General features: G+C 35.8%; 467 protein-coding genes, 20 tRNA genes, 2 rRNA genes, 12 pseudogenes, 6 riboswitches and 3 other annotated features (2 of these 510 only partly in view). Of the genes and pseudogenes, 160 read left to right on the top strand and 341 right to left on the bottom strand.

The features are described from left to right. Together NHG49_RS06470 and NHG49_RS06465 are read left to right on the top strand one after the other, a co-directional pair. A protein-coding gene (locus tag NHG49_RS06470; RefSeq protein ID WP_098101835.1) for a TOMM precursor leader peptide-binding protein crosses the window boundary here: on the top strand, window positions 1-1,894 show its 3' portion. The gene continues 56 nt to the left of window position 1, outside the view; the window shows 1,894 of its 1,950 coding nt (coding positions 57-1,950); its start codon lies off the left edge, out of view; it ends in the stop codon at window positions 1,892-1,894. Window positions 1,895-1,910: 16 nt separating this feature from the next. Then, the gene (locus NHG49_RS06465) at window positions 1,911-3,452 is read left to right on the top strand and encodes a SagB family peptide dehydrogenase (protein WP_088048342.1); all 1,542 of its coding nucleotides are present in this window, start codon (window positions 1,911-1,913) and stop codon (window positions 3,450-3,452) included. A 30-nt stretch (window positions 3,453-3,482) separates the two neighbouring features. Here the strand turns inward: NHG49_RS06465 and NHG49_RS06460 are convergent, their stop codons facing one another. The 3 genes from NHG49_RS06460 to NHG49_RS06450 all read right to left on the bottom strand — a co-directional run bounded on the left by NHG49_RS06460 (window position 3,483) and on the right by NHG49_RS06450 (window position 6,112). Beyond that, window positions 3,483-3,893, bottom strand: a complete 411-nt coding sequence (locus NHG49_RS06460) for a DUF3908 family protein (RefSeq protein WP_000996806.1) — start codon at window positions 3,891-3,893, stop codon at window positions 3,483-3,485. Between the two features lie 295 nt (window positions 3,894-4,188). Then, entirely contained in the window at window positions 4,189-4,677 is a 489-nt protein-coding gene (locus NHG49_RS06455) for a GNAT family N-acetyltransferase (RefSeq protein ID WP_098101831.1), read from the bottom strand. Window positions 4,678-4,777: 100 nt separating this feature from the next. Then, window positions 4,778-6,112 (bottom strand): FAD-dependent oxidoreductase, encoded by a 1,335-nt coding sequence (locus tag NHG49_RS06450; protein ID WP_064476774.1) that lies wholly within the window; start codon window positions 6,110-6,112, stop codon window positions 4,778-4,780. Between the two features lie 199 nt (window positions 6,113-6,311). On the opposite strand from NHG49_RS06450, the gene NHG49_RS06445 reads away from it, so the two are divergent. After that, the gene (locus NHG49_RS06445; RefSeq protein ID WP_064476775.1) at window positions 6,312-6,743 is read left to right on the top strand and encodes a hypothetical protein; all 432 of its coding nucleotides are present in this window, start codon (window positions 6,312-6,314) and stop codon (window positions 6,741-6,743) included. A gap of 45 nt (window positions 6,744-6,788) precedes the next feature. Here the strand turns inward: NHG49_RS06445 and NHG49_RS06440 are convergent, their stop codons facing one another. Further along, on the bottom strand, window positions 6,789-8,024 hold the full coding sequence (locus NHG49_RS06440) for a TcaA 3rd/4th domain-containing protein (protein ID WP_088048339.1): 1,236 nt from the start codon (window positions 8,022-8,024) through the stop codon (window positions 6,789-6,791). Window positions 8,025-8,043: 19 nt separating this feature from the next. Next, window positions 8,044-8,829 carry a zinc ribbon domain-containing protein gene (locus NHG49_RS06435; protein WP_064476777.1) on the bottom strand — a complete coding sequence of 262 codons (786 nt, stop codon included), beginning with the start codon at window positions 8,827-8,829 and terminating at the stop codon, window positions 8,044-8,046. A 196-nt stretch (window positions 8,830-9,025) separates the two neighbouring features. Here NHG49_RS06435 and NHG49_RS06430 point away from each other — a divergent pair, with 196 nt between their 5' ends. Further along, complete coding sequence (locus tag NHG49_RS06430) at window positions 9,026-9,859, top strand: hypothetical protein (protein ID WP_088048338.1); 834 nt, start codon at window positions 9,026-9,028, stop codon at window positions 9,857-9,859. Window positions 9,860-9,873: 14 nt separating this feature from the next. Here the strand turns inward: NHG49_RS06430 and NHG49_RS06425 are convergent, their stop codons facing one another. From NHG49_RS06425 to trpE, 10 genes are all read right to left on the bottom strand, one after another. Next, on the bottom strand, window positions 9,874-10,557 hold the full coding sequence (locus NHG49_RS06425) for a DUF2278 family protein (RefSeq protein ID WP_064476779.1): 684 nt from the start codon (window positions 10,555-10,557) through the stop codon (window positions 9,874-9,876). Between the two features lie 90 nt (window positions 10,558-10,647). Continuing rightward, a complete protein-coding gene (locus NHG49_RS06420) occupies window positions 10,648-12,147 on the bottom strand; it encodes an L-lactate permease (protein WP_088048337.1) in 1,500 nt (499 codons plus the stop codon). A gap of 109 nt (window positions 12,148-12,256) precedes the next feature. Next, complete coding sequence (locus tag NHG49_RS06415; protein ID WP_088048336.1) at window positions 12,257-12,616, bottom strand: DUF4029 domain-containing protein; 360 nt, start codon at window positions 12,614-12,616, stop codon at window positions 12,257-12,259. A gap of 74 nt (window positions 12,617-12,690) precedes the next feature. Next, window positions 12,691-13,467 (bottom strand): tryptophan synthase subunit alpha, encoded by a 777-nt coding sequence (trpA, locus tag NHG49_RS06410; RefSeq protein ID WP_048561487.1) that lies wholly within the window; start codon window positions 13,465-13,467, stop codon window positions 12,691-12,693. A 3-nt stretch (window positions 13,468-13,470) separates the two neighbouring features. Then, complete coding sequence (gene trpB / locus NHG49_RS06405) at window positions 13,471-14,664, bottom strand: tryptophan synthase subunit beta (RefSeq protein WP_064476782.1); 1,194 nt, start codon at window positions 14,662-14,664, stop codon at window positions 13,471-13,473. After that, window positions 14,661-15,275, bottom strand: a complete 615-nt coding sequence (locus NHG49_RS06400; RefSeq protein WP_064476783.1) for a phosphoribosylanthranilate isomerase — start codon at window positions 15,273-15,275, stop codon at window positions 14,661-14,663. The genes trpB and NHG49_RS06400 overlap by 4 nt, the downstream gene beginning before the upstream one ends. Next, complete coding sequence (gene trpC / locus NHG49_RS06395; protein ID WP_064476784.1) at window positions 15,272-16,033, bottom strand: indole-3-glycerol phosphate synthase TrpC; 762 nt, start codon at window positions 16,031-16,033, stop codon at window positions 15,272-15,274. Before trpC ends, NHG49_RS06400 begins: the two co-directional genes overlap by 4 nt. 1 nt (window position 16,034) lies before the next feature. Then, complete coding sequence (gene trpD, locus NHG49_RS06390; RefSeq protein ID WP_064476785.1) at window positions 16,035-17,060, bottom strand: anthranilate phosphoribosyltransferase; 1,026 nt, start codon at window positions 17,058-17,060, stop codon at window positions 16,035-16,037. Then, complete coding sequence (locus tag NHG49_RS06385) at window positions 17,057-17,644, bottom strand: aminodeoxychorismate/anthranilate synthase component II (protein ID WP_064476786.1); 588 nt, start codon at window positions 17,642-17,644, stop codon at window positions 17,057-17,059. The genes trpD and NHG49_RS06385 overlap by 4 nt, the downstream gene beginning before the upstream one ends. Continuing rightward, on the bottom strand, window positions 17,641-19,059 hold the full coding sequence (gene trpE, locus NHG49_RS06380) for an anthranilate synthase component I (RefSeq protein WP_222660748.1): 1,419 nt from the start codon (window positions 19,057-19,059) through the stop codon (window positions 17,641-17,643). Before trpE ends, NHG49_RS06385 begins: the two co-directional genes overlap by 4 nt. A 52-nt stretch (window positions 19,060-19,111) precedes the next feature. After that, window positions 19,112-19,355: a binding site (T-box leader), on the bottom strand. A gap of 42 nt (window positions 19,356-19,397) precedes the next feature. Continuing rightward, window positions 19,398-19,635, bottom strand: a binding site (T-box leader). A 307-nt stretch (window positions 19,636-19,942) separates the two neighbouring features. On the opposite strand from trpE, the gene putP reads away from it, so the two are divergent. Beyond that, the gene (gene putP, locus NHG49_RS06375; RefSeq protein WP_048561494.1) at window positions 19,943-21,421 is read left to right on the top strand and encodes a sodium/proline symporter PutP; all 1,479 of its coding nucleotides are present in this window, start codon (window positions 19,943-19,945) and stop codon (window positions 21,419-21,421) included. 157 nt (window positions 21,422-21,578) lie between these two features. Continuing rightward, entirely contained in the window at window positions 21,579-21,977 is a 399-nt protein-coding gene (locus tag NHG49_RS06370; protein ID WP_088048334.1) for an Ig-like domain-containing protein, read from the top strand. Window positions 21,978-22,001: 24 nt separating this feature from the next. Here NHG49_RS06370 and NHG49_RS06365 read toward each other — a convergent pair whose 3' ends face one another. Further along, the gene (locus NHG49_RS06365) at window positions 22,002-22,397 is read right to left on the bottom strand and encodes a PH domain-containing protein (protein ID WP_088048333.1); all 396 of its coding nucleotides are present in this window, start codon (window positions 22,395-22,397) and stop codon (window positions 22,002-22,004) included. 87 nt (window positions 22,398-22,484) lie between these two features. On the opposite strand from NHG49_RS06365, the gene NHG49_RS06360 reads away from it, so the two are divergent. Next, window positions 22,485-23,135, top strand: a complete 651-nt coding sequence (locus tag NHG49_RS06360) for a DUF4386 domain-containing protein (protein WP_149173337.1) — start codon at window positions 22,485-22,487, stop codon at window positions 23,133-23,135. Here NHG49_RS06360 and NHG49_RS06355 read toward each other — a convergent pair. Further along, window positions 23,125-23,700, bottom strand: a complete 576-nt coding sequence (locus NHG49_RS06355) for a Crp/Fnr family transcriptional regulator (RefSeq protein ID WP_064476791.1) — start codon at window positions 23,698-23,700, stop codon at window positions 23,125-23,127. The two genes, NHG49_RS06360 and NHG49_RS06355, sit on opposite strands and share 11 nt — an antisense overlap. A gap of 69 nt (window positions 23,701-23,769) precedes the next feature. Next, entirely contained in the window at window positions 23,770-24,681 is a 912-nt protein-coding gene (locus NHG49_RS06350) for a DMT family transporter (RefSeq protein WP_064476792.1), read from the bottom strand. 203 nt (window positions 24,682-24,884) lie between these two features. Here NHG49_RS06350 and NHG49_RS06345 point away from each other — a divergent pair, with 203 nt between their 5' ends. From NHG49_RS06345 to exsF, 6 genes are all read left to right on the top strand, one after another. Then, a complete protein-coding gene (locus NHG49_RS06345) occupies window positions 24,885-25,616 on the top strand; it encodes an alpha/beta hydrolase (RefSeq protein WP_258125621.1) in 732 nt (243 codons plus the stop codon). 92 nt (window positions 25,617-25,708) lie between these two features. After that, window positions 25,709-26,227 carry a YjcG family protein gene (locus tag NHG49_RS06340; RefSeq protein ID WP_000765870.1) on the top strand — a complete coding sequence of 173 codons (519 nt, stop codon included), beginning with the start codon at window positions 25,709-25,711 and terminating at the stop codon, window positions 26,225-26,227. A gap of 1 nt (window position 26,228) precedes the next feature. Beyond that, window positions 26,229-26,651 carry a GNAT family N-acetyltransferase gene (locus NHG49_RS06335; protein ID WP_046957039.1) on the top strand — a complete coding sequence of 141 codons (423 nt, stop codon included), beginning with the start codon at window positions 26,229-26,231 and terminating at the stop codon, window positions 26,649-26,651. A gap of 99 nt (window positions 26,652-26,750) precedes the next feature. Further along, entirely contained in the window at window positions 26,751-28,817 is a 2,067-nt protein-coding gene (locus NHG49_RS06330; protein WP_064476794.1) for an ATP-dependent helicase, read from the top strand. 143 nt (window positions 28,818-28,960) lie between these two features. Next, complete coding sequence (gene cotY, locus NHG49_RS06325; RefSeq protein ID WP_064476795.1) at window positions 28,961-29,431, top strand: spore coat protein CotY; 471 nt, start codon at window positions 28,961-28,963, stop codon at window positions 29,429-29,431. A 167-nt stretch (window positions 29,432-29,598) separates the two neighbouring features. Then, complete coding sequence (gene exsF, locus NHG49_RS06320; protein ID WP_000492933.1) at window positions 29,599-30,102, top strand: exosporium protein ExsF; 504 nt, start codon at window positions 29,599-29,601, stop codon at window positions 30,100-30,102. A 77-nt stretch (window positions 30,103-30,179) separates the two neighbouring features. On the opposite strand, the gene NHG49_RS06315 is transcribed toward exsF, so the two are convergent. Together NHG49_RS06315 and NHG49_RS06310 are read right to left on the bottom strand one after the other, a co-directional pair. Beyond that, window positions 30,180-30,365: a hypothetical protein gene (locus tag NHG49_RS06315; protein ID WP_033657682.1), complete on the bottom strand. Its 186-nt coding sequence runs from the start codon at window positions 30,363-30,365 to the stop codon at window positions 30,180-30,182. A 101-nt stretch (window positions 30,366-30,466) separates the two neighbouring features. Continuing rightward, entirely contained in the window at window positions 30,467-30,826 is a 360-nt protein-coding gene (locus NHG49_RS06310) for a DUF1360 domain-containing protein (protein ID WP_000899661.1), read from the bottom strand. A 125-nt stretch (window positions 30,827-30,951) separates the two neighbouring features. On the opposite strand from NHG49_RS06310, the gene exsY reads away from it, so the two are divergent. Further along, window positions 30,952-31,410, top strand: a complete 459-nt coding sequence (gene exsY / locus NHG49_RS06305) for an exosporium assembly protein ExsY (protein ID WP_001277728.1) — start codon at window positions 30,952-30,954, stop codon at window positions 31,408-31,410. A gap of 60 nt (window positions 31,411-31,470) precedes the next feature. Here exsY and NHG49_RS06300 read toward each other — a convergent pair whose 3' ends face one another. The 10 genes from NHG49_RS06300 to NHG49_RS06255 all read right to left on the bottom strand — a co-directional run bounded on the left by NHG49_RS06300 (window position 31,471) and on the right by NHG49_RS06255 (window position 39,504). Beyond that, window positions 31,471-32,004 (bottom strand): spore coat CotO family protein, encoded by a 534-nt coding sequence (locus NHG49_RS06300; RefSeq protein WP_064476796.1) that lies wholly within the window; start codon window positions 32,002-32,004, stop codon window positions 31,471-31,473. Between the two features lie 141 nt (window positions 32,005-32,145). After that, window positions 32,146-32,916, bottom strand: a complete 771-nt coding sequence (fabI, locus tag NHG49_RS06295) for an enoyl-ACP reductase FabI (RefSeq protein WP_000421885.1) — start codon at window positions 32,914-32,916, stop codon at window positions 32,146-32,148. A gap of 109 nt (window positions 32,917-33,025) precedes the next feature. Beyond that, window positions 33,026-33,880, bottom strand: a complete 855-nt coding sequence (gene rfbD, locus NHG49_RS06290; protein WP_000664550.1) for a dTDP-4-dehydrorhamnose reductase — start codon at window positions 33,878-33,880, stop codon at window positions 33,026-33,028. A gap of 11 nt (window positions 33,881-33,891) precedes the next feature. Then, window positions 33,892-34,863 carry a dTDP-glucose 4,6-dehydratase gene (rfbB, locus tag NHG49_RS06285; RefSeq protein ID WP_064476797.1) on the bottom strand — a complete coding sequence of 324 codons (972 nt, stop codon included), beginning with the start codon at window positions 34,861-34,863 and terminating at the stop codon, window positions 33,892-33,894. Window positions 34,864-34,879: 16 nt separating this feature from the next. Continuing rightward, on the bottom strand, window positions 34,880-35,425 hold the full coding sequence (gene rfbC, locus NHG49_RS06280; RefSeq protein ID WP_088048331.1) for a dTDP-4-dehydrorhamnose 3,5-epimerase: 546 nt from the start codon (window positions 35,423-35,425) through the stop codon (window positions 34,880-34,882). An 8-nt stretch (window positions 35,426-35,433) separates the two neighbouring features. Next, window positions 35,434-36,171 (bottom strand): sugar phosphate nucleotidyltransferase, encoded by a 738-nt coding sequence (locus tag NHG49_RS06275; protein ID WP_000676179.1) that lies wholly within the window; start codon window positions 36,169-36,171, stop codon window positions 35,434-35,436. A 14-nt stretch (window positions 36,172-36,185) separates the two neighbouring features. After that, window positions 36,186-36,866 carry a glycosyltransferase family protein gene (locus NHG49_RS06270; protein WP_000651513.1) on the bottom strand — a complete coding sequence of 227 codons (681 nt, stop codon included), beginning with the start codon at window positions 36,864-36,866 and terminating at the stop codon, window positions 36,186-36,188. A gap of 12 nt (window positions 36,867-36,878) precedes the next feature. Next, window positions 36,879-37,565 (bottom strand): glycosyltransferase family protein, encoded by a 687-nt coding sequence (locus NHG49_RS06265; RefSeq protein ID WP_064476799.1) that lies wholly within the window; start codon window positions 37,563-37,565, stop codon window positions 36,879-36,881. Next, on the bottom strand, window positions 37,562-38,251 hold the full coding sequence (locus NHG49_RS06260) for a class I SAM-dependent methyltransferase (RefSeq protein ID WP_001087871.1): 690 nt from the start codon (window positions 38,249-38,251) through the stop codon (window positions 37,562-37,564). Before NHG49_RS06260 ends, NHG49_RS06265 begins: the two co-directional genes overlap by 4 nt. 152 nt (window positions 38,252-38,403) lie before the next feature. Then, window positions 38,404-39,504: a glycosyltransferase gene (locus NHG49_RS06255; protein ID WP_000932898.1), complete on the bottom strand. Its 1,101-nt coding sequence runs from the start codon at window positions 39,502-39,504 to the stop codon at window positions 38,404-38,406. A gap of 165 nt (window positions 39,505-39,669) precedes the next feature. Here NHG49_RS06255 and NHG49_RS06250 point away from each other — a divergent pair, with 165 nt between their 5' ends. From NHG49_RS06250 to NHG49_RS06220, 7 genes are all read left to right on the top strand, one after another. Continuing rightward, window positions 39,670-40,602, top strand: coding sequence for a BclA C-terminal domain-containing protein (locus NHG49_RS06250; protein ID WP_258125618.1), 933 nt, complete (start codon window positions 39,670-39,672; stop codon window positions 40,600-40,602). Between the two features lie 122 nt (window positions 40,603-40,724). Next, window positions 40,725-41,570 carry a TylF/MycF family methyltransferase gene (locus tag NHG49_RS06245; RefSeq protein ID WP_064476801.1) on the top strand — a complete coding sequence of 282 codons (846 nt, stop codon included), beginning with the start codon at window positions 40,725-40,727 and terminating at the stop codon, window positions 41,568-41,570. Between the two features lie 140 nt (window positions 41,571-41,710). Continuing rightward, window positions 41,711-42,469 carry a class I SAM-dependent methyltransferase gene (locus NHG49_RS06240; RefSeq protein ID WP_064476802.1) on the top strand — a complete coding sequence of 253 codons (759 nt, stop codon included), beginning with the start codon at window positions 41,711-41,713 and terminating at the stop codon, window positions 42,467-42,469. 6 nt (window positions 42,470-42,475) lie between these two features. After that, complete coding sequence (locus NHG49_RS06235; RefSeq protein WP_088048328.1) at window positions 42,476-43,411, top strand: glycosyltransferase family 2 protein; 936 nt, start codon at window positions 42,476-42,478, stop codon at window positions 43,409-43,411. A 146-nt stretch (window positions 43,412-43,557) separates the two neighbouring features. Beyond that, complete coding sequence (locus NHG49_RS06230; RefSeq protein ID WP_064476804.1) at window positions 43,558-44,718, top strand: FtsW/RodA/SpoVE family cell cycle protein; 1,161 nt, start codon at window positions 43,558-43,560, stop codon at window positions 44,716-44,718. Between the two features lie 74 nt (window positions 44,719-44,792). Then, window positions 44,793-45,533: a bis(5'-nucleosyl)-tetraphosphatase PrpE gene (gene prpE, locus NHG49_RS06225; protein ID WP_258125617.1), complete on the top strand. Its 741-nt coding sequence runs from the start codon at window positions 44,793-44,795 to the stop codon at window positions 45,531-45,533. A gap of 155 nt (window positions 45,534-45,688) precedes the next feature. Further along, window positions 45,689-47,077 carry a peptidase G2 autoproteolytic cleavage domain-containing protein gene (locus NHG49_RS06220; RefSeq protein WP_064476806.1) on the top strand — a complete coding sequence of 463 codons (1,389 nt, stop codon included), beginning with the start codon at window positions 45,689-45,691 and terminating at the stop codon, window positions 47,075-47,077. A 48-nt stretch (window positions 47,078-47,125) separates the two neighbouring features. Here the strand turns inward: NHG49_RS06220 and NHG49_RS06215 are convergent, their stop codons facing one another. From NHG49_RS06215 to NHG49_RS06200, 4 genes are read right to left on the bottom strand one after another with little or no spacing between them, the layout of a single operon-like run. Further along, entirely contained in the window at window positions 47,126-48,019 is an 894-nt protein-coding gene (locus NHG49_RS06215; RefSeq protein ID WP_064476807.1) for an RluA family pseudouridine synthase, read from the bottom strand. 15 nt (window positions 48,020-48,034) lie between these two features. Further along, complete coding sequence (locus tag NHG49_RS06210) at window positions 48,035-48,832, bottom strand: NAD kinase (RefSeq protein ID WP_000673190.1); 798 nt, start codon at window positions 48,830-48,832, stop codon at window positions 48,035-48,037. An 18-nt stretch (window positions 48,833-48,850) separates the two neighbouring features. Then, on the bottom strand, window positions 48,851-49,489 hold the full coding sequence (gene yjbM, locus NHG49_RS06205) for a GTP diphosphokinase (protein ID WP_064476808.1): 639 nt from the start codon (window positions 49,487-49,489) through the stop codon (window positions 48,851-48,853). Between the two features lie 30 nt (window positions 49,490-49,519). Then, window positions 49,520-49,891 (bottom strand): UPF0738 family protein, encoded by a 372-nt coding sequence (locus NHG49_RS06200; protein ID WP_001179996.1) that lies wholly within the window; start codon window positions 49,889-49,891, stop codon window positions 49,520-49,522. A 146-nt stretch (window positions 49,892-50,037) separates the two neighbouring features. On the opposite strand from NHG49_RS06200, the gene NHG49_RS06195 reads away from it, so the two are divergent. The 4 genes from NHG49_RS06195 (at window position 50,038) to NHG49_RS06180 (ending at window position 52,492) form a co-directional block, all read left to right on the top strand. Further along, the gene (locus NHG49_RS06195; RefSeq protein WP_064476809.1) at window positions 50,038-50,616 is read left to right on the top strand and encodes a CYTH domain-containing protein; all 579 of its coding nucleotides are present in this window, start codon (window positions 50,038-50,040) and stop codon (window positions 50,614-50,616) included. Between the two features lie 180 nt (window positions 50,617-50,796). Beyond that, a complete protein-coding gene (locus tag NHG49_RS06190) occupies window positions 50,797-51,195 on the top strand; it encodes a globin domain-containing protein (protein ID WP_000043382.1) in 399 nt (132 codons plus the stop codon). Further along, the gene (locus NHG49_RS06185) at window positions 51,195-52,088 is read left to right on the top strand and encodes a ClpXP adapter SpxH family protein (RefSeq protein ID WP_064476810.1); all 894 of its coding nucleotides are present in this window, start codon (window positions 51,195-51,197) and stop codon (window positions 52,086-52,088) included. Before NHG49_RS06190 ends, NHG49_RS06185 begins: the two co-directional genes overlap by 1 nt. A gap of 230 nt (window positions 52,089-52,318) precedes the next feature. Further along, entirely contained in the window at window positions 52,319-52,492 is a 174-nt protein-coding gene (locus NHG49_RS06180) for a hypothetical protein (protein WP_046957017.1), read from the top strand. Window positions 52,493-52,620: 128 nt separating this feature from the next. Here the strand turns inward: NHG49_RS06180 and pepF are convergent, their stop codons facing one another. The 4 genes from pepF to mecA all read right to left on the bottom strand — a co-directional run bounded on the left by pepF (window position 52,621) and on the right by mecA (window position 58,124). After that, window positions 52,621-54,447, bottom strand: coding sequence for an oligoendopeptidase F (gene pepF, locus NHG49_RS06175; RefSeq protein ID WP_258125616.1), 1,827 nt, complete (start codon window positions 54,445-54,447; stop codon window positions 52,621-52,623). Between the two features lie 51 nt (window positions 54,448-54,498). Then, window positions 54,499-55,743 (bottom strand): competence protein CoiA, encoded by a 1,245-nt coding sequence (locus NHG49_RS06170; protein ID WP_064476812.1) that lies wholly within the window; start codon window positions 55,741-55,743, stop codon window positions 54,499-54,501. Between the two features lie 80 nt (window positions 55,744-55,823). Beyond that, window positions 55,824-57,368, bottom strand: a complete 1,545-nt coding sequence (locus NHG49_RS06165) for a cardiolipin synthase (RefSeq protein WP_000799207.1) — start codon at window positions 57,366-57,368, stop codon at window positions 55,824-55,826. Between the two features lie 72 nt (window positions 57,369-57,440). Beyond that, complete coding sequence (gene mecA, locus NHG49_RS06160) at window positions 57,441-58,124, bottom strand: adaptor protein MecA (protein WP_000350712.1); 684 nt, start codon at window positions 58,122-58,124, stop codon at window positions 57,441-57,443. A gap of 340 nt (window positions 58,125-58,464) precedes the next feature. Between mecA and NHG49_RS06155 the strand changes: the two genes are divergently transcribed. Continuing rightward, window positions 58,465-59,139: a TerC family protein gene (locus NHG49_RS06155; RefSeq protein ID WP_000362605.1), complete on the top strand. Its 675-nt coding sequence runs from the start codon at window positions 58,465-58,467 to the stop codon at window positions 59,137-59,139. Window positions 59,140-59,188: 49 nt separating this feature from the next. On the opposite strand, the gene spx is transcribed toward NHG49_RS06155, so the two are convergent. Next, window positions 59,189-59,584, bottom strand: a complete 396-nt coding sequence (gene spx, locus NHG49_RS06150; protein ID WP_000258267.1) for a transcriptional regulator Spx — start codon at window positions 59,582-59,584, stop codon at window positions 59,189-59,191. 598 nt (window positions 59,585-60,182) lie between these two features. Between spx and NHG49_RS06145 the strand changes: the two genes are divergently transcribed. Further along, window positions 60,183-60,386 carry a hypothetical protein gene (locus NHG49_RS06145; RefSeq protein WP_000559978.1) on the top strand — a complete coding sequence of 68 codons (204 nt, stop codon included), beginning with the start codon at window positions 60,183-60,185 and terminating at the stop codon, window positions 60,384-60,386. A gap of 28 nt (window positions 60,387-60,414) precedes the next feature. On the opposite strand, the gene NHG49_RS06140 is transcribed toward NHG49_RS06145, so the two are convergent. After that, window positions 60,415-62,061 (bottom strand): peptide ABC transporter substrate-binding protein, encoded by a 1,647-nt coding sequence (locus NHG49_RS06140; RefSeq protein WP_088048326.1) that lies wholly within the window; start codon window positions 62,059-62,061, stop codon window positions 60,415-60,417. Between the two features lie 400 nt (window positions 62,062-62,461). Between NHG49_RS06140 and NHG49_RS06135 the strand changes: the two genes are divergently transcribed. Continuing rightward, on the top strand, window positions 62,462-63,856 hold the full coding sequence (locus NHG49_RS06135) for an MATE family efflux transporter (RefSeq protein WP_098103598.1): 1,395 nt from the start codon (window positions 62,462-62,464) through the stop codon (window positions 63,854-63,856). Between the two features lie 146 nt (window positions 63,857-64,002). On the opposite strand, the gene NHG49_RS06130 is transcribed toward NHG49_RS06135, so the two are convergent. The 5 genes from NHG49_RS06130 to NHG49_RS06110 form a co-directional block, all read right to left on the bottom strand. After that, entirely contained in the window at window positions 64,003-64,938 is a 936-nt protein-coding gene (locus tag NHG49_RS06130) for an ABC transporter ATP-binding protein (RefSeq protein ID WP_064476815.1), read from the bottom strand. Continuing rightward, on the bottom strand, window positions 64,931-65,974 hold the full coding sequence (locus NHG49_RS06125; RefSeq protein ID WP_000854348.1) for an ABC transporter ATP-binding protein: 1,044 nt from the start codon (window positions 65,972-65,974) through the stop codon (window positions 64,931-64,933). Before NHG49_RS06125 ends, NHG49_RS06130 begins: the two co-directional genes overlap by 8 nt. An 18-nt stretch (window positions 65,975-65,992) precedes the next feature. Further along, a complete protein-coding gene (gene opp3C, locus NHG49_RS06120; RefSeq protein ID WP_064476816.1) occupies window positions 65,993-67,009 on the bottom strand; it encodes an oligopeptide ABC transporter permease in 1,017 nt (338 codons plus the stop codon). After that, on the bottom strand, window positions 67,006-67,935 hold the full coding sequence (gene opp3b / locus NHG49_RS06115; RefSeq protein ID WP_063224613.1) for an oligopeptide ABC transporter permease: 930 nt from the start codon (window positions 67,933-67,935) through the stop codon (window positions 67,006-67,008). Before opp3b ends, opp3C begins: the two co-directional genes overlap by 4 nt. 127 nt (window positions 67,936-68,062) lie before the next feature. Next, window positions 68,063-69,694, bottom strand: coding sequence for a peptide ABC transporter substrate-binding protein (locus NHG49_RS06110; protein ID WP_258125615.1), 1,632 nt, complete (start codon window positions 69,692-69,694; stop codon window positions 68,063-68,065). Window positions 69,695-70,013: 319 nt separating this feature from the next. Between NHG49_RS06110 and NHG49_RS06105 the strand changes: the two genes are divergently transcribed. Next, window positions 70,014-70,394 (top strand): DUF3899 domain-containing protein, encoded by a 381-nt coding sequence (locus tag NHG49_RS06105; protein ID WP_001044992.1) that lies wholly within the window; start codon window positions 70,014-70,016, stop codon window positions 70,392-70,394. Window positions 70,395-70,499: 105 nt separating this feature from the next. After that, window positions 70,500-70,716: a binding site (T-box leader), on the top strand. A gap of 74 nt (window positions 70,717-70,790) precedes the next feature. Beyond that, window positions 70,791-71,780 carry a tryptophan--tRNA ligase gene (trpS, locus tag NHG49_RS06100; protein ID WP_000110999.1) on the top strand — a complete coding sequence of 330 codons (990 nt, stop codon included), beginning with the start codon at window positions 70,791-70,793 and terminating at the stop codon, window positions 71,778-71,780. A 205-nt stretch (window positions 71,781-71,985) separates the two neighbouring features. Here the strand turns inward: trpS and NHG49_RS06095 are convergent, their stop codons facing one another. From NHG49_RS06095 to NHG49_RS06065, 7 genes are all read right to left on the bottom strand, one after another. Then, a complete protein-coding gene (locus NHG49_RS06095; RefSeq protein WP_000966116.1) occupies window positions 71,986-72,732 on the bottom strand; it encodes a YjbA family protein in 747 nt (248 codons plus the stop codon). Between the two features lie 142 nt (window positions 72,733-72,874). Further along, complete coding sequence (locus tag NHG49_RS06090) at window positions 72,875-73,663, bottom strand: DUF2268 domain-containing putative Zn-dependent protease (protein WP_064476818.1); 789 nt, start codon at window positions 73,661-73,663, stop codon at window positions 72,875-72,877. Between the two features lie 106 nt (window positions 73,664-73,769). Next, window positions 73,770-75,008 (bottom strand): beta-ketoacyl-ACP synthase II, encoded by a 1,239-nt coding sequence (gene fabF / locus NHG49_RS06085; RefSeq protein ID WP_000412643.1) that lies wholly within the window; start codon window positions 75,006-75,008, stop codon window positions 73,770-73,772. A gap of 31 nt (window positions 75,009-75,039) precedes the next feature. Next, the gene (fabH, locus tag NHG49_RS06080; protein ID WP_001100551.1) at window positions 75,040-75,972 is read right to left on the bottom strand and encodes a beta-ketoacyl-ACP synthase III; all 933 of its coding nucleotides are present in this window, start codon (window positions 75,970-75,972) and stop codon (window positions 75,040-75,042) included. A gap of 231 nt (window positions 75,973-76,203) precedes the next feature. Beyond that, window positions 76,204-76,380 (bottom strand): ComZ family protein, encoded by a 177-nt coding sequence (locus tag NHG49_RS06075; protein ID WP_001986215.1) that lies wholly within the window; start codon window positions 76,378-76,380, stop codon window positions 76,204-76,206. Window positions 76,381-76,433: 53 nt separating this feature from the next. Then, window positions 76,434-77,306, bottom strand: coding sequence for an NAD-dependent epimerase/dehydratase family protein (locus NHG49_RS06070; RefSeq protein ID WP_141556093.1), 873 nt, complete (start codon window positions 77,304-77,306; stop codon window positions 76,434-76,436). A gap of 29 nt (window positions 77,307-77,335) precedes the next feature. Continuing rightward, window positions 77,336-78,070 (bottom strand): lipase family protein, encoded by a 735-nt coding sequence (locus NHG49_RS06065; RefSeq protein WP_064476820.1) that lies wholly within the window; start codon window positions 78,068-78,070, stop codon window positions 77,336-77,338. A gap of 156 nt (window positions 78,071-78,226) precedes the next feature. Between NHG49_RS06065 and NHG49_RS06060 the strand changes: the two genes are divergently transcribed. Beyond that, a complete protein-coding gene (locus tag NHG49_RS06060) occupies window positions 78,227-78,409 on the top strand; it encodes a YjzD family protein (protein WP_001211113.1) in 183 nt (60 codons plus the stop codon). Window positions 78,410-78,446: 37 nt separating this feature from the next. Here NHG49_RS06060 and clpB read toward each other — a convergent pair whose 3' ends face one another. After that, window positions 78,447-81,047, bottom strand: coding sequence for an ATP-dependent chaperone ClpB (gene clpB, locus NHG49_RS06055; RefSeq protein ID WP_258125614.1), 2,601 nt, complete (start codon window positions 81,045-81,047; stop codon window positions 78,447-78,449). A gap of 211 nt (window positions 81,048-81,258) precedes the next feature. Beyond that, on the bottom strand, window positions 81,259-81,438 hold the full coding sequence (locus NHG49_RS06050; RefSeq protein ID WP_000531420.1) for a YjzC family protein: 180 nt from the start codon (window positions 81,436-81,438) through the stop codon (window positions 81,259-81,261). A 491-nt stretch (window positions 81,439-81,929) separates the two neighbouring features. On the opposite strand from NHG49_RS06050, the gene NHG49_RS06045 reads away from it, so the two are divergent. The 3 genes from NHG49_RS06045 (at window position 81,930) to NHG49_RS06035 (ending at window position 83,183) form a co-directional block, all read left to right on the top strand. Continuing rightward, window positions 81,930-82,739 carry a Cof-type HAD-IIB family hydrolase gene (locus tag NHG49_RS06045; RefSeq protein ID WP_071721617.1) on the top strand — a complete coding sequence of 270 codons (810 nt, stop codon included), beginning with the start codon at window positions 81,930-81,932 and terminating at the stop codon, window positions 82,737-82,739. Window positions 82,740-82,844: 105 nt separating this feature from the next. Next, on the top strand, window positions 82,845-82,985 hold the full coding sequence (locus NHG49_RS06040) for a hypothetical protein (protein WP_000516816.1): 141 nt from the start codon (window positions 82,845-82,847) through the stop codon (window positions 82,983-82,985). Continuing rightward, on the top strand, window positions 82,986-83,183 hold the full coding sequence (locus NHG49_RS06035) for a DUF3813 domain-containing protein (RefSeq protein ID WP_000527398.1): 198 nt from the start codon (window positions 82,986-82,988) through the stop codon (window positions 83,181-83,183). A gap of 25 nt (window positions 83,184-83,208) precedes the next feature. Here the strand turns inward: NHG49_RS06035 and NHG49_RS06030 are convergent, their stop codons facing one another. After that, window positions 83,209-84,066, bottom strand: a complete 858-nt coding sequence (locus NHG49_RS06030) for a YitT family protein (RefSeq protein WP_064476823.1) — start codon at window positions 84,064-84,066, stop codon at window positions 83,209-83,211. A 100-nt stretch (window positions 84,067-84,166) separates the two neighbouring features. On the opposite strand from NHG49_RS06030, the gene NHG49_RS06025 reads away from it, so the two are divergent. Beyond that, window positions 84,167-84,298 carry a DUF3941 domain-containing protein gene (locus NHG49_RS06025; RefSeq protein ID WP_001120851.1) on the top strand — a complete coding sequence of 44 codons (132 nt, stop codon included), beginning with the start codon at window positions 84,167-84,169 and terminating at the stop codon, window positions 84,296-84,298. 130 nt (window positions 84,299-84,428) lie between these two features. After that, entirely contained in the window at window positions 84,429-85,286 is an 858-nt protein-coding gene (prsA, locus tag NHG49_RS06020) for a peptidylprolyl isomerase PrsA (protein ID WP_064476824.1), read from the top strand. 52 nt (window positions 85,287-85,338) lie between these two features. Here the strand turns inward: prsA (NHG49_RS06020) and NHG49_RS06015 are convergent, their stop codons facing one another. Further along, complete coding sequence (locus NHG49_RS06015) at window positions 85,339-86,193, bottom strand: CvfB family protein (RefSeq protein ID WP_064476825.1); 855 nt, start codon at window positions 86,191-86,193, stop codon at window positions 85,339-85,341. Window positions 86,194-86,430: 237 nt separating this feature from the next. Here NHG49_RS06015 and NHG49_RS06010 point away from each other — a divergent pair, with 237 nt between their 5' ends. Continuing rightward, entirely contained in the window at window positions 86,431-86,922 is a 492-nt protein-coding gene (locus tag NHG49_RS06010) for a YajQ family cyclic di-GMP-binding protein (protein ID WP_061678717.1), read from the top strand. Between the two features lie 861 nt (window positions 86,923-87,783). On the opposite strand, the gene NHG49_RS06005 is transcribed toward NHG49_RS06010, so the two are convergent. From NHG49_RS06005 to NHG49_RS05995, 3 genes are all read right to left on the bottom strand, one after another. After that, window positions 87,784-88,668 (bottom strand): helix-turn-helix domain-containing protein, encoded by an 885-nt coding sequence (locus tag NHG49_RS06005; protein WP_088048320.1) that lies wholly within the window; start codon window positions 88,666-88,668, stop codon window positions 87,784-87,786. A gap of 445 nt (window positions 88,669-89,113) precedes the next feature. Then, window positions 89,114-90,223 (bottom strand): RNA-guided endonuclease TnpB family protein, encoded by a 1,110-nt coding sequence (locus NHG49_RS06000; RefSeq protein WP_149173339.1) that lies wholly within the window; start codon window positions 90,221-90,223, stop codon window positions 89,114-89,116. A 201-nt stretch (window positions 90,224-90,424) separates the two neighbouring features. Next, window positions 90,425-91,738, bottom strand: a complete 1,314-nt coding sequence (locus tag NHG49_RS05995; RefSeq protein WP_149173340.1) for an alpha-amylase family glycosyl hydrolase — start codon at window positions 91,736-91,738, stop codon at window positions 90,425-90,427. 212 nt (window positions 91,739-91,950) lie between these two features. Here NHG49_RS05995 and NHG49_RS05990 point away from each other — a divergent pair, with 212 nt between their 5' ends. Next, window positions 91,951-93,183 (top strand): ammonium transporter, encoded by a 1,233-nt coding sequence (locus tag NHG49_RS05990; protein WP_064476828.1) that lies wholly within the window; start codon window positions 91,951-91,953, stop codon window positions 93,181-93,183. 165 nt (window positions 93,184-93,348) lie between these two features. Here NHG49_RS05990 and NHG49_RS05985 read toward each other — a convergent pair whose 3' ends face one another. From NHG49_RS05985 to asnB, 4 genes are all read right to left on the bottom strand, one after another. Further along, entirely contained in the window at window positions 93,349-93,588 is a 240-nt protein-coding gene (locus NHG49_RS05985) for a hypothetical protein (RefSeq protein ID WP_240368429.1), read from the bottom strand. Between the two features lie 60 nt (window positions 93,589-93,648). Next, a complete protein-coding gene (gene katB, locus NHG49_RS05980; RefSeq protein WP_064476830.1) occupies window positions 93,649-95,115 on the bottom strand; it encodes a catalase KatB in 1,467 nt (488 codons plus the stop codon). A gap of 59 nt (window positions 95,116-95,174) precedes the next feature. Then, window positions 95,175-96,134, bottom strand: a complete 960-nt coding sequence (gene hemH, locus NHG49_RS05975; protein WP_064476831.1) for a ferrochelatase — start codon at window positions 96,132-96,134, stop codon at window positions 95,175-95,177. A 188-nt stretch (window positions 96,135-96,322) separates the two neighbouring features. After that, window positions 96,323-98,170, bottom strand: coding sequence for an asparagine synthase (glutamine-hydrolyzing) (gene asnB, locus NHG49_RS05970; protein ID WP_149173342.1), 1,848 nt, complete (start codon window positions 98,168-98,170; stop codon window positions 96,323-96,325). A gap of 239 nt (window positions 98,171-98,409) precedes the next feature. On the opposite strand from asnB, the gene NHG49_RS05965 reads away from it, so the two are divergent. Further along, the gene (locus NHG49_RS05965; RefSeq protein ID WP_088047844.1) at window positions 98,410-98,964 is read left to right on the top strand and encodes a DUF2777 domain-containing protein; all 555 of its coding nucleotides are present in this window, start codon (window positions 98,410-98,412) and stop codon (window positions 98,962-98,964) included. Window positions 98,965-99,022: 58 nt separating this feature from the next. Here the strand turns inward: NHG49_RS05965 and NHG49_RS05960 are convergent, their stop codons facing one another. Continuing rightward, window positions 99,023-99,388 carry a YisL family protein gene (locus NHG49_RS05960; protein WP_000233490.1) on the bottom strand — a complete coding sequence of 122 codons (366 nt, stop codon included), beginning with the start codon at window positions 99,386-99,388 and terminating at the stop codon, window positions 99,023-99,025. Window positions 99,389-99,538: 150 nt separating this feature from the next. Between NHG49_RS05960 and rocD the strand changes: the two genes are divergently transcribed. Further along, a complete protein-coding gene (rocD, locus tag NHG49_RS05955; RefSeq protein ID WP_000616651.1) occupies window positions 99,539-100,729 on the top strand; it encodes an ornithine aminotransferase in 1,191 nt (396 codons plus the stop codon). A gap of 109 nt (window positions 100,730-100,838) precedes the next feature. Then, window positions 100,839-101,123, top strand: a complete 285-nt coding sequence (locus NHG49_RS05950) for a hypothetical protein (RefSeq protein ID WP_046956998.1) — start codon at window positions 100,839-100,841, stop codon at window positions 101,121-101,123. 34 nt (window positions 101,124-101,157) lie between these two features. On the opposite strand, the gene NHG49_RS05945 is transcribed toward NHG49_RS05950, so the two are convergent. Continuing rightward, window positions 101,158-102,057 (bottom strand): fumarylacetoacetate hydrolase family protein, encoded by a 900-nt coding sequence (locus NHG49_RS05945; RefSeq protein WP_154131398.1) that lies wholly within the window; start codon window positions 102,055-102,057, stop codon window positions 101,158-101,160. A 246-nt stretch (window positions 102,058-102,303) separates the two neighbouring features. Here NHG49_RS05945 and NHG49_RS05940 point away from each other — a divergent pair, with 246 nt between their 5' ends. The 7 genes from NHG49_RS05940 to gerPF all read left to right on the top strand — a co-directional run bounded on the left by NHG49_RS05940 (window position 102,304) and on the right by gerPF (window position 104,564). After that, entirely contained in the window at window positions 102,304-102,483 is a 180-nt protein-coding gene (locus NHG49_RS05940; protein ID WP_000462847.1) for an aspartyl-phosphate phosphatase Spo0E family protein, read from the top strand. Between the two features lie 94 nt (window positions 102,484-102,577). Next, window positions 102,578-102,799: a spore germination protein GerPA gene (gerPA, locus tag NHG49_RS05935; protein WP_001111187.1), complete on the top strand. Its 222-nt coding sequence runs from the start codon at window positions 102,578-102,580 to the stop codon at window positions 102,797-102,799. A gap of 14 nt (window positions 102,800-102,813) precedes the next feature. Further along, window positions 102,814-103,020, top strand: coding sequence for a spore germination protein GerPB (gerPB, locus tag NHG49_RS05930; protein WP_048559586.1), 207 nt, complete (start codon window positions 102,814-102,816; stop codon window positions 103,018-103,020). 68 nt (window positions 103,021-103,088) lie between these two features. Beyond that, window positions 103,089-103,703 (top strand): spore germination protein GerPC, encoded by a 615-nt coding sequence (gerPC, locus tag NHG49_RS05925; RefSeq protein ID WP_149173343.1) that lies wholly within the window; start codon window positions 103,089-103,091, stop codon window positions 103,701-103,703. A 6-nt stretch (window positions 103,704-103,709) separates the two neighbouring features. Beyond that, window positions 103,710-103,904, top strand: coding sequence for a spore germination protein GerPD (gene gerPD, locus NHG49_RS05920; RefSeq protein ID WP_001102341.1), 195 nt, complete (start codon window positions 103,710-103,712; stop codon window positions 103,902-103,904). Window positions 103,905-103,919: 15 nt separating this feature from the next. Then, window positions 103,920-104,306 carry a spore germination protein GerPE gene (locus NHG49_RS05915; protein ID WP_000902339.1) on the top strand — a complete coding sequence of 129 codons (387 nt, stop codon included), beginning with the start codon at window positions 103,920-103,922 and terminating at the stop codon, window positions 104,304-104,306. Window positions 104,307-104,348: 42 nt separating this feature from the next. Continuing rightward, complete coding sequence (gene gerPF, locus NHG49_RS05910; protein ID WP_001141570.1) at window positions 104,349-104,564, top strand: spore germination protein GerPF; 216 nt, start codon at window positions 104,349-104,351, stop codon at window positions 104,562-104,564. 79 nt (window positions 104,565-104,643) lie between these two features. Here the strand turns inward: gerPF and NHG49_RS05905 are convergent, their stop codons facing one another. The 6 genes from NHG49_RS05905 to NHG49_RS05880 all read right to left on the bottom strand — a co-directional run bounded on the left by NHG49_RS05905 (window position 104,644) and on the right by NHG49_RS05880 (window position 114,482). Further along, window positions 104,644-104,931, bottom strand: coding sequence for an RNA polymerase alpha subunit C-terminal domain-containing protein (locus tag NHG49_RS05905; protein WP_064476838.1), 288 nt, complete (start codon window positions 104,929-104,931; stop codon window positions 104,644-104,646). A 12-nt stretch (window positions 104,932-104,943) separates the two neighbouring features. Further along, window positions 104,944-108,669 (bottom strand): helicase-exonuclease AddAB subunit AddA, encoded by a 3,726-nt coding sequence (gene addA, locus NHG49_RS05900; RefSeq protein ID WP_149173344.1) that lies wholly within the window; start codon window positions 108,667-108,669, stop codon window positions 104,944-104,946. After that, window positions 108,666-112,181 (bottom strand): helicase-exonuclease AddAB subunit AddB, encoded by a 3,516-nt coding sequence (addB, locus tag NHG49_RS05895; RefSeq protein ID WP_222660774.1) that lies wholly within the window; start codon window positions 112,179-112,181, stop codon window positions 108,666-108,668. The genes addA and addB overlap by 4 nt, the downstream gene beginning before the upstream one ends. Window positions 112,182-112,297: 116 nt before the next feature. Continuing rightward, window positions 112,298-112,861, bottom strand: a complete 564-nt coding sequence (gene lepB, locus NHG49_RS05890; protein ID WP_064476841.1) for a signal peptidase I — start codon at window positions 112,859-112,861, stop codon at window positions 112,298-112,300. 56 nt (window positions 112,862-112,917) lie between these two features. Then, window positions 112,918-113,511 carry a TVP38/TMEM64 family protein gene (locus tag NHG49_RS05885; protein ID WP_000347517.1) on the bottom strand — a complete coding sequence of 198 codons (594 nt, stop codon included), beginning with the start codon at window positions 113,509-113,511 and terminating at the stop codon, window positions 112,918-112,920. A gap of 389 nt (window positions 113,512-113,900) precedes the next feature. Continuing rightward, window positions 113,901-114,482, bottom strand: a complete 582-nt coding sequence (locus tag NHG49_RS05880; RefSeq protein ID WP_064476843.1) for a competence protein ComK — start codon at window positions 114,480-114,482, stop codon at window positions 113,901-113,903. A gap of 284 nt (window positions 114,483-114,766) precedes the next feature. Here NHG49_RS05880 and NHG49_RS05875 point away from each other — a divergent pair, with 284 nt between their 5' ends. Continuing rightward, window positions 114,767-114,952: a hypothetical protein gene (locus NHG49_RS05875; RefSeq protein WP_000391438.1), complete on the top strand. Its 186-nt coding sequence runs from the start codon at window positions 114,767-114,769 to the stop codon at window positions 114,950-114,952. A gap of 252 nt (window positions 114,953-115,204) precedes the next feature. On the opposite strand, the gene cspA is transcribed toward NHG49_RS05875, so the two are convergent. Next, window positions 115,205-115,408, bottom strand: coding sequence for an RNA chaperone/antiterminator CspA (gene cspA, locus NHG49_RS05870; RefSeq protein WP_000301521.1), 204 nt, complete (start codon window positions 115,406-115,408; stop codon window positions 115,205-115,207). Between the two features lie 373 nt (window positions 115,409-115,781). Between cspA and NHG49_RS05865 the strand changes: the two genes are divergently transcribed. Beyond that, window positions 115,782-116,573 carry a phosphotransferase gene (locus NHG49_RS05865; protein WP_064476844.1) on the top strand — a complete coding sequence of 264 codons (792 nt, stop codon included), beginning with the start codon at window positions 115,782-115,784 and terminating at the stop codon, window positions 116,571-116,573. Between the two features lie 91 nt (window positions 116,574-116,664). Here the strand turns inward: NHG49_RS05865 and aceA are convergent, their stop codons facing one another. From aceA to NHG49_RS05810, 12 genes and pseudogenes are all read right to left on the bottom strand, one after another. After that, entirely contained in the window at window positions 116,665-117,942 is a 1,278-nt protein-coding gene (aceA, locus tag NHG49_RS05860) for an isocitrate lyase (protein ID WP_103655894.1), read from the bottom strand. 23 nt (window positions 117,943-117,965) lie between these two features. Then, window positions 117,966-119,555 (bottom strand): malate synthase A, encoded by a 1,590-nt coding sequence (aceB, locus tag NHG49_RS05855; protein ID WP_064476846.1) that lies wholly within the window; start codon window positions 119,553-119,555, stop codon window positions 117,966-117,968. Window positions 119,556-119,744: 189 nt separating this feature from the next. Beyond that, complete coding sequence (locus NHG49_RS05850; protein WP_064476847.1) at window positions 119,745-120,407, bottom strand: S-layer homology domain-containing protein; 663 nt, start codon at window positions 120,405-120,407, stop codon at window positions 119,745-119,747. A gap of 339 nt (window positions 120,408-120,746) precedes the next feature. Beyond that, window positions 120,747-121,406, bottom strand: coding sequence for an S-layer homology domain-containing protein (locus NHG49_RS05845; protein ID WP_258125613.1), 660 nt, complete (start codon window positions 121,404-121,406; stop codon window positions 120,747-120,749). A gap of 451 nt (window positions 121,407-121,857) precedes the next feature. Further along, on the bottom strand, window positions 121,858-122,529 hold the full coding sequence (locus tag NHG49_RS05840; protein WP_103655580.1) for an S-layer homology domain-containing protein: 672 nt from the start codon (window positions 122,527-122,529) through the stop codon (window positions 121,858-121,860). 83 nt (window positions 122,530-122,612) lie between these two features. Beyond that, entirely contained in the window at window positions 122,613-123,515 is a 903-nt protein-coding gene (locus tag NHG49_RS05835) for a DMT family transporter (RefSeq protein ID WP_064476850.1), read from the bottom strand. Window positions 123,516-123,727: 212 nt separating this feature from the next. Further along, complete coding sequence (locus tag NHG49_RS31900) at window positions 123,728-124,519, bottom strand: methyl-accepting chemotaxis protein (RefSeq protein WP_423060166.1); 792 nt, start codon at window positions 124,517-124,519, stop codon at window positions 123,728-123,730. Window positions 124,520-124,675: 156 nt separating this feature from the next. Continuing rightward, window positions 124,676-125,455, bottom strand: a pseudogene (locus NHG49_RS31895) (MCP four helix bundle domain-containing protein); the annotation flags it as partial. A gap of 135 nt (window positions 125,456-125,590) precedes the next feature. Next, window positions 125,591-126,859, bottom strand: a complete 1,269-nt coding sequence (locus NHG49_RS05825) for a M48 family metallopeptidase (protein WP_142387420.1) — start codon at window positions 126,857-126,859, stop codon at window positions 125,591-125,593. 134 nt (window positions 126,860-126,993) lie between these two features. Further along, entirely contained in the window at window positions 126,994-127,182 is a 189-nt protein-coding gene (locus tag NHG49_RS05820; RefSeq protein WP_064476853.1) for a hypothetical protein, read from the bottom strand. A gap of 11 nt (window positions 127,183-127,193) precedes the next feature. Beyond that, window positions 127,194-127,493 carry a hypothetical protein gene (locus tag NHG49_RS05815; protein WP_064476854.1) on the bottom strand — a complete coding sequence of 100 codons (300 nt, stop codon included), beginning with the start codon at window positions 127,491-127,493 and terminating at the stop codon, window positions 127,194-127,196. 149 nt (window positions 127,494-127,642) lie between these two features. After that, entirely contained in the window at window positions 127,643-128,500 is an 858-nt protein-coding gene (locus NHG49_RS05810) for a CPBP family intramembrane glutamic endopeptidase (protein WP_064476855.1), read from the bottom strand. Between the two features lie 140 nt (window positions 128,501-128,640). Here NHG49_RS05810 and NHG49_RS05805 point away from each other — a divergent pair, with 140 nt between their 5' ends. Together NHG49_RS05805 and NHG49_RS05800 are read left to right on the top strand one after the other, a co-directional pair. Then, window positions 128,641-129,345 carry a response regulator transcription factor gene (locus tag NHG49_RS05805; RefSeq protein WP_149173347.1) on the top strand — a complete coding sequence of 235 codons (705 nt, stop codon included), beginning with the start codon at window positions 128,641-128,643 and terminating at the stop codon, window positions 129,343-129,345. Between the two features lie 9 nt (window positions 129,346-129,354). Continuing rightward, window positions 129,355-131,097 carry a sensor histidine kinase gene (locus NHG49_RS05800; RefSeq protein ID WP_098111241.1) on the top strand — a complete coding sequence of 581 codons (1,743 nt, stop codon included), beginning with the start codon at window positions 129,355-129,357 and terminating at the stop codon, window positions 131,095-131,097. Between the two features lie 197 nt (window positions 131,098-131,294). Here the strand turns inward: NHG49_RS05800 and NHG49_RS05795 are convergent, their stop codons facing one another. Beyond that, complete coding sequence (locus tag NHG49_RS05795) at window positions 131,295-132,197, bottom strand: AraC family transcriptional regulator (RefSeq protein WP_103655578.1); 903 nt, start codon at window positions 132,195-132,197, stop codon at window positions 131,295-131,297. A gap of 137 nt (window positions 132,198-132,334) precedes the next feature. Between NHG49_RS05795 and NHG49_RS05790 the strand changes: the two genes are divergently transcribed. Next, the gene (locus NHG49_RS05790) at window positions 132,335-132,820 is read left to right on the top strand and encodes an RNA polymerase sigma factor (protein ID WP_064476859.1); all 486 of its coding nucleotides are present in this window, start codon (window positions 132,335-132,337) and stop codon (window positions 132,818-132,820) included. A 5-nt stretch (window positions 132,821-132,825) separates the two neighbouring features. Then, window positions 132,826-133,944, top strand: coding sequence for an anti-sigma factor (locus NHG49_RS05785; protein ID WP_103655577.1), 1,119 nt, complete (start codon window positions 132,826-132,828; stop codon window positions 133,942-133,944). Between the two features lie 35 nt (window positions 133,945-133,979). On the opposite strand, the gene NHG49_RS05780 is transcribed toward NHG49_RS05785, so the two are convergent. After that, window positions 133,980-134,957, bottom strand: a complete 978-nt coding sequence (locus NHG49_RS05780; RefSeq protein ID WP_103655576.1) for an HD domain-containing protein — start codon at window positions 134,955-134,957, stop codon at window positions 133,980-133,982. A 340-nt stretch (window positions 134,958-135,297) separates the two neighbouring features. Here NHG49_RS05780 and NHG49_RS05775 point away from each other — a divergent pair, with 340 nt between their 5' ends. Next, the gene (locus NHG49_RS05775) at window positions 135,298-135,651 is read left to right on the top strand and encodes a DUF5412 family protein (protein ID WP_098102774.1); all 354 of its coding nucleotides are present in this window, start codon (window positions 135,298-135,300) and stop codon (window positions 135,649-135,651) included. A gap of 33 nt (window positions 135,652-135,684) precedes the next feature. Next, window positions 135,685-136,575, top strand: a complete 891-nt coding sequence (locus tag NHG49_RS05770) for a type II CAAX endopeptidase family protein (RefSeq protein ID WP_098102773.1) — start codon at window positions 135,685-135,687, stop codon at window positions 136,573-136,575. A 143-nt stretch (window positions 136,576-136,718) separates the two neighbouring features. Here NHG49_RS05770 and NHG49_RS05765 read toward each other — a convergent pair whose 3' ends face one another. Both NHG49_RS05765 and NHG49_RS05760 read right to left on the bottom strand, forming a co-directional pair. Continuing rightward, window positions 136,719-137,825 (bottom strand): metallophosphoesterase, encoded by a 1,107-nt coding sequence (locus NHG49_RS05765; RefSeq protein WP_258125611.1) that lies wholly within the window; start codon window positions 137,823-137,825, stop codon window positions 136,719-136,721. Between the two features lie 146 nt (window positions 137,826-137,971). After that, window positions 137,972-138,889 carry an alpha/beta hydrolase gene (locus tag NHG49_RS05760; RefSeq protein ID WP_258125610.1) on the bottom strand — a complete coding sequence of 306 codons (918 nt, stop codon included), beginning with the start codon at window positions 138,887-138,889 and terminating at the stop codon, window positions 137,972-137,974. A gap of 168 nt (window positions 138,890-139,057) precedes the next feature. On the opposite strand from NHG49_RS05760, the gene NHG49_RS05755 reads away from it, so the two are divergent. Further along, window positions 139,058-139,603, top strand: a complete 546-nt coding sequence (locus NHG49_RS05755; RefSeq protein ID WP_088047861.1) for a TetR/AcrR family transcriptional regulator — start codon at window positions 139,058-139,060, stop codon at window positions 139,601-139,603. A gap of 73 nt (window positions 139,604-139,676) precedes the next feature. On the opposite strand, the gene NHG49_RS05750 is transcribed toward NHG49_RS05755, so the two are convergent. The 6 genes and pseudogenes from NHG49_RS05750 to NHG49_RS05725 all read right to left on the bottom strand — a co-directional run bounded on the left by NHG49_RS05750 (window position 139,677) and on the right by NHG49_RS05725 (window position 145,154). Beyond that, window positions 139,677-140,702: an S-layer homology domain-containing protein gene (locus NHG49_RS05750; protein WP_149173352.1), complete on the bottom strand. Its 1,026-nt coding sequence runs from the start codon at window positions 140,700-140,702 to the stop codon at window positions 139,677-139,679. A gap of 89 nt (window positions 140,703-140,791) precedes the next feature. Further along, window positions 140,792-141,043, bottom strand: a complete 252-nt coding sequence (locus tag NHG49_RS05745) for a hypothetical protein (protein ID WP_064476867.1) — start codon at window positions 141,041-141,043, stop codon at window positions 140,792-140,794. A gap of 112 nt (window positions 141,044-141,155) precedes the next feature. Beyond that, on the bottom strand, window positions 141,156-142,688 hold the full coding sequence (locus NHG49_RS05740) for a fatty acid--CoA ligase family protein (RefSeq protein ID WP_064476868.1): 1,533 nt from the start codon (window positions 142,686-142,688) through the stop codon (window positions 141,156-141,158). Window positions 142,689-142,849: 161 nt separating this feature from the next. Then, window positions 142,850-143,278 (bottom strand): annotated as a pseudogene (locus NHG49_RS05735) (hypothetical protein). A 142-nt stretch (window positions 143,279-143,420) separates the two neighbouring features. Further along, on the bottom strand, window positions 143,421-144,410 hold the full coding sequence (gene lplA / locus NHG49_RS05730; RefSeq protein WP_098763220.1) for a lipoate--protein ligase: 990 nt from the start codon (window positions 144,408-144,410) through the stop codon (window positions 143,421-143,423). Between the two features lie 9 nt (window positions 144,411-144,419). Then, entirely contained in the window at window positions 144,420-145,154 is a 735-nt protein-coding gene (locus NHG49_RS05725; protein WP_103655572.1) for an MBL fold metallo-hydrolase, read from the bottom strand. Between the two features lie 179 nt (window positions 145,155-145,333). On the opposite strand from NHG49_RS05725, the gene yhfH reads away from it, so the two are divergent. After that, a complete protein-coding gene (gene yhfH / locus NHG49_RS05720; protein WP_000567010.1) occupies window positions 145,334-145,462 on the top strand; it encodes a protein YhfH in 129 nt (42 codons plus the stop codon). A gap of 39 nt (window positions 145,463-145,501) precedes the next feature. On the opposite strand, the gene NHG49_RS05715 is transcribed toward yhfH, so the two are convergent. Together NHG49_RS05715 and NHG49_RS05710 are read right to left on the bottom strand one after the other, a co-directional pair. Next, window positions 145,502-146,518, bottom strand: coding sequence for a LacI family DNA-binding transcriptional regulator (locus NHG49_RS05715; RefSeq protein WP_064476870.1), 1,017 nt, complete (start codon window positions 146,516-146,518; stop codon window positions 145,502-145,504). A gap of 237 nt (window positions 146,519-146,755) precedes the next feature. After that, window positions 146,756-147,265: a GNAT family N-acetyltransferase gene (locus tag NHG49_RS05710; RefSeq protein ID WP_064476871.1), complete on the bottom strand. Its 510-nt coding sequence runs from the start codon at window positions 147,263-147,265 to the stop codon at window positions 146,756-146,758. A gap of 124 nt (window positions 147,266-147,389) precedes the next feature. Here NHG49_RS05710 and NHG49_RS05705 point away from each other — a divergent pair, with 124 nt between their 5' ends. After that, window positions 147,390-147,743, top strand: a complete 354-nt coding sequence (locus NHG49_RS05705; protein ID WP_142315051.1) for a PH domain-containing protein — start codon at window positions 147,390-147,392, stop codon at window positions 147,741-147,743. 34 nt (window positions 147,744-147,777) lie between these two features. On the opposite strand, the gene NHG49_RS05700 is transcribed toward NHG49_RS05705, so the two are convergent. Together NHG49_RS05700 and NHG49_RS05695 are read right to left on the bottom strand one after the other, a co-directional pair. Beyond that, the gene (locus NHG49_RS05700) at window positions 147,778-148,083 is read right to left on the bottom strand and encodes a DUF2087 domain-containing protein (protein ID WP_258125607.1); all 306 of its coding nucleotides are present in this window, start codon (window positions 148,081-148,083) and stop codon (window positions 147,778-147,780) included. Window positions 148,084-148,121: 38 nt separating this feature from the next. Next, window positions 148,122-148,334 carry a hypothetical protein gene (locus tag NHG49_RS05695; protein ID WP_002096814.1) on the bottom strand — a complete coding sequence of 71 codons (213 nt, stop codon included), beginning with the start codon at window positions 148,332-148,334 and terminating at the stop codon, window positions 148,122-148,124. 182 nt (window positions 148,335-148,516) lie between these two features. Between NHG49_RS05695 and NHG49_RS05690 the strand changes: the two genes are divergently transcribed. Next, complete coding sequence (locus NHG49_RS05690) at window positions 148,517-149,230, top strand: hypothetical protein (protein ID WP_258125606.1); 714 nt, start codon at window positions 148,517-148,519, stop codon at window positions 149,228-149,230. Between the two features lie 47 nt (window positions 149,231-149,277). Here the strand turns inward: NHG49_RS05690 and NHG49_RS05685 are convergent, their stop codons facing one another. The 4 genes from NHG49_RS05685 to NHG49_RS05670 all read right to left on the bottom strand — a co-directional run bounded on the left by NHG49_RS05685 (window position 149,278) and on the right by NHG49_RS05670 (window position 155,516). After that, window positions 149,278-152,103, bottom strand: a complete 2,826-nt coding sequence (locus tag NHG49_RS05685) for a YhgE/Pip domain-containing protein (protein WP_258125605.1) — start codon at window positions 152,101-152,103, stop codon at window positions 149,278-149,280. A gap of 214 nt (window positions 152,104-152,317) precedes the next feature. Next, window positions 152,318-152,890, bottom strand: coding sequence for a TetR/AcrR family transcriptional regulator (locus NHG49_RS05680; protein ID WP_061883872.1), 573 nt, complete (start codon window positions 152,888-152,890; stop codon window positions 152,318-152,320). Between the two features lie 272 nt (window positions 152,891-153,162). Beyond that, window positions 153,163-155,112: a M56 family metallopeptidase gene (locus NHG49_RS05675; protein ID WP_064476876.1), complete on the bottom strand. Its 1,950-nt coding sequence runs from the start codon at window positions 155,110-155,112 to the stop codon at window positions 153,163-153,165. A gap of 2 nt (window positions 155,113-155,114) precedes the next feature. Further along, window positions 155,115-155,516: a BlaI/MecI/CopY family transcriptional regulator gene (locus NHG49_RS05670; protein ID WP_064476877.1), complete on the bottom strand. Its 402-nt coding sequence runs from the start codon at window positions 155,514-155,516 to the stop codon at window positions 155,115-155,117. A gap of 229 nt (window positions 155,517-155,745) precedes the next feature. On the opposite strand from NHG49_RS05670, the gene NHG49_RS05665 reads away from it, so the two are divergent. After that, window positions 155,746-156,600, top strand: a complete 855-nt coding sequence (locus NHG49_RS05665; RefSeq protein ID WP_064476878.1) for a hypothetical protein — start codon at window positions 155,746-155,748, stop codon at window positions 156,598-156,600. Between the two features lie 87 nt (window positions 156,601-156,687). On the opposite strand, the gene NHG49_RS05660 is transcribed toward NHG49_RS05665, so the two are convergent. Next, window positions 156,688-156,987: a hypothetical protein gene (locus NHG49_RS05660; protein ID WP_064476879.1), complete on the bottom strand. Its 300-nt coding sequence runs from the start codon at window positions 156,985-156,987 to the stop codon at window positions 156,688-156,690. A gap of 134 nt (window positions 156,988-157,121) precedes the next feature. Beyond that, on the bottom strand, window positions 157,122-159,488 hold the full coding sequence (locus NHG49_RS05655; protein WP_258125604.1) for a DUF6359 domain-containing protein: 2,367 nt from the start codon (window positions 159,486-159,488) through the stop codon (window positions 157,122-157,124). A 241-nt stretch (window positions 159,489-159,729) separates the two neighbouring features. Between NHG49_RS05655 and NHG49_RS05650 the strand changes: the two genes are divergently transcribed. Further along, window positions 159,730-161,082 (top strand): DUF4026 domain-containing protein, encoded by a 1,353-nt coding sequence (locus NHG49_RS05650; protein ID WP_258125603.1) that lies wholly within the window; start codon window positions 159,730-159,732, stop codon window positions 161,080-161,082. Between the two features lie 39 nt (window positions 161,083-161,121). On the opposite strand, the gene hemY is transcribed toward NHG49_RS05650, so the two are convergent. From hemY to NHG49_RS05630, 4 genes are all read right to left on the bottom strand, one after another. Next, complete coding sequence (gene hemY / locus NHG49_RS05645) at window positions 161,122-162,543, bottom strand: protoporphyrinogen oxidase (RefSeq protein ID WP_088047873.1); 1,422 nt, start codon at window positions 162,541-162,543, stop codon at window positions 161,122-161,124. Window positions 162,544-162,562: 19 nt separating this feature from the next. Further along, window positions 162,563-163,498, bottom strand: coding sequence for a ferrochelatase (gene hemH, locus NHG49_RS05640; RefSeq protein ID WP_060489228.1), 936 nt, complete (start codon window positions 163,496-163,498; stop codon window positions 162,563-162,565). Window positions 163,499-163,512: 14 nt separating this feature from the next. After that, entirely contained in the window at window positions 163,513-164,559 is a 1,047-nt protein-coding gene (gene hemE, locus NHG49_RS05635) for a uroporphyrinogen decarboxylase (RefSeq protein WP_000252608.1), read from the bottom strand. A 189-nt stretch (window positions 164,560-164,748) separates the two neighbouring features. Next, window positions 164,749-166,866: a transglycosylase domain-containing protein gene (locus NHG49_RS05630; RefSeq protein WP_064476883.1), complete on the bottom strand. Its 2,118-nt coding sequence runs from the start codon at window positions 166,864-166,866 to the stop codon at window positions 164,749-164,751. Window positions 166,867-166,994: 128 nt separating this feature from the next. Between NHG49_RS05630 and hmoB the strand changes: the two genes are divergently transcribed. After that, window positions 166,995-167,498 carry a heme-degrading monooxygenase HmoB gene (hmoB, locus tag NHG49_RS05625; protein WP_088047876.1) on the top strand — a complete coding sequence of 168 codons (504 nt, stop codon included), beginning with the start codon at window positions 166,995-166,997 and terminating at the stop codon, window positions 167,496-167,498. A gap of 158 nt (window positions 167,499-167,656) precedes the next feature. Here the strand turns inward: hmoB and NHG49_RS05620 are convergent, their stop codons facing one another. The 6 genes from NHG49_RS05620 to NHG49_RS05595 form a co-directional block, all read right to left on the bottom strand. Next, window positions 167,657-169,075, bottom strand: a complete 1,419-nt coding sequence (locus NHG49_RS05620) for a PH domain-containing protein (RefSeq protein ID WP_258125602.1) — start codon at window positions 169,073-169,075, stop codon at window positions 167,657-167,659. Beyond that, window positions 169,068-169,544, bottom strand: a complete 477-nt coding sequence (locus NHG49_RS05615) for a PH domain-containing protein (RefSeq protein WP_098573187.1) — start codon at window positions 169,542-169,544, stop codon at window positions 169,068-169,070. Before NHG49_RS05615 ends, NHG49_RS05620 begins: the two co-directional genes overlap by 8 nt. Window positions 169,545-169,617: 73 nt before the next feature. Next, a complete protein-coding gene (locus NHG49_RS05610; RefSeq protein ID WP_103655563.1) occupies window positions 169,618-169,914 on the bottom strand; it encodes a protoporphyrinogen oxidase in 297 nt (98 codons plus the stop codon). Window positions 169,915-170,163: 249 nt separating this feature from the next. Next, window positions 170,164-171,036 carry a COG3014 family protein gene (locus NHG49_RS05605; protein WP_098111602.1) on the bottom strand — a complete coding sequence of 291 codons (873 nt, stop codon included), beginning with the start codon at window positions 171,034-171,036 and terminating at the stop codon, window positions 170,164-170,166. A gap of 847 nt (window positions 171,037-171,883) precedes the next feature. After that, window positions 171,884-173,314: an IS4 family transposase gene (locus tag NHG49_RS05600; protein ID WP_000072035.1), complete on the bottom strand. Its 1,431-nt coding sequence runs from the start codon at window positions 173,312-173,314 to the stop codon at window positions 171,884-171,886. A 128-nt stretch (window positions 173,315-173,442) separates the two neighbouring features. Further along, window positions 173,443-174,615 carry an MDR family MFS transporter gene (locus NHG49_RS05595; protein ID WP_000384374.1) on the bottom strand — a complete coding sequence of 391 codons (1,173 nt, stop codon included), beginning with the start codon at window positions 174,613-174,615 and terminating at the stop codon, window positions 173,443-173,445. A gap of 84 nt (window positions 174,616-174,699) precedes the next feature. On the opposite strand from NHG49_RS05595, the gene NHG49_RS05590 reads away from it, so the two are divergent. Continuing rightward, entirely contained in the window at window positions 174,700-175,512 is an 813-nt protein-coding gene (locus NHG49_RS05590) for a MerR family transcriptional regulator (protein ID WP_000440177.1), read from the top strand. Between the two features lie 439 nt (window positions 175,513-175,951). Here NHG49_RS05590 and NHG49_RS05585 read toward each other — a convergent pair whose 3' ends face one another. Continuing rightward, a complete protein-coding gene (locus NHG49_RS05585) occupies window positions 175,952-177,388 on the bottom strand; it encodes an IS4 family transposase (protein ID WP_154131705.1) in 1,437 nt (478 codons plus the stop codon). A gap of 161 nt (window positions 177,389-177,549) precedes the next feature. Further along, window positions 177,550-178,251, bottom strand: a complete 702-nt coding sequence (locus NHG49_RS05580; protein WP_047956565.1) for a CPBP family intramembrane glutamic endopeptidase — start codon at window positions 178,249-178,251, stop codon at window positions 177,550-177,552. A 531-nt stretch (window positions 178,252-178,782) separates the two neighbouring features. Here NHG49_RS05580 and NHG49_RS05575 point away from each other — a divergent pair. Further along, the gene (locus NHG49_RS05575) at window positions 178,783-179,058 is read left to right on the top strand and encodes a hypothetical protein (RefSeq protein ID WP_064476888.1); all 276 of its coding nucleotides are present in this window, start codon (window positions 178,783-178,785) and stop codon (window positions 179,056-179,058) included. Window positions 179,059-179,386: 328 nt separating this feature from the next. Here the strand turns inward: NHG49_RS05575 and NHG49_RS05570 are convergent, their stop codons facing one another. The 6 genes and pseudogenes from NHG49_RS05570 to NHG49_RS05545 form a co-directional block, all read right to left on the bottom strand. After that, window positions 179,387-179,620 carry a hypothetical protein gene (locus tag NHG49_RS05570; protein ID WP_000340042.1) on the bottom strand — a complete coding sequence of 78 codons (234 nt, stop codon included), beginning with the start codon at window positions 179,618-179,620 and terminating at the stop codon, window positions 179,387-179,389. A gap of 265 nt (window positions 179,621-179,885) precedes the next feature. Continuing rightward, a complete protein-coding gene (locus tag NHG49_RS05565) occupies window positions 179,886-180,032 on the bottom strand; it encodes a BC1881 family protein (protein WP_000738547.1) in 147 nt (48 codons plus the stop codon). 552 nt (window positions 180,033-180,584) lie between these two features. Further along, the gene (locus NHG49_RS05560; protein WP_000486311.1) at window positions 180,585-181,046 is read right to left on the bottom strand and encodes a CarD family transcriptional regulator; all 462 of its coding nucleotides are present in this window, start codon (window positions 181,044-181,046) and stop codon (window positions 180,585-180,587) included. Window positions 181,047-181,420: 374 nt separating this feature from the next. Next, window positions 181,421-181,894, bottom strand: a complete 474-nt coding sequence (locus tag NHG49_RS05555; protein WP_098103607.1) for a hypothetical protein — start codon at window positions 181,892-181,894, stop codon at window positions 181,421-181,423. Next, window positions 181,881-182,246 carry a hypothetical protein gene (locus tag NHG49_RS05550; protein ID WP_098103606.1) on the bottom strand — a complete coding sequence of 122 codons (366 nt, stop codon included), beginning with the start codon at window positions 182,244-182,246 and terminating at the stop codon, window positions 181,881-181,883. The genes NHG49_RS05555 and NHG49_RS05550 overlap by 14 nt, the downstream gene beginning before the upstream one ends. A 408-nt stretch (window positions 182,247-182,654) precedes the next feature. After that, a pseudogene (locus NHG49_RS05545) lies at window positions 182,655-183,041 on the bottom strand (transposase); the annotation flags it as partial. A gap of 234 nt (window positions 183,042-183,275) precedes the next feature. On the opposite strand from NHG49_RS05545, the gene NHG49_RS05540 reads away from it, so the two are divergent. The 4 genes from NHG49_RS05540 to NHG49_RS05525 all read left to right on the top strand — a co-directional run bounded on the left by NHG49_RS05540 (window position 183,276) and on the right by NHG49_RS05525 (window position 186,409). Further along, a complete protein-coding gene (locus tag NHG49_RS05540) occupies window positions 183,276-183,794 on the top strand; it encodes a hypothetical protein (RefSeq protein ID WP_064476891.1) in 519 nt (172 codons plus the stop codon). A 233-nt stretch (window positions 183,795-184,027) separates the two neighbouring features. After that, complete coding sequence (locus NHG49_RS05535) at window positions 184,028-185,185, top strand: sensor histidine kinase (RefSeq protein WP_064476892.1); 1,158 nt, start codon at window positions 184,028-184,030, stop codon at window positions 185,183-185,185. Continuing rightward, window positions 185,182-185,850, top strand: coding sequence for a response regulator (locus NHG49_RS05530; protein ID WP_064476893.1), 669 nt, complete (start codon window positions 185,182-185,184; stop codon window positions 185,848-185,850). The genes NHG49_RS05535 and NHG49_RS05530 overlap by 4 nt, the downstream gene beginning before the upstream one ends. A gap of 100 nt (window positions 185,851-185,950) precedes the next feature. Continuing rightward, a complete protein-coding gene (locus tag NHG49_RS05525; protein ID WP_258125600.1) occupies window positions 185,951-186,409 on the top strand; it encodes a CcdC protein domain-containing protein in 459 nt (152 codons plus the stop codon). Between the two features lie 252 nt (window positions 186,410-186,661). On the opposite strand, the gene NHG49_RS05520 is transcribed toward NHG49_RS05525, so the two are convergent. Both NHG49_RS05520 and NHG49_RS05515 read right to left on the bottom strand, forming a co-directional pair. Continuing rightward, complete coding sequence (locus tag NHG49_RS05520) at window positions 186,662-192,556, bottom strand: SpaA isopeptide-forming pilin-related protein (protein WP_258125599.1); 5,895 nt, start codon at window positions 192,554-192,556, stop codon at window positions 186,662-186,664. Between the two features lie 59 nt (window positions 192,557-192,615). Continuing rightward, window positions 192,616-192,708, bottom strand: a riboswitch (cyclic di-GMP riboswitch). Window positions 192,709-192,879: 171 nt separating this feature from the next. Next, on the bottom strand, window positions 192,880-193,416 hold the full coding sequence (locus tag NHG49_RS05515) for a TetR/AcrR family transcriptional regulator (protein ID WP_000028006.1): 537 nt from the start codon (window positions 193,414-193,416) through the stop codon (window positions 192,880-192,882). A 332-nt stretch (window positions 193,417-193,748) separates the two neighbouring features. Between NHG49_RS05515 and NHG49_RS05510 the strand changes: the two genes are divergently transcribed. Beyond that, window positions 193,749-194,132, top strand: a complete 384-nt coding sequence (locus tag NHG49_RS05510; protein ID WP_098102747.1) for a hypothetical protein — start codon at window positions 193,749-193,751, stop codon at window positions 194,130-194,132. A 65-nt stretch (window positions 194,133-194,197) separates the two neighbouring features. Here NHG49_RS05510 and NHG49_RS05505 read toward each other — a convergent pair whose 3' ends face one another. The 7 genes from NHG49_RS05505 to NHG49_RS05475 form a co-directional block, all read right to left on the bottom strand. Then, a complete protein-coding gene (locus NHG49_RS05505; protein ID WP_098102748.1) occupies window positions 194,198-194,461 on the bottom strand; it encodes a CPCC family cysteine-rich protein in 264 nt (87 codons plus the stop codon). Beyond that, on the bottom strand, window positions 194,458-194,901 hold the full coding sequence (locus tag NHG49_RS05500; protein WP_098102749.1) for a hypothetical protein: 444 nt from the start codon (window positions 194,899-194,901) through the stop codon (window positions 194,458-194,460). Before NHG49_RS05500 ends, NHG49_RS05505 begins: the two co-directional genes overlap by 4 nt. A gap of 182 nt (window positions 194,902-195,083) precedes the next feature. Further along, entirely contained in the window at window positions 195,084-195,737 is a 654-nt protein-coding gene (locus NHG49_RS05495; RefSeq protein ID WP_098102750.1) for a DUF975 family protein, read from the bottom strand. Window positions 195,738-195,927: 190 nt separating this feature from the next. After that, window positions 195,928-197,367, bottom strand: a complete 1,440-nt coding sequence (locus NHG49_RS05490; protein ID WP_098102751.1) for a PH domain-containing protein — start codon at window positions 197,365-197,367, stop codon at window positions 195,928-195,930. After that, on the bottom strand, window positions 197,360-197,836 hold the full coding sequence (locus NHG49_RS05485) for a PH domain-containing protein (protein WP_064473826.1): 477 nt from the start codon (window positions 197,834-197,836) through the stop codon (window positions 197,360-197,362). Before NHG49_RS05485 ends, NHG49_RS05490 begins: the two co-directional genes overlap by 8 nt. A gap of 206 nt (window positions 197,837-198,042) precedes the next feature. Further along, the gene (locus NHG49_RS05480) at window positions 198,043-198,228 is read right to left on the bottom strand and encodes a hypothetical protein (RefSeq protein WP_064473836.1); all 186 of its coding nucleotides are present in this window, start codon (window positions 198,226-198,228) and stop codon (window positions 198,043-198,045) included. A gap of 8 nt (window positions 198,229-198,236) precedes the next feature. Continuing rightward, entirely contained in the window at window positions 198,237-198,818 is a 582-nt protein-coding gene (locus NHG49_RS05475; RefSeq protein ID WP_064473825.1) for a TetR/AcrR family transcriptional regulator, read from the bottom strand. A gap of 156 nt (window positions 198,819-198,974) precedes the next feature. On the opposite strand from NHG49_RS05475, the gene NHG49_RS05470 reads away from it, so the two are divergent. Then, window positions 198,975-199,127, top strand: a complete 153-nt coding sequence (locus tag NHG49_RS05470; RefSeq protein WP_103656032.1) for a sporulation protein YjcZ — start codon at window positions 198,975-198,977, stop codon at window positions 199,125-199,127. 39 nt (window positions 199,128-199,166) lie between these two features. On the opposite strand, the gene ecsC is transcribed toward NHG49_RS05470, so the two are convergent. Genes ecsC through ecsA form a run of 3 tightly spaced genes read right to left on the bottom strand, consistent with a single transcriptional unit; the run spans window position 199,167 to window position 201,835 of the window. Next, window positions 199,167-199,874, bottom strand: coding sequence for an ecs operon protein EcsC (ecsC, locus tag NHG49_RS05465; protein ID WP_064473824.1), 708 nt, complete (start codon window positions 199,872-199,874; stop codon window positions 199,167-199,169). Between the two features lie 13 nt (window positions 199,875-199,887). Continuing rightward, window positions 199,888-201,099 (bottom strand): ABC transporter permease EcsB, encoded by a 1,212-nt coding sequence (gene ecsB, locus NHG49_RS05460; RefSeq protein WP_098102753.1) that lies wholly within the window; start codon window positions 201,097-201,099, stop codon window positions 199,888-199,890. Further along, complete coding sequence (gene ecsA / locus NHG49_RS05455) at window positions 201,092-201,835, bottom strand: ABC transporter ATP-binding protein EcsA (protein WP_071711167.1); 744 nt, start codon at window positions 201,833-201,835, stop codon at window positions 201,092-201,094. The genes ecsB and ecsA overlap by 8 nt, the downstream gene beginning before the upstream one ends. Window positions 201,836-202,394: 559 nt before the next feature. On the opposite strand from ecsA, the gene NHG49_RS05450 reads away from it, so the two are divergent. From NHG49_RS05450 to NHG49_RS05440, 3 genes are all read left to right on the top strand, one after another. Then, the gene (locus NHG49_RS05450; RefSeq protein WP_001016840.1) at window positions 202,395-202,829 is read left to right on the top strand and encodes an HIT family protein; all 435 of its coding nucleotides are present in this window, start codon (window positions 202,395-202,397) and stop codon (window positions 202,827-202,829) included. 185 nt (window positions 202,830-203,014) lie between these two features. Beyond that, a complete protein-coding gene (locus NHG49_RS05445) occupies window positions 203,015-203,377 on the top strand; it encodes a YtxH domain-containing protein (protein ID WP_000030297.1) in 363 nt (120 codons plus the stop codon). Window positions 203,378-203,675: 298 nt separating this feature from the next. Next, complete coding sequence (locus tag NHG49_RS05440; RefSeq protein WP_000834920.1) at window positions 203,676-204,233, top strand: HTH-type transcriptional regulator Hpr; 558 nt, start codon at window positions 203,676-203,678, stop codon at window positions 204,231-204,233. Window positions 204,234-204,238: 5 nt separating this feature from the next. Here the strand turns inward: NHG49_RS05440 and NHG49_RS05435 are convergent, their stop codons facing one another. Further along, window positions 204,239-204,574 carry a DUF1878 family protein gene (locus tag NHG49_RS05435; RefSeq protein ID WP_064473821.1) on the bottom strand — a complete coding sequence of 112 codons (336 nt, stop codon included), beginning with the start codon at window positions 204,572-204,574 and terminating at the stop codon, window positions 204,239-204,241. Window positions 204,575-204,692: 118 nt separating this feature from the next. On the opposite strand from NHG49_RS05435, the gene NHG49_RS05430 reads away from it, so the two are divergent. Continuing rightward, window positions 204,693-204,887 carry a hypothetical protein gene (locus tag NHG49_RS05430; protein WP_000172690.1) on the top strand — a complete coding sequence of 65 codons (195 nt, stop codon included), beginning with the start codon at window positions 204,693-204,695 and terminating at the stop codon, window positions 204,885-204,887. 30 nt (window positions 204,888-204,917) lie between these two features. Here the strand turns inward: NHG49_RS05430 and NHG49_RS31425 are convergent, their stop codons facing one another. Beyond that, entirely contained in the window at window positions 204,918-205,031 is a 114-nt protein-coding gene (locus NHG49_RS31425; RefSeq protein WP_002007073.1) for a hypothetical protein, read from the bottom strand. A 279-nt stretch (window positions 205,032-205,310) separates the two neighbouring features. Here NHG49_RS31425 and prsA (NHG49_RS05425) point away from each other — a divergent pair, with 279 nt between their 5' ends. Beyond that, window positions 205,311-206,177: a peptidylprolyl isomerase PrsA gene (gene prsA, locus NHG49_RS05425; RefSeq protein ID WP_064473820.1), complete on the top strand. Its 867-nt coding sequence runs from the start codon at window positions 205,311-205,313 to the stop codon at window positions 206,175-206,177. A gap of 218 nt (window positions 206,178-206,395) precedes the next feature. Here the strand turns inward: prsA (NHG49_RS05425) and NHG49_RS05420 are convergent, their stop codons facing one another. Then, window positions 206,396-206,641 carry a hypothetical protein gene (locus NHG49_RS05420; RefSeq protein ID WP_064473819.1) on the bottom strand — a complete coding sequence of 82 codons (246 nt, stop codon included), beginning with the start codon at window positions 206,639-206,641 and terminating at the stop codon, window positions 206,396-206,398. 277 nt (window positions 206,642-206,918) lie between these two features. Here NHG49_RS05420 and helD point away from each other — a divergent pair, with 277 nt between their 5' ends. Continuing rightward, window positions 206,919-209,255: an RNA polymerase recycling motor HelD gene (gene helD, locus NHG49_RS05415; RefSeq protein WP_064473818.1), complete on the top strand. Its 2,337-nt coding sequence runs from the start codon at window positions 206,919-206,921 to the stop codon at window positions 209,253-209,255. A gap of 6 nt (window positions 209,256-209,261) precedes the next feature. Here helD and NHG49_RS05410 read toward each other — a convergent pair whose 3' ends face one another. The 19 genes from NHG49_RS05410 to NHG49_RS05320 all read right to left on the bottom strand — a co-directional run bounded on the left by NHG49_RS05410 (window position 209,262) and on the right by NHG49_RS05320 (window position 230,139). Then, window positions 209,262-210,527 carry an FtsW/RodA/SpoVE family cell cycle protein gene (locus NHG49_RS05410; RefSeq protein WP_064473817.1) on the bottom strand — a complete coding sequence of 422 codons (1,266 nt, stop codon included), beginning with the start codon at window positions 210,525-210,527 and terminating at the stop codon, window positions 209,262-209,264. 7 nt (window positions 210,528-210,534) lie between these two features. After that, entirely contained in the window at window positions 210,535-210,942 is a 408-nt protein-coding gene (locus NHG49_RS05405) for a PadR family transcriptional regulator (RefSeq protein ID WP_088047883.1), read from the bottom strand. Window positions 210,943-210,946: 4 nt separating this feature from the next. Next, complete coding sequence (locus NHG49_RS05400) at window positions 210,947-211,480, bottom strand: sigma-70 family RNA polymerase sigma factor (protein ID WP_064473815.1); 534 nt, start codon at window positions 211,478-211,480, stop codon at window positions 210,947-210,949. Between the two features lie 222 nt (window positions 211,481-211,702). After that, window positions 211,703-213,385 (bottom strand): aerobic glycerol-3-phosphate dehydrogenase, encoded by a 1,683-nt coding sequence (gene glpD / locus NHG49_RS05395; RefSeq protein ID WP_064473814.1) that lies wholly within the window; start codon window positions 213,383-213,385, stop codon window positions 211,703-211,705. Window positions 213,386-213,518: 133 nt separating this feature from the next. Beyond that, window positions 213,519-215,009: a glycerol kinase GlpK gene (glpK, locus tag NHG49_RS05390; protein WP_064473813.1), complete on the bottom strand. Its 1,491-nt coding sequence runs from the start codon at window positions 215,007-215,009 to the stop codon at window positions 213,519-213,521. A gap of 12 nt (window positions 215,010-215,021) precedes the next feature. After that, the gene (glpF, locus tag NHG49_RS05385) at window positions 215,022-215,843 is read right to left on the bottom strand and encodes a glycerol uptake facilitator protein GlpF (RefSeq protein WP_064473812.1); all 822 of its coding nucleotides are present in this window, start codon (window positions 215,841-215,843) and stop codon (window positions 215,022-215,024) included. Window positions 215,844-216,066: 223 nt separating this feature from the next. Then, window positions 216,067-216,627 carry a glycerol uptake operon antiterminator GlpP gene (glpP, locus tag NHG49_RS05380; RefSeq protein WP_258125598.1) on the bottom strand — a complete coding sequence of 187 codons (561 nt, stop codon included), beginning with the start codon at window positions 216,625-216,627 and terminating at the stop codon, window positions 216,067-216,069. A gap of 88 nt (window positions 216,628-216,715) precedes the next feature. Beyond that, window positions 216,716-217,165, bottom strand: coding sequence for a helix-turn-helix domain-containing protein (locus NHG49_RS05375; protein WP_064473811.1), 450 nt, complete (start codon window positions 217,163-217,165; stop codon window positions 216,716-216,718). A gap of 349 nt (window positions 217,166-217,514) precedes the next feature. Next, the gene (locus NHG49_RS05370; protein WP_088047884.1) at window positions 217,515-218,366 is read right to left on the bottom strand and encodes a DUF2935 domain-containing protein; all 852 of its coding nucleotides are present in this window, start codon (window positions 218,364-218,366) and stop codon (window positions 217,515-217,517) included. Between the two features lie 214 nt (window positions 218,367-218,580). Continuing rightward, complete coding sequence (locus NHG49_RS05365; RefSeq protein WP_000449229.1) at window positions 218,581-218,781, bottom strand: sporulation YhaL family protein; 201 nt, start codon at window positions 218,779-218,781, stop codon at window positions 218,581-218,583. Between the two features lie 76 nt (window positions 218,782-218,857). Further along, window positions 218,858-219,730, bottom strand: a complete 873-nt coding sequence (locus NHG49_RS05360; RefSeq protein ID WP_258125597.1) for an alpha/beta fold hydrolase — start codon at window positions 219,728-219,730, stop codon at window positions 218,858-218,860. A 237-nt stretch (window positions 219,731-219,967) separates the two neighbouring features. After that, window positions 219,968-220,222: a Phr family secreted Rap phosphatase inhibitor gene (locus tag NHG49_RS05355; protein WP_061131481.1), complete on the bottom strand. Its 255-nt coding sequence runs from the start codon at window positions 220,220-220,222 to the stop codon at window positions 219,968-219,970. Continuing rightward, on the bottom strand, window positions 220,222-221,316 hold the full coding sequence (locus NHG49_RS05350; RefSeq protein WP_064473807.1) for a response regulator aspartate phosphatase: 1,095 nt from the start codon (window positions 221,314-221,316) through the stop codon (window positions 220,222-220,224). Before NHG49_RS05350 ends, NHG49_RS05355 begins: the two co-directional genes overlap by 1 nt. 255 nt (window positions 221,317-221,571) lie before the next feature. Beyond that, window positions 221,572-222,549, bottom strand: a complete 978-nt coding sequence (locus NHG49_RS05345) for a ring-cleaving dioxygenase (protein ID WP_064473806.1) — start codon at window positions 222,547-222,549, stop codon at window positions 221,572-221,574. Between the two features lie 27 nt (window positions 222,550-222,576). Beyond that, entirely contained in the window at window positions 222,577-223,524 is a 948-nt protein-coding gene (locus tag NHG49_RS05340; RefSeq protein ID WP_088047886.1) for a ring-cleaving dioxygenase, read from the bottom strand. Between the two features lie 641 nt (window positions 223,525-224,165). Further along, window positions 224,166-224,495, bottom strand: a complete 330-nt coding sequence (locus tag NHG49_RS05335; RefSeq protein ID WP_000566281.1) for a hypothetical protein — start codon at window positions 224,493-224,495, stop codon at window positions 224,166-224,168. A gap of 495 nt (window positions 224,496-224,990) precedes the next feature. Beyond that, window positions 224,991-225,935: a 3'-5' exoribonuclease YhaM gene (yhaM, locus tag NHG49_RS05330; protein ID WP_000726645.1), complete on the bottom strand. Its 945-nt coding sequence runs from the start codon at window positions 225,933-225,935 to the stop codon at window positions 224,991-224,993. A gap of 41 nt (window positions 225,936-225,976) precedes the next feature. Further along, window positions 225,977-228,901, bottom strand: coding sequence for an ATP-binding protein (locus tag NHG49_RS05325; protein ID WP_258125596.1), 2,925 nt, complete (start codon window positions 228,899-228,901; stop codon window positions 225,977-225,979). Continuing rightward, window positions 228,898-230,139: a metallophosphoesterase family protein gene (locus tag NHG49_RS05320; RefSeq protein WP_064473802.1), complete on the bottom strand. Its 1,242-nt coding sequence runs from the start codon at window positions 230,137-230,139 to the stop codon at window positions 228,898-228,900. The genes NHG49_RS05325 and NHG49_RS05320 overlap by 4 nt, the downstream gene beginning before the upstream one ends. Before the next feature lie 334 nt (window positions 230,140-230,473). Between NHG49_RS05320 and NHG49_RS05315 the strand changes: the two genes are divergently transcribed. Continuing rightward, a complete protein-coding gene (locus tag NHG49_RS05315; RefSeq protein ID WP_000539550.1) occupies window positions 230,474-230,659 on the top strand; it encodes a YhzD family protein in 186 nt (61 codons plus the stop codon). A gap of 24 nt (window positions 230,660-230,683) precedes the next feature. Here the strand turns inward: NHG49_RS05315 and NHG49_RS05310 are convergent, their stop codons facing one another. Next, window positions 230,684-231,046, bottom strand: coding sequence for a hypothetical protein (locus tag NHG49_RS05310; protein ID WP_258125595.1), 363 nt, complete (start codon window positions 231,044-231,046; stop codon window positions 230,684-230,686). Between the two features lie 153 nt (window positions 231,047-231,199). Between NHG49_RS05310 and NHG49_RS05305 the strand changes: the two genes are divergently transcribed. Next, window positions 231,200-231,340 (top strand): YflJ family protein, encoded by a 141-nt coding sequence (locus NHG49_RS05305; RefSeq protein WP_000273536.1) that lies wholly within the window; start codon window positions 231,200-231,202, stop codon window positions 231,338-231,340. A gap of 66 nt (window positions 231,341-231,406) precedes the next feature. Here the strand turns inward: NHG49_RS05305 and NHG49_RS05300 are convergent, their stop codons facing one another. The 4 genes from NHG49_RS05300 to NHG49_RS05285 form a co-directional block, all read right to left on the bottom strand. Further along, window positions 231,407-231,805 carry a hypothetical protein gene (locus NHG49_RS05300; protein WP_064473801.1) on the bottom strand — a complete coding sequence of 133 codons (399 nt, stop codon included), beginning with the start codon at window positions 231,803-231,805 and terminating at the stop codon, window positions 231,407-231,409. Between the two features lie 104 nt (window positions 231,806-231,909). Next, window positions 231,910-232,344 carry a hypothetical protein gene (locus NHG49_RS05295; protein WP_064473800.1) on the bottom strand — a complete coding sequence of 145 codons (435 nt, stop codon included), beginning with the start codon at window positions 232,342-232,344 and terminating at the stop codon, window positions 231,910-231,912. Between the two features lie 159 nt (window positions 232,345-232,503). After that, entirely contained in the window at window positions 232,504-233,148 is a 645-nt protein-coding gene (locus tag NHG49_RS05290; RefSeq protein ID WP_064473799.1) for a response regulator, read from the bottom strand. Next, on the bottom strand, window positions 233,138-234,355 hold the full coding sequence (locus tag NHG49_RS05285; protein ID WP_098103373.1) for a sensor histidine kinase: 1,218 nt from the start codon (window positions 234,353-234,355) through the stop codon (window positions 233,138-233,140). Before NHG49_RS05285 ends, NHG49_RS05290 begins: the two co-directional genes overlap by 11 nt. Before the next feature lie 349 nt (window positions 234,356-234,704). Here NHG49_RS05285 and NHG49_RS05280 point away from each other — a divergent pair, with 349 nt between their 5' ends. Together NHG49_RS05280 and NHG49_RS05275 are read left to right on the top strand one after the other, a co-directional pair. Further along, entirely contained in the window at window positions 234,705-235,700 is a 996-nt protein-coding gene (locus NHG49_RS05280; protein WP_064473797.1) for a zinc-dependent alcohol dehydrogenase family protein, read from the top strand. Window positions 235,701-235,817: 117 nt separating this feature from the next. Beyond that, a pseudogene (locus NHG49_RS05275) lies at window positions 235,818-236,124 on the top strand (hypothetical protein). A gap of 791 nt (window positions 236,125-236,915) precedes the next feature. Here NHG49_RS05275 and NHG49_RS05270 read toward each other — a convergent pair. From NHG49_RS05270 to NHG49_RS05255, 4 genes are all read right to left on the bottom strand, one after another. Then, window positions 236,916-237,227 (bottom strand): YbjQ family protein, encoded by a 312-nt coding sequence (locus NHG49_RS05270; protein WP_000637510.1) that lies wholly within the window; start codon window positions 237,225-237,227, stop codon window positions 236,916-236,918. 138 nt (window positions 237,228-237,365) lie between these two features. Next, window positions 237,366-237,569, bottom strand: coding sequence for a DUF4028 family protein (locus NHG49_RS05265; RefSeq protein WP_064473795.1), 204 nt, complete (start codon window positions 237,567-237,569; stop codon window positions 237,366-237,368). Window positions 237,570-237,735: 166 nt separating this feature from the next. Further along, window positions 237,736-238,266, bottom strand: a complete 531-nt coding sequence (locus tag NHG49_RS05260) for a general stress protein (protein ID WP_001100080.1) — start codon at window positions 238,264-238,266, stop codon at window positions 237,736-237,738. Between the two features lie 36 nt (window positions 238,267-238,302). Further along, the gene (locus NHG49_RS05255) at window positions 238,303-238,443 is read right to left on the bottom strand and encodes a hypothetical protein (protein ID WP_001004564.1); all 141 of its coding nucleotides are present in this window, start codon (window positions 238,441-238,443) and stop codon (window positions 238,303-238,305) included. A 222-nt stretch (window positions 238,444-238,665) separates the two neighbouring features. Here NHG49_RS05255 and NHG49_RS05250 point away from each other — a divergent pair, with 222 nt between their 5' ends. From NHG49_RS05250 to NHG49_RS05240, 3 genes are all read left to right on the top strand, one after another. After that, window positions 238,666-238,917, top strand: coding sequence for a hypothetical protein (locus tag NHG49_RS05250; RefSeq protein ID WP_002011075.1), 252 nt, complete (start codon window positions 238,666-238,668; stop codon window positions 238,915-238,917). Window positions 238,918-239,121: 204 nt separating this feature from the next. After that, complete coding sequence (locus tag NHG49_RS05245) at window positions 239,122-241,812, top strand: response regulator (RefSeq protein WP_242289841.1); 2,691 nt, start codon at window positions 239,122-239,124, stop codon at window positions 241,810-241,812. Window positions 241,813-241,828: 16 nt separating this feature from the next. Then, window positions 241,829-242,686 (top strand): CheR family methyltransferase, encoded by an 858-nt coding sequence (locus tag NHG49_RS05240; protein WP_064473792.1) that lies wholly within the window; start codon window positions 241,829-241,831, stop codon window positions 242,684-242,686. A 39-nt stretch (window positions 242,687-242,725) separates the two neighbouring features. Here the strand turns inward: NHG49_RS05240 and NHG49_RS05235 are convergent, their stop codons facing one another. The 5 genes from NHG49_RS05235 to NHG49_RS05215 all read right to left on the bottom strand — a co-directional run bounded on the left by NHG49_RS05235 (window position 242,726) and on the right by NHG49_RS05215 (window position 246,270). Further along, window positions 242,726-243,868: a fused response regulator/phosphatase gene (locus NHG49_RS05235; protein WP_103656024.1), complete on the bottom strand. Its 1,143-nt coding sequence runs from the start codon at window positions 243,866-243,868 to the stop codon at window positions 242,726-242,728. Window positions 243,869-244,193: 325 nt separating this feature from the next. Next, a complete protein-coding gene (locus NHG49_RS05230; RefSeq protein WP_064473790.1) occupies window positions 244,194-244,634 on the bottom strand; it encodes a ferritin-like domain-containing protein in 441 nt (146 codons plus the stop codon). Between the two features lie 69 nt (window positions 244,635-244,703). Further along, window positions 244,704-245,480, bottom strand: coding sequence for an RNA polymerase sigma factor SigB (gene sigB, locus NHG49_RS05225; RefSeq protein WP_149173366.1), 777 nt, complete (start codon window positions 245,478-245,480; stop codon window positions 244,704-244,706). After that, window positions 245,443-245,925 (bottom strand): anti-sigma B factor RsbW, encoded by a 483-nt coding sequence (rsbW, locus tag NHG49_RS05220; protein WP_088047893.1) that lies wholly within the window; start codon window positions 245,923-245,925, stop codon window positions 245,443-245,445. Before rsbW ends, sigB begins: the two co-directional genes overlap by 38 nt. A gap of 6 nt (window positions 245,926-245,931) precedes the next feature. Then, window positions 245,932-246,270, bottom strand: a complete 339-nt coding sequence (locus NHG49_RS05215; RefSeq protein WP_149173367.1) for an STAS domain-containing protein — start codon at window positions 246,268-246,270, stop codon at window positions 245,932-245,934. 197 nt (window positions 246,271-246,467) lie between these two features. Between NHG49_RS05215 and NHG49_RS05210 the strand changes: the two genes are divergently transcribed. Further along, window positions 246,468-246,668, top strand: coding sequence for a hypothetical protein (locus NHG49_RS05210; protein ID WP_064473787.1), 201 nt, complete (start codon window positions 246,468-246,470; stop codon window positions 246,666-246,668). 129 nt (window positions 246,669-246,797) lie between these two features. On the opposite strand, the gene NHG49_RS05205 is transcribed toward NHG49_RS05210, so the two are convergent. From NHG49_RS05205 to NHG49_RS05195, 3 genes are all read right to left on the bottom strand, one after another. Then, entirely contained in the window at window positions 246,798-247,049 is a 252-nt protein-coding gene (locus NHG49_RS05205) for a GlsB/YeaQ/YmgE family stress response membrane protein (protein ID WP_000522902.1), read from the bottom strand. 75 nt (window positions 247,050-247,124) lie between these two features. Then, entirely contained in the window at window positions 247,125-247,325 is a 201-nt protein-coding gene (locus NHG49_RS05200; RefSeq protein WP_000004264.1) for a CsbD family protein, read from the bottom strand. Window positions 247,326-247,375: 50 nt separating this feature from the next. Continuing rightward, window positions 247,376-247,765: a YflT domain-containing protein gene (locus tag NHG49_RS05195; RefSeq protein ID WP_000448807.1), complete on the bottom strand. Its 390-nt coding sequence runs from the start codon at window positions 247,763-247,765 to the stop codon at window positions 247,376-247,378. A gap of 192 nt (window positions 247,766-247,957) precedes the next feature. Here NHG49_RS05195 and NHG49_RS05190 point away from each other — a divergent pair. Then, window positions 247,958-248,426, top strand: a pseudogene (locus tag NHG49_RS05190) (hypothetical protein). A 454-nt stretch (window positions 248,427-248,880) separates the two neighbouring features. On the opposite strand, the gene NHG49_RS05185 reads toward NHG49_RS05190, so the two are convergent. The 4 genes from NHG49_RS05185 to NHG49_RS05170 all read right to left on the bottom strand — a co-directional run bounded on the left by NHG49_RS05185 (window position 248,881) and on the right by NHG49_RS05170 (window position 253,031). Continuing rightward, window positions 248,881-249,516: a hypothetical protein gene (locus tag NHG49_RS05185; protein WP_064473785.1), complete on the bottom strand. Its 636-nt coding sequence runs from the start codon at window positions 249,514-249,516 to the stop codon at window positions 248,881-248,883. Window positions 249,517-249,642: 126 nt separating this feature from the next. After that, window positions 249,643-251,379: an S-layer homology domain-containing protein gene (locus NHG49_RS05180; RefSeq protein WP_088047896.1), complete on the bottom strand. Its 1,737-nt coding sequence runs from the start codon at window positions 251,377-251,379 to the stop codon at window positions 249,643-249,645. A gap of 786 nt (window positions 251,380-252,165) precedes the next feature. Continuing rightward, complete coding sequence (locus NHG49_RS05175; protein WP_170957612.1) at window positions 252,166-252,306, bottom strand: hypothetical protein; 141 nt, start codon at window positions 252,304-252,306, stop codon at window positions 252,166-252,168. 443 nt (window positions 252,307-252,749) lie between these two features. Further along, complete coding sequence (locus tag NHG49_RS05170; RefSeq protein ID WP_242289842.1) at window positions 252,750-253,031, bottom strand: LCI fold-containing protein; 282 nt, start codon at window positions 253,029-253,031, stop codon at window positions 252,750-252,752. Between the two features lie 403 nt (window positions 253,032-253,434). Here NHG49_RS05170 and NHG49_RS05165 point away from each other — a divergent pair, with 403 nt between their 5' ends. Then, complete coding sequence (locus NHG49_RS05165; RefSeq protein WP_000540371.1) at window positions 253,435-253,545, top strand: YjcZ family sporulation protein; 111 nt, start codon at window positions 253,435-253,437, stop codon at window positions 253,543-253,545. Between the two features lie 466 nt (window positions 253,546-254,011). On the opposite strand, the gene NHG49_RS05160 is transcribed toward NHG49_RS05165, so the two are convergent. The 4 genes from NHG49_RS05160 to dhaK all read right to left on the bottom strand — a co-directional run bounded on the left by NHG49_RS05160 (window position 254,012) and on the right by dhaK (window position 258,016). Further along, entirely contained in the window at window positions 254,012-254,149 is a 138-nt protein-coding gene (locus tag NHG49_RS05160) for a Phr family secreted Rap phosphatase inhibitor (RefSeq protein WP_000821340.1), read from the bottom strand. Next, window positions 254,146-255,255: a response regulator aspartate phosphatase gene (locus NHG49_RS05155; protein WP_088047897.1), complete on the bottom strand. Its 1,110-nt coding sequence runs from the start codon at window positions 255,253-255,255 to the stop codon at window positions 254,146-254,148. The genes NHG49_RS05160 and NHG49_RS05155 overlap by 4 nt, the downstream gene beginning before the upstream one ends. Window positions 255,256-255,677: 422 nt before the next feature. Then, a complete protein-coding gene (locus tag NHG49_RS05150) occupies window positions 255,678-256,028 on the bottom strand; it encodes an SH3 domain-containing protein (RefSeq protein ID WP_000946188.1) in 351 nt (116 codons plus the stop codon). Window positions 256,029-256,264: 236 nt separating this feature from the next. Then, the gene (gene dhaK / locus NHG49_RS05145; RefSeq protein WP_258125592.1) at window positions 256,265-258,016 is read right to left on the bottom strand and encodes a dihydroxyacetone kinase subunit DhaK; all 1,752 of its coding nucleotides are present in this window, start codon (window positions 258,014-258,016) and stop codon (window positions 256,265-256,267) included. Between the two features lie 178 nt (window positions 258,017-258,194). On the opposite strand from dhaK, the gene dhaS reads away from it, so the two are divergent. After that, window positions 258,195-258,761 carry a dihydroxyacetone kinase transcriptional activator DhaS gene (gene dhaS, locus NHG49_RS05140; RefSeq protein ID WP_000204216.1) on the top strand — a complete coding sequence of 189 codons (567 nt, stop codon included), beginning with the start codon at window positions 258,195-258,197 and terminating at the stop codon, window positions 258,759-258,761. Between the two features lie 19 nt (window positions 258,762-258,780). Continuing rightward, window positions 258,781-259,779, top strand: a complete 999-nt coding sequence (dhaQ, locus tag NHG49_RS05135) for a DhaKLM operon coactivator DhaQ (protein ID WP_098103359.1) — start codon at window positions 258,781-258,783, stop codon at window positions 259,777-259,779. A gap of 98 nt (window positions 259,780-259,877) precedes the next feature. Here dhaQ and NHG49_RS05130 read toward each other — a convergent pair whose 3' ends face one another. From NHG49_RS05130 to NHG49_RS05120, 3 genes and pseudogenes are all read right to left on the bottom strand, one after another. Beyond that, window positions 259,878-260,531, bottom strand: a complete 654-nt coding sequence (locus NHG49_RS05130; protein WP_098103358.1) for a DUF2306 domain-containing protein — start codon at window positions 260,529-260,531, stop codon at window positions 259,878-259,880. 148 nt (window positions 260,532-260,679) lie between these two features. Next, window positions 260,680-260,934 (bottom strand): annotated as a pseudogene (locus NHG49_RS05125) (hypothetical protein); the annotation flags it as partial. Between the two features lie 45 nt (window positions 260,935-260,979). After that, window positions 260,980-261,606, bottom strand: coding sequence for a VanZ family protein (locus NHG49_RS05120; RefSeq protein WP_064473778.1), 627 nt, complete (start codon window positions 261,604-261,606; stop codon window positions 260,980-260,982). A 160-nt stretch (window positions 261,607-261,766) separates the two neighbouring features. On the opposite strand from NHG49_RS05120, the pseudogene NHG49_RS31890 reads away from it, so the two are divergent. The 4 genes and pseudogenes from NHG49_RS31890 to NHG49_RS05100 all read left to right on the top strand — a co-directional run. Continuing rightward, a pseudogene (locus tag NHG49_RS31890) lies at window positions 261,767-261,844 on the top strand (TetR family transcriptional regulator); the annotation flags it as partial. Between the two features lie 193 nt (window positions 261,845-262,037). Further along, a complete protein-coding gene (locus tag NHG49_RS05110) occupies window positions 262,038-262,349 on the top strand; it encodes an ArsR/SmtB family transcription factor (protein ID WP_064473777.1) in 312 nt (103 codons plus the stop codon). A 282-nt stretch (window positions 262,350-262,631) separates the two neighbouring features. Next, window positions 262,632-263,807 carry an MFS transporter gene (locus NHG49_RS05105; RefSeq protein WP_064473776.1) on the top strand — a complete coding sequence of 392 codons (1,176 nt, stop codon included), beginning with the start codon at window positions 262,632-262,634 and terminating at the stop codon, window positions 263,805-263,807. Between the two features lie 897 nt (window positions 263,808-264,704). Beyond that, window positions 264,705-264,809, top strand: coding sequence for a YjcZ family sporulation protein (locus NHG49_RS05100; RefSeq protein WP_075310385.1), 105 nt, complete (start codon window positions 264,705-264,707; stop codon window positions 264,807-264,809). A gap of 105 nt (window positions 264,810-264,914) precedes the next feature. Here NHG49_RS05100 and NHG49_RS05095 read toward each other — a convergent pair. Then, window positions 264,915-265,034: pseudogene (locus tag NHG49_RS05095) on the bottom strand (ATP synthase subunit I); the annotation flags it as partial. A 37-nt stretch (window positions 265,035-265,071) separates the two neighbouring features. Between NHG49_RS05095 and NHG49_RS05090 the strand changes: the two are divergent. The 4 genes and pseudogenes from NHG49_RS05090 to NHG49_RS05075 all read left to right on the top strand — a co-directional run. Then, a pseudogene (locus NHG49_RS05090) lies at window positions 265,072-265,443 on the top strand (dihydroxyacetone kinase subunit DhaK); the annotation flags it as partial. A 169-nt stretch (window positions 265,444-265,612) separates the two neighbouring features. Next, on the top strand, window positions 265,613-265,756 hold the full coding sequence (locus tag NHG49_RS05085; RefSeq protein ID WP_154131894.1) for a hypothetical protein: 144 nt from the start codon (window positions 265,613-265,615) through the stop codon (window positions 265,754-265,756). 92 nt (window positions 265,757-265,848) lie between these two features. After that, entirely contained in the window at window positions 265,849-266,205 is a 357-nt protein-coding gene (locus tag NHG49_RS05080; protein ID WP_081257056.1) for a hypothetical protein, read from the top strand. Window positions 266,206-266,231: 26 nt separating this feature from the next. After that, the gene (locus tag NHG49_RS05075; protein ID WP_064473774.1) at window positions 266,232-266,666 is read left to right on the top strand and encodes a hypothetical protein; all 435 of its coding nucleotides are present in this window, start codon (window positions 266,232-266,234) and stop codon (window positions 266,664-266,666) included. A gap of 143 nt (window positions 266,667-266,809) precedes the next feature. Here NHG49_RS05075 and NHG49_RS05070 read toward each other — a convergent pair whose 3' ends face one another. The 7 genes from NHG49_RS05070 to licT form a co-directional block, all read right to left on the bottom strand. After that, window positions 266,810-267,181 carry an ATP synthase subunit I gene (locus tag NHG49_RS05070; RefSeq protein WP_064473773.1) on the bottom strand — a complete coding sequence of 124 codons (372 nt, stop codon included), beginning with the start codon at window positions 267,179-267,181 and terminating at the stop codon, window positions 266,810-266,812. A gap of 39 nt (window positions 267,182-267,220) precedes the next feature. Continuing rightward, a complete protein-coding gene (gene pssA, locus NHG49_RS05065) occupies window positions 267,221-267,805 on the bottom strand; it encodes a CDP-diacylglycerol--serine O-phosphatidyltransferase (protein WP_098111561.1) in 585 nt (194 codons plus the stop codon). Further along, the gene (locus NHG49_RS05060) at window positions 267,798-268,256 is read right to left on the bottom strand and encodes a MarR family winged helix-turn-helix transcriptional regulator (protein WP_064473772.1); all 459 of its coding nucleotides are present in this window, start codon (window positions 268,254-268,256) and stop codon (window positions 267,798-267,800) included. Before NHG49_RS05060 ends, pssA begins: the two co-directional genes overlap by 8 nt. Window positions 268,257-268,410: 154 nt before the next feature. Beyond that, window positions 268,411-269,850 carry a 6-phospho-beta-glucosidase gene (locus NHG49_RS05055; protein WP_098111562.1) on the bottom strand — a complete coding sequence of 480 codons (1,440 nt, stop codon included), beginning with the start codon at window positions 269,848-269,850 and terminating at the stop codon, window positions 268,411-268,413. A gap of 95 nt (window positions 269,851-269,945) precedes the next feature. Then, window positions 269,946-271,838, bottom strand: coding sequence for a beta-glucoside-specific PTS transporter subunit IIABC (locus tag NHG49_RS05050; protein ID WP_088047905.1), 1,893 nt, complete (start codon window positions 271,836-271,838; stop codon window positions 269,946-269,948). A gap of 54 nt (window positions 271,839-271,892) precedes the next feature. Continuing rightward, window positions 271,893-272,072: a hypothetical protein gene (locus tag NHG49_RS05045; protein WP_064473769.1), complete on the bottom strand. Its 180-nt coding sequence runs from the start codon at window positions 272,070-272,072 to the stop codon at window positions 271,893-271,895. A 63-nt stretch (window positions 272,073-272,135) separates the two neighbouring features. Further along, entirely contained in the window at window positions 272,136-272,984 is an 849-nt protein-coding gene (gene licT / locus NHG49_RS05040) for a BglG family transcription antiterminator LicT (RefSeq protein WP_064473768.1), read from the bottom strand. A 558-nt stretch (window positions 272,985-273,542) separates the two neighbouring features. On the opposite strand from licT, the gene NHG49_RS05035 reads away from it, so the two are divergent. Continuing rightward, window positions 273,543-273,809 (top strand): YmzC family protein, encoded by a 267-nt coding sequence (locus NHG49_RS05035; RefSeq protein ID WP_064473767.1) that lies wholly within the window; start codon window positions 273,543-273,545, stop codon window positions 273,807-273,809. Between the two features lie 153 nt (window positions 273,810-273,962). Further along, window positions 273,963-274,073, top strand: coding sequence for a YjcZ family sporulation protein (locus tag NHG49_RS05030; protein WP_000505686.1), 111 nt, complete (start codon window positions 273,963-273,965; stop codon window positions 274,071-274,073). 119 nt (window positions 274,074-274,192) lie between these two features. Here NHG49_RS05030 and NHG49_RS05025 read toward each other — a convergent pair whose 3' ends face one another. From NHG49_RS05025 to NHG49_RS05015, 3 genes are all read right to left on the bottom strand, one after another. After that, window positions 274,193-274,747: an HPP family protein gene (locus tag NHG49_RS05025; protein WP_000065737.1), complete on the bottom strand. Its 555-nt coding sequence runs from the start codon at window positions 274,745-274,747 to the stop codon at window positions 274,193-274,195. Window positions 274,748-274,865: 118 nt separating this feature from the next. Continuing rightward, complete coding sequence (locus tag NHG49_RS05020; RefSeq protein ID WP_064473765.1) at window positions 274,866-275,450, bottom strand: CGNR zinc finger domain-containing protein; 585 nt, start codon at window positions 275,448-275,450, stop codon at window positions 274,866-274,868. A gap of 663 nt (window positions 275,451-276,113) precedes the next feature. Then, a complete protein-coding gene (locus NHG49_RS05015) occupies window positions 276,114-276,359 on the bottom strand; it encodes a hypothetical protein (protein WP_000013675.1) in 246 nt (81 codons plus the stop codon). Window positions 276,360-276,558: 199 nt separating this feature from the next. On the opposite strand from NHG49_RS05015, the gene NHG49_RS05010 reads away from it, so the two are divergent. The 4 genes from NHG49_RS05010 (at window position 276,559) to NHG49_RS04995 (ending at window position 278,249) form a co-directional block, all read left to right on the top strand. Then, window positions 276,559-276,684: a YjcZ family sporulation protein gene (locus NHG49_RS05010; RefSeq protein ID WP_000540377.1), complete on the top strand. Its 126-nt coding sequence runs from the start codon at window positions 276,559-276,561 to the stop codon at window positions 276,682-276,684. A 224-nt stretch (window positions 276,685-276,908) separates the two neighbouring features. Then, window positions 276,909-277,250 carry a PadR family transcriptional regulator gene (locus NHG49_RS05005; RefSeq protein ID WP_000683187.1) on the top strand — a complete coding sequence of 114 codons (342 nt, stop codon included), beginning with the start codon at window positions 276,909-276,911 and terminating at the stop codon, window positions 277,248-277,250. Then, on the top strand, window positions 277,243-277,725 hold the full coding sequence (locus NHG49_RS05000; protein WP_098653137.1) for a hypothetical protein: 483 nt from the start codon (window positions 277,243-277,245) through the stop codon (window positions 277,723-277,725). Before NHG49_RS05005 ends, NHG49_RS05000 begins: the two co-directional genes overlap by 8 nt. Next, a complete protein-coding gene (locus NHG49_RS04995; RefSeq protein WP_141549791.1) occupies window positions 277,722-278,249 on the top strand; it encodes a permease in 528 nt (175 codons plus the stop codon). The genes NHG49_RS05000 and NHG49_RS04995 overlap by 4 nt, the downstream gene beginning before the upstream one ends. Window positions 278,250-278,291: 42 nt before the next feature. Here the strand turns inward: NHG49_RS04995 and NHG49_RS04990 are convergent, their stop codons facing one another. After that, complete coding sequence (locus NHG49_RS04990) at window positions 278,292-279,767, bottom strand: MDR family MFS transporter (protein ID WP_098251795.1); 1,476 nt, start codon at window positions 279,765-279,767, stop codon at window positions 278,292-278,294. Between the two features lie 141 nt (window positions 279,768-279,908). On the opposite strand from NHG49_RS04990, the gene NHG49_RS04985 reads away from it, so the two are divergent. After that, on the top strand, window positions 279,909-280,484 hold the full coding sequence (locus tag NHG49_RS04985) for a TetR/AcrR family transcriptional regulator (protein WP_258125591.1): 576 nt from the start codon (window positions 279,909-279,911) through the stop codon (window positions 280,482-280,484). A gap of 50 nt (window positions 280,485-280,534) precedes the next feature. On the opposite strand, the gene NHG49_RS04980 is transcribed toward NHG49_RS04985, so the two are convergent. Then, window positions 280,535-280,681 (bottom strand): hypothetical protein, encoded by a 147-nt coding sequence (locus tag NHG49_RS04980; RefSeq protein WP_255285579.1) that lies wholly within the window; start codon window positions 280,679-280,681, stop codon window positions 280,535-280,537. A gap of 112 nt (window positions 280,682-280,793) precedes the next feature. Here NHG49_RS04980 and NHG49_RS04975 point away from each other — a divergent pair, with 112 nt between their 5' ends. After that, entirely contained in the window at window positions 280,794-281,681 is an 888-nt protein-coding gene (locus NHG49_RS04975) for a DMT family transporter (RefSeq protein ID WP_098822346.1), read from the top strand. A gap of 169 nt (window positions 281,682-281,850) precedes the next feature. Here the strand turns inward: NHG49_RS04975 and NHG49_RS04970 are convergent, their stop codons facing one another. Beyond that, on the bottom strand, window positions 281,851-282,618 hold the full coding sequence (locus NHG49_RS04970) for a TSUP family transporter (protein ID WP_098822345.1): 768 nt from the start codon (window positions 282,616-282,618) through the stop codon (window positions 281,851-281,853). A 109-nt stretch (window positions 282,619-282,727) separates the two neighbouring features. Between NHG49_RS04970 and NHG49_RS04965 the strand changes: the two genes are divergently transcribed. Next, complete coding sequence (locus NHG49_RS04965; RefSeq protein ID WP_098822344.1) at window positions 282,728-283,513, top strand: TrmB family transcriptional regulator; 786 nt, start codon at window positions 282,728-282,730, stop codon at window positions 283,511-283,513. A gap of 91 nt (window positions 283,514-283,604) precedes the next feature. On the opposite strand, the gene dnaB is transcribed toward NHG49_RS04965, so the two are convergent. Then, a complete protein-coding gene (gene dnaB / locus NHG49_RS04960; RefSeq protein WP_258125589.1) occupies window positions 283,605-284,891 on the bottom strand; it encodes a replicative DNA helicase in 1,287 nt (428 codons plus the stop codon). After that, window positions 284,888-285,748, bottom strand: a complete 861-nt coding sequence (locus NHG49_RS04955; protein ID WP_098111571.1) for a DnaD domain-containing protein — start codon at window positions 285,746-285,748, stop codon at window positions 284,888-284,890. Before NHG49_RS04955 ends, dnaB begins: the two co-directional genes overlap by 4 nt. A gap of 368 nt (window positions 285,749-286,116) precedes the next feature. Here NHG49_RS04955 and NHG49_RS04950 point away from each other — a divergent pair, with 368 nt between their 5' ends. After that, window positions 286,117-287,085, top strand: coding sequence for a ParB/RepB/Spo0J family partition protein (locus tag NHG49_RS04950; protein ID WP_088047914.1), 969 nt, complete (start codon window positions 286,117-286,119; stop codon window positions 287,083-287,085). 93 nt (window positions 287,086-287,178) lie between these two features. Here the strand turns inward: NHG49_RS04950 and NHG49_RS04945 are convergent, their stop codons facing one another. From NHG49_RS04945 to NHG49_RS04915, 7 genes are all read right to left on the bottom strand, one after another. Next, window positions 287,179-289,620, bottom strand: coding sequence for a DEAD/DEAH box helicase family protein (locus NHG49_RS04945; RefSeq protein ID WP_258125588.1), 2,442 nt, complete (start codon window positions 289,618-289,620; stop codon window positions 287,179-287,181). Next, the gene (locus tag NHG49_RS04940; protein ID WP_088047916.1) at window positions 289,613-289,939 is read right to left on the bottom strand and encodes a nucleoside triphosphate pyrophosphohydrolase; all 327 of its coding nucleotides are present in this window, start codon (window positions 289,937-289,939) and stop codon (window positions 289,613-289,615) included. Before NHG49_RS04940 ends, NHG49_RS04945 begins: the two co-directional genes overlap by 8 nt. Window positions 289,940-290,171: 232 nt before the next feature. Next, entirely contained in the window at window positions 290,172-293,072 is a 2,901-nt protein-coding gene (locus NHG49_RS04935) for a DEAD/DEAH box helicase (protein ID WP_088047917.1), read from the bottom strand. A 109-nt stretch (window positions 293,073-293,181) separates the two neighbouring features. Next, a complete protein-coding gene (locus tag NHG49_RS04930) occupies window positions 293,182-293,583 on the bottom strand; it encodes a (deoxy)nucleoside triphosphate pyrophosphohydrolase (protein WP_258125587.1) in 402 nt (133 codons plus the stop codon). A 224-nt stretch (window positions 293,584-293,807) separates the two neighbouring features. Further along, entirely contained in the window at window positions 293,808-294,776 is a 969-nt protein-coding gene (locus tag NHG49_RS04925) for a tripartite tricarboxylate transporter substrate binding protein (protein ID WP_258125586.1), read from the bottom strand. After that, window positions 294,773-295,450 carry a response regulator gene (locus NHG49_RS04920; RefSeq protein WP_064473743.1) on the bottom strand — a complete coding sequence of 226 codons (678 nt, stop codon included), beginning with the start codon at window positions 295,448-295,450 and terminating at the stop codon, window positions 294,773-294,775. Before NHG49_RS04920 ends, NHG49_RS04925 begins: the two co-directional genes overlap by 4 nt. Further along, window positions 295,422-297,059: an ATP-binding protein gene (locus tag NHG49_RS04915; RefSeq protein ID WP_258125585.1), complete on the bottom strand. Its 1,638-nt coding sequence runs from the start codon at window positions 297,057-297,059 to the stop codon at window positions 295,422-295,424. The genes NHG49_RS04920 and NHG49_RS04915 overlap by 29 nt, the downstream gene beginning before the upstream one ends. A 224-nt stretch (window positions 297,060-297,283) precedes the next feature. On the opposite strand from NHG49_RS04915, the gene NHG49_RS04910 reads away from it, so the two are divergent. Together NHG49_RS04910 and blaIII are read left to right on the top strand one after the other, a co-directional pair. Next, the gene (locus NHG49_RS04910) at window positions 297,284-298,606 is read left to right on the top strand and encodes an MFS transporter (protein ID WP_064473741.1); all 1,323 of its coding nucleotides are present in this window, start codon (window positions 297,284-297,286) and stop codon (window positions 298,604-298,606) included. Window positions 298,607-299,122: 516 nt separating this feature from the next. Beyond that, a complete protein-coding gene (gene blaIII, locus NHG49_RS04905; RefSeq protein ID WP_064473740.1) occupies window positions 299,123-300,070 on the top strand; it encodes a class A beta-lactamase BlaIII in 948 nt (315 codons plus the stop codon). Between the two features lie 145 nt (window positions 300,071-300,215). Here blaIII and NHG49_RS04900 read toward each other — a convergent pair whose 3' ends face one another. The 5 genes and pseudogenes from NHG49_RS04900 to NHG49_RS04880 all read right to left on the bottom strand — a co-directional run bounded on the left by NHG49_RS04900 (window position 300,216) and on the right by NHG49_RS04880 (window position 304,107). Beyond that, entirely contained in the window at window positions 300,216-300,374 is a 159-nt protein-coding gene (locus NHG49_RS04900; protein WP_002159080.1) for a hypothetical protein, read from the bottom strand. Between the two features lie 601 nt (window positions 300,375-300,975). Beyond that, on the bottom strand, window positions 300,976-301,380 hold the full coding sequence (locus tag NHG49_RS04895; RefSeq protein ID WP_064473739.1) for a hypothetical protein: 405 nt from the start codon (window positions 301,378-301,380) through the stop codon (window positions 300,976-300,978). Between the two features lie 259 nt (window positions 301,381-301,639). Next, the gene (locus NHG49_RS04890; protein ID WP_064473738.1) at window positions 301,640-301,927 is read right to left on the bottom strand and encodes a hypothetical protein; all 288 of its coding nucleotides are present in this window, start codon (window positions 301,925-301,927) and stop codon (window positions 301,640-301,642) included. A gap of 175 nt (window positions 301,928-302,102) precedes the next feature. Continuing rightward, a complete protein-coding gene (locus NHG49_RS04885; RefSeq protein ID WP_064473737.1) occupies window positions 302,103-303,080 on the bottom strand; it encodes an ornithine cyclodeaminase family protein in 978 nt (325 codons plus the stop codon). A gap of 26 nt (window positions 303,081-303,106) precedes the next feature. Then, window positions 303,107-304,107 (bottom strand): annotated as a pseudogene (locus tag NHG49_RS04880) (proline racemase family protein). 137 nt (window positions 304,108-304,244) lie between these two features. Between NHG49_RS04880 and NHG49_RS04875 the strand changes: the two are divergent. Further along, a complete protein-coding gene (locus NHG49_RS04875) occupies window positions 304,245-304,487 on the top strand; it encodes a YflJ family protein (protein ID WP_098275409.1) in 243 nt (80 codons plus the stop codon). A gap of 142 nt (window positions 304,488-304,629) precedes the next feature. Here NHG49_RS04875 and NHG49_RS04870 read toward each other — a convergent pair whose 3' ends face one another. The 3 genes from NHG49_RS04870 to NHG49_RS04860 form a co-directional block, all read right to left on the bottom strand. After that, a complete protein-coding gene (locus NHG49_RS04870; RefSeq protein WP_064473735.1) occupies window positions 304,630-305,583 on the bottom strand; it encodes a TRM11 family SAM-dependent methyltransferase in 954 nt (317 codons plus the stop codon). A 302-nt stretch (window positions 305,584-305,885) separates the two neighbouring features. After that, complete coding sequence (locus NHG49_RS04865; RefSeq protein ID WP_064473734.1) at window positions 305,886-307,475, bottom strand: N-acetylmuramoyl-L-alanine amidase; 1,590 nt, start codon at window positions 307,473-307,475, stop codon at window positions 305,886-305,888. Between the two features lie 210 nt (window positions 307,476-307,685). Further along, window positions 307,686-308,735: a M42 family metallopeptidase gene (locus NHG49_RS04860; RefSeq protein WP_064473733.1), complete on the bottom strand. Its 1,050-nt coding sequence runs from the start codon at window positions 308,733-308,735 to the stop codon at window positions 307,686-307,688. A gap of 125 nt (window positions 308,736-308,860) precedes the next feature. On the opposite strand from NHG49_RS04860, the gene NHG49_RS04855 reads away from it, so the two are divergent. After that, window positions 308,861-309,040 carry a hypothetical protein gene (locus tag NHG49_RS04855; RefSeq protein ID WP_063263308.1) on the top strand — a complete coding sequence of 60 codons (180 nt, stop codon included), beginning with the start codon at window positions 308,861-308,863 and terminating at the stop codon, window positions 309,038-309,040. A 21-nt stretch (window positions 309,041-309,061) separates the two neighbouring features. On the opposite strand, the gene NHG49_RS04850 is transcribed toward NHG49_RS04855, so the two are convergent. The 3 genes from NHG49_RS04850 to NHG49_RS04840 form a co-directional block, all read right to left on the bottom strand. Continuing rightward, window positions 309,062-309,388, bottom strand: a complete 327-nt coding sequence (locus tag NHG49_RS04850) for a nucleoside triphosphate pyrophosphohydrolase (protein WP_064473732.1) — start codon at window positions 309,386-309,388, stop codon at window positions 309,062-309,064. 17 nt (window positions 309,389-309,405) lie between these two features. Next, complete coding sequence (locus NHG49_RS04845) at window positions 309,406-309,723, bottom strand: hypothetical protein (RefSeq protein WP_064473731.1); 318 nt, start codon at window positions 309,721-309,723, stop codon at window positions 309,406-309,408. A 112-nt stretch (window positions 309,724-309,835) separates the two neighbouring features. Beyond that, on the bottom strand, window positions 309,836-310,624 hold the full coding sequence (locus NHG49_RS04840; RefSeq protein WP_064473730.1) for an enoyl-CoA hydratase: 789 nt from the start codon (window positions 310,622-310,624) through the stop codon (window positions 309,836-309,838). 309 nt (window positions 310,625-310,933) lie between these two features. On the opposite strand from NHG49_RS04840, the gene NHG49_RS04835 reads away from it, so the two are divergent. The 3 genes from NHG49_RS04835 to patB1 all read left to right on the top strand — a co-directional run bounded on the left by NHG49_RS04835 (window position 310,934) and on the right by patB1 (window position 315,167). Further along, a complete protein-coding gene (locus tag NHG49_RS04835) occupies window positions 310,934-312,313 on the top strand; it encodes an O-antigen ligase family protein (RefSeq protein ID WP_098275412.1) in 1,380 nt (459 codons plus the stop codon). A gap of 223 nt (window positions 312,314-312,536) precedes the next feature. Continuing rightward, on the top strand, window positions 312,537-313,952 hold the full coding sequence (locus NHG49_RS04830; RefSeq protein WP_098275413.1) for an MBOAT family O-acyltransferase: 1,416 nt from the start codon (window positions 312,537-312,539) through the stop codon (window positions 313,950-313,952). A gap of 24 nt (window positions 313,953-313,976) precedes the next feature. Further along, window positions 313,977-315,167 carry a secondary cell wall polysaccharide O-acetyltransferase PatB1 gene (gene patB1 / locus NHG49_RS04825; RefSeq protein ID WP_258125583.1) on the top strand — a complete coding sequence of 397 codons (1,191 nt, stop codon included), beginning with the start codon at window positions 313,977-313,979 and terminating at the stop codon, window positions 315,165-315,167. Between the two features lie 104 nt (window positions 315,168-315,271). Here the strand turns inward: patB1 and NHG49_RS04820 are convergent, their stop codons facing one another. From NHG49_RS04820 to NHG49_RS04805, 4 genes are all read right to left on the bottom strand, one after another. Further along, window positions 315,272-317,860: an S-layer homology domain-containing protein gene (locus NHG49_RS04820; RefSeq protein WP_064473726.1), complete on the bottom strand. Its 2,589-nt coding sequence runs from the start codon at window positions 317,858-317,860 to the stop codon at window positions 315,272-315,274. Window positions 317,861-318,570: 710 nt separating this feature from the next. Next, the gene (locus tag NHG49_RS04815; protein ID WP_064473725.1) at window positions 318,571-321,042 is read right to left on the bottom strand and encodes an S-layer homology domain-containing protein; all 2,472 of its coding nucleotides are present in this window, start codon (window positions 321,040-321,042) and stop codon (window positions 318,571-318,573) included. Between the two features lie 684 nt (window positions 321,043-321,726). Beyond that, entirely contained in the window at window positions 321,727-322,824 is a 1,098-nt protein-coding gene (csaB, locus tag NHG49_RS04810) for a polysaccharide pyruvyl transferase CsaB (RefSeq protein ID WP_064473724.1), read from the bottom strand. A 153-nt stretch (window positions 322,825-322,977) separates the two neighbouring features. Further along, window positions 322,978-324,498: a putative polysaccharide biosynthesis protein gene (locus NHG49_RS04805; protein WP_098102530.1), complete on the bottom strand. Its 1,521-nt coding sequence runs from the start codon at window positions 324,496-324,498 to the stop codon at window positions 322,978-322,980. Window positions 324,499-324,780: 282 nt separating this feature from the next. Between NHG49_RS04805 and secA2 the strand changes: the two genes are divergently transcribed. After that, window positions 324,781-327,147, top strand: a complete 2,367-nt coding sequence (secA2, locus tag NHG49_RS04800; RefSeq protein ID WP_064473722.1) for an accessory Sec system translocase SecA2 — start codon at window positions 324,781-324,783, stop codon at window positions 327,145-327,147. Between the two features lie 14 nt (window positions 327,148-327,161). After that, window positions 327,162-328,043, top strand: a complete 882-nt coding sequence (locus tag NHG49_RS04795; RefSeq protein ID WP_258125582.1) for an accessory Sec system S-layer assembly protein — start codon at window positions 327,162-327,164, stop codon at window positions 328,041-328,043. A 110-nt stretch (window positions 328,044-328,153) separates the two neighbouring features. Here NHG49_RS04795 and NHG49_RS04790 read toward each other — a convergent pair whose 3' ends face one another. Next, complete coding sequence (locus NHG49_RS04790) at window positions 328,154-328,525, bottom strand: hypothetical protein (protein WP_098102528.1); 372 nt, start codon at window positions 328,523-328,525, stop codon at window positions 328,154-328,156. A gap of 198 nt (window positions 328,526-328,723) precedes the next feature. After that, the gene (locus tag NHG49_RS04785; RefSeq protein WP_257133739.1) at window positions 328,724-330,202 is read right to left on the bottom strand and encodes a SulP family inorganic anion transporter; all 1,479 of its coding nucleotides are present in this window, start codon (window positions 330,200-330,202) and stop codon (window positions 328,724-328,726) included. A gap of 188 nt (window positions 330,203-330,390) precedes the next feature. On the opposite strand from NHG49_RS04785, the gene NHG49_RS04780 reads away from it, so the two are divergent. Beyond that, on the top strand, window positions 330,391-330,855 hold the full coding sequence (locus NHG49_RS04780; RefSeq protein WP_064473718.1) for a hypothetical protein: 465 nt from the start codon (window positions 330,391-330,393) through the stop codon (window positions 330,853-330,855). A 27-nt stretch (window positions 330,856-330,882) separates the two neighbouring features. On the opposite strand, the gene NHG49_RS04775 is transcribed toward NHG49_RS04780, so the two are convergent. Together NHG49_RS04775 and NHG49_RS04770 are read right to left on the bottom strand one after the other, a co-directional pair. Beyond that, entirely contained in the window at window positions 330,883-332,439 is a 1,557-nt protein-coding gene (locus NHG49_RS04775; protein ID WP_064473717.1) for a fatty acid--CoA ligase, read from the bottom strand. A 205-nt stretch (window positions 332,440-332,644) separates the two neighbouring features. After that, window positions 332,645-334,135 carry a coproporphyrinogen III oxidase gene (locus NHG49_RS04770; protein WP_002007015.1) on the bottom strand — a complete coding sequence of 497 codons (1,491 nt, stop codon included), beginning with the start codon at window positions 334,133-334,135 and terminating at the stop codon, window positions 332,645-332,647. Window positions 334,136-334,395: 260 nt separating this feature from the next. Between NHG49_RS04770 and NHG49_RS04765 the strand changes: the two genes are divergently transcribed. Next, on the top strand, window positions 334,396-336,135 hold the full coding sequence (locus NHG49_RS04765; RefSeq protein ID WP_064473716.1) for an S-layer homology domain-containing protein: 1,740 nt from the start codon (window positions 334,396-334,398) through the stop codon (window positions 336,133-336,135). 56 nt (window positions 336,136-336,191) lie between these two features. Here the strand turns inward: NHG49_RS04765 and NHG49_RS04760 are convergent, their stop codons facing one another. Together NHG49_RS04760 and NHG49_RS04755 are read right to left on the bottom strand one after the other, a co-directional pair. Then, a complete protein-coding gene (locus tag NHG49_RS04760; protein ID WP_258125581.1) occupies window positions 336,192-338,549 on the bottom strand; it encodes a SpaA isopeptide-forming pilin-related protein in 2,358 nt (785 codons plus the stop codon). A 391-nt stretch (window positions 338,550-338,940) separates the two neighbouring features. Beyond that, on the bottom strand, window positions 338,941-339,813 hold the full coding sequence (locus tag NHG49_RS04755; protein WP_098102525.1) for a Cof-type HAD-IIB family hydrolase: 873 nt from the start codon (window positions 339,811-339,813) through the stop codon (window positions 338,941-338,943). Between the two features lie 134 nt (window positions 339,814-339,947). Between NHG49_RS04755 and NHG49_RS04750 the strand changes: the two genes are divergently transcribed. Continuing rightward, entirely contained in the window at window positions 339,948-340,565 is a 618-nt protein-coding gene (locus tag NHG49_RS04750) for a DNA-3-methyladenine glycosylase (protein ID WP_098102524.1), read from the top strand. Between the two features lie 62 nt (window positions 340,566-340,627). Here NHG49_RS04750 and alsD read toward each other — a convergent pair whose 3' ends face one another. Then, a complete protein-coding gene (gene alsD / locus NHG49_RS04745) occupies window positions 340,628-341,386 on the bottom strand; it encodes an alpha-acetolactate decarboxylase (protein WP_088047945.1) in 759 nt (252 codons plus the stop codon). A gap of 16 nt (window positions 341,387-341,402) precedes the next feature. Beyond that, complete coding sequence (gene alsS, locus NHG49_RS04740) at window positions 341,403-343,091, bottom strand: acetolactate synthase AlsS (protein WP_258125580.1); 1,689 nt, start codon at window positions 343,089-343,091, stop codon at window positions 341,403-341,405. A gap of 359 nt (window positions 343,092-343,450) precedes the next feature. Here alsS and NHG49_RS04735 point away from each other — a divergent pair, with 359 nt between their 5' ends. Both NHG49_RS04735 and NHG49_RS04730 read left to right on the top strand, forming a co-directional pair. After that, a complete protein-coding gene (locus tag NHG49_RS04735; RefSeq protein ID WP_064473842.1) occupies window positions 343,451-344,008 on the top strand; it encodes an HAAS signaling domain-containing protein in 558 nt (185 codons plus the stop codon). Window positions 344,009-344,032: 24 nt separating this feature from the next. Beyond that, window positions 344,033-344,629, top strand: coding sequence for an NDxxF motif lipoprotein (locus NHG49_RS04730; protein ID WP_098111017.1), 597 nt, complete (start codon window positions 344,033-344,035; stop codon window positions 344,627-344,629). Between the two features lie 42 nt (window positions 344,630-344,671). On the opposite strand, the gene NHG49_RS04725 is transcribed toward NHG49_RS04730, so the two are convergent. Continuing rightward, window positions 344,672-345,028, bottom strand: coding sequence for a YlbF/YmcA family competence regulator (locus NHG49_RS04725; protein WP_064473844.1), 357 nt, complete (start codon window positions 345,026-345,028; stop codon window positions 344,672-344,674). 142 nt (window positions 345,029-345,170) lie between these two features. Further along, a complete protein-coding gene (locus NHG49_RS04720; protein WP_142289396.1) occupies window positions 345,171-346,307 on the bottom strand; it encodes a DUF445 domain-containing protein in 1,137 nt (378 codons plus the stop codon). A gap of 134 nt (window positions 346,308-346,441) precedes the next feature. Here NHG49_RS04720 and NHG49_RS04715 point away from each other — a divergent pair, with 134 nt between their 5' ends. After that, window positions 346,442-347,494, top strand: coding sequence for a YheC/YheD family protein (locus NHG49_RS04715; RefSeq protein ID WP_000242701.1), 1,053 nt, complete (start codon window positions 346,442-346,444; stop codon window positions 347,492-347,494). A 20-nt stretch (window positions 347,495-347,514) separates the two neighbouring features. Further along, window positions 347,515-348,975: a YheC/YheD family endospore coat-associated protein gene (locus tag NHG49_RS04710; RefSeq protein ID WP_064473845.1), complete on the top strand. Its 1,461-nt coding sequence runs from the start codon at window positions 347,515-347,517 to the stop codon at window positions 348,973-348,975. Between the two features lie 16 nt (window positions 348,976-348,991). On the opposite strand, the gene NHG49_RS04705 is transcribed toward NHG49_RS04710, so the two are convergent. Continuing rightward, entirely contained in the window at window positions 348,992-349,237 is a 246-nt protein-coding gene (locus tag NHG49_RS04705; RefSeq protein ID WP_000510463.1) for a hypothetical protein, read from the bottom strand. 438 nt (window positions 349,238-349,675) lie between these two features. Between NHG49_RS04705 and sasP the strand changes: the two genes are divergently transcribed. Continuing rightward, window positions 349,676-349,879 (top strand): small acid-soluble spore protein, SasP family, encoded by a 204-nt coding sequence (gene sasP, locus NHG49_RS04700; protein ID WP_000013349.1) that lies wholly within the window; start codon window positions 349,676-349,678, stop codon window positions 349,877-349,879. Window positions 349,880-349,930: 51 nt separating this feature from the next. Here the strand turns inward: sasP and NHG49_RS04695 are convergent, their stop codons facing one another. The 5 genes from NHG49_RS04695 to NHG49_RS04675 form a co-directional block, all read right to left on the bottom strand. Further along, window positions 349,931-350,665: an amino acid ABC transporter ATP-binding protein gene (locus NHG49_RS04695; RefSeq protein ID WP_064473846.1), complete on the bottom strand. Its 735-nt coding sequence runs from the start codon at window positions 350,663-350,665 to the stop codon at window positions 349,931-349,933. A gap of 28 nt (window positions 350,666-350,693) precedes the next feature. Continuing rightward, complete coding sequence (locus tag NHG49_RS04690) at window positions 350,694-351,392, bottom strand: amino acid ABC transporter permease (RefSeq protein WP_033657688.1); 699 nt, start codon at window positions 351,390-351,392, stop codon at window positions 350,694-350,696. Continuing rightward, window positions 351,379-352,176 carry an amino acid ABC transporter substrate-binding protein gene (locus NHG49_RS04685; protein ID WP_000732853.1) on the bottom strand — a complete coding sequence of 266 codons (798 nt, stop codon included), beginning with the start codon at window positions 352,174-352,176 and terminating at the stop codon, window positions 351,379-351,381. The genes NHG49_RS04690 and NHG49_RS04685 overlap by 14 nt, the downstream gene beginning before the upstream one ends. A gap of 272 nt (window positions 352,177-352,448) precedes the next feature. Next, window positions 352,449-354,449 carry an ABC transporter ATP-binding protein gene (locus NHG49_RS04680; protein WP_064473847.1) on the bottom strand — a complete coding sequence of 667 codons (2,001 nt, stop codon included), beginning with the start codon at window positions 354,447-354,449 and terminating at the stop codon, window positions 352,449-352,451. After that, entirely contained in the window at window positions 354,446-356,206 is a 1,761-nt protein-coding gene (locus NHG49_RS04675; protein ID WP_088047952.1) for an ABC transporter ATP-binding protein, read from the bottom strand. The genes NHG49_RS04680 and NHG49_RS04675 overlap by 4 nt, the downstream gene beginning before the upstream one ends. Before the next feature lie 596 nt (window positions 356,207-356,802). On the opposite strand from NHG49_RS04675, the gene gapN reads away from it, so the two are divergent. The 5 genes from gapN to NHG49_RS04650 all read left to right on the top strand — a co-directional run bounded on the left by gapN (window position 356,803) and on the right by NHG49_RS04650 (window position 362,666). Further along, complete coding sequence (gapN, locus tag NHG49_RS04670) at window positions 356,803-358,242, top strand: NADP-dependent glyceraldehyde-3-phosphate dehydrogenase (protein WP_000213622.1); 1,440 nt, start codon at window positions 356,803-356,805, stop codon at window positions 358,240-358,242. Between the two features lie 178 nt (window positions 358,243-358,420). Further along, window positions 358,421-358,602, top strand: a riboswitch (Lysine riboswitch). Window positions 358,603-358,748: 146 nt separating this feature from the next. Then, entirely contained in the window at window positions 358,749-360,173 is a 1,425-nt protein-coding gene (locus NHG49_RS04665; protein WP_064473849.1) for an amino acid permease, read from the top strand. 60 nt (window positions 360,174-360,233) lie between these two features. Next, a complete protein-coding gene (locus NHG49_RS04660) occupies window positions 360,234-361,433 on the top strand; it encodes an ABC transporter permease (protein ID WP_242289929.1) in 1,200 nt (399 codons plus the stop codon). Window positions 361,434-361,709: 276 nt separating this feature from the next. Further along, window positions 361,710-362,225 carry a type 1 glutamine amidotransferase domain-containing protein gene (locus NHG49_RS04655; RefSeq protein WP_242289930.1) on the top strand — a complete coding sequence of 172 codons (516 nt, stop codon included), beginning with the start codon at window positions 361,710-361,712 and terminating at the stop codon, window positions 362,223-362,225. Window positions 362,226-362,462: 237 nt separating this feature from the next. Beyond that, window positions 362,463-362,666 carry a hypothetical protein gene (locus NHG49_RS04650; RefSeq protein ID WP_064473852.1) on the top strand — a complete coding sequence of 68 codons (204 nt, stop codon included), beginning with the start codon at window positions 362,463-362,465 and terminating at the stop codon, window positions 362,664-362,666. Between the two features lie 117 nt (window positions 362,667-362,783). Here the strand turns inward: NHG49_RS04650 and NHG49_RS04645 are convergent, their stop codons facing one another. Next, window positions 362,784-363,332: an NAD(P)H-dependent oxidoreductase gene (locus NHG49_RS04645; RefSeq protein ID WP_064473853.1), complete on the bottom strand. Its 549-nt coding sequence runs from the start codon at window positions 363,330-363,332 to the stop codon at window positions 362,784-362,786. A 22-nt stretch (window positions 363,333-363,354) separates the two neighbouring features. Beyond that, complete coding sequence (locus NHG49_RS04640) at window positions 363,355-363,888, bottom strand: ester cyclase (protein ID WP_258125579.1); 534 nt, start codon at window positions 363,886-363,888, stop codon at window positions 363,355-363,357. 175 nt (window positions 363,889-364,063) lie between these two features. Between NHG49_RS04640 and NHG49_RS04635 the strand changes: the two genes are divergently transcribed. Beyond that, entirely contained in the window at window positions 364,064-364,402 is a 339-nt protein-coding gene (locus NHG49_RS04635; RefSeq protein ID WP_001059468.1) for a winged helix-turn-helix transcriptional regulator, read from the top strand. A gap of 91 nt (window positions 364,403-364,493) precedes the next feature. Here NHG49_RS04635 and NHG49_RS04630 read toward each other — a convergent pair whose 3' ends face one another. The 5 genes from NHG49_RS04630 to NHG49_RS04610 form a co-directional block, all read right to left on the bottom strand. Further along, window positions 364,494-365,696 carry an MFS transporter gene (locus NHG49_RS04630; RefSeq protein ID WP_064473855.1) on the bottom strand — a complete coding sequence of 401 codons (1,203 nt, stop codon included), beginning with the start codon at window positions 365,694-365,696 and terminating at the stop codon, window positions 364,494-364,496. 211 nt (window positions 365,697-365,907) lie between these two features. Further along, on the bottom strand, window positions 365,908-366,486 hold the full coding sequence (locus tag NHG49_RS04625) for a TetR/AcrR family transcriptional regulator (RefSeq protein WP_064473856.1): 579 nt from the start codon (window positions 366,484-366,486) through the stop codon (window positions 365,908-365,910). A gap of 151 nt (window positions 366,487-366,637) precedes the next feature. Beyond that, complete coding sequence (locus tag NHG49_RS04620) at window positions 366,638-366,952, bottom strand: DMT family transporter (protein WP_000539670.1); 315 nt, start codon at window positions 366,950-366,952, stop codon at window positions 366,638-366,640. A 2-nt stretch (window positions 366,953-366,954) separates the two neighbouring features. Then, window positions 366,955-367,299 (bottom strand): DMT family transporter, encoded by a 345-nt coding sequence (locus tag NHG49_RS04615; protein WP_064473857.1) that lies wholly within the window; start codon window positions 367,297-367,299, stop codon window positions 366,955-366,957. Between the two features lie 413 nt (window positions 367,300-367,712). Continuing rightward, complete coding sequence (locus tag NHG49_RS04610; RefSeq protein ID WP_064473858.1) at window positions 367,713-368,072, bottom strand: MerR family transcriptional regulator; 360 nt, start codon at window positions 368,070-368,072, stop codon at window positions 367,713-367,715. 136 nt (window positions 368,073-368,208) lie between these two features. Between NHG49_RS04610 and NHG49_RS04605 the strand changes: the two genes are divergently transcribed. Further along, complete coding sequence (locus NHG49_RS04605) at window positions 368,209-368,979, top strand: SDR family NAD(P)-dependent oxidoreductase (protein WP_064473859.1); 771 nt, start codon at window positions 368,209-368,211, stop codon at window positions 368,977-368,979. 67 nt (window positions 368,980-369,046) lie between these two features. Here the strand turns inward: NHG49_RS04605 and NHG49_RS04600 are convergent, their stop codons facing one another. Together NHG49_RS04600 and NHG49_RS04595 are read right to left on the bottom strand one after the other, a co-directional pair. Then, on the bottom strand, window positions 369,047-369,502 hold the full coding sequence (locus NHG49_RS04600) for an N-acetyltransferase (RefSeq protein ID WP_258125578.1): 456 nt from the start codon (window positions 369,500-369,502) through the stop codon (window positions 369,047-369,049). Window positions 369,503-369,630: 128 nt separating this feature from the next. Continuing rightward, the gene (locus tag NHG49_RS04595; protein WP_000446100.1) at window positions 369,631-370,125 is read right to left on the bottom strand and encodes an Lrp/AsnC family transcriptional regulator; all 495 of its coding nucleotides are present in this window, start codon (window positions 370,123-370,125) and stop codon (window positions 369,631-369,633) included. A 204-nt stretch (window positions 370,126-370,329) separates the two neighbouring features. Here NHG49_RS04595 and NHG49_RS04590 point away from each other — a divergent pair, with 204 nt between their 5' ends. Then, window positions 370,330-371,241: a DMT family transporter gene (locus NHG49_RS04590; RefSeq protein ID WP_064473861.1), complete on the top strand. Its 912-nt coding sequence runs from the start codon at window positions 370,330-370,332 to the stop codon at window positions 371,239-371,241. A 32-nt stretch (window positions 371,242-371,273) separates the two neighbouring features. Here the strand turns inward: NHG49_RS04590 and NHG49_RS04585 are convergent, their stop codons facing one another. The 9 genes from NHG49_RS04585 to NHG49_RS04545 all read right to left on the bottom strand — a co-directional run bounded on the left by NHG49_RS04585 (window position 371,274) and on the right by NHG49_RS04545 (window position 379,075). Beyond that, on the bottom strand, window positions 371,274-371,756 hold the full coding sequence (locus tag NHG49_RS04585) for a DUF6241 domain-containing protein (RefSeq protein ID WP_258125577.1): 483 nt from the start codon (window positions 371,754-371,756) through the stop codon (window positions 371,274-371,276). Window positions 371,757-371,843: 87 nt separating this feature from the next. Beyond that, window positions 371,844-372,245, bottom strand: a complete 402-nt coding sequence (locus NHG49_RS04580) for a nuclear transport factor 2 family protein (RefSeq protein WP_242289931.1) — start codon at window positions 372,243-372,245, stop codon at window positions 371,844-371,846. A gap of 155 nt (window positions 372,246-372,400) precedes the next feature. Further along, entirely contained in the window at window positions 372,401-372,805 is a 405-nt protein-coding gene (locus tag NHG49_RS04575; protein ID WP_098102981.1) for a DoxX family protein, read from the bottom strand. 152 nt (window positions 372,806-372,957) lie between these two features. After that, window positions 372,958-374,031 (bottom strand): DUF871 domain-containing protein, encoded by a 1,074-nt coding sequence (locus tag NHG49_RS04570; RefSeq protein ID WP_064473865.1) that lies wholly within the window; start codon window positions 374,029-374,031, stop codon window positions 372,958-372,960. Between the two features lie 48 nt (window positions 374,032-374,079). Further along, window positions 374,080-375,444, bottom strand: coding sequence for a PTS transporter subunit EIIC (locus tag NHG49_RS04565; RefSeq protein ID WP_242289932.1), 1,365 nt, complete (start codon window positions 375,442-375,444; stop codon window positions 374,080-374,082). A 35-nt stretch (window positions 375,445-375,479) separates the two neighbouring features. After that, the gene (gene murQ / locus NHG49_RS04560) at window positions 375,480-376,364 is read right to left on the bottom strand and encodes an N-acetylmuramic acid 6-phosphate etherase (RefSeq protein WP_064473867.1); all 885 of its coding nucleotides are present in this window, start codon (window positions 376,362-376,364) and stop codon (window positions 375,480-375,482) included. A 155-nt stretch (window positions 376,365-376,519) separates the two neighbouring features. Further along, entirely contained in the window at window positions 376,520-377,383 is an 864-nt protein-coding gene (locus NHG49_RS04555; protein ID WP_048562466.1) for a MurR/RpiR family transcriptional regulator, read from the bottom strand. A 29-nt stretch (window positions 377,384-377,412) separates the two neighbouring features. Then, window positions 377,413-377,727 (bottom strand): outer surface protein, encoded by a 315-nt coding sequence (locus NHG49_RS04550; RefSeq protein ID WP_098102983.1) that lies wholly within the window; start codon window positions 377,725-377,727, stop codon window positions 377,413-377,415. 124 nt (window positions 377,728-377,851) lie between these two features. Then, window positions 377,852-379,075 carry a cation:proton antiporter gene (locus tag NHG49_RS04545; RefSeq protein ID WP_064473929.1) on the bottom strand — a complete coding sequence of 408 codons (1,224 nt, stop codon included), beginning with the start codon at window positions 379,073-379,075 and terminating at the stop codon, window positions 377,852-377,854. A 180-nt stretch (window positions 379,076-379,255) separates the two neighbouring features. Here NHG49_RS04545 and bcaP point away from each other — a divergent pair, with 180 nt between their 5' ends. Next, a complete protein-coding gene (gene bcaP / locus NHG49_RS04540) occupies window positions 379,256-380,659 on the top strand; it encodes a branched-chain amino acid transporter BcaP (protein WP_064473869.1) in 1,404 nt (467 codons plus the stop codon). Between the two features lie 28 nt (window positions 380,660-380,687). On the opposite strand, the gene NHG49_RS04535 is transcribed toward bcaP, so the two are convergent. The 3 genes from NHG49_RS04535 to NHG49_RS04525 all read right to left on the bottom strand — a co-directional run bounded on the left by NHG49_RS04535 (window position 380,688) and on the right by NHG49_RS04525 (window position 383,617). Then, entirely contained in the window at window positions 380,688-380,858 is a 171-nt protein-coding gene (locus NHG49_RS04535) for a hypothetical protein (protein ID WP_222655141.1), read from the bottom strand. Window positions 380,859-380,870: 12 nt separating this feature from the next. Next, window positions 380,871-381,074, bottom strand: a complete 204-nt coding sequence (locus NHG49_RS04530) for a hypothetical protein (RefSeq protein WP_000391504.1) — start codon at window positions 381,072-381,074, stop codon at window positions 380,871-380,873. A gap of 80 nt (window positions 381,075-381,154) precedes the next feature. Then, window positions 381,155-383,617, bottom strand: a complete 2,463-nt coding sequence (locus tag NHG49_RS04525; protein WP_258125576.1) for a LamG-like jellyroll fold domain-containing protein — start codon at window positions 383,615-383,617, stop codon at window positions 381,155-381,157. Window positions 383,618-383,970: 353 nt separating this feature from the next. Between NHG49_RS04525 and NHG49_RS04520 the strand changes: the two genes are divergently transcribed. Continuing rightward, a complete protein-coding gene (locus NHG49_RS04520; RefSeq protein ID WP_064473871.1) occupies window positions 383,971-384,396 on the top strand; it encodes an S-Ena type endospore appendage in 426 nt (141 codons plus the stop codon). A gap of 59 nt (window positions 384,397-384,455) precedes the next feature. Here NHG49_RS04520 and NHG49_RS04515 read toward each other — a convergent pair whose 3' ends face one another. The 5 genes from NHG49_RS04515 to NHG49_RS04495 form a co-directional block, all read right to left on the bottom strand. Then, the gene (locus tag NHG49_RS04515; RefSeq protein ID WP_000525803.1) at window positions 384,456-384,800 is read right to left on the bottom strand and encodes a DUF3992 domain-containing protein; all 345 of its coding nucleotides are present in this window, start codon (window positions 384,798-384,800) and stop codon (window positions 384,456-384,458) included. Between the two features lie 20 nt (window positions 384,801-384,820). Next, a complete protein-coding gene (locus NHG49_RS04510; protein WP_064473872.1) occupies window positions 384,821-385,189 on the bottom strand; it encodes a DUF3992 domain-containing protein in 369 nt (122 codons plus the stop codon). Window positions 385,190-385,299: 110 nt separating this feature from the next. After that, window positions 385,300-385,905 (bottom strand): DedA family protein, encoded by a 606-nt coding sequence (locus tag NHG49_RS04505; RefSeq protein WP_064473873.1) that lies wholly within the window; start codon window positions 385,903-385,905, stop codon window positions 385,300-385,302. Window positions 385,906-385,916: 11 nt separating this feature from the next. Continuing rightward, window positions 385,917-386,198: a YkvA family protein gene (locus NHG49_RS04500; protein ID WP_000733852.1), complete on the bottom strand. Its 282-nt coding sequence runs from the start codon at window positions 386,196-386,198 to the stop codon at window positions 385,917-385,919. 241 nt (window positions 386,199-386,439) lie between these two features. Beyond that, window positions 386,440-386,850: a VOC family protein gene (locus NHG49_RS04495; RefSeq protein ID WP_064473874.1), complete on the bottom strand. Its 411-nt coding sequence runs from the start codon at window positions 386,848-386,850 to the stop codon at window positions 386,440-386,442. A 108-nt stretch (window positions 386,851-386,958) separates the two neighbouring features. Here NHG49_RS04495 and NHG49_RS04490 point away from each other — a divergent pair, with 108 nt between their 5' ends. The 4 genes from NHG49_RS04490 (at window position 386,959) to brnQ2 (ending at window position 389,562) form a co-directional block, all read left to right on the top strand. Continuing rightward, window positions 386,959-387,174: a spore coat associated protein CotJA gene (locus NHG49_RS04490; RefSeq protein WP_064473875.1), complete on the top strand. Its 216-nt coding sequence runs from the start codon at window positions 386,959-386,961 to the stop codon at window positions 387,172-387,174. A gap of 8 nt (window positions 387,175-387,182) precedes the next feature. Beyond that, window positions 387,183-387,446 carry a spore coat protein CotJB gene (locus NHG49_RS04485; protein ID WP_000194954.1) on the top strand — a complete coding sequence of 88 codons (264 nt, stop codon included), beginning with the start codon at window positions 387,183-387,185 and terminating at the stop codon, window positions 387,444-387,446. Between the two features lie 12 nt (window positions 387,447-387,458). Then, window positions 387,459-388,028 carry a spore coat protein CotJC gene (gene cotJC / locus NHG49_RS04480; RefSeq protein WP_000265283.1) on the top strand — a complete coding sequence of 190 codons (570 nt, stop codon included), beginning with the start codon at window positions 387,459-387,461 and terminating at the stop codon, window positions 388,026-388,028. 217 nt (window positions 388,029-388,245) lie between these two features. After that, window positions 388,246-389,562, top strand: coding sequence for a branched-chain amino acid transport system II carrier protein BrnQ2 (brnQ2, locus tag NHG49_RS04475; protein ID WP_064473876.1), 1,317 nt, complete (start codon window positions 388,246-388,248; stop codon window positions 389,560-389,562). A 35-nt stretch (window positions 389,563-389,597) separates the two neighbouring features. Here brnQ2 and NHG49_RS04470 read toward each other — a convergent pair whose 3' ends face one another. From NHG49_RS04470 to NHG49_RS04460, 3 genes are all read right to left on the bottom strand, one after another. Then, on the bottom strand, window positions 389,598-390,602 hold the full coding sequence (locus tag NHG49_RS04470) for an ABC transporter permease (RefSeq protein ID WP_064473877.1): 1,005 nt from the start codon (window positions 390,600-390,602) through the stop codon (window positions 389,598-389,600). 1 nt (window position 390,603) lies between these two features. Continuing rightward, window positions 390,604-391,470, bottom strand: a complete 867-nt coding sequence (locus tag NHG49_RS04465) for an ABC transporter permease subunit (protein WP_064473878.1) — start codon at window positions 391,468-391,470, stop codon at window positions 390,604-390,606. Between the two features lie 88 nt (window positions 391,471-391,558). Further along, the gene (locus NHG49_RS04460) at window positions 391,559-392,293 is read right to left on the bottom strand and encodes a YwaF family protein (protein WP_064473879.1); all 735 of its coding nucleotides are present in this window, start codon (window positions 392,291-392,293) and stop codon (window positions 391,559-391,561) included. A gap of 211 nt (window positions 392,294-392,504) precedes the next feature. On the opposite strand from NHG49_RS04460, the gene NHG49_RS04455 reads away from it, so the two are divergent. The 4 genes from NHG49_RS04455 (at window position 392,505) to entC (ending at window position 397,282) form a co-directional block, all read left to right on the top strand. Continuing rightward, window positions 392,505-393,611: an efflux RND transporter periplasmic adaptor subunit gene (locus NHG49_RS04455; RefSeq protein ID WP_064473880.1), complete on the top strand. Its 1,107-nt coding sequence runs from the start codon at window positions 392,505-392,507 to the stop codon at window positions 393,609-393,611. After that, window positions 393,608-394,282, top strand: coding sequence for an ABC transporter ATP-binding protein (locus NHG49_RS04450; protein WP_064473881.1), 675 nt, complete (start codon window positions 393,608-393,610; stop codon window positions 394,280-394,282). The genes NHG49_RS04455 and NHG49_RS04450 overlap by 4 nt, the downstream gene beginning before the upstream one ends. Window positions 394,283-394,308: 26 nt before the next feature. Further along, window positions 394,309-395,460 carry an ABC transporter permease gene (locus tag NHG49_RS04445; protein WP_483861635.1) on the top strand — a complete coding sequence of 384 codons (1,152 nt, stop codon included), beginning with the start codon at window positions 394,309-394,311 and terminating at the stop codon, window positions 395,458-395,460. 448 nt (window positions 395,461-395,908) lie between these two features. Further along, complete coding sequence (gene entC / locus NHG49_RS04440; RefSeq protein ID WP_258126821.1) at window positions 395,909-397,282, top strand: cell wall-binding protein EntC; 1,374 nt, start codon at window positions 395,909-395,911, stop codon at window positions 397,280-397,282. A gap of 49 nt (window positions 397,283-397,331) precedes the next feature. On the opposite strand, the pseudogene NHG49_RS04435 reads toward entC, so the two are convergent. From NHG49_RS04435 to NHG49_RS04400, 8 genes and pseudogenes are all read right to left on the bottom strand, one after another. Continuing rightward, window positions 397,332-397,505 (bottom strand): annotated as a pseudogene (locus NHG49_RS04435) (HEAT repeat domain-containing protein); the annotation flags it as partial. Window positions 397,506-397,593: 88 nt separating this feature from the next. Continuing rightward, entirely contained in the window at window positions 397,594-398,679 is a 1,086-nt protein-coding gene (locus NHG49_RS04430) for a DUF871 domain-containing protein (protein WP_064473882.1), read from the bottom strand. Next, window positions 398,669-398,947, bottom strand: a complete 279-nt coding sequence (locus NHG49_RS04425; RefSeq protein WP_000900036.1) for a hypothetical protein — start codon at window positions 398,945-398,947, stop codon at window positions 398,669-398,671. The genes NHG49_RS04430 and NHG49_RS04425 overlap by 11 nt, the downstream gene beginning before the upstream one ends. Beyond that, the gene (locus NHG49_RS04420) at window positions 398,923-400,233 is read right to left on the bottom strand and encodes a PTS sugar transporter subunit IIC (protein ID WP_064473884.1); all 1,311 of its coding nucleotides are present in this window, start codon (window positions 400,231-400,233) and stop codon (window positions 398,923-398,925) included. Before NHG49_RS04420 ends, NHG49_RS04425 begins: the two co-directional genes overlap by 25 nt. Before the next feature lie 79 nt (window positions 400,234-400,312). Continuing rightward, a complete protein-coding gene (locus tag NHG49_RS04415) occupies window positions 400,313-400,618 on the bottom strand; it encodes a PTS sugar transporter subunit IIB (RefSeq protein WP_064473885.1) in 306 nt (101 codons plus the stop codon). Between the two features lies 1 nt (window position 400,619). Next, window positions 400,620-400,940, bottom strand: a complete 321-nt coding sequence (locus tag NHG49_RS04410) for a PTS lactose/cellobiose transporter subunit IIA (RefSeq protein ID WP_000131328.1) — start codon at window positions 400,938-400,940, stop codon at window positions 400,620-400,622. A gap of 111 nt (window positions 400,941-401,051) precedes the next feature. Continuing rightward, window positions 401,052-402,992, bottom strand: a complete 1,941-nt coding sequence (locus NHG49_RS04405) for a BglG family transcription antiterminator (protein ID WP_258125574.1) — start codon at window positions 402,990-402,992, stop codon at window positions 401,052-401,054. Between the two features lie 76 nt (window positions 402,993-403,068). Then, the gene (locus tag NHG49_RS04400; RefSeq protein WP_064473887.1) at window positions 403,069-404,157 is read right to left on the bottom strand and encodes a DUF871 domain-containing protein; all 1,089 of its coding nucleotides are present in this window, start codon (window positions 404,155-404,157) and stop codon (window positions 403,069-403,071) included. Window positions 404,158-404,476: 319 nt separating this feature from the next. On the opposite strand from NHG49_RS04400, the gene NHG49_RS04395 reads away from it, so the two are divergent. After that, window positions 404,477-405,679 (top strand): MFS transporter, encoded by a 1,203-nt coding sequence (locus NHG49_RS04395; protein ID WP_000503276.1) that lies wholly within the window; start codon window positions 404,477-404,479, stop codon window positions 405,677-405,679. 332 nt (window positions 405,680-406,011) lie between these two features. Beyond that, a complete protein-coding gene (locus tag NHG49_RS04390; RefSeq protein WP_064473889.1) occupies window positions 406,012-407,667 on the top strand; it encodes a Na/Pi cotransporter family protein in 1,656 nt (551 codons plus the stop codon). Between the two features lie 35 nt (window positions 407,668-407,702). Here NHG49_RS04390 and NHG49_RS04385 read toward each other — a convergent pair whose 3' ends face one another. Continuing rightward, entirely contained in the window at window positions 407,703-408,701 is a 999-nt protein-coding gene (locus tag NHG49_RS04385) for a YhdH/YhfP family quinone oxidoreductase (RefSeq protein ID WP_064473890.1), read from the bottom strand. Between the two features lie 314 nt (window positions 408,702-409,015). On the opposite strand from NHG49_RS04385, the gene NHG49_RS04380 reads away from it, so the two are divergent. Then, window positions 409,016-410,218, top strand: coding sequence for an LCP family protein (locus NHG49_RS04380; protein WP_242289937.1), 1,203 nt, complete (start codon window positions 409,016-409,018; stop codon window positions 410,216-410,218). 148 nt (window positions 410,219-410,366) lie between these two features. Continuing rightward, window positions 410,367-410,807: a hypothetical protein gene (locus NHG49_RS04375; protein ID WP_000642356.1), complete on the top strand. Its 441-nt coding sequence runs from the start codon at window positions 410,367-410,369 to the stop codon at window positions 410,805-410,807. A gap of 32 nt (window positions 410,808-410,839) precedes the next feature. Here the strand turns inward: NHG49_RS04375 and NHG49_RS04370 are convergent, their stop codons facing one another. The 10 genes from NHG49_RS04370 to NHG49_RS04325 form a co-directional block, all read right to left on the bottom strand. Then, complete coding sequence (locus NHG49_RS04370) at window positions 410,840-411,604, bottom strand: sulfite exporter TauE/SafE family protein (protein ID WP_064473892.1); 765 nt, start codon at window positions 411,602-411,604, stop codon at window positions 410,840-410,842. Between the two features lie 33 nt (window positions 411,605-411,637). Beyond that, a complete protein-coding gene (locus NHG49_RS04365) occupies window positions 411,638-412,117 on the bottom strand; it encodes a DsrE/DsrF/DrsH-like family protein (protein ID WP_000437730.1) in 480 nt (159 codons plus the stop codon). Between the two features lie 72 nt (window positions 412,118-412,189). Next, on the bottom strand, window positions 412,190-412,486 hold the full coding sequence (locus tag NHG49_RS04360; protein ID WP_064473893.1) for a rhodanese-like domain-containing protein: 297 nt from the start codon (window positions 412,484-412,486) through the stop codon (window positions 412,190-412,192). Between the two features lie 15 nt (window positions 412,487-412,501). Next, complete coding sequence (locus tag NHG49_RS04355; protein WP_048562489.1) at window positions 412,502-412,861, bottom strand: rhodanese-like domain-containing protein; 360 nt, start codon at window positions 412,859-412,861, stop codon at window positions 412,502-412,504. A 30-nt stretch (window positions 412,862-412,891) separates the two neighbouring features. After that, on the bottom strand, window positions 412,892-413,122 hold the full coding sequence (locus tag NHG49_RS04350) for a sulfurtransferase TusA family protein (protein ID WP_064473894.1): 231 nt from the start codon (window positions 413,120-413,122) through the stop codon (window positions 412,892-412,894). 19 nt (window positions 413,123-413,141) lie between these two features. Then, on the bottom strand, window positions 413,142-414,272 hold the full coding sequence (locus tag NHG49_RS04345) for an MBL fold metallo-hydrolase (protein ID WP_088047969.1): 1,131 nt from the start codon (window positions 414,270-414,272) through the stop codon (window positions 413,142-413,144). A 38-nt stretch (window positions 414,273-414,310) separates the two neighbouring features. Next, complete coding sequence (locus NHG49_RS04340; RefSeq protein WP_103655907.1) at window positions 414,311-414,886, bottom strand: sulfurtransferase TusA family protein; 576 nt, start codon at window positions 414,884-414,886, stop codon at window positions 414,311-414,313. A gap of 73 nt (window positions 414,887-414,959) precedes the next feature. Beyond that, window positions 414,960-415,223 (bottom strand): metal-sensitive transcriptional regulator, encoded by a 264-nt coding sequence (locus tag NHG49_RS04335; protein ID WP_000456206.1) that lies wholly within the window; start codon window positions 415,221-415,223, stop codon window positions 414,960-414,962. A 192-nt stretch (window positions 415,224-415,415) separates the two neighbouring features. Beyond that, a complete protein-coding gene (locus NHG49_RS04330; RefSeq protein WP_000182107.1) occupies window positions 415,416-416,000 on the bottom strand; it encodes a DUF3238 domain-containing protein in 585 nt (194 codons plus the stop codon). A gap of 132 nt (window positions 416,001-416,132) precedes the next feature. Next, a complete protein-coding gene (locus NHG49_RS04325) occupies window positions 416,133-416,717 on the bottom strand; it encodes a DUF3238 domain-containing protein (RefSeq protein WP_000247255.1) in 585 nt (194 codons plus the stop codon). A gap of 141 nt (window positions 416,718-416,858) precedes the next feature. Between NHG49_RS04325 and NHG49_RS04320 the strand changes: the two genes are divergently transcribed. Beyond that, window positions 416,859-417,332 carry a MarR family winged helix-turn-helix transcriptional regulator gene (locus tag NHG49_RS04320; protein WP_064473897.1) on the top strand — a complete coding sequence of 158 codons (474 nt, stop codon included), beginning with the start codon at window positions 416,859-416,861 and terminating at the stop codon, window positions 417,330-417,332. Between the two features lie 127 nt (window positions 417,333-417,459). On the opposite strand, the gene NHG49_RS04315 is transcribed toward NHG49_RS04320, so the two are convergent. The 3 genes from NHG49_RS04315 to NHG49_RS04305 form a co-directional block, all read right to left on the bottom strand. Then, window positions 417,460-418,722 carry a neutral/alkaline non-lysosomal ceramidase N-terminal domain-containing protein gene (locus tag NHG49_RS04315; RefSeq protein WP_064473898.1) on the bottom strand — a complete coding sequence of 421 codons (1,263 nt, stop codon included), beginning with the start codon at window positions 418,720-418,722 and terminating at the stop codon, window positions 417,460-417,462. Between the two features lie 108 nt (window positions 418,723-418,830). Further along, on the bottom strand, window positions 418,831-420,246 hold the full coding sequence (gene spoVR, locus NHG49_RS04310; RefSeq protein ID WP_001202704.1) for a stage V sporulation protein SpoVR: 1,416 nt from the start codon (window positions 420,244-420,246) through the stop codon (window positions 418,831-418,833). Window positions 420,247-420,360: 114 nt separating this feature from the next. Next, a complete protein-coding gene (locus tag NHG49_RS04305; protein ID WP_064473899.1) occupies window positions 420,361-420,921 on the bottom strand; it encodes a nitroreductase family protein in 561 nt (186 codons plus the stop codon). 232 nt (window positions 420,922-421,153) lie between these two features. Here NHG49_RS04305 and NHG49_RS04300 point away from each other — a divergent pair, with 232 nt between their 5' ends. The 9 genes from NHG49_RS04300 to NHG49_RS04260 all read left to right on the top strand — a co-directional run bounded on the left by NHG49_RS04300 (window position 421,154) and on the right by NHG49_RS04260 (window position 427,841). Beyond that, on the top strand, window positions 421,154-421,750 hold the full coding sequence (locus NHG49_RS04300) for a hypothetical protein (RefSeq protein ID WP_064473900.1): 597 nt from the start codon (window positions 421,154-421,156) through the stop codon (window positions 421,748-421,750). Between the two features lie 125 nt (window positions 421,751-421,875). Continuing rightward, complete coding sequence (locus tag NHG49_RS04295; protein WP_064473901.1) at window positions 421,876-423,381, top strand: spore germination protein; 1,506 nt, start codon at window positions 421,876-421,878, stop codon at window positions 423,379-423,381. Beyond that, a complete protein-coding gene (gene gerYC / locus NHG49_RS04290; protein ID WP_088047971.1) occupies window positions 423,378-424,460 on the top strand; it encodes a spore germination protein GerYC in 1,083 nt (360 codons plus the stop codon). Before NHG49_RS04295 ends, gerYC begins: the two co-directional genes overlap by 4 nt. A 12-nt stretch (window positions 424,461-424,472) precedes the next feature. Continuing rightward, the gene (locus NHG49_RS04285; protein WP_000147538.1) at window positions 424,473-425,573 is read left to right on the top strand and encodes a GerAB/ArcD/ProY family transporter; all 1,101 of its coding nucleotides are present in this window, start codon (window positions 424,473-424,475) and stop codon (window positions 425,571-425,573) included. Between the two features lie 52 nt (window positions 425,574-425,625). After that, window positions 425,626-426,135, top strand: a complete 510-nt coding sequence (locus NHG49_RS04280) for a PCYCGC domain-containing protein (protein WP_064473903.1) — start codon at window positions 425,626-425,628, stop codon at window positions 426,133-426,135. 120 nt (window positions 426,136-426,255) lie between these two features. Next, window positions 426,256-426,504, top strand: coding sequence for a YhdB family protein (locus tag NHG49_RS04275; protein ID WP_001195461.1), 249 nt, complete (start codon window positions 426,256-426,258; stop codon window positions 426,502-426,504). A gap of 164 nt (window positions 426,505-426,668) precedes the next feature. Further along, entirely contained in the window at window positions 426,669-427,088 is a 420-nt protein-coding gene (locus NHG49_RS04270; RefSeq protein WP_064473904.1) for a disulfide formation protein C, read from the top strand. 12 nt (window positions 427,089-427,100) lie between these two features. Then, window positions 427,101-427,553 carry a thioredoxin family protein gene (locus NHG49_RS04265; RefSeq protein WP_088095235.1) on the top strand — a complete coding sequence of 151 codons (453 nt, stop codon included), beginning with the start codon at window positions 427,101-427,103 and terminating at the stop codon, window positions 427,551-427,553. A gap of 72 nt (window positions 427,554-427,625) precedes the next feature. Continuing rightward, window positions 427,626-427,841, top strand: a complete 216-nt coding sequence (locus tag NHG49_RS04260) for a DUF1540 domain-containing protein (RefSeq protein WP_064473906.1) — start codon at window positions 427,626-427,628, stop codon at window positions 427,839-427,841. A gap of 32 nt (window positions 427,842-427,873) precedes the next feature. Here NHG49_RS04260 and NHG49_RS04255 read toward each other — a convergent pair whose 3' ends face one another. The 3 genes and pseudogenes from NHG49_RS04255 to NHG49_RS04245 form a co-directional block, all read right to left on the bottom strand. Further along, window positions 427,874-428,125: a hypothetical protein gene (locus tag NHG49_RS04255; RefSeq protein ID WP_000834190.1), complete on the bottom strand. Its 252-nt coding sequence runs from the start codon at window positions 428,123-428,125 to the stop codon at window positions 427,874-427,876. A 103-nt stretch (window positions 428,126-428,228) separates the two neighbouring features. Continuing rightward, window positions 428,229-428,989: pseudogene (locus NHG49_RS04250) on the bottom strand (L,D-transpeptidase). 68 nt (window positions 428,990-429,057) lie between these two features. Beyond that, the gene (locus NHG49_RS04245; protein ID WP_064473908.1) at window positions 429,058-429,924 is read right to left on the bottom strand and encodes an SDR family oxidoreductase; all 867 of its coding nucleotides are present in this window, start codon (window positions 429,922-429,924) and stop codon (window positions 429,058-429,060) included. Between the two features lie 201 nt (window positions 429,925-430,125). Between NHG49_RS04245 and NHG49_RS04240 the strand changes: the two genes are divergently transcribed. After that, window positions 430,126-431,427: an NCS2 family permease gene (locus NHG49_RS04240; RefSeq protein WP_000482733.1), complete on the top strand. Its 1,302-nt coding sequence runs from the start codon at window positions 430,126-430,128 to the stop codon at window positions 431,425-431,427. Window positions 431,428-431,489: 62 nt separating this feature from the next. On the opposite strand, the gene NHG49_RS04235 is transcribed toward NHG49_RS04240, so the two are convergent. The 7 genes from NHG49_RS04235 to NHG49_RS04205 all read right to left on the bottom strand — a co-directional run bounded on the left by NHG49_RS04235 (window position 431,490) and on the right by NHG49_RS04205 (window position 436,977). Beyond that, on the bottom strand, window positions 431,490-431,762 hold the full coding sequence (locus tag NHG49_RS04235) for a hypothetical protein (protein ID WP_064473909.1): 273 nt from the start codon (window positions 431,760-431,762) through the stop codon (window positions 431,490-431,492). A gap of 150 nt (window positions 431,763-431,912) precedes the next feature. Further along, on the bottom strand, window positions 431,913-432,563 hold the full coding sequence (locus tag NHG49_RS04230; protein ID WP_088047973.1) for an ABC transporter ATP-binding protein: 651 nt from the start codon (window positions 432,561-432,563) through the stop codon (window positions 431,913-431,915). Beyond that, entirely contained in the window at window positions 432,564-433,796 is a 1,233-nt protein-coding gene (locus tag NHG49_RS04225) for an ABC transporter permease (RefSeq protein WP_064473911.1), read from the bottom strand. It abuts the gene before it with no gap. 9 nt (window positions 433,797-433,805) lie between these two features. Further along, entirely contained in the window at window positions 433,806-434,879 is a 1,074-nt protein-coding gene (locus NHG49_RS04220; RefSeq protein WP_064473912.1) for an ABC transporter permease, read from the bottom strand. An 87-nt stretch (window positions 434,880-434,966) separates the two neighbouring features. Next, a complete protein-coding gene (locus tag NHG49_RS04215; protein WP_064473913.1) occupies window positions 434,967-435,362 on the bottom strand; it encodes a hypothetical protein in 396 nt (131 codons plus the stop codon). Window positions 435,363-435,544: 182 nt separating this feature from the next. Beyond that, entirely contained in the window at window positions 435,545-436,399 is an 855-nt protein-coding gene (locus tag NHG49_RS04210) for a patatin-like phospholipase family protein (RefSeq protein ID WP_000892705.1), read from the bottom strand. A 128-nt stretch (window positions 436,400-436,527) separates the two neighbouring features. Then, window positions 436,528-436,977, bottom strand: coding sequence for a MarR family transcriptional regulator (locus NHG49_RS04205; RefSeq protein WP_370458114.1), 450 nt, complete (start codon window positions 436,975-436,977; stop codon window positions 436,528-436,530). Between the two features lie 152 nt (window positions 436,978-437,129). On the opposite strand from NHG49_RS04205, the gene NHG49_RS04200 reads away from it, so the two are divergent. Further along, entirely contained in the window at window positions 437,130-438,311 is a 1,182-nt protein-coding gene (locus NHG49_RS04200) for an MFS transporter (protein WP_088047977.1), read from the top strand. Window positions 438,312-438,333: 22 nt separating this feature from the next. On the opposite strand, the gene kdpDN is transcribed toward NHG49_RS04200, so the two are convergent. From kdpDN to tenA, 18 genes are all read right to left on the bottom strand, one after another. After that, complete coding sequence (gene kdpDN, locus NHG49_RS04195; protein ID WP_222655152.1) at window positions 438,334-439,488, bottom strand: KdpD-like non-kinase potassium sensor; 1,155 nt, start codon at window positions 439,486-439,488, stop codon at window positions 438,334-438,336. Window positions 439,489-439,544: 56 nt separating this feature from the next. After that, entirely contained in the window at window positions 439,545-440,126 is a 582-nt protein-coding gene (gene kdpC, locus NHG49_RS04190) for a K(+)-transporting ATPase subunit C (RefSeq protein WP_088047978.1), read from the bottom strand. A gap of 16 nt (window positions 440,127-440,142) precedes the next feature. Continuing rightward, a complete protein-coding gene (gene kdpB, locus NHG49_RS04185) occupies window positions 440,143-442,233 on the bottom strand; it encodes a potassium-transporting ATPase subunit KdpB (RefSeq protein ID WP_154132034.1) in 2,091 nt (696 codons plus the stop codon). Between the two features lie 13 nt (window positions 442,234-442,246). Then, entirely contained in the window at window positions 442,247-443,914 is a 1,668-nt protein-coding gene (gene kdpA, locus NHG49_RS04180; protein WP_064473919.1) for a potassium-transporting ATPase subunit KdpA, read from the bottom strand. 19 nt (window positions 443,915-443,933) lie between these two features. Continuing rightward, window positions 443,934-444,014, bottom strand: coding sequence for a K(+)-transporting ATPase subunit F (gene kdpF, locus NHG49_RS04175; protein ID WP_000214976.1), 81 nt, complete (start codon window positions 444,012-444,014; stop codon window positions 443,934-443,936). Then, complete coding sequence (locus tag NHG49_RS04170; RefSeq protein WP_000887889.1) at window positions 444,011-444,115, bottom strand: SipW-dependent-type signal peptide-containing protein; 105 nt, start codon at window positions 444,113-444,115, stop codon at window positions 444,011-444,013. The genes kdpF and NHG49_RS04170 overlap by 4 nt, the downstream gene beginning before the upstream one ends. Window positions 444,116-444,210: 95 nt before the next feature. After that, a riboswitch (cyclic di-AMP (ydaO/yuaA leader) is annotated at window positions 444,211-444,356 on the bottom strand. Window positions 444,357-444,616: 260 nt separating this feature from the next. After that, window positions 444,617-444,847, bottom strand: coding sequence for a hypothetical protein (locus NHG49_RS04165; RefSeq protein ID WP_000866315.1), 231 nt, complete (start codon window positions 444,845-444,847; stop codon window positions 444,617-444,619). A gap of 15 nt (window positions 444,848-444,862) precedes the next feature. Then, entirely contained in the window at window positions 444,863-445,249 is a 387-nt protein-coding gene (locus NHG49_RS04160; protein WP_142289398.1) for a hypothetical protein, read from the bottom strand. A gap of 93 nt (window positions 445,250-445,342) precedes the next feature. After that, window positions 445,343-445,490: riboswitch (cyclic di-AMP (ydaO/yuaA leader) on the bottom strand. 83 nt (window positions 445,491-445,573) lie between these two features. Then, window positions 445,574-446,395, bottom strand: coding sequence for a bifunctional hydroxymethylpyrimidine kinase/phosphomethylpyrimidine kinase (gene thiD, locus NHG49_RS04155; protein ID WP_098111380.1), 822 nt, complete (start codon window positions 446,393-446,395; stop codon window positions 445,574-445,576). Window positions 446,396-446,401: 6 nt separating this feature from the next. Continuing rightward, a complete protein-coding gene (thiF, locus tag NHG49_RS04150) occupies window positions 446,402-447,421 on the bottom strand; it encodes a thiazole biosynthesis adenylyltransferase ThiF (protein WP_064473923.1) in 1,020 nt (339 codons plus the stop codon). After that, window positions 447,414-448,184 carry a thiazole synthase gene (thiG, locus tag NHG49_RS04145; protein ID WP_000931995.1) on the bottom strand — a complete coding sequence of 257 codons (771 nt, stop codon included), beginning with the start codon at window positions 448,182-448,184 and terminating at the stop codon, window positions 447,414-447,416. Before thiG ends, thiF begins: the two co-directional genes overlap by 8 nt. Window positions 448,185-448,186: 2 nt before the next feature. Further along, on the bottom strand, window positions 448,187-448,390 hold the full coding sequence (thiS, locus tag NHG49_RS04140) for a sulfur carrier protein ThiS (protein WP_001049510.1): 204 nt from the start codon (window positions 448,388-448,390) through the stop codon (window positions 448,187-448,189). A gap of 15 nt (window positions 448,391-448,405) precedes the next feature. Then, window positions 448,406-449,515 (bottom strand): glycine oxidase ThiO, encoded by a 1,110-nt coding sequence (gene thiO / locus NHG49_RS04135; RefSeq protein WP_064473924.1) that lies wholly within the window; start codon window positions 449,513-449,515, stop codon window positions 448,406-448,408. Next, the gene (gene tenI, locus NHG49_RS04130) at window positions 449,508-450,128 is read right to left on the bottom strand and encodes a thiazole tautomerase TenI (protein WP_088047981.1); all 621 of its coding nucleotides are present in this window, start codon (window positions 450,126-450,128) and stop codon (window positions 449,508-449,510) included. The genes thiO and tenI overlap by 8 nt, the downstream gene beginning before the upstream one ends. A gap of 10 nt (window positions 450,129-450,138) precedes the next feature. Next, entirely contained in the window at window positions 450,139-451,140 is a 1,002-nt protein-coding gene (locus tag NHG49_RS04125; protein ID WP_088047982.1) for an ABC transporter substrate-binding protein, read from the bottom strand. Then, entirely contained in the window at window positions 451,137-451,889 is a 753-nt protein-coding gene (locus NHG49_RS04120) for an ABC transporter permease (protein ID WP_078182938.1), read from the bottom strand. The genes NHG49_RS04125 and NHG49_RS04120 overlap by 4 nt, the downstream gene beginning before the upstream one ends. Continuing rightward, window positions 451,889-452,638: an ABC transporter ATP-binding protein gene (locus NHG49_RS04115; protein ID WP_088047983.1), complete on the bottom strand. Its 750-nt coding sequence runs from the start codon at window positions 452,636-452,638 to the stop codon at window positions 451,889-451,891. Before NHG49_RS04115 ends, NHG49_RS04120 begins: the two co-directional genes overlap by 1 nt. Then, window positions 452,607-453,302 carry a thiaminase II gene (tenA, locus tag NHG49_RS04110; protein ID WP_088047984.1) on the bottom strand — a complete coding sequence of 232 codons (696 nt, stop codon included), beginning with the start codon at window positions 453,300-453,302 and terminating at the stop codon, window positions 452,607-452,609. Before tenA ends, NHG49_RS04115 begins: the two co-directional genes overlap by 32 nt. Window positions 453,303-453,384: 82 nt before the next feature. After that, window positions 453,385-453,487, bottom strand: a riboswitch (TPP riboswitch). Between the two features lie 60 nt (window positions 453,488-453,547). Further along, window positions 453,548-453,659, bottom strand: a riboswitch (TPP riboswitch). 269 nt (window positions 453,660-453,928) lie between these two features. Between tenA and NHG49_RS04105 the strand changes: the two genes are divergently transcribed. Both NHG49_RS04105 and NHG49_RS04100 read left to right on the top strand, forming a co-directional pair. Beyond that, window positions 453,929-455,089: an SH3 domain-containing protein gene (locus tag NHG49_RS04105; protein ID WP_088047985.1), complete on the top strand. Its 1,161-nt coding sequence runs from the start codon at window positions 453,929-453,931 to the stop codon at window positions 455,087-455,089. A gap of 5 nt (window positions 455,090-455,094) precedes the next feature. Then, complete coding sequence (locus NHG49_RS04100; protein ID WP_088047986.1) at window positions 455,095-455,427, top strand: hypothetical protein; 333 nt, start codon at window positions 455,095-455,097, stop codon at window positions 455,425-455,427. A 241-nt stretch (window positions 455,428-455,668) separates the two neighbouring features. Here the strand turns inward: NHG49_RS04100 and NHG49_RS04095 are convergent, their stop codons facing one another. The 24 genes from NHG49_RS04095 to NHG49_RS03980 form a co-directional block, all read right to left on the bottom strand. Continuing rightward, window positions 455,669-456,820: a DUF3965 domain-containing protein gene (locus NHG49_RS04095; RefSeq protein ID WP_046956752.1), complete on the bottom strand. Its 1,152-nt coding sequence runs from the start codon at window positions 456,818-456,820 to the stop codon at window positions 455,669-455,671. Window positions 456,821-457,117: 297 nt separating this feature from the next. After that, entirely contained in the window at window positions 457,118-457,537 is a 420-nt protein-coding gene (locus NHG49_RS04090) for a CBS domain-containing protein (RefSeq protein ID WP_000199001.1), read from the bottom strand. A gap of 129 nt (window positions 457,538-457,666) precedes the next feature. Further along, a tRNA-Glu gene (locus NHG49_RS04085) sits at window positions 457,667-457,738 on the bottom strand. A gap of 1 nt (window position 457,739) precedes the next feature. Further along, a tRNA-Asn gene (locus NHG49_RS04080) sits at window positions 457,740-457,814 on the bottom strand. A gap of 10 nt (window positions 457,815-457,824) precedes the next feature. After that, window positions 457,825-457,901: transfer RNA gene (locus NHG49_RS04075), tRNA-Ile, on the bottom strand. Window positions 457,902-457,911: 10 nt separating this feature from the next. Beyond that, window positions 457,912-457,982: transfer RNA gene (locus tag NHG49_RS04070), tRNA-Trp, on the bottom strand. 6 nt (window positions 457,983-457,988) lie between these two features. Continuing rightward, window positions 457,989-458,061: transfer RNA gene (locus NHG49_RS04065), tRNA-Thr, on the bottom strand. Between the two features lie 9 nt (window positions 458,062-458,070). After that, window positions 458,071-458,146 (bottom strand) — tRNA-Phe (locus NHG49_RS04060). A gap of 8 nt (window positions 458,147-458,154) precedes the next feature. Next, window positions 458,155-458,230, bottom strand: a tRNA-Asp gene (locus tag NHG49_RS04055). A 3-nt stretch (window positions 458,231-458,233) separates the two neighbouring features. Further along, window positions 458,234-458,310, bottom strand: a tRNA-Met gene (locus NHG49_RS04050). 23 nt (window positions 458,311-458,333) lie between these two features. Then, window positions 458,334-458,426: transfer RNA gene (locus tag NHG49_RS04045), tRNA-Ser, on the bottom strand. A 56-nt stretch (window positions 458,427-458,482) separates the two neighbouring features. Next, window positions 458,483-458,575, bottom strand: a tRNA-Ser gene (locus NHG49_RS04040). 21 nt (window positions 458,576-458,596) lie between these two features. Next, a tRNA-Ala gene (locus tag NHG49_RS04035) sits at window positions 458,597-458,669 on the bottom strand. A gap of 15 nt (window positions 458,670-458,684) precedes the next feature. Further along, window positions 458,685-458,758: transfer RNA gene (locus NHG49_RS04030), tRNA-Pro, on the bottom strand. A 10-nt stretch (window positions 458,759-458,768) separates the two neighbouring features. Further along, window positions 458,769-458,842: transfer RNA gene (locus tag NHG49_RS04025), tRNA-Arg, on the bottom strand. A gap of 3 nt (window positions 458,843-458,845) precedes the next feature. Next, window positions 458,846-458,934: transfer RNA gene (locus tag NHG49_RS04020), tRNA-Leu, on the bottom strand. A gap of 16 nt (window positions 458,935-458,950) precedes the next feature. Beyond that, window positions 458,951-459,025, bottom strand: a tRNA-Gly gene (locus tag NHG49_RS04015). A gap of 29 nt (window positions 459,026-459,054) precedes the next feature. Next, window positions 459,055-459,135 (bottom strand) — tRNA-Leu (locus NHG49_RS04010). Between the two features lie 14 nt (window positions 459,136-459,149). Further along, window positions 459,150-459,225 (bottom strand) — tRNA-Lys (locus tag NHG49_RS04005). A 4-nt stretch (window positions 459,226-459,229) separates the two neighbouring features. Then, window positions 459,230-459,304, bottom strand: a tRNA-Gln gene (locus NHG49_RS04000). A gap of 11 nt (window positions 459,305-459,315) precedes the next feature. Beyond that, window positions 459,316-459,399 (bottom strand) — tRNA-Tyr (locus NHG49_RS03995). 8 nt (window positions 459,400-459,407) lie between these two features. Next, window positions 459,408-459,483: transfer RNA gene (locus NHG49_RS03990), tRNA-Val, on the bottom strand. A gap of 5 nt (window positions 459,484-459,488) precedes the next feature. Next, a 5S ribosomal RNA gene (gene rrf / locus NHG49_RS03985) occupies window positions 459,489-459,604 on the bottom strand. Window positions 459,605-459,705: 101 nt separating this feature from the next. Then, a 23S ribosomal RNA gene (locus NHG49_RS03980) occupies window positions 459,706-461,373 on the bottom strand (it continues 1,254 nt past the right edge of the window).

The following is a 461,373-nucleotide window of genomic DNA, read 5'->3' as shown; positions in this document are numbered from 1 at the left end:
TCAACTATGCAAACAATATTCTATCATTCGCCAACATAGCCTTACAGAAGAACTCCCTGAAAATATTCATCTCGCTCTCGTATTACATGATGGCTCTCCTTCTACTATTCATCATGATGCCGAGCTAATGTTTCGGTCAAATCATATTCCATGGCTACGTGCATTCACTTCATTTGGTGAAGGTATTATCGGTCCTTACATTCATCCTCTTGCAACTGGCTGTTCCAACTGCTCTGATGGACGCCGCTTTATCGCCGGCTTTGATCAACAAGAAATGTGGGAACTACAGCGGAAATATACGTTAAAGGCAGATAATGTAACAAGGCGTGATGTACGTGCCACCCAAAATGGTATGTTACAAATGTGCCATCTTATTCGTGCAGAAACAGAGAAAATATTAAATCATAGCCATTCTTCTTTAGAAAATGAACTCATTTTACTAAACTTACAAACACTGCAATGTACACGGCATTCTTTTCTTCCCGATCCGCTCTGCCCTGTATGTAGCAATTTGCCTGATGATACGGCGGATGCAGCAGCGATTTCGTTACAACCGAGCTTAAAAGCAAGCGAAGCAGCATATCGCTGTCGTTCCATTCATGAACTAAACACATTTTTAACGAGAGATTATTTAGATTATCGCGTCGGTATGTTAAACGGAAAAATGCAGCACTCTTTATTACCATTTGCTGACGTTATTATAAACATGCCATTAATGTTTGGAAATGAAGGTGTTGCAGGCCGAACTCATTCATTTGCAATAAGTGAAGCGACTGCTATTTTAGAAGGTTTAGAACGATATTGTGGTATGTCACCTCGAGGAAAAAAGACAAATGTACACGGCAGTTTTCATGAGTTAGAGGATCATGCACTTAATCCCCTCTTACTCGGTGTACATACAAATGAACATTATAATCGTAATAGTTTTCCGTTTAAACCGTTTGATCCTGACTATGAACAAAACTGGGTATGGGGCTATTCTTTATTACAAAACCGACCACTTTTAGTTCCTGAATCAATTGCTTATTATAGTCTCGGTCATCGAGATGCTTTCGTGTATGAAACATCAAATGGATGTGCAATTGGTGGTAGTTTAGAAGAAGCAATTTTTCACGGCATTTTAGAAATTGTAGAGCGTGACGCCTTTTTGCTCACTTGGTATGCCGAATTACCTCTCCCCCGCCTTGATCTTAGTTCAGCAAATGATACGGAATTACAATTAATGATTCAGCGACTGTACACGATTACTGGGTATGAGTTACATGCTTTTAACGCAACGATGGAACACGGTATCCCAAGCTTATGGGTAATTGCGAAAAATACGCGTGAAAATGGAATGAACGTTGTTTGTGCGGGAGGCTCTCATTTAGATCCTGTCCGTGCTTTAAAGAGTGCCATCCATGAAATAGCTGGCATGTTACTAATAGCAGACGATGAACTCGAACAAAAAAGAGAGCACTACGAAAACTGCTTACACGATCCTTATCTCGTTAATAAAATGGAAGACCATAGTATGCTGTACGGATTGCAAGAAGCAGAAGAACGGCTTCACTTCCTTTTACGTGACGATGCCCCTGTGCAATCGTTCCAAGAAATGAATGCATTACAATCAGTTAATATAGATTTAACATCCGATCTTCATCAACTTTTAAACCGTCTGCAGCAATCTGGACTTGAAGTAATCGTTGTAGATCAAACAGTACCTCTTATAGAAAAAAACGGATTACATTGTGTAAAAGTCATTATTCCAGGCATGCTCCCGATGACGTTCGGTCACCATCTCACTCGGGTTACAGGACTAGATAGAGTGTATACTGTACCGATGACACTTGGATATAGCGCTGAGCCTTTAACGAATGCACAATTAAATCCACATCCGCATCCGTTTCCATAGTAAAGGAGGGGATTCTATGCAGCTGGATACTTTTTTACATCATCTCCATTTTTCTATCGATGAAATTATGCCGAATCATGAAGTGGACTGGGCAGATGCACCACTTCCTTATAAATTATATCGAAATGTACCTGTCATCCCTCTCTCTTTAGAAATTTCATTATCTTTACCTAACTCTTCTACTACACCTACTTTAAAGAAGATTGGTCATTACCTTGGGTACTCATTCGGTTTAACTCAGTTATGTCAGCTAAATAGCGAAAAAATTTTATTCCGAAGATCTATCCCTTCAGGTGGTGCTTTATATCCGAATGAATTGTATATATATTTAAAGATTGACGATTATCCAGACGGCATTTACCATTACGATGCCGCGCATCACCGGCTTGTTTTACTTCGTGAAGGAAATTTCGATTCTTATCTTTCGGAAGCACTTGGCAACCGTTGTAACATACAGTCTTGTTTTGGCGCTGCATTCGTATCCACTATGTTTTGGAAAAACTTCTTTAAATACAATAATTTTTCGTACCGGCTTCAAGGCTTAGATAGCGGTGTTCTCATCGGACAATTACTTGCATGTGCCAAACAATTTGGCTACACAAATGGCGTATATTTTCAGTTTTTAGACCGCGCAATCAATCATTTACTCGGACTGCCAGAAGGCGAAGAAAGCGTGTATGCTGTTGTTCCTTTAAGTACAGAACCGCAAACTGGTTGGTTTCACAATGATTACCATGAAAATAAAACAGTTACTTCTCATGAGTTGTTGCAACAAATTCCGCCGTTAGCACACGAACATTTCGTTCGATCAAAGCAAGTAGATAAACATCCTATGATAACCAAAATAAATGAAGCTTCTATGATCGAATCGACAGCACACTTCCACACACTACATCATGAAGAGCACTATCAACATCATGCGCACGCTGTACAGTTGCCGCAAGTAGAACGGTTATCGTATGATTTCTTACAACTTTGTAAAGAACGGTATTCCCCTGATGCTGACTTTACTTTCACGAAATGGGATGCAGCCGAGCTCGCTACTTTACTACAAGAAGCGAGCCTCTCCTTCCCTTATTACAACGACCTTGATGGTCAGTATGTAAATGAAAATGCGCGCGTCTCCTTATATGGATGTTTTTATAACGTAAAAAATATAGAAAACGGTGCTTACGCTTATAACAGTAAAACGCATTCCATACAACCACTTCGATATGGAGACCTTCGTTATCCCCTTCAATCTAGTATGACGATGGATAACGTGAATCTTTTTCAAGTACCGCTTTGCCTACATGTAGTCGGAAAGAAAGATTACTATACACGTGCATTAGGCTATAGAGGGTACCGTATTCACCAAATGGAAGCTGGCATACTCGTCCATAAACTCGTTTTCGCCGCAACCGCGATGGGGATGGGCGGTCATCCATTACTAAGTTTTGATACAAATTCATGTGATCAGTTATACGGGATAGATACTGGAAATGAAACGTCTCTTATTCAAATTCCTGTTGGGGCGTATCGAGCGCGGAATTGGTTAAAAGGGGATTTGCGTAATTAGAAGCACGCCGGTGGACGGCGTGCTTTTTTACTAGATTAATTTAAAAATACTCTTAATTTGTCTAGCAAATAACCAATTTTTCGTACCGTAGTTATCATTTAAACTATCTAAATTAATAGATTGTCCGTTAGCAAACTTTAATTCTAACGTTGTATTTTTGTCATTTGTTTTTAAATTACTATTTGTAATGGCATCATACTTTAATTTTTCAATCTCAATATATTCGTCTTTTTCTTGTCCGATCACGACATGGTCTTGGAAGAAGAAAAATACTTCTACTTTTTTACCGAAACAAAATACATTTTTCGTATAAATTAATGTCGCGTTATCAAGTCCGACACATACTTCTTTCATTTCTTCCACAACATGTCCAAAGTCTTCTTCATGTCTTGTATTTGATTCAACAATCCATTCTTCGATTGTTTTCATATTAATTGCCATACTGCGCCCCCTGGTTCGTTCAATGCTTTATTAAAAAATAAATACTATATGAAAATATAAGCGATAAGTACTATGTTTTCAAGGGTGAACGGTATATTCAAAATAAAGTGAAACTTTAATCAATAGGGGTCTTCATCCCCACTGATTATTAGTTGAACCAATCGGGCTTTTACGGGCAGTTGATCGCCCACCTAACTTCTTTGCTTTCGCTGGATTTTGAGGTGGGGGTCTTACTGTCCGCAAATAGCGGGATAAAGTTAAATTTCAAATTAATATAAAAGGAACACCAATTTCATTAAATTTTAAACGTGTGAACGAGGCATTCTTCATCATCAATTAACTGCTCTCTCTCATCAAATTCAATGTTCAGTTCTTTATATACTTTCTTCCAAAACGACACTGCTGGTACATTTTTTAGAAGTTCGATAACGAAATACTGCCCTCGTTTCTCTTTTAGTACATTCGCAATAACTTGTTTACCGATTCCTTTCCCCTTGTACTGATTCAATATGAAAATGTCATTTATACCAAAGTCGTTTTCCTTCTTCAAAAAAGGACGTTCCAGTAGTAATAAAAATCCTACAATCTCATTATCACTTTTAATAAAATACGGAGTGATTCCGTCATTTTCCCAAAACATGTGCAAATCTTCATATTCAAAAAATCCATTTGCCCCAATCTTTATATTAGGAGTGAATGTAGAGAGATCATGAAGATATAGTGCGTACAAATTACGTAATATTTCTTTTTCAGATTCTTGAACGGTTTGAAGTGCTACAAACATTTTTAATAATCCCCTTCCCTATATGTAACTGTTTCTCCCTCTTTATTATTCGCTAAAAAAGTTTACCTACCTTTGCAAAAAAAATAGCACTTAAAAAGTGCTATTCTGCTCGCCTTGCCGCTTGCTGAATTGGATCCCAAACGCTGTTATATGGTGGTGCGTAACTTAAGTCGACATCTTCTAAATCGTGAATGCTCATTTTATTGAAAAGCGCCATTGCAATCACATCAATCCGTTTATCTACACCTTCTTCTCCAATTACTTGTCCGCCTAATAATTGTTTCGTGTCAGAACGATATAGTAATTTCAAATAAAGTGGTTTCGCATTTGGATAATAGCCCGCCATATTTGTTGAATCTACTTTGACTGTTTTATATGGGATATGTAGCCCTTTTGCTTCTTTTTCATTTAAGCCTGTTCTTGCGAGCGTCAAATCCATAAATTTAATAATACCTGTACCTAACGTACCCTTAAATGCTCTTCGCTTATCAAGCATATTCAGTCCAGCAAGTCGCCCTTGTTTATTTGCAGTCGTTCCGAGCGGGATATGATCATGAATTTCCTTTATAACGTGGTAATGTGTTGCGCAATCACCAGCTGCATATACGTCCTGCACATTCGTTTGCATATATGTATTTACTTCGATTGCTCCTTTATGATTTGTACGTATATTTGTTCCTTCAAGAAAATCAGTATTCGGCTTCACTCCAACAGATACTAAAACAAGATCCGCTTTATACGTACCTTTATCCGTTTCAATTTGTTCCACTCTTTCGTTTCCTTTAAACGCTTTTACATTTTCATTTGTTAAAATTTCAATATGATGTTTATCTGCTTCTTTATGTATATACTCCGCCATATCTGCATCATAAATTGTACCGATATGATCATTTCTCTCAATCATTCTTACTTTCTTACCAAGTTCGACGAATGTTTCTGCCATCTCAAGTCCAATTGCACCGCCGCCAATAATCGTTACATCTTCAACTTTATTCGTCTCTAACGTTTTTAATATGCGCTCAGCATCCGGAATTGTTTTTAAAAGATGAACGCCTTGTAAATCTCGTCCTTCCCATTCCGGCATAACAGGGCGTACTCCAGTTGCAACTAGTAAACGGTCATATGGAAATTGAAAAATATCTTTCGTCTCTGTATGCTCTGCGTACACCATTTTCTTTTCCGTATCGACTTTCGTTACTTCATGACGCACTTTCGCATCAATTCCGTATTTATCACGAAACGCCTTTACATTGCGCGCGATTAATTTTTCTGTTGAAGCGATAGCACCACTAATGACATACGGTAATCCACACTGCGCGTACGAATAAATTTCACCTTTTTCTAATGTTACAACATTTGCATTTTCATCGTTTCTAACAATTTGCATAGCTGCACTCATACCAGCTGCATCTCCACCAATAATGACATAGTTCACTTTACCACTCCTTATTTTTTACATACTCTTTACGTTTTCCATATTTTATAGAAATAACACCTACTCCCATTGTAAAGAAAGAGAATTCCATCTTCAAATTTGGTGCACGAACCTATGCCTTAATAGGTAATCGTCGTGTCTTAAAAACAACATGTTTAATATGCTATAACAGTTACTATTGAAAGTAGGTGAAACATACATGTGCGCCGGCCTTCTCGCCCAGCTTCCAGAGGAACCACAAGAACCAAAAGAACCGAAACCCGCTCTCTCACTTGACCAAGAATTTTCCATTAATGCAACAATATATAGTGCCCGTGCTTGGTTATCTAACGATGATACGTTTGCGCAAGATATTTGGAAAGCTACCCAATTCGCTTCAGCATCACATGCTGGCAAGTCCATCTTTCCAGTCGGTTCTGTTAAAATTATGAACTTTTCTGATGATACAATAACCGTTACTGCCTCACCAGAATCAGATCATGCGCTCAAAATAGTCGTGCCACCCCATTCCGAGGCAGCTCTAACGTCTGGTCCTTTATCCCATATACAAGCTAGTACATCAGGAGGATCAAGCAAAGTCACATTTCTCTTTCACATCTTTTTCTCAAGGGATCCTGGTTCAGATAAATAACCATAAAAAAGGTACAGTTATGCACTGTACCTTTTTTCACGTGTTCTATTCTCTTGATTTGATGAGTTCAACATTATAAGATTCAATATCTGTTAGCTTTCCTGTAAAATACGGATTTTCTCTATACCAAGACTGTTTTGAGAAATACGCTTGCATATCTTTCGTTTGAAACATGTGTCCATGTCTTGCGTATATTTCATTTCTCGCTATTTTCAATTGTTCTTTCGATAAATATGTTAAGTCTGCACTCGTTAGTTTTCGAATATCACTATCCGGTAAGATGAAACCATTATATACATACCGAGTCGCGGAGGGAGGAGTAACATTATAAACAACTGTTTTTTCTGTACTCTTCTTGTGGAATGGAAGATTATAAGACGGAAGTGCCGTTACCGTTTCTACCTTCGTCGTCTCCCTTCCATTTTCTCCATTTCGTTCTAAATAAATCGTCGTACTTCCATCAGTTGCTACCGGTCCCCACTTAATTTCTTCTCCAGCCAGAGCTGTAACTGGCTTTTGATTCACATACAATGTTGCACCAGGTGCATTCGTTTGGACAGTAATATATTGCCCTTGCAACGTTAAATCTATCGTTACATTATTTTGACCTTGTTTTATAAGTACAACCTTTTCTTCACGTGATAGTTTTACATAGTCATTTTTATATTCTGCTTGAAACACTTGAGCCCCTGGAAGAAACGGTCCATATTGCTTCTCAAACTTTTTGTCATCAGACTTATCAATTTCTTTTCCGTTCATTTTTAAAGATGTACCTTTTTCATTTGTAAGCACCGTCGTATAATACGTCTTCGCTTTCAATTTATACCGATCAAAGATAAAGAAATACTTTCCGTCTTTCGTTAACGAAAAGTCTGCTCTTTCAATTCCATTCCCTTGTTTTTCACCTATCCTCAACTGTTCTTTCAATTCATTCAAGTAAGATGGATTTTCTTTTATATACGAAAATAGCGGCATTAGACTCTCTCTCGTTGCAATAACTGATGGATCATCTGCCGTGACGATTTCAGCTAACTTCTCCCCGTCCCTCTCTTGTACAATAGTAATCATTCGATCTACTTGTGCCGCCTGCTTATAATACGATGATCCGTACAAATACAGTCCCACAATCACTACAGCAAGTAATGTTAAGAGTGTAATGCCAAATTTTGTACCGCTGCTCATTGTCTTCTTTACTACAAGACTTTCCCTCTTCTGACCGCAGTTTTGACAAAATTGCACACCGTCTTCAAAATGAGTCCCACAATTTGTACATACATTCATCCATTCAACCACCTTTTCTTTAGAGGCCAGTTAATCCCTGAGTAATGGTTTGAATTATCGTGCTAATGTAAGACCAAAGTACAATGAATGTTGCGATTCCAATTAAAACATTTGCGATAATAAGTGTGTAAACAAGATCTAATCCGCCGTTGTCTAATTTTAATATGGCAACAGTTACACTAATCCCTATATAAGTTGTAGCTACAGATAATAATATTGGTAAGAAAAAGATTAATAGAAAACTAAAAAGAAAAGTAAGAACTAATATAGCGATAGCCGGCGTTGCTATCGTTCCCCATACGCCAAATACTTCAAGAAATGAAAAAGAAGATTTCATCATCTTACCACTTACAAAAATAATAAATCCGACAAACAAAGTTAAAATCAATAAAAAGAAAAAGACCGTTACAGCTTCTCCAAAAAATGTAAGAGTAGAAACATCTGGCACTAACGTTCTCGTAACTGCTGCCCCAGCACTCATCATTCTATAAAAAATACATGCCCCTAAAAAACAAATAAGAACAAGACTTACAATTCCATTTCGTACTTCAACCTTGCCGCTTTTCATAATCGCTGTCGGTGCTTTGAAAGCATGTTTAAAGAACTGAAAATAGCCACTTGCAAACCGCTTCGCTTGCTCTACTGTTTCATTTTGTCGAGTTTCCTTTTTTGGTGCTACGCGTGCTTGTTGCTCACCTTCTTCTTGTGCACCACTCGCTACTGCTTCCTCCGTCAACGAATGTCCACACTTTCCGCAAAATTTTGCCTCTGCTGCATTTTCCGTCTGACACGCTGGACATTTCATTCTCTCATTCCCTCCTTAAGCAGATACCATATAGGGTGTTACAAGTTCAATATATGACTTTGTACATAAAACATGACTACAAGAAAAAGATTATGAAATCCTTCTTTCAAAAGAAATATATGTGCTAGCAATCTTGAAAAATAATGCTATTATGAAACAGAACAAATAACATTTTTAACAGATTGGATGACTGGCAATGGAATTGGTAAACTCAATTTTTCAAATACTCCTTACAAGCGTAATCCAATTATTTTCTTTAATTGGCGTTATCATTGTAATTGGATTTCTATTAGGCTATTTAGAATCTCTCACACGCATGTATTGGTCGAGAGCTTTCGGAAGAAAAGGATTCCTTTTAACGGCGTGGATCGGTGTTCCTATTCATGAACTTGGACATGCCATTATGTGTGTACTATTTCGTCATAAAATTGTAGCAACGCAGTTTTTCCCAACAGATACAAGTCAAGGTGCTTTAGGCTACGTACAGCATCAATACAATCAAAAAAGTGTATATCAACGAATTGGGAACTTCTTCATTGGAATCGGTCCTATTATTTCTGGTATTACTGCACTAATCCTTTTAATGCGCTATTTCGTACCAAATTCATATTTCTTATTTAGTACCACTCTCGAAAAAACAATCGCTTCTACTTCTATTAATATAGAAATGGTTCAAAACATGCTCTTGTCGACGTTCGTATTATTGAAAAGCTTATTTACAATAAGTAATTTATTGAATCCTTCCTTTTGGCTATTTTTATTTATCGCCATTTGTATTTCTGCACATATCGCTTTAAGTAAACCAGATATTAAAGGATCAATAGACGGTGTCATCGTCATGTTTATCGTATTATTTTTATTCAACATAATCGCAGGACTATTTCAGTACGACAGTAACCAGCTAATCGGCAAAGTGATAAAGTATAATATGTACCTCATCGCATTTTCTAGTGTGGCACTACTGTTCTCTTGTCTTTCTACACTTGTTAGTTTTGGGTTTTATAAAATAAGAGGAGGGCGTTCTTTTTGAACGCCCTCCTCTCATCACTTATTGTTCTTATAATCACAATGCTCAACCGGAACACGAGCGTGCCCATCTTCATCTGTACACCATGACTGCGACTGGAAGGCAAGAAAAATACCGATCCATGATTCTTCCTTTTCGAAGTGAATGAGTATACCTCCGTCTTGCCATATACCATTATCACCTTTCCATTTCTCTACATTCCCTTGGTTCATATGAATATCGTGTATACCGTTTCCTGGTTCGAAATGGAAGTAAGAATCCGGTGTATTTTCTTCTGGCCCCCATCTTTCACCAAATGCGTAAATAATCGCTTTTTCTTCTATCGCTCGTTTTATATAACGTTCTATTTTTTCATTTAAATCATTATCAACACCTGCTTTTTCAGCAGGTAAAGGAATCATTTGTTTCGATTCAAATACATTACCTCTTACGTAGTCTAAAGCTACTTTCGGTTCATTGTTTTTTATTTCTGTAAAACCGAATGGTAATGTCGGTAAAATATTAATTGCTTCTGACCGAATATTGTCGCTCGCAAAATATAAAACTTCTGACGGATAACTTTGCGATTTGACGTTAATTGCAATACGATAATCTACTTCTGCTTCACCTTGTAAATGAACTTGATAATGAGGTGTTTTCCCTTTTCCAATCTTTGATTGTATAACTGTACCTTTTAACACGCCGTAGTTTTTTAGGGGCATACATTTCATCTCCTATTCATTTAGTAGAAGCTTTTCATATTTAAAACATTATCCAATCATAAAGAAAATCCTCCTATGTTAGGAGGATTTTTAATTTCTCAACATATACCAAACAATAACCTCTACCACTACTAGCAAAATTGCACCAAAGATCATTAACGTCGTCTTCTTTAACAATTCATTTTCACGATAAGGAATGTTACATAAATACGCCCCTAGTGTAATCCGTGACGGGCAAGCGATTGTCGCTACTGACGATGCGGTGTTTTGCAGTGTTGTGACGTATTGCCACGGAAGCGCTACGTTTTGCGCAGTTTGCATTTGTAGTTTTATAAACATCGCATTTGATCCGGCGTTACTACCTGTTAAAAAGCCACCGATTCCGCCGATAAACGGGGCAACGAAAACGAAAAACGTTCCAAATGTTTCACCAGCTGTTTTTGCCAGTAATGAATGCATGCCAGATGCACCCATTAGTTCTGAAATGGCGATAAACATCGTCGTTGTAATCGCAAAAGGAATCCATTGTTTTATCGTTTGCGAGAGTGATTGTTTAATAATATGAGATGGAATACGGAAGAAGATAATAGTAAATAAGCATGTCATACCGAGCCAAAATCCTGGTGAATATAGTAGCTCTAGCTTGTAAGAGTATGATTTCAAATCAAGAACGGCATATGATCTGAATACATCATGTAATGCTGGTACGAGGCGAGAAAGCAAAATACAAACAGTTAAGAATATATAAGGGCTAATAATTTTTATAATAGATACTTCTCTCTCCGTTGCTGCAGCATGTTCTGTTATTAAATTTTGCTCACTTTTTCCTTTTAATTTAATGATAAGAAAGCCAAATGTAATTGTAACGATAGAACTTAATATACCTGCTAGTTCAACACTTACGTATGCGTTAGAAAGATAGATTCCGAGAGAAAATAATAGAAAGAAACCGAATCCTTCTTTCCACTTTTCAATTACGGCCCGCCAGCCACCAACAACGTGTAAAGAAAGAATGACGAAATAAGCAAACATCGGAATACTTAGTAGTGCCGTATTTGCACCAAGTGTTGTAAGCGGCATATTTATTAGCTGCGAACCGATAATCGTACCAGTTGCCATTGCGCCCCACGAACTAGCTAGTAAGCCGATAAATGAAAGCAGTACAGCCTGAAACGGTTTATAGCCCAATGATAGAAAGATAGGTGCTGCAACCATGAAGCCAATTCCGAACCCACTTACTGATTCGATTAGCGGACAAATACCAAAACACATAAGGAGCATTTGTAATAAACGATCGTGCGTCACTTCTTCTAAAAAACGCGCTACTTGATCGATGTACCCCATTTTGTTCATGAGGTGAAATAAAAAAATACCGAAAAACAAAACGTACCCAACAATAAAACAAATTAACCAACCTTTAATCGTTGCGTGCACAGTTTCACTTATCCCTAGTTGAAACGTTGGCGAGAGTAAAACGATTCCAACAGACACAACGTAAGCAATTAAAGAGGATCTTAATGACGTTTGTTTAAATAAAAATAAACAAATGAAAATCATCATAATTGGGATAAGTGCCAACAATATGGCCATGTTATCATCTCTTTTCATTAAAAATACAATTTTTAACTATTATATAACAGATGTCATAATTTTCAATTGTTTTTACAACAGGTTCAAAAAAGGAGCCAAATGGCTCCTTTCACTCCCATTTTCTTTTATCCTGAAAAACGCTCTGCTGTCCGACTATTTTATCTAACAAAACAAACACAATATAAGCACATATTACTTGCAATACAACATTTCCAAATTTCATTAATTCAAATGAATGGATCCATCGAAATAATTCGTTTAATAATACAATCGAAACGATACTAAATAGTTCTATACTAATCGAAAATATACATATTTCTAAAATAGATTGCTCTTGAATGCGATTTAAGTTGGAAAAGATAAATACATATCCTATAAATAGAGCCATCAATTCTATTTTCGTCATGCTAATGAGCCAAGCGTATAGTGGTACAGTTAAAAGAAGATATAGTAGTTTTCGTCTTAGCATGCTTTCTCACCCTCTAAGTTATATGTATTTTCTGTATATTTTAACATTTATTACGTAAAACAAAAAGAAGAGACTTATGCCTCTTCTTTTTGTTTTGTTGCCTGTATTAATTCACATATTTCTTCTCGCTTTTCATTTTCTAACAGCTCAATGACTTTACTTCCAACGACTACTCCATCACATATTGTAATCATTTCTTCTACATGTTCCTTCGTTGAAATACCGAACCCTGCCACTACCGGTAAATGCGTATGTGATTTTACTTTTTCTAAGTAACTATGAATCTCACCTTTAAAGTTTTGACGTACTCCTGTTACGCCTGCTACTGTAACGGCATAGACGAATCCTTCTGATTCACTCGTAATTTTTTCGATTCGCTCAATTGGGCTCGTTACGGTAACGAGTGGAATTAGCGCAATGTTTGCCTCTCGAAGTAACGGAGCAATAATATTTTGCTCTTCATACGGTAAGTCTGGAACGATGATGCCGTCTACACCTGCTTCTATACAGTTTTCGATGAATCGTTCTTTTCCGAATGCGAGTACTGGATTTAAATATGTCATGAGTACAAACGGAATTTGCACTTCTTTCCTTACCTCTATCAATGCTTGAAAAATACCTTTTACTGTTACACCGCTATCTAGTGCTCGTTTCCCTGCTCTTTGAATCGTTGGACCGTCTGCGACTGGATCTGAAAACGGGATGCCAATTTCAACGATGCTCGCTCCTGCTTCATCTAGAAAACAAATTCTTTCTTTTAATTTTTCAAGGCCACCATCTCCGCCCATTACGTACGGAATAAATGCTTTCTTACCATTTTCAAACGCTGCTTTAATTTTTTCTACTCCCATTTTTTACACCTCTTCCATATAACGTTTTATACTCTCTACATCTTTATCCCCGCGACCAGATAAACAAATGACAAGTCCTTTGTCTTTCTTCATTTGCGGCGCTAATTTTAATGCGTATGCGACAGCATGTGAGCTTTCTAACGCCGGAATAATCCCTTCTTTTTTCGTTAATAATTGAAATGCTTCTAACGCTTCTTCGTCTGTTATTGAATGATACGAAACGCGTCCAATATCTTTTAGCAAGCTATGTTCTGGCCCAACACCTGGATAATCGAGTCCCGCTGAAATAGAATGCGCTTCTTGAATTTGTCCTTCTTCATTTTGCAGAAGGTACATCATTGATCCGTGTAAAACACCAACGCTTCCTTTCGTTAAAGTAGCTGCGTGCTTTTCTGTATGAACACCTTTCCCAGCTGCTTCTACGCCGTAAAGAGCGACTTCTTCATCGTGTAAGAACGGATAAAACATGCCCATCGCATTACTACCACCACCAATACATGCAACGACTGCCTCTGGTAATTTCCCTTCTAACGCTTCATATTGTTTTTTCGTTTCTTTCCCAATTACACTTTGGAAATCACGAACAATTTGCGGGAATGGATGTGGTCCAAGAACGGATCCCATAATGTAGTGTGTATCGTGTACATGTGAAACCCAGTAGCGAAGCGCCTCGTTTACCGCATCTTTTAATGTACCGCTACCTGCCGCTACGCTTTCTACTTTCGCTCCGAGTAATTCCATTCGGAACACATTTAATTTTTGACGTCTCACATCTTCTTCTCCCATAAAGATGACGCATTCTAATCCGAGTAGGGCACATACAGTAGCTGTTGCAACTCCGTGTTGTCCTGCTCCTGTTTCAGCGACAACTTTTTTCTTGCCCATTCGTACTGCAAGTAGTGCCTGACCGATTGTATTGTTAATTTTATGAGCTCCTGTATGGTTCAAATCTTCACGTTTTAAATAAATCTTTGCACCGCCGCAATACTTCGTCATATTTTCAGCGAAATAAAGCGGTGTTTCTCTTCCAACGTACGTTTTTAAATAATGATTTAATTCCTTTTGAAACGCTTCATCTTGCATCGCTTCTTTATACGCTTCTTCTAGTTCTAATACAGATTGCATTAACGTTTCTGGAACGTATCGTCCTCCATATATACCGTAGTGACCTTTTTCATCTGGATATGCGTAGTTCATTTGGAACACTCCTTCGCTTTTATAATAAATTGTTTTATTTTCTTTAGATCTTTCTTTCCTTCTGTCTCTACTCCGCTACTTACATCGACCATGTATGGCTGAATAGTTCGAATCGCTTCTTCTATATTAAGTGCATTTAATCCACCAGCTAATATCGTTTTCTCTCGCAACTCTTTTGGCATATGCACAAGTAGTTCCCATGAAAATTTCTTTCCATTTCCTCCGTGAAACTTTTCTTTCGGGCTATCAAACAATATATAATCCGTTTCATATGTTTGAGCATCTTTCATATCGTCCTCCGAAGTCACTCCGAGAGCTTTTATAGACGGAATATTCAATCTTCTGATTTGGTGATTATCTTCATCCCCATGTAGTTGCACATGCGTTAACCCGCATTCATCTGCAATTTTCTGTATTTCTTCTACTGATTCATTTACGAAAACACCGACCTTTAACACGTTTGCTGGAATCTCCTCAATGATTTCTTTCGCTAGCCCTGGAGTGATTTTCCGCTTACTTTCTGCAAAAACAAATCCGAGTGCATCTGCTCCGTATTCACAAGCACGCTTTGCTGTTTCAACATCAGTGATGCCGCAAATTTTCACTTTCATATGTTCACCTTACAGTCTTCGAAAAAGGTACTTATAGAAGATGATGTCATAATTGCTTCTCCAACTAATACACCTTTTGCTCCCGCTTTTTTAACACGGATAATATCTTCCTTTGAATGGATCCCGCTTTCACTAATCCAAAGTAATTTCTCCTCGTTTAATCGTTTTCCAAGCTTTTCTGTTTGGCTTAAATCAACTTCGAATGTTTTTAAATTACGGTTGTTAATACCGATAACGTGCGGATTTAATTGGATTGCAATTTCTAATTCCTGTTCATCATGAACTTCAACAATCGCTTCTAATCCTTTTTCTAGTACGTAGCTGTACAGCTCTTTTAATTTTTCTTTCGTTAACGCCGCTACGATTAGTAAAATAATATCTGCACCAGCTTCATACGCTCTATCAATTTGAATCTTATCGATTATGAAATCTTTACATAAAAGCGGAATGTTACTTTCTCTTCTTGCCGTTTGTAAATCATGAAACGATCCTTTAAAAAATTGACCGTCTGTTAAAACAGAAACTGCTCCTGCGCCGCATTCTTCATATGTTTTCACTTGTTTTCGTACATCAACGTGTAAATTAATATCTCCTTTTGATGGTGATGCTCGCTTTACTTCTGCAATGACAGTAAACTGCTGTAACGCTTCTACAAGTGAATGTGTCTTTCTAATTTCTTTTAATGGTGTATACGTTTCATATAATGCCGCAACTTCCTTTTTCTTTTGGTCTACAATTTTGTCTAAAATCGTCCCCACTTTAATTCACCCTTTCTAATTTTTCATTGCTTGCTGCAATTAATAAGTTTAGTTTGGCTAATGCTTTTCCAGAGTCAATGCTATGTGCCGCTAGTGTAATTCCTTCTTCGATCGTTTCTGCTTTTCCATTTGCGAAAAGGGCTAGACCTGCATTGAATAAAACTGTATCGCGGTAAACACTCTTTTCTCCTCTTAATACGCCGAGCGTAATCTTTGCATTTTCTTTCGAATTCCCGCCTCTAATCTCTTCATTGTTCACTATTGAGAAACCGTATTTCTCGGGTTCAATACTCGTTTCTACTATTTCATTATCTTTTAAAATGACAACATGATTTTCTCCTTGCAATGATGCTTCATCTAAAAATCCACTTCCGTTTACAACAAGCGCCTGCTTCCTTCCTAGTTTCTGTAATACTTGCGCAACTGGTAGTAACATATCTCGTTTATAAATGCCGACAAATTGTGTTTCTAAATTCACCGGATTTGTTAAAGGGCCAATTAAATTAAAGATCGTCGGTACATTTAATTCTTTTCTTATTTTCATAATGCGCCTTAATGCTGGATGCATAGCTGGTGCGAATAAAAATGCAATGCCGACATGCTCTAATAAATAATCAATTTCGTTTGGCGTACTGCTAATATTTACACCGAGTTCTTCTAATAAATCGGCACTTCCTGTTTTACTAGATACAGCACGGTTACCATGTTTTGCAACCTTTACGCCAGCTCCTGCCAGTACAAATGCCGATGTTGTACTAATATTAAACGTTTGTGCACCGTCACCACCCGTTCCGCAATTGTCCATTGCTCCTTGTATATGGTTCGAAAACGGTAATGCCTTTTCGCGAAGAGCTCGAACAAGGCCGTATATTTCTTCTGCTGTTTCACCTTTCGCTTTCAGTAATACTAAGAAGGCTGCAATTTCACTTTCCAATATGTTTTCATTTAATAAAAGAAGCCCTGCTCTATACATTTCCTCTTCTGTTAAATGTTGTCCCTCCACTAATTTACGAAGATAGTTATTCATACTCTTTCCTCCTCCTTCACTTCTGTTAAAAAGGCACGTATTAACTTTCCGCCTTCTTCTGTCGCGATTGATTCTGGATGAAACTGTAATCCGAATAGCGGATAATAATTGTGACGAACTGCCATAATTTCTCCGTCGTCCATCGCTGTCGCTAGTATGTCAAAACACTCTGGCAAACTCGTTTGTGCTGCAACAAGGGAATGGTAGCGCATCGCTGTTAGCGGCTGGGTCACGTATGAAAAGATTGACGTTCCATTATGTTTCACACGAGATGTTTTTCCATGTTTAATGCGCTCCGCTCTAACAATTTCTCCTCCAAATGCTGATATAATCGCCTGATGTCCGAGGCAAATACCTAGTATGGGAACGTTCTTATAAAAATGACGAATCACTTCGATACAAATGCCAGCATCCTCTGGTTTTCCTGGTCCTGGTGAAAGCACAATTCCTGTTGGATTCATCCCTTCTAGCTGTTCTATCGTTATTTGATTATTTCTTACGACTACAATATCTTCTTCGTATTCACCTAACAGCTGATACAAGTTATATGTGAATGAATCATAATTATCAATTAGTACAATCATTTCATTACCTCCAATAGCGCTCTCGCCTTATTTAACGTTTCTTCATATTCAGCTACTGGGTCTGAATCATAAACAATTCCCGCTCCTGCCTGAACGTATGCTTTTTCATCCTTTACGACCATCGTTCGAATGGCAAGTGCCATATCAAGATTTCCAGAAAAACTAACATACCCAACTGCACCGGCGTATACATTTCTTTTTTCATTCTCTAGCTCATTTATAATTTCCATCGCTCTAATTTTCGGAGCACCTGACACTGTTCCTGCTGGTAGGCAATACGCTAATGCATCAAATCCACTCATTTGTTTTCGCAATATTCCGTAAACTTCAGATACAATGTGCATAACGTGAGAGTATTTTTCTACTTTCATATATTTATCTATCGTCACGGATCCAATTTCGCTCACTCTGCCAATATCATTTCGCCCAAGATCTACAAGCATCATGTGCTCCGCTCGTTCTTTCTCATCTTCTAACAGTTCTTTTTCGATTTCCGCATCTTCCTGCTTTGTTTTCCCTCTCGGCCTCGTACCCGCAATTGGATTCGTCATCACCTTATCTTCTCTAACTGATAACAAGCTTTCCGGCGAAGAACCGAGTACAATATAATCTTGAAAATCGATATAAAACATATACGGTGACGGGTTTGCAATGCGAAGTTTTCGGTATAGCGCGAAAGGATCACCAATACATTCACTTTGCAAACGCTGTGACAGTACGACTTGGAATATGTCCCCGGCTCTTATATGTTCTTTCGCCGTTTCTACCATCTCACAAAACTCTTTTTCCGTTATAGAAGAAGTGAATGATAATGTTGACCTTATTTGAATTACTTCCACTGCTTCTCCCTGTAACACTTCCTCTTTGTATACTTGCAACCTTTCATATACTTCTTCATAAGAAGCTGAATCGTCTTCCCTGCATACATATACAAATGATATTTTTTGGCGTAAGTGGTCATACACGATAAACTCACGGTACAGTAAAAGGTGTACTTCTGGAATATTCAATGGATCGTGTAAATCTGTTCCAATGTTTTCATATTGCCGAATGACGTCATAACCAATATAACCAACTGCTCCTCCGCAAAATGGGAATGGACTGTCTACTTGCGCTGACTTGATTACTTCTTCTAACACTTGTATTACGTTACCTTGCAGCTTTTCTGTTTGGCCATAAATCGTTCGTTCCACTTCCGTACCAACGCTTTTCACTTCACCATACGGGTTACATCCTAAATATGAATAGCGTCCTTTATCTTGATGAAGCTGGGAGCTTTCTAATAAAAACTTTTTCTTTCCCTTCATACGTCTATATAAAGAAATTGGCGTAATGCTATCTCCTTCTTCTTCAGCGATTACTACAAATGTTCTTCCCTTTTCTTTTTGCTTCATAAATTCCTCTTTTGTCATCATGCCTTTCACCTCAATCTGAAAAATAAAAAAGTCCTCTACATATCGAAAATATGTAGAGGACGATAAATTTACCGTGGTACCACCTCATGTTGGACGCAAAAGCATCCGCTTTATTCAGGTACAAAATATATACCTTATCCTTGTAACGGCGGAACCCGGGTTGCCTACTGAAAATAATTGTTCAGCATACCTCTCGTAAGCCCATTCCGTATATGGCACCGCACCGGGCTCCCACCTATCCCCGGCTCTCTGTAACGTCTCCAATATACGTACTCTTCTTACTTCAACGATTTCATTTATTTAATTTTTTGTACACAAAAAGGGAGTACTCATCCTATAGAAAGGACGGGTACTCCCGTGGTGCCACCTTAATTCGTTACAAATGTAACGCACTTTACCGTATCAAAAACAATACGTGTCTCTTGTATCGATGAGATCATGTCGCCAAAGCCTACTTCTTTCGTTTCGGTTTGGAAGCTCCGAAGCCCATTCCACATCAATCCCATACTGATTCGCACCAACCATCAGCTCTCTGACATGTTCATCATGTGTACTCTTCTTCATCAACGCTTGCATTTTTTTAAGTTGCACTCATTATAGACCTAACTTTTTTCATAAGTCAATACTTTTAAAAGAATTTTATTTTTCTCTCCTTTCAATATTATATTGACAAAACAACCTCTTTTTATGTAAATATAATAAATACTCTATTAAAAATAAGGTTTTTTGCATGAATATTATATATTAAAAAAGTAAAATGATGTCAAAAAAACGCTTACATTTCTGAAAATTCATATTTCTGTATGGATTTTTCAGAATAATCATGATAGATTATAAATATGCATAACGCATCAAAAGACATGACAAAAGGAAGGGGAACTACATGAGTACGCAGATGTTAACTTTAACTTCTATCTCTATTTACATGCTCGGGATGTTAGTAATTGGCTATTTCGCCTACAAACGAACATCCAACTTAACAGATTATATGCTTGGCGGGCGTACACTAGGCCCCGCAGTAACAGCATTAAGTGCTGGAGCAGCTGATATGAGTGGTTGGCTTTTAATGGGATTACCCGGTGCAATGTTTAGCGTTGGATTAAGTAGTAGTTGGATTGCGATCGGCCTAACATTAGGCGCATACGCAAACTGGATCTATGTCGCTCCTCGCTTACGTACCTACTCTGAAATTGCAAACAACTCTATTACTATCCCAGAATTTTTGGAACACCGTTTCCACGACAAATCCCATATGCTACGCCTAGTATCTGGACTTGTTATTATGATATTTTTCACGTTTTATGTAGCTTCAGGATTTGTCTCTGGCGCTGTATTATTTGAAAATTCATTTGGACTCAATTACCATGTTGGTCTTCTTATCGTTGGTGGAGTTGTCGTAGCTTACACATTATTTGGTGGTTTTTTAGCTGTAAGTTGGACAGACTTCGTGCAAGGAATCATTATGGTAGTCGCTCTTATTCTTGTTCCAGTCGTAACAATTATGCACGTAAATGGACTTGGTCCAGCATTTGAAACAATTAAATCTATCGATCCGGCATTATTAGATATTTTTAAAGGTACTTCTGTATTAGGAATTATTTCATTATTCGCATGGGGCCTTGGTTATGTTGGACAACCACATATTATCGTACGCTTTATGGCAATTTCTTCTGTAAAAGAAATTAAAAGCGCACGACGTATTGGTATGAGCTGGATGATTTTTTCTGTTGTCGGAGCTATGTTTACTGGCCTTATCGGTATTGCATACTATTCAAAAGCAGGTTTAAAACTTTCTGATCCAGAAACGATTTTCGTTGAACTTGGCACTATTTTATTCCATCCACTTATTACTGGATTTTTATTAGCAGCTATTTTAGCAGCGGTTATGAGTACAATTTCATCTCAGTTACTCGTTACTTCGAGTGCTATAACAGAAGATTTATATCGTACATTCTTTAAACGTTCTGCTTCTGATAAAGAACTTGTATTTGTCGGTCGTATGGCTGTTCTTGTTATCGCTTTAATTGGATGTGCATTAGCACTTAAACAAGATGATACGATTTTAGCTCTTGTTGGATACGCTTGGGCTGGATTTGGTTCTTCATTCGGACCTGCTATTTTATTAAGCTTATATTGGAAACGTATGACGAAGTGGGGCGCACTTGCTGGTATGATTTCTGGTGCCGCTACAGTAATTATTTGGACTCAATTCAAATTCTTAAAAGAATTCTTATATGAAATGATTCCTGGTTTCACTATTAGTTTACTAGTAATCGTAATTGTTAGTTTACTAACACAACCTTCAAAAGAAGTTGAAGAGCAATTTGAGGATTTCGAAAAACAACATAGTCATAATCTATAAAAAGAAAGCTCTGCTGTTATGATAACAGCAGAGCTTTTTTACAGTTCGACAATCTTCTTCTCAAATTTAACAAATTCTTTATGTTTCGTTAAATTTAACATAACACTACTCCTTTATAGTATGAATATCAGCACTTATACAGAAAGGGGACTTCAACATGTTAGCAGCTTTTCAGCGACAACACACACGAAAATTTTCACCTATCACAAATACTTCTACCTCTTGTTTGAACATACAACCTAATCCACCTAAAATTTCAATTGCTCCTTCTGTTATTTCAGTCATCGGTGTTCATATGGAAAAAAATAAGTTAAAGGTAAGAACTGGACAAAGCACTGAGCTATCAGCTTCCGTTTTACCAATGCAAGCGACGAATAAAGAACTTATTTGGACAAATATGAATGCTGATGTTATCACAATGTATCCAAAAGGTGATACGGTAACGATTACTGGAAAAAGTGCAGGAAGAGCAGTAGTAATTGTCACAACTACTGAAGGAAAGTTCCGTGACCTATGTATGATTCATGTACAACCTTATATGACAAATCCAAAGTAAAAGAGTGGCTTCCTAGCCACTCTTTTACTTCATTTCAATGTTTGAATTTTTACTTGTAACAAGATTGATGAATTGGTCTTTATCTTTAGGAGAAATAACTTCTGTTTTATGTGCACCGTAAACAATTTCAAGTCGTTCCAATGACAATGCATGGGCAGCTATTGGATTTTTCGTATTTGAAATTTGTTTTATATCTCGTATAAATATGCGTTTTTTAACGAGACCTGATCTAATTGTAATTGTTTCTTCTCCGACGATGTATTTTGTCGAAAACCAACTCCACATAAATAATATTGCTAACGGAATTGTAAAAAATAAAAGAAAATACTCTTTTCCTGCAAATAGAGGAGCAAAACACGCTCCAATGACAACGAAAAAAATCGGATATAACCATATATCTTTTTTTGATGGAAATTCCATTAAACTTCCCCTCTCTTGATTTAAGTCAATGAATCTCCTCCTCTTCCCTATTACAATGAAAACAACATTAGAATAGGAGGACGTATTATGACTGAACGAAAGTATGCTTTATTTGCTGGCTTTTCTCTTCTTGTTATGGCATTCATTGCATTTTTTTCTTACGGTTTTGTTCATGGAAATCTCGTTGTACAAGAAGATGCGAGCGCGACATTCCATAATATCCAAACTTCAAATTCACTTTTCAAAGCGGAAATCTTCGGTTGGATTATCATTTTCATTACTGATATTGTCGCCGCGTGGGCTCTTTATTTCTTTCTAAAACCAATTCATACTAGCCTCTCATTACTAGCTGCCTTGCTTCGTCTTATGTATACAGCGATACTTGGAATCGCCATATTCAATCTAATATTGGCATTGCTACTTTCAAAAAGTACGATTGCGAATCCAGAAACATATGTGATGTTGTCTCTCAGTGTATTCGAATACATTTGGTCTGTAGGATTAATCATTTTCGGCTTACATCTTTTCTTTTTAGGTTATGTAGCTTTTCTAGCTAAACATATACCGAAATGTATTAGTATACTACTATTCTTCGCGTCTATCGGTTATATCGTAATTCACGTCATGAATACGATGTTTTCAATCATACAAACACTGTTCCAACTGCCAATGATTGCAGGTGAACTCGGATTTAGTATATGGCTATTGATTAGAGGTGGAAAAAACGCTACTGTTTGAGTCTTTTCTTAATTCTACTTAATGATTCTGGCGTAATACCTAGATAACTTGCCAATTGATATTGAGGAACACGATTGATTAAATGAGGTCGTTTTTGTAATAATGATTTGTAGCGCTCTTCTGGTGTCGATGCAATAAATAATGAAAGTTCTTCTTGTATCTCACCGAAATTGTATTCAATCATTTGGCGTGTCATTTCTTCTAATTGTGAATATTTCTTATACACGTCCTTTTCACTATGCAGGTCGCCAATTACAACTAGACAGTCTTCTAGGCACGTTAACGTATGCGGGGATGATTTATCTTGTTTATGATGATTAAAATTTGTGATTGCTTGTTCTTCTGTATAAAAATTTGATGTAACCTCTTTCCCTGTTTCATCTATACGATGTTGCCTAATGCATCCCTTTAATACAAAATAACATTTCGAAGGGACATCTCCTTGCCTTAGGAGCACTGTTCCTTTTTTATATTCTCCAATTTTTAATTCACTGAGAATCATGTGTTGCTCTTCTTCACTTAGTGTTGTAAGGTTTTGCATATACTTCTTTAATATTTCTTCCATTCCCTTCCTCCCCTATATTTCTGTAAAACAAAAAGAGAAGTATCACAACTTCTCTTTTCTTCTCTAACATTATATTTCCTGTGTATACGCCGGCTCGTTTACTACATTTTTTGCTGTTCGTTTTTGTTGCTGTAGTAAGAAAACAGATACACCAAACAATACGAGCATGCTACCGATAATTTGCATTACATTTAGTCTTTCACCGAGTAAGAAGAACGCTAGTATAGATGCTCCAACGGGTTCTCCTAAAATACTCATTGAAATTGTTGTTGCATTTACGTAGTTTAATAACCAATTATTAATGACATGTGACACTGTCGGCACAACTGCAAGTAAAAGAAAAACGGTCCAGTCCCACTTCGTATAACCTGTAAAAGGCACTTGCAATACTATATTATAAATCCCCATAAAAATACCTGCGAATGCAAAAACTGTAAAGCTATAAATCCAGTGTGATACTTTCTTTACTGTTGTTTGCCCGATAAATAAATAACCGACAACCGCTATGACACTTAAAAAGGATAATATATCTCCATAAATTGCTTGTTCACTTAGCCCTAAATCTCCCCACCCAATACACATGACGCCTAGTATTGCAATTCCCATTGTTGCAATGGCTGAGTATGTTGTTCTTTCTTTAAATAAGAAAAAACCTCCAACTAAAGATACAATTGGTTGAAGCGCTAAAATAATCGTCGAACTAGCAACTGTCGTATGCTTTAAAGATTCAAACCATAAAAGAAAATGCAGCGCTAAAAAGAAACCAGATCCAATTAAAAATCCCCAATCTTTTATTTGAATCTTACTAAACTCTTCCCGTTTTTTCCAAACGATAGGCAGCATAATAAGTACGATAATCCATAATCGATACATACTTAATATGGAAGATGGTGCTGAGGACATCTTTACAAAAACTGCTGCGAATGAAATGGCTATAATGGAAATTGCTAATGGTAGTGCGATTGATCTTTCTTGTTTCAAATTCCGTCTCCCCTCTCACCTGTCAAAAATCCCACTTCATTATATCCGTTTTCTTTCACAACTTAAATACTAATTTTTTAGATTCTTCGTACCATTATGGTAAAATAGAAACGAAAGCACCTATTAGTGAATATTTCTTTCTTTTTCACTACAAGCGTCGCTCTTACAATCATTACAGTAAATTTTTATTTAGGGGGATCTACATGAATCAAACAATAGGGAGAATTGAAGAAATTTCATTTTATAGCGCATCACTTCAAGAAGATGTTACACTTCTTGTTTACTTACCGGTAAATTACACACCACTGCACAAACATACAGTTGTAATTGCACAAGATGGTAGAGATTATTTTCAGCTTGGTAAAGCGCACCGTGTAATTGAGCGCCTTCGTGAAACTGAAGAAATTGACCGTACAATTATTGTCGGTATTCCATATAAAAATGTACACGATCGTAAAGAAAAATATTTTCCAAACGAAGTGAAAAACGCTGCGTATATTCGTTTCCTTGCTCATGAACTTGCACCATATATCGATGAAAATTATCCAACTTACCAAATGGGAAAAGGTCGTGTGTTAATTGGTGATTCTCTTGGCGGGACAGTTTCCTTCATGACTGCACTTATGTATCCGCATACATTCGGTAAAGTCATTATGCAATCACCATTTGTGGATGAAACAGTGATGAGCTTAGCAAAAGACTTCAAAAATCCGGAGGCGCTAGACCTTTATCACATCATTGGGACAGAAGAAACAGCCGTAAAACGCACTGATGGACAAGTTTCTGATTTCGTACAACCGAACCGTGAGCTCAATACGCTTCTGACAGATAGAAATTTCATCACGCATTACGAGGAGTTTGAAGGTAACCACACGTGGAAATATTGGCAAACTGATTTACCGAAAGCTTTCTCTCATATTCTATCAATGAAATAATAGAGAGAAGTATTCAGAATAATTTGATATAATAGATTAAGAGATTTATTTTCTCAAAATCTAACTAGACTTACAAAGGGAGGAATTGGAACATGAAATTAGGCATTGTAATTTTTCCATCTAAAATGATTCAAGATAAAGCGAACGGATTGCGTAAACGTTATGATCCGCACTACGCATTAGTTCCGCCACATATTACATTGAAAACACCCTTTGAGACGCAAGATGAACAATTAGAATCGATTGTAAAAGAGTTACATACAATCGCAAGTAAAACGAACCCTTTCACCCTTCATGTCGGAAAAGTTGGTTCATTCGCACCTGTTAATAATGTTCTTTATTTTAAAGTAGAAAAAACACCTGAACTTACTTTCTTAAATGAGGAAATGCATAGCGAATTCTTTATACAAGAACGCGAGTACGCTTTCGTACCTCATTTAACAATCGGACAAGGCTTATCAGATGCAGAGCATGCTGATGTATTAGGTCGATTACGTATGAAAGATTTCTATTATGAACAACCAATTGATCGCTTCCATCTTCTATATCAATTAGAAAACGGAACGTGGACTGTATACGAAACATTCCACCTTGGAAAGGGGAACAACTAATTTGCACGCACAGATCGTACAAACGGACGAACAACTAAGAGATGCATTCTCTGTACGTAAGCAAGTATTTGTGAATGAGCAACAAGTTTCTGCTGACGAAGAGTATGATGAGTTTGAAGAAACTTCAACACACGTTGTTATATATGATAATGATGTTCCAGTTGGTGCTGGTCGTTTTCGCATACTGGATGGAATAGGAAAAATGGAACGTATTTGCGTACTAGCTTCCCATCGTAAAAAAGGCATTGGAAAAATTGTTATGGATGCACTTGAAGCATATGCGAATGAAAACTCGCTACCAAAATTAAAGCTGCATGCCCAAACACATGCTGAAGATTTCTATAAGAAACTTGGATATGTAACGCATTCTGATGTATTCATGGAAGCAAATATTCCTCACATCGTTATGATAAAAGAATTGTAATTTGAAAACAGGAGGTATCCCCTCCTGTTTTTTACATTGCTATTTTCTTTTTCTTCCGCTAAAGTTAAATGTTGATGCTATAGTTTTGAAGGTGAATATATGACACAAGAAAAATTTTCACAAAAATCATTAACGCACGCTGATATTCCGCGTGCAACATACCATATTCCAAAAACATCTACCCATTTAATTATGGAAGAAGATGCTGATGCAGCGTATTTCCGCGCTCTCGAGCAACAAAATGTATTTTTAAATGAGAAACAATTAGAGGCCGTGCGAACGACAGAAGGTCCTGTCCTTACATTAGCTGGTGCCGGAAGCGGGAAAACCTCTGTTTTAACAACCCGCGTAGGTTATTTAGTAAATGTAAAACAAGTTCATCCACGCAATATTTTACTGCTTACATTTACACAAAAAGCAGCTGAAGAAATCCGAAACCGTGTAGCAAATTTACCTGGTATGAATCGTGCTGCAAGTAGCTACGTTGTTGCTGGTACGTTCCACTCCGTCTTTTTAAAATTGCTTCGTAGTCAAGGATATAATCAGCAAATTTTAGCAAACGAAAAACATAAACAAATTATGATAAAGAAAATCTTAAAAGAGTTACGCTTAAAAGACGATTATGATGCTGAAACGATGCTCGCTATGATTTCACTTGAGAAAAACAAATTGAATCGTCCGAAAGATGTAAAAGCAAAAACACCCGTTGAACAAGAATTTAAAGAAGTATACGAACGTTTTGAAGAAGTGAAACAACGATATAATTATATTGATTTCGATGACATCTTATTAGAAACATATTATATGTTAGAAAATAACACTCCTTTGCTTACCCAATTACAACAACGTTTCCACTATATTGAAGTAGATGAGTTCCAAGATACATCGTATGCACAATATGAAATTGTAAAATTGTTAGCCACGCCAAGAAATAATTTATTTATCGCAGGTGATGACGATCAGGCGATATATGGCTGGCGAGGAGCAAGTCACCAAATTATTTTATCTTTTCCAAAAGAATTTGATAACACTACGATTATCGCACTTAATACGAATTATCGATCCAATCCTTTTATCGTCGGACTTGGAAATGAAGTTATCAAACTAAATCAGGAGCGTTTTGATAAAGAGCTATATTCTGTGCGCGAAGAAGGTGTACAACCTTTTTACGCAAGACCTGCTACGACTCTTGATGAAGCAAATCAAATTTTGCAGCTCATTCAAGAAAAAGTAGATAGCGGCGAACGCAACTATAAAGATTTTTGTTTACTGTATCGCACACATTCTGTAAGCCGTTCGTTACTCGATCAGCTTACAATTCACAAAATCCCGTTTATTAAGCACGGGGCGAGTCAATCATTTTATGAACATTCTTTAATTAAGCCTGTATTAGATCATTTAAGACTGGTGATTGAACCGTTTCGACTAGAATCACTTTCAAATATATTGCCAACGATGTATATCGGGCGTGATGATTGTATTTCATTTATTGAACGTGAACAATGGAAATATGGTGAGGGGCGGTTCCCTTCTCTTCTTCATTTCTTATTATTAAATCCGAGCTTAAAACCTTTTCAAGTGAAAAAGGTAAATGAGCGTATCGATTTTATTAAATTTATAAAAGAATTAGAACCGAAAAAGGCATTAAAAGAAATTATTCATGGTAAAGGAAAGTATTTAGAGTACTTAAAAAGTAACGATCGTTCTTCCTTCACGATGCATAAAGATATACAAGAAGAAATGTTAGAAGAATTAATGGAGTCAGCAACTCGTTTCACCGATATTCCAGCATACTTACAATTTATTGATGAAGCAATTCAAGGTCAAAAAGAAATGGAAGCATTAAAAACAATGCCGGAAAAAAATGCTGTCTCGCTTATGTCTATTCATAACGCAAAAGGCCTTGAATTTCCATGCGTTTTTTTACTTGGAGCGAGCGATGGTATTCTCCCCCATACTTCTTCTTTAAAAGATGCGAATGATCGTGTTACAGAGACTTCTGAAGCTTTAGAGGAAGAACGCCGACTACTTTATGTCGCAATTACACGTGCGAAAGAAGAACTTTACATTTCCTCTCCTCAATTTTTTAGAGGGAAAAAATTAGATATCTCTCGTTTTTTATATACTACGCGAAAAGATTTACCTGAAAAGACATCCACTAAATAAGGATGTCTTTTTTTCATATTGCATTATGTACATCCCTCCTATATAAATTCCATGTTCTTATCATAAGAATTAACGTAATATCAACCATATCCCATTCATATTGTAATAGTGTATGTCAGAACTCACGATAAGGAGTGAACATAATGAGCTGCAATTGTAACGAAGACCATCATCATCACGATTGTGATTTCAACTGTGTATCAAATGTCGTTCGTTTTATACATGAATTACAAGAATGTGCAACCACAACCTGTGGATCTGGTTGCGAAGTTCCATTTTTAGGAGCACATAATAGTGCATCAGTAGCGAATACACGTCCTTTTATTTTATACACTAAAGCTGGAGCACCTTTTGAAGCATTTGCACCAACTGCAAGCCTTTCTAGCTGCCGATCTCCAATTTTCCGTGTCGAGAGTATAGACGATGATGATTGCGCTGTATTGCGTGTATTAACTGTAGTATTAGGTGATACTTCTCCTGTACCACCTGATAATGATCCAATTTGTACGTTTTTAGCTGTACCAAATGCAAGATTAATATCGACCAACACTTGTCTTACTGTTGATTTAAGTTGCTTCTGCGCTATTCAATGCTTACGTGATGTTACGATTTAAAACTAAATAATGAGTTAAGCATGGATTGGGTGGCAGAATTTTCTGCCACCCAATCCATGCTTAAAAGGTATTATTATGTATTTTTTATAAAATTGGGAACTTGTCTAGAACATAGAACCTGTCCTTTTCATTAACTGAAAGTAGAAACAGATAAAGGAGTGAAAAACATGTTCTCTTCTGATTGCGAATTTACTAAAATCGATTGTGAGGCGAAACCAGCTAGTACACTACCTGCCTTCGGTTTTGCTTTCAACGCTTCTGCCCCTCAGTTCGCTTCATTATTCACACCATTACTATTACCTAGCGTAAGTCCAAACCCAAATATTACTGTTCCTGTAATAAATGATACAGTAAGTGTCGGAGATGGCATTCGAATTCTACGAGCTGGTATTTATCAAATCAGTTATACATTAACAATTAGTCTTGATAACGCACCTGTTGCACCAGAAGCTGGTCGTTTCTTCTTATCATTAGGTACGCCAGCTAACATTATTCCTGGATCAGGTACAGCAGTTCGTTCTAACGTTATTGGTACTGGTGAAGTAGACGTATCCAGTGGTGTTATTCTGATTAACTTAAACCCTGGCGATTTAATTCAAATTGTACCAGTTGAGTTAATTGGAACCGTAGACATCCGTGCGGCAGCATTAACAGTTGCACAAATTAGCTAGTAAAAAGCGGTATTTCTTCCTTAGAAATACCGCTTTTTATATTTATAATAAAAAACACTCACAGTAATATGAGTGTTTCATTCTTCATAATGTTTTATTGTGTTCTTCTTTTTCCCGCAATTACATCCCTTTTTCTTCACAAATCCTTGTTGTTGTAATTGTTCTTGGTATGCCTGTTGTTGTGCTTGGTGTTGTTGCTGTATATGATACCATTGCTGCAGGTCATATGAATTTTGCCTTGGACTATTACTCACAGCAAACATCTCCTCTACTGTCAATTCTGTCTATTTACTATATGAACAACTCTTTATTTCCGTTCCCTCATTCTTTTAAACTCCGCTTTTTCTCGTATTATGAAAATATATTATTCTCCTATAAAGTATCCTGTAATCGTTTCAATGATTGCTGCTGCTCCTGCAATAGCTAATAATGCAAGTAACGGCTCTGCAACGATAGGAATCCAATTATATAAAACTAATAAAAAAGCACTAACCCATACACCTGTACACCAATAACAGCTTAATAATTCTCCAATCCACTTTCTTAATCCTTTACCTTTTACTTTTGTAAAAGTTGATACACTTCCATCCGGCTCTGTAATCTCTAATTCATCAATAAACGGTCTTCGCAAAAAAGCTGTAATTTTATCATAAACAATTAAACGGGTGAGCCTAAAAGCAGCTAACGCGAAAATGAAAAATAAAAGCCAACTTGTAAACAGCATGATTCCACCTTCCCTTATCTTCTTTCGCCTATTTAAAAAAAAAGCTCTTGAGATTGTGACCAAATCTCCTCGACTCCAATATCTTATTAATGTAAATACAAACAAGAAGATAAGGAGTGACATTAATGAGTTGTAACGAAAATAAACACCATGGCTCTTCTCATTGTGTAGTTGACGTTGTAAAATTCATCAATGAATTACAAGATTGTTCTACAACAACGTGTGGATCTGGTTGTGAAATCCCATTTTTAGGAGCACACAATAGTGCTTCAGTAGCAAATACACGCCCTTTTATTTTATACACAAAAACTGGAGAACCTTTTGAAGCATTTGCACCAACTGCAAGCCTTTCAAGCTGCCGATCTCCAATTTTCCGTGTGGAAAGTGTAGATGATGATAGCTGTGCTGTATTACGTGTATTAACTGTAGTATTAGGTGATACTTCTCCTGTACCACCTGATAATGATCCAATTTGTACGTTTTTAGCTGTACCAAATGCAAGATTAGTATCGACTAACACTTGTCTTACTGTTGATTTAAGCTGCTTCTGTGCGATTCAGTGCTTACGCGACGTTTCTATCTAATAAGTGAAGTAAACTAAAAAACTATTGGGGTGGTAGAAGATTTCTACCACCTTTACATATTTAAAAGCCGGCCATACTAATCGATTGGATATCATCTATAGACAACTTAATATCTCTCATACTATTTTGCGGCATAATGGATACAATGCCATTACGATACGATATGATTGATCCAATATAAGAAACTGTAGCCGTTTTTATTCTGCACCTTACTTTCGGAATGTAATGAGGACGGTTTAATAAGAAATGAATTTTCTCATCATTATTCATATCCTTAAATGATTTATTATACGGAACAGTTCTCACTGGCTCTTGCTGTTCTTGTACTTGTTCCTCTTCTTCTATTTTTTCTTCTACTTGTTCTTCTTGTTGCTCTTCTTGTTGTTGTTCTATTACTTCTTCCACAGCACTACTTACAGCATTTTCGTTTCTATTACTGCGCTCTTTTCGATCCTCATTTTCAAAGTTTGTTAAGATAATCCTTTTTATTTTCGGTGCAGCAAGTTCCAAATTTACTTGCGCAATATATAACAACGGTTTTCCAACTGTTGAACTTTTATTTTTATTCTTCACACTCGTCCCTCCCACTTCCATACGTAGCTGAATAAATCGTGTACTATTATAGTTATATTCATAACGTGGTAAGAACTTTCGTTAAAAATCATTCTTTCTAAGAACAAATAAAAAGGACAATCTCAACATTTAGAGATTGTCCTTTAAAAATGAAAATTATATTTATCCTAGGATATGATACCCTGAATCAACGTGAATGTTTTCTCCTGTTACGCCGCGTGCTAAATCACTGAATAAGAATACTGCTGTATCGCCAACTTCTTCTGGAGTTGTTGTACGACGAAGTGGTGCGCGCTCCTCAATTTCTCTTAAGATTGAGTTAAAGTCGCCTACACCTTTTGCAGACAACGTACGAATTGGTCCTGCAGAAATAGCGTTAACGCGAATGCCGTGTTGACCTAAATCGTTAGCTAAATATTTCACGCTCGCTTCTAATGAAGCTTTCGCAACACCCATTACGTTATAATTTTTCACAACGCGCTCGCCGCCAAGGTATGTTAACGTTAAAATATTTCCGCCTTCTGTCATTACTTTCTTCGCTTCTCTTGCTACAGCTGTTAAAGAGAATGCACTAATATTTTGTGCAAGTAAAAATCCATCGCGAGAAGTATCTACAAATTCACCTTTTAAATCATCACGATTTGCAAAAGCAATACAGTGTGCAACACCGTGAATTGTACCAACCTCTTGCTTAATTGTTTCAAAGCAAGCTGTAAGTTCTTCATCATTTGTTACATCACAAGGTAATACAAGTGATTCTTGTCCTTCTAATGTGTCCGCTAATTCACGAACGTTTCTTTCTAAACGTTCTCCTGCATATGTGAATATTAATTTTGCACCTGCATTATGCAAAGAGCGAGCAATTCCCCACGCAATACTTCTTTGGTTCGCAACGCCCATAACAACAAATGTTTTCCCTTGTAATAGTTCCATGATATATCCTCCCAGAATTGCTTATACTTGTTATTAGTACCTGATACTATAATTATAGTACCATAAAACCTCTTAAAGGCAAACAAAAAAGTCATTAACTTAAATTTTGTTAATGACTTTTTGTTTCTATAAAAAACCGCTCTAATCCTTCTTCCCAAGAAGGCATTTGTGAAAAACCATTTAATCGTAGCATGTTATGTTGAAAAACAGAATATTTTGGTCTCGCTGCCGCTGCTCCAAATTCTTCAGTTGAAACTGGTAATACATTCACTTTCATATTTGCATACGCAAATATTTTTTTTGCAAATTCAAACCAAGAACATGAGCCTCTATTTGATACATGATACGTACCATATAAAGAAGTATGAATGAGCTTATTAATCATCACATTTAAATCCGCCACATAAGTAGGAGAGCCGATTTGATCCGCTACAACAGACACTTCTGTCCTGTCTTTCCCTAATCGCATCATCGTTTTCACAAAATTATTTCCATGCTTACCATATAACCACGATGTGCGAACGATAAAATATTTATTATGTAACTCTTTGACGAACTGCTCTCCTGCATACTTAGAAGCTCCGTATATATTTATTGGCGACGGATTCTGAAATTCATCATACCCTTCCGGTCTGTCGCCCTGAAATACATAATCAGTACTAATATAAACTAACTTTGCCCCTACTAATTGTGAAGCAACCGCTACATTTCGAGCTCCTATTGCATTTATTACATAAGCAAGATCTTGTTCTTTCTCAGCATGATCAACCTTCGTATACGCTGCACAATGAATAATTATGTGTGGCCTTACTTCTTGTACCACTTGCTGCATTTGGGATATATTTGTTATATCTAGTAACTTTTTATCAAATGGATATATGTCATATTCTTCAGGATTTAACTCTTCTTGTAGTTGCTTTCCTAATTGACCGTTTGCTCCCGTTATGATAAGCCGTTCTTTCATTTCTATGCCCCTTACTTTTCTTTTAGTGGTGTCCACCATTCTATATGATGTTCATACCATTCCACAGTTTCTTTTAGCCCCTGTTCAAACGTATACTGCGGTTCCCACCCAAGCTCATTCTTCATCTTTTGTGCATCAATCGCATAACGACGATCATGCCCTAAACGGTCTGTAACATACGCAATATCTTCTTTCGTTTTTCCTAAGAGAGAGATAATTTGTTCCACAACATCTAAATTCGTTTTTTCATTATTTCCACCTATATTATATACTTCTCCTATACGTCCCTTATGCAGAACAACGTCAATCGCACTACAATGATCCGTTACATGTAACCAATCTCTTACATTTAATCCATCGCCATATAACGGTAGTTTTTTTCCTTCCAGCGCATTCGTAACCATTAATGGAATTAATTTTTCAGGATATTGATACGGCCCATAGTTATTGGAGCAACGCGTTACTATAACTGGTAATTGATATGTTTTATAATAAGATAAAGCTATCATGTCGGCGCTCGCCTTGCTTGAAGAGTATGGACTATTTGGAGCTAATGGGGTTTCCTCGGTAAATCGCCCTGTTTTCCCTAAAGAGCCGTACACCTCATCTGTTGATACTTGCACGAGTTTGATATGTGGATATTTTTTTACTAATTCTAATAAGGTGACTGTCCCAATTACATTTGTATCATAAAAAGGGATCGGATTTTCAATACTACGGTCCACATGTGATTCAGCTGCGAAATTTACAATCACATGGACGTCTCGCTCTTTTATGACATGCTCTAGCAGCTCTCCATTTTGAATTTCCCCTTTTACAAAAGAGTAATTCGGATGCCCTTGAAGAGGCTTCACGTTATTTAAATTCCCGCTATATGTTAATGCATCGAAATTAATAATTTTATATGTTTCATATCTTTGTAACATGTAATGAACAAAATTACTTCCAATAAATCCGGCCCCACCTGTTACTAATATATTCATATAACAACTCTCCTACTCAAAAGCTATCTTCACATTCCTGAAGTAACGGTAATATTCGATCTTTATCAGACAAAATAGGACTTGTTACCGGCCATGGAATTGCTAATTCTTTATCGCTCCAAAGTAACCCTGAGTCATGCTCGGCGCTATAATATTCATCTACTTTATACATAACAATCGTATGCGGAACAAGTGTACAAAAACCATGTGCAAATCCTTTTGGCACTAATAATTGCCGGTAATTATCTGCACTTAAAATATATCCTCTCCACTGTTGAAACGTTGGGGAATCTTTTCGTAAATCGACGATAACGTCATAGATTGCTCCTTGCATAACTTGAATAAGTTTCGTTTGTGCTTTCGGATTTTTTTGAAAGTGTAATCCCCGAATCGTTCCCGACCTAGCTGAATAAGATACGTTATCCTGTACAAATGAATAAGTAATCCCTAATGTTTCTAGCACCTTCTTATTATAACTTTCTGTAAAAAAGCCACGCTCATCTCCAAATAACCTCGGTTCTAACAATTTTGCGTCGGTAAAGTTTGTTTCTACAACTTTCATATTCTCACCTATTCTCCGTTAAACTGTTTCCCAAAGTTTATATCCCTCGCTAACGTATTCGCCTTTTGAAGAGAAACATGAGTTCCCGCATCTGTCCACCAACCGCTCATTTCATTATAAGTAAGTACCCCTCGTTTTAAATACCAATTATTAATATCTGTAATTTCAAGTTCTCCCCTTGCGGAAGGTTTTAATTCTTTTATATAAGAAAAAACTTTCGAATCATACAAATAAATCCCTGTAACTGCATAGGAACTTTTCGGCTCTTTCGGTTTTTCTTCAATTTCAATTATTTTTCGGTTTTGAATATTTGCTACACCAAATCTCTCCGGATCATCTACAGATTGTAGCAGTACTTTCGCACCCTCTTTTTGACTTGCAAACTCTTCAACATACGGACGAATATCATCAGAAAAGATATTATCGCCTAATATAACTACCATACGATCGTTCCCGACGAAACTCTCACAGAGCCCTAATGCTTGTGCAATTCCGCCAGCCTTATCTTGCACACGATACGTAAAAGACACACCAAACTCTTGACCGCTCCCTAAAAAACTAACAACATCTCCCATATGTTCTTTACCTGTAATAATCATAATATCTGTAATTTCGCATTGTTTTAGCTTATATACCGCATGATATATCATTGGATAACGTCCAACAGGAAGCAAGTGTTTATTCGTTACTTTCGTTATAGGATATAATCTCGATCCAGTTCCACCTGCTAAAATAATTCCTTTCATCCTGCATCTCTCCCTTATGATGGAGATAGTATATCTTTGTAATGTTCTACAAACACTTTCCGATCCTTCTCATATGTATCCGCATCAAACTCATCCCCGTTGTAGTGAATACACCATAAATTTGCTTGATTAGGGATACCAATTAAATAACCCGCCTTTTGAAATTCTAAAGACTGCGACACATCATAAAAGTGGAATCCTTGAAACAAGTCTTCTCGCCACGGAATATCATATTGTGTGGCCATTAATAATCCATCAATTGCTTGAACTGACATAAATGATTGATTCCCATAAAACAGCTGATCTAAATTTAATAATTGATAATTCTGTCTTCTGTACTCAATCACTTTCCCGACCAAATTTTTCCCTTCCCACCATATCCCGTTACTCGGTAAAAACTGAGCACCAGCTACGCCAATTAAACCAAGTTTTTCGTTATCTTTAAAAAGTGAAATGAGTGTATAAAACATCTCACGATTAATAAGATAAGTATCTTGATGTATATAAACCTTATACTTCGCGGGATATGAAAGTGCTCGGTTATATGCACTTGCCATACTTTTCGCATCTCGTATCGGAAAAATTTGTACGACATAACCAGGGGGAACAAAAAGGTTTCTTATTTGTCTCTCACATTGTTCAAATAGCTCTTCATTATTTATACAAACAACGACTAATATTGTATGATCTTTCATTTTGTAGCCCCTCTATTCGTCTTGATTTACATCTGACATATAGTGCTCCACAAATATTTTTCTATACTTTTCATAGTTTGTCATATTCACATCAATATGATAATGAATGCACCACGCATCACGCTGTACAGGAACCCCAACTGTATAGCCTGCTTTTCTAAATTCAAATGATTGAGACACATCATAATAGTCAAATCCATCAAACAAGTCTTCCCGCCACGGAATATCGTATTGCGTTGCCATTAATAATCCGTCAATACATTCAACTGGCATAAATGTTTTTGAGTCATGATACGGCTTTTCTTGACTCGCCATATAAAATAAATCATTCATATAACCAATGACTTTTCCAACAACTCCTCTGCCTACATTCCATATTCCATTTGGAGGAACATATTGGGCTCCAACCATACCAATCATTCCAAGATGTTCATGTTCCTGAAACAATTGAAGTAATCCATATAAAAATCCTACATTTACAATGAAAACATCTTGATGTATATACACTTTATATTTTGCTGGATGCGAAATTGCTTTATTATATCCACTCGTCATACTTTCTGCGTTTCGAATCGGCATAAATTGTATCGTATATCCTGGAGGAACTGGCAATTGTAATATATGTCGCGCACATTGTGCATACATTTTCCGATCATTTATACACGTAACAAATAATATTGTTTTATCTGCCGCACTCATAATTGTGATTTTTCTGCTTCAATAATATATTGAAATACAACCGTCTCAGCCATGAAGCCACTTCCAAGACGATATTTTTTACAAATTCCATATAATTCCTCAATAAGCGGTTCATACATTTTATGATCAACATATACACGATCTACTTTACTAATTGAATAGCCTGCTTTTAAAAACATTCGTAGCATTTCATTAAATGTAAAGAAACGAATATGTGTTTTATCTAATAAACCATATTCTGTATACGTCCAATTTCCAGCGAGTAGGGGCGCTAATACTGAAATGTGAGAAACGTTCGGGATACTAGCCAAAATTACACCATTTTGCTTTATATATGGTTTTACTTTTTCTATTACAGCCCACGGATCAAATAAATGCTCTAGTACGTCACCAAATATAACGCAATCAAATTGCTCCTCCTCATACGGCATATCCATTGTTTCTATATCACCTAAAACAACATGATCTAGTTTTTCTTTTGCTTGTTCTGCCGCCTCTTGGAATGCCTCAATTCCTGATACACGTGTGCCATTTTCTTTTATGGCAGCTCCCAATGCACCACTCGAGCAACCGATATCAAGAACTTCTTTCCATTCCTTTTTTATATGCTTTAATAAATTCGGATTCACTGCATTATAATAATGCCCGGACTTTTCTTCGTATAAAGAATTTTTTGGGGAATTCATTTTACACACTCCTTATGCAAATTGAATTTGAAATATAAATCTCATCTAAAGTCTATAGATGTAACCAGTACTGGTTACATTGCCGATACTTTACTATATAGCCAATCTATTAGAGTTAGAATCGTGCTACATCATTTCTAGAAAAACGCAACCTATAACGATTTATATTGTTTATCAAAAACACTCCGAAAATATTTACGGTTATATTCAATTGCAGCATTATTTGGAACATAAGAAGCTGCTAATTCATTGTAATAATAAGCTTTATCTTGCTCGCCTAACTTGCTATAACAAATACACATTTGTAAATAGGGAATCCATGTGTAGCTAGCTGGACTGTGAAAAGGACTCTCTGTTGCCATTGTCACTTCTGTTGCAAGTTTAAACCAAAAAATTGCTTCATTGTATTTTTGTTGATCCATATATATATATCCTATTCTTGTACAATTCTCTCCTCTAGGGACATCATACCGAAATGACTTTACACAAGATTCAACTGCCTTCTCCCACATTCCAAGCTTTGCATAGCAATCTCCTAATTTACCACATGCATAAATTTTCTCTTCATACCAACCTTCATCTTGATTAAGAAATGTTTTATAAAGTAAAACTGCATCATCATATTTTTGATTATCCATAGATTCATTCGCGTAATAAAACAAATCTCTCGGACTCAATTCTTCTCCAGCTGCTACAGCATCCTGAAAAATTTTCAAATTGCGGTTCGTTACTTTCTTTTCTTTTTTATGCGTAACCGCAACATTACTATTAAAAATCTCACCAAAAATAGCTAAATACTCATGCACCTTTCCAAACCATTGAAATTCTTTTTCACGCTTTACAAGCCGATATCTTTTTGTACAATATAAAGGTTTCCCATTAGAATCCATTACAAGATGATAAGGCATCGAAACAGCATCCACATTAGAATCTAATTCTTTTTTTAATAGCTTCAATGCCTCTTGAGCATCTTCTAATAACACATCATCAGCATCTAGCCATAATATATATTCTTGCGTTGCTTTTGAAAAAGAAAAATTTCTAGCTGCCGCAAAATCATTAATCCATGGAAAGTCATATATGTTAGAGGTATATTGAGCTACAATTTCTTTCGTTCGATCAATGGAACCTGTATCAACTATAATAATTTCATCAACGATTTTTTCTACTGCATCTAAACATCGACCGATTGTATCTTCCTCATCTCGAACAATCATACATAGACTAATTGTAATTCCTTGCTTGTTCAACATAATCACCCTCTTCCAAATCAATCATATGTTATACATACAATAAACTTTCCACTTTTTTAACTTGCACAAGCAGTTTAAGATTTCTTTTCAATAATTCAAATGTCCGTGTCATTTTCTTCCGGTTTTGCATCTACTATATAATGAACGCTTTATGGAGGTGAATTTATGTCAAATAATAATTATTCAGATGGATTAAATCCCGATGAATCTTTATCAGCTAGTGCATTTGACCCTAATCTTGTAGGACCAACATTACCACCAATACCACCGTTTACCCTTCCTACCGGGCCGACTGGACCGACTGGACCAACTGGGCCGACTGGGCCAACTGTACCAACTGGACCTTCTGGACCGACTGGACCAACTGGGCCGACTGGACCGACTGGGCCGACTGGGCCGACTGGACCGACTGGACCGACTGGACCGACTGGGCTAACTGGACCGACTGGGCTAACTGGACCGACTGGACCGACTGGACCGACTGGACCGACTGGGCTAACTGGTGCTACTGGGCCGACTGGGCCGACTGGACCGACTGGACCGACTGGGCCGACTGGGCCAACTGGGCCAACTGGGCCAACTGGGCCAACTGGGCCAACTGGGCCAACTGGTGCTACTGGACCGACTGGCGCTACCGGACCGACTGGACCAACTGGGCCAACTGGGCCAACTGGGCCGACTGGGCCTTCTGGCTTAGGACTTCCAGCAGGATTGTATGCCTTTAACTCAGCTACAGTTTCTTTAGCTCTTGGAATTAATGATCCAGTACCATTTAATACCGTTGGATCTCAGTTTGGTACAGCAATTTCTCAAATGGATGCCGATACTTTCGTAATTAGTGAAACTGGTTTCTATAAAATTACTGTTATTGCTTATACAGCGGCAGTAAGTTTATTAGGAAGTCTTGGAATTCAAGTTAATGGAGTTAATGTACCAGGTGCGGGCACAAGCTTAATTTCACTTGGAGCTCCTATCGTTATCCAAGCCATTACACAAATTACTACAACACCATCACTCGTTGAAGCAATTGTTACAGGAATTGGATTATCACTAGCTCTTGGTACAAGTGCATCAATTATTATTGAAAAAATCGCTTAATTTTGTACTTAGCAGTAAAACTGATATCAGTTTTACTGCTTTTTCATTATTAAATTCAATCATTAAATCTTTCTTTTCTACATAGTCATAATGTTGTATGACATTCCGCGGGAGGCACTTATATGGAAAATAAATCAGCTGTTCAGCTTTATCTTGAGCTATTAAAGAAAACAATTTTATTTGAAATATGGTTAGAATACGAACCATACTTACCTGCTTCGTTACATATATCTAAAGAGCTATCCTATGAACCAGTTACAGTTCCGCTTCCTTTATTTCTCAAGCAATACGTAGAAAATCACAATTTGAAAATCGTTGATCCTAACGTTTCAAAAAGTGAGCGTCAAGGTGGAAAGGATTGGCCAAGAGCAGCACACAGTATGGTTGGTCGAAAACGTATGAATCAATTACATGAGGCTATGGAAACTGTTGTAAGGGAAAATATAGAAGGTGATTTTATTGAAACTGGTGTATGGCGCGGAGGATCATGCATTTTTATGAATGGTTTTTTACAAGCAAACAACATTACGGATCGTACTGTGTGGGTTGCCGATTCGTTTGAAGGTCTGCCAGCACCTAACTTAGAACAATATCCGAAAGATTACGGTGATTATTTACACACATTCGATTACTTACGGGTTTCTTTAGAAACAGTACAAGAAAACTTTAGAAAATACGATTTATTAAATGATCAGGTGAAATTTTTAAAGGGTTGGTTTAAAGATACATTGCCTTCAGCACCGGTAGAAAAAATTGCAATTGCTCGCCTTGATGGTGATATGTACGAATCAACGATGGATAGTCTTGTAAACTTATACGATAAAGTTTCAACAGGTGGCTATATTATTATTGATGATTACGGATTGGTAACATGTGCAGAGGCTGTAATTGATTTCAGAAAGGAAAGAAACTTACAAGCTCCTATTACTAAAATTGATGATTTCGGTATTTATTGGCGAAAAGAATAGAATATAACTTTATTTTTTGAGGGGTCCTATTACACTACTTATTTATAAAAACTAATTGTGTAAAGTTCCCCTCACTATAAATGATTAACTTATATATACAATAGAAATCCCCTACTTTACTACAAGGACGGAGTGAATGTATGAACGAAAACGAGAAAAAAATCACATTAATTCCACCACCAGAACTCGTTCAATATGTAGGTGGTAATTTTGAAGAAGTTGGAAAAGAGTTTATGCAGTATTTTATTGAAATTGGCAATTTAAAATCAAATGAAACAGTGTTAGATGTAGGCTGCGGCATTGGCCGAATGGCGGTTCCATTAATGAACTATTTAAGCGATGAAGGTACTTATTATGGATTTGACTTATTCAATGCGGGAATTACATGGTGCAAAAATAACATTTCTACACGCCGTAACAATTTCCATTTTGAACATGTCGATATATATAATCAATTCTACAATCCCGATGGAAAAGAAGATGCTTCCCAATACAAGTTTCCATATGAAGATGAATCATTCGATTTTATTTTTTTAACGTCTGTATTTACCCATCTCCTTCCGAAAGAATTAGAACATTACGTATGCGAGATCGCACGAGTTCTGAAAAAAGATGGGAGATGTTTTATTACTTTCTTTTTAATTACCCCTGAATCATCCTATTATTTAAATGCAGGACTAAGTACGTTAGGTTTTTATCATCAAATTGACAATTGTTATGTTCTAAATAAAGATATCCCTAATTTCGCAGTTGCCTATCCTGAGGAAGATATTCGTACCCTATTAAATAAATATGGGCTAGAAATACAGTCCCCCCCTCATTATGGTTCATGGTGTAGCAGAACTGAACACACAAGTTATCAAGATATTATTCTTACACAAAAAACTTCTGAAAGGTAGTTGTATATGAATAATATAAAAAATCCGCCTCTCGTTTCCATCCTTATTCCCACCTATAATCGACCACATTATTTTAAAATTGCTTTAGAAAGTGCATTAGCACAAACGTATTCAAATATTGAAATTATTGTAGGGGACGATAGTACAAATAATGAAACAGAAAAATTAATATACAGACATTATTTACATAAGCATAAACATATAACATACATTCGAAATGCCTCTACTCTAGGACAATTTCATAACGCCCTTATGCTCTTAGAACAGTCAAATGGAGAGTACATAAATTTCTTAATGGACGATGATACATTTTATAATAATAAAATCGAAAAAATGATGTTTTATTTCCAACAAGACCTCAATAAAAATCTCGCACTTATCACATCCTATCGCACTTGGATTGATGATAATGGAGATATAATTGAACAACATCCCTCCATGAAAAAATTATATGAGGAAGATACTCTACTAAATGGGAAAGATTTTGGAAACCGTATGCTTATGGCAGGACAAAATATTATCGGTGAGCCTACAATCGTACTCTTTAGAAAAAGCCTATTAACGGAACCTTTCGGCACTTTAAATGGCAGAAAATATGGTTGTAGTGTTGATATGGCCTCTTGGATAAGTTTACTTTCAAAAGGTGATGCAATGTATATAACTGAGCCCTTAAGTTCATTCCGTCTCCATACTGGACAGCAAGTACGTCACAAATTCCTTGAGGGCTGTGAAGATTTTTCTCAGCTCGTTTTAACCTCGAAAAAGTATGGTTTCTTACAAGACGCCAAGTATTATAAAAAAGGTTTGATAAGAGCTTACGGATGGTATAAAAATGCGACCAAATTTTACGATCTATTTCCAAACCTCATTCCAGATAAAAATACACATGCACGACTTTCTTATTGTTTAAATATCATTACAAAAGAGCTCCGTGCAATATAGTCCATCACAAGGGAGGAGCTATTCCTTCCTCGTGATGTATGACTTCCCACAAATAGTGGAATAAATGTATGCATAGTCTGCTTGTATATTATTTTTATCATGAAATGATCCATATACTTACTAGGCAATAGAAAGGAATACATACATTGAAAGATCCAAATTCTCAATATCAAATAGACTACGTATTACTATTCATCTTATTTGCCATTGGGACTGTTAGTTGCTTTGCAATTGCAAGTGCACAAGCCTCTTTACCACCATTTTTGCAAAGCGTAAATTTTGTATTAAAGCAAATCCAATGGTACTTCATTGGATTTATAGCCATTGGTATGATTATGATTATTGATTTCGATCGTTATCAAAAAATTGCTTGGTATTTATATAGCTTTGCATTGGTACTACTTATTGGACTAGAACTTCAAGTACCAGGTGCTGTTACAATAAAAGGTGCTACCGCTTGGTACAGGCTTCCCGGCCTCGGAAATTTCCAGCCGTCTGAAATTATGAAATTGTTTTTAATTATCGTCACTGGACGAATTATAGCAAATCACAATGAGAAATATTTTTTCCGGACAATACACGGCGATTTTTTATTACTCGGAAAAATATGTGCAACGAGTTTGCCACCCCTACTACTTATTGCAAAGGAACCTGATTTAGGAAACACAATGGTAATTTCAGCTATGCTCGCAGCAATGATACTAGTTTCTGGTATACGTTGGCGGTTTATTTTCGGATTAGTTTCCGGTATCTTTGCTGCTGGCGTTACATTAACGTATATTTTTTTTACTCATACAAAATTCTTTAAAGCACACATTTTACAAGAATATCAACTAAATCGCTTCTACGGCTGGTTAGCGCCATACAAATATGATGCACAAGGCTATCAATTAAGACAAGCTTTCTTAGCTACTGGATCAGGGGAAATGCAAGGAAAAGGTTGGGAAAATGGACAAGTATACTTTCCAGAACCACATACAGATTTTATTTTCACCAATGTCGCTGAGCAATTCGGATTTTTAGGCGCAAGTGTCATTATTTCACTTTTTTTCTTACTTATTTTCCGCATGATTCATATAGCTTTAGAAAGTAATGACCCTTTCGGTAGTTACATCTGTGCTGGTACAATCGGAATGTTTACTTTTCAAGTATTTCAAAATATCGGGATGACCATCGGATTACTACCTATTACAGGAATCACATTGCCCCTTATGAGCTACGGAGGAAGTTCCTTACTCACATACATGATAGCGCTTGGATTCGTTTTAAACGTTCGCTCAAGAACGAAAATCTTTATGTTTAAATGACGTACAAAAACAGTATATTTTTATCTCTATCCTTTTTTAGATATACTAATGAAAAATATGGTGGAGGTTTAAATATGAAATTTGACATTATAGGGGATATTCATGGATGCTTTCAAGAGTTTCAAGATTTAACGACGAAACTCGGATACAACTGGAATAGTGACCTGCCGTTTCACCCTGACCAACGTAAGCTTGCATTTGTTGGTGATATTACAGATCGCGGCCCTCATTCATTACGTATGATTGAAATTGTATGGGAACTTGTCATAAATAAAAAAATAGCTTATTACGCTCCGGGAAATCACTGTAATAAACTATACCGTTTTTTCCTTGGGCGTAATGTGACAATCGCTCATGGACTCGAAACAACTGTTGCCGAATATGAAGCACTGCCTTCTCATAAACAAAACATTATAAAAGAAAAATTCATCACACTTTATGAGCAATCCCCTTTATATCACGTACTCGATGAGAAAAGGTTAATTGTATGTCACGCTGGAATTCGGCAAGATTACATAGGAAGACAAGATAAAAAAGTACAAACCTTTGTATTATATGGCGATATTACAGGAGAAAAACATGCTGACGGCTCTCCTGTCCGTCGCGACTGGGCAAAAGAATATAAAGGAAAAGCTTGGATTGTATATGGACATACACCCGTTAAAGAACCTCGCTTCGTAAATCATACAGTCAATATTGACACTGGCGCTGTATTTGGTAGCAAACTAACCGGACTACGTTACCCTGAGATGGAAACCGTGTCCGTCCCTTCCTCCCTGTCTTTTGTCCCTGAAAAATTTCGCCCAATTTCATAACTATCCTTATTTCAGATACCATTCACAAATTACGAGGATTACCGTATCATTTAGGCTGTTCTCCTATAAAAACTAGGTAAAGTAATAAAAAAAAGATGCAATAAAGTGCATCTTTTTTTAATTACACGGCATATACTGTCGCAGGAGGTGACAGAATGAAGAAAAAATCTTCTAAACAAAAAAGAAAATGCCCGCCTTTTTATCTACCCATGTACGGAATTAACAACTGGTGCAGCATTCGAGCTGCAGCTTTAGAAGAACCGGACGGACAAGGGGCTTCCCCCAAAAACAAAGCTAAACCAAAATATGTCTCTTTAGAAAATGCTGTAATGAGCCGCATAATCGATAATAGAAAAACAAAGATGCAGCAAAAAAATAAACCTCTCTCTACTCACCCTGAACAGATTGTGCCTTCTGAGCAAACAGAGAAAAATACAGAAGAAGACATCCCTGTAGCAATTAATAAAAAAGCAGAATCAGAAATTCCAGCTGCTATTATAAATCAAGTGAAAAAAATGAGAGAAGCATTAGCACCATCCAATGATATACAAACAGAAAAAACGATCATAATTCAAACTCCTACACCTGAAAATACAAAAGTAAAAAAAGGCGGACGGTATGCACATGCAGAGGGGCTTCACTCTAATGCAGAGGGTACAGCTTCACATTCAGAAGGGCTTCTTACACACGCAAAAGCTTCTTTCTCTCATGCGGAAGGATCAAAAACGAAAGCAACTGGACATAGTTCCCATAGTGAAGGAAGTGAAACGACAGCAGGTGGCTCTTATTCTCATGCAGAAGGTAAACATACAATCGCTTTAGGCGAAGCAGCACATGCAGAAGGAACCGCGACTATCGCTAACGGATTCTCTTCTCATGCGGAAGGTAATCATACATCAACAGCTCATTTTGCGGGTAGCCATATTATGGGGCGCTTCGGCATAGCAGAAGAATCTTATTCTTGGTTTATTGCAAACGGCACAAATGAAACCGATCATAATATCGGTGCAAAGTGGCTTGCTCATAATGGGGAAATGTATATTGATGGTGCTTCTTACAATGCAAGTGGAACTGATTTTGCACAAATGTTTGAAACAGCAGACAATCATTTTATTGATGTAGGTTATTTCGTTACATTTAGTAGCGAAGAAAAAATTCGGATCGCTACTTCAAATGATTCATTCATTTTAGGAATATCTAGTGCAACCCCTGCCCTTATAGGAAATAGCGGTGCTTTAAGTTGGCAAAAACGCTATAAAACAGATAACTTTGGAAAACGCCAATATGTACGTACGGAATCGCAAGACATACAACCTCTTTTAAATACAGAATGGGATCCAACTTGCAAATATATAGCAAGAAAAGATCGTACCGAGTGGCTTCCTGTCGGATTAATTGGACAAATGTTAGTACGCGATGACGGCACTTGCGAAACGCATGGATATTGTCGTCCAAATAACGATGGCATTGCTACAAAATCCGAAAGTGGCTTTTTCGTTATAAAGCGCACGGGTGAAAATCAAATTTTAATATTATTCCGCTAAGAAAAAAGGGAACAAAATTCTTCGTTACATAAGAATTTTGTTCCCTTTTTAAGTATGCCTTAATACCTCTTCCATATCGCTTGGAATCGTTGTAGTGAAAGACATTTCCTTCTCTAAAATAGGATGATAAAACGTCAAAGATGTACTATGAAGTGCTTGACGTTTTATCACATCTCTTCGTCCTCCATATAAATCATCACCAAGTAACGGGTGGCCTATATGAGCCATATGTACACGAATTTGATGCGTTCTTCCGGTCTCAAGCTCAAGTGATACATGTGTCTTATGATTGGCGCTATCCATCATTCTAAAATGAGTAACTGCTCTTTGCCCATTTTCACAAACGGTTCGCTCAATAATGCTATCCGATTTTCGTCCAATCGGTGCATCAATCGTTCCTTCTCGTTCTATCATCTCACCGTGAACAATTGCTTCATATGTTCTTTTCACAGCTTTTTGTTGATGCTGTTTCGATAAAAGATGATGCACGAAACGATTTTTTGCAATAAGCATAAGCCCTGAAGTATCACGATCTAATCTTGTTACGATGTGCACCGTACTTGCAAGATGCTGCTTATCATAATAAGATAAGAGCGCATTCGCAACACTCCCTGCCGGATGTTCTCTAGACGGAATCGTTGACATGTTCGCCTCTTTGTTTATGACAAGAACCGCATCATCTTCATATACAATACTTAAAGGGATATCTTCTTTAATCATCCCTTCACTTCTTTCTTCCACTGGAAAAAAGACACGTAATTCTTCACCAGCTTGCAACTGATGACGAACACTCGCATGTTGATTATTTACTTCAATAGCTCCGCCGCGAAATTTTATATCCGTTAAGGCGGCTTTAGAAATCCCTTTTGTTTTTAAAAATTCTCTAACTAAAGTTCCCTCTTCAGCCGATTCTATATCCCATTTCAATGTAAATCTGTTCAAATATATAAACCCTTTCTATTTATCTGCAACAAACGAGTCACGAACTCGTTTCCAGAACGGGAATGGACGGAAACGAACAAATCGTACTTTCTCGTTTGCAACGCGATACTGGATTGATTTCACATCTTGATGAACCATCGTTAAATGGTCCACCGTAATTTGTAAGTTCATTCCTGCAGCCGGCTTCAACACACATGTATGATGCTTCGGCAATACGAGTGGCGAGCCTACAGTACGAAACACACGGTTATTAATAGATGCCATTTCTGCAATTTGAATCGCTTCAATAGAAGGGTGAATAATCGCTCCGCCAAGCGCCTTATTATACGCAGTACTTCCCGAAGGAGTAGAAATACAAAGACCATCTCCGCGGAACGTTTCAAAGTACTCTCCGCGTATTTCTACTTCTGTTACTAATGTACCTTCTGCACTTTTTACAGTTGCTTCATTCATCGCCAAATACTGTGATTCTTTACTCCCATTCACATAGCGAATAATCACTTCTAAAAGCGGATATTCCACCACTTGGAATGGTGTTTTAGCAATTGCAATTACTAATTTCTCTACTTCTGTCGGTAACCAATCTGCATAGAAACCTAAATGCCCTGTATGTACACCAACAAATGCTGTTTCATCCAATCGATTATAATAACGATGAAACGCGTATAAAAGCGTTCCATCTCCCCCAACAGAAATTACAATATCGGGTTCCTTTTCATCCATTATAAATCCAAAATCTAGCAAGTATTCTTTCATCGTGCTTGCCAGTGTATCTGATGATTGATCTCCCTTTGACATAATTGTAAATTTCATCGCCCAACACCCTTTAGTTTATGATTCGGAATCCTTCGTTTCTTGTTTTCTTGAAAAAGCTTTCTGCGCTTCTTGAATCTCAAGACGAATAGAAGACATTTCTTCATCTAATAAAAACGCCGCTTCCGCTGCGCGTTGCAAGCGTATTTTAATATCTTCAGGAAAACGTCCACTATATTTATAATTTAAAGAATGCTCAATTGTTGCCCAAAAATTCATTGCTAACGTGCGTATTTGGATTTCTACCAATACTTTTTTTTCTCCCTGAATCGTTTGAACGGGGTAACTAATGACAACGTGATAAGAGCGATAGCCGCTATCTTTCTTTTGCGTGACATAATCACGTTCTTCCACGATTTCAAAGTCATTTCGTTTTCGAAGATATTCTACAACAGGCTTAATCTCATCAACAAATTGACACATCATTCGAAGGCCCGCGATGTCTTGCATATCTTCTCTGAGCCGATCCAGCGGTACATTTCTTTTCTCCGCTTTATCAATAATACTAGCAACCGACTTTACCCTTCCTGTTACAAACTCAATTGGAGAATGCTCTGTTAACATTGCAAATTGAGTACGCATTCCTTTTAGTTTCACTTTCAGCTCTGCCACCGCTTGATGGTAAGGTGCTAAAAATTCTTCCCAATTTCGCTTCATTTCAACCACCACCAAAATCAATCCATTTGCTTATAGAAATACTTTTTCTACAGCAGTTACTAGTTCTTCTCCGTAATTTGCATTACCTTCAATATTTTCAACTAAATATTCTACTTCTTCTTTTAAATTTTCTAATTCCATTTCAACGTCATTCACACGAACGAACATTACTATATCGTTATTCATCGCTTCATGCATTGCTTCCCAGCATGTGTGCGGAATACTTACATAAATGAAAGATGATTCGTTTTCTAAAATATATAAAAATGATAAATTGTCTGAGTCGACAAGTACGTGATTACGCGCACTTAACTCCTTTACCTCTATTTCATTATTTTCCGCACAAAAAATAAGCGCATTCTCTCTCTTTTCTACGCTCTTAACTTGAATTTTATTTTGCATGCTCTAACTCCTCCATCTCAACTTCCTGTCTTACTTAACAGTATTATTGTATCATAACATGGACGCAAACAAATAAAACATTGAACCAAATTTATGAAAAAGCGATAATGTGTAAAGAATTATTTTTTAAAAGGAGCGCGCATACAATGACACAAGAAATTGAAATTGAATTTAAAAATATTGTGACAGAAGAAGAATTCGATACATTATGTAAATCATTCTCTATTGAAGTATTTACGAAACAGGTGAATCATTACTTTGAAACACCAGGCTTCTCATTAAAAGAAGCTGGCTCTGCACTTCGTATTCGTCATAAAGGCGAAATTTATACATTAACATTGAAACAACCTGCAGAAGTCGGCTTGTTAGAAACGCATCAAGTCGTAACAGAAGACGAAGCAAGAATGATGATGGAAACAAACGTAATCATTCCAGGGACTGTAATGGATCAACTACACAAATTACAAATTCCTGTTTCCACTTTAACTTATATGGGTAGTTTAACAACTGAAAGAGCCGAAACACTATTTGAAGGCGGAACGCTTGTCTTTGATCATAGTTTCTATTACAATCACGATGATTATGAAATTGAATTTGAAGTGCAAGATGAAGAAACAGGAAAAGCTGCATTTATTCATTTATTAAAACAGCACGACATACCAATCCGTCATACAAATAATAAAGTAAAACGCTTTTTCCTTGCCAAACAAAACAAAGCACGCTAAAGTGAAAATTCCACTAGTGAATACGTTCTACTAGTGGATATATCTCACTTTTTAAAAGGAAAAGATTCTTTTACATTTGAAAAATAAGCAAAGAACGTTATGAAGGCTGTTTATTTGCCCTCTAGAACATTCCATTGCTACAATAGATATACATTTCATGGAAAAAGGAGTTTATAAAGGATGAGCAAGCAACCGATGACACCATTTGAAGCAATTGGCGGTGAACAATGCATTGCAATATTAGTAGACACGTTTTATTCCTATGTCAGTAAACACCCTGACCTATCTCCCATCTTCCCGGATGATTTAACAGAAACCGCTAGGAAGCAGAAACAATTTTTAACGCAATATTTAGGTGGTCCTAATTTGTACACTGAAGAACATGGTCATCCTATGTTAAGAGCACGCCATCTTCCGTTTGAGATTACTCCAAAACGAGCAGAGGCTTGGCTATCATGTATGGAGCAAGCAATGGATGACACAGGAGTGCACGGTCATATAAGAGAGTTCGTTTTTGAACGTTTAGCGTTAACCGCTCAGCATATGGTTAATACTCCAAACGAAACAGGTGAAGTGTAATGGATAAGCAGGAAGCAAAGCATATAAATATGCCATCTCCTTCCGCATGTGAGCATAAGTCTGTAGAAGCATATTTATTTATTGATCCACTTTGTAAAGATTGCTGGGAAATTGAGCCCTTTATTATTAAACTATGGCTTGAATACGGGAAATACTTCTCTATTCGTCATATCGTAACAGGAAAAGTGGACGGAACGAACGCTTCCTCACACAAATGGAATAAACCTGCTAATATTCGATTTGTGTGGGAAAAGACAACAAGTTTACAAGGTTTTTCATGTGATGGAAAGGTACATATGCAAGAAGCATCGTCAACACCATATTTAGTTTCGATGGCAATTAAGGCAGCGGAGTTACAGGGCCGAAAAGCAGGTTCGAAGTTTTTACGAAAACTCCAAGAATACATTTTCCTTGAAAATGTATCAAACCCTGACTGCGAATTATTACTTGCCTGTGCAAGAGATAGCGATATTGATGTAGAAGAATTTAAAAAAGACCTACATTCCGCTAGCGCAAAAAAAGCTTTCCAATGTGACTTGAAATTTACAAATGAGATGCATATTACAGAAATACCTTCTCTCGTATTCTTTCATGCAAATTCAGATGAAGAAGGTATTAAAATCGCTGGAACATATTCCTACGACGTATACGTACAATTATTGAAAGAACTTGTAAAATGTGAAATCGAGCCAGAACCATTACCACCTTTAGAAGTGTTACTAGAAGCAACGCAATTTATATCTTCAAAAGAAGTAGCATTTATATATGACTGCTCGCAGCAAGAAATCGAGCGTGAACTGAAAAAATTACAACTGAAACGAAAAGTACAAATGATTGACGTAAAATGTGAGCGTTATTGGAAATGGATAGCAAAAGAAGAAGACCTGGTGTAAAACACCAGGTCTTCTTCTTTACGGCTTATAAAAATATTAAAGGGGATGGGAGAAATTTTCACGTTCAAACAAAGGGGTATATGTTTGTATGTGAATTCGTTCACGCTTATTATATTACAAGATTCGACGTCAGATGACAACCCTTTTTGTCGAATTTCACACTTTTGTCACATTCTAAACGTTTTCATTTCTGAATAAGCTATAAAAAAGCTATTTTGGAGGTGTTCTGTATGAAAAAAACATATATTTTACTTATCTTACTAGCTGTCATCGTTTCTTTTTTCTTGTACATCCTCTCTCTACTACAAGCTTTTCCTAAAATTATTGCCTTCCCTCTTTTATTTGGAGTCATTGTCATCGCTCTCTCTTATTTCAACCATAAAAAACGATTTAAAGGGTTTTAACTACAAAAATCACCTGTAAAACTGCCTTCTAATTTAGAAAAAAGAAAGAAATTCACCTTATTCTTTCGACAAATATCGACAAAAATATTTAAAACAAAAAAGACGAGGGAAATTCCTCGTCTTTACAATTACTTCTCTTCAAATAATAATGCTTCTAATTCATTTAATTTCTCTTCAAATACTTGTAGCGCTTCTTTTACCGGTTCTGGAGATGCCATATCTACTCCAGCTTTTTTCAGCACTTCAATTGGATAATCTGAGCTTCCTGCTTTTAAGAACTCATTAATGTAACGTTCTACTGCTGGTTGCCCCTCTTCTAAAATTTGTTTAGATAAAGCCGTTGCTGCACTAAATCCTGTTGCGTATTGGTATACGTAATAGTTGTAGTAGAAGTGCGGAATACGAGACCACTCTAAACCAATTTCTTCATCGATTACTAAAGCATCACCGAAATATTTCTTATTTAAATCATAGTAGATCTCCGTTAACATGTCTGGCGTAACCGCATGTCCTTCTTGTACTTTCTTATGAATAATATGCTCAAACTCTGCGAACATCGTTTGACGGAATACAGTACCACGGAATCCTTCTAAATAATGATTTAATAAGTATAGACGCTCTTTCTTATCTTCTGTCGTTTTTAATAAATAATCGTTTAGAAGTGCTTCATTACAAGTTGATGCTACTTCCGCAACGAAGATTGAATAATCACCGTATACGTGCGGCTGCGTCTTTCTTGTATAGTAACTATGCACGGAATGACCGAACTCATGAGCAAGTGTATATAAATTATTTACATTATCATGCCAGTTCATTAAAATATACGGATTTGTTCCATATGCACCAGATGAATATGCTCCGCTTCGCTTTCCTTTATTCTCATACACATCTACCCAGCGATTTTCATATGCTTCTTTTAAAATGTCAACATACTCATCACCAAGTACATTTAAAGACTTTAATAACATGTCTTGTGCTTCTTCATACTTCACGTTCATTTTCACTTCTGGTACAAGTGGTGTATATAAATCATACATATGAAGCTCATCAAGTCCTAGTGCACGCTTACGAATATCAATGTAACGATGTAGCAAGTGTAAATTATCATGTACAGATTCAACAAGTTGATCATATACCGCTTCAGGAATATTATTATTACTTAATGCCGCTTGACGTGCAGAATCGTATTTACGAACACGCGCATTGAAATTATTACGTTTCACAGCTCCGCTTAACGTACTTGCAAATGTATTCTTATATTTTCCGTACGTTTCATATACAGCTTTGAATGCATCTTCGCGCACACGACGATCATCACTTTCTAAAAACTGAATGTAACGACCATGTGTAATTTCCACTTCTTCTCCATCCTCACCTTTAATAGATGGGAATTTCAAATCCGCATTATTCAACATACCAAATGTATTACTTGACGCACTCATTACTTCAGATGCTTCTGCTAATAGAGCCTCTTCCGCTTCAGATAATACGTGCGGGCGTTGACGCGTAATTTCTTCTAATGCATGTTCATATACACTTAAGTCTCTATTTTCTGTCAAGAATGTTTGCAGTGTATCTTCTGAAATCGATAAAATTTCAGGCACAATATATGCTGTGCTACTAGATACTTGTGAATATAAATTTGTTGCGCGGTCATTTAACGCTTGATACACAGAGTTTGTTGTATCTTGATCGTAACGCATATGTGCATATGTATATAGCTTACCTAATCGCATTGAAATTTCGTCTTCATATTGCAATGCTTCAAGTAAATTGTTCGCAGAGTCACCAAGTTTCCCTTTAAATTCAGTTAACTTCGGTAATAGCTCTTTAATAGCTTGGAATTCTTTTTCCCATTCTGCATCTGTTTGGAAAATATCTTCTAATCGCCACGTACTTGATTCTTCAATTTCTTTGCGATCTGGTAATGTTTTTACTGTGTTTTGTTCAGACATCCTTTAAGCCCTCCTTTAAATATCTCTACTTACATACAATTCGATTTTTTCTTATGTAATTCCTTCACGATCAGTCTTTATTATATCCCCTTTTCCTTCTCTCATGTTGTACTTTGCCTCAAATAAAGATAAGGCATACGCTAAGCAAATTTCATCATATTTCATAACTTCCTCCTCTGTTTTTAACATAACTACCTCTCTTTTTTTCCGGTACTTATAAGTCCCTACTTTCTGCAATACACCTGTATAACATAAAAATGTCATATATTCAGCAACTGCTACTTTCCATATATGCCGTGAAAAGTACGGGAGCATGCGCCTTTTCACATACGTTTTCACATAACTACATACATATTGAAGGGAAATACAATCCCCTACCGCAAGCTCACCTATACACTTTATATATAGAAAAGCTTGCCATATAAATGGATTTGTTTGAAAAGCAAATGAGGACGGGAGTGGCACACCGATTTCAGAAGGAAAATTTGCTGGGGTACATTTACATTGATATAAGAGGCGTAATAGTGACTTATGATTGTAATTCCAAATCGGCAGCGCATTTTGCCGAAAATAGCTCTTTCGCTTTTTCCATTCCTCACCTAATGTTTTTTTTCGGAAAGAGACGGGAGAAAAGAGCATTTCAAAAGTAGTCGTTTCAGTTGGTAAGTAGATAATATGTGAGAAAGAGACGCTTGTAGAAAATGAAGTGAGAAACGCGCATTTCATAAATAATTTTTGTTTCGAACAGAAGAAAATAAGAAATGGCTGAGGATAAGATTGTAAGGAGAAAGCCATAAGTGAGGAGAATTTCATCCAATATGCTGATTGCCTTTTCAATTGATTTCCACCAATGATCCAAATGACCTGTATACCAGCTCGCCAATACGAATAGGTTCGTTTGTACAGCTGCTCTATAGAGAGATTAGCGCATTGATATTCAATCGCAATTGTTCTCCCTGCTCTCTCTATGAAAATATCTGGTCGTTGCTGAATTTCCGGAAGATAGTGCTCTATATACACAGGAAAGTTTTGACGTTTGAACCACCTATATAACAATTCTTTACCGTGCATATGATACATAGATTCTGCTTCATAAAAGGCAAGACACGCGTCCATTTTCTTATGAGCAAAATGCCAACTTTTTTGTTTCCCTAATTTCATTTGCACTTCCTTCCCGCAAGCTATGCAAAAGAAACTTTCCATTTTACGCATACGATGTAAAAGCTCTTCATCATGATGATAGAGTAGATGAATTTTTTCTCCGTTTTCTCTTTTGGCGATAAACATCGGAATCACACCCTTTCAGCTCCTTATATTCTACAATTTATTACAAATTCCTTTTAAAAAAGAGATGTCCCAATTTCGGACATCTCTTTTTATAATAAAGGTGATAATAATCGATACGTCGATTCAACAATTCGTCTATGAAGACGCCTTTTATGAAAACGATCGACATGAATTTCACTTGATTCTTCTATATCCTCTTTATAATCTTGAACAAGTTTTCGAATGCTGTCTGTATCATATAAAAAGGCATTTACTTCAAAGTTCAAATGAAAACTTCTCATATCCATATTAGCAGTCCCAATTGAAGCTAAATCAGAATCCACAATGACAACTTTACTATGGAGAAAACCTTTTTCGTATTCATATATCTTTACCCCTGCATCTAAAAGCTCTGGGAAGTACGATCTCGATGCGTAAAAGACGGTGCGCTTATCAGGCTTACTTGGCATTAACAAACGGACATCAATACCAGCAAGTGCCGCTACCTTTAATGCGGATAAAATATCATCATCCGGAATGAAATACGGCGTCGCAATCCAAATGGATTTCCGCGCAGAAGCAATCATGGCAAAGTATAAATGTTTAATTGTTTCCCATTTATTATCTGGTCCACCTGCAACGAGCTGTACGCCTCCCCAATGATCACCCTCAACTGCTTTCGCTTGTAAATATTCAGGGGCCAGCACAGCCTCACCAGTCATATAAAACCAATCTTGAAGGAAAATAAGTTGCAAGCTTTGAACAGCTTCACCACGCAAATATAAATGCGTGTCTCGCCAAAAACCGAAATATTTATCCTTTCCTAAATATTCATCACCAATATTTAATCCACCGACAAACCCTTCGTTTCCATCAATAATAACGATTTTCCGGTGGTTTCGATAATTAATCTTATCGTTTAAAATCGGAAAGCGCACAGGGAAAAACGGAATCATTTCTACTCCTGCATCATTCAATTCTTCAATATATGAATTCGATAATCTAAAACTTCCAACCGCATCATATAAAAAACGAACGACAACACCTTCTTTTGATTTCTGTATTAAAATATCTTTAATTTCTGTTCCAAGCTTATCATCACGCACAATGTAATATTCCATATGAATGTGGTGTTTCGCTCGTTTTAATCCATCTAAAATGGCCTGAAACGTTTCATCTCCATTTGTTAATGTTCTCGTTTCAGTTTGAAATGAAATATTTAAAGCGCCTAAGCGGTCCGCTAAACGAAATAACAGCTCTTGATGCTTATGATTGCGCAAAATCCGTTCTTCGTAATCTTCATGCCCCTTATATTGTAAAAATGCTTGTTCATCGAGCAACGCCTTCTTTTGGAACATTCTCTTCCTCCGAAAGTTCTGTCCAAATAATAAATAAGCGAAGAATCCAAATACCGGAAAAATACCTAACACAATGAGCCATGTAAGTGTTTTAGACGGATGACGGTTCTCTAAGAAAATAACGCAGCCAATTAAAAATGCAGACACCGTAAATAAAATACTAATAATACCTAAAATCGAAACATCTTTTATCCCAATTACATCCGAATAAAATGCTACATCAATAAACATACGTAACGAAACAAATAATGCGAACAATAGTAGAACAAAGAAAATCAACTTTAATGTATTTTTCATCTCTTACCTCCTTACTAAGAAAGCTTTCCTATTCTTCATATAAAAAGCCGATTTCATACTACAGAAATCGGCCTACGTTTTAGCAGGAAAATTATTGCGAATTGTTTCAAGCGCACGCTCTTTCACAATTTGTTTCCCATACTCACTTACACGATGAATTGTTAAAGTTGATTCTTCTCCGTATTCTAAAACAATACTTAAAATACGATCAATTTCTTCTTCATCATGTAGCACTTCATCGAATTCCACATATACATAATAGCGGTTCTCAAATGAATACAGCTCATCTTTTATATCTTCAAAGATAAGACGGTGGCTTAATGAAATGACATCTTCAAAATCATTAAACTTAATTAAAAAGCCAAACGTACCATCTTCGTTAAAGTTTGTTCCTGCTTGTTCTTCTACCTCTTCCACTAATTCTTGCTGGAATAATGATTCAATGCCTTCATCTAGAGGAATGTCTATAATTTTATCTACACCTATTGGTAGTTCTAGCTTTTGTCCATCCTTTGAAAGCTCTGCTTTCGTTACAAGTACTTCAATCCCTTTATCGACTGCTTGCACTTGAATCCATAACGGTCCATCAATAAAGAAATCATCATGATCACGAGCTTCGTCCATCATCTCCCAAAAGAGCTCTTCACTTCGTTCTCGGTCATACCAAATTTCTTCACGATTAAACCCTCTATCCTCTATATCAATGTACGTAATAAAAAATTTCATCGTATGGTCATTAATTCTTTCAATATCCAAAATACAACTCTCCCTTCCTGCTTAGAATTGTTATGAAGGGATTCCCCACTCATATGACAAATCAATAGATTCTTGTACTCTCATTTTATGATAAGATTCTCCAGAATGGAAATAAAATCGATTTATTTTACAAAAATAGTTATATGCCTATCTTCATTCGACCACCTACACAAATATATCATTATAGCGATTTCTCACTTATGAAAAATTTGGACATACATTTCCACCCTCCCCCGTACACTGTAATAAAGTGAAACTTTTATTAGAGAAGATTATTTAGTCTCTCTTCACCACATACATACAGTTCGCTTATTAAAACTTCATAAATGGAGGCAGACGAATGGACTTAGAGTTTTTAACATCTGTACTAATGATTGTCGGTATCGATGTTGTATTAGGTGGTGACAACGCAATCGTCATCGCACTAGCTAGCCGAAATTTACCTGAATCGAAACGAAATAAAGCCATTTTGATTGGTACTCTTTTAGCAATCGTACTAAGAATTATCCTTACTATACTAGCTGTCTATTTACTCGACATTCCATTTCTACAACTTATCGGGGGCGTTTTACTTACATTAATTGCAGTGAATTTACTAACTGATAATAGCAACGATCTTTCTGCTATTCAGGGGAAAACAACTTTATTTCAAGCTGTGCGTACAATTGTATTCGCGGATCTCGTTATGGGGTTTGACAACGTTATTGCCATTGCAGGTGCAGCTCACGGAAGATTTTTACTCGTAATAATCGGCTTACTCATTTCTATCCCGATTATTATTTGGGGTAGCAAACTTATTTTAATACTTATGGAACGCTTTCCATTCCTCATTTATTGCGGAGCAGCGATTCTCGCCTATACAGCAGGAAAAATGGTTACACATGAAGACAGGCTTGCAACGTTCTTTCATAATAATCCAAATTTCACCACAAGCATGCCTTTCTTATTCATTTTCACTGTTCTATGCATCGGTATTATCGTGCAACAAGTTCGATTACGAAACGTGAAACATTAAAAAAAACCTTCTACTATATAATAGGTAGAAGGTTTTCATATTATTATAATTAATTTACAAGACGCTGTGCTTCACGTAATTGGAACGTTCTTACTGTACGTGGTAAGAAACGGCGAATTTCGTCTTCATTGTAACCTACTTGAAGGCGTTTCTCGTCAATCATAATTGGACGACGTAAAATCCCTGGATAGTCACGAATCATCTTATATAAATCTTGAAGTGGTAAAGACTCTAAATTTACATTTAATTCTTGGAAAACTTTTGAACGAGTAGAAATAATCTCATCCGTTCCGCTTTCTGTCATACGTAAAATCTCTTTAATTTCCTCAATCGTTAATGGATCTGAGAAAATATTACGTTCTGTATAAGGAATATGATTTTCCTCTAGCCATAATTTCGCCTTTCTACAAGACGTACAGCTTGGAGAACTATATAATGTTACCATACAAAGCTCACTCTCCTTAAAGAGTACAAATTCTGTACTAATTACAGTTTAAATTTCTAAATTCAGCAATTTTTTACGATACCTTGTCTTATAACAAAGTGCAAAAAATCGCATTTCATGTAAGCAACAACTTTTAGCAAACAACAATTACTTTTAATAAGTAACTTCTATAATCATTATACAATAGATTTTGCAAGAAATATACAGTAAATTTCCTTCTAATTGAGAAAACTCATCCGTGTATTCCACTGCTATGTAACATAATTACACTAACTTCAGCTGTACTTGAACAATAACCTTCAACCATCTTAATACTGGCTTGTCATAGATTTTTCATGTGATATACAGTTATTTCCCCATAATCTTCTCTATGAAAAAGAGAACGTTTTCTTACCTTTTCTTGATAAATCAATTAAGAAATGTAAGACTATACAAGTGAGAATCAAAAGGAACACTTGTTCTTATTTTAACAAACATCCTCATCCATGTCTATACGATTTCTAAAATAAATCAATTATTTTTCTGACATTTCTTTCTTTTTTATCTTTTATCTCATACAATAAACATACAGACAGACAGGCAAAGGGGGAATTTTCAAATGATTGCTTTTTTTATTGATTTTGTCACTGTTGCTGCCCTCATCATCGGAATCACAGCATTGATTGGTGTCATTACAAATAGCATTGGTGAAAAACTCTTTGGCGGAAAAGAAAAGATGAAGTTTGTTAATAAAAGTTTGGATGTACAATCCGGCTGGAACCAAGTTGGCGGGAAAGGTATTTATAAGAAACGTACGTATTAAAAAAAGCAGGTAATCACCTGCTTTTTTCTTATTTCTCTACTGACGCCCATTTAAAGCTTAAATCGCCGCCATATTTATGGTTGTACATATTTTTAATTGATTCTCTTTGTAAGTATGCTCTACCACGTTGATATACTGGAACAATCGCAGCATCATCAAGTAACATTTTCTCTGCTTCCAGTAAGTTTTTCCAACGAGCATTTACATCACTTCCATCTTTCTTCGCTTTCATGATAATTTCATCATATTTCGGATTAGAGTATTTCATTTTATTTTGTGATCCGTCCGTTACGAACATATCAAGGTATGTAACTGGATCTGGGAAGTCTGCACTCCATCCAGAGAATGACATCACATAATCGCCCGCATCTTCTAGTTTTAGTTTTTGCGCAAATGGTTGTTGTTTAATTTTCACTGTTAAACCTGGTAAATTCTTTTCTAATTCACCTTTTAAATATTCACCTGTTTTCTTCGATAATTCAACATCTTCATTTAATAACTCTAATTCGATTTCATTTTTACCAAGCTCTTTTTTACCAGCTTCCCAATATTTCTTCGCTTCTTTCACGTTTGGTTTTACAATATCTCCATTTACAGCACGGAAGTCTTTCTTATCTGGCCCTTTAATGAAGTTATCAGGAATTAATCCTGTTGCTGGCTTAGAACCGTTATTTAATAATGTATCAACGAACGGCTTACGTTCAAAAGCAAGTGAAATTGCTTTACGAATATTTTTATTTGCTAAAGCTGGGTCTTTTTGATTTAAACGAAGGAAGAATACAGATGTATCTTCTACTGTTTGGAAATCTGGTTTTCCTTTATATTTATCGATGAACTCTGCTAATAACGTCGCTCGATCGACTGCGTTTGTTTCATATAAATTAATTGGCGTAGACGTATCTTTTACAATATTAAAGTTTACTTCCTCAATCTTCACTTCTTTATTGTCCCAATATGACGCGCTCTTTGTCATTTTAAAGCTACGTTCATGTTGCCAATCACTTAATGTAAATGGCCCGTTATAAAGTGTTGTATTCGCTTCCAAACCAAACTTCGTACCTTGCTCTTTCACAAACTTTTCATTCACAGGATAGAAGATTGGATATACCATTAAATCTACAAGGTATGGAATTGAATTGTCTAATTCCACTTCTAATGTATGATCATCAATCGCTTTTACGCCTAATTGATCTGGACTCATCTCTTTTTTATTAATTTTCTCTGCATTTTTTATATCATACATAATGTACGCTGATTTCGCAGCTGTATCTGGGTTAATCGCTCTTTGCCATGCGTATACGAAATCCTTCGCCGTCACAGGTTCACCATTTGACCATTTTGCGTCTTCACGTAATTTAAATGTATATTTTTTACCGTCTTCTGACTTTTGGAATTCCTTCGCTACACCAGGAACTAGCTTATCATCTTTTCCTAAACTGTATAAGCCTTCCATCGTATTAGTCATTACTCTTGAAGAAACTGCATCAGCTGATAACGCTGGATCCATCGTTGGAATTTCTTGTGTTTCAATTAAGTTAATAACTTGCTTTGCACCGCTTTTCCCGCTATCCCCTTTTGCGTTCGCTTGCGGCTCATCTTTTTGGTAGCTACATGCCCCTAACATCATGCTCATCGCTACTGTTGATACTACAAAAACTGGCATCTTTTTTTTCATACTTCCACCCTCCACAAAAAATGTTAGCCCTTTCATTTTCAAACAAAAAGAAATATATATATGTTCTAATAATTCATATTATACACACAAATATATTTTTTGTATATTTATATTTCTATTTCATTAAAATTTTCTGTTAAAAAATAAACCTTTGTAAACGTTTCATATTGCCGTTTTTCCTTACTTAAGTGTTAAAAATAACTATTTTTATATTTTTCTAAATTATCAGAGAAAAATATAATTTATATCTTATAATACTTTAAATTATCCCCCTCTTTTTATCATAAAATAGCGCTACCTTCATATTAAAGATATGTAGGTTAAAATGAGTGCAAAGGATAAGAAAGTATGTTACGATACACTTTGCTAAAAATAGATATCGGTAAAGAGGGGACGGGACATGACAGCAATTCAAGCAAAAAACGGGCCGACAGAGAAATTAAGTTTATTCTTATTAACATGGCCTATTTTTCTAGAAGTTTTTCTATTTATGTTAATGGGGATCGCTGATACTTTCATGTTAAGTGCATTATCAGACGATGCTGTATCCGGGGTTGGTGCAGCGAATCAATACCTCCATATCGCTATTTTGGTACTTGAAGTCATCGGGAACGGCGCAGCTATCGTCGTATCTCAATACCTCGGTTCCAAACGTTTTATGGAAGCATCAAAAATATCAGCTTTAGCCGTCACATTAAATTTAGTGGTCGGACTCATTATAAGCGCTGGTTTTCTATTATTTTCAAAACATATGATGATGGCAATGAACTTACAAGGCGATGTACTCATGTATGCGCAAGGCTATTTATCCATCGTCGGAGGCGCTATTTTCCTTCAAGCTATTATTAATTCATTAGCCGCAATTATCCGCGTACATGGCTTCACAAAGCAAGCGATGTTTATTTCACTTGGAATGAATATTATTCATATCGCTGGAAACTACGTACTCATTTTTGGGAAATTTGGTTTCCCAGAGCTCGGTGTACAAGGGGCTGCCATTTCTTCTGCTGTCAGCAGATTAATCGCACTTATCGTTTTCTTCTGGTTACTATACCGCGTTATGGAATACCGTGTGAAATTACAATATTACTTCACCTTATCTAAAGAATACATCGGGAAAATTTTAAAGATCGGGATTCCATCTGCATTTGAGCAGGTTATGTATCAAGCTTGCCAAATTGTCTTCTTATACTATGCAACATACTTAGGAACGGAATCATTAGCGGCTAGACAATACGCTACGAACATTTCTATGTTCACTTATTTATTTGCTATTGCGATCGGTATGGGAACAGCCATTATTATCGGACGCCTCGTTGGCGGTGGCGAAAAAGATGAAGCGTATGAACGCGTATGGAAAAGTGTGAAATGGGCTATTGGCGTCACTTTATGTATGGTCGCTCTCGTTATTACATTCCGCACACAATTAATGGGGCTATTTACAGATAATCCGCACATTATTACATTAGGTGCGTCAGTTCTTTTACTAAGTGTCCTACTAGAAACAGGGCGTACAATGAACATTGTCATCATCAATTCACTTCGTGCAGCTGGTGATGCAAAGTACCCTGTTTTAATCGGTGCATTCTCTATGGTATTAATGAGTTTGCCACTCGGTTACTTTTTCGCCTTCCATTTAGATATGGGGCTCGTTGGTATTTGGCTAGCGATTGCTATCGATGAATGGACACGTGCCATCATTATGTTCTTCCGCTGGAAAAGTAGAGCGTGGGAACGTTATGCACTCGTTAAACCTGCAGAACAAGAGGAGAGTGTTTCTGTTCAGGCACAGTAATACTCCTTTAATTAAGGTGTATTCATTGGTAAAGGAAACTTATATCTGCGATTCTTTAAATATATCGACTTACCAAGAAATGTTGACAAATCTATTATATAGTAGAAAAAAAGCCAATCTTCCGTAACGGAAGATTGGCTTTTTTATTATTGATAAATCTCTTTATATTTCTTATACTCTGCTTCAGAACATAATACGAAATGTCCTGGGCGAATTTCACGCATTGTTGGTGCTTCACTACCATAATCATGTTGTGATGGATCGTATACGATACGTTTACGATTGCGCTCATAATCTGGATCTGGAAGCGGAATTGCTGATAATAGTGATTTCGTATATGGATGAATTGGATTCGCATATAACTCTTCACTTGTTGTTAGCTCAACGATTTGACCACGGTACATTACGCCGATGCGATCACTAATGTATTTTACCATTGATAAATCATGGGCAATGAATAAGTATGTTAAACCTTTTTCCTTTTGTAACTTTTTCAGTAAGTTTACAACTTGCGCCTGGATTGATACGTCAAGTGCTGAGATTGGCTCATCGGCAATGATAAATTCAGGTTCTACAGCAAGTGCACGAGCAATACCGATACGTTGACGTTGTCCACCTGAGAATTCATGCGGGAAACGGTTTGCGTGCTCTTTATTTAAACCAACTGTGTTTAATAATTCATGAACACGGTCCATACGCTCTTTTTTGCCTTTTGCTAGTCCGTGAATATCAATACCTTCTGCAATAATATCCCCTACTGTCATACGAGGGTTTAATGATGCATATGGATCTTGGAAAATCATTTGCATTTTACGGTTGAACTTCTTCAGCTCTGCGCGAGATTTTTTACCATGTACATTTTCACCATCGAACAACACTTCACCAGCAGTTGCATCATATAAACGAATAATCGTTCTTCCAGTTGTTGATTTACCACAACCTGATTCTCCTACAAGACCAAATGTTTCTCCGCGATAAATATCAAATGAAATATCATTAACCGCTTTGACAACACCACCACTCACGTCGAAGTGCTGCTTTACATTTTTTACTTCAATTAATTTCTCACGTTGTTTAGTCATGTTGTTCACCTGCTTTCATTTGAAGAATGCGTTTTTCAACAACTGCCGGCGGTCTTACTTCTGGAGCTTGCTCGTGAAGTAACCAAGTTGCCGCATAGTGTGTATCACTTACTTTAAATAAAGGTGGGTCCATTTCAAAATCAATTTTCAGTGCCTGTGGGTTACGTGGTGCAAAAGCATCTCCCTTTGGCGGCTTTAATAAATCTGGAGGCGTTCCAGGGATTGCATATAACTCTTCTTCTGAACCATCTAAACTTGGCATAGATGCGATTAAGCCCCAAGTGTACGGATGTTTTGGATTGTAGAAAATTTCATCAACCGTTCCAATTTCAACAACTTTACCAGCGTACATAACTGCTACGCGGTCCGCAACGTTTGCCACTACACCTAAGTCATGCGTAATGAAAATGATTGCCGCTTCTGTTTTTTGCTGAATGTCTTTCATAAGCTCTAAAATTTGCGCCTGAATTGTAACGTCTAGCGCTGTTGTCGGCTCATCGGCAATTAATAATTTTGGGTTACAAGCTAACGCCATCGCAATAACTACACGCTGTCTCATACCACCTGAGAATTGGTGAGGATATTGTTTTAAGCGCGCTTCTGGATTTGGAATACCTACAAGGTCGATTAATTCTAACGCAACTTTACGTGCATCTGCTTTACTCATCCCTTGGTGTTTAATAAGGCCTTCCATAATTTGATTTCCAATTGTCATCGTTGGGTTTAATGATGTCATTGGATCTTGGAAAATCATCGCGATATCTTTCCCGCGCACTTGTTGCATTTCTTTTTCTGTTAATTTCGTTAAGTCACGACCTTCAAATACGATTTCACCGTTTTTAATACGTCCTGGAGGATTCGGAATTAATCCCATTAACGCTTTAGAAGTAACTGATTTACCAGAACCAGATTCTCCTACAATCGCTAATGTTTCTCCTTTTTTCAAATCAAAAGTAACACCGCGTACAGCTTGTACTTCACCTGCATGTGTATCAAAGGAGACTTGCAAATCTTTTACCTCTAGCAATGTTTTCATTTTTACTTCTCCCCTCTTTTACTTACGCATTTTTGGATCTAACGCGTCGCGTAATCCGTCTGCCATTAAGTTGAATGCTAAGATTAACATACTGATGACAACCGCTGGGATGAACATCATATGTGGATACGTTTGAATTGATTTATAGCCATCGTTTACAAGAGAACCAAGTGATGCGAATGGTGGCTGAATACCTAAACCGATGAAGCTTAAGAACGCCTCACCAAACACTGCTGTTGGAATTGTAAACATTGTCATTACGATAATTGGTCCCATTACGTTCGGGATTAAGTGTTTTACAATTAATTGTGTGTTTGTTGCACCTAATGTACGAGATGCTAATACATATTCTTGATTTTTTAATTTCAGGATTTGTCCACGAACGATACGCGACATCCCTATCCAACCTGTAATCGCCATTGCTAGTGTAATTGACCATATACCAGATCCCATAATGATTACCATTAAAATAACGATGATTAAGTATGGAATACCGTTAATAATCTCCATAATACGTTGCATAATATTATCTACTCTACCGCCATAGAACGCTGAAATACCTCCATAAGCAACCCCAATTACTAAGTCAATCGCCGCTGCTAAAAGAGCGATATATAACGATACGCGTGTACCTTCCCATGTTCTTGTCCATAAATCACGTCCAAGATCATCTGTACCAAACCAGAAATACTCTTTAATGTCACGTTTTTCATATTGGTCAACACCATATTGATCTGTACCGTCAAATGGTAGCCAATGAACATTTTCAATAACAGGAATTTTCGGTGGTAATTTCGCACGACCTAAGTCTTGTTCTTTATAAGAATGCTTACTTACCATCGGTCCTAAAACTGCTAGTAGTATAATAAACGCTAATAAAATGAAACCGAACATTGCCCCTTTATGTTGGAACAAACGTCTTCTTACATCTTGCCAAAACGTTAAGCTTGGACGGGCAATGACTTCATTATCAACATTATTTTGATTGGCTTGTTGAAATAAATCTGGAGATAATTTTTGTACATCTTTCATCATTTTTTCCCTCCCGCTAAACGAATACGAGGATCAATAATTCCGTATAAAATATCAACAATGAAAATAACTAAGATGAAAATCGCACTATAGAAAATTGTAGTTCCCATAATAACTGTATAGTCATTCACTGTAATAGATTTAACGAACTGTTCCCCCAGTCCTGGTACAGCATATATTTGCTCAATAACTAATGTCCCTGTAATTAATCCTGCAACCATTGGTCCTAGAATTGTTACAACTGGAATTAATGCGTTACGAAGCGCGTGTTTAATAATGATAACGCCTTGGCTAATCCCTTTCGCTTTCGCTGTTAAAATGTAGTCAGCTTGCATAACTTCAATTAACTCTGCACGAGCAAAACGTGCGATTGTTGCGATAACTGCCATCGATAAAGCGATTGTAGGCATTACTGTAAACTCTGGTCCTTTCCAGAATGCTACTGGGAACCATCCGAGTTTTACCCCTACGAAATATTGTAGTAATGCAGCAAATACGAACGATGGTACCGACATCCCGAGTACGGAAATAATTGTCGCCCCATAATCGACCCACGTGTTGTTACGAAGTGCCGCAATGATTCCTAAAATTAAACCGATAAATGTTCCTAATATAATCGCTTGTAAACCAAGTTGCGCTGATGGTCCAATACGATCCACAATCATATCTGTTACTGGACGGTTATCATATTGGAATGATACCCCTAAATCACCTTTTGCTAAGTTACCTAAGTAACGTGCATATTGAACTGGTACTGGATCATTTAAACCATATTTTTCAAGAATGATTTCTTTTTGTGCCGGTGATAGTTTCTCCTGGTTTTTAAGCGGAGAACCCGGAAGTAATTTCATCAAAAAGAAAGTCAGTGTAGTAATTAAAAATAATGTCAAAGCCATGTACACGAAACGTTTTAATACATAACGTCCCATAGTCAAGCACCTCCCCGTTTTTCTCAAAAGCAATAAGATAGTTTAAAATATTCTTACTTTTATTTTTTTAAAATAAGAGCATATGCCCATCATAGGCATATACCCTTATTCATGATGGAAACCATTTTTAGTTTTTGAGTTCAACCCACTTATAGCTAAATTCTCCGCCATATTTATGTTCTAATAGGCCAGTAATTGAGCCACGTTGTAAATAAGCTTTTCCTGGTTGATATACTGGAGCAATCGCTGCATCTTCAAGCAGTTGTTTTTCTGCTTGTAATAATGCATCCCAGCGAACTTGTACATCAACTTCTGTTTTCGCTTTTTTAATTAAATCATCATACGCTACATTTGCGTAATTTACTTTGTTTTGCGCATTACCTGTCGTATACATTTCAAGGAATGACATTGGATCCATATAATCTGGACTCCATCCCGCGTATGACATTGCGTAATCTCCACTTGCTTCAAGTTTTAATTTTTGTGCAAATGGCTGCATTTTTGTTGAAACTGTTAAACCTGGTAAGTTCTTTTCAAATTGGCCTTTTAAATACTCTCCAATTTTTTTAGCATCATCAGTATCAAAGTTTAATAGCTCTAACTCTACTTTGTCTACACCAAGTTCTTTTTTACCAGTTTCCCAGTATTTTTGAGCTTCTTTAGTATCCTCTTTTATAAGCTTTCCGTTCTCTTCACGGAAGTCTTTTCCATTCGGACCTTTTGCTAAGCCTTTCGGAACAAAACCATATATCCCCTCTGAACCATCGTTTAAGATCACTTTTCCGATATTTTCACGTTCAAAGGACATTGCAATTGCTTTTCGGATATTTTTATTTGCTAAAAATTTATTCTTTTCATTTAAGCGAATAAATTGTGTAGATGGTCTCTTAATCGTTTTAAAGTCAGCATCTGATTTGTATTTATCTACAAACTCTGATGTTAACACGACACGATCAATCGCTTTCGTTTCATATAAATTTATAGCAGTTGAACGATCCTTAACAATATTGAAGTTTATTTCCTCAAGTTTTACTTCTTTATTTTCCCAATACGTTGGATTTTTCTTAAGTTGGAAACTTTGTTCATGCTTCCATTCATTTAATACGAATGGACCATTATAAAGTGTCGTATTGGATTCTAATCCAAATTTTGCTCCTTGTTCTGTTACAAACTTCTCATTCAAAGGATACAATGTTGGATAGACTGTTAAACTTACAAAATAAGGAACAGGGTTATCTAATTCCACTTCAAGTGTATGATCATCAATTGCCTTTACACCAAGTTCTTCAACTGGTAATTCTTTTTTGTTAACTTTCTCCGCATTTTTAACATCAAATAGTATGTAAGCAAACTTGGCACCCGTGTTTGAATCTACAGCTCTTCGCCAAGAATAAACGAAGTCTTTTGCTGTTACAGGTTCACCATTAGACCATTTCGCATCTTCACGTAACTTAAATACATACTTTTTGCCATCCTCTGATTTCTCATAAGATTTAGCGACACCTGGAACAAGCTTATCGTCTTTACCCAGACGATATAATCCTTCCATTGTATTATTCATGATGTTAGAAGATGTTGCATCTGTTGATAACGTCGTATCCATAGTTGGGATTTCAGCTGTCTCGGTTAGATTTAAAACTTGCTTGTTTGAGGATTTTTCTTTTGCGCCTGCTTTATTATCCTCTTTTTGGTAACTACAAGCTCCTAACATACTGACAGTCAACGTCGATGCAAGTAATAACGGTATCTTTTTCTTCATGTTGTGTTGCCTCCCCTAATTGCACTTCCTGTACCCTCACTTGTAAAAATGTAGAATTGAAAGAATAATCTCCAAGTTTCTACAATTTTCATTATACATATAATATAACAATTGTGAATATAGTTTTTTGTTTTTTTGTTAAAATTTTTAATAAAATGTTTATTTTTTTATTTTTTTGTAAAGGGATACGTTAACATTGCTACCATCATCTTGAAATCAGACCTTTAATTGCGTATAATTTTCAAAAAATTAATTCTAGTACATATTATAGCTTTTATAGTATAATAATTCTAGTAATATTTTGACGGAGGGGAACATTTTGAATAAAGTTTTTTTTCATACTTGTATACTAATTTTCATAGCGATAATTGCTTCTAGTATTGGCGCATTCCTCGTTTCATCGCAATTTTTGTTGAATTTTGTCAATATATCGTTTTATGTCGCACTATTTTTTATTCTTATAGGCGGTTTTTTATTCATATTTCAAAATGGATTTTTTAACGTAACAATTTACGCCTTCCAAAGAGTATTTGGTACGAACAAAAAAATTGAGTCTTTAATTGAAGAAGTAGAGGAACCTGTCGATAAGAAAGAACGTATTTATAAAACATATTCATTCAAATGGACGTATCCAATTTGCATTACCGGTATCGTTCTTGGGTTGTTCTCGACCCTCATTAGCTTTACTATTTTGATGTAGTTTGCAAACACTATCCCATATGATATAATAATCAGCAAAACATTTTGTTATAAAACTTTAGTTCTTTCATATTAAAGGAGCTTAGGTAACAATAAATACATTTATATGTATGCGATGATAAAGAAGAGTACATATTGAGGCAATTTCAGAGAGCTTGTGGCTGGTGTGAACAAGTAATTGCGCAGTATGGAATGGGCTTTTGAGCACCAAACCGAACCGAAAGTAGTAGGCTTTGGCGTTATATCCAAACGTTATTATGGATTAGAGAGATTTCACAGTAGTGAAATAATTAGGGTGGTACCGCGGTCCATTCGTCCCTATAGTTTTTGGGATGAATGGGCTTTTTTGTTTGCCTTCTCTTCCCCATCACGCATTCAAATTTAGGAGGAATTACTTATGTCAGTTATCTTTTCTGGTATTCAGCCGAGTGGAACGATTACACTTGGAAACTATTTAGGAGCTATGAAGCAATTTACAGAGCTTCAAAATGAACACGACTGTTATTTCTGTATTGTAAATCAACATGCGATTACAGTACCTCAAGATCCCGTACAACTTCGTAAAAACATTCGCAGTCTTGCTGCACTTTATGTAGCATGCGGCATCGATCCTGAAAAAGCTACTTTATTTGTACAATCAGAAGTACCAGCACACGCTCAACTAGGATGGATTATGCAATCAGTTGCTTACGTTGGAGAATTAGAGCGTATGACGCAATATAAAGATAAATCTTCTGGTAGAGATTCAGTTCCAGCTGGATTACTAACGTATCCACCATTAATGGCTGCTGATATTTTACTTTACAACACTGAAATCGTACCTGTTGGTGATGATCAAAAGCAACATATGGAATTAACACGCGATCTAGCAGAGCGTTTCAACAAACGCTTCCGTGAAGTGTTCACTGTTCCTGAAATTCGTATTCCAAAAGTAGGAGCTCGCGTTATGTCATTAACAGAACCTACGAAAAAAATGAGTAAATCTGATCCGAATCCAAAGGCAATGATCAGTATGCTTGATGAACCAAAAACAATTGAAAAGAAAATTAAAAGTGCTGTAACTGATTCTGAAGGTATCGTGAAATTTGATAAAGAAAACAAACCTGGAATCTCTAACTTATTAACAATCTACTCTTCATTCTCTGGAAAAACAGTTGAAGAAATAGAAGCAATGTATGAAGGAAAAGGATACGGAGACTTCAAAGGCGACCTAGCACAAGTAGTCGTAGAAGCAATTCGTCCAATTCAAGACAAATATAACGAACTAATCAACTCACCCGAACTAGACGAAATTCTAGACAAAGGTGCAGAAAAAGCAAACCGTGTTGCATTCAAACAACTACGCAAAGTAGAAAATGCAATGGGGTTAAGTAGAAAACGTAGGTAATGTATAAAGCGGAGGCGACTGTTTATCCCTGAAGGCTAAGGTTCTTTCCCACAGAAGGTGCTTTTTACCTTCTCGTGGGGAAGGTTCTTAGACGCGAAGGGCTAGGAGCCGGAGCTGGATTACTACCAAAAGCGGAGGCAGCTCGTTCAGAATGTTCGCTGGATCTAAGTTACAACAAATTAAAAAACCGCCAATTGGCGGTTTTTTAATTTACCTTTTGCTCGTTTTCCATTTCCCATAACTTTTCAAAAAATGGCTGTCCTTTTACGAGACGCTCGCATAATTGTTCGTGCTTCTCAGACCAGCCTGTTTTCGCTTCATCATACAGTTTAGCCCAAATATCTTCAAATTCCATATGTTGAACCATTCCGTATGCTGATGGATCCCACTCTGTGAACCAATAGCGAATTTCTGCTGTGTTTTTCGTTGTATGTAATTGATCTAACGCCATAAATAATAATTGTTTAAGCTGTCTTTCTTTACGAGTTAAGCCATTCATAATGAAAGGTGATGGTGATAAAATATGATGTTCTTTTTCCATTTCTTCTACTTGGAACTCATACTTTTCTGCTTGTACGTTTTCTACCATCTCATATACCATCTGCTCTTGGCGCGGTATAAGTCTGCTCTTTCGAATTGGTACATTGTAACCAATTGTGTCAATCGCAATAATTCCTTTTCCATCTGTAACAACAAAGCAATACTCTTGCTGCAAACGTTCATGATTTTTACGAATATATGCCTTATGATGTACGTCTTCCAACAATTTTTGCGGAAGCTCTAACAATTCGTCCTCGATGTAATGATATAATGTGGCATCTACTTTTAATAATGGCACTTGATCTAATAGCTCAATCGTATCATCTTTCCGCCATTCGTAAAAATGACAAACGTTATACCCATTCTCTTCACCTTCAAACCAATTTACCCATACATCATGTAGATATAACATTCACTACCCCTCACTTCACTACTGTTTGTATCAATCATTATGTTCAATTTTTCTTAACTTTATTCCACCTAAGGAAATATATTCTAATTATTATTTTTTCTTCTATTAATACTAAAAAAACAGGAAATAGAGCTCCTGTTTTTTATATATGAAATGTATTTGCTTTATTCAATATTTCTTTTGCATCTATAGATAATAAAGAAAGTGTATCTTCTCCTTCCAATGTTACACAATCTTTAACAATATGAAATCCAAGCGCATAGCCAAGCATCTTTGGATAAGAGTGAAATCCATTTAATAAGATGTCGTGCTCCCTTGTTCCTCGTTTTATACTTATTCTTTCATGTACAACATTTTTCCAATAATAAATAGCCTCTTCTTTTGAAAGATACATCGTCCACGGTGCATTGTTTTTTTCTGAATATCTTTCCGTTACCGCTTGCTCAGCTAGCCCTTCCATAATCATCGTATCAAGTAATGTATATTCTGTTTCTTTCGTCTCAATTTGATGTAACCTGCATATGTGATGATATTCATGCGCCAATAACACCTTTAATTCTTCCACCGAATTCCGTCCACATACGAATAAGAAAATAACGTGACGCATAGATAATCCAGCCCTACCGTTATACTCTTCTTGTACAGTTCGATTATAGGAATCTGATAATAAAATAAAGACAGGGACATCTGGACCGTTTAACCAGGTTTTCAGTTTCTCATACTCCGTACGTAACTCTTTCCAAACTTCCTTTTTCTCTAACTCTTTAACTTCTTGTTCTCCTCGTATAACTGGGCGGTACATACCTTTAGAAATTAAAAAGCGATACAACCTTTCTTTTGGCAACGGGATATACTTCGTAAACTTTTCACACAGCTTTTCTGGCCGTCCATAATATAGATGTAACCACTCAGCAGTTTCAATAATCCCCATCTTTATCCCTCCTTTTTCTTATGTATATGCAAAAGGAGAAAAAGGCGTAAAAATAAATAAGGAGTTTTTTCGTAATATGCTACGAAAAAACTCCTTATTTCATCTATTATTTATACGATTTAAATACTAATACTGCGTTATGACCACCGAATCCTAGTGAGTTACTTAATACTGCATTTACTTCTTGTTGTCTCGCTTTATTTGGTACGTAATCTAAGTCACATTCTGGATCTGGTGTTTCATAGTTAATTGTTGGAGGGATTACTCCGTCTGTAATTGATTTAATTGAGAAGATCGCTTCAACAGCACCAGCTGCTCCTAATAAGTGACCTGTCATTGATTTCGTTGAGCTAATTGCTACTTTGTACGCATGCTCACCGAACGTTTCTTTAATTGCCATCGTTTCATACTTTTCATTCGCATCCGTACTTGTACCGTGCGCATTAATGTAATCAATATCTTCTGGCTGTAGACCTGCATCTGCTAAAGCTTGACGCATTGCACGCACGCCGCCTTCACCACCAGGAGCCGGCATTGTAATATGGAATGCATCACCAGTTGCACCGTAACCAGCGATTTCCGCATAAATGTGAGCACCACGAGCTAATGCATGCTCTAATTCTTCAAGAATTAAAATACCTGAACCTTCACCCATTACGAAACCGCTACGGTTTTTATCAAATGGACGGCAAGCTGTTGCTGGATCTTCATTAAATGTTAATGCTTTCGCTGAACTAAATCCTGCAAATGCCATACTTGTTAACGGCGCTTCAGCTCCACCTGTTATCATTGCATCAGCATCACCACGCTGAATTGCTTTAAATGCATCACCAATTGAGTTTGCACCAGATGCACAAGCTGTTACAGAGCAAGTGTTAATTCCTTTTGCTCCTGTTGCGATCGATACTTGACCTGCTGCCATATCTGGAATCATCATCGGTACGAAGAATGGACTCACGCGGCGCGGACCTTTCTCAGTAAAAATCTTAAATTGTTCTTCGTATGTTTCCATACCGCCAATACCAGAACCAATCCATACACCAATTCGAGGTCCGTTTTCTTCTGTAATTTCAAGCTTTGCATCTGCAACTGCCATTTTCGCTGCTGCTACTGCATATTGTGTAAAGCGATCCATACGGCGCGCTTCTTTTTTATCAATATATTTCTCGACTTCAAAGTCGTTAATTTCTGCTGCTACTTTTGCTGGAAATAGTTCCGGATCAATTCTTGTAAGTCGTCCGATTCCAGATACACCCTTTTTAATGTTTTCCCACGCTGTTTCAACATCTGTTCCGATCGGTGTAACAGCTCCTAGTCCTGTAATTACGACCCTCTTTTTCTCCATACAAAATACACTCCTTTTTTTCTCTCAGTCCTTATTTACCCCAACGAAGAGCAACTGCTCCCCATGTTAATCCGCCACCGAAACCAACAAGTATAATTAAATCACCATCTTGAATACGTCCATTTTGCAATTCCTCTACCATTGCAATTGGAATTGAAGAAGCTGATGTATTACCAAACTTTTCAATTGTCATACTCATTTTTTCTTGTGGTAAATTTAATCTCTCTCTTGCAGATTCCATAATACGAATATTCGCTTGATGTGGTACTAAAAAATCCACATCCTCTTTCGTAAGTCCCGCTTTTTCTAACACGCGAAGACAGGAATCACCAAGTTGGCGAACAGCAAATTTAAAGACTTCTCTGCCGTTCATCATAACATACTCGTCTTGATAAAGATGCTTACCGCCACTTCCGTCTGCTCCTAATTCGAAAGATAGAACGCCTCTTCCTTCTGAAACAGCCCCCATTACGATAGCACCGGCTCCATCTCCAAATAGTACTGCTGTATTTCGATCATTCCAGTCTACAATTTTAGATAGTTTATCACTACCAACTACTAATACATTTTTATAAGTTCCCGTTTGAATAAATTGCTGCGCTGTAATCATTCCGTACATAAAACCAGCACACGCTGCACTTAAATCCATTGCGGCTGCGTGTTTTGCGCCAATGGCTTCTTGAATGACACAAGCTACTGCTGGGAATGCCCGATCTGGTGTTACTGTTGCCACTAAAATCAGATCGATATCCTCTCCGCTAATCCCGGCATCTTCAAGTGCTTTTTTAGAAGCCTCTACCGCCATATATGAAGTATCTATTGTATCATCGGCAATGCGTCTTTCTGCAATTCCCGTTCTCGTACGAATCCATTCATCAGATGTATCTACGATTTTCTCTAAATCGTGATTTGTGACTACTTTTTCTGGCACATATCTTCCGATTCCTAAAATGCCCACGTTCACATCGCAGCCCTCCGTTTTATATCAATTATTATGACTTGGTACTAATTTTAAAACATAAATGTATTTTTGTCTAGAATATATTTCAGCTCAAACATAAATCCAGCATTATTCACTTTATTGTTTATTAAAAGAAACAGAAACATACCTTTCCTGTTTCTTTTGAAATATAAAAAGGCCCGAACCGCTTCTATCCGCGGTTCGAGCCTCTCTTCCCTTCCAAAAAAGAAGGTTTTATTCTTTATCTGCTTTCCCAAGCTCATATGCTTCGTTCATAACTTTCATCAATAACTCTAATACTGGTTGTGCTTTCTCCATATCAAGCGCAATTCCATTATCATCTAAAATGGCCTTTGCTTCTGGTAAATGCTTCATTGCGATTTGTAAAAATTGCATGCTTTTCTCATTCATATTATGTTCTTCCTCTCCATTAAAACTTTCACATACATAGTGTAACACGCTCGCTATCCTTCGTATAACTCTTTATATTTTTTCATATGTGCCAATTGTTTATTTAAACCGTATTCTAACGGAGTATTTCTTTTTATCGAAATAACCTCGACAGTATCATCTCTTTCTTCCTCGCTCTTTTTATGCACTTTATCCGCTGCACGTAAAAGGTTCATACCTTTTTTCCATAATGACTTTTTACCACTAAGTAAATTGTATATGCCGAGATGCTCCTCGTTCATTCCATTTTCCCATAAGTATTCACATACATCTTCCACGTACAATAGATCACTTCCATTTTCCTCACTCGCATAATAGCACTCTTTCTCATCCAGTTCTGATAAAATGAGCTGATGATACATCATAAAAGATGGTTGCCATGGCCCATATAATGTAGGAACTCGAAATACACTATATGGTGCCTCTCCTTTTTTCAATCCTTCTTCCACTTTCGAAAATAAACGTTTACTTTCAGATTCATCTGCGTTTCCTACTTCAATAGAAGAAATTAGATTTAACTTTACTTTCTGTTCTGCACACAGTCTTATAATCCGCTTTAAATACTGTAATATAACTCTTTCATTCCGAAAGCCACTTTGTTGATTTGGCTCATACAAGCAAAAGTAAACCGTATCGAACTTCTCTCCTTCTACTGATCTCCATCCATCTTCATCTCTTATCGAATAATACGTAAATAACGCATTTCGTCCAATCAACAATAACTTCTCTTCATTAATTTTTGTCATGTTCTCGAATTCATCAAAATCAAGACCGTACACTTCTACTTCTTCTGCAATCATTTTATTCACAAGGTGATAACCTACAAACGTAAGTGCACCAATAATTAGCACGCGCTCCATACCACCAACCCTTTCTCCTTGAAACAAATAGCTCCTCATTTATGTATATGGGAGCTTCACAATTCTTCTTCATATTTTTTAAAGAAATCAGTCGTTTGCCTAACCATTTTATATTTCACATCTTGCAGATGGAATAAGACAGAAGTATCGCATTGATTGAATTGCCTCATTTTCTCATATTTACGTAACAACTGTTTTCTTCCTCTTTTTTCTTGTGTTGATACGAAAACTTTAACAGGTACACAAGACGGAAGAAGCGTAAATGATTTCTTATTTATTTTAGATTCTAATTCTTCTTCTTTGGAATCATACGCCAAACTTAACTCCTTCACTAATCTTTTGTAAAAAAACTTATGCTCTTTTTCAAACTCCACATATTCTGGTAAATCTAAACACGGATTTAACATAATGACAGAGCGTATACATTCAGGGTATTTGTTCATCATTTCAAGTGCTACAAGTGCACCCATACCATCTGCCATAATGTGCATTTTCGCATTTAATGTCTCTTTTCTCAAAACAACGTCATATAAGCGTTTTGCTAGACGAATAGATTGGTCGTTTCCCCAATGTCTTCCATATAAATTAGAGGAAAAGACCGTATAGCCTTCCGCAATAAGGCCATGTAAAAAATAAGACCTTCCTGCATGCTGTGTCCATAAACTTGTACCATTCTCAATAAAGTAGTTGTAATCACCGAGAAGCATAACAGAAAACCCATTTGGCTTCTCCGGTAAATAAATGACACATGGTTCTTTTTCTAAATAAAAAAAACGTTCCGTAATACTCATTTTTCCCCCGCCTTATTTTCTAAACGTATAAAAGTACTCTTCTATAATGTATGAACGGAATGCAAATTTGCGTTGAAAAATCTACAAATATTTTTCTATATTCTTTTTTCAATTGTGTTACAATAAGGACAGATTGAACGAATAGAGGTGTAAAATATGCGTTTCATTTGGGCATTAATTTGGTCGTTCGCGCTTGTACATATGATGAGCTACGTAATCGGCTCTATGACTGGCGGTACATACGATTTTAACCAAGCGTCTATTTTCTCAGTTGTTCTTGCGGTATTAGTACTAGCAATTTCAGCTACAATTCCAAACGAGCCAGTAGAACAACACTAAAAAAAGAGTCCGGATTTTATCCGAACTCTTTTTTATTTTACTTGACATGAACGACTAATTCGTTATTTTCTACATCAACAACTACGTGACTGTTATCAGTAATCGTTCCTGCAATTAATTCTCGTGCTAATTTCGTCTCAACTTGACGCTGTACATATCGTTTTAATGGACGAGCTCCGTACATCGGATCAAAGCCAGCTTCTACAACAAACTCTCTCGATGCGTCTGTTAATTCTACCGTAATATGACGGTCAGCTAAACGACCTTGTAATTCTTTTACAATTTTATCAACAATACCTTTAATTTCATTCGTTGTAAGAGGTTTGAATAAAATAATTTCATCGACACGGTTTAAAAACTCTGGTCGGAAATGTCCTCTTAATTGCCCCATTACAAGTTCTCTTGATTCCTCTTTAATGGAGCCATCTGCTTCTAATCCATCTAACAAATGAGCAGATCCTATATTTGAAGTCATAATAATAACCGTGTTTTTAAAGTCTACTGTACGTCCTTGAGAATCTGTAATGCGTCCATCATCTAACATTTGTAATAAAATGTTGAATACTTCTGGATGTGCTTTTTCGATTTCATCTAACAAAATAACTGAATACGGTTTACGTCTTACCACTTCTGTTAATTGACCGCCCTCTTCATATCCAACATATCCAGGAGGCGCACCAATTAAGCGTGACACAGCGTGTTTCTCCATATACTCAGACATGTCGATACGAATCATTTGCTCTTCACTGTCAAATAACGTTTGTGCTAATGTTTTTGCAAGCTCAGTTTTACCAACACCTGTCGGTCCTAAGAAAATAAATGAACCAATTGGACGATTCGGATCTTTAATACCAGCGCGCGCACGAAGAACTGCGTCTGATACAAGGCTTACCGCTTCTTCTTGACCGATAACACGCTCTGATAAAATTTGCTCTAAGCGTAGTAATTTCTCGCGTTCCCCTTCAACGAGTTTTGCGACAGGAATACCAGTCCATCGTGAAACAATATCCGCAATCTCTTCTTCACTTACTTCCTCACGTAATAAACGATTTTCCTGTTTATTATGTGCGCCCATTTCTTCTACTTCTTTTAATTCTTTTTCGATAGCTGGAATTTTCCCGTGACGAAGTTCTGCTGCTTTATTTAAATCGTAATTTCCTTCTGCTTCTTCTAACTCACGGCGCAGACGCTCCAAATGTTCACGTAAGTCACGCACTTTATGAATGTCTTCTTTTTCTTTCTCCCATTTCGCTCTCATACCACTTGCAACTTCTTTTAAATCCGATAATTCACGTTGCAACGTTTTCAGGCGTTCTTGGCTACCAAAGTCCTTCTCTTTTCCAAGAGCCGCTTCTTCAATTTCTAGCTGCATAATACGACGCGTTACTTCATCTAATTCTGTTGGCATAGAATCAATTTCTGTTCGAATCGTTGCGCACGCTTCGTCAACAAGATCGATCGCTTTATCTGGTAAGAAACGATCCGAAATATATCGATCTGATAAAACGGATGCTGCTACAATCGCGCGGTCATGAATATTTACACCGTGATAAATTTCAAAACGCTCTTTTAAACCACGTAAAATCGAAATTGTATCTTCAACAGTTGGTTCTTCTGCTAATACTTGTTGGAAACGTCTTTCTAGCGCTGGATCTTTCTCAATATATTTACGATACTCATCTAACGTTGTCGCCCCGATACAATGCAGTTCACCACGCGCAAGCATCGGTTTTAACATATTTCCTGCGTCCATCGCACCTTCTGTTTTACCAGCGCCGACGATTGTGTGAAGTTCATCAATGAATAATAAAATGCGTCCTTCGCTCTTTTTAATCTCATTTAATACAGCTTGCAGACGCTCTTCAAACTCACCACGGAATTTCGCTCCAGCTACAAGCGCACTCATATCTAATGCGAAGATTGTTCTATCTTTTAATCCTTCTGGTACATCCTTCTTCACAATACGCTGTGCTAATCCTTCAACGATTGCTGTTTTACCAACACCGGGTTCACCAATTAAAACCGGGTTGTTTTTCGTTTTACGTGAAAGAATGCGGATTACACGTCGAATCTCACTATCTCGACCGATAACAGGATCAATTTTCCCTGCTCTCACTTCCGCCACTAAATCACGACCATATTTTTCTAACGCTTCATAAGTTGCTTCTGGATTTTGACTAGTCACTCTTTGATTCCCCCGAACTGTCATTAAAGACTGTAATAAGTTATCTTTCGTAATATGAAATCTTGTAAGTAATTGATTTATATCGCCTTTTTCTTCAGAAAAAGCAAGCAGTACATGTTCAACTGAAATGTAGTCATCCTGCAATTTCTCTGCTTCTTTTCCTGCTCTTACAAGTAGTTGTTGCAGAGCACCTGTTATATATAATTTCCCTGCTTCTGCACCGCTTCCCGTTACAGAAGGTTTTTTCTTAATTAAACTTTCAGCGCCTTGCTTTAACGCTTCTATATCGACATTCATTTTTTGAAAAATACGTACTGCTAACCCATCTTGCTCTTCTAATAATGTAAACAAGAGATGAACAGTATCTACTTCTTGATGATGATGAGATACCGCTAAAGATTGAGCACTCATAATCGCCTCTTGTGTTTTTGTTGTCATTTGATTTAAGTCCATCTTTACAGTCCTCCAAATGTTTGACTTTCTTTGACCTTTGATTTGATTATACGCCAACTGACTTTTTTATACAATAATTTTGCTTATGTATTTTCAAACTTATTATTGGAAAAAGAAAAAAGGAACATTCATTATACAGTTGAAAAATATACGGTAAATGAAATTATAATTTGTAACGACAAAAAAGCCGCAATAATGATTGCGGCTTCTGTTACGGTTTTCTTTTATATGTCCACTGACGGTTATGATTCGCGTTATCTGGAAACTTTTCACCAGCAGTTAATTTCACCATTTGCGGATCTTTTACCATACTTCCTGTTTCACCAATTTCTACGTAAATACCATCGTTTGGCGCTTTTTGTCCAGAACGAAACCTGCGATTTTGTCCCATTTCCATTCTCCTTCCATGACGTCTTTGCCTCATTAGTATATCCATTTTAAAAGAAAGCTTTTCTGTCATGTTTAGGAAACAAGTACTACATTTCGTTCTTGTACATATACATGAATGACACAAGCTTAGGAAGGGATTTCTTTCCTATTTGTAGAAAAAAAGAAACCAACCTACTATAGGCCAGCTTCAAAGGAGAGTCAAACATATACGAGAAGATTACATGTTCATTATAAGCCTCATCATACGAGCAATGTAACCCTTTTCACAATTTGTACATAATGAAAGAAACATTGTTTGAACTTTCTAAAAAGATGTTGACTTTCCCTAATTTCCAGCGAGAAATAGTAGACACCGTAGCACTTTGCGACGTAAGATGGATATATAGTGAACTTTCCATCTTTGGTGTTCTCACCCAGTTTAACCTCTTATTTCTGCATATTAAAAACGGAAATACAGATAGAAACAAAAAAATTATTATAAGAGGTGAAATTATGAATAAACAGCATTTAATCGCATTAGACTTAGACGGCACTTTATTGACAGACAACAAAATAATTTCCACTCGAACGAAACATACAATTGCAAAAGCAAAGGAACAAGGACATATTGTCGTTATTTCAACAGGGCGTCCATTCCGTGCTAGTTTTGATTACTATAAAGAACTTGGTCTGAATACACCAATCGTAAACTTTAACGGCGCTTACGTACATCATCCTCTTGATTCAAAGTGGGGAACACATCACTCTCCCCTTGAGCTAGCAACAGCCCAAGAAATTGTCCGAGCTTGCTTTGATTTTGGCGTGAAAAATATATACGCTGAAGTAATGGATGATGTGTATGTTCGTGAAATTGATGAAGATAAAAAACATATTTTCGAATTCGGTTCTCCAAAGATTTTTACAGGAGACTTATTAAATACTTTAAACGATCATCCAACTTGCTTATTAATTGACGCACATGATGAGCATTCTAGTGCAATTCGTCAACATTTAACTGATATGCACGCTGAAGTAATCGACCATAGAAAATGGGGCGCACCTTGGCCAATTATTGAAATTGTGAAAAGCGGGTTAAATAAAGCTGTCGGATTACAAAAAATTTCTAGTCATTACAACATTCCACAAGAACGAATTATCGCTTTCGGTGATGAAGATAACGATTTTGAAATGATTGAATTTGCTGGTCATGGCATCGCAATGGGTAATGCAATTCCTGAATTAAAATCACTCGCAAATCATACGACATTAACGAATGAAGAAGATGGTATTGCGCTATATTTAGAAGAGGTTCTTGGATTATAATCTAAAAATTCCCTGCTTATAGTTTCTCGCCAAACGCTCATACTATTATTAGACGCAAAAGTCAGCGCGTCGATTGTTTTCAGCTAAATAAAGGGGGTTTTTCGAATGGGTAAAAAGAACAAATCAAAACGTTTTATCCAACAAGGAGCCGATGCTGTTATGAAGCATGATGCAAGATTCCCGTACAGAGGTACATTAGCTGAGGCAGAAAAAGCGAGAAGTAACTCTTCTTTTGGAGGGGTTTAAATGGGGAACTTACTATTCCAACAAGCTAGAGATGCCGTTGCAAATGCCGTATCTTGTTCAAGCGGTACTGAGCAACAAGATCTCGTATATAGGGCAAAAAATGCTTTGCACTCTGCTTATGCAAACTCTTCAACAGCTGAAAAAGTTCAGCTACGCGAAATGCAAGAGCAGTTGCAAAACATTACGAATTTACATTAAAAAAGAGGACCAGCTTTGGTCCTCTTTAATCTTTTCGAAATAATCCAAACACCCCGACCGTTTGCAGTACGTTTGTAAATGCACCTGGGTCCACTTGTTTAATAACCCTCTCTAATTCATACAGTTCATAACGAGTAATAACAATCATTAACATTTCCTTATTTTCATTTGTATAAGCACCTGTTGCTGGGATAGTTGTAATCCCCCTCACTAAGCGTGAATGAATCGCCTTTCGTACATCTGTCCCATTCTTCGTAACGATTAATGCTGTAATCTTCACATGCCGCGTATGAATCGCATCGATAATTCGAGTTGAAACATACAAAGTCACCAAAGTATATAATGCTTTTTCCCATCCATACACATAGCCAGCGGCGATAATGATCAGTGCATTAAAGAAGAAAAAGTACGTACCGACAGGCTTGTCTTTAATCTTTGATAAAATCATGGCGATAATATCTAAACCACCTGTAGAAGCCCCCCACTTCAACGCAATTCCTACTCCAATCGCTGAAATAATCCCGCCAAAAATCGCATTCAATATGATATCGTTCGAAACCGCCCTAACCGGGATAATTTCTAGAAACAAAGTCATAAATATAACGCAAAGAAAACTAAAGAAAGTAAAGGCCTTTCCAACCTTTTTCCACGCTAAAATAACGACGGGAATATTAAACAAACTAAACAACACCCCCGTTGATATGTGAATAGATAAAAAGTCACCTAATATTTGTGATAACAATTGAGATAATCCCGCAAAGCCACTCGCGTACACTTTCGCTGGCGTTAAAAATAAATTCATTCCAATCGCGTTTAACAAACCAGCGACGATTACAACGATTAACTTCTTTATAAGTTCGGTATAATTCAACTTCAAATCCATTTCTAATCCACCTTTATTATTCATGAATGCACTGCTATACATAGTCTTTACGAAAAAGGAAATGATAAACGTACAACGTTTAGAAATGGAGTTGATACATATGCCACATACGAGTGATAACGACAAAAAGGCACGCGATAATAACGCAAAGCGTACGCAAAAAAATGAGCAAGAACAAAAAAATATTCAGCAAGGGAAACGTGCCTATTCTAAAAAGACCGATCACCTTTGATTCCATCGTACATCAACAGTATTGTTGATGTACTTTTTTTTACATTTCACAGGAAAAAACATTAAAAATTCACTTCATGTTCACTTCTATATTCTACAATAGCGATAACATATTCGGATGAGGTGTTGGCATGAGAGGGAAACACATTTTCATTATTACTGCACTAATAAGTATATTAATGCTAGCTGCTTGCGGACAAAAAAATAGCTCAGCTACAGTCGCTACGGCAACAGACTCAACCATTACGAAGAGCGACTTCGAAAAACAGTTGAAAGATCGTTACGGAAAAGACATGCTATACGAAATGATGGCACAAGACGTTATCACGAAAAAATATAAAGTATCTGACGATGATGTAGATAAAGAAGTACAAAAAGCGAAAAATCAATACGGAGATCAATTCACAGCAGTACTAGAAAACAATCGTTTAAAAGATGAAGCTGATTTCAAAAATCAAATTAAGTTCAAACTTGCTATGAATGAAGCGATTAAGAAAAGTGTTACAGAAAAAGACGTGAAAGATCACTATAAACCAGAAATTAAAGCGAGTCACATTTTAGTAAGTGACGAAAATGAAGCGAAAGAAATAAAGAAAAAATTAGATGCTGGTGCTTCATTTGAAGAACTAGCAAAACAAGAATCGCAAGATCTACTATCAAAAGAAAAAGACGGAGACCTTGGATACTTCAATTCAGGCAGAATGGCGCCTGAATTTGAAACAGCGGCCTATAAACTAAAAGTCGGACAAATTAGCAATCCCGTTAAATCAACAAACGGTTATCATATTATTAAATTAACTGATAAAAAAGAGTTAAAGCCCTATGATGAAGTGAAAGACTCTATTCGTAAAAACTTAGAAGAAGAACGTATTGCCGATCCTACATTTAGTCACAAATTACTACAAAAAGAATTAAAAAAGGCAAATATTAAAATAAATGATAGTGACTTGAAAGATACGTTTACTCTTGCGCATGAGCAAGAGAATTAAAAAAGCACCGCCTTATTTTTACAGCAAAATAAGGCGGTGCTTTTTATTTAATTTACTTCTTAAAATACGTCCAACCTTCTTCTTGATAAATCTTTTCTTCTTTCATCAACTTACCAAGCGCGCGCTTAAATGCAGCTTTACTCATGTTGAAGCGTTCTTTAATGTCTTCTGGGTGGCTCTTATCCCAAAACGGCATTGCTCCGCCTCGTTCTTCCATATATGCATAAATTACAGCAGCATCATCTTCCATTCCTTCTTCTTTACGAGGAAGAAGTGAAATGTTAATTGTACCGTCATCTTTCACGTCAATAATACGGCCCGTTACACGTTCACCGATGCGGACTTGTTCTTTTCTTTCAGTATGGTGTAAGAAAGCACGGAAATGCTCATCAGTTAGTATGAATGAACCAACTTGAAGTGAACGATACACACGTCCATTTACGTTTTTATTACGCATAGATGGTGTCGCATCTACGATAATCTCTTGCATATCACTGTCTCTTGCCGGAAGAGCGATAAGTCGATCACGATTCGTTAATTTTAACGTGCAATATAATTCGTCTCCAACTTCAGGCCATACTGGCATATAAATTGGGAACTCGTCAGCTGGGATTAGTATATCTTTTGATACACCAATATCAACAAACACACCTAAACTAGGGATAACTTCTACAACTTTTACCCAGTTCCAATCAAAAGTTGTAATAAGTGGCTCCTTCATTGTTGCTGAAACACGATTTTGATGATCAAGGTATAAGAATACATCAATCGTATCGCCTTCTTCAATTTCCCCAACTAATTCGTTTTTATGTAGGAAAATTTCTTCTTCTTCATTCCCAACCATATATCCGATTTCCGTTTCGCGTAAAACAGTTACCTGTTCAATCGCTCCTAATTGTAAATACATATTTTTTAATTCCCTTCTATATATATAAAATTAACTTTTTATATTTTTATCATTCCAAACAAAAGTTAATTATAACACGATTTTTCCTTTATTTGTCCAACTGCCCAAAATTCACTATAATAAAATGAGGTTACATAAATATAAGTATGAAAACACTTAAGTCCAGACTCGTTTTCAGCTATACTTTAGTATGTACAGTACATAAAAAGATTAGAAATTTATTTGGAGGTGCTAACTATGGCAAAAGAGAGTTCTTTTGACATCGTTTCGAAAGTAGAATTACCTGAAGTAACAAACGCAATTAACATCGCATTAAAGGAAATCCAAAACCGATATGACTTTAAAGGAAGTAAAAGTGATATTAAATTAGAAAAAGAAGTACTAGTTTTAACTTCTGACGATGAGTTCAAATTAGACCAAGTAAAAGACGTTCTAATTGCTAAACTTGTAAAACGTAACGTTCCAATTAAAAACTTGGATTACGGAAAAGTTGAAGCAGCGACTGGTAACACTGTTCGCCAACGCGCAACACTTCAACAAGGTATCGATAAAGATAACGCGAAAAAAATTAACAACATCATTAAAGAAATGAAATTAAAAGTAAAAACACAAGTACAAGATGACCAAGTACGTGTTACAGCGAAAAGCCGTGATGACTTACAAGCAGTTATCGCAGCAGTTCGCAGCGCTGACTTACCGATTGACGTACAATTTATTAACTACCGCTAAAAAGAAAAACTCCTCTAATTAGAGGAGTTTTTCTTTTTGTCATATAGGAACAATATGACAAGGACAAGAGGGTATTTACGGTGAAAATTACTGAGCGAACAGAGTCTATTCATACGAATACCTTACAGGTGACCGCGTAGTTAGACTAGGTCTCATTGTAGAATTTTTTTATACATGGAATTGAGCATGCCCTTTTAAAAATAAGGAAAAGACTTCTTAGGACGTTTCCCTTCAACTTGAATCACTTTCCTTATCAATTGAATCCCAAACCAAAGTCACCACAACTACCTCCATAAACCAAAATCTCTCTCCCTAATCAAGCGTAACAATTTATGAGTATAAGAATATTTTCCACCCTTCAATGTAATGTAAAATTAATAAGGGATCTTATTTTGTGAAAAAAAGTTAATTATAAAAGAGTTAGAAGTGGTTATTTGAAGAAATTAATAATATGTTTTTTATTGGCTATATTCTCTCTAAATATTAAAGGATGTTCTAATAATATGACTACACTAAAGGATAAATCTAATTGCATTCACAAAGCTTGGTACAAAAAACCTATGTTATGTAATAATTTAAAGAAGCACTAAATAGTTGATGATAAAGGTCATAAAAAAACACTTTAAGTTGCCTTCCTCTTACTTGAACCATCTTAATTGTAATATGGAAGGAAAAGAAGTATAAGGTGTTAATAAGGATGCAGATTTCAAAATAAAAAGTACGTTAAGTAAACTTTCATTCAAAAATTCATATTAAGTAATAATATTTTAGAATCAAGTTTATAAAAAATATTAAGAGGTTTATAAGTGTAAAACCTACGGGAACTTTTCCTGTGGGTTTTATTGTACTATAAGTATTTATTTAGCAATTATGTTTTTCGAAATATTCTTCTTTAATTATTTGTAATTTTTTTTCGTTTTTTGTTAATTCAAATATAAATAACGCTTTTTTCATGTTATTAGCAACTTTTTCTTTATTAGATTGTTTAAGCTTTAATAAATTCGAACCTTTTTCATAGTATAGTTCACCCAATAAGTATAAAGTATTTAGATTAATAGCTAATTTGATACCCTTATCAATGTATTTTTTTGCTTCTTCGTATTGATATGTGTAACTTAAACATTTTGCTAAATTATAAATGATTTTTAATTTAATTTCTTTATCTCTAGGAAAATCTAGCTTATTAAAATTATTTAAACATCTTTTTAATATATTAATACTCTCTTTATATTCTTTATTTTCTGCATGAAATATAGCCATTGTCTGCATAATATCTATTTCTCTCTCTGTTAAAAAATCAATATTCGTTACAGTTATTTTTAATGCATTATTTAAAAGAGTTAAAGCCGTTTTTATTGAGTTATTCACACGATATATAGCAATTGCTTCATGCCATATTAGAAATTGTTTATCTTCTTTTATTCGAAAATTATTTAAGTTTTTTTCTTTTGTTACTATTTCATAAAGCTCTTTATATTGATGTTGTCTTATGCAATCCTTCATTACACATTTTACATTTTCTATATATTTAAATTTTTTGTTTTGAGTTAGTGCAAATATATTATTTGGATCAATACCAAGTCTTTCTGATAATTGATATAACAATATGCTAGATGGATAAATCACACCTTTTTCGATCTTGCTAATTTGACTTTGTGAACATATTCCATGACATAATTCGGATTGTGATATATTTTTTTTCATTCTAAGTTCTTTAATGGTAATACCCAAATCGTAAAATTCCATTTTTCCTCCTCAAATATAGCTCTCAATGAGTATCAGAATATTTTTCACCCTTTAATGTAATGTAAAATTAGTATAGTTGCAATTGTTGTTTGTTCTATAGGTCTTTTCACTTCTTTGCTCAGCTGCATTTCAAGGCGATAGCACTCCACACAAAAACAGGCTAGGGAGAAAGTTTTCTCCCTAGCCTGGGAATACCTCTCATTAGAGGCCTTTTCATACTCCTTAAAAGCAACGCCTTACCTTAAACTGAAGACGAGCTACTAAAGAACAACGCGACTCATTTCCGTCTCTTTTTAACCGCAAGTGAACTACCCACCACTTAATACCTCTTACGAGCTTACCCCGAGTGGGGGCTTCTCGGTTCATCGCTACTTTTGATAGCTAACGAATTTGTCCTAGGACAGCCGAGCTAACTCCCTTGTTCCAAAGGTTATTTTGTTACTATTTATGCCAACACTAATAAGCGAATGGCTTCCTTTTTGATATTGATCGCTGCATTATAATCACGGCCAATTGTGAGTCCACACAAACACGCATACATGCGTTCACATAATGGCATTTCTTTTTTATTTCCACAATTACTACACATCTTTGTAGAAGGAAACCATTTATCTATTTTTACAAGCTGTTTCCCTTGTTCTTGTAGCTTATATGCTAAAAATGTCGTGAACATCCTCCAACCGTTGTCCGCTACACTCTTACCAAATCTAAATGCTCGTGACATTCCTTTCATATGTAAGTCTTCGATTGCTACAACGTCAAAACTCGTAGCTAATTCCTTAGACTTATGATGAAGAAAATTTTTACGTTGATTGGCGACCTTTTCATGCAATTTCGCTACATGAATGCGTTGTTTCTTCCAGCGCTCTGAACCTTTCACACGTCTTGCTAATACTCGTTGTGTCTTCGCTAATTTCTCTAACCTCTGACGATAAAAGCGAGGATAATTGGCTTTCTCATCTTCGCTACTCACATACAATTCAGCCATTGCGAAGTCTAATCCAACTACACTTTGTACTTCTTTTTGTACAATCTCTTTTTCATATTCAGTCAAGATGGACACATAGTATTTACCAGTAGGTGTCATCGAAATCGTACACGATTTGATGATATGTTTTGGCGGGATTTCTCTATGTTGCTTCAGTTTCACCATTTTCAACTTTGGTAATTTGATATAACCATGAAATAACATAATATTTCCGTTTACTCGATTCGTTGTATAGGATTTTCTACTCTTTTTACTTTTGAATGTAGGAAAATCACTTTGACCACTAAAAAAATTCTTATACGCAGTTTGCAAGTTTAATTGCGCGTTGGCCAATGCCAATGAATCAACTTCTTTCAACCATTCATATTCTGTCTTATATTTTGCAGGAGTAGGGATTTTTTTCTTTAGTTCTTCCTTGTCCTCTTTATATTTTTCATATACTTCTATTCGTTCAGCCAGCATTTTGTTATACACAAAACGTACACACCCGAATGTTTTTCGTATGAGATGTGCTTGTTCTTCTGTTGGGTACAGACGAAATTTATACGCCTTATTCTGCTTTGGCATATCCATTCACCTCATTTTCCATAAGCTATGACGGTGATCACACAACCTGAACACTACAAGATTATTATCTACTTTCATTGTTATACCAAAATTCCCCTCTTATAAGACTGATTATATCAGAGGCAAAATAAATAGGAAAACCAAATGTTTGGCTACGCCAAACCGAAATTCATCTCCCACCTGCCGCTAGACTATCGTCTTTCACGCGCCTGAGGAAGGAGACTTCTTTCGGATATATGTTAAAAACGCAATAAACAATACGTTCACACCGACGATTAAAGAGATAAATAACCAATTCACACCTGTTTCTCCATTAACTTTATACACATTTGATTCTTCGCGCTTTAGAACGAGATAAAACTTTCCTTTTTCTTCTCTTATAATTTCATCTTCTAACAATCCTTTTAACTCTTGTTTTTCACCAATCACACTTACAGGTAAAGCAACTTTTTGTGTTTCTTTCGTATTATTAATCGCTACTACTGTCACTTCATCTTTATACTTTCGTTTTAGTACACTCATTCCATCTTTATCATACAAAAGCTCAAACGTACCGCGTCGTAAAGACGGTCTCGTTTGTCTCAGTTCACCGAGTTTCGTTATGTGTTGCATAAATTTCTCATCTGATTTGAAATCCATTAATCGTCTATTATCCGGTGTATCTCCTCCATCTAATGCAATTTCAGTCCCGTAATAAAAATTCGGAATGCCTGGTGCTGTTAATAAATATGTAAGAGCTAGTTTCAAACGAGATGGCGGATAATTCATATTCTCTTTTGCAATACGGGCAAACCTTTTTGTATCTTGATTATCTAAAAATGTAACGGATTCCCCTTCTTTTTTACTCACATCATATAAAGGTTTCACCGATACATCCACTTTAGAAAAAGATTCTACTATTTTTTCGTTATATTCACTATCTTCCTCTGTCATAATACGAAAATCTTTCTTTATCGCTTGCATATCTTTTTGCACGTCATCCCAGAAAGAACGCGACATTTTTTCACTATGCATCACATAGCTTCCATCTAAATCAACTTCTTTGATCCACCATTTCATCGCGTCAATGACTTGTTGTTCGTTTTCTCCAAGCGGAAATTGAAGTACAACTTTTATTCCTTTTGCGTGCGCTTCTTGTACAAATTCTTTCACATCATTTTCTGTTCCAAAATGTTCATTTACCTTTTGAAAATTGTGCACGTCTAACCCATCGTACTTTCCACTTTCAAAAAGTGGAGAAAGCATAACAGCGGTAAAGCCCATTTCTTTTATGTAATCCAGTCTTTTTATAGTCCCTCTTATATCTCCGCCCTGATATCCTTCTAAATTACCAACTTCTAACTGCTTGTCATTTTTCGGTTCTCCATTATTAAAGCGATCAATCATAATGGAATATATAACTTCGTCTCTCCACTCTCTTTTTCCGTCTGCAAACGTATGTATTGGTACAAATAAGACGACAGCTAAACAAAAACAAATGAATAGTTTCCTAGTCCGTATTTTTCCCACACGCATCCCCCATGTTTTTTAATTATAAGAATATTATACCAATTTTCCGAACAAATCGCATATGTTGATTTCTTTCTCCTCAAAATACTTCATGTTAGATTTTCTAACATGAAGTATAAATTTTCTGAATTTTTAGTTGATTTTTCATTTCATTTCGAATATGATATGAAACATAACAAGTTGATGTTATTATTTCTAACATTATAGGAGGAGAGAGAATGAATATGGGAGATACGGTTTTTATGTTTGTAACGACAGTAATGGTCATGTTAATGACACCAGGATTGGCACTTTTTTACGGGGGCATGGTTCGCAGTAAAAACGTACTCAGTACGACAATGCATAGCTATAGCGCAATGGCTATCGTTTCGATTCAGTGGATTGTGATCGGCTATTCTTTATCATTCGGACCAGACTGGCACGGACTTATCGGTACACTCGATTGGTTCGGTTTAAACGGCGTTACCTACGCACCAAATCCAGACTACTCATCTACTATTCCTCACAATTTATTTATGATGTTCCAACTCATGTTCGCTATTTTAACTCCCGCTTTAATTTCAGGTGCATTCGCCGAAAGAATGCGATTTTCTGCTTTCCTTATTTTCATCCTTCTATGGACAACAATCGTTTACAATCCTGTCGCTCATTGGGTATGGGGCGTTGGTGGATGGCTAAGAGAACTTGGCGCGTTAGACTTCGCTGGTGGTAACGTCGTTCATATTACATCTGGCGTGGCCGGCCTTGTATTAGCCATTTTTCTTGGAAAACGAAAAAATATAAACGGTACTTCTCCTCACCATTTACCATTCACAATGTTAGGCGCAGGCTTACTATGGTTCGGCTGGTTCGGTTTTAACGTCGGAAGTGCATTATCTTTAAACGACGTAGCTTTAACTGCATTTATTAATACAAATATAGCCGCTGCTGCCTCTGCATTAACTTGGATGCTTTCAGAATGGTTCTTCCAATCAAAACCGACTGCGATGGGAGCTGCTTGTGGTGTAGTTTCCGGTCTAGTCGCTATTACACCAGCTTGCGGGTTCGTTACACCTTTCTCCGCTCTTCTTATCGGAGCAATTGGCGGCGTATTATGCTTCGGCGCAGTCTTCTTCTTAAAAATGAAATGCGGATACGACGATACACTTGATGCATTCGGATGCCACGGTATCGGCGGAACTTGGGGCGGTATTGCAACAGGACTATTTGCAACTACTGCTGTAAACAGTGATGGCGCGAACGGATTATTTTACGGAAACGCCGCTTTACTGTTCAAACAACTGGTAGCAATCGGCGCAACATATGCATTCACGATCATCATGACGTATGCCATTATTAAAATAATTAACTTCTTCCTCCCTGTTCGGGTAGATGAACACGAAGAACATATGGGACTTGATATTTCGATGCACGGAGAGAAAGCTTACGAGTACACTGAGCGGGTGAACTAAAAAAGAGATGCAGTCTATTAGTAGTAGATTGCATCTCTTTTTATTGTACTTGTCAGCGTTAGATACCCCACCTAGTATTCCAGTGAATATATCGACGATTTTTTAAATATATCGATTTACCAATAAATTCCTACATGACGAAACTGAAGAATACTCCGGTATAACTTACGAATCACCATACTTACTTTTATTCAAACTTAATATAATAAGAAACGCAATCGCTATTACAGCTAAAAAGCGAACTGGATTAAACAGTATTCCTACCGTTTCATTAAAACGATGATAAATAAAAGGAATCACCTCAAGTACCATTAGCCCCATCGCAATTTGAAACGTCTCAGCCATCGCTTTATTTTTTATAAACGCAGCGCGCTCATCACCTTGTTTCCCAATCGCTATAAACATTTTTATAATAGCAAACACTACAAATAAAAAGACGACCGCTTAACAGTCGTCTTTTCCTATTTATTTCGGAGCATTTCCCACATATTGCGTAATATCAACATTTAAAGATTGTGCTAAACGCATTCCGTAATCGTGATCTGCACGGAAGAAGTTACAAATAGCTAGTAATTTCGTGCGCTCATTTACGTCTTTTAAGTCATTTGTTAAGTTTGCAATTAAATTGTCTTGCTCTTCTTTAGAGAATGAACGATAACGCTCACCTGCTTGTTTGAAATCATTTGGTTTATCAATTTTTTCACGAGATACATAACCTTCTACTTTCATAGTTGAATCGCGGTAAGTCGGGTCTTCAACTGGATTTTCAGTATGACGGCTCGGTTCGTAGTTAATTGTAGATGGATTTTGATTTATTTGCATCGCACCATCACGTTGTTGGTTATGAACAGCTGCGTACGGGCAGTTTACAGGAATTTGTAAGTAGTTCGCACCAAGACGGTAACGCTGTGTATCTGGATAAGAGAATAAACGACCTTGTAATAATTTATCTTCAGATGGTTCAATACCATTTACAGTTGCACTTGGAGAAAATGCCACTTGTTCTACTTCTGCGAAGAAGTTTTTCGGGTTACGATTTAACGTCATCGTCCCTACTTCCATTAATGGGAAGCGATCTTCTGGCCATACTTTCGTCGGATCTAATGGATCGAAATCTAAAGAATCCGTTTCCTCTAGTTGCATCACTTGTACGTGTAAATCCCACTTCGGATAGTTTCCTTTTTCGATTGCATCGAACAAGTCACGAGTTGCATGGTTGAAGTCTTTTCCTTGTACTTCTTGCACTTCTTTTGCACTTAAGTTACGTACACTTTGCTGTGGTTTCCAGTGATATTTAATATAGACGATTTTACCTTCTGCATTAATCCATTTAAATGAATGGACACCGAAACCTTCCATTTCGCGATAGCTTGCTGGTGTACCGTAATCAGAAAATACCCACGTCATCATATGTGTAGATTCCGGACTTAACGTCATGAAGTCCCAGTAACGATCTGGTGTTTGAACATTTGTATCAGGTGCTGGTTTTAAAGAATGCACCATATCAGGGAATTTAATTGCATCACGAATGAAAAAGACCGGTAGATGGTTCCCTACGATATCGTAATTTCCTTCCTCTGTATAAAATTTAACAGCGAACCCGCGTGGATCACGAGCTGTTTCCGGAGAACCTTGACCATGAATAACCGTTGAGAAACGAACAAATACAGGCGTTTCAGTTCCTTCATTTTGTAAAAATGCTGCTTTCGTATATTGCTTCATGCTGTTTTTCGTTACGAATACACCGTGAGCACCTGCACCACGTGCATGCACAACACGCTCTGGAATACGTTCACGATCAAAGTGAGCCAGTTTTTCTACTAAATGATAGTCTTCTAATAATACCGGTCCACGGCGACCTGCTGTACGAGAATTTTGGTTGTCTCCAACTGGAGCACCTTGGTTTGTTGTTAAGCGATTATTTGGATTCATCTAGGGGGATCCTCCTCTTTCTTTCATAGTAATTATTATTTATTTAAAATTATTATAAACTAATTATTATTCAAAACTAAATTCTTGTCAACTATTTCCTTCATTTTTTTGGAAACAACTTCAGCTAAACAATCGATAAATACAGGTTGTGAATTTGGCATATTTGGTCTAAAATATGCCAAATTCAACTCATCAGTTACAACTTTACATTCGTAATCATTGTCATATAAAACTTCTAAATGCGCTGCGACAAAGCCAACTGGGCAATATATGAAAGATTCATATCCATGCTCTTCATATAAATCTCTCGTTAAATCTTGCACATCTGGACCAATCCATGGATCAGGCGTATTTCCGGCACTTTGCCAACCCGTTGTATAGTTTTGAATATTGGCAGCCCCCGCAATTAAATCTGCTGTATGCTGCAATTGCTTCACATAAGGGTCCCCTGCTGAAATAATTTTCTCTGGCAAACTATGTGCTGAAAAAATTACGACTGCTTTCTCTTTATCTTCAATCTTTGTAAATGTTTCTTTTATTTGATCTGCCCAATAGGAAATAAATTTCGGTTCATCGTACCATTGTTCAATTGGTTCAATAACAGGGCCACCGATTTCTTTTGAAAGACGAATAGCACGGTCATTATACGCTTTAATGCTAAATGTAGAATAATGCGGCGCTAATACGATACTAATCGCTTGCTCAATTCCATCTTCTTTCATCTCTTCTACTGCATCTTCTATAAATGGAGCGATATGTTTTAAGCCTACATAACAAGTAAATTCATACTCTGTAAACATATTATTCATTGCATCTGTTAATTTATGCGCTTGCTCTTTCGTAATTTTTGCAAGTGGTGAAATTCCGCCAATCGCTTTATAGCGCCCGATTAAGTCTTGGAGCGCTTCTTCTGAAGGTTTACGCCCGTGGCGAATATGTGTGTAGTATGCTTCTACATCATCTAATGATTCTGGCGTTCCATACGCCATTACGAGTAAACCTATTTTTTTCTTTGTCATCTATATAACACCTCAATTTTATAAATGAGAATCTTTTTCAAGAACATTTGTTTCCAATTATAACAACTAATAATAAGTACGTCAAAATAATTATTCTAAATAAGTATTCTTTCTAATATGATTTTGAATTTTATTTGACAATTTATTTAATAGAAAAGCGACTTACTTTTATGTAAGTCGCTTTTCTTCTATTCTTTAATATTTACCCCATACTCTTTAAACCAAACATGAATTTGCGCTAAATGAGCTAAAAGCTGCGGACCAGTCATTAATTGACCGAACCAAGGGGATTGAAATGCACTACCACCTGACTCAATTAATCCGCGCAGCTGTTCTTTATCAAATAGTTCGTGTAAAATTGATCCTTTATCCGTTAATAAATCTTGTAGCCATACTGTTACCACTTTCGTATAGTGCGGATTATGCGTTTTCGGATATGGGCTCTTCTTTCTATATAAGATGTCATTTGGAAGTAACCCTTCTAATGCTTTACGCAATAGACCTTTTTCGCGGTTTTTATACATTTTCATTTCCCAAGGAATATTCCACGCATATTCGACAAGTCGGTGATCCGCAAATGGAACACGTACTTCTAAGCTTGCCCCCATACTCATACGGTCTTTTCTGTCTAATAATGTTGTCATAAACCATACCATGTTCAAGTAAAATAATTGTCGTCTCTTTGCTTCAATTGGGCTTTCTCCCTCTAAAACAGGAACTTCTTGAATAGATTCTTCATAACGCTGCTGTACATATTGTTGTAAGTTTAATTTATTTCTCCATTCTTTCTTTAGCAGTTGTTCACGCGCTTCTGTAGAGCGCATCCACGGAAATGCACTCGATTGTAAATCATCTTCTCTATAAAACCACGGATAACCACCAAATATTTCGTCTGCACATTCCCCAGATAAACCGACGACAAAATCTTGTTTAATTTCGCGGCAAAACCATAATAATGAGGAATCGATATCTGCCATACCAGGCAAATCACGAACGAGTACCGCTTCTGTTAAATACTGTGCTAATTGTTCATTTGAAATGACGCAGCGATGATGGTTTGTTTGAAACGTCTCAGTCATCAAATGAATAAATGGCGCATCTGAATTCGGCTGAAACGCATTCGCTTTAAAGTATTTGTCATTATCTTCATAATCAACAGAGTATGTGTGTAATTGCCCTTTTCCTGACCTTGCGTATTCTTTCGCAGCAATTGCTGTAATTGCACTCGAATCTACACCGCCTGATAGAAAAGTACATAGTGGTACATCAGAAACGAGCTGCCTTGTAATCGCATCTTGTAATAAAAAGCGTGTTTTCTCTACTGTTTCTTCAAAGGAGTCTTCATGTTTTTTGCTTTCTACATTCCAATATCTCCATATACATAAACCGTTCTTTGAAAATGTCATCGCATGACCTGGGCGTAATTCTTTTATACCAGCATAAATGCCATGACCAGGTGTTCTAGACGGCCCAAGACCGAATATTTCAGATAACCCTTCTAACGTTACTTCCGCCTTCACATCTGGATGCGCTAGTATCGCTTTTAACTCTGAACCGAATAGTAATCGTCCACTATCATATTTATAAAATAGCGGTTTTACACCTAATCGATCTCGCGCAATAAATACTTGTTCTTTCTGTTCATCCCATACAGCAAACGCATATATACCGTTTAAATGATCGACACATTCTTCTTTCCATTCAATATACGACGCTAATAGCACCTCCGTATCAGAATGACCTTTGAACGTATATCCTCTTCTTAATAATTCCTTTCGAATATCTTCTGTATTATACAATTCACCGTTATAGCAAATTGCATAATTCGTCTCATCTTTTAAACAAGTCATCGGTTGTTTACCACCCTCAGGATCAACAACGATTAACCGTTTATGCCCAAATGCGACATTGCCTTTAATCCAAACTTTATTATCATCTGGGCCACGTTTCGCTAACGTCTCAGCCATCTTCGTAACGACGTCCCGTTCTCCTTCTAATGAGCGTTTATAATCCACCCATCCTGTAATTCCGCACATACGAATCATCCTTCCATCTTATTTCTTTTCCTAAACGAGCAGTAATCCCCACCCTTAGAGGTGCGGATCAAAAAATGAAAAACTTGACGATAACCTACCATCCACATACGGAATAGCATTTTCACTCAGTAAAACGTGTTTTATTGTATGCCCACCTATGTCTAGGTGTGTCTAGTTATAAAGAATGCACGAACTGTCTATAACAGAAATAACTACTTTTCATAAAGGAGAAATCATGTATGATAAAACGTAACCATATTTTATATAACCAGCCTCGCGCTCATACAGTCGGTAATGTAGAATATATAAACAATGAATGGGTGTTCTTTGATGATGAAAATGATGAAGCATTTTTATTAGAAGATATTGCCGAAGATGGCTTTGAGATTTTATATAACAACAACTGGCTACCAGCTCGTTTCTATGAACAAGATGTATTACAAATCGCCAATGAACAGCATCATTTGCAAAACGGAGAAATGATACGAATTCGAAAAAGATTACTTCTTAGCTATACGGAATGGCTCGAGGAATTACCTGACTCTGTCTTTACGTTATTAACCGAATCATTGCAATCGCTTCACTACTCTTTATATGATTGCATGTATTGTCATAATTATTTATCTTTCTTACCGAAAGAGGAAGCTTGCGAAGGAGTAAATATTCTTTTGTTCGATAACGAAGAGATGATTTGTGCGCTGCAGCACCATTTCGTTCGTCACGCTACGTCAAATAAAAACATGTTTCGTTTTACGAAAGTAAACGGAGAAGAGTTGCATATCGATGCGACCTAAAATAAAAAACCACCTTATCTCCCAAACATTTGAGATTATAAGGTGGTTTTATTTTTTATTAGAATACTTGCCAACCAATTGGTAATTTCAGTCCAAGGTAAAATACTGCTACTAGTGCAACAATAAATAATCCCCAAACTGCCCCTGTTGCTTTGTTCTTGCTCATTTTCACAAGAACCATTTCCATTCCACCGATAACTAAAATACCAGCTATCATTTTTAAACCATACCACATGTGCATGTTACTTGTTGCAGTCTTCATAATACCCATGTACAACATGAAACCTGTCACAATAATGATAATGTACATAAGACGAAGCCCCATATGTACACCTTTACCTTTTCTTCCTGCTGAATAAAGTGAATACGCAACGAAGAATAAAATTAAACCTAACGCCCATGCTGTAATATGCATATGTACCATCGTATCCCCTACCTCCTCTTTTCACACTTTTTCACTCTATATGATAACATGTTCATTTATTTTCAGGAAATGTTTCGCTTTTTTACATTTAAATGCTATAATATTTAGAGTATTTACAAACTTCTTGTAATAACAAAAGGGGGAACAATCATGATTCAAACTAAGGATATTATCGAACTTACAGACACATACGGGGCAAATAACTATCACCCACTTCCAATCGTTATTTCTAAAGCAGAAGGTGTTTGGGTAGAAGATCCTGAAGGAAACCGCTATATGGACTTATTAAGTGCATATTCTGCAGTAAACCAAGGTCATCGTCACCCAAAAATTATTAACGCTTTAATTGACCAAGCTAATCGTGTTACGTTAACTTCTCGTGCTTTCCATAGCGATCAATTAGGTCCTTGGTACGAAAAAGTTGCGAAACTAACTAATAAAGAAATGGTACTTCCAATGAATACAGGTGCAGAAGCTGTTGAAACTGCAATTAAAACAGCACGCCGCTGGGCTTATGACGTGAAGAAAGTAGAAGCAAACCGTGCTGAAATCATCGTTTGTGAAGATAACTTCCACGGCCGTACGATGGGTGCTGTTTCTATGTCTTCAAACGAAGAGTACAAGCGTGGATTCGGTCCAATGCTTCCTGGCATTATCGTAATTCCTTACGGTGATTTAGAAGCGTTAAAAGCTGCAATTACACCAAATACAGCTGCATTCATTTTAGAGCCAATCCAAGGTGAAGCAGGAATTAACATCCCACCAGCTGGTTTCTTAAAAGAAGCTCTTGAAGTATGTAAAAAAGAAAACGTTTTATTTGTAGCAGATGAAATCCAAACAGGTTTAGGCCGTACTGGTAAAGTATTTGCTTGTGACTGGGACAATGTAACTCCTGACATGTACATACTTGGTAAAGCACTTGGCGGCGGCGTATTCCCAATCTCTTGCGTAGCAGCAAACCGCGACATTTTAGGCGTATTCGAGCCAGGTTCTCACGGTTCTACATTCGGTGGTAACCCACTTGCATGTGCTGTTTCTATCGCAGCTCTTGAAGTGTTAGAAGAAGAAAAATTAACAGAGCGTTCTCTTCAATTAGGCGAAAAATTAGTTGGGCAATTAAAAGAAATTGATAACCCAATGATTACTGACATTCGTGGTAAAGGCTTATTCATCGGTATCGAATTAAACGAGCCAGCTCGTCCTTACTGTGAACAACTAAAAGCAGCTGGTCTATTATGTAAAGAAACACACGAAAATGTAATTCGTATCGCACCACCTCTAGTAATCTCTGAAGAAGATTTAGAGTGGGCGTTCCAAAAAATTAAAGCGGTATTATCGTAATAATAGAGAGGTTGTCCTACATGTTGGGACAACCTCTCTATTATTATATTGATTTATACTAAAATAAAATTGCAATTTTCTGTATTTTATTTTAGAAAGCAGGTACGATATGTTATTACGATATGGTAAACATATTAACTATTTAGCTACATCTTTTATTTTAGTTACATTCTTTGGCTTCCTCCTTTCCGTAACATTGCTTAGTCACTACTCAACTTCTACTACATTCACACTACTGAAAGCATCATTTTGGACTGCTGTTACCCTTACTATCATTGGTTTTGGACGAGAAAAAAGCGCACTTACGGTTATACTATTTGGTATTTGTACACTTGCATTCGTTGGTCTTTACACTTTTTCGGTTATCGATTACCTCTATCACCCAAGACCATAGAAAAGAGCTATCTTTTCACAAGATAGCTCTTTTTTCATTTCACTACATTTCGCAAAGTACCAATTCCTTCTACTGTAATGACCACTTCATCACCAGCATGCAAAAACTTCGGTGGTGTGAAACCTTTTCCGACACCAGCCGGCGTTCCTGTTGCGATAATATCGCCTGGCTCTAACGTCATTCCTTTACTTATCGTTGAAATGATTTCTTCTATTGAAAAAATCATTTTATTTGTATTTGAAGTTTGCCTTATTTCCCCATTTACTACCGTCTCAATGTGTAACGCATTTGGCGTTTCAACCATTGATTTATGAATTAGGTACGGTCCCATCGGACAAAATGTATCGAAACTTTTTCCAAGGAAAAATTGTTTATGCTTCCTTTGAATGTCGCGAGCAGTTATATCATTTATAATGGTATAACCAAAAACATGCTCAAGCGCTTTTTCTTTTTTTATTTGTTTCCCTCGCTTACCAATGATGATAGCTAGTTCTCCTTCATAGTCTAGTTCATTCGTTGCGTGGGGATGACTATTAATTTTTTCATCCATTCCAATAACTGTCGTCGGCGCTTTCGTAAAGATCATTATATTTTCTGGAATTGATTCTACTCCGCCCATCTCTATCGCATGCTCACGATAATTTTTTCCAACGCAAAGAATATTCTTCCTTGGCCTTGGAATTGGCGCTAATATTTTCACCTCAGTTAACGGATAATACGCCGCCCCTTCATTTTCCTTCGCCCAATTTACAATATCACATATTTTTTCAAAGCATTCGGTTCCTCTTTCAATACACTCTAACATTGTAATCGGAATCGTAACCTTTTCCCCTTTTTGTCTTTGCGCTTCTCTTACATGCAATACCTTTTCTTCCTCTTCATCCACAATACCTACAAATACCTTTTCATCTTTTTTCGCCGTTACCAAACGCAATATTTCCACTCTCCATCCTAAAACTCATACCCTTTAATTGTATTCGCATCCGTAAGAAAAAAACCTTCTCATGCACGCTAATTTTTACAATATTCTTCTCATATCCTATTCGTTACTCCTTTATATTTGGCATAAAATGTAGAAATTTTACTTTTTTTAGCGAAGGTATTTCTTTTTTATGGGTTTTTTGTATAATATGTACTACATATATACTAAAAATTTCATTTAGAGATGGAGCCGATTTCAATGTTTGAGCAAGCGATTGAAAAAAAACGTGAAAAAATGATTTACTTTGCTGAACGCTACGGAATGACTTCTCAAAAAACAGTGGATTGTAGCCAAGAACTGGACAGGCTCTTAAATGTAATTTGGCATGTACATACGGATTTTCACCCTAATCAAACACTCAATACACACACGCAATAACGTGTGTGTTTCTTTTATAAAAAAAAAACACATTTTATTGAAAACGCCCATACAATAGTAGAAAAGAAAATTTTAAAAACGAAAGGTGTTTTGTATGCCAGCTATGGTCGGACATATTCGTATCGTCAATATTGGATCAAGTGGTATTTTTCATATTGGAGATGTATTTGCGATTAGGCCTATTAGTTATTCACGCGCTTTCGCCGGGGCCGGCTCTTTTAATGTTGGAGATAACGTTTCTGTCTACAATTATCAAAGCGCAACGACTGTCAATGATTCAGATGTAATTGATCAAGCGATAATTGGTTCAACTTAGAGGAGGCGATTGCATTGAATCTTTATGTAAACCAAAGCATCATCATTAATAGCATTAAAATTGATAGCATTACAACCTCTTCTGTATTCCAAATTGGTACTGCAGGAAGTATTAAAGCTCTATCTAAATTCTCAAATAGTGGTGGATTTACAGAGCCCCTTCGCCCATTGCAGGCGAAAGGACAAATTATTTCTATCAAACCATCAACTAGTTCTTCTTAAGACATCCTTGTCATAAATATATAGCAGGAATATTTTTACCCTCCCTACTGAAAAGGAGGTTTCACAAAATGAATCAAGATATATATACTTACTTACACCAACTTCAACAAGCTCTTCAAGCACAGCAATCAACCATCCTTCATCTAGAAGATCAAGTGCGCCTATTACAAGAAGAGCTTACCGAATTAAAAAATCGCCCCTCCTCTTCTGTAGGAAAAGTGGAATACAAATTCGATCAATTAAAAGTAGAAAATTTAAATGGCACTTTAAATATTGGTTTAAATCCGTTTTCAGCAAAAGGACAGCAAATTGAAGATTTTCAAGTGGATACAGAAACGTTAAAAGTAAATCCTGAAACAGATACAAACCCAGATTTTTACCAAGGTATCCTTCAAGAAATGCATCGTTACTTAGATGAAGAAGCATATAATCGAATTCTCCATTTTGAACAAGAAGAGAGAACGCCGCTCGATGAAATGTATCGACAAATGATGGTTGATGACATAAAAAAACAGATGGAGCATAGGCTTCCTTATTATTTATCACAAGCACAATCATACGAAGATTCTTCAACAAATCCAGATTATTTACGCGATATCATTCTCCAAGCAATGAAACATGATATCGACAACGCCTTTCTATCTTTTATTCAACACATACCGGGTAATTTCCGAAAGGAGTAAGTATGTATGAATGTTAACGTTGTAAATCGCGAGTTAAAAGTCGGACAGATTAAAATGAACGGTGTATCGTCATCCGCACTCTTTTTAATTGGGGATGCAAATTTCCTCATACTATCTTCTATTCTCGATACACCATTTGAAACTGTTACAGAGGGTCCATTTGTACCATTAGTCACAGATGTCCCTCCTACTCCAGGTTAAGGAGACTGAGAAATTATGTTACATCATGTGTCTGTTGTCCAAAATGTTTCTATTATTTCTTTGGGGATTACTGCTGTATTTCAAGTTGGAGATGCAAATCAAATGGAATTAAAAAGTAGAGCTCTTGCCGTCCACAGGGAAATTCCTTGTTATATAAAAGACGAAGGCCGCTTAGACGCATTTGAAATCTTTACAGATGAACACATTACAATCCCAAAACGAACGACAGATGTAAAATTAAACATTGTAAATGAATGCCCTTTTATTGAAGTAAACAATGTTGAATTGCGAACACTTTTAAATTCTGGTTGCTTTCAAATTGGAAATGTTGATTATGTTTTTAATAACTCTCGTATTATGCAAATTCGCCAATATATTACGGATGAACCTTCCGCACAATAATTCATATAGTAATTAAAAAGCTTAGTAAAGTGGGTGGATAGTATGCCTTCTGTTGTTGGAAATCTCGTCGTTCAAAACAGTAATGGTTCGTTCAATTTAGGGGATTTTTATAACGTGTCTCCAAAAGAAAATACGAAAGCTTATAATGGATCCGGAGCTTCCAATGTTGGATTTGTCGTGAACACTTTTAGCGGTGTTAGTGCAACAAATACGTTTGATTCTGATGTGGCCGATCAAGATCAGATCGGAACAGCATAAAAAAAGTAGGAGATATTCTCCTACTTTTTTCTTTTATCTCATTCAAGATTATCAAAAAAACACTGTTTACTGTTTCATTTTATTTAAATGATAATCCGCTCTCCTCCAAAGCCTTTCTAAGCTTCGGCAAAGATGCTGGTCCCATACCATGTAGTTTTAAAATTTCTTTTTCACTATACTTTGAGAGTTCTTCTATCGTGTGAATGCCATGATGTTGCAACGCATTTCGTGCTGGTGATGAAAGAAGTGAAAGAAACCCTGTTGTTGGTTTCTTTTCTTTCTCACAAGCTGGGCAAGTTGGACAATCGCTACTTTTATAGTATTCATGTCCTTTTTCACACGTTCTTAACGTTTTTTCCGTTGCCATTTTCAAGTCCCTCTATTCTTCAATTTTCACAACATGATTGCCATCAAAGAAGTATAAGCATTTCTCTTTCACGGGATGTTGCAAGCTTTTTTCAAGTGCCTTTGCATATAACGAAAGCTGCACTTTGTATCGATCTTCTAAAATTGGTTTTGCTTGATCGAATCCACCTGGGAACTTTCCTTCAATCGTATCCGTTTTAAAATCAATTAAAGTGATACCGTCTTCCTCTTCAATCATGCAGTCGATAACCCCTTGGACAAGTATTGTTTCGTCATTCTTACCTTGCCAATCTTGATACGCCTCTTCTGCTGCAAGCATCATCGTAAATGGTACTTCACGCTCAACACTTTTCGCCGCTAATACCCTTTTACCTAGGTCACTGTCAAAGAATGAAATGACTTTTTCAATTGCTATTTCTTCAGCTTGTTCGAATGTTAATAACTCCTTATTTACCATTCCGGCAATTTGCTCTCGAATCACTTCTTCTGTAATCGGCTTCTTCAAATCAACATGCTGCATAACAGCGTGAACTGCCGTACCTCTTTCAGCATACGTTAATCCTTTTTTCTCCATAAAACGAGGGCGTGTTTTAATTGGTGCACGCAGTTTTTTAATAAAGGCATTATCGCTACCTTCTTCTGATTGGTAGTTTCTCTTTATTTCTGTAACAGACTGTTTCGCACGGTGAGACGTTGCTTCCTCATATCCGTACTTCCACATCAATCTGTCGTACACTTCTTCTTTCCGTTCACTTTGTAGCGGAACAGCTTTTTTTTCACGAAGTGCTTCTAACAATTCTTGTTTCTCTTCTTGAACCGGTTCCGGTGCAAGTAACGTTTTGCCGTCAACAACTTCTACTTTCCAGCTCGTGTCATATCCATAAATTTCACCCGGAATGCTTCCTTGTCCTAATTCAAGAAGCATTTCACTATCACGATGTCTATATAATGAAGGTGCAATCCAGTCTAAATAACAAGACGCTCCGGCACGTATATGGTCTGGTAATAACCATTCACTATGCTCCCTTGCATCGAGCCATTTTTCCATTTCTTTATTGGCATCTTTAACCGTTCCAATTAAAATTAACTTCTCTTTCGCACGCGTTAACGCTACGTATAACACGCGCATTTCTTCCGCGATTAATTCCATTTTCATTTTACGCTTAATTGCTAGTTGCGATAATGTCGTATATTTAATTCGTTTACGAGGATCGATAAATTGTGAACCGAAACCGAAGTCTTTATGCAGTAAGAAACGTTTCATTAAATCTTGTGTATTAAAACGACGACCTAGTCCCGCTACAAATACGACTGGGAACTCAAGTCCTTTACTTTTATGAATCGTCATAATACGAACCACATCTTCTTGTTCACCTAAAGCTCTCGCTGTTCCCATATCATCACCGCGTTCTAAAATACGCTCAATAAAGCGTAAGAAACGGAATAATCCTCTAAACGATGTTGCTTCATATTGTCTTGCACGGTCATAAAGTACACGTAAGTTTGCTTGCCTTTGCTTTCCGGCTGGTAAACCGCCGACAAAGTCGTAATAACCTGTCTCACCGTACACTTTCCAAATTAAATCAGAAAGTGACTGTTGACGCGCGAATTCACGCCATCCTTGCAGTAAGTTATAAAACCACTGTAATTTATCATGTAATTCTTGTTCCTCTTCAAGCGGTGCCCCTTTTAAGAATGAGCTCATTACTTCATAAAACGAACCTTTCTTTCCGTGAGCACGAAGTGTCGCAAGTTCTTCATCATTTAGTCCAACGATTGGTGAACGAAGTACGGCGGCAAGCGGGATATCTTGCATCGGATTATCGATCACGCGGAATACGTTCATCATAATATTTACTTCTGTCGCTTCAAAGTAACCAGTCGCAAGATCAGCGTATACTGGAATTCCTTGCAGCTTTAACTCTTCCATAATTTGCGGCGCCCACGGCATAGAGCGAAGTAAAATAACGAAGTCACGGTATTGTACAGGGCGCATACTATCCGTTTTACGATCATACACTTCATAACCTGAATCAACCATCGCTTTAATACGCTGCGCCATAAGACGAGCTTCAAGTTGTGCTTTTTCTACTTCTGCACCTTCTTCACCTTCTGGCACTTCTTCTTCTGTTTGCTGAATACATAGTAGTTCAGCCGCTACATCTTCACCTTCTGGATAGCTAGCACCTAGCTTTAATTCAGCATCAGCATCATAATCGATTTCTCCGACTTCTTCGCCCATAATTTGTTTGAAGATAAAGTTCGTACCCGCTAACACTTCATGACGACTACGGAAGTTTTTCGCTAAGTCTATCTTCATTCCACCGTCTAATCCTTCTTGTGTGAAGCGTTTATACTTCCCTAGGAACAGGCCTGGTTCTGCTAGTCGGAAACGATAAATCGACTGCTTCACGTCACCTACCATGAATAAGTTTCCTTCACTCTCAGAATCTTTCGTTACAAATTTAATAATGGATTCCTGCACAAAGTTCGTATCTTGATATTCATCAACTAGTACTTCAGCAAATTTATTACGATATTGAAGCGCTACTGCTGATGGATTCATTTCACCGTTTTCATTTTGTTCACTTAAAATTTGTAAACAGAAATGCTCTAAATCTGTGAAATCAACCATTCCTTTATCTCGCTTCATCGTTTGAAAACGCTCTGTAAATACTTTTACAAGCTGTACGAGTTTTTCTAATACAGGATGCATATCTTGAAAATCTCGTAAGAAACTTTCAGGTCTACGGCTAAATAACTCTTCTTGTAATTTCTTCACTTCATCTTTCGCTTTATTACGAAGTGAGTCTACTTGTTTTACAACATCCTCGTTGTAATCACTTTTCTTAATGCGCTTTAACGTTTGCCACGATACATTTTGCATCGCTTCATATACACTTGTCCATGACTCACAAGCTGATGATGATAACGTTCCAAGTAAAACTGCATCTGCTTGCAGGGTTTCAACGCGGGGCGCCGGACCGTCAGGAAGCATTGCAAGTTCCGTCGCTTTACGAATATGTGCCTCTGCTGTTTCAAGCTGGAATTTCACATCTTCTAATAAGTAAGAAGCATACACTAAATCTTCAATTGTCTTTCCTTCCACGTCGTATGCTTCTACTAATTTATCGAGCCATTTTTCCGGATTTGGATGCGCTCTTGATTCTGTATGAAGCGCTAAAATCATACGCTGTAAGTCATCATCACTACGGTCACTCGTATAACGATCAACGAGTTCAAAGAAAATACCATTATCTTCAATTCCGTACTCTTCTTCTAATATGTCATCTAATACTTCTTCTTTTAACAGTTCATTTTCCGTTTGATTCGCAATGCGGAAACGAGGATCCACATCAAGCATGTAATAGTATCCTCTAATTACTTGTAAACAAAATGAATGGATTGTCGAAATAGAAGCTTTATTTAATAAGCTAAGCTGCTTTCTTACATGCTGCGAGCCTGGCTCATCAATTAATACTTTTTCTAGCGCTTCCCCAATTCTGTTTTTCATCTCTTGCGCCGCTGCATTCGTAAATGTTACAACGAGCAGGCGGTCGACATCGACTGGGTTTTCTTCACTTATAATCTTTTTAATAATACGTTCAACTAATACTGCTGTTTTCCCTGATCCAGCTGCTGCCGCGACTAATATATCACGTCCGTTCGCTACAACCGCTTTCCACTGGTCATCTGTCCACTGACTACCTACTGGTTTTTTAGGCCAATTTCCAATCATTCTCCGCCAACCTCCTCTCTAATTTTCTCCATCGCTTCGCTATCTTTCATATCTTTTAGCGTACGGAACTGGTTATCTTCAAGTGATTCATCGAACTGACAAACAGATTTGAAGTTACAGAACGTACACGCCGCTTTATTCCCCTTCTTATAAGGAGCAATATCAATAACGCCTTCTGTAATGTCTTTTCCGATATTTTCAAACGTATGGTGTACGTATTTTTGAAGTACGTTAAACTCTTGTTCACTTGCAATACTTGAACGCGCACTAAAGCTACCGTCTTTTTTCAAACCAGCAGAAATAATATCAGAACTTCCTGTTGAAAGTTTGTTATCCATTAAACGAACAACATCAGCGTCTCCTAGTACGAGCCCTTTCATTTTAAATTTCTTTAAAATTTCTTTCTCAATTTCTGCTTCAGATGCGTCACCTTTCATCTCAACGATCGGGTTATGAATATGGAAGTACAGTACACCAGCCGGTGATGCCGTGCCGCCTTTTTTCATCCACGTATGTGCATTTGAAGTAACAACATCTAAATACGTTAACATTTGAAGTGCTAATCCGTAATACACTTCCGTTAAATCTAACGCTTTTGAGCTTGATTTATAGTCAATAATGCGTAGGAACGTTCCGTTTTCATCTTCCGCCTTATCAACACGGTCAATACGACCAACTACTTCCATCTTCACACCATTTGGTAATGAGAACTCCATCGGCGGAAGCGACCCTGTACCGCCCATACCGAATGGCACTTCTAAATCAACTGGTACGAAACCGCTTGACTTCGCATGTTCACGAAGAATGATTGATGTACGGAAAATGATTTGTTGTAGTTTTTGTTTTAAATAGAAATGACGATTTGAACTTAATAAAATTTGTCTTTGTAATAACGGTGCAATCTCTTCTATTACTACAGTAGAAAGATGCTCACACTCTTTTATTGATAAATCCGCCCAAGTACGGTTTTCACGTAATAGCCTGTCCGCAATTCTCTTCAGCGCTGCATGGAATAGTTCCCCGATATCGGGTGCATCCAGTTTGAAAATATCACGCTCTCTTAAGGATAAACCGTGCTGCGCGAAATGAGCATATGCGCAACGGTTAAATAGTTCCATACGAGATACGCTTCCTTTTATTTTATCCCCGTATAAATCTCTACTTACAACTGTACTTAGCTTTTGCGCACGATTTCGGTAGAATAAACTTGATAATACGCGGCTACTTTTTTGTTTCCATTCATCTGAAGTTACGTAGAAGTTATATACATCCCACCAAAAATCTAAATTCCCTTCAAATCCATATCGCTTCCACGTTTGAAGTTGCTGCATAACATATGACAACGTTACTTCTGGCGTTGCTACGTATGAAATTTGTTCCGAACGTGATAAATCATTTACGTCATTTGTAATAAATGTATCTTTCACATCAGGGAACATTCTTTTTATTTTCTTAATAAAGCTAGACGCAAGTAACGTCTTCCCTTCTTCATCTGCAAGAGGGCATGAAATATATAATTTCTCAGTTGCTCTCGTTACCATTTGATACATAACGAACTGTTCTTCTAATAAGGTTTGTCTCGTCGTTGGTGCTAATTCGATACCTGCAACGCTAAGAACATCTCTTTCCTCATCAGAAAGCATCCCTTCATCCATTGGTGCTGCCGGAATAACTCCTTCATTCACGCCAATGACAAATGTTGCTTTCACATTTGATAATCTTGAACGATCAATATTAGCAATTAACACTTGGTCTAATGACGGCGGAATGTTTGCGAATTGAAGCGCCTCAAGACCTGTCGACATAACATCTGCGAACATAGAAAGTGACATTTTCTCTTCGCCAAGCATCTCAACGAACGTATCAAGAAGACTCATTACTTCTTCCCATACTTGCTCATGATCTGTCGCAAATAAGAAATCTCCGCTCTCTTCTGCGCGAATACGTAATGCTTCTAGTTTTTTCGGAACGTCTAGCTCTTCTAAAAATAAGTAAACCGCTTCGCACATTTGCATAACTGTTCCCGCACGCTTCAGCCTTTTTTGCATACGAATAACAGGCGTTCTTACAACATCGCGCAGTCGATTTATTCTCTCTTCCATTTCCCGTTCACTGTCTGTAATCATCCCGTCCGTATCGTCAAGAGAACGATAGCGGCGATACATCCACGGATCCTCAGAAGTCCATCTCTTCCCTTGTACACCGTACGCTAAACAGTAGTTTTCAAACTCATCCATCTCTTCGCGCATCGTTTCTTTTCTTACGTCTAGTGGATATAAAAGCTCTGTTTTCACGCAGCGGAACACTGCATCATAACGCCAATTTCCGCTAATAATCTCGAGTGCAGAACGAATGCATTCTACTAGCGGATGATGTGACATCGGGCGTTTTTCATCGATGAAATGCGGGATATTATAATCTGTAAATAGCGTTCGCATCACATCGTAATAACTTTCCCCGTTACGAAGAAGAACTGCAATATCTCGGTAACGATAGTCTTCATCCGCCACAAGTCTACGAATTTCACGAGCAACACCTTCTACTTCAGCCCGTAAATTCGCTGCTGTACTAATCGTTACACTTGCTTCTCCGTGAAACTTTTCATTTGGACGTGCTTCATAATGCGTTTCTAAATGCGCTAATGCTTGCGAATGAAAACGCGGTTGTTCCATAAGTGGAATCGTTTTTTCAATTTCTATCTTCTCTTCACGCGCCACTTGCTTTATTTTTTCATACGTTAACGTCGTTTCATAAAATAAATCTAGTTCATTTACTGGCTGCGCTAACGTTTTTTCATCTATCGTTAACGTGATCGTAACTCTCGCTCCGCAAATCATAAGCTGTCTTAAAATTTCTAGTTCTTGCGGTGAAAATGAATGAAATCCATCTATATAAATTTCAGCCCCATTTACATATTCAGACTGTGGAAGCTTTTCGACTAGCAATTGTAGGTAGTCTTCTGAATCCAAATATTTTCCGATTAAAGCACGTTCAAAATCATCATATAATAGTTGTAAATCATACACTTTATTCGCTAATAGCTTTTGTTCTGCACTGCTACTATGTGCGTCTAATTGTTGCCACATTTCATATACGTTAGATGGCGTCACATTGTAACGTTTAAACTCCGCAATCATACTACCAAGATGTTCAAAGAAACCGTTTTGCTCCGCTGCTTTTTGGAACACCGATAATCCCTCTTTACGAGACTCAACAATTTTACGAAGCAACATATGTACGCCCGCTTCATCAATGTGAAGACGACTCGCTCCGCCAACTTCTTGCAGCACCTTCCACGCTAATCGTGAAAAACTAAAAACTTGTGCCCGAATAGAACCTCTTACATCCTCACTCCCGATTAACGCCTGCTGCGTTTGGAATGTCATCTGTTCTGGCACAAGATATAATATTGTTTCCCCTCTTGGGCGTTGCTTTAACTCTTCCTGCACTTCGTGTAAACAAAGTGTACTTTTTCCACTTCCCGCTCTACCAATCACAAATCGAAGTGACATGTAACCCCACCTTTCACTTACATAACGAACGTTAGTTTGCTACTATAATTGTATTATAGGACACGAAAAAAGACAAACAGAGTAGTTTGTCTTTTTCTATACTTCTACCTATTATATCAACCTTTTGAAAAATTCGTTTGCACCTCTTGAATTGGCCAATATCGTAAATCAACTTTACCGACAACTGTATCAGCTTTTACAAATCCAAAATGTCTACTATCCCAGCTCCCGAGGCGATTATCACCTACTACAAAAATATATCCAGGTGGCACCGAATTTTCTTTCGTTAACTCTTCTAGTTTAAAATCACCCGTTAGTTGTCGTCCATTTACCTCTTTCTTATACGTCTCTAAATAAGGTTCATCTACGAATTGTCCGTTTATATACAGTTTATCATGCTTATATTCAATTTGATCCCCAGGTAGACCGATAATTCGTTTTACGTAGTCCTCTTTTTTATTCGCATGAAACACAACAACATCAAACCTGTTCAAGTCCCCTACTTGATAACTCACCTTATTTACAACGAGCATATTGCCATCTTGCAATGTTGGCATCATTGACTTCCCCTCTACAACGTACGTTGAAAAGAAAAACGTTCGAAAAAATACAGCTAATAATACACCAATTAAAATTGTTCGTATCCACTCTATGCCTTCTTTTTTCAAAGTTTTCTTCATCCGCTTCTCCCCTTACCCTTTAATAATGAAGCCTGCATTTATAAAGAAGACTATTCTTAATGTAGTTCTAACTTTACTTCGATTTTCTTACCGACATACCATAAAATAAAAATACCAATTGCTACAATGACGGATTTCACCGGATTATGAATAAATGACATTAAATCATGACCGATATACGTTAAAATAAAAATCATCACAAGCTTTCCGAACGCGAGCGCAAGTCCAAACTGCTTTACACTAATGCGAGATAAACCAGCGACAACATTTATAAGCGCAGACGGTGTAAACGGAAAACAAAATATGACGAAAATTGGAGCAAACCCTTTCCTTTCAATCCACCCCATTGCCTTTCGTACTCTCTCATGCTTATTTACAAAAGAAAAGAAACGACTTCGGCCAAAATGGCGGATTATGAAAAAGACAAGTAAGGCGCCCATTACTGATCCAAGCCAAGAATAAAGAAAACCGAGCCAAAATCCAAATGCAACAGCATTCGCCAGTACAAATACGATGAGCGGCAATGCCGGAATCAACGCTTCTATCATCGGTAAACCAATACCAAGAAGTGGTCCGAACGCTTTATAGCTTTCAACAATATGATCCATATTTTCTGGTGAAAAATACTCTTTGATTGTCTGAAAATCCATTCTACACTTTACCCCTTTACTCTAAGTACTACCTCTACTGTATCATCGCTTATATGAAAGAGGAAATGGTAGATACGTCATATGGAGATGTAATTATTAAGTTTCCATATCTCTCATTAGAATTCCTTCATTATTACGCTATGATAATCTATCAATATTCGACAGAATGTTTTGCGATTTTGGAAATAATCCTTTTGTTTTAATTGCAAATTCCTCCGTAACTGAAATTATATCGGCGGTTTTCTGAATATATCGATTGTAACTCGCATTTTATCAGCGATTTTTCAAATATATCAACCACAACTCGATTTTTATCAGCGATTTTTCGAATATATCGACTTACCGACAAAAGCTGACAAATAAAAAAAGATGGGGGTTCCCCCATCCTCTCACATTTCGCCTTCCTTAACAAAATACACTTTCTCATATGCTGGTTTTAATCTAGATTCCTCATTTTTATCAATTAATTTAAAGGAAGGATTTCCTTGTTTTTTTCTACGATCTTCATATTCAGTACGCAATTTCGCTGTACGATTTTGTTGATTTTCAAAACTACTTTTTGATATTTCTAATTTCACAGCAAAGCCATTTATAAATCTAACAATAACATTTCCATCTTTTAACTCTTTATTACTTTCAATATAAAAATGAGACAACCAAGCGCACTCTTTTCTAGAGTAAGAATACGTAGGGAAAAAATAAAATTGATCTGCCGGACTAATCGCAATCGGTGCTTTATGTGTAATATGAGTTAACTCTTTCGTTCCTTCTTTTCTGCCTAAGAAACTAGAGCCATGCTTGCGGCAACTTCTTTCTATAATATCTAGGGGCTTTTGAAACACGAAAAAAGAATCTTCCATCTCAACAACTCGTGTAACAATTTTCTTTTCACTTAGAATAACAGGAAGTAAGGCCATTGTATTTTTATTTACCACATAGTTTTCGACATAGCGTTCTACTTTACTTTCCATATTCTACTGTCTCCTTTTTTACATTTATATTAGCAGCTGCATATATAATTTTAGCATCTATGAAAAGGAAATGGTTTACAGATTCCGATTTTTTACAATAATTTATCATTTATCAAATATCTTTTAAATTATAAATTAACACTATAGTGATTTCATAATAAAAAGCCTATATAAAATGTATTTATAATACCTATAAATATTTACAACTACTTCCTCATTTCGCATCATTACGACAATTAACTTTGCTATAATTAAAAGGAAAATCCAATATATGGAGGTCCACTATGGAAGAAAAAGAAATGCAACCAACGATTCAAATGAAAAATAGTAGCATTGTAATCGTGAAAAATTCAGCTAGTATTATATTCGGTTTGTTTTTCATTCTACTATTCTTCGCAAAGCCTTTTCGTAAATCGAAATGCTCTGAATGTAAGAAACGCGAGAAGAAAAAGATTGGAAAAGAAGAGTAAAAGGCCTTCCATTTTGGAAAGCCTTTTACTCTTCTTCGTCCTCAAAAAAAATGACTATTTTTTCTTATTCATCTAAAACGGGCGAATAAGATTTCTTCAATCGTATTGTGTAGATCTTCTTTATTCCCGCTACGAACATCGAGTATGACTTCATTTGTATACTTTTCCCCAAACTATAATCATTATGCTCGTATATTACAACAAAAAAGGGATGGCAGCAGCCATCCCTTTTTTCCATAATAAACTATAAAATTATAGTTTGATTACGTTTTTAGCTTGAGGTCCACGGTTACCATCTTCGATTTCGAAGCTAACTTTTTGACCTTCTTCTAGAGATTTGAAACCTTCAGTTTCGATTGCAGAGAAATGTACGAATACATCGTTTTCGCCTGGAACTTCGATGAAACCGAATCCTTTTTCGTTGTTAAACCATTTTACTTGTCCTGTTACTGCCATAATTATTTCCTCCTAAAGAAAACACAATTTATTTTAGTCTTCCTGTATAAAAAAAGAATCCACACATTATCAAACACGAAACATAAACTAGTTCTCACATACTTTTTCTCGTTCGTTTTTCGGCACTTGATAATATATGGATTGCTTAATTTAACTATTCAACTGACTTCATCATAGCATACTTAAAATGAAATGTACAATCTTTTTTGAAAATAACTGACAAATTAAATTGATTATACATTCGTAAATAATTGATTTTAGTATGTGTGGATTTCACTATAAAGTGAACACAAACATCATTTGAACGCGATTACATCCCTTGTTCTGAAGTGTTACAATATAATCGTACAGTCGTTATATTGGAGGGGATTATATGTCAAACTACACCAACGAAGAAAAGCTTACAGGTGGAAATGTATCAAATGTGTATCGTTCTGAAAATACTGTTCGGCGAGAATTAAAGCCAGGCAGTGCAAAAATTCATACATTATTACAGCACTTAGAAAACAAAGGGTTTCATCATGCTCCAAAGTTTTTAGGTGTAGATGAAAAAGATAGAGAGATTTTATCCTTTATTGAGGGAGACGCTGGGAATTATCCTTTAAAAGAACATATGCGATCTAATGATGCTTTAAAGGAAATAGCAAAGATGCTCCGCCTTTATCATGATGCGGTAAGTGACTTTCCCTTATCAGATGAATGGCAACCGATGGATCTTACTCCAAATAACATTGAGGTTATTTGCCATAACGATTTTGCTATATATAACATTATTTTTAATGACGAGAAACCAGTAGGTATTATTGATTTCGATGTTGCTGCTCCTGGTCCAAGAATTTGGGATATCGCTTATACGCTTTATACTTGTGTACCTTTAAGTAGAGTGTATTATACAGAATCGGGTGAGGCAGTTCATTATGAATCGGTACAACATGCTAGCCGTATGAAAGAAAGAGTGAAATTGTTTGTCCAGTCCTACGGTAAAAGTATGGACGAAGACTACTTAGGAATAGTGTTACTACGATTAGAAGCATTATGTACATATATGAAAAGAAAAGCACAAGAAGGCGACTTGAATTTCAAAAGAATGATTGATGAAGGACATTTAGAGCATTATGAGAAAGATATGAAGTTTATTCGCGATCATAGAGCTGAGTGGATTTAATAATATCGTCTTTTTTGTCTGTAAGTCGATATATGTGAAAAATCGTTCCGAAAATAAAAAGGGGCACCCTTCAAAAAGGGGCCCCTTCCTTTTATTTCGTAAACTGTGCTTCTTCTGTAGATCCTTTTAGCGCTGTCGTCGATGAAGTACCACCTGTAATAACTTGTGCTACTTCATCAAAGTAACCTGTTCCTACTTCGCGTTGGTGACGAGTTGCAGAGTAGCCGTGTTTTTCTGCTGCGAATTCTGCTTGTTGTAGTTCAGAGTACGCTGCCATGCCGCGCTCTTTATAGCCACGTGCTAATTCAAACATGCCGTAGTTTAATGAGTGGAATCCAGCTAGTGTTACGAACTGGAACTTATAACCGTAAGATGCGATTTCTTTTTGGAAGCTTGCAATTGTTTTTTCATCTAATTTTTGTTTCCAGTTGAATGAAGGTGAACAGTTATATGCAAGTAATTTCCCTGGATGCTCTTTATGAATTGTGTCCGCAAATCGTTTTGCATCTTCTAAATTTGGTTCAGATGTTTCACACCAAACGAGATCTGCATAAGGAGCATATGCTAAACCACGTGCAATTGCTTGATCAAGACCTGCTTTCGTACGGTAAAATCCTTCTGGAGTTCTTTCTCCTGTAATAAATGCTTTATCAACCGGATCGATATCGCTCGTAATTAAATCTGCTGCATCCGCATCTGTTCTTGCAACGATAATTGTCGGCACTCCCATTACGTCTGCTGCAAGGCGTGCCGAGATTAAATTACGCACCGCTGTTTGCGTTGGTAGTAATACTTTTCCGCCTAAATGGCCGCATTTTTTCTCTGAAGATAATTGATCTTCAAAGTGCACACCTGATGCACCCGCTTCAATCATACCTTTCATCAGTTCAAATACGTTTAATTGTCCGCCAAATCCAGCTTCTGCATCTGCTACAATCGGTACGAAATAATCTGTATCACCACTTCCTTCCATATGCTGAATTTGATCCGCACGTTGAAGTGTTTGATTAATTCGTTTTACTACAGCAGGTACGCTGTTCGCTGGATATAAACTTTGGTCTGGATACATATGTCCAGAAAGGTTCGCATCCGCAGCGACTTGCCATCCACTTAAATAAATTGCTTTTAGCCCAGCTTTCACTTGTTGCATCGCTTGGTTTCCTGTTAATGCGCCAAGTGCGTTAATATAATCTTCCGTATGAAGCGATGACCAAAGCTTTTCAGCACCGCGGCGCGCTAATGTATGTTCAATATCAATTGACCCGCGCAAGCGAATTACATCTTCTGCCGAATATGGACGTGTAATCCCTTTCCAGCGCGTATCTAGTTCCCAGCTCTCTTGTAATTTCTCGATTCTTTCGTTTTTCATTTGTTCCATCCCCTTTTTGTTTTTTATAAAATTTCATAACCCGGTAATGTTAAAAATGGTACGAATTCATCATTCCGAACGAGATTTGTAAACAACGTTGTCGCCTCTTGGAATCTCCCTTTCTTAAAGGCTTCTTTACCAATCTCTCTTTCTATTTTTGCTAATTCTTCTTCTTTTAGCTCTTCCATCAATTCAAACGTAATATTACGACCATCATTTAGCTTTCCACCTTCATGACGAATCCATTGCCATACTTGTGCCCTAGAAATTTCCGCTGTTGCAGCATCTTCCATTAAGTTATAAATGGGTGCTGCTCCCCGTCCGCTTAACCAAGATGCAATATATTGAATACCTACGCTAATATTTAGGCGAAGCCCATTTTCTGTAATCGTTCCCACTGGTACTTCTAATAAATCCTTTTCTGTAACATGTATTTCTTCACGTTTTCTAAAAATTTGATTCGGTGTTTTCATAATGTGATTAAATACTTCCATCGCGACTGGTACAAGTCCCGGGTGGGCAACCCATGTCCCATCATGACCGTCTAAAGCTTCGCGCTCCTTATCTGCACGCACTTTTTCAAAAGCTGCTTCATTCGCTTCTGGATTGTTTTTAATCGGAATTTGTGCTGCCATTCCTCCAATAGCTGGTGCATTACGACGGTGACACGTTTGAATGACTTTCAAAGAATACGCGCGCATAAATGGCGCCGTCATCGTGACTTGCGCTCTATCTGGAAGCAAAAATTCATTATGATTACGGAAACTCTTTAGAAAGCTGAAAATATAATCCCATCTTCCGCAATTTAACCCAGCAGAATGATCTTTAAGCTCATACAAAATTTCATCCATTTCAAACGAAGCGTGAATCGTTTCCAGTAACACCGTCGCTTTAATCGTTCCGTTTGGAATACCGATATATTTTTGAGCAAATACGAAAACATCATTCCATAACCTTGCTTCTAAATGGCTTTCCATTTTCGGTAAGTAAAAGTATGGACCGCTTCCTTTTGCTAAAAGAGCCTTTGCATTATGGAAAAAATAAAGTCCGAAATCTACTAAGCTACCAGACATATTCTTCCCATCAACTTGCATATGTTTTTCTTCTAAATGCCATCCTCTTGGACGCACAATTAATACTGCTGTTTTACTATTTAAACGATATTCTTTTCCGTTTTCATTTTTATGTGAAATCGTTCCCCGCACTGCATCTCGTAAATTTATTTGACCTTCAATCGCATTTTCCCAAGTTGGTGAATTCGAATCTTCGAAATCTGCCATAAAAAGATGCGCTCCTGAATTTAAAGCGTTAATAACCATCTTTCTATCCACTGGTCCAGTAATCTCTACGCGGCGATCCTCTAAATCTTTTGGCAATTTGGCAATTGTCCAGTCCGCTTCACGAATGTGCTTTGTTTCTTCTAAAAACTTCGGAAACTTTCCTGCATCAATTCTCTTTTGTTTCTCCGCACGCTTTTGTAAAAGTTCTATGCGGCGCTCATTGAAATTTTCATGTAGTTCCTTCAAAAAACTAAGCGCCTCAGGTGTCAATATTTCATTGTACGCTGGTAACATTCCTCCGGGCAATGTAACCCGTGAAGTTTGCGTCGACATATTAGCATCCCCTTCTTAAACTGTTTTATAACAGATTTGATTTTATGTTTTATATTATATAACAAATCTTCAGAAAAGGAAGTTTTTTTTGAAAATTTAATCGTTTTTTTATAAAACTGTATTCTTTTACCGGTATTACACATAAAAAAAGAAGCCAATGTTATACAACACTAGCTCCTTCTTTATTATTTATTTAAACATTGAATTAAATAAGAACTGCGCATATTGTTCACGTGTTACTTTCATGTTCGGAGCGAAGTTACCCTTTCCATCTCCTACTGAAATACCATTTGAACCTACTGCATTAATCGCATTTTCTGCCCAATGTCCCTTTGGTACATCTTTAAATGTTGCTGTTCCTTGTACTTGTAATCCAAATGCTCTTGTAAGAACTTGCGCCATTTCTGCACGTGTTAACGTAGCTTTTGGTCTGAAGTTTCCATTCTCGTCACCTGTAAAGATACCTAATTCTGTTACTGCTAACACTTCAAAAGGAAACATCGTTGAGTTATCATCAACAATATCATTATATGGGCTTTCTAATACCTCATCTTCACCAAATTCTTCATCAAGATCTAGTGCGCGATAAATTAAAGCGGCTACTTGTTCACGATTTACGTTATGTCCAAAACCGAACACACCATTTCCGTAACCAAGCATAATTTCATGTTCTGCTAAAGTTTGAATTGCTTTATAAGACCAATGTCCTGCTGGTACATCTTTAAAGATAACTGGACTTGCTTGTTGTGGCTTTGCAGCTAATTCAGCTTTTGCTGTATTCCCCTCAGCACTAAATGCTACTCCACCCATAATTGTTAAAGCTGTTGCTACTTTTAAAATTTTTTTCTTCAAAGTATTCTCTCCCTAAAAACATATTTTTTTCTAATATAAAGAATTAACGAAAGCGTAACAATACAATTCCCATGTGATTTTTGTCTAATTTATGAACTATATTTCATATACTTTTATTTACACTCTATTAATAATAAAGTTACTAAATCATATATTTAAGCAAGAAAAAGTTACTTTATTCAACCTCTTCTTATCCACTAAATTCCAACAAATAAATTATGAACAGAAAATCGATATACTTATAAATAATATAAAACAAGAAAAAAGCGTGGGATTTCCGCGCTTTTTTCTTGTTTTATATTATATTGATATATTTTAAATGTCCTTATATTTTAACTTTTATTCATAATCTTCATCTTTTACAGGAAAATAAAAAACAGCTTTATTTAAAAACGTTGCATATTGCTCACGTGTTACAACTGTATTCGGTTCAAATTTCCCATTTCCTGTTCCTACTATGACATGATTAGACTGCAGTGCACTAATCGCATTTTTTGCCCAATGATTATTTGGTACATCTTTAAATGTATGGTTTTTCTTTACCTCAAATGTAAATGCCTTCGTAAGAATTTGCGCCATTTCTGCACGTGTCACAGGTGCGACTGGTCTAAAGTTTCCTTTTTCATCACCTTCAAAAATACCATGCTTTGTTAATACTAAAATTTCATCTAAAAACATTGTTGCCCTCTCAGAAATATCTTTGTATGGATTTTTTAAAGGTCCTTCTTTTTTCAAATTCAATGTACGATAGAGTACTGCTGCTACTTGTTCTCGTGTTACATTATCTCCTACACCAAACTTACCATTTCCATAGCCTAACATTACTTTATTGTATACTACGTCCATTATATCGTCATATGCCCAGTGGTTTACTGGAACATCATCAAAAACAATCATTTCTGGATATTCTTCTGCTTTTACGTTTGGAACATTTGTACTTACAAACAAGCCGCCCATAATAGTTACCGTTGCCATTATACGTAACATGTTCTTCTTCATTGCCCTCTCCCCTTTATCTCCATTTGAAAAAACGGAAAATAATAGACTGCAATCCTTTCCAATATTACATATGTTGCCTTCGCACCCATTATGCAATATATTACATTTAAAAAATCTATTATTGTGAAAATCACTACTAAAGGAGAGCCAATTCGCTCTCAATTTCAATTTTTATACCGAATTGTACGCAAATCATTTCCCTTTCCTATGGTCATTTAAAGGTGTTTCTATACATTAAATATTCTACTTTCTAAAAAAGAAATCCTTCACATTTTAAAAGTTCATTTTCTAGACAAAAAACGCAAATATATGTTGTTACTCCTTATATATCGACGTTTCGACAAAGAATATCCACTGGACTACAACATACGAAAATAAGAACCTATCTATTAATAAAAGCCCATAATGAGCGAAGGATGTCTCCTCTACAAATTATGAGCTTTCTCTTTATCTATTCCATTTTCCCTGGAGAATTATCAATTGATCGTTGTAAAAACTTCGCAAATTGCCCGCGTGTAACGAGCATTTCAGGCTCGAACTTGCCATTTCCCGTTCCTATCGCTACATTATTAGACTGTAATGCGCTAATTGCATCTCTTGCCCAATGGTTTTCTGGTATATCTGTAAATGTATGTGGACTCTTTGTTTTCAACTCATATGCTTTCGTTAAAATTTGTGCTAATTCTGCACGAGTCAGTGTATCTTTCGGACGGAAATTTCCATTTTCATCTCCTTTAAAAATACCAATATTCGTTAAATGTAAAATTTCGTAAGGAAACATTGTCGATTTCCCACTAATATCTCCATATGGATTTTCATTAAACACACTACGCTTTAAATGAAGTGCACGATGTAATACTGCCGCCGCCTGTTCGCGTGTTATATTATCTTCTGTCCCAAACTTACCATTTCCATACCCATACATAATGCGATGATATACTAAATTCGTAATTTCATCATATGCCCAATGACCTGTTGTTACATCATCAAACTCTATCATAATATTAGGACCAGATTTTTCGATAACATCTGTATTTGCAGACACGCCATTTGCACCTACAAATATTCCTCCCATTAAAGTTAACGATGTCGCTACCTTTACTAGCTTTTTCATCTCTCTCATCTACCTTTTCCTTTATTTTCCTATCTTTTATATTGTACAAAAAATAAAAAAATTTCCAATAGAATACACCTAATTATTTACAATTAAGAATACAAACTTTCTTTTACCGCTATTTTTTCGTCCTTTGTTTTTCGAAAAGTAAATGCCATTCCTACAAATATAAGAACAATCCCTACTACTTGCATACTAGTTGGTCTAAATCCTGTAAACACTGTATCTAATAGGATTGCAACCGCAGGATCTAAAAACACCAATACAGAAATTAATCTCGTCGATAAACCTCTTAAACTGTCAAAAAATAAGTAATATACAAATCCCGTATGTATAAGTCCTGTCGCTGTGATCATCATCCAGTTCATCTCTGTTAACCCTTGAAACTTGCCAAAATCTACGAATGGTAGCAATAAAAATATACCTAAAAATGTTTGTAAAAAGGTCATTGCATATGCGCTCGTATGCTGAATTCCTTTTCCTAATAAAGTAGTAAAAGCATAAAATAAAGCTGCAAGAAGTGCCCATACCATTCCAGACGACATCAGTTTTTCGAGCGATAGACTTCCATCTATTCCAGCTACTAAAACGGTACCGATAAAACAAATGACAATGGACATAACCGCAAACACTGTAAGCCTTTCTTTAAATACAATACTACCAATCATTAATACGATAATGGGTGCAAGATGATAAACTGAAATCGCAATTGTAATCGACATCACTTCAAACGCTTTAAATAAAAATACCCAGTTAAAAACGAGAAATACACCGCATGCTAATATTTGCATTACTTCTTTTTTATTCCATTTCTCACTTTTATACTGTCCTGTTACGAGCCAACATAATGCTAAAAATATAGTCGCACAAATGCAACGAACGAATACTAATTCAAAAGACGGTAAACCTGTTTGAACAGAAAAAAATCCAATTGATCCGAAAATAGACATCGAAAGGATCATTTTTATAGCCGGCATTGATTTTTTATTGAACACCCTTTCTCTCCTCCTATAACCTACCTTTTACAAACGAAAAATCTCCAAAACATTACGTATTATTATATATTAGAATTGGAAAATTGTAAAAAATTAGAATATACAAAATAGTACCCGCACAAAATTCCCATAAAAAAATCATCCTTTTTTACATAGGATGATCTTTTTATTCATTGAGAAGAATTTTTCCATATTAAAACTTAAATATACTACTACTTTTGAAGAGTAAATTGGGCAACTATTTGTTTTAATCCTCCGGCTGCATTATGCATATGTTCAATTGAAACCGAGATCTCTTGAACAGATTTTTCTTGCTGTTGAATAGACTCTTTTACCCTATCAGTTCGGTCAGATGATCTTTGGGAAATTTGAGCCATGTCTTCTGCAGAAGCCGAAATCTCTTCACTACTCGCTGCAATTTCATCTGTAGACATAGATACCGTTTGAATTTGCTCAGATACTTGCTGTACTTTTTCTGTAATTTTTCCAAATACTTTTTCTGTATGCATTACTACTTGTGTACCTGCCTGTACCTCATTATCTACTTTCCCCATCATATGTACCGTATGGTTCGTTGTTCCCATAACTTGAGTAATAAGCTTCTCAATTTGTTTTGCAGAATCACTAGATTGTTCTGCTAATTTTCTTACTTCATCTGCCACAATTGCAAATCCTCTACCACTTTCCCCAGCACGTGCAGCCTCAATTGCGGCGTTTAATGCTAATAAGTTAATCTGAGAGGTAATACCTTGCATAACATCAATGATTTTAACAATTTCTTCTGATTGTTCTTTCATAGTCTCTACTTGTTTCACACCGCTATGTACTGAATTTTGGATTGTATCCATCTGTTGAATCATTTGTTTCATTAATTTGTTACCACTCTCTGCATCTAATGCTGATTGAGCAGACAATTCATTTACAGAGGATGATGTATTCACTATGCTCTGCATTCCTTGTGTCAACTCTTCCATCGCACCCGCAGTTTGCTCCATTGCTTGCATTTGACTCTCTGCGCCATTTGCAACTTCTTCAATATCTATAGTGATTTTCTTCGCTGCACCACTAGATACTTCCGATGCAGATACTACTCCGTCTGCATGTTGGAATAAAAGCTGAATATTATTCTCTATTTCTTGCATATTCGTTCTTAGCCCTGCAATCATTTCGTTAAAATCACTTACTAATACACCTAATTCATCTTTAGCATTATACTCACCATGTACAGTTAAATCTCCTTCTTTTGCTCTTTCCATCATACGACTAACCGTTTGTAAAGGAGCAACTATAAGCTTGCTAATAATATAGCTTACTATACATATAATGATTGTAGTAACTACTACAAGAATGATAAAAGTAATAACGGACCGATCTATCATTTTTTGAGAATCTTTAAATACTTGGTCAGCTAAATTTGAAACATACGCTTCTAGATCTACAGCATAACTAGCTAACTCTACTCCCTTCGGTTTTAATTCCTTATGAAATTCGTTTACCATTTGAGATTCATTTGTTCCCTTCGCTTTGTCAAACAACTTCTTATATGTCTCCATATAACTTGGCAAAGATTTCTTCATCTTCTGAAACAGTTCATCCTCTTGCTTACTTAAATTGAAGCCATCATCATATTCTTTTAATAAAGAATCATATTTTTCAAGATCCTTTTCAATATTACCAATAATCCCCTCTTTATTTGTCCCCTCATTTGGTGACGCTGTAATTAATTCTAGTAAGTTATACTCTAGTGAATTTTGTGTACGAAGCATTCCTTCTAATAAAACTACAGAATGTTGATAATCATCTACTACAACCTCTGTATCATGCTTAATCTTGTTAATAGAATTAATTGCTACGCAGCTCATAATTACCATGCTCAATACTGCTAATGAAATAAGCGATAATAATTTATATTTCACTTTTAAATTTTTTAAAAAATACATTTTTTCACCTTTATTCCTTTATATATAGATTTTTAGAATTTTATAGCTTATTATTTACAAAATCACAATAAAAAGCAATGATAAATATTCCCAATACCAAACTTATATTTCTATAAAAAAGAAGTAGCATAATCGCTACTTCTTGTTTTTTTGTTTCTCATATTGTTCAAACGTATGAATTCTTTCGAAAATCGGTGGATGTGTGTATAAGAAAAATTTTACTAACGCAGGTGGATTCACTTGGCTTAAGCTTGTTTTTGATAAATATTGAAACGTTCTCACACCAGATTTTCCATCTTTCGTCATATTTAAAGCATATTGATCTGCCGCTCGTTCTTCTATTCGTGAAACGTAGTTTGTTGCTGGTTGTGATGCAAAAGAGAATACAGAAGAAATTAAGAAAAATAAAGGTAAAATTGAAAAACATGCTACTTTTGAAATTTGCAGCGTACCTCCCCATTTTCGAATACACATATTTATAATACGGCTAATGAGATACATCCCTATAAACGATAGCAACATATAACTCGCTACGCCCCAATATATATGTTTCATAACATAATGTCCCATTTCATGGGCCATTATAAATAAAATCTCTTTATCTTTTAATTGCTTAAGCGTTGTATCCCACATTACAATACGGGCGTTAGGGCCAATTCCTGTTACATATGCATTTAACGCATTCGTTTTTTCCGACATATTTACTTCATATACATGTTTAGCTGGAATATCAGCTTTATCTGCTATCGCTAAAATTTTCGTTTCTAATTCTTTATTTTGCAGCGTCGAGAAGTCGTTATACAGTGGATCAATAACGACAGGCTGTATGAATGTTAAAAAGATTGTAAATGGAACAGAGAGTGCCCATCCTGCTAGCCACCATCTCTTCGGAAATTTACGGATAAGCCATAGAAGAACGGCAACTACAATTAACATCGTCGCATAACTTTCCCAAAAACCGATAACGTGATCTTTTATCCAGCTTTGTGTACTTTGCGTTGAAATGCCATAATCAACGGACACTTTTCGGCTAATCCATTGCATCGGCAGGGCAAGAACTGTTGTGAGTAGTGATAAATAAAAGAAATAAATCGCAACTTGCAGGACACTTATTTTCGTCGTTTCCTTCGACCATTTCTCAAACTTTCTTGAAACACCGAGCACAAGTACAAATAATAAAATAATCCATTCAAGAGGCGTCGCTAAAAAGTACAGTAAATTTTTCACGCGCGAATAATCTTGGCTTAGCGTAAGCTCTCTTGCATTCATAAACGTTTCTGGATCTGCACTCGTTCCTTTATACATGTCCGGAATAAGTTCATGATTCCATCCAAATAAATACCAATATATAAGCAATGCAAACCCAACGTACAAAAAAAGCGACCACCCAATAACCTTCCTCACGCTATTCCCTCCTCTATGCTGCCTGTCTATTATTATTGTAAGTTCGTACATGCTAAATTAGAACAAGCTTATTACGCGAATTGCTCGAGAGCCTTCTAGTTATATAAAAAAACTCTTCTACAAAAAGAAGAGTTTTACCTACCTTTAGACACTTTCTTCGGTTCATAATCTGGGATAAGAAATATACTTACAACCCAACATATGAAACCAGCGCCTTTTATATAGCGTATATATTCATAGTCCTGAAAAAATAACGTCGTTACAATAAGCGTAAAAAATCCAATTAAAACTAGTACGTATCCTATTTGCTTCTTACATAACATAACGTGCCCCCTTAAGGAAGTACATCCATCAATAGACTAAAATCTTGTAAAGAAAAAGAACTATATTTCATAATACCTTGTACAGCTAAAAGTAAAATTAGACCGGTCACACACATATAATTAATGCTTTCTTCACTCTTTTTTTCAGCAACTATTCCGCCGCTTATACATAATATTCCTAACAAATGGAGTGCTAAATACATAAAGAAATAAGCTTCCTCCCAGCGAAGAATAACATTGACTGTCGTTATCAGCACAATACTAAGCAAAATCAAATAAAAAAACTTATTTGATGATATTGTTTCATTCATATAATTTTATACATCCCTTTCAATTGCCTTATTCATCTCATTTATCCCGCTATTTGCGGGCAGTAAAACTCCCACATCAAAATTCAGTTGGAGCAAAGAAGTTAGGTCAGAGTCGAGCTGTCCGTAAACGCCAGATTGATGATGGCTAATTATAGTTTCACTTTATCCCCCACTACATCTGAAAAACTCTTTTCTTGCTCTACATATATAGCTGGCATTTCTTTACTCCAATATTTGCGGTTAACAAATAAAAAGATGAGTACTAAGTTTAATCCCGTTATAAAAATAATTAGTCCTGGAAAGAACGTCGTATAATTTGAGAAATCTGCAAAACTCATTATCTCTTCTTTATTTATTAGAAAAGAAGCACCGATTACAAATGCATTGTTTAACATGTGAATAGCAATTGGCATGAGTAAACTATTCGTACGAATATATACGATCGATAGTACAACGCTAAATACAACTGCGCCTAGGAAATCAACATGTAGCAACGCAAACAACATCGCTACTACAATGATCGCTATACTCGTTCCCCATTTTGCTGCAAAGCGTTGCAGTAAAAATCCGCGAAAAACAAATTCACCAATAATTGGTGCGATGAATACGACCATAATAACTTGATATACATAGCCCCCTGTACTATCTATAATCGGTTCACGTAATGCGTTCATAATAAATTCCGGTGTAATCCACGCAAAGCTATACATGTACAAAATAAGATACCCGTAACTAAATACGCATAACATAATCGCAATGTATAAAACTTGCACCAGGTTAAATGTTTCATTTTTATTAACAAATAATGAAAAGGAAACACGGTGTTTTCTATACTCATAAAAAATCCATGTAATCGGAAGGATGTAGAATATAAGAATATTTATAAAAGCAGAATTTTGCATATGAAATGTATTTTCTATCAATTCATTACTGACTCTTGCAACTAAAGTTAATAGTGCAAATACAATTAAAAAATATCTAGCTCGCATCGTTTGAAACGGATTCACACTCTTCTCCTCCCCTATGTTACTTTTATCATATCATTTGATTCTTAATTTTTTGCGAAAGAAAACCTTAAAATTTCCTTAAAAATTCCATAAGTTACAGAAAGATGATATGATATTCGAGGAAATTAGGAGGGATTTTTATGTATGAAGCAAATATTTTGCTCGTTGATGATGAAACAGCAATTTTACAATTACTAACTACCATTCTTGAAAAAGAAGGTTTTTCTCATATTACAACTGCAACATCCGCTGAAATAGCTTTATCTCTCACCGAGCAAAACGATTACGATTTAATTATTTTAGATGTCATGCTTCCTGGACAATCTGGTTTTGATATTTGTCCAATCATTCGCCAAAAAACCGATTGTCCTATTTTCTTCCTCACAGCCAAAACATCTGATTTAGATAAAATATCTGGATTTTCACACGGTGCAGATGATTATATTACGAAGCCATTTAATCCACTTGAAGTAGTCGCTCGTATGAAAGCACAACTCCGAAGACATATGAAACAAGCAGTACCACACGAACAAAAAGCAAACTTCAGTTCATTTGGTAGATTTGAAATTGATCGATATTCCGCAGAGCTTACAGTAGGTGGACATGTTGTCGAATGTTCCGCCCAGCTATTTCAGCTACTACTCTTCTTTTGCGAGAATCCGAACTACGTATTTTCGAAAGAAGAAATATACGAAAAAGTTTGGGGAGCACCTGCCTATAATGGCGATGATAATACCGTTATGGTTCACATTCGAAAACTACGTGAAAAAATTGAACAAGACCCAAGTAAACCAGAATATATAAAAACCGTTCGAGGACTTGGCTATAAGTTCATTACAAAGTAGGGTGACGATATGAATTTTAATAAACGACTTATTATCCAGTTTATCATGCAACACGTATTTGTTTTAGTTACATTACTGCTTGCTGTAGTAGCTGCTTTCACTTATTTAATTTTCCTTGTTACTAGTACTTCATACGAACCGAATATTCCAGATGCTGATAATTTTATGATTTCAAAATATATCTCTTCAGAAGATGGCGATATTTCGTTAAAAGCTGAAGTAAAAGACCTAATTAAAGAAAAAAATGATTGGATTCAAGTTGTAGCGGAAAACGGAAAAGTTCTCTATCACTTTAATACGCCGATTGACGTACCGACATCTTATACGAAAACATCTTTATTCTCGTATATACAGAATCATATAGAAAGCCCTTATACATTTACATATTGGGAAATTGAACTAGAAGAAAAGAACGTACTTGTTATATACGGCGGTATGTTAAAAAGCAATGTATTACTGAAAACAATCCAGAAAGAGCACCCGTCTGTATCTACGGATTCGTTCACATTAACAGAAGAAGAAAAACAGTTACTTTCTAAAGAAAAAGCAGCACTTCAAATCTTTAATAGTGATGGCGAAGAAGTATTCTCCTATCCAGCTGGAAAGAAAAAAACGTTTTCTGCCATACAAGCTGCTCTTAGCGAAAAGGAACCGTGGAATCATAAAGAAAACACGTCTAGCTTTTACGAAACAAATAGCAATCATCTTCTTGTTGTAACTGCCAAAAATGAGTACTACTATCCAGATGATGAAATAGACGATGTATTTACTAAAAAGTTTCTAATCGGATGCGGATTAATCCTTCTTATCGTATTTGTTTATTTAGTCATTCTTTCTATTTGGTACGGTAATAAATTTGGAAAACCGTTACTCCATGCGATGCGCTGGCTTAAAAATATAGCTGGTGGAAAGTACGAAGAGCCTGTTAGTAAAAAAGGGAAACCTGTCAGGTTCCGGCGATCTGGGAAAGAAAAATGGTCATTCCGCTTATTTAGTGATGTAACAAATTCACTAGAGCACCTTTCTATTACACTCAAAAAAAATGATGCAATGAGGCAAGTACTGCAGCAAACACGTGAAGAATGGATTACCGGTCTCACACATGATTTAAAAACACCACTTAGTTCTATATATGGCTACGCATTATTACTAGAATCACAGCAGTACAACTGGACTGATCGCGACATTCAACAATTCGGCAGCGTTATGAAAGAGAAATCTCAATATATGACGACATTAATCGATGACTTAAGCTTAACGTATCAATTAAAAAATAACAGTCTTCCTGCGCAGCACGTAAACATTGAAATGAATCAATTCGTCCAAAAAGTATTATTACAATTTATTAATAATCCAACACTTCAAAATCAAAATATTGAATTCGTACCGAGCTCAAATAAAATTCAATATTTCATTGAAGAAAAATGGTTCCAGCGTATTATCGAAAACTTACTCGTAAACGCTGTAAAACATAATAATGAAACGACAAATGTGAGCGTAAAACTTTCCCAAAACGCTACTTCATTTACACTCTCTATTTCAGATAATGGAAAAGGAATGGATGACAAAACGAAAGAACTTCTATTTGAGCGATATTACAGAGGAACAAATACAGAAGAAAGCAACATCGGAACGGGGCTTGGCCTCGCCATTACGAAACAGCTCGTTCATGCTCATAACGGAACGATTTCTATTGATAGCGAACTTGGAAAAGGAACAACGATTATACTTGTGTTCCCGTTTCATTCGTAGAAAAGACGCTATGTGGCGTCTTTTTTTTGGCGGAGTTCAGAGGTAAGTGAAATTATATCGGTGATTTTTCAAATATATCGGAGCAACTCAAAATATATCCGCGGTTTTCAAGATATATCGACTTACCGACAAAAATCATCAAATATAGCAACCTATATGAAAAAAGCGAACCACTCAGCGGCTCGCTTTTCCTCCTATTATTTCTTCTTTACCGGTATCCAAAGTTCAATTTGAGCGAACTCACTTTTATCTGCATGGGAACGCTCATCGTATAGTTCAAATTCATTAACGCCGCAATGTTCGTATCCTGAATGCGGGAACCATTCTGAAAATACCGCATTCCACGTTTGGTGGATAGACGATACCATTTCGTCATGAGGAACTTTCGGCGTTGTAAATACAGCATATGTCGCCGCTGGGAAAGTACGCTTCGCAACTTCATTTGGTACATTTTCAAAGCTTGTAACTTCCATTCCGATAATATAAGTGAAGTCGCCCGTTTCTAAATTAAAATCAGTACATAATCCAAGCTCTACCCATTGGCTCGTATCTTTACGATTCGGAATTGTTGTTCCAAGATCTTTCTGTAAATATTCTTGCCAAAATGCTGGGATGTCTTGATGGTTTTTCCCTTCTTTACTTGTCGTCTTCAGTTCATAACCCGCCACTAAAAATTCTGGTTTATTTACAATACGATATTCCATTTGTATGCCTCCTAAATACGGATTTAATTTTCTTTGTTTTACATTCACGCTGTAATACATCGGTGTTTCAATTTCTTGTTTTCGATATTCACTTGGTGTCATCTGAAATATTTTTTTAAAGGCTCTCGTGAACGTTTCGTGAGATTGAAAGCCATGCTCAAACGCGATATCAATAACTTTTTCATCCGTATGAGAAAGTTGATAAGCTGCCCGGGCTAACCTCCTCTTTCGAACATACTCCATTACTGTATCACCTACTAACGCCTGAAATACACGATGAAAATGCGACTCAGAAAAACCTGCAATACGTGCTAAATTACGCAGCGTCTGTTTTTCCATTACATCTTCCTCAATATAATCAATTGACCTTTGAATTTGTGTTTCATAGCTTTCCATCTCTGTTCACCCGCCTTATATGTATTATGATAAAAGAGAATCCTATCCAATTCTTGACGTTTTTTACTATAATTCCATAAAAAATTGTAACTTTTTTATATGTATTTCGTTGTTATTTATGAAGGGAGGGAAATGTAGTGAAACGCAAACAATCATTAGAAGAAATTTACTCCGAACATATGCAAGATTTATTTCGCTATCTTCTCTCCCTAACCGGAGATTCCCACTACGCGGAAGATCTCATGCAAGAAACATTTTATCGAATGCTCGTCCATATTGACTATTATAAAGGAGAAGAAATTAGGCCTTGGTTATTTACGATTGCCTACAACGCCTTTATCGATTGGTATCGAAAAGAAAAAAGATATAAAACAACGACAATTGCAGAATTCCATTTACCAAACGTACCAAGTACAGAGCACTCTTATTTCGTAAAACACGAGATTGCTAGTTGGTTAGACAGTTTATCTGCTCTTCCTCTTGAAAGACGCAATGTGTTACTACTACGAGATTACTACGAATTCTCGTATAAGGAAATAGCCGAAATGACTGGTCTCTCACTAGCGAAAGTAAAAATTGAATTACACCGGGGACGAAAAGAAACGAAAAGCATAAAGGAGTGATAGGGATGGGTTGTACAAAGTTTAAAAAACTATGGAAGAAGTACGAAAATGGAACACTTACGCATGATGAACAGGAAGAGTTAGAAAATCATATTGAGACATGTGAAGAATGTGAAGCTTACTTAGATGCGTTGCTTTCGAACAGTGAACCGATAAAGAAAAGACTACCATCACGAAATCTTAAAATCTCATTTTGGAAAATAAAATGGAAACAGCGTTGGCAAACCGTTAGTTTTGTCCTTGCCGTTTGTATAGCAATCTATTTTATTGGTCATTTTTCATCTTCTTTTTACTTCTATAATATGAAAAACTTAGCTGAAGTAGATGAGATTCCAGCACTCGCACTAGAAGCAACAATGCCAAATAGTCGTTCCGCTGGAGGAAATACGAAGGTTAAACCCTTCTTCCGTACAGAGACTGAAATGAATTTATATAAAACAATCGGCAAAAAAGAATTTTCAATTGGTACAGTAACAATGAGTAGTTTCTTATCATCTGTAACTGTCACAAATCAATCTTGGGAAAACAGAGCCTATTCAAAAAAACTTTCCTTTGTTCATCCTAAAATCAAGGAAGATGCTTCTTTGAAAGAATCATCTAAAAAAGTGTGGGATACACTTGGAAAGGTACATGAGGGAACCGTTGCAGAAGTAGCGCTATCGTTTGACAAACCTTACGCTTTACAAGAATTAGAATCAATTCTATATAGCGCATTTGAAGCACAAGAAATGCCACCGACTCCTATATGGTACGCTTTAGACACAGGGCAAGAAAGAATAAATGAAAATGATTTTATCCTGCATCGCGGAGAAATGATTGGATTTCCAGAACATATAAATCTCCCTGATAGTGAAGCAGAACAACCGAAGACAAAAGAAGATGAAGTAATCGAAATGATGCGTATTCTTTCTATAAATAAAGAAACTGTGAGTGAAGCTACTCGGACTCGTGAAAAAGATCTGAACTTAGATAAGCGCTATCAGTATGTAAAAGATAACGGTGTAAAAGTATACGGCATTGTCATTACTGGTCCGTCGAAAGAGTTATTAAAATTACAAAACTCACCGCACGTGCGTTATGCGACTCTTGGAGATATTGAGGTTTGGAATTGGTTTGATTATTAATGAGAAAAAGGAGAGCAAAGTGATGCTCTCCTTTTTTAATCCGAAATCACTTTCACATACATCCCTCTCACCGCTTTTTCATAAGCGACCTCACTCATCTGTTTTATTTTTTCCGATACGACAGATGATGGAACAACTTCGCCTTCACGAAGTAATGGAGGATTAATAAGACGGACTTTATTTTTCTGATACAAATCATAATCGTTTCTATCTTCTTTTACTTTTACATTCGGATGAACTTTGCTTAATAAAGCATGTACTTCTGGATCACTACATTGCTGCAATTTCGAAATAAGCTCATCATCTTCAAGAAGGAAATCATCTGCATGAATAATCGTTTTATGAAGAGCTAACTTTAACGTTTTCGCTAACATATCATTTCCGTAAATATTCATTGGCTTCATAAAGAAATCGATTACTTCTTTGTAATACGTTTCTGTAAACCACTCAGCCATTTTGATACTTTGAAGAACCATTTTCCCATCTACAGCGACGACATCCTCTAAAAAACTGTGAACTTCTTCTAACGGAATATACCCATATGTATACATATCTCGTAACGTATAATCCACTCGGTCTGCACATAATTCTGGTGCTGACCTTTCCAGTAACGTCCACTTCGAATCATCTAACAAAATATCTTCATAGTTATAACCATACTTTGAAAGAATCGCTGGAATTTCTGAGTTTTTCACAACAGAACTAAATATCTCCTCATGATAACTTTCATCCTCATTATGAAAAACGTAATCAATCACGTGGGAAAAAGCAGTATGTGATACGTCATGCAGTAAACCAGCAATTTGTTCTTCTACTGAACCACCAAGTTTCTTAATTAACAACATAACGCCAACTGAATGATCAAAGCGCGTTACATTCCATTTCTCGTTCATTAAATAACTTGCACCGGCTTGATGAATACCTTTCAGCCTTTGCACAGACTTACTTAAAATTAATTCTTCTACTACTCGATCTACTTCAAACTCACCGTATAGTACATCTGATATGATCACTTATAATCCCCCTTTATTTCAGCCTAGTCTTATAATCGTACTTCTTTTATGAAATCAACATCAATATAAATATTAAATCCAAATATATTGATGTTTAGTTTTTAATATTGTATATTATACATGTCTGTTATTTCTGTTATTTCTTTTAATTCATTTTTTATTGAGTGCTCCTTATATGGAGCCTTTTTTTATTGAAAAATATGGGGACTTTCATTCCAAATCGTGAACAGGACGCTAGAAATAGAAACGTACATATTCCGGCGATAAAAAGGATAACATTGCCAGTTTTATTCTTCTTTGATTTAATACAAGTATGGCCGTTAAGGGAAAGAGGGGAAACATGAAAAAGGTTTTCTTCACCATTCTATTCATCATTATTTTATTAATTAGTTTAGGATATTGGAAATTCTTCACTTTATCTGGGGTTTCAGGCGGTGAAAAGATTCAATCCATACACTCGCCAGATAAAACGTATACTTTACATATATACAGGCATAATGGCGGCGCAACGACTAGTTTTGCTATAAGAGGAGAGCTTGTAGCAAATAATAAAAAATTTATGAACACGAAAAATATATACTGGAATTATCGTGAAGAAGATGCAACTGTACAGTGGTTAGACAATCATACAGTGATGATTAATAAACATAAATTACATGTAGAGACGGACACGTATGATTTTAGAAAAAACTAGTTTTACAGTTATAGTACGAAAGGTCGGGAATCTATGGACAGTTATTTTCCAAAAATAGGGCAGTTAATTGGTGGATTATGTGTACTTGTCATTTTGCTTTCATCCCTTTGGCTTATATGGATTGGCGAAACAAATATTCGTTATAGTGGAGATCATAAGGACACGATGCCTTTTTGGCACAAGTGGGTCCCTGTTATGATCGGTATACTCCTTATCCGTTTCTTACCGTTTCATCATAAAAACTATAATCCTCTTCAACAGTTTGAACAAAGGCGCATCATGATTCAAGCTATTGTCTTGTTCTTGAGCGGATCCCTCTTCACAATTAGTCTTCTCACCACGAACTTTGAAGGGATGGCATTACAATTTTGGTTTATGATATTTAAAATCATTTTATTATTATTCACCCCATTCATGCTTCTTTTGTTTTATAAAAGTAATCCCCAAAAAGAGAGACTGAAATCTATGAAATCAATAGAAAATCATAAATGGTATCGTTTTACACCACTTATTGTCATTATAATATGGGGGTACTTCAACTTCTTTTCTACATTCTCTACACCATTTGTTTCGGCTAAAATGGAACCCATAGTTTTAATATTAATTTTACTTGTAGGCTTTCTTATAAATAGTGTACTGGAAGAGTTTTTTTATAGGGTTTGGTTGCAAACACGTTTGGAATTATTACTAGGCACTTGGCCAGCTATTCTTCTTACATCATTGTTATGGGCGAGCTGGCATATCGCATTACATGGCTCTGGTCATTGGGATATTGATACAGCTACAGTTATTGTGAACCTTGGTATCGTAGGTCTATTCCTCGGATATTTGTGGGCACGTTATCGCAAAGTATGGGCAATTATTATTGTCCATGGACTAATTAATGCACATCCACTACAACTAATTGAAATTTTATTTAAGTAACGGGCGCGGTTGCGAAACAAAAAAGGATTATACATATTAGTCATGTATAATCCTCTTTTTACACTTCAAATTCTAGTAACGGATGAAATTTTCAGCTTAATGCGTATGTGATTCTACTTCTAAATAAGTAAAATTTTATAACACTATTCAAACGTAACTTCCACCTGTACAATCTCTGATCTACTGCCAAGTCTAAGCGGTGGTCCCCAGAATCCGAAACCAGAAGAAACAATTGCGTGGAATGCACCTTTTTGTGCGTATCCCCAGTCTAATTCGTACATTCTTCTCGTTACAATATGATTCGGCGCCATTTGTCCGCGGTGCGTGTGGCCGGATAATAGTAAATCGACGCCAGCATCCGCTGCTTGTTTCAACTCAAATGGTTGGTGATCCATTGCGATAACTGGCATAGATTTATTTACCGTACTCATTAAACTTTCAAAGCTTTGACGATCACGCTCTGTTTTATCTCTTCTTCCAACGATATAAAAATCATCTTCAATTGTAATCACTTCATCTAACAGAATACGAATATCAATCTTATCCATCTCTTGTAAAAATTCAGGAACCGCTCGTCCGTAATATTCGTGGTTTCCTAACACACCATATACGCCTAGTGGAGCTTTCATTTGTTTCATAATTGGTCCCATATTTTTTTGAATGAACACACCTGGATGATCATCGATAATATCTCCTGGCAGTAAAATAATATCAGGCTCCATCTCATTTACATGACGGACAAGTCTTTTTAAATGCGAAACGCCAGATAATTTACCGAAATGCATATCCGAAGCCATCGCAATGCGTAAGCTTTTACGTCCCTCTACTTTTTTCGGGATGTGCACCTCATATTTTCTTACTACTGGGCTATATGCGTTGAATACTCCATATGCAAAAATGAAGATGAACGCAAGTAACACGGCCGTTCCTGTCCAAATAATTGCGGTCTCTTTCTCCATTGAAAACTGTAGAAGGAAAACTGTAATATCAGCAAGTGGCAACAACATAAGCGCGTATTGTATGACCGCAAACCAAATTGAACCTATTGTTCGTAGAAATGGCAAGAACTTAAACACTTGCACGAGAATGTACGCATATGAAATAAAACCGACTACGAAAGCGTAATATCCCCAAGATTCCCAGCCAAACACCCTACTAAGCCAAACCCAGCCGTTCCAACCGATGTAAAACATGAGTAGTGTGTATACAATTAAAATAGTAAATATATTGAAATAACGAAATTTTTTCACTGCTAGCCTCCTTAGTAATTTCTTCTATTATATCTTGTTATGCACGTTTAACGTAAATATTAAGCACAGCAATCTTCACAATAAAAACCTCTAACCGCTAGATGCAAACCTAACAATTAGAGGTGCAATTCAAGTCAAAATTACTTTTACAGATTTTCGTTATAGAAACTTGTTAATTTTTCAACTGTAATTTTTACTGGTTCTGGTTGGTCGTATAAATCGTAATGACTCGCACCTTTCACAACAAGTAAATCTTTTTTCTCTGATGCTGCTTTCTCATAAAGCTCATGACCATCTTTATAAGAACCGAATGCGCCTTGCTTGCTGCCGACAATAATTTGCAACGGCTGTGTTAATAATGTATCTGCTAAATGGAACGCATCAAAACCAATTACCGATCCCATACTCGTAAAGTTTAACTTATTTGGAGAGTTAACACTTTGCCCTCGCGGTGTTGTATAGTACTGAACTGCTTCTACAATATCTATATCCGTCATACCTGCTGCCTTTAATTCCTCCTCATTTTTAGGAATCCAGTTTGTAATCATCGCCTCTGCTCCGCGTGCTTCAGCAGTACGTTGTTTACCAATTGCCTCTAACACCCCAATTGGATCAGCTTCACGATTTAATCGGCCGATATTTGCACCAACGACCGTGCCAACTGCTTTAATACGGCGCTCTGTCATCGCAGCACTTACCGCATATCCTCCGCCCGCACAAACACCTAACACACCGATACGTTCTTCATCTACATAAGGAAGAGTAGTTACATAATCTACCGCTGAGCGAATATCTTCAACGCGCGCAGCTGGTTCTTCCATATATCTCGGTGCACCTTCACTTTCACCTTGATACGATGCATCAAACGCAAGCGTTACATAACCTTGTTCTACTAATTTCTCCGCATACAATCCTGCTGTTTGATCTTTACAGCTACTACCTGGATGCACACAAACAATCGCTGCATTTTGTTTCTTTTCCTCAGCACCTACAGGAATATTTAAAATACCTGCAACTTGTAATCCTCTTGCATAAAAACGTACATTTCTCTTCGTAACTGCCATATATAAAACCACCCTTACTGTATTTTAAATTTACACTTGTGAGAGTTAATACTCACGTATATATTTATAATAAAGCGAGCAACCACTTGTTTCAATGACCACATTTGCGCATTTGGGTGATAATACACACATAACGAAATATGTGTATCAATAACGGAGGAACATTATATGGAGAAAATCGATAGAAGAATTATAAAATCACAAAACGCCATTCAATCCGCATTTATCGAAATGTTAATTGAAGATGGCTTTGATGAAATTACAGTAAAAAACATTACAGAAAAAGCAAACATCGGCAGAAAAACTTTCTACCTACACTACCTAGATAAATACAATTTATTAGACAAAATTGTGGACGACCATTTAAATCAATTAAGAGAAATATGCGATATAAAACAAACAAAAGGCTATATAGAAGGAACTGTCATATGGTTTGAATACTTCAAAGAACACAAACCATTTTTCGCATCGTTATTTAGAAGCAACAGCACATTATCGTTTCAGAAAAAGTTCCTAACGTTCATCATGGGGGAACTAGCGAAAAAACTAAACACGAATACGTCAGTAAATAAAAACATTGATACACACATCGTTTTAAAATTTTTAGGAACAGCTGTCATGGGCATTTTGGAATCTTACGTATTGGATGAAATTGATAATGATATTGAGTATGTTGCGACGCAGGTTGGGGAGTTAATGAAGAGGAATATATAACAATGCAAAAAAGGAAAATTTGAACTGCAAATTTTCCTTTTTTATTTATGCTAAATCTAGTATACGTTTCAATTTATTTCTTCAACTTATCCGTCTTCGCAATAAATTGTGCTGCTTCTGCGCGGCTTACTGCTTTATCTGGAGCCCAGCCATTATCTGTTCCAATTGAAATATTTTCTTGGATTAAAATATTGGCATACTTCGCACCCCAATGATTGTTTAAGTCAGCAAATTCTTTTGGTAGTTTCATATTTTCATTTCTTTCTAATTTATATGCATTTACTAGCATAGAAGCCATTGATGCACGGTTAATTAACCCGCTCGGATTAAAGTTACCCTTCTCATCACCTTTTACAATACCTGCTTTTTCAACAGCTGCGATGTACGGTGTAGCCCAGTGATTTTGTGCATCACGGAATGATGGCTTCGCATCTTTCTTAATTTCTAACCCTAAAACAGTTGCTAATATTTTTGCAGCTGAACTACGATCGATATTTTCAGCCGGAGCAAATGTACCATCTGGCTTACCGTTCACTGCTCCTTTATCTACTAAATATTGAACTGACTCTTGTGCCCAAGCTGGTACATCTGGGAATTTAGATTCCTTTTTAATTGTACTCGCATCAATTTCAAACTGCAGTTGATATTTATGATCATATTTAATTGCTGGAATTAATATATGCATTTGCATATTATATTTTTTCGAGAACTCCCCAATTTCAAATTGAACAACTTTCGTACCGTTATTCGTTTTATCTTCGGAGATTACTTTTACATCATGGAATGTCCCTACTTTATTTGGATCTTCTACTCTAAGATACTGAAAATAGCTACTATCTTGAACTGTTAGCGTAACGATTTTTTTATCACCTTGAATGGTTACTTTTGCATTTTTTAAATATGTAGACGCAACTGATGTATCATTCGTTTGATCTTTATAAGTCTTTAAAATAACGTCATATGTGCCATCTGCTAGTTTGCTATTTACTTTCATTTCTACTGCCGCTTCTGCTTTCGCAATCGGTGCCATAATACCACTGAATGGAACTGCTAAAGTTGCTGCTATAACGAACGCATTAACATATTTTTTCTTAATCATTATCAATACGACATCTCCTTTTATATGAATATACCCAACATAACTATCATATTGATAATGATTATCAATGTCAAATAAAATTAATAATACTATTTCCTACATAAGTACGCCTTCCGCTCGTTATTAAAAAGTAAATAATGCGCCGTGTGAACTTTTCTTTCCAAATAATCAATAGAATACGAGCTTGATGGATCGACTAAATCACCTATTGCACCTGAAAGATGATCGATTACTTGCTGCAAAATTTCTAAGTTTTTCTTCTCATTTTCAGAATTCATTTCATCCATAATGTCACAAATAAGGTATTGAACTCTCCGTAAACGTAATTCCTTTTGCTCCACGTATATCTCCTCCTTATTAGTCATATTACGGTTTAAATATATGGGGTTATAGCTTAACCAATTCTAAAAAATACAAAGGCAACCATCTTCATAAAGATGGTTGCCCCTATTTTTATACTTGTATCGCTTTTTCTCTCAAAGCTCTTCTTAACAATTTACCTGTCGTATTCTTTGGTAACTCTGTTAAAAATTCGATACTCATTGGCACTTTATATTTCGCTAAATGTAACTTGCAATAATGCATAAGTTCCTCTTCTGTTACGTTAGCTTGTTTTAGAACGACGTAAGCTCGCACTGCTTCTCCTAAGTTTTCATCAGGAACGCCAATTACGACAACTTCTGCTACAGATTCGTGTGTATATAATACTTCCTCTACTTCACGAGGGTATACGTTATAACCGCCAACTAAGACGATATCTTTTTTACGATCAACGATATAGAAGTAACCTTCTTCATCCATTTTCGCTAAGTCACCTGTATACAGCCAGTCGTCTTTCAATGTCGCAGCTGTATCTTCCGGCGCGTTATAATATCCTTTCATAACGTTAGGTCCGCGAACGATTAATTCACCGACTGCGCCAACAGGTACTTCTTCCCCAAGTTCATTCACAATTTTATTTTCTACATGCCAAATATTTGTACCGATTGATCCAGGTTTACGCGGACGATCTAGCGGGTTAAAACAAGTAACTGGTGATGCTTCTGATAAACCGTATCCTTCTGAAACAATTACATCAAATCGTTTTTCAAAGTTTTGCAGAAGAGCAACAGGCATTGATGCACCACCTGAAATACAAAGGCGAAGCGTCTTCACATCTTCTGCGCTTGCTTCTTCAAATAAATATAAATAATTGTACATTGTCGGTACACCAGCAAAAATCGTTGGCTCGTACGTGCGACAAATACGGAATACTTCTTTCGGACTAAATTTCGGTAACATTAAAATAGTTGCTCCGTTCACAATTGGCGCATTTACTGCTACTGTTAAGCAAAATACATGGAACATCGGCAGTGCCGCAACGACGCGATCATCAGCCGTATATTGTAAATACGACGCCACATCGCTCGCATTACTATATAAATTTTTATGTGTTAACATAGCGCCTTTCGGTTTTCCAGTTGTGCCTGAAGTGTATAGAATAACCGCTACATCTTCTTCATCTAGATCTGGGCCTTCGTAAGTTAAATCTCCAGCCCCTATCATTCTCGTAAACGTTTTCATTTTTTCGGTTTCTGTATGGTTAAAATCTGATGAGGTTTCGCATATGATGATGTTTTCAAGTGAAGGAAGTCTTGTTGTAAGAGATTGTATAACAGGTAGAAGGACGTCGAGTACGATGATTGTTTTTACATCTCCATTTTGTAAAATATAATGCATTTCGTCTGCTGTATAAATTGGATTAACTGGAATGACAGTTGCTCCAGCTTTCATTGTTCCGTATAAACCGACCAAAAAATGTGGTGAATTTCCAACAACTAATGCGACATTGTCCCCTTTTCCAATGCCCATTGCTGCTAAATTGCTAGAAAACCTTGTGACCATTTTGTTTAATTGGTCATACGAGACCGACTGATCCATAAATATATAAGCCGGTTTATCCCCCTTCTTTTTCGCCGTTTCAGCCAAAGATTGAACGAGATTCACACAAACCCCACCTTTATAAAATTTAGAATATTTAAAAATTCTAAATTAATTATATTAAAAGAAAATTAAAGTAGCAAGTGATATTCCATTAATTGCATATACAACGATCACCTCCTGTTGATTCACTTTGGAAGGATACGGGAATTTCGTGTGTTAATAAATTATGAAACGAAGGCTAAAATCATTTCAGGATAATATGCACTCATCTTTTCACTAAGTTTTTCTAGTTCCTCTTTATTCAAGCTCGTATACTCCCCATACAAGTTGATTGCATCCGCTCCATTTTCATGAAAGAACAATGTAACATATAACGTTGGCATTCCTTTATTGTCCTCGTCTATCGACAAGACAAGATCTGGCGTTTTATTCACCGTACTAAACGCTCCATTTCTTTTCCATTCCTTATTTTGAAACATAGTTCGTATATCATCTATCTATCGCCTGTTATCTGTATGTGTAAAATATATGACATTATCTTTCGCTGGTTTTCCAATAGATAAAAGTGTGCGACTTGAGGACGTTTCATCGTTACACGCTGTCATTCCGATGACGAAACTGAGTAGTAATACGACGTACATTACCCTTTTCATTTCGATCCGCCTCCTTTTGGATATATATATTCCTTTATGAGGGGCAAATGTCCTGTGATTTTATGGTGAGTGAAATTGTATCGACTTACCGACAATTTACGCCCAAAAAAGAGGCTGCCAGTTACGGCAGCCTCCCTCATTTTTAGAAGAATAAATGTAAGAAATCTTCTGTTGTAATATTACCGAAGTAACGCGCGATATCTACGCCTTCTAAAGCTACAGTGAATGCATCTTTATCAAATTGTACACCTGTTAGACGCTCTTCAATGTCATGTACATCTAGTGAGCCGAAGAAGTCACCGTAAATTTTACATTCTGTTACTGTTCCTTTTTTCACTTCAAGACGAACGTCAACTTGGCCAACTGGGAAGCGGTGTGAATGTTGTAAGTTGAACTTTGGAGATTTTCCGTAGTTCCAATCCCAATTTTGATAACGTTCTTCAGAAAGTTTGTGGATCTCTTTCCAATCATTTTCTGTTAATTCATACGTTGGAATTTCTGTTTCCCCTTCGAAAATTGTTTCTAGAAGAAGTTGTCTAAACTCTTCTGTCGTCATTTTTTCGTTTAAAAATTCTGTAATGTTCGCAACGCGGCTACGGATTGATTTAATTCCTTTTGATTGGATCTTATCCATTTTTACTTTTAACGCTGATACGACGTGATCGATTTCAGAGTCAAATAGTAACGTACCGTGACTGAACATACGACCTTTCGTTGAAAACTGCGCGTTACCTGAAATTTTTCTACCTTCAGCTAAAATGTCGTTACGACCACTTAGTTCTGCATTTACGCCTAATTTGCCAAGCGCTTTCGTTACAGGCTCTGTGAATTTTTTGAAGTTGCTGAAACTGTCTCCATCATCTTTCGTAATAAAGCTAAAGTTTAAGTTTCCTAAATCGTGATATACTGCGCCTCCGCCTGATAGACGACGAACGACATGGATACCTTGTTCTTTTACGTAATCTGCATTAATTTCTTCTACTGTGTTTTGGTTTTTACCAATGATAATAGAAGGTTCATTAATATAGAACAGTAAATATGTTTCGTTAATATCTAAATTCTTCACACAATATTCTTCAATCGCTAAGTTTATTCTAGGATCTGTAATCCCTTTATTATCAATAAATAACATCGTATCACCTCATGAGTTCCAGATGTAACCACTATGCGCTAGCGTAATATGGCCACTGAAAATTTGTTTTGCTTCTGTTACTAAATCAGATGGGTTTCCTGTATGCGGTAAGTGCGTTAATAAAAGTTCTTTTACATTCGCATCTTTCGCAATACTTGCTACTTCTGTACTATTCATATGCCCTGCTTTCGCCGCCTCTTGATGTGCATACATATTACACTCACAAATGAAAAGATCAACATCTTTTGTGAATGGAATAAATTCAGGAATATAACTGGAATCCGCGCTATATACGACAGCGTCACTACCAGCTGTAATACGCATCGCAAAACAGGTAACAGGATGAACAGTTTTTAAAAATGAAATCGAGAACGGTCCAACTTGAAGTGTTTCTTCTGGATTGTACGCGATTCCTTTCGTATGCGGTTCATGTGTTAAAGAATGGAAGCCATTCTCGTCAAACGTATGACCGTATATTGGTAATTCCGGTAGTTGTCCCTTTGTCGCACTTGTAATTAATCTCGCATATTGCAATACCCCAATGTCTGCAACATGATCATGATGATAGTGTGACAGTACAACTGCATCTATATCAGATGGTGTTATATATTTTTGAAGCTGTGCTAGTACACCACTACCACAGTCGACAAGTAAACGAAAACCATCGTGTTCAAACAAATACCCCGACGTTGCTTCTCCCGCTTCTGGAAAGCCGCCCCAAAAGCCGACAACAGTCATTTTCATATGTATCCATCCTTTCTAAAACCGAGTAGGAATGCATGTTTCACTTACATTCTACATTGTTAACTATAATCCATTTCCTAAACTTTTTCATTAATTTTCATTTTGTTATAAAACAGTTGTTGACTTTTGTTTTTTGTACTAATACAATGATAGTGAGAAATGGAAATGGAGGGATTGACATGATCGATCAACCAATGGAGTTTTTCAGAAATTTACCGACGAAAACTTGTGCGCACTGTGGGAAAGAAATTGATGAGCAGCACGAAGCATACCATAACAAATGTGATGACTGCGTTCACGAAGAATAGTAATTTATGAACATAAAAAAACCTAGCAGACATAGTCTACTAGGCTAATAACATCGTATCCTTCTTCATCGTTGAACCTTTCACCAAGAGCTCCAATTCAAACTCATACAATTCTTTTTGTCGATAATTTTTCGTATGGATTTTATCCATCATCAGGTCGACAACTTTTCGGGCCATCTCATCGATTGGCTGTTCAATTGTCGTAATACCTGGCTCAGTAATCTGTGATAATATTTGATTATCAAAACCGATAACAGCGAGATCATCTGGAATGCTCCAGTCATGGCGTTTTGCCTCTGAAATGATTCCAGCTGCAACCTCGTCGCCTCCTGCCAAAATCGCGGTAGGATTTTTTTTGTCCTTTAATACTTCATGGAATATTCTCTTTCCATCATCCCAAGCGAAAGCGTTTTCAAGAAAATCGATCGCTTCTACTTGGCGGCTCTTCTCAGTTATTGCACGTAAAAAGCCCATTTTTCGCTGCTGGCTAACCACTTTGGTTTCGTTACCACGACAAAAAATAAGATTACGATATCCTTGTTCTAACACATGCTTAGCAGCTATGTATGCTCCTTGCGCATGATCAAACTTCACTGTTGGAACATTTGCTTCCTCAATATATTCATTACATAACACGATTGGACCGTGCTGTAAGTATGGCTCTACATCTTCCCAAGGATTTTCTAGTGAACATAGAATAATCCCATCTACTTGTTTCGTAGATAATAATTGTAAATACTCCATCTCTTTTTCCGGTAAATATCTTGTTTGACAAATAATCAGTTTATATTTATGTTCAGAAGCAGCAATCTCGATTGCTTCAATAAATCGACTGAAGAAAGGATTTGTAATCCTTGGAACTAGCACCGCAATTGTTTCCGTCTTTTGTTTACGAAGCCTTCTCGCCGCAGAATTAGGAACGAAACCTAAATGCTTCATTGCTAATTGAACCCTTTTTTTCTTCTCATCTGAAACATATGGATGATTATTAATCACCCTAGAAACCGTTGTCCTTGATAACCCCGCTAATTTCGCCACGTCCTCTATAGTCGACACGAAATTCTCCCCCTTTGCATGAAAACGTTTTCTTAAACTGATTATATAGTATATTATTGGAAACTGCAATATGGGTTGTTATGATTTTACTATATTAATATTATACATAGGGAAAAGTCTGTTAATGGGAGGAGAGTTTATACTACTTTTAGAAGTTTACAGTAGGCATAAAAAAAGATGTACATAACATTACGTATATACATCAGCTTATTAATACGTCCTTTATAAAATCAAATTTTAATCTATATAAAAACCCATCAATACGTCATCTCCATACGATCCATCTTCATATTTAATTTGTTTTCTTTGTCTTCCTTCTTCTACAAATCCCATACGTTTGTACACCTTAATCGCTCTATCATTAACAGAAACTACGCCTAAACAAATTTTCTCTAAACCCTTCTGCTCTTTAGCCCAACTAATAAGAAATTCAATTAGTTTCGTACCAATGCCTTGATTACAGTACGCCTCCCTAATCCCCATTCCCATTGTACCTGCATGTCGTAAGCGTTCTAGTTCATATCGATTGAAAATTAAAAAGCCAACCACTTTTTTATCTACTTCATAAACTATGTAAAGATTACCTTTTTCATTACTTTTCCGTATCTTTTCTCTTTCTGCATTCATATCATTTGGTAATTTCTTTGGAGATACTATGAAAAACTTTGTAGTAGTTTCCGATAATATAATTTCTTTTCTAATATCTATAATTGATTCTGCATCAACCTCTTTTGCTAACCGTATCATTGAATCACCTCGTACTTTTTCTTTTTAAAAATAATATTACAACTATAAAACGCTCAATATGCAATATTACATATTGAGAATTTTTTTACTCTTGATACAATATTCATATATCGAAATAAAAGGAATGTATACAATGAATCCAATTTTAACAGCTGCAAAACAACTATTACATAAAGACGAAGTTATTATATCTACTTTAAATTGTTCACTTACTGGCTATATGATTACGCATAAAGTTCCGCATCCAGGCATGCTACTGGCTACTGATAGAAGGCTTCTCTTTTATGGAAAGTCTAAAAATACATTCATTGCCGAATTCGAGTATAAAAAAATTGTATCTATAGAAACGAAGAAAAGAATCTTTGATAAAAAAATAATATTTTACTATGAAGATGAATATATAACGTTGGGATACATTACAAGTTTAAATATTGAAGAGTTCTTAGACTTACTAAAAAAAAATGCACAACTAGCTTAAACTCGTAATCAGTGGGGATTTCCCCGCTGATTCATTATTTTAACTCCTCCCACTTCGTCCACACTTCTCTCCCGTTTATACGGTACATATTATCCTCTCGATCCATAAACCCATGCACAATAAACTCGCGTCTAATTGTACAAAAATCATCATGATATTGTTTTATAAATGTATTAATTTCTGTTTCTGTATATTGATTTTCAGTATTTAACTTGCTAACTAAATGATCTAACAATACTAGTTTTTTCTTCTTTTGACCTGGAATCGATTTTAGACGGTCCTCTTTATCGAAAAAGTTACGAATCGTCGTATCCCTGAATTTCATTTCACTTTCGGTCATTTTGTTATCCTCCATCTGTTTTTATGTACTAAAACTTTTTATTTGTCTTTACCGTTTTTCTTCATTCTTTCACTTATAACATCCATAAGGTAATACCCGCTAATTAGCACATAGTAAACTAAAAGTATTCCTAGTGCATCTTTCATATTTATATATTTTTCTTTGTGAAACAAGATAGGTGAAAGGGCGTAAACAAGAAAGATGATTAGCGGATTTACGATGAAATAATAAGTAAGATTTCCTCTCATCATATCAGCTCCTCTACCCTATGTTTCTCTGTAAATTGTTGTAATTCCTTTTCACTTTTAATCCTCTCCTCCACACTTTTTTAATTTATTCATCATCTTTATACTTGTAACTTATTATTCAAATCAATAATTTCATATGGTAAATTATGTTATAATTAACTTATACATACTTTGGAGGGTACATAGTGAAAAAAGCTATTATAGTATTAAGCATCCTATATCTGATTTTAACTGTACATACAGGAGCTGTTCTTTTAGGAAAAGAACATTATAGAAGTGCTATCAATACATTAAAAAAAACGGAAGAAGTCTCTTCATTTCAATCTGCAAAAGACGGTGTAATTTTATTAAAAGGGACGTTAACTACTGCGCAACCTATTACAGAAGAAAAACTTCAAAATAAAGAATTCGCACTCCTTGAAATTAATACGTATAAACGCCGAAAGGCAAATTGGATAAACATTGATACTGAGCAGCATATTGCAAAGCAACTCTTATTAAACAATGAAACTCTTCCTACATTAAAAGAAACCCGTTTTTCAATGGAGCCAATTACACTGTTAGGAAAAGATATTTCTGCCGAAGATTACTCACTAAAAAAGGATGATACTCAATTAACAATTAAAGGTAAGGGCTACCGATATACAGGAATAGAAAACAAATCAGATACTCTTATTTTTGGTATAAAAAAAGGCGATACACTTGAAGGCTATAGTGGCTCAGAAATTCTAATAGGAAAAACAAAAGAGGATATTGCCAGGAACATGAAACTATATACTTTTGCTGAAAGGTATGGTCCATTTGTTTGGATTGTAGCTACTATTCTCCTCATAAGTGTTGTTATACACTTGTTCCGTAAAAATAAAAAAACAAATAAAATTTCTCATCCAATAAAATAAAACCGATAAAAAAGGCACCTTTTCAGTGCCTTTTTTATTGGTCTTATTTACGCTTCAACCGATTGGTTTTCCGCAATATTTCTAAATTGTCGTTTGTGCATCCAAGTTAAGGATGCGATTGTTCCAAGTGATAATACCACGATGAAAATCATGAGTATTCCTACGTTTTGCCACATGAAGTTAAAGTCTCCACTTGATACGACTGCTTTCAATCCTGATACAGAGTATGTCATCGGCAACCAAGCATTGAATGGTTGTAAAAACTTCGGAATCAATTCTAGTGGGAATGTTCCAGCACTTGTTGTAAGCTGAATAATTAATGTGATGATGGCAATGAAACGCCCTGCATCACCGAATGCTGTTACTAAACATTGAATTAATGCGATAAACACTAAACTTGTAACGATGCTAAAGAGTATGAAATACGGAATACTTTGTACTTCTACACCTAATCCGAATAGTAATATAATATCTGCTACTATCGCTTGAATAATACCGACTGATAGTAAAACACCGAACTTACTAATAAACCAACTAAATCCTGATTTTGGAACGCCAACTGTATCACGTAATGGATATACGATTGATAATAGTAATGCCCCAACAAATAAACCGAGTGATAAGAAATACGGTGTAAATCCAGTTCCGTAGTTTGGAACTTCCGCCATTTTCTCCGTCTTCACTTTTACAGGACTTGCAAACATATCATACGTTTTATCCGTCCCTTTCACTTCACCAGTTTTCTCAGCCCCTTCGCCAAGTTTCTCAGCAAGTTCACCTGAGCCATCATTTACTTTTACGAGGCCATCCGTTACTTTACCAGATCCGTCTGCTAGTTTATTTACGCCGTCGATTAGCTGGGTTGAGCCAGTTGATAATGCACCTAAGCCTGTTGTTACTTGGCCGGAGCCATTTGCTAATTGCGTTATTCCGCCTGACATTTGGCCCGCTCCTGCAGATAATGTACCTAAGCCGCCTGTTACTTGGTTTGAGCCGTCTGCTAATTTGGATACTCCTACAGATAATGTTCCTAAACCGCCTGTTACTTGACCAGAACCATCTGCTAATTTGGATACTCCTACAGATACTGTGCCTAAACCGCCTGTTACTTGACCAGAACCATCTGCTAATTGATTTACTCCTGCAGATAATTGCCCTAATCCTGCTGTCACTTTTCCAGAGCCACTTTGTAATTGCGTTACTCCATCAATTAATTGAACTGATCCATCTTTTAATTTATCGGCACCTATTTTTGCATTATCTAATCCCTCACCAAATCCATGAAACTTACTAACAAATTCATTTTGTGCGCTCGTTAGTTTCTCAATACCACCTGCCAGAGTTTTTATCCCTGCTGGATTTGGTAAGTTGTTTTGCAATCCATTTGTTTTTTGATGTATTTCACCTTTTACTTGTTTTACTTCTTCATTTAATTTATTTGTTCCACCTGCTACTCCGGCAGCTTTTTGCTGAACTGTCGCTGTACTTTTTACAGCACTTGTTATGAATGGTTGTAACTGCTCTTGATATTCTTTTGGTAAGCTTTCAATTTGCTTTTGTAAATTCGCTACATCTTGTGCTGCATTTTTTGCATCTCCTGCTGTTGATTGCGTAAGTTCATTTAACTGATTTACATTCGCCCCAGCTCCATCTATTTTCTCATTTACTGTATTCAATATAGAAGGAACTTTTAACTGCATTTCCTCTAAGCCTGCAGCTGACTTTTGTACGTTACTATTTAAATCTTGCAAACCCTTTTGGATCGCTTGAGAACCTTCCTCTAATTGACTTTTCCCTTCAACAAGTTTTCCCATACCATTTGATAGGTCAGTTGTTCCTGCTTTTAATTCACCGGATTTACTTACTAATTTGTTCAAGCCACCGGTCACTTTCTCAGATCCATCACGCAATTCACCCGTTTTGCTATTTAACGTATTTAAACCGTCTGTTACTTTGCCCGAGCCGTCTACTAATTTCCCGATACCTGCATTGCTATTTAGTGCATGTAAACCATCTGTTACTTTGCCCGAGCCATCTACTAATTTTCCGATACCTGCATCGCTATTTAATACATGTAAACCATCTGTTACTTTGCCCGAGCCATCTACTAACTTTCCGATACCTGTTTGCATCTCACCTGTTTTGCTGTTTAACGTATTTAAACCTGCTGTTACTTTCCCAGATCCATCAAATAGTTTCCCTACACCTGTCTGTATCTCTCCAGACTTCCCTTGAAGTGTATGAAGGCCATCCGTCACTTTACTTGAACCATCATGCAGCTCACTTGATCCGTCGTGTAGTTCATTTGCTCCTTCTGCCCCATCTGCTAACCCTTTTGAGACATCTTGAATGGAATCAAACATTTTCTCTGCGTATGTTTTCGTTAACGTACTTGATACTTCACCTTTAATTTTTTCAATGGCTGTTCCGCCAATTTGTGAAGATAAAAAGTTTAAGCTTTCGTTTGGAATGTATTCTAAGTTTAATGGTTTTGGATCATCTTTTAATAACGTTGTAGCGTTACTTGAGAAGTCATCTGGAATGCGTACTAACATGTAATACTTTCTACCTTCCATTCCTTTTTTCGCTTCTTTTTCACTTACAAATTCCCATTTAAAACTTGTATTATCTTTTAAGTTATCAACGAGGCCTTTTCCGACCTCAATTGGTTTACCATCAAATACTGCACCTTTATCTAAATTGACTACCGCCACTGGTAAATCATCTAACTGTTTATACGGATCCCAAAAGGCCCATAAAAACATACCTGCATATAAAATCGGTACGAATAAAACCGCGATAATTGGAATTAATATTTTTTTACTTTTTATAATTTCAGTAAACTCTTTACGAAGTAACTGATTCCATTTCATCATTTCTCCCCCTTTTCTAAATGACTGAATTGTTCATTTGGTCATTTTCTCCCAAATAAAAAGGCTATACTTATTCATACATATGCCTTATCCCCGAATTTATACTATGCAACTGTTCCTTAATATGAAGTAAATATTTATATTATCCCTCCTAAAATAAATGTATGACTGTTTCGTTCAAACAGTCACTTTTTATAATAATAAAAGGATTATCTTAGTTTGACAATCCTTTTAATAAATAAAGTTCAAATAATTCTGCAATTTTTTCTTTTTCTAGCGGTTTATGATTTTTTTCCCAATCAAAAATAAGAGATACGTATAAGCGAAGCATAATAAATGCTGTAATTTCTGGATCACATTTGCTAATTTCACCTTTTTCAATCGCAATCTTTAAATACGATTGAATGACAGAAACGATTTCCACATCTACTTGTTGCATCACTTCTTGTACTTCTTTCGTTCCCATATCACGCTCTTCTTGAATTAACTTAATCATGAGCTGATGTTCTTTTCTGAATTCTAATATGCTATATAATGCTCTATGTACATTTTCAAAAAATGAAACATCTGAACGAATTGCATTTTCTGCAACTTGCTTCATTTCTGTAATTAAATTAGAAATAATTTCACCAAATAGCTCTTCTTTATTTTTGAAAAAAGTATAAATCGTTCCTTTTCCTACATTCGCTAACTTCGCTACTTGATCCATCGTTGTTGCTTTATAACCGAACGCTGAAAAAGACTTTGTTGCAGCTTCAATAATAGAACGTTTTCGATCTATCGCCACATCGTCACCTCCAAAAATGACCAATTGGATAATATAGTCAATCAGTACATCTTTGATATTACCACACGCTTACATTCTATACAAGTTCTCTTTTTTATTATTTCCAGTATAAAAAATTCCAGTCAAATTATATAATACTGTCCATAGTGTATCAAAAAGAATGCTTATATGGAAAGCAAGAATATATTCATAATAATTGCTGGCTAAATCCCACTAGAAATTTAATAAAATAGTCAGTGTTCTTAAAGCAAAAAGTTTAAGAACACTGTCTTTTATTTTGACATAGACAGTAATATTTTCTCCATCTCTTTCTTAGTTAGATCATCATCAATTATCTCTTCGTATATCTTTGTATCTCTTGTAAAAATATCATTTACTATTACAATTTGATACTCACTATTCTTACCTTGTGCTGGTACAAACATTTTGAGCCCTTTTAACTTACTCTCTCCTCCAGAATATTTATTATAGACCATTGTTTTTCCGTCTAAGCTATAATTTACTAAATTCTCTTCTCCAGGCATCATATAGTGTAGTGGATCCTTACCACCATTAACATTACCATCCATATACATCCTTGACTGATAAATTGTAAAACCATATTTCCCTTTTGTATATTCTGATTTAGTAACTAATTCTACATCTCTTCCAAAATATGAGTCAGCCCATTCTCTCTTTAATTCATAACCTTCAGGTATATAAGTCGGCTGCTTAATTTGAAACGGTACATGTTCTTTTGCTTCTTCCATAGTATATGTTAAAGACTTCTGCAATTTATCATTAAAAGGGTTTAATTTCTTCTGAATACTAGCTAATTTTTCTTGATCAGTTTTATTCAAACGTTCAAGATTAATTTCCTTTGTATCTCCATCATAATTCTCAGGCACATTTTTCTTAACCATTGCTTGTTTCTGAATTTCACTAGCCTCTTTAAATAATTGGACATATTGTTCAAATTCTTTTTTTGTAAAATTCTTCTCTGCCAAATACAAAAGATCTGTATCTCTTTTATATGACTTTATCGACATACCCCATTCTCTACTTGCATTCTCTGGTGTACCATATACGGTTTCTATCGCTTTTTCAAATGCCGCTTTAGATTGCTTGTTTTCTACAACCTTTTCCTTCTGTCTTTCATCTCCCTCAGTTATCCTTGCATTTAACAAAAAACCGCCTGCTATAGCTGCTATAGCAATAACGCCAAGTAAAGACAGACGATACGATTTCTTTTGGAACTTTTTAATCATAACGATTCTCCTTTTTAATGTTCGTTTATTTCTACTTAAATTTGCTAGGCTTGGTACTTGATAGGAATAATGTTCTAAAAGGGTAATAATTGTATGGCCGTATGCAATTTGCTCCTCTTTATCTATAAACGTAAGCGCATATGCATCGCAGGCTAATTCTTGATCTTCTCGCATACAGAAATAGGCGTACCAAAGAATCGGATTGAACCAATTTAATAGGAGTAAACTGTACATAATCCAATTTACAGCTACATCGCTTCTTTTAATATGAGCTAACTCATGGTAAAAGACATATTGTAATTGTTGCTCATTTAATACTTTCATATGTTTTTTTGATAGTAATACTTTCGGGCGAAAGAAACTAAAAACCGTTGGACTTGCAATCTTTCCTGCAAAACGTAATGAAACTGCCTTCTTCATTTTCATAGACTGCTTACAGTGATTAAACACTGTAGCGACCTGTTCATCCGTAATATCCGGTTGTTTCTTTATGTAAGAATACAAACGTCTATTTGTAATAAACGTCATGACTACTAATATGATTACTCCAGCTAACCAAACATATAGAGCAACTTTGTATACAGACAATGTAGCCTGTCGTTCCGAACTCACGTTTACTTCAGGTTCGCTATTTTTTGTCACGGTTTCAGCATTGGATTCTACTTCTACTGTCTGTTTTATCTCGTTATTCACTGTATTCTCATGTAAAGGTGTATTTTTTTGAATAACTTCCGATACACTAGAACTATAGGAAAATAATGAATAAATGCTATAAGAACTATCCGGTGACCACGGTAAAAGGAGTCGTATCATTAGTACGATCCACAGCATATATTGCCACCGGGGCGTTAACTTATTTCTAAATAAAACTTTTATACATAAAATAAATCCAACTAGTATACTCGCCATAAGTGACGTTTCTATAAGCCAATCAAAAAAATGAGGAAGGTATACATTTATAAGCATGTCTTTCATTGTTATCTATCCTTCCTCTTATTCTCCTCTGTCTTCTCATCTAAAATGCGTTTCAGTTCATTAATATCTTCTGAAGACAATTTTTCCTCTTTTAAGAAATTAACAAGTAATGGCTTAAACGCTGCGCCGCAAAAACGCTTTAGCAAAGATTTCGTTTCAACTTGTAAATAATTATCTTGTGATACTAACGGATAATAAGCATACATACGCCCTTTATCTTGATGATAAGAAACTGCTTCCTTTTGTACTAACCGATTAATTAATGTACGGATTGTTTTCGGTTTCCAGTCCATTTCATCTTCTAGTACTTCTATAATTTCATTCGCTGTTTGTGGAGAATTAGACCAAAGTACTTTCATAATTTCTAATTCCGCTTCAGATATTTTAGGTAATTGATTTGTCATAGTATATTTCACTCCTTAGTATTACATTTGTAATCTACAATTAAGATTACAAATGTAATACTAAATTGTCAACCATATTTTAGAAAATATAATTTCCGTTAAACCTTACTTAACGACAACAAATTTCCCTTTTTTCAAATAATCAAATAAAAAAACAAGAAAATCTTTACATTTAATAGTAATATAGAAAATAGACAAGTTTATCAAAATAGTGGAGGCTTTTTCAGTCATGATGCGTGCGCTTCGTTTAAATATAAAGCAAGCTTTTTGTAGTCGTATTTCTTTAATTATGATGCTTAGTGGATTCGTTCTTATTTGCATTTATCACTATTATTATGTACTTCGTTATTTAGGAGACGCTGCGAGTGGACCTATTTCAACAGATATAAAATGGATCGGATTTCGCGACAATGAAATGGATGTTTATTTATTATTAATGCCAGTTATTGCGAGTTTTCCCTTTAGTACAAGTTACAATTCGGATAAGTCAGATGGTTTTAAACCGTTTGTGAGTAAGGGGATTTCTTTATTTCCTTATTCAGTAATGAAATATATCGTTACGTTTTTTTGCGGAGGATTTCTTTATACGCTTCCATTCATCTTATCGTTATTATTTTGCAAATTAACCATTCCAGACGGAACACCTACGATTGGTTCAGGCATCATAAATGCTGATGGAATGTTCGCAAACCTATATTTTGATGCGCCTCTCGCTTACATTACTGTATATATCGGAATTAATTTTTTATTTGCGGGTTTAATGGCTCTTTTAGGACTTGCTGCATCTGTATGGTCACAAAAGGACTATATGGCAATTCTCTTTCCATTCGCAGCCGCCTCCATTCCGTATGTCCTGCTAAATACAATATTTCCTTCAATTGGGGGAGCACCTTTTCATTTATATGATCCGAAACAACCATTGCAAGGCATGTCACCATATATTTTAATGTTGCAATGTACTTTCTTCTTTTTCGTTAGCTCTCTTATGTATATACAAGGAGTAAGGCGGGATAGAAAAAAATATAAAAGAAGACTGCAAAAAAGAGATCGGTGTAGAAAAGCATTTCAAGCAATTTCAGACTAAATAATTGAATGAATAAGAGCGTAATTCTCTAAGTTATCTTAGAGAATTACGCTCTTATTCTCATTACTCATATAATCATCCTCCCCTTTACGGCGTACCTGCCAATCCCCATAAAATAACGACCGCCGCAAAATAAATCGCTTTAATACCTACAACTGAACATAATAAAATAATTGCATATGTACTTAATTCTCTTCTTGCACCTATTAAAGTAAAAATCACTGCCAAACTAAATGTTATATAAGAAACTGCTGTATGTATTAAGTTATACGTAATGTCTAAATTTTGAGTAAGTCCTGTTACATCAGCCACAAATTGGAGCATGACGATTGTACTAAAAAAAATCGCTAACTGATTCATTAGCTTCCCATTTATTTGTGCTGGCATCGTTGCCCTCCTCCCGAAGACTAAATATTCAATTAATTTTATCACCAGATTATAAAAAAAGGAATCATCTCGTACCATTCTATGACGCTACAAAAACAAAAAAGAACGCTTAGTTTCCTAAGCGTTCCCCTCATTTAAGAAGCTTTCTTCAAATCGATTTGAGCAAGTACTGGGTCGTGATCACTTACACGTCCATGTTCTTTCATAATGTTTGAGTTTAAGTGTACTGGATCTACAATTGTGTATGGTGCGATGTTGTTTGTTACTAAAATATGATCTAACACTTGTGCATTTCCTTCATGAATGTACGTGTAGCGGTTCTCTTTCGGCACTGTGTTTAACATATTCTTTAAGTTTGTTCCTTCTAGTGCTTTTAGTGGTTTAGCAAACTCAAAATCGTTCATATCTCCTAACACAACAACTGGTGCATTTGTGTTCTTTTTCTGAATTCCTTGTACAAATTGATTTACTTCTTGCGCTAACTGAATTCGTTTTTCTTCACTCTTTAATACGAGCGGCTGCACTTTTCCAAATGGCGTTGCATCCCCTATTTTTGAGTTTAAGTGATTTGCAACGACAACAACGTTTTGTCCTTGGAACGTAAATTCTGCCGCAAGCGGTTTACGTGTACTTTCAAATAATTGATTTTCGTCTCCAATGCGAACGACATTTTTATCAAGTAACTTCGGTACTGCTGCTAATTTCACGCGTGATGGATTGTAGAAGAAACCGACGCGAATATTCGCTCCTGGTGCTCCTCCGTCTAGATTATTGTTCGGAGCAATTTCTACATACTCATACTTTGGTCCACGAATTTCTAAAACTGCATCAATGATACGTTTTGCGCTTAATGAAGCATCTGTTGTACCGTCATTAATCGTTCCGTTATTATCTTGCATTTCCTCTACACCGATAATATCTGGCATTTTTAAATTGTATTTAATAGAATACGCTAACGCTTTTACTTTTTCATCTGTTGTTTCTTTTTTATTCGCCGAGAAGTTTTCAATGTTATATGTAGCAACTGTTAACTTATCAAGACGAGGCTGAATATTTGCCCCTACTTGCTTAAATCCACCGTCCACTACTGATGGTAATTCCGTTATTGGCGAAATGCGGAACGAACCGTAATCATATCCGACTACCCCTGTTATATCTCCAGTGAAAGTATCTCCTACTTTTGCTACATAATCACGAGGGACCTTTACAGAAAGACGCTCTGGATTTAATTGATTTTCATCTAATACAGGTGTGCCATATTTCGTTACGACTTTATCTCCACCATTTTCTACTGTTACATATAAATTCCCGTTTTTCTGAGGTGCAATAATTTTTGGCGTTGACATCGTGACACGCATACCTTCTACACTTTCATAAAAATCGATTGCATCTTCATTTGGATCAAATAAACCGAATGCATCATTATCGATAATTTGATCAGGGATTTTCACACCGTTTTCTCCAAGTACAATCGGTGCTGGTAAAGGTTGATTTTTTGCGATTACAGCAACACGGCTCGCCTTAATTTCCGTCGTCGTTAAATCTGTGTCAAACCTTTCTGCATATCCAGGACCAACATATTCTTCTACTTCTCCATCAACTTGAATAAGATCTCCTACTGCTACATTCGCATCTTTTTTGTATACGTACATACCTTCTGAAGTAGCTGGATCATTATCCGGCTGATTATCTTCTATATAAAAACCATTTTTATCAAGCGCTGTTACAACGCCTTCCACATTGTATACTTTCTTTCCTTTGTAGGGAGAAATATGTGATTTCCCTTGAATATCATGAATACGAACTGGTTCATTATTTACGATAATAAATGAAAATGTTGAAATGGCTGAAGAAGTAAGCCCTTCTTTCTCTGCAATTGCTTTAATCACACTATTTTCATTCACTACAATTTGTCCGTTATAACGAACACTCTTATTTGTAGGGTTAGAGCCATCTAACGTATAGTAGATTGTTGCTCCTTCTGTATTCGTTGTTAATGTTACCGCTGTTCCCTTCGCAACTTCTCCGCTACCAGGCGAAGCTACTACATCGCTAACACGGTTTTGTCCTTCCCCTTGAAACTTATGAGCTGTTACCGATTTTAAACCTGGGCTACTAAAATATAATTCAAGCGTTCCTGTTAAACTAACTTTCTTCCCGATATTTTCTGGATGATCTTTCACGTTTACTGCCGCTCTCACATCGCCTTTTGGCAACTGAACAGGCATGATTTTGTCTGGATTCGTTTCATTTGGCGAATCCGCAATTGCTACGTTTGTATCATCAAACTTAGCAGGATCTTTCGTGTATTTAGAAGGACTTTGCGTATATCCAACGATGTATCCTTCCACTGTCCCCTTCGTTTTCCCTTGCTGCTTAAATACTTGAATTGCTTTTTCTACTGACATAGAAGTATTTTCTTCTGCTTGTACTAAAGTTCCAGTAAATGAAAGCAATAGTATGAATGATAAAAAGACACTTAACAATTTCTTCACAGTCATTTTCCTCTCCCTATTTCATATTTTCTCAGCATTTCTATCATATCAAATGATTCGTTATATAGAACTATATTTCGACAAGTTTTACAAAAAATTTATTTAATTTACAAGCTTTCAAACTATAATACAAAATAATAATTTTACACCTTCTACGAATGCACTCTATAATGTTAGAGAGAGAAAACAGAAAATATCGAAATTTCATTGGCATGTAAAATGGATTCATTTGAATAGGAGTGATTGGATGGAAATGCAAACAGAAACATACCGCGCAGCTATGAATGGAACATTAGAACGTCATTTTTCAGATATGATTGCCGTTATACCAACTAGAATTACAATTGAGCAGTTAAAACAGCGGCTAGAAACAATCGCTACTAAAGTTGACGAATTGAAAATTGTTTATAGTGATGAGACAAGCATTATTGTTGAGTTACATATGGATGAAAAAATTACACCGTATGAACTGCATATTGATGAGGCGAATGACCCAGAAGAATATAAAATGTACAATAGACAAGATTCTACACTCGTAGATCGTAATTTTGAAGATGCTGCTTATGGAACTGAAATTTTCACTCGTACGCTATTTGTAGGCGATGTGCTGGACTGCTTTTTCCAGCAGTTACAGTTTTTATGGAACCTCGCTCCAGACTTGTTATTTGTAATCGATTCAAGTGCAGCAATGAAAGTAATATCTAGAAGCTATATTGAATATCACGTTGAAAATGAATTATTACCTGACATTCCTGACTTGTACATTATTCATTCTGTTTATGAAGACGATAAAGAAGGTGCGCCTACGCAATATTGGTTTCATACACATGGCCTTTTAAGAGCAGGCGTAACAGAAATAGAATTAATTATTCCAAATCGCATCTCTTCCTACTACGGCATTGGCGATCTTTTTCAAACATTTGCTAATAATGCCATTGAGAATGGACAAGTCCCTATGAATGAGCCTATCGTTATCGCGCATAGTCAGCAAGGTTCTATACATACAGTAGCTGTTCCATGGGAAAAGGGATTATCTTATATTGGGCATAAAACGAGCATGGATCAATTATCTTCAATCGAGGATGAAGAAGTGAAACTACAACCAATAGATGCGCAAAACACATTCTTAGGCGGTATGGATGACCGAGATGAATACCATCAATCTCCATCCGTTCTCTTATTCAAATGTAATACTTCAGAAGAATATATTGAAAGCTTTTTCCAAGAACACGAGGAAGCTACAGGGCTCATGTTCTATAAAACAAATAGTGAAACCGATCGTATGGCTTACAATGCGAAGAATACTTTCGGATATTTCAGCAACATTTTTCACATTGAACAATCGAATGAAGATTTTCGTTTCCTCGCTAAGTTTGGTGTCTCCTACGAAGAAGGAAAAAGTGAACATATGTGGTTTGAAATGCAAGAAATCACGGAAGATTTCATTCAAGGAATACTCATTAATGAACCATATTTTATAGAAGATATGAGTGAAGGAAATAGTTATCATTTAGAGTTTGAAAACTTAACAGAGTGGGTTATTTATGCAGAAGATGCCGTTATAAAGCCAAATAACTTATATATGTTTATTGGTGAATAAGTAACAAAACGCCTTCAATGTGATTGAAGGCGTTTCACTTTATTGTGCAATTAATTCGGTATCCATTACTTTCTCCAAATGAGAGAGTACACGCTTTGCAGCTTTCTCACCTTGATCAATACAGTCCGGAAGACCAGAACCAGCGTAAGAACTACCTGCCAAGTATATACCTGGCAACTCTTTCTCCATAAATGTTGTGAGTTTCTTCATTCGCTCGTTATGGCCTACTGTATATTGGGGCATCGCTTCTTTCCAACGACTTACGACTGTAAATTCTGGATCCTCTGTAATATCCATCGTCTTTCGTAAATCTTCTAGTACAAGCTGAACGAGTTCCTCTTCTGTTTGTTCTACAACTGCTTCATCACCAGGGCGTCCAACGTAACAACGAAGTAGCATTTTTCCTTCTGGCGTTGTATGTGGCCATTTTTTATGTGTCCACGTACATGCTGTAATTGTGTAGTCGCTATTTCGAGATACGACAAATCCTGTACCATCAATATCGCGCTGAATGGCTGATTTCGGGAAAGCCATTGCCACATTCGCAACTGATGTGGACGGAATGTTGCGGAAGAAACGAAACTGCTTGTACTGCGCAAACATAGATGGCAATACTTTATGTGAGCTTGCCACTATGACCGCGTCCGCTTCTATTTCTTTTCCGTTACTAAGAGCAATCGTATAAGCATCACCAAGTTTTGCAATTTTTTCAATGCGGGTTCCCTTTATTATCGTACCTTCATGCATCTTCACTTCGAGAGATTCTACAATAGATTCTAAACCTGTTTTCACTGTTTGGAAGATTCCTTTTTTCGGTTCAGATGTCTCTTTTTTCGGAGCAAGTATACGCATACCGAGTGAAATACTGCGATGCTTCTGCTCAATTTGATACATTTGCGGAAATGTTGACATTAAGCTCATTTCATCAATATCCCCTGCATAAATACCCGATAGTAATGGTTCGATTAAATTCTCAACCACTTCATTGCCGAGGCGATGTCTGAAAAACTGCCCGAGTGATTGGTCAGATACTGGCTTTGATCTCGGCATTAACAGATCAAAACCAGCTCTTAGCTTACCAATTGGGGAGAACAGCCCGGAAAATAGAAACGGCGTAATTTGCGTTGGAATTCCCATCATCGATCCGCTCGGCATTTTATGTAACCGATTGTTTACGAGGATAAATGATTGACCGGCCTTATTATTTACAAGTTCATCGCCAAGACCTAATTCTTTCGCTAATCTAGCTGCACTTTCTTTTCGTGCTAAGAAAGAATCCGGTCCGCGTTCAATTGTAAATCCATCTTTTCGAACGGTTTGAATTTTCCCGCCAAGTTTACCCGATGCTTCTATCAGTAATGTATCGATCGGCAAGTTCTTGTCATGAATATCTTTTTGTAAGTTATACATTGTTGTTAATCCTGTGATGCCACCGCCGATGATTACAACTTTTTTCCTCAAGCATGCTCCCCCTTTCTTTTTACAATACAGATTCTTTTTTCTTTAATACAACATCTGTTAAGCAATCAATAAATGCGTCCGATGCATTTGGCATTTCTGGACGATAATATTTTGCGCCAATTTCATCTGTCACAACTTTACACTCAAAGTCATTGTCATATAAAACTTCTAAATGTTCCGCAACAAATCCAACTGGTGCGTATACGAATGAACTGTATCCATACTTTTCGTTTAGTTCTCTCGTTAAATCTTGTACATCTGGACCAATCCAAGGATCTGGCGTGTTTCCTGCACTTTGCCAACCTACTGCATAGTTTGCTACTTCAGCACCTCTTGCAATATAGTCAGCTGTTTCATTTAATTGGTCTGGATATGGATCGCCAAGTGCAATAATTTTTTCTGGTAAGCTATGTGCAGATACGATTAATACTGCTTTTTCACGCTCTGCTTCTGACATACCGTTATATATACCTTTCACTGCATCAACCCAGTACTGGATGAATTTCGGTTCTTTATACCAGCTATCAATGCCGTGAATTGTTAAGTTTCCAAGTTTCTCAGCTTCTTCTTGTGCTCGTCCTACATACGATTTCACGCTAAATGTAGAATAGTGCGGCGCAAGAACAAGTGCTATTGCATCTTGTATACCGTCGTTATGCATATCTTTCACTGCATCTTCAATGAACGGTTCGATATGTTTTAAGCCAAGATACATATGGTACTCTACTTCATCTTGTACTTCATTTAAACGCTGTTCTAACTTTTTAGCTTGCTCTAATGTAATAGTAGCTAAAGGAGAAATGCCACCAATTGCACGGTAACGCTCTGTTAAATCTTCTAGCATTTCAGGACTTGGCTTTCTTCCTCTGCGAATATGTGTATAGTAACGTTCAATATCTTCTTCTTTATATGGCGTTCCGTATGCCATTACAAGCAAACCAATTTTCTTTTTCATACAACAATTCTCCTTTACTTCGCTAACTGCCCTTTAGAGTATTCATGAATAAATGTAGTTAAACGTTTTAATGTATCTGGATTTACTTCTGGGAATACACCGTGTCCTAAGTTAAAGATATAACCAGGCTCTTTCATCCCTTGATCTAAAATACCTTTTACATGTTCTTCAATAACAGACCATGGCGCAAGTAAGAATGAAGGGTCCATATTTCCTTGTACCGCCTTATGAACGCCGCGTGCGCGTGCCTCTTCGATCGGTAAGCGCCAATCTAAGCCTACTACATCAAGCGGTAAGTCGTGCCATTCATTTACTAAGTGTGCAGCTCCTACGCCGTGCATAATCATCGGTACACCCATCGGGCGAACTTCTGCAAAAATACGCTCCATTGCTGGTTTAATAAATACGCGGTAATCTGCTACATTTACTGTTCCAACCCAAGAATCGAAAATTTGAACTGCTTTTGCTCCTGCATTAATTTGCGCTTTTAAATATGTAATAACCATATCTGCTAGCTTATCCATTAAAGCGAACCAAGCTTTCGGCTCTGCATACATGAACGCTTTCGTATTATGATAATTACGAGATGGACCGCCTTCAATCATATAGCTCGCTAGTGTAAATGGAGCCCCTGAAAAACCGATTAACGGTACGTCTAGCATTTCTGTCGTTAATAAACGAATCGTATCTAATATGTACGGTACGTCATCTTCTGGATTGATTTCCCCTAGTTTTTCTACGTCTTGTAAAGAACGAATTGGATTATCAATAACTGGGCCAATACCTGATTTAATTTCTACATCCACACCAATTGCAGGTAGTGGTGACATAATATCTTTATACAGAATTGCTGCGTCTACGTTATATTGATCAACTGGCAACTTTGTAACGTAAGCACATAACTCTGGATTATGTGTAATTTCAAATAAAGAATACTTTTCTTTTATCTTTCTATATTCCGGCTGCGAACGACCTGCTTGACGCATATACCATGCTGGTACATAATCAGTACGTTCCCCCCTACATGCTTTTAAAAATGTCTCATTTATAGTTCTTACCAAGACCCTTGCTCCCTTCCTTGCCAATGCTTTTGCTCTAAATACGTTCTATTCCGATATTTATCTTTTTTTACTATACAGCTTGTAAAAACAAAATGCATAACATTATGTACGTTGTTCATGAAATTGACACAAACATTCGTAAAACCGCTTACTATTTTCACAACATTCTTATTATAGCACAGAGAAAAACTATGGTTTAGCTACTTTTGACTTTTCTCCTTCGCGATTCGTTTGTGTGTTATATGGTACAACGTAAAAACTCGGTTTTGAAAAGATGTTAACGAACTTTTCCTCATATTCCCCGGCACCATTTACAGTGCCTACATGCGTATGGACTCCATTTTCCACTCTATAAATGCGATACATAATTCTTTCATCTGGAAGTGGTGTCCAGCTTAATTTCGCTTTAAATAAACCGAAAGGGCTAAACGCTAATTTCACTTTCACATCTTCAATCTTGCGCAAACGAATCGGAGTACCGATTGTTTCCACACCTTCTGGTTTCATAAACTGCTCTTTCTGTTCTACATTTGCCTTCGTTAAAATTTTCTTAAACAATTTCGTTGCTGACGCACTTTCTCCTTGCAACTGATGCTCTTTATCCGTACGGTCATAACCAATCCAAACAGCACCTACTAAATTTGGCGTATAGCCAACGAACCACATATCTCTAGCTCCATTATCGTCATTTGGTAAGGAAGTTGTACCTGTTTTCCCAGCTAATGCACCGCTATATATGCCTGCTTTCGCTGTCCCTTCCTTCACAACCCCTTCTAACATTTTCGTCATATACCATGCCGTTTGTTTCGAGAAAATTTTCGTTTCTACTTTTGGCGATTCTCCAATGACTGTGCCGTGTCTATTTAACACCTTTTCTATAACGTGCGGCTCAATAATAGCGCCATTTGCTAAAAATGCACGATACATTTTCACAAGGTCAAATGTTGAAACACCATTTTTCAATCCGCCAAGCGCTGTACTTAAACCAGCATCCGCAATAGGAACATTGCCTTTCTCTAAATATTGCTTTCCTTCTTCTACCCCTAGCTCATTTAATAAAGAAACTGCCGGTACATTTGCTGACTCTAAAATCGCATCATACATCGTCATTTCTTTCGTATATTGACGATTGTAATTTCGAGGTTCATAACCTTCAAAAGAAGTTTTTTCATTCTTTAATAAAGAATACGGATTATATTTTTTCGTTTCGAGTGCTGGTCCATAGACAATAAGTGGTTTTAGCACAGATCCCGGCTGTCTTTTTGCAAAAACACGATTAAAGCCTCTCGGGACATACTTTCTTCCCCCAATCGCTGCTTTAATTCCGCCCGTACGATTATCCATTAATAAAAAAGCACCTTGCGCCCCCTCTTCTTTACCAGGGAAATTCCTCGCATCTTGAAACTGGTTATACGCTACCTTTTGAATCTTTTCATCCATCGGAACGACAAACGTATATCCTCCTCGGAGTACTTCTTGATGAGATAACCCGTATAAACGTGCTGCTTCATCTATGACCATATCAATATACGGCATATATGCGAGTTCATTCTCGTCTAGGTTTTTGTAAAGAGCAATGGTCTTTCCTTGATAACGTACGCTCTCTTCGGCAGTCAAATAGCCTTGTTTATGCATCAGTGACAATACGAGATCACGGCGCTCCTTACTCTTCTCTGGAGAGAAATAAGGTGAATATCCGTTTGGTGACTTCGGAAGACCTGCAAGCATTGCTCCTTCTTCTACTGTTAAATCTTCTACACTTTTATTAAAATACAACTTTGCTGCTGCTTGAATACCGTATGCCCCATGGCCAAAATAAATATGATTCATATACATTTCAAGAATTTGTTGCTTCGTATATTTTTGCTCTAATTGAAGGGAAATTGCGACTTCCTTCAATTTACGCGTAACTGTTTTTTCACGAGTTAAAAAAACGTTTTTAGCGAGTTGCTGTGTAATCGTACTACCACCTTCGACCTTTTCTCCAGCTAACGTATCTTTATAAAGAGCCCGGAATATAGACGGGTAATCAATTCCTTGATGCTCATAAAAACGAGAATCTTCCACCGCAATAAACGACTGCTGCACGTATTTTGGAATTTGCTCGATTGGTACGAGATCTCTATTTTCTACGTATAATTTCGTAATTTCTTTCCCTTTCTGGTCAACGATACGTGATGAAGAGTGAAAAACGAGTTGCTTTTCATCCGTCATATAGCCACCAGCTAACACAATAAGTTTATAAAATACAATCGCTAATACGAGCGTTGCTAACCCACCTAATAAAGTCCACTTTACTTTCTTCATACATCGGCCTTCTTTCCAAATGATGGTACATTTATTATTTGAAAAAGAAGTATCTTTATGTATATAATCTTCGAAGTTTTTTACGAGAGTTGATATAATAGAAACAAACAATTAAAGGGGGCATTAAAATGAAGGCTATTATTTCATACGAAACACCTCTAGAACAAGCACATTTCACTGCAAAAAATAATGAAAAAGATATGTTTTATAAAGAAAATACAGAAGAATCTGTAGAAGGTTCTCTTCAGTATGACGTACTAGACGCTGTTGGTGAATTTAAAGGACAACCTGGCTACATCGTTTGTAACAACATTTCTGTCACAGACGAAGGTCGCCCAGTATTTGAAAATCGATTCAAAAACCGCGCAGGCCTTATCGAAAACGAACCAGGATTCCAAGTGATCCGCGTTCTACGCCCATTAAGTAACGATACATATGTCATCTTAACGATGTGGGAAACGGAGCAAAACTTTAAAGACTGGACAGAATCACGTTCATTCGAAAACGCTCATAAAAAACGCCCTGCACAAGCAGAAGGACAAGCTCAGGCTCAGGCGCATCCACATGCGGAACAGCAGAAAAGTATTTTCTCTCGTCCATCATTTGTGACTACTTTTGATGTGCTAGTTTAAGGGGTTTTGTACTATCGTTTCTCCAAGGTTGCGGTACATGAAATTATATCGACGATTTTTCGAATATATCGGCGCAACTCGAAATATATCAGCAATTTTTGAAATATATCGACTTATCGACTTATCGACAAACCACAACACAAAAAAAGGAAACACCATTACGCACCGGTGTTTCCTTTTTCTTTATACCAATTATATATGCGAAGCGCGTCTTCTTTTCGCATATGCTTCACTTTATATCTATGCCCCGCTACTGATACGGCAGCTGTACATAACTCGTCTTTCTTTTGAAAATACGATTGATTGTACCCTACTGCTTGAACATGCCTTTTTCGTATGATTCCTGTATATTTGGCAAGGCCGCGGTATACCATGACTAATTGATTGTCTCGTATCAAATATCCGCCACTTTTATACCGAGCGTATGCAAGTAACGTAAATGCGATAAATAGTGGTATTAGCGTGAATAACGCATTATTTTGTTTGAAATATATACTCGCACCGATGATTGGCAGTGCGAGCATAGCACTTGTAATCCAGCCCATTATGACGTAACGACGTAATGCAGCCTTCGGTAAATGAACGATTTCCTCTTCCATTTCATACGGTAACTGCAAATATGTAAGTAACTGCTGGACATCTTTCTTTTTCATAAAAGGATGTAACATCACTTCATTTCCAGCTGCTTCTATACTTTGAATAACTTCTACTTCGACAGAGCAATAACCGAAAGACTCGCGGAGAATTCCTTCTTTCACCGTAATTGCTTGAATGCGATGTAATTTTAAAACAAACTCTTTCTTATCAAATAACCCTTGCACGATGCGAATTTCATTTCTGTTTCGCTCAATTTTAAAGTTCGCATATTTTAACGCATAGCCAGCTGTCGAAACGACCCACGAAACCGCCATTAAAATCGCGGCCATAACGATTAATTCATATACACCGTTATCCATCACATACGCTTCCACTTTATTTATGAGCCATTCTGGAAGAAATTGATTAAACTCTGTGTAAATAAGAAGTAATCCTGAAAAAACTAATCCGAATCTACCAGACGTAATGGAAGCTGCTAAAATCTCTTTCATCGTTAACTGATAAATCGTCTTACTTTCTTCTGGCATGGGTACTTCTTCACTCGCAGCGCTTCTTTTTTTATTTAATAAAGCAATCAGTTCCTTCGCTTCATCTTCTTTAATACCAGCTAACATCACTTCTGGCTCACTACCGCCGCCCGCTACTTCTATATTTAATTTCGTCAGTCCGAGCACTTGATAAATGATGTTAGAAGACGTACTAATATTTTGCACACGTTCTTTATTTAAGTAGCTTTCCTTCTTAACGAACACACCATGCTTTATATGTACAATATTATTTTCAACCCAGTACACTTTGAAATACCATTTTATCGCTGAGAAAATTGCCATAATAAATAATATGGCCAAAAGAACAAGATGAAAGACATACCAAGGTTTTACTTGGCCATCTGATTGAAATAGAACAAGAAAAATAAAAGGCAATAAACCCGCAATTCGAATCCCGAATAAAATCGTAATCGGATGTTGCCTCTTATGCATCCTCATCACTCACTTTCGCAAGTTCTCCAATTTGTCTTTTCAGCTGCTCTGCTTCTTCCTTCGTTAAGCCTGGAATACTATGAGAAGTTGCCGCTGTTGAAATATGTAATTCTGCTAAATTATACTTTCTCATAATTGGGCCCTGTTCAATCGTTACGTGCTGCACACGCATCATCGGAATAAGTACGCGTTTTACAACGAACATTCCCTTTTGAATCTCAATCTCTTCTTCATTTAATCTGTAACTATAATAACGTTGACGTAAATTTGGAAACACAAAATAATCAAGCGGGATAAATGTAATAGCTCCTGTTACTAGCAAGCCAAACAACCAGCCCCACCAATTAAAATTGATCATAAAAAAGAAATATGCAATTACGACTGCTAGTATAACTGCCGCCCCAATTAAAGCGTGGATTCGCCACACTTTCAGCATATTAGAATGAATCTCCCTTTCTAACGGTTGCATTTCATCACTCCAATTATATGAATTTATTAATTATATATTAGTTGGTATATACATATTTGTAAAATTATAGTTTTTATATCGTATCCATCATTTCTTTAAAATTCCCTTCATTAATTGAATACACTTGAAACTGAATGTAATCTATTTCATTCGTATTCGGACGGACATATGGCAAGATGGTAAATTTAGAAGCTGATCTTCCTAACATATCTACAATCATTAAAGAAACGTCAATATATCCGAAGTCTACACGGAATACTACTGCTTCTCCTGTAAATTCATAATCTTTAATCGCATCATAAGACTTATTCGCACTAATTAACATCACTTTTAATAATTGGTTCAAATTTTCTGGTTTAAAATTAATCATATACACAGCTCCTTTTTTAATAAAACACTATGAAAACAGTGTAATCTTATCGTTTCATAGCTTTACACATCAAATATATAAAAAATAAAGCTAGTTTTTTATATATTTTTTGATATAATTACATACGGGAAACGGGAAGAAATTTGTCTTCCCTTGTGTTTTTATTTGCATCTAGTACTTTTGCTAGATGCCTTTTTTTATGCTAAAAAAGGTACCCTCACATACTTTGAGGATACCTTTTTCATCGATTTATTGCATTTCAATAATTGTACCATCTTCGAATACTTTGAATACGCCAGTAAATCCTGCTCCAGCTGCGCCTTCTATTTTATATGTCGTACGCACTCTAATTTGATAATACTTCTTTCCATTCTCTACTTGCGTATTCTCTAGCGTGTAATCATATTCTTCTTTATATTCATTTTTAATATATTCTTTCGCTTTCTCAAAAGTAAATGCATTTTGATTCTTTCCTGTCTCTACTTTTTGGTTCTTTTCTGCCTCAGTTTTTTGAGTCTTTTCTGTTGCTACTTTTTGATTCGTTACTACATTTGTTTTTTGTGCCTTCGCTGCCGCTTCACTCTTTGCAGTTTTTTCCTCTTCATTCATTTTAGTAACTAATCCTACCGCTTTTTTATTATATTCTTCAAGATTCTTGTTATCTTTTGTTTCTGCAACTAGCTTATTTACTATCTCTTTCGCTTCTGCATAATTTTTCTTACTTATTAACTCTTCACTTTTCGCCAATTGCTCACTATACTTCTTTTTTTGTTCTAATACAGCTAGTAATGCTGTTCGTTCTTCCTTTGCCTGCTTTATAAGTGTATTATTCCCATCCTTCATGTTCTCTACTTTTTCAAATGACTTGATTGATTCTTCTACCTTTGTTTCTTCTTTTAACTTCACTGCTTCAATCATTATTTTCGTTTGTTCTACAAGCACCATTACATCTGAATCGTCTTGTTTCTCATCTAGCGCTTTTTCAAATGATGATAAGGCATTTTTATATTCTTTATTCGTTAACGCGGTCTTCCCTGCATCCATTTCTTTTTCAAAATCTCCATTACTACATCCAGCTAACATTAAAAATGTAATTCCAATTACCGTTAATAACTTCTTCATTCTTTCTCCCCCTATATGTTCCTAAAACAATAACTTCATATGTATAAAGGTCTGTGTAGTAATTAGACTGAAAATAAAGATGTACTTTGTGTGTGGGAAAGGAAGTACATTTCATTTACTATCATTACTTAAAACTCCTAAATAGTTGGTTTTCTTCTTTTAAGACAGAAAGGAATTTTAATCATGTGCGTAAAGTTCTCACCAGGCTCTTTACTACACACACTCTTATACACATAGAAAAACTATTTTTAGTTTGCTATTTTTTCAGCTTTACATATTCTTGGTTGATTGGATACGAACCACAATTCGTAACATACCGAAAAACAAAAGAAAACAAACTGTAATATAAGTTACCTTTCGTAACTCCCCTGTAACATAAATGTAACATAAGGTTTTTATACATACAATAGTTTTTTTACATTATTTTCCCCTATCTACATTTTAAGGTGTTAATACAGTGCTAAAACGAGTTTCATCTCCCACCTGCTATTGGACTATCATCCTTTGAATACTTTAGGAAAAAGCCCTCTTTCTTAAAGTACTCAAATTAATTACATAGATAACTCTTTTTTCACCCAAACATTACGAAGACCTTTAACCTTTTACTTTCACATTAAATATATATAGCTAACTTTTTTGATATAACCGCATTAAGAAAATAGGACGAACTTTGTCTTCCTTTTTGTTTTTATTTGTATCGAGTTCTTTTGGTGCTACCCCATCGCTATCAAGCTAAGCTTATGCAAAGTCAATTTTAGGCGAGATTGTTTCTTTTTCTAAAGGGCAAGTGTAGGTGATTGAAAGATTTGCATACGAAATAAACCCTAACGGGTTTCACTTTTTTGAATTAAGCGGCTTGATTATCAGACATGGTACAATTGTAAACGACACCTAATATATCAAAGACCGTTTTTTTCTCATATCGATGAGATTTCCGCCCGTTTTGCTGTAGGAGATTGAACAGGCGGAGTAACACCTTTGATAGCTCTTGGGTGTTTTTTTGTATAGTTTGGAATAGAAGAAGAAAATAGTCTTTAATCATATATATGGCTTTATACTCACTAAGCTCTCGTTTTTTCTTCATGAGGAGCAATTGGCGCATTTGAAACATGATAGAAGAACAGAGTAGAATGGCAATCAATTGGCCATATAAATGGCACTCCAATCGTTCTGATTTTATCTTTTTACAATGATGGATTTGAAAGAATGACTTCCACGTTTTAAATAAAATTTCGATTTGCCAACGCAAAGAATACCAGTCATGTACCTGTCCCATCGGGACAATATCTGTAGAAGTGTTTGTCATATATACATTGATACCACTGAGTCGTTTACTACGAGGAGAATACTTCATTCCTTTCTTTTTTTCTCTTACAGCTTGATCTTGTAATCGTTTTTGTTGCTGTTGTTTTGTTAATCGATGGACAATTACACGAGCTGACACTTTATCAATCATTCCTACATAAGCATTAGCTATTTCCCATGTTTGTCCTGGCTGAAGGGAGTTCATTACCGTCTCCATATCTAACTGTATATACTCTGTACCTTTCTTAATTCTTCCATCTTGAAAATAATCAGGGTTAGGATTTTTTTGATAAATACGTGTATTCGACTTGATACGAGAAATATAGTAGGCCTCTTGATCTTGTATATATTGAAGGTCTTTTAAATGAAAATAACCTAAATCTCGGATACATAAATCATTCGCTGCCACAGTTGGGGCACACAGAGAGCCGTAAGTGCGATCATGTTGTTTACCTGGACCTGTATGAATATGTAGGAACTGTCCGCTTAACAAATCATACTCAAGCTGAATTTTTATCCCAGCTGTATGGCTGCATCCTCCTGCACCTGGATAAACCGATGAAAATACATCCGGGAGTTGAAATGCAGTTGAATCTAAGATACGAATACGCTTGAAAATAGAAGTATATGGAGAAGAAATTAGCTTAGCTGAAGATAACTTTTGGTTTAGAAGTTTGGCTAAAACTTGTTGTAGAAACTGGACGGCTGCGGCGTTAAATCTTTGATTTAGTCCTTCAGGACTGATGAGTACTTCTGTTGATACTTCTAAACAACTACATAACTGGGTTAAGGAAGTTTTTGCTACACTTTGGCTTAGCCATACGCATAAAGCTACTAACTCTTGTGCTTGATACTTACTTGTTCGCTGTACAAATCCAACATCTCTAGCTAGATTCTGTAAGGTATTTGGGGATAAAAGACTCTTTATCTCCTGTGCAAATAATTGTAAGTCGTCAGATACAGAATTAGACATACAAAAAACGCCATCCTTTCCTATAATTCTACAGTAAGAATAACGTCTTTTTTGCTTAATGAATAGTGTGAAACCTTAGCTTTATGGTAATGTGACCGTACCTCATGTAGTCACAGTTTTTATTTGTATTAAGACATTCGAAATGATTTGCCACGTAAAGCTGCTATGTAGCAAATAATAACTACTAAGCATAGGCTAACCATCACCAAATACAATTGTGGTGCAAAATGGATAATCAACCAGCCACCAAGCACTGGGCCTAAGAAGCCACCTAAGTTTTGAAATTGCATAAAACCAAGATATGTTGCTTTTTGATGCGCGGGTGCAATCATTTCGACTATAGCACTCGTCATTGGGAAAACAAAAATTTCACCAAGTGAGAACACAACCATACCGACAATAAAAAGTGTCCAATTATCAGCGAAGTGGAAGATTAACATACCAAGTGCTAATAGTCCGCCCCCGAAAATAAGACTTGTTTTGATTGCTACTTTTTCGCTTAAAATGCCGAGTGGCAATTGAAGAATTACGATTGTTGCAGCATTAATCACAATTAGAACTGAATATAATGCTACTCCGTCTGCCATAGTTAAATTAAGCAATTGTGGCATTGTTGCCTCTGTTTGCATATATACGAAATTGCAAATAACACTCGCAATAATGAGCAACATAAGTGTGCTATCTTGTAAAAGAACACGCATCAAGTCGCCAATATCTTGCGTAACATTGACCGTATTCTGCTCCTCTATACGTCGTAAAGTGATGACTAAGAAAATCGCATACAATAAGTACATCGTTGCAGTAATAAGGAATGGAAAACTTATTGATGATGCTTTTGAAATGACAATACCGAGCAAAAGGCCGATCACAGCTGATAAATTGATGGCAGTATATCGAATTGAAAATAGGCGACGACGCCTATCTTCGTCAGTATAGTCAATCATCAAAGCTTGTGAAGCTGGTTCAAAAAATGCACGACAGATACCGTTGAGAGCATTGCATAGAACGAATATCCAAACAGAGTTTGCGAATGCAAAGCCATAAAAGACTATACTCCAACAGAACATCGATATGATGATAATTTTTTTTCGGCCAAACCGGTCAGTAAAGAAACCACCGAAGAAGCCACCAAATGTCGCAGTCAATTGTGAAATACCGACTGCTAAACCAATCATAATTGGTGAGGCATGTAAATCATTTTGTAAATAAAGTGCTAAAAATGGTATCGTCATAAAGCTAGCTGTGCGGGCGAAGGTCGTACCACCGAGCAGCTGCCAGACGAGGGGGTGAAAATAATCCATAATAAAAACCTCCTGTATTAACATGCGTTTGCTTATGCTAGTATGAAGTGTGGAGTTAGTCTATAGTCAAGAGGAGTTTTTAACTTGGAGAGAAAAAACCTTAAAACCTTAAGTACAGGAGAATTTGCTAGTTATTTTGGGGTGAAAAAAGACACCTTGTTTTATTATGATAGAATCAATCTTTTTAAACCTGCCGGTAAACTTCCCAATGGTTATCGATATTATACCTACGATCAAATTAATACATTCTCAACACTCCAATCTCTTCGGAAAGTGGGAGTTTCGATTGAGGAACTAAAAGAATATCTTAATTCTCCCAACACTTACAAACTTGTTGAAATGGCAAAACAGCAGACAGTTCTGGTGGAAGAAGAAATTGAGAAATTAATTCAAATTCGTCGTTTCTTTAAGGGTATTATTTCAATGGAAGAAGAAAGAAAAAACGTTGAAGTTGGGAAGGTTTATATCCAAAAGACACAGAAAAAATCTATTTTCTTAAGCGATGTAAATTCGAAAAATAGCATGACCGATTTCGATTGGGTAAAACATTTTAGCAAGCAAATAGGCTTGTTTGTTCCTGCTCCTATTGGATCTGTGATAACAAGAGAGAGCCTGATTCAAGAAAGATATGAGGAGGTAGATCACTTATTTTGTTATAGTGATTTAGAAACAGGTCAATCAAAACCAGGAGGAATTTATGTCATATATTATCACCAAGGATCTTATAAAGATATTGAATCCGCATACCACAATATCACGGAATTTATCAAATCAGAGGGCTATGTTATTGAAGGAAATGCCTATGAAGATTACTTCTACAATCCATTAAGAACTAATAATAAGGAGGAATATCTTACTAAAATTAGTATACAGGTAACAAAGTGTTTAAAGAGTTAAAGCTATAATGTTATCTTTGTTTAGTAAAAATTAAAAATAGGAAAAACAATTGCAGCGAGTACTTTTAAAAAAAGTGATAAAAAGAGAATCGAACTTTATGTTTAGTAGGGCATACCCCATCATCAAGTTGAAATTTTAAAATACCCCCAAAACGAGAAAATTGTACGTTTTAATCTGGAGACGTCAATTTTCTCATTTTCGGGTATTTGCTTTTCTTAGCTTGATGGTGATGTGGTGCTACCCCTTATTGAAGAATTAGATTTTACACATCTGATATAGTACGTGAAATTATATAATAGGGGGCACTATACATACCCATCAACTTAAGAACGGAAACAAGATAAACTTTCGTTCAAATAAACTACAACACTCTTGAAACACTTTTTATTCTTAAAAATGAGCATGCCAAATAAACCTAGGTAGGTATCATTTTTAAAGATTATGCAGCTTTCTTTTGTTTTCTAAGTCCACTATACTCATAGACAACACCCATAATATCAAAGACTGTTTTCTTCTCATATCGATGAGATTTCCGCCCATTTTTCTGTAGTAGGTGGAATAGACGGATTAGAATCTTTGTTATTTCTTGGGTGTCTTTCTGTATAGCATGATACAAAAGATATAGATAATCTTGGACCATTCCTATCGCTTTATATTCGCTTAATTCTCTTTTCTTCTTTTGCAAAAGAAGTTGGCGCATTTTAAACATAGTAGAGGAGCAAAGGAAAATAGCGATTAGCTTTCCATATAATTGGCACTCTAATCGTTCCTGTTTTACATTACGATAATGGTCTATTTTGAAGAGTGATTTCCACGTTTTAAAGACAATCTCTATTTGCCAACGCAAAGTATATAACTCATGTACCTGTTCCATCGGAACCCATTCCCAAGGTGTATTCGTCACGTACACGTTTAATCCCGCTACCATTTTACTTTTCTCCGAGTACGATCTATTTTGGGATTTTTCTTTTTCCGAAATTTTCGCTCGTCGTTTTTGAAGTTGTTTTTCTGTTAATCGATTAAAAATAACACGTGCGAACAGTTGTTGTTTATCACCAATATAAGCATTTTTTAATTCCAATGTTTCTCCAGGTTGTAGTTGGTTTAAAATTTGTTTCACATCGATTTGTATGTATTCCGATTGTTTCTTCATTGCACCATTTTTAAAGTATTCTGGGTCTGGATTTTTCACATATACATTTGTATTTAATTTCAAACGAGAAATATAGTATGTACCGCGTTGATCCATTTGATCTAAGTCTTCCAATGAAAAATAACCCAAATCACGAATACATAAATCTCCTGGTTGTAAGGTATCTAAGCACTCCGTACCAAATGTTTTGTCATTATTTTTTCCTGGTCCAACTTGAAAGTTAAGAAATTCCCCACTGTGTAGATCATATTCTAATTGGATTTTGATTCCAGCTTTTTGAGCACATCCTCCAGAGCCTGGATATACATTCTCTAAAGCATTTGGCACTTGAAATACGGTGGCATCTAGGATACGAATTCGTTGGAAATAAGAGAAGAAATGGTTAGAAATTTGCGTTTGTTCACATACTTTTTGTTGTAACAGTAAAGAAAAAATATGTTGTAAAAACAAAACTGCTTTTGTATTTAAGCGTTTATTTAAGCCCTCAGGGCTGAGTAGAGTGCCTGTCGCTGCATGAAGCCTACTACATAATCGAACTAAGGGAGCACTTGCCACCCGTTGACTCACCCAAATACAAATAGTAGCTAAGTCTGAGCCAGAAAACTTGCGTTTTCGTTTTACAAACCCAAGTTCTTTTGCTAGTTCTTCTAAAAATACAGGTGTAACATATCGCTGTAATTCTTCCGCAAATGGTTGTAGTTCATCTTGAATCGAGAGATTCATAAGAAAACGTCATCCTTTCTAATCTAGCTTGTTTAGAAAGAATAACGTTTTTTAGTACTTAAGAGTATTAAAATCTCTTAAGTTTATGGGCATGTATGGTGACCCCTAATGCATAAAGAAAAGACACCCAAAGGTGCCTTTCTTCAATTCCTTCATTACGATTATATAAATGTATATAAGTTGTAAGTTATATGTCCAATTATTCCTGGGATTATAGAGTTAGTTCTTTTATAAAGTAACCCATCAATTATCCCTGATAAGGTTGCAAAAATAATGAATACAAAGTCATAGTCATGGGCTAAACCAAATAATAAACTGGATATAATTAACCCAGTAAAAAAAGAATACCTGATTTCTAAAAATCTAAGAATAATCCCACGATAAAAGATTTCTTCAAAAACAGGTCCCAATAATACAATTGATAATATAGCAATCATGTATATTGTGAAAGATTGTTCGGGTAATGTTTCTATCCCTAAATTTGTTGCTTGTATATTTGCAGAATCATTTGAGATGAGATTGGTTGCATTAGCCAATAGAATGGTACTTATATTTGCGATCAAAATATATAAATATGTCTTACCTTGATTTAGGGATTTAATGTTAAGTGTAGATAATATTAGATTATAAAAAGGGTTATATTTAAAAATAAAGTAAAGGGTAACTAAAAGTATAGCGAAATCTAATGAAAAATTTTCCAATATCTCCAAACTAGAATTATTGAATGATTGTTTAATTGCATGTGATGAGAATACTATTTTTAATGAAATTCCCAAAATCATTGGTGCAAAAAAAGATATTAATAGTGATCCTAAAATAAATTGCTTCCATGAAATTAGACTTTGATTATGTAAATTAGTCATAGATGTTAAGTCCTTTATATTTTATTGTAGAGTTTTGAGAAATTTGATGAATAATAAAAAAACTATGTTATGAATGTTCATTTTGAATTTTTAGTTATAGTTTAATTATAACTTAAGGTTTGTAAAAATAATAAATTTTAATATTATCTTATATTAAAATTTTCTTCCAGGTGCACCATGTTTATTCCGCATTTTCCTGACGGTACCCCATCGCTATCAAGCTAAGGTTTTGAAGTACCCCCAAAATGAAAATTTTCTTGCTCTGCAGTTAGTTATTTGGAAAAGTCATCTCTTTTTGGTTTTGGGGGTGTTTATTTTTCTTAAGTTGATGGGCATGGGGGCACTATACCTAAAAAAGAAAATTGTATGTTTAGACATAAAATTGACACCTTTTGATTTGTTCCCTGTAAGTTAAGGAATTAGTTTGTATATTTGAGGAGATGTACGAGACAGGTGTGAATTTAAGGGAATCCAATATTTTCTATTCAAATATGATAGAATAGAAGTATATCCAAAACGGAGGAACAACAAATGAACTCAAACACAAAACAGTTTATTTATGATATCCAGCAAAGAAAAAACAATTATATGGAAAATGTATTAAAGGCAATACAACACCCTAAAAAAGAGCATTCTGAACAGGTCATTCAAAATATAGTAGACAAGATGGATATGATGATCAGTTTAGTTATTACTTACATCGCTATTGAATCAGAATCTATAAAAGAATTAAAAGAACTTCAGGAAGAACTTATTCATGCCCAAGCATATATTCAAAAACGGAAATTTGAAGAAACACAGAGATAAAACACTGTGTTTTTATTTGGTCGTCTATGACGCCAATCTGTTATAAATCAAATTAAGGGATTGGGTACACTTACCATATTTTGTTCACTAAAGTCATTTCCCTCCAAATAACTCATTCTATAAGACTTCTTTCTCTTACTATATGATATAAATCTATAAATATGCTAGAAGGATAATTCATTATATGAACGAAAATAACATTTTAATAAGTTACGTTTTCTATTCCTAAATTATTTATATACGATTCTTTTTTTACTAGTTAATAGGTAATGATATAGGGATACTTTGCATGTACATCTAGGTTGTTCCTTTCAGGCTATGTATCATTTTAAATACGCCCTTTATTAGAATAGTGCTCATACTTTTTTTGAGATTCTTTCGTAATACGTGCGTTAAGTAAAATTGCTAACAACAAAAACACTCCATATGTTCCCCCTGTCGCTCCTATGATAACCACACTACTACAAACAAGTACAATTAGTAGTAGTAACGAAACTAAATAAATATGTTCATAGTTCTTTGACATCTTCTTGTATTTTATGCGTTCTTTCCTTGCATCCATCTAAATTCCTCCTTTACATTATCCATTTCACTATCAAATAAATCTCGCCCTTAAAAGGGAAAGAATATATCTTTTTAAATAATCAGCTTATTTTTTTATCAACTAATTTATATAACGTAAAAAGAAATCCTACCAATATTAAGCTTTCCACCATGATAATCCCGACCCTCTCCTTCCGTTTTAACTCCAACACATCAGATAAAAGTAGCAAACAAAAAGGATCCTCCCTTCTTTTAAAGGTTGATCCTTTTCTTCATGCATTCAACTATTCTTGATTAATTAGAATAACAGCTGGTCCATCTACACGAATGCCACCAACTTCGATTTTTTCATAAGGCTCAACTGTAATAGAAATGATCCCTTCCCGCTTCTTTAATTCATTACTTAATTCTTTTGTTAACATTTTTTTCATGTGTGTACTCCTTTTTACTGCTTAATTTATTATTGTTATGTAAATGAAGTTAAAAATGGTTTCCTGGTCTGGAAACCATTTTTTTGTAGTTGACCATATGGTGTTACCAGTTCGTTTATCAATTTTACGTAAAGAAGAGATAAACAATTACCTATTCACTGTCTCAGTAGATATAAGGAATTCTTAAAGAGATAGCGGTGAGATCGATTGTTTTTTCTTCTAGAAATAATGACCTAGATAATATATTACCTAAAACAATGAAAGCCCTACCTCTCTTTCATCCTTACGGATCCTTGTCCGTGCCAGTGTGAATCAGGATTGCAAAAATCAAGTGACTATTTAATCGAGTTATTTGATGAAACTTCGAATGTTCGTAAAAGAAATTTAAAAATAAAAATGGATTAGATTGAAGTAATAACAAAAGAGGTTCCTACTCTAAAAGTGAGTTGAAGAAGTTGAATGTCTTTGAAATGATTTACTTTTAATAATCATCATATTCCCGAAAAATTCAGGATATTTTCGGGGGATGTAATACATTATCTATAATGAATCCTAACAGAAACTTTTTATTTGATTTTCAGTGATCCCTTTAATTAATCCTAGTTCACTAATCAAAAATTCATGTGCGTTATCCAACATTGTTTTTTCGCTTGTATTAAGTGCCTTTTCTTTCTTCATACGCATTAAATCACGTACAACTTCAGCACCTTCTTGTATTTCACCCGTTTTTATTTTGTCCGTGTTCACTTTATACCTTTGTTTCCACGTTAATAATCTATCTGATTCTCCATGCTGAAAAATGTGTATAATGTGTTTTAATGCAAGTATATCAGTAACCGGGCGTATACTCGAACTTAATATTTTCCCCATAGGAATCATGACTTTCATATTACTGATTGACATTTTTATAACATAATACTGTTGTTTTTTTCCTGAGAATTCTTTTTCTTCTATGGCTTCAATTATACCTGCTCCGTGCATTGGATAAACAATGTTATCGCCAATTTGAAACATATAATCCACCTCCATATATGGTAACCTTCTTAACTTTAACATATATGTGTTTTTTTATCAAATATTTAATAATATCATAAAGATATTTTTGTAGTCAACTACTTTTTAAAAAAATTAAATTAAGTAAAAAAGACCTCCAAAAATGATAGGGAGTGTGTCAGATTCCCCATAAAGGGAAGAGGAATTTCCCCGCTTATATTCTGAAATCTCTACATTTTATGTAGGGATTTTTCCATAAAGAAAAGACACCCTAAGGTGCCTTCCTCCGACTTGAACCACTTTAATTTTAATAATATGTATTGGACTCCCATCCAATTATTATTTTACCATGTTAAGTAATGTTGTGCATTGAGAAATACGGTACATTTCTTTATCTAAACGTAAAAAGCCCTAGAGGGGACTAGGACTTTTTGACAGAATGAAAATGATTCAAAAAAGGACTTATATAACGTAACATACGAATGTTTCATAAATGTATCGTAAAAGTGAACAAAATCTATATTGTACATACTGTCATAGTTCCAAAAATAAGAGGGATGATTCTTTATATAATCTTTCCATTCATTACTATATGTACCTTGTTTTTTTAAATCTCCTTCTTCACCGAATGCTGCTGCAACTTCTTCGTAAGACATACCGCGACGTAAATTATTGAAAGTATCCATCATACGCCGCTGTCTAGCTTCTTCTTTTCGATTTTGTTCTTCTATCTTTTCTAACCTACTCTCTTCGGCAGCTAGCTGTTTGGCTTGTTCTTTTTCCATTTCTATAAGTTCTTTTTCGTAATCTGCATGAATTTGCGCACGTTCTTTTTCGTATTTGTAATCCGAATACTTATTCCATCCCATAACTCCAAAAGCAATTAAAATTAAACCACCTATTATAAAAATAGGCTTCCTCTTCTTTTTTACGATTCTCTTCTAATTTTTTCAGCTCATCAGCTTTTTGTTGTTCTTCTTTTTGTTTAGAAGCACCTTCTTTAGGTGTATCTTCTTTTTTCACCTCAGTGTTAGCGATTTTAGCTTCATTTTTATTGATTTCTTCTTTCGGAGACAGTGCGTAAAAAATCATCATTAACACAAAGCATGCTAATCCGGAAATGAAATACCTCTTTTTACTTTGGTTTTTCTTAGAAGCTTTAGTCATTAATATAAAAGAAACGACTGTAGCTATAAAGAATAATGACATTAATATTTGCATGTAATTACTTCTTTCGGTTGTTAAAATGTAAGATTTCTTATCTCATGGTAGCAAACAAGTTATTTGTATATTGTCATATTTTGTCGAATGAAAATTAGAAGGATGCCTTTTTCTCTGATTAAAAGTTCAACTAGGATTTACAAATATTGAATAATGTTTTGTATCAAATCTATAGGAATATATGTTTTTACTGTGGATGGGAGCGTGTATCAAAAGGTGTACCTTTTGGGATTGTTGTTGAAGAGTATCCAATGTCATTATAAAAAGTGTATATTGGGGTAGCACCACATGCCCATCAAGCTAAGGATATCAAGAGGGTATATGTGAGTGTATTTTTTTGAAATTTCTACGGCTACACTAAAAATATGCATAACAAATAAACCTACCAAAAGGGTGTTTTGAAAAATATTATGCAACTTTGAAACTCTTTAACAACGTACACTCATACATAACGCCTAGGATATCAAAGACTGTTTTCTTTTCGTAACGGTGAGATTTCCGTCCGTTTTTCTCTAAAAGATTGAACAGACGTAGGAAAATCTTTGATAATTCTTGGTAAAACAATAGATAATAATTCTTTATCATATAAATGGATTTGTATTCACTTAACTCTTTCTTTTTCTTATTCAAGAGTAACTGACGCATTTTAAACATGGTAGATGTACAGAGTAAAATGCTAATAAGTTGCCCATATAAATGGCATTCTAAGCGTTCTTTCTTAATTTCTTTACACTTGTGAATTTGAAAGAAAGATTTCCATGTTTTGAACAAAATTTCAATTTGCCAGCGTAAAGTTTCGCTAGAAATATAGTCTAGGATAAACAGTGTTTTTTCAATGCGTCCCATATATCCAGTTATATATATTCAAGTGGCTTTTTTCACAAAAGAATCATAAAAAACTCTATCTATAGATAGAGGGTATTCAAAAAAATCATCTTTCAGATAGATGTTCTAAAATATTAGGGATGTTACAATCCTCCAGTAAGTAAGCAAATAAACAATAAATTTATACTTTATGGGGGGTTTAATTTGAATACTCAAGCTTGGATAATGATTGGTGCATTTTTAACAATTGTATTATTAACACAAATCGGAAGGAAAGTATTTACAACCACAAAGGCTGTATTGCCATTTATTCTTTGTGGTATAAGTGTTTATTTATTCGTCGAGGAAATACCTACCTCAGGTTCAAATATGACCGCACTCATAATCATGACAATGGTCGGCATGATCATGGGAGGGCTAATGCTTTTTACAGTGAAAGTAGAATATGGTTCTGACAATAAAGCGTACGTAACTGCTGGTATTCCTTATTTATGTTTATGGATTATTGGACTTGGATGGCGTGTCGTATTAGCTTATGTAGCGACAGACTGGTATCCACAACAATTTGTAGATTTCATGGTATCGAATCATTTGGATTTTAATGTTATAGCCCCTGCTTTCGTATTTTTTACAATTGCGATGGTAGTTATTCGTACTATTGGAATTGTGATTAGGATACAAAGATATAGAAAAAATCTAAAACAAATTAAAGAAATAGGTTAAGAAAAACAACTTCTTTTGCATAATGAAGTAGGTAAAACAAACACACTATACTAACTACTTCATTATTCTTTTAATTTCAGATTTTAGATGATATGCATTAAAGGAATTTAACTCATCTATGAACTATTATAATTGGGAGTTGTAAATTTCCAGCCTTTAAATTAAGAAATTGATATTCATCTATAGCCAAAAAATATAGAAACTAAACAGTAAGGTTGGGAGGGAATAAGTACATGGAAAAAGTATTTTTAAAAATTATTGATAGTCATGCAGGAAATGCGATAGGAATCATCTTATTATGCGTATTTTTTTATCAAGGTTTCGCACCTCATGGTACCTTTGCAATATGGGTTTGTAGCGTTTTTGTAACAATTTATCTATGGATGTTGTATTCACCAAAATCTTGGTGGAATGCAAGGAAGTACGCTTTATTTACGAGTATATTAATAAGCATATCATGTGTATTATATTTTTCTCATCCAAATTTTCCGAATTATGCGTTATGGCCACTCATAGTTTTTCTTGCCGCTGCAGAACCAAAGTGGACACGAGTAACGACAATTTTAGTTGCTATAACAGGGATAGTTATTATTCTATTTATACATGCGAATACGTTTCCTTATCAAGAAACATTAATTATTATCGGCCTCTATGTCTCGATCCGAAGTACATCCAAGCTAAGAGACGCATATCAAAAAAATCAAAAACAACTAAAAGAATTAGACGAAGCACATGCTGAACTACAAGAAACAACGGTATTTTCTATGCGATATGCAGCTTTTACGGAAAGAACAAAATTAGCAAGAGAGATTCATGATGGACTTGGACATCAAATGACCTCACTTATTATTCAATTACAGGCTCTTAAGATTATGTTAAGGAAAGATCCTGTTGCTGCCCAAGTTCATGTTGAAGAACTTTTAAAGGTGGCACGAAAAGGAATGGAAGAAATCCGAGTTGCTGTTAGAGAATGGACAAGTGATGAAAAAGATCTCGGGCTTACTTCATTAAAAGGATTGATTTCACAGGTTCAAGCGAATTCTTTATTACAAATTGAGTTCATTCAAGCTGGAAATATAACAGAGTGGACGATGGAGGAAAGTACAATTCTGTATCGCATTCTACAAGAGTCTTTAACTAATGTCTTACGACATTCTAATGCAGATTCTGTTATTGTAAACGTAACAGAAATAGACGGAGTAGTAAAACTCACAATTGATGATAATGGTATATATACAGGGGATAAGCCATTAGAATATGGCTTTGGACTCAATGGTATGATAAAACGCTGTAAATCAGTTGGAGGTAATTGTTCCTTTTTTCTAAATGAACCAAAAGGACTTCGAGTTGAAGCCACTATTCCAATTCAGAAAAATGGAGGAGAAATATGACAGAAAAGATTCGTATTGTGCTAGCTGATGATGAACCATTTGTTCGAAAAGGCCTATGCTATATTATTGAAATGCAAGATGATATGGAGATAGTTGGGGAATGTAAAGATGGGAAGGAAGCAATTAAAGTTGCCTTAGAAACTGCACCAGATATGGTAATTATGGACATTCAAATGCCTGATTTATCAGGTATTATGGCTACCCAAAACATTATGAGTATATTACCAAATACAAAAGTTGTTCTATTGACGACTTTTGATGTACAACAGTATGTCTTAGACGGTATTCGAGCTGGTGCAGTGGGTTATATATTAAAAGATACTGAAACGGAGGAAATGTTAGATAGTATTCGATCTATGAATAAAGGGGCAATGATTTATAATAGCACGACAGCAAATCAAGCTTTTACACAATTTATAAAACACGATAATAATGATTATAATTTAGTTAGCGAAGAACTTGAACATACGGAAACTCTAACTAAGCGGGAGATTGATGTTTTACAATTATTAGCTTATGGAAAACAAAACCATGAAATAGCTAAAATCCTTTATGTTTCCGAAGGGACAGTCAAAACTCATATCCACAATATTCTTCAAAAACTAGATGTAACAGATCGTACACAAGCAGCTGTAATGGCAATTCGAAAAAAAATTGTAAAGTGATATCTGCTGTATGTAGTAAAAAGAATAAAATTTTAAATTAACATAGTGTTTTTCTAATTGAAATTAAACAGATCATAATAAAAAAGAAAGAGAGTATAGCATGGATAATACAACTGGTCTTATTATTTTAATTCTTATAATTCTCCTTCAACTAAAAGAAAGGGAATTGAAATTTCAACGAATGTGGATTGCTCCTGTATTAATCGCATACTATACATTTACTCATGTATTTAATGATCTCACATTAATCGAAACTGGTTTATTTGTAGTATTACTTGCTCTTGGAGGAATTGTAGGAGCTGTGCGTGGTTCTACAACTATAATACGAATCGATAAAAGTAATGGGAAGGTTTATGCTAAAAGTTCTTATATCGCCTTAGGTATATGGGTTGTTGTATTTATTTTACGTTTTATCGTAACGTATATTTTTAAAGGTTCAAGTCAGTATGCGCTAGGCTTAGTAACGAATGGTATTTTTTTCCTTATTGCGGCGAGTGCGTGTATAAAAAGAGTGATTCTATACTTAAAAGCAAAAAGTTTGATGCATTCAAAACATTAAGTATTGCTAAGGGTAATTTTTGTAGTGTAGCAAATTTCATTGTTTTTCTAACACCAACACATTGCTATCAAGCTAAGAAAAGCAAATACCCCAGAGCGAAAATTTTGTGCATTTTGCTCGTACTTATTGTTTTGGGGTAATTCGTACTTTTAGCTTGATGGGCATGTGCTGCTACCCCTTTTGCTAAATGTTTTTTTATGCCAAATAAAAAAGGTATCCTCCAATACTTTGAGGATACCTTTTTCATTTTTATTATCTCTGCTGTTTTCTACCTAATACGAGCAATCCAAAACTCATCATAATAAGAAGTGCTCCCATATATGGTTCCACAGGCATTTTCTGTCCTGTCTTCGGTAATTCTTTTTCAGGCTTCTCTGGATCTGTTGTTTCTGGTTTTTCTGGATCCGTTGTTACAGGTTTCTCTGGATCCGTCGTTTCTGGTTTCTCTGGATCCGTTGTTTCTGGTTTTTCTGGATCCGTTGTTTCTGGTTTTTCTGGATCCGTCGTTTCTGGTTTCTCTGGGCCTGGTGGTGCTAAAGAAGTCAATTTGTTTAATACTTCTAATTGAACTGGACTTATCATTCCTTTTGTAATTTCAAATGGAATTGGATTAGTTAATTTTTCATAACCCTTTGGTGCTTCTACTTCTACAAGTGTGTAGTGACCTACAGATAAGTCTGAGATTTTCGCTTTTCCTTCTTTATCTGTTTTTACTTTCGTTACTACTTTTCCTTTTTCGTCATGAACTTCAAACACTGCCCCTGATAATACATTCTTACTTTCAGCAGCCATTTTTGTAATTTCTACTGAACCTTTATCTAACTGTTCATTCTCTACTTTTAGTAATAAAACTTCTGTCATACCTTTTTTAATCTCAAATGATACTGGTTCGCTTAGCTTTTTGTAACCTGGTAAGCTTTCCGTCTCTACTAATTTGTAACTTCCTACAGATAGATCTGAAATTTTCGCTTTTCCTTCTTTATCTGTTTTTACTTTCGTTACTACTTTGCCTTGCTCATCTTGTACTTCGAAGACTACGCCTGCTAATGCTTTTTGACTATCTTTATCTACTTTTGTAATTTCTACTGAGCCTTTGTCTAACTGTTCATTCTCTACTTTCAATGATAAGACTTTTGTCATACCTTTTTTAATTTCGAATGATACTGGCTCTGTTAATTTTTTGTAGCCTGGTAAATTCTCTACTTCTACTAGTTTGTAACTTCCTACAGATAGATCTGAAATGTTTGCTTTTCCTTCTTTATCTGTTGTCACTTTCGTTACTACTTTTCCTTGCTCATCTTGTACTTCGAAGACTACGCCTGCTAATGCTTTTTGACTATCTTTATCTACTTTTGTAATTTCTACTGAGCCTTTGTCTAACTGTTCATTCTCTACTTTCAATGATAAGACTTTTGTCATACCTTTTTTAATTTCGAATGATACTGGCTCTGTTAATTTTTTGTAGCCTGGTAAATTCTCTACTTCTACTAGTTTGTAACTTCCTACAGATAGATCTGAAATGTTTGCTTTTCCTTCTTTATCTGTTGTCACTTTCGTTACTACTTTTCCTTGCTCATCTTGTACTTCGAAGACTACGCCTGCTAATGCTTTTTGACTATCTTTATCTACTTTTGTAATTTCTACTGAGCCTTTGTCTAACTGTTCATTCTCTACTTTCAATGATAAGACTTTTGTCATACCTTTTTTAATTTCGAATGATACTGGCTCTGTTAATTTTTTATAGCCTGGTAAATTCTCTACTTCTACTAGTTTGTAACTTCCTACAGATAGATCTGAAATGTTTGCTTTTCCTTCTTTATCTGTTGTCACTTTCGTTACTACTTTGCCTTGCTCATCTTGCACTTCGAATGTTACGCCTTCTAATAACGCGCCACTTTCTTTGTCTACTTTTATAATTTCTACTGAACCTTTATCTACTAATTCGTTCTCTACTTTTAGTGATAAAATTTCTGTCATACCTTTTTTAATTTCAAACGATACTGGTTTCGCTAGTTTTTTATATCCTGGTAAGCTCTCTACCTCTACTAGCTTATATTTCCCTACTGATAAATCTGAAACGTTTGCTTTTCCTTCTTTATCTGTTGTCACTTTCGTTACTACTTTGCCTTGCTCATCTTGCACTTCGAATGTTACGCCCGCTAATACTGCGCCACTTTCTTTATCCACTTTTGTAATCTCTACTGTTCCTTTATCTAACAGTTCGTTCTCTACTTTTAGTGATAAAACTTTCGTCATACCTTTTTTGATTTCAAACGATACTGGTTCTGTTAATTGTTTGTAACCTGGTAAGCTTTCTTTCTCTACTAATTTGTATTTTCCTACAGATAAATCTGCAATTGTTGCTTTTCCTTCTTTATCTGTTGTTACTGTCGTTACTACTTTTCCTTGCTCATCTTGTACTTCGAAGACTACGCCTGCTAATGCTTTTTGACTGTCTTTATCTACTTTTGTAATTTCTACGTTACCCTTGTCTAACATTTCATTTTCTACTGTTAAAGCAAGAGATTTTGTCATACCTTTTTCAATTTGGAAAGCAATCGGATCTACTAATTGCTTATATCCTTTTGGTGCTTTCACTTCTACTAGCTTATATGTTCCAACTGATAAATTAGTGACTTGTGCTTGTCCTTTTTTATCTGTCGTTATTTTAGCGACTACTTGTCCTGCTTCATCTTGAATATCAAATACTGCATCAGCTAAAGCATCTTTATTTTCTTTGTCTACTTTTGTAATTTCTACATTTCCTGTATCTACTAATTCATTTTCGACTGTTAGCTTTAATGCTGTTACTCTGCCCTTTTCAATTTCGAATGAAATTGGCTTTTCAAGTGGTTTGTATCCTACTGGTGTTCCTACTTCCACCAACTCATACTTTCCAATAGATAAATCTGAAACGTTTGCTTTTCCTTCTTTATCTGTTGTTACTTTTCTTACTACTTTTCCTTTTGAATCACGTACTTCAAATACAACATCTTTTAATGGTGCTTTACTATCTTTATCTATTTTTATTATCTCTACATTTCCAGTATCCATCATTTCATTTTCTACTTTTAATGATAGTATCTTGGTCATGCCCTTTGTAATTTCAAATGATACTGGTTTTTCTAGCTTTTTATAACCTGGTAAACTTTCTATCTCTACTAATTCATACTTGCCTACAGGTAAATCTGCAACATTTGCTTTTCCTTCTTTATCTGTCGTTACTTTTTTAACTTCGTTACCTTTTTCATCTTGGACAACGAACGTTACTCCCGCTAGCAGTGCTTTATTATCTTTGTCTATCTTTGTTATCTCTACATTCCCCGTATCTACCATTTCATTTTCTATTTTTAATGATAAGATCTCGGTCATGCCTTTTGTAATTTCAAACAATACTGGCTCTATTAATTTCTTATATCCTGGTAAGCTTTCTTTTTCTACTAATTTGTACTTTCCTACTGATAAATCTGAAATTGTTGCTTTTCCATCTTTATCTGTTGTTACTTCTTTTACTACTTTATCTTTTTCATCTTGTACTTCGAAGACTACACCTTTTAATACTTTCTGGCTGTCTTTATCTACTTTTGTAATTTCTATTGAACCTTTATCTAACTGTTCATTCTCTACTTTCAATGATAGGACTTTCGTCATACCTTTTGTAATTTCAAATGATACCGGTTCTTTTAGTTTCTTATAACCTGGTAAGCTTTTCGTCTCTACTAATTTGTACTTTCCTACTGAAAGATCTGAAACGTTCACTTTTCCTTCTTTATCTGTTGTTACTTCTTTTACTACTTTATCTTTTTCATCTCGTACTTCGAAAACTACGCCTTTTAATGCTTTCTGGCTGTCTTTATCTATTTTTGTAATTTCTACTGAACCTTTATCTAACTGTTCATTCTCTACTTTCAATGATAGGACTTTCGTCATACCTTTTGTAATTTCAAACGATACTGGCTCTGTTAGTTTCTTGTAACCTGGTAAGCTTTTCGTCTCTACTAATTTGTACTTTCCTACTGAAAGATCTGAAACGTTTGCCATTCCTTCTTTATCCGTCGTTACTTTTTTTACTACTTCACCTTTCTCATCTTGAACTTCAAATTCGACACCCGCTAATACTGAACCGTTTTCTTTGTCCACCTTTGTAATTTCTACATTACCTTTGTCTGTCATTGCATTTTTTACTGTTATTGGGAATATGCCGTCCCCTGTTACATTTACTTCGAACTCTGTTTCTTTTAATTGGTATCCTTCAGGCGCTTTCGTTTCTTTTAAAATATATTTCCCTGGCGCTAACGGTTTAGAGATTGCCTTACCATCTTTATCTGTAACAATATGCTCAACTACTACACTGTCTTTTACTATATCAAACTCTGCATTTGCTAATGGTTTTTCACCATTTTCCGAATCAATTTTCTTTAATTCGATTTGACCCTTTTGCAAAGTATTTTTGACTTCAATGGCTTTTGTTTCACCAGCTTGAAGCGTAACCTCTACTGGAATTGTTAATTTTTGATATCCTTCTGGTGCTACTGTTTCATAAATTTTATACGTCCCAGGAGCTAAAGTTTGAGGTATTGAAAAGCCGTTTTCGTCCGTTATCAGTTTTGCAACAACTTCATTTGCACTATTTCGAACTTCAAATTCAGCACCTTTCAACCCTTTGTTCGGATTCTCAGCATCTATTTTATGAATCGATACTGTACCTTCTTTTGGAGCTTCAGGCGGCGTAACAATTACTTCTTTCGATGTTAATGTTTTATCATCAAAATGTAATTCCGCTTTATTAGGAATCTTCTTATCTACGTAAGAAGATAAATCTGCATTAGCTTTAATTTTCGCCTTAATGCTGAGGTTAATTACCTGGTTTTCATATGACTTATAGTCAAAATTCTCACCAAACGTAAATGTTACTTCACTTCTTTGTTTATCTATATTTAACGTTCCTTTAGAAGTAATATCTTGACCATTTTGATCATATACTTTTGCCTCTAATACTTCTAAAACATCTTCTAAATCATCACTAATTACCATTGACGTATAATTAGGTGAATTTTTCGGTATATGTGTACCAACTTGGTATTGAATAGCTTGATCCATTTGTGTTAACTGCTGATTCTCTACAAGCTTACCATTCTCATCTACTATATTTTTTTCAATGCTAGGTGGATTATCGTCACCTGAACCGGTTCCTCCCCCACCACTTACGAATACTTCTCCCACTTTTTCTTCAGTTACAATATTTTTACCTTCTAATTTCACTGTATTTTTATGAGGCTTTGCAGCAGGATTAGTAATCTTTGTTTTATATCTTAAAATATAACCTTTTGAGCTGTCTGGAAATTCAATTGTAAATCCAGTTTTCATCGCATTAATTTTAATTTTAGATAAATCTGCTGGCTTAACATTTGTTGGTGCATAGCCATCTTCAAATACAGCCTCTTCTAATACTAAACTATTTGTAATTAATTCATGCCCAGGTCCTAATGTGTCTGTTAATTTAAGATCTTGCATTTCTGTTCCAGTTGCATTTACATATACCGTCCAGTCTGCAATTGAAGGGTCTTCCTGATTATAAGAACCCCATTTCAATAGATTATCTGTATTGGGCTGTGGCTTCGGTCTCTCTGTTGTATTATTTACACTTACTTCTTTATTTACGATTTGACCATCAACGTTAAATTCTAATGGGATTTTTTTAATACCATCATATGCTTCTAGACCAAAATAAAATTCTACGAATAAAGAACCTTTAATGTTATTCTTTCCTTCTACGTAATCACCCATAGTACATGTCAATAGACCCTTTTTCATCTCACATGTACCAACTGTTTTTCCTTCAGCATCTTTTAAAGGAAAACTCATATTCATAAGATCTTTTCTGAATTCTTTTGGCATATCAATTGTGAATTGATCTCCACTTTTTATTTTTTCTTTAGCTGACCACTTCACTTCTACTTTCATACCATCTGAGGCTTGATATGGTTCAGACGTTGTACCATCAGTACGGGAGATATTAATCTCGTCCACTGGATTTTTTATCACAGCGGCTTGAATAACTGGAGCCCACACATTTAGTACTGAAAATAATACTAGAAAAACTAATGAAACCATCGAAATATGCCTTTTAGTACTTTTCATTTGCATAATTCCCTCCTATTTTTTATATTTATATAACAAAAAAAGACCGTCCGGTTGCATCAAAAATGTGCAACCAGACGATCTTAGTAACCAATATGTATTACCGTAGACTCTAAGCTTTGCGGCCTATCCTTTCGAATAGTGTGCTAAAAATATTTTTTATTCTTTTTTTGTTTCATTTTCCTCTTAAACCAAATATTACTATACCGTCTGGACGGTTATAATTCAATACTCTATAAAATTGTTCTATTTTTCTAATAAAAAAAATAATTCACCAGTGCATTAAATAAGCAATGGTGAATTATTTTACATTATATAGTTCGTATATTCTATTTATACGAATTATAAATAAGAGCTTGAATCACTTTTTCTCTTAATTCGGGGCTTAGTCTTCCAACCCCTAAATATTCTGAATACCATAATCCATCTGCCGCTAATCTAATAATTGTGGCACAAACTGAATCTATCTCATCATTTTCTATTTTATTTTGCAGTTGCTGAAATGATTGTTGTAACGGTTCAAGTAATTCAGGTTTTAGCATTAATGCTGCCATCATACTACTACCTAGCTCTTCTACTCTTCTCTCATTACTTAATCTTTCCTCTACAAAAGAGCGTACCCACCTTCCTTTCTTCTCTAAGTCCTCCGCTACTTTATTGTGAATAGCATCTTGATACTCCTCCGTCCCTTTGAGTATCATGCCCTCTATTAAAGCTTCTTTAGTTGAAAAGTGATACAACAATCCACCTTTACTTATCCCCGCCTCTTTTGCTACCGCTTCTAAAGTTAACTTAGCAACCCCTTTACATTGCACAATTTGAGAAGCGGCTGCTAAAATCTTTTGCCTTGTTATACTTATACTCATTCCTTTTTAAAACCCCCATTTCTACTAAATTTATATAAATACGTATCTTATTTTTAATATTGCTGAGTAATAATAAATATTTTCTGTATACAACAAAGGCTTCACTACCTTTGAATTGTTCGTTGCTTCTTCTATTAAAAATTTCCATATCATTCAATATGATAACATCAAACACTCACAATTGACTATACATCTATACATTTATATTCGTTGAAAATATATCCATAAACAAGAAATGCATACAAATTGATTATCCTTATATATTTAATCTATAATTTAAAGAGGTTTATATTTTCATAAAAATAAAGTGAAATTTTATAAGGATGATTCCATTGAAAAAATTTTCTATTAGTTATTTAATATGCTTACTGGTTTTTTCTATCATTGTGAACGTTTTACAGTATACACTAGTTCCAAATTATGCTGACTCCTGGGGACCGATTTGGGTATCTATTATTATGTTTTCAATTCTTGGAAGCATCCCTGTTCTTATCGGTTGTTTATTAGGTGAATTTTGTTATAGAAAAATAAAAAGAAGTCACGAATTAAAGATTGGAATTCCTTTATTTATATTGTTAGGTATTTCCTACAGTCATTTATTCTTTATGTGGTTTAACGACAGAGATTTTCTATCCTTTACTTTAGAAACCTTTCTGAATACTGGCCTTCCTATTACTGTATCATCTTTAATGTTTTATCTTATAAGACGGTGTTAATTCTTTCATCATTGCATAAAAAAATGTTATTACTCCTGATAAATTGAGTAATAACATTTTCCTTACTAAATTTGCTTCCAACTAGCATCCTTCACATCTTCACTAGTCGGCTTTCTAACTGATTTCACAAAGTATTCCTCGCAAGCACCAAATGCAATGAAATTTTTCTGTGCTTGTCTTAACGAAACTATATTCGCCCCGCCTTCAAAATCAGGATCGTTAAACTGAACCTCATTATCTTCCCAATAACATATATTACAAATTTCATATGTACCTGGTGGTTCTTCTTCTATTGTTCTATACCCGCAGCACGGACATGTGTATTTCATTCTGTCACTCCATTATTCATTTCTTTTTTCTCCCATATATTCCGGCCCACAAAGAATGTAATAGCGCAAATCATAGTTATTCCCATGAAAGAAACATTAGAATCTTCATATGTAGTTGGAATCCCAACCGTTACGGAAACAATACTACAAGCTAAAAGTAAATATAGTAATAAAGATATAATATAGCTGAGTTTAAATCGTAAAATGATACCTCTAAACAATAACTCACCAAGTAGACAGCCACCTAAAATAATAGGTACTCCGAAATACAATGTAAGGACTCCCATTTGCGCAGTAGATTGAATTATCTTACCAATTATGTTCGGCGAAACCAGCTCACTATTGTTTCCCATCCTATCATATAAATCAAGTGCTGTTGCTGAAATAAAGAAACTTAATATAGAAAATGAATACGGAATTAAAAACTTGCTCACTCTCATTCACCTCGCTTTTTTGTTTCACATATATTATTCATTATTTTCACATGAAAAAATAGCCCTCTATGCTAAAACATAGAGGGCCGAATTTTTATATAATAACCTATACCTTATCCTGAAGTGCTCCCCATAAACAGAACATCTAAACTATCTGTGCCTTATATTCTTTAGGGGATAGGTGGTTATTAGAAAGTAGTGTCTTCTTTTTTATAATATTCTTTTGAAATCTCTTCATAAAATGCAGCTGATGTCGTGTAGAAATACGGTACTAACCATAAGAAACCGATTCCTACAGTAAGAATACTTAAAATGAACCAACCTAAGAAGCTTAAGCATAGTAAAAAGTAATCCATTTTATGTCCATTCATCATACGACGACTTTCAGTAATCGCTTGATTCGCTGTATATTCTGGATGATCATTCAAAATAAAATATGTCATAGAATAAGAAAATGATTTAATAATACCTGGAATAATAAGAAGTAATGTCCATAGAATCAAGTACACATTCATTAGTAAATATGTTAAAAACGATTTCATAAACTTACTTCCATCGTTAAACCATCTAAATATATGACCGATACGAGCATTAGTCCCACGAATTACATTTAAAACAAAATAAGAAGCACCCACTGTTAACGGACCGATAATAAACATTGCAATAATAGTTACTGTAAGTGACTCATTTGCTTCTTCCCAACCCCAAAACATCGAGAAAATACCTGTGGTTAGCATTTCAACAGCTCCAATAAGGATTCCGACTAATAAGGTTGCCCCTACCGCTAACCCCCATTTTCCTTTTAATGCATCAAGTGCTGCTCTTTTTAACTGACTTATCATATATAGCCTCCTAATATTTTTTCTATATTAGTATACCATTTATATGAAAAATTCCACAGATTTCCCTGAAATAGAAGTATACTACTTTTTCGATATATGTGCGCTGTAGCTGTACTAATATATGGATTAAGCCCCTCATTTTCCTATAATAAAAAAAGCCTGCCTTTCATAATAGGCAAGCTTTTTCAAGTTAATTCTCACTCATTCTCTTCTTATACCAATTCTGCATTCTCTCCGCATCTTCTACTCTCGTATGCTCTAGTTTATAATTCGATGATGCGTTAGAGAACTTATACGTACATAAATCCGCTCGGCGCTGGAAATATGATTGTGTTTTTTCCATTGATTGGACATGTCTTCTTCTAACAAGCCCTGTATATTTTCCGACGCTACGATATACAAGCGTAATTTGCTCCCCGTTTACACTGTAACCATTTGTTTTAAACGTTCCGTATCCAAGTGTAAAGATAAGGATCGCGAGTGGAATCAACGCCCACATGATGTAATACTTTTCAAAGTATATACTTATTCCAGTAAGCGGGATTGCTAGCATTGCGAAGAATATAAAACTATCAATTAAGTAACGACGTAATGCTGCTTTTGGTAATGAAATAATGTTTGTATTCAGTTCGTATGGTAATTGTAAATGTGCAAGTAACTGTTGTACGCGATCTTTTCGAATGATAGGATGCAGTGTAACTTTTTCTTTCTCGTCACCCAGTCCTTTACTTTGAATGACTTCTACTTGCACAGCACAATAACCGAATGGCTGACGTAAAATACTTTCTTTTATCGTAATACCTTGAATACGATGTAACTTTAGGACGAGTTCTTTTTTCTCAAGTAATCCTTGCAAAATGCGGACTTCATCATTTCTTCGATTCACTGTGAAATCTCCATGTTTTAACGCATAACCGATTGTGGATATCATCCAAGAAATGACAAGTAAAATAGCTACCATGTAAATCCAGCCGTATATATCATGATCCATTACATATGACTCTACTTTATTTTTTATCCATTTCGGAATGTATTCATCCACTTGATTATAAACGAAGAATATTAAAGAAAATAGCAATCCAAACTGCCCAGATGTAACAGATGCTAATAGAATTTCTTTCCAAGTTAATTTGTATTCTGTCGCTTGCTTTTCCTCTGTAACGATTTCTTTTTCTACTACTTCTTCTGATATTTCTTCTGCTTTCAATTCTCGAGTTGGCTCATTTAGCATTGCGATAAGCTCGGTTGCTTCTTCTACTGTAATGCCAGCTAAGCTAACTTCTGCATCATCGCCCCCACCAGCTGTTTCAATCTGAATTTTCTTTAAACCAAGCATTTGATATAGCACGTTAGAACTTGTATTAATCGTTTGCACACGTTCTTTATTTAAGTAGCTCTCCTTCTTCACAAAGAGCCCTTGTTTCACATGTAATACGTTATTTTCAACCCAATATGTTGTGTAATACCATTTTTCAAACGCTGAAAAGATGGTAAGTAAACCGAATGCAGCGGGAATTAAATACCAAAACGGGAACTTTCCGTTTAAACTAAACATAAAAATAATGAGTGGTATAAAATCTGTTATTTTTAATTCTAATAACATCGTAATGGGATGCTGCCTCTTATACATCCTCATCACTCACTTTCGCTAATTCTGCAATTTTCGTTTTCAACATTTCTGCTTCATACATCGTTAAGCCTGGGATGCTGTGAGAAGTTGCCGCTGTTGAAATGTGTAATTCTGCTAATCCATATTTCCTCATAATTGGCCCTTGTTCAATCGTCACGTGCTGCACACGAATCATCGGTACTAATACGCGCTTTACGACGAAAAGACCGTGCTGAATTTCAAGTTCTTCTTCATTTAGTTGATAGCTATAATAACGCTGACGAAGTTTCGGGAATACGAAGTACTCAAATGGTGCTAGTGCAACCGTTAAGCCGATTAACACGTACAAAATCCACGCCCACCAATCAAACTTTATCATGAGGAAAAGGTAAGCTAAAATGACAAGAATACCGATCCCTTCTTCAATTACAGCACGAACTTTCCACACCTTGACCATGTCAGGATGAATTTCATTTTTCAATGGATCCATGTAACCACTCCAAATCTAGTAATCTAATATACGAATACTCTCAAACTATATTTTACATAACTTTACAGAAAATTGTAATTTAATTATCTTTCTTCTCAGGGATAAAATATCCGAACCAAAGTAACCAAATGAAACCGATTAACTTCAGCCAACTTCCATCCGCTTGAAAAGCCTCTATTATACCTGGTATTTTATAAAGTGAAACTTTAATCAGTGGGGGTTTTGTTCATCCCCCACTGATTATTAGTTGAACCAATCAGGCTTTTACGGGCAGTTGATCCCCACCTAACTTCTTTGCTTTCGCTGAATTTTGAGGTGGGGGTCTTACTGCCCGTTAATGCGGGATAAAGCCCAATGAATCCAAGAAAACCGAGCCACCAGTTTTTTTGCATTTTCACTTTTATTCCTCCTTCATTACATTTTTCACATTTCGAATCCAAATTTCTTTATACTTTAACTGGAATCCCATTAACATGTAATTACTCATATTATCGATCACGAGCGCTAACGTATGTGCATTTTCTTCCGTTGCCTGTTGTGACACAACGTCAAGTTCCACACCTTTCTTCAATAAATCGTGGAAACCATTTAAAAAATCTTCTTGTATTTCAAATAAGCGTTTCTGATACTTTTCATTTCGCGATGCAGTTACGATGAATTCATTTATGACGCGTAGTATGCCTTCTTGTCCTTCATACTCAGAGAGCATATGTAAACCATCAGCGATTAACTTTTCTGCAAAATTTTCTTTCGTATATTGTTCTTTATTGAAATAACTCACGAAATGATACCCAGAAAAAATTTCTTCAAATAAAAAATCAACTAACGCTTCTTTAGAAGAAAAATGATAATAAATAGCCGGTTTTGAAATACCTACCTCTTTCGCAATCATGGAAAGGCTCATCTTCTCAATGCCGTGCTCTGCCATGAGTTTAAATGATGCTTCTACAATGTTTTGCGATGTTTGTAAATTCTTTGTCATACTGTACCCCACTTATTTTTACTTACCGGTCGGTAAATAAATTATAAAATGAAACGAAATGATTTGCAAGTTAGTTAGAGTAACAGAAGGGGTTTATTGGTAAATGCAGAAAAGTATAAAGTAAAAGCAACCTATAACAATAAGGAGGATATTCCTATGGGAATTGGCGGTAAAGGCGGTAGTGGTGGCACTGGTGGCGGTGAAGCTGGACAAGATGGCAAGAGCGTTAGTAGTGGGTATATAGTACTCATTGTGCTCTTTATCGTATTGATTGTAGTCGGAGTTGGCTATAACGGCATTAACTTCTAAAAAAAAGCATCCTAAACCACAATTTAGGATGCTTTCTTTTTAATTTCTATTCAGTAATCGCATACGATAACAATTCATCGTCACTTCTCCGAGTCTTTGCAGTAGTTGATAGTTCGCATATGCGCCGACTGGGGCACCGATTATTGGTACGAGCTGAAGCATTTTTGCTAAATCGATATAGTCTCGGTACTCTGTTTGGAACTTTTCCCAGTCCATATGATTTTCTTCTTCTGTATCCCACGTTTCGATTGCTTTCCATATTTCTTTTCGGTAATCGTCACTTGAAAAAGCAAGTTGGAAAACGTGAAGGATAAAAAGGCGCTCTTCTTTATCGCTCGTATCAAATCCGTACAACGTTGCTGCATCGAATAAAAATTTAATTTTAATGCCAAGTAAAAGCGGAAAATCAGCAAGACCAAGGAGAATACCGCCAGCTCCCGTCCCTGCTCCTTCTGCCGCTGCTATTTTTTTGTACTCATCCATTTTTTTACGTACTTCGTCGTCTCTTCTTTGCAATGACCAGTTCGTCTCTTTTAATTTTGGCTTTATAAAGTTTGATCCGGCACTAATTGTTTGCACCATCATCCGAATCGTTTCTGTTAATACTTTTTGCACTTTCGCCGGAATAAGCTGTTGTACTTTCGTCTGCACTTTCTTAGAGAACCGTGTCATCATCGAAGAATCTTTCATGAATGTAGCTTTCCACTGTTCCAATTCTTTTATAACCTTCTCTTCGTATGTAATCATAGGTTCATTCCCTTCAATTTAAACGCTCAATACGTTTCACCCCGTATTGATAAACGAAACCGATACTAAATACTATGCTTACGACTAGTAAAATTCCCGTCATCATGAAATTTTTCGTCGCAAAGGCGAATATAACTGTAAATACAACGCTGCCGGTAATAAGGATCGTATTTAATAAGACAAGAAAATCTTTCTTCTTCTCTTCTCCCCCGACGGGATACAAATCAAGCCAAATCTTCATGCGGTGATGCTTCCATAAAGTTAATAGCTGATAACCGATTAAATATAGGAAAATAAGGCTTACGATAAATCGTCCATATAAAAATGGAATGAAGTAAAGAATAACTCCTCCAAGAGCGAGCAAACGCACATATAAACCGAAATAGTTACCAGATCGTAAAAACGTTCTTGTATATAAGTATAAATATGTACGCTTTTCACCAATCATTGAAAGAATGAAATCAAGCCATTTTCTACGTGCTACTCTTTCTTTTAATGCAGGTACATCAACGAACATATTCGCGATGCGGTACAGCAGCATCATCTTCTTACCTTCTTCAGAAATTAAATACTCCCAGTTTAGCGGCTTTCCCTTCACCATTTGATGTAGTACTACAAGGTATAACATCATGAGAAGGACGATTCCGCCAACAAAAATGACGGAAGTACGCTCTACAAGGAAGTATACAAATAATCCGTTTAAAATAAAACGAATGAACCAATCAGCTCTTTGTATATTTTGGTCTGTTAAAAATGATTTTTCCCACGCGACGAATAAGTTCCACGCTTTTACAATGACAAACGCGAGTACAATCCATATGTAAGCAGCTCCTGTTTGCTTCATTTGCTGGAAGTATAACGGGGCAAGCGCTGCCGCTACGATTGCGATTATGTATAACTGAATCATAAACGTAAAGAGAAATGCCTTTGTAAAATAAGGTTTTAACTTTTGTTCAACTGGCAGCAAGTAAACGAGATCCGCTTCTTTTAATAACGTTTGTATCGATCCGGCCGTTAATACGAGTCCAAGCAACACTGCCATAACGAGCGCTGTCGGAAACGACGGTGTTAACGTTTGTAACCATTGCTGGTAATAATACGCTCCGGCGCCGATGATGAATACGAAAATAAATTTCAAATGATCATTAAATACGTATTTACTATATGTACGAACTTCTTTTAGAAAGTGACGAAATCGTTCTTTCCATAATGCTGTGCTATTCATAATCTTCTTCCTTCGTTAATGCAATATAAATATCATCTAGCGTTGCACCTGGCATATTAAAATCGGATTGCAGTTCAGATAATGTCCCCTTCGCTCTTACTTCGCCTTGATGCAGAATAATAAACGAATCACAATAACGCTCTGCCGTCGCTAAAATATGTGTACTCATTAAGATTCCTGCACCGCTCTTTTTCATTTGATCCATCATTTGAAGAAGTGATTGAATCGCTAACGGATCAAGCCCAACGAAAGGTTCGTCCACAATATAAAGAGATGGTTCCACTAAAAACGCACTCATAATCATTACTTTTTGTTTCATCCCTTTTGAGAAATGAGATGGAAACCATTTTAAACGATTTTTCATGCGAAATTCTTGTAATAGTTGCCCTACACGTTCTTCATATTGTTTTTCATCGACACCGTACGCCATCGCTGTTAACTTCAAATGTTCTTCTAGCGTTAGCTCGTCATATAATACCGGTGTTTCTGGGATGAACGAAAAACTAGAACGGTACGCTGTCATATCATCACGAATTGTTTTCCCATTAATTGTGACAGTTCCTTTTTTCGGTTCCATTAAACCGATAATATGTTTAATCGTCGTACTCTTCCCGGCTCCATTTAAACCGATTAAGCCGACAAGTTCGCCTTTATTCACAGAGAACGAAACATCTTTTAGTACAGGTCGTTTCGTATATCCTCCTGTAACATTTTCTACACGCAATAACTCGCTCATACGACACCACTTTCTTCATTAGTATTCATTCTATATTCATCTTACCAAAAATAGCGCTGTACTACATAGTATCGATGCCCTCAAAAAAAATTTAAATTTGTTCGCATATATTTTTACGAAAGCGGACATCATAATTAGTGAAGAAGGAACACATTGAAAAAGCGACCACCAATTGATGAGTACAACAACATAGTGAAGTCATCATGAAATGGGGTGTCCATGTTGGACAAAGAAATTTACACATAACCAGATCATTTGTTTCATTTTAGAAACGGGGTGTCTCCGAAAGAGCATATACTGTTTTAAAAAATAAACAATTTCCTTTTATAAAGATTGCAATTCATTTCACTTGAAAATGGGGTGTCTACGGCAGAAACTTTAGCCGATTTACCGTGCATTTCTTAAATAAATGAGGTGTCTGCGAAACGTAAATTACGATAATGCTTTTTCAATCCCTCTTCAGAAAACAGGAAGCTGACTCAGCTTCCTGTTTTTCGTGTTTGTTCTCTTATATAATTATGGTAAAATACGGCTAAGGCTACTTGAAAGGATGAGATCAATGAACCATACAGCGGACAATTGTATTTTTTGTAAAATTATTGACGGGCAAATCCCTTGCTCAAAAGTATACGAAGATGAACATGTGCTTGCATTTTTAGATATTAGTCAAGTAACAAAAGGACATACTCTTGTTATTCCAAAAGTTCACAAACAAGACATTTTTGCGTTAACGCCAGAAATCGCATCACACATTTTTTCTGTCGTTCCGAAAATCGCAAATGCGATTAAAGCAGAGTTTAATCCAGTTGGCTTCAACCTACTTAACAATAACGGTGAAAAAGCTGGACAAACTGTGTTCCACTTCCACCTTCATTTAATTCCACGCTACGGTGAAAACGATGGTTTCGGTGCTGTTTGGAAATCACATCAAAATGAATACACAATGGAAAATTTACAAAACATCGCAAGTACAATTGCAAATAGTGTGAAATAATGACACTATAATAAGAAGTAATACATAACAAGCCACTTTCCTAAAGTGATTACATATTGCACGGCTTGTTTCTCCATTCAAGATACCAGGGAATGTGCATTGCACACTTTTCTTTCCCTCGTCTTAAAGATATGCATATTTTTTCACATCATGAATACGAACAAAAAATAAGGAGGTTTCCTTTTATGTCAAAAGCTAAATCCTTTATTACAGGTGTCATTTGCGGCGGAGCAGTTGCTGGATTAGCCGTTCTTTTCTCTACTCCTTCTTCTGGTAAAGCTATGCGCGGTAAGCTGAAAGAAAAAGGAACTGATATTAAAAAGACTTTAGCTGATATTACAGCTGATACAAAATTATTAAAACGTCAAATCGTTGAAACTGCTTCGGAAGGTAAAGAAGTGTTTCAAGAATTAAAAGAAGATATGCAAGACACGCTTTCTAACTGGAAGCAAGATATTTCTCAAAACAAACGACATATTGAGCAAGAAATTTTGGACATTCAAAAATCAATTGAGAAACTACAAGAAGCTGTTCCGGAAAAAGCGTAAACAAATTCCTGCTTAGTTTTTTGCATATAACAAATATTTTTTATATAAATTGACCTTAACACGGCATATCACACAGATATGCCGTGTTTTTATGCATTTACAATATATGTTATCACTTAACATGTAAGGACAACACATGTATTCACGACTCATAAAACGCTTCCATGCTTATGCATGATTTGTATAGAATGTCATTTTTCCGAAAAATTTTCACAATTCTCACAAAAAGACTTTATTAATTTTTACTTTACTGGCATAATAGATAGTAATGAAAAAGAATGTTAAAGTGGGTGAGTAAATGAAAAGTGGAGAAAAAGATTACTCGGTAAAAGAAGCGATGATTTTCAGCCAACGCATTGCTCAATTATCGAAAGCGTTATGGAAATGCGTAGAGAAAGATTGGCAACAGTGGATTAAGCCTTACGATTTAAACATTAATGAGCATCATATTTTGTCAATCGCTTATCATTTAAAAGGGGCTTCTATTTCTGAGATTGCTAAGTTTGGAGTTATGCACGTATCAACGGCGTTTAACTTCTCGAAAAAGCTAGAAGAACGCGGCTATCTTGTGTTCTCGAAAAAAGAAGATGATAAACGAAATACGTACATTGAGATTACAGACAAAGGGGAAGAATTACTACTTCGCTTAATGGAGGAGTATGATCCTGAAAATAACTCTGTATTTAATGGGGCTCTTGCACTTCGTAATTTCTATGGTAAGTTCCCAGAAAATATCGAACTTATCGCTATCTTGCGCAACATTTACGGACAAGACTTCATCGATATTTTTGAGAAATCATTAGAGAATATTGAGGAGAATTTTACGGAATCCGATCAGAAGTTAGTTAAGAAGTAACCTATTTATTTATTCTCAATCATGCTTAAGAATTCATTCATAAGCGGCTTAAATAAACCTTGTTTTGCTAGCGCTTCCGCAGTTTCGTGTACTTCGAGCTGATGTGGAAGCGCTTTTTCAAATTGCTCTAACAGCGCATCGAACAAAAGAAGCCCTTCTGCTTTCTCCACTACATATTGCTCGTTCAGCATTTCACAAAGATGTAGTATACGTTCAACATCTTTTTTGCGAGCTTTTTTCTTTATGATTAAAGAATAAAATGGACACTTTTCTTCATCAATCATTTTAAATAGTAGGTCTACGTAGTATTCAGCTTGTTCTAATCTTCTAACAACGTCCATTTTCTCCCTCACTTTCTAACACAAAGTCTTCTATTTCTGAATTTTATAACACGAACAAAATATCGTATGATACAATATATAAAGTATATGTATTTTAGCCAAAAGGAGGTCTCGCCTCATGACACTTATAACAGTTGTTTTTGTCGCATTCGCACTTCTTGTTATATTTTACACGAATTTTATGACACATACACTGTGTGAACGAAAACAAATAGCTGCGAGCCGCCAACCCGGTGTCTTTCGGGTTATCAATGTATGTATAACAATTTTATTAATTTCTAGTTATATAGAAATTATATTTCATGGAAAGTGAGGAAGGAAGCCCCTTCCTCACTTTTTTCCTCTATAAGCAAATTATACCTACTATAACCAATAAAATAAACAGTACAAGTAATAAAATAAGTTGAGAATTCATCCCCATCCCCTCCTCTTTTCTATATATGCGGCATGCGCCCAATACGGAACACCTTCAAAATCTGACACGTACTGGTTAAATTTTCTTTATCAATATGAAATTGAGTCGAAATATGATATATTAAATTTTGTACATATTGCTTATACTATGAAATAAATGACACGCATCTTAACTTTATCCTCAGCCTCGGTAAGCCCTGTTAAGCGCGCTTTACCAACGAAAAAAGCAAAAGTATCAGTGAGACTTAATCGGGCTCTTATGAACCAAAATTCATTGGTGTAGGATAAATTAAAAATACATAATAGTAGGAGTGTTTATCGAATGAAGAAAGCTATGCTTGCCTTAGCCGCAACAAGTGTAATCGCATTATCAGCATGTGGAACAGGATCATCATCAGACAAAATCGTTACATCTAAAGCTGGTGACATTACAAAAGACGAGTTCTACAATCAAATGAAGACACAAGCTGGTAAACAAGTACTAAACAACATGGTTATGGAAAAAGTACTTATTAAAAACTACAAAGTTGAAGACAAAGAAGTAGACAAAAAGTTCGATGAAATGAAAAAACAATACGGTGATCAATTCGATACACTATTAAAACAACAAGGTATTAAAGAAGAAACTTTAAAAACTGGTGTGCGTGCTCAATTAGCTCAAGAAAAAGCTATCGAGAAAACAATCACTGATAAAGAATTAAAAGATAACTACAAGCCTGAAGTTAAAGCAAGCCACATTCTTGTAAAAGATGAAGCGACTGCAAAAAAAGTTAAAGAGGAACTTGGACAAGGTAAATCTTTCGAAGAGTTAGCGAAACAATACTCTGAAGATACTGGTTCAAAAGAAAAAGGTGGCGACTTAGGATTCATCGAACATGGTAAAATGGTTAAAGAATTCGAAGATGCTACTTATAAACTGAAAAAAGATGAAGTAAGCGAACCTGTAAAAACACAATTCGGTTACCACATCATTAAAGTTACAGACATTAAAGAGCCAGAAAAACCATTCGAGCAATCAAAAGCTGACCTGAAAAAAGAGCTAGTTGCGAAGAAAGCACAAGACGCTGAATTCATGAACGATCTTATGATGAAAGAAATCAAAAAAGCTGACGTAAAAGTTGACGATAAAGATTTAAAAGATCTTTTCAAAGAGCAAAAAGCTGACGATAAGAAAGAAGAAAAGAAATAATGAAGTGAAAAAAGCTTGGGCTTCGGCCCAAGCTTTTTTTGTATGCTCTCTTCTCGTGATACATTACGTGTAGATTGGATAAATGAAATTATATGATTACTTCCCCGATTCTACAGAAAGGTTAACATCTTTTTCGTTTTATGGATCGTGTAAAATCTTAGTTACTTATATATTTACATAATCTTCGTTAACAGAAGTTGATTTTGTCATTCATTTAACTAAAACCATCTTTTATGCATTTCACTTAAAAACATTTCTGTGATTTTAAATCCAGAGCTCTCTCCGATAATAGCGTCAATCCCACAATGCGGACAAACTGCTGTGTTATCATCATCCCACCACTCTGTAATTTTGCCTGGATTGAAAATTTCCAAACAATAAAAACAACCACATACAACATCTTTTTCTAAATGTTTTCTATTACGAGAACAAAAGCGATGCGCTTCCTCAAAATGTTTTTCCATCAGTATCCCCTATTCCTCATTTTCTTTTATGCTTTACTTAAGTTCTCCTCGACAAAATTTCAATTCTTTCTTAAAGAAAAACCAAAAACCTTGATTCCATCACACACGGAACCAAGGTTTATCTTATTATCATTGATTAAATTAAAAAACTATGTTAAATTAGTACAGAAACACGCTTTAGAAAATATACAGAACGTATTTATCCGTATCTTAATTGTACACCAAAACACATCTTCAGTCAACCTCTATTTTTCACTTTTAAAGGAGTGCTTACCGTATGAACAAAAAACTTGATTTAGAGCAAAAACGATTGGATACCGTAATAGAAACGATTACGGCGCAAATTGATAAACTGGAAAACGAAACTGGCAGACGCCGGGCAGAAGTAATCCATATTCGTAAACACTTTTGGGATGACGTAAAAGTGAATACTGATACTTTTGATGATTATCTTGAAACAGTTATCAACTTAAGACAACAAGCTCAGTCACTAGCTGTCACACAAATTACCCATAAGCACACCTTTAATCGACTTGCTGCACTACGACGTATGCATAAAGCACCTTACTTTGGACGAATTGATTTCAAAGAAGAAGGAGAATCTGCTGCGGATCAAATTTATATCGGCGTAGCTACACTTACTGATGCAAGCGGAGAAAACTTCCTTATATATGACTGGCGCGCACCTATTTCGAGTGTGTACTACGATTATCCACCAGGACCGGCTGAATACAGTACACCAGGTGGCGTAATCCACGGTAATGTGGAGAAAAAATTACAATACATTATCCAAAATGGCGAGATTGATTCTATGTTCGATACGAGTCTTACAATTGGCGATGAAATTCTGCAACAAGCGCTCGGAAAAGGTACGAACAAACATATGCAAAGTATCGTTGCTACGATTCAGCGCGAGCAAAATGAAATTATTCGTCACGATGAAGGCCGACTACTTATCGTGCAAGGAGCTGCTGGTAGCGGGAAAACGTCAGCTGCCCTACAACGAATCGCCTACTTACTATATAAATATCGCGAATGGTTAAAAGCGGATCAAATTATTCTCTTCTCCCCTAACTCTATGTTCAACAGCTACGTTTCTAACGTACTACCTGAACTCGGTGAAGAAAATATGCAGCAAGTGACATTCCAAGAATATTTAAACCATAGACTAAGCAAGTCATTTGACGTTGAAGATCCTTATGAACAATTAGAATATATGTTAACTGAAACGGATAGCCCTACCTATAAAACGAGAAATGCGAGCATTCGATTTAAAGCATCCACCCAATTTTTCGAGATGATTCGAGCGTACAGACAATCTCTTGAATCTTCAGGCATGCTATTTAGAGGAATGAAATTTAGAGGAAAGTTAATTGCTTCTGCTAAAGAAATTACAGAGCAGTTTTACAATACTGACTCCTCCCTCCGCTTCCATAATCGAATTGAAAAGTTAACGGATTGGCTAAATAAACAAATAGATGCAATTGAAAAAACAGAACTGAAAAAGCCTTGGGTAGAAGAGGAAATTGAATTACTTAGTAAAGATGAATACCAAAAGGCTTATAAATATTTACAGAAAAAAGGCGAGTTTGACGACAACTCCTTTAATGATTTTGAGAAAGAAACGAAAGTACTTGGACGTATGATTGTCCGTAAAAAATTGAAGCCGCTTCGTAAAGGTGTTCAAACATTGCGCTTCATCAACTTCACAGGCATATATAAACAACTCTTCACAGATGCATCATGGGTTGCTGAGGAAAAACCGAAAGAGTGGGATGACATTTGCTCATTAACAGTAAACATGCTCGATGAAGGAAAGCTATATTATGAGGATGCGACTCCATTCTTACTTTTAAAAGAATTAATTGAAGGCTTCCAAACGAATAGATCGATTAAACATGTACTCGTAGACGAAGCACAAGATTATTCGCCGTTTCAATTTGAGTTTTTAAAACGTCTCTTCCCTGCTGCAAGAATGACTGTACTTGGAGACTTTAACCAAGCGATATTTGCCCATGCGAGTGAAGCAGTGAATTTCAATACACTTACTAGCTTATACGGACCAGATGAAACGAACGGTATCAACTTAACTCGTAGCTATCGCTCAACAAAACCGATTATTGAATTTACACGTGCTCTCGTACCGGAAGGAGAGAACATTCACGCCTTTGAACGTGACGGTGAGAAACCTACAGTGACGAAAGTATCGAATGACAGCGAACTGCACGAACATATTACTGCCAAAGTTGCTGAACTACAAAAAGAGCAGCATAATACGATCGCAATTATATGTAAATCTGCAGCTGAAAGCGCCGCTGCCTACGAAGCACTTAGTCATATCGAGAATATTAAACTCGTGAAAAGTAACTCAGCCGAGTATGAGCAAGGCATTGTCGTGATCCCTGCTTACTTAGCGAAAGGTATCGAATTTGATGCTGTCATTATTTACGATGCTTCTAAAGATGTGTACAGCGATGAGAGCGTTCGTAGATTGTTCTACACTGCTTGTACGCGCGCGATGCATGAACTGCAACTTTATAGCGTTGGCGAGGTTAGTCCTTTTATACTTCGGGCTGATTCGGAGAGTTTTGAGCTTATAACGAAAACACCTTGATAATTATCAAGGTGTTTTTCTCATGCTAAACGACATATCTTTACGTCGATATACACTTAACACGATCCCTATTAAAAGCGCATGGAATACAGTTGGTGTTAATCCATAACTAATAAAAGGCAACGATATAGAAGCAATCGGTAATAAACCTAAAATCATGCCCACGTTATAAATAAACTGGACTACGAAAAGAGTCATTCCTCCAACGAGAAGCAATTTACCATATCGGTCATTTATTTTATAAGATATGATTACTAATCTTGCTACAAAAAGAGAAAGAACGGAAACAAGAATTAGCGCAAGCACATACCCATAATAGTAAGTCAAACTTGCAAACACAAAATCAGTATCCGCAGCAGGGATGAACTTTGTATCTCCAGATGTACCAAACCAACCAGCCGACGACATTACCTCTTTTAAACGTATATACATAAATCCTGCGCCACCTGCATCACTCTCAGGATTTAAATACCCTAAAACTCTATCTAAGTGGTATCCTGAAGACCAGGATACCGATGCCTTAATAATAAATAAACAAATGGGTACAATCGTAATAATCAACGCCGTTTTCTTTCCTAACTTACTCCACCAAAGCATAACGAATACCATTGTCATATAAACAAAAATTGACGAAAGGGTGGATACAATTAAAAATAAATACAAAGAAAATAAATATAAAACCACAAGATGTATAACCTTTAGCCTATTATTATTGAAAAAAGAAGCCCAAGCTAGAAAAAAGAAAGGTACTGCCATTAAACAGTCAACTGCAATTGGACCAATTTTTATTAACGGTTCTCCAATCATTGAAGCGTTTGGAAAACAGTATAGCATTAACAGGACAACTACTCCGATTGTGTAAAACAACAATCCCATTCTCTCTAATTTCCGATAATCAAGTAACATCATCCCAATCGCTGTTATAACACCGAGAATAACAAATATCACCTTATTCATTATTACATCATTCGTATATTCAAAAGCTAAAACTGGCAAAAACCCTAACCCCATAGCAGCCACTAATAAAATAAGTAAGAACCAATCCACCTTTGGCTTATGTAGTTTGTTAAGCTCCTGCCCTAATTTAATCGGACTTCCCATTTGTTCCACAGCTTTATTTTCAGCGACTTCCTCACTTAATCCTTTTTCTATCCATGTGTTCTTCGCCTGTTTTAAGTGAAAGTCTAGTTCAGTTGCTACAAAGCTCTTTGCTTCTTTTGATTTAATATGGTTCGTAACTTCGCTTACAAAACGCTCCCCTTTTTTATTCAATTTCGCCTCACTCCTGTACTAAGCCTTTTAATATAAATTGTACCTTCGTAGCATTTTTCTCTGCCTTTCGCAGCATCTTTCTTCCTTTATCATTTAATTGATAATATTTCGCTCCTTCATGATCCCAACTTGATTGAATAAAACGATTCTGTTCTAGACGATGTAATACGGTATATAAAAACCCTTCATTTCCTTCGAATTTTCGAATCCCTCTCCCTCGTAGTAACTGTGACAATTCGTATCCTGTTTTTTCATTACTGAGGAGTTGTAAAATTGCTAAAGAGATGTCCTCTTCCTTTTCGTTTAAAGCATTGATTTTTTCGCGCACCTGCTTTCGATGTTGATCGGAAAAACTCAAATGTTTAAACGTTGTATTCTCCATTGATTTTCGCAGGCCTTTTAATCGATCTTCCATTTGATTACTCCTCCAATCCTTTCTTCAAAAGCTCCTTCGCTTTTTTCAGTCTCGTTTTTATCGTGTTTTCTTTCACGTCTATTACAATGGCAATATCTTTAATTGGTAATTCTTCATAATAAAATAGATAAATGACTTCTCGATATTTTATCGGTAAATTCATTACTGCAGAAGCGAGCTCACGGTCCTCCGCATTTTGAATGACAGTTTGTTCGACACTATCATTTTGAACCCCAATATAAGCCGATTCATCCTCTGTCACGATCACCTTTTTGTTATACCAACTTTTTACATAGTCCTTACATTGATTAATCGCAATTCTCCATAACCACGTTTTCACATTCGACTTCCCTTTGTATGTATGAAGAGATTTATAACATTTCACAAATATATCTTGCGTTACATCCTCAGCAACCTCTTTATTATTCACATATGAATACACAAGCTGTAAGACTTCTTGTCCATACTTATTCATGATTTCATCGATAAGGAGTTCCTTATCTTCTATTTCAAACGCTTCTACCGTTAATTCATCCACACCATTTCCTCCTCCCCATATATTAGACGACGCACCGTATGGAAAAGTTTTATTAATTTATAAAAAAATACGGATGATAGTGTCCGTATCGTTTTTTAACTTTAATTTTTCTTCACTAAGAGTAAACCTTTTATTGTGATACAACACTTTAATCGAGACTTTAGCACATTCATAATAAAACAAAAAACCACCTAAAGGCTCCCCTTCAGGTGGTTCTCTATTTTACGCTAATGCAGCTGCCTGCTCTTGTTGATCTACAGGAATTACAGCGTCTGTTAATGCTTTTTCTAGTTCAGCTGTGTATTTCATTTGCTCTTCTTTGCTCCAGCCTAGTTTCGCAGCCATGTAGTTGATTACTGCTTCTTTCCACTCATATACCCAGTGGATGTTGAAGAATACAGCGCCTCTACGGCGTACGAAGAAGTCAACTGGTTTTGCTGTCATTTCGTAATCCATTGCGTATACAAGTGGGATTAGAACGTCTAGTGGCATGTTGTATTCTTTCGCTTCGTCTTTATGTTTTTTCGCTAAGTCGAACAGTACGTCTACGTTAGAGCCGTAGAATTTCGCGAATTCTTCTGCTTGTGCTTTCGTTAAACCAGATTTCGTACCTTCGTCTGCTTTTTTCGCAACGAATGCTGGGAATCCGTGTGAACCACTTACATGTCCACCAGAGATTGGCATATGTTTCGTGTCGCTCTTCGGATATGCACTATGACCTTCTTTTTGTAATAGGTTTGTTACGTAGTCTACTACCATTTCAGCCATTTTACGGTATCCTGTTAATTTACCACCTGCGATTGTAATTAAGCCAGATTCAGAAGTCCAAATTTCATCTTTACGAGAAATTTCAGATGCATTCTTACCTTCTTCATAAATTAATGGACGTACACCAGCCCAGCTTGATTCTACATCTTTTTCTGTAATTTTTACACTTGGGAACATGTAGTTAATCGCATTAATGATATATGTGCGATCTTCTGTTGTCATGTGCGGTACAGCTGCGTCTTTATCATAGAACGTATCTGTTGTACCTACGTATGTTTTTCCGCCGCGAGGAATCGCGAACACCATACGTTTATCTGGTGTATCGAAGTAAATAGCTTGCCCTAACGGGAAACGTTTTTGGTCAATTACTAAGTGGACACCTTTTGATAACTGAAGTACTTTCCCTTTTTTCGAGTTATCTTTTTCACGAAGTGTATCTACCCAAGGGCCAGCTGCGTTTACAATTTTCTTACCGTACACTTCATATACTTCGCCATCTAGTAAATCGATTACACGTACACCGCATACTTTTCCATCTTTATATAAGAAACCGTCTACTTTTGCGTAGTTAACAGCTTTTGCACCGTGTTCAATTGCTTCTTTCATTACTTCAATTGTAAGACGAGCATCGTCTGTACGATATTCTACGTAGTAACCGCCGCCTTTTAATCCTTCTTTTTTCACAAGAGGCTCTTTGTTTAATGTTTCTTCACGGTTAAACATTTTTCTGCGCTCGCTTCGTTTTACGCCTGCTAAGAAGTCGTATACACGAAGACCAATGGATGTACTGAATGATCCGAACGTACCGCCTGTATGGAACGGAAGTAACATCCACTCTGGTGTTGTTACATGGGGACCGTTCTCATATACGATTGCACGCTCTTTCCCCACCTCTGCTACCATTTTCACTTCAAGTTGTTTTAAATAACGTAGACCACCGTGTACAAGCTTCGTTGAACGACTTGATGTACCTGCTGCAAAGTCCTGCATTTCAAACACAATTGTTGATAACCCGCGTGTTGCTCCATCTAATGCAATACCAGAACCAGTAATACCTCCACCAATTACGATCACATCTAACTCTTGTTTATTTACTCCGTTTAATACGTCTTTACGTTGTTTACTTGAAAATTTCATGGTAATTCCTCCCTTTGATAACGAAAAAAGAGACCACGAACTCCGCTATAGATTTCGCCTCTATAGCGTGTTGTGGTCTCTCCAAATCTCCTACCGAATTATTAACTTGTCACCATTATAACACTGTTTATGATTATTTGAAAGCTTTTGTTGCTTCAATTGCTTTTTTCCATCCAGCATATAGCTCTTCGCTTGTTTCCGCTTCCATCGTTGGTTCAAAGCGTTTGTCCATATGCCACTGTTCTTTAATTTCATCTTGGTTTTTCCAATATCCAACTGCAAGACCAGCTAAGTACGCTGCCCCTAAAGCTGTCGTTTCATTGATCACCGGACGCTCTACAGGAACATCTAAAATATCACTTTGGAACTTCATTAAGAAGTTATTTTTAACTGCTCCGCCATCAACGCGTAATGTTTTCAGTTCAATACCTGAATCTGCTTCCATTGCGCATAATACATCTTTCGTTTGGTATGCTAAAGATTCTAGCGTTGCACGAATGAAATGCTCTTTCGTCGTACCGCGCGTTACACCAAACATAGCGCCGCGTACTTCACTATCCCAGTACGGTGTACCTAAACCTACGAATGCTGGTACAACGTATACACCTTCAGTTGATGCAACGCGTGATGCGTATACTTCACTTTCGCTTGCATCTTTAAACATACGCATTCCGTCACGTAACCATTGAATTGCAGAACCTGCTACGAAAATACTTCCTTCTAATGCGTAGTTTACTTTACCATCTATTCCCCATGCAATTGTTGTTAATAGACCATGCTCAGAAGCTACTGCTTTTTCACCTGTGTTCATTAACATGAAGCAACCAGTTCCGTACGTGTTCTTCGCCATACCTTCACCGAAACAAGCTTGTCCAAATAATGCTGCTTGCTGGTCACCGGCTACGCCTGCAATCGGTATATTTTGACCGAAGAAGTGATAGTCGATTGTTTCGCCATAAACTTCAGATGATGGACGTACTTCTGGAAGCATGCTCTTTGGTACTGTTAACATGTCTAGAAGCTCATCATCCCACTGTAAGTCGTGAATATTAAACATTAATGTACGTGATGCATTTGAGTAATCCGTTACGTGCGCTTTTCCACCAGATAGTTTCCATACAAGCCACGTATCAATTGTTCCGAATAATAGATCGCCGTTTTCTGCTTTTTCTCTTGCACCTTCAACGTTATCTAAAATCCATTTTACTTTCGTACCAGAGAAGTATGCGTCAATTAAAAGACCTGTTTTTTCGCGAACCGTTTCGCTATAACCTTTTTCTTTCAACTCATCACAAATTTCAACTGTTTGACGAGATTGCCATACGATTGCGTTGTAAATTGGTTTTCCAGTCGTTTTATCCCAAACAACCGCTGTTTCACGTTGGTTCGTAATACCGATACCAGCGATTTGTTCTGGTTTTACATCAGCTTCGCTTAAGCAAGTTGCGATAACTGCTAAAATAGATCCCCAAATTTCTTGTGCATTATGCTCTACCCAACCTGGCTTTGGAAAATGTTGTGTAAACTCTTTTTGAGCTGAATGAACAATTTCACCTTTTTTATTGAACAGAATTGCGCGTGAGCTAGTTGTTCCTTGGTCTAAAGAAAGAATATATTTTTTCATATCGGTTTCCCCCTATGCTACTTTTCTACTATTTGTATTGCTTTCACTTTTTTTACTTGTCATATAAGAGATTGCTAGTACAATCACAGTTGCAATAATCACATAAATAAGTGCTACATTTTGTTTTCCTTCAAATACAACTTGATGGAATAATCCTGCAAGTGATCCACCTAAAATTGGACCGACTACTGGAATCCATGCATACTTCCAGTTTGAACCGCCTTTTCCTGCAATCGGAAGGAAGAAGTGTGCGATACGCGGACCTAAATCACGAGCCGGGTTAATCGCGTATCCTGTTGTTCCACCTAATGATAAACCAATACTTACGATTAAGAAACCTACGATAAATGGATTTAAACCATCTGCAAATTTATTTGCTCCAATTGCTAATATACCAAATACTAAAACGAATGTTCCAATCATTTCACTCAAAAGGTTTGTAAATGTGTTCGGAATTGCTGGACCTGTTGCAAATACACCTAATTTTGTTCCTGGATCTTCTGTTTCTTTCCAGTGTGGTAAGTAATGTAAATATACAAGAACTGCCCCGATAATTGCCCCAATCATTTGTGCTGCGATATAACCTGGTACGTCACTCCATGGGAACGCTCCCTTAAATGCTAGTCCTATCGTTAAAGCTGGATTCAAATGTGCCCCACTAATTGATCCAACCGCGTACGCTGCAACTGCTACCGCTAAGCCCCAGCCCATTGTAATGACAATCCAACCTGAATCTTTTGCAAACGACTTCTTTAAACTTACACCAGCGCAAACGCCGCCACCAAGTAAGATTAACAATGCAGTCCCTATTAACTCCCCTAAAAATGCTGACATAAAATCCCTCCACAATCAATTTAAATGCGTTCAAATGTGATAGAGGTAAAATGAATGGCCATTCGTTTTTTCAAAAGAAAAAGATCCACAGCTTACATGCTTCTATATAATATATAGAAACAATAAAATGTGGATCTCTTCTTTTCTCCGTCACGTTTATTAACTTGTCTATAATGTTAACCTTTCATGAAAGCGGTGTCAACAGAATTTTTTCACATTTTCGTCACTTTTTTTGGTAATGTTTCCATAGTTCTTTTTTTGATGTCGTAATTGCTGTCGCACCAGCATTTAAAGCTCTTTCAACACCTTCCACAGTACGAATGAAACCACCCGCTAAAATCGGGACACCAGTACGCTCTTTCACTTCAGCAATCACATCCGTTAGCGCACCAGGAAGCACCTCTATATAATCCGGCTTCGTCTTTTCTAGCAAATTACAGCTCTTTTCCATCGCGCTAGAATCAATTAAAAAGATGCGCTGAATAGAGACGACACCCTTTTGCTTCGCCTTCATAATCACGCTCGCCTTTGTCGAAAGTAACCCGTACGGTTTATATTCTTGGCATAAAAACTCCGTCGCATGCCCATCACTTTGTAATCCATGGATCAAATCAACATGTAAAAACACCTTTTTACTATGCTGCTTCGCAAGTGACACAACACTCTTCAATTGACCAACATGAATATCTAAAATAACAATATACTCATACGAACTATGTAATAGCTTTTCCAAATCTTTAATTTGCCTCACTGCCGGCAAAATCTTCTGTTCATGAAATTCCATTCTAAATGTCCCCTTCTTTATGTCATCCTATCCTTTATAGTACACAATTTGAGTAGAAAGAACAGCTAGTGCGGTGGAATTATTTCCTCTATCTATATATTTTCTTCAACTTATCAGAAGCCGTGCCACCTATAACCATTAGTATGAGGGGTAAAAAATTCATTACATATGGTGCATCTGCTACAAGTGTAATGCTTGCTCCGGCAAACTTATTTAACATCCATAAAACGATTTTTGTAATAAACAAAAATACGCCCATCATAAATAAACTATCGAAAAACACCTTCCATTTTGGATATGCTAACTGTTTACTATCTTCAATTACTTTCTGCGTCAACTCTTCGTCACTCCTTAATAATTCATCAATCGTAATACCGAACAGATCGCTTAAATGAATAATAATTTCAATGCTCGGATAGTTCTTTCCCGTCTCCCATTTCGAAACAGACTGCCTACTTACATGAATTTTTTCAGCCAAATCATTTTGCGACCAATTTCGTTTCTCTCGTTCTTGTTTTAAACGTTCACTAAAAATCATACTGTGTTTATCACCTCTCTACGTCTAGTATGGTCAAATAACTGATGAAGAGTAAAGCGAGTTGTCGTTGCGTTAGCTGTGCAACTTTTACGTTACAGGTTGTAATGGCGCTATGTAGTGTGTATATTTCATATGATATGCTCCTATAATAATTTCCCGAACAATAATATAACGAACAGATACTAGTTAAGACTAGATTAAGCATAAAAAATACGCCATCCTTTCTTATCATTCTCCAGAAAGAATAACGTACAGTTTCATTTTTAAACATTTTCATCACAAAGAAAAGAAGCTAACCATAAACTGTTAACTTCTCAGCTGAAAATAAAATATTATCTTTCCTTATCTTCTAATATCTAGGTTGTGATTGAATATTTGTAAGATGAACATCAAACATATCAATGATTTCAAGAAATCTATCAGCTTCACGGAAAACATGGTCTGCTAATAACGGATGAATGATACTCTTTATTTTACATTGCTCAATTAAATCACGCGCTGTTTTCTTAAAATCCCGAAGAGATGTAACCGACACACGATTTTGATCTAAAAATTGATCTAAAAGAGGGACTGTTTGGGATTGTGGCTTCATAGATTCTAAGTCAATTGCTTGATACATCAATTCATCAAAATCATTACTAAAATTCCGAGCTGTATCTACAAGCTTTCTTTCCGATGGATCAAGAAGATGACCAATAAATTTAGCGTGATCTGCCATAATCCTTAAAAAGAAAACATTTTCTTTAATAATAGCATCAGGAAGAGCATCTAATTTCCCTTCATTTAATTGTATTAAACGTTTTCTAAAATAATCAGCTTCCCTACTTGTATGGTCAACTAACAGTGGAAAGTTATTTTGTCCTGGCAATTTACACGTGAGAATTAACCCTAAAATTTTTCGTTTAAATCCCCAAATATTAGTTGCGGCTTGTTGTACTTCTGAATTAAATCTTTTTATTTGCTCAGGATCTGTTTCATTTGTATAGGAATGCGCTATTTGTTCGATATGTTCAAACAATCGATAAAATTGATTAGCCTCTTCGATTAGTTGCGTATCCTCACATCTAAACCCTAAGCGAAGAAAAAAAGAATGCTCCTTCATGATTCTAGACCAAAAACGAATTTCATTTAATGAACGCTCAACAAACATTACAGATGTAACACCTGTATCAGGATGTAATGTTGTTTCATCCCCATGCATTGTTAATCCCCCCTGTAGATACTGCGCTATTTCCATTCTTATGAGTGAACATATATATAAATACCATCAATAAAAGTTCATGATGAATATCATATACATGTAGAATTAAGCTTATATAAGCTTAGCTTGATGAACATATACTGCTCCAAAAAAAGAAAAAAGGCTACCACCTAGATGTAAAGTTCTCCTAGTTGGTAGCCTTTCAAAATGTCTATTAAAGCAATACCGAATCTTTATCACTATCCTGATTCCGTTTCTCTCGCTCTTCTTCTAAACGCTTCATATACACTTCGCCTTCTTTTTCGATAAACTCATTATCCATCTCTTGCTCTTTTTTTGAAGTATATAAAACCATGTAGCCACTTAATACGATCCCGACGATTACAAGATACACCCACCATGGTAAAGTTTCCACTGTACTTCATTCCTTTCCTTAGACAAGCCTTATTAGTTTCACTGTATGAGGAAAGAAGTGGATTTATGCTTAAAATTTATTGCGGATTCTTCGCGAAGAACGCTTGTACATATTCCATAAACTCTATTGGTTCCTGACGAAACGGTGCGTGGTATCCTTTTTCAATGATATGAAACGTACTATTTGCAAATAGCTCATGATACAGTTCACCATTTTCCCAAGAAACGCTCTTATCGTGTCGTCCCCATATAATTAAAGTCGGCACCTTAATTTTATCGGCTTCCATCGCAATGCGGCGCTCTCTCATTTTCGTCAGTTGATCATAATGCTCTTTATCATCGCGACTATTTTTCACTGCATTTTTATTATAATCTGTAATCTCTGTTACAGTTTGTAAGTCCGTTGATAGCGGTGGCACTTCATAGCTTTCTTTTTGCTGGAAAGACTCTATCCCTGTAGAATCCGCTAAAACGAGATGCGTTACTGCATCCGGATATAAATACGCTAAATTTAGAGACATCTCTCCGCCCATCGAATGACCCAGTACTGCGAATTGATCGTATCCGAGTTTCTTCATTAACTTATAATATAAATTCACTTGCGCAGGAAACGAATACTGAAAATCAACCGGCTTCGAAGAACGTCCAAATCCTAAAATATCAACCGCGATAATCGTATGGTCCTTTACAAGTTCCGGATAAATATCACTAAACCCATCTGAAGAACCACCAAACCCGTGAAGCATAAGTAAAGGCGGCTTCCCCTCACCAATTTGCTTAAAGTAAATCGTCTGCCCATCAATTTGCGCCATACTCTCTTTCGTATGCAGCTTCATCACAACAGTATTTTTCACTTCTCCAACCTTCGCAATCGGCTTATCAACGAAGTTACATACAATTAACAAAACGAGCACAATACCGCTAATGAAATAAAATTTAAACCGTTTCAAAATTCCCGTCTCCTTTCTCAAGTTGCTACTTAAAGTTTTTACATTATTTGGTTGTTTTATGATTATTTTTAACTGTAACCACGATAGTTACAATTATACTAAAAAAATATTACTCATTGCCATTAGTGATGGTTACTTTGTAACTATTATAGTTACATATTTAAAGTAAGTCAATTCTTTTTACGACCAAAAAGAAAAGGGACCTCGTTATGAGGTCCCTTCACTTTATTATTTAATTTAAAAATGGTCAGCGTGTGAGTCTTGCTTGCTAATACCGCCACCGTCACCTTTATTGAAGTTGGCCGGTGCTCCTCCATCGCCTCTATTATCTGCTGGTGCTCCACCTGTCTCTCCAATGTTAACGTAGTCTGGTCTTGCTGGTGCTGGAACATCACCGTGCTCCGCTTGTTGTACAAAAGAACTATTTAAACCGACAGATACAATACCAACTAACACTATACCAGTTACAGCCATACCTATTTTTTTAAACATTATTTTAATGCTCCTCTCTCTATCTTCTTCTCTTTTGCCTGTAATGCTTTGTAAAAATAATCACTTGCTTTCATGTAATTAGCATCCTCACGAAACTTTATTGCAAGTTTTTCCACATATTCCTGAGTGTAACTATATAAAGATTCTTTATCAAAATAAGTAATTCCTTTAAGGATAATCTGCTCTAATTCTTTAATAGGAACATTACCATTTACTGCTTTTAAAATACTAAAATGATGTATATACTCTTCATTTTCTAACTCCATACAAATATTTAATCCTCTATCAATTAATTCTTCAGCAATGTTTGTTTCTCCCAGTTTAAAATGTTCCCTAGCTTGTAGGAAAATCGCTTTGAAATGTGCTGGGAATTTCTCTGTTACTTCCGAAAGATGTCGAATAGCTAGTGCAGAAAGGTTTTGACTTGCGTATAGCCATCCTAAATTATGACGTACCCTTAAAAGCAATATAGCGTTATCCTGTTTTTGTAGAATATCTATCGCTGAATTTAGACACTCTTCTGCTTGTTCATATTGCTTTATTTGTATGGCAGTTAGTCCTAAAAGATTTTGAGATAAAGCAATATTCATATCTTGTCCTGATTGTTTTGAAAAAATTTCTTTAGCTTTATTTACATATTTCATTGTATTCATTGGTTGCCTTGTATTGTAGAAAAATGCAGAAAGACGATAACAGAATTCCCCATATTCTAATTCATCAGGAATATATTTTATTAGTGTTTTGGCCTTCTCATAACATCTACTTGCATCATTGTAATTTGATATTAGAGTTGCATGCATTGCCTTAAAAAAATAATAGTAATATGACAAACGATTTTCAGACGTTTTATAAATTTCATCAATTTTATCAAAACTATTTTTAGTAATTTGTAAGCCATCCGCCAGCACTTTATATCTAAAATCTAATAAAGAGTAATATAGCCATAAATCCCCATCCTCTTTTACATTAGAAAATTCACTCTCAATATCTTCCTTCATTTCCCTAGCTTTCTCTATATCTTGCTGCAACATTACACGATACCAATCATCTAAAGGATGTTTCATTTGCTCCCGTGTTACTACATCTGCTCCCATACACTCGCATCCCCTTTTCTCCAAACTTACAAAATTAGGATATTTATACAATTATTCAAATTGTATATCACCACCTCTTTTCTATGTATTGAAAAATAATTGTCAGAAAATTTATAATTTAAATGAATTATACCAAATATTTCTATTTATAAAATTTGAGAAACATTTTTCAGAAAATTTTATAGCCCAAATAAAAAAGCAAGCAGTTCCAGCGATCCGCTAAAACTACTTGCTCTCCTACTTATTATTTCTATTTTACTCTTTAATAAATTCCTTCGTACTTCTTACTGTATCAATTGGACGAACTAATTTTTCAATTTCTTCACGCTTTGGCTCTAGGAACGGAGGTAATGATAACTTTTCGCCAAGTGTTTCGTATGGCTCATCCCCCATAAATCCTGGGCCGTCTGTTGCAAATTCAAATAAAATTTGTGGTGCTACTCTTGCGTATAATGACTCGAAGAAGTGACGATCTACATATCCAGATGACGGAAGTTGGGCGCTACCGATTCTCTCAATCCACTCTTCTAATACAGCGCGATCTTCTACGCGGAATGCAGCATGGTGCACTGTACCAAAGCCTTGTTGTGCTTCCGGAAGAACCGTATTATGTTCTACAATGACAGAAGCACCGTTTCCGCCTTCGTTTACTTCAAATAAATAGAATTCTCCTTCTTGCGCAATCTCTTTAAATAATAGAACTTTTTCTAACACTTCTTTGAAGAAACTAAAGTTTGCGATACGAATAAATACAGGGCCTAAGCCAGTAATTGCATATTCTAATGGAACTGGACCGTTTTGCCATGGTGTACCTGATTCGATCCCTTTATCTAATTCATCAGAGATTAATTGATAGTGTTGATCATCGAAATCAACGAAAGAAAGAGTTTTCTTACCAAATTGCTCTTTAATGCCTGTATGTTCTACTTCAAGACGGTCAAAGCGTTTTACCCAATATGCTAACGCTGCATCAGTTGGCACTCGGAATGAAGTTTTTGAAATTTCATTTGTACCGTGTACTCCTTTTGGAATACCTGGGAAGTCAAAGAATGTCATATCTGTTCCTGCACTACCTTTATCATCTGCAAAGAATAAATGATACGTTTGAATATCATCTTGGTTTACTGTTTTTTTAACTAAACGCATTCCTAAAACGTGAGTGAAAAACTCATAGTTCTTTTCTGCACTACTTGTAATTGCTGTAACGTGGTGAATTCCTTTTAATTGGTTCATTTTATATTCCTCCAATGGTTTTTAATTTTATATTTTCTCTTCAATAGGTGCTAATTTCGCTTCAATTTCTGCTCGCTGATCTTCTAAGAACGGCGGTAAATCAAGTTTTCCTCCTAAATGTTCTACATCTCCATCAACTGTAAATCCTGGTCCATCTGTCGCAATTTCAAATAGGATTCCGTTTGATTCGCGGAAGTATAAGCTTTTAAAATAGAAACGATCGATAATGCCAGAAGAATGGAAACCTTTTTGTATCACCTGTTCTTCCCAATAAGCTAGCTCTGCATCGTTTTTTACACGAATTGCTAAATGGTGAATGCTACCGCGGCCCGGCTTTTCAGTAGGACCATCTAAATATTTCACAACGATTTCTCCGAAGGCTTCTCCTTTAATAGACTGGAAAACCGCTTCTTCATCGCTTCGGCTAACTTCTGTATAACCAAATATATCTGTTAATGTATTCGCCAGTTTATCAAGTCTACGCACTGTCATTTCCACAGAACCCATTCCTTGAATTTGATGCTGTGCAGGAACTTCGGATTTCTCCCACGTTTCCCAGTGCTCTACTTTTTCTCCGTTTGAAACGAGTAGTACGAGACGAAGACCTTCCGCATCCTCAAATTGCAAAGCAGGACGATTTGCATATGTTGTCATTTCACTATGTTTCACATCAAACTTCTCAAATCGTTCTTTCCAGTAACGTAAACTTTCCTCTGAAGGAACGAGTAATCCAATTCGAGTAATTGCATTCGTACCACGATACGTTTTTCCTACTAAAGGTATTTCAAAAAATGATAATTCTGTACCTGGACTTCCTGTTTTATCTCCATAAAATAAGTGATACATTGACGGATCATCTTGGTTTACTGTCATTTTCACACGACGTAAACCAAGTACATTTTTATAAAAATGGTTATTCTCACTTCCGTTTTTTGTAACCATTGAAATGTGATGATGCCCTTTAATTTCATACATTGATAATTCCTCCGTTTCATTTTACTAGTCAAGTGATAACTAAAAAATAATATGCTTCTTAGCTTTTCAATTTATTCTCATTATGTTTTTGTAAATTCATCTTAGTTTTTACTGAATAAGTTACTTCGTTTTTTTTAATCAAAAGCAACTGAGTGTATGTTTTTCATATGACTCAATCGCTTTCGTTACTATCACTTTACAACTCAAGTGATTAAAAAGCAAGAGAATAATCTCGAATTTGAGATATTTTTTTATTGCATAAAATTTCGGACTAAAAACACAAGAAATTCTTGGTTTGGAGACATTATAAAATTCATAAGTTGATGGATGTAGGATATCGCCAGCATTCAAAAAACACGCTAAGAGTATGCAAGGTTTTTTACAGTTTTTCAGCTAATTCAGTAACAAACAAAAATCTTAAAATCCCCTTCAGGATAGAAATGTATAAAAAAATGTATAGATTCATAGAGCAGAAAAAGAGGGTTCCCTTGTGAGAGCAGGCTTCTCCTTTTTCCTTGCTACCGATAATGAGACGTTATGTTAACCTCATATGTATAGAATATACAGTTAACTAAAAATGAACAATAAAAAACAGTAGTGTATAAAATCACTACTGTTTTTTATTGTTTCTTATAAGTGAATTATTTGTATTCCTGTCTATATAATTTAAACGAATAAATAGCTCCAACGAAGAATACAAAGGCTTCAAATAATATAAAGATTTGACGGAAATTCTCGATATCTTTACCAACTAAAGAAATAAATATGCAATTCATTAGAATTTGAGTAGTAAACATACAAGAAATAATTTTAAAATAAATAGCATTTGTTCTTTCATCTGGTTTACCAATTTTTTTATAAATAATAATAAGTGCAATTACTGAACCCAAAAATAGAAGTGCTGTAAGTCCTACAACGATATTGAAATTGCCTGTACTTTCTAACATCCATTTGTTTAATAGATCAATCATTATTATCTTCCTTTCCTACATAAGAGAATATTTCGTTCTTCTTTTTCACTATAATAAAAAAAGAAAAAGGAAAACATCGAACTTTCTTACAAACATTCGTGTATTCTTACAGTTTTGTCATTTTGTAAATATATTCACCGCCTTGCCTTTCGCTAACTGGCGGTTCAGCTTGGCGAAAGCTAAAAACCCGCCGAAAATAAGAGCCAGGAAATGAAATTTATATTGCCTAATGCTTAAAACTACTTCCTATATCGAAAATTATGTAAATAAGCTGCCCATATGGGCAGCTTATTGTATTTTTTGCTTAGCATATTTTTCTGAAATGCTGGCGGTACTCACCTAAAAAGTTGCTATGCTCCCATTCTAGTGGCAAGATATGTTTTATTAGTTCTTCGTTACACCCATGCGTACTTCTTAACTATTTTATTTCATTTTCAATAAAAAACAGCCTCACTAAGCTTATTAACACTTAATGAGGCCATTTGATTCACATTATTAATTATGGAACGTCGGTTTATAGAACGAACGATTATCAAGTGCAAAGACACGCTCAGTGTATTCGCCTGGTTTTGTGCGTCCTAATGCGCGGTCCATCATGTTCATTTTTGCATCTAAGTTATCGATGTAGTGCAGAATTTCTGCTTCTTTTACTAATGGTGGTTTTGGGCTACCCCATTCTGCTTTTCCGTGGTGAGAAAGGACGATGTGCTGAAGGATTAATACTTCTTCTGCATCGATTTGCAGCTCGTCTGCTGCTTTCCCAATTTCGTTCACCATAATAGAAATGTGGCCAAGTAAATTTCCTTCTAACGTGTATGTTGTGGAAATTGGACCAGATAATTCGATTACTTTACCAAGGTCATGTAAAATAACGCCTGCATATAATAAGTCTTTATCTAACGATGGGTATAAAGCCGCAATAGCTTTCGCTAAATCAAGCATCGATACGACGTGATAAGCTAGTCCAGATACGAACTCGTGATGGTTCTTTGTCGCTGCTGGATATTCTAAAAATTCGTTTTGATGCTTATTTAACAAATGTCTTGTTAGACGCTGAATGTTTGGGTTTCTCATTTCAAATATGTATTGCGTAATTTTTTCGACCATATCTTCTTTTTTCACTGGTGCTTTTTCTACGAAATCTGAGATGTCCGTTACTTCATTTTCATTCGCAACTCGGATTTGTTTCACGCGTAATTGAATACGTCCTTTGTAGTTTAAAATATCACCAGCTACTTTAACGATTGTTTCTGCTACATATTGTTTCTCAACTTCTGGTGATACGTCCCATAGCTTCGCTTCAATATCTCCACTTGGATCTTGTAAGATTACTGTTAAAAACGGCTTTCCATTGCTTGCTAAACCTTTTGTCGCTGTTTTAATTAACAAGAAAACATCGACTTGTTCACCAACTTCATATTCTGCAATTTTCTTTTTCATTCGAATTCCTCCACCAAATCAATTACTTTTAGTATAGCATACTACAACTCATTTTCTTTACGCTTATGCGTTAATTTTATAATCTGTTTTTCTGTAAAATACGTTAGTAAATGCACATGGCATGTAAAGAAGATTACTTGTCTATCTTGCGCAATTTCCTTTATTAGTTCAATTGTGCGATTTGTCCTTACCCCATCAAAATGTACGAAACTATCATCAATAATAAACGGATAGTCATGCTCAAATGTTTTCGCTAATGCAAATCGTAACGATAAATATAACTGCTCCGCTGTCGCTTGGCTTAGTTCATGACTGTAAAAACGCATACCGTCGTTACGCTCAACGATGAACGGTTCCGCCTCTGACGGTGAAAAGATTTTACTATATCGTCCGCCTGTTAAATAGACGAAATACTCTTCTGATTTTTGTAAAATACGAGGAAGATGTACTTCATGATAATATTGCTTCGTTTTCGTTAACACTGTCTTTGCGGCCGCATACGCAGCCCACTTCTTCACTTGTTCACGTACTTGCGCTTTTTTCATTTCCCATTCATGCAATAAATCACCGTACGTACTACCTTCTTCTAAATTCGCAATTTCCATACGATGTTTCGCCATGCGCTCTGTCAGTTCTTTCTCTTTCGTAAGACAGTTTTGTGCAACTGTCAGTTCTTGCTTTAATTTTTCCTCATAACCGTCAGCCTCATAATGTTCAGCTAATGATAAACTCGTTAAACGCTGTTCTAACAAATCAATTTGCGGTAATAAACGCCCTACTTGCTTCTCAGCATCTTCACGTTTTTCCGATAGTTTACCTGCTTCTAAAAACATCTCTTCATCAGTTGAATGTGCGATATGCCATAAACTATCTCGCTCTACTAACAGTTGTTTCAATTGCTCTTGCATGAACTCATATTCTTCTTGCCATTCCGTAAGCTTCTCTTTTAACTGCTTACAAGTTTGGCGCTTTTCTTTCTCATTTTGCATACGGCTTTGTGCCTCGTGCAGCTTACTATACTCCGCACTACCGATAACAGTTTCTAGTTTATGTTCAAATTGCGAAATCATTTCATATAATGAAGATTTCCGAGCGCTTTGTTTCTCTAACTCACGATATAATTGCTGCATTTTTTCCATACGTTCAAACGCTGGCAATATGTGTGCATACGTATAAAATTCAGGGAACATATAGCGCATTTTATACACATCTACTTGTTCGCTAGTGCGGAACGTTTCTCTCTCCCATTCCTCATACGATGAAACGACTTTATCATACGCTCGTTCCATTTGTTGTAACTTATACGACTCGCGCTCAAATAGCTTCCGAATCTCTTCATCTTTTTCTAACTGATAGCGAACAGACATCGCTTCTTCACTTTGTCTCCCGCCAGCACTTTGCTGAAGAGTAAGAAACTCTTCTTGTAATCCACTTGACGGATCTTTATATAAAACGAGGGCCAGAACAATCCCTACAAAAATAATGACACTAATAAATAAGAGTAGGCGGTTATCTATAAATAAACTCGTGAATAAAACAAGCGTGTTAATAATAAGTAACAGAAGACAAACTCTTTGCCACTGCTTTTTCTTTTGCATAGCTGCTCCTGCTTTTTCCTCATACTTGCGCTTCATTCTCTCTGCGCCCATACCGATAAACGCCGCATCTTGGAACGACTTCTCTTTCTCCGCTAACGTATTTCGCTCTTCCTCCGCTAACATTTGTTGCTTAATCTGTCTTATGTTTTCTTCTTGTTCTTCTAATTGCTCCTGCGCCACTTTAAAACGGTCATCGAGCTGCGCTTTTTGCGTTTCTAGTTCGCGCGCCTTTTGCACTGCTTGGTTAATTAACTCTTTCGTTGCCAAACTCATATCAAACGAAAGAACTGTTTCTTTTTCAAAAGTAGCACCGATTTGTTGCTCTAGCTCCGTAAGTTCTTCTTTTATATTCGTAATCGTTCCTGTCATATCACGCATTTCTTGGCGTGCATTTTCGTAAGACATGTGCTGCATACGAAGTTCTTCTACATAACTTTCTTTTTGTAAAAACTCTTCATCTATTTGAATCGATTCCATTTCCGATTGCACATTCTCTATTTTTTTATAGAGCGAATCAACTTGTAATTGGAGCGGCTCCATCTTCGCCTTAATCGCTTCATAACGCGCCATCCCGTTTACAGGAAATTGCCCGCTCTCGTTTTGTAACACTTTCTCATGCGCACGCTTTTCAATAACGAGAGGCTCAAGCGCAGCTAATATTTCATAATCTTGCTTTCGCTTTTCTGCACTCTCTTTTTCCACGCGAACAGCAGCAAGTTTCTCTTCACTTTCTTTTAACTGCTCCACTTGCTTTTCATACGTGCCAATTTTCCCTTGCCACTCTTTCATCTTCTCTTCAAGCTTCTTCATCTCTTGCAGTGACACGTTAATTTCTGGTTTACGACCACTCGGCTTAAAGCGCTGATCCATTTCTTTTTCTAGCTTTTTATCTAGCTGTAATAACGCATCACTTCCGACTGCACTTGCCGAAAATAAATAATTGCCGATATCCGCTTCGCCTAGCTGGTGAATATTTTGAAGACCGTGCATATCAAATGAAAAGACAGATTCAAATAAACTTTCATTCATCCCGCTTAGTATGTCCTGTAAAATTTCTTCGCCGCCCGTTTTTCCGTCTTCAAAATAAACGGTCACCTCACCAGCTGCCGTCTTTGGCAATCGTTCAATTTTCAAACGACCGTACTTCTCTGTTTGCACAGTCATCGCACCGCCATACTTGCCGCCTTCTTTCGGCTCATAACGGCGCTGTCCTCTCGTCGGAAAACCGAATAAAATACTTTTCATAAACGAGCGAATTGTCGATTTCCCCGCTTCATTTTCACCGTACAGCACCGTCAGCATTGAAAGATCCATTTCCACATTTTCTAATTTTCCGTACCCATAAATATGGAGTTTTTCAATTCTCATTTTTTATCCCTCTCTTGCTGGAATAATTGCTCTAAAATAATATTTTCCGCTTCCTTTTGAATCTCTTTCTTCTCTTCTTCTGTAAAAGATTCAATACTATTACGCGCTACAGGAGATGTCCAAATCGTGCGCAACACACCGTCCATATTAGTGAACGCTTCTAACTCTTTTAGCACACTACCGACGAAATGATTTTCTTCTTTCAAACGCTCGATTTCCGCAAAAGAAACCGTCTCATTTTTCCACTTCATCGCATATACGAAATCTTTTCGCTCTTCTCCCGCTGCTAAAATATGAAAAATCTCTTCCGCGCGCTTGTCATCACGTAAATAAGGAGAAAGTGGGCCCTGCCCTGTAAATATGACAGTTAATAGTGTCCCTTCTTCTTCTCTTCGGCATTCATTCATCATGGTTGATATCACCGTCATAAGTTCATCAACAGTTTCCAGTCCATCGATACTCACTTCTACCTCATCCCACACAACATCCGCTGTATGGAAAAATGAACATTGCGTTCCCTGTTTCGTAAGTTCAATAAGATACGCGCCCTTCTCTCCAGTTTCCTTACGATGACGCCCTTGTATATTCCCTGGATAAATAATGCACGGCTCTTCTAATAAAATTTCACGTTTATGTATATGACCAAGAGCCCAATAATCAAACTGCTTTTCTTTCAGCTCACGAATTTGAAACGGTGCATAGCGATTATGCTCTGCATCTCCTTCCACACTTCCGTGAAGCATGCCAATATGAAAAGGCGCATCACTCATTTTCATATACTGCGCTGTCATATTATCCGTTACCGCTTGCTGTAAATAACTAAACCCGTAAATAGAAGCGAATAGCTCACCATTTTTATAAAATGATTTCTCTTCTACATAAGGCTCCGTAAACACATGAACATTTTCCGGAAACTCAATTGCTGCCCAGCTTCCCCCTAAATGATCGTGGTTACCGTGAATAATAAAAACAGGGATATCGTACTGCGACAGTCTCTTCATTTGCTCGCGCACAAACACTTGCGCCCTCAAACTTCTCGTCTCCGCATCATACAAATCCCCGGCTAGTAATACGAAATCAACGCGCTCTTGAATCGCTTTATCAATAATACGTTCGAACGATTCAAACGTACTTTGTTTCATTCTCTCCCAAACAGACTGTGGTACATTCATCTCCATCCCTTTAAACGGACTATCCAAATGCAAATCAGCCGCATGTATAAACTTCACTTGTTTCACAAATAACGATCCTTTCTATATTTCAAAAGTTTCATTTTATCAATATTAAAATTGCTGAAAACTTTAATAAGTAGGCATGAATAGACTCCCCAATAGTTACAGTTTCACCTTACCCCGTATTAACGGGCAGTAGACAAAGAAGCTTATCTGAAAGTTAACTGCCCATAAATACCCGATTGGTTCAACTAATAATAAGCAGGGGATAAAAAACTCCCCTGCTTATTAAAGTTTCACTTTATTGTAACACGCAATGTCATATATTTCTTTGCATATTCTAGTGATTTATGCCAAAATAGTTATAAGATTCTGATTTTTATTATTGGAGGGAATTTTCATGGGAGTATACGTTCTAACAGTCTTTGAAAAAGATGGTTCAAAAGCATTAGATGAATCATTCGAGGCGGCAACTGAAAAAGAAGCGAAAGCAAAAGGTGAATCTATTTTACAAGAAAAAGGATTGCACGAAAAAACACATCGCTGTACATCTTCTGCAGGTAAGCTCGTTTTATTCCAGCGCTAAAAAAGAAGCGTCATCCGCTTCTTTTTACTCTACTATATCTTCGTCACACCACGTAAACACCACATCTAGAATGCGATTACCGATACGTACGCGCTTATTCCATTTTCCTGTTTGGATCTGATGTTGCAATTCTGCTTTCATCTTTTCCGTCCAGTCGTGAATCGTTTCACTACCGGCGTACGGATATACGCTCGGAAACTCTTCCTGCAGTAGATGCAAGCTCTCTGCATCAAAATGAAAATGGAAGAAGTAGTTTGCTGTAAGCGATGGTTCTTGCAATTGTAAAAAATGATCATCAACTTGCTTTCTATTCCTATAGAAAGTAAAGATATTCACTTTACCGCTCGTAATTTGGTCAATTTGAATTTCGTGCTTCTCTATAATCACGTCTTGTCCACCTCGTTATATACTATCCTTAGTATATATGTCTTTTGCAACAAAGTTAACCATTTTCGCGCGAAATTCATTTCCTTCATTAATACCCGTACCTCCAAGTATGATCAGAACAAACAAAAAACAAAGTTGAAGGGGAGCGATCACATGTATTTCGGAAGCAAAGGTTGGTATGTAAAAGAACTTAAAAAATTAGGTATTCGTACTTACGAAGGTAAAAAACTAGAATCATATCGTACGCATGTGTTATCTAGTTTACTTGAGAGAATGAAGAAGGCTTCGGCTTAATTGATGTAGGAAGCAACTACGGTTGCTTCCTTTTTATTTAGTAAATAAAAAGAAAATCATCATACCTTAACTTATTAACTTTACCGTTATACTTCCTTGATAGAAACCACCCATTATCAACTGAATCTCTAGTACCAAATACTCTTCCAGATAATCATTTGTATATATTTTAAATTCTCCATACTTATTAACTCGTCCGCTTCCAACATACATATCACCACTTGTTATGATAATTGTTGAATGAGGTTCTGCACGGCCCCATATACGACTATTACTATAGTCCAAAGCATCCACATTTATTTTTTGATGAATATTATTAACTGAATCTCTACATTTATTTTCACACAAATTAACATTGCTTTCTTCCGCCCTCGAAAGTGCTCGATTCCTGCTAGTCTTTTCTGAAGAGAAAGCAACATTCCCCAGCCAATTAAACCTATCAAATATAGTAATAGGTAAAAACATCTAAGTTAACTCCCCCCATTCTTCCAATACGTTCTTCTCATTTTTATGAACTTATAACAATACATTTTATGTTGGGATAAAAGAAAACAGCTTTGATTTCCTATTCAATTTCGCACTGTTAATTTGTACAGAACACATAGAATACTGTTTTTCACCCCAGATGCCATGACAACACTACATAAAAGAAACCACGGTCCATTAAATGTAAATCCATCTTCAAATATATTAATAATAATTATGTTGCCAATTATTAAGAGAATCCATGAAATGGAATACTGTTTTCCATTTGTAATATATAAAATTCCATCCTCATAACAGACTGTAATTCCCCCACCTTGCCAAACACCAATAGCGAAAGAAAAAAGCATAACTGCCAATAACTCTGCTTGTAAATCTCTAGTCATTGGTTGCGGCGCCGTATAAGTAATAATCCCTATCATCATGAGAAAAGTAATAATATGTATCCAGTTTAATTTTGTTTGTTTGCTTTGCAGCCAAATAAAGAAAATTACTACAGAAATTAAAAACAAAGTTGCCATTTAATTATTCTTCTTCCTTTCCCACATTAAAAACGTCTGTGTAACGCAATTAGAGCGTTCTTAAATCTCTCATACTTTCTAAAGCATAACATGAGAAAGAAATAAAAAAATCGTACAAAAGGGCAAGCCTATAATGTACGATTGGGCATATATAATGTTTTAAAAATGAATTAATTTCCTTTCAATAGATACAGCTACTGCTTCTGACCTTGAATTAACACCTAATTTATTGTATATATTTGTTAAATACGCTTTTACCGTTCGCTCAGCTATTCCCATATCGAATGCAATTTCTTTATTCTTATTTCCACGCGCAATAGCTTTCAACACAAACAATTCTTTTTCTGTTAAGTTATTTTCTTCAACCATATTAGCATGTATTTCTTTCCTTTTATAATTCACTATCTTTTCCATAATATTGGGTTGTAGTAATATCTCACCTCGAATAGCCGCTTCCAATGTTCGAAACAAATTCTCACGATCCGTATCTTTTAGCAAATATCCTTTTGCCCCTAACTCAATTCCCTTTAACATTAATTCATCTTCGTTATAAGTAGTTAATATAATAATCGGCGTATGGTTTTGTTTTTCATTCAAAGCCTCAATTGTTTCTAAACCACTCATTTTAGGCATATTCAAATCCATTAAAATAACATCAGGTTTCTTTTTTTCTATGAAAGAAAGGGCTTCTTCTCCGTTTGCAGCCTCACCTATAATTTGAAATGAATCACTCGTTTCTATTATTAATTTCAGACCTTCTCTTACAACGAAATGATCATCCACAATTAATACGTTATACTTCATGGCTATCTCCTTCATGATTGATAGGTACTTGAATATACACTTTCGTACCCTTCATCTTTTCACTCAATATATGTATTTCTCCATTCATCAATCGAACACGCTCATTTAAGCCAATTAAGCCGTAATGTCCAGGATTCTTACCGATATCTCCAGTGTCAAAACCAATTCCATTATCTTCAACTTCAATAGTAAGTTTTTCAAGATCATCGATATATTCAACTTTTAAATTTACCTCTGTTGCCTGCGAATGTTTTGCGATATTCGTTAAACATTCACTAATTACATATAAGCAGTGCTCTTTTACTACGCTTGAAATATGCGGAGGGCTTTGAATAGTAAATCTCACGTGTATAGACGTAGCCTCAGAAAAACGTTGAACTTCTTCCTCTACTGCTTTATTAAATGAATTGGTAGTATGACGCAAATCATCAATAACCAGCCTTGCATCATGTAAAGTTTGTCTCGCTCTTATCATAGTTTGTTTCATAATCTCTTGAGATCGCACTGTATTCCCTTTTTGCATATGGGCATCTATTGCTTCCAATTGCATAATTAAGCTCGCTACACCTTGCGCTAACGTATCATGTAAATCTCTTGCCATTCGCTGTCTTTCATTAGCTAATGTCAATTCTTCCACTCTCATATATGCAGACTCTAACTCTTGAATATAACTCTGTATACGATTACGTGCATCAAATTGCTGCTTATTAATATAAGAAAAAGGAATAATAATTGCTAACACTAAAAGAAACATAGAAATAAGAATAGCTAATTTATTCACACCATAATTTATACTAATTGCAGTACAAAATATGGCGTACATAAGAGTAAAAACTGCTATTACTTTAAATATATTGTGATAAACATATAGACTTTGGGCAATTAAAATAGGTGTTAATCCAACAAAAATTGCTATCGAAGCATTTGGTACAATAAATGCAGCCAAAAACACAATGAAAAGTTGTACAAAAAAGAAGTATAACAATTGCCTATTCCTTAATGAACTAGCATACCAATGAAAAACAGTATGAATAACAATGACTATTGTAAAGAAGAAACTATCCATTGAGAGAATACTATTACGAAATTCTAAAAGCATTGAAGCTATATATACGAGTGTAATCCATAAAATAATAAACCTTCTTGGAATAAATACCGCTTCCAATACATTTTTATCCAAATCTATATTTGAATTTATTTTTTTCATATTCGACCTCCACCATTATATTATACAAGATACAGCTTACATTTTGATAAAGTGAAGGCTTTTACATACAGCCCGACTCCCACAAATAGCGGGATAAGTCACTTATTCCTCTTCATCCTCATTACCAAATACAAATATTAATTATTGCATATCGAAATGCATTGATATTTATGTAAGATTATTATTCAGCAATGCTACATAATTAATGTATATTTTAAAAGTTTGCACAATCAAAATCTCCTCAAAGTATAAACGACGACTTTCTGTTCCCTTTTACTTAGTGCTAATGAAATAATCATTTAAACTGAAAATGCTATAATAAACCCAATCAAACTAAGGGGGCACATTTATCTTGCACGGAAAACACATTCGATTTCATGAGTTTGGGAACCCAAAAGATGTATTACAAGTTGAATATAAAAATATAGAACCATTAAAAGATAATGAAGTTTTAATCCGTATGTTAGTTAGACCGATCAATCCATCTGACTTAATTCCCATAACCGGAGCGTACGCTCATAGAATCCCTTTACCTAACATACCTGGTTATGAAGGTGTTGGTATTGTCGAAGATGTAGGTACGGGCGTTACTAGAGAGCTTATCGGTAAACGTGTTTTACCGTTACGAGGCGAAGGTACTTGGCAAGAGTATGTGAAGACATCAGCTGATTTTGTAGTCCCTATTCCTGATTCCATCGATGATTTCACAGCGGCACAAATGTATATTAATCCACTTACGGCATGGGTTACATGTACAGAAACGTTAAACTTACAGCGTAATGACGTTTTATTAGTGAATGCTTGCGGATCCGCTATTGGACATTTATTTGCACAGTTATCACAAATTTTAAACTTCCGATTAATTGCTATTACAAGAAATAATAAGCATACAGAAGAATTACTACGCCTTGGTGCTAAGTATGTAATTGATACTTCCACTGCCCCGCTTTATGAAACAGTTATGGAATTAACAAACGGGCTCGGTGCGGATGCTGCGATTGATTCTATCGGAGGACCAGATGGAAATGCATTAGCTTTCTCCTTACGTCCAAACGGGCACTTTTTAACGATCGGTCTTCTATCAGGAATACAAGTGAACTGGGCAGAGATTGTCACGAAAGCAAAAGTGCACGCGAACATATTTCACTTACGACATTGGAATAAAGAAGTGTCACCATATAAATGGCAAGAAACGTTTCATCACTTAATTCGTTTAGTAGAAAATAAGCAATTACGTTTTATGACGGTACATTCTACGTATGACTTAGCGGATGTGAAAGCAGCAGTTGATGTCGTGCAGTCTGCTGAGAAAACGAAAGGGAAAGTGTTTTTGACGAGTTATTAAATGCAATTGAAGAAGTCTTTTTGATTGACCTTTTAAATAGACTAAATAATACGTTTAGAAACATATAATTATAAACACCTGGTATAATTCCATTAAAAGGTAAAAGGAGATTTTCACATGTGGTTCATTTCGGCAATCGCGCCTGTTGTAATAGTTGGTGGAATTGTAGTATTTGTAATGAAAAGATTGGAACATAAATATAAGAACGGAAAATTAGGTAAGAAAAAATCTCAAAAAGCTCAACTGTTATTAAATAGTTTCATACCTATGGGAATGCTTGTTGGCTGTATGATCGGTTTGATTTTCGGTATGTTTTTCCCGGACTTCTCCCTGCTTTCAGTTAGTTTAGGGGCCGGAATAGGCTATTTATTTGGTTATTTCGCCTATGAAATTTATAAGTAAGACAGGAGATAATTTTTCATAATCCAAAAAGAATAATCAGGACAGTACATAGTAGTCATATACAATATGTACTGTCCTTTACTTTTGCATCAATGCTATCACCTTGCCTTTCACATCCTATACACCTTTTTTATTGATTTTCCTCTCCTCCCTCTTTTGTATATCCACTTTTTTATTTTCATTGGATCTATACCCATAGTAAAGTAGAGCACATGTAATAACTGAACCTACAATATATCCTAAAAAACATCCTAACCAAAACATAATGTGACTGCCTCCAATGCTTTATAAATTTTATGTAATACAACGCCTTACATGCTCAATCGTTTATTTCTATAAACTATACACCCTCTAAAGTTATTCATACCATTATTTCTCCCCTTACCTCAAATAACAATTTTATTATTTATCATAAAGTTGACACTCTCATTATACATATATATAGATTGTTGTACTTCTTACTTTTCTCCTTGAAAACAATATATACTACATTTGAAATAAGCGGGTACGTCTGCTTATTATCTAAATTCCCGTGCAATATCCCCTCACGAAATGCTAGGAGCAATCCTAGCATTTTATACAATAACGTTTGACGAAAAAGTTTTGGCCACTTTAAACATATGTAAATTATAGTTTCTTTTCAACTTTATCACTTAAACGGTTATATCATTTGAGTAAGCTAGTACATTCGCCCTCATCTTATTTTTTCCACTTATAAAAATCCATCCTCTCTTCTTCATTTTAACTTTAATCATGAAACAAAAAAATCCCCTCAAAGCATCAACTTCAAGGGGGAGCCTGTTTTTCATTTACTTATATACGTACAGCTGTACCACTGACAGCAACCATTAACATTCCATCACGAACAACCTCGTAATCTACGTCAATACCAACGATAGCGTTCGCACCTTTTTGTTTTGCAAGTTCTTTCATTTCATCCATTGCGATATCACGAGCTTCTTTTAGCTTGCTTTCGTAAGAACCAGCACGACCACCGACAACATCACGAACGGAAGCGAATAAGTCGCGGACAATATTTGCACCCATAATAGCTTCACCATTTACAATATCAATATACTCAATAATTTCTTTACCTTGAATTCCAGACGTTGTTGTTACAATCATGACTGACACTCTCCTAATAAGTTGTAATTTTTTAATGCGCTTTCTTATGTCTTTATTATGACACGGAAAAAGTATCTAATCTATTGAATTACCTTACAGGAGTGTGACAATTTTGTAAGATTAAAGCGCCTATTATGCTTAATAAATTGCTTTAACATTCGGATACATAAATGATTCTCTATTTTCTTTCCAATCCTTTTCTACTTCTTTAAAAGTTGGTCGCCCTACTTCTTCCTTGTTTTTCTGTTTATGAAACCATTTCTTTACATACTTCTCCCCATTTTGATTTTGAACTGTACAAAGGAAACTATTACTACTATCCTTTACTATTTTTACAATCACGAAAAGACACCTCTTCCCTTTTTAATATCATAATAGAACTTGATCTTTTACTATAAGCCCTTCCTCTCTTATAGTCATACGACTCCTCGGCCGCGCCAAAGTTGTAAGATCAAAAAACGATATTCACTATGTTTATATTTTGCATCATTGATATGTGAAGTAAATATTATTTAAAGAAATCAGAGTTATAAGCATTATGCTTATCAAATATTTTATAGATTTCTAACTTATCATCTAATTTTGCATCTACTAAAATTAATATATTTCCATCGTAAATGTATTCTTCATATTTCTTAGCATGTTCTTCGGGAATTCCTAATCCGATAAATGCTCCTATTAAACTTCCAGCTCCTCCGCCTATACCGGCCCCTCCAATAGCTGCTGCGATAGGTCCCGCTGCTACGATTGGACCCATTCCAGAAACGGCAAGTATACCAAGACCTGTTAATAAACCACCGAGTCCGCCTGCTACTCCTCCTGCCACAAGCCCTGTCGCTGAAAAGATATCCGCTTTATGTGCAGTTTCATGATTCACTTTTTCACCCGATTTTTCTTCCAGATGTTCAATTTCCTTTTGATCCTTCGCAATAGCTGAAATATTATCCGCCGAGTATCCTTTATCATTTAATTCATTAATAACACATGCCGCATCATCAATTGTTCTAAAAACACCTACTATTTTTCTATCTACATTCATAACTATTAACCTCCTAAAATTTTATATAGTGTATCTTTATCTTTCTTCATTTCTGTATACACTAATCTTCTTATTAACATAACCATTTACGAAAAAAGCGAATAATAAAAGGATTACAAGCGAACTACTTAACAAGTAAATTAAATCAAATGTAATATCAATCATCATTTCATTCATGTATACCAGACTCCTTTTTATTTAAAGCAAAAGTATATTTTTATAGACTAGAAATCTTATAATTCATCTTCAGTCAATCTCTTTGTAGTATATGTATACCCTTCGTAACCCTTTCTAAACCTAAAATACTATAATTATATTTTTTCTTATTTATATGTTTAACATTTTTTAAAACGGGTATGTTTATATTGTTATGCTTACTATATGGAAGGGAATATTTCGATGAATGCAATCCAATCTACTACTATTCTTTATAATGAAACACCTACAATAACGCAGATTCATCATTTTTATGCTTTAATGACAACATTTCAAACTAATTTATTTATAAGTAAACATGGAACACTTACTTCTATTAAAAGCTTAAGCACATTAATATCCTTTTTCCTTACTGTAAAAAAGAGAGAGCTTGTATTATTTATCTTTGAAGGAATAGATGCAAAAAAAGCTTTAAGCACACTCTTTCCTTCTTAAAAGTTTTATTATCCCCCGATTCCCTCGATCGTTACTTTTCATATATGTTTATATTTCAAAATGATTTCCTCTATTCAAAACGAGACCCCCTTATACAATAGGGGGATTTCTAGTTTGGCCTTATGAAAACTGATATAATATATATTACGTTTTTCATTCTTTACAATAGAAAACTTTTAATAACCTTGAAGGTAGGAATTTTTAATGAAATCGAAAGCAAAATTTAGTATTCGCTACAAAATTATGGCTGGTTATTTAGTTATGATTTTGTTCTTACTTATTTCTTTCATTATGTTAAACAATGAGATTTCCAATCTACAAAAATCTCGTAATTTTATTATTGATCACGATTTTAAAGTTCTTAATTTAACGAATCAAGTGGAGAAAGAATTGCTAACAATTGAAAATAAAGCGAAAGGATTTATTACTTCTAATGATGCAAATTACGTTCAATCCCTTAACACTGCGGAAAAGGATTACGAAAAACATTATCAAGATCTTTTTGCTCTATTAGAGGATAACCCCTCTCAGCAAGAAAAATTAAAACAGATTAATGAAAACATCAATAGTTGGATTAATAAAGAGATTCACCCATTCATTACAAATCACAATAGTAATAACATACAAGCAATCGACACGACTCAAATTCAGTCATTACAATCGCAGATAACTAACTTCCGTGGTGTAGAGGAGCAACTAACGAAAAAAAGAGCTGCACAATTAGATACTGAAAATAATAAATTAGAGATTTGGTTATACAGTTTATTGTTCTTACTTTCTTGTATTTCTATTATCATTTCACTCTATATTTCGAATTCCATTACAAAAACGATTAAAAATGTAATTCAAGCTATTAAATCCATTTCTTCTAAAGAAAAAATTACTGAAAGAATTCATGTAAACACGCGGGATGAAATAAAAGATCTTGCTCATACAACGAACCACCTACTAGACGAAATATCTAAAAGAGAGTGGTTACAAACCGAGCTTGCAGAATTAATTTTAATGTATCAAGGTGTACCTTCTATTGAGATGTTAGGTAAAAAAATTCTTAGTGGAGTTATACAAAAAACGCAAACCTCTTGCGGTGCATTTTATGTACGTGAAGAAATTGAAGAAACTGTCTACTATGTGAAAAAAGCTTCTTTCGCCGATCAAGGTTCTGATGTCGGAAAACAATCCATTAAAATGGGTGAAGGTTTAATTGGGCAATGTGCTTTAGAAAAACAAATCTTTATTCTTCGAGAAATACCAGAAGAATTTCGTTATGTCACTAGCGGCCTATTAGAAATACGCCCTCAAAACCTACTAGTCATCCCTATCTTATTTGAAGATGAAGTGATTGCAGTAATGGAGTTAGTAAGTGTAACTGAGATTTCAGACTTACATCAAGATTTAATTCAACAAACTGTTGATAACCTAGGTTTAACGATCCATAGTATTATGGGACGTATGCGAATTCAAACTCTTTTACATGAATCACAAGCAATGACAGAAGAGTTACAAGTTCAATCAGAAGAATTGCAAACGCAAGCTGAAGAACTACAAATGCAAGCCGAAGAATTAAGAACAACGAATGAACAACTAGAGTCTAGAACGGAAGAGGCCGAGCAAAAGACAGCTGACTTACAAATTACTAAATCAGAATTAGAAAAAAAAGCAAGTGAGTTATTACGTAGCTCAAAATACAAATCAGAATTTCTAGCAAATATGTCACACGAATTACGCACACCGTTAAATAGTATTTTACTATTATCTGAAATGTTAAAAGAAAATCATGATAATCATTTATCCGATGATGAAATTGAATTAGCGACCGTTATTCATTCATCAGGGAAAGATTTACTTACTTTAATTAATGACATACTAGATTTATCTAAAGTAGAAGCCGGAAAACTAGATGTGATTTTTGAAGCAACGAACATAAGTGACATGGCAGCAAATATGCAGCAAAACTTTTTACATATAGCTGCACAAAAAAATGTTGAATTTATGATTGAAGACAGTGATACGATTCCTGATTTGTTTTACACAGATGCAAAACGGATTGAACAAATTATTAAAAACTTATTATCCAATGCATTTAAATTCACGGAAAAAGGATCCGTCACTTTACATTTCGATTCGATAGAAACAACTAATTTGAGTCATGATATGCAGTATATAAGTAAAGATTGGATGACAATTTCAGTAAAAGATACTGGTATTGGTATTGCAAAAGAACAGCATCAACTCATTTTCGAAGCCTTTCAACAGGCAGATGGGGCAACGATTCGAAAATATGGTGGTACAGGCTTAGGGTTATCTATTTGTAAAGAGTTTGCTAGATTATTAGGTGGTTGGATTACGTTAGAGAGTAACGTAGGAGAAGGCAGTACTTTCACCGTATATATCCCTAACCTTCCAAATGGGTTAACTGATATACAAGTATCCAATTTAGAAGTCGCAGCAACGATAGAAGATGTTATTCCTGCTGAAGTTATTGAGGAAACTATTGTGACGGCAGAAACAAATAACGTCTTCCAAGAGAAAACTATTTTAATTGTCGATGATGATCATCGAAATATATTTGCATTACAAAATGCATTAGAAAAACAACATGCCAACATTATTACTGCACAAAACGGCATAGAGTGTTTAGAAATACTAAAAAACAATACAAATATTGACCTTATCTTAATGGATATTATGATGCCGAATATGGACGGTTATGAAACGATGGAACATATCCGAATGAACTTACGGTTACATGAAGTACCTATTATCGCACTAACTGCTAAAGCAATGCCAAATGATAAAGAAAAATGTTTATCTGCTGGCGCTTCAGATTATATAAGTAAACCATTAAATTTACATCAACTCTATTCAGTAATGAGTGTATGGTTAATAAAATAAGTGAGGTTTAGTTTAAGTGGAAAATAAGTATTATAATTTTGACCCATCTGTAGATATGGATAAGCGCACGAACTTAGAAATTGAATTACTATTGGAAGCGGTATTTAAACTATCTGGCTTTGATTTTCGCCAATATGCTCGCACATCTATTTATAGAAGAATTTGTAATAGAATGCAGCTCTCTAATATCCCTACCATTTCAAAATTAATTGAAAAAGTAATTCATGAGGAAGGGTTTTTAGAACAGTTATTAAATGATTTCTCCATTAACGTAACTGAAATGTTCCGTAACCCTGCTTTTTTTAAGGCACTAAGAGAGCATGTGATTCCTGAATTAAAAAAGTATCCTGAAATTAGAATTTGGCACGCTGGATGCGCAACCGGTGAAGAAGTATTATCAATGTCCATCTTACTTCACGAAGAAGGATTAAGTGAAAAAGCTGTTATTTACGCAACAGATATGAATACAAATGTGTTAGAAAAAGCAAAACAAGGCATCCTTCCGTTAAATAAAATGCAAACTTATACGAAAAACTATTTACAAGCTGGCGGTACACAAGCATTTTCTAACTATTATTCAACAGATAGTCGTTTTGCTTATTTTAATCCATCCCTGCTACAAAACATTATTTTTGCGCAGCATAATTTAGTAACCGATCAATCTTTTAACGAATTTCATATTATACTTTGCCGTAACGTTTTAATTTACTTTACAGGTAAACTTCAAAACCAAGTACAGCAACTATTTTATGAAAGTTTAGGCCACAATGGATTCCTATGTTTAGGAAATAAAGAAACTCTTCGTTTTTCACATATAATGCCGCATTATATCCAGTTTAATCCTAACGAACAAATCTATCAAAAAATACAATAAAAAGCGTATGAAATCCTCTGTTTGGATTTCATACGCTTTTTATTTCGCATTCGTTTGTATCATAATTAGGCACATATCATCTGATTGTGTTTTCTTCTGTTCTTCCTTATAAAACCCTTCTATCTCTTCTTCTAAATCTCCCCATTTTCTTTCTGTAAAAGCACGTAATTTCTCTTCAGACTCAAATTCATCATTTGCAATTGCTTCAAGAACACCATCTGTAAACAATGCGATTTGAGCGTTCTTCTCAAAATGTATAACTGTCTTTTCAACTTTTATTTCATCAAAAAATCCTACCGCACAACTCCCGCGATTTAGTTCCACTACATTCGCTTCATCAACTAAAACGTACCCAGAAGGATGTCCTGCATTTACATATTCAATTGTTCTCTTTTCTGTATCCACTACTAAGTATATCGCTGTAAAATAATATGGGATATTGTCATTTTCATTATGTAAAAGGGTCATATATTTATTTAAGTCTTTAATGACAAGTTCTGGATCGATTAAACATTTAATCGATTCACGTAATGCAGACGAGATAAACATACAAACTAATGAAGCAGATACACCATGTCCCATCACATCTAATAATATAATACCATAGCGGTTTTCATCGGTTTTATACCAATAATACATATCTCCAGCTAGTTTGAATGAAGGTAAGTAACTTGCTTCAATTTTTATATGATCTTCTCTTAATGGGCTACTTAATAAGTTTCTTTGTACTTGTGTAGCTAAATCTAATTCATTACGAAGGTTTTCTTCTTGTTCTTTATGCCAATTTAATTCCGATTTCAAGCGTAATGCTACACGCATACGCGCTAACAATTCAACTTTATTTATAGGTTTCGTAATATAATCCATTGCGCCTATATCAAGCGCTTCAGCTAATTTATTCGCATCTTCTAAAGCTGTTACAAAAATAATAGGAATATCTTTACACTTCTCCTCATTTTGTAATCGCCTACAAACTTCAAGTCCGTCAATTTCAGGCATCATAATATCTAATAGTATTAAATCAATTTCATTATGCCTGGAAGAATCTTTTCCAAAATGGATGTATTCGAAAAGCTCTTGTGCAGAATTAAGCGATACAAGATCCTGATATCCGGCTTGTTTTAAAATTTTTTCAATTACAAAAATGTTAACCGGATTATCATCGACAATTAAAATGGACACAAGTTATTTCCCCTTTTCTTATTTAAAATGTAAATCTATTATCATTTTCTATTTTTCTAGTATTGCATACTCAGTTACAAAATGAAAATTTCCTACTCAAACATATTTATACAGCAAAAGAACAAACCCCCTAGAAATGAGGGTTTGTTCTTTCACTCTATAAAGTGAAACTTTAATCAGTGGGGGTTTTCTTCATCCCCCACTGATTATTAGTTGAACCAATCGGACTTTTATGGGCAGTTGATCCCCCACCTAAATTCTTTGCTTTCGCTGCATTTTGAGGTGGGGGTCTTACTGCCCATTAAAGTGGGGTAAATTTCCACTATTAATTTAACACCATCGCTTTGTCTTTTAAAAGACGATCTAATTCTTCCATATGATTTGTTTCATCTGCGATCATATCTTCTAACTTTACAACTAACTCTGTCATATTTAATTTCGCTGCCTGTTCTTTTCTCGTTTCATAGCGCTTAATTGTTTCATATTCTGCTTGTCTAGCTTCTTCTAACATTTCTCTAACATCTTCTACTTGTTTCACTGGTAAAGGGATCGTAGTAGGTGTACCACCTAGCGTCTTAATTTTCTCCGCTAAATATAAGGCATGTCCTTGTTCATCACTAATTTCAGATTCAAAGAAAGGTTTTAACACTTGTCTATATATACCAGAAACTGTAGCTGCATTATGGTTATACATTATAATTGCCGAGTATTCTCCTGCTAAATCTTCGTTCAATCCTTCGATTAGTTCTTTCACATCGTGTGACATTTTAATATCTCCTCCTATACTTAATAACTACCCCTTTTCTCATGTTTTAAACATAATTTTTTAAAATTTTTATGTATCTAAAAACGCTGCTTGCTTCAATTTATTTATCGCTTGTCTTTTAATACGAGAAACGTGCATTTGTGAAATACCTAACCGTTCTCCTGTATCCTTTTGATTTAAATTTTCTCCAAATATATAATGAATGACACTCTTTTCCGTATCATTTAATACGTTAAAAATATCCTTTAAAACGAGACGTCTTTCTGTCTCTTCATATCCTTGCTCTACTTCACCTACAGATTCAATTCTCGCTACGGAACTTCCATCAGATGAATTTTCAACTACATCATCTAAGGACGATACTCGATAATTATTTTTTGCATCCATAATTTCTAGCACTTCCTCTTCGGATAATCCTAAATGATCTGCAATCTCTATAATCTTCGGTGAACGTTGCAAATGATCTGTTAGCTCCTCTATCGCAAGTTTAATCTTCCCGCCTAAATCTTTAATTCGCCTTGGAACATGAATGCCCCAAGTTTTATCACGTAAATACTTCTTTATTTCACCTACTATCGTAGGTATTGCAAATGGCTCAAAAGCATTCCCTATCGAATAATCATACCTTCTTATTGCGCCTAAGAGCCCTAACATTCCTACTTGTATAATATCCTCATGCATTGGCCCACCTTTTGAATAGCGATATGCAATGGAATATACGAGATTTTTATAATGATTAACCAATCTTTCCTGCGCTTCATCACATTGGTTTTGTTGGAATTCTGCAATTAGTTTAATAACGTCTTCTTTAGTAAGATTTGTAGGTTGAGATTGGATTTCCATCATTCTCCACCTGCTCTCTTTGTATATATTTTGTCATTAAAACTGTCATGCCCTCATCATGCATAATTTGTATATCATCCATTAACGTATTTATTAAATATAAACCTAGACCATTTTCCGGCAAATGTTCTACTGGTTTATTAATATCATACGGACCAACTTTCCTTTTTAAAGTGCTAAAATCAAAGCTAACTCCATTATCCGCAACCATAATTTCTAATCGATCTTCATATAGACCAAAGACAATTGTAATTTCTCCAATGTCTTCCTTATACGCATGTTGTACAATGTTTGTACATGCTTCACTAATAGCAATTTTCATATCCTCTATATCGTCATAAGCAAAGCCCATTCGATTCGCAACACCAGCCATTGTTAAACGAATAATAGCCACATATTCTGCTTTTGCAGGAATTTTCATTTCTATCTTTTCAAATTTCTCCATCATCCCTAGTCACCTTCTTTCTACTTTTTCAAAATCGGAATTCAAATTTAATATTTCTGTTAGTCCTGTAATATCAAATAATCTTTTTAGTCTTTTAGAGACACCAATAAATTCTAGCTTGCCATCATTTTTCTTAATTGTTTTTAAAAGAGCTATAAATACGCCTAAGCCTGTACTATCCATATACTCTACCTCAGTAAAATCTACTACAATATGAACCTCTTTTTCGCTTGCAATAGGCATTACCTTATTTTTTAAATCTGATGCCGTATACGCATCAATCTCACCATTAAGTTGTACTGTATAGCCTAAATCACTTTGCAAAATATTTATTGCCAAATTCATCATTTCCGCCCCCTTATCTCAAACTACTACTATTTAATTACCCATAAAAATTAGTTTTAAACATATTTTTTCATTTTAATTATAAATAAATTTTCTACACCTTTCTCAGCTTAACACTAAAAAAAATACTACCAAATGTTTAAACCTTATAAATTTGTGTATGTATAATGTATAAACATTATTTTTAGGGGGATCTATCTATGGAAGAGCACAGCTTTAAAAAGGGAGATTTTGTTCAATTTTCTTATCGACACGATCATGCTACAAAATTAATTGGTTCCATTATTAACATACTAACGAATACAATTGTAGTTGATATAGGTAATAGCGAGGACTTATCTCATATAGAACCAAGGCAGGTCGTAAGAATAAATAATTGTGAAAAAGTAACAATGGTTTAATACATATTAGAAAGTATAATTTTAATGAGTGGGGGTTCTTCATCCTCCACTCATTTTTATGTATATTTATCAGTTCGTTAACCTTATAGCTATATATAACAAAATTAAGATTACTATTCATTATCATACTTACGCTTTCCGTAGCATTCTAGAAAAGAATGTAACGATTAAAATAAAGACGATTGCACCTAATAAAGCTGGAAGAATAAAGATACCTCCCCATTCAGGGCCCCAGTGACCAAATAAGGCACTACCTACCCAAGATCCGATTAATCCGGCAATAACATTACCAACTATACCTAAAGGAAAGTCTTTTCCCGTAATCATTCCAGCTAATGCACCAATAAGTCCACCTACAATACACGTAATAATAAGTCCCATAATTAGACCTCCTATATTATTTTTATAATGGATTTATCAAGCTTTGGCGTTTAACCAAAGCTTGATAAACATGTATTATTCTTTGTTATCCAATCCATCACTTATCTTTTGTTTCACTTTTCCGACTTTTTCTTTTACAGTTCCCTTCGTCTTCTCCCACTTCCCTTCATTTTTCAACTCTCTATCTTCTGTAACTTCACCAATTCCTTCTTTTACTTGCCCCTTTTTCTTTTCAACTTTACCGGTAATTTGTTCTTTTAGCCCGCTCTCACTCATATTTCCAATCTCCTTTTCGTAATAGATTTATAGATTTAAAGGATACAAATTTAAATAGAATACGTGCATCTTCTTTCTTGTAACCATTCACCGATTCTTTCTAAATCCTTAACGAATAACAAGATTTTTCCTTCATCCAGTTTTTCTTCATAAAAGTTAGCTTCTTCCTCATTAAGTCCTAACTCTTGCATCTTATTTCTTAACTGATCTCCCGTTTTTTGAAAGACGTTAATAATGCTTGTCCCAAGTCCCTCCTCTTTTATTCCAATTGTATTCACGTCTGCATTGTCTGCGATTCTATCTGTCCTTTCTTTCTCATGTGTTAATACGTAAATATCTTTTTGGTCTATCCCTTTCTTCACTAGATCATTCGCCGCATTCATGACCTCTTTCTCCGTAATAAATTCATATACAAAAGGTTTACTATACTTCGTTTCCATCTTTAACTTCCTCCTCTAAAATGAATTATTTGTTATATTATATGTAGTACACCCATTTTCGAAATGTTAAACATAAAATATGAAAAAAGTTATGTGAATTTTTTCTATCCTAAAACTAGTAGAACAAATCTACTTACAATAACTACCTAAATTAACAGAAAATTGTTATAATTTAAGGTGAAGGGGGATACTATGAAAAAAATCATATCTATATGCGCTCTAACCGCTCTATCTTTCACTTTAATAGGATGTACAAGCACCTCAGCTACAGATAAAGCTTCACAAGCTAAGCAAGAACATACACAAACTACCTTTCAATTAAACTCCGCAAATATTATAGATATTGAAATACTTAGCACAATAAATAACAACGTTTCAAAATCTCAAACAGACAACGAAGAAATGATACAATCTATCGTTTCAGCAGTTCAAAAAGGCACACCTAAAACAATCACACTAGATCAAAAAAAAGAGAGAATCAGCACATTCTACTATTACCGTTACATATAAAGATGACGCAAAAGAAGAGTTTCTTGTGTGGGTTGATAATAAGAAGCAAATTACGATTGCTAAAGATGAGAAGAAAGATAAGGTTGAAGGTGTGATGTTGAATATTGAAGATGTTAAAATGATGAAGGATTTTTTTAAGAAGACATCTTAGAAGATGTCTTCTCTTTGTACATTAAAAAAGCCCACCTATTTCCGTAGGCGGGCCTTATCTTTATTACACAATAAGAAAGTATACTCTCTTTTCCTCTGAATTTTTATGTAATTATACATATTCACGACAATGTATGTGGTAAATTCTAAATTGTAGGCATGCTCTATAAAATTGCTTCTTTTAAAAGAAGCAATTTTTATTAACTTTAGTCATAGTCACTATACATAAAAAGTAAAAGAGGAGTGAAATTTCACTCCTCTTTTTAATTGTGGATTCTAACACGCATTAGATCACTACTAGAATTTTGCTTCTCTACGCTTATATCTATTTTAAGATTGTTTTTATTTATATCAAAGTTTGATTTTATACAGTTTGACTGTATATGTAAAATGCAGGAACGACTTTATAACCCATAACAAAAACGCTACCTTTTTAAAAAGATAGCGTTTTTGTATTACCCTTGCTTATTCTTTGCTTTCATTTGCTCTTCATAAACAAACTTTGCGGTCATAAAATCGTTAGGAAAATCTCCCAATGCCTTCTTCATCACGTTCAATTCTTCTTGTGATTTGATCTCTACTCCGTTTAAGAAATCAAATGCTTTTGATTGTTCATCCGCAACAAAGTTTTGCGTCATATAATCATCTTGAAAGTCTTGCTTCGCTTTTTCTTTCACTTTGTTCATTGCATCTGTTTTATTTATACTTTTCACAGGGTTTGCGAATGCCCCTGTAGGCTGTTCTTGTTTCGGCTCTTCTTTCGTTTCCGGCTGTGGAGCTGGGGCTGGTTGTTGCTTAGGTTGTTCTTGTTGAACTGGCTGTTGTACTACTTCTTGCTCTTTTTTCGCTAATTCATCTTTTAACTTCTTAACTTGCGCATCAAGAGATTTTTTTTCAGTTTCTAATACACCCATATCACTTTTTAACTTTTGCATTTCTTCATAATGTTCATCTACTAATTTATTGTATTCTTTCTCAGTGTACATTTTTTCACTAGTTGATGTCGTTTTTCCCTTCGCAATAACTACATTAATAATTACAAGTAACACTATGATTCCTATTAACGCAGCTAAAATCTTCTTTTTGTTCATTATTAATCCTCCAAAATGTAAAATTACCAAAGTCATCATAACAGATGTAGCTATGTTCCTTTGTCATATTTTGTCGAACTAAAATAATAAAAAAGCATCTGAAACAGATGCTTTTTCTCATTCTCACTACATAAACGTAATCGTCACTAAAGAATATCCTTCTTTCGCATTATACGGCTCAGCTTTATAAGAAACACGGTTCGCCCCTTGCGGATAACCAATTTCTCCAATTACTTTTTTCACATCTTGCAATGCGCCATCCATTGATTGTTTATAAAGAATTTCAATCTTTGGTGACTTTTCGTTATAACGTTGCTGCATTTTATTTTTGAATTCATTATAGTTGTTTGCGATGTATTCATTTCCTAAATAATTTAACTTTGTATCTTTTAATATTTGCTGATATGCAGGGATTTTCGTACTACCTGCCGCAATTTTATTTGTTAATGTACTATAATAATTTGTTGTAGCTTGCGGATAATCACTTCTGTTCCACTCATGATTTCTTGCGATTTGCTCATCTGATAAGTTGAAATAAGAATATGTTACGCGGCCTTGTTCATCTGGTATCGGATCATCGAATGTTGTATCAAGGTGATACCATTTGTTTTCGATTTTCACTAAATTCCAAGCATGAGGCTGACCATCTCCAGTTCCTACTACAAAATGATTCTCAACTCCAGCTTCTTTTAATAATTGATAGGTTAATAGTGCGTAACCTTGGCAAACTGCAGAACGATTTACGAGTGCTTCATATGCTGTGTAAGCTTTATAAGACGTATCATAAGAAATATGCTTTACGACATAATCATGAATCGCCTTCACTTTTTCGTGATCATCCATTCCAACTTGCGTAATAGAAGAAACAATTGCCTTTGCTTGCTTCATTACATATTCCGTTTGTTCTTTCGTTTCACGATATGTAATCTTTAACGTAAACGTATAATTTCCAGGTGATCCAGAAATTCCATATGAAACATTCGATCTATTATAATTTGTATACTCATTTTTACTTGCGACTTCTTTATAGGCGTTGAAAAGTGTCTTCATTACTTCTTCATGATTACTATTTTTCGTTTTATATGGAAGTGTAATATTCGTTTCATACGCATTAATACGCTTTTGCACTTCATCTTTAAAAGCCGCTAATAATGCCGCATCTCCTGTATTTTGCACCGCAACTTCAGGCTTTTTATATTTCAAAGTATTATATAAAAACTGTGCATATTGTTCACGTTTTACCGTGCTATATGGCTCAAATCCCCCTTCGCCTGTACCAGAAGCAATCCCGTTTGATTGCACCGCACTAATTGCATTTTCACCCCAATAACCACTTGGAACATCATTAAATGTATGCTTTTGTTTCGCAGAAAGATGGAAAGCGTTTGTAAGAATTTGTGCCATTTCTGCGCGGCTAACAGAGTCTTTCGGTCTAAATCCACCGTTTGCATCACCTTTAAAAACCCCTAATTTCGTTAACGTTAAAACCTCTTCTGGAAACAATGTTGAACCTGAGCGAATATCTCGATACGGATTATTTAAAGTAGATCCATCTTTTAATACGTAACGAGCACCTTCATTACTGAACGTACCACCTTGCTTATTCGGTACTAACACACGATAAATTAAAGCTGCAACTTGCTCTCTCGTCGCAACATCTCCAAAACCAAATATTCCATTTCCATAACCGGAAATAATATTTTTACTCGCTAAATCTTTAATCGCGGGATACGACCAATGCGATGTAGGAACATCAGAAAAAATACCTGCCTCAGCAGCTTTCACATCACTGCCATTTGTATATAATAAAGCGCCACCAATAAGTGTTAATGATGTAATTGATTTTAATAGTTTTGTGTACATAATTCCTTCTCCCAATACGTTCTCTATTTTTATATTTTGTCGAAAAATCTAAAATAATATGACAAAACATATTATACTATTAAAATTTTTTGAAGGATATATTAAGTTTCGAAATATGCAAAAACTCATATTATTATATTTTTCCGTATTAATATTATGTTGTTTTACTTGCGGATATATAAAAGGGTCTATTGTATCATGTCGAAAATATCATTTATAACCAAATTGCTTTACTTCTATCCTAATTCTTTCTGTAGAATCATAGGAAAAGATGGCGTTTTTGTATGTCTATTTCTGTATCTGATGAATTACAACTATTTGCTCAAGAAGTACCACATCAAAATCTGTATATTCTCTTCTCCTCGGGCTATTGATAAAGAAAAGGCATTCTTATGAATGCCTTTTCTCTCTTATATATGCTCTTCTTAATTTAATTTGTGATAAACCACTGGACATTTAATTATAAAAAAGTACCAATAACAAAAAAAGTTAAAAATAATGATACATATCCAAGATACATAAAACGTTTATCGTGTGTTTTAAAATATAACGTAATACACAGTAAAGTGACCAGTAAAAAAACTGCTGTAGACACCATGAACATCAATGTTTTTTAATTCCTCATTACTTTATACTGCTAAATTAGGCATTTCTTTTTTTAATACTGAATTCGTAACGGTATCTATTATTCTTAATTTAATTATATTACGTTTAAGTAATATTAATTTTATATTAATACACCTTTTGAAAAAATTCTTTTTTCTTGATTAAATTCCATTTTTCACTCTAAAATACAGCAGAACCCACCCACTTACCTACAATGTAACCAATATAAATAAGCAGAGCCCCTGTTAAGATATAAAAACAAGATTTAAAATACATACTCCTTTCAATCGCATCACCAATTTTATGAAACATGTTTGACATAAAGAAAACACCACCTTTTTATAATTATTAGAGTAAAACACACAGAGATATTATCAGAAAATAACTAATTAACACAACACTTATTGGAATAATAATATATAAAATAATAACATTCTTAGCAAAAAATTAAAATTTATGAAATGAATTACTTTGGAGTTAATATTTAGAATTCAAAAGGTTTATTAGGTAAAAAACACTTTATATTACCACTAATTATTTCTATTTAATAAATCCCCTAGCCTTTATGACAACGCTTGAACATACCTTTCTATAAAGTTGATTAATAATAGGATTGAATCATATTGCTCAATGTCCCATATTGTTTAACATAATAAAATAATATTCAATCGGAGGAAAGAACCTTTGGGTGCCTTTTTTTTATGGAGAATCAGTTTAAAAACTAAAAATAAAAGAACCTCAATAAATGAGGTTCAAAAAATCTACTATTTTAAATTACCTTCGTAAAAAGCAACTCCATTTTGAACATGTTTTAAATACCACGTAATCGTCCCGTCACAAACATTTTCATTAAAACTATTAGCATATACTCCATTTGAGTAATAAAGAGTTCTTTTGAATTTACCATTAGAATACTCATAAGGAATTGAGCATGCTGCTTGCTTCGGAGAGTTCACAGCTTTTTGCGTATCAGCCGAGGCTGCCCCAATTCCTCCTGTTAATGCAATACCAGTTGCTAATGCTCCCACTACTAATTTCTTGAACATAATAAATCCCCCTTTAATAGTTTTTATAGCTTACAACTTAAATGTATCACTTTTGTAATTTATGTAAATATCTTGAATATGTAGAAATATTTATTTGTTTTTTGGTAATATTGGGATTTTATTTTATCAAATGGAAAATAGAGGGAATCAGAAAAGTATGTAACAATGCATAATAAATCAATCGGATATTATGATATACTCACAAAGAGCTGATACAAAATTTCTTTAGATTGGAAAACTAAAGTCTTATCTACCTAACAGGAAGGCGCCTAATGGTGTCTTTTCTTTATTTTCAAAAGGACCTGCTCAATTCATTCTTTAAAACATAAGGTAAAGTAAACCCGTTAAAATCTATGGAATGAACCCTAGTTTTACCCTCTTATCTAAAGGAGGCACTATTATTATGGGATATGGTGGTAGTTGCGGCGAAGGCTGCGGTTTCGCTGGAGGATTTGCTTTACTAGTTGTATTATTTATTCTATTAATCATTATCGGATGTAGTTGTTTCTGCTAAAAAACTATTAGAAAAGGTACCTATATATGGGTACCTTTTCTTTATGTGTCTTATTCATTATCTAGTTCCAAACTTTTATCACGATTGGATTCGTGTTTTTCATTTTTCGCATTCGTCATACCTCAAATATGAATCGATTTAAGACATGAGCTTTTAACTAAAAGAATTTGGGACCATTTTCTCCCACAAAGGAAATACCTTGTTGAAAAACTCTATTATTTTTAATAAAAAATAAGTTCATATAGATGCTATTTATAATATCCAAGAATAGATAATCGTATAAAAAACACCATTCCGGTGAGGCTCTTTTTTAAGTCAGGAATAAGTTTTTACTGCGGTACATATGAAAATAAATCATCTGATTATAAAATAAAAAAACGCTCATTTGAGCGTTTCATCTATATAATACCTAATAATTACTTTTTCTTCACTTTGATCTAACAACTCTTTATACTTCAATATTCCATCAGCCCCACGGCTCTCCATGCGTATATTGTATAACGTTTGTTGTATTAACCTTTGATTGGTCTGTTGGAGCATTTACTCCATTTAATAGTATGACCGTAATTATTAATCCAATTGAGCTGCTTATGATTCTTTTCATTTTAAAGCCCCTTTCTGAAAACCTTTTTCTTTTTCTTTATATCCTAAATAGAAGTATTCACTAGATTTTATTGAATTTCCTTCTTTATGATATTTAACCGCTAACTTTTCAGCATATTCCTGGACATATTGCCATAAACCTACTTCATTAAAGAAAGAAATTCCTTTAGAAATAGCTAACTCTAATTCTTCAGCAGAAACATTCTCATTCATTCCCTTTAGAATTTTAAAATGATGTTCATATTCTTTTTGTTCTAGTTCATTACAGATTACTAATCCTTTTTCAATTAAAGACGCTGCAAGCTTTGTTTTTCCTAACTTTAAATTCTCTCTAGCTTCCAAAAAAATCGCTCTAAAGTGATTCGGGATTTTTTGTGATACTTCTGATAAATAACGAAGTGCTAAATCAGATAGGTTTTGCTCTGCATACATAACCCCTAAACTATGTCGAACTCGTAACATTAGCTCTTCTTCATTTTGCTTTTTCAAAATATCCAGAGACGACATAAAATAAACCTCTGCCTGCTCAAATTCATTTAGTTTTACACATGCTAACCCAAGAACATTGTCACATGCTGCGACCTTCCTACTATACCCATACAGCCCTTCAAATGTATTTCTTGCTCTAGTTGCATATTGAATGACTAAAATAGGCTGGCAAACATGATAATAGTAGCTGGATAGCTTAAAGTTAAATTCTGCTTTTTCGATTGGATCCTGAATATTTTCCAACAAAGATTCTGCTATTCCATAATGCTTTTCAGCCACTTTAAAATCACCGTTTACCGTAGCATGAGAAGCCTTAAAGAAATGGTAATAATATAATAGAGATTCATCTGATGGCGCTTCATCTAACTTCATTTTTCTTAGATCATTCTTAGATATGTCAGATTGATGGGGATAAAACTCTGCACTCAACATTTTAAATCTAAAATCTAAAAGTGAATAAAACTCTGTATTCTTTTGATCTTCTTCCATACTATTAATTTTTGTATCAATACTTTGTTTTAATTCCTTTGCCTTAACGAAATTCTGTGAACGAATTTCTCGATACCACTCATGTAAAAGTAAAGTGATTTCTTCCTTTTTTATTACGTGTACACTCATATAGATACTTCTCCTTTGTCTATAGATTACTAACATAATAACAAAAATAAACCTATAAAACATTTAATTTTCTGAATATTATTGTTTCAAAAAAATTTCTCAATACACTTTCACCATTTCAACTCTTTAAACTTATAACTTTTTCTGTCCCTTATTCGTTTCTATATAAAAAATAAACATATAAATCAAAGATACTATAATTTTTTATAATTCTTGATTTCTCACTCTTCATTGCATGATAAATTTCCCCATACTAATTAACAACTAACATTAAAACTATTAATCCAATAAATCCTTAGAAAAAAATGGTTATCTATACACAAAATTGGTTAAATATGGATATTTCAAAAAGAGATAAAAAGAACTAATCCCTAAAAGAGATTAGTTCAATATATCCAGAGTTATTATTATAGTACATAGTTTTATGAGCAAACGTTATATAATGTTGTATGGGATACATAACCTGTCATCCCTTTATATGTAACTTTTAACCACTGTTTAGAATTACTGTAATGACCTTGAACATATTCACCAGTTACCCATGTTCCAGTAATTTTCGCACCATCATTAAATGTATGTAAGACAGGTGATCCAACAGTGTAACCACTGCGCATCTTTGCACCATATACACCTACCGTACCTCCCTTTGCACAAGCTGCTACTACAGTTTTATTTTCAGTAGTATTCGTAGCCGCAAAAGCAGAGCCGTTAAATGTAAACAAAGTAAACATAAAAGCTGTTAATAAAGTACAAATAGATAAGCGACGTAACAAAATAAATTCCCCCTTTTTTTATAATATATTGCTTCATAAATGATTATCTTAAATATTCTAACTATTTTCAATATATTAATGTTGAGAAATATTAGTTGTAGTTTTGAAATAAGATTTTATCAAAAATATTAACAAACTCATATTTTACAGAGAGAGCACCGAAAGAAATGTTCTACATATAATCAACCAACTATATAAAAGTCCCTCCAGCTTAAGGCAGAGGGACTTTCTAATTTCTATTTCAAACTACCCGCAATCTCCGTAAAGATAACCCCAAGCGCATGTGCACCTGCATCTGGATAGCCTAAGCTTCTTTCACCAACTGTACCGGCGCGGCCCATGCGAGCAACGATTTCTTTCGTGTACTCTGCTCCTTTAACTGCTGCTTCTGCTCCTTTCTCAAAGGCAATTTTCATATCTTCTTCGTTTGAAGCGCTAGCTAACCAAGAGTCTACACATGGAGCAAGTGCGTCAACAAGTGTTTTGTCACCAACTACTGCTCCTCTACCGAATGATCTTTCACCGATAGATTGTATGCCTTGCAGTGCTGCTTGCAACATTTCAGCGAATTCTTTCACTGTTAACTCACGTTTTTCGCCTGCTGCTTTACTAGCTGCGCGGAATGCTCCGCCCCAAATTGGACCAGATGCGCCGCCGCAATGTTCCATGATAATCATTGAACAACCGTCAAGGAATGATCCGATCGTTACGTTCTCTTGATCTACAATAGAATGCCACTCACGTTTTAGTTGCTTAAATCCTTTTGCAACACTCATTCCGAAGTCGCCGTCACCCGCATGTGTATCTAACTCACAGAACGGTACTTCGTTTTTAATAATAACGTCACTCATTTTATCAACGAGATAGATCATGTTGTTTAATGTAATGACATTATCTTTTATAACAGCATGCTCTTCCGCTGTTTCTATTTCGAAGGAAACTTCTTTCTCTTCTACATCTTCAAGTACATTCACGTACTCTACACTTTCAACTGGTCCATCTACTTTAAACGCTGGTGTATTACATTCTTTCGATAGTAATGTTTTTAGCTCATCATCTAGTTTCATTACTGTTAAAGACATACCAGCCATATCGATACTCGTCATATAGTTGCCAACGAATACTCTGTTTATTTTAATGCTTCTAGCAGCTAGTTCTCTCGTAACTGCGTTGTTAAATAAGTAAAGTTCTTGCAGTGGTGTTCCGCCAAAACCGTTAACTAAAAGCGCAATTTCTTCGCCGTCTTTTACTCCTAAATCTTTCATTAAATCATTTGTCATACGGTTAGCTAATTCATCCGCTGACAACATTTTTTCGCGTTTAATTCCTGGTTCGCCGTGAATACCTACGCCGTATTCCATTTCATCTTCCGCAAGTGTGAAAGTAGGTGATCCGCTCGCTGGAACTGTACAAGACGTCAACGCTAAACCGATTGTACGCACGTTAGCCGCTGCTTTTTCTGCGACAGCTTTCACCGCTCCTAAATCCATACCTGCTTCTGCTGCTGCGCCAGCAATTTTATGAACGAGAATAACGCCCGCAACGCCGCGGCGTCCTACTGTATATAGACTATCTTCTACCGCAATATCATCATCCACTTTTACGTAGTCAACTTCAATTCCATCTTCCGTCGCTAAATGTGCTCCGTTTTTGAAATTCATAATATCGCCGCTATAATTTTTAATAATTAATAACGTACCTTTTTTACTAGCTGTCTCTTTAATCGCTTGATACACCTGAATTTGTGAAGGCGACGCGAACACATCTCCGCACACTGCCGCATCTAACATTCCTTTTCCGACTAATCCTGCATGTGCTGGCTCATGACCACTACCGCCGCCACTAATTAACGTTACTTTATTTTCGTTCATTTCTTTCTTCTTAATGACTTTATATTTTTTCAAAAGCTCAAGCTCTGGATGAGCCATAACCATTCCGTTGCACATTTCCATTACTAATGTTTCTGGTTTGTTTATAATCTTTTTCATTGTGATTCTCCCTCAATTCCTTTAATATATTGTGATATATTTGAAATCTTCTTCTTACTATCCATGTTAAAATGAAAGCGTTTTATAGTAAACGGACAAAATGGACAATCTGTCTAAAGACACCGCTCTCATTTGTAGGTAGGATTTTCATATTACTAACATTCTAGGGATGATTCAGATGACCTCTTCTATAATTTCTAAAAAGATAATCGCAAATTCATTGAAGTATTTAATGGAAACAGAGTCGTTTCATAAAATATCAGTGAGCGATATTATGTTACACTGTCAAATGCGTAGGCAAACTTTTTATTATCATTTTAAAGATAAATTTGAGCTATTAAGCTGGATTTATAGAGAAGAAACGAAAGAAAACATTATCGACTTTCTCGACTATGAAACGTGGGAAAATATTTTCGATTTATTATTTGATTACTTTTATGAAAATCAAAAATTTTACCGAAATGCTTTTAAAGTCATTGAGCAAAACTCGTTTAATCACTATTTATTTGAGCATACGAAAAACTTATATATGAAGATTATTGATGAACTATCGATGAGCTGTGGATTCAGCCTTTCTGATGAGACGAAAAATACGATTGCCTCTTTTTATAGTCACGGCTTCGTTGGAACGATTAAAGATTGGATTGAAAGCAAATGCGAAGTAGATCCGTCCATTATGTCTTCACTCATGAAAAATATGATAAACAATCAATTACTACTATTACTGGAGCAATCGGCAAAGTAATTAAAGGGTGGCAAAAGCAATGAAAAAGATTATGAATGATGTACAAAATATCGTTCAAGATATGATGCATGGCTTTTATTTTGAACATAACGACAAAGTAAATTACGACGAAACACATAACATCATTTATGTAAAAGATATCGAAAAAATGAAGCAAAACGTTGTCATTATAAGCGGCGGTGGTAGTGGACACGAACCTGCTGATATTGGTTATGTAGGAAACGGAATGCTTACGGCGGCAGTAAATGGCTGTATTTTCACTCCGCCTACAGTGGAACAAATTACAATGGCAACTCGCTTAATGCCCAAAGATAAAAGTATTTTATTCATCATAAAAAACTTTAAAGATGACGTAGCAAACTTTTTAGCGGCAGAACAAATCGCAAAAGAAGAAGGAAGACAAATTGATCACATCATCGTAAATGACGACGTTTCAATTGAAGATGATGCTTCGTTTAATAAAAGAAGACGTGGCGTCGCTGGTACTGTTTTCGTTCAAAAAATACTCGGTGCGGCCGCTCTTGCAGGTCACTCTTTAGATGAACTAACAACACTCGGCCGTTCTATCGCCGAAAACTTACACACATTAGGAGTCGCCCTTTCACCTGCAAACGATCCAGTGAAAGGAAAAGCTTCATTCACATTAAACGACGATGAAGCCTTTTATGGCGTCGGTATCCACGGCGAAAAAGGCTACCGTAAAGAAGCACTATCCTCTTCTGAAATATTAGCGATCGAACTAATGAACAAACTAAAAAGCATTTATCGCTGGAGAAAAGGTGACAACTTCGCCATTCTCATTAACGGACTAGGCGCAACTCCATTAATGGAACAATACATTTTCGCAAATGACATTCGTCGTTTATGTGAGCTGGAAGGTTTACATGTGGAGTTCGTAAAAGTTGGTACCCTTCTAACTTCTTTAGATATGAAGGGTGTTTCGCTTAGTTTGCTTAAGGTAGAGGATTCGGATTGGGTGCAGTGGTTGAAGGAAAATACGGAAACTGCTAGTTGGTAATACAAATAAAAATAGGATGGCTTCAATGGGCCACCCTATTTTTGTATGTAATTCAGCTATAAAAAAATTTCTGCCCTCAATATTACAGCAAATTTACATTAAAAATGTAAATCCTCATTTCCTTCGTATTTTCCTTTATTAAGTCTTTTTCTTATGAATAATTCTGCAACAATTAAATTGGGTACCCACGCTAACCAAGCAATAATAGCGTAACTAAGTTCAAACCGCTCTATTCCAAATAGAACGATAAACAACGGTAGCCAAATTCTTAATGTAACTGCTCCAAAGGTTAAAGAATAATTTCTAATCATCCAATTCCGATGCTCTTTAATTTTTTTATTCTTAACTCTATTTAATGCTTGATATGCTGATGTTAGCCAAAATACGGATAACAAACCGAAACCTAACTTCGCTACCAACCCTCCCGTAGCATAAAAGGATAGGTACAGTCCAGAAACGCCTCCTAATAATATACCAAACATATAGATTCTCCCAACTATTCGATGACGGTTGATATTCTTTTCTCTAAATTTAGTGGATAATGTAAAAGGGCCAGTTACTAATGCTACTATACTAGTTGTAATATGTATAAATAGCATCATATACCAGAACGCACTTAATTTAGATCCAAACATAAGCTTCGCTTTTACAAGCCCTGTTTGAAATCCATCCATAATAAAATATTGGACAACAACATAGCCAGTTACTAAAAGAGCAAAAAAAGTAAATACAAACCAAATTTTCCTGTTCAAATTTTACTGCCTCCTTATTACATTAAGTAATTAGATTATACATTACTGTTCATTCTAGGGAAAAATAGAAAAGCATTCTTCATACATAAAAACCCTCAAGTATATCGTTCTATACTTGAGGGTTTATTCATTTATTCCTTCTCGTCTCTCATTTTCTTAAATCAATAATTAGCTCACCTGTAATCTGCTCAAGATGGAAAAACCTTTTTATATAATAGGTATCAGACCATTTCTCTTCTCCACCAATAATAAATAATTCTTGCGCATCATACATAAATGAAAAGCTTGGATAGAAACTGTCCGCTTTTATTTCAATCCCACCAGTACGATTACTGACAATCTTACAGTCTGCTGAATAGCTTAATAGCGTATAGAGAGAATCTTGTGCTGATTGGAAGAAATACTAGAATCATTTTATAAACGAGATCGCAACCATCTTATTGGAAGCTTACAGGTCTCCAGGATAATAAATGAACATCGCACCTACAAATGAACACACTAAACAAAAAATAGCTTCGTATTTTATGACTAAAGAAGAGTTCGTATCAAGCTTTTTTCCCTCTCTTTTACATATCATTTTAAACATTTTAAATAAAACTCTATATATTACATACCCAACAATTGCCCCGAGGGTATTCGTAAATAGATCATCAATATCTGTAATTCTATTATTTAGTAATTGATTTAACTCAATTGCCAATGAAAAAAAGAATCCTGCACATACTGTGTTTTTCATTTTTCTAAACTGTGGCCAAATAGCCGGTAATAAAAAACCGAACGGCATAAACAGTACAATATTCAAAAGATACGTCGTACTACCTGCCGTATCAAATAGAGTCAAGTTAATTTGATTTACACGAATCCACGTTTCATATCTACTTATATCCCATACAGTCGCGATTTGCGTCACCTTATACACTAGCGAAAGGTAGAATAGAAAAACATATACCCATAGAAAATGCAGAATAGATATATTGTTTTTCGCTTTAAAATAACATCCAATTTGAAACACAATACAAAACATAATAGTAAAGAAATAAGTATACAAATAACTCATCCAAACTTCTGTATGCATGTGGAATCCCCTAACTTTACAATTTCATCTATGACTTTGTCGTTTTTAGTATCCTTCTTGATGTAACTTGTTTATAGGATAGGAAAAACTTTTAAAATAAAAAGTGGGGTAAATATAAAATTTTTCTTAAATCTTCACATGCAACCCTTGTAGTATATAACCATGTGAATCGTTTGTTCAGTTAAAACATGAAATTAAGAAATATATGAAGTACTATAATCACTCTTTCTATCAATAGAATGTAAAGAAGATGACTCCTGTTTGCATACAGAAATCATCTTTTTTAGGTTGCCTAACTTTTTTAGAATGTCCTTTACAAAGGGTACAGATCAAGAGCACCTTATTCCTATTCAAGGGGATCAACTATACCTTATTTCCTTAAAATCACTAAAACCCATTTACAAATCTATAAAAGTAGATATAATATCCTTATGGAACCTTTATTAATTTATAAAGCATTGTCAAATGAAACAAGATGTCAAATTTTATCATGGTTGAAAAATCCAGAAAACCATTTCGATGAAAAACCTTATCTAGAACAAGGCCTTAACTTTCAAGTTGGCGTATGTGTAGGAGATATCCAGCTTAAAACTGGCTTAGCCCAATCGGTTATTTCTAGTTATTTATTAACTATGAAAAAAGCAGGCTTACTAGAGTCTGATCGAATTGGAAAATGGACCTACTATCGTCGAAATGAAAAAACAATACGAAAGTTTTCTGAATACGTCCAAAACGAATTATAAAATGAAAGCTAATAATCAACATACTAATTGATTATTAGCTTTCATACATTCTGCTTTTTACAGGTATCCAATGACTTTTGTATAAATTGCACTGCCTATAAAAGCAAGAAACATCGAAAGGAGAAATTTTTTTAACATATCATATCTAGTTATTTAGATATCTGTTATTGTATTTAAAATTACATACGCCTGATCATATTGGCATCCAATCATGCTTATAATAATGCTTCTTTGTTAATGAATTTACTTTCAAAATACTGATACGAATGGAGAGTTTTATAAATGAAAAAAGTAAATCCTTTACTTATTCTGACACTCGCAATAGGTGTGTTCGGAATTATTACTACCGAGATGGGTATTGTCGGCGTATTACCACAAATCACTGAAAAATTCGGAATTTCAACTACACAAGCTGGATTTTTAGTAAGTATATTTGCACTAGTTGTTGCTATTTCTGGTCCGTTCTTAATTCTGCTCGTCTCTAGTATGAATCGCAAAATAATTTTATTAACAGCAATTTTCATATTTGTTATTTCAAATTTAATCTACGCTTATACAACGCAATTTGAAATCATGCTTATTTTTCGTATTTTACCGGCAGCGCTTCATCCACTCTTCTTTTCAATCGCTCTTGTAACAGCAGCTAAACTTGTCCCTCCAGAAAAGAGCGGTCAAGCGGTTACAAAAGTTTTCATGGGAATTACTGTTGGCTTTGCTTTAGGTGTACCACTAACCTCTTACCTTGCAGACCAATTTTCACTCGAAATGGCTTTCTTATTCGGAGCATTCGTTAACACTGTTGCATTCATTGGAATACTACTCCTACTTCCTTCTATGCCTGTTAAAGAAAAAATGTCTTTCGGCAAACAAATTCGTATACTCGGCAAACCAGGATTATGGTTAAATATTTTAACCGTCACATTCCTTTTTGCAGCCATGTTTTCCGTATACAGCTACTTCGCTGAGTACCTTGCAAAAGTAACTTCCATGAATGGATCTCTCATCAGTATCATGCTATTCATATTTGGTATAGTTATGATTTTAGGTAATCATTTATTTGGTGGTCTTCTGCAAAAAAGCATAATAAACACTGTAATATCATTCCCTATTCTATATTCTATTGTTTACATATTGGTTTATTATTTAGGTTCCTACCTTGTTCCCATGATTTTTATAGTATTCATTTGGGGAATCGTACATGCTGGTGGATTAATTGTTGGTCAAACATGGTTAATAAGTGAAGCTAAAGAAGCACCCGAATTTGGTAACAGTCTATTCGTTTCGTTCTCAAATCTCGGAATTACTTTAGGAACTACTATTGGAGGCTGGTTCATTTCAAACTTAGGTATTCACCAGCTTATTTGGTGCGGATTTATATTCACACTACTCTCATTTCTATTAATTATAATAAAACTAAAATTTTTCAATTCTAATAGCCAGGCTTCATTATCAAGCTAGTACATTTTCAGTTCCAAATTCGATAAAAAACATTATAAATTCTTCTTATAAGATTTTATTAACTAAAAAGTATAATGCTCAAAGCCTTTAGCCATAATTACGACTAAAGGCTTTTTTGTATATAAAGTGAAACTTTAATCAGTGGGGGTTTTCTTCATCCCCACTGATTATTAGTTGAACCAATCGGACTTTTATGAGCAGTTGATCCCCTACCTAACTTCTTTGCTTTCGCTGAATTTTGAGGTGGGGGTCTTACTGCCCATTAAAGCGGGATAAAAATAATTCTAAAAGGAGCTAATTTTATGGAACATAATCAAAATGGAGTACTTGCTTTAATTGTTTTGTTTTTAGGATTAGTGTTTTTTGTTAGTGGAATGGTTTATCATTTATGGGGTTCTTTTTAATGGTATGATTGTAATCACTCATAAAGTGAAACTTTAATCAGTGGGGGTTTTCTTCATCCCCCACTGATTATTAGTTGAACCAATCGGACTTTTATGGGCAGTTGATCCCCCACCTAAATTCTTTGCTTTCGCTAAATTTTGAGGTGGGGGTCTTACTGCCCATTAAAGCGGGATAAAAACCCTCAAGTATGTCGTTCCTTTATTAATTTCAACGTTTAGACAGATACATAATTCAAAAACTAAAACGTGTATTGCAATTATCGATATGAAATATTTCCAAAAACAACTTAACATGGTAAAATAATATTCGGACGGGAGTCCAATATTATTAAAATTAAGATGGTTCAAGTCGGAGGAAGGCACCTTAAGGTGTCTTTTCTTTATTTTCAAAAGGACCTGCTCCATTATTGTGTAAAAAACATAAAGTAAGTTGAATCCATTAAAATACATGAGTGACCCCTTGTTTTCCCCTCTTATTAAAGGAGGAACTATTATGGGATTTGGTGGTAGTTGTAGTAGTAATTGTGGCGGCGGCTTTGCTTTACTAGTTGTATTGTTTATTTTATTGATCATTGTTGGAGCTTCTTGCTTCTGCTAAAAAACTATCGGAAAAGACACTCTTATATGGGTGTCTTTTCTTTGTAATAAAAAGCTCTCTATAAAGGAAGGTTTTCACATCCAAATTAGTGATTTACACAGCACTTTATTCCTTCGCATCCCTCATACTATAATACCCCAAATTAACAATAATCAAGAAATACCCACCCATAATTCCAGCAGCAAATGTCCACATGAATTCATGGTGTTCAATTTCATACAACACAAAAGCTATTGAAATAGCTACTTTCCTTGCTTTTAAAAACGCTGATAAAGTCTTTTGCGTTGTCGGTATTCGTGTTGAAAAAGATTACTGTAAAGAAGCGCTGTCCTCTTCTGAAATATTAGCAATCGAACTAATGAATAAACTAAAAAGCATTTATCACTGGAGAAAAGGGGACAACTTAGCCATCCTCATTAACAGACTCGGCACAACGCCATTAATGGAACAATACATTTTCGCAAACCATATTCGCCGTTTATGTGAGCTTGAAGGATTACAAGTTACATTCGTAAAAGTTGTTACCCTTCTAACTTCTTTAGATATGAAAGGTGTTTCGCTCAGTTTGCTTAAGGTAGAGGATTTGGATTGGGTGAAGTGGGTGAAGTCCGATGCTGGAGTGGGTAATTGGTGATAAAACAAGGTGGGACTCTAGGTTCCCATCTTGTTTTTTATATGCACCTAGTTAAAAAAATCCTAACAACCACACAAAACGAAATTCTGATAATATAAAATAGATAATCATTTCTATATGGAATTTTTTTCATATACATAGCTATCTTATTTAAGGGGGATAAAGAAAGTTGAAAATTTTAGTAACACCTGAGCTATTAGAAGAAACAGCAAATAAATTTAAAAGTGCACAAGAGCAATCACAACAACAACAACAACAACAACTGGAAATATCTATTTTAGTAATAAAACAATCATTGGATATCAAAGTTTAAATGGTATTACCCATCAAATACAAAAAATAAACAATGAGCAATTATATGTAGAATCAAAGACTCTTTTACAACTTACAATTAAAGAAGATCATTTGCAAAATAAAAAGTATGGATCAATATCTACTGACTTAATAAAAAACATTCAAAAACTAATAACACTACCCTCTCAAGAAAGTATTAAAATTTTAACTGCTCATGATTTTGATATAAAATCTGCAGAAAAATTCCTACAAGACCTAAAAACAACAAAAAATATATATAGCGTAATAAAACTTGAAACAAAAGATAATAAAGAAATTACTTCTGATAATGGCTTCTTTATTATTGAAACCAAAGGAAAACAATGGTTATTTTCTCAAAATGAACAAAATGATGGAACATTATCATTAACGAACCTCAATGATGTCCTGTTTGAGCAAAAAATAAATCAATTACTTAACAATCGCTGAAATTAAATTGGAGCTGATTTTTATTCATGAATAGACAAAATTCTTCTAATAACAAAGGTGATTCCTCAAATAAAATTGCTGCTTTTATTGCGGCGCTAGGAGCTCTATTAGTAAGTGTAGAAGTATTATCTAATTTTTTTATAATTTTTTGGTTAATGATAATAGCAATAACAAATTTAATAGTTATATTTTATCTTCAAATTAGTGTTTTTAGTTTAGTAACAACAATCCTTTTTGTAATCTTTTACTTTATATACAAAAAGTTATTTGCACATTCTAAATTCGTAGAAATCTTTTCAAAATATAATATGATTATTACAATAGTTTCTTTATTAATTTTAAATGTTTTATACATATATCAAAAAATGTTTAACGGTGCATTAATTACTCCTGTGGTAATCATTATTACATGGTTAATTTACAAATTTATGTTTAAAAAAATAAAAAATAAGAAGAGCTAGTTTTATAGAACATACTCAAAATGGAGTACTTGCTTTCATTGTTTTATTTTGGGAGAAATTTATTGTAAGTGTTAATAATCCGCCTCAAGTATATCTTTCCATGCTTGAGGTGGAGGTTAATTTCTAATTTAAAATATACTAATCTATTTCTCCGCATCTCTCATACTATAATACCCCAAATTAATAATAACCAAGAAATACCCACCCATAATTCCAGCTGCAAATGTCCACATGTACTCACGGTGTTCAATTTCATACATAATAACTGCGCCGAGTATGGCGGCTGCAAACCGATTCATCATGCCAAGCATTGGTGCTTTTTCTTTTTGTACGATGCTATTTCCGAACTTTTCAATACGCCTTCCTAAGATCCAGGCGCAGTACATACTAACTAAAAGGCCAACGCTTATCCCTACAAACTGGGCTGAAAAAGGTGTCAGCAACCATCCCAATAACATCACGCCTAGCAAACAATATATTTGTATGTTGAATGATCTTAATGCGATACGAATCATGTTATGCTCCTTTATCTTTCTCATTGTAATACCGTATCATCAATCCCATCTTTCGGACTTCAAACCTTCCGATATATCCTTTTTAAAATGGGGGAATTTGATTTTGCTCACCATTAAATAAGCGAGTACGCATGTGCCCAATGCCACGGAAACTGGATTATGTAGGAGGCATAAAATGAGGAGACACATTGCCGCAAATGGAATGGGCATTCCGATGAATGTTGGGAGTTTGCTTTGTTGTGTATTAAATCTCGCAAGCCGCAGCATTCCGCAAATACTATACGCAAGGGCACCTATCATCCCAATAAACTGCAAATCTTTTAAAGCGACACTATATGCAAGAATAGACGGTGCCACACCAAAGGTCACTAAATCCGCAAATGAATCTAATTCACCGCCCATTTCCGAAACAGAATCTAGTTTCCGAGCGACCATACCATCAAACAGATCAAATACCATACCTGTAATAATGAACATAACTGCACCATACATATCATGAACGAAAACAGCGTGAATAGCCAAAAGCCCACACACAAAATTTGCTATCGTAATCATATTTGGTATGTAACTCATCACACGCTTCTCCTCCTTTCTACTAATTGCTTCATCTTGCTTCTTACTCATTAGACTCAAGATCCTTCTGCTTTTCTTCCAATATCACTTTATTTATTTTTGTTAACGTATCCGTCATTTGCTCTAAGGCATTGATATCAATTTTTGAGAAGTATTTTTCAATTAATACATCATCTAACTTTGCCAATTGCTCTATATACTTACTACCGTTTGGACCAATTGTAAGGAAATACTCCCTTTTATTGTTAGGATTAACTTGTTTTGAAATCATCTGTTGCTTTTCCAATTTCGATAAAACTTGGCTCACCGCACTTTTCGTTATATTAAACGTACTCGCAATGTTATTTGCTGTCGTATTTTCATTTAAATGAATATGAAATAGCATGCTCTCTTGCTGCCCAGTAAGACCGAACTCATCCTTTAAATCTTGAAATAGTAAAATGTAGAGTTCCGTGTAGGCTCGATTCATTTCATTAATTACTTCTTTATACGATTTAGTCATAGCATTCTTCCTCCATGCTGTTATTTCGTTTTCTAATAGTTTAGTTCACTTAACTAAACTATATTATACCTTTATGTTCGTGTAAAGGGAAATGTCGCTCCATCATTCACAATGAAAAAAAGAAGACATCCATTAAGATGTCTCCCTTTCATACTTAAGACTCCAAACTCTTACCATTCGTCTTAATTACTTCCTTATACCAATCAAAACTTTTCTTCTTCGATCTTTTTAATGACCCTTTTCCTTCATTATCTTTATCAACGTATATATATCCGTAACGTTTTTTCATTTCTCCAGTAGAAGCACTTACAAGGTCAATTGGGCCCCAGCTTGTATATCCAATAATATCTACTCCATCTTGGATTGCTTCGGACATTTCAATCATATGCTTTTGCAAGTAATCAATACGGTATTCATCATTCACTTCGTCTTCACTATTTAATTGGTCAATTGCACCGAGACCATTTTCAACAACAAATAACGGTTTTTGGTAACGATCATACAGTTGGTTCGCTGTAATACGGAAGCCTTTCGGATCAATTGTCCATCCCCACTCTGATTTTTCAAGATATGGATTTTCAACAGAACCGAATACATTCCCACTCGTTATGCTTTTTAACACTTCTGGATCTGTACTTGTTGCTCGGCTTGAATAGTAGCTAAAGCCAATATAATCAACTGTATGCTCTTTTAAAATTTCCTCGTCTTCTTTTTCCATTTCAATTGTTACATTGTTATCTGTAAAGAAGCGTTTTGCGTATCCAGGATATGCTCCTCTTGCTTGTACATCAATGAAGAAGAATGATTCACGGTCTTGTTCCATCGCACGAAGAACGTCATCTGGATTACATGTGTACGGATACGTTGCACCCGCAGCAAGCATACAACCGATTTTTGCATCTGGAATGATTTCATGACATGCTTTTACAGCTAACGCACTTGCGACAAGTTGGTGATGCGCTGCTTGATACTGAATTTGTTTTTTGTTATCCCCTTCTTTAAACGCTAGACCTGCTCCCATGAAAGGTAAATGTAAAAGCATATTAATTTCATTAAACGTCATCCAATATTTCACTTTATCTTTATATCTATTAAAAATAGTTTTTGCGTACGTCTCGAAGAAGTTTACAAGTTTTCTACTTCTCCAACTTCCATACTTTTCTACTAAATGAACAGGTACATCGAAGTGAGCCATCGTAACAACTGGTTCAATACCGTGCTTTAACAGTTCATCAAACAAATTATCATAAAACTGTAATCCTGCTTCATTTGGCTTTTCATCTTCACCACTTGGGAAAATACGCGTCCACGCAATCGATACACGTAACGCTTTAAATCCCATTTCTGCAAAAAGAGCGATATCTTCTTTATAACGATGGTAAAAATCAATCGCCTCATGTGAAGGGTAAAACTCTCCTTCTACCGGTGTAAAGGAATGAATATTTCCTTTCATAATATCCCAACGGTTTTCACCAGTTGGTAATAAATCAACCGTCGTTAACCCTTTTCCGTCTTCTACATATGCGCCTTCAACTTGATTGGCTGCAGTTGCTCCACCCCATAAAAATCCTTTTGGAAAATTAACTTTAGACATATAGAAAAACTCCTTTATATAAGAATGAACGAAGAAAGCTATTGTAAGTTTTAAAGAATACCTTTCTTCGTTTGAACCTGTATGAAATGTAACTACTATTTAACTCCTAACTTTAGTAAAGAATCTCCTGCTTGAATCTTTTCTATTTCCGTTTTTTTGATGCTATATTTATCATAATTTGTAACAACAACTGGTGTTGTCACAATATAACCCGCCTTTTGAATTTCAGCTATATTAAACTCAATCAGTAATTGCCCTTTTTCTACTCTCGCTCCTTGTTCAATACGAGAAGAGAAAAATTCACCATTTAATTTCACAGTATCCATCCCAATATGGATTAAAATTTCAGCACCTGAATCCGCCGTAATTCCTACTGCATGATTCGTCGGGAACAGCGCAGCAATCGTACCTGAAACTGGTGAAAACAACTTTCCTTCTGAAGGCTCAATCGCAACTCCTTCACCTAGCGCACCTGATGCAAATGCAGCATCGTCAATGTTTTGAAGCGGCATAACGGCGCCATGGAAAGGACTAAAGATTACTTCATCATCGTTTGATGCAGCAATTTTATTACTTGTTTCCTCTGTTTCTGTAGATGTTTTCTTTTTCGTAAAACCAAATAAGTAAGTCAGAATAAAACCTACTATTAAAGAAACAACCATTGAAACAATTGCTCCCCAAAATCCAGCACTAATCCCATCTTTCGGACTAATAAATGTCGGAAGCGTAAATATACCAAGTCCGCCTGTCATATAAACTTGTGTACCAAATACGCCAAGTATTGCGCCGCCAATTCCTCCCGCAATACAGCTCATAATAAACGGCTTTTTAAGAGGTAGTGTAATGCCATAAATCGCCGGCTCTGTAACGCCGAAAATACCTGAAATAAAAGCTGGAATGCTAAGTGTTTTTAATTTCTTGTCTTTCGTTTTCATCCAAACGCCAAGCACAGCACCAATTTGAGCAAATGAGGCAGCAAATATAAGCGCTAATATTGGATCAACACCGTTTACTGCTAAATTGTTATAGCCAATCGGAACAACGCCCCAATGAAGGCCAAATATGACAAGTACTTGCCAGAAAGCACCGAGTAAGGCACCCGCTACTAATGGACTTGCATGATACACCCAAAGCGTCGCCTGTCCTAAAAACTGACCTGCCCACGTCGCGATTGGGCCAATAACGAGAAATGTAATTGGTACAACGATTAATAATGTGAAGAATGGTAATAAAAATGTTTTCACAACATCCGGAATCACTTTCTTTAAAGACTGTTCTACTTTCGCTCCAAAATAAGCAGCGAGAATAATTGGAATAACAGATGATGCATAGTTCATTAAAATAACTGGTATTCCTAAAAACGTAATATGAATTGGTGATTCAAACATCGTCCCTGCAAATAACGTATATAATGGCTCAGTTGCTTTTAAACCGGATAAAGCTGGATAAACTAAAGCTCCTCCAATTGCCATACCGATGAATGGTGAGCCTCCGAATTTCTTACTTGCTGTATAACCAAGGAAAATCGGGAAGAAATAAAATAACGAATCGCCAACTGCATTTAATATTTGATACGTTCCTGACTGCGTACTTAACCAGCCTAACGCTACAAATAGTGCATTAAATCCTTTAATCATCCCTGTTGCAGCTAATACTCCTAAAATAGGAGTGAAAATGCTAGAAAGAATATCTATAAGACTACTCTTTTTCTTCTCGCTCGTATTCTCTTCCTCAGTTTCTTGAAACCCTCCAGCAGCGATAACCGCTTTGTATACGTCAGATACATGGTTACCAATAACAACTTGATATTGTCCGCCGCTTTTCATAACAGTCACAACATCTTCCATACTTTTCAGTACTTCTGTATTTGCCTTTCCCTCATCTTTCAACTGAAATCGTAAGCGAGTGATACAATGTACAACGCTATGTATATTTTCTCTCCCGCCGACATTCTTCAGTATGTCTTTTGCTAATTTTTCATATTTCATAGTAACTTTCCCTCCCTACAATCATCCCATTTTTTATTTTTATAAAGTGAAACTTTAATCAGTGGGGGTTTTGTTCATCCCCCACTGATTATTAGTTGAACCAATCGGGTCTTTACGGGCAGTTGATCTTCCACCTAACTTCTTTGCCACAGCCAATTTTAAGGTGGGAGTCTTACTGCCCGTTAATACGGGATAAAAGAAAAAACCTAAACTAACCGTAACGGCGTGATACATACGAATCACTCCATTACAAGTCAATTTAGGTTTTGCCTGCCAAACAGTAACAATCCCGTTTATTCAATTACATAATTCATTGCGTTTCGTTACACGATGAATGTGCAACGTTACATACACTTTTTCATCTTTTGAAAGATGACTATTATGTGCTTTTCGTAAGTATGCTTCAATTTTTTCTGTACAACAATATGCCTCTTCATACTTACTTTTCACTTGCTCGTATAAAAAATCATCATCGGCCGAGTTCAATTCCTTCTGCATTAAACGCTGCGCAAAATACCGTAAATGCGTTACAAACCGACTATAATTAAATGAACTTTCATCTAAGTTCATCTTATAGTGGTACTTTACAACATTTAAAATATCTTGGACGATTTTCGTCATCGCTATCGTTTGTTGCATCGCCGGCTCTCCTTGCTGCGCATTCACGAAATGTAGTGCAATTGACCCTGCTTCATCTTCAGAAAGTGTAAGCCCAGTCTCTTCTTCAATTATGTTCAAAGCTTGTAGACCAATTTCAAACTCTTTCTGATAAAATCTCTTAATCTCCCAAAGCAAAGTATTTTTGAGATCCATTCCTTCTTTATGCCGCGTTAAGGCAAAACTTAAGTGATCCGTTAATGTAAGATAAATATAATCACTTAAAGTCCCCGGCAAAGCTGTCTTAGCAAACTGAATAATTCTCTCTGTAATCTCTAAATTTTCTACAGGAATTTCAGTTAGCAACCTAGCAAGTTTCTCTGATAATTCTTTTGTCTCTAGCACAAAGGTCTTTTCTATCTTAGATTCATCAATAGCATCGCCAACTTTTTTCTGAAATCCCAAACCTCTGCCCATCAGTACAACTTCTGTCTCATTATCCTTCATCGTACAAACAACATTGTTATTTAAGATTTTATGGATTCTCATATTGTTCCGCCTTCTTCTTCTTAAAGTCACAAAAGGTAATAAAAAAACCTAAACTGATTCCAAAAGCCACACTACACCCGTAGCCTCTAGATCAATTTAGGTTTTGCCTGCCGAACAGTAACAATCCTTTTACTTATTAACTTACCTTTATTATACACAAAGAGTAAGCGGTTGCAATAATAAATTATTGAATATTTTTTTACAAAGAAAAATACTAACAATCGATCAGCTGTTGCTTGCATTCATTACAAGACTAGATATATACATCATTATATTTTACAATTACCGTAGATAACTTACGTATTTTACCATATTTACCATCCTGAATAATCAAACATAATCATTAATAAAATTCCATATAGACCCAGTAATGGTTAAAATGTTATAATAAAATTACCCTACATAGTTACTCATATTCAAACTGAGGAACTAGCGTCTTATTAAGCAATGCGCATAACTCAAATAAAAAAGACACTTTACAGTGTCTTTTTTATTTATTTTCATAAGAATTATCTCTTTTATTAACAAAATCTATTAAACAACAAAGGAGACTATCGAATGGAGAATACTGTATCGAGAGAACTACGTAACATACGTATATGCCTTATTATCTTGATCATTGTCATTGCGTTTTGGGATCGTGAGAAAACTGTGGAAATCACTGATCAAGGTAGTGATCCTATCGTAAACACGAGCAATATGACCCCAGTTGGCGATAATACATTTGCCTATAAAGACGAATCTAATCAAATTAAAATATTTAAGTTTGACCCGAATACAAATGAAATAAAACTAATAAAAGAGTTTTATGCTAACGAATATTAATGAAATTACATTGGACAAAAGGCACCTCAAGGTGTCTTTTTTATTTTCAAAAGGACCTGCTCATGTTTATACTTCAAAACATAAAGTAAATGGAATCCGTTAAAAAACACGAGTGACCCTTTGTTTTCCCCTCTTATTAAAGGAGGAACTATTATGGGATTTGGTGGTAGTTGCGGTGGAAGCTGCGGTTTTTCTGGAGGATTTGCACTATTAGTTGTATTGTTTATTTTATTAATCATCGTTGGAGCTTCTTGCTTCTGCTAAAAAACTATTGGAAAAGACACCCTTATATGGGTGTCTTTTCTTTGTAAACTAAAAAAGTATGAGAAATGAAAACATAGTAAAAATGGGATACTTACTCAAATGGTTTTTCACCTTATAAATTATATCCAAAAAGTTGGATAGCTCCTTTTACTACTCATATTATTAATAAATAAAGCAATAACTACAATAACAAGGGAACCAACTAAAACCGGTGTTACTAAATAACTCCAACTGTATGCTCCTAAAATAACGACAATGGGATCAGCCCCTGCCGGAGGATGCGTTGTTCTTGTTAACATCATAATAGCAATCGACATCCCAACTGCTAAAGCAATTGTCCAATATTCATTTCCAAACAAATGATATATTGATAGACCAATGAAAGTTGAAATCAAATGTCCTCCAATAATATTACGCGGCTGAGATAGCGGTGCATTCCAAACTCCAAACGCTAATACACAACTCGCTCCAAATGGAGCCATTAATAATTCTGTAGAAGTTATACTCGTTAAATATGTTAAGGTGAGAATCGTTAAAAATCCTCCTAATAATCCCGTTAAAGAGTCCTTTATATTTACTTGTAATGGACTTCTTCCTTTCCCTTTCATTTTTGCAAAATATCGTACACTTATTGGTTGATCCTCTTTCTGCTTAGCTGCTGTTATATTACTCATCATTCTCCTCCTTTATTTACCAATAATTATATCCCGAACAAACTAACCGATCAACATTGATTTTAGAGGTTAGTTTAAAGACGCAGAAAAAAAGAATCAACTGTTATAAGTTGATTCCCTAAACTTCTTCAGATTTTCGAACCTGAAATTTTGCTACCTTTTTTCGGTTCCCACATATTTTCATAGAACACCATTTTCGCTTTCCACTTTTATCTATAAATAATAAAACACAATCAGGGTTTGAACACCTTTTAAGAGAAATAAGCTCATTTTCTACTATTAACGTTAAAGCATCAAATGCAATTAACGATACAAGTACATCCTCAATTTCTCCAACTGGAATAGGTACTAAACTCTGTTCAATAACTTTATATGTAAATGGTGCCTTCTCAATTTGTTTTTCTAAATACGTAATAAAATCATCAGAGATTTCGTGCTGATCGGCAATTGCCTCAAACTGTTTTCTCAGTAATTCTCTTAGCTCCAGTATGCTAGATGTAACTTGATTCATTCGCTTTTGAATTCCTATAAGTGTTTTTTCATTCCAGAAAGGAAGATTAACCTTTATTACATGTAGCCATTCTAATACATCTTCATCTGTTATTAATAAATCATAACGTTGTCCACGCCTAACTAACTCTGTATTCACTAAATCTAATGAGAGATTTCCAGATATAAGCGGGAATTGTTTTCTTTCCTGCATGTACTCATCACCTACTCTTTAAACAATCATATTCCAAATTAATACAGAAGTGCAACTTTTTTATAAACTACAAAGTATGAAGAGCAAAACCTTTAGCCATAATTACGACTAAAGGCTTTTTGTATATAACTCAAAGAGGAGCTAACTTTATGGAACATAATAAAAATGGAATGCTTGCTTTAACCGTTTTGTTTGTAGGACTAGCATTTTTTGTTATCGGCATGGTTTATCATTTATGGGGAACAGCTTAAAAATTAATAGTAATCCATTTAGAAGAAATTCAGATACAACATCCGGGTCTTCATCTCATTAAGCACCAATAATCTTTTTCCTAGTCATGAAACCCCTCATAATGCTTCAGGGGTTTCCACCTTAAAACAATTATAAAAAAAGGCCCCATCAATGGGGCGCTCAAAAAATAATATAAGTAAATGAATTAAAACAAATAACAGACAACTAAAATATATAAGATTAACATCACATAATCTATATATATGCAATATTACATAAAAAATCTTTATTATTACATGCTATACTAAAAAAGGAGTCGACAATCGTTATTTTCTTCTTATTTTTAAAGCAATATGGATATACCTTCTTAACTTATTTGGATTGTACAAGCAAAAGAAGACATCGTAATCGATGTCTTCTTTTCTTATATTTTTATGAATTCTTTTGAGCAGATGCTCTCCAAGCACGAAAAGATGTCGGGTGTCCAGAATGAGCTCTTTGCTTTGCAGCAGCAACAGCTGGTTTTTCTTCAATAGTCGTTGGTTTCTCTTCCACAATTGCTGATTTTTCTTCAAGAGTAGTCACAGCTGTTTGTATTTTTTCCAACTGCTCTTTTAAAGCTTGCTGTTCAATCTTTAAATCCGTAAGTAATCGTAAAATCATTTCAGAATTGGCCATAAAGATCCTCCTTCCCCCAATACACAGAATAAAATACAATATGTCATCAGCATAATACCCGTGACAAAATAAGGTCGTCAATTCTTATAAAATCTAAGCATCTTTTATTTTTCAAAAGGACCTGCTCAAGTTTATCCGTAAAAACATAAAGTAAATTAAATCCATTAATTAAATGGTCTTTATGGAAGGAGGAGTTAATATGGGATATGGCGGTAGTTGTGGTGGAGGCTGCGGTTTCGGTGGCGGATTCGCTTTACTTGTTGTACTCTTTATCTTATTAATCATCGTAGGAGCTAGCTGTTGGGGCGGCGGATTCGGCTGCTAATAAGAGGCACTCTTGAGAGTGTCTTTTTTTTTGTTTTTGGATGTACAACCCCTTCTCATTGGTAGTTTATCAACGGTAATAGTTAAAAAATAGTATCCTTGTAATTCCCCCCTCGAAATTCGCACATTTTAAAATTGACATAACACCTCATGCACCATATACTGTTAACAACAGTATACTGTCATTAACAGTATAAATCCCAATTCATTCTAGGAGGTATATCCATGAAACATACAGGAAGACATACAGGTGCGTTTCTTTTGTTATTTTTGGCAGAAGGAGATAACTATGGCGGGCAATTACTGCAAAAGTGCGAAGAAGAACTTCCCGTCAATCCAATCGATAGCGCTATTTTATATCGCACGCTAAAAAAATTAGAGAACGAAGGTGCAATCGAATCTTATGTAAGTACAGATCATCAAGACAAACCGAGAAAGATGTACAAAATTACGCCTGCTGGAAAGGAACAATTGGCAGATTTTCAAATGGATATTGAAGAGAAAATGAAGAACTTATCTTTTTTCTTAGATAAATATAAAGACTTAAAGGAATCTGATCATGATTAACGGCGTGATCCTTTACACTTTAGCCATTATTCTTACGGGGATTTCTTTTATGAAGGACCGCACGAAAACGAAAGAAGCTCTAATGAAGTCATGGAAAATGTTTCGCAATCTTCTACCTGCCATGCTTTCCATCATGCTATTCGTTGGCTTATCGCTTTCTATATTAACGCCGTCTTTCATCTCTTCCATCATTGGAGAACAGTCCGGATTTATCGGCATTGTTTATTCAGCGATACTCGGCTCCGTTGCACTTATTCCAAGCTTCGTCGTATTTCCTCTCGGTAATACATTAATTCAACACGGCGCAGGCCTTCCTCAAGTTGCAGCACTTATGTCTACACTCATGTCAGTAGGGCTTACAACATTACCGATGGAACAAAAAATATTCGGACGAAGCTTTGCTTACGCACGTAATGCATCTGCTTTGCTCATGTCTCTCCTATTCTCCTATATCATTTGGGTGGTGATGGTATGAAGGAACTAAAAAAATATCGCTTCTTTTTCATCTTACTACTGGGGCTCATTGTATTAACTTTTATAAATCAATCTTTAGGATGGAGCGCATTACAATTAACAGGGAATAGCATTTTAGATATGTTGTTTCTACTCCCACCTGTCCTACTATTTGTAGGATTACTTGATCAATGGGTGAAGAAAGAAACGCTTATGAAATATATGGGCAAAAATTCCGGCGTATACGGAATCTTATTCTCTTTATTATTAGGCGGCATTGCAGCTGGTCCTCTCTACGTTGCCTTCCCGATTGCAGCACTACTCTTACAAAAAGGTGCAAGCATTCGGTACATCGTATTTTTCTTAGGCGTTTGGACAACTGCGAAATTGCCAATTCTCGTGTATGAATTTTCTTCATTTGGAACTACTTTTACACTCATTCATATTGGTTTCGGGCTAGTATTCTTTTATGTAATGGGGGTTCTTTTTGAGAGGTTTTATGATCAGGGGCAGTTGCTAAGGTATGATGTTACGGAGGAAATGTAAAAAGACATCTTTATCTCTTAAAGATGTCTTTTTATATAAACCTTAATTCTCGTTCTGTAAAACACTCGCTGCCTTTACTCCCTTTTTCTCTTCTTTTAAAAACAGCGATACGATACATGCAATAATGATAAAGACTAACCCTAGTGCAAATGCACCTTGGAATCCAGATGTTAAACCATTTAACTTCTCTACTGGATCCATTGGATTTGCGGAACTTTCCATATAGCTAGCTGTTCCTGAAGACATTTTCGAAATAAAGATAGCCGTACCAATTGCGCCAGCTACTTGTTGTAACGTACTAAACAGTGCTGTTCCGTGCGGATATAAATCTGGTGTTAATTGATTTAAACCGTATGTTTGTGCTGTCATGACAAACATGAGTCCAACCATTAATACGCTATGCATGACAATAATTTGTACCATTGATGTATCAGGAGTAATGCCTTTAAATAAGAACATTGCAATCCCCACTAACACAATACCAGGAACGATAATAACTTTCGGACTAAATTTATCAAATAGTTTACCTGCGATTGGTCCCATTATGGCGCTAATAACACTTCCCGGAAGCATGATGATTCCTGATTTAAAGGCTGTAACGAGTAAAACTGTTTGCAGGAACATCGGTAATAAAGTCATCGTTGAAAATAACGACATCATCACAATGACAATTAATCCAACTGATAATGTAAACATCGGAACTTTAAATGCTCGTAATTCTAAAATTGGATTCTCAATTTTCAATTGTCGAACGACAAAAATACATAATGAGATAAGCCCAACAAGTAAAGTGCCATACACTTTGGCATCAGACCATCCTAAATCACCCGATGCACTAAAGCTATACACAAGTCCGCCAAATCCTAATGTCGATAAAACGATAGATGGATAATCTACTTTTGGCCTTGTTAACTCTGAAACATTTTGAATGTACTTCATACCAATCATAATGGAAATAATCACGATTGGAATAACAACATAGAATAACCAGCGCCAATTTAATGAATCCACAATTACTCCAGATAATGTAGGACCAATTGCCGGAGCTGCCATCATCACAAGTGCGATTAATCCCATTGTCGCACCCCGTTTTTCAGGCGGACAAATGATTAAAATCGTATTCATTAATAACGGTGTAATTAATCCCGTCGCTACAGCTTGGACGATACGGCCGACTAATAAAACGGAAAATGTCGGTGCGAATCCCGCAATTAATGTACCGACTAAAAACGTTACCATAGCGATCAAAAACATTTGTCTTGTTGTGAGCCATTGCTGAAGTAACGCTGTAATTGGAACTAAAACCCCAACTACTAACATGTAAGCTGTAGAAAGCCATTGAATCGTTGAAGCTGTTACGCCAAATTCTTTCATTAATACTGTTAACGCATTACCAAGTAACGTTTCGTTTAATAATGCAACCATTGCCCCTAAAAGTAATGCAATTAAAATGGGGGTATGTTTCATATTAGAAGTATCAACTTTGCCACTTGTAGGGCTCTTTGTTGTCATATTCATTTACAGATTCTCCTCCTGTTTCTTACTAAAAAAATTTAAATACACCGGAACACATGTAATATAATATACATATGTAGATTAAAAAGGGAGAATCAATTTTCAGCCATTGTATATTTAATCTACAAAAAAGGAGAATTGTAGATGAATGATAATGAAAAACAAATTGATTTACGTATTAGACGTACACATAAATTACTATGGGATTCCTTATTTGAATTAATGACGCAATCAAAACAGAAATATAGTACGATCACGATTAACCAAATATGTGACCGCGCGATGGTACACCGAACAACCTTTTATAAACACTTTGAAGATAAAGACGCTTTATTAGCATTTGGATTTAAACGATACAGCAAGATGATTGCGGGAATACCGGTTTCAGATCGATTAAGTAAACCATTTCAAGTAATGGAACAATTTCTACACCATGAAGAAATCGGTAAAATATTAGAGACGCAAATGTCTGATGAACAATTTCTTAGCCGGACACAGTATTTAAGTCACGAAACAAGAAAACAAGAAATAGAAGCGTTAAATCAACTTTGTAAAAATCATACTATGCCAAATGATTTAATCATTGAATTTTATTCAGGGGCAATCACCTCATTAAGCGCATGGTGGTTTAAAAATGAAAGAAGCGTTTCTGCGGCTGAAATGGATAAGTATCTCCACAAACTTATTAACAGGGATATTTTTCAGTTTGAAAAAGAATAACTTCACCATCAAAAAAAACGCCTATATGAAATAGGCGTTTTTTGTACATACTACATACCGATTTTCTTCAAATCCGAACTTTCAATAATCGCATGAGCATATCCATCTTTCCCAAATCGCACCATCGCTCTTCCTAATTGTTCTGAAATAATTACACTGCCGAATTTCTTCAAAAGTGGATGAAAAGGCTTCATCAATGAAATAAAACGTCGATAAATTTAAGTTACAAATATTCAGAATTAATATTAAAATAAACAATGGGGATAGGGGTATAGGATTATAAAATTTATACATAACGAGGGAATAGAAATGAAACTACAATTAAAAGCGGATTTAGGGCTACTACTAGTTACATTCTTTTGGGGTGCATCCATCTTACTTACAAAGGTTGGACTTGAAGGCATCGAAGAATACAATTTAATCGCATTACGATTTATTATCGCCTTTCTTTTATCAGGTTTAATATTTTACAAACATTTATTCAAAATCGATTTTAAAACTGTAAAATATGCATTTATACTCGCTTCTGTCTTATTTATCGTTTACATTTTCGCGACTTTCGGCACAAAGTATACGAGCGTTTCTAACGCTGGTTTCCTACTATGTCTCACAGTCATTTTCATTCCGATATTATCAGCTATATTTTTAAAACACATTCCGGAAAAGAAAGTTATAGTAGGAATCATTTTAACGATAATAGGAATCGGCTTATTAACATTAACTAGCGAATTCAAAATCGGTAATGGCGATATATTTTGCATACTGTCAGCCTTATTTTATGCCATTCACGTCATCATTACTGGAAGCGTAACGAAACATGTGAACTCCATTGCACTTGGGGTCATACAACTCGGTTTCGTCGGCCTATTTAGTCTTATTTTTTCATTCATTATCGAAACGTCAAAACTGCCTAGCACAACCAGCTCATGGCTCATTATCTTAGCCTTAAGCATATTCTGCACCGCAGTCGCTTTCATCGTGCAAGTTATCGCCCAGCAATATACTACGCCTACACATACAGGACTTATTTTTTCATTAGAACCTGTCTTTTCCGCAGGCTTTGCTTTCGTTTTCACAGGTGAAACACTTACTGGGAAAGGATACTTAGGCGCGACGCTTATATTAGTAAGTGTGTTGATTGCTGAGATGGATTTTAAGAGTGTATTGCGGCCTAATTATAAAAAAAATATGGAATAGTTATTTCGCTAAAGTACATAAACATACCCCGAAAATATTCGTTTGTATTATTTTCACCCTCTTACCTTAATTTTTTTAGATGCTATCTTTGAATAAGGTAGCATCTAAAATGTGTTACAAAGAATTAGTATATTTATGTAGCCTGCATAGTTAACCTTTTCTACATTACTTACTGCACATAGTCATACAGATTTTTTGCTAACAATAAACAAGTTACTGTAATGAAAAGAGCACGAACATACCCGCTTCCTTTTTTTATAGCAAATTTGGAGCCAACGACTCCTCCAGCAATTTGAGCAATCCCCATTATAAAACCATACGCATAGTTTACTTGCCCCACATACATAAATATCAACAATGCACCAACGTTACTTCCTAAATTAAGAAACTTCGCAGTACCTGCTGCTTTTAAAAAATCATACCCAATAAATAAAAGAGCAAACATTAAAAACGAACCTGTGCCAGGCCCTAGAAATCCATCATAAAAACCAATAGCAAAAATAAAAAAGGTGAAAATAATGACGTGTCGACCAGATAATTTCTTATGAGTAGAAATACTACCCCAATCCTTTTTAAATATCGTATAAATAGCGACTGCACCGAGCATGATCAGCATCAATGGCTTCAGTACTTCTGAGTTCATTAAATGAACGGTCCATGCACCTACTATAGAGCCTATAAAAGTGAGTGGAAATAATTTAAAAGCCGATTTCAAATCAAGATTACCAGAACGATAAAACACAATATTACTAGTTGCACTTCCCATTGTCGATGCTAGTTTATTTGTGGCTACTGCACTTGCTGGGTTCAGCCCTGTAAATAATAAAGCGGGTAAAGCAATCAGCCCACCACCACCTACAACTGAATCAATAAATGCAGCCACAAATCCAAAAACAATCAAAATAATTAATATAGATGGGTCTAAATAAAAATCCATACGAGTAGCCTCCCCTTTAGTCACTATCGTAATAGTAACTATCAATTTGCTAAATGTAAAGAGTTATTGTAACGTTGAAATATAAAGCAAACATCGGAGGACGAAAAAAGTGGACTACATAGTACAACAGCTTAAAAAAATTGGTTTTAATGAATATGAAGCTAAATCTTATGTATCTCTTGTGAAACAGGGGCCTGCTACAGCCTACCAAGTAAGTAAGGATTCAGGGGTCCCAAGAGCACGAATTTATGAGATTTTAGGTAACCTTGTAGAAAAAGGAATTGTCATGAAGGAAGAAATAAATGACACCACTCGCTATTCACCTCTACCTGTTGAAATCTTTTTACAGAAGGCTCAATCAGAATGGCAGTCTACTTATGAAGGAATCAGTGATTCATTAAAAAAACTAGAAACTTCCGAGGAAAAAACAGATAATCGAGTGATTACTTTAAAAGACAAAAAAACAATCATTAGCTATTGTCAGACATTAATAAAAAAAGCCGAAAAACGTATTGTCATTTCAATGTGGGATGAGATGTATGAAGTGTTAAAAGAGGAACTTTCTGAGGTAGCTGATAAAGTCACAGTACAAGGTATTACCTTACATGTTGAAAATCCAATTAAAAATCTAGAAGCTCATCGTATCACACCCTATACAGAAACTCTGTCTACAGAACATTGGTTTATTTTATCCATAGATTCTAAAGAGATGATTTATGGACCATCACTTGAAGAGCGTAATGTTGCCTTTTATACAGATGATCCGATTCATATATACCTATTAGAGGATTATGTATGGCATGATGTGCTAGTGAATCGACTTGTCCGACGTAGCCAAGACGATTTGGAACAATGGATTACTACAGAGAGAAAATCCTTCTTTATGGGGAAATAAGAAACATATTCAAAGAATCAAAAAATAAAGCATAAGTTAATGAAATAGAACACTTATGCTTTATTTGCAAAGTGATACTCAAGTCTTTTAACTATTTCTCCTCCACAAACCGCCCAAACTCCTTCAAAAACCTCAGCTTAAAACTCCCCACAGGCCCATTCCGGTGCTTCGCCACATGAATCTCCGTCATCTCTTTCTGCACCGTTTCCTTATCATAATAATCTTCACGGTACATAAGCATAATTACATCCGCATCTTGCTCAATTTGTCCTGTCTCTCTTAAATCAGATAAAAGAGGTCGCTTATCTTGACGTGCTTCTACGGAACGAGACAATTGCGATAATGCTACTACACAAACATTTAGTTCACGCGCTAATACCTTAAGCTTACGAGAAATTTCACTAATCTCTTGAAATCGATTGCCCTTATGCTTCGGATCGCCCGTAATAAGCTGCAAGTAATCTACAATGACTAAAAGCTTTTTGTCTCCATGCTTCCTCTTTAACTTACGAGTTTGCATCCAAATATCTTGCACCGAAATGCCTGCGTTATCGTAAATCCCAAATGGTAATTCCCCGATTTCCGCAAACGCCTTACTCACCTTTTCCCAGTCCTCTATCGCAAAACGATGCTTCGGATTTTTCAGCCTACCTCCTGACACTTCACCTACGCAAGACGCCATCCTTTTTAACAATTGCTTACTACTCATCTCTAATGAAAACAATCCAACCGCCGCTCCAGACTTCGCCGCATGCAGTCCAACATTTAACGCAAACGCAGTCTTCCCCATAGAAGGACGTGCACCAAGGACGACAAAATCACCTTCCTGCAATCCGCACGTCATTTTATTTAGCGATGTATAACCAGTCTCAATACCAGTATTCTCTTTCGTATCTTGATGAAGCTCTTCATACAAACCAACTAACGCATCCTTCAAATCAAACTCACATACACAGTCCTTTTCCTCTAACTCACAAAGTGCCGTAATCGTCTCACCAATAATTTTCTCATTCTTCTCCGCAATAAGACGCTCTCCCATCTTGTGCCCGAGAACACCAGCCTGATACATTTTCCAGGCACCTCGAACAAGCCCCTCATAATAAGAGAAGTTGGCAGTTGTAGGCACACCATCCATTAACCCTATAAAATACTCCATTCCCCCGATCCCCTCTAAAAACTTCGGATCCACCCTAGAAATGAACGTCACAAGATCAATCGGTTGCCCCTCTTCTTCCATTTTTCGCATTAACTGAAATATAGACTTATGCACTGACAGAGAAAAATACTGCTCCGTCAAACGGCACTCCTTAATAAGCTCTCCATCAAGTAATAGAGAACCTAACACCGTCTTTTCCGCCTCCACATTTTGAATACTCATGGACGCCACCCGCGCTCCGCTAAAAAGCGCTGCAACTCTTCCTCAGACGGCGCATTCTTCTCCCACTCCTCACACCTCGCCAAAAACTCCTCTGTCTCCCCCGTACTAACAGACGAATCCTTCTTCCTAAAGCTCGCCGTATCCGCCTCAACCTCACATACTTTCGTAAATCCTTTCCCGTGCCTGCCCCTCAAAATCCCCTTCACATAAGCAACCGTCCGCTTATTATTCTCAAACGCAATTTGAAGAGCCTTCAGCACAAGCTCCTCTGACAAATCTTCCATCCACGCACTCAATTCCTCCACAGTATGCGGAGACAAACTACCAAAATGTTGCTCATAAAAAGAAAACACGCGACTTCCCGATTCTTCCTCTATAACCTCTTCTTCCTCTGCCTTCTCACAAACCGGCTCTACATCATCCACAGCCAAATCACCAGGCATACTGAAATGCGCTAAAAGCATCGGAACATTCAGCTCCTCCTCTACGCACTTCTGAAGAAACATATGTACAAACTCCTTATTCTTCACACCCTTAAGCTCACGAAGCACACACTTCTCCACATTCGTATTCGTCACAGGATTATAACGAAGCCAATTTAAAACGAATAACTCCCGCGTATCCGCATCATAAAGAATCTTCCCATAATCAACAAAGCGCTGCACAAGCTTATCAACAGTCTCCCGATTATAACCAGTCTCCATCTCAGCTAACCGCTTCGGAAAAGGAAAAATCCCGCACTGCGTCGTCTTCGAACAAGTCAACAAATACACATAAAAATACCGCTCCTCCGGCGTCAAATCCAAAACAAAATCATCCTGCCAAAAATTCACCTGCACAGTACGATACACCGCCATCCCAATTCCTCCCATTCTCATTCAAAAATGAAAATTTCCTCTTTGTACTATATATAGGAAGGAGGGCCGGGTTTTTGGCGTGTTATTTCAAAATTTTTTTCGACTCCTACTACGGTGTTTGTTGGTGTTTTTGTTTTGTTGTGTTTTTTCTTAGTGATTTATTACTTGGTAGGGGCTTGTAAGGGGCTTATGAGGGGCTAGTTTGATTAGGAGAGTTCTGTTTTGGAAGGTGCTTCGTTCTTCTTTTTAGTATCTTAAACTTATTCGCTCTCTTTGTACTACCTGCAACAATAAATTTATAAGTTAAGTAATCGTACAAATTACCTTTTGAATATCCATTAATAACAACCTAAAATAAGTGGGTGGTTTTGAAATTTAAAAATATCTCTTTAGAATATATTAAACTAGAAGATGCATTCCGAAAGAATTTAGAGGATTTTAGTCTTGCTACAAGCATTAAACAAAATGGATTAATAGAACCACTTATTGTAGAAGAAAAAAATCCAAATTGTTTTATACTGGTCGAGGGTTATCGTCGTTTTTGGGCTTTAAAACATTTAAATGTTCCATTCGTAACATGCAAAGTGGAACAACTCACCTCAAAAGACTCTAGGGTTCTAAAACGTCTCCGTGTTGAATTAAAATCCAAGAAAAAAACAGGTTATGAGGTAGAACGAATGATTAGTTTTCTACTTGATAATGGTTATACAGAAGAAGGTATTGCTAAGCAATGTAACATACAAAAAAAGACTGTAAGAAAATACATTAACGGAAAAGATGTTAACACTCATTGGAAAAGTAGAGCAGAGCAATCTAGAGCTGGAATACATGGGTTAACTGAGATCCATCATTTAACAAATATACATCCTGAAAATAAAGAATACGTAGCTGATATTTATATTAAACGCAAAATAAATGCTAACAATGTAGAAAGTATAAAAACACTTACCAAGTTAGATGAATTTAATAAATCCTCAAAGAATTTTCAAAGAGACTGTATTAACGATATGATCGGCGATGAAAGTTTAAATAACGAAAGACTGAAAGATATTGTTTTTACAAGATCATTAAAACAACAATACACTCTCTCAGTACATCAATATGTATTTGATAAAGTTCTCCGTCTATTCGATAAAGTAATAGATAGTTGCTGTCATAACTTTGTTAATCACCTTACTCCCGTACAAAAGAAAGATTTACAAAGAAAAATAAAAATAATTTCTAATAAAATTGGATTACCTCCTCCTTCATCCACCCCTCCCAAAAAAATATTTTCCACTTCTATTAAAAAGCATCAAGAACATACAATACTAGTGAACATCAATAAGAAATCTTAAAATTCTACTCAATACTGTAATCTATTCTGTTTTTTCGAAAAAACAGTGCCATCCATATTATTTAGATTTTATCAGTTAATAAAACAGCAACGCCTACTTCAACGTTGCTGTCCTTCTTTCAAAATATGTATGAAGACGATACTCACATATCTCTTTCGTCCATTCAAATAAAAGTTCTTCGTCTGCTTTTCGAATATCCATATTTAGAGAAAATGAGTTTTCATCAAATGATAGTAAACCTTTCGAACTATCGCTCCACTTTGTCATTGGCATTGTAGTAATTAATTTACTAACTTTTTCTTCATCATAATCCCACATACGCTGTGCCTGCTTATCACTAAAATCAATTCGCTTACGGTATTCTTTTTCCATTAAAAACTGATGGAAGAATGGTGCAACTTCTCCTGGTGAAATAGGATGGTACCAGCTCTCTTTCCCGCGTTGTAACATCGCTAACAGTAACAGCATTTTATAGCTTTTTGCCATTCCTGTCTTTTCAACTTCTTGTAACCACGCTTCATAATGTAAAAATACTGCTTTTTCCTGTGCTGTTAGTTCATCATTCCATGCTAAAAAGCCGACATATGATTTAAACTCTTGGCGATATTCTTTACTTTCTTCTGTACCAAGCTTATGTAGTTCTAAATATGTCGGTCTACGTCCAAGATCCATTTTTACAGTTTGATAGCTATGCTGCAGTTTTTCTTTTCTCGGCATTTTCTTTTTCATCAATTCATCTAATAACTGCTTTGCTTCCAATTCAAACTCTACTGTACATCCAGCTGGCAATATGTTTTGTGTGCCGTTTCCTCTTGTCTTTCCATCATCAACTCGAAGCATTTGCATTTTTATATCTGCATTTCGGTAATTAGCAATTAAATCTATTACAACGCAGGACTCTTTTTGTTCATGTAATCGTAATCCACGACCAATTTGCTGTGTAAAAATCGTTAATGATTCTGTCGGACGCACAAATAAAAGTGTATCAACAGATGGAATATCAACACCTTCATTAAATAAATCTACTGTGAAAATAGCATCTAGCTCATTACTATCCAGCCGTTTAATTGCATCTTCTCTCGAAATATCTTTTGTTTCCGAATGAAGCGAGATTGTATTATATCCATTCTCATTAAAGTATGTAGATAAAAAGACTGCTTGCCTAATACTTGAACAGAAGACAATAGTTCTCGTTTTCTTATATTTCTTCCAAGCCTCTAAAATGTTTAAGGCTAGTTCCTCTCTTAACTGAACTTGTGCAAGTTCCTCACGATCATACTTATTACCTATCCAACGTATTTGCGAATAATCAGTCTCATCATGTACTCCATAATAACGAAACGGAGATAACCACCCACGTTGAATCGCCTCCATAAAATCAATACGGTATGCAACATTCCCATCACAAATTGAATAAATATCTCGAAATTCATTACGATCTGGTGTTGCCGTTATTCCCAATAAAAAATTAGGTTTAAAATAATCTAGTACTCTTTGATAACTATTTGCTGCCGCATGGTGGAGCTCGTCTACAATAATAAGGTCAAAATCATTAGGAGAGAAGTTTTCTAAATGGCGCTTTCTACTCAACGTTTGAATAGATGCAAAAACAACATCCTTCTCGCCCTCTTTTTTCTTTCCATTATAAATTCCTGTAGTCTTATTATCGATTACACGCAGAAAAGACCTTTCTGCCTGATTTAATATTTCTTCTAAATGTGCAATAAATAGAACTCGTTTAAAACGTCCCGTAAAGAAAGCCGCTAAATACGTTTTGCCAAGCCCTGTCGCCATAACAACCATCGCTTTGTTGTATCCTTCTTCCAGTACATTCTCTAATTGTTCTAACGCAGGGATTTGTGCAAAGCGTGGCGCAATCTTAGTTTCATATACAGCAGATTCCTCTAATTCAACTTCTACTCCTGAACTCGCAGAATAATCCTCTTGTCCAGACGGCATCATCATTTCAATCTCTTCTTGCTTTGTCCAAGTTCGGATCAAATTCGAATGAGTTGTATGAAATCCTTCGTACTCTTTACGATATTGTTTAATTGTTTCTACATTAATAGACTGAGTTGCTTCATTCATATGAATATGTAAAAATTGATCAATTGCCTCTGAAAAAGCTTCCTCTCCAACACTCTCTTTTACAAGCAAACTCCACTCCACACCACTTGTTAATGCAGAACGAGACATATTAGAAGAACCAACAATCATAACCCCATCGCTCTCACGCTCAAATAAATAAGCCTTCGGATGAAATGATTTCCCCGCACTCTTCCATAATCGAATCTCAATGTCAGGATGAATTTGATACAATTTCTCTAAAGCATCTGGCTGTGTAATATACAAATAATCTCCTGTACAAATCTTAATATCCACATTTTTTTCTGCTGCTACCCTCAAGAGAGGGGCTAACACATTTACCCCCGATTTCATAACAAACGAAGTTAAAATGTAAATCGATTTTGCATCATCCATATATCGCTCTAACTTATGGATTAAATTATTCGTAACAAGCTGAACATTAGTCATCATGTACCTCAACTAAAAAAATTCTCTCCTGAAAACCACCGCGTTTTTCTGCTTTTTGTTTACGCACTTTCTCCACATCTTCTAACGTCACACCTTCATATTGAGCTAATGCATTCACTAGCTCTAACAGATCCGCTAATTCCTCTACTTTATGCTCTTTACTTTCGGCTTCTAAATACTCAGCTAACTCCTCTTGTGTTTTCTTGCTCACTTCTTCTATATATTCTTTTTCATCTAGTATTCTAGTTGTAAATGTTTTCCCGTTATTCTCGATAATTTCTGGTATGCGATTTCTTACTAATTTGTTGTAGATTGGCATTTAAATTCCTCCAGGATCAGGGTTTTAATTCTCTAATTATACCATATAAGATTTAGTGCTTTTCTTTCTGTTTGCATGCGATAGCTACTTAAACAATACATTTTAATCCAATAAATAAGGCTGTATCAAAAACATACTACGATGTCATTTTGATACAGCCTTATCTTATCTACTAATACTACTATCCCTTTAATCATTTTAGGGGCATAAAGGTATTAAAAATCAAATCTACCTACAAAACATTACCATCCTTTATATAATCATAGAGCTTATTATCAACTGGTTTCTCCATAATCATATTCATCGTAACAACCGGTAGTTTTTTTCCACTTTTATCTTGCATTTCAGTTTGTTCTACACTTGCTTTATCAGGTCTCGCTTTTCCTAAATAGTAAAAGTCGCTTCCCTCGTCATCATCTTTTTTCACAAAAATATGGACATCAATATTATTTTCTTTAGCATCAATAATTGTTTGAACTTCCTTTGACTTTAATGTTCTATTACTTCTTGTATACCATTTAAGAACATCTTGATTAAGGAATTCATCACCGTAGTTCACACTGGATTCTACCTCATCGTTTTTATGATATGTGACAAATATTGGGCAAGTAGAGTATTTGGTTTTATAGCCATACATAGTTGAAGTCTCATCAATGTGCCAATTTAAAAGTTTACATGCATCTTTTCTTGAGTATTTTTTATATATAGTAAGGTTACTATCACACTCATAGTTTTTGTTCTTTTCTTTCGCACTTTTAATGATGTCCATTACCATATACTTGAAGTATTCATTCTTTTCTAAACTTTCTCGGATTAGATCATTAAACATGTACGTATTATCTTCTTGCAATACGAGAATTGGCTTTTCACCATATTTTTTCTGGTTATTCTGTGTGAAAAAAGATAACTCAAAAACCCGCTGCACAGACGTAATCGTATCATCATCTGCTAAGCAATTAAATTTTTCAAGTTGTTTTATATACTCATCTTTATCAACTTTTTCTTGCTTTAGTAACAATTCTAATAAAACAATTTCGTTTTTACGTTTTCCGTTCAATACTTCCAATGAAAACATCGTTAAAACTTTATTTTCGTACTCTGTTAATGCAGGGACATCTTCTTTCATTTTCAATAGGAACTGATAATAGTTCGAATACCCTTCCACAAGTACAACTGGATCAATAGAATGGTTTACTATAAAGTCATATAGATATGGAATTCTCCCTATTCTATTTTTCAACTCAGCAAAAGCTTCCTTCAATACTTTCATTGCTGTTAAATTACTATTATTAATCGCTTTAAAGATTTGTTTTTTCGCTATCTCTTCAAAGTTAACTGTTGAAATACCTTTAATATAACTCGTGTCATTTGTATATCTGCGTATATTATCTTTATTTTGTGATCTATCTCCTGAAAGGGCAATCGGAATTAAATAGTTGTTTTTATAATTACCAATAAAATCAATGATCGTAACAAAATCTTTCGAATCGTGTTTTCGAAGTCCACGCCCCAGTTGCTGTATAAAAATAATACTTGATTGAGTTTGTCTCAACATAACAACTTGGTTCACACTTGGAATATCAATTCCTTCATTAAAAATATCTACTGTTAAAATATAATCAAGTATTCCATTTTCTAATTGGTTCACACGCAGTTCTCTTTCCTGTTGGGAATGATCGCTATTTAATGCAAATGTGCGAAAACCTTTATTATTTAAAGCATGTGATAATTGTTCAGCCTCATCTTTTCGGCTGCAAAACATTAATCCGGTTATCTTTTCACCAGAAAAACCATAGTATTTTACTTTTTCAACTATATGATCTACTCGTTCTTCTGTAACAAGTTTAGATAAAACTACAGTGTCATCTATCTTTTCACCATTATATTCAAAATCAGTTACTCCAAAATAATGGAAAGGACAAAGCATATCTTCTTCAAGTGCTTCTTGCAAACGAATTTCATAAGCAATATTATAATCAAATAGCTCATAAATATTAAAATTATCTGTACGTTCAGGTGTAGCGGTCATTCCCATTAAAAATTTTGGTTTAAAATAATGAATAACTCTATGATAAGAACTAGCACCTGCTTTATGAACTTCATCTATTAAAATATAATCGAATACCCCAGGATCAAATTGATGCAAAGTTTCCTCTTTTGAAATGGTTTGGATCGTCGCAAATAAATATTTAGCATTCATTTGCTTATTTGATCCTGATAAAATTCCAAAATCCTCATCTGCTCCACCAAGAACTTTTTGAAAATCTGATTTCGCTTTATTTAATATTTGCTCTCGATGAACAATAAATAGCATCCGTTTAGGTGCAAAATTTCTGACATCAAATGCTGAAAGATATGTCTTTCCCGTTCCTGTTGCAGAAATAACTAATCCTTTTTCTTTTCCAGCGTCTCGAATAGCTTGTATTTCTTTTAACGCAGCTTGTTGCATTTTATTTGGAGTAATTTTCAACGCTTCTTCAATTGAATTATGATATTGACCAGGTAATTCTATAACTCGATCTAGTAACTTATTTTCTGCAACTTGCTCATATATTGTTTCATAATTCACTATCAACTCTTCAGTTAATACTTGAGAATGTTCCCAGACTTCTTCAAATTGATTTTTAAAATGCTGTACTATCTCTCCATCTTCATGCGATGTTAACTTAACATTCCATTCATAATTTACCTTCAAAGCATGCGCAGTCAGATTTGAACTACCGACAATTAATGAACAATGTGTTTTGTTATCAAATATGTATCCCTTTGAATGAAAACCAGATAAATTTGTTAATCTCACTTCTACATTTTCAAGTTTCATTAACTCTCTAAACACTTTTGGTGTATTAAAATTTAAGAATGTAGATGTTAATATACGTCCTTTAACCCCTCTTTGTTTAAGATCAAGGAAATGCGATTTTAAAGTCGCCAGTCCACTTTCCGTAATAAAAGCTACTGAGAAAATAAAGGATGTACTATTTTCTAGCTCCTCCAACAATGAGCTTAAAACATTTTCATTTTTTTTCGTATTGTTTACTAATAATTTAGGCTTATATATTCCGGGATGACTATGTTTTTGATCAATAAACCCTTTATATAAAGACCCCTCTAATTTTTGAATAAAATTCTCCATATGATCACCATTTATGACAATTTTTTATATTAATTGTATTACTCACTGATTTAAAGTGCAATTACAATATAAAAAACCATCCGCATAAACCGGATAGTTTTTTATCAAATTACTTTACAAGCGATTCTTTTGATAACTTCTCAATAGTTGGGATATCCGCAGGTGCCCACTCTAAAGCTGCTAGTTCATTTGGATATAACCATTTAATTGCTACATGCTCAGTTAAAAACGGACTTCCTTCAACAAGCTTACAATAAAAAGTTTTCAAATGAACAATACCAAAATCATACTCATAGGCTGTATAATCAATTTGCTCACCAATCTGCACGCTACAATGCATTTCTTCATCAATTTCACGCTTTAACGCCTCTTGAGGTGTTTCCCCCTCTTCTATTTTCCCACCTGGAAATTCCCACATAAGAGGTAGCGATTTAGATGGTCCTCTTTGTGCACATAAAATTTTCTCATCTTGAACAATTACTGCTCCAACAACATAAATATTTTTCTTCATTATTTCCTCCTTAAATCTCACAGAAACTCTATACTTTATGGTTCCACACTTTATAGACTGAAAAATGCCTTTTATATCTTTTAACGACTAATATATTTTTAATCAGTAAGCTAGATTTTATCTATCCCTATCTAGCCTTTTAATGCAATTAGCCTAACACTCTCATCTCTTTTATATTATATAGAAGTAACTACAAAAATAAAGCCTGATTGAATACTTCCCTCTTAAGCCCCTTTTTTCACCATTTCCTCATACCTAAAATCACATTCCTCCAAAAACCCCCTACTCTCCCCACTATCCTTATAATAAGAATTCCAACCCCGCTCCCTCAAAATCCCCTTCCAACTATCACTCTCAACCATCTTCTTAATAATACTATCCCAATAAGCAACCTCTTCCTCCGTCATATCTTTCGGGCCCATAATTCCTTTCCAGTGCTGGAATACAACGTCGATGCCTTGTTCTTTCCACGTTGGGATTTCTGGTAGTCGGTCTAGACGTTTTGGTGCGGATACGGCTAGTATTTTTATTTTGCCGGCTTTGTATTGTTTTTCTGCTTCGGATAGGGTCATGGTTGCGGCGTTTATTTGTTTGTTCGTTAGGGCGTTTATGATTTTTTCTTTGTTTTCGTAGACGAAGAATTGTAGTTCGGCAGGGTTTATGCCGAAGGCTTTGCTTACTTGTACGAATGATAGGTGATCGTCGTTTCCTAGGCCTGGGGCAACGCCGATTTTGAAGTTTTTCTTATCTTGTTTTAGTTGTTCCATTAGTTGTTTTGCGTTTTCTATGTTTGATTCTTTTGAGACGACAACGACTTCCCAGTCTGATGCGAGTGTTGCGAGCGGTGTGAAGTCTTTATATGTTAGTTTACTGTGGCCTAGTAGGTTGTTCGTTATGAGTAAGCTTGAGTTGATCGCGAGTACGTGACCGCCTTTTTGTTTCGTATATTTCCATCCGACGTCACCGCTGCCACCTACTTTGTTTGTGACAGTGATTGGTTTTGTGAAGATTTTTTCTTCCGTCAGTGTTTTTTGCATCGCTCGTGCTGTTAAGTCCCATCCTGCTCCTTGAACGTTTGGTGCAACGATTTCTACTTCTTCTATTTTCACTTTATTCGTGTGGGTTTTCTCTACGGAACAACCAGCTATTACTCCTGTCATGATCCATATACATAGTAATAATCGTTTTTTCATAGTCCTCGTCCTATGCGATATTTTCGTTCTGGTCGTCCGATAATGCCGTATGTGTACTCTACTGTGCATTCGTTTATCGCTACTAAATATTCTAAGTATCTTCTTGCGGTTGTTCTGGAGGCACCCATTTGTTCTCCCATTTCTTCTATTGTAATGCCCGCTTCGAATCCTTTTATAATCCCTTTCACTTTTTGCAATGTTAACGGATCGACACCTGTCGGTAAGTTTTTCATGTCTTGTGTTTGCGAAATGCCGAAGAAGTTATCAATGAGTGTTTGATTCACTTCATTGTTACTATGTAATAATTGTTTCTTTCTTTTATAGTCTTCAATTGTGCGAACGAATTTTTCTAACGTGACCGGTTTTATAAGGTAGTTGCTTACGCCGTTTCGAATTGCTTTTTCTAACATATGGTTTTCATTTGCCGCAGTAACCATAATGACATCAACGTTTGGAAAATCAGCATGGATTTTCGGCAATAAGTCTGTGCCGATTCCGTCTGGTAAATAATTATCTAATAGAAGTAAATCGATTTCTTCCCCTTGTAGTAGTTCCATCGTTTCTTTCGCGTTCAATGCTTTTCCAATCACTTTTACGTCCTTTATTTTTAATAAAAACTCTTCCTGAATTTGCGCGACGCGGAAATCATCTTCTGCAATTGCAACCTTCAACATATGCCCATCCCCCTGTTTGTCTTGTACTTTCTCTCAATGTTTTCGGAAGGTAAATTGTAAAAATAGCTCCCCCGTTTTTCTCGTTTTGAATTTCAATTGTTCCCCCTAGTAGATCTACCATTTCTTTTACGTTTGCTAGTCCGTAACCACGATCATTCCCTTTCGTTGAAAATCCTTTTTGAAAAATGGTCGTAATTTTTTCTGCCGGTATCCCTGTTCCACTATCTATCACTTCAAACACAATGTCGTGCCCAATATCCGTAACAAAGAAAGAAACATTCTTCTCCTCTTGTGTACTCACCGCATCAAACGCATTGTCGATTATATTTCCAAGGATCGTAATAAAGTGTGAAACTTTTATATGGTCTGGTAACGGATTAAGTGTGCTATCTCCTTCAATATAAAAATCAAATTTCTTCTCAGATGCTGTTCCGAGTTTTCCTAATAAAATAGCTTGTACTTTCGCATCGTGAATTTGATGGAATAAAATATGGTTTTGGCTTTGATGAATGTTAGATTCTTGCTGGATAAATTCAATTGCTTCTCTGTAGTGCCCTAACTGCAATAAACCAGATAACACGAAAAGCTTATTTGTAAATTCATGTGTTTGAGCACGTAAATCCTCGGAATACTTTCTTACCTCAGATATTGTGTTAACAAGGTTTTTCAATTCTGTTTTATCTCTAAAACTACATACAACGCCTACTGTACTGTTATTTTCGAGTATTGGTGTCATGTTTAAAATAAACACTTTATCTTGAAACCCGATTTCTTGATCGTTTTCTAGCACTCTCTCCATATTAAATTCCGGTAAAACATTTGAAATGTGCTGCTGCATATAATCATCATTTACATGTAGCATTTCTTCTGCCGACGTATTCATCATCGTAATAAAACCGTTTTGATCGATAGCGATAATTCCTTCTTTTATAGATAGTAGTATCGCACTTCGTTCCCGGTATAACGCCGCAATTTCATTCGGCTCTAAACCAAGTGTATCTTTACGAATACTACGTGCTAAAAGGATGCCACCAACAATGCCAGCTAGTAATACAGCTAAGGAAAAGAGTATAATTTCTTTCGTTCTGCTCAGTATGTTAGATTCGATACCTTTTATTGAAAACTCTACTGTCACAACACCTACTACTTGATCGTAGTCTCCGTTATGAACAATAATGGGTGCCTTCGCCATTAAAGCCGGACCACTTTCACCATTTCCTTCGAGTGTATAATAGCCACCAAAAGTGAGTGCTTCATAGTTATATGGATTGTTACTCTTTGTGCCAATCAACCCCGAATTAGAATGGGAATACATCACCCCAAAGCGATCTTCTATAATGACATAATCTGCGCCAGCTTGCTCACGAACTTGTTCTGCAATAGACTGGATGGTACTTTTATGCTCGTTATTTTGAAAAGCATCTTTTATAGCTGGCATAAAAGAAAGCGACTTCGCTGTTTGCAGTGCTAGCTGCTCCACTTGGCGCTTCGTATCAACGGACTGAATGTAAACAAATATTCCCGCTAATAGGAGAACGACAAATAAAATTAACGCGATAATTAAGCTTACTATTTTCGTTTGTAATGACACTTTGCGTGATTTCTTCATGCCTCATATCCTTTGATAAAATATTCAAAACTATCAATCTCCTTTTTCTATTATTATGACAAAACTAATAATGAAGCAACTATTAAAACTCTCCATGTACATAAAGTACAAAAAGAATAAAATTGTCATAATATTGAGATTTCATTCTATAGACAGTACAATTCAACTACAATAAAAACGCTTTCATATTTTACTTTTATTTCTAAGCAAGAGGAGGAATGATTATGGCTCAAGCAAAATCAAATCGAGTCGCCGGAAATATTTTCAAAGGTTCAGTCGGCAATTTAATTGAATGGTACGACTGGTACGTTTACTCTGCTTTCGCTGTTTACTTCTCAGCAGAGTTCTTTCCTAAAGGAGATCCAACAAGCCAATTACTGAACACAGCCGCTATTTTCGCAGTTGGATTTTTAATGCGCCCTATCGGAAGTTTGCTAATGGGACGTTATGCAGATCGGCACGGACGCCGGGCAGCATTAACGCTTTCTATTACGGTTATGGCCGGTGGTTCTTTAATTATCGCCTGTACACCTAGTTACGAAAGCATCGGTATTATGGCACCAATTATTTTAGTTCTTGCCCGTTTACTTCAAGGATTATCACTCGGCGGAGAGTATGGAACTTCCGCAACATATTTATCTGAAATGGCCAGTAGTGGACGCCGTGGTTTTTATTCAAGCTTCCAATATGTAACGCTCGTTGCTGGACAAATGGTTGCTTTAGGCGTTCAAATTGTTCTTCAGCAATTACTAAGCGAACCAGATATGAAATCTTGGGGATGGCGTATTCCATTCATTATTGGAGCGATGGGCGCAGTAGCTGTATTATGGCTTCGTCGCACGATGGATGAATCGGAACAGTTCGCAAACATAAAATCACAAAAACGCGAAAGCGCAGGAACTGTTCGCGCTCTTATGAAACACCCGAAAGCAGTATTAACAGTAGTCGGCCTAACATTAGGAGGCACTGTCGCATTCTATACGTACACAACATATTTACAAAAGTTCATGGTAAACACAGTCGGTCTTCCGAAAGAAATTGTAAGCTGGATTAACTTTGTCGCACTACTTATTTTCGTCGTACTTCAACCAATTGCGGGGCTACTATCCGATAAAATTGGACGTCGCCCACTATTAATGGCATTCGGTATTCTCGGAACATTACTAACAGCACCAATCTTCTTCTTTATGGAAAAAACAACAGAACCAATCGTAGCATTTTTACTCATGATGGTCGGGCTCATTATCGTTACTGGCTACACTTCCATTAACGCAATTGTAAAAGCAGAACTCTTCCCAACTGAAATTCGCGCACTAGGCGTAGGTTTACCATATGCACTAACCGTTGCGATATTCGGTGGAACAGCCGAGTTCATCGCTTTATGGCTAAAGAGCATCGGAATGGAATCACTATTCTACTTCTACGTAGCTGGATGTATCGCGATAAGCTTTATCACATATTGGCGTATGGATGAGTCATCGAAGACTTCGCAGATTGAGGCGGAGCTTGGTGGTGGGGATACATTAGTTAATAATAAATCTAGCTAAAATGATGTATTCTATAATCTTCGTTTATCTGAAAAAGCATAATTCATTAATATGCAATTTAAAAACCTCTACTTATATGTAGAGGTTTTTGTATGACGAAAAAACACGTTGTTCCATTGTTATTTTACAAATCCCAAATTCTTCCTCATCTTGAAGTGGAACAAATTTATTACTTAGAGTGTCTAATAAGTGTATTTCTAATATGAGTTGTCCAGATTGGATACAACATATCCCGTTTGACATCTATTTTTATGTATTATAAAAAAATGAAAGGACTTATTATTCCCAAAAGTAAAAAACATGTATTGTAATACTTTCACAGGTGAACCATTACAAGTGGAAACAAAAAAGAAATAACGCAAACTGTGACTTATCAATCATATAAACGTTTTGGATGTCCTTTAACCTGTGAAAATTTAGCTGCAGTAGTATTGTTACCCTATGTCATCTTTAATTGCATTGGTATTTAGAATACCTAGACAAAATCCATATATTCTTGAAAGAGGTTGAAAATTTATGTTCGTTTTAAACAAGTTCTTTAACATTTTACATTACAAAAAGATTGTGCCTGTAGTATTACTTTCATGTGTATCACTTATAGGATGTTCCAATAGTAACACTCAATCTGAACCACCTAAACAAACGAATCAAGCTAATCAAATTAAACAAGAAAATACAGGTAACCAATCTTTCGCTAAACTTGAAAAAGAATATGATGCTAAGCTTGGTATTTATGCACTGGACACAGGTACAAATCAAACTGTTGCTTATCATTCAGATGATCGTTTTGCATTTGCATCTACATCTAAATCATTAGCTGTGGGCGCTCTTTTACGCAAGAACTCATTAGAAGCTCTTGATCAAAGGATTACGTATACTCATGAAGATCTTTCTAATTATAATCCAATTACTGAAAAGCATGTTGATACAGGACTGACGTTAAAAGAACTTGCAGATGCTTCTGTTCTATATAGTGACAGCACAGCACATAATTTGATTCTTAAACAGTTAGGGGGGCCCTCTGAATTTGAAAAAATCTTGAGAGAAATGGGAGATATTGTTACTACTTCAGAACGATTTGAACCTGAATTAAATGAAGTGCATCCAGGAGAAACACATGATACCAGCACACCAGAAGCGATAGCTAAGACACTTCAATCATTTACATTAGGAACTGCACTTCCAATAGAAAAACGTGAACTATTAGTAGATTGGATGAAGAGAAATACAACTGGAGATAAATTGATTCGTGCGGGCGTACCAAAAGGATGGGAAGTAGCTGATAAAACAGGCGCGGGATCTTACGGAACAAGAAATGATATCGCAATTATTTGGCCACCAAATAAAAAGCCGATTGTTCTTGCTATACTTTCTAATCATGATAAAGAAGATGCTAAATACGATGATAAACTTATTGCAGACGCAACCAAGGTCGTGTTAAATACCTTAAAAGCTACGGAATAAATGATAATAGATTAAAAGTTTTCTATTTTAGGCGGGTGTTTTCATCAACTAAAAATTTAATAGTGTCCCAAAAACGAAATTTGGTGCTCCCCCTAAAACATCTGGACTGTAATAGCCAATTAAAAAAGTGCAAACAAAACGACCCTTAATCAGTCGTTTTGTTTGCATTTCCTTTTTCTAAAACCACAGAAAAGATAAGTACTATAGTTAACAACATAATAAACCTTACTTCACTTCCGTCACTTACAAAAAATGAATACAAAGTATACATTAAAATTAATATTCCATAAATAATTTTGTGCAATATACTCCCTCCTTTTTGCCGTATATATTTTAGTATAAAAGTTTGATTCAAGTCCTATATCCAAATGAAAATAAAAATCACCTGTGATATACACAAAGTACTTTTCTCTTGTTAATTTATCTATTTCACTATATTTATCTATTTTCTTTTTATAACTCAAACTTCTTCGAATCGTACTTTTCTAGAGTTTGCTGCAATTCATTTTGTTCATATGGAATATGTTGTGATCTGTCTGTACATCTTCAACATTTTCTCCACCTGTTAATAATCTCCTGTACTTAAAAGAGTGCCCCGTTAATACTGTTGTAATCATTTTGTATTGCCCTCCTTTTGTTTGATTACTTGTATCATAAAACAAGTATCTGAAGTTGATATGTAGTCTATCTAGAGTGTATGTAAATTTAAAAAATCTCTAATAAAATGTTTATGTTGTAACGTCACCACCAAAACTAGTGCTTCAAACACCATAATTTGAAGAGACAGTAACCCATATTCTAGCCTCAATTCCTCCTACAGTTCTATATTCAGTAAAACTAGTTAATCCCTATAATATAAAAAGAGCACCACTTTTTGGATGCTCTTCGTTATAACTATATATTATTTAATTTCCTTCTTTTGTTGGTACCATTTTTCCTTCTTGAGAGTCTGTACCCTCTGTTCTTTCAACAGTTTTTGCATGTCCTGGTTTTTCAGGGGCTCCCATTTCAAATCCAGATTGAGAATCTGTACCTTCTTTTGTTGGTACCATTTTTCCTTCTTGAGAACCTGTACCTTCTGTTCTTTCAACAGTTTTTGCGTCTCCTTTAGGAGTTGCTGGCACTGCATCTTTAGGTAAATCAAAGTCTTGTGAGAAAGACGTTGTTCCATCTGCACTCTGGGTAATTACTTGATTTGAACTACCTTCATTTGATTTTAAATTGTCCATTTTCGCATCATCTGCACCCACTGTACCTCCCGCTACCAATCCTGTACTTAAAAGTGCTCCTGCTAATAATGTTTTAATCATTTTTCATTACCTCCTGTTTATTTGTAATATTCATCAAAAAAGTATCTAGAGTTAATGTTTTAGTCATTATCTTTATCTACTTGCTTTTTGATTACATTTAGCATAAGACAAGAATCTATAGTTGATATGGACTGTATCTGGAGATTATGTAAAGAAAAATAGATGATCAATTGTATATCCTAATGGATGCTTAGACAAGATTGAAACTTTATATGAGTTTGAACAATTGAGTTCCCCTTTGTTTTTGGGTGTGAGGTTTTTAGCTGGCGTGAAGTGAGGGACTAACCTTTTCTAAAATAGCAGCTGCAGAAGCAACCTCAAATTTCGGAGACTGGTACCCTGTAAATTTTTCATATTCACATAAAAAAGCATAAAGCACATTAAAACAACACTCAAAAACACCTGTTGCTAATACATTAAACATATTTCTATCCATAAATAGAGCTTGCTTAGCATCCCTTATATTTATATTACCTCTTACATCAATAACACTACTCCCTATACTTCTCACTAAGTTGTGTCCAATATTTAGTACCCCAGCTGCCATTCACAGTACAATATCCGTTATCCGCAATCCTTACACATCACATTTGAAATGCATACACGCATCATAAACAAAAAGAACACCACAATCTCAACACACTTTCATGTACAAAAATATATAAGTCGCCAAATAAAGGAACTTATCCCCAAAATAAAAGACCACCAAAAGGCAGTCTCCCTCAAAACTCAATCCTATTCCCCACCCCACGCTCCACTGCTTTCTCATACAAATACTTCGCAACGATAATGTCTACTACCGCCAAACCAACTGATTTAAAAACGGTAATCTCTTCATCTTTTTCGCGGCCGGCTTTTTCTCCGCTTATGATTTGTCCGAGTTCGGCGTGGATGTCGCTTGCTTTGAATAAACCTTCTCGCACTGGAACTTGAAGATCACCTGTTTCTTCTAGTGCTGCTTCTTTTGATTCGACTACTACTTTATTTGCGCCCGCGATGGCGTGAGATGGTAGTTCTTGCATGTTCGGTTTGAATGAGCCGACGGCGTTTATGTGGACGCCTTTTTGTAGTTTTTCTGAGAAGACTGGTGTGGATGCGTTCGTAGTTGTGACGATAATGTCTGCTTCGCTTATTGCTTCGTTTGCATTTGTGTGAACATAAGCAGGTTTATTGAATTTCTCTTGTATATATTGCGAGAATGCATACGCTTTTTCTTCTGTTCGATTGTATAAAATGACTTTTTCGATATCTCTCACCGCAAATACTGCTTCGGCAATTCCCTTCGCCTGTTCGCCTGTCCCGATTATGCATAAAGTTTTTGCGTTATGACGAGCTAAATGTTTTGTCGCTACTCCTGATAGGGCCCCTGTTCGGATCATCGTTAAGTAGGATCCTTCTAAAAGTGCGAGCGGTTCTCCCGTTTGAAAGTCAGATAGCATAACAATCCCGTTTATCGTTTTCTTTCCTATCTTTTTGTTCTCAGGGACTACTGTTACTACTTTTAAGCCAAGCGCCTCAAGTCCTTCCGCTACTGAAGGCATAATTAATGCCGTATTTTTCTCGTTCGCAAATGGTAATGAGCCGCGAATTGGCGTGATTGTTCTTTCTGCGGAAAATTCTTTTAAAGCAAGCGCCGCGTATTCAATGGCTTCGTTCATATTTACTAAGTTTCGTTGTTCGTTCGCGCTTATGACTAGCATATTTGTTCATCTCCCCCTTCTATCTTCTATCCTAACAAAAATCCCCGGTTCAAATCATCTCTCGGGTCTACAACGAACTGATGAAATCCTGTAATAAATGCATGCCCTGTTACTTTTGGAACGACAGCTTCATATGTATCTACTGCGGTTACCGACAATACTTCCCCCTCGAATTTCCCGTCAGTAATGCATTCATGGACGAAAATCTCTCCCTTTTGTAAGGCTTCTCTTTCAAAAAGAGTTGCGATTCTTGCGGAAGTTCCTGTACCGCAAGGAGAACGGTCCACTTGCCCATCAGCGAAGATCGTTACATTTAAGTTGCGTCTTCCCCTTTCGGTTCATCTGAGAAAATAACGCCATATATTCCTTTTAACCCTTCTTCAAGTGGGTGCTTTACTTCCATTTGGCTCTCGATGTAGCGCTTAATTTTACCGCCCCACATTTGAATAGCAGCTAAGTCTTTGAAATCAACTTTCAAACCAAATTCTTTACTATCCACGACAGCATAAAAGGCTCCGCCAAACGCGATATCTACCTGAAATTCATAGTCATCTATTTTAATAGGAACGTCTTTTTTGTATACAAATGAAGGGACATTTTCAAATGATACGGACTCTACTTCGCTCCCGTTATATGTTGCATACGCAATCACTTCCCCAGCAGGGCTATCAATAATGAACTTTTGTTTCTCACCTGTCACTTCAAACATACCCGTTTCAATTCCGACTGTAATAACAGCGATAATGCCGTGCCCACACATCGTACTCCAGCCTTCATTGTGCATAAATAATACGCCAAAATCAGCATGAACACTCGCAGGCGGAGTAATGATACAACCGTACATACCGTGATGTCCTCTCGGTTCATACATAAGAACTTCGCGAAGATGATCCAAATGTTCCATACAATATGCGCGTCTTTCTAGCTGCGTTTCTCCTTTTATTTCTGGCACTCCGCCTGTAATAATTCGAAGCGGTTCCCCAGCTACATGAGCATCAATCGTCGTGTACACTTTACTAACCTTCATTTCTATCTCTCCCCTATATGTTGATACTATTTTCATTGCAAATATCATGCCAATATATAGGGTATAAATTTGTATACATTGTGTAAAAAAGCATACACTACTGTCTATTTTTTTATACACGGTCCGGAAACTATTTTATGGAACACCTTGATACAACTAGGCTTATTATTTTCAATGGAAAGTTACTTCCCCCCCCAACATATACTGTTCAAAAGCAAAAAGGAAGTGATCCAATGTATTACGGAACGAAAGGCTGGTACGTAGCTGAATTAAAAAAATTAGGCGTGCGCTATCTTGAAGGACGAAAACTAGAAAGTTACCGCGGGCACGTCTTACGCAATTTATTACTTGCACAACAAGAGAAATTAAAAGAACAGTAATATACTAATGTAACGATATCGACGATTCGACATAGGATATCGACTTACCGACAAATTCCGCTAATTCATCTATCTACACTACCAACCAATCACACATCAATATCAAACAAAAAAGGTCACCTAAACGGGTGACCTTCCTTTCTTATTCACAAACAAGAATTTGTCTAGTAAATGATCCTTTTCTTGTAACACAGCGATCTGTAATTTCGAATCCTGCTTCATGGATCATGTCGTCCATTGTTTCCATCGTGACAACGACTACCTTTTTAGCGATGCGGCGCGCACTTGAAAGAATGGAGAACTGGTCTTCTGGTGTTGCATGCGTAAATAAGTCGTACGGCATATCGATAATGGCAACGTCGTAGTTCTCAGTAATTTCCTCGATTGGACCTATTGTTACTGTTCCTTCAAATCCGAAATGTGCGATGTTTTTTCTCGTTCCAAGAACTACCAGTGGATTAATATCTCTACCAACGATGTTAATCCCCATAGAAAGTGCTTCTACTACTACTGTTCCAATACCGCAGCACGGGTCAATTGCTCGTACTCCCTCTGGATTTGGTACAGCAATATTTGCAACTGATCTCGCAACACGTGTGCTAAGAGATGTCGAATAACTATGCGGTTTTTTTATGTGATGATACCAAACTGGTTCACTTTCTACATAGTGTCCGAAGTACCAGCGTCCTCCAAGAGGAACAATCCCAAATACACGCTCTGGATTACGAACATCTGCTTCTCCTTCAATATGCATACCGAGGTCGCGTTCAATGAGACGTCTTTCCCCATATTCAATTTTATTTTCTTTACCAAGATCATTGATTTTAACGAAGATAACTTTAAATGACGCCCCCGCCAAATCAATTTGTTCTACTTGTTTTAAAATACTTTCTAAGTCGTCTCCTTCATACATAACCTCAACGCGCTCTTTAATAAACGCACTTCTACTCGGGGCAATTTTGACATCACTTTTCAAAATATTAACGTGAGACTCCGTTCCAAAGAACGAGCGCATTTCCAAGTAACATAAAGCACGCTCCTCTTCGCGAAATGCATACGTATATATACATGCAGGTGTTGTACTATGATTACTCAATCTATTATCATCCTTTATCGTTTAAAATTATTATGATTACAATTATTCGAATATCTTTTTTACGTAAAATTAAATGATATCACATGCCGGAAATAAAGAGAAACGTTAATAAAGTGAAACTTTAATCAGTGGGGGTTTTCTTCATCCGCCACTGATTATTAGTTGAACCAATCGGACTTTAATGGGCAGTTGATCCCCCACCTAAATTCTTTGCTTTCGCTGAATTTTAAGGTGGGGGTCTTACTGCCCATTAAAGCGGGATAAATAAAAGAGACTGCCTATTGGCAATCTCTTTTGATTTATTAACGGAAAGAAGATACGCTATTACCCTTTGCTTCGTAATAATCTAAAATACCTTGATAAATCGCTTCCGCTGCAGCTTGTCTCTGTTTTGGTGTAGCAATTTTATCTGCATCACTTTTGTTATCTACAAATGCTAATTCTGTTAATACAGCTGGCATTGTATTTTCTCTAATTACATATAGATCACCTTTTTTCACACCACGGTCTGTTGTTCCAAGTGCTACTACAAGACGGTCTTGAATTTTTTTTGCTAATAACTTACTGTCTTCTACATATGGATTCGTTGATCTTGTCGGTGCTGCTGCATAATAGAATGTTTCTGTACCGTGCCCTTTTTTATCATCCGTACCGTTACCATGAATACTTACAAAAATATCTCCGTTATGTTCCTGTGCAAATTCTACACGTTTCTTTAATGAATCAGGACCACTTGTTCCTGGACGTGTATTATCTGTACGAGTGAACATCACAGTAAATGGTGCCTTTTGCTCAAATATTTTCTGTAATCGTAATGATACATCTAATACAGTTTCACTTTCTTTCTCATAATAACCAGGATTACCCGAGTCAATTCCACCGTGACCTGGATCAATAATAATTGCTTTACCTTCTAAGAAGTTATCTTGTTTTACTGGGTTTAATTGATTTTTATCAACCCACTGGAAACCAGCGCCTACGCGGATACGAATCCAGCTGCCACTCTCTTCCATAATCGTTACTGTTTGTGCATTATATGTACCTAGCACTTTAGAACTATGTGAAGCTGTTTCATATGCAGTAAAGTCTTGGTTAATTGTTTCTGTTTTTTCTTGTAAAGGTGTCCACTTCTCGCCTTTACTTGTTACAATTTTCAACCAGCCGTCTGCTCTTTGCTCTTTCACTTCAACCATTTGTGGCTTATGCTGAACGTCAGTAATACCAGATGATAATGATGGTTGATGATATGTAATAAAGTTTCTGTTCATATACATTCTTTTTGATGTATTTGTTTTATCTTTATCGGCCTTCGCAATGAACTGAGCTGCTTCTGCACGAGTTACAGTTCCTTCAGGATTCCAGCCATTTCCCGTACCATTAGAAATCTCTAAAGCTACTAAAATATTAGCTTGCTTCTTACCCCAATGAGGTTCCAAATCTTTAAACTGTGTTGGAAGTTCTCCAATAATCTTCTTATCTAATGAGTACGCTTGTACTAACATAGATGCCATAGATGCACGGTTCATTTTGCCGAATGGATTGAAATTACCAGTACCATCTCCATTAATTGCACCTGCTTTTTCCACTGCAGCAATGTACGGCGCTGCCCAATGGCTCTGTGCGTCTTTAAAAGATGGTTTTGCTTTTGGATCAATCGGTAAACCAAGAACGACTGCTATGATTTTTGCAGCTGATCCTCTATCTACTGCTTCAGATGGAGAAAACGTTCCATCTGGCTTTCCATCAAGCGCTTTTTTTTCTACTAAATAATTAACTGATTCTTGCGCCCATGTAGGAACATCTGAAAACTTCTTCGCTGCTGCGAAACTACTTACTGGAGACGATAATAAACTTGCGGCTAAAATACCTGCCGCGACTGCACGATACTTCATAAAAAATAATACTCCTCTCAACAATCATCTTTTAATAACGCGTAATCTTAATATATAAATCTCGATAAATCCGAACAAAAAAAATTAATGCGCCTCTATCATTTTATAATACTCGAATTATGTAGTAAACCTACTTTCTTAATATTGTAAAATAAAGTCGATTTCTCTACCAACAAAAAATAGGCTACTAGAGGTAGCCTATTTCTTTTCTTATTCTGCAATCATCTCTGATAATACATATGCATAAACAAGTGCTTCTGTATGTGCAATCGAACTTTCATGTGTACGCTCAAATGCATGAGAAGAATCAATACCCGCTCCAATTAATGCATGTTTCACATCAAATCCAGCGTGAATCGCAGCTGATGCATCCGATCCGTAGTACGGATAAATATCTACTTTATATTCGATATTGTTCGTTTTTGCAAGCTCTACTAAATGTTTACGCAGTGCATAATGATACGGACCACTAGAGTCTTTTGCACAAATAGATACAGTATATTCGTCAGATGCTTGTCCATCACCTAACGCTCCCATATCAACCGCTAAATACTCAACCGTTTCTTCTGGAATGTTAGAGTTACCACCGTATCCAATCTCTTCATTATTAGAAATTAAGAAATGAGTTGTATATGGTAATGTTACGTTTTCATCTTGTAATCTCTTAATTAATTTTAATAAAATCGCAACACTTACTTTGTCATCTAAATGACGTGATTTTATGTATCCACTCTCTGTAATTTGAACGCGCGGGTCAAATGAAACGAAATCTCCTACTTCAATTCCTAATTCGCGTACTTCATCAGCTGAAAAGACACGCTCATCAATACGAACCTCAATATTTTTCTCGTCTCGTTTCGCTTCACCTGCATCTTTATATACATGCACAGATGTTTGATGCATTAAAATCGTTCCTGTATACGTCTTACCGCTTGATGTTTCAATTTCGCAATATTCTCCTTCTACAGAGTTCCAGCGAAATCCGCCAATCATAGAAAGACTTAGACGACCGTCAGGCTTAATTTCTTTCACCATCGCACCTAACGTATCAACGTGTGCCGTTAATAAACGGTGCTGTGCATCATTTTTCCCTTTTACCGTTAAAATAAGAGCGCCTTTATTGTTACGCTTCGTTTCTACATTCCACTCACTTACATAGTTTTCAATAAAACGAATGATTTTCTCTGTATTTCCAGATGGACTTGGAATAGAGACAAGCTCCTTAATAAGTTCCATCGTTTCTTTCGTATGATGTGCCATTGTCGTTCCCTCCTCATTTTCTCTATTATTTAGTATACCGAATTTACTATAAATCCTCTACTCATATAGCTTAATTTTCTAAATTGCGGTAAAATTCTTTTTAGTATACAAAAGGAGTTATAAATATGAATATATCAAAAAAATATATACACATTGCACTCATTTGGTTTTTAGCATCATTATTTTGTTTACAAGTTTCTTATGCCGTTCACACTACTACTTCTATTACAATTGGCTGGGTATTAACAGCTATCTTCTTCATTATTAGTTTAATTGCAACAAAAAAGCATAGCGTTACTCACTAACGCTATGCTTTCCCTACGAAACTATTCTTCTGAAACATCCAACAAATAAATGCCTCTTTCAAATCCACCGCGCTCTATTTCTTTTTTCTTACGAAGACGTTCTATATCTTCAATTGTTGCACCTTCTGCACGCGCTAATGAAATGATCACTTCCAGTGCATCCGCAAGAGAATCTAGCGCATGTTCACGCTCTTTCATAGAAGCAAATTCACGAATTTCTTCCGTTCCAATTTTCGCTAAAGCTTGTATGTATGCTTGTCCTGTTAATTTTTGTGCTGTATATGTTTTTCCAGACATCAAAATCTTCTCTGGAACACGATCTCTTACTAACTTGTTATATGCTGACATCATTCATCCTCCTATGTTTAATAACATCCGAGCTCTGCTTTATAGAAAAACCATTTTTTCTTCACGCACGCACTAAGCATATCAATTCCTGACCCATGTGCCCTTACGTGAGGAAAGAAATAGTGCTCTAATTCTTCTTCCTTACCATATAGAGTTTCGTACTCAACTGGAATTGCTTCTTTTTTCACATTTTTTTCTTTCGTCACTTCGCCAGAAAACGCAACGCTTGGATGCCCTTCAAAAAACAATGCAGTTCGCACAGCCATAGATGGTGTACTATGCAAAGCATAATATGCTATTACAATCATGCCGATAACACCGATAATTTTCTTCATATATTACTCCTAAAAAAAAGTGCTAACACAATTATACTAAAATGTGTTAGCACTTTCTCCCCTTTACCTTAAATTAACCGGCAGTAAAACTACCATTAATTCAAATTTCACTTTATTCCCCTTTAAATGCAGGCAAACGTTTTTCTAAAAATGCAGCAATGCCTTCTTTATGATCCGCTGTTTGTCTCATCGCATATTGGCCGCGCTTTTCAAGTTGCAGCGTTTGTTCTAAATTGGAGCGATTTACTTCACATAAAATTTGCTTCGTTTGAATCATCGCTTTAATCGGCTTTTGTGACCATTCACTAATTTTTTGCTTCACAGCCGTTTGGAAATCCTCGCCGATTACTTCATCAATTAAACCGATATCAAGCGCTTCTGTTGCTGATAATTTCTTTCCTTCCCAAATAATTTGCTTCGTCATATTTTCACCGACGCGCTTTTGAAGGAAGAAATGGCCACCACCATCTGGAATTAAAGCGATTCCAATAAAGTTCATCGCAATAACGGATGATATATCTGCCATCACATAGTCAGCTGTTAACGCAATACTTAACCCAAGACCAGCAGTTGGTCCATGAATCGCACTAATAACAAGCTTCGGCATCGTATATAAAGCCACAACAACTTCAGAAATGGTATTCATAATGCCATCAAACTTGCTTTCATCATTACTTGAAAGCATCGATTTAATATCTCCACCCGCAGAAAAACCACGGCCGTTTCCGCATAACACAACAATGTGTGCAGAACTCTCCGCTACTTCTTTCAATTTTTGTAATAACTCTTTTAATGTTGGCTCATCTAATGCATTTAACACCTCTGGGCGATTGACCATAACCGTTGCAACGTGCCCCTCATATTTCACAATGACAGATTCTGTTTTACTTGTTACTTCCATTATATATACCCCTCTTTTCTACATAAAGATTATACTTATATAATTATAGAAAGGTGGTGAAAAACCCTTCTTTTTTTCTCAATTTTCTGTCTAATAATCTCGTAATTTGTATATGATCTTGTATAAAACATACAATTCCGTTGAAAAATATAGAAATTAAAGTCGGTTTATCACCTCTCTTCATCTATTTACCATTACAATGAAATGGTGTATTCTTAAGTCTGATATAAAAATTAAATATAGAAATTCATTCTCCTTCCTATTTATATAGAGGTTCTGAAATAAAGGAATGAAGAAATGGAGGAACATATGGTTACTAAGTTCAAACAGACGGATAACTACTTCCCGCATTTCCTACTGCTATTCATTGTGTTGCAACCAATTTTAGATTTATTAACGTCTTTTTCAATCTATGTATTACACATGAGTGCAACAGTCGGAATCGTAGTCCGTTTCGCCTTTATGCTTCTTGCATTAGGTTATCTACTTCTTCATCATAAACAACAAGGCGCGAAAAAGTATATTCTTTATTTATGTCTATTTGGCATTGTACTCGCAATTGGCCTTGTGAATAATTTAATGGTCAAATCTCCAGTTTCATTTGGAGAAGAAGTGAAATTTATTTTGAAAAGTGTATATCCAATAGTACTACTGTTTGGATATATTATCGCACTAAAAGAATTAAAAAATAACGACTACGCGTTTCATAAAATCATTACGTATTTCTTATATGCAACGTTAATTTTAAGTATTTCAATTATCGCGGCTATGGCAACTGGTACAGATTTCCCAAGCTATCCGAACTCAAAGATCGGTTCAAGAGGATGGTTCTTTGCTGGAAATGATTTAAGTTCCATTTTTGCAATTATGTTCCCAATCGTTGTCTTATACTCAGTTCATAAAACAACTTCTTTCTCAAAAGCTTATTACTGGATTCCAACTGTAGTTGCAATGTATGCAAGCATTATGATCGGAACGAAAGTAGGCTATGGTGCCATCGTTATTACACTTGGTATCGCCCTGTTCTTCTTATTCATTGAATATATGATACATCGTAAAAAAGAAGGAAAAGGATTCACATATCTTGTAAATACAGTTGTTGCTGCTGTCGTATTAGGAGGGTTACTCGTACTTACACCGCAAACTCCTATCGCAAAAAACATGACCATCCATTTACAAATATATGAATACAAAAAATCAGTACAAGAAGAAAAAGACAGAAAAGAAGGAAAAGTAGTTACAGAAGAAGAACATAAGCAAGGCGAACTAACAGACTCTGAAATGAAAAGTTTAATTTACAGTGATCGCGACAAGTTTTTAAAAGTATATAAACAATACTATAAAGAAGCACCACTATCTCAAAAACTATTTGGAATGGGGTACGCTGGTAACTACACAACGAAAATGAAGTTAGTCGAAATGGATTTCCACGACCTATTCTTCGCATTCGGAATTGTTGGATTCCTTATGTACTTATTGCCTCTTCTTTATTTCGGTATAAAAATATTCATTCGCATCATCACAAACTTCAAGAGACTATTTAGCGTAAAACATATGCTACTAGCTAGCACACTCGTCTTATCGCTCGGTATCGGCTTTATGTCTGGACACGTATTAACAGCACCAGCCGTTAGCATTTTCTTTGTTGTGATACTCGCTTACTTAATTGTTGATTTAGAAATAGAATAGAAAGAAGCAGCATCCATCTGGATGCTGCTTCTTTCTATTCCAACCCTTTACCGCCTCTAGCATTCAAAGTGCTAATTCTTTCTACTACAGTAATAGAATAATTATTTTAATCGAATTATTAACATGATAAAATATTAAAGGCACTATTATATAAAAGAATATATAATAGATATGTCGGTTTTTTTTGCACGAAATGTATTTCGAAAAAAGTGAGGAGAGTCCTTTGGTATTTAGTAGTTCGATTTTCTTATTTATCTTTTTACCTCTCGTATTATTTCTCTATTTTATAGTGCGTGCCGAGCTACGTAATTTCGTATTGCTTGCATTTAGTTTAATTTTCTATGCATGGGGCGAACCACGTTTCGTTCTTTTAATGCTCTTTTCCATCGTATTAAACTACTGCTTTGGCCTACTCGTGCATCATTATGATAAACGAAAAAATATGAAAGTCACATTTTTAATTATGGCTGTGGTCGGAAATATTTTATTACTGTCTTATTTTAAATATATTTCATTTTTCACAGACATTTTAAACAAATCATTGCATTTATCTATTCATGTGGAACCTATTCCACTACCAATCGGAATTTCATTTTATACATTCCAAGCGATGTCCTATGTCATCGATATATACCGTAAAGATGGGGATGTTCAAAAAAATCCACTTAACTTAGCGCTATATATATCTATTTTCCCTCAGCTTATTGCCGGACCAATTGTTCGTTACAATATCGTCGCTGAGCAAATTAAAACGCGCATCCATTCTTTTGAACGATTCACAGAAGGTATTCAAATTTTCGTTCTCGGACTAGCAAAAAAAATATTAATCGCCAACCAAGTAGGATTTGTCGCCGATAAAATATTTGCCTTACCACCATCTGAAATAAGTGTTGGAACGGCATGGATTGGTATTATCGCCTACACCCTCCAAATTTATTTCGATTTCTCAGGGTACTCTGATATGGCAATCGGACTTGGAAAAATGTTCGGATTTGATTTCCCGAAAAACTTCAACTACCCATACATCTCTAAATCTATTTCAGAGTTTTGGAGAAGATGGCATATTACACTTGGATCTTGGTTCCGCGATTACATATATATCCCGCTCGGCGGAAACCGTGTTTCAAAACTAGCGAATTATCGTAACCTCTTCATCGTATGGGGATTAACTGGTTTATGGCACGGGGCGAGCTGGACATTTATCGCCTGGGGCTTATATTACGGCTTTATTATTTCAATTGAAAAAGCTGGATTCGAAAAAATATTAAACAAACTATGGAAACCGCTGCAACATGCATACGTATTAATAATCGTTATGATTGGCTGGGTCTTCTTCCGAGCTGACAACTTCGCTTACTCGTTCCAATACTTAAAAGCGATGTTCGGCATAGGAGGACAATCTTTCATCGATGACAATACAATGTTATACGTACATGAATACATTATCGTATTTCTCATTGCCTTTATCGCAGCGACACCAATTTTAAAACGAATGAAAAACATATTAGAACTTGCGCCAAAAACGTATATGTTCACGATGCAATTTGTACGTCCTATATTATTACTAACATTATTTATGATTTCGGTTATGTACTTGATTAACTCAACATATAATCCATTTATTTATTTCAGGTTTTAACTTATGTAGGAAGGAAAAGTTATTATGAAAAAATTGGGGAACCTCATCCTGTTAATTGGTTTTCTCACCATTATCTTTTCATTTGGCATATTATCGTTACTCAAACCAGACCGAGACATTTCACCAGTTGAAAATCGGCCGCTCGCTCAAAAACCAGCACTGACGAAAGAAGCTCTCCTAACTGGTAGCTTCTTTAAAGATTTTGAAACATACACAAATGATCAACTAATCGGACGAGATGAATTTATTAAAAACTATACAATTGCCCAAATTAATATGGGCAAATCTCTCATTAACGACATTATTTTGACTGATGATAAATGGCTCCTTAAAAATCCAGCGTGGACGAAAAAGTATAATGAAATTGATCAATCCATGCCCGCTATAAACGACTTATCTCATTTTTCAAAAGAACAAAACGTCGAGTTTTACTTTGCTTTACCACCGTCAAAAACGAATGCATTATCATTTAAATTACCTTCTCATATTCACACTTATGCACAGGACAATTTAAATTACTTTCTGAAAAAACTTCCAGCTGACGTAAAGCCAATAAAACTGATGGAACACTATAAACAGAACTATACGAACGAAGAAATACAGGACATGTATTTCAAAACAGATCATCATTGGAATATGGACGGTGCCTTCTTAGGCTACCAATATATAATGAACACAATCGGGCAACAATCTTCTATATATAAAGGAAAAGAAATAAAAAAAGAAGACTACAATCGTACATGTGCGCAAAATAAACATTTAGTCGGAAGCTTCAACAACCAACTATACCAACTCATCGATGCAACTCGTGAAAAATTGTGCTACTACACACCGAAAGGCGGTTTCAACTTCACAAGCGTAACCGCAAAAGATGTGAAAGGTACTATTCATCAAAACTTAGATGACATATACGGCGTAGAAAAACAAAAAGATATAACATCATACGCAGGTTATTACACGGACGACTATCCAGAAATCGTCATCGAAAATAACAATGCACCAAATGAAGTACGCGCCTTAGTCCTAAAAGACTCATTCGCAAACGCAATCGTGCCACACTTAGCACAAAACTTCAAACACACATCTATCCTCGACCTGCGTCACTATCACGAAAAAGATGTATATCAATACATGAAAGACAACAATATTAACATGGTATTGTTCGTGTATAGTGATTCAAATTTGAGTGGGGATATGTTTAAGTTTAAGCAATAAAAGAAGCCTCTTGTAATTTTTACAAGAGGCTTCTTTTCGATATTTATGAAAAAAAATCAGCGGGGATGAATCCCCACTGATTTTTCATTTTATCTATAATCAACTTATAGATTTGGGTTGTTAAGCACGTTCACGTGTACAGCTTGTGAACCGATTTCGCTTGTTAGAACATCTTTCTCACCTAATACTTTGAATACTAATGTACCTTTGTCAGTGTACTTAGTAGTTAAAGTATTGTAGATGTCTGCACTGAAGTTTGGAAGTGCAGAATCACTTGTTTGAGATACTGTTACATGACCAAGCTCTTGATCGAATAAATCGAAGTGAGCATTGCCATTTGTATCAAGGTAAAGTTTACCTTGGTCGTCACCAGATTTCACAACGCGTACTTTATGTTGTGTATCTTTCGTTAAGTTAATACCTTTTACGATATCATCTTGGTTACTCTTCTCAAGTTCTAATACAGTACCGATATTAATTTTCTTCTCAACGAAGTTTTCTGTTTGAACTGGTTTGAAGTTTACAGATTTAATAGCGATCTTCTCTTGAACGATTTCAACTGTTGCTTTACCAGCAGTTGCACCATTTTTCGTTAAGTGGATATCAACTTTACCTGGTTTTAAACCTTTAACAACAACTTTATTTCCAACAATTTTAGCTTCAGCTACAGCTGGATTTTTAGATTCAACTACATAACCTTCTAAGTTTTCAGGATCAGAGTATACGCGATCTGAAGTGTACTTAGATAATTGATATGCAACTGTGTTAGAAACATTTAGGTCAAGTTTTGTATCAGGTGATTGGCCGTATTGACCTACTTTAGATACAAGTTCGAAGTTTTTGAATGCAACGTTACCTTCTGTTACGTTCACATATAATGAACCTAGAGTTTCACCGTTAGCATTTTGGAAGTGAACTGTACCTTCTCCTACTTCGTTACCTGTAACACCAATAGTTTTTGTACCAATTGAACCAGAGTCAGTCGTTACTACTTCTAATCCACCTTCTGCAACTACACCAGTTTTTGGAAGAACTTCTTTAATTGCAGCTACGTTAGCACCAAATGGATCGCCATATTGGTCAGTTGTTACGAATGTAACAGGTAATGTTTTATTTTGAACAACTTGTAATTTATCTGGGTTAGCTTTTACTGATTTTAATGTACGAGAATCAGTCGTTACTTTAAATTTAACATCTTTTGTAACGTCGCCTACTTTAATAGTAAGTGTAGCTTCACCAGCAGCTTCAGCCGTAATATAGTTGTTTACTACAGAAATAATACCGTGGTTTGAAGATTTAATGCTGATTGAGTTTGGATCAACAACTTTATCTTCTCCAGCAATTGTAGCAACTACGTTATGAATTTGTGCTTTTTCACCAACAACTAAGTTTTGGCTATTTAGCTTAAAGTCTTTTCCAGTAAGTTTATTACCGTATACTACACCGTTTTTATCTGCATCTACCGCAAATACAGTGTTTTTAATTGCAGAAGCTGGTGTATCAAGGTTTTTCACTGTAATAATACCAGTGTTAGAAACTGTTAAACCACCACGTTTTGTAACTTGTACTTCTACTTTATAGTCACCGTGTGAAAGACCAACACCAAGTTTACCTGTAGAAGAAGTAGAGTTTCCACCCTCAAAGATGTTTGCTGGTGAACCGTCTAAGTTATTTGCTACAAATTTGACGTCATGGTTTGCTAAGTTTAAGTACTCAACATCAGCGTTACCTTTTTCTTCGTTTAATTTGAAGGCAACTGCTTGACCAGCACGATCATCATCAAATGTAAGTTTTTCAACTGCTAATTTTTTCACTTCGTATACGAATTTCGTTACGAATGATTGATTTTTCACTTTTACAGTAAGATCTTTATTTGGAGCTACTTTACCACCAAGTGTTACAACTGCAGAAGTACCGTCAGCACTTGCTTCGATTGCAACAGCTTTGTCTCCTTCAAGAGTTACATCATCAGCAGCAAGCTTATCTAAACCAGTTCCTGTTAATGTTAATTTCGCTGGTTCAGAAATTTTCACATCAGTTACATATGCTTGTGCATTATCTTTTTTGCCATATTTTTTATCTGCTACTGCGATAAATTTAGCTGCTTCTGCACGAGATACAGATTTATTTGGCTCCCATTTGTTTCCGCCTGTTCCTTCAGAAAGTCCAAGATTGATTAGGATGTTTGCTTTTTCTTCACCCCAATGATCTAATAAATCTTCAAATTTTGTAACTAACTCGCCGTTAACTTTATCTTTTAAGTTATAAGCACCTACTATCATAGAAGCGAAAGAAGCACGGTCAATCTTTTTATCTGGAGAGAAGTTTTCTTTACCATCACCTCTAACAACACCCGCTTTTTCAACAGCTGCAATGTATTTAGAAGCCCAATGATTTTTAGCATCTTTGAAAGATGGTTGTGCACCCTCTTCAACTTTTAAACCTAATGTAATTGCCATAATTTTCGCAGCAGAAGCACGATCAATTTCTTCAGCTGGAGCGTATGTACCATCTGGCTTACCTTCGATTGCACCTTTATCTACTAAGTAATTGATAGAATCTAATCCCCAATGACCAGCTGGAACGTCTGGGAATGATTTACCTGCTGCTGCTACTGGAGATACAACACCTGCTACCATTGCTGCTGTCATTGTACCTGCGATTACTTTTTTGTAAGAGTTAGTCTTTGCCATTTTATAAATTTCCTCCTTCAGGAATATGCTACTAGTTTCATATCATATTAAATTTGAAACTAGCTAGTTAGAAAAACCATAAAACAATAAAAACACAAACAAAAATACTATAATGAAAAGTAGTTCACATAATAAAATGATACAAACCGCTAGATGTAAATATAAGGTTTAAATACCATTTTCTGAAACAAGTTCATCATACTATACAAAAACATTCGTTATCAAGAACTTTCTCAAAAGAAGATTCGACATATTCTGATATTTCAGTCTTTTAATCGTATCATTATTATATTAATAATACTCAAATATAGAAATGAACAAACTGTTTTCCTATAAACCACCCTCACTGCGCTTCGTATATTTTTCATATCGAATACACAATTGGAATTATAGCATATATTTCCACTTCATCACTTAATTATTTTTTACAATAAATACAATTTTCAGACTATATCCGACTAAAAATGTTGTATTTCGACATTTTCTTCTTCTTTTCGAATGATTTTTTAACAAAAAAAGGGTTTAATTTACAAATAATTTACATATCGATGAGGTATTCTCCCATTATTGAAAACGCTTTCGATTTGTTTCTCAATAACACAAACTATTAATTTGTAAAATATCATCTATTTTTCAGAGCTCTTCTTATATAAAAAATTAGAAAAAAGAGCCCACATAATGTGGACTCTTTTCATTGAAATAAATTTCAATTAGCGAGTTGCTGTTACTGGTTTGAAAGCAACAAGTGCGTTTTCTGCTTTGTCAGTAGTTTTGAACTCATATTTAGCATTATTTTCTAGTTCTTTAGCTTTTACTGTAACTGTACCAGTTGCTAAGTTAACATCTGTTGGAGCTGTTACTTTAAGAACTACGTCTTTAGCAGCTTCTGCTGTTGCGTCAGCTTTTGCTACAGTTAATTCTACACCGTTTAAATCAACTGTGAAGTCAGTTGTATCAACGTTTACAGCTTCAGAGAATGTTAAAGTAATTTCTTTAGCATCAACTTTTGTAATTTTAGCTGATTTAAATTCAGGAGCTTTTGTATCTTTAACTTCTAGTAATAGGTTCGCTGTACCCATTTTTACTCCATCTTTGTTTGCAACATTAGCTACTGTAAATTTAACTGTTTCTGATTTTTGGAAAGTAAATGTAGATGGTAATTCAATAATTGCTTTTGTACCGTCTAATACAATTAAAGTACCTTCTGGTAATTTAGCACCAGCTAACGTGTAATTATTTACATTAGCAGCTGATTCAGCAACCTGACCACCTTTTACTTCTTTATCAAAGTTTACTGTAACTTTATTTGTCGCTTTATCATAAGCTACAGCTTTTACTACTGGAGCTACTTTATCTGTTTCTTTTTCAGCTTCTTTTTCTACAACTTTTACTTCTTTAGTAAATGCTACAGACTCATTACCAGCTGCATCTTTTACAAGACCTTTTGTAGCAGCTACTTTGTAGTTACCTTTTGCTGGGAATGTTAATGTAATACCTTTTTTGTTATCTTTTGCTGGTGCAACAGTTACATCAGCAGTTACATCTTTACTCGTATCTAAGTTAATCACACGAAGTTTTCCGTTTTGTGCAGTTACTTCTTTGTCAAAAGTGAATGTCGCTGCTTTATTTTGATCAGCTTCAACTTTTACGAAGTTAGGAGCTACAATGTCTTTTGAAACTTTTACTGCTTTAGATACTTTAGAACCTACGTTGTTAGCTGCATCTTTGTAGCCAACAAATTCAACTGTAAGATCTGTAGCAGTTTCTTTTTCTTTAAGAGCGCCTGTTACTTCAATAACTGCCTTTGTTTTATCTTGAGCGTCAACAGCAATTGTAGATTTTAATTCTTCTTTACCTTTTTTAACTACAACTGTTCCTTGACCATTTGTAGCAAGTTCTTCTGAGAAAGTAACCTCTAATGTTGCTTTGCCTTCAGCAGTAATTTCTTTAACTTTTACATCTTTAACTTCTGGAGCTGTAGTGTCTTTTTCTACTTTATAAGTAGCTTTACCTTCGTACATTTCCATAGTGTTATCAGCTAAATCTGTAGCACCAGTTACGATGATTGAGAATTCTTTACCATTTTGAAGGTTTAAAGCTTGGTTAGAAGTGAAAGTATTATTTTCAACTTTACCTTCTACTTTTTGGCCGTTAACAATTACAGTTACAGTTTTTGCTGCATCTAATTTTTCACTAAATACAACTTTAACTTTTCCGTCTGGAGTAGATACTGTAGATACAGTTGGAGCTACTTCATCGTTAAAGAAGATAACTTCTAATGCTTTTGGAATTTCTTTACCTTCAGCAGTGTTTAATTTTTCAACAGTTACAACATAAGCATTGTTTTTCTCAAGTCTTTTACCATCTTCTAAAGTTAAGATTACAGATTTTTTGTCTTCACCGATTTTTGCATCAACTACTGTTACGTTATCAACTCCTTGAGAAAGAGTAAATTTCGCGTTCTTCACAGTTTCTTCTGTTACTGTAGCACCAAGTTTAACTTCGATCTCTTTAGCATTGATTGCTTTAATAGACTCAACTTTAGCTTCTGCTTTTTGTCCGAACTGCATGTCAGTCTTAGCAATAAATTTAGCAGCTTCTGCACGAGTTACAGATTTATCTGGCTCCCAACCATTACCAGTACCATTAGTGATATCTAAAGCAACTAAGATGTTAGCAGCTTTTTCACCCCAGTGATCTTTTAAATCAGAGAATTTAGTTTCTAATTGTCCGCTTACTTTACCATCTAATTTGTATGCTTTTACGATCATTGTTGCCATAGAAGCACGATTAATTTGGTTGTTTGGATTAAACTTACCAGTTTCATCCCCTTGAATTACACCAGCTTTTTCAACAGCTGCGATATATTTAGCAGCCCATGAATCTTGAGCATCTTTGAAAGATGGTTTTGCACCCTCTTTAACGTCTAAACCTAATGTAATTGCCATAATTTTCGCTGCAGAAGCACGATCAATTGCTTCAGTTGGAGCGAATGTTCCGTCTGGTTTACCTTCGATTGCTTTTTTTGCTACTAAATAATCAATGTACTCTGCACTCCAAGAACCAGGTTGAACGTCTGGGAATGATTTTCCTGCTGCTGCTACTGGAGAAACAACACCTGCTACCATTGCTGCTGTCATTGTACCAGCGATTACTTTTTTGTAAGAGTTAGTCTTTGCCATTTTATATATTTCCTCCTTAGGAATGTAATACTAGTTCCATAAGTTTTTAAATAGATATTCTATTTATTTTTGAAACTAGTAGATATAAATGTGGTTAACGTATTCTTTGTACAGAATAATAGAATATCCTGTATTACGGAATCATAAAGAAATCATACACTCTTTTCATCCAATTTAAAATCTCAAATTCGACAAAAAAGTGAATTTTCACAATTCTAAACGGGCGTTTTTTCGACTTTCATTTTAAAAACTCAGATCACAAAATCAGAATATTTTAAACAAATAGTAAAACGTGTCAGAATTACATTTTCAACAATCTTCTTATAACCATTTACAACTATAACAGAAAAACAATTCCAATTTCAATATTTAACTATAAAGATATTACGACATTAATCGACAGCTTATTTTTATATAATTCGACACTTTTCTTACCTTCTCATTTTTCAAAATTACCAAACCTATTTTCTTATAATTTACCAAGTAAAACACCAAATCCTAATATTCTCTATATGATAATGTTAGGATTATTAAACATACATCTTATCTCTCAAACTTCTTTTTTTATGAGCATAGGTTTCAAATTACTTGTAAAATTCGACATTTTTCTACAAACATTTCTTTTCTTTCGACATTTTCTATTTTTCAAATAATAAAAAAAGAGGATGTCCTCTTAAGTTAAGATTACATTCCTCTTTTTTCGAACTCTTTTGAATTCAAGTCACTTATGATGTAGCGAGACGCTGTTGAAATTTGTTCTCGCAATTCTTCTACTCTTTGTTCCAATGTTGCTTGTACATATTCTTTTTGTTCTAGTTGTTTCGTTGCCACGTTATACAAAGTTTCAGCCGTCCAGTCACCATCTACGTTTCCGATAATCGGCTGATTTACTTGTTGTAAAAATGAATCGATCTTTGGATCATATGAAATACCGACCATAGGAATATTAGCAACCGCTGATAATATAAGCGCATGAAGTCTCATACCTATTAGAAGTGAACATTCCGACAAAATTGAAATTTTCTCATGGATATCCAGCTTATACGGAAGCATATGGGCTTCTTCTCCCATTAAGTTAATAATATCGCGTGATGCATTTTGATCAAATGGTCCATGCATTGGTACGAATAAAATATGATATCCTTCACGCTTAAATTTTTTCAGCGTATCTGCTAGCTTCTTCATATAATCTTCTTTCGCGTCCCAATACCTCACACTAACTGCAATTACTTTCCCTTGAATTGAATGTTTTCGCAGCCAATCCGACTTCATTCCTTCTGGTTGACATGCCAATACTGGATCTGGAACTAGTTCGATATCTTTCTTAATACCCATTTCTTTTAAATACAAAAATGAATCTTCATCACGAACTGATATATATGCCGCTTTTGATACTTGCCATTTCACTAATAAACGATTTTGTCTTTTCGTAATTGGACCAATTCCTTGCGCATAAATATAATACGGCTTCTTCAAAAAGCGAGCAATCCGCATAATACCTGTATAGTACAAAATGCTTTTAATACTCGTTTTATCTTGAAGGAGACTTCCCCCTCCGCTAATTAAACCGTTACTTTTCTTTATTTCCTTATAAATTGCTCTTATATCCCAGCGATTTACTGCCTCTACACCGTACATTTTTCTTGTATAGTCGGGGTCATTCGAAAGTACAACAAGCTCAAGAGTAGGATCCTCTTCATGTAGCGCTTTAATAATTGATTGCAAAATTGCTTCGTCCCCAACATTATAAAAACCATAATATCCTGATAAAACTAACCGCACTCTTAATCTCCTCCAACATTTCGCAATCAACTTTTTGTCATTCAACAAATTGCTATCAACTCTTTAATAAGAAAAGTTGGATAACTTCAAATTGATTTCTTTCACAAACATATACATAGACATAGACATAGACATACTCATTTATAGACAAATTTACTTACGTAAAAATGGAATTTGCTTTTTGGATATCCAGTTCAACTTTAATGCGCATATGCCATATATGAACAAGGCCACACAAAATGCTAAACCACTATATATTACTGCAATAAGTCTAGAATCTAACACATTTATTACAGTAGATGCGAAATATAATCCTATACCTACTATACTAGATACTCCAATTACAGCAAAAAATCTCCCCATTCGAATCGAATAAGGCAATTCTTTTCGAATGTATATATAATTTACGATACAAATCATGATATATATGATAAGTGTACTATAAGCCGCACCAGTTATGCCAAATTGACTTACGAGTACTATATTTAATATGACTTTTACAAAACTCGCTCCAACAACTATCCACGCCGCTTGCTTAGAACGGTTAATTCCTTGCAAAATTCCTATTGATAATACCATAAGTGATGTGAAATACGAACTACCAATTAAAATAGCTAACATGCCGCTCCCTTTAGCATCTGTAAACAACCCAACATTTAACGGGACTGTAAGTGCCATGAGCCAGATTGTTATCGGCGTTGTTAAAATATGAGCAAGCTCATTTGTTCGTTCAATTGTGTGTTTTGCTAACGCTATATCTTTCTTTGTTAATGCAGCAGTTAACAACGGGATTAACGGAAATACCATCGCGCTTGCAAACACGACAATTAATTGTGTAAACGCAAAACCACGACTATATATACCAAATTGTTCTTGAATCGTTGTAGTGGATTCATGTAGCATATGTGGAATCGTTACAGAATCAACTAAATTTAACAACGGCATCGATAATGCTCCAATCGCAATTGGAATCGAGACCCGAAGTATTTTTTTTGCATTTTCTTTAAAGTCTTGCAGTGAATATGTATTACTTTTATAACGATATATACTTTTTACATACTTCAATTTCAAATAGATAAGTGACGTAATTACCCCAAGGCAAGAACCAATCATTGCACCGCCTGTTATAACATCACTATCTTTATTCCAAGATACGAATAAGAATGCAATTGCTAACATAAAGAAAACACGAATGAACTGCTCAATTACTTGTGACACCCCGGTAGGAATCATATCTCCAAAACCTTGGAAATACCCTCGATATACCGCCATATATGGTGCGATTAATAAAGCAAACGAAGTGACAATTAATGGGAGTCTCGTATCTTGTCCACCAAGCATATTTGCAAACATACTTGATCCAATCATAATAACCGAAAATCCAAGCACCCCAAATATTACTCCAATAATAGATGCTGACGTAAATAGTTTGGCAATCCCATCTTTATCATTCTTCTCATGAAGTTCAGCGATTAACTGTGATATAGCTAGCGGTACTCCCGCTACTGATAAAGTTAAAGCTATCATATATACAGGAAAAACAAGGCGAAAAATCCCCAGCACTTCATCTCCTGCTATATTTTGTAATGGGATTTGAAAAAAACTTCCCAACACTTTCGATAGAAACGTTGTAATCGTTAAAATCGCAGCGCCTTTCACAAACTTATTATTCATCTTCTAGCTCTTTTCTTTCAATATATAATTTCCATACATATTACATCATAAAACGAGATAACTATATTCTTCTCTTTTTAGAAAAATTTCACTTTATCTCATTTAGCTATCATACCAAATTTATTATACATTGAATACTCTCTTTCTTTATGGCTTTTAAATATATAATATGTAATAACACCTTATTTTTATCCAGTTTTTTCTTCAATTTACTACTTCTACTTATTCAGGATAAACATGTGCTATAATGTAGCTATTGTCAGTAAGAGGAGTGTTTACAACATGCTGAATTCGGTAAAAAAACTGTTAGGAGATTCTCAAAAGAGAAAACTAAAAAAATATGAACAACTTGTTCAAGCAATTAATAACCTAGAAGAAAAACTATCTGATTTATCTGATGAAGACTTACGTCATAAAACTATCACATTTAAAAACATGCTACACGATGGAAAAACAGTGGATGATATAAAAGTAGAGGCGTTCGCTGTTGTACGTGAAGCTGCAAAGCGTGTACTTGGATTACGTCACTACGATGTGCAGTTAATTGGTGGCCTTGTACTATTAGAAGGTAATATTGCAGAGATGCCAACTGGCGAAGGAAAAACATTAGTTTCTTCTCTTCCAACATACGTACGTGCTCTTGAAGGAAAAGGCGTTCACGTTATTACTGTAAACGACTATTTAGCAAAGCGAGATAAAGAATTAATCGGCCAAGTGCATGAATTTCTAGGTTTAAAGGTTGGATTGAATATTCCTCAAATTGATCCTACCGAAAAGAAACTTGCTTACGAAGCTGATATTACATATGGTATTGGAACAGAATTTGGCTTTGACTATCTACGTGATAATATGGCCGCTTCAAAAAATGAGCAGGTACAACGTCCCTACCATTTTGCTATTATCGATGAGATTGATAGCGTTTTAATTGATGAAGCGAAGACGCCTCTTATTATCGCTGGTAAGCAATCAAGCAGCTCTGATTTACACTATTTATGTGCAAAAGTTATTAAATCATTCCAGGATACTCTTCATTACACGTACGATGCAGAAACGAAATCTGCTAGTTTTACAGAAGACGGTATTACAAAAATAGAAGATTTATTTGATATCGATAACCTATATGATTTAGAACATCAAACTTTATATCATTATATGATTCAAGCATTACGAGCTCATGTCGCTTTCCAATGTGATGTTGATTATATTGTACATGATGAAAAAATTCTACTTGTAGATATTTTCACGGGCCGCGTTATGGATGGCCGCTCTTTAAGTGACGGTTTACACCAAGCTCTTGAAGCGAAAGAAGGTTTAGAAATCACAGAAGAAAACCAAACACAAGCGTCCATTACAATTCAAAACTTCTTCCGTATGTATCCAGCATTATCTGGTATGACAGGTACAGCAAAAACAGAAGAAAAAGAATTTAACCGTGTATATAACATGGAAGTTATGCCGATTCCGACAAACCGTCCTATCATTCGTGAAGACAAAAATGACGTCGTGTACGTAACAGCCGATGCTAAATATAAAGCTGTACGTGAAGATGTTCTAAAACACAATAAACAAGGACGCCCGATTTTAATTGGGACAATGTCTATTTTACAATCAGAAACCGTTGCTCGTTACTTAGATGAAGCGCATATTACATATCAATTATTAAATGCAAAAAGTGCAGAACAAGAAGCCGATTTAATCGCAACAGCTGGACAAAAAGGACAAATTACAATTGCAACGAATATGGCCGGACGAGGTACTGATATTTTACTAGGTGAGGGTGTCCATGAAATTGGTGGATTACATGTAATTGGAACAGAACGCCATGAATCAAGACGCGTTGACAATCAGCTAAAAGGTCGTGCTGGTCGTCAAGGAGATCCAGGTAGCTCTCAGTTCTTCCTTTCTTTAGAAGATGAAATGCTAAAACGTTTCGCACAAGAAGAAGTCGAGAAATTAAATAAATCACTGAAAACAAATGAAACAGGACTTATTCTAACTTCTAAAGTTCATGACTTCGTGAACCGTACACAATTAATTTGTGAAGGTAGCCATTTCTCAATGCGTGAGTACAATTTAAAGTTAGATGATGTAATAAATGACCAACGTAACGTTATTTATAAATTACGTAATAACTTGTTACAGGAAGATATAAATATGATTGAAATTACTATTCCAATGATTGATCATGCTGTAGAAGCCATTTCTAAGCAATATCTTTTAGAAGGTATGCTTCCGGAAGAATGGGATTTCGCTCGTTTAACAGAAAATATAAACGAAATTTTACCAGTAACAAATATGCCATCACTATCAGCGAATAATGTACATTCACCGGAAGATTTACAATCCGTTTTGAAAGAAACATTATCTCTTTATAAAGAGCGCGTAAATGAACTAAATAGCCATACTGATTTACAGCAGTCGCTACGATATGTTGCCCTTCATTTCCTAGATCAGAACTGGGTAAATCACTTAGATGCGATGACCCACCTAAAAGAAGGCATCGGGCTAAGACAATATCAACAAGAAGACCCTACTCGTCTGTATCAAAAAGAAGGTTTAGATATCTTTTTATACACATATGGTAATTTCGAAAAAGAAATGTGCCGCTATGTTGCAAGACATTTAGGTGTTCCTGAAAACGTACAATAACGAGGTGAAAGATAATGTTATCATTCCTAAAAAGAGCTAAGAAAAGCGGAAAAGATACGACTGTCTCTAGTAATCAATTATTCGGACAAGAAGAAACAAATACTGAAAATAAAACTGTTAAACCAACGCTTTACTTCCACCAAAGCTGGGGTGCAGTAGCACAAGAACAAAAATACATTTATCAATTTTTACATAAAGAACTAACACGTTTACAAGAATATCAAATTTCTTTATCTGGAATTGAGATTGAAAAACGTGATAATGGTTATGACGTAGCTGTATTTATTCGTAGCACTGTTCCGAAACCAATTTCTTTCGAAGAGGTTACATTAATTCTTCTAAATAAAGAGAAGAAACTATGTGCCCGCAAAACATTTAACCTTTTTGCATTAGGAGATATTCCTGCAAATGTAAATATGCCATTCATCTTTACATTTGAGCAAGAAACAATTACAGATGCCGAATTATCGCAAACAGATTGGGAATTAGCGTTTGAACTTGAAAGTAAGCATGCATTAGATTTAGACCCATCTTGGGAAGCTCAGTTACCTGAAGCAAGCAAAGAAGCTTTACGTAATTTCGTAGACAATTTAACACCTCCAAATGATGGTGAAATTAACTTCCTAGGTCTGCAAGCTGCAAGAAAAGAAAACGGTGATTTACATACAACGCTTCTTATTCGTAACGGTTGCAAAGACAACATTCAACTAGAGCAGCTTCCTCTTCATATTGAAGATGCTTCTGGTGTAGTTGTTGTGAAAGGTGCTTTCACATTACCGAATCTTGAAATTAAAGCGAACACTACAAAACCGTGGTCATTTGTCTTCCCTGTTTCATCTATATTAAAAGAAGATATGGATCTATCTTCTTGGAAAGCGTTTGTACCACAAGACTAATAAGAGAGGCTGCTTCCAAAGCAGCCTCTCTTATTCTTTTTCATACAAAAAGCCTGTTCAAAAAGATGGTCATCACACCTCCTTGGACAGGCTTATTCTTTATGTAAAATTTACTTCGTTACTAATAAACGTTCAATATGATATTCAGCTTCTAATTTGCACATTTCATCTGCTTGTTGCATTTCATGCCTCTTTAAATGTTCTACTTGCTCTTCGCTCGGTTTTTCATTAATAAACTCGTTAATTTTTTCATTCACTTTCATCGCTAATGCTTGATGGAAATCTGGATGTCCTTTCAACTCTTCGTCTACTTTATTAATCCAAGTTGATTTTGTGTATAAATATTGTTTCCACTGTTCAACAAATTGCTGCATATCAAATTTTTCTTCATTCCATTCAATTTCTTTCATATACTTCTCAAAAGAAACAACAATTGATCGCGTAATCCCGATCTTCACTCCATGTGGTAACTGTTTGTACATCAAATATTCCCTCCAGCTTAAAGCTCTTCCTTCTGAATATAAAGGAATCTCAAAATTCATATACCTTCTTATAATAGCATATTGCTAATCTAAGATGTTACTATACTGCTAAGATTAATAAATGTCAATAATCGTAAAACATTTCTATATAGAGATATTAAATACAATGAAAAAATACCCTCATACGAGGGCATCTCCTTATATAACCTCAGCTTTTACAAACTGTAATTTATCTTTTTGCTCATCATTCGCCAGCGTCACTATCGTCTTTTCAACATGCGGATGTACATGTTCCAGCGTCACACTCGCGCCCGCTTTATCCGACTGCTCAACAAAGGTTAACAACGCCATAGCTCCTGATACATCCATATAGCGTACATCTTTCATACGTAAAACAACTGGAGACTTTACGTCTTGTAAAGCATAAAAAATACGATCCACTGTTAAAAAAGAAAGTGGGCCTTTAATTTTATACGTCGCTTCCTTTTCTTTTACAATAGAAGCTTTACGTTCTTTACATTTTACCATGTATATAAGGAACGAAAGAATAATTCCGAATGCAACAGCGATCATTAAATCAAACTTCACTGTGACAACCATCGTTACGAGCATAACAATGACATCACCTTTTGGTGCTACATGCATTTTCTTCATGCTTTCCCAATCAAACATGCCAATACCAGTTAAAATTAAAATACCTGATAATACAGCAAGCGGAATGTATTGTACGACCGAGCCTAGTCCCATAATGAAAATAAATAATATAACACTATGCATAGATGCTGAAAGCGCCGTTTTACCACCGCTTCTTATATTAACGATAGACCGTACAGTCGCCCCTGCCCCTGCTAATCCGCCAAACAACCCGCTCATCATATTACCGATACCTTGTCCGACCAGTTCTTTATTACTTTTATGACGTGTACCTGTCACATTATCCATTACGACCGATGTCAACAACGAGTCAATCGATCCTAATAAAGCAATACTAAGCGCTGGTAAAATAAGTTCTGCGATCCCTGTTCCACTTAAAGTTGGAATATGAAGCGTCGGCATCGCTTCTGGAATCATTCCAATCTTTTCAATCACCTTATTTAATGAAAGATTTCCAATAATCGGTAACTTCACTGAAAGCCCTTCTAACGCAGAAGAAAATAAAGGAAGCAAAGCAGTTACACCGACTAATGCAACTAAACTAGACGGAATGGCCTTAATCCATTTTCCAGAAACAATCATTACAATAATCGTTAATACTACGAGTAGAAAACTATTTTGCACATGCTTCATTTCACCTAAAATAATAATCAATGCAATACCGTTCATAAATCCTGAAACGACAGGATACGGAATGTATCGAACGTAAGAGCCAAGCTTACATACACCGAATAAAACTTGAAACAGTCCCGCCATCATAAAGGCTATAAAACTCGCCTCTAACCCGTGCGTCGCAATAACCCCTGTTGCAATAACCGTAATCGGTCCAGTTGGCCCAGTTACCTGCCCAGGTGTACCACCAAATAACGCCGCAAATAAACCTGCAAAAATCGCACCATACAATCCGACTAGTGCTCCCTCAGACGTTCCCGTTGCAGCAATACCAAATGCAATGGCAAGTGGCAACGCAACAATCGCAACAGTAAAACCAGCTAAACATTCCTTTGCTATTTTTTGAAACATATAAATAACCACCTTCACATTAAGTCCATTTTCCATTGTACACCTAAAAAGATACATTCGTTAGTCCACTTTTTACAGTATCGTGACGTAAACGCATTCAATTGTAAGCTCCCATCACATCTTTGGAAACCATTATAACTATGCTATAATAGATAAATTAAATCTTTTATTATATATTTGGAGGCACTATGCTAACTTTTGAAGAAAAATTATCGATTATTGAATCTTTCCCTGAATTAGAAAGAAAAAACGTATCATTAAAACGCGTGAACTTTCACTTCGAAGAAAGTCGTTTAGATAAAAAGAACGTTGTTTATCACTTACATCCAAATGGAAACGGCTTTGTATATGCAAGTGGTATTAAAGGTTACAAAACGGATGATAAAGGTATGATTAACATCCGCGAATTTTCAGCAGATGAATTACGCTCAGTAATCGAGCAATCAATTGAATTACTTTCACAAGAAGAAGTAGTAATTCCTGCAGAACCTGCAAAAGAAGAAGAATGGCATAACGAAGACGGTCATATCCTTACTCTTATCTCAGAGGATGATATGTGGAACGTGTACGCTGGTGTAAACTTAGACGGTACATTCAACTCTTATCCAGAAGCTGCGGAATACCTTGATGAAGAAGGTTTTTCACGTAAATAAAAATAGAAAGTGGGTATCCCCCACTTTCTATTTTTTTGCTCCTTTTAAAGACTCTCTAAGCACAAACTTCTGTAATTTTCCACTCGCATTACGGGGCAGTTCATCCACAAATAAATAATGACGCGGACGTTTATAATCTGCTAATTCATCACTTTCTTTACAATATATTTCCAAATCATCGTCGGTAATCGCTTCATCTTTCTTTACAATAACAGCCACAACACGTTCTCCCCATAATTCATCTGGCTCTCCAAGCACTGCAACATCTAATACACCAGGATGACTATGAAGGAAATCTTCAATTTCACGTGGATAAATATTAACGCCGCCGCTAATTACCATATCATCCACACGATCTGCGACGAATAAATAGCCATCTTTATCGAAATAACCTAAATCACCCGAGTGATACCATCCTTTATACATCGATTTTGCATTTGCTTCTTCTCGGTTATGATAACCAGCCATCATAGTCGGGCCGCGCAAAATAATCTCCCCAACTTCATAAGGAGGCAATACATCATCCGGTTCTGCTGGTGCATCTTCGCTTGGTTTTACAATGCGAATTTCATGACTAAAGCATGGCGTGCCTGCTGAACCCGCTTTCGTAATTTGATCTTCTTCTACGAGAAACGCAACAACTGGCCCCATTTCTGTCATTCCGTAAATTTGTACAAGATCAATATAAAGACGTTCTTTACATTCCTTCACTAATGCTGGTGCCATCGCCGCTCCGCCATATATACCAATCTTCATCGACGTTAAATCGTACTGTGTTAAATCTTTTTGCAGTAACATATTCCACATCGTCGGTGCTGCAAAAAACGTCGTAATCTTCTCTTCTTGAATCGTATGTAATACTCTATCCGTATCAAAATGATGCAAAATAACATTCTTTCCGCCAACTTGAATGCGCGGAATGATTCCAGCATTTAACTCGCCGCAATGATATAAAGGTGCTACAACAAGTCCGGCACTATCTCTATTATATTTTAAGAAATACGTACAAATCATACTATGCTCAGTCATTTCACGATGACGATGCAATACGCCTTTCGGATGACCTGTCGTACCGCTCGTATATAACATAGAACAATAATCCATTTCATCAATTTCGATATCTATTTTCTCAGAAGATGCCGCATTAACTTTTTCATGGTAAGAACTAGCATAGGAAGGTGTATCTTCTTCTACATACCAAAAAGCCGAATTTGGAAAATCGCGTTCAATGATAGCAACAGTTGATTCAACCGCTTTTTCAAAGACTACTACTTTCGAAGCTGCATCTTGAAGGATATACGATAATTCTTTTGCTTTTAAACGGAAGTTAATCGGGTTAAAGATTGCCCCAATTTTCGCACAGGCTAAGTAAACGTTTACAAATTCACGGCAATTATATAAGTAGACAGATACAGTATCTCCCTTTCTTACCCCTTCTTTCAACAGAGCTTGCGCCGTTTTATTTATTTGCTCATCCCACTGTTTATATGTCCAGCGAATATTTTTTTCCGGCTCTACTAACGCCTCTTTATTTGGATACTTACCAACCGCTAAATCAAATATTCTCCCTATCGTCATGTACATGCCAACAATTTCCCCCTTTTCTCTTTCATAAATCTATCATTTCGTCCATAAGTAGACATTGTCCTCTAATGATTTGACTAATTTTTCTGATTATTATCGACATAGTTTTACAAACAGTGTGGTCTCTTGGTAAATGAAATTATAGCAACTTACTCACAACAATATAAAAAAGAGGCTGTTCCAAATTGGAACAACCTCTTTCTTCTTATACAAATAGCTCTTCTAAAATTTTCAGTTTGTCTTCTGTATATTTTACGAAGCCATCGTTATATGATTTTGGATCTTTCGGATTTGCGAAGTGCGTAATTGCACCTGTCTTCGGATGAACAAATTTACTTGATGCACCACAACCAAGTCCGATAATCGATTGAACTTCTTCCATAATAACAATGTTATAAATACTTTCTTGCGTCGGCATTGCATAACCAACGTTCTCTAAGTTACCTAAAATATTCTTTTGACGATATAGGTAATATGGTACGTAATTATGCTTTTGCGTCCACTCTTCTGCTTCATGCATCATCGCTGTAATTTCTTCGCGACCTGCTACTTTATATTTACGTTTGTTTTGCGTCATTTCAGAAGCACGTTTAAATGATAACGTATGAACTGTTAACGATTCAGGCATTAACTTTTCTGTCTCATCTAACGTGTGCTTGAAAATATCTAGCCCTTCACCTGGAAGACCAATAATTAAGTCCATATTAATATTGTTCATTCCCATTTCACGAGCTAAGTGATACTTCTCAATTGTTTCTTCTACAGTATGATGACGTCCAATTGCTTTTAATGTCTCTTGATGGTATGACTGCGGATTAATACTAATGCGGTCAATATTCCATTTATTTAACACTTCTAGTTTTGCTGGCGTAATTGTATCTGGGCGACCTGCCTCAACTGTTACCTCACGCACATTTTTCACATCTGGGAACGCTTCATACATTTCTTCATACAGCATATCCATCTCTTCCGCTGTAATACTTGTCGGTGTACCGCCGCCGTAATAAATCGTCGTAACTGTTACACCTTTTTCTTTTAAAAACTTACCAATTTCACGAACTTCATAATGTAAACCACCTAAGAATGAATCAACAGAGCCTTGGCGTCCGTTAATTGCATACGCCGGGAATGTACAATATGCACATTTTGTTGGGCAGAATGGAATACCGATATAAATACTTACTTCCTCTTTCAAACGGTATAAATCCGGAACTACCGCTAATTGGCAATCCACAATACGCTGAAGAAGTTCAATTTTCTCTTCATGAATTAAATAGCTTTCACGAAGTTCTTGGTGTGCTTCTTCTTTTGACATACCACTTTGAAGCATTTTATGAAGAAGTTTTGTCGGACGAACTCCTGTTAAAATGCCCCAGCTTTGTTCAAGACCAGTTAACTGCTGAAGAACAGAAAGATATACATAAGAAACAACGTGCTTCACTTGCTTCATACGCTCTTTTTCATCTGTGAAAGCAGATAAATCTTTTGCGAATGTTTCTTCATACACATTTCCAGTAGCAACATCTGTTAAACGAGCAGATGCTTTCACATTCTCTTCAATGTGTATATCAACGATAAGATTTGCTTCCTCTTGTTCAAACCCAATCGTACTATCTTCAAAAAATAAGCCGCCAATATTTTGCAGCGGACGTAAAAAACGATCATCTTGTAACGTTTTAATTGAAATTAACAACATTATCACCTTTTCATTTGCAAACTCTCTTTAGTTTACTTGAAGGGCGTTTGTAGGTCAATACAGAAGGTTTTACCTTATTTCTATATCCTATTTAAAACAAACTGAATATTGGTTTTTCACGAACTTTTCTTAGTTGTATAGACATTGTAATATACTCTTGTTACAATCTAGAACGTATTAGTACTTGCTACTAATTTAAAATACATCTAAAGGAGGACTGTTAACACGACATAGATACTATAACGTGTTAAAAAACAACTATGAAAAAAAGGTTTTACAACATTTTGGCACTAACTTTGGCATTACAAACATTTGTAGCACCTACCCTTTCATTCGCAGAAAATATAGAGAAAACTGCGGAATTGTCTATTGATGAACAAGCTTTAAAAAGCATTGAAGAACATGCAAAGCAGCATAGACATGACGAGGAAAACGACCTTGAAATCTCAGGTGAATATCTTCTCCACTTATCAACAAAACTTCCACTATACGATGCAAACGACTTAAAAACCAAAACAAATATTGAAATTACTGAACGAGTAGTAAAGGCAACGAAGAAAAAAGGTAATACATATTACGTACAAACTACATCCGGTTCTGGTTGGGTTAATAAGGAAAATAATAGTTTAGAAATACAAGAGATTCATAAACTTTCAAATCAAAAACTAATTGTAACTGAAGAAACATCAGTATACTCATTCCCTTTCCAATCGTTTAAAGAAGAAACGATATTACAGCCACAAACAGTAGCTCCTACTGAACAAGCTGGAAATTGGTTTAAAATTCAACTGAACGGAACTGAGAAATGGATTTATGCTCCTTCAGCTACATTCGAAGGTACGAAAGCATCATTATTTGAAAAAACAGGTTCTATCGAAAAAAGAAGCGCAACTTTCTTCAAAACACCATCTAATTTGCCTACAAATAACGTTTATGGTGTTACATTTAAAGAAATGATCGTTCCAAAAGGGAATGAAAACATTCGTCCTGGATACGCAATGGAACCGAAATACATTACAATTCATGAAACTGCTAATACGAGTAAAGGTGCTAACGCGTTAAATCATGCGAAGTACTTAGATAGTCAAGCCCGCGGAAATACTGATCGTTCAGCATCTTGGCATTTTACTGTCGATGATAAAGAAATTTATCAACACCTTCCATTAAATGAAGTTGGTTGGCATGCTGGAAATAAGACCGGAAACTATGAATCTATCGGAATTGAAATTGCTGTGAATAGTGATGGAAATTATACGAAAGCGGTAGAAAATGCCCGGAAATTAGCTGCTTATTTAATGAACGAATTAAACATATCTCTAGATCACGTGCAAAAGCATCAATTTTGGAGCGGAAAAAACTGCCCTGCATTTATGATTCAACGCGGGCAATGGGATGCTTTCTTAAAGGGCACAAACGCTTACTATAATGAACACCGTAAAGATGTTATTCCGCCGCCAGAAGTCCCTCATGAAAAAGACGACATTACAGGTGGATGGTATGAACAAGATATTCGTCAGTTAGCAGCTAGGAAAATTATGTTCGGTGATGGAAATGGTTCTTACTGGCCAAACCGCCTCGTAACACGAGCTGAATTTGCGAATTTAATGTCGCGAGCTTTAAAATTACCTGCCGGAAACGCTAAATTTACAGATTTAAACGAAGCGCATCCATCTTTAGTAGATGGAATTAACCGTGCTGCTAGCGCAGGTATCATTAGTGGTCGCGGAAATAATAAATTTGATCCCACCGCTACAATAACACGTGATGAAGCTGTTATTATGATTGACCGTGCATTAGCATATAACTGGATTTATAGAAAAGAAATGAAATTACCATTCACTGATCAAAATTTAGCATACGATAAGAAGGCATTACAAAATGTTTACGCATACGGAATCGTAAAAGGGAACGAGCGTAATGAATTCGTACCAAAAGGCACAGCAACACGTGCTGAATCAGCCGCTTTTTTAAATCGAATGCTTAAAGTTATTGAAGCTTAAACAAAAAACTAAAAGGCATAAGAGATAACATTTCTCTTATGCCTTTTATAAAACTATTAACTATTTTTAATCATAAATCTAAGTCGTATTCCTAATAAAACAAGGGCAAAACCAACGAATGGAAAATAATTCATATCATGTCCTGTGGCTGGAAGGCGTTGTGCATGAGATGCATCTTGTCCTTTTTCTGGTAAGGTTGGTTGTTCTTTATCTACGTTTACCATTCCTTCACCCGGTTTCTCTGTCTCTTCGCCTGGCTTTTCTGTTTCTCCACCCGGTGTTTCTGTTTCTTCACCTGGCTTTTCTGTTTCTCCACCTGGTTTTTCTGTTTCTTCACCTGGTTTCTCTGTTTCTTCACCTGGTTTTTCTATCTCTTCACCTGGTTTCTCTGTTTCTTCACCCGGTGTTCCTGTTTCTTCACCTGGTTTCTCTGTTTCTTCACCCGGTGTTCCTGTCTCTTCACCCGGTGTTCCTGTCTCTTCACCTGGTTTTTCTATCTCTCCACCTGGTTTTTCTGTTTCTTCACCCGGTGTTCCTGTTTCTTCACCTGGTTTCTCTGTTTCTTCACCTGGTTTTTCTATCTCTCCACCTGGCTTCTCTGTCTCTTCACCTGGCTTCTCTGTTTCTTCACCTGGCTTTTCTGTTTCTCCACCCGGTGTTTCTGTTTCTTCACCTGGCTTTTCTGTTTCTCCACCTGGTTTTTCTGTTTCTCCACCTGGTTTTTCTGTTTCTCCACCTGGTTTTTCTGTTTCTCCACCTGGTTTTTCTGTTTCTCCACCTGGTTTTTCTGTTTCTCCACCTGGTTTTTCTGTTTCCTCACCTGGATTTTCTGGACCTTTACTTGGTTCTTTTTCATTCAATACTTCTTTTTTCGCTACTTTATTTGCTACAACGTTTACTTCTACTGTAACGTCTATCGCTTTGTAACCTTCTGGTGCTTTCGTTTCTTCTAACGTATACTTACCTGGCACTAAGTTTTCGAATGTAACAACACCATCTTTATTTGTTGTTTTCGCCTCTCCAACTATTTGACCATTTTCGTTTTTTAGTCTAAATTCCGCGCCTTCTAGCACATTTCTGCTCTCAGCATCCTTTTTGACTACCTGTAAGCTTCCCAACGCTTTCACATTTTTAACTATTACCGGTACTACTTTGTTCTCTTCCACAGTAACTTCAATTTCTTCTTTTAGTAATTTATATCCCTCTGGTGCTTTCGTTTCTTTTAATGTATATTTACCTGGTTCTAATTTCTTAGAGATTACTTTACCTGTCTTATCTGTTCGTAATGTATCTATTTGTTTACCATCTTTATACACTTCAAATTCGGCACCAGGTAATAACTTTGTTTCATCACTTGCATCAACTTTTACAATTTCAAATTGACCTGTTACTTTTTCAACGGATGGCTTATTCCATTTCGGCCAATTAAATTTAAAATTATGAACCTCAAATCCATCTCTTTGATGTAAGCCACCAACATAGGCTTGTCCGTTAATAGAGCCACCTTTTGTCTCTACAACTGCATTAGGCGCAAATACACTTCCTACTACACCATATCCTTTAGTTGTTATCTTTGTAGCATTAGGGAACACCCAAATGACTTTACTAGCTAACTCAGTAAAAAAGGAATTAGGGTCATATGCTTGAGATGTATTAACTAATGTGAACCCGCCCTTATCTGTTGTATCATACAAGATTGCACCGCCACCAAAATTAACTTCTTCCGCATCTGAATGAATAACAATAAAATCTTTGTTATTTACATTTGGAAGATAAACATCCTTTACATTGAATGGTTCTTGCCCTTCTAATCCTGAAGAGACATAAATATTAGGATTATTTACATCTTCACCGATCCCAAAGGTCATACCCGATTTTGGTTTATCCGTATGTAATTGGCCCGCATCCTCAATTACGCTATCAACGTCTTTTCTAAATTCTTTAAATTTAGCATCAATCTCCACTTGCTCTTTATAAGAGATGCGGTCATATGATGATTTCATTGCACCTTCTGGATCACCATCTTTTGTCATCGCCACTGTTCCATCTTGAATAATTACTTGTCCTGTTCCCGCTTTCGTAAATTGACCACCTAGTAATAATGATGGATATCCTTCATCTACCCATGTTGCTCCAGCTAAGTTATGCGCTCCCGTTGCAGCCGCTAAGACTGTATAACTTGATGCGTTCATATTTTTTTGAACAGCCATCGCACCCTCAATATCCGCACTCGTTGCACTATGATCTCCAAAAATGATTGCATTGTAATAAGATACATCACCTAAACCTTTTAATTCTGTTGTAGCTGCCTCTGCTTTATATGGTAAATGGATTAAAAAATTCATACATACTAGTAACATAACTATAAAACTACTACTTAATTTTTTTATTTTTTGATTAAATGATTTCCTCAAGAAATTCATTCCCCCTTTTAAACTTCCTAAAACCAAACAAAAAAGCACCTTTCATATGTACCAAGGCTTACTCACAATAACTTAAAATCATCCATTTAAATAAAAACAAGAAACTCTACAACTGATCAATAAAATTACTACAATTCATTTTTGAGATAATACGTGAACGAAACTATCATGCGGAAGTATTTTTGCATATGGAGCTCAATAAAATTAATCTGGAGAATATTTCATGTGGTGTAACTATTTTGGCAACATCAACCACTTTACAACAATTTTCTAAATGATTCAAGTGAATTGTATGAACTTCAGACACAATTTATTCGGTAAAACGTTTTCATTTTTCGAATAAAACTAATAAAAAAACGTAGCCAAAAGCTACGTTTTTCTTTCATCGTTTCGGTGTATTTTTATGATTCTTCAAAAATGGAAGCGGGAATTGCTTACGAAAATGTTCTTTAATCATATACTCTACACCGTTCTCACTATTCGAACGTGTAATCCAGTCAGCTGCTTGTTTTAACTCTACTGGCGAGTTCCCCATCGCTACACCAAGCCCTACATTTTCAATTACTTCTAGATCTTCTAAACTATCTCCAATCGCAACCATTTCGTTTAGCGAAATATTTAAATGCTCTCCAAGCAATTGTAATCCGCGTAATTTTGATACATTTTGCGGCAAAATTTCTATTCGCTTTGAATCACAATCAACATACTCTATATCTTGGAATGCTTTTCTTAATGTATTTATCCCTCGTTCTTTTTCACCTTTACTTTGGAAAATAACATCAATTTTTGGTGCCGCTACTGGATGATCACGAAGTGCATCACCTAACGAGTCTACAAATTGAACCGGATAAAATAACGGATCTGCGCTTGATAATACAGTACGCGCAATTAAGTTTGGTGTATTTCTCTCACGATTTCCAATTGAAAACCGTTCATGAGAAATGCGGACGTTACAATCGAAGTGCTCTAACACTTGCACAATGTTAAACGTCTTCTCTTCCGATAATCTTCTTTGAACGTACGGCTTATCTAAAGTTGCTGAAACGAAAGCACCGCCATGTGTCACTAATATAGAATCTAATTTTAACGCCTTTGCTACTTTATGAGCGGATTGAAAATTACGGCTCGTAAATAATGTAACGTATACATCTTTTCTTTTCACAAATTCAATTGTTTCTCTTAATCCTTTTGCGATTTTTCCGTTGTTGTATAGTAGTGTCCCATCTATATTAAGAGCTAGTAAGCGATAAATCATGTCGCACTCCCCCTCTTCGCTGTTGTACTCTATCCATAATTTATGAAATAAATGTAGCAAATAGAACGAGTTAGAATTACTACTGAAAATTTGGTTTACTATATACATATACACTCAGTAAAGGAGATAGTACAATGCAAGCACCACCTTCCTTTTATGAAGGCGATACGTTAGAAGTAGCAAAGAAATTACTTGGACAAAAACTTGTACATATTGTAGATGGAATAAAACGAAGCGGAATCATTGTAGAAGTAGAGGCATATAAAGGTCCCGATGATAAAGCCGCGCATAGTTACGGCGGCAGACGAACGGAACGTACAGAAGTCATGTTTGGCGCACCGGGGCATGCTTACGTATATTTGATTTACGGTATGTATCATTGTTTTAACGTCATTACAGCGCCAGTTGGCACCCCACAAGGCATTCTCATTCGAGCCCTTGAACCAGTAGACGGGATTGAAGAAATAAAACTAGCACGTTACAACAAAACAGACGTTACGAAGGCACAATATAAAAATTTAACAAACGGTCCTGGCAAACTATGCCGTGCACTCGGAATTACTTTAGAAGAACGCGGCGTATCGTTACAAAGTGACACATTACATATTGAACTCGTCCGAGAAGAAGAACACATGTCATCACAATATCAAATAACAGCAGGTCCTCGTATTAACATCGACTATGCAGAAGAAGCTGTACATTATCCGTGGCGTTTTTATTATGAAGGGCATCCGTTTGTTTCAAAGAAATAAACGATTCAACAAAAAATATTCATAAAAGAAGACTGTTCCAAAATGGAACAGTCTCTCCCTTTTTACTCCGCGCCTTCCGCAGTCGCAATATTATCCTCTAAATTTTCTCTTGATAATTCAGCCGCCATAAAGTCAGCTGTTTCTGGAAGTGCTAAATGCATATGAGCCTTTTGACAAATTTGGATCGTACAGTTTTCTACCACATAATCGAAAACATGTCCGCCTCCGCTTCTTTCATCATCAATATAATGTAAGTGGAAACCAGCTACACCAATACCTTGCGCATAATCTGGTGTCCAAAATCCAGCTAGCGTACCTTCTGTATGTTTAAATGAAAAGATTGGTTGTGATTTCGTCACTTCAACGAGCGGTGTATACGGTTTTTCTTGTCTTGGAACAGTTCTCGTTCTTACTTCACGGAATGTACCGTCCATTCGAATAGCGTAAAATAAGTTTTTACTTGGCATTAATTCATGTAATAATGCCTCAACTTCTTCACGATTCATCGGGCGCTCTACTGTATAACTCATTTCTTTTTCAAAAAACGTTACAGTCGCAAACGGTGTTGTTTCTTCCGGTTCTACTTTTTCTGCTGAACCGTCTGAACGTAAATGATAAAATTCGTTATCAAACGCAATCATTTCACCATCTAATTGATCAAATGTGCCGATGCCGAAATCACCACGTTCTTTCAATTCCTCAAAGCTAATCACACCATCATATATACCATCTAATAGCGCAAGCATTGTAGATGTTTGATATACTTCATTACTCGTTTTCGTTCTTTTTGCATCAATATCAATGAATTGTGCAACAGTCATCTCAATCATGCCTCCATTAGTTTAATTGGTTTGGTAATAATTTTTCGCTTAATTTAATGTTGTCACGGTAGTCAATTGGAACATCAATAATGACAGGGCCGTCTGCTGCTAGTGCTTCTTTTAATACACCTTCTAATTCATCAGGCGTGTTAACGCGAAGACCTTTTGCACCGAAGCTTTCTGCATATTTCACAAGATCGACATCGCCAAACTCTGTAGCTGATGTTCTACCGTATTTCATCATTTGTTGGAACGCAACCATATCATACGTACCGTCTCTCCATACAAGATGTACGATCGGTGCGTTTAAACGTACCGCTGTTTCTAATTCCATCGAAGAGAATAAGAAACCACCATCACCTGACACGGAAACAACTTTCTTGCCCGGTTCAACTAAAGTAGCGGCAATCGCCCAAGGAAGTGCAACACCTAACGTTTGCATACCGTTACTAAATAATAATCTACGTGGTTCATAAGAACGGAAACATCTTGCCATCCAAATAGAATGTGAACCGATGTCACATGTCACAGTTGTATCGTCACTAATTAAAGAACGAAGTGTACGAATAACTTGAAGCGGATGCGTAACACCTTCTGAAGCACGGTCTGGAACTTCTGCTTGTTCTGATAATTTCGCGCGTAATCGTTCTAACACTGCTTCTGATTTCGAACTTAATACAAGTTTCGGTAATTTTTCTGCAATGCTATTTACAGTTAAAGCGATATCGCCAATTAATTCACGCTCTGGTTGGTAATCATGGTCGATATCCGCTTGATGGTCATCAAGATGAATAATCGTTCTGTCTCCAAGTTTATTCCAGAATTTAGGATCATACTCAATTGGGTCATAACCGATCGAAATAACAAGGTCTGCTTCTTCTAGTAAAATATCACCTGGTTGGTTACGGAATAATCCAACGCGGCCGAAGAAATGATCTTCTAACTCACGTGAAATCGCGCCAGCTGCTTGATATGTTTCAACGACAGGAAGTTCTGTATCAGCAATTAATTCACGAACCGCTTTCGTTACTGCATTCGTGCTCGCTCTCATACCGAGTAAAATAACTGGTAATTTCGCTGATTTTATTTTTTCTACTACATATGTAATTTCATGTGTGGGAGCGATTCCAAGCTGTGGCTTAGAAAGCGCACCGATAGACTCTACAGTCGTTTCCGCAGTCATAACGTCTTGCGGAAGACTTACTAAAGTAGCTCCTGGATTTGTGGAAGTCGCACTTCTAAATGCATTACTAAGTGCTTCTGGCACATTATCAGGATGCTCTACTTCTACGCTATATTTTGTGATTGGTTCGAATAGTGCAGCATTATCCATAGATTGATGCGTACGCTTTAATCTATCCGTACGTGGAACTGCACCAGCTAAAGCAACAACGGGATCACTCTCCGCATTCGCAGTAACAAGACCTGTCGCTAAATTCGATGTCCCTGGTCCTGAAGTTACAAGACATACACCCGGTTTCCCTGTTAATCTACCAATAGCAGCTGCCATAAATGCTGCGTTTTGTTCATGACGACAAACAATTAACTCTGGTCCTCTTTCTTGCAGTACATCAAATACAGAGTCAATCTTCGCTCCTGGAATACCGAAAACATGTGCCACACCTTGTTTAATTAAACAATCAACAACAAGATCTGCTCCTTTTGTTTTTGTTTTCACGTCGTTTGCTTTTACACCTGTACTCAAACTAATCATCCCTTTATTTCATAATGTGTGTAATAAAGATTTTTAATTTCACCTAGTTAATTAATGTGGTGAAGTATTATTTATCATTATATTACAAATGCATTATTTTTCCAACAATATGAATTTGGCAGTTTTTTGACAACCATTAAGGAATACGCTTACAACCCTTTGTTTATCCTAGAATAATAATTTTATATCTCATCTAAAAATGCACGAAAAACTTTCATCTAGTCACAGTATTAAAAACATTACAGTACCTTGCAAAGAACAATACTAAATGATATATTTGTAAATATTGGAATACCCAGCAATTGGAATGTGTTTTGTAATTCATCATTTTATAAAGGAAAGTGATTGTTATGAACAAAAGTGAATTTTTGGAACAACTTAGTTCTTCCCTGCGGAATATGCCTAATGTAGAAAAGAAAGATATTATTTCGGAGTATGAAACTCATTTTATCAGTGGTAAACAAGATGGGAAATGTGAAGAAGAAATTGCTAGAAAACTAGGAAACCCTAAAACGATCGCGAAAGAACTTACTGTTTCCTATGCAATAAGCAATGCTGACAATAAACGAAGCTTTAAAAATATGATAACTGCACTATTTTCTGTTATGAGCTTAAGTGTTTTAAACTTTACCTTTATCATTATCGCCTTTTTCGTATTACTCTTTTTATTACCGATCCTTCTAGCACTTATCATTGCTACTCCATTATTAATTATTTCACCTATTTTATTAATAGGATTAGGATTTTTCAAAGGGTTTCATCAAATTAGTTATTCCGATGTTTATAATGTGTTCATCGCTTTTTGCAGCGGTTTGCTCATATCTGTCATATCTTACCAAATGGTAAAACATCTATACGCAACTTTAGTAAAGTATTTGAAATGGAATATAGCTATTTTACAAAGATAATAATGAATATAAAAGGAGATTAAAATGAAGAAGTATACTTTATATCTACTCATGTTACTTACAATTTTATTTCTATCAGCTTGTTCAAACAGTGCACAACCTACGGAAGAAAACGATATAGAATCTATTAAAGATGTAACGATTAAAATTCCAGAAACTATATTCACTTCCTCACAAAAGAATGTAACGATTAACGAAGACGAAATGAAACAAAATATAAAAACGTATTTAGATTATAGCGGGGAGTTAGACGAAAATATCGTTCCACTTTCATCAGCCATGTCTGACGAGGAAGTCACGGAATCCGACCGAAAGAAATTAAAACAACTAGTAGATTTAGCAAAACAAAATGATGCGAATTTCCATGATTTTATTAGTAACAATACGATCCCTGATGATTACAAACAGCCTTCGAAGGAAATTCATGATTTTATTTCAGCGTCTACGGCACTTTCAGTAGAACTAGAGCAAGAATTAGACAAAATCGCGCAAGATGGTAACTTATTCAAAACTGATTTTTCTTTTACAAAACGCTTTGAGCAAGTTAATGGTAGGAAGCAAAAAGAAATTGAAAAGTTTTTGAAGGAAAAGAAGATTGAGACTGAGTATTTCCACAAATAACAAACAAAAAAGACGCTCCCATACCAGGAGCGTCTTCCACTATTACGCTTGTTGTTGCGCGTTATATAATTCTTCAAGTGGCTGCATGATAATTTTGTTAACGTCAGTGATAACGATGTTTAGGCGTTGTTCAGTTTCCATTAACTTTGTGATTTTAGCATCTTGTTGAATGCGAGCTACAACTTCTTGTGCTTTTTGGTTATCTTCTTCAGTGATTTCTTGACCTTGCATCATTTTTTGTTGTAAGCCAAGTTGCATTGTACGGAACTCATCGAATAAGTTCTTTGAAGCCGCATCACCTTGAACTGCTGCGTAGCTTGCTTTTAATGTTTGGAAATCTTCGTTTTCAGCGATTGCTTTTTGTAATTCATATGCAACATCATGAATGTTTTTTGTCATTTTATTTTTCCTCCTTTAGAAGGCTAGCGCTTTTCGCTCACACTGCCTTTTAAGTGCATTTACATACGCACCTCTTCTTACCATATCAAACTATGCAAGAGATGTGAAGAAATTTCACTTTTATTTCTATGTACTCACCTTATTATCTAAGAAACAACAGTAACAGTCCTTGCAAGAGCCCAATCATCCCGCCTAATAGTGCTCCTAAATACGTAATCATTTTCAGTTCATTTTTCGTAATGGACAGCACTAAATCTTCTAGTCTCTCTGTTGAAAACGTAGACACTTCTTGCTGGACAATTTCCGCAAGGTGGAGATTGTTTAATATACTCTCTACGTTTTCTGTTCCCCACTTCAAGCCTTTTGTTACTGCACTTGGAAGCACTTTTTCAATAATTGTTTCTCGAACTGGCTCACATACTTGCTGCACAGATTGATTTAAAAACTTATTCACTGTTTCTTCAACTTTAACTGCTGACAATATGGAGCTTACAATCATTTCTTTTTCTACAAACGTTTCTAATTCTTTTACATCTCTTCCTTTTAACTTTTCCCACTCTTTTTGCAGTACATCAGTTAAAAGCTGCTTTGTGCCATCTTGCCCTAAAAACTTAATAACTTCTGGCTGTACACGATCCACTACACTTACATTTCCTAAAAACATTCCGACTAAGTTAAGCAGCGTTCCCCTAGAAGCAAAGAAATCATCAATCATTTTTGAAAGACGTGCTTTCCCTTCTTCACTTTCAAAAAAACGAATTCCTCGATCTAAAATAAAAGCCGAGACATTTGGAATCGCATTCTCTATTTTTTCATGAACAGAATGAGGTAAAGCCTGTTCCCATGTATATGTATAATACTCTGCTAAAAATGCCTCTATTTTTTCTGTAATCACATGTTCGATTTTCTCGGTTGCTTCTTTTTCTACATGCGCTACGTTCCATTTTTCTAACATTTGTCGTAACGACTGTTCATTCGTAATTACTTTATCCACTTCTACTTGTGTCCATTGAATTAAACTTTTTTGAAACTCTTCATTTGTTAATTTCTTTCCGATTCCTTCTGGCGTTAACAAATGTTCGACAACCATTTTTCCTAATTGAACAGCAAGTTCATCGCGGCGCTTCGGAATTAACCCTGGTGTAAATGGAACTTGAAACTTTCCAATATAAATAGGGCGATGAGGACGAAATAACATTTTTATCGCTAAATGATTTGTGAATCCTCCAATAATCGCTCCGAGCCCTGTCGTCGTTAACATACTTAACCATATATTCATTACAATCAACCTTTCGCTTCTCCAAAACTATAGCATATCATCATACGGACAAAAGTATAATGGTATAAAAACGTATTTGCAATATATAGCTATGCCTATTATGTCAACATTTTGTTAGTAAAGGAGTGATTTCGTTGGTTCTCGGTATTTTAACTTCTCACCCTCATTATGAGCAAATGTATTACACCGAAATCGCTAAACGCGCTCGGTTTTATCATAATGTCGTTGCCCAGTTTACGCCATTTGGTATTGATCCTAAAACAGATCTTGTCTCTGGTCTGATTTATGATACAGATACAGGAAAATGGAAAGAGCAAATATTCCCTATTCCTTCTTATATTTACGATCGTTCTTCTTTTAACGAGGAAACTGACTTCGACAAAGCAAAATCAATTATTCATTCATTACACAACCGTGCTTCCACTACCTTTTTAAATAACACACTCATTGACTTGAGCGAACTACATGATTTATTTCTCACGAATAAAAAATTATCTCCTTATATACCAAAATTCGAAATAGCAACGATACAAAACATTTTCAAACTGTTATTAAAAACAAAAGATATTATTATACGGCCTACTAACACACATTCCAATGAAAGTCTGTACCGGATCGCTTATAAAAATAAAACGTTTCATATCGATACGATAAATGATGACTATCATACTTCTACTCCAATCAAACGGACAGATGAATTTATATCTTGGTACAAATCTAACATACGATCAGCACGTTACATCACCCATACAATGCTGCAACCACCAAATCAATTAACATACCCGCTTCATATTCGAACCATTTTGCAAAAAAATAAAGAACAGAAGTGGACTGCTATCGGCCAATTTATACAAAAAAGCTCATTTCCGAATCAACTTTTACTTTCAGCAACAGATGATTCCTCGCTGCATTCATTTTCAAAAATTAAATACGTACTATCTAGTACCGGTGTACAATTATTACAAGACGCTTTACATGACATTATAAATGAAGTGTTTCAAACATTAGATGAATCTTATTCTTCGTTATTCGAGCTAGAGCTTTCCACCATTATGGATCAAAAAGGGGCAATTTGGCTTATGTATGTCAACACGATTCCCCCGTACGAACATTACATTCGTCATAGTGATGCACTAGCCGAAAAAATATATCACGGACCACTAAAGTTTAGTCGCTTCACACCATAATGAAAGGAGGTAACACCATTTTGAAAGAGCACATATATACATTAAATATTTCAGATGAGCATCCAAATAGTATTACTTTACCTTATATTTTTTCCATTACACCACCAATTGCATCTCTTTCCTTCGGCGTACGCCATGTTGCAAGTGAAGAGGTGAAAATTCATTATTCCTTTACTCGCGAAATCATTATCGGAAAACAAATTGCAGAGAAACTTTTACTTCCTCATTCCACTACTATCCATGCATTCACGCAAAATGAAACCATTATTTTCGGACCGTTAATCGGGATTTTCACAACTGGTTTTAACGATGACTCTTCTAATCCTTTAGGAAACCGTTCAACTTCTCTCAGTGAGTTACTAACGCCGCCATTCACCTTGCGACCATTTGTATTTGTTTTTGGTGTGCAACATATAAACTGGGCAGACGAAACAATTGAAGGGTATTTCTTTCAAGAGGAACAGTGGATTAAGAAAAAAGTCCCTTTACCGAATGTCATTTATGATCGATTACCAAATCGGAAAGCCGAAAATTATAAACCGATCGTAAGAGCAAAAAGAAAATTAGAGCATGACTATGCTATTCCATGGTTTAATCCAGGCTTTTTCAATAAATGGGAAGTGCATCAACTTCTTATGAAAGATGAATCCATTATTCCCTTATTACCAAACACGGAAGCTTTTCAACATTTCGAACAAGTAGAACGCTTTCTTGGCACGTATAAATCTGTTTACATGAAACCGATACACGGTAGCTTCGGGAGAAACATTCATCAAATATTTTACTCTCAAACAGAGAATTGCTACTACTGTCGTTATCGCGAAAATGAAGAAAATAAACTAAGAAAGTACCAATCATTAGAAACGCTTCTGAACCATGTATTAAAAGGACATGATTTAAAAAAATTTATCGTACAACAAGGTATTTCCTTACTTCGCTTCGATGGGCAACCTGTTGATTTTCGCATTCACACAAATAAAAATCATTTTGGCCAATGGATGGTCAGTGCAATCGTTGCAAAAATTGCTGGCAAAGGTAGCTTAACAACGCATGTAAATAGCGGTGGCGATACAAAATTACTGCAAGAACTTTTTCCGGATTCAACGAAACAAGTTCAAATTGAAAATAAATTAAAACATACAGCCTTACAAATCAGTTACGCGCTCGATGAACAAGTAACCGGAAATATTGGAGAGATTGGTTTTGATATCGGTTTAGACACGCAAGAAAACCCGTGGCTCTTTGAAGCAAACTCTAAACCTGGGCGAACTGTATTCCAAGATGAAAAGTTAAAAGAACAAAGTGAACTGACGCGCCAATTATTTTACGAATATGCCATCTACTTAACTGAACATTCTTTGCGCGATGCAAAAGAAAAAATGGCTCAAATAAAATCCGGAACTCCATCAAACACCGAACATATCCCATCCCCTATGATTCACTCACAAATACGAAAACAAAAACTTCCACCTCATTCATAAGGTGGAAGTTTTCTATTTACACAAGTTTCACTACAACCTCTGTTTCCACATTACACATCCCGCAATAAAAAACATGATTGCAGTACTCTTGTGAATTACTATGTGTTAAACCATCTACTGCACTTAATAATTCTTGATCCATATACGCACTATAATCGTCTATGTAATCTACAGTTTTCCCATAATCTTGGAGTATACCTTGGCAATTTTGACAAGAATATGTTTGTGATTCTAATGCGTTGCAAAGCGGGCAAATTCCCATCACGATTCCTCCATACGTTATCATTTACAAGCAGATTGAAGAGAGCATCTAGCCGTGCATAGGAGCGTCCTGTCCCCCTACTTAAAATAGAACTATAAAATTGCTACCGATTTAATTTTAGTAAGTCATAAATAAGAAGTTAATGATTTGCCCCACAATAGCGGGATACAAAAAGAAAACCATATTTCATATCGCTCTTAGTTTAGCCTTCTTTCTAAAAAATACAACGATTACTCTTATTTCATAATTTACGAAATCACTAAGATTTTTTTACAAAATTTACAAATTATTATTTCGTATATCTTTCTAGGTAACATCCATACTATGAGTACAAACTTAATTACCGATGGATTAGCGCCAAACGGGGCGATAATCTGGTTCAAATCCAGCTAGTCCAACCAAAAAAAATTTTTCTAACTCTAAGGAGGATATATTCCTATGGCAAACCAAAGTTCTTACAATCAATTAGTAGTACCAGGAGCAACAGCTGCAATCGATCAAATGAAGTACGAAATCGCTCAAGAATTTGGTGTACAATTAGGGGCAGATTCTACGGCTCGCGCTAACGGTTCTGTTGGTGGAGAAATTACAAAACGTCTAGTTGCAATGGCTGAGCAAAGCCTTGGCGGATTCCAAAAATAAATATATATGGCAAAAAGGTCTCAAGGCATATGCCTTGAGACCTTCCTTCATTTACTGCAACATTTGTAAAAACTTCTTCGTGCGTTCTTCTTTTGGATTTGTAAATACATCTTCTGGTGTACCTTGTTCGACAACGACACCGCCATCCATGAAAATAACGCGGTTCGCAATTTGATGCGCAAAACGCATTTCGTGCGTTACAATCACCATCGTCATGCCTTCTTTAGCAAGTTCTTTCATTACTTTCAGAACTTCTTGAACAAGTTCAGGATCAAGTGCTGACGTCGGTTCATCAAATAGTAATACTTCCGGCTCCATCGCAAGCGCGCGAGCAATTCCAACGCGCTGTTGTTGTCCGCCTGATAATTGGAACGGATATAAGTCTACTTTATCCGCAAGACCAACTTTTTCAAGGAAATAGTTTGCTTTTTTCTTCGCTTCTTCTTTCCCCATCTTTTTCACTGTAATGAGCCCTTCCATTACATTTTGAAGTGCTGTTAAATGAGGGAATAGATTATGGTGCTGGAATACCATACCTGTTTGCGTACGAAGATTGACAATATCTTTCTTCGATACTTTTTGAGAGAAGTCGAGCTCTTTATTACCGATGCGAATATTACCAGCGTTCGGCGTTTCTAACACGTTGAGACAACGCAGGAATGTCGTTTTACCAGATCCCGATGGCCCGATAATAACAACAACTTCCCCCTTCTCAACTGATAAATCTATATGTTTTAGTACGGTATTATCTCCGAAACTTTTTTGTAAATGTTGAATTGAAATCATAAAAACAAAAACTCCTTTTATGAAAGGGTTATTTTAGAGTGTAACGTTCTGAACGTTTTTCTAATATTTGTTGCACAATAGATAATAAGAAGCAAATTGCCCAATAAATTAGACCTGCTTCGAAATAAACAATTAAAAACTCGTAGTTCATTGCCGCAATTTCCTGCGCTTTTCGGAACATTTCTGTTACTAAAATTAACGATGCTAATGAAGTATCCTTCACTAAACTAATAAATGTATTCGAAAGCGGCGGAATAGATACTCGCGTTGCCTGCGGTAAAATAACACGTTTTAATGCTTGCGGGTATGTCATCCCAATTGTGTAAGCTGCTTCCCACTGTCCTTTCGGGATTGAAAGGATAGAAGCACGAATAATTTCAGATGCATACGCACCAACATTTAACGAGAATCCAATAACTGCTGCTGTATATGGCTCAACTTCAATATTAAGAGTTGGAAGACCATAGAAAATAATAAATAACTGTACAAGAAGTGGCGTTCCGCGAATGATAGATACATAGATACGAGCAATCCATTGTAAAATACGACTACCTGAAATACGTGCAAGCGCCGTTAACGTCGCAAGTATAATCCCGATAATAAATGTAATAAGCGTTAATGGAATTGTCGTAAATACAGCTTCCTTCAGCATAGGCATGAAGGAAGACTGCATAATATCTATCCAAGTAGACAATCGATCTGAAACCAGCGCACTACTTAGATACATTTTCACCGAACCATTTTTTCGCTATTTTATCGTACGTACCATCTTTTTTCATATCTTCTAACGCTTTATTTACTTCTTGTACTAGCTTGTCGCTACCTTTACGGAATAAGAATCCACTTTGTGACGCTTCTTTTTCTGTATCTACAATTTTAATTTTTGCATCTTTTTTCGTTTCTAAGTAGTTTAATACTGATAACTTATCATTAATTGTGAAATCAACGCGTCCAGTATTTAATAATTCTGCCGCTTGGCTAAATCCTTCTACATTCGTGATTTCCGCACCATTTTTCTTAGCAATATCTGCATAGTTACTTGTTAAAGATTGTGCTGCTTTTAATCCTTTTACATCAGCAAATGTAGCAGGTTTATCTTTATCCTTCGCAATAACTAATACCGCTGAAGATGAAACATATGGGCTAGAGAAGTCATATTTCTTTTGGCGATCTTCACGAATACCAACTTCGTTTGCAACCATGTCGAAACGTTTTGCATCTAGACCAGCAAGTAAGCTATCCCATTGTGTTTCTTTAAATACAGGTTTTACTCCTAAACGTTTTGAAACTTCTTCTGCTAATTCAACGTCAAATCCAGTTAATTTATTGCTTGAATCGTGGAATGTGAACGGTGGATATGTACCTTCTGTTCCAATTACAAGTTCACCACTTTGTTTTATCTTTTGTAACGCATCTTGACTAGCTGTATCTTTTTTCTCTTCTTTGCCGCAGCCTGCTACAATCCCGATCGCTAAAGTAGTTACTGCAAGAACTGAAAATAATTTTTTCATGATGGTAATCCTCCAAGTATTCTGATAGGAATTTAAAAACTATATTGATTGTATGCAATCTTGAACAATTTTTCAATGAAAATGTTCTTATTTAGTTTATCCTTTTTCTTCATAATCAAACAAAAGGGGAAAATAACGCTACATACAAAAAATAAGTAACATTTTTTAATATAGCATTTATAGATAAAAAGGTAAAACAATACTTCTTATTTAACTGTCATGATTCACTAAAAAAAGAACTTGCAAAAATCGCAAGTTCTCCTCCATACATATTAGGCGCTCTGGTTTCCTTCCATTTGCGTTTTGTACATATCGTAATAACGCCCACGCTTTTTCATTAGTTCATCATGAGAGCCTTTTTCTAAAATTGTTCCTCTATCAAGTACAATAATTTGATCTGCGCTTTTAATTGTGGAAAGACGGTGAGCGATAATAAATGTCGTTCTTCCTTTTTTCACAACTTCTAACGCTTGTTGGATCATCGCCTCTGTTTCTGTATCAATACTAGACGTTGCTTCATCTAAAATTAAAATGGCTGGGTCAAAAGCGAGTGCCCTAGCAAACGAAATAAGCTGACGTTCTCCAGTGGAAAGCGTGCTTCCCTTTTCTGTAATTTCTTCATTTATATTGTTCGCAAACCGTTCCGCACCAACATCACGCAATGCTTTTACGATGCGCTCTTTTGAAATTTTTTCGTTCTCTAAGCTTACATTAGAAGCGACCGTCCCGCTAAATAAAAACGGATCTTGCAGTACGATTCCCATATGTTCACGCGTTGCTTGTTTCGGCATCGCTTTTACATCGTGACCATCAATCGTCAGCTTCCCTTTTTCAAACTCATAAAACTGGAAGAGTACATTCATAATGGAACTTTTTCCTGATCCAGTATGACCGACAAGTGCCACTGTCTCGCCTTGTTTCGCTTCAAAAGAAATATTTTTTAGTACTTCATCTTTTCCATTATAAGAAAACGACACATTATCAAACTTTACATTTCCTTGTAAGCGAGGCATACGTTCCTCTTCTACTGCTTCCCCTTTTTCCTCTAACAATTCAAAAACACGTTCTGATGCAACACGCGATTGTTCCAAGTTAGCAAGCTGATTTACCATATTTGTAATTGGTGAGAACAATCGTGTTAAATAATCAACGAACGCATATAGTATCCCTAGAGAAATGACGCCTGAAGCACTTAATGAAGCGCCACCGAAGTACCAAATCACACCTGTGAAAGCTATATTTCTTAATACAGACACTAAATTATGAGAAGTTGCTGCATTTAAATTCAAAATTTTATTTTGATATTTAAAATAATCGCCATTTAATTCTTCAAACTCTTTTTTCGTTTCACGCTCTTGACGGAACGCTTGAATAATTGGCATACCTTGAATGGATTCATTAACTGTTCCATTAATATCAGATAAACGTGAACGCATTTTATGGTTGTATACAGATGCATACTTTCTATAAAGAATCGCCCACACAATTAAAATCGGGATGATAAGTAAACATAACGTCGCCAATTTTACATCGAGTAAAAATAGCGCAGCGAATATCCCGATAATATAAATGATACTAGAAACGAATGTCGCCAGTACCGTTACGTATAAATCACGAATGGCTTCCGTATCATTCGTAACACGTGATACAATTTTCCCTGCTGGTAAATGATCGAAATAACGAATCGGCAACGTTTGAATATGAGAAAAGACATCTTCCCTCATAATTTGAATAATTTTGTTCGCTGCCTTCTGTAGGAAAAATTGCTTTCCGTATGCAAATAATGAAACGACTACTAATAAAGCGAAGTAGCCACCACCAAGTAATAATAGGGGGTTTATTTCTGGTTTATAAAAAGCAAACACTTCTTCTTTCGTTAATGCTTTCGCTTTATACACTTGCACCGCCTTACCATTTTGAACGGTAATCATATCACCTTTTACAGTACGTGACCCTTCAGCATTCACTTTATTTGGCACAAAGTAATATTGAAAACCGACCTGCATTACGCGTACTTCTTTTCCTTTTTTCTCACCTTCCTGGAAGCGATCACTTCGCTTATAAAAGGCGCCATTATACGAAACAGCCTCTTCACTCTTTTCTGTTTCATACCAAGGTTTCTCTATCCCGACGATATGATCGTCAATCATCGTTTTCGCGACGAAAGGACCAGCAAGTTCTGCGATGACGAAAATAAATAACATTAGCATCGCTGCAAAAATCGTCCCTTTTACTTTCATCGCATATTGAAACAATCGTTTTGATACGCTCATATTTTCACCCCACTATCCGCACTTTCACTTTCCCCTTGTTGTCTTTCAAACTGCTCCGCATACCAGCCTCCGCTTTGAATAAGCTGTTCATGCGTACCTTCTTCCATTACTTCACCTTCATCCATAACGAGAATCCAATCCGCGTGTTGTACGGCAGATAAACGGTGCGTCGTAATAATCGTCGTCTTTCCGCTTCTTTCTGTTCTTATATTCTCGATGATCGCTGCTTCCGTACGAGCATCAACAGCTGATAAAGAATCGTCCAAAATTAAAATTTCCGGATTTTGAATAACAGCTCGCGCAATTGAAATCCTTTGTTTTTGCCCTCCTGATAAAGAAACACCCTTCTCTCCGACGAGCGTTTCTAACCCTTCTGGTAAAAACTCTAAATCCTTTGTAAACGCCGCAATTTCAATCGCTTTCTCGAGTTCTTCTTCCGTCGCTTCTCGGTTTCCAAATAAAATATTTTCCCTCGCTGTTTTGGAGAACAAAATATGTTCCTGAGGTACATACCCAATCCACCCGAGTACATTTTCATTCGTTATTTTATCTAACGTCACATCAGAGACTGCAATATCCCCATCTCCAAGCGGATATTGACGAAGAAGCTGACGTACGAGCGTCGTTTTTCCGCTTCCTGTTTTTCCAACAACCCCAAGCGTTTCCCCTTGTTTTAATGTAAACGAAACCTTTTTCAAATTTTCTCCAGTCGATGAAGGATATGAAAAGGAAACATCCTCAAACTGAATATAGTCCGGCTCTTGTACAAGCTTTGGATTTTTCGGATTCTTGACATCTGGTTCATACGCTAACGTTTCATTCACACGGTCTAATGATGCATTTCCTCTTTGCATAACATTAATTAATTCGCCAATTGCAAACATCGGCCAAATCATCATCCCTAAATACACGTTAAATGAAACGAGTTCGCCAAGTGTTACCTTTGATTGAAATACAAGATACGCGCCGTACACTAAACCAATTAAATAACTAAGACCGACAAGCATTTTCACAGTCGGCTGGAATAATGCATCGATTCTTGCTACCTTCATATTTTTTTCGTAGACGTCATCTCCTAACTGATGAAACCTTCCCTCATCTGCATTCTCTTGTACGTATGCACGAATAACGCGCACGCCAGCGATCGATTCAAGTACTTTATCATTCATATCTCCGAACGCATCTTGCGCAACGGTAAATCTCTCATGCAATTTCTTTCCATATATGTTCATCGCATACGCCATAATCGGAAGCGGTATAAGCGCCGCAAATGTAAGCTCCCAACTGATTGTAAATCCCATCATAAAGACAATCGTAAGCATATATAAACTCGAATCCACGAGCGTTAATATACCGAAACCAGCTGTCATAGCAATTGCTTTTAAATCATTTGTCGCTCTCGCCATTAAATCACCCGTACGATTTTTATGATAAAACGTCGGTGTCATTTTAAGTAAGTGCCCCATAAATTTGGAGCGCATCGTCTTCTCCAGTACGAATGCTCCCCCAAACAGCTGATGTTGCCAAACGAAAGTAAGACCATATCCAATTACCGTAACCCCTATTAAAATAAGAATAAATTGTATAATCGCCGCATTCGTTAACGTTCCTGTTTTTATATTATCAATCGTAACCCCTAACACTTTCGGGGGAATGACTTCAACTATATTTACAATTAAAAGAGCTCCAATGGCGATACTATATCTCTTCCAATGCTCTTTAAAAAACCATTTTAACTTTAGTAATACTGATAACAATGTAACCTCTCCCCTCTCGTTCTCGTTTCACTCCCATTTCTTTATCCACTATCTAGACCCATCACATTTACATTTCGTAACCCATACAATCTCATCACATTTTTCCACCTTCCAAAGTTTTTTATCGGAACCAAACAAGGGAAAATAAACAAAAAAAAGCATACCGCCGCTTGACGATATGCACAAAAATGCATAAAAGCGTACGTTACGATATACGCAACGTACGCTTTTCATAAGACAAAGATGCCCTATATATCCGTACGGGTTGCGTAATGATATGAATGTTTTCTGCCATTTAACAGAGCTAAGCCCATTACATTTACGATTACAATCATTACGCACACCCCCTTCATTTATTTTCCATTTATAATCTTACAACTTTATTGAGTATTCTGTCAATTGTTTTTTTTACAAACCGAATAAAAATATACGCTACATCATTTTGAAATAAGGGAATCTTCTGTAAGAAAGGGCATACAAAACAAAAAAAGAATAAGAAATCGTTTTCACAAACATTTCATTTGAAAAATGTTATCAAACACCCTACAATCACCTTATACTCACTCTTACAAGTTGCTATTTTAGGAGGACTAATCATGACAACTAGCAATACGTACAAATTTTATTTAAACGGAGAATGGAGAGAAAGCTCTTCAGGAGAAACAATCGAAATTCCATCTCCATACTTACACGAAGTAATTGGACAAGTACAAGCAATTACTCGCGGAGAAGTAGATGAAGCAATTGCATCTGCAAAAGAAGCTCAAAAATCATGGGCGGAAGCTTCTCTACAAGATCGCGCAAAATATTTATATAAATGGGCTGATGAGCTCGTAAATATGCAAGATGAAATTGCCGATATCATTATGAAAGAAGTCGGTAAAGGATATAAAGATGCGAAGAAAGAAGTTGTTCGTACAGCTGATTTCATTCGTTACACAATTGAAGAAGCTCTTCATATGCACGGAGAAAGCATGATGGGCGATAGCTTCCCTGGCGGAACGAAATCGAAACTTGCGATCATCCAACGCGCACCACTTGGTGTTGTATTAGCAATCGCACCATTTAACTACCCAGTAAACTTATCTGCTGCAAAACTTGCACCAGCATTAATTATGGGTAACGCTGTTATTTTCAAACCAGCAACTCAAGGTGCAATTAGCGGTATTAAAATGGTTGAAGCACTTCATAAAGCTGGCCTTCCAAAAGGTCTTGTAAACGTAGCTACAGGACGCGGTTCTGTAATTGGTGACTACTTAGTAGAGCACGAAGGTATCAATATGGTATCGTTCACAGGTGGTACAAACACAGGTAAACATTTAGCGAAAAAAGCTGCAATGATTCCACTTGTATTAGAACTTGGTGGTAAAGACCCTGGTATCGTTCGTGAAGATGCTGACTTACAAGATGCTGCAAACCATATCGTAAGCGGTGCATTCTCTTACTCTGGTCAACGTTGTACAGCTATTAAACGTGTACTTGTACACGAAAACGTAGCAGACGAGCTTGTTGGCTTATTAAAAGCGCAAGTAGCTGAGCTATCAGTTGGATCTCCAGAACAAGACAGCACAATCGTTCCATTAATCGACGACAAGTCTGCTGACTTCGTTCAAGGTTTAGTTGATGACGCTGTTGAAAAAGGTGCAACAATTGTTATCGGTAACAAACGTGAGCGTAACTTAATTTATCCAACATTAATCGACCACGTAACAGAAGAAATGAAAGTTGCTTGGGAAGAGCCATTCGGCCCAATCCTTCCAATCATCCGTGTTTCTTCAGATGAGCAAGCAATTGAGATTGCTAACAAATCAGAGTTCGGTCTGCAAGCAAGTGTCTTCACAAAAGACATTAACAAAGCATTTGCAATTGCTAACAAAATCGAAACTGGTTCTGTTCAAATTAACGGACGCACAGAGCGCGGCCCTGACCACTTCCCATTCATCGGTGTAAAAGGTTCAGGTATGGGCGCACAAGGTATTCGTAAGAGCCTTGAGTCTATGACACGTGAAAAAGTAACTGTATTAAACTTAGTTTAATCCTATATGTAGAAGCTGATCTAGTTTTAGATCAGCTTCTTTTTATATCAAATAATTATCCATTCCTAATCACAAACTCTTCTCTATAATCTGATTATTACTATATCCATTGACGTATAAAAATTCATTTGTTACTCTTAAAGACGTTAATTTAATATTTAAATCCTCATTCGTATCTCGGTGAGGTAGAGGTTGCAATCATTAAGAGTATCGTTTCAGGAGATGTAGTGGCATTGATGAAGGAATGAGAAAGGAATGATTGCCGAAGTAAGTTGTGTCCACCATGCACGCTTGCTGGGTCTGCATTTAATAAGTGCAGAACTGTCACAAACGTTTCGTTTGTGGAGAGCTATCGAGAGGTATGTCGTGGGTTTCTTATAAGATAGAAAGCATGTAGCGGCAAATTACGTGCTTTTTTTGTTTTGTTTGGGACTTCTCTTCTCTACTAAGAAGACATACATATCTCCTCGCTTGACTTGGTTATACTAACTTTGGAGGTATTTTCTATGCAACAAAAAAAATGGGGCTTTTGGGTACTAACAGCTTTCGTTGTCGGTAACATGGTTGGCGCTGGTATTTTCATGGTGCCAAGTACGTTAGCACAAACAGCAAGCCCTCTCGGTGTCACTTTAGCTTGGTTAACAACAGGGTTTGGTGTTTTAATGCTAGCTCTTGTTTTCGGTAATTTAGCAATTCGTCGTCCTGATTTAACGACAGGACCACAAAGTCATGCATATGCTTTATTCTCAACACCAAAAAAGAAAAAAATGGCTGGTTTCAGTATGGTATGGGGATATTGGGTTGCAAACTGGGCAAGTAACGTTGCCATCATTACATCTTTCGCGGGATATTTATCACTCTTCTTCCCAATTATGAAAGATACACGACTACTATTTTCAATCGGTTCTTTTAACATAGAAGTTGGAAAACTAATTACATTTACTATTTGTTCCATCTTACTTTGGGGAACTCATATTATATTAACAAACGGTGTAAGCGGAGCTGGAAAGTTAAACTTCTTAGCAACAACAACGAAAGTAACGGGATTCCTTTTATTCATCGTCGTTACGTTATTTGCATTCGAAGCTTCTAAATTTGGACAATGGTACACACCGATGATCGATAAATCAGGTGTATCACACGGCCTTCTTTCACAAGTAAACTTAGCCGCTCTTACAACGCTTTGGGCATTTATCGGAATTGAATCAGCAGTACTTTTATCAAACCGTGCTACCTCTCCTAAAACAGTAAAACGCGCAACAGTTGCGGGGTTACTTATTACAGTTGCGATTTACTTAGGAATTACAATTTTAACAATGGGTGTACTTCACGTTGATAAATTACAAGCTTCTGAACGTCCATTAGCAGACGCATTGAATGCTGCGATGGGTCATGGCGGCGGGAAACTGATGGCATTACTTGCTCTTACTTCCCTATTCGGTTCTATATTAGGCTGGATTTTATTAAGCTCAGAAGTACCGTATCAAGCAGCAAAAGAAGGTTTCTTCCCTTCCTTCTTCACGAAAACAAATAAAAAAGGAAGTCCAATTTACTCATTACGATTAACAAACATTATGTCGCAAGTGTTCTTATTCTCAACATTATCAGGAACCATTGCGGAAGCTTATACATTCGTTATTACCGTATCAACACTAGCTTACCTCATTCCATATCTCGTTTCACCAATCTTCCAGTTAAAACTAGTCGCTACTGGTGAAACATATAAAAATGAAATGCGGGCAAGAATTACAGATGGCATAGTCGCAGTAATCGCACTTTGCTACGCACTATGGGTTATTAAAACCGGCGCATCCGATATAAAAACGTTCCTTCTCGGAATTGGTTTATTCGTAATCGGATTTGCTTTCTATCCATTAATGAATCGTGATGAGAAAAAAAATAACGAAAAGAAAAACGAGCAAGTTGCGTAACGCAATTTGCTCGTTTTTTCTTTTATAAAACATATATAATAGAAAAAAGAGGTGAAAAACATGTCAATCGAATCACTATGGAGCAGCCGCTTCCAACAACATATGCAAAACATCATTACATACTTTGCACGTATGATTAACGGTTTACTATATAGCTTTATCTTCGTTGCCTGTATAGGTGCTTACTATTATGCAAAGTTTCTTAAGACAGGTCCTTCTAAAGGACTATCTTTATTACTTATTACAATCGTCCTAACAGCGATTATAACGAAATGTCCTATCCGTACATTTATTCAAAAACCTGATGCTGTCTATTTGCTTGCATTAGAAGAGAAACTAACATCTTATTTTAAAAAATCTCTTCTATATAATTACATCATTCAGCTTTTCCCATTATTATTTACGTTCCTTATTCTCGTTCCACTTGCACTGCAATCATTACAATTAACGGTACCTTTCTTATGTACAATCTTTATCGTTTTAATGATTACGAAAGCTTGGAATATATATACACATTGGATGTGGCGTGATAGTTATGAAAAAAGTATATGGCTGATCATCCGTGTTGCTTGTAACGCCCTAATCATTTACATGCTGTTTTACTCGGCACATGTTCTCATATTAGGCGGATTACTCTTACTACTTGCTTTCCTACTTCTATATACGAAAAAACAGCCTACAAAACGAATACCGTGGGATTACATAATCGAACAAGAAGAAAAAATGGACGTTCGTTTTTATCAATTTGCTAGCATTTTTACCGATGTTCCGCAACTGAATAAGCAAGTAAATAAAAGAAAATGGCTTACAAATTGGATTGAACCTTTATTACATAAAAAACGAGCAACTTTCTTCTATTTACATACACTAGCATTTTTACGCGGGAATGATTATTTCGGTATATATATTCGTTTAGGGTTGATCGGTGCCTTCGCCTTATATTTTATACCAAACATATACGTAAAAGGCGCTATCGCTTACATCGTTCTATATATGATTTCTATGCAGCTCCGTTCCCTGTGGAAATATTTTTCGGGAAATATTATCGTAGCATTATATCCGATTGATACTGAAAAACGAATGAACCAATTTCTTCGCTTAATCTTTATATTACTAAGCATTCAACTCATTGTATTTTCAATTGTTATACTCATTGCTACAGGGCAATTTTTACATAGCCTTATCATTATGATTATCGGAGTACTCTGGATCAAATTTATTATTGTACCAAAAACGAAGCAACGCGTTTCTGCGTTTTAACGAAAGGAATTATCTTAAAGCCAAGGAGAAGATAAATTATCTCCTTGGCTTTTTTATTTTTCTTCCTCAAACAAGAATTACTGAAACAACCGATATTTTATGATTTTCACATACAAAAATGATCATACATGTTTACGCCCTAACAAAAAGGGTATGTATTAAAGTAACAGGGCAAAGGAACTGGAGGGAATGAAAAAATATGAATTAAAGTTTCACTTTATAAAAGACATTACCCAAAGATGATTCTGGAACCGATAATATAAGGAGCTGATTGCAATGAGTAAAAAAATTGCTATTTTAATAACGGATTATTTCGAGGATACAGAATACACAGAGCCAGTAGCAGCTTTTAATCAAAAGGGATATGAATTAACAACTATTGAAATGGAAAAAGGTAAAACGGTACACGGTAAACAAGGAAAAAGTGAAGTCGTAATTGATAAAAGTATTGATGATGTTACTCCAGAGAACTTTGATGCCCTCTTCATACCAGGCGGATTTTCCCCAGATATACTTCGTGCAGATGAACGTTTTGTTCGCTTTAGCAAAGCATTTATGGATTCGAAAAAACCTGTTTTTGCTATTTGTCACGGCCCCCAATTACTCATCACTGCACAAACACTTGAAGGACGCGATGTGACTGGATATAAATCCATTGCGGTCGATTTGAAAAATGCCGGTGGAAATTTTCATGACAAAGAGGTTGTCGTATGCCAAAATCAGCTAGTAACAAGTAGACAACCAAAGGACATCCCAGCGTTTATTGAAGAATCGTTGCGTATATTAGGATAGTTATTATAGGTTAACCAAAATAGCTATTTAGCTACTTTGGTTAACCTTTTTATTTGTATGAAAAATAAAAAAGAATATCATTTTTAATGACATTTGGATTCACCCCTTTTTCGTCCCCAAATTTCTAATCACTTTTCATAGGCAGTTCTCATATAGTGAAAATGACTACACGATTCCTATCCATAAGTTAAATAATAATTTTACACATATATAGATAAAAAAGATGGGAGCCTAGCTATGAACAATAATCCACCTTCAACGCCCCCAAATCCAACGGAAACGAATAATAATGAAGTGAGCTTACAAACGTTACGCGTCATTGGGCTTATTATACTGATTAGTGGCTACATATTAGTAGCTCTTTCTGAAGTAGGAACGTTAAAAAATCTTTTGCTACAGCCTAGTACCACTCAAAACTTAGCTGAAGTGGATCCATTTTAAAAAGAAAAAACATACCCTTCTTCTTTAAAAAATGTAACAATTGATTCATTCGGCTCGGCAAATTTTGCGAAGTTATGGATACAGCCATCCCCGCATTAAATACGGGAATGGCTGTAATTATTGAATGAATTCTTCTAAATGGTTCTTCAAATTCTCTAAATACTGCTCAATATTCGGATTCTTCACCACATCATAACAAGCAAAACTCTTTAACGAACTCATCCCAAGAAACTTTTGCACGCGATGTAAATGACTAAGCACTGACTCTAAACTTTCTCCCTCAAAGAACTTCGTCTTATCTCCAAATGCTTTCTCAGGCGCATTCCAAGTTGTAGAAAACATATACTCTTTCTCTTTTAATAAACCACCTGTTCCATATTCATCAGCACCTTTAAAGAACAAGCCATATTCATATACTTCATCCATATACGTTTTAAATAATCCAGGAACACTAAACCAATAAATTGGTGTTTGATAAATTACAACATCGGCCCATAAAAACTTCTCTTGTTCTTCCTTAATACTGTAGCCATCTTGAATCGTTGTTGTTTTCACATGATGCTTCTCGCTTAATACCGTTACCATATAATCAACTAACGTTCTATTTAAACGTCCTTCTTTCGTACCGTATTTTTCATGTCCATTTATAATGAATATATTTTTCATCGCTTTCTCTCTCCTATATAATTTACTCTTCAGCTATTAACCCAAGTTGTTGTTTCAGCGTAAGATTATCTTCTAAATGCCAATCTTCCGTTATCTTGCCATCCTTCACATGCAAAATATCAATTGCAAAAAAATTGATTTTCTTATCATTATGAGTTCCTGTAAAAGAAAGACGAGCTGTTACTTTATCACCAACGACTAATAAATCTTCAATCTCGCAATGTATATCAGGAACGACTTTACGAAAGTTTTGCGCCGCAAGCTTTAATCCTTCCGTTCCTTGTGGTCGACCTTTCGGCAGTGTGTTATCGAAAAAATTTTCAGTAACCGTCTGCGGAATAAGCTCCTCTTTACCTGTATCCCAAAATGCATAAAAACGCTGCGCTGCATGAACCATTTCTGTCGCTTCTTTTTTACTTAGTGAGGGATCAATTGTCATTGCTTTTGGCTTTGGCATTTCTTTTAATAACTGGACTTCAGTTTTTTGTTCCCCACTACACGCTACAAGCACAATACACATGAAGAAAAAACTGCAAAATACAAATAACTTTTTCATACTTAGGGTAATCACCTCTCCTTCATACAAACCCTTTTTATTTCGTATTGCTATTGTATATGCATTAACTTCCTTTATGGAAGTAGTGATATTTTTTTCATATAGTTACCAAAAATATAGTTTTGTGATACTATAAAGCAAATTCATTCAAAAAAATTTTATGGAGGCTAGTTCCATGAACAATATAGATCCAGTTGAATTAACGAAAGGTTTACCTGGCATACCTTGTCCTATCGCTAAAACCCTTGATGTAATTCGTACAAAATGGACGTTTTTAATCATTCGCGATCTTCTTATCGAAGGAACATTACGCTTTAGTGATTTACAAAAATCAATGGATGGCATTAGTCCGAAAACATTATCGCTTCGACTAAAAGAACTAGAATCTCAAGGCATTATAACGAGAAAAGTATATCCAGAAGTTCCGCCTCGTGTAGAGTACACATTAACAGATAAAGGAAAGCAATTAGAAGGGATTTTCATTGAATTAAAACGGTTTGGATTAAGTTTATAAAGTGAAAATTTATCGACCCTAGCTCCAATAGCTTGATAAACAAAAAGCCCCTTACCATAACAATGGTAAGGGGCTTACGTAATTCACTACATTACTTCGCAAAACTCTCAGCTAGCTGTTTCTCTCTCCACATAAATGTAATACCGAGACCCACTATTAAAACAACTCCTGAAAATGCATATGGATAATGAATATTCATATCAAATAATATTCCGCCCATCGCTGGTCCTGCGATATTTCCTAAACTCGTATAAGTCGAGTTCATACCAGCAACGAATCCTTGCTCTTTTCCAGCTGCTTTTGATAAAAACGTCGTTAAAGCTGGACGAAGTAAATCAAATGCTAAGAAAATGAAGCAAGTAACGAGAAGTACAATCCAATAATTAAAGACTACAGTTGAAACGAACGCTAATACTGCACCTACAATTAAACATATTTGAATTAACACTTTTTCACCAAACATGTCGACCAATTTGCCAAACATAAAGACTTGCACAACTACCCCAAAGATTGAACTAATTGTAATGATTGCCGCGATATCTTTCGGTGTGAATCCAAACTTATGATCAGAAAACAGACTAAACACAGTTTCATACGCTGATAATCCGAATGCGAGTACAAATACGATAATAAATGCGATTGCATACATTGGATGTAATGATTTCTTTAAATCCCCAATAAAACTTGATTCTTTCGTATTAGAAGAAATCTCTGCAAGCTCTTCTTTCGTTAATGGTTCTTTTAAAATAAAAATCGAAATCACACATGCTACAAAGGCAATTACTGCTGCAACGAAAAACGGCACACGTATACCGTATTCTGCAATAAACCCGCCAATTCCAGGCCCTATAATAAATCCGGTACTAATCGCCGCAGACAAGTATCCCATCGCCTTTGGACGTTCCTGCATAGATGTAATATCAGCAACATATGCCGTAACACCTGGCATAATAAACGCAGCACTAATTCCGCCTAACACCCTCGCTGCATAGAGCATCCATACATCTGTTCCTAATCCAAAAAGCAGCTCTGAAACACCAAAAATAAATAATCCAATGATTATCATTTTCTTCCTACCATAAAGGTCGACCCAGCGACCCGTAATAGGTGAAGCAATAAGCTGAGCCATTGCAAACACTGCAACGAGATAACCCATCGTCTTCCCTGTTAAACCCATATCATTCATAAAGGACGGCATAACCGGAATGATTAATCCAATCCCTAAAAAAGCAATAAATATATTACTCAAAAGAATGACCAATACCATCTTTTGTTCTTTTATCGGTTTCTTCACTTTTTAACACCTCTTCCCGTAAATTCCTCTCAAAAAATAATGCCCAAGAAGCTTTTTCTTTATCCTGCTCTTTGTGGGCTAATAATGAGTGAAGATGCCCCACTCATTAGAATTTCACTCTATCCTTTCACACATACATACGTATTAGGTGAATGACTATCATTCAGTTTTCCTCAAAGATGAACCTACCTTCTCAGACAGGTTCATCTTACTATTTCTTTATATGTAGTGCATGTGTTAAAAAATCTAGTACTTCTGCCTTTTGTAGCTCGACTTGCTCATCATCTTTATGATCATATAAATAGACTTGTTCCGCTGCTGATTCAACAAGAGCAATAAATAACTTCGCTGTTCGCTCCGCGTGAACCGAATTACGAATTTCACCAGCTTCTTTCGCCTCACTTAAAAATTCGCTTAACCACATATAAAGAGGCTCATACACAGCTTCCCATTCTTTTATATGTTCTGTAGATGCAAGACCCGCATACATTAAAGCTTGTATTTCACGATATTCCGCTATAAAGTGAAACACCGCATCTATTACTTGCGTCACTTTACTTGAGAAAGGCGCATCATTTTGCACTTTTTCCTTTACTGCCAATATCATCTTTTCAACCATCACTTCTGCTATTGCAGGCATAACAGATAACTTAGAAGGAAAATATAAATAGAAAGTTCCTTGTGCAATGCCCGCCAATTTCACGATATCAGAAATCTTCGTTTTTTCAACGCCCTTTTCCTGAAACACTTCAATAGCTGCATAGACAATTTTTTCTTTTTTATTCATCATCTAAACCCTTTCAAACGCGTATTGAATGACTGTCACTCATTTTATAAGATAATCGATTGTACTGTCAATGATAGTGAACTCTAAGAGGAAATCATTTTTTAATAATAAAAATCTCCTAATAAATAATTAGGAGATTAAATGTAGTATATCTTTACGAAAGAGCCTTTAATCCTGTCACTCCGCATACAATAAGAGCTACACTAATGATACGTGCTTTACTTTTCGACTCACCAAACAGGAACATATTTAATAACACGGCACCAGCTGTTCCAATACCAATCCAAACCGCATACGCGACACTCACTTGTAAAAATAAGAAAGATGTATACAAGAATGCAAAGGATGTAGCAAATCCACCTATATAAATCGCTCCATTTGCTAACGTCTTATCTTTACTGTACATTTTAAGACCAATCACACCGACTATTTCACTAATTGCAGCACAAAATACGAAAAACCAACCCATCTTTAAGCAGCTCCTTCCACAGTTTCTTCTTTATTATCAGCTAGCTTTAAACCGATAACGCCAGCTACAACCATCACGATAAAGAATAGTTTTCCTACGCTGAAACTTCCGCCGAAAAGGAATACATCCATTAAGAAAGTACCTACAGTACCAGCTCCAGCAAAGATGGCATATACAGTCCCTGTCGCAAGATGTTCGCACGCTTTAGAAAGAAAATAAAAATCAACAGCGATAACTCCTAAAATAATAATCCAATGCCACCAAGTATCGGCTGTATTAAAACCAAACACCCAAAAAATTTCAAAGATACATGTTAATATGACATATAACCAAGCTCTATTTTTCATACCTCTCACCTCTTATGACTGACTATCAGTCATTTTTGTTTTAAAAAAATATTCTCTTTCATCACTACTATATATAAAACAACTATCATCCTCATTTACCATTATATTTGTTCCATTTCCGAGCTAACTATATCCTTCCGCTGAAAAATGACTGAATGTCATTCATAAATATTGTACATGAATATTTTAAAAACTGTCAATACCGAAAGATTATTTAAAATTTCTTTCATCCGATTTGTATATTTCCTAATAATCTGTTAATACTGCTAGTAACATAATATTTTCTCCACTCCCCCTTGGAGAGATCCCTTTAATAGAGCAGTTAGCTTTTGCTAGCTGCTCTTTTTTATTTGCCAGCACACTATGAGATCCAATCCATTTTTATCATATAACTAAGGAACGGATTATGTTTTCTATTTATTTTCCAAAGATGCCTTGTATGCAATAATTTTATTCTCAAGCATCTTTTCTGTAATGACTAAGTTTTCTCTTTGAATCTGAATAGATTTCTTATGATCTTCTAGGAGTTGTAAACGATCTTCGGTTGTATGCTCCCCTTCTAAATATAACCTGGCATATTCTCTTATTTTCGCTATTGGCATTTGCGTTTGTTTTAATTTCATGACAAACTGCAACCACTTTATATGTGACTCTTCATAAAGTCGATTCCCATTTGTATCGCGATTTGCAATTAATATATTTTCCTTTTCATAATAACGTAGTGTATGTGTGCTCACTCCTATTAATTTAGCCACCTCGCTAATTGTATACATACTCTCACTCCTCCACATACTCATCCTCATACATTTTATAGCCTTATCAAATTGATAAAAAACATTTGACTTAGAGTATACTCTAACAAATAAAATCTAACCATAATACATTTATTTGAACTTAGGGGGATTTTATATGAAATACACTGTTATTACTGGTGCTAGTTCTGGAATTGGCTATGAATCGGCTTTAGCCTTTGCATCTCGTGGAAAAAATTTAATACTTGTAGCTCGAAGACAAGAAGAATTAGACAGATTAAAATTAAAAATTAACGAAATGAATCCAGAATTAGATGTTGTTATTCGAAGAACTGATTTATCTATCATGGAAAATGTTTATAAGCTTTATGAAGACCTACAAGCCTTTCAAATTGAAACGTGGATTAACAACGCAGGGTTTGGTAATTTCGCCTCAATTGCTGAACAAAATTTAAATAAAATTGAAACGATGTTACATGTAAATATAGAGGCATTAACCATACTCTCTTCACTTTTCGTTCGAGATTATTCCATGGTTGATGGCACGCAACTTATTAACATTTCATCAGGCGGTGGATACACAATTGTTGCTGATGCTGTTACGTATTGCGCTACGAAATTCTATGTAAGTGCATTTACAGAAGGTTTATCTCACGAATTGAAAGAACAAGGTGCAAAACTGCAAGCCAAAGTTTTAGCACCTGCTGCAACTGAAACAGAATTTGCAAAACGTTCATTTGATATTGATGAGTTCGAATACAATAATGTTGTACCGAAATTCCACACTGCAAAACAAATGGCACAATTTATGCTTGATCTTTACGATAGTGATAAAGTTGTAGGGCTTGTCGATGGTTCTACTTATAACTATGAGCTTAAAAATCCCATTTTTAATTTTGCAGTAAGAAAAACGAATTCGAGTTCTTAATTCCCCCTAAAATATAAAGTCCCACTATTACGTAAATAATAGTGGGACTTTTTTCTCTCTGAAAATTTCATCCAACATATCGAATCATCGCCACCTCATCACAATAATCAACCTTTGGACAATGTCTACAATCAATCCATACCTTCTCTGGTAGCGCCTCTCTATTCACAAAATCAAACCCGCACTTTTGAAAAAATCCCGTTTCATATGTTAAAGAAATGACTCTGCTCACTTTTATTTTCGCTGCCTCATTTATTACATGGTTCACTAACATACGCCCGATTCCTTTCCCTGCATATGTATGCGAAACGACTAAAGAACGGACTTCTGCAAGGTCCTCCCCTAACACATGTAAACCAGCAACCCCAACAATCTCATCGCTTTTTTTCACAACATATAAACATTGTAAATATTGATAGAGAGATAAAAGAGAACGCGGTAAAACCACTCCCTCTTTTGCATAAACTTCAATGAGACTATAAATTTCCTTCACATCACTCGTAACCGCATTAAAGATTTTCATATTCTATCCCCTTGCCCCCGATATTAATATTTATAACTCAAATCGTATTTTAATACATAATTTTATATAATAATACATCTCTCCTTTCTCCTCGTCAATCAATTTATACAAACAAAAAACCAAGCAATCTAATCGATGCTCGGTTCCTCATTTCGGATCGGTAATACTGTCGAATATTTAATTTCACGAAGTGCTAAACTCGTCTGTATCCTTGTAATACCAAGCTTATTCAGCTTTCTAATAAACTGCTCCAGCTCTTTACGATCACGATTTGCAACCTTTAATAAGTAATCATACTCTCCTGTTAAACAGTGACACTCTAACACTTCAGGCATCGCTTCTAATTCTTTTTCTAACACGTCAAGTTTATCCGATTGATGAATATTTGTACTCATAAAAATGAAGCATAACAAATCAAAACCGAGTTTTTCTTGATTTAAAATGGCTACTTGCTTATCAATGAAACCTTCTCCATCTAATCTTTTTATTCTCGCATGCATCGCAGCTGGTGATAAATTAACGCGTCGCGCAAGCTCTGCATTACTTACTTGTGATTCCTTCTGCAATATATCTAAAATTTGTACATCTAAATCATCTAACACTTTAATAACAGATGACTCCATCAAAACGCCCCCTTTTTCTTACCGATGATTATTCGAAAAAACGCCTTATAACTTATATAAAACTGAATATCCTTCTACAAATAACATTTGTAACAGAATATTTTATCGACTTTTTCCCATTATACAAAAGAATATATTACACAATAAAGAAAAATGCTAAAATTATTTACAATTCACATTGATTAAAACAAAGGGGATTTTAGTATGCCTTATTTTTATGTCTTTTTACTATTACTAACGAGCTTATTATGGGGAGGAAATTTCGTCGTTGGAAAATCACTCGTTAATCACGCGTCTCCGATGACACTTACAAGTTTAAGATGGATGATTGCGATCGTTTGTTTATTACCGATGGTTTGGTTTAAAGAAAAGAAAATCATTCCACCACGTGCTGCAATACTTCCGTTACTACTAATGGGGATTTCAGGGGTCGCTCTTTTTAACATCTTTCAATTTCTAGCACTAGAAAAAACATCCGCAACGAATGTAGGGCTTATTTCTACATTAAATGCGATTTCAATTGCATTATTTTCAGTATTATTTCTAAAAGAAAAAGTAAATACACTTCAAATTCTATCCATGATTCTTTCATTCTTTGGGGTGGTTCTCGTCCTTTTAAAAGGAAATTTTGCACTTCTATTTTCACTACATTTTAATAGCGGAGATTTATGGATGATGGCGGCTGTTTGTATTTGGGGAATCTATTCTGTTTGTAGTAAATGGGCAACAAAAACAACTACACCGCTCATGGCAACATTATACTCTGGTATTTTCGGCGTTATTTTATTACTGCCATTTAACATAGGGAGCTTCACTGTTACAAATATAAATACTTCTTTCATCACATCACTTTTATATACTGGGCTTATTTCCACAGTTCTTTGTATGGTATTTTGGAATATTGGAGTGCAAAAATTAGGAGCGACTACATCCGGTATTTTTCTAAACTTCAATCCGATTTTTACAGCTATTTTAGCATTCCTTTTCCTCGGCGAAGAACTAACATGGATACAAATTTTAGGGACAATGATTGTTGTGACTGGATGTTATTTATTTTCTCATTTCAAAACAGTTGCTGTTCAGCCAACTAGAGCTTTAATGCGAAAACATTCTTAATCAAAAACATCGCCATCAAAGTGGCGATGTTTTTATTTACCTTTCATTTCTCTCACATACTGCTTTTCTTCTTCTGGCGATAAACGTTCTGTTGCCTTTCCAGTATCACCACCTTGAATTTCCCACAAAAAGTTATGCTCCTCAACCGTTTGTGAAAAATCCCCTTTCTCCCAACGCTCTAAAGTGGCAAGTAGCTTTGACTTATGTTTAAAATTTGTACTGCTTTCTACTGCCTTCTTGGCACTAACAATTTCCTTATTTGTCATTTCAATAAATCCCCATTTTTCAGAGGATTTCACTTTTTGATGCACCATCCTATGCATGGTAGAAATAATTTCATCCTCACTAAATTGTGGCTTCTCTTCCTTTGCTTTCTTCCCTTGTTGCCCCGTTACATTTTGTGCTTTCAGACTCTTCTCCTCTTCTTCTATATAATTAAGAAGTTTCGTAACACCGAATACAGCTCCTATCGCAATTACAATGATTGTAATTGTCCCTATAATCCATTTTTTCATATTATGTATTCCCCATTCCCCTAATAATCACATAAACAAATGGAATCGCCTGCGCACAGCCGATTCCATTTGTTTCCTTATTCCATTTTAAACCTTCATCGCTTCTCGCACAATGTAACTATCCACATATTGCTTGAATTTTATGATTTTTCCATTTTCAAGCTGCCATATATGAACAAATTCTGCTTCAAACAATTTTCCCGTTTCTTTATAAACTCCTGAATAAACACCTTCAGCAATGATTACATCTTTTCCGTTTACTTCATGGTACGTATTTACACTCGCTTTATAATCATCCCATTCTGATCCTAATTGGCTAAATACATTTTCCATTATTGCTTCTACACCTATATACGTTCCGCCGTACGGGAAACCTTCTGCTTCTGTCCATTCTACTTTTTCAGAGAGGGCTTCTACTAAATGTTTTGCATTTGAAGAAGCTGACCCTTCATACGTGCTTTGAATAATTTCTAAATTTGATTTAGGCATGTTACTTCCTCCCGTTTTATTTATTTTTTACACAAGTTGTAACCATAGATGTTACAACTTGTGTAAAAAAATATTTAAATAATTTTATCCTTAATCCACTAGTTGTAATTATTATAGTTACATTAATGATTCAAGTCAACAATTTATAAATAAGTTTACTTCGCTTTCATTACTTTCTCCTTTAAGAAACGATCTACATATCCTTCTGCTTTTACAACGAATAAATACGCACCCATTGCTAATAATGCAAGATCTAATTCATACCCTGGATTCTTTCCATCTCCTAATAAACCTGCTGCTCCATTTACCTTTACGATAGCTCCAGCTAAAATAAGAGCAAATAACAATCCTACATATCTTACGCCTAAACCGATAATTAATAATATACCACCAACTAATTCAACTGTCGCTACGCCATATGCAAGACCACCTGGTAAACCGATACTTGTAAACCATCCTGCTACGTTATCTATACCTGATTGAAACTTTGCTAAACCGTGTGCAAAGAACGTAACTCCTAACACGATACGAATAATTAAATTCCCAATATATTGATTCATTTTGAACTCTCCTTTTTGTTTTGTTATCGTGAACATTTATTCACAAGACAAAACAATACGGTATTTCTTTTCATTCGTCAAATGCTTTTTTTAAAGAAAACAAAAAACATTATCCGTTTTACGAATAATGTCTTTTATAAAATAGCATAAATTCAAGCTTTTACTCTATCACACAGAAAAAGTTGAAAGTTTTTTCCAGCACCAATATAAGGCAATAACGGCACGTCCTCTTCCACAACCATTCCGACAACATTCACTTTCTCATCTACAGGTAAATCATTTACAACAACTTGCATCTCTCCAGCATATCTACCGTACAATTCATTATCAATTGTAATGCTGCCTTTCTTTCTTGCGATGGCATCCATCGGCTGTAAAATCACTTTATGCTCCTCTCGCGATTCTACAGAACGAATGACATCACGAGCTGGATCTAGTCTATTTGTATGCACTTGTTCTACCATTTTAAATATTTCACTTTTCTTTATCAATTGCTCATACCGCAGCGGAATAATTCCTCTACTCGCACTCGCTATCTCTTGTACACTTTCTAGACTTCCGTTTATATCCCCAATTAGCACCTTATCGACACCACAATCTTGTACAAGTTCTAAGTACGCTTCCAGCGGGCGCATATTGCGGTGCTTTTCTAATGTTGGTAAGCCTTCATATAACGGACCACGTTTTTCACCATCTCCCGGAATAAATGCCATCGTTTTTATTCCGCACTCATGTAAGTATTCGTTTTGTTTTTGTAAGAATGATTTTGCTAGTCCTGTTTCTGGGCGCGGATAAAAATTATGCCACGCTTCTACATTCTCTACTTTTATATTTTCTATGGTTAACTCTTTCCAAAATGAATCTGTAATCGTACTCGCATTTAAAGCTACTTTCATTTTATGAGATACGCGTGTGATTTCTTTCGGCGTGATGCCGTAGTCCATTCGTAAACCAGTAATGCCCCAATCTACTAACTCTTCGACATTTTCGTACGTCATTCCTAAATGGTGTAACGATTTTGGAGAGACATCGACCATTAATTCCATTTCATTTTCGAGAGCCTGTTTCCCTAATATTTGAATTAACTCTTTATACGTATCCGGATCATCTTCCGGAATATGAAGTGATGTAAAAATAGACGAAAACCCGTTTTCCTTCGCCACTTTTAGCCACTCTTCTTGCTTCTTTACTCGCTCTTTTGAAAGATAAATTGAAACTCCTATCATATAAATCTCCCTTTCTATGAATAGAAAAAGAGAAAGGAATCCCTTTCTCTATATGTTTTCTGCCATTTCTTCTTTAAATCCGAAGAAGTACGTAAAGATAAATCCAAAAGTATATGCCACTACTAACCCAAGGAAATATAATAAATATTTATTATCAGCAATTAACGGGATTAAAGATAATCCTGATACGCCAATTCCGAGTGAAGCCGTTTTCATAACTGCTTGGAATGCACCACCGACGGCCGCTCCTAAACAAGCGGTAATAAACGGTTTCCCAAGTGGTAATGTAACCCCGTATAATAATGGTTCGCCAATTCCTAAAAACCCAACTGGTAATCCACCTTTAATTACGTTACGAAGTCGTTTATTTTTTGTTTTTACATAAATCGCAATTGCTGCGCCCACTTGCCCAGCACCAGCCATCGCGAGTACTGGTAATAAAGGTGTTACGTGCGTTTGATTAATAAATTCCATATGAATCGGTGTTAAACCGTGGTGTAATCCGACCATAACGAGTGGTAAAAACGTTCCTGCTAGCACTGCTCCAGCAAATGCCCCACCAACATTTAAAATTGCGTTAATACCGCTCGTAATACCATCAGATAAAAATCCCGCTGCTGGCTGAATCGCTAACATCGTTACTATACTTACAGCTAATACAGTAATAAGCGGTGTTACAATAATATCAACTGCATTCGGCACTGCTTTTCGTACTCTTCTCTCAACTACTACCATAAGCCATGCTGCAAAAATAACTGCAAACAATCCGCCCCGCCCGGGTACCATTGCTTCACCAAATAATTTCACATTTGCCATCGCTGGATTGAAAATTAAAATACCCGCAATCGCTCCAAGAACGGGTGTCCCGCCAAATTCTTTCGCTGTATTCCAACCGACTAAAATCCCTAAAAATGTAAAGATACCGCCGCCAATAAGTAGTAACATTTGTAGCCATGTTGCATTCGGATCAGCACCTGCGTTTTTCGCGAAGTTAGCAACCCCGTTTATAATTCCTGACGCAACAAGACCAGGTATTAACGGAATAAAAATGTTACCTATTTTTCGTAAAAAGTTCTTCACTGGTGTATTATTTTTCTTCTTCATCTCTGATTTAATCTCTTGACCAATATCTTCAAGATGATGATCTGCAACCTCACCAATTCTTAATCCTGTTAAAACTTCCATTTCGGCTGCTACTTTATTTACCGTTCCTGGACCAACAACCACTTGAAGTGTTTCATCTTCAATGACGCCCATAACGCCTTCAACTTTTTTCAAAAGATCCATATTCACTTTACTTTCATCATGAAGCGTTAACCTCAGTCTCGTCATACAATGAGCAATGCCACGAATATTTTTTATTCCCCCAAGTTGCTCCAAAATTTCTTTGGCCATTCTCTCTTCTTTCTTCATAATAGAATCCCCCTCCCTATTCTTATCGTTTCACTTTATAATGCCTTCTTCACAAAGCCTTTCGCTTCTTTTAGTTTTTCTTTTGCTTCCCCATACTCACACTGTAGTAATGCCATAACGATAGCAACTTTCACGTTACGCTTTGCTTTTTCGTAATAATCTGCCGCTACTTCATAACTAGCTCCTGTTGCTTCCACAATAATTCGTTTTGATCGTTCTACTAACTTTTCATTCGTAGATTGAACATCTACCATTAAGTTTTTATATACTTTTCCTACACCAATCATTGACGCTGTTGAAATCATATTAAGCACTAATTTTTGCGCTGTACCAGCCTTCAAACGTGTTGAGCCTGTTAATATTTCTGCGCCTGTCTCCACTTCTACATTGAGTTTTGCATACTTACTTATTTCAGCATTTTTATTACAAGAAATACTCGCTGTACTAGCTCCCACACTATGTGCGTATTTCAATCCGCCAATTACGTAAGGGGTTCTACCACTTGCGGCAATACCAATCACTGTATCTTTCTCGTTTAATCCAATACTTTTCAAATCTTCTTCTGCTAACTCTTCGCGATCTTCGGCACCTTCTACCGCCTTAGTAAACGCTTTCAATCCACCTGCTATAAATCCTTGCACCATTTTATCGTCTGTGCCAAATGTCGGCGGGCATTCCACTGCGTCTAAAATACCTAAACGACCACTCGTACCAGCCCCAATATAAATTAATCGGCCCTCTGCTTCAAAAGATTTAATAACAGTCTGTACGACCTTTTCAATTTGTTCTATCTCTTTTTCAACTGCTAACGCAACAGTTCGATCTTCTTCATTCATACTCTGTAACACTTCTTTTATACTCATCTCATCTAGATTCGTCGTTTTCTCATTACGGTGTTCTGTCGATAAATTTTCTAACATATTGCCACCCTCTTTGAAATTATATTTCACACTTTTATTATAACTTTAAGAAATTAAAAATCAATATTACTTTCTTATTTTATGAAATAAAATTTCATAAAATGACATATTTGTGTCAAAGATAATAAAAAAGATGAGTCCCCTCATCTTTTCTTCTACTTTAACTTCCGTAACCGCACTGCTTCTTCTCGCGTCTCCATAAATTGATCCAACACTTTATTACCAATACGATTAAAAGTAATCACATATAAAGCATCAATCATATTCAGTTGTGTCATTCTAGAAGCAATACTTGCAATACGATGATCTTGCTCTACATCTGGCATACAAAGACGAATATCCGCCTCTTTATATAACGGTGATGATTGGTCAAGCTTTGTAATCGCAATAACTGTTGCACCTTGTCTCTTCGCATATTGCGCCATTTCAAGTACATCTTTCGTACGACCAGATGTTGAAATCGCAACAAATATATCGCCCTCTTTTAAATTCGTTACAAGCGGCAACATCATATGAAAATCAGATAGCATCATCGCTGTAAATCCGAGCCTTGTAAATTTATAAGCCCCGTCCATCGCCGGAGTAGCTGATCCGCCTACTCCATAAAATATAATTTTATCCGCATTTACAATACGATCTGCAGCTTTCTCAAGTTCTTTTTTATCTATCGCCGTAACGCTCGCCTCAATTGCAGCTTTATTCACATACGTAACTTTATTAAACAAGTCATACGGTCCATCTTCCGTATTCATAACTGAAAAATCATTAATATTATAATCAGCAATCGTCAATTCACGAACGAGCGCGATTTTAAATGCTTTAAAGCTCCCAATCCCAATCGACTTACAAAAGCGAACAACACTCGCCTCACTTGCGCCTGCATTCGTTGACACTTCTTTCGTCGTTAAGTTCGGAACAATCTCTGCATTCCCCATTATGTACATGGCAACCTTCTTTTCAGCTGGTGAAAATTGATCCATATTACTTTCAATTTTAAATAGTAATGTTGAAGCTTTCACTATTTAACCTCCACTTCTTGCGGTTGCTTTCACTTATTTTCTCTTGCTTCAAAAAGATAAAAACCATCATCGCCAGGAGGATGGTGAACAATTACAGTTCGATCCCCTTTTTTATATGAAGTTATTTCACCTTCAGATTGCTGTTCTTCCCATCCATGTATCCAAATTGCAAAATCAGGTACAAAAGCAGTGTACTTATAGTCTTTCGGGTTTTCGTCTTCTACATAGGAAGAAAAAATAGAAACTGGAAAGTCTTTCACTTTTGACTCTTTCCATGCAGTAAATGGTATACATAGCGCAATAAGTATGATTACACCGATAACCTTCCCCTTCGTAATCCTCACACATTTCTCTCCTCGACTTATCATATACGTAGATTTTACCATAATTACAACCTATTCACGCTATATGACTATTGCTTTTTCCAATAAAAAAAGAGCTTACCTACATCAGATAAGCTCTTCCTCTCTATACAAAATATTTTTTCAAAAGCGGCGGCGTAATAATCGTCGTTAATATAACAACAATAACAATCGCTGTGAAATTTTCTTTCGCTAATAAATTTGCCGCAAGTCCATTCGCTGCGATAATAAGCGCCACTTCTCCGCGCGAGACCATCCCCGCACCAATACTAATAGAAGATTGAAGGTTGAATCCTGTCAGTCTTGCTCCTAAACCTGATCCGATTAACTTTGTAAAAATTGCAATAAGCGTCATGATGATAATAAACCAAAGCTGGCTTCCGATACCTTGAAATGTAATTTCCATTCCAATACTTACGAAGAACACCGGTACAAATATCGCATAAGCAATCGGTTCAATTTTATGTTCTACTTCGTGCTTATACTCTGTTTGCGAAATGGCAATTCCGGCTGCAAATGCTCCAATAATACCGGCGATTCCCATCATTTCACTGTAATACGAAAAAGAGAAACAAATAATAAGTGCTGCACTAATTAATGCTTCTGTTACACGAAGTGGCACAAGCATTTTCATAATCCATGGAACAACTTTCCAAGAGATAAAAACGATGCTTACAAAAAAGATAATTTTCTTTGCAATGACAAGCGTTACATTTACATCTTGTGTACCTAAAAAACTCATCACAAATGCTAATAAAATAACGACAATTACATCATCAAATACAGCTGCTCCTAAAATCGTCGTACTTTCTCTCGTATTCATTTTCCCTAAATCTCTTAATGTTTGAACAGAAATACTAACCGAAGTAGCACAAAGTAATAACCCTAAAAAAATCGCATGCGACTGTAACATTCCAAACGCAAGTCCCGCTAAATATCCACCAAGGAATGGGAAAATGATTCCCCCCATCGCTACTGCGAATGCAGATTTCAAATTCCGATTTAACTCTTCTAAATCTGTTTCAAGCCCTGCCATAAACATAAGTAGTAAAACGCCAATTTCACTCAGTTCATCAATGAGTTCAGAACTATTAATAATACCAAGCACAGCCGGACCGATAATAATACCAACGATTAATTTACCAAGTACAGAAGGCTGGCCAAGCCTAACGCTAATATCACCAGCTAATTTCGTACAAAGTAAAATGACGACAAGTTCAAAATAAAATAACATAACATCTTCTCCTACTTTATAAAGTGAAACTTTTATGAGTGGTTTTGCCACTCTGTTAACCCTCGTCCATTCCTGCCAGTAGTTTCCCCTATTCATTCGCATTTTATTTGTCACATTTTTATTTGACAAAATATTCTGAATTATAATAAAATTAATCCAGCAATTTTAAAAAACAACCTACCATAACTGTACCTCCATTTACTTACATACTCTTTTCTAGTGGGCTCATACTATATTCGCAGTTATGGAAATGAAAAAACGGGGGGAGAGTCCAAAGTGAAGTCATTATTACGAAAAAAACCGCTTAGTACTGAATCACCACGGCAGCTAGATAGAACATTAACGGCACTCGATTTAACATTTTTAGGGATTGGCGCCGTAATTGGGACAGGGATCTTTGTATTAACAGGTATTGTCGCAGCGAAACATTCTGGTCCTGGTATTATGTTATCATTCCTTATTGCTGCATTTACTTGTGCTTGTGTAGCCTTTTGTTATGCCGAATTTGCTTCTTCTATTCCTGTCTCAGGAAGTGTGTATACTTACGCATACATGACAGTCGGAGAAGTCGTCGCCTTCATCGTCGGCTGGTGTTTAATGCTCGAATATTTACTTGCAGTCGCGGCTGTAGCTGTCGGTTGGTCTGGTTATTTACAATCTTTACTCCAAGGATTTAACATCCATCTGCCCGCCATAATCGCCTCGGCCCCTGGCGTAGGAAAAGGCGGCATTATCGATTTACCGGCTGTTTGTATTTTACTACTCATTACGGGACTTTTAAGTTTCGGTATACGCGAAAGCGCACGCATTAATAATGTTATGGTTCTTATCAAGTTAGCTGTTATTATCGCCTTTATCGTAGCAGGCGCAAAATATGTAAAACCTGAAAATTGGACGCCGTTCATTCCATTCGGATACGACGGTATCATTACTGGAGCTGCCACTGTATTCTTCGCCTTCTTAGGCTTTGATGCAATCGCAACCGCTGCAGAAGAAACGAAAAAACCACAGCGCGATTTACCAATTGGCATTATCGGTTCCCTTCTTATTTGTACTGTTTTATACATGATTGTATCTTTCGTTTTAACAGGTATGGTTCCGTATACACAATTAGATGTTTCTGATCCAGTTGCGTTTGCCTTACATTTCGTTGGCGAAGATACAATTGCAGGACTTCTCGCTGTTGGAGCGATGACTGGAATGACAACCGTTCTCTTAGTCGTGATGTACGGACAAGTTCGCGTTTCTTATGCGATGAGCCGCGACGGACTACTTCCAAAAGCGCTAGCACGTGTAAATAAAAGAGTAAAAGTCCCTTTATTAAACACATGGATCACTGGTGTTGTTGCCGCTTTATTAGCAGGGCTTCTAGACCTACATCTACTTGCTAATTTAGTGAACATCGGTACGCTAACAGCCTTTACATTCGTTTGCTGCGCGGTACTTATTTTACGAAAAACACACCCTAACTTAAAACGCGGATTCCGTACACCTTTCGTACCTGTATTACCAGTTGTCGCAATTCTTTGCTGTTTATATTTGATGATTAATTTGTCTAAAACGACATGGATTAGCTTTATAGCTTGGCTGATAGTTGGCTTATGTTTCTATTTCTTCTACTCTAGAAAACATAGTCATTTAGCTACTGAAAAAACAAATGATGAAGAGAAAAAAGCATAACAAAATAGCTCGCCGATAAAACGGTGAGCTATCTTTCTGTATTATTATATTTTTTCGTTAACGATTGTAAAATGAAAAATATGCCGATGCAAGCTGTAAACGATGCCCAATTTCCTATCGGTGTAGAATATTTTAAAACGCCAATACCTACAAGCACTATGAAAAGAAGCACCTGATATATGAGCTTCCACTTTTGCATATATTCCCTCCTTTACTTCGTTCCCTTCTTTTTCTTCTTCCATGCATTTAGACTATCAAAGAAGAAATTAATAAATAACGTGCCTAAGCCCGCTAATAAAAACGTCATTAAAAATAGAACCCATATACTTTTCTCTTTTAAGAAATAATACCCTACAAGGAGCACAACCGCGATCCATACATATTCAAGAATTCTTTTTAGCTTTTTCTCTTCCAAATTATTCGCTCCCTCATTCTATACTATTTTTAGTATAACAAAAAAGAAGCCTATCATGATAAGCTTCTTTTTCTTCTCTCTTATTTGTTTATGCTTTTTTCAACGAGTGAAATCGCATATTCCACCGTACGATTCATCGTTTCTACTTGTGCATCTTTTACTTTCGCATCTTTTAATACAGCTTCTGCCACTGTAACTTTTTGACTCAATGATTTCACTGAACCATCCGTTACATTTGCAGCTTGTGCTTTTTTCACCACTGCTTTTGCAGTTTCAATATTGATTTGTAATTTTTCTTTCGGTGTTTTCGGTTGTTCTTCTGCTACTTTAGATTGTACAAATGTTACATTAGCTGTTTTTAATTCGTTATATGTTTGAACGATTTTCTCTCCAGTACTTCCTACATTTTCAAATGCTTGCTTTGCAGTGTTATAGCTTTTCTCTAGTGCTTGAAATGCTTCCTTTGAATATTGACCTGGTTTGTCACCAAACTCATACGTACCAGCTAACACTTCTTTCACTTTCCCAAGCTCTTCATATAACGCGTTTACTTGCTCTAATTTTGTACGACTAGAAAACTCATTATACGCTGCTAATACTTCTGAAGAACTTAATGCTTTACTATATAATTTCGCAAGCGCAATTTGTCCATTTAACGGAATACCACCATTCCCGTTGCTATCTGGATCTGCACCAAGTGCAAATGGTACGTTCGGGTGATATACTTTCCCTGTAGCTGGTTGGCTGTTTACTTTTTTACCATCTACGTAAATTGCTACTTCACTTCCGTTATACGTTCCTGTTAAATGATACGTTTTATTAGCCTCTAACTGAACGCCAACACGTTTATAACTTCCACCAATATGAGCCCATAATTCTACATAACCACTTCCTGTAGATTCAAAACCAATTCCGCCGCTCTCTGTATTTTGCAAAATACCTTGTCCGCGAATTTCATTCATTGAAAATACAGTTTCTAACGTAAATGTATTTGCTACTTTCTCTTTTTGCGCTGCTGAAAACGGAAGATATCCAAATGTATTTGCTTTTCCGTTTAGCTTCATAACATTCTTTTTCAACGCTTTATCATATTCAATAGTCACATTACCCTTAACATCACCTTTTGTACCAAATGATGAATTGTCTTTAAATGTACCATCTGCAAAGTTCACATCAAAAACATCCGCCTTTGGTACTTTCACATTCGGGTCAATATTATCTTTTTTCGTAGTAATTTCTGCCGTTAATGGTTGTACACTTTCATTGCCGAATGAATCAATCGCAACGACTTCCAGTGTATATGTTTTCCCGCCATCTAGTCCTGCAAGCGTAAATGTCAGTTCTTTCGGCACTGGATCACGATAAAACTCTGAGAATGCTAACAATTTATTCTTTATTTCTCCCGTTTGCTTATCTCTAGCTTGTACACGGTAAGAATGAACAAGAAGGTTGTCCAACGCTTGCATGAATGTTACTGTTGCTGCATTTTCTGTTACATTTGATACCGCAAGCTTTGCATCCTTAGCAAAGTGTGGCCTTTCTTTATCGCGATCTTCTACATGTGTAAATGTGTCTTTCTTTGATGGTAATTTAATTTTCCAAGGCTCGCCTGTCCAAGAATTTGTATGGAAATCACGGCGATTAATCGTTACTTCTTTATCATCTACTTCTACTAATAAACCTTGGCTTAATGCACGCGATTCTGAAGGAATATTCCCTTGCACTTTGCCACCCTCTACCTCCATATAACTTACTGAAGATGTGCCAACTGATGTAAAGTCTTTTTGATGAATTGATCTTGGATCATCTAATGGATAATGTGAATGACCTGAAAACGTAATGACTTGTGGGTATTGTTTTAATACCTCATTAATTTTTGCACTATCTTTCGTTCCCCATTCTTGACTACCGTATACTGTATCTTTAATATGTTGATGTAAAAATACGAAAATTGGTTTTTCTGGATCATCTTTTTGCACCTTTGCCATCTCTTCTTTTAGCCAATTAATTTGCTTGTCTGAATAATATCCATGAGTTGTCTCGTTCTCTGGAGACATAACAAGGAAGTGATACCCTTTCACCACTTTATGATAATAAATCGATTCCATACCTGTTTTTTCTAAGAAACGCTTCTGCGCTCCCTCTACAGATAAACCGTTCCAATAATCATGGTTCCCTAGAGAATTCATTCGTACTGCATCTTTATTTGCATTCTCATTATATACTTGCATGAAACGATCATATTGTTGTACCGATCCTGAATCAGTAAAATCTCCCACAATTACGAACGCATCTTGCTTTGGTGCAAGCGTATTGAACTGTTCAATCGCTCTTTTCCAGCGAAACGTATCATCCGTTCCACTATTTTTAATATGTACATCACTTACGACTGGAAAAACTATCTTCTTTTCACTTGGTGCCTTTTCTTGCTTCTTCTCTTCCGCTTTGACTGATGTACTCCACGGAAATGATACAAATGCTAATACAAAAACCATTAATAATCCAATAAGACCTTTTACTTTTCGTAAAGCTGTTCTTTCCACGTGAATCCTCCTCCTAATAATTGATTCATTACAAAGGCTATTTTATCTAAAACATGTTAATGTCGTTTAAATAACAAATGAATTTTATTAGATTTTTGTAAATATACAGTTAATTAAAAGTTAAGTCCAACATTCCTCGTACTATTGTATACAACCACCTTTTATCTAAAAGAGTCTGATCATTCTTTTCCTATGACTATTCACATATAATCTTTTCTATAACACTAATGATAAGTTAAACTTTAAGCCTATTAGACAATCTTAATTTTTAAAATTTTCTTCTTTTCTTAACACATCGGCCATGCTTCTACATTTAATAGTAGTAAAAGACAACTTAAAAAGGAGGGGTTTTATTGAGGAACAAAAAAAATATTGGCTGTTTCGCTCCTTTATCTATCATTTGTCCAGATCCTTGTCCACCGCCCCCTCCCCCAAATCCAAGTTGTGAGCGAGTAACAAATGAATTTGCAGGGAATTTCCTCATAACTAACAACACCATTCCCTCTACCAAAGATGCACTACAATCAATGATACTGTGGCAAAGTGATGGGATACTACTTATATCAGGTACTGTATCGGTTTACAATAGTACTAGCAGCACCGAAGCAATTACAATTCAAATCGTTGGAGCAGTAACCAATATTTTCACTGTGTTTCCAGGCAATACGATATCTTACACCGGAAAAGACTTACAATCAGTCAGTATTATTAATATACAAAGTAATCCTTCACTATATTTAGAAGGCAAGTACTGTTGCCAATTTACATGTTGCTTATAGAATACCAATTTCATTACTTTCTCAATTTAAAAAAGCATACCATTTACGGTATGCCTTTTTTATGAAATTGGATAACGTACTGTAATACAAAACTCGCCTTGATTAACAGTTGTTCCTGTCGTAGTAATTCGGACAGTAGTAAAGTATCGTACAGTGAAAGTACCGCTACTTTGTGGTTGCACAGTAATTGTATCAACTACTGTAGCACCTACTAAAAAATCAACTGTAATGGGATTCGCGCCTACATCATATTTCACATAACCTGAACCATATACTTCTTGTGTAATATTATTCGTATATACAATTTGAGTACCAGCACCTGTAATAGACCAGTCTGTACATACTTGATCTTGCACAAGTGTTTTATTAGAACAACAAGACAAACCGGAACTTCTCATTCCCATTTCGATCCTCTCCTATTCTACTATGAAAGTGGATAACGTGTTGTAATACAAAATTCTCCCTGATACGTTCCACCAGGTGTTGCAGGTAACACAACTTGTATACTATCAAAGCGGCGATACGTAAAAGCGATACTCGTTCCTGGGTTTAATGTTTGTGTATCAATTGTAGCCCCAGCAGAATCAAGCGCTTCTACAGTAATTGGACCTGGACCAACATCATACTTAACAAAACCAGTACCAACTACATTTTGGTTAATATTATTTGTATAAAGAACATTATCAATTGCTGTTGCAACTACAGTAGCAGACCACGGACTACACACTTTATCTTGTACATAATTTTTATCTGGACAACAAGTTAATGCTGACCCTGAGCACTCACAAGACATAGTTGTTTCCCCTCTCTCTTTTATATTCCCTATATGTGTATGTCCTTCAGAGTCTTTTGCCTGTACTATTCATCTATTTTCGAAAAATAAGACAACTCCTGTACTAATGACTAGATAGATTCCGTTCTGTTTCTTTTTTTCATAAATTTATAGATTAATATACCGCCTACAATAATAACTATGACTAGTAATATCGGTAACATATATTGTCCAACAACATCCGCTGCCTTTTCCCAATGCGGACCTAATTTCATTCCAAAATAGACATATAAAGTCGTTAACGGGAACATTGCTACGAATGTATATATACTAAATTTCCATATGTTCATTTTCGCCATACCACACGGAACAGAAATAAGCGTTCGAACTCCCGGTACAAAGCGTCCAACAAATGCTACAACTGGCCCATATTTCTCAAAGAAATCATCTGCTTTTTGAATTTGTTCTTCTTTAATAAAGAAGTATTTTCCGTATTTTATTAATAGAGGACGACCACCGTAATAACCGAGTGCGTATAATGTTAACGGTCCTGTCGTTCCGCCAAGTGTTCCAGCTAATACAGCTAGCCAAAAATTCATATCTCCCTCGTACACCCAATACCCAACCATGGGTAAAACTACTTCTGCTGGAATAAATTCAAACGTTAATGCTAACACAACTCCAAAATAAGAAAACTGCTTTAAAAACTCGATTATATCTAAAATAATTTGCTCCATATTTTCAACTCCTATCCTACGTTTACGTTATGCTTTTCTTGCAATTGTACTGGCGCCATTTTTACAATTCGATTCAAAATGAATAACACAATTCCGATATCATCTAAAATACCGATAAACGGCAGGAAGTCTGGAATTAAATCAAGCGGCATCGCAACATACCCAACTAAAAAAGCAACAGATAAAATTTTCTTCTTTATTGAAACCTCTTTTGAAGTAAAAAAGTCAAATAGAAATGGAACGAAACGACGAACATGAAATACAACTCTTAATCTACTAATAAGTTTTTTCATTTTTATTTCTCCTCTCTTTGTATACAAAAAGGACCCTACCAAATATGGTAAGGGTCCTAAAAAAGACAATAAGGGGCCTTTACCATTGCTGGTAAAGGTCTCACTAACAACGAAACGTTGCCAATAAAGCCGAGGGTTTCTCCCTGTAATGACGACTTTACTGTAATAAGTTACTCCCCTTTATATACACAGTTTTATACAATCACATTAAAATATTTGCCTAAGCTTGTCAATATTTTTTTCATTCGACATCCAGATTATTACATTGTAAAAGGCTCTCTTCCCTGTTCTCTATGAAAAGGAATTGGAGTGTATAACCATCTGGATCATGAAATATTATTCTAACTTCTTCGCCATGGTGCTCTTCTACAAATGATATTTGATAAAACACTAACTTTTTCTTTAACCGCTCGATATTTGTAGTTTTTAACAATAGTTCTTTCACTGATGATATAACGGTCTCTCTATGTTCTCCCAGTCCCCTATTTACAACAAAACAAATTCTCGTTGAACCGATATCATACCACACACCTGTTACACGTATTTGTGGCCTCTCCTTGCTCGGTTTAAACCCTAGAATTCCTTCATAAAAATATAATGTTTCCTTTAAGTTTTTAGATTCTAATACAATACATGTTGTAACACTTTCCATCCGCACTCCCCCTGCCTCTTTTAGTTTTCTATATGAGTCATAATTTGCAATTATGTACGAATACAATACTTAGTGATGAATATTTCATTTATAAAGGAGGCGTGTAACATGGATGAATTTATGAAATCCTACATACCTTTCCATAGCCCAAACGACCCTTGCCCTCCAATTGGAAAAAAATATTACTCAACTCCCCCACACCTATTTATGGGCTTTCAACCACCTAACCTACCCCAATTCCCACCAAAAGAAGCTTTACGAAAAGGAACTCTGTGGCCTGCTTTTTATGATTTTTATGAAAATCCTTACAAAAAAGGACGGTGAATAAAAACATGACACAGACATTGCCTGATGAATATTACAAATGGATTGAAGAACTACAAGAACTAGACTTTGTATTAGTTGAACTTACCCTCTATTTAGATACGCACCCAAACGATACTGCAGCTATAAATCAATTCAACGATTTCTCCTATAAACGAAGAGTATTACAACAAAAAATTGAAGAAAAATACGGGCCACTTCAGCAGTTTGGAAATAGTTATTCTAACGCTCCATGGGAATGGAGCAAAGGACCGTGGCCATGGCAAATATAAAGGAGAGAAACTATGTGGATTTATGAAAAGAAATTACAATATCCAGTTAAAGTGAGTACTTGTAATCCAGCACTCGCCAAATTATTAGTTGAACAGTATGGCGGTGCGGACGGCGAACTGGCTGCTGCTCTTCGCTACTTAAATCAGCGTTATACAATTCCTGACAAAGTTGTCGGCTTACTAACCGACATTGGCACAGAAGAATTCGCACATTTAGAGATGATTGCGACAATGATTTATAAATTAACAAAAGATGCAACACCAGAGCAAATGAAAGCTGCAGGATTAGACGCACAGTACGCTAATCATGATAGTGCTTTGTTTTATCATAATGCTGGTGGCGTTCCTTTTACTGCTACTTATATTCAAGCAAAAGGAGACCCTATTGCAGATTTATATGAAGATATTGCTGCTGAAGAAAAGGCAAGAGCAACTTATCAATGGCTCATTGATTTATCTGACGATCCTGACATAAATGACAGCTTACGCTTCTTACGTGAACGAGAAATTGTCCATTCACAACGTTTCCGAGAAGCAGTTGAAATTTTAAAAGAAGAACGTGATAAAAAAATATTTTTTTAAAACACGTATCCTAGCGATATGTGTTTTTTTATGTTAAAAGTTAAATCCTTCCTATTAAAGATATAAATAGTATATTTATTCGATTTAATGCATTATTTTTTAATATTTTCAAAATTCCCTATTGCTTTCTAGTCATCAGACCTTTAAAATAGTAACAGTTACTCGACAAATTATTTGAATTTTCGACAAAAACACTCATTAGGAGGATTTTCTTTATATGCGTACAACTTTAAAACCAGCGCAAATACTTTCGATTAGTTTATTACTATTCGCAGTTTTCTTCGGTGCTGGTAATATGATTTTCCCGCCCCTTCTCGGTCTTTCTTCTGGAGAAAATATGTGGATTTCCATTACAGGATTTATTATTACAGACGTCGGTTTATCTTTACTAGCTATCGTCGCTGTTGCCCTTGCCGGTGGTAGTTTCAACACTTTAGCAAGCCGTGTTCATCCAAAATTCGCAGCAATATTCGCTATCATTATTTATCTTTCAATCGGCCCACTATTTGTTATTCCACGAACTGGATCTGTATCTTACGAAATTGGGATTGCACCACTTTTCCCGGACCAATGGTACTCTATGTTAATCTTTAGTGCGATTTTCTTTATAGTCGTTTACTTCTTATCATTAAATCCATCAAAATTAGTAGATCATATTGGAAAAATATTAACGCCAATTTTACTTGGAATTATTGCAATTATGGCAACAAAAGCGATTCTTTCACCAGGAACGTTTACAGAACCTGTTGGTGACTATAAAGAAATTCCATTTTTTAAAGGATTTCTTGAAGGATTTTTAACGTTAGATGCAATTGGAGCACTTGTATTATCAACAATTGTTGTAAATGCAATTCGCCAAAACGGTATACAAGAGAAGAAATCAATTGCGAAATATACAATTATTTGCGGAAGCATTGCAGCTCTATTCTTAACAATTGTTTATTTCTTACTCGGTTATATCGGCGCTTCAAACGGCAACTTAGGACAATTTGAAAACGGTGGTCAACTATTAGCTACTGTTATGTATCAATTCTTTGGGACAAGCGGTAATGTTTTATTAAGTATCGCCATTATCTTCGCTTGTTTAACGACAGCAATTGGCGTTGTAAGTGCATTCGCCAACTATTTCGCAACAGTATTAACAAATGTTTCATATAAGAAACTCGTACTATACGTTTGTATCTTTAGCTTCGTGATTTCAAACTTAGGATTAAGCTTATTAATAAAAATTACATTACCTGTATTAATCATTTTGTATCCAATTACAATCATTTTAATTTTCGTATCATTTATTGATAAATATACGAAACGTAAACCTTCTGTCTACATCGGATCAATGCTCGCAGCATTCATTATTAGCTGTATTCATGCTCTTGATAATGTGGAATTGATACCAAGTTTTATCGCTAATATCGTACACACCATTCCTTTTTATAACTTAGGAATCGGCTGGATTATTCCTGCAATTATCGGTGGTATAATCGGATACTTTATTCCGCAAACAGAAGCTGAAGGTGAAGTTTCTACAAAATAAAAAGAGGCGAGCATGAACTCCATGCTTGCTTCTTTTCACATCGTATGTTTAAAAGTAAATAACTCTTCTTTTGACTGCACAGCAGATTGTTCTTCTTCTATAGCGTCCTTCTTTATCTCTCCTCCTAACCTTACTTTCATCATCGCCTCTTCTATACTTTTTACAATCATATTTCCTGAAAAAATAGTAAGTCCAAAAAATGTAATGGGAACGAGCGGAATCCACGGATTCACTGTTAATGATCTAAAATAGACTCCAATTAAACCTGACCATTCATGCGTGTAAGATTCTATTTCTTCTATCGGTCCTAAAAACTGAACTGTTCCACCAAAGAATATTTCCAGTAATCCTAAGTGCAGTAAAATAGTAAGAGTCTGCGTAAACTGCTGGAAAAATACAAGTATAAACGTCATATAAAGATGCGGAAAAATATGCTTTATAACAATGTGCCTTCTCGATCCACCTAATATGCACGCAGCTTCAATAAATTCTTCGGTTCTCAGCTTACGGACTTCCTTCGCAACATACAGTGCAATAACTGGCATCACAAGCATTACAAGTAATAAAACTTGAAACGAAGCTCTTTCAAAAAAGGTTGTTGTTTCCTCTCCACTCCCAAATGCATTTGCAGATTGAAGAAAAAAATATGCAATCATAACTGTCGGAATAACTGTAAAACTATCAAAAAAAGCCTCGATTTTTGAAAAACCTCTTTTTACATATGTTCCGAGTACGACACCGAAAAACACACCTATTACCATTCTAAGTGCCGCAATTAAAATAGATATACCAATTGTCCACTTCGCACCTTCAATGACTACATGTAACAGGTCGTATCCTTTCCGATCTGTCCCAAGTAAAAATTGGAATGAAGGTGAAAACGGTGGAACTTCTGGATTTTCATCCGCATCATATTGCAACGTAACTTGTCTAATATGTCCATCATTCCATATCGTATTTCCGATGCTCAAAAGAACTAATATGAGAAGAAACCCAATGCTTATCCAAAATCTTTTATCGCGTTTTATATACGTCCACATATTATAGTCTCTCCTTCATCGCAGCTGGAATGAGATAATGAAACAATTTAAACAAAATAAAAATCGGAATATAAATAAGCAGCACACTAACGATGAAAACCTCAATCCTAATACCCTCATACGATTTCAAAAACATAAAAATACCACCCGTATTAAAAATCCATTCTATAATATATAAATTAGATAACATAAAAAAGATATTCGTTTTTGCAAAGAAAATTGTACTAAGCAACACATTTCGTAAAATATGACGATTTAAAATATGAAAACGATCCAGCCCTTTCGCCTTAGCAAAAAGTACATAATCTTTTTCTAGCTCATTTTCAAAACGAAGCACTAACATTTTTACAAACAAAATCGTAGTCGGTATACTCAAACAAAATATTGGTAATCCTCTAATTGATTCGCCTCCAATTGATGCAATTTGAAAGGGCAAAAAACCTGTTTGTTTAAAAAACCATACAACTAAAATTTGTGATACTAAAATAAGTAGAATGTCTGGAATAGATTCTAAGAAGATGAGAAATGATTTAATGCGATGTTGTATACGCGGTGAACTACTCATAATCACATAAACAATACAAAATGCTACAAATAATGAAATAAAAAAAGCAGCTAAAAAAATAACAATCGTTTCTTTATAATGGACGAACAACTGCGGAAATAAAAATTTACCTCTCACATATTGAAAATTAGAGATATCCATTAAGTTCACAAACACTTCTTTTAAACTCTGTATGTACCTTGATACATGCAGCTCAAATCCATAAAATAATTTTGGCAGTGCCCCTAAACAAATAATACCCAAAATCGAAATAATAAATTGAACCGTCACTTCCATCCCATTCAGAAAAACTTTTTTGACCACGTTTTCCCTTCTCTCTCTATATAATTTACCACTTAATTTTATTCTTAATTTTCCGAATTGTAAATATTCACACAAAAAAATCACTAGGTTATGATCCTAGTGATTCTTTATGCGCATGCCCTTCTCTTTTCGCAAACGGCATATACAAAATAAAACATCCAATAAGCGCAGCTATTTCTAATGAAATAATATAGTAAGGGTGCGGCCCTAACATATCAAGTAATGAAGCAGTTTCTGGCTTACGAGCTAAAAACATATAATTGCCACCTGTTTTGTAGTTCACAAAAGAAACGATTGGAATTACTATGTTTAAAAATATCATCGTACGCTTAATTGATTGCAAGGTCGGTCTATATCCTTCTACCCACGTCATAAAGAGTGGCGCCCAAATGAGCAATACATGTGCAACGAAGAATTCTATAAAGCGAAAATGCGGAAAAGCATATTGCACGTTCGGCGTTAAAATAGCTTGTGATGCACCGATAATTCCTGTAAAAAATACAATCTCATATATGCGGTAACTTTTCGTTACAATCATAATCGACGCTAACAATAAACTAATCGTACATAGCTCAAATGGTAATGAAGTGGCTAGTTCAAAAATCCCTGCTTTCCATTCCCACATATGAAGTCCAATTTCACTTCCAATAAATAAAAATGCAATCGCATATCGAACCGTTATATTCCACTCACTTTGCCGTAATACATCTTGGTATTGATACAGAAAAAATATCCCCACTAACATAATAAATAATATAAGGACGTGTTGCCTTGAGTATGGAATAAATGGTTTTAATGGATGCGCACTAAAATAAGCTTCCATCTTGCCTCCTCCTCTCCTTCATACAATATTATTGTAAGAAAAAAACGACGAGTCAATTCATTTGCTCACACTTGGACAAGCTCTACCTTACATTTACATATTCATACCTTACAAAACTGTAAGGTTATTGTAAGCTAAAACGATTTGTCAGATTCTTCACCTCTTTTATACTGAATGTAGATACTAAAACGAACGAAAAGGTGATAAATAGATGAAGAAGAAAAATAAAGTGTTAATTACTAGTGTAGTAGCAATCGGAATTGCAGCTGGATCATATTTTGCATTTGCTGGTGGCGGTGGTTCAGAAGTAGCAATGGCATATAGCGGATATAAAGTAACAGAAAAACAAATTGAAAACGCGCAAAAATTTGGCGGTGAAGTCATTCCAAACGGCATCGAAACAATTTCATTCGATCCAACAAAAGGTACGTATGAATTAGCTGTAAAAAAAGGTGATGAAGTAAAAAAAGGTCAACTCCTTTTTAAATATAATGACCCTACTGCGAAACAAGGTGTAACAGAAGCAGAAATGCAAAAGAAAATCGCACAAAAAGAAGTAACATTGTTCCAAAAACAAATTGATGCAGCGAAACAAAAATTACAAAAAGATAAAAATGCAGGCCTTCCTGCTGAAGCATTAAAAGCATCAGAAATCGAAGTACAACAATTAGAATCACAAATTGAAATGAAAAAGTTTGAAGTTGAAAAATCTGATGAAATGATTAAAGCAGCAAAAGAGAAAGTAAACACACTTTCTGTAACGAGCCCTACTGATGGCGTAATTGATGACATCGTAAAAATTGCTGATGAAAAAACAGGTATGAGCGGCATTACACTTCGTCACGCTGGTCCATTTAAAGTAAAAGGTCAACTTTCTGAATATGAGCTTGCTAGTATGAAAGTTGGGCAAGAAGTAACTGTTTCATCAAAAACGGTTGCTGGTAAGACTTGGACAGGAAAAGTAACAGAAATCGGTTCTACACCATTAAAGAGCATGGACGAAAATAAAACAGTTTCTAACTATCAATTCACTGTCACATTAGACAATAGTGAAGAATTACAAAACGGCTTCCACGTTTACGTAACAAGTAAATCTGGCGAAGCAACTGGTACAATTGTTCCGAAAGGCAGCATCGTGAAAAAAGGTGACAAAAATGTTGTCTTCGTTGTAAAAGACGGTAAAGCGAAAGAACAAGCAGTTACTGTTGAATTCGAGACTGATAGCGAAGCAAAAGTTTCTGGAGTGAAAAAAGGAGAGCAAATTATCTCTAAACCTGAAAAAGACTTAAAAGATGGTATGGAGGTTGTCGTTGAATGATTAACTTAAAAGGCATCACGAAATCTTTCCAAAATGGCGCAGAATCCGTTCAAATATTACACGGCATTGACGTAACACTGAACCAGGGAGAATTCACTTCTATTATGGGACCATCTGGTTCTGGTAAATCAACATTAATGAACATTATCGGTTGCTTAGATAAACCAACGACAGGTGCGTATGAACTAGCTGGTCAAAATATTTCAAACATGTCTGAGACAGAACTTGCACGCGTTCGTAATAAAGAGATTGGGTTCATATTCCAAAACTTCATGTTATTACCGAGACTTACAGCACTTCAAAATGTAGAATTACCTCTTATTTACGCTGGAGTTGATAAAAAAGAAAGACGTGAGCGCTCATTAGCCGCTTTAACAAAAGTAGGCTTAGCTGATCGTGCTACTCACCTACCGAACGAATTATCAGGTGGACAAAAACAGCGTGTCGCAGTCGCACGTGCAATCGTAAATAATCCAAAGTTCATTTTAGCCGATGAACCGACAGGTGCACTTGATACGAAAACGAGTACACAAATTATGGACCTCTTTTACGAATTAAACAAACAAGGCTCAACAATCATTATGATTACCCATGATCGTGAAATCGGGGAAGCTGCAGCACGTCAAATTGTAATTCGTGACGGAAATATCGTCCAAGATTGGAGAGGTTAATTTTGAACACGAGTGAAAATATACGCATGGCCCTTTCCTCTATCTTTGCCCATAAAATGCGTTCTATATTAACGATGTTAGGTATTATTATCGGTATTAGTGCCATTATTACTATCATCTCAATGGGGGATGGTACAAACGCAAAGTTTAAAAAAGAGTTAGGCCAAGGAAAAGATACTGAAGTAACGATTTACTACAACAACCCTGATTACGGAACTGATAGTGCCAAAATTACAGCTGATATGTTAAAACGTCTTCAAACTGTTCCTGGTGTTAAAGATGTGTATCCAGATGTAAGTATGAAAGTAAAAGCATCTTCTGGTTCAAAAGATGTCTCTCTTGATTTAAAAGGTGGAACAGGCGCCTTCACGACAGATGCGAAAATAAAATTAGTTCACGGTCGTGAATTAAATGATAGTGAATTAAAGCAAGCAATTCCTGCTGTTATTTTAAATGAAGAAGCTTTCAACAAATTGTTTAATGGTTGGGAATCAAATTTATATACTGATATAAAAGGAAAGCCATATAAAGTAGTCGGTGTGTATGAAGCAAAAAATGATTTCGGAATGGCTATGTCAGAAGGTTATACATCACTTGAAAACGCTCCTGTAATCTCAGGAGTAACTGAGTATGACTCTGTAAGATTAATATTAACTTCGCCAGCAGAACGTAAAAGTGTAGAAAAACAAGCTGCTTCTGTTTTAAACGAAATGAAAGCTCCTAAATTTGAGCATAAATTCGAAGCACAAGATTTAGGTGAATTTACGAAGCAATTAGACGAGTCCATCGGTATGATGAAAATGGTATTCGGTGGTATCGCTGCTATTTCTTTACTTGTTGGTGGTATCGGTGTAATGAACATTATGCTTGTATCTGTAACAGAACGTACACGTGAGATCGGTATTCGTAAAGCACTTGGTGCAACGCGCGGTAAAGTATTAACACAATTCTTAATTGAATCTTGTATTTTAACAGGACTCGGTGGTTTCATCGGATTCATGCTCGGTATCTTCTTCGCTTGGATCGTCTCAATCTTTGCCGGATGGCCACTCGTTATCTCAAAAGAACTTGGACTTCTTTCAGTAGGTATCTCAATGCTAATCGGTATTGCATTCGGTTTACTACCAGCGAACAAAGCTGCAAAACTTGATCCAATTGAATGTTTACGATATGAGTAAATAAAAAACGTAGGAGTTTACACTCCTACGTTTTTTATTTATCTATTAAATCGTGTTTCTTCTATTATATATGTTTCACGTTATCAACACCTTTAATTATTTTAGCGTACTAAAGCTATTATAGAATCCTATTATTGCAAAAATAATATGTGAAAGACTAAAATCAAGGCGTAATTTTTTCCATACCTCGACTTATTTTGTAACAATTATAGCGATATTTCATTGATTTTCACCTCATTTATATTTCTCCACAACTAAAATAGTTATCTTTACATAACTAATCTCCTGTTCCAACAGCAAAAAACGTCGTTTTTGTAACAATTAAGAAATAATTACGTAATACTACAGAAACATTATTAACCTATTAGAAATTGAAATACTCTCATTTTTATGTATCACATGCTCTAACCTCCCCTAACAACTATAAGAAAGCGCTTTTAGGATATTACTGGAATTATTACAGAATATTAATGACCCGTTACGAATGCTTTGTAGTTTTGTGTTTTCCGCAAATAAGAAAATAATGGTTGCTATAATGAGGTCAACGAAAACAAATGCAATGGAGGCTATTATGAAAAAATTTATGGGTATAGCAACAGCAGCGGTTTTTGGTCTTGGGATTTTCACAACATCTGCTAAAGCAGAAACGATTGTAACAACTGACGTACTAAACGTACGAGAAAACCCAACTACTGAATCACAAGTTGTCGGAAAGTTATTAGATGGATATAAAGTTAACGTTTTACATACAGAAAACGGATGGTCAAAAGTGAAATTGAATAGCGGTAAAGAAGCTTTCATTAGCGCTGACTATACAAAAGACACTTACTACGTAACAGCAAACGTATTAAACGTACGTGCTGGTGCAAACACAGACTCAGAAATTATTGGTAAGTTGAAACAGGATGACGTAATCGAAACAACACACCAAGTGCAAAATGACTGGATTCAATTTGAATATAACGGAAAAACAGCTTATGTTCATGTTCCTTACTTAACAGGTAAAGCTCCAGTTAAAGTTCAACCAGCAGTTAAAGTGGAAAAAACAACTAAAGTTCAAGATACAGCTAAAGCTGTGGAAGCAACTAAAGCTCGTGAAGTAGCTGAAACGCAAGCAAAAGCTAAGGCTCAAGAGGCAACTAAAGCTCGTGAAGCAGCTGAAGCTCAAGCAGAAGCTAAGGCTCAAGAGGCAACTAAAGCTCGTGAAGCAGCTAAAGCTCAAGCAGAAGCTAAAGCTCAGGCAGCAGCTGAAGCTAAAGCAGAAGCTAAGGCCGGGGAAGCAGCTAAAGCTCGTGAAGCGGCTAAAGCCGAGGCAGCAGCTGAAGCTCAAGCAGCGGCTAAAGCTCAAGAGGCAGCTAAAGCTCGTGAAGCAGCTAAAGCTCAAGAAGCAGCTGAAGCTCGTGAAGCGGCTAAAGCTCAAGAGGCAGCTAAAGCTCGTGAAACGGCTAAAGCTCAAAAACCAACTACACAACAACCTGTTGCAAAAGAAACTGAAACAAGTGCACCATCATCTTCTCGTGAACTACGTGTTGTAGCAACAGCTTACACAGCAGACCCACTTGAAAATGGTTATAAAGCAGGCGACCAAGTAAAATCAGCTTTAGGTCATAACTTAACAGCTAATCCAAACATGAAACTTATTGCAGTTGACCCAAGTGTAATTCCATTAGGTTCAAAAGTATGGGTTGAAGGTTACGGAGTAGCAATCGCTGGTGATACTGGTGGAGCTATTAAAGGAAATAAAATCGACGTTTTAATGCCTGATAAAGGTACATCAAGTAACTGGGGACGTAAAACAGTTACAGTTAAAGTATTAAACTAGTTCGTATAAAAAGAGTCAGTCTCATTGAGGCTGACTCTTTTTTTGATTCTCACATTCTAACTTTCTCTTGAAAGTAACTAATATGATCCCGAATCCACTTTCGCTCTGACATAAATAAGTTCCCTCGTTTGTTATATACTTTATCAAACGCCTTTAAAACTTCTTCATGATTAACAAACTTATGTAAAAAACGAAGAGCGATGACAATCTCCTTCTCTCCCGTCCAAATTAAATCTATCTCTTTGCATTCTATATACGATAGATTACTATTTCAACAGAACAAAGAGGATGCCATAGCATCCTCTCCTCCCCTATTCCACACAAGTAAACTGCGTCCAAGCTCCTACATAATCTAGTAAGAATAACTCTTCTTCCGCAATTGTACCGACAATATTTTTCCGTTCATCTATCGGCATTTCTTTTAGAATGATTTGCAGTTCACCTTTATACTTACCAAATGAGTTGTTCCCAATTACAACTTGCCCTCTTTCCTGTCGTACACTTTCGCGCACTGGGAAGTCATAGTCTTTGTACTTTTTACGTACTTCTGTAGAACGTACCATATATTCTGTTATGTCGCCGCGTCTTACGTGTAATTCTTGCAGTGTCGCTTTCTTCTCTACTTCAGTCGCTTCTTCTACAAAGTGTACCTTTAGCTGTAACATGTAACGATTTAAGTTTCCTAGTTTCTCTAACTCTTCTTCACTCGCATAAGCATTTCCGATAATAACATCATCAATAAGCCCTGTTGCCCATAAATGTTTCGCTTGTACTTCAATCGGTAAATTTCGATGTTGTTCTAACGTACATAATCCGTCATTAATATCCCATGGACCGATGTCGGCTGCATGTGACGTAATAAAGGCTGCCGTACGAATACTGTGTTTTTTAAAGCGTTCACTACAGCGAATGAAATAATCATACGGAAGACCAGTAAATTTTTGCGGATAGAAATTATGACAACCAATTAAAGCTGGTTTATTCGCCTGATGCGAAAGAATATTTTCTAAGTATGCAATATCGTTACTTACGTTTAGCTCAATTTTTAAGCCGTACGGATTATTCGTCATTTTTGCTTCTGTTAATCCGTCAAAACCTAAATCTAAACGAATACCATCTGCACCTAACTCTGCAAAGAATGATAGGTCGCTATAACTAATACCAAGTTGATCAAATACTGCCGGAGCTACATCTAAAATAACTTCCATATTATTATCTTTTGCATGATTAATAATTTCTTTAAATTCAGCTACAATTTCTTCTTTCGGTCGATTCACAGATAATAGACATGTGAATATTCTTGAAAAACCGTGGCGTGCCGCTGCCGAAATGTATACCATATCTTTTTCTTTCGTTGAATGCTCTGGATAAAGTGAAATCCCTAATTTACGCTCCATGCTTTTGCATCTCCTTCACACGTTGTATTAATGCCATGCTCGTAAATCTATATTTTGCAGATAAACATGTTGCACATAAAATCGTTGGTACAATGATTACGTACGGTGATTGTAACCCTAACATTACATAGGCACCCATTGAACTACCGATAAATACAATTGATACGAGTAGTAAAACTAATAAAGATTTACTTTGTACCCATTTTGAATAATGTGCAATACACTGCCCCGCTACGAATGTAATTAAGATGATAATTGCTCCGAGCATTCTGTTTTCTCCTCTCCTGCTACTTGTTGTTTCTCATACATTTTGAAGAATGGATAGTAAATAACAAATGAGATAACAAAGTTAACAAGTACAAGTACACCAGCCATAATGGTCCAGTCTGTACTAATAATCGCTGCAATTGGTGCTAACATCGTAAATGGCAGTTTCGCCATCATGAGCGGAATCATGCCTGAAACAACTGCGAAATATGATACTGTCGTTGTCACTAACGGTGTTATAACGAATGGAATAATTAAAATTGGATTCATTACAATTGGTGCCCCGAAAATAATCGGTTCGTTAATATTGAATAAACCTGGCACGAATGATAATCTACCTAACTCTTTTAGGAACTTAGATTTAGAGAACATAAACATAATAACTAAAGCTAATGTTGAACCTGATCCCCCGATCCATACGAACCATTGAATAAATTGCTCTGTAAATAAGTTTGGTAATTGATGTGCATTTCCTGTAGCTGTGAATACTTCCATATTTTCAAGAATTGCTGAATCCCACATTGGACGAATGATTGGTCCTAAAATCGCTGGGCCATGTATACCGAATGACCAGAAGAACACGATTAAGAATACTGTTAATAAACCGCCGAATAAATTATTTCCTACTAATACTGATTTTAGTGGTGCGATTAAATATGTGATTGTTGTATTCACATCGAATTTCAAACCGTAACGAATACCCCAGAATAAAAGAATAACAACTAAAGTTGGAATTAATGCTGCAAACGAGTTTGCAACTGCTGGTGGTACACTGTCTGGTAACTTAATCGAGATATTATGCTTAATCATAAAGTGATAAATTTCTACTGCAATTAAAGCTGTAACAATTGCTCCGAATAAAGACGTTGCACTTAATGTTCCTACTGAAATGTATCTTCCTGCATCAATAACACCTGGTACAGCTTTCGTAATTTGAATTGGTTCAACTGATGCTAGTAAAAAGGCGAGTACAGATAACAACCCTGCACTTAACTGATTGAGCTGATAGAAGTTTGCGAGTGAAGCTCCTACCCCAAATGCTGCGTATAACGCCATTAAACCTACTGTAAATCGGAATGGAATATCTAAAATATGGCGAAATGGTGCAATCCACTCCATATACGCATCAATTGGTAAATTTAAAAAGATAACGAAAAATGATCCGACAATCGTTAACGGCAATGTAGAAATAACTCCGTTTCGAATTGCTAATAAATGTCGTTGTCCTGCAATCTTTTGCGTTGTTGGCATAATCTTTTGTTCCATAAAACTCATAAAACTATTCATCAATACCCCTCCTCTTTCTTTTTACTGTGCAAGAACAAAAAGTTATAACATTATAATGTTTATATTTAAAAAAATATAATTATGCTAAAACTAATTGTTCTGCTTGTTTCAGTACTTTTAAACCGTCACACATGCCATAATCTCTTTGTTCTATTATTGCAACCGGTATATCGTATGACTTCGCAAGAAACTGTACCGCTGGAAACAAATACTTCACTTGTGGTCCGATTAAAACAACATCAGCACTTTTTATTTCCAGTTTCACAAGTTCTGAATCAACTGCTTTAATTTTATAATCCTTCCCTTGTTTCTTTGCCTCTTCTTGCATTTTTCTTACAACCATACTCGTTGACATGCCTGCTGCACAACATAATAAAATGTACATCTTATACTGTCACTTTCTCTTCTACTCGTTTATGAAGAGTGATAAATTCTTCAGCAAGTTCTTTCACTGTAATTGCATTCATTAAATGATCTTGTGCATGCACCAACAGTAAACTGATTTCTGCATGATTTCCTCTTGCTTCCTCTTGAATTAAGTCTGTTTGAATACGATGAGCTGCTGAAATTTCTTCACTAGCAAGTGTCATCTTTTCACTCGCATTCTCAAAATCTCCTTGTCTTGCAAAAGCAATTGCTTCAAGCGCCGCGCTTCTCGCATTGCCACCATGTAAAATTAACGCAAATGGAGTTTGCATATCAGTCATTTTAAATTCCCCCAAGCTATCTTTTTTCTATATTGTTATCTTATTATGAAAACGCATACAATTAAACATAAAAAACTTCCGTTGTGTAACGGAAGTTTTTACATACTTTTCTTATATAGATAGTAATACCTCTTGGAAATCTTCAATTCCTTCAACATGCGTTAATTTCTCTATCGCACTTTGACTAGACATAATATCATATAAAAAATCATACAGCCGTTGTAAATCTTCATTATTATTACGTTTTACACTAAATAAAATAATAACTTGTACTTTTTTATCTCCCCAGTCAACGGACTTATCAAGTGTACAAAACATCAAAAATGTTTTCTCACTTAATAACTGCATCGGATGAGGAATCGCAACTAAATTCCCAACCGCTGTCGGAGATGTATTTTCTCTTTCCATAACAGAATCATAAAAGTTTTCTGGTACATAGTTTTTCTCAGCAGCTTTCTCACATAAAAACTGAATAACCTCTTCCTTCGTAGAAGCGCTATGATTTAAAAAGATTAAATCTTCCTTTATATACTGCTGCACGCTAGTATTCACATGCATAAACAACTGCTGGCCGATTGACTTAAGCTCTTTATCATCAAATATTGAGTTCACTTTTATAACAGGCACAGGCAAACCACTCGGTATATGAATCGTACTAATAATACAATCTATTTTATCTTTATAAAGGTCTTCCACTTTCAATTGATAATAACCTGTAATCCCTACAATCTCTAATTTATCTCGGAACTGTGATAAAATTTTATATTTCAATAGCTGAGCGCTTCCTTGACCAGTCGCACAAACTAGTAAACATCTTTTCTTTTGATTCTGTTCCTGTAAACGACTCATCGCTCCGCCGAAGTGAATCGCAATATAACCAATTTCACTTTCCGGAATCGATTCTCCCGTATATTCACCAATTATATCTCCTACGAGAACCGCAATTTCAAAAGCATACGGATAATTCTTTTTCACTTCTGCCAATAGAGGATTTCTCGTATTTAACTTATACTTCAAACGGTTTAATAACGTTTTTAAATGAACACCAAAACCAAATAATAATTCTTCATCATAATAAAAAATAAGATTCCGTTCTTCCGCTACTTTAAAAAGAATATGTTGCATAAATGCATATAGATCTTTCCCTAATAGCTCTTCCACATTTTCATAACGATCTCTCGCTGTAACAGCAGTACTTAATAAATGCATCGTCACATATAAAACTTCTTCTTCTGGAAATAAAAGATGCAACTCTTTCTCTAAATCCCCTACAATCTGTTTCGCAATTGTATATTCTTTCTTTATGATAAGTTCTGATTGCTCCGCATTTAGTCCTTTCATATAATGTTGATCTTCACAACGCCTTAATGCAATTGCAATATGAATGACTAAATTATCAATTTCAATATCTGATAAATATATCGTTCCTCCCTCGATATACTTTAATATAACCGAACGGATAAGTGGGATATGAGGTAACGATAAATATGTATCCCTCTGTTCAAATTGCTCATGAAACGGAGTATGATCATAACGCGGTAAACCATATTGTGATAAACAAGAACGAATATGAAACTCCTCTCCCACAATACGTATACCATAATACGGTCTCTTTTCAATTTGTAATTGATAGCGACCACATATATCTGTCACATCTTTCATAATTAAATTCACAGTCGATTTACTCACATAAATCTCTTCTGCTAACTGTGAAAGCTTCACATACCCCTCTGTCGTTACAATACGTTGCAGAATGTACGCTATCCTTTCTTCATAAGAAGTTGGGATCTTTTCCGTCTGTTTTTGAAATAGGCCCACGCAAAACTCTTCAAACTTCTTCGTTTGTATAATTTCTAGTTCGTATCCAGTCCCTCTTTGCGATTCAATTTTCGCCCCGTTTTCTTCCAATATATCATTTAATAATTTTATATCTTTTTGAATCGTCTTCGTTGATACATGTAAACGGCTCGCTAAAAACGCTCGATTTAACATCGACTTCTCTTCTAAAAACTCCTCTAAAATAGAAATTAATCGCTGATGCACTTTTGTCATAGCTCTTCCTCTCACAATTTATATATAAAAAGGAAAAAGCTGCTGAGGTCAGTAGTTTTTTCCTTTTTCATTTTATCTATTTCTTTAATGTAAATCCGAATTTATCCCATGCTTGTAAATAATCTAATAAGAAAATTTCTTCTTCTACAATTCGGCCAACTACATTTGTTTTTCCTGTGTTCACCATATCTTTTAACGCAATTTGTAATTCACCTTTATATTGACCATACTGTTCATTATCAATTAAAAGATCACCGCGTTTAATTTCGCGTGTATTATGCGGTTTGAACTCTTCTTTCTTATATTTCACACGACTTTGTGTCGAACGAATCATATATTCAGATACATCTCCACGATAAAAATGCGGTTCCTCTAATACAATAATTTTTTCTAATTCTGTTGTTGTATCATCTAGTCCTATATCAAATGTTTGTTTCTCTTTATTTAATGCACCTAGTGCTTGTAATTCTTCTTCTGATGCATATGCATTCGCAATAATAACATCATCAATTAATTCTGTCGCAAATAAATGCTTCGCTTGTGTTGTCATCGGTAATTCACGATGCTGCTCTAACGTACATAAGCCTTCTGTTACTGGCCAAGGTCCGTACGTTGCATCAAATGATGAAATAAAAGCAGCCGTTCTCATACCGTAATCTTTAAATTGTTTCGAGCATTTAATGAAATGATCGTATGATAATCCTGAATAACGATGCGGATAAAAATTATGGCAACCAATTAAATTTTCACGATTTGGTCTATGGCTCATAATGTTATCTACATATTTCGTACCGTTACTCATATTAATTTCAATTTTTAAGCCGTATGGATTGTAAGTCATAATTGATTCTTCTAAACCAGAGAATCCGACATCTAAACGAATACCGTACGCTCCTAACTCATGGAAGAACGATAAATCATTATATGAAATACCTAATTGTGTAAAGACAGACGGACTAATATCAACTAATACTTGGAACCCTAATGCGTTTGCATGCGAGATCGTTTCTTTAAACTCTTCTATAATTTTCTCTTTCTCTCCATCTACAGACAATAAGCATGTGAATACACGTGTAAATCCGTATTTACTTGCTAATGTTAAATATTCCTTATCTTTCTCTACCGTTGAATGTTCTGGATAAATAGAAATACCTAATCGTCTCATATGTACACGCCTCTTTCTTCATTGTTTTGTAAACCTTTTCAAATATATGTAGTGAAAAAGTATATATCCCCTTCTCATTCACTACTTTTTGAATCCGCTTTCTTTAAAGAAAAAACAATTTCTATCATTCATAACAACTACAAGTCTATACATCTATACTTTACAACTTTTTTTCATAGTTGTGTAGCTTTTACACAAATTTGTCAGTTTTTCCACCTCGAAAATTGTTATACGTTTTCAAGGCACCTTCCTTGACTGTTACATTGACCAATACATATACTCGAAAGAAAAGAGAAAATTTTATATAGGGGATGAATATATGGGAGAAGCAATACTCGTAAAACGAGAATCATTATGGACGAAAGAGTTTGTCGCTTTAATTTTTGCAAACTTATGTATGTTTTTAGGGTTTCAAATGTTAATTCCTACTTTACCTGTTTATGTGAAAGAAATTGGTGGCACAAGTTCCAATATCGGATTTGTTGTAGGCATGTTTACCGTTGCAGCACTTTTTGTTCGACCGCTAACTGGAAACGCCTTGCAAAAATTCAATAAAAAAATCATTTTAATGATCGGTACTGCTATTTGTTTACTCGCTATGGGCAGTTATCTTTTCGCTTCAACCATCTTCCTATTGCTTGCCGTTCGAATTTTACATGGAGCTGGTTTTGGTATTACAACGACTACATATGGAACTGTCGTTTCAGATTTAATTCCACAAGCTCGCCGCGGAGAAGGCATGGGATATTTCGGTCTTTCTGGCACGATTGCAATGGCGCTCGGTCCACTTATCGGACTTTGGCTCATGCAAACATATAACTTCACGATTCTTTTTTTATGTGCACTTTCATGTACAATTGTTTCATTAATATTAACGAAACTACTTCAAATCAAAAAATCGCCGCAACCACCACAGCAAACATCTGGTACTTTTCTCGATGGATTTATTGAGCGCAAAGCTTTACTTCCTTCATTATTAATATTATGTATTACATTAATGTACGGAGGAATCGGGAGCTTTATTACATTATTTGCTACGGAAGTCGGAATTGCTGATATAAGCCTCTTCTTCTTATTTAATGCACTTGCAATCGCTGTCACTCGTCCGTTTTCTGGAAAGTTATACGATGCGAAAGGTCATGCATTCGTTATTATTCCAGGGGTTATCATTACGTTTACAGGTATTATTTTATTGTCGTATACAACTACCATTCCGAGTTTAATTATTGCAGCAGCATGCTACGGAAGTGGTTTTGGAGCGATTCAACCTGCACTACAAGCATGGATGATCGACCGAGTAGCACCGCACCGACGAGGAGTCGCAACAGCTACATTCTTCTCAGCATTTGATCTCGGCATTGGCGCTGGCGCAATTATATTTGGATTCATTGCACATTTTACAAACTACGCAACTGTATATCGCTATTCCTCTCTATTACTTATTGCATTCCTGTTCATTTACATCACAAGTATAAGAAAGCAAAAGCATGGAGATAAAAACAGAGAAAAAGCTGCTGGATAATTTCAGTAGCTTTTTTTATCGTATTTTTGCTGTTATAAAACTACATGCATTTTCCTACATATTTTTTTACCTTTCATCAAAAAATATACGATGAACTCGCAGACGCTTTCCTTGATATTTAACTGAAAAATACTATTCTAAAAAGTGTGATTTCTTTACAAAATTAAGATTTATATAAGATGAAAACCAATAAAATACAGCTGGTTCTTTAAGTAATTGTAAACTTTTTATCTCTTTGTAAAGTTAGTGTAAATTTTACTAACAAACCGTTTACAGTGCCTCAAGGTTCAGTTAATAATTACATCGTACATGAAATTTAAGGAGTGGAATGCGTGGAATATAATGTTCAAGATATGATCTTCCAGTTCATTGGTGGATTAGGTATTTTCTTATTCGGTATTAAATACATGGGCGATGGACTGCAACAAGCAGCTGGAGATCGTCTTCGCGATATTTTAGATCGCTTTACAACAAACCCACTTATGGGTGTACTAGCAGGTATGTTAGTTACTGTATTAATCCAATCAAGTTCAGGAACAACCGCTTTAACAGTCGGACTTGTAAGTGCCGGATTTATGACATTAAGACAAGCGATTGGTGTTATTATGGGTGCGAACATCGGAACGACAGTTACTGCATTTATTATCGGAATTAAAATCGGAGAATACGCTCTCCCAGTTATGGCAGTTGGAGCAATTTTACTATTCTTCTTTAAAAATAAAAAAGTACATTCTGTAGGTCAAGTTGTATTCGGTTTTGGTATGTTATTCTTCGGTTTAGAATTAATGAGCGCAGGTATGAAACCTCTTCGTTCTTTAGAGGCATTCCAAGAGTTAATGGTTAGCATGAGTGACAATCCAATTTTAGGAATTATTGTCGGTACAGTGTTCACTTTAATTGTACAAAGCTCAAGCGCAACAATCGGTATTTTACAAGAACTATTCGGTCAAGGTGCTATTGATTTACAAGCTGCTCTTCCTGTATTATTCGGTGATAATATCGGTACGACAATTACAGCAGTCTTAGCAGCAATCGGTACTTCAATTGCCGCAAGACGTGCAGCATTAGTTCACGTTATCTTTAATATTATCGGTACCATTATCTTTACGATTATATTAATACCATTTACAAGTTTAATTCAATATTTCCAAACGTCATTAAATTTAAATCCAGAAATGACAATTGCATTTGCACACGGAACATTTAACGTAACGAATACAATTATTCAGTTCCCATTCATTGCAGTATTAGCATGGATCGTAACAAAAATTATTCGTGGTGAAGATTCATCTATTAACTTCAAACCACAACATTTAAATCCAATCTTTATTGAGCAATCTCCAGCTATCGCTTTAACTGAAGCTCAAAAAGAGGTTGTGCGTATGGCTGAATTTTCATTACACGGCTTAAAAGAAGCGAATCAATATTTAAATACACAAGACAAAAAGCACGAAAACATGGCTACTCAATTAGAAGGAGCTATTAACAATTTAGATAAAAAAATTACCGAGTATTTAGTTTTACTATCAGAAAAGCCGCTTTCACCTTCAGACTCTGAAAAACACTCCGTTTTAGCTGGTGTTGTTGGAGATATTGAACGTGTTGGTGATCATGTAGAAAACCTTGTAGAACTTGTAGATTTCCAAATTTCAAACCGTGTTTCACTATCAGACGAAGCACTAGCTGAATTAAATGAAATGCTTGAGTTAACAATTTCAACATTACAAGATGCAATCAATGCTTTAACAAACTTCGATACTGAATTAGCTCAAACAGTTATTGCAAAAGAACGCAAAATCGACCAAATGGAACGTGTTCTTCGTAAACGTCACGTATTACGCCTAAACGAACGTAGCTGTTCAGGTGATGCAAGTATCATCTTCGTTGATATGGTAAGTAACTTAGAGCGTATCGGTGATCACGCTGTAAATATTGCTGATGGTGTTTTAGGTGAACAAGGTAAAATCAATTTAAAACAATCATTATAATGAAAAAAGAGACGCTTAAGTTAGCGTCTCTTTTTTCATTTCATATTTACAACCGTTCTTCCTTTTAACTTTCCTTGCAATATAAGTGTAAACTTTTCATCTAACTCTTCCAATGTACATTCTTCTGTATAAGATAGTAACTCATTATTTTCCCATTCACTTGCTAAGAGCGTCCACACATCTCTTCTCACATCCACTGGGCATTGCACAGAATCTATTCCTAAAAGACTTATGCCTCGCAAAATAAATGGATATACCGTTGTTTGTAATTCCTGCCCTGCCACATTACCGCACGTCGTTACACAACCACCATACTTTACCGTTTTTAAAGCGGTTTCTAGCATATGTCCACCTACAGTATCGATAACCCCGGCGTATATCCCTTTTAACATTGGTCTTCCTGATTCATCATTCAACTCCGTACGATGAATCACTTGTTTCGCTCCTAGACGTAGTAGCATCTCTTCCTCTTCCATTTTCCCTGTTGCTCCTACTACGCTAAATCCTAGCTTACTTAAAATACTAACAGCTACACTCCCTACGCCGCCTGTTGCACCCGTTACTAAAACATCTCCCATACTAGGCGTTATGCCTGCTCCAATAAGCTTATATACTGATAAAGCAGCTGTAAAACCTGCTGTCCCATACATCATACTTTCCTTTAATGACATTCCCTCTGGTAAAGGGATGATCCAAGATGCTGGCACGCGAATATATTCTCCGAAACCACCAGAAGTATTCATACCTAAATCATAACCCGTTACGATGACTTGATCGCCTACCTTAATGGTTGCATCTTCACTACTCACAACTTCTCCCGCAGCATCAATTCCTGGCGTATGAGGATATCTCCTCGTAACCCCTTTATTACCCGTGGCTGAAAGCGCATCTTTATAATTTAATGAAGAATAATGAACCTGTATTAATACGTCTCCCTCAGGTAAACTACTTACTTCTCTCTCTACAACGTTTCTTACAAACTGCTTACTTTCTGTTTCGTTCACAACGATTGCTCGGAATGATGTATGATTCATTATGCTCTCTCCTTTATCCGTAAATTTCTTCTTTATTATATAGAAGAAATAAGTAAACCTACTCATTTCTTCTTGGCTATATTTCAACAAATCTTACTTCTCTATTACTTTCTCACAATACATATTTTCATTTCTACTAAAACAACTTATACTTATTCTACATCTCAAAAATAAAATATAAAAAATCTGACTTTTTATAAATATATTGAATTTTTACGAAATGTAAATGATTTGTAATGTTTTTTTTCGTCAAATTTCATTATAATAAGTGGATATGAGTGTCGTATTTCAATTCAAATGAAGGAGTACAAGAAATGGAGCAAAACCCATATTTGCAAGAAAATACACGCAGTAAACCGAAAAAAGGTAAGAAAAAAACAAAAATTATTATAAGCGTTATTCTATTCTTTTTAATAATAGGTGGCGGTTATACTTGGTTTTTAGTAAATAAAGCATCTTCTGCTGTTCGAAATGCCGCACACGATTTAGCACGCGGTGATAAATCTGATTTACGTGATAAAGCTGTAAAACCTATCGCAAATAACGTCTCTGTCTTAGTCATGGGTGTTGATGAAAGCGATGTCCGCGGGAAAGAATATGGTGAAGCTATAAGAACGGATGCACTATTACTTGCAACGTTTAATAAAGATAGCAAAACTGTAAAACTATTAAGCATTCCACGAGATACATATACTTATATTCCAGTGGAAAAGAAAAAAGATAAAATTACACACGCTCATGCATACGGTTCTACTAAAAACGGAAAAGATGGTGGACCACAAGCAAGTATTGATGCAGTTGAAAAATTAATGAATGTTCCTGTCGATTACTTTGTAAAGTTTAACTTCAAATCATTTATGAAAATTGTCGATGATTTAGGCGGGATTGAAGTCGATGTACCAGTTGAATTTACTGAACAAGATAGCAATGATAATGCTGATGCAATTCATCTGAAAAAAGGTGTTCAAAAGCTAAATAGTGAAGAAGCTCTTGCTCTTGCTAGAACGCGCCACATCGATAGTGATGCAATGCGTGGACAACGTCAACAACTCGTTATTGAAGCAATTTTAAAGAAACTAACAAGCGTTGGATCTGTAACAAAAGTTGGTAACATCATTGATGATATTAACGGACAATTCGTTACTAACTTAACATTCGATGATATGCTTTCATTCTACAAGTACGGATCGGACTCGGAAATTGAGAAATTACAAATTCAAGGTGAAGACTGCTATATGGAAAAAGGTGACGATACATGTAGCAAATCTGCTGGTGGCGGCCGAACGTATTACTACAATCCAGATAAAAAAGAATTAGCAACTGTTACAAACGAACTTCGTACTCACCTTGGATTACCTGCATATACAAAAACAGACTCTGATTCGAAGAAAACAAGCACAGAGAAAACAAAAGAATCTAAGTCTGAAAATTCAAGTGAACGCCAATCAAGTAACAATGAAGTGAAAAATAAAAATAGCAGTGAAGATACAGAAACATCGTCTAACGGCAATGAATAAAAAAGAAGCAGTTCTCTATGGAGGTAGAGTGCTGCTTCTTTTTATTTCTTTGGAATCAAAAATCAGAACTTTCTAACTATCTTTTTTAATATTTTTAAATTATAATAAATAGTAGCAATCTATTCCAATTATCAGGGGGCTCATACATATGAAAGCTGCAGTAAAACATAACATCTCAGATTTTAAAGACTACTTAAAATCAAACGATATATTCATGGAAGAAAATATAGATGAAAATGATGGTTCTGTTCATTTTTCAGTAGGATTAGAGACAGAAGCTGGCGCAAAAATTCAACTTATCGCTGCTTTCCAAAACGAACATCCTACTGTAGATATATACTGCTTCAATGTTGCTCACGTACCGGATGCAACATCAACAAATGATATTTTGCATGTTATCAATGAATTAAACACATCTTATCGATTTGCAAAATTCACATTAAACAAGCAAAATGCAATTGATATTTCAGCATCGCTTGCATTCTCAGAACCAAACTTTAATCCAGCGCTTGTCTTTGAACATACGAGAATGCTATATAAATTAGCAAATGACGAATATAAAAACTTAATGAAAGTTATTTGGGCATAAATAAAAGGATGGGCTACAAGCAGCCCATCCTTTTATTTCGATATCATATCAATCCACATCTTAACAGCAGTGCCTACAATCAAAATCGATAACATATATTGCAATGCTTTTTGATTGATCCTCTTCCCGACTCGCACTCCAAGCGGCGCAGCAAAGATACTTGCAACCGCGATAATAAGAGCTGGAATTACAACTACTTGACCAGTTATCACTTTTCCAGTCGTAATCCCTACTGAGGAAATAAACGTAATAGCGATAGATGTTGCTATCGTTGTACGTATCGGCAATTTTAAAATAACTAACATAATCGGTACTAATAAGAAAGAACCGCCAGCACCTATAATGCCTGATGCTCCTCCTACAAGAAACGCTAACAAGCTTGCTAACCATTTATTATATGTCACTTCACCACTATTATTTCGTTTCGGTACGAACATCATAATAGCAGCAATTGTTGCTAACGCTGCATAAACAACATTGACCGTATGTTCCTCTAATACGTTAGCACCAAAGCTCCCTATGAAACTTCCTATTAAAATACTAGCTCCCATATACACAACTAACGTTTTATCCATATCATTACTTTTCCGATAAGCCCATGCACCTGCAAAAGTTGCAAAGAATACTTGCACCGCTGTAATACCACTCACTTCATGTGACGTATAACTAGTAAACCCTAGCAATACCGGAATGTATAGGATCATTGGATAATTAATAATCGCACCGCCAATTCCAACCATTCCTGATATAAACGATCCTATAAACCCAATTATAAAAAGTAATACGACTAAACTCACCTTATATCCCCCGCCTTCTAAAAAGAAGGTGATTTAAATGAATAAATTCACATTCCCATCCGAAGCATCTGCTAAATAAGCTCCTACTCCTGCAAACTCTACCCCTTCCATAATCTCTTCCTCTTTTAACCCTAATAAATCTACCGTCATTTGACAAGCTACAAGTTTAATTCCCTGTTCTTTCGCTAAATCCATTAAATCTGGTAAAGGCATCGCATTATGTTTTTTCATAATACCTTTAATCATCTTTGGCCCCATACCGGCAAAATTCATTTTTGATAATCCCATCTTATCTGCACCACGTGGCATCATTTTTCCAAATACTTTTTCTATGAAAGTTTTCTTTACCTTCACATGTTCATCTTTCCTTAAAGCATTTAATCCCCAAAAAGTATGAAAAATAGTCACCTCTTGATCATACGCCGCTGCACCATTTGCAATAATATAAGCAGCCATCGCTTTATCATAATCTCCGCTAAATAAAACAATTGTTGTTTTCTTCTGTTGTTCCATGTTGTGCTCCCTCCAATTACCTATAGGGGTATTTGTTTGTTTATAAAAAGGCTGAAATCATTTACCTCATTCTCATATGACTTTACCTTTCCACGCTAACATACCACCTACCATATTGATTGCTCGAAAACCGTAGCTCTCTAAAAACTGAACTGCTCTTGCACTTCTTCCGCCAGAGCGACAAACGATAATATATTCTTTATGCTTATCTAACTCATGCATTCGAAACTCTAGTAGTCCTAACCTAATAGGAAGCACTCCTGGAATTTTCCCTTCCGCCACTTCTTCTACTTCACGAACATCGATTACATATAACTCTTCATTTCGTAACAATCTTTCCTCTACTTCTTTCGCTGTTATTTCTTTCATTTTAATATTCCTTCCTTATAAAGCGTTCATACCACCTGAAACATTGATAACGTGCTGGAATCCTAATTTCTTTAGTACTTTTGCCGCTTGCTTACTTCTCATCCCGCTCTGACAAATAACGATTACTTCCTTATTTTTATCTAATTGATTTGCTTTACTAGCTAACTCATTTAATGGGATATTCTGAAACCCTTTCATATGATTTCCTCTATATTCACCTACTGTACGAACATCGATAAATTGTTTTCCCTTTTTTCCTGCTATACTCTTTAATTCTTTCCCACTTATATTTTGAACACCTTTTACCGGTAAAAAACGTGAAATAACAAACACTGCAGCGAGTACAATGAAAAGCGTACTTAATATTGTATTCATATAACCAACCTCTCTACATTTATAAAACTACTACGCCTTCTTAATCCAAAACTTCAGCACATCAGCTTCTTCTACATGCTTTACGATGTCATGACCACCTTTATTTGCCCACGCTGGAATATCCTTAACTGACCCTTTATCTGTTACATGTACTTCTAACACTTCTCCAGTTTGCAAAGTATCCATCGCTTTCTTCGTTCTTACCATCGGCATTGGGCATGCTAAACCTTTCGCATCTAATACTTGTTTTACATTCATCATCTATTCCTCCATTTTTTATTTATTCATGAACTGCGCAACGATTTGGACCAGTCTCCATTTCACGTTCTTCATCCACACTCGGATGAATCTTACCCATATTCGTTTGACGAATTTCTTCGTAAGCATTCGGCTGAGGTGGTAAATTCTCCGTTACCACTTTACGAAACTCTCCCTCACTCTCAATATTTAGTCCTGCATTATACACAAATAAATCTTTTAACTTTGCGCTCACAACACCATTCTCATCCATTTCACTTATTTTTGAATAATGAGCTGGTAACACGATTAATTGTTGAGATAGTACTTTATATCGGTTATATAAAGTTTCTCTTAAATCACTCACCCAATCCTCAGCCTTTCCAGCAAGATCTGGACGCCCGATTGAATCTACAAATAAAATATCGCCTGATAATAAATAGGAATCATCTACAATAAATGATGTACTTCCAATCGTATGCCCAGGTGAGTATAATGCATCAATTTCAATTTTAGTACCCCCCACCGTAATAACAGAACCTTCAACGAGCGGTTTATATGAGAAAACAACTTCCTCCGCATCTTTCGGCGGTAACCAATACGTGCCACCTACTCTTTCAGCTAACTTACGTCCTCCAGAAATGTGGTCTGCATGTAAATGTGTATCCATTACATTCGTAATCGTAACGCCATACTCTTTCGCAAACTCTTCGTATGCTTCAATTGTTCTTACTGCATCAATAACTGCTGCTTCACCGTTTGAAACGACCATATAAGATAAACAGCCTTTTCCAAGGCGGTTAAATTGATATATACTTCCTCCCCCCTGTACATCTCCTACCTTTAACGGCTTCACATATTCACTCCAAGCTTTCATACCGCCAGCTAAATAAAAAACATTATGGAAGCCAGCATCCAGCAATTGCTCAGCGACAAACTGTGAAGAACCTTCTTTCGCACATACGACTAAAATTTCTTTCTCCCTCGGCAATTCACTTGCAATATGATCTACACCATCTAACAAATCAAAATACGGTTTATTTATAGAAGAAATTTGTTTCCCTTCAATTTTCCAATCTTCATAATCCGTCTCATTTCGAACATCTAAAATAAACAGCTCTCCGAATAAAACTTTCTCTGCAACATCTTTTGCTTGTAACGGTTTAACAATCATCTAATTACCCCCATAGGTATATTTTTATTTAAAAAATTTTACTTTTCCACATCCCCTTGCCACTCTAACATACCTGGAATGATATTTTTCACATTTAAATACCCTTTCTCTTTCAACATTTGGCAAGCTACATCACTACGGTTACCAGTTCGGCAAATAACATAAATTTGCTTCGTCTGATCTAATTCTGCACTACCCAGTTCGCCTAATGGGAATGAAATAGCCGTTGGAATATGACCAAAAGCGAATTCCGCTGCTTCACGAACATCTAATATAATACACTCTTCACCACTTAATAATATCTCTTGCAATTCCGCATTTGTAATTGTTTGAGGATATTTCACTACTTCATTCACTTCATGCTCATGTGCTTTTCTAACGTAATGCATCAATAGATCTCCTTCGTGTTTCGTCCCGATATATTGATGACCTACTTTACTCGCCCAACTTTGTATATCTACAGTAGACCCTTTATCTGTTGCCTGAACTTCAATCACTTGCCCTGATGCGAGACTTTCCATCGCCTTCTTCGTCTTCACAATCGGCATCGGACAAGCCAATCCCTTACAATCTAAACTCCTATTCACTTTTATACTCATAGTCGATTCCTCCATAACTTATATACATATACCTGTAGGGGTATATTAAAATGTTTTTGAAAATCTGTCAACACTTACGTTTGACAGATTATCGGCTTTTTACAAGTAATTGAACAGCTTCTTTAATTAACTCTTCATTTGAACCATTACCACTTTCAAACTGTTCACGCAAACATTGCTCTAAATTCGTTCCAACAACAAGTCCAATTGTACGATCAAGTGCAGAACGAGATGCCGTTAACTGTGTAATAACCTCTCGGCAATCTTTTCCTTCTTCCATCATACGAAGTACACCACGAACTTGACCTTCAATACGTTTCAATCTATTTTTCATATCTTGATTATATTCCACTGTAGACCACCTCCGTATTTATAACTATATTATACATTACTTTGTAACTTTGTATAATAACATATACCCTGAAGGGTATATTGTAAAGCGTTTTATTTTTTTGAAACTTTCTAACGTATAGTGAAAATGCAAAAGTCACTGATTTTATTGACTTTTGCATTTCTCAACTACACTGCATTATTATCTTACTTCTTATAAACTCCTTGTAAAACTATAATCCATTTCTCCACCTAGTGCTGCAGCTGTATCACCAGTTTCTCTAAAATCATGTGTATATATTTTTTCAAATGAACCGAAATCTACTTGCTTATAAAATTCAAAACAAGGGAATCCATCATGCTCCCCTTGAATCTCAATACTACCATCCTTGTTCACACATACATGTAATACATAATCTACAGGAGGTGCATATATATTTAATGGATTACTTGCACTCGCACTCATTTTAAATTGCACACCATCAGGATTCCATACGATATTCGTGCACACAATATTTTCAGTACTCGCTTTTCCTGTTCTTTTATTCACAGAACCATCTGGATTCGTAACCTTCTCTGTCGTAATACCCGTGTTCGCATATGAAAACACTTCTTCTTTATAAAAATCCACTACTACCTCTTGCTCCACTCTAGAGCGCATAGTATTTACCGCATGTGGTGTAAATTCGCGTGAATCACCTTCGAATTGAATTATTTTCCCTGTTTCCATATCCTTCCTCGGTTCTGTCCAAGACATTGGAATAAATACGCTGGCTCTAACTTTTACGATATTAGTCATAAGAAACACCTCTATAATTCTAATTTTATATACTGCATTATTTAATAAAAAAACTCCATTTCAGCCACATAATTAAAATCTTTCTCTTTTACATTGGCTACTTCTTTCTTAAAAATGACGCTATATTTATAGCTAGATTTTCGTTTTAAAGCTATATTCCATTTCTCCAGCTAGCGCTGCTGGGGTATCATTCGTTTCTCTGAAATCATGTGTATATATTTTTTCAAATGAACGAAAGTCTATTTGTTTATAAAATTCATAGCAAGGGAAACCATCATGTAAACCTTCAATATGCACAATGCCACTTGTATTAACTCTTATAACCAAAAAATAATCTGCTGCGGGTGCCGCTGCGTTTAACGGATTACTTGCACTTGCTCTCATTTCAAATGAAACTTCATCCTCGCCCCATACGATATTAGTACATACAATATTTTCTGTACTTGTTTCTCCTTTTTGATACTCAATTGAACCATCTGAATTTGTAATTTTCACAGTAACGATGCAAGCATCTACATATGTGAAAATTTCTCTTTTATAAAAATCAACAATCACTTCTTGTTCTAATCTTGAACGCTTTGTATTTACAGCGAATGGTGTAAATTCACGTGCATCTCCAGCGTATTCAAAAACTCTTCCTGTTGCAGCATCCTTAATAGGCTTCAGCAACGCATACGGTGCAAATACACTCCCTCTAATTTTTACGATATTAACCATGTGAAACCTCCGTTGATTCTATTTATATAGATCATTATTTGTACTATACAAGATATAGTCAATTTGATTGACCATATCCTGTATAGTACAATAGGTTTTATATATAGTCAACTTAATTGACTACAATTGTGGAGGTTATACATGAATCATCAAACATTTAACGAACTAGACCTTACTTCACTTTTATCATTATCTTTCAGTACATTAATTACTGAACTGCATGACAGATTAAGTGAATTGGGATTTGAAGATATTAGGCCAGCACACGGCTTTATGTTCAAACGTATCCTTCCTAATGGAGCAACCGGTATAGAATTGGCTGAGTATTTAGGAGTTTCTAAACAAGCTGTAAGTAAAATGATCGATTCTCTTGAAAATAGTGGTTATGTCACGCGCAAAAAGCATCCTACTGATAAAAGAGGTAAAATCATTATTTTAACCGAACGAGGTTTAGCTGTAATGAAAACGAAAGAAGAAATAGTAGCTGAAATAGAGCAACGATGGATTGAAAACATAGGTACTGAACGAATGCAAATGCTCAAGGAAGATTTAACAACATTCGTTACTAAAGAAAATACAGAGAAATTATCATCAAATATACGACCTGTTTGGTAAGCAAAAACTCCATATAAAAACGAATCCATTTTGATCAGTCCCTTTCAAAATGGATTCGTTTTCTACAGTTTTATTAATAATTATTGCTTCTTTTAAATTTCATATCAAATATGCAAGAGTCTATATTTTACGCATTATATAATTCCATAGCTCTCTGCACGACTAATTCTGCCGTATTCTCCTCCGGTGGCATCAATAAATTCGTAACAGGCCCATATACAACAGGGTTTAGCTCTACTTCGTACCCACCATATGCAAACTCTTCTTTTGTCGGTAAATAACCAATATATCCATTCGTATATCCACCTAAAAAAGCTATTTCATTTTGAAGACGCTCTTTCACTTCTAAAGCTGTTTCTGAAAAAGGTTCCATCGGTATACCAAAGAACATACCATCATTAATTTGAAACAGTTGAACTTCTAAATCAATACGTAACTGCCGAATACCTTGCTTATATTTCTCTAAAATTATAGTAAGCCATTCATCCGTATTCACATCCCACTGCTTCTCAGCTAATTGAGCCATGCTTCGTATTTCATTAATTTCAGGAATATCTTTCAACTTCATTTGCATCGTACTTGAAACTGTTCTTAAACTTACAATTGGGCTATATGTAACTATTGGCAACATCGTTAATACATGTCCACTAACTGTGTAAGCCATTTGCTTTACTGCTTCCCTTGAACCGCGATACTTTGCATTTACATTGCCAGCAGCACCTTGCACAATAATAACAGGACAGTTTACGATTTTCTCAAGAATCTCTCTCGTCATTCCCGGATAATCCGCCGATAGTACATCGCTATCACCTTTTAACACATTCGGATGTGCCGTACAAAATACTATAATCCCAGATAGCTCCTTCGTTTCAGCATTTCTTATGGCTAACATGCCAATTCGTTTATCTACAACACCCTCTATATTTGTTCCCATCTTCGCTCTTCCATCAGATGTTCTCTCTCTTCGGTTTACCCCAATATAACCTGTCGTAACACTCCAGCCAATTTCACATGGCCTCAAGTTGTTATTCGCAGTAACAGCACCGTGCACTACATTATTTACTAAAATCGTTTTATACGACTTTATTAAAGGATGATCACCGACTGTTTCCGGACCAGAGTGTGTATGTGTATAAACAACAGTTATTCGCTCAAATGATATATGAAGCTCTCTCGCTATTTGTTCACGAATCATATTTGTATCTTCTACTAACATTCCAATATTATCAATACTTATAAACACAGTTTTCGTCTCATCTTTTTCAAATACAAAAACTGTCCCATAAATACACTCTTCAATATTATTTATTCCTGTCTCTCTATGGTATCCGACAAAATCAATACCTACAGGCGGCATAATATCCACCTTGCATACCCCTATTTTGCTCATTTGAATCGCTCCATTTCTCTATGTAACTCCCTTTTTCAAGAATAGCATATTTGACCTTGTTCCAAATAAAAAAGAACGGACATAGCATTCTATGTCCGTTCTTTTTTATCACACATACTTCCGATGAACCATCTTCCCATCATAAGAAAACACAACGCCCTTACTTTCCACAATCGACTCCATATGCACCGTTCTTCCCCATAATTGATGAATATATGGCAGTACTTTTTCTAAGTATTTTAAATCGAGCTCGATTCCTTCGTAACTATGTTTAATGTACAATTCTCCGTTCTTTAAGTAATCTCCATCTTCTACTACTAAGTACGGGAAGCCACCGTTTGTACGCATATTTACGAGCTGATCACGTACCTGTTCCCACTCTTTATCTATTACTTTATATTCTTTTCCTTGGCGCTGGAATAAGTACATATCTTCTCTCATTACGAGATCTTTGTTTAAGTAGTTTCTTAAGAATGATACATCCCATTCGATTTCGCGTACTTCAAAGATTTTGTCCCGACCAGATCCTGGCTTTACGCCGCGTCGTTTCATTTCTTCTGTCGGGTTATTGTAGCGTTCTTCAATATCTTCGAACATTTTAATACCGAGGTAGTATGGGTTAATGCTTGTTTTTGATGGTTGAACTACACCTGCATTAAGCTTTGCGAATTCAATCGCTTCAGAAGATGTTAAGTCCATTTCACGGAGTATGCGTTGATGCCAGTAAGAAGCCCAACCTTCGTTCATGATCTTCGTTTCAAGCTGCGGCCAGAAATATAACATTTCCTCGCGCATCATCGTTAATATATCGCGCTGCCAATCTTCTAGCTCACGGCTATATTCTTCAATAAAGAGGAGTAAATCTTTCTCTGGTTGCGGCGGAATTTTCTTCTTTTTATGCATATTAGGTCGTTCTCTCTTTTTGTTTCGATCATCTAAATTCCATAAATCATCGTACTGTGATATCTTTTTCTTTTCTACATCCTCTTCTAAATCTTCAATACTCCACGCCAGTTTTGGACGCATAAGTGACGGATCAATGTGCTCTTGAATGGCAAGTACGGCATCCAAAAATGTTTCGACTTCTGCCTTTCCATACTTATGCTCATATGCTTTCACGCGATCAGCCGTTGCCGCCATACTCTCCACCATATCTCGTTTCGTATTAGAGAAGCGAATATTATTTTTAAAGAAGTCACAGTGCGCTAAAACGTGCGCTACAATTAATTTGTTTTGAATTAACGAGTTCGTATCTAATAAAAAGGCATAACATGGATCAGAGTTAATAACGAGTTCGTATATTTTACTAAGACCTAAATCGTATTGTAATTTCATTCTAAAAAACTGTTTTCCAAAACTCCAATGTGAAAACCGCGTCGGCATCCCATATGCACCAAATGTATAAATAATTTCCGCTGGACATATTTCATAACGCATCGGATAAAAATCAAGCCCAAATCCAGTCGCAATTTCCGTAATTTCCGCAATCGCATATTGCAGTGCTTTATCGTCACTTGCTCTCATTATTTTCCCTCCTTACACTTTCCCTTAAGAAAGTGTATGATGAGGAACAAGCTTTCATGAGGATTGATTGCATAATAAAAAGACATCCTCATAAAAACGAGAATGTCTCATCTATTAACCTTCAATAATCTCCATCTTCTCCATAATCGGTGTACGAGCTTTTCCTTCTGGTGCTTTATCGAAATAGCCAAGGTGAAGAATTCCAACGATGCGTTGACCTCTTGTTAAACCGAGTCCTTCTATAAATAATGGATTGTAGTTTAATCCGCCTGATTTCCAAACACATCCTAATCCACGCTCCCAAGCAAGTAGTTGGAAGTTTTGCATAAATGCACATGTTGCAGCGTAATCTTCGTCGCGTTGAATTTGACGTGGATCTTCATTAATATAAACAACAATTTGTGCAGGCGTGCTTAAGAAACGATCTGATAAGATTTTACCGCGTTTCGCTCTTTCTTCTTCTGTGAAAGAGTTTAATACTGCATCTACTAATTTTTTGCGACCTTCTCCAATGTATAATTTACAATTCCATGGTTCACGGTGTTTATGATTCGGTGCCCACGTTGCGTCGTTTAATAGTTCAATTAATAACTCTTTATCTACAGCTTTATCTGTGAATGTACGTACAGAGCGTCTTTCTTTAATCACATTTGCGATGGAAGTATATGTAGTCATATTTTTCTCTCCCTTATTTTCATCTATATGTATACATTTGTTATTGATATTGATTTTCAATTTCGATTATACCTTAGTTTTTTACTATTAATCAATGTTTTATGTTGGAAAACTTCCAAAAACGTCATTTTATACTGTGAATAAAAAAACTTAACTTGTTCACAAGTATTTCACATTTTATGGAAATGATATGTGTACAGTTTTCCACATTATCCATCTAGGAGGAGTTTATATGTACAAAAAAATCGCAGTAAGTATGACCATGGCAACATTATTATTCGGGGCAACCGTCTTCCCTACTTTCGCTGCCACGCCAAAAGAAGTAACATTGCACCATCATAAGCCTATTTCAGAAGAAGAAATGCAGTCGCTCGAAAAACTCGGCTATAACAAACATGAAATTTGGAAAGCTGCTCATATTGCAAAAATGAGTAAAAAAGAAATAAAAGACGTTTTAGCTTACTATAAACAAAATAAATCTTGGGAGAAAACAGCCCAGCATTTCGGCGTAGATCCAAGTAAGTTGAAAAAACATCATATAAATAAAGAGACGAAAAAAGCACTACTGCAAGAATTAGCAAATATGCAAAAATCTACACCAGATGGACTCAAACAAAAAATGAAAGAATATAATATCGGATTACGTCAACTTACAGTATTAACAATCATCTCTCAAAAAAGTAATACCCCTCTCGATGATGTACTAAAAATGAAAAAAGATGGAATGGACATTAAGCAAATTGCAGAAAAACTAAACGTGAAAAAAGAAGATATACGTGCAGAAATGATTAAATTAGTGAAGTCTATTAAAGAAAAGAACACAAATTAACATGCCAAAAAGGAAGAGATATTTAATACTCTTCCTTTTCTTTATGAACTTTCAATTTTCAAGTATAAATTCCCGTCTTTCCCAAAAACTAACACAAGTAAATGATGTATGTCAGGGGTGAGAAAATGTTTCGTTTATCATCTAAAAAGAAGAAACAATCCGTATGCTCTGTTCCAGAATTCATCCACACTATGAAAGAATCCAGCGATTTTTCCTCTTATAATGTCATAGAGGATGGGTCATTATGTTTGTTTTATTATAAATCTACAGTTGAATCACTTATTATTAATCGATTCATTTTAACACCTATCAAAAAAGAATTAGATCGCATTCAAAATATAAATGACATAGCAAACATCGTCACACTTGAGGAGATTATTACCAATCCTTCTATTGATGATATCCGTGAAAAACTATTAAGTGGATATGTACTCTTGCAGCTAAAAGTTGATTCCCAAACAGCCGAATATGCACTGATTCGTGCTGAAAGTTTAGCTTTAGGTACACGATTATATAACGATACAGAAAATGAATATAGTGTCATCGGTCCCAAAATTGGATTCGTTGAGAATATTGATACGAATATACATTTACTTCGGCGAAGCATTGTAACAGAGCAATTAATTTTCAAAGAACTGTCCGTTGGATCTATATCAAAAACAAAAATTGTAGTCGCTTATATGGCGGATATTACAAATGAACAGCATGTGAACACTGCAGTGCAACGCCTGCGAGATATTGATTTTGATTACCCTTTTGATGCAACTATGATTGAACAGTTTATTAGTGATAATAGCAACTCACCTTTCCCTGTTTTACTGCCTACAGAGCGTTTAGACCGATCCGTTTATGCATTACTGAATGGAGGAGTCGTCATTTTAACAGACGGTTCACCATATGCATTAGCTGGACCCGCAACACTACTCGATTTCTTCGTCTCTCCAGAAGACTATTATTTACCATGGATAGCAGGGTCATTTCTTAGATTAGTTCGTTTTTTTGGTGCAGCATTCTCTCTATTTTCATCAGCTATTTATACAGCTGTATTAACGTATCACTATCAAATGATTCCAGCAGATTTACTCGGCCCTATTATTTATTCTAGAGCCAACGTACCATTTCCACCTGTTTTGGAGGCACTTTTTTTAGAAATTACAATCGAATTACTGCGCGAAGCTGGGGCGCGTTTACCGACTAAAGTCGGCCAAACCATTGGTATTGTTGGCGGCATTGTAATTGGGCAGGCATCTGTTGAGGCTGCTTTAACGAGCACCATCTTATTAATTGCTGTTGCGTTGTCTGCACTAGCTTCTTTTACAACACCAACAGTAAAAATGTCTTCTACTATCCGGATATTACGCTTCCCTCTCATCATTTTAGCTGGAGCATTTGGAGGTGTAGGGCTTATCGTCGGATTTGTATTCATATTGGCTCATTTAATTCGCTTAAAATCACTTGGATCACCTTATTTATTACCTTTATACCCATTTCGCGGGTTAGGTACAGCTGAAGGACTCCTTCGCCTTCCATTTAGTCAAACTGCAGGACGTGCTTCTTTTCTAAGACCAAAAAAGAAATGGCGCTATGATCCAAACAAAGCGAAAGAAAAACACGACGGTGAGGAAAAATGAAAAATATTTTATTCTGCTTTTTCATTATCATTTTAATTTTTCAATCTGGTTGTACAGAAGCAAATATAGTTGATACACAGCGAATGATTCACGTAGGTGGATTCGATATAATAAAAGATAAAAAATTTCGCGGGACAATTTTATATCCCGATTACACAAAAGGCGTACAATCTAAACCAGAAACTCAATCAACCCATGCAGGTACAATTGAAACTATATCTTCCCTTCTAAACGCCAAATCGCCACATACGATTGCTGTAGGTCAAATGCGTGTTGTCCTATTTGGAAAAGCATTTGGTGAACATGGACTTGGAGATGTTATTAACAACTTACAACGTGATCCTAACATTGGACGAGATGTACAACTAGCGCTTGTAGATGGTTCAGCAGAAGAATTACTTAAACATGTCAGAACAAATGGATCACTTTATCTATCTGATTTACTGGAGCAAAATATAAAAAACGAGACAATCCCGCGGACAGCTTTAAATATTTTTTTATATAACTTCTATTCATCTGGATGCGATCCATTTCTTCCTTACATTCAAGTATCAGAAGACAAATCTGCTTCCATTAAAGGACTAGCTTTTTTAAAAAAGGATAAAGTGGCTATGTATACAGATAAGAAAAGGTCTTTTTTATTTAAATTACTCATTAATCCAACGAAAAATGGGCGTTACGAAGTTCCGATACGTCAAGGTAAACATAAAGGTTTGATTGCTACTCAAAACTTATCTGGAAAAAGTGTATGTTCTCTTTCACCAAACGGTGATATTCCGAAAGTTAACATACACTTAAAATTAAATGGACTCATAAAAAATGCTCCTAGTTGGCTTGATTTATCAAAGAGTGAAAATGTAACTTACGTAAAAAGACATGTAGAAAAAACACTTGAGAAGGATTTAAACGAATTAATACAAACATTCCAAGAAAAAAAAATCGATCCAATCGGTATACGTGAAGAAATTCGTAGTCATTCAAGAAAATGGAGCATGAAACAAATTCAAGATATGTATCCTAACGTAGACGTTGCTGTCAATGTAAAGATTAATGTCGTACAATCTGGTATCGGAGAATAGTGAGGTGCTATCATGACTGGACAAGATAAAACACATACAGTTTCCCCGTATTTCACATTCCTTCTATTACACTCTCTTCAAATTGGAGTAGGGGTGTTAGGATACCAAAGGATTATTGCGCAATTTGCCGGTTATGACTCTTGGATTTCTCTTATTATCGCTGGTATTGCAACTCATATCGTATTATTTTGTATGCTGAAAATGTTAGAAAAAGATAATGATTTAATGAATATCCATACGACATGTTTCGGAAAGTGGATTGGAACATTTTTTTCCGTATGCTTTGCGGCATATCTTCTATTATTTTGCCTTACTGTTCTTCGTACATATATTGAAGTTATTCAAGTTTGGGTCTTTCCTACAATTAAACCGTGGAAATTAACTTTACTATTTTTACTTGTAGCTTATTACATAATTAGAGGCGGCTTTCGTTCTGTAACAGGAATATGTTTTTGGGGCGTCATAATACCGATTTTCGTCCTGTTCTTCTTAGTTTTCCCAATGAAATATGCGCATGTTCGTAACATCTTTCCAATTCTAACTCATTCACCTTTAGACATTTTAACTGCAGCGAAAGCATCTGCATTAGAATTTCTCGGATTTGAAGCAATCCTTGTTTTTTATCCATTTATTAAAAAAGGAAAATCGTTAAATAAATGGGCACATGGTGGTATTGCTTTTACGACGCTCCTCTACGTAATATTAGCCATCGTTTCCCTTATGTACTATAGCCAAGGGCAACTACATCATACAATTTGGCCAACCTTAACGATGCTAAAAATTATTAAGGTGCCTTTTATTCAAAGGTTTGAGTACATCATTATTTTCATATGGTATCTTATTATTTTACCTAATCTTTGTTTAACCATTTGGTCTTCTTGTTGCATTAGTAAAAAATCTTTTCACATACCTTTTAAAATCACACTGCCATTTTTTATCGCAGCTATCTTTATTTCGTCCTTATTTTTTACAAACCGTGAAAGTATCAACACATTAAATACAGTACTATCTCAAGCTGGCTTATATATTGTATACGCCTATATCCCAATTTTATTTCTATTTCATTCACTACGATGGCACTTCAAAAATCGTTCAAAAAAAGCTTCTCCCTAGGTGTTTTAGTCTGATACAATTTGATTAATACATTTGTAAAGGGGACAAGCGTATGAAGAAATATGTATTTTCTTTACTTGCAGTACTGAGTTTAATTCTTGCTGGTTGCGGAGCTACTAGTACAAATGAAAAGAAATCATCTGAATCAAAAGAAGAGCATGACCACGCATCGCATACTCAGCAAGTTGACATTCAAGAAAAAACAAAAGGGGTCGACACACTTCCTACCTTCTTAGACAAGCTTGATCCACAAATGAAAGATATCTATACTGTAGCTGGACAAAATGCAGAGCTATTAGATTGGATTCCATGTTACTGCGGTTGCGGTGAGAGTGTGGGACATAAAAATAATAAAAACTGCTTTATTCGTGAAATTAAAAAGAACGGTGAAGTTGTCTGGGATTCCCACGCAACGACTTGTGTCAATTGCTTAGAAATCGCAGTTGAATCTGCTTCCATGAAACAAAAAGGAAAATCAACGCTCGAAATTCGTAACTATATCGACAATAAATACAAAGAAGGCTATGGCAAACCAACACCTACGCCAATGCCAAAAGCTTAAAAACGAGGAAATTCCTCGTTTTTTCTTTTCATTCGCTTTTTTTCTTAACAAATTCTTTCAAGTGTATTTCTCCTTGCTTGTCACACACTATATATAACTCCTCAGTAAGGAGGGTACACAGTGCAAACATATAACGACTATGACAAAGCTCTCTATTACACGTATAGCTGTAATTGGGATAAATTACTCGTTCTTATGGTTCAAACGAACGATCAATTATTTTCTAAGCGTATTGAACATTTTTTACACGCTTATCAATACAGTAAAGAAATGCCAGAAGTTGATAAACAATTGCAGCTCCTATTTCAATATATTGACCATGCATCTCAAAAGTCACATATAGAAGAAGTAGAGCAAATTCAAATGTAAAATATAGCGCTATTCTCTTCAGGAGAATGGCGCTTTTTTAAATATTGATATCAATAAAAGTTTCCTCTTATAAAACTTTTATTGATAAACATATTTTTTCTTTCTTTTCTGTGCCACTTCATACTATAATTTAGTATGTAACTATTATAAGAGAGGTATAAAATATGAGACGAGAAAAAAAGCAAGAATATGCTTTACTTACCGCGTGGGGAGCTTCTTTTATCGCTACACTAGGAAGTCTTTATTTTTCCGAAATCATGAAATTTGAACCTTGTGTACTTTGTTGGTATCAACGTATTATTATGTATCCATTCGTTTTATGGCTTGGTATAGCTGTAGCAAAGAAAGATTATCGCATCGCAAGTTATTCTTTACCAATTGCAAGTATTGGTGCTTGTATTTCTTTATATCACTATGCAATTCAAAAAGTCGCAGCATTTTCAGCTGCTGGAGCAGCTTGCGGACGTGTACCCTGCACCGGAGAATTCATAAACTGGTTTGGTTTTATTACAATCCCGTTTTTAGCACTTATCGGCTTTATTACAATCGCTGTTTGTAGTTTTATTGTAATAAAAAACAAATAAGGAGATGAAAAAATGAAAAAAATGCTTATATTTGGTGGTATTATTATCGCCTTGTTTGCAGCAATTTTTGCTGTTACACAAATGGAAGAAAAAAACGCTACTAGCCAGAAAATTGATAATGCTACTGATAGTAAGACAAATGGCCCTGACTACTACACAAACAAAATCTCTCTTTCAGATCTTCAAAAGAATTTAAAAGAGAAAAAAGAAGAAACAGTATACTTTTATCAAACATCTTGTGTTCATTGTCAAAAGCTATCTCCTGTCGTAGTACCAATGGCTAAAGACTTGAACGTTGATATGAAAGTTATGGATATTGAAAAACTAGATGTTCCTTGGGATGAATATAAAATTAAAGGAACTCCAACAATCATTCACTTTAAAGATGGCAAAGAAGTAAGCCGTATTAGTGGTGAACAACCGGAAGACAAATTAAAAGAATGGCTTGAGCAAACGAAAAAATAACGAGAAAAGGAAACTCCTTCTACACATGAAATGGGCGTAAAATCCCAAACTAATGTATAAGGAGGGGGTTTTATGCCAGAAGTAAAATGCTCTGTTTCCAATTGCTCATTTTGGGGACAAGGTAACTTTTGTCAAGCAAATGCAATCGTTGTTCAACCAGATGCACAAGAATCTGGATCAAATGCAAATGGTTCATATACAGGCGCGGTTTTAACAAACGAGACGCTAGAAAGTTCTGTAACAACAAGTGTAGAAACTTGTTGTCATACATTTAAGCCAAAATATTAAACAAAAAAGCATACGATTACTCGTATGCTTTTTTACATTCCTCTCCAAAAATCATGCATGATAAAAAAGTACAAAATAACGAGAACAACTGTCCCACATAAGGTAATGCGCCGATATATACTCTTCTCTCCTTCTCTTGCTTTCACAAATGCCCAAATAAATCCGAAGAACAATATTAAATCAACATATGGAACATAAAAAGAAAAAACGAGAAACGCATACAAATACACGATAAATAAACAGGTCGTTACTAAGAAAATTTTAAAAGCAAATTCACTTTTCATAATGTAACCGCCCCCTATCTGTACTGTATTATATTCAGCAAAATACAATAGTTGCAGTTAAACTCGAAGTAGAAATAAGCTACCGTCTATAATACGGTAGCCATTACGGAATATTATATTTCCGTTTATATATATTACTTAAGGTCGAAGTAGGAATTTGCTCATAACGAATTTTTTCTCCAGTTTCATCCACTATATACAAATTGTTTCCTATATAATATATTCCTTCTTTTCGTTTTGAATACACTGCATATCTTTCGTTTGGCAATACCGTTTTCACTTTTGTTAACTGCCCATTTGGTTCTTGCCAATATATTTCGGCACGGTCTACTAACGTAAGCATGCCAATTTGCTCTTCTTCTACTTTACGACCGTTCCAGCTCACAACGCGGTAACCAAGCTTATTCGCTTCATATTCAGGGCTCGTATGAAAACGAGAAATGATTACTTTCGTCTGTAATTGCACCCGATCATATAACCATTTTATATCCCGGTCATGCATGCGAATACAACCATTCGACTCTCTGCTTCCAATCGTCCATTCTCGATTTGTCCCGTGAATCGCATATTCATTCTTGTCTAGCCCAAGCCACCTCGTACCAAGAGGGTTATTCGGCGCACCCCCAGCTATTTTTTTCGATGGTATTCTTTATTTTTATATTTAGTTATAATACAAAAATTACCTTCAGGCGTTGGGGTACTATCCCTTCCCGTCGTTATTGGAAATGTTTTCGTATAATTTCCCTCTTCAAAAAAAGATAGCTGATTCGTCGTAAGGTTCACTAAAATTAAATGATCTGTATTAGCAAAAGCGCTAGCTGGTAGGCAGAAAAATAGGATTACGATAAACAATACTTTCTTCATCTAAATCCTCCCTAGCACTAGTATCATAATAAATGCGATTAGCTTTACTTTGCTCTTATAAATGAAAACTATCCATTGACGATAACGCCTCCGTTTACATGTATCATTTGCCCTGTCACATATGTGGAATCACCAGACGCTAAATATACGTATGCTGGTGCTAATTCATATGGTTGACCAGGTCTTTGCATCGGGACATTACTCCCAAACTGAGAGACTTTCTTCTCATCAAAGCTCGATGGAATAAGTGGCGTCCAAATTGGTCCCGGCGCAACACCATTTACACGAATTCCTTTTTGCACTAACGATTGAGACAGTGATCTTGTAAAAGCTACGATTGCTCCTTTCGTTGCCGAATAATCAATTAAAGTTTCATTTCCTTCATACGCAACGATAGACGCCGTATTTATAATGACATCTCCTTGTTTTAAATGAGAAAGTGCTGCTTTCGTAACGTGAAAATAAGAAAAAATATTAATACGAAAAGTCTTTTCTAGCTGTTCTGCTGTAATATACTCTAATCCTTGCTGCGGATATTGCTGCGCGACATTATTTACTAAAACATGTAAACTACCTAGCTGCCGAACGGTCTCTTCTACAATATCTTTACAATGTTGTTCATTACTTAAATCACCCGGCAACAATACACACTTTACCCCTTCTTGTTCTACACGTTGCTTCGTCTCATTTGCATCTCCATCTTCATCTAAATAAGCAATCGCGATATTTGCTCCCTCTTTTGCAAAAGCGATGGAAACAGCTCTTCCAATCCCACTGTCTCCTCCTGTAATTAATATATTTTTTCCTTTTAACTTTTCACTTCCTTTATAATTTGGATCTTCAAACTGCGGAAGTGGATTCATTAATGATTCAATACCAGGCTGTTTATTTTGATGTTGCGCAGGCATTGTTACAAAGTTTTTTTGCTGTGGCATAGCTTCTTTCAACTCCTTTTCCTTATAATGCGCACAATAAAAACTGAAATTCGCAAATCGGTTTACGATTAATATTCGAATTTAGGACATAAAATATGAATTGTTATAAACTTTTTATGCAAAACTATTGCAAAATAGTTAAAAAACGAATATTATATATAACTGTTGTGAAAATTATTCGTAAACAGAAAGGATGTTTATATGTTTAACCTTTCAAAACATAAAACTTCTATTAAAACTGAAATTATGGCAGGTATTATTACCTTCTTAACAATGGCATATATCATTGTCGTAAACCCTGTCATCCTTGGGGATGCAGGAGTTCCATTTGAACAAGCATTTACAGCAACAATTATCGCTGCTGTTGTCGGAACATTATTTATGGCGATCTTTACAAACTTACCAATCGCAATTGCACCAGGTATGGGATTAAATGCTTACTTCTCTTATTCTGTTGTAAAAGCTCATGAAGGCATGACTTTCGCAATTGCATTCTCTGCTGTATTCGTAGCAGGTATGATCTTAATTTTGTTATCATTCACTTCTTTCCGTACAAAATTAATGGAAGCAATTCCTGAAAACTTAAAACATGCAATTACTGCGGGTATCGGCCTTTTCATTGCCTTTATTGGTTTACGTTTAACAGGTATAGTTACAAAAAATGAAGCAAACTTAGTTGGACTTGGTGATCTTCACTCTGCTCCAGTACTACTAGCATTAGCTGGACTTGGAATTACAATTGTCCTTATGTCTTTAAATGTAAATGGTGCACTATTTATTGGAATGCTATTAACTGGTATTATTGCTTACTTCACAGGACAATTAACATTCTCAAACGGCGTTACATCAATGCCTGGATTACCAGAAGGAATCATCGTTTCCAATCCAATTACTGCAGTATCTGATGTAATTAACTACGGATTATACGGCGTTGTATTTTCATTCTTCCTTGTTACATTATTCGATACAACAGGTACATTACTTGGCGTTGCTCAACAAGGTGGATTTATGAAAGATGGAAAGCTTCCAAAAGCTGGACGAGCTCTTCTATCTGACTCATTCTCAGCAACAATCGGTTCTATGTTCGGAACAACACCATCAACAGCGTACATTGAATCATCTGCTGGTGTTGCAGCTGGTGGTCGTACTGGTTTAACAACTGTTACAGTAGCTGTTTTATTCGCACTAGCAGCATTCTTCGGACCATTAGTAAGTGCCGTTTCTGGTGTATCAGCTATTACTGCACCATCATTAATTATCGTTGGTAGTCTTATGATGGGATCAGTTCGCCACATCGATTGGGACGCATTTGATGAAGCATTCCCAGCATTCTTAGTAATCTTAAGCATGCCACTTACATCAAGTATCGCAACAGGTATCGCACTTGGATTTATTTCATACCCACTTATGAAAGTGGCAAAAGGTAAATTCCGTTCTGTTCACCCACTTGTATACGTATTTGGAATTTTGTTTGCTTATCAATTGGTATTCTTACCACATTAAAATCCCTCATAAAGAGGGATTTTTTTTATACATAAAAAAGTAGCGCATCGAAATTCGATGCGCTACTTTCCTTTTGCAACAATCAAACGAGCTACTTTCAATGCAAGAAGTAAAAGACCGTTCACTATCGCTGTAATTCCTAAAGAGACCGCTATCATCAGCGCTCCCATTCCGTTATTCAATACAAACATAACAGAAGAAATGAAAGCAAAAATAAACAATATTAACGTTGGTATATATTTAATAATAGGCTTCTTATATGATTTTTTTGAAAGAAGAAACGTCATTACTAATGTCATAATGATCACAAAATATACTATAAATAAGAAAATCATACGAAAGCCTCCACTATTCCTAAACTATGAAAAAGATAAAAGGAGTTAAAAATTATGAATATTTTTTATTCACCTGTAATTCTTTACTATATTTTTGAATGAAAACAGATGAAATAACCATTATCACCTCTCCACATACTTTTATCCACATTACACCATATATCCATCAAGCAAACGTATCGTCCTCTGGCAGTATGCAGCTACCTTTTGATCATGTGTAACAACTAGCACCGTTTTCCCTTGTTTATGAATCTCTTTTAAGATGCTCATAATTTTCTTCCCGTTTTCTTGATCAAGAGCACCAGTTGGTTCATCAGCGAGTATAATTTTTGTGTCTTGTGCTAAAGCCCTTGCTATTGCTGTTCTTTGCTGTTCTCCACCTGATAACTCGTAAGGATATTTGTTAATATGCCTCTCAATCCCTACCATTTCCAGCATTTCTTTTGATATTTGTATACGTTTCTTATGAGAAATTTTTCTATATATAAGCGGGAGCATTACATTTTCAATAACTGTATAATCATCTAGTAGCGAAAAGTTCTGAAACACAAATCCAACTTCCTTATTTCTATACTTATGATAGTTTGACTTTAATGTACTCGTATCCATGCCATCTAAAAAATACTTTCCAGTAGAGGGGCTATCAATTAAACCAATAATGTTAAGCAAGGTGGATTTCCCTGAACCAGATGGTCCCATAATTGCTATCATTTCGCCTTTTTCTATTGTAAGATTAATATCTTTTAAAGCACTAAAATTACTCTTTCCGTATCCCTTAGCCACATTTGCGAGCTGAATCATCTATAGCACCTCTTTCATATATGTATTTTTTATTTTTAGTACATTGAAATAAATGATTGCATATATAATGAGGATCATTACAATTGATAGAGCACCTATAACAATCAATGATTCTATAGAGACTTTTAACGTTCCAAAGAAAGATACTATACTATTTTCTAGCCCTTTCTGAATTTCAATTACTCCGCTATTCTCCCATTGGAAATACATAATTCCTATACATACAGATAAAGTGAATAACAACATATACTCAATAACAAACGGAAGACATAGTTGAAAAGTACTTGCTCCTAATGCTGATTTAATAGAAATATTTTTACGTTCCATATAAAGCGTGGCCATTGATGTTAATAAAATAGATATAAATGAAAAAGATAAGACTGTACCGCTTAATAATAAGGGATATGACATATTATCAATGCCTTGCTTTTCATTTTCTAATAATTTATCCGGATTTGTAACATAATACGAATACCCCTTACCTTCTGTTACCTTTAATACTTTCTTTTGAAATTCATTCATATTTATCTTCTCATTTGTTTCTATAATTAACCCATTATATAAAAGGTCTACACTATAGAACTCTATTTCTTCTGTTCCAATTGGTAAAATCACCATGTCATCTAATAATGTAATACGATTATCCGATATTTCACCGCTTCGAGGATATGTAAATGCTGAATTTCTTTCTAAAAAGCCAATTACTTTTAGTTTCATTTTTCCAGATGGTATGATATCACCAATAGATACCTTTCCTTTATAATTAGCCCCTAATATAACAGGTCTACTATCAAATACTGATTTATGAAATTCCGATTCCTCAAAATATCTTCCTTGTGAAATTCGTATATGAAAGTATTTATTAATATCTTTATCAACAATAAGAGTCTTTATCGTTCCATTTTCATTTTTTAAACTAAGTGAATAGTTACGGAACAGATAATTAGTTTTATTTGTTATTGGTATCGTATTAGATAACCCTTGAATGAAATGTTGATAATCACTTTTCGCTTTTTCTTCGCTAAACAATGTTATATCTTGCGTCGCATAAAGTTCATAGAAATTTTTATGAGTCGATAAATTATTTGCTACCGTCATCATTTTTCGATATCCCGAAAGATTACTAACAAACTCTATTGCTGAAGAAAATGCAATAATTAAAGAAATTACTATAATCAAACTTGGTAACAACCGTTTTTTCACAGACCGTATAGAATCAAATATAAAAAACATGACGACCTCCTACGTTCTTAAATGTTTTCCGGGATATATATTTATAACGTGCTTGATTGGAATTACAGTAACAAAAAATGTAAGAAAAATTATAAAAACAACATTACATATCATTACATATAGTGTTAACGGTTTTACTAAGTATGTCTGAAAATACGTATGAATTGTTCCCGAAAATATTTCTAGCGTAATAAAAACTAAGAACATCGCTGCTAGAGAAATAAACAAAATTTGAATATATAGTTCGCAGTAAATAGATATATTAGAAGCACCTACTGCCTTTTTTAATGAAATCTCTCGTTCTTTTTTATAAATCCAAAATAAAACCGCAGAAATGCCAGAAACAATTGCAACAAGAATGAATTTATAATAATACTTATTTGCTGGATCTATATGTGTCACATGTAGTTCCTGAAGATCTCGTTCATTCAGTATTTGAACATCTCCCGAAAGCACTTCTTTACTCCTATCCATAAACTTTTTTATTTCGTTATGAATAGATGATGTAGGATTAACAACTGTTAATTGTAATTGTTTACTCGCGATAATACCTTTTTTAGATATAGTAGGTAAGTTTTGAAGTGGAACGTATATGCCTGCTACACCGACGTCACTGTCTTTTCTCGATATAGTTCCTATTTTTTTATATGTATCATCAAATTCATATAATTCCTCTACATTCGTTTGATCACCAACAACCATATGATTTACATTTTCACGATGAAAATATTGTCCTTCAGAAATATATGGCTTCCAATAATAATCATCTTTTAAATTCACAGCTATGATCTTTGTTGCCCCTGAACTATTTAATGCTTTTAAATACTCTACGTAAATATCACTTTTCACAAAAGTATCTTGTATGAAAGGAATTATTTCTTCCAATTCAGTTGCATTCGCTATCGGAACAGTTAAAATTTGATTGTTTTCTGGGAAACCGATTTGAAAAGCAGATATAAAATTCCGTTTAGATTCTGTTAAAAGCGCAGCTACTGATATAGAAAGAAAAGAAATAAAAAATGCCATAAGAAGAATTACGGAAAATAGTTTGTTGTTTTTTATATTTTTAAAAGCTAGGTACATGTCTGTGCTCCTTTTAAATAAGAAGGAGATGATGAACATCCCCTTCTCCTTATGCAAATATTTATTAAGACAACTGTTCAATGCTTTTTACCACTGTAATCGTAAGTTACCATTACTATCAAAAGTACCTTTGTGTGTATCTTCTTGATAGTCATTATTCTCATTAGCATAATGCTCAGAGTATAGTCCTTTTGCACCAAAGGCGTTATATGCACCATTACTCACAGTTGCGTTTAATGCTCTTCCAGATTCATGGGATCCTAATTTGTCCGAAGCGCTTTCAATATATGAATTATTTCCATTTGATTTAATAAAAGAAATTGCTACTGAACAACGAGATGCATTTTGATTCGTAGTAGTTTGAGCTCTGTAAGATAGTAGGTTACCGCTTTTGTGACCGCTTAGAGTTGGATAGAATGCACTTGTTGAGATTGATGTTGCTAATATTACTAAAGTCGTAATTGAAAAAACTTTTCCTTTCATTAACAATCACCTCATAAATTTAATAGTTTAGTAGCGTTACATCATCATAATATCCTTCAAATAAATTCTCCTCAATAAGAAACCCGATGTTTTACAAACTCTTTAAACACTTAAACATTAATACATCTTTTTAAAAGCAATATAAAAAGGCTGCGGAGAAACTCTTCTCCACAGCCTAATACTTATTTTTGTAAAAACGACTGTAAATTTGCAAACTGTCTCTTTGCATCTTCATAGCCTTGCTCATATAGGTTTTGTAGTTTTGCCGTATCTTTTTCCATACGATCTACTTGAAGCTGTACTTCTGGACGAATAACAAATAAGTTCCCAGCTTGCTCTTCTTTTTCAATGTAGTGAAGTGTTTCATTATATACTTCATAACGATTCAACATCGTATTAACAAGTTTCGGATATTTTTTATAAGCTTTCGCTGCCACCCATCCAAACTTTGACTTTTTCTTAGCATAACCTTGATTTCTCGTTAAAATAACGACTGATTTTTTAAATCCATCTTCTTGCGCTTTACGAACTGGAATCGGATCCGAAATCCCGCCATCTAATAACTGCTTACCACGGTAATTTACTACAGGTGCAATGAAAGGTAATGAACTAGATGCTTGTAATAAATTTAGTGCATCATCATTCGTTCCCTCTTTTTCAAAATAAACAGACTGTCCTGTTTCACAATCTGTTGTGCCTACAAGGAAACGCTCTGGACTATTAAAATATGTTTCAAAGTCAAACGGGACATGTTTTTCTGGAATTTCATGAAAAATGAACTCCATATCAAACAATTGGCGTTTTCTCCATAAATTTTTATACGATAAATATTGTGGGTGTGATGCATAATCAATATTTACTGTTTTATTTCTATTTCTTTGTCTGGAAAGATACGACGCTGCATGACAAGCACCGGCTGACACACCAATTACATATGGAAAATATAAATCTTGTTCCATAAAATATTCTAATATCCCGCCCGTATATACACCACGCATACCGCCGCCTTCTAATACTAATCCCGTATTTTCAAGCATGTTATTCTCTCCTCTTTATATATTGACTCTTTAATTATTCACTATGTTAAGTATCTTTCTCTATTATATATGAGTTTTTTTAGAAATTATATTCAAAAGGCTTGAAATAAAGGAGTTTTTTCTTCCAATTATATTTCCAGATGTTTGGAGACATCCTTTATAAACCTTTGAATAAAATTTTGCTCTTCTTCCGTATATCCATCTAACAGTAGCAGCCACTTTTCTTCAGCTTGTTTATGCAATTTATCATGAGCTTTATATATTTCATTTCCGCTTTCCGTTAAGCGAAAGAAAATTTCTTTTTGATTATCTAACATTTGCATCTTCTCAACGAATTGCTTTTGAAACAACTTTGTACAAATTTTAGAGATTGCACCCTTTGTCATTCCCATTTCTGTCGTAATAGCAGTTACATTCATCAGAGCATTTTTTCCGATACACTCGATCACATGTAATTCAGATAAAGACATACCACTTATACCTGTCTCACGAAGAAACTTCTCATTTTGCCCTTTCAAATGTTCTTCTTTTTTATGCAAAAGTGTACGAATGTCCGAAATTATTTCCATTTGTTTCATTGTACGTTCCAATCCGTTCGCCCCCTAAGTTTCCAAAGAAACAATTTAACTATATACCATTTTAAAATCATTTTTTCATATTTACAAGTGAGAAAAACATGTTAAAATAAATTTAGTTTCCGAGGAAACTAAATTACAAGGAGGTTAACATAATGAAAAAATCCAAACTACATTTCATTTTATACGTTGTCTGTATGAGTGCCTTACTCGGTTCCTTCGCTCAAAATATTTACACGCCTATCTTGCCTATGATTCAAGCTTCTTTTCACACTTCTCTTTATCTAATAAATGTAACAGTTTCACTATTCACATTCGTTCTTGCAATTATGCAGCTCATATATGGACCTTTAATTGATACAAAAGGGAGAAAATCTGTCCTTATCCCTAGTTTAATCATTAGTACAATTGGTTCAATCGGATGTGCTTTTTCGGCGAACATTTATTTATTTCTATTTTTTAGGGCTGTTCAAGCTATAGGAATAGCAGCTATCCCTGTAGTTGCAGCAACGATTATCGGTGATTTATTTGAAGGAAAAGAACGCGGAGAAGCGATGAGCCTGTATCAAATGTTACTTGCTCTCGCACCTGCAATTGGCCCTCTTATAGGTGGTTATCTCGGCAGTATAAATGGCCATTTATACGTATTTTTATTTTTATCTACACTTGGCATTCTCTTATTAATTATAAACATTTCACTACTTCCAGAAACAAAACCAACTGTAATTAAGCAACCGCAAGCAAAAAAGAGTTACTGGTTTATCTTAAAAAATAAAACTGGATTTTCTATTACTCTTATTGGCTTCATTCAATTTTGTATTTACTTTTGCTTCCTCGTTTTTTTACCAAGCATTTTAACAAATTCATTTCACTTAACTGCAAGTAAAATTGGTCTTATATTTGTACCGATGTCCCTTTCTATTATGTTAGGAAGTTATTGCTACAAGCTTTTGCAAAAATGCCTCACAACAAAGCAAGCTTTATTCATCACTAGTTTCTTCAATATTATATGTGTCACTTTATTCTCTTTCACATATAGCATCAATATCTCATTCATCATTATCGTTACATCTTTATACGGTTTTAGTATGGGACTTTCTATGCCAACTCACACTACTTTATTAACGGAAGAATTCGTACAAGAACGCGCAACAGCCATCGGTATGTATAACTTCATACGCTATCTCGGTATGGGCACAGGGCCACTTGTAGGTGGCTTTCTTGTATTTAATCAAAATTACTTTTGGATTTTCTTCCTAGGTGCAATTACATTTCTATTTATCATTTTATGCGCAATGAAAATGCTACGTTTTCAGGCTGTACAAAAAGCAAAATAGAGACCTATAGATGGTCTCTATTCTAAACTCTTTGATCTGCAACGATATGAATATCAATATACTTCGTTTCTCTCATAATTTCATTTACAATTGAACCTTTTCGAATTTCTTCCCACCTTGTTCTTGCTGATTGTCCGAGTAAAATTTGCGTTACTTGTAGTCTTTTCGCGACTTCAATAATAACATCCGCTGGCTTTCTTCCTTTTGCTTCTTCTAAAACAAAACTCGCATCAAATTGATTCGTTAGCAACTTCCACTCTTCAATCGTTTGCTTTTTCCCTGCTGAAAGGGACTCTATATTTTCCCTTTCAACATTTAATACATACAATTCAGCGTTTAAGCGATCCGCCATACGCCAACCTCTCCGTATTAATTTCTCTGCTGTTGAACTGTATTGTACACAAACGAGAATTTTTTCTTTTACACCAATCGGTTCTATAACGGTTTGGCTAATTTTCTCGTCCATATCATCTGCCACTTCCCGAAGGGATAATTCTCTGAGTGCCCCTAAATTATTAAGCGTAAAGAAGTTTTGTAAGCTTTGTTGAATTTTTTCTTCCTTATATATCTTTCCATCGATTAATCTCTTCCGGAGTACCTCAGGTGTTGCATCAACAAGTTGAATTTCATTTGCTTTTTGCAAAATAAAATCTGGAATACGCTCTCTTACTTTTACATTTGTAATTTGAGCTACAATGTCATGAACACTTTCTAAATGTTGAATATTAAATGCTGATAATACAGATATACCGGCATCTAACAATTCCTGCACATCCATGTAACGTTTCTTATTTTTCGATCCGGGAATATTACTATGCGCAAGTTCATCCACAACAACAATTTGTGGTGCCCGCTTTATGATTCTTTCCACATCAAGCTCATAAAATCCCTTTCCTTTATAATCTATTTCTTTTAAAGGGACTTTTTCTAAATCAGCAATCGCTTCTTCTGTCTCTTCCCTCCCATGTGTTTCAATTAAACCAATTACAATATCAATACCATCCTTTTTCATCTCTCTAGCATCAAGTAGCATTTTATAACTTTTCCCTACTCCTGGAGCCGCCCCTACATATAGCTTTAACTTCCCGCGGTTTTGCTGACGAATATATTCTAAATACTCTTCTGGTGTTCGCCTTTGAAACGTTGGTTTATAGTCATCCGCATACAAAACACTCACAACCTTTCTTTCGAAACAACACTACCTCAATCCGTTAGATTGAGGTAGCACTGTTACTATTTCAGTAGTTTCTGTAATTCTAAATTTAACTTTAAAACATTTACGCGGCTCTCCCCAAATAAGCCAAGTGCCGCACCTTCCGTTTGATCTTTAATCAATTGATCTAACGTTTCTTTCGGAACTTTCGTTATTTTTGAGATACGCTCTACCTGTACAGAAGCTGCCTTCGGACTAATATCAGGATCAAGCCCTGAACCTGAATTTGTCACTAAATCGATCGGCACTTCTGTAACTGGAACAGTTGGGTTTTGTTTCTTCCACTCTTCAATACTTTTCTCTACTCGTTTCTCTAAATCTGGATTAGACGGTGCATAGTTATTTGAACCAGATGCTTCTGCCTTATATTCAATACTAGAAACACGCCCATGAAAATAACGTGGATCTGTAAAATTTTGGCCAATTAATTTAGAACCAATCACTTCATTTTTATCATTATATATTAAACTTCCATCCGCATTATCCTTCATTACTGCTTGTGCAATACCAGTAACAATAAGCGGATATACAAGCCCGCACAACACTAAAAATGTAAAAGTAATACGGATAATTGGTGATAGTATACTTTGTTTCTTCGCCATCTTTTTCCCCTCTTCCTTATATGAACAAGCCGACAATTATATCAATTACTTTAATTCCAATGAATGGTACAATCACTCCGCCAAGTCCATAAATAAGTAGGTTTCGGCCAAGTAGTGCATTCGAACTCATTGGTTTATATGCGATACCTTTCATCGCCAATGGAATGAGTAATGGAATAATAACTGCATTAAATAGTAATGCTGATAAAATCGCTGACAGTGGTGATGTTAGTTTCATAATGTTTAATGCCTCCATTTGCGGAATCGCAAGTGTAAACATCGCTGGAATGATTGCAAAATATTTTGCAATATCGTTCGCAATACTAAACGTCGTTAACGCACCACGCGTCATTAACAATTGCTTACCAATCCCTACAACCTCAATAATTTTTGTCGGGTTCGAATCTAAATCAATCATATTCGCTGCTTCTTTCGCAGCTGTCGTACCACTATTCATCGCTAATCCAACGTCAGCCTGCGCTAATGCCGGCGCATCATTTGTACCATCACCTGTCATCGCTACAAGTTTCCCTTTATCTTGCTCTGCTTTAATAACCGCAATTTTATCTTCTGGCTTACACTCAGCAACAAACTCATCTACCCCTGCTTCTTTTGCAATCGTTGCTGCTGTTAACGGGTTATCACCTGTACACATAACCGTTTTAATCCCCATTTGGCGCAATTGTTCAAAACGCTCACGCATACCTGGCTTTACTGTATCCTTTAAATAAATTAAACCGTAAATACGATTATCCACTGCAACTACAAGTGGTGTCCCGCCCTCTTTGGAAATGGAATCTGCTTTTTGATTTACATCTTTCGGAATCGTTCCACCTTGTGACCTAACCCATTCAATTACGCTACCTACAGCACCTTTTCTCACTTTCGTTCCGTCCTGTAAATCCACACCACTCATTCTCGTTTCTGCTTTGAACGGGATAAACTCACCTTGCTCTGCAATTTCTCGATTATATGATATAGCTTTCGTTTTTACATATTCTATAACTGATCGACCTTCTGGTGTTTCATCTAAGACTGAACTAATCGCGGCCCATTTCCCTACTTGCTCAATCGTCTCATTTCCTACAGGAAGCAATGTATGTGCCATTCGGTTCCCGAAAGTAATCGTACCTGTTTTATCTAAAATGATTGTATTAATATCACCCGCAGCTTCTACTGCTTTACCCGACATCGCTAACACATTGAACTTTGTCACGCGGTCCATCCCAGCAATACCAATTGCTGATAATAAACCACCAATTGTCGTTGGAATTAAACAAACTAACAACGCTACAAGTACAGCTGTATCAATTTGAAATCCTAAATAGTTTGTAAAAATCGGCAACGTCACAACAACGATTAAGAAAATAAGCGTTAAACTCGTTAATACTGTATTTAAAGCAATTTCATTCGGCGTTTTTTGACGAGCAGCTCCTTCTACTAACGAAATCATTTTATCAATAAATGATTCACCAGGATTACTCGTAATGACAATTGTAATCTCATCACTTACGACCATCGTTCCGCCTGTTACGGAACAAAAATCACCGCCCGCTTCTTTTATTACAGGAGCTGATTCCCCTGTAATCGCAGATTCATCAACAGACGCTAATCCTTTAATTACTTCCCCATCACTTGGAATCATTTCTCCTTGTTTTACAATAACAACGTCATCTTTTCTCAGATCAGTTGCCGAAACTTGAACAATGTCTCCATTTTCTTTTACAACATTTGCAAACACATCTTTCTTCGACTGTTTTAAAGAATCAGCTTGCGCTTTCCCCCGCCCTTCCGCTAACGCTTCTGCAATGTTAGCAAATAAAACTGTAAACAAGAGAATGAGAGAAACTGTTATATTAAACCATCCTGGTACACTACTAGAATGACTTGGAAGAAAAGATAAAATGAACGTAATGATAAATCCAATTTCTACAACGAACATAATCGGATTCTTTATCATGACTTTCGGGTTCAATTTCGCAAAGGATTGTTTCATCGCATGTGTCACGATATCACGATCCATCGTTTTTGCTTGTCTAACTTCATCTTCTACAGCATGTATTTGTGACTCATTTACTCTCTTTTCTTTTACTACTACCGGTCTCATCATTTACCCTCCATTACTTCAATGTAAGAAATTCTGCAATTGGGCCGAGTACTAACATCGGGAAGAATGTTAATGCACCGACAATTACAATTGTTCCGATGAAAATGCCGCCAAATAAACTATTATCTGTACGGAACGTTCCGACTGTTTCTGGTACTACCGTCTTTTCTTTCAATGAAGCTGCAACAGCTAGCATCGTAATTAAACTGAAATAGCGCCCTAAAAACATAACTAAGCCAGTTGTAATATTCCAAAACGGTGTATTATCCGCTAACCCTTCAAATCCAGATCCATTATTCGCAGCCGACGATGTGTATTCATATACCACTTGCGTTAAACCATGGAAACCAGAATGAGAAATGGCATCCGTTCCTAAACTTGTTGAAAGAGCTAATGCTGAAAACCCTAAAATAAGCAGTGGATGAAATAGTATCGTTACCGCAATTAATTTCATTTCCTTACCTTCAATTTTCTTACCTAAAAACTCTGGTGTCCGTCCAACCATCAATCCAGATATAAAGACTGCGATAATCGCATACATAATAATGTTCACAAAGCCTGCTCCAACGCCGCCATACACTGTATTTAACATCATATTTACGAGTGGTACTAACCCGCCAATTGGTGTTAACGTATCATGCATCGTATTAACGGCTCCTGTTTCAGCAGCTGTCGTCACTGTTGCGTATAGGGAAGAAAATACCGTTCCAAATCGTACTTCTTTTCCTTCTGTACTTCCTTGTACATGCTCGATACCCATTCCGTTTAACGCTGGATTTCCATTTAGTTCAGATGTCGTAATCGTTATAAACCCTAGTAGAAACACCATGAATAGTGATACGAAGAGAATACGACCTTGTTTTTTATTTCCTACCATTCGTCCGTACGTAAATGGAAGTGCTGTTGGCAATAACATCATAAGCATCATTTGCAAAATATTACTCATTTGTCCTGGGTTTTCAAAAGGATGCGTAGAGTTTGCTCCGAAAAATCCACCGCCGTTATTTCCAAGTTCCTTAATGGAAACGAATGATGCAACTGGCCCACGTAATATACTTTGTTTCGCGCCATCAATCGTTTGTGCTGTAACGGCCCCGTCTAACGTTTGTGGTACACCAAGTGCGACAAAGACTAGCGCCGCAATAAATGCGATAGGAAGAAAAACCCTCGTTAGTGCTCTCGTAAAATCAACGAAAAAGTTACCAAGTTCTTTTCCAGCGAGCCCTCTTATAAATGCCATAACGAGTGCTAATGTCGTTGCCGGTGCTGCAAACATTAAAAATGTAATTCCGATTAATTGTGATAAATAAGATAAACCATTTTCACCGCTATAATGCTGTAAGTTTGTATCAGCCATAAAACTAATTGCTGTATTAAAAGCGAGCGTAGGCTCCATTCCTTCAATGTGTGCTGGATTTAATGGCAATACCCCTTGTAGTCTGAAAATGAAATATACGACAACAATCATAAATCCATTTAATAAAACTAATGATAGTGCGTACTGTTTCCACGTTTGATTGTATTCTTTTACACCCGTAATTTTAAAAATAAGTTTTTCAAAAGGCCCGAATACTTTATCTAACTTTTTACTACCTTGAAATGCTTTCTCTAAATAAATTCCCGTTGGCTTTGCCACAAGAATAAACAACAGCATTGTAATAACAACTGCGACCCAAATCATAATGAATGATTCCCCCTAATTAAAACTTTTCTGGATTTAATAATGCATACACTAAGTACACCGTAATTGCTGCAACAATAACCGATAAGGCAACCGTCATGATTGCTTCCCTTCTTTCACAACTTTATCTGACCAACTTGCAAGACTTGCCATCGATGCGACTAACACAACAAAAATCCCGATCATTACAACATCTAACATAGCTATCCCTCTCTTTTTGTAAAAATTTACCATTAAATGATCAAAAAAAGAACACTAAGCTCTACTTAGTGTTCGAAATGAACAACACAAAGTAAACCTCCTCTCTAAACGCTTACGAGGTTAGCTGTCGGATTCGGGCCTAAAGAGTAGCCCTACTTTCAAAACTGAAAGATTCACCCCAAGTGACGATGCACAAAATTGGTTCCCCCGCTCCATTTCTGGAACTCAGCGATTTTAGGTTTTTTTGGAAATTTTATGAATGATTTATGAGAGTAAATATACTCCTCTATATTTAACTTGTAAAGAGCTAAATTACTGAAAATAAGAAAATATCCATCTATTTAAACGCTTACATTGAGTGTTATTAATATTCTTTCATCTATTTACTCGTCTTTTCTTTCATTTTCACAGAAATGATCTTTTCAATACGAAATAAAAAGAGCGAATGACATAAAGTGCATAGCTTGTTGCACTTAGCATTCGCTCTTTTTATTTCACTATTTATTCTCCTCGTAAAAAAGCACGTAAATTTCTCCCGCGAATATAAACTTGTGACAATTCTGCATGTAGCTGCTCATATTCGATAACATCTGTTTTTAAATATAAAGCGTCTTTCGATGGCAATATGATATAGGGCCTTGGAAAAATAGGATCAAGCACCACCAATTCTTGAACCCGCTCTACTGATACCGCCCAACGATTCGCTATATCTCCTAGTAACAAAACCTTCATCTTTTTTCCCCCGCCCTATTCAAAAAATAAAAAAGAAATATTATCACAATTCGTAAACACAACAAATGTAGCTCCCATTGTTTCATAGAGCCTCGTTGGATATCGTTTATTCCTTGTAACAACAGTAATAGGTGCTTGAAAAGAAAAGCGAATGTGTTCTGTGAAGAAGCTAACGATTGGAAGCTCATCCCCTAGTAAAATCACCTTCTTAATACACTCACAAATACTAGTAAAATCTTGTGCCTTACTACAGCTATAAGTCCAATCAAACCCACAATTCCTAACTTCAGCAGCTATCTCTTCACTTGCTGTAAAAATAATTAACTCATGTTGAAATGCTACTAAATCTCTTAAACTATTTACCTTACTTTCTTCTCCAACACAAATAAGTGTTAGCTCCATGTACCTCATCCTCCTTAGCATAAAAGAAATCAAACATAGATTGATATTCCCCTATACTAATCAGATCGATGAAGTGATGTATCCATCATGGCACCGTCCTCTCTCAAGACGCTTACGAAGTTAGCTGTCGGATTCGGACTTTGAGAGTAGCCCTACTTTCAAAATTGAAAGATTCACCCCTAGTGACACTGCACAAATTGGTTCCTCCGCTCCTTATATTTGGACTCAGCGTTTACAAAAAAATGTATTCTGGCTGATATATTACTCCTGTATTTGGAAAAAGTAAACAAAAAAAGCCAGCTATACAACTGACTTTTTACTTACCTATGCTTGCGTTTTATTCAAATTATATGCAAAATGATTCGTCGGCCCATGACCACTTCCAATATTCAATGGCTCTTCAATTGCTATACTAATAAATCGTTTTGCTTCTTGAACTGCCTCTTCAATCGAGTATCCTTTCGCAAGTCCTGCAGTAACCGCTGAAGCAAATGTGCACCCACTTCCATGCGTTTGCTTTGAAGGAATTCGTTCACTTCTAAATTCAATAAATTGTTCACCATCAAAGAGTAAATCAATTACCTCATTACCTTGATATTCTGCATGTCCACCCTTCATAAGCACGTATTTCGCACCTAATTCATGCAGTACTTTCGCAGCTTCCTTACTATCTTCAACATTATGAATCTCCATCCCAGTTAACACTTCTGCCTCAGGAACATTCGGTGTTACAACGGTTGCTACTGGTAACAAATATTCTTTTAATGCTTGTACTGCTTCTTGTTGTAATAATGATGCACCGCCCTTAGCAATCATAACAGGGTCTAGCACAATATTATTCCAGCCAAATTTATTAATATATTCTGCTACAATTTGAATAATTTCACTGCTAAATAACATACCTAATTTCACAGCATCTGGTGTTAAATCCGTACCAATTGAATTCAGCTGTTCCGTAATGCCTTCTAACGGAACTGGATATACCCCTTGAACGCCAAGCGTGTTTTGAGCAGTAATTGCCGTAATAGTCGTCATCCCGTACACACCAAGCTCTTGGAATGTTTTTAAATCTGCTTGAATGCCGGCACCGCCGCCGCTATCAGATCCTGCAATTGTTAAAGCTTTATTTACTTTCATCCCACTCATCCTTTTCTATCCAAAATAGCGATGATAAATCGTTTTTGCTTCGCTTATATCTTTCGTTCCATGTACAAGTACACGTCCATCTTTGAAAGCAACTAATCTCTTTTCTTCCACAGAAAATGATAATAAATATGGATTTACATTTAAATCATTCACACGATCATTCAGCAGCTCTTTGTATCGTTCAAAATCCATTTCTTCTTTATGAGGTGGTCTAATTTGAACTGTATTTCTCCCGCATAAAACTGCTGTTTTCGATGTATTTTCTTTATTTAAATACGGGTATATCGCATTCTCTCCACACGAAGGACAATTATGCTTACGAAGCTTTTGCACATTCATACATGAGTATTCATTCTTCCATACATCAAACGATACAAGTCCATCTCGAAGTGACTCGTAATCTTCCACTAACAGTTTAAGAGCTTCCGTTACTTGATGAGAAACGACGAGAGATACAGCAGGAGATATAATGCCCGCTGTATCGCATGTCGCTCCGCCAAGCGGAATCGATTGTAATAAACAAGATAAACATGGCGTTTTACTAGGAAGAATTGTGTAAGAAAGGCCGTAACTCCCTACACATGCTCCGTAAATCCATGGAATAGAATACTTTTGCGCTATATCATTTACAATAAAACGTGTTTCAAAATTATCAGTTGCATCAATCATTACATCAACCTTTGTAACGAGTTCTTCTAATTCCTCAGCAGTTACATCTTGAACGAGAGCTTTTACTCTTACTTCACTATTAATTTCTTCTAGACGCTTTTTTGCCGCTACAGCCTTCGGTAGGTTATTCTCTACATCGCTCTCTGCATACAATTGTTGCCTTTGTAAATTACTCCAATCGACATAATCTCGGTCAACAATCGTTACTATGCCAACACCTGCTCTTACAAACATCTCTGCATTTGCACTACCTAATGCACCTGCACCGATAATGAGTACATGCTTTTCTCTTATCTTTCGTTGCCCCTCTTCTCCAATTGGAGAAAATAATTCTTGGCGAGAATATCGATTATTCAACTACGCTCATTCCTTCTAAAGGACTACTTGCTGTTGCACAACGCTTACGTGCAATACGCCCCGCTTCAAATCCTAATCGTCCTGCTTCAATACTTAATTTCATTGCTTGTGCCATTTTTATTGGATCTTTTGCTCCCGATACAGCAGTATTTAATAACACACCATCCGCTCCTAATTCCATCGCAAATGCCGCATCAGCTGGGCTACCGATACCAGCGTCAACGATAACTGGTACTGTCGCTTGTTCAATAATGAAGCTTAAATTTAACGGATTTACAATACCAAGCCCTGAACCGATTGGTGATGCTCCTGGCATAATTGCATGCACACCTAGTTCTTGTAATTTACGTGCTAATACAACATCATCAGATGTATACGGAAGTACGATAAATCCTTCTTCTAGTAACATTTCAGATGCCTTTAACGTTTCTACTGGATCAGGTAATAACGTTCTATCATCACCAATAACTTCTACTTTGATCATATCGCAAAGCCCCGAAGCTTTTGCTAATTTTGCAATACGAACAGCTTCTTCAGCATTTTTTGCTCCAGCTGTATTCGGTAATAACGTATATTTTTTCACATCAAGTTTCTCTAATAAATTAGGCTGCTTTGCATCAAATATATCCATACGACGTACTGCGAACGTTAAAACCTCAGCCTCAGATACATCAATTGCCTTTTGCTGTACATCAAAATCAGGGAATTTCCCTGTTCCTAATAAAAGTCTAGAATGAAATGAAAATGGTCCAATGTTTAACATAATCAACCGCCTCCTACGAAAGTTACAATCTCAATTTGGTCTCCATCAAAAACAGATGTATCTGTATGATCATCTTTTTGTAAAATATCTTTATTACGCTCTACTACTACAATTCTGTTATCTAACTCTAAATGCGTAAGTAGCTCAGCCACTGTTTTCACACTCTCTGGCACTTCAAGTTGGTTACCATTAATTTTTAAATTCAAACTTCCATCCCCTTTCTAAACTGTTTTAGAAAGCAATGAATCTAGCAAATGATTCTCCTGCTTTCCTTCTATTAAATCAGCCATATACTGACCAGAAACAGGACTTAATAAAATACCGTTTCGATAATGTCCAGTACAAGCATATAAACCTTTTATTTCTTCATGCTCTCCCATATAAGGAGCTTCGTGATTCGATTGAGGTCTTAACCCTGCCCATGCGCTTTCCCACTCTGCTTCTTTTAAAGCTGGCAATATTGTATACGCGCGCTCTAATATAGAAGTAATACTTTCTGGTTGCACTGTTTTATTAAACGTATGAGGCTTCATCGTTGCTCCAATTACGTAACGTCCACCACGCTTTGGGGCAATGTAAAATCTTTCTTGGAAAATAGGTGCCTTTAAAAGTGGTTTTCTACTTCTTACCGCTACTACTTCTCCTTTAACTGGATATGTACCCCATTCGCGGTGAAAATAACCTAGTAACTTCGTGCTCCATGAACCACCCGCAATCACAACTTTCTCGCACGCCATAATACCTTCGCTTGTAACAATCCCAGTCACTTTATTATTTTCAATACGAATATCAAACACTTCTGTCTGTTCATATATATCAGCACCCGAAATTGATGCGGAATGTGCGAATGCTTTCGTAAGCTCTGGTGCAATAACATGACCATCTTTTGGATAATATACAGCACCTATAATTGACTCAGATAGACACGGCTCTTTCTCTCGTAAACGATCTCCCATTAGAAAGTAAGAATCTTCACCTGTTTTCTGCTGCCACTCCATAATGTGAAGAATTCTTTCCTTCTCATCTTCATTTTGGGCAATGCGATAAATGCCTTTCTCTTCATACCCAATATCGATGCCTGTTTTTTCACGTAAAACTGCTGCAAGTTGTGGAAATATAGCACGGCTTTCTCTAGCAAGTTCAAATAACGGGTCATATGCATCCCATTCTGCCTGAACCCCGAGTAAACCAGCAGCTGCTTTCGAAGCTTCAGATGCAATCCTTTGCTTCTCTACAATCGCTACTTTATGTCCTCTTTCTGCTAGAAAATGTGCAACTGAACTACCGATTACACCACCGCCAATTATCGCTACATCATACTTCTTACACATGTTTTTCCGCCCACTTTCTTATTGATTCCTTATAAGATTTCGCTTTGCTATACGGGTTACTACTACTTATAATCCCAGACATAACAGCAATACCACTGACACCGTTAGTAAGAACATCCCCGATATTTTCCGTGGTAATTCCGCCAATTGCTGTAATCGGTATGGATAAACACTTTGCAATGCCTGAAACCTCTTCAAGCCCTCTCGCTGGCACACCTTTTTTACAATCTGTCGGAAATACATGACCATAGACGAGGGAATCCGCTCCATTCTTAAATGCATCGATCGCCTCTTCTAAAGAATGTACAGAATAGCCGACATGCAAATAAGAAAACTTTTCTTTCACTGACCTTACATTGGCGCTTCGATATCCGAGCTGCACGCGTGGAATGTTTAATAAAATAGCGATATCAATTCGATCATTTATCACTATTTTTGATGCCGGAAAGCCTTTCTTCAAAAGACTTTCCACACCTTCATACAAATCCTTCGTACTTTTCTCACGCTCACGAATATGCAAATAGTCAATCTCACTTTCAATTTGCATCGCTACATTCACTAACTCTTCGAATGACATGTGACCATTTGAGATTACATGAAGCTCATTTTTCATATTCATTCGCCTACTTTAAAATGTTTTCGAATAACTCATCGGCCGGAACGATTTCTTTCGTCATTCCTTTATCTTTCAGCCATTTATTTTGTTTTTCCCATGATTCTTTTGAATCTGATAAGAATGGCTCATCTTTCGTTTCCATTTTCTCTAATAAAATTTTCATACTTTCTTTTTCAACTTCTGGTACAAGTGGGAAGTTTTCTTTTTCTTGATGATTTAATAAAATATTTAATGCTTCATCTGGATTTTTCTTCATGAAATCATAGCCTTTTTTCGTACCACGTAAGAAGGCTTGTAACGCTTCTTTATCTTTTTTCAACGTTTTATCACCTGTTACAAATACAAGCTCATGATAATTCGGTACACCGTAATCAGCTGGATTAAAGTACGCCGGTTCATGACCTTCATGACGCATAACAGGTACTTCATGGTTAATGTATGCCCCTGTTACCGCATCCACTTTCTTCGTAATTAATGCCGGTACTAGATCAAAGCCAACATCGACTACTTTCACTGTATCTGGATTACCACCAGCTTCTTTTACCATCGTTTTTAAATACATCTCACTTAAAGGTGTTCCAGAATATCCAACTGTTTTCCCCTCTAAATCTTTTGGCGATTGAATGCCTGCTGATTTCAGCGATACAACATGATTTAATGGTGAACGTACGACAGCTCCAATTGATTTCACTGGAATTTGTTCATTTGCTTTTGCCATGACAACATCTGGCTGATAATATAAACCAACCGTTACTTTTCCTGCAGCTGCTAAAGTTAATGGATCAGTCGGATTAGAAGGGAATTTTATATTCACCTTTACTCCTTCTTCTTTAAAATAGCCTTTTTCAATTGCTGCATAAATAAAGCTATGTACCGCATTTGGGTACCAATCAAGCATGACCGTTATTTCTTTTTCCTTTTTACCCTTATCTGACGCTGAGTTACTAGAACATCCAGTAATCATTGCAACTAATAATGTCAACACAAAGATGCGTTTTAAAAATTTCATGAATACTTCCTCCAACTAATAAATTTCTTTTCTAATACTGAGATAAGTATGACGAAGAAAATAGCTAATAATGATAACAATACAATGGGTGCAAATACACCGGCTCCGTCTAACTGTGTCATCATTCTTTTACTGAAATATCCAAGCCCAGCTTGTGCACCGAGCCACTCACCGATTGCTGCCCCAATTACACTAAGCGGAACTGCAATTTTTAAAGCTGAGAAAAAATAAGGAAGAGCAGATGGTAACTTTAATTTAAGAAAAACATCTTTTTTCGTTGCCCCATAGGTAACTAAGAGCTCCTCCCATTCTTTTTTCGTACTGCGTAGTCCATCATACGTATTGACCGCAATTGGGAAAAACGTAATTAAAACAGTAACAACAACCTTACTCCAGATCGTATATCCAAACCATAAAACGAAAAGCGGCGCAAGCGCTGTAATAGGAATCGTTTGTGAGGCAACTAATAATGGATAAAATGCTCTCTCCATCCAATTACTCGCATTCATTAACATCGCTAGCCCTACCCCAAGTACGATAGAAATAGCCACCCCTATTAAAACGACCGATAAGGTTGCCGGCAAATGAACCGTAAATAATATATCTTTTAGTTTCCATATCTTCATCACAATTGCAGACGGTGACGGTAAAATGTACATTTCATCTACGATTCTTGCGCCTACTTCCCAAAAGGCAAGTAAAATACTAGAAAGTGTAAGGGCAGGTAATAGCTCCTTCAACCGGTTCATCATACGAGTACCTGCCTTTGTAACATACTAAGAAGCTCATCTTTAAGCGCTAACACTTCAGGCTTATATAAATCTTTTCTTGTTCGATTACGATCAAGCGGTACAATCCTCTCGGTTAAAGTAGTTATCGGTTGCTGCTCTACTACTAAAATTCGATTAGAAAGAAACAACGCTTCTTCCACATCATGAGTGATAAATAAAATTGTTTTTTCCCACTCTTTCCATTGTTCAAACAGCCATTCTTGCAAAGATGCCTTCGTTAAAGCGTCCAACGCGCTAAACGGTTCATCTAACAACAATATTTCCCCGCCTGTTAATAAAGTTCGAATAAAAGATACGCGTTGTCTCATACCACCAGATAAATCTTTCGGATATTTTGTCTCATACCCTTGTAAGCCAAATTTATGTAGCAGTTCCTTGGCCTTTATTTGTGCTTCTTTCTTCTGTACACCTTGACACTCTAGTGGCAGAGCAGCATTCTCAATAATCGTTCGCCACGGCAGGAGCATATCTTTTTGGGGCATATACCCTACAGGATGGCTCTTCGTTTCTGTCAGCTCTATCTGCCCAGTACTTACTTCTTCTAAACCTGTAATAAGGCGAAATAGAGTACTTTTCCCGCATCCACTCGGTCCGATAATACTTACAAACTCTTTATCTTGTATAGAAGCATTTAATTCATTGATGATTGGTTTCTCATCATAATGAAAAGAAACATTATGAAACTGTAGTATGTTCTTGCTCCTCAAATCCCCACATCTCCTTACGATAGGACATATCCCAGAATAAATATTCAAATCGACTGGAATATAGGAAAATCTCCTCTAATCGATCTAGCTCTTTTTCAGACTTTCTAACTGCCATTTCATTTAATAAATCGATTAACCAAATACAAAGGTTACCGTATTCTTCAGAACTATATCCTTGAATCCACTCACCAAAGAACTCATGATCTCTTGCTCCAGGAATATCATTTAAACGCTTTCCAATTTCCCAGTAGCTCCACATACATGGAAGAAGTGCTGCTATTAATTCCGCAAGTGTGCCATTTTGAGATACAGACATCATGTAATTTGTATAAGCTAAATTTTTAGCAGATGGCTTTGCAGACTCTATCTCCTCTATAGAAATTCCCAGTCTTTTTGCATATTGTTTATGGATTGTCATTTCTCCATTTAATATGCCATCAATTTGTTCAGCAAATTTCCCCATTACTTGTGGATTCGTTGCTTTTACAACACCAATCGCATATAGCTTTGCATAATCTAACAAATATAAATAATCTTGAATAATGTAATACTGAAACTTATCTTTTTCTAACGTGCCATCCCCCATACCTACTACAAACGGATGATTATGACTCATCTCCCAAACTGGTTGTACAGTTTCTAATAATCTATCGCAAAATTTCATTTCCCTATCCCCTTCCGGTATGTGTATTTAAATAAAAAACCACTTCTAAATAAGAAGTGGTTACAGCAAATAAAATTATAATTTATTCGTTGCTCCACTTCCCTTCGCTAGTATTACCTAGATCAGGTCTGTAAGGGTTAAGGATTATTCCTCTCTCAGCACAACAAGCACCCCTAGTGGTTTCAATATGAAATTTTCAAACAAAAAAGCCCCGTTTCTATACGCAAAGAAACGGGGACTTATTATTAGTGTCCGAATTGCTTCCCTACGCTAGCATAATCTAGATCAGGTAATGAAAAGGATCAAAGGCTTACGGCCTACTCTCAGCTGGCAACACCAGCTCTCCTAGCAAACTATGAAATTATCACTGTCAGTATAACATCGTAATAAGACATCATCAACTGTTTTAATTTTCTCAATTGTCAACAAAATAACAAAACTATATAATACTTATATTCTATCTTAGAAATTATTATCCTAATTAATTGAATAAAAAGGAATCATTATCCTCAAAAAATTTATTTTTATATTGATTTCATATTACATTTATGTGAATACACCCACTATATTATATCTTTATACTATAATAAAATTACAACTATACAACTAGAGGAGGTCTCTATTATATGAATATGAAAGCTACTGCTTTAACAGCAACTACTGTCGCAATTGCCTCTTTACTTCCTTCTATGGGAGAAACAAATGTACAAACAGCCAACGCTGAACAATTATCTAATGTGAAAACTGGATATGTCAAAGTCGATCAAGTAGCCTTACATACAAAAAATAACGCAAATAGCTCTTCAATTGATACAATTCGCTTTAATACGAAAGTAAACATACTTGAAACAACTAATGGCTGGTATAAAGTATCTGTTAATAATAAAGTAGGTTACGTACAAAAAGACGCTATTCTACTAAAAAACAAACTTCAATCTACTAATCAATACATCGTTAATGCCAATGCATTAAACGTTCGTTCTGAACCTAATTTAGAATCTTCAATTTTAGATGTATTACCAAATGGGAAATTCGTTACCATTCAAGAAGAACAAGGCGAGTGGTATAAAATTTTACATAATGGCAAAACAGGTTACGTACAAAAAGCATTCGTATCTAATGGTTCACAGCCTTTAGTAAAAGGCATCACAGTTCAAAATAATACGAAATACACAGTTGCAACACCTAAACTTAATGTACGTGGCAACGCTAGTACAAGTAGTGCACTACTTGGTTCATTACAAAATGGTACACAAATACAAGTAGTGGAAACTGTAGGAACTTGGTATAAAATTCGTTTTGGCACAGGATACGGATACGTAGCAAAACATTATGTGATGCAAAATCAATCACAATCACAAGCTCAAACGGCTCAACCTACTTCCATTCCAGCAGTTTTCAAATTCCCTACTCAAGGAAGAATTAGCTCAACCTTTGATATACGTTGGGAACAAATGCATTATGGTATAGATATTGCAGCTCAAGGTAATGTCTCTATCCAGGCGGCAGCTGCAGGTAAAGTTGTGAAATCATATTATTCAGCTAGCTATGGCAATGTTGTGTTCATCGCCCATCAAATAAACGGGAAATTATATACAACAGTCTATGCACACATGAAAGATCGCACTGTACAAGCTGGTGATCAAGTACAAGCTGGACAATTAGTAGGTCATATGGGCAACACAGGTCATTCATACGGGCAACATCTTCATTTTGAGTTACACAATGGAGAATGGAATTTTGAAAAAACAAATGCAGTAAACCCACTGCCATATTTAGTTAGGTAAATTGTATGCAACGCAATATACCTCTCTTAATTGAATACTTAGCCTTTTTAGGTTTAATCTGTTGTTTAATCATTTACAATACAAACACTGTATTTTTATCTATTATCATTGCTTTTGTTGCTTTAGAAATTATGATGGAATCCTTTCAAGTACAACTAAAACAAAAAATTGCCCATATATATAATGCCATCTTTCTATTAAGTGCCCTAATAACAAATATTATTAGTAATGGTTTTTATTTATCTACCGTATTTCCTGTATTCTTTATGGCTGTTTTATTATTCATAGCTAGATACATTCATGTTCCTAATACCAAAAAACACGAACAAGAAGCTTAGAAAGAGGAGACACTGTGTATCAATCTTTCAAAGATAATCCGCTAAAATATATATTGAATGTATACACCAAAATAAATACTTTTTTTGGTATACAAGGAAGCAATACAGCACAATTTATCCTTTATGGAATGTTATTTCTCGTCTTAATTACGTTCTCCTTGCTTTACTAATAAAAAAAGGATCTCACATAAACTTGAGATCCTTTTTAATTTATATAAATTTTTTATATAGAAAATGCTCTTTATCCACAAGCATATTTTTCATAAATAAAGCTAAGGTTATATTTTTTCTCTAAGCTCATTCTTTGTTCATCATCACACCAATAGAACAGAATATCATGAATTGTTGCATAACGTTTATTTTTAAGAAATAGTTTAAAGAATGATGGTAAACAATCATGTAATTGTATAAATATATAATTGCGTAATATTTCTTCTTTATATTCAATGCCTTTACAAATATACAGCAATTCTTCACAATAATATGCATGTTGTGGAACTTGAATCATTTCGAAAAATGGCACATATGATAATAACTTCCCGATAAAATGATCATATCGATCCATTATTCCTATCGTCATATGCTCCATCATTTCTTTCATTACATATAAATAATCATCTACATGAGTAGTCTTGAGTGGGTCTAATCGATCTGAAATTTGAGAAAGTACAGCTCTTTGACAAGCTAACACCGCTTGACTAGGTCCATAATATGATAGGAAATCTGTACACTTACGATATTTTCGTAATAAGTCATGTGTGTATAAGTCATACACAAACGTATTACAATACATCGCTAGACTCATCATATCACTATTTAATTGCTCTTTTGATAGTAATTTAGCTCTCTTACACATATAAAAGAATGTAAATTCCAATACTTCTTTATGAGATAATAAATGTTTACAATCCGTTATACATTTCTCATTAAATTTAACCCTATCCCAAATTTCTACATCCCCATCAGTCAATTCACCAATACGATATTTAATAATTAAATAGTTTAAAGCAACCGCTTGCGTCAACAGATCCCACGTTTCATATTCCAATGAAGTGTGAACAAACTCAGCTAGTCCTTGAGTTATCATAAAAGTATTTGCTTCTTCATACCAACCAATCTCTTGGCATAAGCGAAGAATACGTACTAGAGTTGGAATTTCATCTTTATGAAACTGCGGTAAATTCTTTACTTTATCCATTCCATATACGATAAATGCCGCTAAATTTTCTTCTTTATAAAATTCTTTTTCTTTCCACACTAATATAGTTCGTTCTTTCCCTTCACCTTTTGGATGACAAGGTACAAGCAAAGAAAATAATTCAGCGAAATTATTTGGTTCTATATATGTATCTGTAACCAAATTCCAATTTGGATCGCGCTGTACAGCCCTCATATAATTCCCCTTCCCTTTTGTCTACATAGGAAATATTAATCCATTATTACATCGTTAACAATAAATATTGTTATATTCGAAATCTTTCATAATACTTATATCTATCAGTATATCATTTTTTCTCTTATTTAAAATTAGGAATGACAAATTTTAAATAACTGTCGAAATTACTAACTGTATACTTATATTATATAATGTCTCAGATACATCATGCTAACATATTAGTTTAATCCATATATACTAGAATAATGCATCTGATTTTTATACGTAACTTATCCCACTAAGGAACGTCTCTCTTCATTCCGTATGCTCCGAAATTTCACTTAAAGCAAATCCCGCTTGATCATCTGCCGATTCTCTTATAGCTAAATCACCTAGTGCTAACATCCCAACGAGTTGACCACTCTCAACTACTGGTAATCGTCTAATTTGATACTGTGCCATTAACTCTGTAGCTTTTTCAATAGAATCATCTGGAGAAACTGAAACAATATTTGTTGTCATTACATTTGTAATTTTATTAGATCCAGGATGTTTCTCAGCAATCCCACGAACAACTAAATCTCGGTCCGTAACAAGCCCAACAACTTGCTCATTTTCAACAACTGGAATCAATCCAATCGATTCTTCTTTCATCTTTACAGCAGCCTCATATACGTTGTCTAGCGGTGTACAATGTACAACATGAGTACTCATAAAGTCTCTCACTCGTGTCATTTGTATCTCCTCCTTTTTATACATACCATAGCTTTTCCTAAATCCCTTTATTTATTTCAGGAAAATCAGTTGATAAAGGAGAATTCCACAAAATAAAAAAGAGTCAGCATATTGCTGACTCTTTTTTTATGACCCGTACGGGATTCGAACCCGTGTTACCGCCGTGAAAGGGCGGTGTCTTAACCACTTGACCAACGGGCCATGGCTCCGCAGGTAGGACTCGAACCTACGACCGATCGGTTAACAGCCGATAGCTCTACCACTGAGCTACTGCGGAATAATATATATGGTGGGCCTAAATGGACTCGAACCATCGACCTCACGCTTATCAGGCGTGCGCTCTAACCAGCTGAGCTATAGGCCCATATACTTTACAGGGGCAGTAGGAATCGAACCCACACTGGAGGTTTTGGAGACCTCAGTTCTACCTTTAAACTATGCCCCTAAAGGATGCCGACTAGAGGACTTGAACCCCCAACCTACTGATTACAAGTCAGTTGCTCTACCAATTGAGCTAAGTCGGCATAAAAAAATGGTGGCTCGGGACGGAATCGAACCGCCGACACGAGGATTTTCAGTCCTCTGCTCTACCGACTGAGCTACCGAGCCAACATAAATGGCGGTCCCGACCGGGGTCGAACCGGCGATCTCCTGCGTGACAGGCAGGCATGTTAACCACTACACCACGGGACCATTTGGTTGCGGGGACAGGATTTGAACCTGCGACCTTCGGGTTATGAGCCCGACGAGCTACCGTGCTGCTCCACCCCGCGACAATATAATGTTTTTTTAAAAATGGAGGAGGTAGAGGGATTCGAACCCCCGCGCGACTCTCGCCGCCTGTCGGTTTTCAAGACCGATCCCTTCAGCCGAACTTGGGTATACCTCCATGAAGGAAAAATAAAAATTTATTATTATATGTATCTAAACCATTTAAAAAGAAAATGGAGGAGGTAGAGGGATTCGAACCCCCGCGCGATTCTCACCGCCTGTCGGTTTTCAAGACCGATCCCTTCAGCCGAACTTGGGTATACCTCCGAGACCATATAATAAATAAAGTGGAGCCTAGCGGGATCGAACCGCTGACCTCCTGCGTGCAAGGCAGGCGCTCTCCCAGCTGAGCTAAGGCCCCATGTTTTTGGGAATATCGGGAAGACAGGATTTGAACCTGCGACCCCCTGGTCCCAAACCAGGTGCTCTACCAAGCTGAGCCACTTCCCGTTAATAAAAGCGCGCCCGAGAGGAGTCGAACCCCTAACCTCTTGATCCGTAGTCAAACGCTCTATCCAATTGAGCTACGGGCGCATATGGTGCCGAGGGCGGGGGTCGAACCCGCACGGTGGTCACCCACCGCAGGATTTTAAGTCCTGTGCGTCTGCCTGTTCCGCCACCCCGGCATGTCATATTGAAAATTGGAGCGGAAGACGGGATTCGAACCCGCGACCCCAACCTTGGCAAGGTTGTATTCTACCACTGAACTACTTCCGCAAGACATGTTTGAGTTATTTTATTAAAAGTGCGGGTGAAGGGAGTCGAACCCCCACGCCAAAGGCGCTAGATCCTAAGTCTAGTGCGTCTGCCAATTCCGCCACACCCGCATATTTTGTTAAAATGGTGAGCCATGAAGGATTCGAACCTTCGACCCTCTGATTAAAAGTCAGATGCTCTACCAACTGAGCTAATGGCTCTTAATGGCTGGGCTAGCTGGATTCGAACCAGCGCATGACGGAGTCAAAGTCCGTTGCCTTACCGCTTGGCTATAGCCCATTAATTAAGAATGGTGGAGGGGGGCAGATTCGAACTGCCGAACCCGAAGGAGCGGATTTACAGTCCGCCGCGTTTAGCCACTTCGCTACCCCTCCGACATATATGGTGGAGGATGACGGGATCGAACCGCCGACCCCCTGCTTGTAAGGCAGGTGCTCTCCCAGCTGAGCTAATCCTCCATTTTGCCTGGCAACGTCCTACTCTCACAGGGACAAGGTCCCAACTACCATCGGCGCTAGAGAGCTTAACTTCCGTGTTCGGTATGGGAACGGGTGTGGCCTCTCTGCCATCATTACCAGACTGTATTCATTTAAGACAAGAATCATTTTAACTTATTCAAATTTTAAAGTCAATAAGTTTTTTATATTCTTTCAAAACTAGATAACATTGCTTCATATTATATGGTTAAGTCCTCGATCTATTAGTATTCGTCAGCTCCACATGTCACCATGCTTCCACCTCGAACCTATCAACCTGATCATCTTTCAGGGATCTTACTAGCTTACGCTATGGGAAATCTCATCTTGAGGGGGGCTTCATGCTTAGATGCTTTCAGCACTTATCCCTTCCGCACATAGCTACCCAGCTATGCCCTTGGCAGAACAACTGGTACACCAGCGGTGCGTCCATCCCGGTCCTCTCGTACTAAGGACAGCTCCTCTCAAATTTCCTACGCCCACGACGGATAGGGACCGAACTGTCTCACGACGTTCTGAACCCAGCTCGCGTACCGCTTTAATGGGCGAACAGCCCAACCCTTGGGACCGACTACAGCCCCAGGATGCGATGAGCCGACATCGAGGTGCCAAACCTCCCCGTCGATGTGGACTCTTGGGGGAGATAAGCCTGTTATCCCCGGGGTAGCTTTTATCCGTTGAGCGATGGCCCTTCCATGCGGAACCACCGGATCACTAAGCCCGACTTTCGTCCCTGCTCGACTTGTAGGTCTCGCAGTCAAGCTCCCTTATGCCTTTGCACTCTACGAATGATTTCCAACCATTCTGAGGGAACCTTTGGGCGCCTCCGTTACACTTTAGGAGGCGACCGCCCCAGTCAAACTGCCCACCTGACACTGTCTCCCGGGTCGATAAGACCCGTAGGTTAGAATTTCAATACATTCAGGGCGGTATCCCACCAGCGCCTCCACCGAAGCTAGCGCTCCGGTTTCAATGGCTCCCGCCTATCCTGTACAAAATGTACCAAAATTCAATATCAGGCTACAGTAAAGCTCCACGGGGTCTTTCCGTCCTGTCGCGGGTAACCTGCATCTTCACAGGTACTATAATTTCACCGAGTCTCTGGTTGAGACAGTGCCCAAATCGTTACACCTTTCGTGCGGGTCGGAACTTACCCGACAAGGAATTTCGCTACCTTAGGACCGTTATAGTTACGGCCGCCGTTTACTGGGGCTTCAGTTCAGAGCTTCGCTTACGCTAACCCCTCTCCTTAACCTTCCAGCACCGGGCAGGTGTCAGCCCCTATACTTCGCCTTACGGCTTCGCAGAGACCTGTGTTTTTGCTAAACAGTCGCTTGGGCCTATTCACTGCGGCTTTCCGTTAAGAAAGCACCCCTTCTCCCGAAGTTACGGGGTCATTTTGCCGAGTTCCTTAACCAGAGTTCTCTCGCACACCTTAGGATTCTCTCCTCGCCTACCTGTGTCGGTTTGCGGTACAGGCACCTTTTATCTCGCTAGAAGCTTTTCTTGGCAGCGGGGAATCAAAGACTTCGCTCCATAAGGAGCTTCCCCATCACAGCTCAGCCTTCACGATAAGCGGATTTGCCTACTTATCAGCCTAACTGCTTGGACGTGCACAACCAATCGCACGCTTCTTCTATCCTTCTGCGTCCCTCCATTGCTCAAACGATAAAGAGGTGGTACAGGAATATCAACCTGTTGTCCATCGCCTACGCCTGTCGGCCTCGGCTTAGGTCCTGACTAACCCTGAGCGGACGAGCCTTCCTCAGGAAACCTTAGGCATTCGGTGGACGGGATTCTCACCCGTCTTTCGCTACTCATACCGGCATTCTCACTTCTAAGCGCTCCACCAGTCCTTCCGGTCTGACTTCA

The sequence above is a fragment of the Bacillus sp. IBL03825 genome (genome assembly GCF_024712505.1).
Classification (GTDB): Bacteria; Bacillota; Bacilli; order Bacillales; family Bacillaceae_G; genus Bacillus_A; species Bacillus_A wiedmannii.
The sequence above is the reverse complement of the archived record's forward strand: the minus strand, read 5'-3'. Positions and strand labels throughout refer to the sequence as shown.

Excerpts from the sequence above, each read along its gene's own strand:
- NHG49_RS06465 (WP_088048342.1), top strand. The coding sequence starts at position 1,911 with ATGCAGCTGGATACTTTTTTACATCATCTCCATTTTTCTATCGATGAA.
- NHG49_RS06460 (WP_000996806.1), bottom strand. The coding sequence starts at position 3,893 with ATGGCAATTAATATGAAAACAATCGAAGAATGGATTGTTGAATCAAAT.
- NHG49_RS06455 (WP_098101831.1), bottom strand. The coding sequence starts at position 4,677 with ATGTTTGTAGCACTTCAAACCGTTCAAGAATCTGAAAAAGAAATATTA.
- NHG49_RS06445 (WP_064476775.1), top strand. The coding sequence starts at position 6,312 with ATGTGCGCCGGCCTTCTCGCCCAGCTTCCAGAGGAACCACAAGAACCA.
- NHG49_RS06440 (WP_088048339.1), bottom strand. The coding sequence starts at position 8,024 with ATGAATGTATGTACAAATTGTGGGACTCATTTTGAAGACGGTGTGCAA.
- NHG49_RS06435 (WP_064476777.1), bottom strand. The coding sequence starts at position 8,829 with ATGAAATGTCCAGCGTGTCAGACGGAAAATGCAGCAGAGGCAAAATTT.
- NHG49_RS06430 (WP_088048338.1), top strand. The coding sequence starts at position 9,026 with ATGGAATTGGTAAACTCAATTTTTCAAATACTCCTTACAAGCGTAATC.
- NHG49_RS06425 (WP_064476779.1), bottom strand. The coding sequence starts at position 10,557 with ATGCCCCTAAAAAACTACGGCGTGTTAAAAGGTACAGTTATACAATCA.
- NHG49_RS06420 (WP_088048337.1), bottom strand. The coding sequence starts at position 12,147 with ATGGCCATATTGTTGGCACTTATCCCAATTATGATGATTTTCATTTGT.
- NHG49_RS06415 (WP_088048336.1), bottom strand. The coding sequence starts at position 12,616 with ATGCTAAGACGAAAACTACTATATCTTCTTTTAACTGTACCACTATAC.
- trpA (WP_048561487.1), bottom strand. The coding sequence starts at position 13,467 with ATGGGAGTAGAAAAAATTAAAGCAGCGTTTGAAAATGGTAAGAAAGCA.
- trpB (WP_064476782.1), bottom strand. The coding sequence starts at position 14,664 with ATGAACTACGCATATCCAGATGAAAAAGGTCACTACGGTATATATGGA.
- NHG49_RS06400 (WP_064476783.1), bottom strand. The coding sequence starts at position 15,275 with ATGAAAGTGAAAATTTGCGGCATCACTGATGTTGAAACAGCAAAGCGT.
- trpD (WP_064476785.1), bottom strand. The coding sequence starts at position 17,060 with ATGAATAACTATCTTCGTAAATTAGTGGAGGGACAACATTTAACAGAA.
- NHG49_RS06385 (WP_064476786.1), bottom strand. The coding sequence starts at position 17,644 with ATGATTGTACTAATTGATAATTATGATTCATTCACATATAACTTGTAT.
- trpE (WP_222660748.1), bottom strand. The coding sequence starts at position 19,059 with ATGATGACAAAAGAGGAATTTATGAAGCAAAAAGAAAAGGGAAGAACA.
- putP (WP_048561494.1), top strand. The coding sequence starts at position 19,943 with ATGAGTACGCAGATGTTAACTTTAACTTCTATCTCTATTTACATGCTC.
- NHG49_RS06370 (WP_088048334.1), top strand. The coding sequence starts at position 21,579 with ATGTTAGCAGCTTTTCAGCGACAACACACACGAAAATTTTCACCTATC.
- NHG49_RS06365 (WP_088048333.1), bottom strand. The coding sequence starts at position 22,397 with ATGGAATTTCCATCAAAAAAAGATATATGGTTATATCCGATTTTTTTC.
- NHG49_RS06360 (WP_149173337.1), top strand. The coding sequence starts at position 22,485 with ATGACTGAACGAAAGTATGCTTTATTTGCTGGCTTTTCTCTTCTTGTT.
- NHG49_RS06355 (WP_064476791.1), bottom strand. The coding sequence starts at position 23,700 with ATGGAAGAAATATTAAAGAAGTATATGCAAAACCTTACAACACTAAGT.
- NHG49_RS06345 (WP_258125621.1), top strand. The coding sequence starts at position 24,885 with ATGAATCAAACAATAGGGAGAATTGAAGAAATTTCATTTTATAGCGCA.
- NHG49_RS06340 (WP_000765870.1), top strand. The coding sequence starts at position 25,709 with ATGAAATTAGGCATTGTAATTTTTCCATCTAAAATGATTCAAGATAAA.
- NHG49_RS06330 (WP_064476794.1), top strand. The coding sequence starts at position 26,751 with ATGACACAAGAAAAATTTTCACAAAAATCATTAACGCACGCTGATATT.
- cotY (WP_064476795.1), top strand. The coding sequence starts at position 28,961 with ATGAGCTGCAATTGTAACGAAGACCATCATCATCACGATTGTGATTTC.
- exsF (WP_000492933.1), top strand. The coding sequence starts at position 29,599 with ATGTTCTCTTCTGATTGCGAATTTACTAAAATCGATTGTGAGGCGAAA.
- NHG49_RS06315 (WP_033657682.1), bottom strand. The coding sequence starts at position 30,365 with ATGTTTGCTGTGAGTAATAGTCCAAGGCAAAATTCATATGACCTGCAG.
- NHG49_RS06310 (WP_000899661.1), bottom strand. The coding sequence starts at position 30,826 with ATGCTGTTTACAAGTTGGCTTTTATTTTTCATTTTCGCGTTAGCTGCT.
- exsY (WP_001277728.1), top strand. The coding sequence starts at position 30,952 with ATGAGTTGTAACGAAAATAAACACCATGGCTCTTCTCATTGTGTAGTT.
- NHG49_RS06300 (WP_064476796.1), bottom strand. The coding sequence starts at position 32,004 with ATGGAAGTGGGAGGGACGAGTGTGAAGAATAAAAATAAAAGTTCAACA.
- fabI (WP_000421885.1), bottom strand. The coding sequence starts at position 32,916 with ATGGAACTATTACAAGGGAAAACATTTGTTGTTATGGGCGTTGCGAAC.
- rfbD (WP_000664550.1), bottom strand. The coding sequence starts at position 33,880 with ATGAAAGAACGGCTTATCATAACGGGAGCAAACGGTCAATTAGGAAAG.
- rfbB (WP_064476797.1), bottom strand. The coding sequence starts at position 34,863 with ATGAATATATTAGTAACAGGTGGGGCCGGATTTATTGGAAGTAATTTT.
- rfbC (WP_088048331.1), bottom strand. The coding sequence starts at position 35,425 with ATGAAAGTTGTAGAAACAAACTTTACCGACGCAAAATTGTTAGAACCG.
- NHG49_RS06275 (WP_000676179.1), bottom strand. The coding sequence starts at position 36,171 with ATGAAAGGAATTATTTTAGCAGGTGGAACTGGATCGAGATTATATCCT.
- NHG49_RS06270 (WP_000651513.1), bottom strand. The coding sequence starts at position 36,866 with ATGAAAGATCATACAATATTAGTCGTTGTTTGTATAAATAATGAAGAG.
- NHG49_RS06265 (WP_064476799.1), bottom strand. The coding sequence starts at position 37,565 with ATGAGTGCGGCAGATAAAACAATATTATTTGTTACGTGTATAAATGAT.
- NHG49_RS06260 (WP_001087871.1), bottom strand. The coding sequence starts at position 38,251 with ATGAATTCCCCAAAAAATTCTTTATACGAAGAAAAGTCCGGGCATTAT.
- NHG49_RS06255 (WP_000932898.1), bottom strand. The coding sequence starts at position 39,504 with ATGTTGAACAAGCAAGGAATTACAATTAGTCTATGTATGATTGTTCGA.
- NHG49_RS06250 (WP_258125618.1), top strand. The coding sequence starts at position 39,670 with ATGTCAAATAATAATTATTCAGATGGATTAAATCCCGATGAATCTTTA.
- NHG49_RS06245 (WP_064476801.1), top strand. The coding sequence starts at position 40,725 with ATGGAAAATAAATCAGCTGTTCAGCTTTATCTTGAGCTATTAAAGAAA.
- NHG49_RS06240 (WP_064476802.1), top strand. The coding sequence starts at position 41,711 with ATGAACGAAAACGAGAAAAAAATCACATTAATTCCACCACCAGAACTC.
- NHG49_RS06235 (WP_088048328.1), top strand. The coding sequence starts at position 42,476 with ATGAATAATATAAAAAATCCGCCTCTCGTTTCCATCCTTATTCCCACC.
- prpE (WP_258125617.1), top strand. The coding sequence starts at position 44,793 with ATGAAATTTGACATTATAGGGGATATTCATGGATGCTTTCAAGAGTTT.
- NHG49_RS06220 (WP_064476806.1), top strand. The coding sequence starts at position 45,689 with ATGAAGAAAAAATCTTCTAAACAAAAAAGAAAATGCCCGCCTTTTTAT.
- NHG49_RS06210 (WP_000673190.1), bottom strand. The coding sequence starts at position 48,832 with ATGAAATTTACAATTATGTCAAAGGGAGATCAATCATCAGATACACTG.
- yjbM (WP_064476808.1), bottom strand. The coding sequence starts at position 49,489 with ATGAAGCGAAATTGGGAAGAATTTTTAGCACCTTACCATCAAGCGGTG.
- NHG49_RS06200 (WP_001179996.1), bottom strand. The coding sequence starts at position 49,891 with ATGCAAAATAAAATTCAAGTTAAGAGCGTAGAAAAGAGAGAGAATGCG.
- NHG49_RS06195 (WP_064476809.1), top strand. The coding sequence starts at position 50,038 with ATGACACAAGAAATTGAAATTGAATTTAAAAATATTGTGACAGAAGAA.
- NHG49_RS06190 (WP_000043382.1), top strand. The coding sequence starts at position 50,797 with ATGAGCAAGCAACCGATGACACCATTTGAAGCAATTGGCGGTGAACAA.
- NHG49_RS06185 (WP_064476810.1), top strand. The coding sequence starts at position 51,195 with ATGGATAAGCAGGAAGCAAAGCATATAAATATGCCATCTCCTTCCGCA.
- NHG49_RS06180 (WP_046957017.1), top strand. The coding sequence starts at position 52,319 with ATGAAAAAAACATATATTTTACTTATCTTACTAGCTGTCATCGTTTCT.
- pepF (WP_258125616.1), bottom strand. The coding sequence starts at position 54,447 with ATGTCTGAACAAAACACAGTAAAAACATTACCAGATCGCAAAGAAATT.
- NHG49_RS06165 (WP_000799207.1), bottom strand. The coding sequence starts at position 57,368 with ATGAAAAATACATTAAAGTTGATTTTCTTTGTTCTACTATTGTTCGCA.
- NHG49_RS06155 (WP_000362605.1), top strand. The coding sequence starts at position 58,465 with ATGGACTTAGAGTTTTTAACATCTGTACTAATGATTGTCGGTATCGAT.
- spx (WP_000258267.1), bottom strand. The coding sequence starts at position 59,584 with ATGGTAACATTATATAGTTCTCCAAGCTGTACGTCTTGTAGAAAGGCG.
- NHG49_RS06145 (WP_000559978.1), top strand. The coding sequence starts at position 60,183 with ATGATTGCTTTTTTTATTGATTTTGTCACTGTTGCTGCCCTCATCATC.
- NHG49_RS06140 (WP_088048326.1), bottom strand. The coding sequence starts at position 62,061 with ATGAAAAAAAAGATGCCAGTTTTTGTAGTATCAACAGTAGCGATGAGC.
- NHG49_RS06135 (WP_098103598.1), top strand. The coding sequence starts at position 62,462 with ATGACAGCAATTCAAGCAAAAAACGGGCCGACAGAGAAATTAAGTTTA.
- NHG49_RS06130 (WP_064476815.1), bottom strand. The coding sequence starts at position 64,938 with ATGACTAAACAACGTGAGAAATTAATTGAAGTAAAAAATGTAAAGCAG.
- NHG49_RS06125 (WP_000854348.1), bottom strand. The coding sequence starts at position 65,974 with ATGAAAACATTGCTAGAGGTAAAAGATTTGCAAGTCTCCTTTGATACA.
- opp3C (WP_064476816.1), bottom strand. The coding sequence starts at position 67,009 with ATGATGAAAGATGTACAAAAATTATCTCCAGATTTATTTCAACAAGCC.
- opp3b (WP_063224613.1), bottom strand. The coding sequence starts at position 67,935 with ATGGGACGTTATGTATTAAAACGTTTCGTGTACATGGCTTTGACATTA.
- NHG49_RS06110 (WP_258125615.1), bottom strand. The coding sequence starts at position 69,694 with ATGAAGAAAAAGATACCGTTATTACTTGCATCGACGTTGACTGTCAGT.
- trpS (WP_000110999.1), top strand. The coding sequence starts at position 70,791 with ATGTCAGTTATCTTTTCTGGTATTCAGCCGAGTGGAACGATTACACTT.
- NHG49_RS06095 (WP_000966116.1), bottom strand. The coding sequence starts at position 72,732 with ATGTTATATCTACATGATGTATGGGTAAATTGGTTTGAAGGTGAAGAG.
- NHG49_RS06090 (WP_064476818.1), bottom strand. The coding sequence starts at position 73,663 with ATGGGGATTATTGAAACTGCTGAGTGGTTACATCTATATTATGGACGG.
- fabF (WP_000412643.1), bottom strand. The coding sequence starts at position 75,008 with ATGGAGAAAAAGAGGGTCGTAATTACAGGACTAGGAGCTGTTACACCG.
- NHG49_RS06075 (WP_001986215.1), bottom strand. The coding sequence starts at position 76,380 with ATGAATGAGAAAAGCATGCAATTTTTACAAATCGCAATGAAGCATTTA.
- NHG49_RS06065 (WP_064476820.1), bottom strand. The coding sequence starts at position 78,070 with ATGAGTATTACGGAACGTTTTTTTTATTTAGAAAAAGAACCATGTGTC.
- NHG49_RS06060 (WP_001211113.1), top strand. The coding sequence starts at position 78,227 with ATGCGTTTCATTTGGGCATTAATTTGGTCGTTCGCGCTTGTACATATG.
- clpB (WP_258125614.1), bottom strand. The coding sequence starts at position 81,047 with ATGGACTTAAATCAAATGACAACAAAAACACAAGAGGCGATTATGAGT.
- NHG49_RS06050 (WP_000531420.1), bottom strand. The coding sequence starts at position 81,438 with ATGGGACAAAATCGCAGGTTTCGTTCTGGACAAAAAGCGCCAAACGAT.
- NHG49_RS06045 (WP_071721617.1), top strand. The coding sequence starts at position 81,930 with ATGAATAAACAGCATTTAATCGCATTAGACTTAGACGGCACTTTATTG.
- NHG49_RS06040 (WP_000516816.1), top strand. The coding sequence starts at position 82,845 with ATGGGTAAAAAGAACAAATCAAAACGTTTTATCCAACAAGGAGCCGAT.
- NHG49_RS06035 (WP_000527398.1), top strand. The coding sequence starts at position 82,986 with ATGGGGAACTTACTATTCCAACAAGCTAGAGATGCCGTTGCAAATGCC.
- NHG49_RS06030 (WP_064476823.1), bottom strand. The coding sequence starts at position 84,066 with ATGGATTTGAAGTTGAATTATACCGAACTTATAAAGAAGTTAATCGTT.
- NHG49_RS06025 (WP_001120851.1), top strand. The coding sequence starts at position 84,167 with ATGCCACATACGAGTGATAACGACAAAAAGGCACGCGATAATAACGCA.
- prsA (WP_064476824.1), top strand. The coding sequence starts at position 84,429 with ATGAGAGGGAAACACATTTTCATTATTACTGCACTAATAAGTATATTA.
- NHG49_RS06015 (WP_064476825.1), bottom strand. The coding sequence starts at position 86,193 with ATGTATTTACAATTAGGAGCGATTGAACAGGTAACTGTTTTACGCGAA.
- NHG49_RS06010 (WP_061678717.1), top strand. The coding sequence starts at position 86,431 with ATGGCAAAAGAGAGTTCTTTTGACATCGTTTCGAAAGTAGAATTACCT.
- NHG49_RS06005 (WP_088048320.1), bottom strand. The coding sequence starts at position 88,668 with ATGGAATTTTACGATTTGGGTATTACCATTAAAGAACTTAGAATGAAA.
- NHG49_RS06000 (WP_149173339.1), bottom strand. The coding sequence starts at position 90,223 with ATGCCAAAGCAGAATAAGGCGTATAAATTTCGTCTGTACCCAACAGAA.
- NHG49_RS05995 (WP_149173340.1), bottom strand. The coding sequence starts at position 91,738 with ATGCGTGTGGGAAAAATACGGACTAGGAAACTATTCATTTGTTTTTGT.
- NHG49_RS05990 (WP_064476828.1), top strand. The coding sequence starts at position 91,951 with ATGAATATGGGAGATACGGTTTTTATGTTTGTAACGACAGTAATGGTC.
- NHG49_RS05985 (WP_240368429.1), bottom strand. The coding sequence starts at position 93,588 with ATGTTTATAGCGATTGGGAAACAAGGTGATGAGCGCGCTGCGTTTATA.
- katB (WP_064476830.1), bottom strand. The coding sequence starts at position 95,115 with ATGAATCCAAATAATCGCTTAACAACAAACCAAGGTGCTCCAGTTGGA.
- hemH (WP_064476831.1), bottom strand. The coding sequence starts at position 96,134 with ATGACAAAGAAAAAAATAGGTTTACTCGTAATGGCGTATGGAACGCCA.
- asnB (WP_149173342.1), bottom strand. The coding sequence starts at position 98,170 with ATGTGCGGAATTACAGGATGGGTGGATTATAAACGCTCATTAGAAGGA.
- NHG49_RS05965 (WP_088047844.1), top strand. The coding sequence starts at position 98,410 with ATGATAAAACGTAACCATATTTTATATAACCAGCCTCGCGCTCATACA.
- NHG49_RS05960 (WP_000233490.1), bottom strand. The coding sequence starts at position 99,388 with ATGGTACATATGCATATTACAGCATGGGCGTTAGGTTTAATTTTATTC.
- rocD (WP_000616651.1), top strand. The coding sequence starts at position 99,539 with ATGATTCAAACTAAGGATATTATCGAACTTACAGACACATACGGGGCA.
- NHG49_RS05950 (WP_046956998.1), top strand. The coding sequence starts at position 100,839 with ATGTTATTACGATATGGTAAACATATTAACTATTTAGCTACATCTTTT.
- NHG49_RS05940 (WP_000462847.1), top strand. The coding sequence starts at position 102,304 with ATGTTTGAGCAAGCGATTGAAAAAAAACGTGAAAAAATGATTTACTTT.
- gerPA (WP_001111187.1), top strand. The coding sequence starts at position 102,578 with ATGCCAGCTATGGTCGGACATATTCGTATCGTCAATATTGGATCAAGT.
- gerPC (WP_149173343.1), top strand. The coding sequence starts at position 103,089 with ATGAATCAAGATATATATACTTACTTACACCAACTTCAACAAGCTCTT.
- gerPD (WP_001102341.1), top strand. The coding sequence starts at position 103,710 with ATGAATGTTAACGTTGTAAATCGCGAGTTAAAAGTCGGACAGATTAAA.
- NHG49_RS05915 (WP_000902339.1), top strand. The coding sequence starts at position 103,920 with ATGTTACATCATGTGTCTGTTGTCCAAAATGTTTCTATTATTTCTTTG.
- gerPF (WP_001141570.1), top strand. The coding sequence starts at position 104,349 with ATGCCTTCTGTTGTTGGAAATCTCGTCGTTCAAAACAGTAATGGTTCG.
- NHG49_RS05905 (WP_064476838.1), bottom strand. The coding sequence starts at position 104,931 with ATGGCAACGGAAAAAACGTTAAGAACGTGTGAAAAAGGACATGAATAC.
- addA (WP_149173344.1), bottom strand. The coding sequence starts at position 108,669 with ATGATTGGAAATTGGCCTAAAAAACCAGTAGGTAGTCAGTGGACAGAT.
- addB (WP_222660774.1), bottom strand. The coding sequence starts at position 112,181 with ATGTCACTTCGATTTGTGATTGGTAGAGCGGGAAGTGGAAAAAGTACA.
- lepB (WP_064476841.1), bottom strand. The coding sequence starts at position 112,861 with ATGAAGAAAACTTTGAAAAAAGAAGGCATAGAGTGGATACGAACAATT.
- NHG49_RS05885 (WP_000347517.1), bottom strand. The coding sequence starts at position 113,511 with ATGGATTTTCAGACAATCAAAGAGTATTTTTCACCAGAAAATATGGAT.
- NHG49_RS05880 (WP_064476843.1), bottom strand. The coding sequence starts at position 114,482 with ATGGAAAGTAAAGTAGAACGCTATGTCGAAAACTATGTGGTAAATAAA.
- NHG49_RS05875 (WP_000391438.1), top strand. The coding sequence starts at position 114,767 with ATGGAAGAAAAAGAAATGCAACCAACGATTCAAATGAAAAATAGTAGC.
- cspA (WP_000301521.1), bottom strand. The coding sequence starts at position 115,408 with ATGGCAGTAACAGGACAAGTAAAATGGTTTAACAACGAAAAAGGATTC.
- NHG49_RS05865 (WP_064476844.1), top strand. The coding sequence starts at position 115,782 with ATGTCAAACTACACCAACGAAGAAAAGCTTACAGGTGGAAATGTATCA.
- aceA (WP_103655894.1), bottom strand. The coding sequence starts at position 117,942 with ATGAAAAACGAAAGAATCGAGAAATTACAAGAGAGCTGGGAACTAGAT.
- aceB (WP_064476846.1), bottom strand. The coding sequence starts at position 119,555 with ATGTCGACGCAAACTTCACGGGTTACATTGCCCGGAGGAATGTTACCA.
- NHG49_RS05845 (WP_258125613.1), bottom strand. The coding sequence starts at position 121,406 with ATGAAGAAGAACATGTTACGTATAATGGCAACGGTAACTATTATGGGC.
- NHG49_RS05840 (WP_103655580.1), bottom strand. The coding sequence starts at position 122,529 with ATGAGAGAGATGAAAAAGCTAGTAAAGGTAGCGACATCGTTAACTTTA.
- NHG49_RS31900 (WP_423060166.1), bottom strand. The coding sequence starts at position 124,519 with ATGCAAGCAATGGAGCAAACTGCGGGTGCGATGGAAGAGTTGACACAA.
- NHG49_RS05820 (WP_064476853.1), bottom strand. The coding sequence starts at position 127,182 with ATGTTATGTAAGAAGCAAATAGGATACGTACTAGTTTTAATTGGATTT.
- NHG49_RS05815 (WP_064476854.1), bottom strand. The coding sequence starts at position 127,493 with ATGAATGAAACAATATCATCAAATAAGTTTTTTTATTTGATTTTGCTT.
- NHG49_RS05805 (WP_149173347.1), top strand. The coding sequence starts at position 128,641 with ATGTATGAAGCAAATATTTTGCTCGTTGATGATGAAACAGCAATTTTA.
- NHG49_RS05800 (WP_098111241.1), top strand. The coding sequence starts at position 129,355 with ATGAATTTTAATAAACGACTTATTATCCAGTTTATCATGCAACACGTA.
- NHG49_RS05795 (WP_103655578.1), bottom strand. The coding sequence starts at position 132,197 with ATGGAAAGCTATGAAACACAAATTCAAAGGTCAATTGATTATATTGAG.
- NHG49_RS05785 (WP_103655577.1), top strand. The coding sequence starts at position 132,826 with ATGGGTTGTACAAAGTTTAAAAAACTATGGAAGAAGTACGAAAATGGA.
- NHG49_RS05775 (WP_098102774.1), top strand. The coding sequence starts at position 135,298 with ATGAAAAAGGTTTTCTTCACCATTCTATTCATCATTATTTTATTAATT.
- NHG49_RS05770 (WP_098102773.1), top strand. The coding sequence starts at position 135,685 with ATGGACAGTTATTTTCCAAAAATAGGGCAGTTAATTGGTGGATTATGT.
- NHG49_RS05760 (WP_258125610.1), bottom strand. The coding sequence starts at position 138,889 with ATGGCAGTTACGAAGAGAAATGTACGTTTTTATGCAAGAGGATTACAA.
- NHG49_RS05755 (WP_088047861.1), top strand. The coding sequence starts at position 139,058 with ATGGAGAAAATCGATAGAAGAATTATAAAATCACAAAACGCCATTCAA.
- NHG49_RS05750 (WP_149173352.1), bottom strand. The coding sequence starts at position 140,702 with ATGATTAAGAAAAAATATGTTAATGCGTTCGTTATAGCAGCAACTTTA.
- lplA (WP_098763220.1), bottom strand. The coding sequence starts at position 144,410 with ATGTTATTTATTGATAATAAAGGGATTACAGATCCTAGAATAAACTTA.
- NHG49_RS05725 (WP_103655572.1), bottom strand. The coding sequence starts at position 145,154 with ATGAAAATGACTGTTGTCGGCTTTTGGGGCGGCTTTCCAGAAGCGGGA.
- yhfH (WP_000567010.1), top strand. The coding sequence starts at position 145,334 with ATGATCGATCAACCAATGGAGTTTTTCAGAAATTTACCGACGAAAACT.
- NHG49_RS05710 (WP_064476871.1), bottom strand. The coding sequence starts at position 147,265 with ATGATACGGTTAGCAAAAGAGGTTGATGCAGAATCAATTATAGATATT.
- NHG49_RS05705 (WP_142315051.1), top strand. The coding sequence starts at position 147,390 with ATGTATACAATGAATCCAATTTTAACAGCTGCAAAACAACTATTACAT.
- NHG49_RS05700 (WP_258125607.1), bottom strand. The coding sequence starts at position 148,083 with ATGACCGAAAGTGAAATGAAATTCAGGGATACGACGATTCGTAACTTT.
- NHG49_RS05695 (WP_002096814.1), bottom strand. The coding sequence starts at position 148,334 with ATGATGAGAGGAAATCTTACTTATTATTTCATCGTAAATCCGCTAATC.
- NHG49_RS05685 (WP_258125605.1), bottom strand. The coding sequence starts at position 152,103 with ATGAAATGGAATCAGTTACTTCGTAAAGAGTTTACTGAAATTATAAAA.
- NHG49_RS05675 (WP_064476876.1), bottom strand. The coding sequence starts at position 155,112 with ATGAAAGACATGCTTATAAATGTATACCTTCCTCATTTTTTTGATTGG.
- NHG49_RS05670 (WP_064476877.1), bottom strand. The coding sequence starts at position 155,516 with ATGACAAATCAATTACCTAAAATATCTGAAGCGGAATTAGAAATTATG.
- NHG49_RS05665 (WP_064476878.1), top strand. The coding sequence starts at position 155,746 with ATGATGCGTGCGCTTCGTTTAAATATAAAGCAAGCTTTTTGTAGTCGT.
- NHG49_RS05660 (WP_064476879.1), bottom strand. The coding sequence starts at position 156,987 with ATGCCAGCACAAATAAATGGGAAGCTAATGAATCAGTTAGCGATTTTT.
- NHG49_RS05655 (WP_258125604.1), bottom strand. The coding sequence starts at position 159,488 with ATGACTGTGAAGAAATTGTTAAGTGTCTTTTTATCATTCATACTATTG.
- NHG49_RS05650 (WP_258125603.1), top strand. The coding sequence starts at position 159,730 with ATGGAAATGCAAACAGAAACATACCGCGCAGCTATGAATGGAACATTA.
- hemH (WP_060489228.1), bottom strand. The coding sequence starts at position 163,498 with ATGAAAAAGAAAATTGGTTTGCTTGTAATGGCATACGGAACGCCATAT.
- NHG49_RS05630 (WP_064476883.1), bottom strand. The coding sequence starts at position 166,866 with ATGAAGAAAGTAAAGTGGACTTTATTAGGTGGGTTAGCAACGCTCGTA.
- hmoB (WP_088047876.1), top strand. The coding sequence starts at position 166,995 with ATGAAGGCTATTATTTCATACGAAACACCTCTAGAACAAGCACATTTC.
- NHG49_RS05620 (WP_258125602.1), bottom strand. The coding sequence starts at position 169,075 with ATGCATAAGAGGCAACATCCGATTACGATTTTATTCGGGATTCGAATT.
- NHG49_RS05615 (WP_098573187.1), bottom strand. The coding sequence starts at position 169,544 with ATGCAACCGTTAGAAAGGGAGATTCATTCTAATATGCTGAAAGTGTGG.
- NHG49_RS05610 (WP_103655563.1), bottom strand. The coding sequence starts at position 169,914 with ATGATTAATTTTAAACCAGAAAATTTGAACCAATTATTAAAAGTGATG.
- NHG49_RS05605 (WP_098111602.1), bottom strand. The coding sequence starts at position 171,036 with ATGAAGAAGTTATTAACGGTAATTGGAATTACATTTTTAATGTTAGCT.
- NHG49_RS05600 (WP_000072035.1), bottom strand. The coding sequence starts at position 173,314 with ATGTCTAATTCTGTATCTGACGACTTACAATTATTTGCACAGGAGATA.
- NHG49_RS05595 (WP_000384374.1), bottom strand. The coding sequence starts at position 174,615 with ATGGATTATTTTCACCCCCTCGTCTGGCAGCTGCTCGGTGGTACGACC.
- NHG49_RS05585 (WP_154131705.1), bottom strand. The coding sequence starts at position 177,388 with ATGAATCTCTCGATTCAAGATGAACTACAACCATTTGCGGAAGAATTA.
- NHG49_RS05580 (WP_047956565.1), bottom strand. The coding sequence starts at position 178,251 with ATGACTAATTTACATAATCAAAGTCTAATTTCATGGAAGCAATTTATT.
- NHG49_RS05575 (WP_064476888.1), top strand. The coding sequence starts at position 178,783 with ATGAACTCAAACACAAAACAGTTTATTTATGATATCCAGCAAAGAAAA.
- NHG49_RS05570 (WP_000340042.1), bottom strand. The coding sequence starts at position 179,620 with ATGGATGCAAGGAAAGAACGCATAAAATACAAGAAGATGTCAAAGAAC.
- NHG49_RS05565 (WP_000738547.1), bottom strand. The coding sequence starts at position 180,032 with ATGAAAAAAATGTTAACAAAAGAATTAAGTAATGAATTAAAGAAGCGG.
- NHG49_RS05560 (WP_000486311.1), bottom strand. The coding sequence starts at position 181,046 with ATGTTTCAAATTGGCGATAACATTGTTTATCCAATGCACGGAGCAGGT.
- NHG49_RS05555 (WP_098103607.1), bottom strand. The coding sequence starts at position 181,894 with ATGGGATGGAATAAGTATTCGGATTACAAATACGAAAAAGAACGTGCG.
- NHG49_RS05550 (WP_098103606.1), bottom strand. The coding sequence starts at position 182,246 with ATGCAAATATTAATGTCATTATTCTTTATAGCTACAGTCGTTTCTTTT.
- NHG49_RS05535 (WP_064476892.1), top strand. The coding sequence starts at position 184,028 with ATGGAAAAAGTATTTTTAAAAATTATTGATAGTCATGCAGGAAATGCG.
- NHG49_RS05530 (WP_064476893.1), top strand. The coding sequence starts at position 185,182 with ATGACAGAAAAGATTCGTATTGTGCTAGCTGATGATGAACCATTTGTT.
- NHG49_RS05525 (WP_258125600.1), top strand. The coding sequence starts at position 185,951 with ATGGATAATACAACTGGTCTTATTATTTTAATTCTTATAATTCTCCTT.
- NHG49_RS05520 (WP_258125599.1), bottom strand. The coding sequence starts at position 192,556 with ATGCAAATGAAAAGTACTAAAAGGCATATTTCGATGGTTTCATTAGTT.
- NHG49_RS05515 (WP_000028006.1), bottom strand. The coding sequence starts at position 193,416 with ATGAGTATAAGTATAACAAGGCAAAAGATTTTAGCAGCCGCTTCTCAA.
- NHG49_RS05505 (WP_098102748.1), bottom strand. The coding sequence starts at position 194,461 with ATGAAATACACATGTCCGTGCTGCGGGTATAGAACAATAGAAGAAGAA.
- NHG49_RS05500 (WP_098102749.1), bottom strand. The coding sequence starts at position 194,901 with ATGAGAGTGAGCAAGTTTTTAATTCCGTATTCATTTTCTATATTAAGT.
- NHG49_RS05495 (WP_098102750.1), bottom strand. The coding sequence starts at position 195,737 with ATGATAAGTCAGTTAAAAAGAGCAGCACTTGATGCATTAAAAGGAAAA.
- NHG49_RS05490 (WP_098102751.1), bottom strand. The coding sequence starts at position 197,367 with ATGTATAAGAGGCAGCATCCCATTACGATGTTATTAGAATTAAAAATA.
- NHG49_RS05485 (WP_064473826.1), bottom strand. The coding sequence starts at position 197,836 with ATGGATCCATTGAAAAATGAAATTCATCCTGACATGGTCAAGGTGTGG.
- NHG49_RS05480 (WP_064473836.1), bottom strand. The coding sequence starts at position 198,228 with ATGCAAAAAAACTGGTGGCTCGGTTTTCTTGGATTCATTGGGCTTTAT.
- NHG49_RS05475 (WP_064473825.1), bottom strand. The coding sequence starts at position 198,818 with ATGACAAAGAATTTACAAACATCGCAAAACATTGTAGAAGCATCATTT.
- NHG49_RS05470 (WP_103656032.1), top strand. The coding sequence starts at position 198,975 with ATGGGAATTGGCGGTAAAGGCGGTAGTGGTGGCACTGGTGGCGGTGAA.
- ecsC (WP_064473824.1), bottom strand. The coding sequence starts at position 199,874 with ATGATTACATACGAAGAGAAGGTTATAAAAGAATTGGAACAGTGGAAA.
- ecsB (WP_098102753.1), bottom strand. The coding sequence starts at position 201,099 with ATGAATAGCACAGCATTATGGAAAGAACGATTTCGTCACTTTCTAAAA.
- ecsA (WP_071711167.1), bottom strand. The coding sequence starts at position 201,835 with ATGAGCGAGTTATTGCGTGTAGAAAATGTTACAGGAGGATATACGAAA.
- NHG49_RS05450 (WP_001016840.1), top strand. The coding sequence starts at position 202,395 with ATGAACCATACAGCGGACAATTGTATTTTTTGTAAAATTATTGACGGG.
- NHG49_RS05445 (WP_000030297.1), top strand. The coding sequence starts at position 203,015 with ATGTCAAAAGCTAAATCCTTTATTACAGGTGTCATTTGCGGCGGAGCA.
- NHG49_RS05440 (WP_000834920.1), top strand. The coding sequence starts at position 203,676 with ATGAAAAGTGGAGAAAAAGATTACTCGGTAAAAGAAGCGATGATTTTC.
- NHG49_RS05435 (WP_064473821.1), bottom strand. The coding sequence starts at position 204,574 with ATGGACGTTGTTAGAAGATTAGAACAAGCTGAATACTACGTAGACCTA.
- NHG49_RS05430 (WP_000172690.1), top strand. The coding sequence starts at position 204,693 with ATGACACTTATAACAGTTGTTTTTGTCGCATTCGCACTTCTTGTTATA.
- prsA (WP_064473820.1), top strand. The coding sequence starts at position 205,311 with ATGAAGAAAGCTATGCTTGCCTTAGCCGCAACAAGTGTAATCGCATTA.
- NHG49_RS05420 (WP_064473819.1), bottom strand. The coding sequence starts at position 206,641 with ATGGAAAAACATTTTGAGGAAGCGCATCGCTTTTGTTCTCGTAATAGA.
- helD (WP_064473818.1), top strand. The coding sequence starts at position 206,919 with ATGAACAAAAAACTTGATTTAGAGCAAAAACGATTGGATACCGTAATA.
- NHG49_RS05405 (WP_088047883.1), bottom strand. The coding sequence starts at position 210,942 with ATGGAAGATCGATTAAAAGGCCTGCGAAAATCAATGGAGAATACAACG.
- glpD (WP_064473814.1), bottom strand. The coding sequence starts at position 213,385 with ATGAAATTTTCAAGTAAACAACGTAAAGACGTATTAAACGGAGTAAAT.
- glpK (WP_064473813.1), bottom strand. The coding sequence starts at position 215,009 with ATGAAAAAATATATTCTTTCTTTAGACCAAGGAACAACTAGCTCACGC.
- glpF (WP_064473812.1), bottom strand. The coding sequence starts at position 215,843 with ATGTCAGCATTTTTAGGGGAGTTAATAGGGACTGCATTGTTAATCTTA.
- glpP (WP_258125598.1), bottom strand. The coding sequence starts at position 216,627 with ATGGAATTTCATGAACAGAAGATTTTGCCGGCAGTGAGGCAAATTAAA.
- NHG49_RS05375 (WP_064473811.1), bottom strand. The coding sequence starts at position 217,165 with ATGATTTTTAGTGAACGTTTAAAACAAGAACGAGAGAAACGAAATTGG.
- NHG49_RS05370 (WP_088047884.1), bottom strand. The coding sequence starts at position 218,366 with ATGCATGGGGATGAAACAACATTACATCCTGATACAGGTGTTACATCT.
- NHG49_RS05355 (WP_061131481.1), bottom strand. The coding sequence starts at position 220,222 with ATGTTTAAAAAAATAGGTATGGCTGTAACTGGTATAGTGTTAGTTGGT.
- NHG49_RS05350 (WP_064473807.1), bottom strand. The coding sequence starts at position 221,316 with ATGGGAGCAGATGTAGTAACACGGGAGCAAATGAAACATCCTTTAGAT.
- NHG49_RS05345 (WP_064473806.1), bottom strand. The coding sequence starts at position 222,549 with ATGAACCAATTAAAAGGAATTCACCACGTTACAGCAATTACAAGTAGT.
- NHG49_RS05340 (WP_088047886.1), bottom strand. The coding sequence starts at position 223,524 with ATGTATGAAATTAAAGGGCATCATCACATTTCAATGGTTACAAAAAAC.
- NHG49_RS05335 (WP_000566281.1), bottom strand. The coding sequence starts at position 224,495 with ATGATTGATCTATTAAACAAATGGATGTTAGAAAGTACAGGCAATTTC.
- yhaM (WP_000726645.1), bottom strand. The coding sequence starts at position 225,935 with ATGAAAAAGAAAATTGCAGAATATGAAGTTGGTGAACAAGTCGATGTT.
- NHG49_RS05325 (WP_258125596.1), bottom strand. The coding sequence starts at position 228,901 with ATGAGAATTGAAAAACTCCATATTTATGGGTACGGAAAATTAGAAAAT.
- NHG49_RS05315 (WP_000539550.1), top strand. The coding sequence starts at position 230,474 with ATGGGAGTATACGTTCTAACAGTCTTTGAAAAAGATGGTTCAAAAGCA.
- NHG49_RS05305 (WP_000273536.1), top strand. The coding sequence starts at position 231,200 with ATGTATTTCGGAAGCAAAGGTTGGTATGTAAAAGAACTTAAAAAATTA.
- NHG49_RS05300 (WP_064473801.1), bottom strand. The coding sequence starts at position 231,805 with ATGTTTTTACCTATTACTATATTTGATAGGTTTAATTGGCTGGGGAAT.
- NHG49_RS05295 (WP_064473800.1), bottom strand. The coding sequence starts at position 232,344 with ATGGCAACTTTGTTTTTAATTTCTGTAGTAATTTTCTTTATTTGGCTG.
- NHG49_RS05290 (WP_064473799.1), bottom strand. The coding sequence starts at position 233,148 with ATGAAGTATAACGTATTAATTGTGGATGATCATTTCGTTGTAAGAGAA.
- NHG49_RS05285 (WP_098103373.1), bottom strand. The coding sequence starts at position 234,355 with ATGAAAAAAATAAATTCAAATATAGATTTGGATAAAAATGTATTGGAA.
- NHG49_RS05270 (WP_000637510.1), bottom strand. The coding sequence starts at position 237,227 with ATGATTGTAACAACAACGTCTGGAATTCAAGGTAAAGAAATTATTGAG.
- NHG49_RS05260 (WP_001100080.1), bottom strand. The coding sequence starts at position 238,266 with ATGAATGTAGATAGAAAAATAGTAGGTGTTTTTAGAACAATTGATGAT.
- NHG49_RS05255 (WP_001004564.1), bottom strand. The coding sequence starts at position 238,443 with ATGAATGAAATGATGATTGATATTACATTTGATTTAATTTACTTGTTA.
- NHG49_RS05250 (WP_002011075.1), top strand. The coding sequence starts at position 238,666 with ATGAATGCAATCCAATCTACTACTATTCTTTATAATGAAACACCTACA.
- NHG49_RS05245 (WP_242289841.1), top strand. The coding sequence starts at position 239,122 with ATGAAATCGAAAGCAAAATTTAGTATTCGCTACAAAATTATGGCTGGT.
- NHG49_RS05230 (WP_064473790.1), bottom strand. The coding sequence starts at position 244,634 with ATGTCACACGATGTGAAAGAACTAATCGAAGGATTGAACGAAGATTTA.
- sigB (WP_149173366.1), bottom strand. The coding sequence starts at position 245,480 with ATGATGGAAATCCAATCTCAACCTACAAATCTTACTAAAGAAGACGTT.
- rsbW (WP_088047893.1), bottom strand. The coding sequence starts at position 245,925 with ATGATGGAGAAATTTGAAAAGATAGAAATGAAAATTCCTGCAAAAGCA.
- NHG49_RS05215 (WP_149173367.1), bottom strand. The coding sequence starts at position 246,270 with ATGATGAATTTGGCAATAAATATTTTGCAAAGTGATTTAGGCTATACA.
- NHG49_RS05210 (WP_064473787.1), top strand. The coding sequence starts at position 246,468 with ATGGAAGAGCACAGCTTTAAAAAGGGAGATTTTGTTCAATTTTCTTAT.
- NHG49_RS05205 (WP_000522902.1), bottom strand. The coding sequence starts at position 247,049 with ATGGGACTTATTATTACGTGTATTGTAGGTGGACTTATTGGTGCATTA.
- NHG49_RS05200 (WP_000004264.1), bottom strand. The coding sequence starts at position 247,325 with ATGAGTGAGAGCGGGCTAAAAGAACAAATTACCGGTAAAGTTGAAAAG.
- NHG49_RS05195 (WP_000448807.1), bottom strand. The coding sequence starts at position 247,765 with ATGGAAACGAAGTATAGTAAACCTTTTGTATATGAATTTATTACGGAG.
- NHG49_RS05185 (WP_064473785.1), bottom strand. The coding sequence starts at position 249,516 with ATGAACAAAAAGAAGATTTTAGCTGCGTTAATAGGAATCATAGTGTTA.
- NHG49_RS05180 (WP_088047896.1), bottom strand. The coding sequence starts at position 251,379 with ATGTACACAAAACTATTAAAATCAATTACATCATTAACACTTATTGGT.
- NHG49_RS05175 (WP_170957612.1), bottom strand. The coding sequence starts at position 252,306 with ATGTCAAACATGTTTCATAAAATTGGTGATGCGATTGAAAGGAGTATG.
- NHG49_RS05170 (WP_242289842.1), bottom strand. The coding sequence starts at position 253,031 with ATGTTCAAGAAATTAGTAGTGGGAGCATTAGCAACTGGTATTGCATTA.
- NHG49_RS05165 (WP_000540371.1), top strand. The coding sequence starts at position 253,435 with ATGGGATATGGTGGTAGTTGCGGCGAAGGCTGCGGTTTCGCTGGAGGA.
- NHG49_RS05160 (WP_000821340.1), bottom strand. The coding sequence starts at position 254,149 with ATGAAAAGAATCATAAGCAGCTCAATTGGATTAATAATTACGGTCATA.
- NHG49_RS05155 (WP_088047897.1), bottom strand. The coding sequence starts at position 255,255 with ATGAGTGTACACGTAATAAAAAAGGAAGAAATCACTTTACTTTTACAT.
- dhaK (WP_258125592.1), bottom strand. The coding sequence starts at position 258,016 with ATGAAAAAGATTATAAACAAACCAGAAACATTAGTAATGGAAATGTGC.
- dhaS (WP_000204216.1), top strand. The coding sequence starts at position 258,195 with ATGACCTCTTCTATAATTTCTAAAAAGATAATCGCAAATTCATTGAAG.
- dhaQ (WP_098103359.1), top strand. The coding sequence starts at position 258,781 with ATGAAAAAGATTATGAATGATGTACAAAATATCGTTCAAGATATGATG.
- NHG49_RS05120 (WP_064473778.1), bottom strand. The coding sequence starts at position 261,606 with ATGCATACAGAAGTTTGGATGAGTTATTTGTATACTTATTTCTTTACT.
- NHG49_RS05110 (WP_064473777.1), top strand. The coding sequence starts at position 262,038 with ATGGAACCTTTATTAATTTATAAAGCATTGTCAAATGAAACAAGATGT.
- NHG49_RS05105 (WP_064473776.1), top strand. The coding sequence starts at position 262,632 with ATGAAAAAAGTAAATCCTTTACTTATTCTGACACTCGCAATAGGTGTG.
- NHG49_RS05100 (WP_075310385.1), top strand. The coding sequence starts at position 264,705 with ATGGGATTTGGTGGTAGTTGTAGTAGTAATTGTGGCGGCGGCTTTGCT.
- NHG49_RS05075 (WP_064473774.1), top strand. The coding sequence starts at position 266,232 with ATGAATAGACAAAATTCTTCTAATAACAAAGGTGATTCCTCAAATAAA.
- NHG49_RS05070 (WP_064473773.1), bottom strand. The coding sequence starts at position 267,181 with ATGATTCGTATCGCATTAAGATCATTCAACATACAAATATATTGTTTG.
- pssA (WP_098111561.1), bottom strand. The coding sequence starts at position 267,805 with ATGAGTAAGAAGCAAGATGAAGCAATTAGTAGAAAGGAGGAGAAGCGT.
- NHG49_RS05060 (WP_064473772.1), bottom strand. The coding sequence starts at position 268,256 with ATGACTAAATCGTATAAAGAAGTAATTAATGAAATGAATCGAGCCTAC.
- NHG49_RS05055 (WP_098111562.1), bottom strand. The coding sequence starts at position 269,850 with ATGTCTAAAGTTAATTTTCCAAAAGGATTTTTATGGGGTGGAGCAACT.
- NHG49_RS05050 (WP_088047905.1), bottom strand. The coding sequence starts at position 271,838 with ATGAAATATGAAAAATTAGCAAAAGACATACTGAAGAATGTCGGCGGG.
- NHG49_RS05045 (WP_064473769.1), bottom strand. The coding sequence starts at position 272,072 with ATGTATCACGCCGTTACGGTTAGTTTAGGTTTTTTCTTTTATCCCGTA.
- licT (WP_064473768.1), bottom strand. The coding sequence starts at position 272,984 with ATGAGAATCCATAAAATCTTAAATAACAATGTTGTTTGTACGATGAAG.
- NHG49_RS05035 (WP_064473767.1), top strand. The coding sequence starts at position 273,543 with ATGGAGAATACTGTATCGAGAGAACTACGTAACATACGTATATGCCTT.
- NHG49_RS05030 (WP_000505686.1), top strand. The coding sequence starts at position 273,963 with ATGGGATTTGGTGGTAGTTGCGGTGGAAGCTGCGGTTTTTCTGGAGGA.
- NHG49_RS05025 (WP_000065737.1), bottom strand. The coding sequence starts at position 274,747 with ATGAGTAATATAACAGCAGCTAAGCAGAAAGAGGATCAACCAATAAGT.
- NHG49_RS05020 (WP_064473765.1), bottom strand. The coding sequence starts at position 275,450 with ATGCAGGAAAGAAAACAATTCCCGCTTATATCTGGAAATCTCTCATTA.
- NHG49_RS05015 (WP_000013675.1), bottom strand. The coding sequence starts at position 276,359 with ATGGCCAATTCTGAAATGATTTTACGATTACTTACGGATTTAAAGATT.
- NHG49_RS05010 (WP_000540377.1), top strand. The coding sequence starts at position 276,559 with ATGGGATATGGCGGTAGTTGTGGTGGAGGCTGCGGTTTCGGTGGCGGA.
- NHG49_RS05005 (WP_000683187.1), top strand. The coding sequence starts at position 276,909 with ATGAAACATACAGGAAGACATACAGGTGCGTTTCTTTTGTTATTTTTG.
- NHG49_RS05000 (WP_098653137.1), top strand. The coding sequence starts at position 277,243 with ATGATTAACGGCGTGATCCTTTACACTTTAGCCATTATTCTTACGGGG.
- NHG49_RS04995 (WP_141549791.1), top strand. The coding sequence starts at position 277,722 with ATGAAGGAACTAAAAAAATATCGCTTCTTTTTCATCTTACTACTGGGG.
- NHG49_RS04990 (WP_098251795.1), bottom strand. The coding sequence starts at position 279,767 with ATGAATATGACAACAAAGAGCCCTACAAGTGGCAAAGTTGATACTTCT.
- NHG49_RS04985 (WP_258125591.1), top strand. The coding sequence starts at position 279,909 with ATGAATGATAATGAAAAACAAATTGATTTACGTATTAGACGTACACAT.
- NHG49_RS04975 (WP_098822346.1), top strand. The coding sequence starts at position 280,794 with ATGAAACTACAATTAAAAGCGGATTTAGGGCTACTACTAGTTACATTC.
- NHG49_RS04970 (WP_098822345.1), bottom strand. The coding sequence starts at position 282,618 with ATGGATTTTTATTTAGACCCATCTATATTAATTATTTTGATTGTTTTT.
- dnaB (WP_258125589.1), bottom strand. The coding sequence starts at position 284,891 with ATGAGTATTCAAAATGTGGAGGCGGAAAAGACGGTGTTAGGTTCTCTA.
- NHG49_RS04955 (WP_098111571.1), bottom strand. The coding sequence starts at position 285,748 with ATGGCGGTGTATCGTACTGTGCAGGTGAATTTTTGGCAGGATGATTTT.
- NHG49_RS04945 (WP_258125588.1), bottom strand. The coding sequence starts at position 289,620 with ATGACTAATGTTCAGCTTGTTACGAATAATTTAATCCATAAGTTAGAG.
- NHG49_RS04940 (WP_088047916.1), bottom strand. The coding sequence starts at position 289,939 with ATGCCAATCTACAACAAATTAGTAAGAAATCGCATACCAGAAATTATC.
- NHG49_RS04935 (WP_088047917.1), bottom strand. The coding sequence starts at position 293,072 with ATGGAGAATTTTATTCAAAAATTAGAGGGGTCTTTATATAAAGGGTTT.
- NHG49_RS04930 (WP_258125587.1), bottom strand. The coding sequence starts at position 293,583 with ATGAAGAAAAATATTTATGTTGTTGGAGCAGTAATTGTTCAAGATGAG.
- NHG49_RS04925 (WP_258125586.1), bottom strand. The coding sequence starts at position 294,776 with ATGAAAAAACGATTATTACTATGTATATGGATCATGACAGGAGTAATA.
- NHG49_RS04920 (WP_064473743.1), bottom strand. The coding sequence starts at position 295,450 with ATGTTGAAGGTTGCAATTGCAGAAGATGATTTCCGCGTCGCGCAAATT.
- NHG49_RS04915 (WP_258125585.1), bottom strand. The coding sequence starts at position 297,059 with ATGAAGAAATCACGCAAAGTGTCATTACAAACGAAAATAGTAAGCTTA.
- NHG49_RS04910 (WP_064473741.1), top strand. The coding sequence starts at position 297,284 with ATGGCTCAAGCAAAATCAAATCGAGTCGCCGGAAATATTTTCAAAGGT.
- blaIII (WP_064473740.1), top strand. The coding sequence starts at position 299,123 with ATGTTCGTTTTAAACAAGTTCTTTAACATTTTACATTACAAAAAGATT.
- NHG49_RS04895 (WP_064473739.1), bottom strand. The coding sequence starts at position 301,380 with ATGATTAAAACATTATTAGCAGGAGCACTTTTAAGTACAGGATTGGTA.
- NHG49_RS04890 (WP_064473738.1), bottom strand. The coding sequence starts at position 301,927 with ATGGCAGCTGGGGTACTAAATATTGGACACAACTTAGTGAGAAGTATA.
- NHG49_RS04885 (WP_064473737.1), bottom strand. The coding sequence starts at position 303,080 with ATGCTAGTCATAAGCGCGAACGAACAACGAAACTTAGTAAATATGAAC.
- NHG49_RS04875 (WP_098275409.1), top strand. The coding sequence starts at position 304,245 with ATGGAACACCTTGATACAACTAGGCTTATTATTTTCAATGGAAAGTTA.
- NHG49_RS04865 (WP_064473734.1), bottom strand. The coding sequence starts at position 307,475 with ATGAAGTATCGTGCAGTCGCGGCAGGTATTTTAGCCGCAAGTTTATTA.
- NHG49_RS04860 (WP_064473733.1), bottom strand. The coding sequence starts at position 308,735 with ATGGCACATCATACGAAAGAAACGATGGAACTTATTAAGGAGCTTGTC.
- NHG49_RS04855 (WP_063263308.1), top strand. The coding sequence starts at position 308,861 with ATGAATATATCAAAAAAATATATACACATTGCACTCATTTGGTTTTTA.
- NHG49_RS04850 (WP_064473732.1), bottom strand. The coding sequence starts at position 309,388 with ATGTCAGCATATAACAAGTTAGTAAGAGATCGTGTTCCAGAGAAGATT.
- NHG49_RS04845 (WP_064473731.1), bottom strand. The coding sequence starts at position 309,723 with ATGAAGAAAATTATCGGTGTTATCGGCATGATTGTAATAGCATATTAT.
- NHG49_RS04840 (WP_064473730.1), bottom strand. The coding sequence starts at position 310,624 with ATGGAAGTAACAAGTAAAACAGAATCTGTCATTGTGAAATATGAGGGG.
- NHG49_RS04835 (WP_098275412.1), top strand. The coding sequence starts at position 310,934 with ATGGTTACTAAGTTCAAACAGACGGATAACTACTTCCCGCATTTCCTA.
- patB1 (WP_258125583.1), top strand. The coding sequence starts at position 313,977 with ATGAAAAAATTGGGGAACCTCATCCTGTTAATTGGTTTTCTCACCATT.
- NHG49_RS04820 (WP_064473726.1), bottom strand. The coding sequence starts at position 317,860 with ATGGCAAAGACTAACTCTTACAAAAAAGTAATCGCAGGTACAATGACA.
- NHG49_RS04815 (WP_064473725.1), bottom strand. The coding sequence starts at position 321,042 with ATGGCAAAGACTAACTCTTACAAAAAAGTAATCGCTGGTACAATGACA.
- NHG49_RS04805 (WP_098102530.1), bottom strand. The coding sequence starts at position 324,498 with ATGAATAATAAGTTTGTGAAAGGCGCTGCGATTTTAACGATTACAACG.
- secA2 (WP_064473722.1), top strand. The coding sequence starts at position 324,781 with ATGCTGAATTCGGTAAAAAAACTGTTAGGAGATTCTCAAAAGAGAAAA.
- NHG49_RS04795 (WP_258125582.1), top strand. The coding sequence starts at position 327,162 with ATGTTATCATTCCTAAAAAGAGCTAAGAAAAGCGGAAAAGATACGACT.
- NHG49_RS04790 (WP_098102528.1), bottom strand. The coding sequence starts at position 328,525 with ATGTACAAACAGTTACCACATGGAGTGAAGATCGGGATTACGCGATCA.
- NHG49_RS04785 (WP_257133739.1), bottom strand. The coding sequence starts at position 330,202 with ATGTTTCAAAAAATAGCAAAGGAATGTTTAGCTGGTTTTACTGTTGCG.
- NHG49_RS04780 (WP_064473718.1), top strand. The coding sequence starts at position 330,391 with ATGCTAACTTTTGAAGAAAAATTATCGATTATTGAATCTTTCCCTGAA.
- NHG49_RS04775 (WP_064473717.1), bottom strand. The coding sequence starts at position 332,439 with ATGTACATGACGATAGGGAGAATATTTGATTTAGCGGTTGGTAAGTAT.
- NHG49_RS04770 (WP_002007015.1), bottom strand. The coding sequence starts at position 334,135 with ATGTTGTTAATTTCAATTAAAACGTTACAAGATGATCGTTTTTTACGT.
- NHG49_RS04765 (WP_064473716.1), top strand. The coding sequence starts at position 334,396 with ATGAAAAAAAGGTTTTACAACATTTTGGCACTAACTTTGGCATTACAA.
- NHG49_RS04755 (WP_098102525.1), bottom strand. The coding sequence starts at position 339,813 with ATGATTTATCGCTTACTAGCTCTTAATATAGATGGGACACTACTATAC.
- NHG49_RS04750 (WP_098102524.1), top strand. The coding sequence starts at position 339,948 with ATGCAAGCACCACCTTCCTTTTATGAAGGCGATACGTTAGAAGTAGCA.
- alsD (WP_088047945.1), bottom strand. The coding sequence starts at position 341,386 with ATGACTGTTGCACAATTCATTGATATTGATGCAAAAAGAACGAAAACG.
- NHG49_RS04735 (WP_064473842.1), top strand. The coding sequence starts at position 343,451 with ATGAACAAAAGTGAATTTTTGGAACAACTTAGTTCTTCCCTGCGGAAT.
- NHG49_RS04730 (WP_098111017.1), top strand. The coding sequence starts at position 344,033 with ATGAAGAAGTATACTTTATATCTACTCATGTTACTTACAATTTTATTT.
- NHG49_RS04725 (WP_064473844.1), bottom strand. The coding sequence starts at position 345,028 with ATGACAAAAAACATTCATGATGTTGCATATGAATTACAAAAAGCAATC.
- NHG49_RS04720 (WP_142289396.1), bottom strand. The coding sequence starts at position 346,307 with ATGAATATATGGTTAAGTATGTTAACGACGACAGGGCTCGGAGCGATT.
- NHG49_RS04705 (WP_000510463.1), bottom strand. The coding sequence starts at position 349,237 with ATGGGAATTTGCCCGCTTTGCAACGCATTAGAATCACAAACATATTCT.
- sasP (WP_000013349.1), top strand. The coding sequence starts at position 349,676 with ATGGCAAACCAAAGTTCTTACAATCAATTAGTAGTACCAGGAGCAACA.
- NHG49_RS04695 (WP_064473846.1), bottom strand. The coding sequence starts at position 350,665 with ATGATTTCAATTCAACATTTACAAAAAAGTTTCGGAGATAATACCGTA.
- NHG49_RS04690 (WP_033657688.1), bottom strand. The coding sequence starts at position 351,392 with ATGTATCTAAGTAGTGCGCTGGTTTCAGATCGATTGTCTACTTGGATA.
- NHG49_RS04685 (WP_000732853.1), bottom strand. The coding sequence starts at position 352,176 with ATGAAAAAATTATTTTCAGTTCTTGCAGTAACTACTTTAGCGATCGGG.
- NHG49_RS04680 (WP_064473847.1), bottom strand. The coding sequence starts at position 354,449 with ATGAGCGTATCAAAACGATTGTTTCAATATGCGATGAAAGTAAAAGGG.
- gapN (WP_000213622.1), top strand. The coding sequence starts at position 356,803 with ATGACAACTAGCAATACGTACAAATTTTATTTAAACGGAGAATGGAGA.
- NHG49_RS04665 (WP_064473849.1), top strand. The coding sequence starts at position 358,749 with ATGCAACAAAAAAAATGGGGCTTTTGGGTACTAACAGCTTTCGTTGTC.
- NHG49_RS04660 (WP_242289929.1), top strand. The coding sequence starts at position 360,234 with ATGTCAATCGAATCACTATGGAGCAGCCGCTTCCAACAACATATGCAA.
- NHG49_RS04655 (WP_242289930.1), top strand. The coding sequence starts at position 361,710 with ATGAGTAAAAAAATTGCTATTTTAATAACGGATTATTTCGAGGATACA.
- NHG49_RS04650 (WP_064473852.1), top strand. The coding sequence starts at position 362,463 with ATGAACAATAATCCACCTTCAACGCCCCCAAATCCAACGGAAACGAAT.
- NHG49_RS04645 (WP_064473853.1), bottom strand. The coding sequence starts at position 363,332 with ATGAAAAATATATTCATTATAAATGGACATGAAAAATACGGTACGAAA.
- NHG49_RS04640 (WP_258125579.1), bottom strand. The coding sequence starts at position 363,888 with ATGAAAAAGTTATTTGTATTTTGCAGTTTTTTCTTCATGTGTATTGTG.
- NHG49_RS04635 (WP_001059468.1), top strand. The coding sequence starts at position 364,064 with ATGAACAATATAGATCCAGTTGAATTAACGAAAGGTTTACCTGGCATA.
- NHG49_RS04625 (WP_064473856.1), bottom strand. The coding sequence starts at position 366,486 with ATGATGAATAAAAAAGAAAAAATTGTCTATGCAGCTATTGAAGTGTTT.
- NHG49_RS04620 (WP_000539670.1), bottom strand. The coding sequence starts at position 366,952 with ATGGGTTGGTTTTTCGTATTTTGTGCTGCAATTAGTGAAATAGTCGGT.
- NHG49_RS04615 (WP_064473857.1), bottom strand. The coding sequence starts at position 367,299 with ATGAAAAATAGAGCTTGGTTATATGTCATATTAACATGTATCTTTGAA.
- NHG49_RS04610 (WP_064473858.1), bottom strand. The coding sequence starts at position 368,072 with ATGTATACAATTAGCGAGGTGGCTAAATTAATAGGAGTGAGCACACAT.
- NHG49_RS04605 (WP_064473859.1), top strand. The coding sequence starts at position 368,209 with ATGAAATACACTGTTATTACTGGTGCTAGTTCTGGAATTGGCTATGAA.
- NHG49_RS04600 (WP_258125578.1), bottom strand. The coding sequence starts at position 369,502 with ATGAAAATCTTTAATGCGGTTACGAGTGATGTGAAGGAAATTTATAGT.
- NHG49_RS04595 (WP_000446100.1), bottom strand. The coding sequence starts at position 370,125 with ATGGAGTCATCTGTTATTAAAGTGTTAGATGATTTAGATGTACAAATT.
- NHG49_RS04590 (WP_064473861.1), top strand. The coding sequence starts at position 370,330 with ATGCCTTATTTTTATGTCTTTTTACTATTACTAACGAGCTTATTATGG.
- NHG49_RS04585 (WP_258125577.1), bottom strand. The coding sequence starts at position 371,756 with ATGAAAAAATGGATTATAGGGACAATTACAATCATTGTAATTGCGATA.
- NHG49_RS04580 (WP_242289931.1), bottom strand. The coding sequence starts at position 372,245 with ATGCCTAAATCAAATTTAGAAATTATTCAAAGCACGTATGAAGGGTCA.
- NHG49_RS04575 (WP_098102981.1), bottom strand. The coding sequence starts at position 372,805 with ATGAATCAATATATTGGGAATTTAATTATTCGTATCGTGTTAGGAGTT.
- NHG49_RS04570 (WP_064473865.1), bottom strand. The coding sequence starts at position 374,031 with ATGATAGGAGTTTCAATTTATCTTTCAAAAGAGCGAGTAAAGAAGCAA.
- NHG49_RS04565 (WP_242289932.1), bottom strand. The coding sequence starts at position 375,444 with ATGAAGAAAGAAGAGAGAATGGCCAAAGAAATTTTGGAGCAACTTGGG.
- murQ (WP_064473867.1), bottom strand. The coding sequence starts at position 376,364 with ATGTTAGAAAATTTATCGACAGAACACCGTAATGAGAAAACGACGAAT.
- NHG49_RS04545 (WP_064473929.1), bottom strand. The coding sequence starts at position 379,075 with ATGAATAGGGGAAACTACTGGCAGGAATGGACGAGGGTTAACAGAGTG.
- NHG49_RS04535 (WP_222655141.1), bottom strand. The coding sequence starts at position 380,858 with ATGCAAAAGTGGAAGCTCATATATCAGGTGCTTCTTTTCATAGTGCTT.
- NHG49_RS04515 (WP_000525803.1), bottom strand. The coding sequence starts at position 384,800 with ATGGGAATGAGAAGTTCCGGTTTGTCTTGTTGTTCTAATAAAACACTT.
- NHG49_RS04510 (WP_064473872.1), bottom strand. The coding sequence starts at position 385,189 with ATGTCTTGTGAGTGCTCAGGGTCAGCATTAACTTGTTGTCCAGATAAA.
- NHG49_RS04505 (WP_064473873.1), bottom strand. The coding sequence starts at position 385,905 with ATGGAGCAAATTATTTTAGATATAATCGAGTTTTTAAAGCAGTTTTCT.
- NHG49_RS04500 (WP_000733852.1), bottom strand. The coding sequence starts at position 386,198 with ATGAAAAAACTTATTAGTAGATTAAGAGTTGTATTTCATGTTCGTCGT.
- NHG49_RS04495 (WP_064473874.1), bottom strand. The coding sequence starts at position 386,850 with ATGGAAAGTGTTACAACATGTATTGTATTAGAATCTAAAAACTTAAAG.
- NHG49_RS04490 (WP_064473875.1), top strand. The coding sequence starts at position 386,959 with ATGGATGAATTTATGAAATCCTACATACCTTTCCATAGCCCAAACGAC.
- NHG49_RS04485 (WP_000194954.1), top strand. The coding sequence starts at position 387,183 with ATGACACAGACATTGCCTGATGAATATTACAAATGGATTGAAGAACTA.
- cotJC (WP_000265283.1), top strand. The coding sequence starts at position 387,459 with ATGTGGATTTATGAAAAGAAATTACAATATCCAGTTAAAGTGAGTACT.
- brnQ2 (WP_064473876.1), top strand. The coding sequence starts at position 388,246 with ATGCGTACAACTTTAAAACCAGCGCAAATACTTTCGATTAGTTTATTA.
- NHG49_RS04470 (WP_064473877.1), bottom strand. The coding sequence starts at position 390,602 with ATGTGGACGTATATAAAACGCGATAAAAGATTTTGGATAAGCATTGGG.
- NHG49_RS04460 (WP_064473879.1), bottom strand. The coding sequence starts at position 392,293 with ATGGAAGCTTATTTTAGTGCGCATCCATTAAAACCATTTATTCCATAC.
- NHG49_RS04455 (WP_064473880.1), top strand. The coding sequence starts at position 392,505 with ATGAAGAAGAAAAATAAAGTGTTAATTACTAGTGTAGTAGCAATCGGA.
- NHG49_RS04450 (WP_064473881.1), top strand. The coding sequence starts at position 393,608 with ATGATTAACTTAAAAGGCATCACGAAATCTTTCCAAAATGGCGCAGAA.
- NHG49_RS04445 (WP_483861635.1), top strand. The coding sequence starts at position 394,309 with ATGGCCCTTTCCTCTATCTTTGCCCATAAAATGCGTTCTATATTAACG.
- NHG49_RS04430 (WP_064473882.1), bottom strand. The coding sequence starts at position 398,679 with ATGGAGCGTAAATTAGGGATTTCACTTTATCCAGAGCATTCAACGAAA.
- NHG49_RS04425 (WP_000900036.1), bottom strand. The coding sequence starts at position 398,947 with ATGCTCGGAGCAATTATCATCTTAATTACATTCGTAGCGGGGCAGTGT.
- NHG49_RS04420 (WP_064473884.1), bottom strand. The coding sequence starts at position 400,233 with ATGAATAGTTTTATGAGTTTTATGGAACAAAAGATTATGCCAACAACG.
- NHG49_RS04415 (WP_064473885.1), bottom strand. The coding sequence starts at position 400,618 with ATGTACATTTTATTATGTTGTGCAGCAGGCATGTCAACGAGTATGGTT.
- NHG49_RS04410 (WP_000131328.1), bottom strand. The coding sequence starts at position 400,940 with ATGACTGATATGCAAACTCCATTTGCGTTAATTTTACATGGTGGCAAT.
- NHG49_RS04405 (WP_258125574.1), bottom strand. The coding sequence starts at position 402,992 with ATGACAAAAGTGCATCAGCGATTAATTTCTATTTTAGAGGAGTTTTTA.
- NHG49_RS04400 (WP_064473887.1), bottom strand. The coding sequence starts at position 404,157 with ATGAGACGATTAGGTATTTCTATTTATCCAGAACATTCAACGGTAGAG.
- NHG49_RS04395 (WP_000503276.1), top strand. The coding sequence starts at position 404,477 with ATGGGAGAAGCAATACTCGTAAAACGAGAATCATTATGGACGAAAGAG.
- NHG49_RS04385 (WP_064473890.1), bottom strand. The coding sequence starts at position 408,701 with ATGAATCATACATCATTCCGAGCAATCGTTGTGAACGAAACAGAAAGT.
- NHG49_RS04380 (WP_242289937.1), top strand. The coding sequence starts at position 409,016 with ATGGAGCAAAACCCATATTTGCAAGAAAATACACGCAGTAAACCGAAA.
- NHG49_RS04375 (WP_000642356.1), top strand. The coding sequence starts at position 410,367 with ATGAAAGCTGCAGTAAAACATAACATCTCAGATTTTAAAGACTACTTA.
- NHG49_RS04365 (WP_000437730.1), bottom strand. The coding sequence starts at position 412,117 with ATGGAACAACAGAAGAAAACAACAATTGTTTTATTTAGCGGAGATTAT.
- NHG49_RS04360 (WP_064473893.1), bottom strand. The coding sequence starts at position 412,486 with ATGAAAGAAATAACAGCGAAAGAAGTAGAGGAAAGATTGTTACGAAAT.
- NHG49_RS04355 (WP_048562489.1), bottom strand. The coding sequence starts at position 412,861 with ATGAATACAATATTAAGTACGCTTTTCATTGTACTCGCTGCAGTGTTT.
- NHG49_RS04350 (WP_064473894.1), bottom strand. The coding sequence starts at position 413,122 with ATGATGAATGTAAAACAAGTATTAGATGCGAAAGGTTTAGCATGCCCA.
- NHG49_RS04345 (WP_088047969.1), bottom strand. The coding sequence starts at position 414,272 with ATGATTGTTAAACCGTTACAAGCAAAAGATGTTGCAGAGAAAGTTTTA.
- NHG49_RS04340 (WP_103655907.1), bottom strand. The coding sequence starts at position 414,886 with ATGGAGGAATCGACTATGAGTATAAAAGTGAATAGGAGTTTAGATTGT.
- NHG49_RS04330 (WP_000182107.1), bottom strand. The coding sequence starts at position 416,000 with ATGACTAATATCGTAAAAGTTAGAGCCAGCGTATTTATTCCAATGTCT.
- NHG49_RS04325 (WP_000247255.1), bottom strand. The coding sequence starts at position 416,717 with ATGGTTAATATCGTAAAAATTAGAGGGAGTGTATTTGCACCGTATGCG.
- NHG49_RS04320 (WP_064473897.1), top strand. The coding sequence starts at position 416,859 with ATGAATCATCAAACATTTAACGAACTAGACCTTACTTCACTTTTATCA.
- NHG49_RS04315 (WP_064473898.1), bottom strand. The coding sequence starts at position 418,722 with ATGAGCAAAATAGGGGTATGCAAGGTGGATATTATGCCGCCTGTAGGT.
- spoVR (WP_001202704.1), bottom strand. The coding sequence starts at position 420,246 with ATGAGAGCAAGTGACGATAAAGCACTGCAATATGCGATTGCGGAAATT.
- NHG49_RS04305 (WP_064473899.1), bottom strand. The coding sequence starts at position 420,921 with ATGACTACATATACTTCCATCGCAAATGTGATTAAAGAAAGACGCTCT.
- NHG49_RS04300 (WP_064473900.1), top strand. The coding sequence starts at position 421,154 with ATGTACAAAAAAATCGCAGTAAGTATGACCATGGCAACATTATTATTC.
- NHG49_RS04295 (WP_064473901.1), top strand. The coding sequence starts at position 421,876 with ATGTTTCGTTTATCATCTAAAAAGAAGAAACAATCCGTATGCTCTGTT.
- gerYC (WP_088047971.1), top strand. The coding sequence starts at position 423,378 with ATGAAAAATATTTTATTCTGCTTTTTCATTATCATTTTAATTTTTCAA.
- NHG49_RS04285 (WP_000147538.1), top strand. The coding sequence starts at position 424,473 with ATGACTGGACAAGATAAAACACATACAGTTTCCCCGTATTTCACATTC.
- NHG49_RS04280 (WP_064473903.1), top strand. The coding sequence starts at position 425,626 with ATGAAGAAATATGTATTTTCTTTACTTGCAGTACTGAGTTTAATTCTT.
- NHG49_RS04270 (WP_064473904.1), top strand. The coding sequence starts at position 426,669 with ATGAGACGAGAAAAAAAGCAAGAATATGCTTTACTTACCGCGTGGGGA.
- NHG49_RS04265 (WP_088095235.1), top strand. The coding sequence starts at position 427,101 with ATGAAAAAAATGCTTATATTTGGTGGTATTATTATCGCCTTGTTTGCA.
- NHG49_RS04260 (WP_064473906.1), top strand. The coding sequence starts at position 427,626 with ATGCCAGAAGTAAAATGCTCTGTTTCCAATTGCTCATTTTGGGGACAA.
- NHG49_RS04255 (WP_000834190.1), bottom strand. The coding sequence starts at position 428,125 with ATGAAAAGTGAATTTGCTTTTAAAATTTTCTTAGTAACGACCTGTTTA.
- NHG49_RS04245 (WP_064473908.1), bottom strand. The coding sequence starts at position 429,924 with ATGCCACAGCAAAAAAACTTTGTAACAATGCCTGCGCAACATCAAAAT.
- NHG49_RS04240 (WP_000482733.1), top strand. The coding sequence starts at position 430,126 with ATGTTTAACCTTTCAAAACATAAAACTTCTATTAAAACTGAAATTATG.
- NHG49_RS04235 (WP_064473909.1), bottom strand. The coding sequence starts at position 431,762 with ATGATTTTCTTATTTATAGTATATTTTGTGATCATTATGACATTAGTA.
- NHG49_RS04230 (WP_088047973.1), bottom strand. The coding sequence starts at position 432,563 with ATGATTCAGCTCGCAAATGTGGCTAAGGGATACGGAAAGAGTAATTTT.
- NHG49_RS04225 (WP_064473911.1), bottom strand. The coding sequence starts at position 433,796 with ATGTTTTTTATATTTGATTCTATACGGTCTGTGAAAAAACGGTTGTTA.
- NHG49_RS04220 (WP_064473912.1), bottom strand. The coding sequence starts at position 434,879 with ATGTACCTAGCTTTTAAAAATATAAAAAACAACAAACTATTTTCCGTA.
- NHG49_RS04215 (WP_064473913.1), bottom strand. The coding sequence starts at position 435,362 with ATGAAAGGAAAAGTTTTTTCAATTACGACTTTAGTAATATTAGCAACA.
- NHG49_RS04210 (WP_000892705.1), bottom strand. The coding sequence starts at position 436,399 with ATGCTTGAAAATACGGGATTAGTATTAGAAGGCGGCGGTATGCGTGGT.
- NHG49_RS04205 (WP_370458114.1), bottom strand. The coding sequence starts at position 436,977 with ATGAAACAAATGGAAATAATTTCGGACATTCGTACACTTTTGCATAAA.
- NHG49_RS04200 (WP_088047977.1), top strand. The coding sequence starts at position 437,130 with ATGAAAAAATCCAAACTACATTTCATTTTATACGTTGTCTGTATGAGT.
- kdpC (WP_088047978.1), bottom strand. The coding sequence starts at position 440,126 with ATGGCGAAGAAACAAAGTATACTATCACCAATTATCCGTATTACTTTT.
- kdpB (WP_154132034.1), bottom strand. The coding sequence starts at position 442,233 with ATGAGACCGGTAGTAGTAAAAGAAAAGAGAGTAAATGAGTCACAAATA.
- kdpA (WP_064473919.1), bottom strand. The coding sequence starts at position 443,914 with ATGATTTGGGTCGCAGTTGTTATTACAATGCTGTTGTTTATTCTTGTG.
- kdpF (WP_000214976.1), bottom strand. The coding sequence starts at position 444,014 with ATGACGGTTGCCTTATCGGTTATTGTTGCAGCAATTACGGTGTACTTA.
- NHG49_RS04170 (WP_000887889.1), bottom strand. The coding sequence starts at position 444,115 with ATGTTAGATGTTGTAATGATCGGGATTTTTGTTGTGTTAGTCGCATCG.
- NHG49_RS04165 (WP_000866315.1), bottom strand. The coding sequence starts at position 444,847 with ATGAAGGTTTTGTTACTAGGAGATATAGCGAATCGTTGGGCGGTATCA.
- NHG49_RS04160 (WP_142289398.1), bottom strand. The coding sequence starts at position 445,249 with ATGGAGCTAACACTTATTTGTGTTGGAGAAGAAAGTAAGGTAAATAGT.
- thiD (WP_098111380.1), bottom strand. The coding sequence starts at position 446,395 with ATGAGTGGGATGAAAGTAAATAAAGCTTTAACAATTGCAGGATCTGAT.
- thiG (WP_000931995.1), bottom strand. The coding sequence starts at position 448,184 with ATGTTAAACATTGGACCATTTTCATTTCATTCTAGACTTTTATTAGGA.
- thiO (WP_064473924.1), bottom strand. The coding sequence starts at position 449,515 with ATGTGTAAGAAGTATGATGTAGCGATAATTGGCGGTGGTGTAATCGGT.
- tenI (WP_088047981.1), bottom strand. The coding sequence starts at position 450,128 with ATGAAAAATGAGCTTCATGTAATCTCAAATGGTCACATGTCATTCGAA.
- NHG49_RS04125 (WP_088047982.1), bottom strand. The coding sequence starts at position 451,140 with ATGAAATTTTTAAAACGCATCTTTGTGTTGACATTATTAGTTGCAATG.
- NHG49_RS04120 (WP_078182938.1), bottom strand. The coding sequence starts at position 451,889 with ATGAACCGGTTGAAGGAGCTATTACCTGCCCTTACACTTTCTAGTATT.
- tenA (WP_088047984.1), bottom strand. The coding sequence starts at position 453,302 with ATGAAATTTTGCGATAGATTATTAGAAACTGTACAACCAGTTTGGGAG.
- NHG49_RS04105 (WP_088047985.1), top strand. The coding sequence starts at position 453,929 with ATGAATATGAAAGCTACTGCTTTAACAGCAACTACTGTCGCAATTGCC.
- NHG49_RS04100 (WP_088047986.1), top strand. The coding sequence starts at position 455,095 with ATGCAACGCAATATACCTCTCTTAATTGAATACTTAGCCTTTTTAGGT.
- NHG49_RS04095 (WP_046956752.1), bottom strand. The coding sequence starts at position 456,820 with ATGAGGGCTGTACAGCGCGATCCAAATTGGAATTTGGTTACAGATACA.
- NHG49_RS04090 (WP_000199001.1), bottom strand. The coding sequence starts at position 457,537 with ATGACACGAGTGAGAGACTTTATGAGTACTCATGTTGTACATTGTACA.